The organism is Shinella sp. GW821-FHT11G07, from assembly GCF_058808115.1.
The window spans coordinates 113,822-568,297 of sequence record NZ_JBXARJ010000002.1 but is presented as its reverse complement, the minus strand read 5'-3'; the positions used below and the strand labels follow the sequence as shown (position 1 = coordinate 568,297).

The following is a 454,476-nucleotide window of genomic DNA, read 5'->3' as shown; positions in this document are numbered from 1 at the left end:
GTTGCCGCCGGACAGAATGTTTGCCGCGGCATTGCCGGTCAGCATGTCGCCGAAAATCGAGCCGATGAGGTTCTCGATGTTGCTCAGGGTATCCCCCTGAGCATCGCCGCCGGACCCGCTGCCAGTGGCGAGGCTGACGGTCACCGCCGCGCTCGACGATGCGTAGCCGGCCGTATCGATACCGGCGCCGCCGTTCAGCGTGTCGGCCCCGGCGCCGCCCTCAAGCGCGTCGTCACCATTGCCGCCGTTCAGAACGTTGACCCCGGAGCTGCCGGTCAGCGTGTCGTTGAAACTCGAACCGGTAAGGTTCTCGATACTGTTGAAGGTGTCGCCCTGAGCCTCGCCGCCGGACGCGACACCGGTGATGAGGTTAACGCTCACCGCTGCGCTGGACCCGCCATATAAGGCCGTGTCGGTACCGGCACCGCCATTCAATATGTCGCCGAGCGCACCGCCATCGAGAGAGTCGTTGCCGTTGCCGCCGTTCAGCGTGTCGCTGCCGGTAGCGGAGATACCGGCGTAGCTGTCACCGAAGAGGCTGTCGTTGCCGTCCAGGCCGTTGAGTATGTCGTTGCCATCGAAGCCGACCAGGTCGGTGTCGATGCTTTGGTTGCCTGTTATTGTGTCGTTGAAAGCGGTGCCCAGAACCAACTCGAAGCCGGAGAGCGTGACGCCCCCGGTCGCCGTCCCCGTGGCCAGATTGATGGTGAGGGCCGAACCCCAGACGCGGCCATCGAGAAGGTCCCGGCCGGCGCCGCCATCAAGCGTGTCAGCGCCGCCGCTAAGCTGGATGTAGTCGTCCCCCGCTCCGCTACTGACAACGTTGACCCCGCCGTCACCGGCCAGTTGGTCGTTGAAGGCGCTGCCGATCAGGTTCTCGAAACCACTCATCGTGTCGCCCAGCGACTCGCCATAGGTGCCGAAGGCGTTCAAGGCCACCCCGACACCGGCTGTTGCGTTGGCGTAGCTGAGCGTGTCGATGCCGGCACCACCGTCCATATTGTCGGCACCGAGACCGCCTTCGATGATGTCGTTGCCTCCCAGGCCAGACAGCGTATCGTCGCCGCCGAGGCCGTTGATGATGTCGATACCGTCTGGATTTGTTGGAGCGCCCAGGTCCGTCCCGGTAAGCGTGTCAATACCCGCAGTGCCGTTGAGAGTCTGGGTCATCGGTTGCATCCTCTTCCATCAAATCGCGCCCGCAGCACGGGTGCGTGCTCACTCTTTCGCAACCACAGTTAATAGTCTAGGGGGAAGAGGTCTAGATAAGAGGGGCTACCTAGCAGAGCGGGAAGTCGGAAGTGTTAGTGAATCGTTAATGATCGAGCCGCCCAATGATGTAGGCGCCCGGGAGCCGATGTGGTGGACGTTGTCCTCAGCGGGTTCCAGACTCGGAGAGTGCGGCCTGACGAATATCCTATTTCAGGCCGGCGAGCGTCCAAAGATGGAGTGAATCTGGCATTGCAGATCTTGGAGGGGTGCTGAATGAACAAGAAATCCGACGAGATTGTACAGGCCATTGCGGCCATACATGCCGCCCACACGAACGCGTTGGTCGTCCTGGTCAAAACCCTTCAGGAGGCTGGCGTGCTCGATCCGACCCACTATGCTGCCAATATCCGGATGACCACCGAGGCCAATAACTCTCACATCGGCCCGGACGTTCAGAAGTTGCTCGTCGACCTCGCAGAGCTGGTGGAGATGCAAGATGAGGGCGGAACTGCCTGAGCGCGCGCGCGGTTACGGCCGGGAAACTTCCGGAGATGGAATAGACTTAGCAATGGCGTGGGTGGCGGCTTCGCACCAGACGCCGACATTGTCGCTGGCAACGGAGTTTGCTATCCAAGCCCGATGCTCAGGAACCATTCGCTTCCGCCGTTTTCGATACTCGCTCTGCTTAAGAGATCACCGTCTCAGGTGGTTCGCCCGGATGCCAAGTTTTACTCCGTGGGACGTGCTCTTGGCCCCCCAAGTTGGTGGGACTTTAGCGGCGATACGGCTACTTTTGACAGCCTGTTCGACTACCACGGCAACCTGCAAGTCGAGCTTTGGGTTCGGGGAGAGCACGTAGAAATTCGTCGGGTTGGTATCCGGATGTGGATGGCGTCAGGGGGGTGCCAGTCCCAAAGCGTGGGAAGATGAAGTATGCTTCCCGACGCGTCATCAGATTCGATGGTTTTGTACCTGGCTTGTCGGTTGACGAGGCAAAGGCCCTTCTTGAAAAAGCTTCTATGGCCTACACGGAAGAAGCGGTCGAGAATGCCTCGGAGATCGTGGTTCAGTTTAGGCTTCCAAACAAGACCTACCTTGAGTTTTTTGATGGAAGGATTGCCTTCTTTGGCATCGATACAAGCACATTCTGAATACGAAGGCGCATAGCGTAGTCTCGTTTGGGCCGACGGCGGCCGCGGCGCAGAGTGCATTTCTGAAGGCGGCGGAAGAGGCAGGGGTGTTATCCGGACGTAGAATCGACGCTCCGCACAGGCGCGCACTTCCCCTAGACCGGTTGCATATTGCTGACTTCCTCTGGCATTTCGTCGCCATGGAAATAGATCAGCTTCGGCTCGCCAAAGTCGCCACTCTCTGGATCGCCTTCCATCAAAGTCGCGAAGACCATGGGTTTACTCAATGCAAGGCGTTCGGCAACCCGCCTTGCATGCACGACGCTATTGGCTTGGACAGCAATGTCGGGCTTCAAGCCGCGCTTACCCGGACTGAACGACTGAACCACGAAATACGACGCCATGCTCATTCTCCTGTACGCTAAACTGCTTCTACCACGGTTCGGGTGATGGTATCGTGGTATCGCGCAAAAGACGTTTTGGAAGGATCGATTTCGTTTCCATCACCCCTTCCCGATCAGCACCATCCCTACCCGCCTCCCTCGCTCGATGAAGCGTGGTCCGCCGCAAGATCGAGAGGCTTGCTGCATCCGGTCAGCCGCGGCTTTCGTCAGTCGTAGTAGCCGGGCGAAAAAACAATTATCGTTTCCACCGAAGAGTTGGGGGCGGATTTGAGGGATGGCGCCCAGCCACCAATACCGAGACGGACTGAGGTGAAACCCTCGGTATCGGTGGACACTTGCGGATCTGCGTCTCGTATTATGTCAAGGAGGTCGATGAATCCCACATTTAGCAAGTCCACGCCATTAAGAGTAGGCTTTGCAGGAGCCGCAAATTCAATAGCCTCGAACAAACCGTTCCTATCGGCATAATAGACAAAACAGCCTAGGCTGATGAAATGGTCACAAGGGTGAACGTCGGTCGGGTTCCGTATAAAGCTGACCGCTTCCGCCGCAAGTAGAATAAGCACCTCTTCGCGAGCCATGCCGAAGCGAACTGGACCGGCGCCTTCACGGCTGTGAATGTCCATGTCATCCTTGCGTGAGTTGTAGATCGTTTAGCGGCAAGGGTGAATGAAGTATCCCTCTTCGTCAATCGATCCTACCTCCGGTGAGGCGAACGGCGCGAACGTGGAGAAGGGGGACATCCTGTTGGTCCGATCACCTTAACCCTTCCCGATCACCGCCCACGCAATCCGCTTCAGGGCCTCACTGAACGTCACCCCCAGTGCCATGGCGGCATGGCCTGTCACGCCAAGCGCCCCCATCCCCATAAGCTTCCACCGTCTCACCTCGTCGGTGACAGGCTTCATCTCCGTCACGTCCTCCTGAACCGCTGCCACGCCCCTTCGACTTTGCCCACGCGATCAACTGGTGTCGGATTTGATTTCAGATTGCCGGAACGCGTCTCGCAGATTGCGGATTTCGGCGAGAACCTCGCCCATCTGTTGATGCATACGTGGATCAAAGTCGGATGGGGACATCGCAGGCTCAGTCCTTGTTCTTCGGAGCCAGGTAGGTCAGCACGGCTGGAAGGCCAATCGTGATGACGTAAAGAGCGAGGTAGCCATACCAAGGCGTATCGGCCGGCATGAATGGCAGGCCGATGGTGCCGGTAGCCGCGCCGCCGGCGGCCGCGGCGAGTGCTTTCGTGATCTTATCCATGGTCGTTTCCTTTCGTGATCAGGCCGCAGCCTTAGCTTCAAAGATGGAACGGAGGCGTGCCACGGTCGGCGCGTCGAATTCGCCGGTCTGGTCGATGCTCGATGCGAGTTGGAAGGTGCGGACGCCTGCGAGGGTCGCGGACCGTCCGGCGGCTTGAAGACATTCGGCCTACGCTTGATGTGGTCGCAGGTCAGGCGGTGCGTCGGCGTGGTGCATCCAGGGACAACGCACTCCCATCCGTCCCGCTCATGTGTGGCCCGCTTCCCCTAAGCGTAGGGACCAGATCGCCACTCAACCTGCCCGCAATTCAGATACATGCCTGCCTACAGGCTTACGGTTACGTCAGAACGACCACTCGCTTCCCACCCCGGCTTGGTATCTGGGGTAGCGGTCAATCGGCTTGCGCCTCCCGCACTTTCCCATCCGCCTCACGGGCCATAGCCTTGTCCGTCGTTCTTTTACGACTATGCCGTATGGGGTCGGGAAGGCTGAGGCGCAACTCTCAGCGTTCAAGCGGGACCGGCAATGTACGGCGCCGGCTTCTTCGCTCCCTCGCCCGTATGCGAGAGCTTCCCGATTTCGTCTGCCTTTCGGCGAATGGCTTTGGAGGGGCTGTGCGCAACTCCTGCCCCCCGTTATCGTCTTGCCATTCGTCTACGCATGCGCGAAAGTCCGAACCGGTGCTGCGACAACCGGCGAGGGTACAAAATGACTGAAGATGAAATCGTAAGTTATGCCCAGAATTTATACGCAGCTTACTGCTTATTGATCATAGAAAATGATGGCTTCGCCCATGACCCCGAGAAGCACAATCTGTGCTCTGCCATAGTAACCAATTCAGGTGGAGTGAAAGAGTACCTTAGCTACTCGAACGTGAGCGGTCTGTCGAAGAGTGTCAGAACCTTTGTTCAAGGCTCCCTCATCCCAAGCACGCCGGTAGTCAATCCGCTCATAAAGCGAGGGGGCATGCAGGATCTGCACACTGAGGTCCGTCTCATCAATTATCTATATTCCATCGGCGAACTCGAAAGGACGGGAACAGTCCACTTTTTCTCAACGAGAACAGTCTGCAAAACATGCGCCGAAGCGATTGGATTCGCTCAAAAATCCTGCGCCATGCATGTAGCCTTTATGCCGTGCGAGCTTAAGGCAGAAGACGGCTTGGATACGATTGAGAAGGTGCACATGTTCCTGGCAAAAAAGGGGACACTGGGGATGGTGCGCGATAAAGCAAGCGAAACCGGTTCGTTCTCCATCGGAATGTAGCTGCTCGGCTTGCCGTGCTACCCTCTCGGCTTGACCGCTGGCCATCGCGCACTCTTCAGTGCCGCCACTGCAAACTCCTACCCGACAAGGAGAGCAAGGATGCGTAGCCTGTAGGGCTTGCTGTACTTGAGGCATATCCTACCGGACGCCGAGGCTGCGATTCTTGTTTGAATGCCGCGCCCGGATGTTTCGGGGTTCGATTACTCGGCTTTTCGGCTGAGCAGGGTCGATGTGCGGCCTCGCGTCCGAATCTCGCCACTCGGTGGCGCAAATTTCGGACGATACCTTGATTGAGGTGTAGAATGCCGAACTTTCGGACACGACGCAATCCGGGGTCGAAAGCCGAACCTGACATGATCGGTTCAGGTTGTCGGCAACGCGCTGGCACACAGCGGTTACAGCGCGGCGCAAAGTTCGCTCGCTCATGTCATTTTCTTCTGCGAAGCGGGAGATAGTGAGCCCTTTCCGCACTTTTACCCAGGACCAGGCATACAAAAACTGACGTTCGGCCTGTTCGGGTAGATCGTTGATCCAGTCCCAGACCTCTTCCATGCGTGCCAGTTCGCCGGCCGAAGCGGTCTCGCGGTATCGAGGCCTGTTGCTCCCGTATGCCTCGACCTGCCGGTGGACAACGTCCGGCATAGCCGATCCGTATGCTTTAGGTCCCCTCACCGCGGGAAGCTTTCTGATGGTGTCGGCCATTTCAAGGATGCGATGCTCGACGGCCTTCGCCGTCCAATCGTGGAAGTTCATTCGATTTCTCTGGGGGGAATATTTACTCTGACGGCATGAACCGGAGAGTCAGCAGGATTACGAGCACGTCGACTGGGGCCACGCCGGAGCGTAGCCCCCTCGCCTGGCGGCGGAGCTGGCCAAAGTCCAGAGCATTGAAGTCATCAACCAAGCTAGGCCGTTTAATCAGCTCAGGATTGTTGGTCAGAAGCCGGGCGACGGCTTTCAGGACGTCGGCGAAAAGGTGATGGGCGTTATGCCTCGTCCCGGTCACCAGCATCAGCGTCAGTCGCAGATGCTCCTCACCCCATCGCTGGCCTATTTCCCGAATGGTCGGCTTACAGAAACACTGAAATGGTCGGCGGCTGGTGGGACTGTGCTTCTTGGAGGCAACTAGCCGAATGCCGACCTCTCGAGCGACGCGGAAGATGTTCGGTCGTGACAGAGCCATTCATGGCGGTCTCAGTGGGTGGCGAAAGCGACGATATTCGTCACTTTAAGCAGCGGGGTCGCCGGGTTGCCTGCACACTATATAGCGAAGAACAGACTAAGAACGAAAGTCAGTTCGACGTTTACCGCTGCATCAAATAGCGAAGGCGCCCGCAGGCGCCCTCTATATGCCGGCGTGGCCCTTATTGTAGCGGGACACGGCGGAGTGGGGACACTATTGCTCCCGTCGCCGCCCGGGGCAAGCTATATCGACGCTAACCGTCGAGTTCATCACGAGCCACGGCCGCACGGGCGGTCGCCAGCCGGGCGGAACGATCTTGGCGAGTGGCAAGCTCCCGCTCCAACCTCTCGAATAGCGGCCAATACTTCGCGCCCTCAGGGGCAGTTTCAATGATTGTAGCGAGATCCGCCCTGGCTTGTCGGATTTATGAAACGGTCAGGGTCATGAGGATTCCGGACGTTGAAAAGCCGCTCGGGCAGCAGCGAGCCGGGTGTTGCGGCTTTCGTGTATCGGTAGTTCGCGCTCCAAGCGCTCAAACCAGGACCATGCCCTTTCACCTTCGGGATTGTTCTCGATGATGTCCGCGAGATCCGACATGGCCTTGCGGATTTGCTGGACTGTAGCGGCCATCGGTTCCCCCTCGAAAGCTCGAGCCCTCGTATGTCTCCTGGGATGTTCGAACGCAAATGTGTGGAGAGCGTGACTATCAGTCCAAGGACTCGGAACACCCGGTGAACCGTTGCTGCCCTTTTGCTACCCAACGCGGTAGCACGAGCCGATATATCTGGGCACAAATCCGCCTGCTCGGCAGACAAAAGGCTAATAATGCGGGCTGTAGTGGGACTATCAAGGATGAGTGAAAACCGGTCCAACCGGTTTTCAAGACCGGTTCCTTAAACCACTCGGACACTCTTCCACTCTGAGAAGGCACTCTTTTCCCGGTTTCGGAAAAGCGTGAAACCGTGTGTTGCGGCGGTTTCATCCCTCAAGCGATGCGGCTTTTTAGCAGTTTTGCCCGCCTCGTCAATGCAGGAGGCCTACTGGCAGACGCTCCTTTTCGGGAGAGCCCTTGTTTTGAACACAATGCCCACCTATATCACCGTCATCGGCATTGCTGATGAGCGCTGGAAAATATCTGCCGCTCGCAATAGCCGCCATCACCTGCTGCCCTTGACCACGGATGTACTGGCACTGGTGAATAGGTGATGATGAGGAAGGTCGGTGCGGTTTCGCCCCGGCCTTTTTTGTTGCCGGAACAATCGGGCAGCAGGCGGGTTTCTGGTTGGCCACCACAGGAGGCCGGCATGGAACAGACATCCACCGCAAGACTTGCCGCAGAATATGTTCGCCTCGGCGGCGGGCGGCTGGCGAAGATCGACGACAATCAACTCAGTACACGGCAATGGAAACACGAGACGCGCGCGGCTGAAACGTTCTGGAACGAGCATATCGCGCGCCTCGACGAAAAGCGCCGTGACGAGGTCATCACGCATCTGCCGACAATCAATCAAGTGTAACGTCGCGCGCCCTGCCCCGGACATGTTGTTGAAAAGCCTCAATCGGTGGACGCCGTCGCCATCCGGCCCCGCAATTTGTTATCAAAAGATTACCTGCCCACACTCTGCCACGATCTTCGCCATGAGATGCTCCGCGACCCGGAACAATTTTGCCGGATTCGCCATTATCGTGCCTGTTAGAAGGAGTGCACAGATGAACAAGAAGCTCGGAACAGTCCTCGCGCTGACCCTTGCGCAGGCTATCGCGACGACAGCCGGCGCGGCAGACATGGTTACTCGCGAAGAAGCGCCGACCTATGTCGACCGTGGCGACCAGGGCGGCGTAAAGATCGGGATGCTGACCTGCGACGTTGGCGGCGGAGTCGGCTATGTGCTGGGTTCGGCAAAGACCGTCGATTGCGTCTTCTCCTCCAGCCGCGGCACACATGATTCCTACAGCGGCGTCATTCGCAAGCTGGGCGTCGATCTCGGCTTCACCACGCAGGGCCGCATCGTCTGGGCGGTCTTCGCGCCGACGGCAGGCTACCATCAGGGTTCGCTCGGCGGCCTCTACCAAGGCGCGACAGCTGAAGCGACCCTCGGCTTCGGTGTCGGCACCAACTTGCTGGTTGGCGGCACGTCGGGTTCGATCCACCTGCAGACGATCAGCATCAGCGGTCAGATCGGCCTCAACCTGGCGGCAACCGGCACTTCGGTGACGCTGACGCCGCAGGGCTGATACGGACGAAAGCGGGCGGCCTTGGCCGCCCGTTTCTCATGAGGGCTGCCGCACGGTGATCCGCTAAAGTGCGCCGCGATCCATCAGAGTCGCCCCTTGTGCTTTAGGTCCTTGATTCTTCGCATATCTTTATCGCAAAACCGCTGCACACTTTGCGCGACATGCTTTAGAATGCTGACGAGGAGACCATCATGACCCGTCTTGTGCCCGTTCTTCTATCCATGCTCCTGCTTGCCGCCTGCACGACCGGTGCCCCGCATTCGGTCGAGCCCATCCCCGGCAGCATCACCTATGGTGGGCAGCCGCGCAGCAAATTGACGAAAGCGCCGGTCGGCAGCACGTTCGACCATACGTTCTTCGACAATCGTGGCCGCCGTGTCGTGGAAACCTATCAAATACAGCCGGATCGCTCGCTTCTTCTTCTCCGTCGTCACGCTCGAATCGAGTATCTGTGGGATTAGAAACGAATGGAGACGATCATGTTGGAAAGCACCGATATCGAACTGGAAGACGAACGCCTGAAGCAGCTCGACATTCTGGCTGACGAGCGCGCCATGACGCCGCCAGTACTGCTGTCCCACTATACGTCCGGTTCCTTCGGCTTTCACGAAGCGGTGCACACGGCCTCCATCGTGCTCGATCTCGTCGATGACCAGCTTCTCCACCACCCCGCAATCGCCGGCAACAGCGAATGGTTCCGGCTTGCGGCGCGGGCGAGCGAGGCGCTTTTCAATCTCTACCAGTCGATGGGGGCTGCCCAGCTCGCCACCCGCCCGGTAGACGAGGGCAAACGCCCGGAAGAACTGGACGCCAGCAACGACGGCTGATGCATTTACCGCCTTGCGCACAGAAATTGGCGACGCTACCCTATCCTCTTGAATTATAGAGAACTTCCTGCGAACTGCGGGCGTTCTCTCAAAGGAATCGGGATAGTGCGTTGCCCCATGCGACACCGCTGATCGCAACCTTGGTTGCCGGTATCTGCCTCGCTTTCGCGGCGGGGCTGGTTGCGCATCGTTTTCGCCTGCCACCGATAGCCGGCTACCTGTTGGCCGGCGTCATCATCGGCCCGTTCACACCCGGCTTTGTCGCAGACCAGAATCTCGCGAACGAACTGGCGGAGATCGGTGTCATCTTGCTGATGTTTGGCGTTGGACTGCATTTCTCCCTGAAGGATCTGCTGTCGGTGCGGGCGATCGCCATTCCGGGTGCGCTCGGCCAGATCGCGGTGGCGACCGTCTTCGGCCTGCTGCTTGCGCTGGCGATGGGCTGGTCGGCGGGCAGCGGATTCGTGTTCGGCCTGTCGCTTTCCGTCGCGAGTACCGTGGTGTTGCTGCGCGCGCTACAGGAACGCCGCATGGTGGAAACGGAAAAGGGCCGCATCGCGGTCGGCTGGCTGATCGTCGAGGATCTGGTGATGGTGCTGACGCTCGTGCTGCTGCCGCCTTTGGCCGGCGTGCTGGGCGGCACGGCACAGACTGCCAATGTCGATCCTGACTTGACGCGGGCGCTCGGTATCGGCGCCGTGTGGACGGCGGTCGGTGTCACCGCGCTCAAGGTTTCAGCCTTCATCGCGCTGATGCTCATCGTCGGGCGCAAGGTCATCCCGATGATCCTGCACTATGTGGCGCATACCGGCTCGCGGGAGCTTTTCCGCCTGTCGGTCCTCGCCATTGCGCTGGGTGTTGCCTATGGCTCGGCAAAACTCTTCGGTGTCTCCTTCGCGCTCGGCGCGTTCTTTGCCGGCATGGTGCTGGCCGAATCGCAGCTCAGCCAGCAGGCGGCACGCGAAACGCTGCCATTGCGCGATGCCTTCGCAGTTCTCTTCTTCGTCTCCGTCGGCATGCTGTTCAATCCGGTCAACCTGATCGAACGGCCGCTGGCGATCCTTGCAACGATCGTGACGATCGTCTTCATCAAGTCGGCAGCCGCCTACCTGATCGTCAAGGCATTCGGCTATCCCCGCACCATTGCGCTTACCATCGCCGCCAGCCTGGCGCAGATCGGTGAATTCTCCTTTATCCTGGTCGTTCTGGGTGTCGGCCTCGACCTGCTGCCGCCCGTCGCGCAGGATCTTATCGTTGCGGGCGCTCTGTTTTCGATCCTCGTCAATCCCCTGCTCTTCCTGGCGCTCGATCATTATGGCGCGAAGCTCGACGCAGCCCCAGCCGCCGCGGAACCGGCAGGAGACGAGGACGCGGCAACGCAGCCGGAGGAGCCTGCACAGGATGTGCCGGAACCGACCATGCTCACAGACCATGCGGTGGTGGTGGGCTACGGCCGCGTCGGCAGGCGCATTGTCGAGCAGCTGCGTGCGGCCGGCATCCCCCTGCTTGTCATCGAGGAGCGGGCCGGCGTGGCCGAAGAGTTGCGCGACGGCGGCATCGAGGCCATCGGTGAACCGGCCGGCAGCCGCGGCGTGCTGGCGCAGGCCAATATTGCCGGCGCGCGCTGGTTCGTGACCGCCCTTCCGGATGCGTTTGCCGCCGGCACGCTGATCGAGCAGGCGCGCGCCGCCAATGGCGCGATCAGCATCGTGGCGCGGGCGAACTCACAGGCCGAGGCCGATCATCTCCGGCAATTCGGCGCTAATCACATTGTCATGGCCAAGGAAGAGCTTGCTGCAGCGATGACCGATCGATTGCTTGCCGGCGATGCGCAAAAGGGGCACCGCCCGAAGGATGCTACGCAGGGCGAACTTGACCTCGCCGGGCCGTCGCCCACCTGACTATTCTTCGCCGCGCAGGGCCTCGACGACCCGCTCGCGTCCAACCCGGATGACGTTTTCCATCGCGCGCCTTGCGCCATCTTCGTCGCGTTTGTCGATTTCCTCGACGATGCGGATATGGCTGGTCGACACGTCGCTGATCTTGCCGCGATCGGAGGCGGGTGAACTCAGCTTGAAGACGCCGACAAGTCCGGCTTCGATGAGGCTGCCCAACGTGCGCAGGAAGGGATTGCGCGAGGCCTCGAGCACGGACAGGTGGAATTTCAGGTCGGCCATGGCGAGCGTTTCCGCCGTATGCTCCGGATCGCCCATGGCGACGGCAAGGCGCATCATCTGGCTGATATCGGCCTCGGAAGCATGCCGCGCCGCCAGGGCCGCCGCATGCGGCTCGAAGGCCAGCCGCACCTCGGAAAGATGCAGCAGAAAATCTTCGTTGACGCCGACGGCGAAGTACCAGGTGAGGATGTCGCTGTCGAAGAGGTTCCATTGCATGCTCGGCGTCACGCGGGTGCCGATGCGTGCGCGCGGCACCACAAGGCCCTTGGCCGCGAGCGTCTTCATCGCCTCACGCAGAACGGTGCGGGAAACCTTGAAGCGGGCGGCAAGCTCGGCATCGCCCGGCAGCGTCGCCCCGACGGGATAGTCCCCCGCGATGATGGCCCTGCCCAGTTCGTTGACGACCTGGGCGTGGCTGGTACGCGTGTTCATCCCGCTGATGACGGTTTCAAGCAAACCTTTGCGCAAGAATATCCCCCTCCTCCGCCCCGGCCCCACCCCTCTGGTCCGGAACAATCGTGCAGGTATAAAGCGCCCCGCCGATTCCGCAAAGCCCGATCGTGTCACCCGGCCTTCACATACAAAAAACCCGGCTCGTGGCCGGGTTCTTCATGTCTTGATCAGCCGTAGGCTTACTGGCTCTTGGCCGCCTTCTGGGCGTCTTCAAGCTTCTTGCGGGCCTCTTCAGCCTTCTTCTGCATTTCTTCCTGCAGCAGGCGCTGGCGCTCTTCGAGCTTCGACTGTTCGATCGGCTCGCCGTCGAAGACGCCGGTGAAGCCTTCGAGCGAAATCTTGATCGGGTTCGGGGCGCGCTGGAAGTTGATCGAGGTCAGAACGAGTTCGCCGCCCTTCTTGAGGCTGGCGATCATCTGGTCTGTCAGAAGCACTTCGGCGACGCACTTGTCGGGCATGCAGATGGCGTAGTCGAGCTTCTGGCCCTTGCCGCCGTCGATCTGCATCTGGATGCCCGGCGGGATGAGACGCGCGCTCGGCACCGAGACCTGCATGATCTTGCGGTTGGTCTTGCCGGTGACGGTGATCAGGCCGACGGCAGTGATCAGCTGGCCGCTGTTGGCCGCCAGCAGGTTCTGCACAATGCAGACGTCATTGTCTTCCTGCTTGGTGCAGACCTTGAACCAGCCCTTCGGCGGAGCGGCCTGCTGCTGGGCGAGCGATGCGGAGGGCGCAGCCGCCAGGGCAACGCTAGCAGCAAAGGCGGAAAGCACGGTCCGCTTGATGAGGTGCGATGTGAAGATCATACGAATTCGGTCTCCTGAAAATCCGGTGCCGGAGCGACGACGCCCCTCCTTGAGCCCCTCTCGGGCGTGTGGTCAGCCGTGCGCTCTCCTGTCGGCGAATTGAGGCATTTGCATGACCCGCTTCGGCGAACCCTGTTACAATGGGCAGAGCCGGATATCCAGCTTTTCTTGCGAAAATCCCGCACACATTCGATTTCCCTCACTTGCCACACTGCTGTCCCCGTTCCAGCGGTTATAATAACAAAGAATCATCCGGACCTCACGAGGAGATCCCCTTGCGTCCCTTTCTGATGGCCTTTGCGGCCTGCCTTATCGGCCTGCCCGCCAGCCTTGGCCATGCCGCCCCCCTCCACGGGATTGCCATGCATGGCGACCCGGCCCTGCCGGCCGACTACAAGCACTTCAGCTACGTCAATCCGGACGTGAAGAAGGGTGGTCGCATTTCCTATGGTGTCGTCGGCACCTTCGACAGCCTCAATCCCTTCATCCTGAAAAGCATGCGCACGACGGCGCGCGGCATGTGGGATCCGGAGTTCGGCAATCTCGTCTACGAATCGCTGATGGTGCGCTCGCGCGACGAAGCCTTCTCGATGTACGGCCTGCTCGCAGAAAGCGTGGAATGGGACGACGACCGCAGCTTCATCGAATTCCATCTCAACCCGAAAGCGCGCTGGGCGGACGGAAAGCCCGTGACGCCGGAAGACGTGATCTTCACCTTCGAGCTGATGCGCGACAAGGGCCGTGCGCCGTTCAGCATCCGCCTGAATGCCGTCGAAAAACTTGAAAAGACCGGTGAAAACAGCGTCCGCTTCACCTTCAACGAGAAAGGTGACCGCGAGGCGCCGCTCCTCATCGCCTTCTCGCCGATCCTGCCGAAACACGCGATCGACGTGGAGACCTTCGACCGGTCATCGCTCGCCTTGCCGCTCGGCTCCGGCCCCTACAAGGTCAAGGCGGTAAAGCCAGGCGAACGCATCGTCTACGAGCGCGACCCGAACTACTGGGGCAAGGACATCCCCTCGAAGGTCGGGTTCGACAATTACGACGAGATATCCGTCGAGTATTTCCTGCAGGACAATTCGCTGTTCGAGGCCTTCAAGAAGGGCGTGATCGACGTCTACCAGGAAGGCAATCCAACAAAATGGGCGCGCGGCTACGATTTTCCTGCGGTCCACTCCGGTACGGTCATCAAGGACGCCGTGACGTCGAAACTGCCGCCGGTGATGTTCGGCTTCGTCTTCAACACACGCAGGCCAGTCTTCCAGAACACGGAATTGCGCAAGGCGCTCTCGCTCGTCTTCGATTTCGAATGGGTCAACCGCACGCTGTTTGAAAACGCCTATACGCGCACGGAAAGTTTCTGGCAGAATTCCGCACTGTCCTCGCTCAATATGCCGATCGACGCGCGCGAGCGTGACATCATCGGCGACGCGGTGAGCAAAATCGATCCCTCCGTGCTCGCCGGCACGCATCGTTTTCCGGTGACCGACGGCTCGGGCCGCGACCGCAAGGTGCTGCGGGAAGCGATGGGCCATTTCCAGAAGGCGGGCTATTCGATCAAGGACGGCCGCATGGTCGATGCCTCCGGCAAGCCGCTCGCCTTTGAAATCATGACGCAGAACGCCGACCAGGAAAAACTCGCCCTCGCCTACCAGCGCTTCCTTGCCGCCCTCGGTGTGCGGGTAAGCCTCAGAACCGTCGACGATTCGCAATATCAGAGCCGCAGCCAGACCTTCGACTACGATGTCATCATGAAGGCCTTCCTGTCGTCGTTGTCGCCAGGTCTCGAACAGGTGCGACGCTGGGGAACGCAGGCGCGCGATCTCGAAGGCAGCGAGAATTTCGCAGGCGTCGCCGATCCCGATATCGACCGTGTCATGGCGGCCATTCTCTCCGCCCGGTCGGCAGAGGATTTCCAGTCCGCCGTTCGCCTCCAGGATCGCATGCTGCTTTCCGGCAATTACATCGTCCCGCTCTATCATCTGGGCCAGCAATGGATGGCGCGCAACAAACATATCGGCCGACCGGAGATGACGCCGCTCTGGGGCTTCCAGTTGCCCGTATGGTGGGACGAGCGGGCACAATAAAGGGGACATCCCCAGAATTAAGGGTACTTTGAGGTAACCTGTTGAAAGCCGCGGCAGACCAGCCTATCTCGGCGTTCAAGTGCCGCGTCGAAATGCGGCGGCCGGACCGTTCCGGCGTCTCGAAAGGAAATCCGGATGGAAGCCATTACGATCGATGTCGTTTCGGATGTCGTCTGCCCCTGGTGTTACCTCGGCAAGAAACGGCTTGAGAAAGCGATCGACAACGTCAAGGGCGACTTTGCCGTGGCCGTGACGTTCCGCCCCTACCAGCTCAATCCGGACATGCCCGCCGAAGGCGTCGACCACAAGAAACACCTCGCGGAAAAGCTCGGTGGCGCCGACGCCGTCGAGCGGGCGCACAAGATGCTGACGGGTCTCGGCCATGAGGACGGCATCGATTTCGATTTTCCGGCCGTGAAAATCAGCCCGAACACGCTGGATGCCCACCGTCTGCTGCGTTGGGCGATGATCGAGAGCCCAGAAATCCAGGGCCGCGTGGCGATGGCCCTGTTCAAGGCCTATTTCGAAGAGGGGCGCAATGTCGGCGACCGTGAGGTGCTGCTCGATATCGCGGAAAACAGCGGCATGGACCGCGCCGTCGTGAGCGCCCTGTTCTCCGCCGGTGCGGATGTCGATTCGGTGAAGGAAGAGATCGGCATGGCCCGTGACATGGGCGTCACCGGCGTGCCCTGCTTCATCATCGACAACAAGTATGCGGTAATGGGCGCGCAGTCGGTGGACGTGCTGACCAACGCTTTCCGCGAGATCGTGGCCGTGAAGGCAAAGGAACGCGCCGCCGATACGTAGACCCGTTTCGTCAACTTGGAGTTTGCATGCGCCCCATCGTCGAGATCGTAGCCGAAAACCCCTCTGCCGAAATCCACGACACCATCGATACCGCCCTCACCGCTTTCAACGCTGAAATGCGCGGTTTCGCACCGGAAACGCCGGATTTTGCTATCGTGCTACGCGATCCTCAGAGCAACGCGGTCATCGGCGGCCTCTACGGCACGGACGACTACGGCTGGACCTACATCAAATTCCTGCTCGTACCACAGTCCTACCGCGGCATCGGGCTTGGAGCCGAACTGCTCACGGAAGCGGAGGCGATTGCACGCAAGCGTGGTTCCATCGGCGTGTGGCTCGGAACATTCGCCTTCCAGGCACGCGCCTTTTACGAGAAGCAGGGCTACGTGGCGTTCGGCGAACTCGAAGGAGATGGCGGCGCGATCCCCCTCTATTTCATGAAGAAACGCTTGCGCTGAGACAAGCGGTCTTCCTTCAGGCCCCCTGTTTCGCCAACCCCGCAAGCTGCGTCATCACCTGGGCCGCGCCCGTCAGGCGCCTTTCCGGCGTCGGGTAGTCGCGGGACAGGAACAGGCTCTGGTCGGGCCTGATCTTCGCCAGCGTGCCCTGCTTGGAAATGTAGCCGACAAGGGCCGCCGGGTTCGGGAATTGCTTGTTGCGGAACTGCACGACGACACCTTTCGGGCCGGCATCAAGCTTTTCGACATTCGCCACGCGGCAGAGCGACTTGATGTAGACGATCTTCAGCAGATGCTGCACCTCGAGCGGCAACGGGCCGAAGCGGTCGATCAGTTCGGCACCGAAAGCATCGATATCGCCAAGCTCGGTAATCTCGCCGAGGCGGCGGTAGAGGCCAAGCCGCAGGTGTAGGTCCGGCACGTAATCATCAGGAATCATCACCGGCGTGCCGACCGAAATCTGCGGCGACCAGCCGCTGTCGGCGACTTCTTCATCGCCCTTGATCTCGGCGACGGCCTCTTCGAGCATCTGCTGGTAAAGCTCGAAGCCGACCTCCTTGATGTGGCCGGACTGCTCTTCGCCCAGCAGGTTGCCGGCGCCGCGGATATCGAGATCGTGGCTGGCGAGCTGGAAGCCGGCGCCGAGCGTGTCTAGCGATTGCAGCACCTTGAGGCGGCGTTCCGCCATGCCCGTCAGCGTCCGGTTGACCGGCAGCGTTAGCAGCGCGAAGGCGCGCACCTTCGACCGGCCGACGCGGCCGCGCAGCTGGTAGAGCTGGGCGAGGCCGAACATGTCGGCGCGGTGGATGATCATCGTGTTCGCGGTCGGCACGTCGAGACCGGATTCGACAATGGTCGTCGAAAGCAGCACGTCGTAACGTCCCTCGTAGAAGGCGTTCATGATGTCTTCGAGTTCGGTCGCCGGCATCTGACCGTGCGCGACAGCCACTTTCAGTTCCGGCACATCCTGGCGCAGGAAATCATGGATTTCCGAAAGGTCGCTGAGACGCGGGCAGACATAAAAGCTCTGGCCACCGCGATAGTGCTCGCGCATCAAGGTCTCGCGGATGACCAACGGGTCGAACGGCGAGATGAAGGTGCGCACCGCCATGCGGTCGACCGGCGGTGTGGTGATGAGCGACAGTTCGCGAACGCCCGTCATGGCGAGCTGCAGCGTGCGCGGGATAGGCGTCGCAGAAAGCGTCAGCACATGCACGTCGCTCTTCAGATCCTTCAACCGCTCTTTGTGCTTCACGCCGAAATGCTGCTCCTCATCGATGATCAGCAGGCCGAGATTGGCAAACTTGATCGAGCTACCAAGCAGCGCGTGGGTTCCGACGACGATATCCGTCTTGCCCTCGGACAATTCCTTCTTCGTCAGCGCCAGTTCCTTCGAGCCGACAAGGCGGGAGGCCTGCTGCAAGCGGATCGGAAGCCCGCGGAAACGGTCGGTGAACGTCTTGAAATGCTGGCGCGAGAGCAGCGTGGTCGGCACGACGACGGCGACCTGAACGCCGTTCATAGCAGCGATGAAGGCGGCGCGTAGCGCTACCTCCGTTTTGCCGAAGCCGACGTCGCCGCAGACGAGCCGGTCCATCGGCCGGCCGGCGCCGAGATCTTCGCGCACGGCGTCGATGGCGGTCGCCTGGTCGTCGGTCTCGTCATAGGGGAAGCGGGCGGCGAATTCGTCGTAAATGCCTTCCGGCGACACGAGCACCGGCGCATGGCGCACCAGGCGCGCGGCTGCGATCTGGATGAGGCCGTTCGCCATGTCGAGCAGGCGCTTCTTGAGCTTGGCCTTGCGCGCCTGCCAGGCGACGCCGCCGAGCTTGTCGAGCATCGCATCGCTGCCCTCACCGCCGTAGCGCGAGAGCAGGTCGATGTTTTCCACCGGCAGGAAGAGTTTTGCGTCGTCTGCATAGACGAGTTCTAGGCAGGCATGCGGTGCGCCTGCCGCCTCGATGGTGCGCAGGCCGACGAAGCGGCCGATGCCGTGTTCGGCATGCACGACGATCGAGCCTTCGTCCAGCCCGGCGACCTCGGTGATGAAATCAGCACCGCGTTTGCGCCGCTTCGAGCGCCGTACCATGCGGTCGCCCAGAATATCCTGCTCGCCGATGACGACGATGTCACCGGTCTCAAAACCGCTTTCAAGGCTGAGAACGGCAGACCCCGCCTCACCCGGTTTTAGCTTGCGCAGATCTGCAAATTTTTCGACGGGCACGACATTGGCGAGGCCGTGTTCCGACAAAACCTGCAACAGGCGGTCGAGCGACCCTTCCGACCAGCCCGTGACGAGAACCTTGGCACCCGCCGCGCGCTTGTCCGCTATATGCGTCACGGCTTGGCCGAACACGTTGACGCGGGCGCCCTCGGCATCCTCGCTACCGCTCGGCCGTGCCCAGCGCATGCCCGGTCGCGCCTCGATCGCCTCGACATGCCGCGCTTCACCGTCGTGCTCGTTGAACGGCGTCAGGCGGATGGCGTTGCGTTGATCCAGTTCCTGCGCAAAGCGCTCGGCATCGAGATAGATCTGGCCGGGCGGAACGGGTTTGTAGGGCGTGGACTGTGCCACCTGCCCCTTGCCGGGCGTCGCGGATGCCACGCGGGCATCGTAATAGTCGCGCACCAGGCGCGAGCGCTCGACCGCCGATTCCCGCACCGTATGGTCGGTAACGATGCGAAAGCCCTCGAGATAGTCGAAGGTCGTCTCCAGCTCGTCGTAGAACAGCGGCAACCAGTGCTCCATGCCGGCATAGCGACGGCCCTCGGAGACGGCGAGGTAGAGCGCATCGTCGCGTGTCGCAGCGCCGAAGGAGGCGAGATATTGCGTGCGAAACCGGGAGATTGTCTCCGGCGTCAGCGTCACTTCGCTCATCGGATTGAGGTCGAGCGAACGCGCCTGGCCCGTCGTGCGCTGGCTGGCCGGGTCGAAGGAACGGATCGATTCCAGCGTGTCACCGAAGAAATCGAGACGCACCGGTTCACCGCTGCCGGGCACGAAGACATCGAGAATGCCGCCGCGCACGGCATATTCGCCGACCTCGCGCACGGTTGCGACACGATCGAAGCCGTTGCGCTCCAGTCTCGCGGCCACATCGTCCATACGGATCTGGTTGCCGGGCCGGGCCGAGAAGGCGAGGCTTTCGATGATCGCGCGCGGCGCGGTCTTCTGCAGCATGGCGTTGACGGTAACCAGCACGATCGCCGCATGCGGCTTCTTCTGGTGGGCGATCAACGCCGAGAGCGCGGACAGCCGACGTGCGGACACTTCGGCGCTCGGCGACACACGGTCATAGGGCAAACAGTCCCAACCGGGCAGCGTCAGCACCGGAATGTCGGGCGCGACGAAGCCGAGCATCTGTTCAAGATCGGAAATGCGCTGGCCGTCCGACAGAACGAAGGCGATCGGTCCGGTCTTGCGCGCAAGGTCGGCAAGGATCAGCGGCTCGACGCCTGACGGCACGGCACCGATGGTCAGCGGATGGCCAGCAGCCGCAATGCGTTCAGGGGAAAAACCGGGGATCATGCGCGGTCGTCTTTGAAGAGCGGAGAGAAATCGGGACGATAAGCGGCGATGCGGGGGAAGAGGCCGACGCGAAATTCCTCAGGCACCGGCATCTCGCCGGTCACCCATTTCACGAGGTCGTTGTCCTCCTCCTCCATGATGCGTTCCAGCTCGTCCAGTTCGATTTCGCTGAGGTTTTCGATCTCCGCATCGGCGAAAGCGCCGAGCACCAGGTCCATCTCGCGGATACCGCGGTGCCAGCAGCGAAAGAGGATGCGCTTGCGGCGTGGGGCGATCTCGGCGCTGGAGCGTGTCGTTCCCGTCATGATCGTCTTCACTTTCTACCGCTTGGATCGTCTGGCGCTTCTATAGACCGGCAAAAGCCACTTGTCAGCCTTGCCAAAGCGTCCTTCTCCGGCGATTTTGCCGGTCATGCGTCCCGCCCTTCTCGATCCGCTCTTTGCACCGCTTTCTTCCCTTCCGGGCATCGGCCCGAAGCTGGGAGACCTGTTCGCGCGCCTGCTCAACCAGGAGAGCATCGACGACTGCCGCGTCATCGATCTCGTTTTCCATTTTCCCCACAGCATCGTCGATCGCCGCAACCAGCCGGGCATTGCCAATGCGCAGCAGGGCGTCATCGTGACGATCACCGGTCGCGTCGATCGCCACCAGCCGCCGCCGCCCGGCAAATCGAACCAGCCCTACCGTGTCTTCCTGCACGACGAGACGGGCGAGTTGGCGCTCACCTTCTTCCGCGCCAAGGGCAACTGGCTGGAAAAGGCATTGCCGATCGACGAAACGGTGGTCGTCAGCGGCAAGGTCGACTGGTTCAACGGCCGGCCCTCGATGGTGCATCCGGATTACATGGTCCGGCTTGGCGAAGCGGATAACCTGCCGCTGGTCGAGCCGGTGCATGGCCTGACCGCCGGCCTGACCTCCCGCGTGCTCCGCAAGGCGGTGGAGGCGGCGATCGCCCGCGTGCCGCACCTGCCGGAATGGATCGAACAGACGCTGTTGCAGCGGGAGGGGTTCCCCTCCGCCTACGATGCCATCCATCGCCTGCACGACCCGCGCGACGAGACGGACCTAGATCCGCAGGCCCCTGCCCGCCGCCGGCTTGCCTATGACGAGTTTCTGGCAGGCCAGATATCGCTCGCCCTCGTGCGTCAGCGCCTGCGCAAGGTCGCCGGTCGGCCGGTCGTCGCGACGGGTGCGCTTAGCCGACCGGTCATCGACGCCCTGCCCTTTTCGCTGACGAACAGCCAGCGGGTGGCAATCGCCGAGGTGCTCAAGGATATCGCAGGCGAGCAGCGTATGTTGCGGCTGTTGCAGGGCGATGTCGGCGCGGGCAAGACCGCGGTGGCGCTGATGGCGATGCTGGCGGCCGTCGAATCCGGCGGGCAGGCCGTGCTGATGGCGCCCACCGAAATCCTTGCCCGGCAGCATTTTGCCACGCTGTCCCGCATGGCGGCACCTGCCGGCGTCACCATCGACGTCCTGACCGGACGGACGAAGGGCCGCGAACGCGATGCCATCCTCGAGCGCATCGCCTCCGGTGAAACGCAGATCGTCATCGGCACCCATGCGCTGTTCCAGGACAATGTCGTCTATAACGACCTCGTGCTCGCCGTCGTCGATGAACAGCACCGGTTTGGTGTACACCAGCGCCTGCGACTAACCGCCAAGGGTATCTCACCGCACATGCTGGTGATGACGGCGACGCCCATTCCCCGCACGCTGGTGCTTGCGGCCTTCGGTGACATGGATGTGTCCAAGCTGACGGAAAAGCCGGCCGGCCGCAAGCCAATCCAGACCGTCGTGGTGGCGCAGGAGCGCGTCGGCGAGATCGTCGACCGGCTGCGCGCTGCCCTTGCCGAGGGCAAGAAGGCCTATTGGATCTGCCCGCTCGTCGAAGAATCGGAAGAGAGCGACCTGATGTCCGTCGAGGAGCGGCACGCGACGCTCGCCAGCGTGTTCGGCCCCGCCGCCGGCCTCGTGCACGGGCGGATGAGCGGGCCGGAGAAGGACGCGGCCATGCTTGCCTTCAAGAGCGGCGAGACGCGGCTTCTGGTGGCGACGACCGTCGTGGAGGTCGGTGTGGACGTGCCGGATGCCACCATCATGGTGATTGAACATGCCGAGCGCTTCGGGCTCGCCCAGTTGCACCAGTTGCGCGGCCGCGTGGGACGTGGCGACGAGGCGTCGAGCTGCATCCTGCTCTACAAGGGGCCGCTCAGCGAGAATGGACGGGCGCGCCTTTCCATCCTGCGCGACACGGAAGATGGCTTCCGCATCGCCGAAGAGGACCTGAAGCTACGTGGCGAAGGCGAGTTGCTGGGGACCCGGCAATCCGGCACGCCGGGCTTTCTGGTGGCGAGCCTCGAAGCGCACGGCGATCTCCTGGAGATTGCGCGCAAGGACGCAGCCTACGTGCTGGAACGCGATGCCGACCTGACAAGCGCACGTGGCGAGGCGATCCGCACCCTGCTCTATCTCCATCGTCGTGACGAGGCGATCCGCTTTCTGCGTGCCGGGTGACCACAAAATCGTGATTTCGCCGATATAGCTTGTGAAGGCATACTTGTTTCGCACAAGCGAAGAAGGAGAAATGCCATGAAGACAGTTCTCATAGTCGCAGCAACGCTTGGCCTCTCGGCATCCGCAGCCTTTGCGGACTGTGCCGGCCACAGCAAGATCAATGCGGCCGCAAACGTCGACAAGACGATTACGACGGCGAGCGTCGTCACCACGGAAAAACAATCCCGTCTACCCGCAGAAGTGGACCAGATCCTTCTGGAAGACCAAAAAGACGTGACGGCTTCAAAGTAAGCCGTTCGAGCCGTCCCTGTCGGGGCGGCTCGCCTCTCGTCAGCTCTTTTTCCTGGCTTTCGCCTTTGCCTTGCGCTGCTCTTCGCTCTCCAGCAACTGCAATGTCTTTTCCGGCGGCGTCACGAGCCCGACGGAAATGATGAGCTTGGCGGCATCCTCCGCACTCATGTCGAGCAGCACCAGTTTCTCCCGCGGTACATAGACGAGGAAACCTGCCGTGGGGAACGGCGTCGGCGGCAGGAAGCAGGCGACCATATCCTTGCCCATCGCCTTGAATTTCGTCGCGATCTCGCCGCGCGCATCGGTCGCGACGAAAACGATCGCCCAAAGGCCTGGCCCCGGATATTCGATCATCGCCGCCTTGTTGAAGGACGTGCCCTTGTCCTTCAGCACTGTCTCGAAGATCTGCTTGAGGCTCTTGTGTACCGTGCGCACCAGTGGCGTGCGGTTGAACAGCGAATCACCGAACTCGACGATGGTACGGCCGATAAGGTTCTTGCCGAGAAAGCCGACCAGCGTGATCAGCACGAGCGCCGTCAGCAGGCCGAAACCGGGAATGGCGAACTGGACATAGCTTTCCGGGTTATACTGCGCCGGAATATAGGGTTTTACCCAGCTGTCGGCCCAGCGGATGAAGGTCCAGGTCAACCAAATAGTGATGGCGATCGGCGCGCAGATGACGAGGCCGGTCAGAAAATTGTTACGCAGCCGCATGGCAGGCGACTGTCTCGGAAGAAGGTCGGTCATCGGGTATCCAGCGTGAGGCGAGCGTGGGAGGCCACTCAGCCGTAGAAACCCGGATGATAGGAAACGGTTCCCCCGCCGTAAACCGGTGAAAACGCCACACGCATGAAATACTCCGGCGGCACCCCGTCCAGCGTCAACTTCGGATCAGGCTCAAAACCGAAACGGCGGTAGTAGGCGGGATCACCGAGCAGCACGCAACCGGCCGCGCCCAGAGCCTTCAGGCGGTCCAGCCCTTCCCGCACCAGCCTGCTGCCGATACCTTCGCCTTGCCGCCCGGGATCAACCGAAATCGGGCCCAGGCCATACCAGTCAGAGCTGCCATCGGAGACCGTAACCGGCGAGAAGGCGACGTGGCCGACGATCAACCCATCGACCTCCGCGACAAGCGACAACGTCAGGACACCGGCTGCCCGCAGGCGGTCGATGATGACATGTTCCGTTCCGTCGGCATGCGCCGCCGTCCGGAACGCCGTTTCCGTCAGCGTGCGGATGGCGTCGATATCGGTTGGCTGGTCAGGCCGGACGATCATTCGACCGTGACGGACTTGGCAAGGTTGCGCGGCTGGTCGACGTCCGTGCCCATGAACACCGCCGTATGATAGGCGAGCAGCTGGATCGGCAGCGAATAGATCATCGGCGCGATAATCTCGTCGACATTCGGCAGAACGATCGTCGCCATGGTCTCGAGCTTCGAGGCGGCAGCCCCCTTCTCGTCGGTGATGAAGATGATCCGGCCGCCACGAGCCGCCACTTCCTGCATGTTCGACACGGTCTTCTCGAAGAAACGGTCATGCGGCGCGATGACGATGACGGGCATGTTCTCGTCGATCAGCGCGATCGGCCCGTGCTTCAGCTCGCCGGCAGCGTAGCCTTCCGCGTGAATGTAGGAGATTTCCTTGAGCTTCAGCGCACCTTCCATCGCCAGCGGATAGCTGGTGCCGCGGCCGAGATAGAGCACGTCCTTGAACTTGGTGAGTTCGCGGGCAAGCTGTTCGATCGATGGCTGGATGGTGTTCAGCACGCTTGCCATGATGCGGGGCATCTCGGCGAGGTAGCGAACGAGGTCCTTTTCCTCTGCCTCGGTGAGCGTGCCACGCGCCCGGCCCGCACCGACCGCCAGCGCGGCCAGAACGGTCAACTGGCACGTAAAGGCCTTTGTTGAGGCGACGCCGATTTCCGGACCGGCGAGAATCGGGAAGACCGCATCCGATTCGCGGGCGATCGTCGATTCCTTCGTGTTGACCACGGCGCCGATCTTCAGGCCGTGTTCCTTGCAGTAGCGCAGCGAAGCCAGCGTGTCGGCGGTTTCCCCGGACTGGGAAATGAAGAGCGCCGCCGAGGCGGAATTCAGCGGGATTTCGCGGTAGCGGAATTCGGACGCCACATCGATTTCGACCGGCAGGCGGGCATAACGCTCGAACCAGTATTTTCCGACGAGACCGGCGAGATAGGCCGTGCCGCAAGCAGAAATGGCAAGGCTCGGCACCTTGGCGAAATCGATGTCCGTCGCAACGGGGCGAACCGTGTGGGTCAGGAAATCGACGTAGTGGCCAAGCGCATGAGAAATCGCCTCCGGCTGTTCATGGATTTCCTTTTCCATGAAGTGGCGGTGGTTGCCCTTGTCGACCAGGTAGGCGGCGGCGGAAGAGATCTGCCGCGGACGCTCGACACGGTTGCCGTCGATGTCGAAGATGTGCACGCCGTCGCGGCCCATCACCGCCCAGTCACCGTCGATGAGATAGCTGATATCGTTGGTGAATGGCGCAAGCGCGATGGCGTCGGAACCAAGGAACATCTCGCCCTTGCCGTAGCCGACGGCGAGCGGAGGGCCGTTGCGGGCAGCCATGATGGTCGACGGATCATCCTCGAAGATGACCGCGAGCGCATAGGCGCCCGTGACTCGGCGCAGCATGGCATGCATCGCCTCGCGACGGCCAAGGCCCTGCCGGAGATATTTTGCGACGAGCTGCGCGACGACCTCGGTATCTGTCTGCGTCGCGAAGGTCGCACCTTCGGCCGTCAGCTCATCTTTCAGCTCGGAAAAATTCTCGATGATGCCGTTGTGGACGACGGCGACGCCATCGACGAAATGCGGATGCGCGTTGCCTTCCGTCGGAGCGCCGTGCGTTGCCCAGCGGGTGTGGGCAATGCCGATGACGCCGGCCAGCGGTTCTTCCCCGAGCCGCTTTTCCAGATTAACGAGCTTGCCCTCAGCGCGGCGCCGCGCGAGCTTTCCGTCAACGATGGTGGCCACGCCCGCGGAATCATACCCCCGGTATTCAAGGCGTTTCAGGGCATCGACGAGCCGAGCCGCGACAGGCTGGTTTCCTACGATCCCGACAATTCCGCACATAAGCCGCTCCGCTCTTTCGAATGGTTTTGATTTCGTTCTTTTCGTAGAGATTTTTTACCGCGGCGCAACACGCCCATGCTCACTTTCAATTGCAAGCATTAATGTGAAACACGTGTTGTAACGGGGCAGATGCGGCGGCTATTCGGCCGCCTTCTTCTTTGCATCCTTGAGCGCTTGGTTACGCGCGCGGATGATGGCGGCCCGCCCGAGCTTGTTTTCCTGCCGGGCGCGGCCGAAAGCGACCGCATCGTCCGGCACATCTTCGGTGACGACGCTGCCCGACGCGACATAGGCGCCGTTGCCGATCAACACCGGTGCGACGAGCGACGAATTCGATCCGATGAAGGCGTTGGCGCCGATGTGGGTTATATGTTTGTTGATGCCATCGTAATTGCAGGTGATGGTTCCGGCGCCAATGTTCGTCTTGGACCCGATGACAGCGTCACCGATATAGGTCAGGTGGTTGACCTTGGCGCCCGCACCGATCTCCGCCTTCTTCACCTCGCAGAAATTGCCGACCTTTGCGCCTTCGCCGAGATTTGCGCCCGGCCGCAGTCGCGCATAGGGGCCGATTTCCGCATCCGTCGCGACATGGGCGCCCTCGATATGCGAGAAGGAATGGATGACAGTACCGCTCTCGATGGTCACGCCCGGGCCGAAGACGACATTCGGCTCGATCGTCACATCCCGCCCGATCACCGTGTCATAGGACAGGAAGACGGTTTCCGGCGCGATCATCGAAACGCCGTCGAGCATCATCTCGTGCCGGCGACGATGCTGCCAGAGCCGCTCGATAACGGCGAGTTCGGCGCGCGTGTTGCAGCCAGTCAGTTCCTCTTCCGGCGCTTCGACGGCGATGGCACGGCCGCCTGCGGCCCGCACGATCTCAACGATATCGGTGAGATAGTACTCGCCCTTGACGTTGTTGTTGCCGATCCGGTCGATCAGTTGGAGCACCTTGCGGCCATCGATCGCCATCAGGCCACCATTGCAATAAGTGATGGCGCGTTCGGCTTCACTTGCATCCTTGTGCTCGCGAATCGCCAGCAATTCGCCGTTCTCGACGAGCAATCGGCCGTAGCCGGTGGGGTCCGCGGTTTCGAAACCGATGACGACCACGTCCGCGCCGGCCGCAAGGCCATCGCGCGCGGCGATCAACGGGGTTTCGGTGATAAGCGGGGTATCCCCGAAGACGACGAGCACGTCGTCATAGCCCCTGGCGATGGCTGCACGGGCCGCGAGCACCGCATGCGCCGTGCCGAGGCGTTCCGTCTGGATGTGGACAGAACTTGTGACGGCAGCGTTCTTTGCCGATGCTTCGACCTTTTCCGCGTCGCGGCCCAATACCAGCGCGATATCGGAAATGCCGGCCTTGGCGAGTGCATCAACGACGTGGGCGATCATCGGCCGGTTACCGACCGGGTGCAGGACCTTCGACTGCGACGACTTCATACGCGTGCTTTCGCCCGCTGCCAGAATGACAGCCAGGCAATTGCGCTTCGGGCGGTCTGCAGTCATGGGAATCCCTCGTTCATCCGAAATCGATGGCGTTCCTTAGCAAAAAGCCACGCGAAGAGACAAAGGGATTTCGCACCCGCTCATTTGGTGTTGCTGCGCAGCCGGCTTTCCGTCAGCAATCCGCTTTCGTCGAGGATCGGATAGGCGACCGACACCAGATGGGCATTCACCCGCTTCAGGTCGCGCAGGATATCGAGATGCAGCGAACTGGTCTGGAGACTGTCCAGCCGGCCGTCGCGCAGCCGTTCGAGGTGGCGTTCGGAGGATTGTTTCTCCATGCGGCGCACATCGACCTTCACCTCCACCAACTGACGCGCCAGGCCGGAATCCCGTGTGACAAAAATCGTCTGGGCGATGCGCAGGTTCTCGATCGTCAGGTTGAAAAGGTTGGCAAGTTCCTTGTAGCCGTCATCGGAAAATTTCAGGCCGTTGACGATTTTCTTGCGCACCTGCTCCTGAAGGCCCTTTTCGATGATGTCGCCGACATGCTCGAGGTTGATCGCATAATCGATGATGACGATCGAGCGGGCCGCCGATTCGCCGCCCACGCCCTGCCGGCCAAGCCGCGAGAGATAGATCTTCACCTCCTGCTGCAGGGCATCGACCTGACGTTCCAGCTCGGCGACATCTTTCAGCGGCGCGAGATTGTTGTCGTTGAAGGCCCGCATGGTGCTGATCAGCATGGATTCGATGATATCGCCGACCCGTAGCACTTCACGAGTCGCGCCGGAAAGCGCGATCACCGGCGTCGAAAGCGCGGTATCGTCTAGGTACTTCGGCCCTGTTTCCGGCTGCTTCTCCTCCGGAACAAGCTTTTCCATAAGGAGTGACAGTGGGCTGGAAAGCGGCCAGAGCACCAGCGCGACGGCGATATTGAAGACCAGATGCACGTCGACCGGCAGTTTTGCGGCGGGGACGGGCAGCATCGCCAGCAGTCCGGCAACCTGTCCCGCGAAGGGAAGCACGACAAGACACCCCACACCGCGAACCAGAAGATTGCCAAGCGTGACCCGGCGCGCAGAGGCTGCGGCCTTCAGCGTCGCGATGACCGGCGGCACGGCGCCACCAAGATTGGCGCCGAGCACGAGGATGACGGTCAAGGCGGGAGAAAGAATGCCCATGGATGCGAGCGACAGGATCAGCACGACGACCGCAAGGCTCGACGAGGAAATGATGGCCAGCACGGTCGAGAAGGCGAGCGCCGCCGGCCAGGCGCCGTCGAGAAGCTTCAGGAATGCGGCGAGCGCTGGCGACTGGCGCATCGGCTCCGTGGCAAGGCCAAGTAGATGCAGGGAGAGCAGCATCAGGCCAATGCCGACAAGCGCCGAACCAAGGCCCTGCCGCGCGGTGGAGCTGCTCGATTTATAAAGCACGACGCCGACCAGGATGATCAGCGGTGAAATCGATTCGATGCCCGTCGCCACCAGCCAGGCGGTGACGGCCGTGCCGACATTGGCACCGAGCAGCACGATCTGCGCCATCCGCGCCCGCACCAGATTGCGCTCGACGAAAGAGGCGATCATCAGGGCCGTTGCCGTAGAACTCTGCAGGGCGACCGTCGCGACGAAACCGGCAAAAAAGGAGCGGAACGGCCCGCGCGTGCCAAGCGCCAGCCCGGAGCGCAGTTTGACGCCGAAGGCCCGCGTCATGCCGTCCTTCACCTGCGCGAGACCGAACAGGAGCAGCGCGACCGCGCCGAAAAGGTTGATCATGACGATTGTAGATTCCACCTTTGTTATCCTCCTCCACACCCCGGTCGCGAACGGACTCACGGCGGTGATCACGCATCCGAGCATGAATTTTCAAATTATGACAGTGGAATTCGTCGGAAATCTGCCAATAATTTCAAAAAAATTTGGTTTGCCGGCAAAGGAAATCGAAGCAAAGCCCGCTTGTGTGCGAGCGGTTATTTTGCGCAGCATTGCAAGCACGTTGCGCACTTCAATTCCCGTGAACTTTCCTTTAAGAGACGATTTCCGGCCGCATGGCCGCGTTCATGAGGAAATTTAGACGATGCTCGAAGCCCTGAGACGCGCCTCCCAGACCTGGGTGGCAAAAGCCCTGCTGATCGTACTGGTCGGTTCCTTCGCGGTTTGGGGCGTTTCGAGCTCGCTTGTTACAGGCGCGTCCAACTCCGTCGTCACGGTCGGCGACGTCAAGGTTTCGCCGACGGACTTCCGTCTGGCCTATGAGCGCCAGATCGCGACGATGTCACAGCGCATCGGCATGCGGATCAACGCCGAACAGGCTCGCGCCTTCGGTATCGAGAACCAGGTTTTTGCCGAACTCGTTGCCGGCGCCGCCCTCGACCAGCTTTCGCGCGACATGAACCTCGGTCTTTCCGAAGGCCGCCTCGCCCAGCTGATCGCCGACGATCCGGCCTTCCGCGGCGTCAACGGCCAGTTCGACCGCATGGCCTTCTCGTCCGTGCTTCGCAATGCGGGCCTGCGCGAGAACGACTATATCAACAACCGCAGCCAGGTGGCGATCCGCACCCAGGTGGTGGAAGCCGTTTCCGACGGCTACAAGGCCCCGGTCGTGCTGACCGAAGCGCTCCGCCAGTACCGCAACGAAGCACGCACCATCGACTACCTGCTGCTGAGCAACGCCAATATCGATCCCGTCAAGGCGCCGGGCGACGACGTGCTCGCGCCCTGGTTCGAACAGAACAAGGCGAAGTACCGCGCACCGGAATACCGCAAGTTCATCTATCTCGCGCTTGAGCCGAAGGACATCCTGGACACGGCCGCCATCACCGATGAGGCGCTTCAGGCTGACTACGAGAAGAACAAGGAAAAGTACCGCACGCCGGCGACCCGCACGATCGAGCAGTTGACGTTTGCCGACCGCGCCGCAGCCGATACCGCCGCCGCAAAACTCGCCGCCGGCACGACCTTCGACGCGATCATCACGGAACAGGGCAAGACTCCGGCTGACGTGCTGCTCGGCGATTTCACGAAGGCAAGCGTACCGGACCAGAAATTCGCCGAGCCGGCCTTCGCCGTCGCTGCGGACGGCGGCACGACGCCGGTCATCGACGGCACCTTCGGTCCGATCATCCTGCGTGTGACGAATATCCGGCCGGAAGTGCTGAAGTCCTTCGATGATGTGAAGGAAGAGCTTCGCAACGAGCTGGCGCTCTCCGAGGCCGCCGACGGCATTCTCGCCGTGCATGACCGCATCGAGGACAGCCGCGCCGAGGGCCTCAGCCTTGCCGAGGCTGCAGAAAAGAACAACCTGAAGGCCGTGACGATCGATGCGATCGACGCTCAGGGCAACGACCAGAAGGGTGAGGAAATCAACGGCCTGCCGGAAGAAGCCGCACTTGTCGGTGAAATCTTCAAGACCGAAATCGGCACAGAAACCCAGCCGGTCAATGTCGGCCGTGAAGGTTATGCCTGGTTCGAAGTGCTCGACGTCATCCCGGATCGTGACCGTACGCTGGACGAAGTGCGCGACCGCGTCGTCGCCGATTGGACCGCCGAACAACAGCGCCAGGCGCTTGCCAAGAAGGCAGACGAACTGGCTGAGCGTGTCCGCAAGGGCGGCGACCTCGCCGCTATTGCCGACGAACTCGGCATTGCCGTTGAAAACAAGATCGGCCTGCATCGCGGCGCCCAGGATCCGGTGCTCGGCCCGGCTGCCGTTGCCGCGGCCTTTGCTGGTCCGGTCGGCCATGTCGCCAACACGCCGGGCGTTGATGGCGAAGGCCAGATCCTGCTGAAGGTTACGGAAGCAAACGCGGACACGGCAACCGACGCGCTTTCCAACGACGAGCAGCAAATCGCTGCCGTCGCCCGCGCCAGCGGCGACGACATTCTCGACCAGATGGTCAGCGCGCTGCAGACGGCCTACGGCGTCTCCATCAACCGCACGCTCGCCGAACAAAGCATCGCGCGGTAGGGAGACGGGGAACTCGATGTCTGACCTGAAACCCTATATCGCCAAGGTAGCCGCTGGAAACACGCTCGACCGCGAGGACGCAAGGGGCGCGTTCGAGATCATCATGTCCGGCGCCGCCACGCCCTCGCAGATCGGCGGCTTCCTGATGGCGCTGCGCGTGCGCGGCGAGACGGTGGACGAGATCTACGGCGCCGTCGGCTCGATGCGCGCCCGCATGCTGCCGGTCACCGTGCCGGCGGATGCGATGGATATCGTCGGTACCGGTGGTGACGGCGCCGGCACCTACAACATCTCGACACTCGCCGCGATCATCGTCGCGGGCGCCGGCGTGCCCGTCGCCAAACATGGCAACCGGGCGCTCAGCTCCAGGTCCGGCACGGCGGATGCCCTCTCCTGCCTTGGCGTCAAGCTCGATATCGGCCCGGCCGAGATTGCGCGTTGCGTGCATGATGCCGGCCTCGGCTTCATGTTCGCGCAGTTGCACCACCCGGCAATGAAGCATGTCGGCCCGTCGCGGGTCGAACTCGGCACGCGCACCATCTTTAACCTGCTTGGCCCCCTCTCCAATCCCGGTGGCGTCAAGCGCCAGCTCCTCGGTGTCTTCTCGTCGCATTGGCTGGTGCCGATTGCCGAAGTGATGCGTGACCTCGGTTCGGAAAGCATCTGGGTCGTGCACGGCGAAGGCCTTGACGAGATCACCACGACCGGCACCACGCAGGTAGCCGCACTCGAGGACGGAAAGATCCGCACCTTCGAACTGACACCCGCCGATTTCGGCCTTCCGCAGGTGAAACTCGACGACATCCGCGGCGGTGACGGCGCGCACAATGCCGCCGCCCTCCTCTCGGTGCTCGGCGGTGCGCACATGCCCTACCGTGACATCTCGCTTGCCAATGCCGCCGCCTCGCTTGTCGTGGCCGGCAAGGCGGAAACCCTGATGGACGGCATGGTGCAGGCAACGGAAGCGCTCGAAAGCGGCCGCGCCCGCGCCGCACTGGAACGCCTTGTCGCGGTTTCCAATGAAGGCCAGGCGGAGTAGGATTGGCCATGACCGACATCCTGAAGAAAATCGAAGCCTACAAGCTGGACGAGATTGCCGCCGCCAAGGCGCGTGTCGCGCCCGCTGAGCTTCGCGCCCGCATCCGTGACCAGCAGCCGCCACGCGGCTTCTTCGCGAGCCTCAAGGACAAAAAGGCCGCAGGTCACTTCGGCCTGATCGCCGAGATCAAGAAGGCAAGCCCTTCGAAGGGCCTTATCCGCCCGGATTTCGACCCGCCGGCGCTCGCCAAGGCCTATGAGGCCGGCGGTGCCGCCTGCCTTTCCGTGCTCACCGACACACCGAGTTTTCAGGGCGCGCCGGAATTCCTCATCGCCGCCCGCGAAGCCTGCGCCCTGCCCGCCCTGCGCAAGGATTTCATGTTCGACAGCTACCAGGTGCTGGAGGCCCGCGCCTGGGGTGCGGACTGCATCCTGCTCATCATGGCCTCGCTCAGCGACGACACCGCGAAAATGCTGGAAGATTCAGCCTTCTCGCTCGGCATGGACGTGCTGATCGAAGTGCACGACGAAGAAGAGATGGAGCGCGCGCTGAAGCTGAAATCCAAGCTCGTCGGCGTCAACAACCGTAATCTTCGCACCTTCGAGGTCGATCTCGCCGTTTCGGAAAAACTCGCCGGCATGGTGCCGGATGACCGGCTGCTCGTCGGCGAAAGCGGCATCTTCACCCATGCAGACTGCGAACGCCTTGGCAAGGTCGGCATTTCAACCTTCCTCGTTGGCGAAAGCCTGATGCGCAAGGATGACGTGGCGGCCGCGACGTGCGAACTGCTCACCGGTTCGGCCGGCATGCTGGCGGCGGAATGATGGCCGAGACGGCTGACACGCTCACCCATATCGACGCGTCAGGCGAAGCCAACATGGTCGATGTCGGCGACAAGGCCGAGACCGTGCGCATCGCCGTCGCAGAGGGTTTCATCCGCATGGCGCCGGCGACGCTCGACCTGATCCTCAAGGGTGACGCCAAGAAGGGCGACGTAATCGGCACGGCCCGCCTTGCCGGCATCATGGCCGCCAAGCAGACGTCTAACCTCATCCCGCTCTGCCATCCGCTGATGCTGACGAAGGTCGCAGTGGACATCCGCGAGGACCACGCCCTGCCCGGCCTGCGCATCGAGGCCATGGCGAAATTGACCGGCCGCACCGGCGTCGAGATGGAGGCGCTGACCGCCGTCAGCGTCGCCTGCCTCACCATCTACGACATGGCAAAGGCCGCGGACCGCGAGATGGAAATCGGCGGCGTCCGGCTGCGCGAGAAATCCGGCGGCCGCTCCGGCGATTACAAGCACAGAGACAGCTGATGTCCCTTCTTCCTGTTGCCGATGCCCTCGATCGCCTGCTCTTCGGAGCAAGGCCACCCCATCGGACGGAACAGGTTTCGCTGCACGACGCCCAGGGTCGCGTGCTCGCTGAAGACATCGCGGCACGGCTCACCCAGCCTCCCTTCGACAATTCCGCCATGGATGGCTATGCCGTCCGCCATGAAGACATCGCCGAACTCGGCTCCGTCCTCAAGGTTGTCGGCACCTCCGCCGCCGGGCACGCTTTCAAAGGCTCGGTCGGTCCTGGCGAGGCCGTGCGCATCTTTACCGGCGCACCGCTTCCGGCTTTCGCCGATACCGTACTCTTGCAGGAAGACGCCGAAGTGCTGGAGGGTGGCCGCATCCGCACGACCTTCCTCACTCCGAAAGGCCGCCATATCCGCCCGCGCGGCCAGGATTTTTCCGAAGGCGACGTCGTGCTCAAGACGGGCGATCTGCTCGACGCCGGCCGCCTGACGGTCGCCGCGGCGATGAACCATCCGCAACTGACCGTCTACGCCCGACCGCGCATCGCCGTTCTTGCCACCGGCGACGAACTCGTGCCGCCCGGCACACCGCCCGGTGCCAGCCAGATCATCGCCTCCAACACCTACGGCGTCTCCGCGCTCGCCCGCGAGGCCGGCGCGGAGGTGATCGATCTCGGCATTGTCCGGGATGACAAACAGGCGATCCTCGACGCCGTGCGCAACGCTTTGTCGCTCGACATCGACGTGCTCGTCACGCTCGGTGGCGCGTCCGTTGGAGATTTCGATCTCGTTCAGCCCGTGCTTGGCGAAGCCGGCATGGAACTCGACTTCTGGCGCATCGCCATGCGCCCCGGAAAGCCGCTGATGGTGGGCCGCCTCGGCGCCATCCAGGTCGTTGGCCTGCCTGGCAACCCCGTCTCCAGCCTGGTTTGCTCGCTGCTCTTCCTGGAACCCCTTGTCCGCCATCTCGCCCGTCTGCCCGCAAGGAACCGGCAGCGTCCGGCCCTTGCCGCTGTCGCGCTCAAGGAGAACGACCAGAGACAGGATTATGTGCGTGCGCGCATCCACCGTGCCGCCGACGGGACGTATCGCGTGACGCCGTTTGCGAAACAGGATTCCTCGATGATGAAGGTCTTCGCCGAATCAGAAGGCCTGCTCATCCGTCCGCCGCATGCGCCGGCAGTGCCGGAAGGTGCTGCTTGCGAAATCCTACTGATTCGAGAGCCGCAAGACTGAGCAGTCGCCTACAGGTGACTTCAGCGCCACCGCTCGTTCAATAGACCGTATATTTCAGCAGCCCGAGCGACCAGTTTACGCCACGGTTTTCCGTATCGCGCGTCCAGGTCTGCTTCAGCGTGCCGGCAATCTCGGCGATCGTGGTGCGCGCATCCAGTTCCTTGGTCAGCCCATAGTCGTTGGGCGCAACCTTGGTGAGGTCCACGTCGTCGGCGACGACGATCGCCACCAGCACGTTTTCGCTTGGGCCGTCGGCCTCGAATTCAAAGCCGTAGTAGTCATCGGGAATGGTGAGCGGCATGTTCGGCGTCAGTGGGGTGATCTTCTGCGCCGCTTCGTTCGGGAAAATCTGCGTCGCCTTGCCGTCCTTGTCGACGTCGTAGAGGATGAGATGCCCGCCCGTGCTGCTCGTCACGCTGATCTTGAAGGCGTCGCCACCCTTCAGGTGGTCGGAGGAGAGCGCCACCTTGACGTCACCCGTCTGCGGCTTGCCGAGAATGTCGCCAACAGCATCCATCGGGTCCGCGGCCACATAGGCCGTCTGTTGCGTGTTCTCGACCTTGACCTCCTCGACCTTGCCATAGTCGGGGTTCTGCTGCGTTTCGCCGCCGGTCTGCGGCTGCTGGTACTGCTGCCCGCCCTCGGCGGTCGGCGTGACGGCGCTGGCGCCGAGCAGGGCGTAATTGACCTCCAGCTGCGGATCGAGGCCCTGGCACTGTGTTTGCGCCGAGCAATAGGTCTGCGACTGCTTCTTCACATATTCGAGCAGTTCGGCATTGGAGACGATGCCGTTGCCATTGCTGTCGGCTGCGGAAATCTCATGGCCATTGACATAGGAAAGGGTGAAAACGCCGTGCCGCTCTTCCGGCGGCAGGCGCGTATCATCCCAGGCAACCTGATAGGAGGAGGCAGCACTCCAGGCCTCCACGCCGTTCTGCTTGGCGATCTCCGGCTTGTCGACCACAGCGACGTCGATGCGCAGCCCGCGCATCTTCACCGCATCGGCCGGCTTGGCGAAGGGGCGCGGCAGGAAGCGCGCGCTTTCCAGCGCTTCGCCGACATCCGTCGAGAGCGAGCGTGAAATCGTACCGGAATGGCAGGCGTCGATGACGATGGACACGGCGCGGTCCTTCAACTTCGCCAGCATCGCGTCGATCTCGTCGTCCAGAATGACATTCGACCAGTCGCCATCGCCGGCGGCGATGTCATAGGTCGAGAGCGCTTCGTCCAGTCCGTCCTCCTCGTCACCGCTCGCATCCTTCACTTGAAGGCCGTGACCGGAGAAATAGAAATAGACCCGGTCGCCCGGCTGCGTGCCGTTGACCAGCCATTCGTCGATGCTGGCGAGGATCGAGGCGCGGCTCGCATCCTTGTCGAGCAGGACCCGGATCTGGTCCGCCGCATAGCCCTGCTTTTCCTTCAGCAGCTTTTCGATCAGCGGCACATCGTTCTTCGGCCCTTCGAGGAACATTTTTTCAGGCAGCGACGCATAGGTGCCGATACCGATCAGAAGCGCCCGGTCGGCGGCCTCCGCGGCTGAAAACACCCCGAGCGACAACAGAAGAGCGGCGGCGTAACGGATCATCAGAGCGTTTCCCGCGTGTAGAGAGGTTGGATAGCGACACTGGCTTCCTTGCCGTCGAGACGGGTCGTGAGGGCCTGCAGCACGGCTTCGGCGGTCACGTTCTTGTCGGCCAGCACCGCGCCGATGGCATCGACCGGCTCGGAGGTCCAGATCGTGATAAGGTGATCGGCTCCAAAAGGTTTGACGACCTCCACATCCGACAGCTTGAATTCGGAACTGTTCGTGCCCGCCGCCTGCATATCGAGGAACTGTACCTCGCCCGTATTGGCGAGGTTGAAGACGAGCATGTTCGGATAGCGGCCGGGGGGCGCATCGAAGCGCAGGCGATCACCGGCGGCATAGATATCCTTGGTGGGCGTCAGCGAAACGGAGCCCGGGTTCTGGCTTGCCATGGCCTTCAGGAAGTCGAGCAGCACATATTTGTCCACCACCGACTGGATACTGTCCGCGCTGACACTTTCGGCCGCGACATCGCCGTTTGGCGTGTAGAAGACGCCGGTCGCCACATCCCAGCGATAGGGCGTTCCGGTGCCGTCGGTGTTCTTCGGCTTGTCGGCCGTGCCGTCGATCTGAAGGGCGATGTTGCCGGTCCAGCCGAGATCCTTCGCCGTTTTGATCGCCTTGCCGGTGTCGGCTGCACCATTGTCGCTGGTGTCCGTTGTCGTGGTATTGTTGCTTGCGACCGGGATACCGCGCGTCAAGGTGACGACGACCTCGCCATCCGAACGCGCCACCTGCGGCGTGAAATTCGGCACTTGCAGCGCTTCCGAGCGGTTCTTCACATTGCTGAAGACGTAGTCCTCAAGTTCGATGCGGGTAATGATGCCATTGCCGTCGCGGTCGGCGCTGCCTTCCACGGCGCGGGCAAAACTCCAGCTCAGTGCACCGCGCGGCTCGCCGTCGATGATGACCTCCGGCGTTGGCTGGCTTTCCAGCGAGGCGGCCAGCACCGTCACCTGCTTGAAGCTGATTTCCTTGAGATTGGCGCCCGCAATCGCCTCTTGCGAGGGCGGCGCAAGCTTGACCTTGACGGCCGGCGCCAGGCGGCTCTTGCCCTTGATTGACCGGCTCATACCGCCGGAAAAGCAGCTGTCCGAAACGAAAAGCACATGCACGCCCTTGCCCTCGGCCTCGGCAAACCAAGCGTTCATCTCGTTGTCGACGATGATCTCGTTGGACGTTTCCTCGTGGCGGTTGCGGTCAAAACCCGGCAACTGGAGAAACTCGTCGAGGCCATCCGCCTCATCGCCCGCGACAAGCTCGGGCATCTGCGCCCCGTGGCCGGCATAGGTGAAGATGATCGTATCGCCGGCGGCGGCCTGCGCCACCATGTCGGTCCAGGCCTTGCGGATATCGTCCTTGCGTGCCTGCTCGTTGGTGAATTTGGTGGCCGTGAAGCCCGCTGCACTCATCGAGCGATAGACGTCTTCCGCGTCCCGCACCGCGCCGTCGAGACTGACATCGTTGGGATATTGATCGACGCCGACGACGAGCGCATAGGTCTGCGCCGCGAAAACCGGCGCCGGCAGCGCGACGGCAAGAGAAAGGGCCAGGAGGCGGGGCAGCGTCTTCATCATTATTGCACGTCCACTTCCACGCGGCGGTGCAACTGGTTCAGCGTTTCCGTATCATAGGCGCTGGCATCATCCGGCTTGAAGGGTTGGTCTTCGCCCTTGCCCTCGGTGGTGATGGTACCGGCATAACCGGTATCGTAGAGATACGTCTTCAGCGTTTCGGCGCGTGCAAGCGAGAGCTTGTAATTCGCATCCGCGGAGCCGACGGGATCGGTGTGGCCGATCAGCTTGATCGAACCGGGTTTGACGGTCTTCAGGCACTCGGCCAGGTCCTTCGCCGCCTCGACGCCCTCCGGCGCGAAATCCGCCGTGCCGAAGACGTAGCGTATCGGCGTCGACTTCTTCTTGATCGTCACGCCACGGAACGAAACCTTGCACCCGCCGCGCATGGCAAGTTTCACGGGACGCGGTGCGGCAAGCCGCATTTCGCTGGCCATCTTGTCGAGGCGCAGGATGTATTGTTCGTCCGGCGCCATCCAGTCGGGCGTCAGCGTCTCGTTCGATCCGTCTTCCAGCGCAATCTGGTAGAACCGCGCCGCCTGCTCATAATCCTTGCGCTCACGGGCAAGATCGCCGAGCGCATCGAAAACCTGCCAGGGACCGCCATACTGCCGCTGGAGGTCTTCCAGTTCCTGCTGATGGTCGGACAGCTTGCCGCCATTGCCCACCGCCGTCGAGATGCGGTTGAAGGCCGTCAGAGCCGCAACGCGACCGACCAGCGTGCGCTCGTTTGCGCTGCAATTGGCCGTGCCGGCGGTTTCTGCAAGGGCGCGTGCCTTCTGCTCGTCGCCGGCATTGAACGCCTCGATGACACCGGTGAAGGCATCGCAGGCCGCTGCGGCCGGGGCGGCTCCGGCCAGGACGAAGAGTGTTGCTGCCAGGGATCGCATCAGCATTGTCGGTTCAGCCCTCGTGTCGTTTGGCAAAAAATAGGCAGGGGCCCGAAAGCCCCTGCCCTTGTTATCATTTGATCTCGAAAGTCACCATCTGGAGACCGGCCGCGCCATTGTCCTTCTCGGCCTGCTTGGCGAGGTTGACGGCAATGCCGCGGGTGGTCGGCTGCTTCGAGCTCACGGCCAGCTGCTTGGCCTGCTCGGCCGTCAGCTTCTGGTCCCCGAGGCCGCCAATCTTACAGTAGGCGATCATCGTTTCGCCGGGTGACGGCGAATCGAAGGTCAGGTTGCCCGTGCCCGGCTGCGGGATCAGGCGGCGTTCACCGGTGTTCAGCGTGGTGTTGCCGATCATGACGTCCGGAATGATTTCCACATTGCCGGTGTCCTCCACATACATCACCTGAAGCTCACAGGCGTGATTCGTGCTGAGCTCGAAGCTAAGGTAATCCCCCACCTTCGCGCTTGTCGACGGGACATGCAGGGCAAGCTTGACCTTTTCAGCCTGCGCCTTGTCGTCCTGCTTGTAGGCCGGCGTGACATAGGTGTTGTCGACGGCCTGCTCCTGCTTCTGCTCCGGCTGCTGGTAGCCCGTGTTGTCCACGGCCGGCTTGGTGTAGGAGGCATCGCCAGTATTGTTGACGGCCACGTCCGGATTGACGCCGCGCTTCAGCGGTTCAAGCTGCAGCAGCGGTTCCAGCATGAAGGCATACTGCTCTTCAACCTCGGTGCGCGGGATCGTGGCGCCCGATTCGAGCGTCGCAACCCAATCGATGCCGATGCGCAGTGCATTCACGTCGGTGAGGCGGCGGATGTCGGAGGAGAACTCCTCCGGCGTCATGTCGAACTCGGCAGCCAGCTGTTCGAAGTTCAACTCGTCCTCGTACTTGTCAGCGAAGTAGGTGAAGATTTCCGCGCCGCCGGGTGCCTTCAGGCTGGTCTTGCCACCGCCGGAGGTCGCTTCGGTGATGCCGAGGCGATCGAGCGCGGCGACGAAACGATCCGTGTCGCGCTTGTAGACCTCGTTCAACTCCTCCTGCGGCACATAGACGGCGAGCAGCTCGTCCTGCTGGTCCTTGGAGAACAGCGTGGAGGTTTCGATATGCTCACGCAACTGGTCGCGCTTGGAGAGAATGCCGTCGAAGTGGCAGTCGAAGCACGAGCGGGCATTGATGATCTCGACGCCCTTGCCGATCGGTCGCTTGCGGAAGGAGACGATCGCCGTCGGGCCGATATCGAGCTGGTCGCCCTTGTCGGTCGAGAGGTAATAGCCCTGCATGCCGTTTGGAAGCGAGAAGATCATTTCGCCGCCGTCATGGTCGAAGGCTTCGAGACCGGCTTTCAGGCGAACGCCTTCCGGCCCCGCCGGGAAACGCTTCAGCACCTGCTTGCCGACGTCGCCCGCAAAGTCATAGGACTTCCAGTAATAGCCGCCGAACGGCATGTCGTGGCGTTCCAGCATGCGATTGTGATCGGAAACACCCGAAGAGCCATCGGCAAAGCCCGCACGAACGATACGGCGACGCTCGATATTTTGATCGACAGGCACCTGGAAGCGCTTTTCAAGCTCGGAAATATTGGTCGGCAGCTTCATGAGGCGGTTATAGACCTTCGGCCGCGCGCCGTTGCTCATGAACCAGTCGACACGCATGATGGGAAGCTGCGACTGCGTCGCCTTGGCAAGCGAATGCAGCTGGGCATCGCTCGTCGGTTCCACACCATAGAAGTACTCGTTGATCAGGAAGTCGTAGTCTTCCTGGCTCCATTCGAGGTCACGCAGGTCAACGCGAACGAGCAGGCCGTCCGAGCCCTCCACTTCCTCGGGCAGCACCAGTTCCGGGCCATAGGACAGCGAATTCAAGAGCTTCTTGAAGCCGCCGGCGAGAACCCGCATGCGCTTCAGGAAGGTCTCATGCGTCTCGCAGCTCATCATGCCGTTATACTGGTCGCGATAGCTGAAGTAGCGCATGAACGGCTGGTCGTGCTCGTCCACCTTGGAAATATCGCGCAGCGCCAGCTCGACGAAATCGAGATATTTCAGCATCGGCCGCGAGCGCTTGGTCTGCGTTGCGGAGACCGCCGTCGGAATGTCCGACTGGTTCAGCGAATTGATCCAGTCGGCAAGGCCCTGCACTTCGGCGTCGTCCGGGCGTTTGCCGAGCGGCATGCGGCCGCTGGTAACGCTGGTGTAGAGCAGCGACTTGGCGGCATCGCCAGGCGTCACGAAGGCCGGGTTGGCGGCAATCGAGGCAAGGTCACCCGATGGGAAGGACCCTTGCGAGCTTTCGCCCGGGCCATGGCAATTGCGGCAGTATTTGCCGATGAAGGCATCGGCCGCTGAGGCCAAATCCGCACTGCCGCCGGCAGCACCGAGCGCGCTTTCGGCCGTCGCCTCGCTGCAGACCGGCGCTGTGCTGGTCTCGACGGGCGTTACCTTCACCTCGCGATCGGCGAGGAAGGCGTACATCGCCTGCTTGTCCTCATCGGACAGCGTCGACAGGCCCTGCGCGATCCGGCGCATGACCGGATCGGACAGCGGCGAACCGGAAAGCTTCTTGCCCTCGTCGATCAGGCCTTTGGTGAAGACTTCATGCGAAGCAAGGCCGCTCATGCGCGCCTTGGTGATATCCGGCGCGACGGCGCCGGTCAGGCCCTTTTCGCCTTCATAGGCGCGGGCGAGATCGAGGCCGTAGGTCGTGGTGCGTGGCGTATGGCAATCGCCGCAGCCGCCGACATTTTCGATGAGATAGCGGCCACGCTCCATCTGCGTTTCCTCGCGCGGCTGATAGGCCTGCACGGTGAAATGGCTGCGCTTCCAGAGCGTCAGCGTGGTCTGCCGGTTGAACGGGAAGGCAATCTCATGCTCGTGCGAGGCGGCATCCGATTGCGGCAGCGTGTCGATATAGGCTTTGATATCCAGCACATCCTCCGGCTTCATGCCGCCATAGGACGTATAGGGCATGACCGGGTAGAGGTTGTTACCCTCCTTGTCGAGGCCGACCATCACGGCGTTCAGGAAGTCCGCATTCGACCAGCCGCCAATGCCGTTCGGATGGGCGGAAATGTTCGGCGCGAAGAACTTGCCGATCGCCGTCTGCATTTCCATGCCGCCGGACAAAAGCTCGGTGTTGTCGCCCGAGCCATGGCAGGCGCCGCAGCCGGCCGCGCCGAACATGACCTTGCCGTTGTCGACATTCGGCTGGTAGGTGCCGAAGGCATCCGGCGCGAACTGGTCGATCGCCAATGCCCCGGTGGGACAGATAGCCAACAGGGCGAGGCCAAGCGTTGCGGCAATGCCCGTGCTTCGGCGGGAAAATGATGTCTTGAACATGCGCATGGCTTGTTCCCTCGCTCCAAGAGGCCGGCGGACCGGCTGGAAATTCAATCTCTCTGACACAATTCCGGATGCGAAACCGCTTCGCAGTTTCTTCGGGAACTGTCCTATCGAAACTCGAAACGCTCGAACTCGACGCGGCGCGGTGCCTTGCCGAGTTCCTTCAATCCCTTTTCGATGGCCAGCCGCAAAGGCGGCGGGCCGCAGAACCACAGGTCGGCCTCGGCCGGATTCATCGTCGTGCCGGAGACGAGCTTCGTTGCATCGAAACGCCCGTCGGTCGCCGAATTGTGCAGAACGAAGTTGAAATTCTCGAGCTTTTCCGCCTGCGCTCGGAACGTTTCGAGGCCGATCGCCTCCGCTCCGTCTCGCACGCAGTAGACCATGTGGATATCCTGCCCCTCGTCGCCCTTCAACCGGCTCGCCATGGCGAGAAATGGTGTGACGCCGATGCCGCCAGCGAGCCATATCTGCTTCTTGCCGCCGCGCTTATGATTGAAATGCCCGTAGCCGCCCTCGAGCGTCAGCGCATCGCCAACCGAAACCGTCTCGCGCAACGCCTTGGTATAATCGCCGAGCGGCTTGATGGCGAAGCGGACTGAACCGTCGTCCTCTATCCCGGCGATGGTGAAGGGATGCGGCTCGCGAAGGCCCGTCTTGTTGACGCGGAAGAAGCCGAACTGGCCAGGTTTCGCCCGAAGCTTGCCGCCGATCGGCCTTGCCGAAATGATCGTCGCCCCGTCATGGCGCTCGACACTCACAACCTCGTATCTACGCGTGCGAAGCCATGGCAGGAGCTGCGTATAGGCGTAGCTGACGATGCCGATGAGAGCGAACAGATTGAGATAGGTCGCCAGCAGCGCCGTGCCGTCATAGGGGCGCTTGATGAACATCTGGTGGAACGCCACCATGACGAAGAGCAGGCCGATGAAGCGATGCGTGATGCGCCAATACTGATAGGGAATCTGGAAGCGCGTCTTCGGGATCACCTTGACGAGGCTGAGAATCAGCAGGAAGACGAAGGCGTAGAACGCCCATTCGCCCGCTGTCTTGGCGAGCTGGTTGAGCCCGCTGGTCACGGAAAGCCCCTGGAAATCCGGCGCAATAAAATAGTGCACCAGGATAAGACAGAGCACCGCGATGCCGATCTTGCGATGGAACTGGTAGATGCGGTCGAGTCCGCCAAACAGCCGTTCGATGAAAGGCGGGCGCGTCGCCATGAACTGGGCGATCCCCATGGCGACGAAGGCCATCGAAGAGGCCATCAGCGAAAACGTGGTTCCCGCATTGGTATGGCTGACGGCCGGCACGGCCAGAAGGCCGGCAAAGACGATCAGAAGCGTCGCGATGATGGAACCCGCAGTCAATGTATGCCCCCACAAATTCAACTGGCCGGTCAGAATTCCGGGGGTATGCTGGCAAGCCCCATGACATTCGTCAACCGCAATCCTCTAATCGACGGACGGGCCTGCGGCTTTATTCGGGTGTATCTGCCGTGTGGGGAAAACAGAGGTGGGCTAGGTTGTATCAGAACCTAATATTGCAACGGAAATAGGTACATAGAAACGCTCTCTATCCGCTTCCGGCCGTCGGCCCCAGCTATTCTATCCGTCATTTTCCGAGGCGGCGAATATCTTCCCGCGCCTGTTCGGCGAGCGGATGGTCATGATGGCGCGCGATGAACAGTTCAAGAGCCTCGCGCGTGCCCTTCGCCTTGAAGTTCTTGTATTCGGCCGCGATGACGATCTCGGGGTCGGTCGGAAGTATCATGGTACCACCCGTACCCGGAGGGCCGTCGCCCGCTGCCGCAAGCACGAAGCCGGTTGTCGCAATCATGGACATTTTAGAGATCAATTTCATTCTCCACCCGAATAGCATGTCGCGATCATCCGTTTATGTTAGGACGTTTTCAATTGCATAACGAGTTGCTGCATTACGATTCTCGAAGCAGATTGCGGCCTATCCATGGCAGGACGCCATCCGAACCGAACGCCACCAAGCCGGAGATCACGACGTGACAGGTACAAATAAAACCATCAAAACCATAACGGCAACCGGAACGTCGGTCGATGGGCTGTTTTCCGGCTACGCCTGGTCCGGCCCGATCACCTATGCGTTTCCCACGACATCGGACGATTACACCTATACGGGCGAGCCCACGAACAATTTCGGCACGATTTCGACCCAACAGCAGACGGCAGCGCGTTTTGCGCTGGACGCGGCTGCGGGTACCTCCGCGAATGATGGGTTCTCCGTCGAGGGCTTCACCGCCGTAAACATTTCGGTGGGGTCGACGGCAACCTCGACGCTTCGCTTTGCCGAGACGGATGGTTCAGGAACGGCTCATGCCTATTACCCGACCACGGCAGATGTCGGTGGCGATGTCTGGTTCGGTCGTAGCTTCGATTACCGCTCACCTGTCGCTGGCAACTACGCCTGGGCGACCATGCTGCACGAGATCGGCCATGCACTCGGCCTGAAACACGGACACGAAGTGCAAAATGGTTTCCCAACATTGCCCGCCTCCCAGGACTCGATGGAATATTCCATCATGACCTATCGCTCCAACATCGGCGGCCCGACCAATGGCTACAGGAACGAAGAATTGGGCTACGCACAAAGCTACATGATGTACGACATCGCCGCACTGCAGCGGATGTATGGCGCCGACTTCACAACAAATGCCGGTGCAACAGTCTACAAGTGGAATCCAAATAGCGGCGATACATTGGTCAACGGCAAGGTTGCCATCGATGCCGGCGGCAATCGCATTTTCGCAACAATCTGGGACGGTGGCGGCAGCGATACCTATGACCTTTCGTCCTATAAGACGGCCCTCTTGGTCGATCTACGCCCTGGCTACCATTCCAAATTCAGCGACGTGCAACTTGCGTTGTTGAACTTCGACACGGATGCTTTTTCCCGCGGCAACATCTTCAACGCACTTCTGTTCAAGGGCGATCTGCGATCCCTTATCGAAAATGCGAAGGGTGGTAGCGGCAACGATGCGATTCGCGGCAACCAGGTGGCCAACACCCTGCAGGGCAACAACGGCAATGACGTCCTCTATGGCTTCGACGGCAATGACAAGCTCTATGGTGGAGCGGGCCGCGACGTGCTCTCCGGCGGCAACGGAAACGACGTGCTGACTGGTGGTACAGGTGCTGACAAGTTGGTCGGCGGCAGCGGAACGGACACGGCCTCGTATGCCGACGCGAAAGCATCCGTCCGGGCCAGCCTGGCGAATCCGACAGTCAATAACGGGGATGCGGGAGGAGACACTTATTCGTCCATCGAAAATCTGTTAGGCAGCGCCTTCAATGACACGTTGATCGGCAACAGCGGCGCCAACAAGCTTGCCGGCGGCGAGGGCAATGATACGCTGACCGGCGGCGGCGGCGCCGATGACTTCGCTTTCGCTAAGGGTTTCGGCAAGGACAAGATTACCGACTTCCAGAACAACGTCGATGATATCGATTTGCGGTGGTACAACTTCTCATCGATCAGCTCGGTCCTGAGCAAATCCACGCAGGTCGGCGCTGACGTGCAAATCAAACTCGCTAGCACGGACATCATCACGCTCCACGACTTCAAGTTGAGCGATCTCAATGCCAGCGATTTCCTCCTCTAAGCAAGGAAGAATTGAGGCGAAACGAGAAAGGCCCGACATCGCCGGGTCTTTTTATCTGCGCAGGTAGGTGATTTTCTTTAGGGCCCCGTTCAAACCGGTTCGCCGGGGCACAGGTTCTTTCAGCAGTCGTGCAGCCGCGCCTGTGCAATATCGGCGACGATCGAGAGGGCGAGCGTGCGTGCGTCCCTTGCCTTGTCGAAGATTCCGATGGGAGCCTTGATCCGGGCGAGGTCGGCGTCACCGTAACCACGCTGCCGCAAGGCGGCGCAGCGCGTCCCGTGCGTGCGGCGGCTTCCGAGCGCGCCGATGTAGAAAGCCCTCGATGCCAGGACGCGTTCGAGCAATGCCAGTTCCCGGTCGACGTCGTGGAACAGAAGTGCCACGGCGGTATCGCGATCCAACTGTTCGTCTGTTGGCACCTGGCCTCGTTCTAGCAGAAAGACCTCGTAGCCGGACGCGGACGCAATCTGCGCCACCGCACTGGCTTCCATTCCGGTGCCGCCAAGCACAAGCCTTTCCCTTGGTCGATAGGCGCGGACGAAAGCACCCCCATCCCAACCCGTCTTCCCCTCACCCGCCTCCAGATCAAGTGCCTGGAGGCCGGCATGGTAGCGCAGGCGCACGGGAATACGACGCTGCAGGGCCGTCAGCGCACGATGCAGTACGGCGGTGTCACGAAGCACGTGAATGGCGAGCGTGATGCCGCCGCCGCACGGCAGGACGATATCGAAGAAAGGTGATCCCTCGCCGAGGCGAAGATTGCGGTCCAAGCCTTTTTGAAGGGCAATCACGGCTTCGGCGGCAACGGCTGCCTCCGTACAACCACCGGAAACGAAACCGCAATAGCGGCCGTCTGCCCGCACCGCCATCTGCGCGCCGATCGCGCGGGCCGCGCCGCCACGGATTTCGACTAGCGTGACGAGGGCCACTGCATGGCCATCGGTCATGGATTGCGCGGCGAAGGCAAGGATCTCGATCGCATCGTCCGAAAGGAAGGCGGCGCGAGGCTCCAGCGTTTCCGGTTCGGGGGCGATGCGGCCGGCCATTTCACGCCACCCCGTCTTGCGTACCTTGCCAGCGGCGCACGATGCCGGGGTCCAGGTCGAAGAGGTCGAGCACGCGGCCGACGGTGTGATCGACCATGTCGGCGAGGCTTTGCGGCTTGGCGTAGAAGGCCGGCACCGGCGGATAGATGATGCCGCCCATTTCCGTCACCTGCGCCATGTTGCGGATGTGGCCGAGATGGAGCGGCGTCTCGCGCAGCATCAGCACGAGGCGGCGACGTTCCTTCAGCACCACGTCGGCGGCGCGCGACAGCAGGTTGTCGGTCGTGCCGGTGGCGATCTCGGCGAGCGTCTTCACAGAACAGGGGGCGACGATCATGCCGAGCGTCTTGTAGGAGCCGGAGGAACAGACCGCGCCGATATCCTTGTTGGAATGGGTGCTCGTCGCCAGCGCTTCCAGGTCCTGCTTCGAAAAATCCGCCTCGGCCGCAAGCGTGATGCACGCAGCACGCGACATGATGAGATGCGTCTCGATCTCCAGGTCGCGCAGCACTTCGAGGATGCGCTTGCCGTAGACCACGCCGGAAGCGCCTGAAATGCCGACAATCATGCGTCTTGGCCGCGTCGTCATGACCTATCCCACGCTTTTGAGAAGGGCTACAGCGCGGGCCGAAGCCTCGTCGCTGATGCGGGCCCGCACGCCATGGAAATTCGGCCCGCGCGTCGCATCGAGGCCCATGCGAGAGGTCGTGCCGATACCGCTTGCCGACGGGTCGAGCGCATTGCCCGGCAGGCCCTCGATGATGACGACATCCTTGTGCGGCTGGAAGTGGGTGGCAAGCGCCCAGAGCACCTCGCTGTCGCGGGTAATGTCCACGTCGGCATCCACCACGACGACGGTCTTCAGATACTGGTCCCAGCCGAGCAGGCCGAGCATGATCTGACGGGCCTCGCCCTCGCGCGTCTGGTTCATCGCGATGTAGGCGTGGAAATGGGTGCCGGAGGACGGGTAGTGCACGGCGGTGATGGAGGGGAAGCGCGCCTTCAGCTTCTCCACGACTTCCGCTTCGCGCGGCACGCGGCCGAGGTTCAGGTGTTCGGCCGAATTGCCACCCGCCACGGAGACGAGGATGGCATCGCGCCGACGCATGATCGTCTCGACGGTGAAGAGGTTGTTGGTCGAGCGGTCGGAGGAATAGCCGGTGAACTCGCCAAACGGCCCCTCCTCCACATGGGCCTCGGGATCCAGCACGCCCTCGAGCACGATCTCGGCATGGGCCGGAACGCGAATGCCATATTTTGGCGTGCGCACGACCTGCAAGGGCTCGCCCATCAGCCCGCCCGCGACATCGCGCTCGTCCTCGCCGAAGGCTAGGCGGGCGGAGGCAGCGATCATGAACAGCGGATGGCCACCGATCACCATGGCGACCGGCATCGGCTCGCCCTTCTCCTTCGCCATGTTCATCAGGCGCCAGAGATGGCCGCGCGAATGCAGCGAGGTGGCCAGCGAATTCTTCGAATGGATCATCGCGCGGTGGTAGCTGAGATTGCCGGCTCCGGTTTCGGGGTGCTCGCCGATGATGATGCCGCTGGTGATGTACTTCGCACGGTCGGTATCGAAGTGCTTCAGCATCGGCAGCGCGTGAAGATCGACGGCGTCGCCGGAGATGATTTCCTCGGTGATCGGGCCGCTTTCAAGAATCTCCGGCGTGAATGGCCGGTTGGAGCGGGCCTGATAGGCCTCATGCAGGTTTTCCGCCGTCGAGCCCAAAAGACGGGCGATGCGGTCGCGCGAGGCAAAGATGTTGCAGATCACAGGACTACCAATGCCACTGACATCCTTGAGATGCAGCATCGGATGCTGGCCCTTCTCCGCAAGGTTCCAGATCAGCGCCGTGGCGTCCTGATCGTCCGAGACCGGCCGGTCGATGGTGACGACGTCCTCGGGATGTTCCGCCTGGTAGTCGGCCAGAAAACGGCGGACGTCTTGCTTGTGGTACTGGGTCATGTCTCGGCCTCGATGCTGCGGGTGGATAGCGGCGCCACGAGGGCGCCGCCTTTGCTTTGTTTAGGTCAGGCGAATTCCAGATGCCTGCCGGTGGCGCGATCGACGCCGGCGTAGGAATCCGTCAGGCGGGCCTGGGCGTCCTTCACGTCGCGCGGCGGCGGCGACGGGTCGATGCCGACGAGCTTGGCGATGTTGTTGCCGAGATAGCCTTCCAGATCGTCCTCGGAGAGGTTGATGCCGTGCGGCGGGTCCTTGCAGAGCACTTCCAGTTCGCGCAGCCACATGCCCGGATCGTTCGGCGGGCTGTCCGTGCCGAAGACGATCTTGTTCTTCGGCAGCTGCTGGGCGAACTCCACGATGCGCGACTGGAAGCACCAGCCGGATTCGCAGTAGACGTTCGGCGTATCCATCGCCATCCAGAAGGATTCGAACGAGTAGTTGCCGCCCGTCTGGATGCCGAAATGGCCGATGATGAAGTTGACCATCGGGAACTCGCGGATGATCGGGTAGAACATCGTCGGGATGGTGTACGGACCGTCGCCGGTGTGGATGAGCACGACCACGCCGAGTTCGGCGCACTTCTTCATCGCCGGGCGCAGCCAGTCGAGTGCACGGTCGGGACGGTAGCCGTGCATGTTGGCGTGTAGCTTCAGCATCTTGAAGCCGTATTCCTTGACGTGGAATTCCAGCTCCGCCGCGCCGTTTTCGGGGCCCCAGCGCGGGTTGTAGTTGAAGTTGCCGATGAAGCGGTCCGGGTAAGTCTGGCACAGCTCGGCGCAATAGGCCATGTAGTCACGGATGCCGTCGCGGCCCTTGCGGTTGCCGTCACGGTAGCCGGTATTGCCCGGCGGTGGCTGGATGAAGCCCATGTCGATCCGGCGCGGCTTGCCGTTGATCATATAGGGGCCGTCCATCAGCTTCAGCATGCGCTCGCCGGTGAAGGGCGAACCCGTATGACGCCATGCCTCGTCCACGAGGTTCGTCGGGTGAAGATGGGTATCGATAATCATTGTTCACTCCGTTCAGTTTACGCGGCGAGCGAGACGCCGTGCTGGCGCAGATACGCCTCGGCTTCTTCGACGCTTGCCGGCGGCTTGGTCGGCTCGAGACCGATCATGCGGGCGGTGTTGTTACCGAGGTAATCCTCCAGCGTATCCTCATCGAGGTTGAGGCCCTGCGGCGGCTCGTGGCAGAGGACTTCCAGAAGGTTGATCCACATGCCCGGCTCGTTCGGCGGCGTATCGGAGCCGAAGAGGATCTTGTGCTTGGGCAGCACCTTGGCGAATTCGACGATGCGGGACTGGAGGCACCAGCCGGATTCGACGTAGACGCTCGGCGTATCCAGCGCCATCTGCATCGGCTCGAACACGTAGACGCCACCGGTCTGCACGCCGAAATGCGCAAGGATGAAGTTCACTTCCGGGAACTCGCGGATGATCGGGTAGAATTCCGTCGGGATCGAGTACGGACCGTCGCCGGTGTGCACCTTCACCATCAGGCCGAGCTCGGCGCACTTCTTCAGGGCCGGACGCAGCCAGTCGAGCGCACGGTCCGGGCGGTAGGCGTGCATGTTCGCCTGCAGCTGCACCATCTTGAAATCGAATTCCTTGGCGTAGCGTTCGATTTCTTCGGCGCCGTTCTGCGTGCCGTAGCGCGGGTTGTAGACGAAGCAGCCGAGGAAACGGTCGGGATGCTCCGTCACCATCTTTTCCGTATAGGCCATGTACTGGCGGATGGCGGCCTTGCCTTCCAGGTCCATGACTTCATGGGTGTAGATGGTGTTGCCCTGCGGCGGCTGGATGAAAGCCTTGTCGATGCGGCGCGGCTTGCCGTTCACATAGTACGGGCCGTCCATCATCTTCAAAAGCTTGTCGCCGGTGAACGGCGGTCCGTCGTGGCGCCAAGCCAGGTCCACCAGATCGGTGGGGTAGCAGCTTAGGTCAATGATCATTCTTGTTCTCCTGTCGTAGAGGGTCCGGTCGATGCGGGGCCGCGCGATAAACGCCAGGCCGGCGAAAAGCCGGCATGGATGCGCGATCTCAGGAAATGCCGATGACAGGAAAGGAAAATTGGTGCGGACGCCGCAGGGCAACCACAACCAACAGGTGTTCCTTTTACAGTGAGCATCGACATCGCGGCCTCATCTTCCAACAGACGGTGAGCAATTGTCGGTGCTTCTACTCGACGTCGAAAAAACCACGCGGCAGGCTTTATGTCAATTAAAAAATCAATCTAAGATATTATTTTTAAATGATAATTTATGAAAACAGGAAAGCCCGCCCGCGCGCTGGAGGGGGCGCGGGCGGTTCAGACAGGGACTTGAGCAAGCGATCTACGAGGGGAGAAGCCCCGCTAGGCCGCAAGGCATGCGCGCAAGTTCCGGTCTATGCCGTCACGGTCGAGATTGCGGCCGATGAAGACAAACTTCGACTTCCGCGTGTCCTCGCCCCAGGCGTGGTCCGGGCGAAAATCGACCAGCTTGTGCACCGCCTGGAGCACGAAGAAGCGCTCGTCATTGGCCACGGAGACGATCCCCTTGGTGCGGAAGATGTCATCGCCGCGCTCGCCGAGATAGTCCTTCAGGAAGGTGGCAAGCTTCTCGCCGTCGAAGGAATGCGGATAGACGAAGGAGTGGGATTTTACCGTCGCATCGTGGCTGTGCGGGCGCAGGGCGGATGTGGGCGGGTGGCCGTGGCCGTGGTCATGATCGTGATGGTGCGTATGGTCATGGTCCGGGTGGTCACAGGCCGCGTCGTGGCATTCGTGATGTTGTCCATGATCGTGATCCGGATGGTCGCAGGCCGCATCGTGGCATTCATGGTGATGATGGCCATGCGCGTCGTGGTCATTATCCATGTCGATATCCAGGATTTCTGCCCGCTCGCGCACATAGGACGGCCGGAAGCCGTTGACGCCGAGGATGTTGGACAGATCCACCTTGCCATAGGTGGAACGCAGGATCGGCGCCGTCTGATTGAGCTTGCGCAGCGATGCTTCGAGCGAGCCGAGGGCTTCTTCTGACGCAAGGTCGATCTTGTTGACGAGAATGCGGTCGGCCGCGACGATCTGGTTGACCGCCTGGTTGTCGCTGCCGTCGAGCACCGGATCGTAGAGGTGCTGGTCGATATGCATGGCATCGACAAGCGTGACGATGGCGTCAAGATCGACCTCATCGGCGACGCTGCGGTCGACGAAAAAGGCGGTGGCGACGGGTGTCGGGTCAGCCAGGCCCGACGTCTCGACGATGATGTGGTCGAACTTGTCCTTGTGGCTGAGCAGCTTCTTCATCACGTCGATGAGGTCGTTGCGCACGTCGACGAAGCAGCAGATGCAGCCGTTCTGCATCTGGAAGATTTCCTCGTCTGAGGCGAGCACCAGGTCGCTGTCGACATCCACTTCGCCGAACTCGTTCTCGATCACAGCGATGCGGTGACCATGCCGTTCGGTGAGGATGTAGTTGAGCAGCGTCGTCTTTCCCGATCCCAGGAAGCCGGTGAGGATCGTGATGGGGAGCTTCTTGTTGGCCGGTTCGATATGCATGTTCATGCGCCCTTCTCCCTCAGTGCTTTCAGGATGTCTTCCGGAGTGATCGGATAATGGTGGAAACGGACGCCGATGGCGTCGTGGATGGCGTTGGCGATGGCCGGGCCGATGGCGATGATCGGGTCCTCGCCGACACCCTTGGCGCCCCACGGGCCGCCCGGGTCGGGTGCGGCTTCGAGGATGATCGTCTCGATGTCCGGCATGTCCATGGAGAGCGGCATCTTGTAGTCGACGAGGCCGGCATTGAGCGACCGGCCGGTCTTCTTGTCGATGACGTAGTCCTCGGTCAGCGTGTGACCGATACCCTGCTGGATGCCGCCCTCGATCTGACCCTGCGCTGCGATCGGGTGGATGACCCGGCCGATATCGTGCACCGGTATGACGCGCTTGACCTCGACGATGCCGGTTTCCGTATCGACATGCACCTCGGTAAAATGCGCGGCGAAGGAATAGGATTTCGTCGGCTCGTAGGTGCCGTTCGCGACGATGTTGGCGGCGGGAATGCCACGCGACGGACCCATCGCCTCGGCCACCGTCATGAAACGGCCGACGTCGGATTTCAGGAAGATCGTACCTTCGCTGAGATCGAGTTCGACGGGCGAGACTTGCAGCTTCGTCGCCGCCCGTTCGAGCACGGCGGCGCGGACCTTGGTGGCGGCCATCTTGGCGGCGGTGCCGACGAGATAGGTCGTGTGGCTGGCAAAAGCGCCGATATCCCACGGCACCACGTCCGTATCGCCATGGATCGTGCCGACATCCTCGAAGCGCACGCCGAGTTCTTCCGCGACGATCTGTGCCAGCGCGGTGTGCGCGCCGGTGCCGAGGCCGGCCGCCCCGGTGAGCAGCGTCACCGTGCCGTCCTCGTTGACCTTCACGGTGGCGTTGCCCTGCTCCTTGATGCCGGGATAGGCGGAGGAACCGTGCATTTCGCAGCCGACGCCCCAGCCGATGCGGATGTGCGGCTGCCTGGGGTTCGGCGTGCGGTCGCGGTTGCGCAGCGTCTCCCAGTCGAGCACGTCGATGCCGTGCTGGAGGCAGATTTCCAGCCCGTGACCGAGGATCGGGTGACCCGACGGCGCGATGTCGCCTTCCCGCACGACGTTCTTCAGCTTCAGCTCCGCCGGGTCCATGCCCAGCCGTTCGGCGGCCTCGTCCATCTGGATGTCGAGCGCATAATAGCTCTGCACCACGCCATAACCACGGAAAGCGCCGTTGATCGGCGTGTTGGTGTAGACGCAGCGCCCCTCCAGCCGCACGTTCTCGCAGCGATAAAGCGAGGTCGCGGCGGTGGTGCCGACGATCGTCACACCCGGGCCGTGCGAACCATAGGCGCCCGAATCGTAGACCAGCTTCATGTCACGGGCGACGAGGGTGCCGTCGTTCTTGAAGCCTTGCTTCAGCCAAATCTTGCAGGGGTGGCGCGCACGGCCGGCAATGAAGGTCTCGTGGCGGGTGAATTCCATCTTCACCGGACGACGAGTCTCTTTCGCAAGTAGCGCGCACAGAAATTCGTGCTGGAAACAGTCCTGCTTGGCACCGAAGCCGCCGCCCATGTGGTCGACGAGCACGCGCACCTTGGTGAGCGGCAGGCCGAGCACTTCGGCAAGGATGCCGCGTACCATGAAGGATGACTGCGTGGAGGTCCAGAAGGTCAGCTTGTTCGAGCCGTCCCAGTCGGCGATGCAGACATTCGGCTCCATATAGGCCGGATGCGGCCGACCGCCGGAAAACGTGCCTTCGAGCACGAAATCCGCCTCGGCAAAACCGGCCTCGACGTTACCGCGATTGACGCGCACCGGATCGAGCACCAGGTTGCCGCCCGGCCCGACCTCGTGGATCTGCGGGGCACCCGGCTGGGCCGCATCTTCCGGCTCGAAGACGGCCGGCAAGGCTTCGTATTCCACCTCGATCAGGTCGAGCGCCTCGTCGGCAATCTCCTCGCTGATCGCGGCGACAGCGGCAACGCCCTCGCCCCAGAACCGCACCTTGTCATCGAGGATATACTGGTCCTTGGTACACGAAGCCGAGCGCGGATGCGGCGAGCCGTAATGCAGCACGCGCGGCACGTTTTCGTGCGTCAGCACGGCCTTGACGCCCGGATAGGCGAGCGCCTTGCTGACATCGATGCTCTTGATACGCGCGTGGGCGACGGTCGCGCGCTTGGTCTTGCCGTACAGCATGCCGGCGAGCTTGACGTCACCGGTATATTCGGCCTCGCCCGTCACCTTTTCCAGCACGTCGTCGCGGCGCACGCTCTTGCCGACGATCTTGAATTCGCGCTCTTCGATAGGGGTGTTGATGTTCATGATCTTGCAGCCTCCATCTCGCGCGCGGCGGATTTGATCGCGTCGAAAATCTTGGTGTAGCCGGTGCAGCGGCAGATATTGCCGCTGAGGCCGAAGCGGATGTCTTCGTCGGTCGGACGCGGATTGTCGGCAAGCAGCTTCTTGGCCATCATCAGGATGCCCGGCGTGCAGAAGCCGCATTGCGAGGCGCCGTGCTGCATGAAGGCATCCTGCAAGGGATGCAGCGTATCGACGCTGGGCTGCAGTCCCTCGACCGTCTCGACCGAGCGGCCTTCGGCCTCGACGGCGAGCATCAGGCAGGCATTGACCGGCTCCCCGTCGACCAGCACGGTGCAGGCCCCGCAATCGCCGACGTCGCAGCCCTTCTTGGTGCCCGTAAGGCCGACATCGTCGCGCAGCGCGTCGAGCAGCGAGCAGCAGGTCTCCACCGCCATGTCGCGCGCCTCGCCATTGATGGTGAGTTCGACGATCCGTTTCATGCAAAAGCCTCCAGTGCCTGTTTGATGGCGCGGCCAGTCAACACGCCCACCATGTCGCGGCGGTAATCGGCGCTGGCGCGCACGTTGCTGATCGGCGTGCACTCTTCCATCGCCTTGTTCGCCGCGTTCTTGATCGTCGCCGCATCGAGCGCTGTGCCGCGCAGCAAGGCTTCGGCCTCCGGTGCCCGCAGCACGGTCGCGCCAACGGCGCCGAGTGCGATGCGGATGTCGTTGCAGAGGCCGTCCTCCATGGTGAGGCTGACGGCGACGCCGACGGTGGACAGTTCCATCGCCTTGCGGCGTCCATGTTTCAGATAGGCCTTGCCGCTGTTGTCCAGCGCCGGCGGCACGGTGATGCCGGTGACGATCTCGCCCTTGGCGAGCACGCTCTTGCCAGGTCCGGTGAAGAATTCGGCAAGCGGGACCACCCGCATGTTGGTGCGGCTGTAGATGTGCACGAAGGCGCCATCGGCGATCAGCGGCGGGATCGTGTCCGCCGACGGCGAGGCACGACAGATGTTGCCGACAACCGTGGCGCGGTTGCGCACCTGGATGGAGCCGAGCGACGCGAAGGCCGCGCGCAGGTTCGGATAGCGCTGGCACACCAGTGGCAGGCGCTCGAGCCGTCCCACAGTCACCAGCGCGCCAAATGTCAGGCCGCGCGCTTCGTCATAGGTGATGTCGGAGAGGCCGGGGATGGGCTTGATGTCGATGACATTGCGCACGCGGCGCAGCCGCTCCCGGATTTCGACCAACAGGTCCGTTCCGCCGGCAAACAGGAAGCTGTCGTCGCCAAGCTCGACAAGAAGGCGCGAGGCATGCTCCAGCGTTTCCGCCCGATGGTATTCAAAGCGTCTCATGGGATTTCCCTTGGTTCGGGGCTCCGGCGGCTCAGCGCCGCCGGACTATTGTCGGTTGCGCGTCAGGCCGGATCGGCCGCCGGTGCACCGTTCTTGAGGTTCGTCTCCTCGGTCTCTTTCGCGGGGATGCCGTTGAAGAGGATGTTGAGGAGCGCTGCGGCAAAGGTGCCGACGAGCACGCCGCTGTGCAGGAACTTCTCCATTGCCTCGGGCAGCTGGTCGAAGATCCTGTCCGCGACGACCGGCACCATGGCGAGGCCGACGCTGACGGCCACGATGTAGAGATTGCGCCGGTTGTTGGTGAAATCCACCTTGGCGAGAATCTTGACGCCGGTGGCCGAGACCATGCCGAACATCACGATCGCTGCACCACCCACCACGTAGCTCGGGATGGATGCGCTGATGAAGGCGACCTTCGGCAGCAAACCAAGCAGGATCAGGATGACGCCACCCGTTGCCACCACCCAGCGGCTCATGACGCCGGTGATCTGCAGCAGGCCGACATTCTGCGCATAGGTGGTGTAGGTGAAGGTGTTGAGGATGCCGCCGATAATGTTGCCGACGCCGTCGGTGCGGAGGCCGCGGGCGAGGTCCGCCTGAGAAATCTTGCGGCCCGCCATGTCGCCGACCGCAAGGATCTGCCCGGTCGACTCGACCATCATGACCGTCATGACCGCGCAGAGCGAGAAGATCGACCAGAACTCGAAGATCGGCCAGCCAAAGGCGAGCGGGTGGATGATCTGCACCCAATTGGCATCCCCTACCCCGGCGAAGCTGACCTTGCCGGCTACAACCGCGATGGCGAAGCCGATACAGATGCCGAGCAACACGGCAAGATTGGCCAGGAAGCCCTTCAGGAACCGCGTCAAAAGCAGGATCGAGACGAGCACGATCGAGGCCACGGCGAGCGCGAAGGGCGCACCATAGGCCGGGTTGGGGATCATGCCTTCCGGCCCCCTAATCATCGGCTGCCCGCCGGCCGCCCAGTTCACGCCGACACGCATCAGCGAGAGGCCGATGATCAGCATGACCGTGCCGGTGACAATCGGTGGGAAGAACCGTACCCATCGGCCGAAATACGGCGCGGCGAGAAGCGTGAAGATACCCGAGCCTATGACGGCGCCAATGACGCCGGGCATTCCGAGTTCCGGATTGGTGCCGGTCGCAATGATCGAGGGGACGGCCGTGAAGGCGATCCCCATCATAATCGGCAGGCGAATGCCGACATTACCGATGCCGAGCGCCTGGATGATAGTGACGATGCCACAACAGAACAGGTCCGCACTGACCAGCATGGCGATCTGTTCTTTCGGCAGGTGAAGCGCGCTGCCGATAATAAGCGGCACGGCGACCGCGCCGGCATACATGACGAGAACGTGTTGCAGGCCCAGAGCCACGAGGCTCGGGACCGGATACATCTTTTCGACGGGATCCGTCGTTACAGGTTTGGTCATTCGCTTTCCTCCCAGCGAATAGCGTTCCGGCGCGGTGCGGGCTTCTTGGCCTCGTGGTTTTGTCACCGCACGCCGTACGATGCGGATCATGCGGCTGGCCAAATCAGTAAACAATCGGCATAATTATATTTATTCATCCAACAATTGAATGAATTGATCGCCATGGACATCACGCTTAAGCAACTTCGGGCCTTCGTCACCGTGGCCAATCTCGGACAGTTCACGCTGGCCGCCGACAAGCTCGGCTCGTCGCAATCGGCCGTCAGCACGCTGGTGCGTCAGTTGGAAACGAACCTCAATCTGCGCCTCTTCGACCGGCACACGCGACTGCTGCGCCTCACACAGGCAGGCATGGACATCCTGCCGATCGCCGCGCGCGCCGTCTCGGACATCGAGGGCATGGTGGAAAGCTCGCGGGAGCTGAATGCACTCCGGCGCGGCAAGGTCTCCGTTGCGGCCGGCACGGTTCAGGCGGCCCTGATGCTGCCGCAGCTCGTCTTCGGTTTCACCAAGCTGTATCCGGAAATCGAGGTCGCGCTGCATGATGTGGCGGAAAAGGCCGTGCTGGAGCAGGTCGCCAACGGTTCGGTGGATGTCGGCATCGGCACGGTGCCGGATGACGACACCGAGCTTATGGGTACGCGCCTCACCACGGACGAATTCCTGGTGGTCCTCCACCCCGAAGACCCGCTGGTAAAGCTGTCGGAGCTTCGCTGGACCGATCTTGCCGACTGCAAACTGATCGGCCCGCAACGCGGCAACCCCATACGCGACCGGCTGGAAAGCGAGTTGGTGCGCAACGGCATCGTCCTGCCGCTCGACAAGGCGATGCAGGAGGTGGCGCTGCCGCTGACGATCATCGGCATGGTCGAGGGTGGCCTCGGCGTTGCGATCATGACCTCGGCAGTCACGCGGCTGGCGACCTCGATGGGGCTCATCGTGCGCACACCCACCGAGCCGCATATCAAGCGCGAGGTCAGCCTGATCCAGAAGCGGACACGCTCGCTGTCTCCCGCCGCGCGGCGGTTTCGCGATTTCCTGCTGAAGTCGGTGCATTAGCCGACCGTCGCACGATTGACCGCACGAAAATTCACGCGTTATCCTGCTGGCGCTGCTGGACCGCGCGAGGCACGGGCAGGCAGGGCGCAGCGGCCATTGGCTTTTGCTGCGCGCGGAGGCTGGCGCCGATAGGTGCTCCGGCCAGCCGCCGCTCCCACGCCAGACCAGGAGCACCCATGGCTCACTCCCTCAAGGGCAACGCCGCCCCTTCCGATGCCCCCGCGCAGCCCAATCGTCCCGACCTTTCCTCCGACGCCATCCGTGCCGCGAGGGAAGACCTTGCCGCCTGTTTCCGCATGGCGGCGCGCAACGGGTTCGAAGAAGGCATCTGCAACCACTTTTCGGCGGTCGTGCCGGGGCACGATGATCTCTTCATCGTCAATCCCTATGGCCATGCCTTCCGCGAGCTGACGGCTTCCAAACTTCTGATCTGTGATTTCGACGGCACCGTCATCGATGGTGACGGCGCACCGGAGGCGACGGCCTTCTACATCCACGCCGAAATCCACCGCCGCCTGCCGCGCGCCAGGGTGGCCTTCCACACGCACATGCCCTACGCCACCGCCCTCTCCATGACGGACGGCCCACCGTTGATTTGGGCCGGGCAGACGGCGCTCAAATTCTACGGCCGCACCGCGGTGGACGAGAATTACAACGGCCTGGCGCTCGACCACCGTGAGGGTGCGCGCATTGCCGCGGCAGCCGGCGATGCGGACATCGTCTTCCTGAAGCACCACGGCGTGCTCGTTCTGGCGCCAACCATCGCCGAGGCGTGGGACGATCTCTACTATCTCGAGCGGGCGGCCGAGGTGCAGGTTCTCGCCATGTCGACTGGGCGCACGGTATCCCCGGTCGATCCGGCGATCGCGGAAGCCGCCTACCGGCAGATGCGCGAGGGCGACGCCGCCTCCGCGAGCGCCCATCTCAGCGCCATCCGCCGGCAACTCGACGCGGAAGAACCGCAATATCGGCACTGAATTTTCGAGGAGATGGCGCCGCCGGCCGTGCCATCGGCGCTGATCCGGAGAATTTCCAATCCCTTGATTGCGCTTGTCTTTCCAGAGGAAATTTCGCGACTGCGAGAAACCTTAGCACCTGCGATTATTACTGTTTTTTCATTAAATAATTGAAATAATGAATTTGTTTTAACTAATCGCCCGTGCTTTGTTTTCTGCCATAACAAGAAGGTGGGGACGAATGGTACGTGATACTCAAACTGCGTCGCTTGCAAATCTGGCACCCGGCCAGTCCTTTGCGCTCACGGGCGGAACCGTCATTCACGACGACGGTTCGCAATCGCTCAGCGACATCATCGTTGGAGCAGATGGGCGCATCGTCGCCGTCGAGCCCTACCTCGACACCGGCAGCTGCGGCGCCTGCGTGGACATCACCGGCATGCTGGTTTCGTCCGGCTTCCTCGATGCGCACCAGCACCTCGACAAGACGGGCGTGCTGCGCTTCACGCCCAACCCCTCCGGCACGCTGCAGGGGGCCCGCGAAGCCTTCGCCAAATATGCCCGCACCGCCGGCCCGGACGATATTCTCAAGCGTGCCACGCGCACCATCGAGCGATGTCTGTCACGCGGCACGACGGCCATCCGCAGCCACATCAACGTCGACAAGGATGCCGGCTTCCACGGCATCGAGACGCTGGCCGGTGTCCGTAATGCCGAAAGAGACCGCATCACCCTCCAGCTCGTCGCCTTCATGACGCCGCATCCCGGCCAGGATTTCGACTGGCTGGCAAAGAACATCGACGGCGCGGTGGCACTGGCCGATGCCGTGGGCGGCACGCCCGCCGTCTCCGAGGACCCACCGCGTTACCTCGACATGCTGTTTTCCGCCGCCGTGAAGGCCGGAAAGCCGGTCGACCTGCATCTCGATGAGCACCTCAGGGCCGATGTGCATCTGCTGGATGCCGCCCTCGAACGGGTCGAGCGGTTTGGCATGCAGGGGCGCACCGTGTTCAGCCATGTCTCCGTGCTGAGCGCCCTGCCCCGCTCGGATTTCCAGCGCATCGCCGAGCGCATGCTGGCGCTTGATGTCGGCGTGGTGACGCTGCCGGCGGCAAACCTCTACCTGCAGGGTCGCGATGCCGAGATGCTGCCGCCGCGCGGCCTGACCCGCGTGGCCGAACTGTACCGGGCCGGCGTCACCATCGCCACGGCCTCGGACAATATCCAGGACCCGTTCGTGCCGACCGGCTCCGGCGACATGCTGGAAATCGCCCGCTGGACATTGCTGGCCGGACATCTGCGCGGCGACGAACTTGCCGCCGCCCACCGCATGATCACTACCGCGCCGGCCCGCCTGATGGGCCTTGGCAAGGACTATGGCTTCAAGGCCGGTGCGCGCGCCGACTTCATCATAACGGACTGCATCGACACCGACACATTGGTTGCCGGTGGGCCGGACCGTGCTTTCGTCTTCTCGAAGGGGCGGCTGGTCTCGCACAGCGCCACAGAAACTATCCGCTCGCAGGAGGATGCATAGGGAACGACCACTCCGGGGGGATTGATACGCAATCTAATGGGAGGAACAGAATGAAGAAGACTTCAGTTTCACGTCGTTCGCTGCTTGCATCCACCTTCGCATTGGCCCTCGCCGGCTTAATCTGGCAGGAGCCAGCCCATGCCGGCGACTTTAAGATGGGCCTGCTTGTGCCCGGCAGCGTCGCGGAGGAAGGCTGGAACCGGATCGCCTATGACGCGCTGAAGCGGGTCGAGAAAGAGCTTGGCGCCAAGATCAGCTATGTCGAGCTGGCCGAAAACCCGGCCGCCTTCGAAAAGGCGTTCCGCGACTATGCCAGCCAGGGCTACCAGGTCGTGCTGGGACACGGCTTCCAGTTCCAGGACGCCGCCCTCACGACGGCGGAAGAGTTTCCCGATACCGTTTTCCTCATCTCGTCGAGCAGCGTCCATGAAGGCAAGGTCATCGGCCTCAACACCGATGCCAGCCAGCCGTTCTATCTCATGGGCGTGATCGCAGCGACGATGGGCAAGGGTGCCGGCCTCATCGGCGGCATGGAGATTCCGCCGATCGCGCATGCCTTCGAGGGGTTCCGGAAGGGTGCCGAGAGTGTGAACCCTGACTTTCCCGTCTCCACGGTCTTCATCAACAGCTTCACCGATGCCGGCGCGGCAAAGGAAGCCGCCGTCAGCATGATGTCGCAGGGCGCCGACTTCGTCGTTCCCAATGCGAACGCTGCGGGACTGGGCGTCATCCAGGCCACGCAGGAAGCGGGCGCGCAATCCGGCACATTCAGCGTCTACAGCGACTACACGGAGGTCGCCCCCAAGAACATCCTCGGCACGTTCATCGCCGATTACGGTCAAGGCATCGTGCGCATCGTCTCGGGCATTCGGGACGGCACCGTGCCGCAAAGCAATGTCGACTTCGGCCTGAAGGACAAGGACGTCATCAAGTTCACCTTCAACGACGAAGCCGCCAGATCGATACCGCAGGACCTGCGCAAACACCTGGAGGAGGTGAGCGCGAAGATCGTTGCGGGCGAGATCCAGACACGCGCGAAATAAGCGCGGTTTATGGGAACTTATCAAATGGGAGGAAGATCAATGAAACTTTCAAGAAGAACATTCCTGGAAGGCGTGGCCGCATTGTCCATCGCCATGTCCACGCCGGCAATGGCCTATGCCGAAGACCTGAAGATGGGCTTGCTTGTGCCCGGCAGCGTTTCGGAAGAAGGCTGGAACCGCATTGGTTACAACGCGCTGAAGGGCGTGGAAGACCAGCTCGGCGCCAAGATCAGCTATGTCGAACTGCAACAGAACCCCGCTTCGTTCGAAAAGGCGTTTCGCGACTATGCCAGCCAGGGTTACAAGGTCATCCTCGGCCATGGCTTCGAATTTCAGGACGCCGCGCTGGAGGTCGCCCTCGACTATCCGGACACCTACTTCCTGATCTCGTCGAGCAGCATTCATGAAGGCAATGTCATCGGCCTCAACACCGATACCAGCCAGCCCTTCTATCTGATGGGCGTCATCGCCGCGAAGATGGGCCGCAAGGCCGGCCTCGTCGGCGGCATGGAAATTCCGCCGATCCAGCAGGCCTTTGCCGGTTTCAAGAACGGCGCGAAGAGCATCAACCCGGACTTCCCGATCAGTGAAGCCTATATCGGCAACTTCACCGATACGACGGCGGCCAAGGAAGCGGCGCTGAGCATGATCGCCCAGGGGGCCGACTTCGTCGTGCCGAACGCCTCGGGCGCCACGGTCGGCGGCTATCAGGCAATCTCCGAATCCGGCCCGGACGTGCGTTCCTTCTCGATCTTCAGCGACTTCACCCCGGTCGCGCCCAACAACATTCTCGGCCTCTATGTCGCCGACTATGCGCAGGGCGTGGTGGAAGTGGTGCGCTCGATCAAGGACGGCAGCCCGCCGACGGAAAATGTCATCTTCGGCCTCAAGGACCCGAAGGTCATGTCCTTCACCTTCCGCGATGACGGCCCGGTCTCCGTGCCGGAAGACATCCGCGCCGAAGTGAAGGCGATCAGCGACAAGATCGTGGCTGGCGAGATCAAGACCGGCGAGTAACCGGACCCCGCGCTGCGGCCGGCCATCCGGCCGCAGCGCATCCTTGCGCGCCACACCAACATCCGGACCAATCCATGGCACAGATAAACCAGGGAGTGCGTGAGAACGTGTATCCTCAGACCGTCAACGCCCTCTACCGCACGCTCTCGCAGGCCGCGATCAGCCTCGTGACACCCCTCGCCGCAGTCCTCGTCGCCCTTGCCTGCGGCGCCGTCCTGCTCTGGCTCAACGGCTTCAACGGAAGCGACGTCGTCACGGTGATGATTTTCGGGTCCTTCCAGGACATGCGCTCGGTCGGCGAAATCCTGCTGAAGGCGACCCCGCTCATCCTGATCGGCGCGGGGCTCTGCGTCGCCTTCCGATGCAGCATCTGGAACATCGGTGCAGAGGGCCAGCTCTATGTCGGGGCGATCGCCGCAACGCTGGTCGGCACCAGCATCGATGGCCTTTCTGTCTGGGTGCATGCGCCGCTCGTCATGCTGGCGGGCGCCGTCGCGGGTGCGGCCTGGGCCGGGATTGCCGGTTATCTGAAGGTACGCTTCCAGGCGAGCGAGATCGTCACGACGATCATGCTCAACTACATCGCCATCATCCTGACGAGTTATCTCGTCACCGGACCGATGAAAGATGCCAGTGCTGCCTATCCGCAGTCCGCCCGCCTTGTGCGCGAGGCATGGACGCCGCGCATCGTCTCCGACATGCGCCTTCACATCGGCATTCTCGTCGCCGTAGTGCTGGCAGTCGCGCTCTACATCTTCCTGCAAAGAAGCAGCCGCGGATTTGCCCTGCGCGTCGTCGGCCTCAACCCGCATGCGGCACGCTATGCCGGCATGAATGTCGGCCGCAACATCATGATCGCCATCTGTATCAGCGGCGCAATGGCTGGCCTTGCGGGCGCCTTCGAGGTCGCCGGTGTCACGCATCGGCTCTACCAGAACATTTCGCCCGGCTACGGCTTCGAGGGTATCGCCGTGGCGCTGCTGGCCAGCAACAATCCGCTCGCAGCAATCCTCTCGGGCGGGCTGTTTGCGACGCTCCGCTCCGGCTCGGAAGTCCTCCAGATCTCCTCGCAGGTGCCTCAGGTCCTAGTGCTGGTCATCCAGGGAATCGTCATCCTGTCTGTCGTCGCCTTTGCCAAGTTGCGCGACATCATCAGGATCGTGGCCTGAAAGAATGGAAACTCCCGCAAGGAATTTACCTTGCGTGAAAACAAAAACTTAGGCGACACTCCTGAAGGGTTTTCTTAATGGACGACATGATGTTCCTCACCTTCCTCGCGACGCTCGCCGGCGCCGCCTGGAGGCTTGCGACACCCCTCATCTTCGCCTCGATCGGAGAGGTCTTTTCCGAGCGGGCGGGCGTGCTCAATATCGGCCTGGAAGGCACCATGCTTGTCGGCGCCTTCTGCGGCTTCGCGGCGGCCTTTGCGACCGGCAGCGTTCTTCTGGGCCTTCTCACCGGGGTCGCCGGCGGAATGCTGTTCGGCCTGATCTTCGCCTTCTTCACGATCACTATCAAGGCGGACCAGATCGTGGTGGGCGCAGCACTCAACCTGCTCGGCATGGGCCTCACGGCCTTCCTCTTCCGCACGTACTATGTCTCGACCGGCAAAGGCATCGAGATCGCCCAGCCGGTCCATATTCCCTGGCTTAGCGACCTGCCCTTTGTCGGCGAGGCTTTTTTCCAGCAGAACCTTATCGTCTATTCAACGATCCTCGTCGCCGTCCTCGCCACCCTCATTCTCTACCGCACCTCGTTCGGCCTGACGCTGCGCGCCGTCGGCGAACATCCGAAAGCCGTCGATGTCGCCGGCCGCAATGTCGCGGCCTATCGCTACGGCGCAGTCCTGGTCGGCACGGGGCTTGCGGGGCTCGGCGGCGCGTTCCTGACGCTTGGCCATTCCAACCAGTTCGTTGAAGGCATCACATCGGGTCGCGGCTTCATCGTGCTGGCCGTGGTCGTGTTCGCAAGGTGGTCGCCGATCGGCGCCTTCTTCGTCTCGCTGCTCTTCGGCCTGTTCTATGCCTTGCAGCTCATGCTTCAGGCCCAGGCATCCATCGTCGTGCCCTACCAGGTCCTGCAGGCGCTTCCCTACATCATGACGATCATCACGCTCGTCGTGGTCCGCGGCAAGGGTGCAGCACCGAGCAAGCTCGGCCAGCCCTACGAGATGAGGTAACGGATATGTCCCAAAAACCCTTCCTGCGCATCGACAATATCCGCAAGCGCTTCGGCCCGATCATCGCCAGCGACGGCGTGTCACTGGAAATCCAAGAGGGCGAGATCCATTCACTGCTCGGTGAGAACGGCGCCGGCAAGAGCGTGCTGATGAGCATGATCTGCGGCATGGTGCGGCCCGACGAGGGCGAGATCATCTACAAGGGCGAGACCGTGCGCTTCAACAGCCCGCGCGAGGCGATCCGCCAGCATATCGGCATGGTGCACCAGCATTTCATGCTCGTGCCGAACCTCACGGTCGCGGAAAACTACATCCTCGGGCAGGGTTCGGGGCTGCGCGTCATCAACGACATGGACAAGGTGCACGCAAAAATCCGCGAACTCAGCGATCGCTATGCGCTCGACGTGCGCCCGGACGCGCTCATCGAGGATCTTTCCGTCGGCGAACAGCAGCGCGTGGAAATCCTGAAAACCCTGTTCCACGGCATCGACCTCTTGATCCTCGACGAGCCGACCGCCGTGCTCACCCCCCAGGAAACAGACCGCCTGCTCGCCCTGATGCGCGACCTCGTAAAGGATGGGAAGACCGTCGTCTTCATCTCCCACAAACTGGACGAGGTGATGCGCGTCAGCGACCGCATCAGCGTCATGCGCGATGGGCGCGTGGTCAACACCGTCAACGTCGCCGATACGGATGCGCGCGGACTTGCGCGCATGATGGTGGGCCGCGATGTCGGCATGGAACTGCCTCGCAACCCCGCCGCTCCCGGCCCGCTCGTGCTGTCAGTCGAAAATCTCACCTGTCGCAGCGAGGCCGGGCTTCCGGCGGTGCGGGGTGTGAGCCTTCACGTGCGCGCCGGCGAGATCGTCGGCATCGCCGGCGTTTCCGGCAATGGCCAGACCGAACTGTCGCTGGCGCTGTCCGGCCTGCTACCGGTCGATGCCGGCCGCGTCGTGCTCAACGGCAAGGACATCACGGGCCTCGATCCCGCCCGCATCAATGCCTGCGGCTTTTCCCACATCCCGGAAGACCGGCACAAACACGGTATCGTCATGTCGCTATCGCTCAGCGAGAACACCATCCTCCAGCGCTACGACCAGCCGCCCTTTGCCGCGCGCGGCATGCTGAACCGCAACGTGATCGGCGAACACACCCGCGATCTCATCAAGCGTTTCCGCGTCAAATCCCGCAACGAGGAGCAGCGTATCGGCGACCTTTCGGGCGGCAACCAGCAGAAGCTGGTTGTCGCGCGGGAACTCGCCCGCAATCCGGATTTCATCCTCGTCAATCAGCTCGCCCGCGGCATCGATATCGGCGCAATGGAGTTCGTCATGGAGGAGATGCTGAAGCAGCGCGACAACGGGCGCGCCATCCTGCTCATCTCCACGGAGCTGGAGGAACTCTTCGCCATCTGCGACCGCATCCTCGTGATGTTCCACGGCGAAATCCTCGGCGAACTGCCGCCGGACCGCACCCGTCTCGAGGAACTCGGTTTGCTGATGGCGGGCAAAACGGAACAACCGGCGCTTGCGGGCTAGCGCGGAACGCTACCATTTCCTTCGACGTGTGATGCTGTCCTTCAACAGAAAGGAACTACGCATGGCTTTACTGCACAGAATGGCTCATTTCGCCGTCACTGCGGCTCTCAGCCTGGCAATGACTGGTCGCACCGTCGAAGCCGCCAGTTTCGAAAGCGAATTGATAGAGTCCAAGGCGTTACGTAGCGTCATCGAGGGCACGGCGAAGGCCGACCTCCTGATCAAGAATGTCAAGATCGTCGATGTGTACCGCGATGGCGTCTTTCCCGGCGCGCTGCTCATCAGCAATGGCAAGATCGTCGCGATCGATCCGGACAAGGCGACAGCGAAGGAGGAGTTCGATGGACAGGGACTGTACGCCGTTCCCGGCCTGATCGACGGACATTTTCATTTCGAATCGCAGCTCGTGACGCCCACAGCGCTTGCACAAGCCATGGTTCCACGCGGTGTCACCACCGTCTTTGCCGAGTGCCTGGACCTGGTGAGCGCCGCCGGCGACGACGGACTAAAAGCCGCCGAAATCCTCTTCAACAGGCACGAGGAGTTACCCTACCGCATCTATCCCTTCGCACCGGGCAAGAAGGTCCGCGGTGATATCACCAGGGCGATGCTGGATTGGGATTTCGTTGCCGGCCTCGGCGAGCTGAACCCGTCCAATCTCTTCGACAACGATGATGAGGACCTCCGCAAGATCGCCTACGCCCGCTCGAAGGGCAAATTGATCTCAGGCCATGTCGGCGACGTAGGAGCTCACCGTGAAAACCTCTTCCCGGCACTCGGCACGATGGACGACCATGACAGCTGGAGCGCGGATGATATCGCGAACAACCTGAAGATCGGCCTTCCCTCCTTTCTGCTTTACGGGCTGCATGGCGTGGACAACATTGTGCCGGGAATCGTCAACGAACGCCTTCCGACGGAAAACATCATGATGTCGACCGATAACCTATCGGTGGAGCATATGATGGAGGTCGGAAACCTCGATGCCGCCGTGCGGGAATCGATCGCGTATGGACTGGACCCGATCAAGGCGATCAAAATGAGTAGCTACAATACCGCTCGGCACTTCAAGCTGGAGGACAGACTGGGCTCGCTAGCGCCCGGACGGTTCGCCGACGTCCTCCTTGTAGATAACCTGCGCAGTTTCACACCCAAATATGTGTTCAAGGGCGGCCGTCTGGTCGCGCGGGACGGAAAACTGCTGGTGAATGCCGATATCGACTACTCGGCCCTCGTCACACAACCCGCCAAGGGCCTCGACGGATTCGGTCTCGATGACTTGAAGGTTGCGCCCCTGGAAACGGCGGCCGATGGCAAGAGCGCAAAGGTTACGATTTTCAATTTCTTCGGTTTCGGACCCGAGGGTTTTTCCCGCGACGTCTGGCTTCCCGTTGAAAATGGCGCGCTCCTACCTGAACTGAATGGCGAAAAGCTGCTCCACTTCGCCATCATCGAACGCTTCCCAAAGAGTGGCGTCCGGAAGGTCAAGACCGGCTTCATACGGCAATTCGCCCTGAACGCGGGCGCGCTCGCAATCGGTTTCTCCGCACCCCGGCCGAACGTCATCGCCATGGGCACCGATCCTTCCGACATGCTGGCGGCCATCCAAAAGGTGGACGAGAGCCTCGGCGGATACGTCGTCGCCAAAGGTGGAGAGATTAAAGTGAGCCTGCCGATGAACATCTACGGCATGATGACCACCTATTCCGTCGATGATCTGATCAAGCGGTCGAAGGAACTCGACCGAGCCCTCGAAGAACTCGGTCATCCAAAATCGGGCGCCGCAGTGAACAAACTGCTCGAGGTGTTCTACCTCGCCGATCGCCATCATTTTCTGGACTGAGAGAGGACGGAACACATATCGGCCGATAGCACGGGTGTTGAGACCCTCGCCTCCGCAAGGTTTGCTGATGGCGGACAAAACGGAACAACCGGCGCTTGCGGGCTAGACAGGGATGGCTGCGGCAGGGTTTGATGGCGGTCGCATAAACAGGAGGGCAGCACGCCCATGAACATAACCCTGCGGCAACTCAGGGCCTTCATCGCGGTGGCCGAGCTTGGCCAGTTCAATCTCGCCGCCCGGCACCTCCACCTCACCCAGTCGGCAGTCAGCATCCTCGTCCGCGACCTGGAAACGGAGATCGGCGTGCGCCTCTTCGACCGGCACACCCGGATGGTCTCGCTCACCCTTGTCGGCCAGGAATTCCTGCCGCAGGCGCGAAAGATCCTGAAGGACCTGGAGCTGGCCGTCGGTGACGTGCGCGACAATGCCTCGCTGAAGCGTGGCCAGGTGACGATCGCCGCCGCAATCGTGCTCGCCGCCACCGTGGTGCCGCCGATCCTCGCGCGGTTCCTGCGCATGTATCCGGAGATCACCGTCAACATCCGCGACATGCCGGAAGAGCAGATCACGCCCGCCCTCAAGCGCAACGAGGTCGACATCGCGATCGGCACGCTTTCGGAAGACGACCCCGAGATTGCCGCAACCCCGCTGCTGCGCGACAAGCTGATGCTCGTCTGCCGGGAGGATCACCGCTTCGCCAAGCGCAAATCCGTGCGCTGGGCCGAATTGAAGGACGAAACCCTCATCACGCTCGCCGCATCCAATCCGCTGCGCAACATCGTCGAGCACAATCTCATCCGTGTCGTGCCGAGCTACCGGCCAAAATACGAGGTGCGTTTCTCGACCACAGCGATCAGCATGATCGCCGCCGGCATGGGGGTCGCCGTCTTGCCGGAAAACTCAAGCCAGCTCGCTTCCGCCGTGCGGGTGATGACCGTCGACCTCATCGAACCGCATGTCATGCGCGACGTCTCCGTGCTGCAACGCCGCCATCACAGCCTCTCGCCGGCCGCCGAACATTTGAAGGCCGTGTTCGTTGCCTGGGCTGCCGAGAAAACGGGACCCACCATTCGCAGTTGAGGGCGCCCCGTTCTTCACGGAGCGCCCTGCCCTTTGTTTTCACAGGTCCGGGTTGGCGTTACACCGCCTGCGGCACGCTCGTGTCCTGCCCGATCAGGCCGATGACCCGCTCCACGGCCGAGGGGATCGGTCCGATCACCGGCGTATCAAAAATCTGCCGCAGCTGATCGGCGGCCTGGCCGAGCGGGCCGCCGCCGATGATCACGGCTTCCGCACCGTCCAGCTCGATACAGGCGCGCACCGCGCCCGCCAGCGCTTCAGTCAGAAGGCCGGTATTGGATGCAAGTGCGACTGGATCGCCCTCCGTACAGCGCACGCCCGTATAGAGCTGGGCAAGGCCGAGGTCATGGGCGCGCTGGTCGATGGCTTCGATAAGGTCCGGCGTCGAGGTTGCGACGCCGAACTTCTTGCCGCCCTGCGAGGCCTCGATCATCGAGGCCTCGCAGATGCCGACCACGGGAACAGCGACCTTGCGGCGAAGCTCGGCAAGGCCGGGATCGCCGAAGGCGCTGACGATGATCCCCGCACAATCCCGACCGTGCACGGTGCCCAACTCGACCACCTGTGCGGCAGAGGCTGTCAACTGCTCGGGCGTGACGATCATGGCCGGGCTGCGGCTGGCCGTCACGGCCTTCACGTCCAGCCTCTCGGCTGCGGACCTCAGCGCGATGGCCTGCATCATGTCGCTGGTGGTCTCGGAACTGTTGGGATTGATCAACAGTATGTGCGGGGTCATTACGCTTATGCTCCTGCCTTGAGGGGTTCGACTGCGATGTCGTCGCTCTTGCCGATGACATCCGCACGCTGCGTGAGGTCTTCCATGGACATGCCATAGGTTTCCGGCCCGAGGCGGATGCAGACGGCGAAGACCGCATACATGGCAGCCGCGAGACCGAAGACGCCGCCCATGCCGTAGCTATCGAACAGGGCACCCGAAATGGTCGGCACGAAGGAACCGGCAGCCGAACCCGTCGCCAGGATGAAGGCGACGCCGAAGGCGCGGATGCGGGTCGGGAAGAGTTCCGGCGCATAGATCCAGATCGAGGTGTTCAGCAGAAGCACGAAGAACTGGAAGAGCGCGCCGAAGAACAGCACCAGGTAGATGGTGGTGCCGAGATACATGATGGCGAGTGCGGCAAGGCAGGCGCAGATCGCACCGGTCGTCAGCACCCTTTTGCGCGGGAAGTAGTAGCCGAACATCGAGGCCGCAATGGCACCGAGAACACTGCCGCTCTGGATGATCATGCTGTAGAGCAGGCTGCCCTGCAGCGTGTAGCCCATCTCGATGAAGATGATCGGCATCAGTGTGAGAACGGAAAGCTGCGCGCCATAGCTCATGAGGATGGCGATCGATACCGGAATGATACGACCAAGGAACGGCGCGCGGAAAAGCTCCTTCCAGGCCCCCTTGGCGGCCGGCGCTTCGCTCTCCTTGTCCTTCGTCAGATATTCCTTCACCACAAGGTTACTCGGACGGAGTGACCCGGATTCCAGCACCGAGAGCACCTTGTTCGCCTCGTCGATGCGTCCTTGGGATGCAAGGAACCGTGGCGTTTCCGGCACGTAGCGGCGATAGAACACCACCAGCAGGGCTGGCAGTGCAAGCGAGGCAAACAGCCAGCGCCAGCTATCCTCACCCGGGAAGATGCTGAAGATCATCAGTCCGTAGACGGGCGCCAGGAAGTTGCCAAAACCGCCCGCGCCCACATTGACGAGGCCGGCCGCCGTTCCTCGGAATTTCGGCGAGCAGAATTCCGACAGCATGGTGACGGCCGTCGAGATTTCCCCGCCGACGCCAAAGCCGACGATCGCCCGGGCGATGCAGAGGAACATGAAGTCCGGTGCCAGCGCGCAGGCTGCTGAGCCCAGCGAAAACAGCAAGAGATTGAAGGTCAGCATGACGCGGCGGCCATAGCGATCGCCGAGGATGCCCGAAAGCAGGCGCCCGATGGCTGCACTGCCGAACGTGATTGTATTCAGGAAGCCGATATCCGTGCCGGTCAGACCCCAATGCTCCTTCAGGAGCGGCCCGGACACGCCGATCGTATTCTGTTCGAAACTGTCGAACAGGCACCCGATCAGCACCAGCGCGATGATCTGCTTATGCGCACCGGTGACCCCGATGCGGGTGAGCGCCCCCTCCAATTGACGGATTGCCGGCGATGATTTGCCGGACTGCACCATACCTTCTGCTGCCATAGTCTCCTCCTCCTTCTGGCATCAATAAGAAAATTGATTTTCATACAATACATTAATGAAATCCATTTTTCAACAAACTTGATGACAGTTTCGCCACACACGCTTGCGAAGTCCGGCCAGTCCGTTACAACCTTGATTTAATGAAAGAAGGCGATGAATGAGATGAGTTCCACGGATCGTTCGTTCCTGTTTCGCGTGCGCGACGCGCTCAACGAACTGCATCCCGCCGAGCGGCGACTCGGTGACTTCGTCTGCGACTTTCCAGGAGAGCTTGCGAGCTATTCCGCGTCCGAACTTGCCAAGCTCGCCCAGGTCTCGAACGCCACGGTTACCCGCTTCGTCCGCCGGCTCGGCTATGAAAGCTACGAGGAAGCGCGCCGCCATGCGCGCGAGGAAAAACAGACGGGCTCGCGCCTGTTCCTCGCCGCCTCCACCGATGCCGCGGCAGCCCAGTCGGTGGCCGCCCATGTCGCCCAGGGCATTGCCAATCTGGAGGGCACCTTCGCGACGATCACCGATACACAGGTGGACGCGGTCGCCGATGCGATCCTCAATGCACGCAAGACCTGGGTCCTGGGTTTTCGCAGCAGCCACGCCTTCGCCGACTATCTGCAATGGCAGATGACGCAGGTGGTGGAAAACATCGTCGCCATTCCGGGCGCCGGGCAAACGCTTGGCGAACATCTCGTCAGCGTCACCGACAAGGACGTCGCGATCGTCTTCGGCCTGCGCCGGCGCGTGGCACAGATGGAGACCATCCTATCCGCAATCGAGAAAAGCGGCGCCAAGCTCCTTTATCTGACGGACGAAGGGGTCGCGCACCGCGCGACGGCGACGTGGCATTTCCGTTGCCAGACACTGGCGCCGGGCCCACTCTTCAACCATGTCTCGGTCCTGGCGATCTGTCACCTGATCGCAACGCGCGCCATCGAACGCGCAGGCGCTGCCGGTCGCACGCGCCTGCGCGGCATCGAGCGCTTCGGCGACACGCTGGAGGAACTATAGCCGTTCCCTCACATCCGCATCAGGGCCGGCCGTCGGTGAACTCGATGAGATCCCAGAGATTGCCGTAGAGGTCCTTGAACACCGCGACGACCCCGTATTCAGCGGTCTTCGGTTCCCGCTCGAAGGCCACGCCCTTTTCGACAAGAGCATGATAGTCGCGCCAGAAATCATCGGTGCGCAGGAAGAGAAAAACCCGCCCACCCGCCTGGTCGCCGACATAGCGCTCCTGGTCGGGCGACGACGCGCGGGCAAGCAGAACCGAGCACGTACCCGTTCCCCTCGGTCGCACCACAACCCATCGCTTGTCCTGCTCCGCCTGGTAACTGTCGTCGACCAGTTCGAAGCCCAGCGTGTTCACATAGAAGTCGATGGCTTCGTCATAGTCGCGGACGATGAGGGCGATATGGGCGAGGCTCTGATTCATGAAACGTTTCCTCATGACGACTGGGGGCTGGTTGGTTGGGTGGCTGCCCATTCTCGGGCTGTCCGCACAATGCCTGTCATCCTGCTTAAAGCCCGGTATCTGCCGCCGTCAACGTGAATGCTATTGTCGAGAGAATGGCTGCGGCATCGACTTTCGGAGCGAAAGATCGAGTAGAACGACATTACGGAATTAGCACACCTCGCCCTTCCGAACCGTCCCTGATATATCAGTCGACTTGCCAGTCGAATTGCGACATGCCAGTATGTGATATATCAGCGGAGCACCAGAACGTGGATAACGCGGCGTCGCAAGCCCACCTCGCCTATCTCGCCCTCGAGGGGCTGATCGTCACCCTCAAGCTGAAGCCGGGCTCGCTGGTGACCGAGCGCCAGCTCATCGAGCTTGCCGACCATGGGCGCACGCCGGTGCGCGAGGCGATCCAGAAGCTCGAATGGCAGGGATTGATCGCGGTGCGTCCGCGCGCCGGCTTGCAGATCACGGCAATCAGGCCGGACGACCATGCCAATGTCATGACGACGCGCCGGCAGCTAGAACCCCTCGCCGCCGCCCTAGTTGCCGAGCATGCCGAAGACCATCACCGCGAACAGCTCGTCGCCTGCGCGCAGGCCATGACGGCGTGCTCGATCCACTCCGATCTGGAGGGCTTTCTGGCAGCAGACAAAACCTTCGACGAGATCATGGAGGAAGCCTGCCCCAACCGCTATCTGACGGCAGCGCTCGCCCCCCTGCAAACCCATTCACGCCGTCTCTGGTTTACGCGCGCGGACAACCGGCACATGGATGGCTCGGTCGATCGGCATGTGAAGGTCATTCGCGCCATCCGCAACGGCGACAGGCTCGCCGCCGAAACGGCGATGACCGCTCTGATCGACTATCTCTCCGCCTAAGGACAAACAAAAAGGGCGACCCGAAGGCCGCCCCGCTTTTCATCCTGTCCGTCGACTAATCGACGAAGGCGCGTTCGATGACGAATTCGCCGGGCTTGTTGTTGGAGCCTTCGACGAGGCCCGACTCTTCCAGCAGCGCCTTGGTTTCCTTGAGCATCGCGGAAGAACCGCAGATCATGCCACGATCGACCGCCGGGTCGAAATGCGGCACGCCGAGATCGGCGAACATCTTGCCATCGCGGATAAGATCGGTGATGCGGCCCTTGAGTGAATAGTCCTCGCGGGTCACGGTCGCATAGTGGCGCAGCTTGTTGCCGACCACTTCGGCCAGGAATTCGTGGTTGCGGATTTCCTCGACGAGGTCGAAACCGTATTTCAGTTCGGAGACCTCGCGGCAGGTGTGCGTGAGGATGACTTCGTCGAACTTTTCATAGGTTTCCGGATCACGCATCAGGCTTGCGAAAGGCGCAATGCCGGTGCCGGTCGAGAACATGTACAAGCGCTTCCCGGGCGTCAGCGCATCGAGGACAAGCGTGCCGGTCGGCTTCTTGCGCATCAGCACGGTATCACCCGGCTGGATCTGCTGGAGATGCGACGTCAGCGGGCCGTCCGGCACCTTGATCGAGAAGAATTCGAGTTCCTCGTCCCAGGACGGGCTTGCGATCGAATAGGCGCGGTAGACCGGCTTTTCACCTACCATCAGGCCGATCATGGCGAATTCGCCGGAGCGGAAACGGAAGCTTTCCGGGCGCGTCATGCGGAAGCTGAACAGGCGATCCGTATAATGCTGCACGCTCGTCACCGTCTCGGCAAAAACACCGGCGGGAATGGCGGGCACGAAATCTTCGGTCTTGGCAGGTGCGTTCATTTCGGGATCGATCCTGGCTGCGTCTAAAATCTTGACGATAGGCAGATATTACATGTTGAGCGACAAAGGAAGGTATCCCGTTCCAATGCGCTGATTGGCCGCGCAATAGTTCTCTCTTTCGCGCTGCCCGGCTTTGATCTCGCGCAAGTCTACAACGCGATTGCGGCCTTTCACCGGCCCAACCGGCAATCGGACCTGAAATCAGGCCCGACGACGCCAGCTGTAGGAACCGACCTCTTCCGAGGGACGGGCCGTCGGCTGGTAGTGGTTGTCGATGCCCGGCAGCCGGTTTTCCGCAAGCCGCTTCAGCGCCGTCGCATTGGTCACGGCAAAGCTGTCGATGCCACAGCGCAGCATCAGCGGAATCTGGTCGATCAGCACGTCGCCAACCGCCCGCACCTCACGCGAGAAACCGAGGCGCGCGCGCAGCAGCGACGCATGGCTGAACGCGCGGCCATCGTTGAAGGCCGGGAAAGCGACAGCCACGAGCGCCAGCCGGTCGAGATGACCTTCCAGCTTGCGCACGTCGTCCGCCGGATTGATCAGCACGCCGAGTTCCGTTTCATCGGTCTCGGCCGCCTTCGCCAGGAAGTCGTCAAGGCCGAGAATGACCTTTTCGTTCGAGCCGGCCTTGGTTTCTTCCGTCTCGATGATCCAGGGATCGTCGGTCACGAAGCCGGATTCGTTCCAGATTTTCGTCATCATCGCTCTCCTCAGGCTGCCGCCGCCGCCGTCTTATCACCGTAGAGCGCTTCCTTGAAGGGTTGCGGCCCGACGCGGCGATAGGCGGTGAGGAAGGTTTCTGAAGGGTCGAGGCGCAGGCCCAGATAGGTATCGACGATCACCTCGACAGCGTCCGTCACCTTTTCCGGTTCGAAGCCGCGGCCGATGATTTCGCCGATCGACGTGTTCTCGTCACCCGAGCCGCCCAGCGTGATTTGGTAGAGTTCCTCGCCCTTCTTTTCCACGCCGAGCAGGCCGATATGGCCGACATGGTGATGGCCGCAGGCATTGATGCAGCCGGAAATCTTGATCTTCAGCTCGCCGATTTCTGCCTGGCGCTCGGGCGCGCCAAAACGCAGCGAAAGCTCCTGTGCGACGGGAATCGAACGCGCATTGGCCAGCGCGCAATAGTCCAGCCCGGGACAGGCAATGATATCCGTGATGAGGCCGGCATTGGCGGTTGCGAGGCCCGCAGCGACGAGGCCGCGATAGATCGGCTCCAGATCGGCCAGCGCCACGTGCGGCAGGATCAGGTTCTGCTCATGGCTGACGCGGATTTCGTCGAAGGCATACTCTTCCGCAATGTCGGCGACGGCTTCCATCTGCGTATCCGTCGCGTCGCCCGGAATGCCGCCGATCGGCTTCAGCGAGATCGTCACCATGCCGTAGTCGGGATGCTTGTGCGGCTGCACATTGTGCTGCACCCAGCGGGCAAAGTCCTCATCCGCCTTCTTCCACTGCGCGAGGCTAGCCCAGCCCTCGGCGCGGGGCGCCAGTTCCGGCGGTGCGAAATAGGCGGAGATGGCGGCGACGTCCCTTTCCGGCAGCTTCAGTTCGGTATCCTTGAGGGCCGCGAACTCCACATCCACCTGGCGTGCCAGCTCCTCGGCGCCCGTCTCGTGCACGAGGATCTTGATGCGCGCCTTGTACTTGTTGTCGCGTCGGCCATGCAGGTTGTACACGCGCATGATCGCCGTCGTGTAGGACAACAGGTCTTCTTCCGGCAGGAAATCACGGATCTTCTTGGCGATCATCGGCGTACGGCCCTGCCCGCCGCCGACATAGACGGCAAAGCCGATGCGGCCGTCGTCGTCCTTCTTCAGGTGCAGACCTATATCATGCACCTGGATGGCCGCGCGGTCGCGCTCGGCGCCGGTGACGGCGATCTTGAACTTACGCGGCAGAAAGGAGAATTCCGGATGCACGGACGACCACTGGCGCAAGATTTCCGCATAGGGCCGCGGATCGGCGACCTCATCGGCGGCAGCACCCGCGAAATGGTCGGCCGTCACGTTGCGAATGCAGTTGCCCGACGTCTGGAGCGCATGCATCTCGACGGTCGCGAGATCGGCGAGCGCGTCCGGTAGTTCGTTCAGCTTCGGCCAGTTGTACTGGATGTTCTGGCGCGTGGTGAAATGGCCGTAACCGCGGTCATATTTGCGGGCGATATAGGCCAGCATGCGCATCTGGCGCGCATTCAGCGTGCCATAGGGGATGGCGACGCGCAGCATGTAGGCGTGAAGCTGCAGATAGACGCCGTTCATCAGGCGCAGCGGCTTGAAGGCATCCTCCGCCAGTTCGCCGGACAGCCGGCGACCGACCTGATCGCGAAACTGCTCAACGCGGTCGGAGACAAAGGCGTGGTCGAATTCGTCGTAGCGATACATGGAAAAGTCCTCAGGCGGCCGAATTGACCGTCGCAGTCAAGCCGGCATAACCGGCGGCGTAAACAATCGAAGGGCCTTCGGCGCGGATGCGTTCACGCATGCGCAGCGGCCGAAGCACACCGTCCACTTCTTCGACATCGACAACGTTCACGTCAACCACCTTGTTGTCGGCATAGGCCTGCTTGCCGGTCGCTTCCAGCGCATCGACGGCCTCCTTGTGGCGCGCCACGAAGGCATACTGGAGGTGCTCGTTCCAGGTGCCGGCGGCATCCAGCCAGACGGAGATACCGTCGGAAAGGCGATTGGCTGTCAGAACCTTGTCGGCCATGTCATGCTCCCAATGCTACTGTATCACGAACCGTCTCGCGCAGGGCAAGCGGCGTCGAATGTTCGAAGTTGGCGCCGGCAACGGCTTCACCGATGATCACCATGACCGGGCCGGACAATTCATCACGATGCTCCAGGCCCGGAAGGTCCTTGAGCGTGCCGTGCAGCAACCGCTTGTCGCGGCGGCTGGCATTCTCCACAACGGCGACCGTCGTTTCCGCCGGCAGGCCGGCATCCATCAGCCGCGCGGCGACGGAGGCGGCCACGGTGCGCCCCATATAGACGGCAACGGTCGCGCCGGAAATCGCAAGCCGTGCCCAATCCGGCAGGACAGCGCCCGTGAGATCGTGGCCCGTCGTGAAGACGAGCGATGAGGCAACGCCGCGCAGTGTCAGCGGCAGTTCGAAATCGGCGGCCGCCGCAAAAGCGGAGGTGATGCCGGGCACGACCTCATAGGTCACGCCCGCCTGGCGCAGCGCTGCCATTTCCTCACCGGCACGACCGTAGACGAGCGGATCGCCGGATTTCAGGCGAACGACACGTTTTCCAGCCTTGCCAAGCTCGACAAGCAGGTCGTTGATCTCTTCCTGTGACTTGGAGTGACAGCCCTTGCGCTTGCCGACAGACAGGCGCTCGGCGTCGCGACGCCCCATGTCGACGATCGCCTGCGGCACGAGTGCGTCAAAGACGATCACATCGGCTTCCATCATCACACGCTGGGCGCGCAGCGTCAGCAGGTCTTCGGCACCCGGGCCGGCGCCGACGAGCCAGACATGACCCGCGGCCTTGCCCTGCGAGTTCAAAAGTGCCGTGGCGGAGCGGCGCGCCAGCTCGATATCGCCATTGTTGACGGCATCGGCGACGGCGCCCTGGAAGAAACGGCGCCAGAAGACGCGGCGCGTCACGCCGCGCGGCAGAATGTTATCGACGGCCTGCCGATAACCATTGGCCAGGCTTGCAAGACGGCCAAGCGACGGCGACAGGATCTGGTCGACCTGCGCGCGGATCATCTGCGCCAAAACCGGGCCCGCACCCTCCGTGCCGATTGCGACGGCGACCGGTGCGCGGTTGACGAGGGCGGGCGTGAAGAAATCGCAATGATCCGGCTGGTCGACGGCATTGACGGGGATGCGCAGCTCGCGGGCGGTCGCGGAGATGGCGCGGTCGGCCGCCGCATCGCCCGTCGCCGCGAAGACGAGCGTCGCATCCACGATCGCCTGCCTCGAGAAAGGCGCGCGAACGAGCACGAGGCCCTTGTCGGCGATGAACCGGGCGAAATCTGCTTCAGGCTCTTCCGCCAGAACGACGATCCGGGCATCCGTGTTGAATAGCAGGCGGGCCTTGGCAAAAGCCTCGTCGCCTTCGCCCACGACAACGACCGTTCTGCCGGTGGTACGAAAGAACGCCGGGAATGTCGAAAGCTTCTGCTGCGATTCAGTCATGGTCTGGTCCGGTTGAAGTGTGCGCACTATCGCGAAAAATGGCCACAAACAAAAGAAACAGAAATTCCAATGCCCAAGGAGGGGCGTATTGTTTTGCTCTGAGGTCCGGCATTTTGAGCATAAGTCACCGGGCCCCCTTGCCCGTCCGCCCGGGCGCCCGCTAAGGATGCCACCATACGCCAATCGGGGATCCCATCATGGACCAGGCCGCCATCGCAAAACGTCTGCTCGACGTCATGGAGTTCGACATCCTGCCGCTGACACGCGACGGCGTCGCGGCCGGCAACAAGATTTTTGGCGCGGCCATTCTCCGCAAGGCCGACCTCTCGCTCGTTCTGGCCGAAACCAACAACGAGACGGAAAACCCGCTCTGGCACGGTGAAATTCACACGCTGAAACGCCTTTACGAGCGCGTGGAGAAGCCGGACACCAAGGACTACGTCTTCCTTTCGACGCACGAGCCCTGCTCCATGTGCCTTTCCGCCATCACCTGGGCCGGCTTCGACAATTTCTACTATTTCTTCAGCCATGAAGATTCGCGCGACAGCTTTGCCATTCCGCACGACCTGCGCATCCTGAAGGAAGTTTTCCGGCTCGATCCGGGCGGTTACGCGAAGACCAACGCCTTCTGGCATTCCGCCGCTATCGCCGACCTCATCGCCACCGCCGACGAGGCCGCGAAAGCGGATCTCAAGAAGCAGGATGCCGAAATCCGCACCGCCTACGACACCCTGTCCGAGACCTACCAGTCCGGCAAGGCTGACAACAGCATTCCGCTCAACTGAGACGCACCATGGAATCGAGCCGCGACATCGAGCGCCTGATCGACATCATGGCCGCCCTGCGCCAACCGGAAACCGGCTGCCCCTGGGACATCGTCCAGACCTTCGAGACCATCAAGCCCTACACGATCGAAGAAGCCTACGAGGTTGCCGACGCGATCGAGCGGAACGACATGGACGACCTCTGCGAGGAGCTGGGCGACCTTCTCCTGCAAGTGGTCTTCCACGCCCGCATGGCGGAGGAGCGCGGCGAATTCGATTTCGGCAGTGTCGTCGAGGCCATCACGCGCAAGATGATCCGCCGCCATCCGCATGTCTTCGCCCGCTCGGATGCCGACACGCCGGCAGCCGTGAAGCTGCAGTGGGACGAAATCAAGCAAGCGGAAAAACGCGAGCGCAAGGCGCGTCGCACCCGACGCGGCCTGCCGGACGACCCGTTGCGTGGTCATCTCGGCTCCGTGCAGCGGTCTTTCCCAGCCCTTGTCGAAGCCCTGAAGCTTCAGGAACGCGCCGCCAAGGTGGGTTTCGACTGGTCGGAGCCAGCACCGATCCTCGACAAGATCGAGGAGGAAATCGGCGAGTTGCGCGAGGCGCTTCACAGCGACGACCAGAAGGCGGTCGCCGACGAACTCGGCGACCTGATCTTCGCGCTGGTCAATATCGGCCGCCATGTCGGCGCCGATCCGGAAATGGCGCTGCGGGGCACGAACACCAAGTTCCGCAACCGATTCTCCCATATCGAGGACAGCCTCGCCGCCAACGGCGAAAGCCTGGAGGCGGCGACACTGGAGCGCATGGAAGAGCTGTGGCAGGCCGCCAAGCAGATCGAGCGCAGCCTGGGTAACGCAACGTCAGCAGAATGACGTTGCGTTAGAGGAATTCCAGCAAAAGTGCGCAGCGGTTTTGCGTCCGGAATTGCATGAAAACAAGGAGGTGGAGCGTTTTCGCGATTCGAAGAAAAGCGGAAATGCTCTAGCGCTCCCAATCCTCGCGCTGGGCCTTCTGCCCGATGCCGAGCCGGCGGTCGAGTTCGGCGGCTTCGGTTTCCGTCAGCCGCAGTTCCAGCCGCACATTGCCGTCTTCCATATCCTCGCGCAGATCGATGATCGAATGATCGTAGATCCATGGCAGAAGCTGCAACTGCCTCACCGGCACGATGACGTCGCGATCGACGAGCACGCCGGAGAGCCGCCGATTGATTTCGGCCAGCAGCGTATCGACACCCTCGCCCGAAATCGCGGAAACGGCGATCACGTTCGGCTGGTTCTCGGACTTCTGCACAAGCGCCTCGCGGGCCTCCGGCTCCAGCCGGTCGATCTTGTTCCAGACTTCGAGGATACGCTCCGCGCCGTCCTTCTCGTCGATGCCGAGATCGCCCAGAATACGCAGCACATCCGTCGATTGCGCACCATTGTCCGGGTCGGACATGTCGCGCACATGGAGAATCAAATCGGCTTCGAGCACCTCTTCCAGCGTTGCGCGGAACGCGGCGACAAGGTGGGTAGGCAGGTTCGAAATGAAACCAACGGTATCCGACAGGATGACGGTGCGGCCCTGCGGCAGCTTCATGCGGCGCAGCGTCGGGTCGAGCGTCGCAAACAGCATGTCCTCGGCAAGAACCCCTGCCCCGGTAATCAGGTTGAACAGCGTCGACTTGCCGGCATTGGTATAGCCGACGAGCGCCACGATCGGGTGCGGCACCTTCTTGCGCTTGGAACGGTGCAGCTGGCGGGTGCGGCGCACCTGCTCCAACTCGCGTTCCAGCTTGATGATCTTGTCCTGCAACAGCCGGCGGTCGGCTTCGATCTGCGTTTCACCCGGACCGCCCATGAAACCCGCGCCACCGCGCTGGCGTTCAAGGTGGGTCCAGCTGCGGACCAGACGGCCCTTCTGGTAGTTGAGATGCGCAAGCTCGACCTGCAGCGTGCCTTCCTTGGTGGAGGCGCGCCGGCCGAAAATTTCAAGAATGAGGCCCGTCCGGTCGATGACCTTGGCGTTCCATTCCTTCTCGAGATTGCGCTGCTGCACGGGCGTCAGCGGATGATCGACGATGACGAGACCGGCATCGTGTTCATCGAGCGCGGCCTTGATCTCCGCGATCTTGCCGGTGCCGAGCAGTGTGCCGGGTTTCGGCTGGCTGACGGGCACGACAGCAGCGTGAACGATCGTCAGATCGATGGCGCGGGCGAGGCCGACAGCCTCTTCCAGGCGCGCCTCGTCGGAGCGCGTGACAACGGTCGGGTTGGATTTTGCGCGCGCCGCCTTCAAGACGGGTGCAATGACGACAGCGCGCATATCGTCCCGGCGCTTTTCAACGTCCGGGACGACGGAATCCTTGTTTACATCGGATTTGCTAATTTTCGTGGGTCCTGTCAGGAGCCGCTTTCCTCGGTCTCGAACATCTGCAGCGGCTGGCCCGGCATGATGGTCGAGATCGCGTGTTTGTACACGAGCTGCGAGTGACCGTCGCGACGGAGAAGCACGCAGAAGTTGTCAAAAGAGGTGACAACCCCGGTCAGCTTGACCCCGTTGATGAGAAAGATTGTGAGAGAAATCTTTTGCTTGCGAACGGTATTAAGAAAAAGATCCTGCAGGTTTTGAGAACGTTCCGCCATCGCGCCGCTTCTTTCTGATTGCCGGCCCTTGAGACCGGTTGCCTAAAAATAAATGTCCCCAGCCCGGCAAGAAATTCCGGGACCGTCGATTTTGGTATCAAATCGCGGTCTTCTCCGCAACGGCGAAAAAGGCCTCCCGGATTTTCTGCGCCGTCATGCCCGGATGGCCGTTGGCGATCGTCTGTCCATCAATGGAAACGACCGGCAGACAGATCGTCGTCGCCCCGGTGATGAAAACTTCCCGCGCCTCCAGCATATCCGCAACCGAAAAGCGGCGCTCCTCGACGACAATCCCTAATTTTTCCGCCACGTCCAGCAGCGTCGTGCGCGTGATGCCACGCAGAATGGCGTGATCGGCCGGGCGCGTGACGAGTTTTCCGTCGCGGTCGACGATCCACAGGTTCGTCGCGCCGCCCTCGGTGACGTTGCCGTCGGCATCGACGAAAATCGCCTCCTGCGCGCCCGCCTCCTTAGCCTGCTGGCGCGCCAGCACATTCGGCAGGAGACCGACCGTCTTGATGTCCACCCGGCCCCAACGATTGTCCGCGACCGTGACAGCCTTGATGCCTGCCGCATATTTCGCCGCATTCACGGCGGGGTTCAGGGCCTTGGCCGTCACGATCAGCGTTGCCCGCACCTCCGGCGAGGGGAAAACATGGTCGCGCTTTGCGCGCCCGCGTGTCACCTGGAGGTAGACCATGCCGTTGACGACGCGGTTGCGGCGCAGCACCTCCCGCATGATGCCGGTCAGGGCAGCGCGCGGCATGGGCGGGCGAATGCGGATTTCGCCGAGCGACCGGTCCAGCCGGTCGAGATGGCGCGTCATGTCGATGATGAGGCCCTGCTGTACCTGACAGACCTCATAGATCGCATCCGCAAAGACGAGGCCGCGGTCATCGATATGCACCGCTGCATCGGCATGGCGGACATAGCGGCCGTTGACATAGGCAAAACGCGGCATGGACAACCCTAAAAATACTGAATGCTGACGCGGAACAGTTGCTCGACATGGCGCACGGCGGCAGCGGCGGCAAAGAGCACCACGCGATCCTTCGCCTTGATCTTCGTGTCGCCATCCGGCCGAATCACCATCTTGTCCCGGTAGATCGCGCCGATGCGGATGCCCGGCGGCAATTCGATGTCGCGCAGCGGCTTGCCGACGAGCGGTGACGTTTCCAGGGCTTCCGCCTCGACAACCTCGGCCGAACCCTTCTGCACCGCATAGACCGAGCGGATACGGCCCTTGCGCACGTGTTGCAGAATGCCGGAGATCGTTACGGCGCGCGGGTTGATATGGGCGTCGATGCCGAGCGTCTTGGTGAAATCCTGGTACATCGGATCGTTGATCAGAACGAGGTTCTGCTTGCAGCCGAGGCGCTTGGCCATCACGCTGCCGAGAATGTTGATCTGGTCGTTGTTGGTCAGCGCCACGATCAGGTCGGCATCCTGGATATCGGCCTGCAGCAGCATCTTCTGGTCGAGCGCCGAACCGTGCAGCACGACGGCATTGCGCAGCTTGTCGGCCACCGAAACCGCACGCTCGCGGTCATTCTCGATGATCTTCAGCCGGGTCTTCGGCTGATAGTCCTCGATCGCCTTGGCGACAAAGTAGCCGATATTGCCCCCGCCGGCGATGACGATGCGCGCCGCCTCCTGTTCCTCATGGCCGAACAGCGCAAGCGTACGGCGCACATGCCCCTTGTCGCAGACCACATAGGCGAGATCGCCCGAATGCAGCTGGTCGGTGGAGGTCGGCACGAAGAGCTTGCCGTTCGAGAAGATGCCGGTGACGGTAGCGTTCAAATCCGGGAAGAGTTCGCTCAACTGCTTCAGCGGCGTCTCGACGACCGGGCAATCCTCCATGCACTCTATCGCCACCATGACGATGCGGTCGTCGGCGAAGCGCACGACATCGGTCGCACCAGGGAAGGAGATGCGCCGCAGCACCATCTTGCCGACCTCCACCTCCGGCGAGATGGTGACGTCGATCGGCATGTCGTCGCGCGAAAAGAGATCGGAATATTCCGGCACAAGGTAGCTCTGCGAGCGAATGCGGGCGATCTTGGTCGGCACGTTGAACAACGAATGCGCCACCTGGCAGGCGACCATGTTGATCTCGTCGAACAGCGTGACGGCGATCAGCATGTCCGCCTGGTCGGCGCCCGCCTTGGCCAGCACTTCCGGATGGGCGCCATGGCCGACGATGCCGCGGACATCGAGCGTCTCGGTGATGGCGGCGATCAGCGACGGCTGCGTGTCGATCACCGAAACGTCGTTACCCTCTTCCGAGAGCCGTTCTGCGATACCGTAGCCGACGCGTCCGGCGCCACAGATGATGACCTTCATACCCTAAAACCCCGCAGTCCCCGGACGGCCTTATACGCCAAGCGACTTCAGTTTGCGATGGAGCGCGGAGCGTTCCATGCCGACAAATTCGGCGGTACGGGAAATGTTGCCGCCGAAACGGTTGATCTGGGCGATGAGATAGTCACGCTCGAACATTTCACGCGCTTCGCGCAGCGGCAGCGTCATGATGTGCTGGTCGCCCTGGGTCGAAATCTTCGGCAGCATGTCGCCCACTTCCGTGGGCAGCATGTCGGCAGTGATCGGCGTATCCGGGCCATCGCTGCGCGCGAGAATCATCAGGCGCTCGATGTTGTTGCGCAGCTGGCGGATGTTGCCCGGCCAGTCGTGAGCCTGCAGCACGGCGAGTGCGTCGTCGCCGATTTTCCGCGCGCGGATGCCCGCCTGTTCGCTGACCTGTCGCATGAACATGTCGACGAGGAACGGAATATCCTCACGGCGCTCTGCGAGCGGCGGTACACGCACCGGCACGACGGCAAGGCGGTGATACAGGTCCTCGCGGAAGCCGCCCTCGGCGATCAGGCTTTCGAGATTGTAGGCCGTGGAGGAGATGATGCGCACATCCACCCTCACCCGCTTGGAACCGCCGACGCGCTCGAACTGCTGGTCGACCAGCACGCGAAGGATCTTGTTCTGCGTCTCGCGCGGCATCTCGCCGATCTCGTCGAGATAGAGGATGCCGCCATGCGCCTCTTCCAGCGCGCCCGTCTTGCGCGACTGGCCGGGCGTGCCCTCCGTCCCGAACAGCGCGACTTCCATGCGCTCCGGCGTTATTGCCGCAGCGTTGAGCACGACGAACGGTCCGGTCGCACGGGTCGATTTGCGGTGGATCATCCGCGCCACCAGTTCCTTGCCGGAACCGGAGGGGCCGAGGATCATGATGCGGCTGTTGGTCGGCGAGACCTTGTCAATGTTCTGGCGCAGTTGCGAGACGGCAACGGAGGTACCGATCAACTCAGCCGGATCACCGGAGCGCTTCTTCAGCTCCGTGACCTCACGGCGCAGCTTGGAGTTCTCCAGCGCGCGCTCGGCGATGAGAATCAGCCGGTCCGCCTTGAACGGCTTCTCGATGAAGTCGTAGGCGCCGCGGCGGATCGCCGAGACGGCCGTCTCGATATTGCCGTGGCCTGAGATCATCACGACCGGCAGGTCCGGGTAGCGGCTCTTGATTTCGTCGAGCAGCGCCAGCCCGTCAAGCTTGCTGCCCTGCATCCAGATATCGAGGAAGACGAGACGCGGCACGCGATCGCTGATCGCGGCCAGCGCGCTGTCGCTGTCATAGGCGGTGCGCGTTTCGTGCCCCTCGTCCGAAAGGATGCCCGAGACGATCTCGCGAATGTCCTCTTCGTCGTCGACTACGAGAATATCAGACGCCATGGCTCATTTCCTTGCTCTTCTTGTCCGCACCGATGGCCACCGTTTCCTCGTAGGGCAGGATCACGCGGATCATCGCCCCATGGCCATTGTCGAAGTCCGCAGGGGCATCGTGCAGTTCCAGCTGCCCGCCATGGTCTTCGATGATCTTCTTCACGATGGCGAGGCCGAGCCCCGTGCCCTTCTCGCGCATCGTCATATAGGGTTCTAGAATACGATGCCGGTTCTCCGTCGGCAGACCTTTGCCGTTGTCAATGACATCGACGACGAACCGCCGTCCCGCATCGTCGGGCGTCGCGCGAACGAGAACCTTGCGTTCCTCACGCGAGCCATCCGGCGGCAGCGCCTCGATGGCTTCCACCGCATTCTTGATAAGATTGCCGAAAGCCTGGCCCAGCATGCGCGCATCGAACAGCCCCGTCAGCGGCACCTCGCCCAGGTCCTTATGGAACGTGACGTGGTTGTTGCCCATTTCGCGCAGGAACACCGCATCCTTCAGGATGTTCCGCAGGTCAGAACGCTCCTTGGTCGGCTTGGGCATGCGGGCGAAGGTCGAAAACTCGTCCACCATGCGGCCGATGTCTTCCACCTGTCGCACGATCGTGTCCGTACACTGGTCGAACACCGCCCGATCCTCGGGGTCGATCTGCTTGCCGTAGCGGCGGCGAAGGCGTTCTGCGGAGAGCTGGATCGGCGTCAGCGGGTTCTTGATCTCATGGGCGATTCGCCGCGCCACATCCGCCCAAGCCGTCGAGCGCTGTGCGATGACGAGGTCGGTAATGTCGTCGATGGTGACGACATAGGACTCCTTCGCATCCTTGGCCTCCTCGCGCGTCACCTGCACGTTGAGCGTCCGCTCCTTGCCGCCATGCATGACATTGACCTGCTTGCGGTGGTCGTTGCGGTAGCGGCCAGACCCCTCGGTGAGCACGGCTGCAATTTCCGGTGCCACCTCTGCCAGCGGCTTGCCGATGAGGTCGCTGACATTGCGTCCCAGAAGCAGTTCTGCCGAAAGGTTGGCGATCGTCACCCGCCCATCTTGCTCGACGCCGATGACCGCGGCGGTCACGCCGGAGAGCACGGCCTCGATGAACCGGCGGCGATGTTCGACCTCGTCTTTCGCGTCCAGGATCTGGTCTTGCTGCGCGCGGATTTCCGCAATCATCTTGTTGAAGGTGCGCGAGAGGTTACCAACATCGCCGTCCACCGTGCGCACCGGCACGCTCACATCCAGATTGCCGGAGGCAACGCTGTCGGCCGCACCGATAAGCTGACGGATCGGGCGAACGATCCGGTCGGCGACGGCGATTGCCGTCCAGATCGCGGCGAGCAGTACGATGAGGGCGAAACCGAGATAAAGCACGCCGAAGGCGATCTGCAACGTCGTGCGGCCAGCCTCAAGCGCGCGGTACTCTGCCGTGTTCTCCTCCATCAGCCGCATCGAGCGCATGACTTCGGGATCGACGGTGCGGATCGTATAGAGGAAGGCGTCCGGAATGTTGTCGAGCTTGATGATGGCTCCGACGAGGTTCGTCGTCCCCGGTGGAATCAGTGTTGGCTGGCCCGCGGCCGACGCGCGCAACGCTTCCTCGGGCACCGCCGGCAACGGACTTTCGGTGTGGATGTTGGCTTGAACGAGGGTCGAGCCATCGGCACGCAGAAGGAAAGCACCGAGCATGCCGCGACCGCGTGCCTGCCGTGTCATCAATTCTATGAAGCCCGTGCGGTCGAGGCTGTAGAGCTGGCGATTGCGATCGAGGTCGTTTGCCATCGACACGGTCTGGCCCTGAAGATAGCTCGCATTTTCAAGCATATAGGCTTGCGCCACATTGAGCGACGAGCTGACGATCGACTGGGTCCGGAGCGAGAACCAGCGATCGAGGCCGACATCCAGCGTGATGGACGCAAAGATCGCGACCAGCACGGCCGGCGTGATCGCGACAATGGAGAAAAGAGCCACGATCCGCACATGCAGGCGTGCCGCGGCACGACCGCGCCGCCGGGCACGCAACAGCCGCAAGATTTCCCGGCCAATCAGGAACATCAGGCCGACGATGAAGATGGCGTTGATCGCCGCCGATGCAATGACGACATTGGCTTCAGGCTTGATCGGCGTCAGGCCGAGCAGGATGAACAGAGAGATCGTCGCCGCGACAAGCGCCCCGCCGGCCAGCAGCAGGCCAGGCAAGGCAAAGGACGCGCGGCGGTCGCCGCCCGTTCCCGCGTCGCTCGTTGCCGAAAGCAGGCTTACGCCCTCATTCATCTGCCGCATCGCTTCCCCGACCGGATACCCGAAGGGCGCCGACGTTTTTCTCGTGTTTTCCGGAGTAGCGCCGATCGCGTAAGGATCGGCTGCATTTCGCACCCATACCCAGAACGATCAGGCAAGCGAACCTATTCGGCCGCAAACCCCTCTGTTACCCTCAAGCAACAGATTGTGGCCAAAATGCAACGCCCCCAACCGATAAGTCAAGCGGAGCGGGAACTTCTGTACACGGATACACCCAGTTCGCGAATTTTCTTGCGCAGCGTGTTGCGGTTGAGGCCGAGCAGGTCGGCGGCCTTGATCTGATTGCCGCGCGTCGCGGTCAGAGCCGCCAATATCAGCGGATACTCCACCTCCGCCAACACACGATCGTACAGCCCGACCGGCGGCAGGCCGTCCCCAAAGCCGGCAAAATACTGCCGCATGTTTTCTTCAACGGCCTGCGAAATCGACAACGAACCGGTGCGCGCCACCGTCTTCTCGATCGGGCTGTCGGGAATGTCGGCCCGTAGCTCCGTCTCGATGATTTCGCGGCTGATCACGTCTTGCGGATAGAGCGCGGTGAGCCGGCGCACCACATTTTCCAGTTCGCGCACGTTGCCCGGCCAGGGATGCGCCTTCATCAGTTCCAGCGCCTCCTGATCGAATCGCTTGGCGTCGAGCCCTTCCTTTTCCGCCTGCTGCACGAAATGGCGCACCAGATCGGGGATATCCTCCGCCCGGTCACGCAACGGCGGCAGACGCAACGGCACGACGTTCAGACGGTAGTAGAGGTCTTCGCGAAAGAGGCCCTGATTGATCGACTGCTTCAGATCCTTGTTGGTCGCCGCAACGATGCGCACATCCGTACGGATCGGCGTGCGGCCGCCCACTGTCGTATATTCGCCCTGCTGAAGCACGCGCAGCAGACGGGTCTGGGCGTCCATCGGCATGTCGCCGATCTCATCGAGGAAGAGCGTGCCGCCTTCTGCCTGCTCGAAGCGGCCGGTCGAACGGTTCTGCGCGCCGGTAAAGGCGCCCTTCTCATGCCCGAACAATTCCGATTCGATGAGGTCGCGCGGGATCGCCGCCATGTTGATGGCGACGAAGGGGCCGTTGCGGCGCTTACCGTAATCATGCAGTGCGCGGGCGACGAGTTCTTTGCCCGTGCCCGATTCGCCGGTGATCATTAGCGTGAGGTCCGTCTGCATCAGGCGGGCGAGCACGCGGTAGATTTCCTGCATCGCGGCCGAGCGGCCGACGAGCGGCATGCCGTCCTGCGTGTCATCATCAAGGCGGGCGGGCTTGCGCTTCGGCTCCGAAAGCGCCCGGCCGATGATGGCAATGAGTTCCGTGAGGTCGAAGGGCTTCGGAAGATAGTCGTAGGCGCCTTTCTCCGAGGCCTTGATCGCCGTCATGAAGGTGTTTTGCGCGCTCATCACGAGCACCGGCAGCTCCGGGCGGGCCTTCTTGATGCGCGGCAGCAGGTCGAAGGCGTTCTCGTCCGGCATCACGACATCGGTCACGACGATATCGCCCTCGCCGGCAGAAATCCAGCGCCACAGGGTCGCTGCGTTGGAGGTGATGCGCACATCATATCCCGCACGGCTGAGGGCCTGGTTGAGCACCGTGCGGATTGCGGCATCGTCATCGGCAACGAGGACTGTGGCGCCTGTCATTAGATACGTCCTTTGGTCTTGGGAAAGTCGTCGTCTTCACTGACGCCGCGGGAGGCCGGCATCAGCACGCGGAAGGTGGTGCGGGAACCCTGGCTGTCGCATTCGACAATGCCGCCATGGCCACCGATAATTTTTGCGACCAGCGCGAGGCCTAGGCCGGAGCCGTTGGTCTTGGTCGTGATGAAGGGATCGAAAAGATGCGGGACGAGATCCGCCGGCACGCCGGGGCCATTGTCATGCACACAGAACTCGAGCGGCAGCGAAATCTTTTCGCGCGTGCCGGCCACCGAAAGCCGAATGCCGGGCCGATAGGCCGTCGTCAGCTGGATTTCCCCATCCGGCCGGTTGCCGACAGCCTCGGCCGCATTCTTGATGAGATTGAGAAACACCTGAACGAGCTGGTCGCGATTGGCATAGACCGCCGGCAACGAGGGATCATAAAGCTCGGTGATCTTGATATCCCGCCCGAACCCCGCCTTGGCGACAGCCTTCACATGGTCGAGCACGGAATGAATGTTGAGCGGCACGCGGTCGATCGGCCGCTCGTCGGAAAACACTTCCATCCGGTCGACCAGCGAGACGATGCGGTCGGTCTCGTCGCATATGAGCCGGGTCAATGCCCGGTCCTCATCGAGGACGGAGGTTTCCAAAAGCTGCGCTGCGCCGCGAATGCCGGAAAGCGGGTTCTTGATCTCGTGCGCCAGCATGGAGGCGAGCCCCGTCACCGAACGCGCGGCTGCGCGATGCGTGAGTTGGCGGTCGATCTTGTCCGCCATCGAGCGCTCCTGGATGACGACCACCACCGCACCCGGTTCGGTCGTCACCGGCGCCACGTAGATATCGACGAGCTTTTCCGCGCCGAGCCGCGGCGAGCTGAGATCCACCCGATATTCGCTGACCGGCGCCTTGCGCTCACGCACCTGGTCGATCAGCGTCAAGAGCGGGCTGCCGAAGGGGATGACGGCGGAAACCTTGTGCCTGGCGAGATGGTTGGCACTCGCCCCGAAGAAGGATTCGGCCTCCCAGTTGGCAAAAGCGATGAACCCGTTGACGTCCACGAGGATGACCGGGTTCTGGATGGCGTTGAGCACGGCGAGCGCGAGATCCGGCGCCTTCGCGGCATTCTGGTCTGCGGCCTTGTCCGTCATGCGGCCTCTCCGATCCTGGCCGTGTGGTTGCCCAGAACGGCGGCAGCGAGCCGGTCCGCCACGAAGGCGCTGTCACGCGCCGTCATGATCGCGGCCTTGTCCGGTCCTGTCAGGCCGGGCGCAAAACGCTCCAGATACCAGCCGACATGTTTTCGCGCATGGCGCAGGCCCGCCTCATCACCGTAGAAATCGAGCATCATGCGATAGTGCTCGACTGCAACCCCGGCGACCTCTTCCGCCGCAGGATGCGGTGACGCACCCGCCAGCACGGCCGGATGCCAGGGCCGCCCCTGTGCCGACCGTCCGATCATGACGGCATCGGCGCCCGAGCGGCGCAGAATCTCCTGCGCATCGTCCGCCGTTTCAACATCGCCGTTCGCTACCAGCGGAATGGTGAGGACATCACGCACCGCGCGAATCGCATCCCAATCGGCCCGGCCCTCATAGAACTGCATGCGGGTGCGCCCATGCACGGTGATCATCGCAGCACCAGCAGCCTCGGCGCGCGAAGCAATGTGCGGAGCGTTGAGCGAATCATGATCCCAGCCGAGCCGCATCTTCACCGTCACCGGCACCTTGACCGCGTTGACGGTCGCCTCGATCAGGCCGAGCGCATGGTCCGGATCCCGCATCAGCGCCGAGCCCGAATAACCACCGATCACCTTCTTGGCGGGGCAGCCCATGTTGATGTCGATAATATCGGCGCCCTCGCCCTCGGCGATCTTCGCCGCCTCCGCCATCCAGTGTGCCTCGCGGCCGGCGAGCTGCACCATATGGGGCCGAATCCCACAATTGCGGATGCGCGACCAGCTTTCCCGTGCGTTCAGCGCCAGTTCCCGGCTCGCCACCATCTCGGTCACCACCAGGCCGGCTCCAAAACGCCAGGCAAGATCGCGAAACGGCAGGTCCGTGACGCCGGACATCGGCGCAAGAACCACGCGGTTCCGAAGGGTCTGGCCACCAACCGCAAGCGGCGCTGACAAGGCGGGGATCGTCAAATGCTCATCTTTCAAGCAGGTCATGTCTCTGCACTATTTTTAGCCATTGTTATCGTTCTTGCCAAGACGCAATCACATCGCCCCGTAATTTTCCCAGGGACGCTGGAATTGCGTCATCCTTCCGGCTAAACCACCTCAAAACGCTTTGAAACGAGAGGTGCGAGACCGAAATGCAGGCGGAAAACACGCTATCCTGCGCTGTGGTGATCGTTGCCGCCGGGAGAGGCGAACGGGCCGGAAGTCATGCCGAAGGCCCCAAGCAATACCGCCGCATAGGCGGAAGGCCGGTCATCTCCCATACGCTCGATCTCTTTGTCAATTGGCAGCCGGCCCGGCGTATCGTGGTCGTGATACATCCCGATGACGAAGCGCTGTTCGAGACCGCCCGCGCTACAGCCCTGCCCGCCGGCGATCGCCTCACCGTCGTGCACGGCGGCGCGACCCGCCAGCAATCCGTGCTTTCCGGCCTCGAAGTCCTCGCCGATGACGATATCAGCCACGTCCTCATCCAGGATGCCGTGCGTCCCTTCGTCGAGCCCGCCATCCTCGAGCGCACGCTCGCTGCCTTCCATCACGGGGCGCGTGCGGTTCTTCCAGCCGTCGCCGTTGCCGACACGCTGAAGCGGGCGGACGCCAACGGCAATGTCGCGGAAACCGTGTCCCGCTCGGGCCTGTTCGCCGCCCAGACGCCGCAATCCTTCCACTTCGCTACCATCCTCGAAGCGCATCGCCGCGCTGCCGCCTCCGGCCGCACGGACTTCACCGACGACGCCTCGATTGCCGAATGGGCCGGCGTGCGCGTGCATCTCGTCGAAGGCAGCGCCGGTAACGTCAAGCTTACATTGCAGAAGGATATCACCATGGCCGACCAGCGCCTCTCCCACGGCTTGCCGGATGTTCGCACCGGCAACGGCTACGATGTGCATCAGCTTGTGGAAGGCGACGGCGTGACGCTCTGTGGCCTCTTCATCCCGCACGACCAGAGGCTTTCCGGCCATTCCGACGCTGACGTTGCCCTGCACGCCCTGACGGACGCCCTGCTCGCGACCTGTGGCGCCGGCGATATCGGCGACCATTTCCCGCCTTCGGATATGCAGTGGAAGGGTGCGGCCTCACGAATCTTCCTCGAGCACGCCGCCGGCATCGTGCGTGCCAACGGTGGCACGATCATGAATGCCGACGTCTCACTGATCGCCGAAGCTCCGAAAATCGGTCCGCATCGCGACGAGATGCGTCAAAACCTTTCGGACTTCCTTGGCATTTCGATCGACCGCTGTTCGGTGAAGGCAACGACCAACGAGAAGATAGGATTCATCGGCCGCCGCGAGGGCATCGCCGCGATCGCCACCGCGACCGTCGTCTACAGGGAAACCGACGCATGAGCATCTGGCCGGAAGACATCGAAAACGCCGCCCGCACAATCGTTGCCGATTTTACGGAACGCAAGCTGCTGATCGCCACCGCCGAATCCTGCACCGCCGGTCTGATTGCCGGCGCGATCACCGAGATCGCCGGCTCTTCAAACGTCTTCGACCGCGGTTTCGTCACCTATTCCAACGAGGCCAAGCGCGAGATGATCGGCGTCGCCAATGCGACGCTGAAGGCCCATGGCGCCGTCTCCCGCGCGACGGCCCTCGAAATGGCGCAAGGCGCCATCGGAAATTCCGGCGCCAACATCTCTATCGCCGTGACTGGTGTTGCCGGCCCCGGCGGCGGCTCGGATGAAAAGCCGGTCGGCCTCGTTCACCTCGCCGCAGCCTGTACAGGCCGCGAAACACTTCACCGCGAGATGCGCTACGGCGATATCGGCCGCAGTGCCGTCCGGCTTGCGACGGTGCGCACCGCGCTGGAAATGCTGATCGAGATCGCGCGGGATTAGTTCGGGCAGAGGGAATAGACGCTCATGGCGAAATTCGCCTCGTAGCGTGCCGCATCGCTCCAGAAGACCTGACCCGCGGAAAAATTATTTGCGAGGAAAGCGTCAACACTCGCCTTCTGCTTTTCGGCGAGCGCCTTGTAATCGGGCGTCTTGCGCTTTTCGCTGACACATGTCGTGAAAACCGGGATGGGGCTTGTCCGCTCCACAAAGAGCGCCTCGAAATCGCTGGAGCTCAATGCCTTACCGGTCTCGACGGCAGCGATCTTGCGGGCCGCCGGTGCGGGCAGCACGATATCGAACGTCTCGACATGGAAAAAATCACCGAGGCGCCGGTCCTCATCGCCAAGTTCGAGCCCCTCGACGGTATAGGCCTTGCCGACGAGCTTGTAGCCGCTCACCTCGAAGGCCAAACGCGCCGAGATCTTTACTATCAACGCCTTCTCGTGCTCCGGCTTCTGATCCTTGAAGAGCGGGGGCTGCAACGTCTCCTTGTCCACGATGCGCATCTCACCGCCGACGTCGATCGCCGCCGGATCGGAGGAATAGGCGTGGCGCGCATTGTAGAAGGCCAGCATCTCCGCTTCGCGTGTTGGGAAGAAGGCGCGATCCAGATAAACGGGATTTCGTGGCAAGCCGCCATCGTTGCCCCGGATCGTCATCTTCACATCCGGCCCGATGCGATAACTACCAGCGAGCGGCCGGTTCTGTTCGTCGAGAAGCAGGATGTAGTCTCCCGACACTTCCTGCGCGGCCACAGACGTGCAGAACAAGGCGATCAGGGCGAAGGGCGCAAACCGGGTGATCATGCCCCGGTAACGGGTGAGCGGGCGGAAAAATTCAGGTGGTCGGATAGATCGCGTCGGCGCGCTTCTCGAACGCCTCGGTGAACATACGAAAGGCGCGGTCGAACATCGAGCCCATCAGCGCACCGAGAATGCGGCTCTTGAACTCGTAGTCGATGAAGAAATGCACAGAACACCCGCCGTCCGGCAGCGCCTCGAACCGCCAGCGGTTGTCGAGGTAGCGGAATGGCCCGTCGATATACTTGACGTCGATTGCACGTTCCACCCGGTTGAGCAACACCTGCGTGGTAAAGGTCTCGCGGATCGCCTTGTAGCCGACCGTCATGTCGGCAACCAACAATTCCTTGCCATCCCGCTCCTTGCGCGAGCGAACCGTCAGCCCCTCGCAGAGCGGCAGGAATTCGGGATACCGTTCCACATCGGCAACGAGGTCGTACATCTGTTCAGGCGTGTGGGGAACCGGACGGCGGGTTTCGTATTGGGGCATGGCCGAGAGCTAATATTTTGGCCCCAGAATCGCAAGTAGCTGTTGGTTCTGGCGTCGCGATTTCAACACGCAAACCGACACATCAGGGCCATATGTCGCAAGATTTTCCGCGATTTCCGGGCTTTCCGTCCGCTCGAAATTCCAGACATAGCTGAGAAATTCCCGGCTGATCCGTTCCGGGCATCCATCCGCCATTTCCGGCCGCGACTGGCCGCGAAGTCTTAGCCAGCGCGAGATCACCCCATAAAGCGACATCCAGCGCGGCGGGCGCAGCCAGAGCACCAGGTGGCTGCGCGGCAGACGTAGCGGCAGCGTGCCGGGGCTCGTGCCGTCAAGGACCCAGCGCTCTTGAGCAACGATCGTCTGCAAGCGCGCCAAAGCTTCTGCTCTAGGCCGCGTCTGCCAGCCCGGCAGCCAGAAAATCTCGCGGTCCATGGAGACGTAGGGCAAAGCAAGACGCGCCGAGAGCCCCTGCGCCAGCGTACTCTTGCCACTCCCCGAGCAGCCGATCACCAGCACACGCTCTGCGGTCCTCAGCCGTTCGGCTGCCTCCTCTACGGTGATCGAAACCGTCATGGCCGTCCCCCAAATGCAAAACCCCGCCGTCGGGCAGGACGGCGGGGTTTAGAGGAAGGTCGTGAAAATGTCTATTCCGCGGCGGCGAGAAGCTTGCGCTCGCGAGCGGCGCGAAGCCGGGCGAAATCGTCGCCGGCATGGTGCGAGGAGCGCGTCAGTGGGCTCGACGAAACCATCAGGAAGCCCTTGCTGTAGGCAACGGTCTCGTAGGACTTGAACTCGTCCGGCGTCACGAAGCTCATCACGGCATGGTGCTTGCGGGTCGGTTGAAGATATTGGCCGATGGTCAGGAAGTCGACGTCGGCGGTGCGCAGGTCGTCCATCAGCTGGAGCACTTCGTTGCGCTCTTCGCCGAGGCCCACCATGATACCCGACTTGGTGAACATGGTCGGGTCGAGTTCCTTCACGCGCTGCAGCAGGCGGACGGAGTGGAAGTAGCGCGCACCCGGGCGGACGGTCAGGTAATTGCCCGGCACGGTCTCCATGTTGTGGTTGAACACGTCGGGCTTGGCAGCGACGACGCGTTCCAGGGCACCGGGCTTCTTCAGGAAGTCAGGTGTCAGGATTTCGATCGTCGTCAGCGGCGAGGCCGCGCGGATCGCCCAGATCACCTTCTCGAAGTGTTCTGCACCGCCATCGGCCAGATCATCACGGTCCACCGAGGTGATGACGACGTGGCTGAGGCCCATCTGCTTGACGGCCTTGGCGACGTTTTCAGGCTCCGCCATGTCGAGCGCATTCGGCTTGCCCGTCGCCACGTTGCAGAAGGCGCAGGCGCGGGTACAGATCTCGCCCATGATCATGAAGGTCGCGTGCTTCTTGTCCCAGCACTCACCGATGTTCGGGCAGCCCGCTTCCTCGCACACCGTCACCAGCTTGTGGCTGCGCACGAGATCGCGCGTCTCCTGGTAGCCCTTGGAGACCGGTGCGCGCACGCGAATCCATTCCGGTTTGCGCAGCACTTCGGTGTCCGGCCGGTTGGCCTTTTCCGGGTGGCGTACCCGCTTGCCGTCGGGTGAAGGGTTGGTGCGGTCGAGAATGGTGACCATGTCGTTTCCACTTTCCTGGTGAACGCCTTCGCGTTCATCCTGCGGACCGAAAATCGAGAGCCCGCCTCATGTGGAGGCGGGCTTTAGCACGTTCAAGCGTTCAACGCACGCCCATAGGCGTCCAGCACGCTTTCCTTCAGCGTTTCCGAAATCGTCGGATGCGGGAAGATCGTATGCATCAGCTCTTCCTCGGTGGTTTCGAGGTTCATGGCGATGACGAAGCCCTGGATGAGTTCGGTCACTTCCGCGCCCACGAGATGCGCCCCAAGGAGTTCGCCGGTCTTCTTGTCGAAGATCGTCTTGACGAGGCCCTGGTCTTCGCCAAGCGCAATAGCCTTGCCATTGGCGACGAAGGGGAAGCGGCCGACGCGAATGTCGCGGCCCTGTTCCTTGGCCTTGGCTTCCGTGAGGCCGACCGAGGCGACCTGCGGGTGGCAATAGGTGCAGCCCGGGATCTTCGACTTGTCCATCGGGTGAACGTTCGGCAGGCCGGCGATCTTCTCGATGCAGATGACGGCCTCGTGCTCGGCCTTGTGGGCGAGCATCGGGGGACCTGCGACGTCGCCGATGGCGTAGATGCCCGGCACGTTGGTCTTGCCGTAGCCGTCGATGGCGATGAAGCCGCGGTCGGTCTTCACGCCGAGCGCTTCGAGGCCGATATTTTCGACATTCGCCTGCACGCCGACGGCGGAGATCATGCGGTCGGCGGTGATCTTTTCGACCTTGCCGTCCTTCATTTCGACATGCGCGGTGATCGAGTTGGCGCCCTTCTCCACCTTGGTGACCTTCGCCTCCAGATGGATCTTCATACCCTGCTTCTCGAACTGCTTCTTGGCGAGCGCAGAGATTTCGGCATCCTCGACCGGCATCACCGTCTTCATCACTTCGACCACCGTCACATCGACGCCGAGCGTGCGGTAGAACGAGGCGAATTCGATGCCGATGGCGCCCGAGCCCATGACGAGCAGCGACTTCGGCATTTCCTCCGGCTTCATCGCCTCGAAATAGGTCCAGATCAGCTTGCCATCCGGCTCGATGCCGGGCAGCGCACGCGGACGCGCACCGGTCGCGATCACGATGTTCTTGGCCGTATAGGTGCCTTCCGGCAGCACGGTCTTCGGCAGCGGCGCCTGCGGCTGCTGGATCGCCTTCGTCGTCTTGGACACGACGATCTCACCCGGCTTGGTGATCTTCGCCTCGCCCCAGATGATGTCGACCTTGTTCTTCTTCATCAGGAAGCCGACGCCGCCGTTCATGCGCTGCGCGATGCCACGCGAGCGGGCAACGATCGCCTTGAGGTCCGGCGTCACCGAGCCTTCGATCTTGATGCCGTAGTCACCCGGGTGCTTTGCGTAATGGAAGATCTCGGCCGAGCGCAGCAGCGCCTTGGTCGGAATGCAACCCCAGTTGGAGCAGATGCCGGCGAGGTGCTCGCGCTCGACGATGGCCGTCTTCAGGCCCAACTGGGCGGCGCGGATCGCGGCAATGTAGCCGCCCGGACCCGAACCGATAACGATGACGTCGTAAGTCTGAGCCATGTCGTTTCCTGCCTTTTCTCTGGGCCGCGCGCGGGTTGCTGCTGCCGCCTGTTGTCTTTTTACAATCCGAGCATCATGCGCACGACGGGCTCGAGCCCGCGGCCAATCGCCCGTGTGTTTTCAGCATCGAGGTGCACGCCATCGAGCGGCGTTGTCCTGGCGACCGATCCGGCATCGAAGAAGCCGCAACCGGTCTCATCCGCGAGGTCCGCGTAAAGTGTCGCCAGCATCGCCGACTGTTCGACGCCGCCGGTATACATCGCCGAAAAGGCAACGTTCGCCGTCTCGCAGATCGGCGGCGGCGAAACGATGAGGATCTCCGGCCCGCCCTCGCCGTTGAACGACCAGGCGTGGTGACGCACCAGCTCCACCAGCCGTTCCACGCCGCGCACCGCGCCAAATGCCGTTCCGCAAATCGTCGGCTTCATGTCGTTGGCGCCGAGCAGAAGGATGACGAGGTCGATCGGATCGTGGCTATGCAGGATCGTCGGCAGGATGCGCACACCATTGCGGTCGCAATCCGCCAGATGATCGTCATAGGCGGTGGTGCGGCCGTTCAGGCCCTCTGCGATGACGGTGACATCCGGTCCCAGAGCCTTGGCGAGCACACTCGGCCAGCGATCCTCGAAGGCATGCCGGTCGAGCGTTTCCGCACTGTAACCCCAGGTCAGGCTGTCGCCGTAGCAGAGAACCGTCTTCATGGCCGCACCCCACGTATCAGACGAGCATCCCCATCGGGCTTTCGATGTAGCGCTTGAAGGCACCGAGAAGTTCGGCGCCGAGCGCTCCGTCGACGGCGCGGTGGTCGGTAGAGAGCGTGACCGTCATCGCATTGACGATGACCATCTGGCCCTTCTTGACCACGACCCGCTCCGTGCCGGCACCAACCGCCAGGATCGTCGCATGCGGCGGGTTGACGACGGCGGCGAAATTCGAGACGCCCATCATGCCCATGTTGGAGACCGCAGTCGTGCCGCCCTGGTATTCTTCGGGCTTCAGCTTGCGTTCCTTGGCGCGCTTGCCGAGGTCCTTCATCTCGTTGGAGATGGCCGACAGGCTCTTCAGCTCCGCCTTGCGGATGATCGGGGTGATCAGACCGCCCGGGATCGACACGGCAACGCCGACATCGGCATGCTTATGCTTCACCATGTTGCTGTCGGTCCAGGAGACGTTGGCATCCGGCACATCGCGAAGGGCAAGCGCCATGGCCTTGATCACCATGTCGTTGACCGAGAGCTTGTAGGCCGGCTTGCCGTCCTTCTCCGGCGCGGAACCGTTGATCTGGGCACGCAGCGCCAGAAGCGCGTCGAGCTCGACATCGACCGAGACGTAGAAGTGCGGGATCGTCTGCTTGGATTCCTGCAGGCGCTTGGCAATGGTCTTGCGCATGCCGTCATGCGGCACGAGGTCGTAGGACCCCTGCTCGAACAGCTTGAGCACGGCGTCTTCCGACATGCCCTTCGGGGCAGCGGCCGGAGCGGCCGAGGCAGCAGCAGCGGCAGGCTTGGCTCCACCGGAGGCGACAGCCTTTTCGACGTCGCTCTTCACCACGCGGCCATGCGGGCCGGAACCGGAAACCGCCGAAATATCGACGCCAGCTTCCTTGGCGATGCGGCGAGCGAGCGGCGAGGAGAACACGCGGTTGCCGTCCTTGGCCGGAGCCGGACCGGCCGAGGCGGTCGCAGCGGGAGCCGCTGCAGCAGCAGCCGGCTTTTCCGCTTCCTTCGGCGCTTCGGCGGTCTTTGCTTCGGCCTTCGGAGCAGCAGCACCGCCGCCAGCGGCGGCAGCACCAACATCTTCACCGTCGGCGGCGAGGATGGCGATGAGGCTGTTGACCTTCACGCCTTCCGTACCGGCCGGCACGACGATCTTGGCGACAACGCCCTCGTCGACGGCTTCGACTTCCATCGTCGCCTTGTCGGTCTCGATCTCGGCGATGACGTCACCGGATTTCACGGTGTCGCCTTCCTTGACGAGCCACTTGGCGAGGTTGCCCTCTTCCATGGTGGGTGACAGGGCGGGCATCGTGATGTTGATCGGCATGTCTCAACCCTCCCCTTATTTGTAGCAGACGGTTTTGACCGCCTGGACGACTTCGCCGACATTCGGCAGCGCCAGCTTTTCGAGGTTCGCGGCGTAGGGCATCGGAACGTCCTTGCCGGCAATCGTCAGGATCGGCGCATCGAGATAATCGAAAGCCTGCTGCATGACGCGGGTCGCAATCTCGGTGCCGACGGAGGACTGCGGGTAGCCTTCCTCGACGACGACCAGGCGGCCGGTCTTCTTGACCGATTCGATGACGGTCGGCAGGTCCATCGGGCGGATGGTGCGCAGGTCGATCAATTCGACGTCGATGCCGTCCTTCTCGAGTTCCGCAATCGCCTTCAGCGCATAAGTCATGCCGATGCCGAAGGAGACGACGGTGACGTCGTTGCCCTTCTTGTGGATGCGCGCCTTGCCGATCGGCAGCACGAAATCATCCATCTTCGGCACTTCGAAGCTCTGGCCGTAGAGAATTTCGTTTTCGAGGAAGATGACCGGGTTCGGATCGCGGATGGCGGCCTTCAGCAGGCCCTTCGCATCGGCAGCCGTGTACGGCATGACGACCTTGAGGCCCGGGATGTGGCTGTACCAGGCGGCATAGCACTGCGAGTGCTGGGCCGCGACGCGGGCAGCCGCGCCATTCGGGCCGCGGAAGACGATCGGCGCGCCCATCTGGCCACCGGACATGTAGAGCGTCTTGGCAGCGGAGTTGATGATCTGGTCGATCGCCTGCATGGCGAAGTTGAAGGTCATGAACTCGACGATGGGCTTCAGGCCCGTCATGGCCGCACCGACGCCGACGCCGGCAAAGCCATGTTCAGTGATCGGCGTATCGATGACGCGGCGGTCGCCGAATTCCTGAAGCAGGCCCTGGGTAATCTTGTAGGCGCCCTGGTATTCGGCGACTTCCTCGCCCATGACGAAGACGTCCTCGTCGCGGCGCATTTCTTCCGCCATGGCGTCACGCAGTGCTTCGCGCACCGTCGTCATCACCATTTCGGTGCCAGCCGGAATATCCGGATCGGCGGCGACTTCGCCCTTCGGCTGGGCCGGAACGGATGCAGCGGCAGGCGCCGGTTCGGCGGCCTTCGGTGCTTCGGCTTCTGCCGGCTTTGCGGCAGCCTTGGGCGCTGCGACCGCATCGGCGCTTTCGCCGTCCTGCAGCAGCACGGCGATTGCCGTGTTGACCTTGACGCCTTCGGTGCCGGCGGCGATCAGGATCTTGCCGATCACGCCTTCATCGACGGCTTCGACTTCCATCGTCGCCTTGTCGGTTTCGATTTCAGCGATCACGTCGCCGGACTTGACGGTGTCACCCTCGTTCTTGATCCACTTGGAGAGCGTTCCCTCTTCCATGGTCGGAGACAGGGCGGGCATGAGAATTTCGATAGGCATTTTTCGTCCCTCCCCGGATTACAGCAGGATGTCGGTGTAGAGTTCGGATGCATCCGGCTCCGGATCGGCCTGCGCGAAATCGGCACTGTCGGCGACGATGTCACGGACGTCCTTGTCGATCTGCTTGAGATCGTCCTCGCTTGCCCACTTGTTTTCCAGAAGGCGGGCGCGCACCTGCTCGATCGGGTCGTGCTCGGAACGCATCTTCTGCACTTCGTCCTTCGAGCGGTACTTCGCCGGGTCGGACATGGAGTGGCCGCGGTAGCGGTAGGTCTGCATCTCGAGGATGACCGGACCCTTGCCTGCACGGCAGTGCGCGACAGCCTCGTCCGCAGCAGCCTTCACCGCACGCACATCCATGCCATCCACCTGGAAACCGGGAATGTTGAAGGAGGCGCCGCGATGCGAGAAGTCGGTCTGGGCGGAGGCGCGCGAAACGGACGTGCCCATGGCGTAGCGGTTGTTCTCGATCACGTAGACCACCGGCAGCTTCCAAAGCGCTGCCATGTTGAAGCTCTCGTAGACCTGGCCCTGGTTGGCCGCGCCGTCACCGAAATAGGCAAGCGAGACATTGTCGTTACCGCGATAGCGGTTTGCGAAGGCAAGACCGGTACCGAGCGAGACCTGCCCGCCGACGATGCCGTGACCGCCGTAAAAATTCTTTTCCTTGGAGAACATGTGCATGGAGCCGCCCTTGCCCTTGGAAAGGCCGCCGCGACGTCCGGTCAGTTCGGCCATCACTCCACGTGGGCTCATGCCGCAAGCGAGCATGTGGCCATGGTCGCGATAACCGGTGATGACCTGATCACCTTCCTTCAGCGCCGCCTGCATGCCGACGACGACAGCTTCCTGGCCGATGTAGAGGTGACAGAAGCCGCCGATGAAGCCCATGCCGTAAAGCTGGCCGGCCTTCTCCTCGAAACGCCGGATCAGCAGCATTTCGCGGTAGGCTTTGAGATCATCTTCCTTGGAGAATTCGGCGATGGTGCCGCCGGTGAAGTCTTTTTTGACAGGCCTTGCCGTGGTCTTACGGCTGGACGTGGACGCGGTTTTACGCGGAGCCATGCGTTCCTCCCTATGTTTGCCTCTTGAAGAAAACCATAGGGGAGAAAGTCCGGCTCAGCAATGCCATAAATGCATGGCTTATATTCTTCGTAAGCCGCTGAATAGTAAGGGAGATTTACGATTAACTAGATTTCAGTTAATCCAGTTCTTCAGTGGAAAATGACGATTTCGTCGGCGCGGGACATGTTGAGATAGGAGCGTGCCTTCTCATCCAGCATGTCGCGTTCAAGCGAGCCGTCGCTCATCAAGGCCACTTCTTTTTCCAGGATCTGGCGCTGCCGCACGAGCACGTCGACGCGCGCCTGACGCTCAACCCTCTGCCGTTCGAACTCCTCCATCCCCCTGAGGCCGAATTCGCCATGTACGGAATGATAGCCGAAGTAGGAAAGGAATGCGACCGTAATCACCGGTAGCGCCAGCCGGCCGAATTTCCGCTTTTTATGATGTTTGGTCCACATGCAGGTGCCCCGCTACGCAATACGGATTTGACACTAGCGGCAAGCGGTTAACCGACCATTGACCATGATGGACGGGCGACAAAAAAAGCCCGCATCCGGAGATGCGGGCTTCGCCGTTTCGGAGAAACTGTTTTTCCGATCAGCCGCGCAGGATGCCGCGGCCGGCGTACTTCGCCTGCGGACCAAGCTGTTCCTCGATGCGGATCAGCTGGTTGTACTTGGCGGTACGGTCGGAGCGGGCGAGCGAACCGGTCTTGATCTGACCGCAGTTGGTGGCGACAGCGAGGTCGGCGATCGTCGAATCCTCGGTCTCGCCCGAGCGGTGCGACATGACGGCGGTGTAGCTCGCCTTGTGTGCGGTCTCTACGGCGTCGAGCGTCTCGGAAAGCGAGCCGATCTGGTTGACCTTGACGAGGATCGAGTTGGCGACGCCCATCTTGATGCCGTCGCGCAGGCGCGCGGAGTTCGTCACGAAGAGATCGTCGCCGACGAGCTGAACCTTCTTGCCGATCTTGTCGGTCAGCGACTTCCAGCCGTCCCAGTCGTCTTCTGCCATGCCGTCCTCGATCGAGAAGATCGGGTATTTGCCGGCAAGCTCTGCCAGATACTCGGCCATGGCTTCCGGTTCCAGCGTGCGGCCTTCGCCTTCAAGCACGTACTTGCCGTCCTTGAAGAATTCGGTCGAGGCGCAATCGAGTGCGATGTACATGTCTTCGCCCGGCTTGTAGCCGGCCTTCTCGATCGACTTCATGATGAAATCGAGGGCAGCCGGAGCCGAAGCGAGACCCGGCGCGAAGCCGCCTTCGTCACCGACATTGGTGTTGTGGCCGTCGGCAGCAAGCTGCTTCTTCAGCGTATGGAAGACTTCCGAACCCATGCGAACGGCGTCGCGGATGTTGTCGGCGCCGACCGGCACGATCATGAATTCCTGGAAGTCGATCGGGTTGTCGGCATGCGCGCCGCCATTGATGATGTTCATCATCGGCACTGGTAGGACGCGGGCGTTCGGGCCACCGATATAGCGGTAGAGCGGCAGGTTGGCGGCTTCCGCGGCAGCCTTGGCGACGGCGAGCGAAACGCCGAGGATGGCATTGGCGCCGAGGCGGGCCTTGTTCGGCGTACCGTCAAGCTCGTTCATCGCCTGGTCGATCAGGATCTGGTCTTCGGCTTCAAGACCGCCGATCGCTTCGAAGATTTCGCCGTTGACGGCGGCGACGGCATTTTCGACACCCTTGCCGAGGTAGCGCTTGCCACCGTCACGCAGTTCGACGGCTTCATGCGCGCCGGTCGAGGCGCCCGATGGAACGGCCGCGCGGCCGAAGCTGCCATCCTCGAGGTGCACGTCCACTTCAACGGTGGGATTGCCGCGGCTGTCGAGAATCTCGCGGCCGATGATGTCGATGATAGCAGTCATGGATATCGTCCTGTTTCGGGGTTAGTAAATCGATTAAAATCCACTTTTAATCGACGATGTGGAAATTACAATGGCGCAGGCAGCCGTTGTAAAAAACGGATGGCACGTCTCCATGTCATCCGTTTGAAGCCTCAGCCCTTGGTGATGTCGTCGAAGGAGATGAGCTTTTCGAGCAGCCGCGGCATGTCCTTCAGGTGCACCATGTTCGGGCCATCCGACGGCGCATTGTCCGGATCTTCATGCGTTTCGACGAAGAGGCCGGCAATGCCGACCGCGACGGCGGCGCGCGACAAGGTCTCGACGAACTCGCGCTGGCCACCGGTCGAACCACCCTGCCCGCCCGGCTGCTGCACGGAATGGGTCGCGTCGAACACGACCGGCGCGCCGAGCGAGGCCATGATCGGCAGCGAGCGCATGTCGGAGACGAGCGTGTTGTAGCCGAAGGAGGCACCGCGTTCGCACAGCATGACGTTCGGATTGCCACTCTCGGTGAACTTGGTGAGCACGTTCTTCATGTCCCAGGGCGCGAGGAACTGGCCCTTCTTGACGTTGATCGTGCGGCCAGTCTTGGCGGCAGCGACGAGCAGGTCCGTCTGGCGCGACAGGAACGCCGGGATCTGCAGCACGTCGACCGTCTCGGCGACGATTGCGCACTGCTCTTCCGTGTGAATATCCGTCAGCACCGGAAAACCGAAATCCTTCTTGAGGTCGGCAAAGATTTCCATCGCCTTCTCAAGCCCGATGCCGCGCTTGCCGGACAGCGAGGTGCGGTTCGCCTTGTCGTAGGAGGATTTGTAGACGAGGCCGATGCCCAGCTTGCCGGTCATTTCGACGAGCGCCTCGGCCATCATATAGGCGTGCTCGCGGCTCTCCATCTGGCAGGGGCCGGCGATCAGCGAGAAGCGTTCGGTCTGCGAGAAGGTGACCTTCTTCGGGCCTTCGCCGACGACAACGGTGGAATTGGTTTTCATCTCATTCTCCAAAGACGAAGTGGACACCCTGCCCCGGCGCCGGTGGCACCATCAGGCGGCCGTCCCGCTCCTTAAAGGCGACGCCGCGCTCCGTCAGCAGGCGGCGACAATCGGACAGGTTGGAAGTCTTAAACACGACCGCCCGCCCCTTGAGGCCACGGTCCGTGCCCACAACCGGCGGAATGCCATAGAATCCTTCAAGGCCGGCATCGTTCAGCACGGTGATGCGGCCGCGAGGCGTATCGACGGACATGCCGAAGGACAGGGCCTCGACCTCGCGCTCATCGGCCGCTTCCTGCACGAGGTACTGGAAGTCGGTCGGGTTCTGCTCGGACAGCACGACCTCCGAGAGCGCCACGACACCATTCTCATGCGCTTCCAGCGACTTGCGGTCGGAGGGCAGCGGCAGGATGCGTTGCGAGGCGAAGAAGAGGAAATCCGGGCTGCGTTGGTCGGCGGCAAAGGCCAGGCGAAAACTGCCGGTCGCCGATGTGCCGTCGGGCAGCAGCATGTCGCGGGAAAATTCCAGCACCTCGCCGCCCGAAAGGCCGGCCGTCGTGTAGCGCTGGTCGTCTTCCCAGGCGTCGCTGCTCGCCATGGCGATGCCGGAAAAGCCTTCTATGCCGCGGCGAAACCGAAAGGCCTGGTCGCGCGCGACGAAGACATTGCCCTTGCGGGCGGCTTCCTCGCACTCTTCGCGATTGGCAATACCGAGTGGCTCCAGGTAGCTGCCATCGGAGAGGAAGACGCAACAGTTTTCCGTCCCGAAGGGATGGCGCGCGTCCTTGGCGACGGTGAAACCGAGCGCCGTCAGACGCTCGCGGGCAACACCGAGATCGGACACCGGCAACACCAGATGGTCGATCGGGCGGGGCGTTCTCGAACTCACGGTCATGGGTAAAATCCGGTCGTGTTTCAGGCGCCCCGTGCTTTGCATGCTTTCGGCCCGCAATGCAAGCACCAGCATGACAGGCAGAGACGCCCGGAACTTTTCCATCCGCCAGCCATTCCAGACCACCTTCCGCACCGGAGCATTCCCATTTCAAAGCCCGACGACATCACCCGCCAGCGCGATCTGCACGAATCCCGCCCCCTTTGGGCCGACTCGCCCCGCATCGCGCTTCGCACGAGGCAAACGCCATCGAAGGATGACTACGACGTCATCATCGTGGGCGCCGGCATTTCCGGTGCCCTGATGGCGCATGCGCTGGCTGATGGAAAACGCTCCGTGCTCGTGGTCGACCGCCGCCAGCCCGTGCATGGCAGCACGCTCGCCAGCACCGCGATGATCCAGCACGAAATCGACATCCCGCTCCACAAACTCGCCGGCATGATCGGCGCGGAAAAGGCCGGCCGCGCGTGGCAGCGCTCGGCGCGCGCCGTGGAGCAGTTGACACACATCGTCGCCGATCTCGGCCTCTCCTGCGGCTTCGAGCGTAAGAAGACGCTCTTCCTTGCGGGCGACGAATATGGCGCCCGCGCCCTGCGCACCGAAGTTGATGCACGTCATGCAGCCAATATCGAGGCCGATTTTGTCGACGCCGCCGGCCTCGCCGCGCATTTTTCTCTCGATCGCACCGGCGCTATTCTCAGCGACATTTCCGCCTCGGCAAACCCGGCCCAGATGGCCGCCGGCATCCTGCGCGCGGCGGCAAGGCGCGGGGTGGAACTCGTCAGCCCGCTCGAAATCACCGATGTGCGCTCAACGACGAAAGGTGTCTTCCTCGCCACGACCGACGGCAAGATTCTCTCCGCGCGTCACGCCGTCTTCTGTTCCGGTTACGAGTTCCTGGAGACGCTTGCGCACAAGGACCACGCCATCGTCTCCACCTGGGCGCTCGCCACGCCACCCGGCATTGCCCTGCCGGACTGGCTGAAGGACTGCATCGTCTGGGAAGGTGCCGATCCCTATCTTTATCTGCGCCGCTCGCGCGACGGCCGGCTGATTGCCGGCGGAGAGGACGAGGAAAGTGAAGACGCCTTCGCCTCGCCGCAAAAGCTGGAAACCAAGGCGACAACCATCCGCAGGAAAGCCGAAGCTCTGCTCGGCCTCTCCCTGCCGGCGCCGGAATACACCTGGGCTGCCCCTTTTGGCACGACCCGCACCGGCTTGCCGCTGATCGGCCGCGTTCCCGGCATGGACAACGTCTTCGCCGTCATGGGCTTTGGCGGCAACGGCATCACCTTCAGCCAGATCGCCGCCGAGATCGTCTCGTCGGCGATCGCCGGCCATGGCGATGCCGACGCGGACCTCTTCGCCATCAGTCCAGGCACCACCTGACGAAACACCCTTCGGAAGGCCGCTATGGTACTGGAAAGCCATATCGCCCGGATCGCAATGACGCTCAGGAGCGGAAGCGTTTGCGATAGTCTCCCGGCGTCAACCCGACGATGCGGGCAAAAACTTTCCGGAAGGCGCCGGGATCGTTATAGCCGACGTCCACCGCCACGTTGTCGACCGAGCGCGTGGTGAATTGCAGCATTTCCTGGGCCTTCGCCACCCGCAACCGCTGGCAATAGTCCGTCGTCGTCAGCCCCGTCGCCTTGCGAAAACGCCGAAGGAAGGTGCGTTCTTCCAGCTCCGCCTGAGCAGCGAGCCCCTCAAGGCCGATCTCCTTCGCCTCCGTCGCCTGCAGAAAATGCTGCACTTTCAGGATCGCCGCATCGCCATGCAACAGGCGCGGCGAGAAGGTGCTGTAGTAGCGCTGCTCCCGCCCCGGCGGATCGACCACGAATTGCCGGGCGATCTCCAGCATGATCGTGGGCCCGAGAAAACGGTCGATCAGCTTCAGCCCAAGATCGACCCAGGCCATGACGCCACCGGCCGTGACGATGTCGCCATCGTCGCTGAGCAGTCGATCCGTATCGACGTGAACATCGGGAAAACGCAGTTCGAAGGTCTCGGCAATCACCCAGTTGGTGGTGATCGTCCGTCCGGTCAGCAGCCCCGTCTCGCCAAGCAAAAAGGCCCCGGCACAGATCGAAGCGAGCTGAATGCCATTGGCATGGCATTCGCGCAGCCAGGCGGCGAAGGGCGCCGCGTCCTCCCGGCGGATGGGATCGCCAAGCGCCGGCGGCAGCACGAGAACGCAGGGCCGCGACGCCCCGGTCGGGAGAGCACTCGCTTCGATGCGCACCGGCTGCCCGTCCTCCAACCGCCAATGGCTGACCCCGAGCACCGGCCCCGCCGCACCCTTCCGGCCGGCCAGTTCCATCGCCGAATTGAAGAGATCGGTCATGCCGAGCACGGCCGCCATCTGTACCCCCGGATAAAGCACCAGTCCAATCTCGGCCGCGGCTGCCATGTCACTTTCACCCTGTATTATGTCGATATCGCCAATGGCGAGAGATGGCAGGCCCGAGGCAGAATGTCCATGACTTCAATCATGTGCAGAAAGGATCTCCCATGAGCAAACGCGCCGTCATCATCGTCGACCTCCAGAAGGATTATCTCGCCTCCGGCAGCTTCGCGCTGACCGGCATCGATGCCGCCGCCGCCAACGCCGCCCGCGTCGTCGACGCCGCCCGCGGCAAGGGTGACCGGATCATCCACGTCCATCACGTGGCGAAGGAGGCCGATTCGCCGCTCTTTGCCCCGAACACCGACGGCATCCACCCGATCCCGGCGGTGACGCCGCAGGCCGGCGATACGGTCGTGGTCAAGAATTTTCCGAATTCCTTCCGCGAAACGACACTCCAGCAGACCTTGCAGGACGGCGGCATCGAAGAGGTCGTGGTGGTCGGTGCGATGAGCGACGTCTGCATCGACGCGACCGCCCGCGCCGCCGCCGATCTCGGTTACGGGCTCACCGTCGTGCACGATGCCTGCGCCACGCGCGACAAGGCATTCGGTGATTCGGTCGTGCCCGCCGCGCAGGTTCACGCCACGATCATGTCGGCGCTCGAATTCGGCTACGGCAAGGTCACGACAACGGCCGACTTCCTGTCTTGAATCCGGGAAGCATCTGAAAAAACCTGAAAAATGGCCATCTCCGCTCCGGCGGGGATGGCAAGCCGAAGACGAAAGCCTCCGGAAATCACCGTCCTTCGAACGCGCGTATTGCGGCGCGTCATTCGCCTGTCATGTGACAATGATGTCTCTTCCCGCGTGAATGCACCCGGCAGCCGCCAGGACCGGCGCCAAGCGGAGTACGCGTTGAATGGACATGGCTCAGGCCTTCGCCCTTGCCTCGGGCGCTCTTGTCGCGACCAACCTCGCCAGCATCGTGATCGCCGGCAAGCGGCTGAAACCAGCCGACGCCGCACCGCCGGCAATCGACGAAAAGCCACCGGTCTCGATCGTCGTTCCCGTCCGCGGTATCGAGAATTTTACGGCCGAAACGCTGGATCGTGCCTTTCGCCTGACCTGGCCGGACTATGAGCTGCTGTTTTGCGTCGCCCATGGCAGCGATCCCATCATCCCGGAAATCGAGAAGACCGCCGCGCGGCATTCCCATGTCGCAGCGCGCATCCTCGTCGGTGACGACCGCGTCAGCGCCAATCCAAAACTCAACAATTGCGTCAAGGGCTGGCAGGCAGCACGTCATGATTGGGTGATCCTCGCCGATTCCAACGTGCTGATGCCGCCGGATTACATCCAGCACCTGATGGGCGGCTGGCGGACCGATTCAGGCCTGGTCTGCTCGACGCCGCTCGGCTCGCGGCCGGATGGCTTCTGGGCGGAGGTGGAATGCATGTTCCTCAACACCCAGCAGGCCCGCTGGCAATATGCCGGCGAAGCGCTGGGGCTCGGTTTTGCACAGGGCAAGAGCATGCTCTGGTACAAGCCCATGCTCGATGCGAACGGCGGCATCCATGCGCTGAGTGCGGAAATCGCCGAGGATGCGGCCTCCACCAAGCTTGTCAGCCGCCTGGGCCTGAAGGTCCACCTCGTTTCATCGCCCTTCGAGCAGCCGCTGGGGCGCCGCACGGGGCACGACATCTGGTCGCGCCAGTGCCGCTGGTCGCGCCTGCGCCGTGTCACCTTCCCGAGTTTCTTCACGCCGGAAATCCTGCTCGGCGCCATCCCGCCGCTGCTACTGGCGCTTGTCGCGGCCATGATGTCCGACGCAACGCTTGCGCCGGCCGCACTTCTGGTGCTCGCAGCCATCTACCTGCCGGAAGTGGCGCTTGCGCTTGCCAAGGGCTGGCGGCTCTCCCTCTGGTCCGTCCCGGCCATGATCGTGCGCGACTGCATGATGCCGGCCATCTGGCTGCGCAGTTGGGTCGGCGGCAATATCGACTGGCGCGGCAACACGATGACCATCGGCACCACTGCCTGCGAACTGAAGGAAGCGCCGGCCGGGTCGTAAAAGCCCGGTCAGCTCTTCAGGCAAAGCCCCTCCAGCAGCGTTCGAAAACCCTGCACCGCGCGCCGGGAGGTTTCTTCCGGCGCCTCCGACTTGGCGATCCACAGGGCGGCATGGCTGCTGGCGCCGTTGATCAGGCGAGCCGCCGCCTCCGTATCGATATCCGCCATCACGCCATCGGCCTTCAATTGCTCGATGCTGCGGCTGAGTGCAGCGATGCAGCCGCTTGTGGTCTGCCATTGCGACACGTCGCCGAGCACTGCCGGCCCATCGCGAAACATGATGCGCTGGATTTCCGGCTCCAGCGCCATCTCGATATAGGCGACGCATTCTGCGACGAACCCTTGCCAGCGATTCGGAGCCGCTGCCGAAACCTGGTGCAGCCGCGTCGTCATTTCCGCGTCGATTTCCCGGATGACCGCCTGGAGAAGCCCCTTCTTGTCGCCGAAGTGGTGGTACAGCGCGCCACGCGTCAGCCCGGCGCCCGCCGTGAAGTCATCCATCGACGCTTCTGCATAGCCAACGGTTCCGAAAGCCAGCCGCCCGGCAGCAATCAGCTTGGCCTTCGTTTCTGCAATCATTTCCTCGCGCGGTTTGCGCATGGCACTTTCCTTTCACATACGCCGCGTATTTTATTTGACATACGCCACGTATGCAACTATCTCTTCGACATACGCCACGTATGTAAGTGGCAGGACGGTTCATTTTCAGGAGCAGGCCATGGCCAACCCGTACAAAGAGATTTTCAGCGTGCCCGGAACGAAAGGCTTTTCCGCCGCCGGTTTCCTCGCACGCCTTCCCATCGCCATGGCGCCGATCGGCATCGTCGCCATGCTGTCGCAGACCCACGGCGAATACTGGCTCGCCGGCGCCGTGTCCGCTACCTTCGCGCTGACCAACGCGCTGATCTCGCCGCAGGTCTCCCGCCTCGTCGATCGCTACGGCCAGGCAGCCGTGCTGACACCGGCGACCATCATCGCCGTCATCGCCTTCCTGGCGCTGATTATCGGCACCAACCAGGGTTGGCCCGTCTGGACGCTCTTCGTCTCCGCCTTCCTCGCTGCCGCCATGCCCAGCATGCCCGCCATGCTGCGCGCCCGCTGGAGCGACATTTTCCGCGATCGCCCGGAACTCAACACCGCCTTCGCCTTCGAATCGGCGGCCGATGAGCTGGTCTACATTGCCGGGGCCTCGCTTTCGGTCGGTCTCGCCGTGGCGCTCTTCCCCGAAGCCGGCATGCTGATCAGCACCGCCTTCCTCGCTATCGGCACGTTCGCCTTCGTGCTGCAGCGCTCCACCCAGCCGGCGGTCCGCCATGTCGCCGGCAGCACGCCACAGAAATCGGCAATCCGTCTCCGCCCCGTACAGATCATTACGCTCGCCCTCATTTTCGTCGGCTCTACCTTCGCAACGGCGGAAGTCAGCGCAGTGGCGATCACCAAGGAACTCGGCCAGCCGAATGCCGCCAGCCTCGTCATCGGCGTCTACGCCGTCGGCTCCTTCGTCGTCGGCCTCATCCTGGGCGCCTTGAACCCGAAGATGGCACTCCAGAAGCAATTGATGATCGCCGTCGCCATCCTGGCGCTGACTGCGCTGCCGCTGCCCTTCGCCGGCACGGTTCCTATGCTCGCAATCGCAGTCTTCCTCAGCGGTGTCGCCATCTCGCCGACCTTCATCACCGCCTTCGGCATCGTCGAGCGTCGCGTGCCGGAAAGCATGCTGACCGAGGGCGTCACCTGGGTCACCACCGGCATCGGCATCGGCATGGCCCTGGGCGCCTTCGTCGCCGGCTGGGCAGTCGATAACTTCGGCGCGCAGAACGGCTTCTGGGTCTCCGTCGCCGCCGGCCTCGGCGCCGTCCTCACCATCGGGCTTGGCCAGCGCGTACTTGCCGGCGAGGATTGCGATGACGGGGTCTGCCCGCTGGTGCAAGCCGCTGAATAAACAAAAAAGCCCGGCAGAGATGCCGGGCTTTTTCATTTTGAATGGATTGCCTCAGACGAGGCGGCTCTGTTCCAGCGCCGCTTCCACGAAGCTCGCAAAGAGCGGGTGCGGATCGAGCGGGCGGCTCTTCAGTTCCGGGTGGTACTGGACACCGATGAACCACGGATGATCCGGATATTCCACCGTCTCCGGCAGAACACCGTCCGGCGACATACCGGAGAAGACGAGGCCACAGCCTTCCAGCCGGTCCTTGTAATCGACGTTCACCTCGTAGCGGTGACGGTGACGTTCGGAAATATCCGTCGAGCCGTAGATGTCGGCGATCTTGGTGCCGCCCTTCAGCGTCGCGCGATAGGCGCCAAGACGCATCGTGCCGCCGAGATCGCCCGAGGCTGAACGCTTCTCCAGATCGTTTCCCTTCACCCATTCCGTCATCAGGCCGACGACCGGCTCGGCCGTCTTGCCGAATTCCGTGGACGACGCCTTTTCAAGGCCGGCGAGATTGCGCGCCGCTTCCACGACCGCCATCTGCATGCCGAAGCAGATGCCGAAATACGGCACCTTGCGCTCGCGGGCAAAGCGCGCCGCATTGATCTTGCCCTCGGAACCGCGCTCGCCAAAACCGCCGGGAACGAGGATGCCGTGCACTTTCTCCAGATACGGCGCGGGATCTTCCTTCTCGAAGACCTCCGACTCGATCCATTCAAGCTTGACCTTGACGTGGTTGGCGATGCCACCGTGGTACAGCGCCTCGATCAGCGACTTGTAGGCATCCTTGAGGCCCGTGTATTTGCCGACGATGGCGATCGTAACCTCGCCTTCCGGCGTCTTGATACGATCGGAAACCGTCTGCCAGGCTTCGAGACGCGGCTTCGGCGCCGGCTCGATGCCGAAGGCGGCGAGCACCTCGTCGTCCAGGCCTTCCTTGTGGTAGGCGAGCGGCACGTCGTAGATCGACGCAACGTCGAGCGCCTGGATCACGGCGGTCTGGCGCACGTTGCAGAACAGCGAGAGCTTCTTGCGCTCGGCTTCCGGGATTTCCCGGTCGGCACGCACCAGCAGGATGTCCGGATGGATGCCCATGGCCTGCAGCTCCTTGACGGAGTGCTGCGTCGGCTTGGTCTTGAGTTCGCCAGCGGCCGGAATGTAGGGCATCAGCGTCAGGTGGACATAGACGGCCGTGCCGCGCGGCAGATCGTTGCCAAGCTGGCGGATCGCCTCGATGAAGGGCATGGCCTCGATGTCGCCCACCGTGCCGCCGATCTCGCAGATAACGAAATCGTAGTCTTCGTTGCCGTCGGTGACGAAGTTCTTGATTTCGTTGGTAACGTGCGGGATGACCTGCACCGTCGCGCCGAGATAGTCGCCGCGGCGTTCCTTGTCGATGATGTTCTTGTAGATGCGACCGGTGGTGATGTTGTCGGTCTTGGTGGCCGAACGCCCGGTAAAGCGCTCATAGTGGCCGAGGTCGAGGTCGGTTTCCGCACCGTCGTCTGTGACGAACACCTCGCCGTGCTGCGTCGGGCTCATGGTGCCCGGGTCGACATTGAGATAGGGGTCTAGCTTCCGGAGGCGAACGCGGTAACCGCGAGCCTGAAGGAGAGCTCCGAGTGCAGCGGCAGCGATGCCTTTTCCGAGGGAAGAAACCACGCCGCCTGTGATGAATACATATCGCGCCATGGGAGTCACCGAATACCTTTTCAAAATCGATTCCGCCACCGAAAAATCACCTTGGGCGTGATTTCGGAAGGCGCAATCGGCGTTTTACACAAGAAGAAGGCCGGTTGGGTTTCGCCAACCGGCCGGTTTGTCTTTTAGTCCTTGCAGCTTACTGGCCGCTCGGGACGCCGGAATTCTGTTCCGTGCCCGTTGCGCCGCCCGTCGTACCGGTGCCGGTCGTGGTGGGCGTATTGCCAGTGCCGGTGCCGGTTCCGGTTGCCGCGCCACCTTCGGTCGGAACGGCGTCGGTGCCGGTCGCCGCAGGCGTCTGGTTGTTCTGCGTGCCCTGGCTCTGTTCGCCGCCGCCGAGCGCATCAAGAACGCCGCCCGTGCCGGTCGTGCCCGGGATACGGTCGAGAATGTCGGTCGGCTGCGTCTCGTAGCGGGCGATGATGCCCATGCCGAGCGCCAGAACGAAGAACAGCGTGGCGAGGATGGCCGTGGTGCGCGTCAGGGCATTGGCCGTGCCGCGCGCCGACATGAAGCCGGAGCCGCCGCCGATGCCGAGGCCGCCGCCTTCAGAGCGCTGGATCAGCACGACGCCGATCAGCGCGACGACGACCATGAGATAGATGACGAGCAAAATGGTCTGCATGTTTCAGGATCCCGGCCAGACGGCCCAAATTTCAGGTTTGCGGCTCAATATACCAAGCCGCGCACCATTCCAAGCCCTACAAGTCAATCCACCTGCCCTTTTGCAGGCAGGCGAAGCAAGCTTCAGGCTGTGAGCTCTTCGTATGCCCGGTAGATGGCAAGGAAGTCGTCCGATTTCAAGCTTGCGCCGCCGATCAGCGCGCCATCGACATTGGCGACCCCCATCAGCTCCTTGGCGTTGCCGGGCTTTACCGAGCCGCCATAGAGAATGCGCATCTTGGCGCCCTCGCCGGCAAAACGGGCCGTCAGTTCGGCGCGCATGAAGGCGTGCGCCTCTTCCACGTCTGCCGCCGTCGGCGTCAGACCCGTGCCAATCGCCCAGACCGGTTCATAGGCGATGACGGTGTTTTCCGCCGTTGCGGCGTCCGGCACGGAGCCGTCAAGCTGGGTCTTCAGCACGTCCAGCGTCTTGCCGCCCTTGCGCTCGTCCCCGGTCTCGCCGATGCAGACGATGGCGACGAGGTCGTTTTGGTGGGCGATCTCGGCCTTGGCACGGATCAGTGCGTCGCTTTCCTTGTGGTCGGTGCGGCGCTCGGAATGCCCCACGATGACGTGTGTGCCGAAGCAGTCGGCGATCATTTCCGCCGAGACATCACCCGTATGCGCGCCCGATGCCTTTTCATGGCAGTCCTGCGCGCCGATCAGAAGCGGGCTGTCGTCGCAGAGTGCGGTCGCCACATAGAGTAGCGTCGCTGGCGGGCAGATCAGCGCCTCGACCTTCTCAGAGAGCGGCCCCTTCACGCCTTCGGCCATCGCCTTGATCTGGTCGAGCGATGCGCGCGTGCCGTTCATCTTCCAGTTCCCGGCAACAAGCGGGGTTACGTCCGGTGTCATGAGGCCTCCCTATTCATAAAATCGGTCGCTTGCGGCGTAGCAAATCGAAGCCTATTGCGCAAACAGCCAGTTGAGCGTTTCCCGCCAGTCCGTCATGCGCACGGGCGTGCCGTGGCCACCGGTCTGGAACAGCACGAAGCGCGCCGGCACGCCGGCCTTGCGCAGCTTGCGAAAGACAGTGATCTGGTCATTGGCGGCATAGACACTGTCGCTGTCGCCGTGGGTGAAATAGACCGGCAGCTTCGCCTTGAAGGCCGGCGTCTTCGCATAGTCGCCATCCGCCGCGCCACCCATCAGCACCATGCCGGCAAGGCTTTTGACCGCTACCGGATCGCGCGCCACGCGGGCGCAGATGAAACTGCCCATCGAGGCGCAGGCGAGAATGACCGGCGCATTCGGCGAGAGCGCCTTGGCGGTGAGGATGAGGCCCGAAACGCGCGCCGCACCCGCGTCATCGAAAGACGGCACGCTCGGCGCATAATAGACGCCGCCACCACGCACCGCGAGGTTCTTCAGCCGGTTGAAATTGCCGCCGAAATTCCAGTCGTTGCTGCCGAGCCGGCGATCGCCGCCGCGGCCATGGATGAAGATGACGCTGAAGGCCGCCCCCTCGCCCTTGCCCGTCATCGAAACGTCGATCGGCCCCGCCGGCGTATCGATCGTTGCATTCTGTTGCGCTTTCTTTACCGCCGTCGACACATAGGCGGCCTTTACGCGACGCTCCGGCACCTGGTCGCGCCCGTTGATATCGCGCAGTTCCTGGTAGTCAACTACGCGAAGCGCCCCGTCATCCGACGTTTCCACCACTTCGCCATAGGCAAACAGCGCGTCCTTCCAAGCATCGAGCGTCAGCGCGGCCGCGTCCTGCGCGGCCATGCCGGCGAACAGTGCGGCCAGAACCAGCCGGAGGAAGCAATGAACTGTGGACTGAGGCATGAACTGGCGCTCCCTTGCGGTGGCGATACTTGCCATCCGCCCACGCGCAACGCAATCCTCGGCAAGCGGTTGGCGCGGCTTCGCGCATGTGCAGCCGAGTGAAATCATTCGGCGTCGCACGATGCGGCGGAAAATGAGACAGGGTGGCAGACCGGATTCAGCCGGTTATTCGCCAGTCTGTCATCGCGAAACCCCACGGAATCTGGCAGAGTCGTTGGTGATTCGCCGATGAACTTATTTTCGCCAAACCCCGATCCACCCGGATCGACGGGAGAACTGGCAAACGGAACAAACTCTGAACAGCCCATGCAAGACGACAACGATCTTTTCGCCAATATACCCTCCACGCCCGCCAAGCAGCCCGCCGCTCCGGCCGAAACGCCGACAGTGACCGCGCCTGCACGCGAGCCACGGCAGCCCATCAGCGAGGGCTCGGGCGGCTACGATGCCTCGGCGATCCGCGTGCTCGAAGGCCTCGAGCCCGTACGCATGCGCCCCGGCATGTATATCGGCGGCACGGATGAGAAAGCGCTGCACCACCTGTTCGCCGAAGTCATCGACAACTCGATGGACGAAGCGGTTGCCGGCCATGCCAACTTCATCGACGTCAACCTCGACGCCGAAGGCTTTTTGACGGTCACCGACAACGGCCGCGGCATCCCAGTCGAGAACCACCCGCAGATGCCGGGCAAGTCGACGCTCGAAGTCATCCTCACCGTGCTGCACGCCGGCGGCAAGTTCGACGGCAAGGCCTACGAGACCTCGGGCGGCCTGCACGGCGTCGGCGTCTCGGTGGTCAACGCGCTGTCCGACCATCTTGAGGTCGAGGTCGCGCGCAACAAGAAACTTTACCGCCAGCGTTTTTCCCGCGGCAAGCCGGTCGGCGGCCTGGAAGAGCTTGGCGACGTGCACAACCGTCGCGGCACGAAGGTGCGCTTCCATCCCGACCCGGAAATCTTCGGCGCGCATGCCCGTTTCGATCCTGGCCGCGTCTTCCGCATGGCCCGCTCGAAAGCCTATCTTTTCGGCGGTGTCGAAATTCGCTGGAGCTGCGATCCGTCGCTGCTGCCGGAAGGCTCTGAAACACCGGAAAAGGCCGTCTTCCATTTCCCCGGCGGCCTGAAGGACTATCTCCAGGCAACGCTCGGCAAGGACTACACCGTCACCCGCGAGATTTTTGCCGGCAAGAGCGAAAAGTCCGGCGGCCACGGTTCGCTTGAATGGGCCGTCACCTGGTACGGCGGCGATTCGCTGATCCATTCCTACTGCAACACCATTCCGACAGCTGACGGCGGCACGCATGAGGCCGGTCTCAGGATCGCCCTCACCAAGGGCCTGAAAAACTACGCCGAACTGACGCAGAACAAGCGGGCGGCGGGCATCACCACCGACGATGTGATGATCTCGGCCGTCGGCATGCTCTCCGTCTTCATCCGCGAGCCGGAATTCGTCGGCCAGACCAAGGACAAGCTTGCCTCCGTCGAGGCCCAGCGTATCGTCGAGAATGCGCTGCGCGACCCCTTCGACCACTACCTCGCCGACAATCCGGGTGAAGCGGCAAAGCTGCTCGAATGGGTGATTGAACGCGCGGAAGAGCGCCTGCGTCGCCGCAAGGAGAAGGAAGTCAGCCGCAAGACCGCGGTGCGCAAGCTCCGCCTGCCCGGCAAACTCGCCGACTGCTCGCAGAACTCCGCCGAAGGCGCCGAACTCTTCATCGTCGAGGGTGATTCGGCCGGTGGCTCGGCAAAACAGGCACGCAACCGTGCCAACCAGGCCATTCTCCCGCTGCGTGGCAAGATTCTCAACGTCGCCAGCGCCGGCCGCGAAAAGCTCAGCGCCAACCAGCAGATTTCCGATCTGATACAGGCACTCGGCTGTGGTACCCGCTCGAAATACCGCGAAGAGGACCTGCGCTACGAACGCGTCGTCGTCATGACCGATGCCGACGTCGACGGCGCGCACATCGCCTCGCTGCTCATCACCTTCTTCTACCAAGAAATGCCGGACCTCATCCGCGGCGGCCACCTCTTCCTCGCCGTACCGCCGCTCTACCGCCTCAGCCAGGGCGGCAAGACGCTCTATGCGCGCGACGACGGGCACCGCGAGGAATTGATGCGCACCGAGTTCAACAGCCGCGGCAAGGTGGAGATCGGCCGATTCAAGGGCCTCGGCGAAATGCTGCCGGCACAGCTCAAGGAAACCACGATGGACCCGAAGAAGCGCACGCTGCTCAAGGTCGCGATCGACGACGTGGATTTCGAGGGCACACGCACGGCCGTGGACGACCTGATGGGCACCAAGCCGGAAGCCCGCTTCCGCTTCATCCAGGAGCGTGCGGTCTTCGCCGACAACCTTGATATCTGAGGTTTTGCCGCCTTATTTTCGCGGCAAAGCCGGCTTCTAACCGGCAGGAACGAAGGCGGAAAGGACGGCCATGAAAGCTGCGCTCATCGTCATGACGATCATGGGTTGCGACGACAGCGCGACCCAGTGCCATTACATCGACACGGTCGACCGCAGCTGGCAGACCGTATCGCTCTGCGATGCGCAGGCCGAAACCTATATCAATCGCCACCAGAATAAGAACTACCCGGTGATCGTCGCCGTGTGCGAAAGCTCAGGCGATCGTATCACCGCCGATGTGGCTAAGCCCGCGCCCGATGCAACGCCGGCGGACACCTTTGCCGCCACAGAGATTCCGGTACCGGCCGAAACTGCGGAAGCCAAAGAAGGCTTGGCGACCCGCACGCTGAACTTCGTGAAAAAGGCCATTCCTGACAAAGCGGCCCTGAAGGCCGCCGTGACCACGCCTGTGCGCTACGCCGAGGATGGTTACTCTTGGGTGGTAAAACGCTTCACCAAATGAGGTTCATGCCGCTTCGCGCGTAGCGATGACGGCGTAGCTGCGCGCCGTCTGGCGTTGCTCGGCAATCGCCAGGCGCTCGACCAGCTCCAGCATCGACTGGCAGGACGTGTTGCCTGCAGCGCGGGCGCTGGACAGCAGCCGCTCGGAGACCGAAAGCAGGCCATCTCCCCCCTTGGCCTCGCACCGCCACAGCATCGTCGCCTCGGAAAACAGCACGCTGATGTCCCGGCCAAGGCCTGCGGCCTCGTAAAGTGCACGCACCGCGGCCTCGCGACCGTCGGAGAGAATGGAACGAACGCGCCGTTCCGCCTGCCCGGACAGATTGGTAATCGCGGCAGCAAAAAACTCCACCCGTCCCGTGCACAGCGCATGCATGAGAAAGACCGGCGTCAGCCGTGCGGTGAGGCGTAGATGCTCGACGAGGGCCGGCATTTCGGCCGACGTCACCTCCGCCACCATGCCGATCGTTGCGATGTCGCAGGCTTCGCGTGTGATACGCTCGACGCGGCTCGTTCCAACCGCCGCCTGGATAAGCCCGAAGCCGGCAAGGGCGGTGCCGACCTTTTCGACGAGCGCATGGCGCGCATCACTCGGCAGGTCTTCACGGTCAAGCAGCAGCGCACGGATGTCCGCATCGTGCCCGAGACGGTCGGCAATGCGCACCAGGCTACGACGGGACAGCACCGCCCCCTCGTTCTCGAGCAATGCCACTACGTCCGGTACTTCGCCGATTTCGGCAAGCGCGGCACATACCGGTCGGGAGACATAGACACGGTTTGCCACCAGCATGCGCGTCACATCACTCCCCCTGGCGGCGAGATCGACGAGATCGGTATCCGTAAGCAAAGACGAACAAAGAATGATATGCGCGGCGATTTCCGGTTGGTCTTCGGCAAGCGGCAGAATGACGGCGCGCGGGGCATCCCCGCACTCGGCGAGTGCTTCGGCGAGCGCCAACCGCACTTTCGGCGCCGGATCGTCGAGCAGGAAGATCATCGCCATTTCAGCGGCGTGCCGGTCTTCGACGGCAATGCGGGCGCGTGCGTAAGCCCGTGCCAACACACTGGCCGCCTTCGCCCTGTCGGCTGCCCGCGCGGTCTCGACCCATCGGAGAAAAGCATGAACGATCAATGGACGCCCCAAACGCCTGCACCAAATTCTAAGAAAACACGCTATCGACAAAGTGTTTAAGATTGGTTCACCATATCCGTTAACCGGACGGTCATCGCCATGAACGCGCGAAAAGGCATCGAGGCCCGGCCCTACCAGGCGCCGCAAAACAAAAAAGGCCGCCCGATGGGCGGCCTTTCCGTATTCGATGGGATCGAACCGATTACTCGGCGTCGCCTTCAGCGGCCTTCTTCTTGGCCGGAGCCTTCTTCTTCGGAGCGGCGTCTTCGCCTTCCGCAGCGTCAGCCTTGGCAGCAGCCTTCTTCTTCGGCGCAGCCTTCTTGGTTTCCTTGTCGGAACCCTCTTCGTCTTCAGCCATCAGCTCGTCCTTGGAAACGGTCTTGTCCGTAACCTTGATTTCGCTGAGCAGGTGATCGACGACCTTCTCTTCGAAGATCGGGGCGCGCAGCGATGCGGCGGCACCCGGGGTCTTCTGGAAGTATTCGAGGATCTGCTTTTCCTGACCCGGGAACTGGCGCAGCTGCTCATAGAGCGAGCGCTGCATTTCATCGTCGCTTACCTGGACGCCGGCCTTTTCGCCGATTTCCGAGAGAACGAGGCCGAGACGGACGCGGCGTTCGGCAAGCTTGCGATATTCTTCGCGGGCTGCCTCTTCCGTGGTGTCTTCGTCAGCAAAGGTCTTGCCGGACTGCTGGAGGTCCGTGTTGATCTGGCGCCAGATGTTTTCGAATTCGGCGTCGACCAGGCGCTCCGGCGTGTCGAACTTGTACATCTCGTCGAGCTGGTCGAGGATCTGACGCTTGACCTTCTGGCGGGTGACCGAACCGTACTGGCTTTCGATCTGACCGCGGACGATTTCGCGCAGCTTGTCAGCCGATTCGAGGCCGAGCTTCTTGGCCAGCTCGTCGTTGATCTCGACTTCAGCCGGAGCAGCGACGTCCTTGACGTTGATGTCGAAGGTGGCTTCCTTGCCGGCGAGGTTTGCGGCCGGGTATTCCGTCGGGAAGGTCACGGTGATGACCTTCTCGTCGCCAGCCTTCAGGCCGATGAGCTGCTCTTCGAAGCCCGGGATGAAGCGGTTGGAGCCGATGACGAGTTCTGCGTCTTCGTCCTTGCCGCCGTCGAAGGCTTCGCCGTCGACCTTGCCGAGGTAATCGATCGTGACGCGGTCGCCGTCAGCGGCCTTGCCCTTCTTGGTTTCGTAGGAACGCGCGCTTTCGGCGATCTTCAGGATCTGCTCGTCGACTTCCGAAGCATCGATTTCAACGACTTCGCGCGTGACGGCGATGCCGGAAGCGTCCTTCAGCTCGATTGCCGGGATGACTTCGTAGGAGAGCGTGAACTCGAAATCGGCTTCAGCGGCGAGGATCTTCTCGGCTTCGGCCTGGTCTTCGGTCATCGCGATTTCCGGCTGCGTAGCGGACTTTTCGCCGCGCTCGGAGAGAATCGTCGACGGACGGTCACGGATGATCTCGTTGACGAGTTCAGCCATGATCGACTTGCCGTACATCTTCTTGAGATGCGCGAACGGCACCTTGCCCGGACGGAAACCGTTGATGCGGACACGGCCCTTGGCGTCCTGAAGACGCTCATTCAGCTGAGTTTCCATGTCCTTGGCCGGGATGACGACCTTGATTTCGCGCTTCAGCCCTTCAGCGAGCGTTTCGATAACCTGCATGTTCAAACCTTTATTTCGAGTTGGCGGTGTTCAAACCGGCCTGCCGGTTATGGCGAACACCCCGCCGGTCCATGTGCCGGCAGTGGCTTTACTGAATTCGGTGGCCTTTTGGCAAGCAAAATGGCGCTCTCGACAGCGCCGCGCGCCAATCATGGCGTACAAAGAACGCTATCGTACTTTAGAATCTGCTGCATAATCCCTTAAATCGCGTTCGAATTAAGGGATTATGCAGCAGTGTCCACAAACCGCTGAAACTCCCGTTTCCGCGTTTGGTGGCTCTGGTGCGGGTAGAGAGACTTGAACTCCCACGCCTTGCGGCACCAGAACCTAAATCTGGCGTGTCTACCAATTTCACCATACCCGCGTCTCAGAAACCTCGTTGCCACGGGCGGCTTGCGGCCGCTCATCATGGCGCCTTCCGAGCGCGGCGTCTCTATATCACCCGTTTTCGGCGGATCAAAGGAAAAATACGTGGAAACGGGCGCTATCCCGCCCCTTCGCCGTCAATAGAGCGGTTCGTCGTAAATCGGCTCGCCGCGCAGGATCAGCCGGGCAATCTGTGGCGTGCCATCTTTCGAGACCCGCGCCTCCACTTCCAGCTCTTCCTGATTGCGCGCCTCCTCAAGCACCTTGCCCTCGCCTTCCGGCACATAATAGCGCTCAATACCGTAATTGACGAACAATGTTTCCGGCACTCCATCCACTCCGGCGTAGTAATCGAACGGCAGCGTGCGCAGCACGACACTGCCCTCCGCCGGCGCAAGATCACCGAAGCTTGCCTCGGTCGCCGTCCACAGGCCGTCGGTGCCGGGCTTCAGCCGCACGGACATGCGCACGAGCCCGCTGGTTTTGGGCGCTTCGCCCGTCACGATCGCTTTCGAGATCGTCGAAACCGGATAGGACAGGATGACATAGTCGCCGCGCAACAGGTCGCGCGGATCGACGGGCAGCGTCTTCAGCTTGATGTCCGCCCCGCTGCGCAGGATGGAGGCGCGGCTTTCGACCATGTAGCCCAGCACGGCCGTCTGGAGTGCGGCTGCGACGATGGCGGCGACCAGCGGGGGCACGCTGAAAAAACGGGATGTCGTCATGGTCAGGCCTCCGCCTTCGTTGCAGTCTGGGAGAACCGCCGCTCCAGCGCGATCACGCCCCAGGCGATCAGTGCCACCACCAAGCCGGAAACAAGGAAGAAGCCGGATGTACCGATGATCGAGCCGATCGTCTCCGATGCAAGGTAAAGGGTCTCGGCGGCGAAGGTGGCGTAACCGAGATAGCGCACCGCCCCGTTCTCCTTGCCGGACAATGCGATGCCGGCGATGGCGGCAACGAGCGTGATTATGCCGAGGAACAACCGATTTCCAATGTCATCGAATTCGGCGTGCAGCACGAAAAGGCCGACGATCAGCACGAGGTAGGAATAGAAGGCCGGAGAGGCGCCGGCACTGCGCGCAACCGCATGAAGCGGCGATTGCGGCACGGCGGCAAGCAGATAGGCAACAGCGCCGAAGGCAGCGATCGCAATCGCAGTCGTCGGCGTCTCATATTCGCTATAGATAAAGGCAAGCCAGGTCACGAGCAGCAGATAGGCCAGGTGCCGCACCCTGTCGGCGCCCGTGTAGCGCACGAGCAGGATAATGATGACGGCCATGACAGGCATCAGCCAAAGCAGCACCATCTCGTGGGCATTGTAGGACCCGGTCCAGTCCGCACCGGCAACGACGAAGGCCAGAAAGCCTGCAATGGCCGTGACGGCGCTTGAACGGAAGAGCACGGCCGCCACGACCGCGCCGGCAAACCAGACCAGCATCGCCTGGAACGTATCGCCGGAGAGATGGTACATCTGCCCGACAAGCGCGATCGCACCGCCGAAAGCGAGCGTGCCGAGCACGAGAAAGGCGGCGGCAAGCCGCTCTGCGCCACGCGTGATAAGCACGCCGCCCGCAAGATAGGCTCCCCAGATCACACCCACGATGCCGACGAGCCGGACGAGACGCGGGATTGCCTCCCAATTGGCGGCAACGAGCAGCAGGACGGCAGCAGAGACGAGAAGCGCTGCGATGATCATCAGCACGCGGCCCAGGCTGAACGAGCTGGGGCGGGAATCATATTCCTTCAGCAAGCGCCCGGCGGCCGGTGCATCGATCAGGCCTTGCTCCGCCCAGAGTTTGAGATCGCGTTCAAGCCTGCCCCTGTACATCCGTTCCCGCTCCGTTCGCAAAATGCGTCGTCATCGCGCCGATTCCGGCTCTGCCAACAGGGACGATATAGGTTACCCGGAAATTCGCAATCGGAGCAAAAAACCCATAAACGGGCAAATCTTCGCGCCATTCCGCCTTGAAATGGCAATCGCGACCACCAAGATTAACGAGAAATAAAGAAATCCATGGCATTTTTAGCATGCAAAGGCCGATTGGCCTCCCGATTTGGAGCATGCATCCGGCGCATATCATCCATGCCGATATTGCACTGCACAAAATCAAAAAGGGGAGCTATAGTTCAGTCATCGGATCAGAAATGATCTGGCCCGGAAATCAAGGCGCCGCGTAGTGTGAGGCGACAGAGAAACGGGAGGGCGGACTGGTCGAACGCCCGGCATGATGCCGAAGACCCGACGCCCCGGAAACGGGGATCGACATGGAATTCGGAGCGACGCACTCCTCCTCCCAGCGTCCCTCCGATGCGATTGGCAACACTCCTCCTCCCAGTTGCCAATCATCTTTAGTGACGCCCGCTGGACCTCCTCCCCCAGCGGGCGTTATTATTTGCGCAAGGCGCATGGCTCGCCGCCCCAAATAACCGATTTTCTCCCCATGCCGCACCCGCCAGCTTAAAGCTTGCGCAACCGAGCTTCGTTGGTCTGCTGCATATGCGCAGAGTGCATGGGTGCCATTCTCATCCGGCGCTTCTGTCCGAAGGCCCGGCGAACTATATAAACGTTATCGGTCGGGCGACGATCTCCTCCTCCCAACGTCCCCGACAGGATTGGCAGCCCCTCCTCCTCCCAGGTTGTCAATCGATATCAGCAACGCCCGCCGGATCTCCTCCCCGGCGGGCGTTGTTTTTTGCGCCGCACCCAGACTGGGATGCATAGCAGCCTCTACCTTTGTGGCGAATCGTCCGGATTTTGGCCAGAATTTTGCCAATATTTCCGCTTGACATGCATAAAATGCATTGGTGCCGTGCCGTAACAGCGCTGTTCTTTTCGGCAATGCAGCGTATATTTCAATCCATCAGATCAGGGCGGCGCCAAAGATGAGCGGCCGCCCAGTACGCAGCCCAAGAAAGGGGTAAAGACATGAACCTGGCACGCTCTTTTAACAACTGGCGCAAGTACCGTCAGACCGTCAACGAACTCGGCCGTATGTCGGACCGTGAACTCCGCGACCTCGGCATCGGCCGCAGCGATATCCCGTACATCGCTCGCAAGGCTTCGATCTAAGCCGAACGATCCTGAACGGATCCATTTCAAACGCCCTCCGGCTTCCCACCGGAGGGCGTTTTCGTTTGTCGTTTTTTTTGCGGCGCACAATGTCGCATCTCTTCGTCCGCGCTATCGATGATTTCCGGTGTCTATCACCCTATCTGCCCGGAATATCGGCACTTTCTGCCTTTTTGCCCGAAGCGAAACCAGATGCCCACGCGTTAATCATCTTATTGCACAAATGCATAGCAGCTGCATTTTCTTTGCACTGCACATTAATAAGGGGCGGGCGTATATAGACCTCACAAACCGGCGAGCAGACCTCCCGGCCAACCGCTTCGAGGAGCAAGACCATGAACCCGATCCGCATTGCAAAGAACTGGATTTCCTACCGCCGCACGATGAACGAACTTGGCAACCTGTCGAACCACACGCTGTCCGACATCGGCCTGACCCGTTACGACATCCGCGACATCGCTTCCCGTTCCTTCCGCTAAGACATCAGCCGGATTTCCGCCGCTGCGGCCGGAAACGGCGACGCGCGAGGAACGCTTCAAACGGCACCATCTGGTGCCGTTTTTGATTCCGGGATGCGGCATGCGCGCCAGACGCTTTTCCTTGGAATTGCTCCGGCCCCCATGGTAACGAACCGCCATGACAAAAACCTCTTCCTTCGCCCCCATTCACGTCATCGGCGGTGGCCTTGCCGGCTCCGAAGCCGCCTGGCAGATCGCCGAAAGCGGCATCCCCGTCATCCTGCATGAAATGCGCGGCGTGCGCGGCACGGATGCCCACAAGACGGACGGCCTTGCCGAACTCGTCTGTTCCAACTCCTTTCGCTCCGATGATGCGACCAGCAATGCGGTCGGCGTGCTGCATGCCGAGATGCGGCTTGCCGGTTCGCTGATCATGCGCTCGGCCGATGCCAACCAGGTTCCGGCCGGCGGCGCGCTTGCCGTGGATCGCGACGGCTTTTCCATCGCCGTTACCGCAGCGCTCGAAAGCCACCCGCTGATCACCATTACACGCGAAGAAGTGACCGGCCTGCCGCCGGAAGACTGGGACCAGGCGATCATCGCGACCGGCCCGCTGACTGCACCGTCGCTTGCCGCCGCGATCCAGGAGCGGACCGGTGCCGATTCGCTCGCCTTCTTCGACGCCATCGCGCCGATCGTGCACACCCCGAGCATCGACATGGATATCTGCTGGTTCCAGTCGCGCTACGACAAGGTCGGCCCCGGCGGCACGGGCAAGGACTATATCAACTGCCCAATGGACGAAGCGCAGTACAATACCTTCATCGACGCCCTGATTGCCGGCGACACGACGGGCTTCAAGGAGTGGGAAGGCACGCCTTATTTCGACGGCTGCCTGCCGATCGAAGTCATGGCCGAGCGCGGCCGCGAGACGCTGCGCCACGGCCCGATGAAGCCTATGGGCCTGACCAACGCGCACAACCCGACCGTGAAAGCCTATGCCGTCGTGCAGCTCCGGCAGGATAACGCGCTCGGCACGCTCTACAACATGGTTGGATTCCAGACGAAGCTGAAATACGGCGCGCAGGCGGAAATCTTCCGCCTTATCCCCGGCCTCGAAAGTGCGGAATTCGCCCGCCTCGGCGGCCTGCACCGCAACACCTACATCAACTCGCCGACGCTGCTCGACCGCTCATTGACACTGAAGGGCCGCCCGGGCCTGCGTTTCGCCGGCCAGATCACCGGCTGCGAAGGGTATGTGGAAAGCGCGAGCATCGGCCTGCTCGCCGGCCGCTTCGCCGCCGCCGAGCGCCGTGGCGAAACCCCGTCGCTGCCACCGGAAACGACGGCTTTCGGCTCCTTGCTCGGCCACATCACTGGCGGCCACATCGTCTCGGACGACGAACCCGGCAAACGCTCCTTCCAGCCGATGAACGTCAATTTCGGCCTGTTCCCGCCGCTGGACCCGGGAGCGGTGACCAGACCGGAAGGACTGAAGCGTTTTCGCGGCAAGGACAAGGCAATCGCCAAGAAACAGGCGACCGCCGCCCGGGCTCTCGACGATTGCGCACGGTGGCTTGAGGGCTGAACTTCAGCTTGGCTGGCCGACGATCTGCTGATCTGCGCCAGCCAGGCCGGGCATGAAGCTGCCGAGCAGCCAGAGCGAGACTTCTGCCGTCTCCCGCTCGTCGCGGAATTCGAAGGTGCCGCCTTCATAAGCGGCGTTGGCGAACTGTACGGTGAGGCGCTTGGGACCGGCGCTGTTGACGCGCACCGTGCCGGGTTCGATCAGGTGGCAGGAATAGTGGTGACCGTGGGCGTTCATGCAGCCGGCCTTGCCGTCATGCAGCCGAAGGAACACCGTGCGGCCATTCGTGGTGGTGATCACCTCGCGGATCGCCTCACCCGGAAAGGCCCGGCCGAATTCCAGAATCGCAAGGCCTGCATCCTCCCCCGCCATCTCCTGCCCCTCTTCCCGGCGAAAGGTCTGCCGGAAGATAAGGCCTGCCAACAGCAGGCAACCAACGGTGATGGTCCAGAGCATTGGCGCGACTCCTCCACGAAAAACGTTCTGCCGCTGTAGCGGACAAGGCTTGCGCCAATTTTGCGTCTTGTCAGGTTTTCAGAACGGACCGCGACGCATTGCCCACCACATCCACCATTGCCGCCGCCATTGCGGAGGCTGCGGGGAGCGGTCGAGCGCTCCGGCGCCGGCCTTCTCCACGGCATCCAGTATATGCCGAACCAGGGAAACAGGCAAAAAGGCCGGGCGATTGGCCGCCGATATGCCGTTCGCTGCGCGCGCCTTGGCAAGATGCTCACGCCCGAGGCCGACAAACGCTTCCACCGCCCGCGTTGCCGCAGGCCTGTCGCTACCGTCGAGCAGAGCCTCAGGCGTCAAACCCGTTGCGGCCAGGAGATCGGCCGGCAGGTAGACTTGTCCGCGCCGACGATGGATCGGCAGCATCAGCAGCGCGCCCGCCACGGCCTGCGCCACGCCGGCGTGACCGGCTGCATTGGCGGATTTTGGCGCATCGGCGGGATCGAGAATGAGGCTCGCGAGCTGGATCAGCGCAGACGCGGTCTCGCCGGCATAGCCTTCGAAGGACGAACGGCTTTCCATCGGATCGTTGTAGACATCGAAGATGCGCGCTTCGATCATGTCCGTCAGCACGGCGATGGGCAGCCCGTATTCCTTGACCGTGGCCAGCAAGGCGGCAGCGAGCGGATTGGCGGAAGCGTCTCCATCCGCCTCGCCTTCCAGCAGGTCACGCCACCATTGCAGGCGGATTTCGCCGGGAAGCGCCTCGCGCACCATATCGCGCACACGGGCGATCTCGGCGTGGAAGGCATAAAGTGCGGCGAGAGCACCCCGCTTTTCCGCCGGCGCCAGCAGGCAGGCGAGATAACGGTCGCGATCGGTCTCGCGGAGCACCGTCAGACAGTGCGCGTAATTGGCTTGCATATCGGTCACGTCGAGAAAACCGCCTTCCGCGTCACACGGCAATGAGTGCGGCGGCGACCGCCCGGCTCTCGGCCAGCATGACATTGAACGTGCGCACGGCCGCTCCCGTGCTCATTGGGTCGGAACGGATGTTCCGCTCGCGCAAGGCCGCCCTGATGTCCGCCGACAGTGGACGGATCTCCTTGCCCGTACCGACGAGCAGCACCTCGATATCGCCTGCCTCGTCCAGCACGCGCTGGAGGTCGGCAAGCGTCAGGGGTGTGCTCTCGTCCTTGTCCCAGCCGTGAATGCCGGACGGTAGGCAGAGGATGGAGCCGCGATGCGACATGTCGGCAAAGCGGAAGCCGCCATTGCCATATGCGTCGATCGGCGCACGCCCTGGGAAATGCGCCTCCCGGATTTCGATGCCTTTAGCCATTGGCTCCCGTCGCCTCCGTGACCGGTCCCTTGCCGCCCTTGCCCGGGCGGTAACGTTCCGGCTGCAGGCGGAACAGGATGAGGATCGGTCCGGCAATGTAGATAGAGGATATGGTGCCGATCGCCACCCCGAAGAGCAGCGTCAGCGCGAAGGTGCGGATCGCCTCGCCGCCGAAGAGCGCAAGTGCTGCCAGCGCGATCAGCGTCGTCGCCGAGGTCAGCACGGTGCGCGACAGCGTGCGGTTGATCGCATCGTCGATCAGGATCGGCAGCGGCATCTGCTTGAAATGGCGCAGGTTCTCGCGAATGCGGTCATAAACGACCATCGTGTCGTTCAGCGAGTAGCCGGCAACGGTCAGGAGGGCCGCGACGGCGGTGATGTTGAACTCGATTTTGGCGAGTGCCAGGAAGCCGAGCGTGAAGAAAACGTCGTGCGCCAGCGCGATGATCGCGCCGATGGCGAAATGCCACTCGAAGCGGATCCAGATATAGGCGACGAGCGCCAGAAGGCCGACGACGAAGCCGAGCGTTGCCGTGTCGATCAGTTCCCCGGAAATCGCCGGGCCGACCGCCTCGACGCGACGGAAATCGTAGTCGTCTTCCAGTTCGCCGCGCGCGACGAGCACCGAGGTCTGCTCGGCGTTCTCGCCCTCGCCCGCCGACGTCAATCGAATGAGCGCATGCCGCGCATCACCGTGCCTAGTGACGCTCTGCACATCGACACCGGTATCACTGAGACGTGCGAAAATATCGGTTGGATCGGCGTTACCCGATTTCGCCTGCACTTCCAGCGCAGCGCCACCGGTAAAATCAATCCCAAGCTGGAGCTTTCCAGCGACGAGCAGGCCGGCGATCGCAAGCGACAGCACAGCCGTTAGCAGGAACACGCCATTGCGCACCGCCATGAAGCGCAGGTTCAGGCGGTCGAAGAACCCGGACCGCACGCCCTTCGGCAGGTGTGTCGCGTGGCTGCGGCCGAGCCAGGCGCGAACGAGGCGCTGCGTCAGCGTGAAGGTGGTGAAAAGCGTCGCCAGCAGGCCGATGCCGACGGCGAGCGCAAAGGCGCGCACGGGGGCGGCGGACAGCAGGAAGAGCACGGCAATGGCGATCAGCATCGTCGCCGACGCATCGAGCACCGTCGCGCGGGCACGGGCGAAACCGGTATCGACCGCATCCGAAAGCGCCTGGCCTGCCTTCACCTCCTCGCGGATACGCTCGAAGATCAGCACGCTCGCATCGACCGCGATGCCGACGGTCAGCACGATGCCGGCGATCATGGAAAGCGAGAGCGGCGCGCCGATGAGGGCAAGCACGGCAAAGGTCAGCAGCACATTGAAGAACAGCGCCACCGAAGCGACGACGCCGAGTACACCGTAGAAGAACGTCATGAAGGCGACGACCGCGGCGACGGCGATAGCGAGCGCGATCACCACCGTTCTGCTGGATGTCGCGCCGAGTGCCGGCTCGATCGAGCGCTCCTCGATGATGGTGAGCGGCGCCGGAAGCGGCCCACTGGCGATGATGCGGGCGAGGTTTGCAGCGCCCTCGGCATCGAAATCGCCGGAGAGCCGGCCGACGCCGTCGGTGATGGCGCCCTGGATCTGCGACGTCGAGATGATTTGGCCGTCGAGCAGGATGGCGATGGTACGGCCGCTATTGTCACGCGTGAAAGCAGCGAGCCGGTCGGCGGCCTCGCCCTTCAGAACGAATTCGATGAAGGGTTCTTCGTTGGCCGCCGGCTGCGCGGATGCCACATCCGTCGCGGTGAAGAGATCGTCCTGCCGGACCAGGTAGCCGACCGGCGGCTCGCCGATGGAATAGAGCACTTCGGAGCCGGCCGGTGCGCCATCCTCCATGGCCGTGTTGACCGGCATGCTGTTATCGACGAGGCGGGCGGAAAGCCGGCCGACCTGCGCGAGCATATCCTTGACGCGCTGCGGATCGGTCAGGCCCGGCATCGACACGACGATGCGGTCGCGCTCGCCGCGCCCGACGACAAGCGAGGGAATGTCGAGGCTCTCGACACGGCGGCGTACCGCATCGACCGCGCCAAGCGAGGCGGTGCTCACGGCATCGTTTATGGCAGCAGGCGACAGCACAAGGCGGAGTTGGCCGTTTTCCGGCTCGCTGATAGCGCCGAGATCGAGGCCGACGAGCGCTTCGCGCGCAGCCTCAAGCCGATCAGCCGCCGTTACGGTGATGTCGATCGTCTCTTCCGCGCCATTGAGGTCGCTATAGGGAATGCGTGCGGCGCGCAGCGTGTTGCCAATCGTTTCCACGGCTGCACGCAGCCGGTCGGCCGCGATGTCGCTGCGCGACACTTCCAGCACCAGGCGTGAGCCGCCGGTGAGGTCAAGGCCGGGCACGAGGCGGTGCGCCGCCAGCCAGCCGGGAAGGCTAGCGCTCATGCGGGCCGGGAGAAGGCTCGGCAGAATGACAAGAAGGCTCGCCGCAAGGACGAGCCAGAGAGAAAGGGTCTTCAAGCGGGCGGATTGTTGCATCGCGGTCTCGCCTACGGCCATTCAAGCAAAAGTGCGCGATGCGATTTTGCAGGAATTGCGTAAAAACAAAAACAACCCGGCGCCGACGCCGGCCGAAAACCAGTCTGGCCGCCCGGCCGGATTTTCATCCGGCCGGGCGGCAGGCCACGTTATTCCTTGACCGGTTCGCCCTTGACGCGGACTTCGCTGATGCCGCTGCGTACGACGCGCACCTTGATGCCTTCGGCGACTTCGACTTCAAGTTCATTGCCGTCGAGGACCTTGGAGACCTTGCCGACAATGCCACCACCGGTGACGACCTGGTCGCCACGGCGGATGTTCTTCAGAAGCTCTTCGCGACGCTTCATGTTGGCGCGCTGCGGGCGGATGATGAGGAAATACATCACCACGAAGATCAGCAGAAACGGCAGGACCGACATGAGAATGTCTGCACCGCCAGCTGCCCCGCCGGGTGCCGCCGTCTGGGCGAAGGCCTCGGTAATGAACATCAGCTACTCCTTGAAATCTTGAATTTATGGAGCCTGACGGCCCATTTCGGTTGCCGGAATATAGGCAAAGAGGTCTCGAATGCAACACACGACCTTGAGAAGCCGCCTGTTTTCAAGCGCTTTCCCTCTTTTCGCGATGTGGCGCCGTATGCTACCCGGCAAGAACGCATGAGGAGAGAGAAATTGCAGGAAGATACCATCAAGCTTTTGCTCGCCGAAATCGGCCGTATCAATGCCGCGCTCGAGCGCCTCGCCGGTCCGGCGCCCGCCATCAACGACTGGACTGTGGCCGACGTTTTCGTCTGGTCGCCGGCGCGTCAGCATCTCCAGCCGGTGAAGCGCCCGAACCGCATCGACATCGATCTTATCCGCGGTGTGGACCATGTGCGTGACATCCTGGTCGACAACACCCTGCGCTTCGCCCGCGGACTGCCGGCCAACAACGTGCTGCTCTGGGGTGCACGCGGCATGGGCAAGTCGTCGCTGGTGAAATCGGTGCATGCGCTCGCGGCCAAGGATGCGGAAAGCGGCCTGAAGCTTGTCGAGGTGCACCGTGAAGACATTGCCACGCTGCCGGCGCTGATGGAGATCCTGAAGGACGCGCCCTGCCCGGTCATCATCTTCTGCGACGACCTCTCCTTCGACCATGACGACACGTCCTACAAGTCGCTGAAGGCGGCGCTCGATGGCGGCGTGGAAGGCCGGCCGGACAATGTGCTGCTCTATGCCACCTCCAACCGCCGGCACCTCCTGCCGCGCGACATGATGGAGAACGAGCAATCGACGGCGATCAACCCGTCCGAAGCCGTGGAAGAGAAGGTGTCGCTGTCCGACCGTTTCGGCCTGTGGCTCGGCTTCTACAAATGCAGCCAGGTCGAGTATCTCGAAATGATCGACGGCTATGCCAGCCATTTCGATCTCGGCATTCCGACGGAACAACTCCACGCCGAGGCACTCGAATGGGCGACCACCCGTGGCTCCCGCTCCGGCCGCGTCGCCTGGCAATATGTGCAGGATCTCGCCGGCCGGTTGGGCAAGCCGCTCAACAAGTGACCCGATAAGCCGGCTCCAAACGAGCCGGCTTTCTTCTTCCTACGATAAGACCGGGCGCATGAAGCTGCGCTCATAGCTGATGATGCTGCGGTTCTGCTTGTCCATCTCGTAGGCCGCTATGCATTCCGGATCGCTCAGCATGCGTGTGCGATAGTCTTCATAGGTGGCAAGGCTCGGGAAGCTGAAGAGTGCGAGTGCAATATTGTTCGCTCCTTCGCTCGGCAGAAAATAGCCGTGATGCGTGCCGCCCATGCGGTTGACGATGGGGATCCAGGCACGGGCGTAGGCTTCGAACGCCTCCAGCTTGTGTGGATCGATGACATATCTGAGATAGCAGGTGATCAAGGGTCTCTCCTGTGATTCGTGACCGCGCCGACCGTTTCAGATTCGGCGCACGATAGGCAGGGTCCAATGTTCCCAGGCCGCATCCGGCGCAGCACCCTGCCCCGCATAGAACCGCCTGGCTGCCTCATTGTCCGGAAGCACCGTCCATCGTAGCGCCGACGCGCCGATCTCGGCTGCATAGGCCTCGAGACGCGCAAAAAGCATGTTGCCCACGCGCTGCCCGCGAAACGCCTCCGCGACGAATAACTCCTTCAGCACCACGACAGGCCGCAGATCGAACGTCCACGGAATGCGGTAATGCACCGCGATGCCGGCGATTGTATCTCCTTTCACGGCAACGAATACGCCGAAGGCGGGTGCCGGACCAAAACCATGGGCCAGGAGGTCGGCTGGTGTGACCGCGAAGGCCTCCACATATCCCTCGAAAACCGCCAAATCCCGCATCAGCTGCCAGACCGCACCGATATCCCGCTGCTCGAAGGGACGGACGAAGATCGTGTCAGCGCTCATTCGGCAGCGACCGCCAGCAGGTTGCCTGGCTCAGCCCCCGTGGCGAAGGGAAGCCCTTCATCCGCCCAGCCGGTAATGCCGCCGATCATGATTTTCACCGGCCGGCCGAGACGCGCCAGCTTCAGCGCCGCCTGGTCGGCCCCGTTGCAGTGCGGACCCGCACAGTAGGCCACGAAGAGCGTGTCCTCAGGCCACTCCGCCATGCGCGCGGCAGAAATCTCGCGGTGCGGCAGGTGCAGCGCGCCCGGCACATGCCGCCGCGCATAGGCCTCCGGAGAGCCGACGACGTGCAGCAGAACGAAATCCTGATCACCGGCCTTGAGGGCTGCGGAGACATCGGCGCAATCGGTCTCGACGGAAAGACGCTTCAGGAAATGTTCGATCGCGATGGCGGAGGATGCCGGTGCGTAATCGGTGACGTAGCTCATGATCTCTGCTCCTTGTTGGATGACAGAAGGGTAGCGGGTTTCGAGCCGGGATTGCAGATGGCATGAACGCCATATAAGCTCAAAATCATGCCAAACACGCTATCGCTCCGCCCATTGCCCAATCCGCTCGTCGTCGCCATCGCCTACGACCAGCTCTGCACCTTCGAATTCGGCATTGCGACCGAGATCTTTGCCCTGTCACGGCCGGAAATGGGCGCCAACTGGTATCGCTTCGCCGTGGCCGGCGTGGATGAGGGCAGCATGCGCGCAGCCGGCGGGCTGACATTCTCCGTCGATGGCGGCCTGGACCTGCTGGCTGACGCAGGAACGATCATCATTCCGGGTTGGCGCGGCACGGACGCACCGGTGCCGCAAGCGCTGATCGATGCCTTGAAGGCAGCCCATGCGCGTGGTGCACGCGTCCTGTCCTTCTGCTCCGGCGCTTTCGTGCTGGCGGCCGCCGGTCTGCTCGACGGTCGGCGTGCTACGACCCACTGGCGCTACACCGACACGTTGATGGCGCAGCACCCGGAAATCAACGTCAGCGCAGCCGTGCTCTATGTCGATGCCGGTTCTGTGTTGACGTCCGCCGGCACGGCAGCCGGCCTCGACCTCTGCCTTCATCTGATACGCCGGGATTTCGGGCCGGAAGCGGCAAACCTCGTGGCCCGCCGCCTGGTCCTGCCGGCCCACCGGGATGGCGGCCAGGCGCAGTTCATCAAGCAGGTGGTGCCGCGGCCCCATGAAAGCGGCCGCCTCGGCGCACTTCTCGACCATATGCGGGAGAATCTCGGCGCCGATCATTCCGTTGCGGCCCTCGCGCGGCGCGCCGGCATGAGTGCCCGTACCTTCCTGCGCCGCTTCGATGCGGCGACCGGCAAGACGCCCGCGCGCTGGCTGCTGGCCCAGCGGCTTGGAAAAGCACGCGACCTGCTCGAGGAAACCAACGCGTCGGTCGAAGAGGTCGCGGCACTGTCCGGCTTCGGCACGACCGGAACGCTTCGCCACCACTTCCGCCTTCACCTGGCAACGACGCCCGTCGCCTATCGCGAGGCCTTCGGTCGACGGGTCGCATAAAAACAGGCAAACGCGAACGGGCGGCTCCGAAGGAACCGCCCGTTGTCATATCAATGCTGTGCGTCGACCAGTCCTATTCCAGGAAGGTCATCGGGTTGACCGGGGTCGCGTTCTTGCGCACCTCGAAGTGAACCTTCGGGCGGGTTGCGTTGCCGCTCATGCCGGAGGTCGCGACGGTCTGACCGCGCTGGATCTTCTGGCCGCGCTGGACGTTCAACTCGCCGGCATGGCCATAGACCGTGACGGTGCCGTCGTCGTGGCGCACGAGAACCGCGTTGCCGAGTTCCTTCAGGCTGCTGCCGGAATAGATGACCACGCCGTTTTCAGCGGCCTTGATCGGCGTGCCTTCCGGAACCGAGATATCGATACCGTCATTGCGGTTACCTTCGACATTGGCGCCGTAGCCAGCGATGACCGCGCCGCGAACCGGCCACCGATATTTGCCGATACCCGTCGATTCCGGTGCTTCATCCGTCACATCCGACTTTTCCGTCGCTTCCGTGACAGAAACGGTCTTCACCGGCGCCTTGTAGGATTCCGGCTTCTTCTCCGTCGTCTCGACCTTCTTTTCCTTGCTGACAGGAACCGAAGCCGTCACCGTCTTGTCTGTCGTCGTTTCGGCGGCGCCGCCAGCCGGGATCGTCAGCTTCTGGCCGATGCGGATCGATGCGGTTTCCAGGCCATTCGCCTTCTTCAGCGCATCGACGGAAACGCCGTTGCTGCGCGCGATCTTGGCAAGCGAATCGCCGGGCTGCACCTCGTAGCCGGCCTTGCCCTTGCCTTCGGCGGCGTCAGCGACGTTGGAATTCGTCTGGCCGCTTTCCGACTTCTGCTTCTCGCGGGTGGAGGTGCCGGGCAGGATGGCGACATTCTGCTCACCCTTGCGTTCCGGCGTCGGAAGCTTGTTGTCGACCTTGAGCGTATGGTCCGTCGAGGCCTTCGCAGCGCTGGAGGTGGTGCTGAAGGTCGGGATGACGATCTTCTGGCCAGGCTCGGCATCGGAAGAGCGCTTCAGGCCGTTGGCGGCAAGAATTTCCTTTTCCGGCACACCGTAGCGGTTGGCGAGCGTCTTCACGCTTTCGCCCTGGCGCAGCATGACGACCGGTGCGTTGTTTGTCGACCAGCCGGCCTTGCCCTTGTTCACGGTTGCCGTGGTCAACGTGTCGGCGTCCGAGACGATAGCCTTCGCCTTGCGCTCGGTCGAATCCCGGGCGACGGCCACTTCGCGCTCGGCATCCTGGCGAACGCCGGCCGTCGGATCGGTGAGATCGCCACGCTGGACGCGCATCGGCGTCGTGGCCAGCCGCGTACCGGAGCCGCTGGTGGTCGCGGTATTGATGGGGTCGTAGGAAACCGTGCCCTGATCCGGGAACGGCTGGTTGAGCGCTTCGTTGCGCGTCCCCATCTGGTCTGCCGTCGCGAACTGCTGGCCGTTGCCGACCGTGCCGCGCGGAACCGGATTGGTCCCACCACCGCCGAAGAGCGTGCGGCGCGGAACCGAGCTCGTTGTGATGTTATCCTGACCGGAGGAGGAAAAGAGGCCGCCAAAACGAGAAACGTCCGAGCTGCACCCGGTCGCGACGCTGGCCAGCAGGGCGGCCGCCATCAGGCGGGTCGCAGTCCTACCAAAACTCGGCGATACACTCTTACGCATGAGACTAACCCAATCGGTACGCTACTTGATGTAGACCGATTAAAGCGCGTTAGAGTTACCGCCCGGTTAAAGCCGGGCTATCCGCAACAGGTTTTTGATGAATTGATAACCATGGTGTTCCCGCACCATGGCAAAACCAACGTCGAAACGCCTCAGAAGCCGGTCGCGTACATGCTGTCGGCGCGCGAGATGCGGCCGTTGACGCGCGCAGCGTTCTCGAAATCTCCCTGGCTCGGCTGGAAGATCGCCGAAATCGGCGTGGAGCGGCGTGCCGCTTGTTCACCGGCGGCCGCAGCATTTTCGAGCGCAGTGTCGGGTGCCGTCATGTCGAGGGCACTCTCATTGTAAGCGATGGCACGCAGAGCCGCGACGGCAGGCTCCCGGGTACCGGCGTAACGGGCACTGCGCTGGTCCTGCATCGGCATGCTGTCGAAATATTCGATATAGGCGCGATAATAGCCCTTGCGGTCGCCTGCCTCGAGGAAGTGGCCGAAGGCATCCTTTTCGCGCTTTTCAAGCTCCGTCGTATCGAGGTTGTTGCGCTCGGCCTCGGTCAGCGCCGGCCGACTGGAGACCATCTCTTCCCTGGCGACACTGAGGACGAGAAGAGCGTCAACCGTCAAGCCGACATGGGCGGACGGATCGTAGCTGCCGCCGGCGAGATGCGCGGTCGAACCAGCCTCGGCATTCTCCTCCACAGCCTTGCCCGCAGCCTTGGTCGCAAGATATGCGAGGCTGTCGCCGGTAGAGCTGCTGGTGATCCTGTTCGAGACGTACATTACCCTCTCCATCGGAACGGCCGCATCATTGGAAAACCGGCGTCCTGCGTGGAAACTGCTGCTTCGTTACCGGCCTACGCCCCGAAACTTGCGCGAAGCTTACGCCGGTTAACAAAAGGTTAACGCGCTGTATTTACGAGGAGAATTCTCGCATCACGTGCAAGTGGTGGTGCCGAAGGCCCCGGATTTCCAGCAAAAACGCCCACAGACTCAGCAGGCGACTGCCTGCCGAGCGACAAACACGGATCGTGAGAGGGTGATTAAAGCGCCTGCGCCATCTGCGGCACGATCGGCAGGTAAGGCACGTCGAAGAGGTCTTCGCGGTCGAAACGGCTGCCGGTCTTCACCAGCTTCAGCATGCGACACTCGGTATCGCTGACCATGACGGGTGCGATCAGCATGCCGCCGGAGACAAGCTGCTCGGCAAAGGAGCGCGGCAAGGCCGGGAAGGCTGCGGTCACCAGAATGCGGTCGAAGGTGCCCTCGCCCGGCATGCCATTGCTGCCATCCGCCTGCCGCACGATGACGTTGCGGATGCCGGCCTTTTCGATGGACTGCTGCGCATTGGTGGCAAGCGTCTTGTAGCGGTCGACCGTCAGAACGCGCTCCGTCAGACGTCCCATGACGGCGGCGGTGAAACCGCTGCCGGTGCCGACTTCGAGAATGCGCTGACCGGTCTTGAGGTTGAGGAAATGCAGGATGCGTACCGCAAGGTCGATGCCTTCCATGAAGGATCCGCACTCCAGCGGCAGGACACGGCGCGAATAGGCTTCACCGGTAAACTGCGGCGGCACGAACAGCGTGCGCGGCGTCTGTTCCACGGCCGTCAGGAGGTCGAGATTGTTGATGCCCTGCGCGCGAAGGCGCATCGCCAACGCGGCCAAACCTTCCTTCTCGATCACCCGTCCCGTGTTCAATCCGCGTCCTCGCCATTGAGAGCACGCTGCACGCGGTCGAGCACGGTGTAGTCCGTGAGGTCGAGCTTGAGCGGCGTCACCGAAATCTTGTGGTTCTTTACCGCGTGGATGTCGGTCCCGGCGCGGAAATCGCCCTTCCTCTCGCCGAAGCGCAGCCAATAATACGGGAGGCCGCGGCCATCGGCGCGCTCATCGATCGTCAGGCCGAAATCGAGTTTGCCTTGGCTCGTCACCTCGACGCCCTGAAGGTCGGAGGGCGCGCAATTCGGGAAGTTGATGTTGAAGAAGGTCCAGTCCGGCAACTCCACATCCAGGAGCTGGCGGATGAGCTTGGGCGCGAAGGTTTCGGCGACCTCCCATGGCACGACGCGGCCGCTCGTATGGCTGTAGGCCTGGCTGAGCGCCATGGACTTGATGCCCTGCAGAGTGCCTTCGATAGCGCCGGCGATCGTACCCGAATAGGTGACGTCATCCGCCATGTTGGCGCCGACATTGACGCCGGAGAGAACGAGGTCCGGCTTGACGTCCAGCACTTCCCGCACGCCCATGATGACGCAGTCGGTCGGCGTGCCGCGCAACGCATAGCGCTTGTCGTCGATCTTGCGCAGGCGCAGCGGCTCGGAGAGTGTCAGCGAATGGGCCAGGCCGCTCTGGTCGGTCTCGGGTGCGACAATCCAGACGTCATCCGTCAGTTCGCGCGCGATACGCTCGAGGACCGCAAGGCCCTCGGCGTGAATACCGTCGTCGTTCGTCAGAAGAATGCGCATCTTGTCTCCCGCCTCAGGCGGCCTTCTCGATCTTCTTCAGCCCGCCCATATAGGGCAGCAGGACGTCCGGCACGGTGATCGTACCGTCCTCGTTGAGGTAGTTCTCCATGACGGCGATCAACGCGCGGCCGACGGCGGTGCCCGAACCGTTCAGCGTGTGCACGAACTTCGTCGCCTTGTCGTCCTTGCCGCGATAACGCGCATTCATGCGACGGCCCTGGAAATCACCGCAGACCGAGCAGGACGAGATTTCGCGGAACGTGTCCTGCCCCGGCAGCCAGACCTCGAGATCGTAGGTCTTGCGCGCGCCAAACCCCATGTCGCCGGTGCAGAGCGTCATGATGCGGTAGTGCAGGCCGAGGCGCTTCAAGATCTCTTCCGCACAGGCCGTCATGCGCTCGTGTTCGTCGATCGAGCTGTCCGCATCGGTGATCGAGACGAGTTCGCACTTCATGAACTGGTGCTGGCGCAGCATACCGCGGGTGTCGCGACCCGACGACCCGGCTTCCGAACGGAAGCACGGCGTCAGCGCGGTGAAGCGCAGCGGCAGCTTTTCCTGATCGAGGATTTCCTCGCGCACCAGATTGGTGAGCGAGACTTCCGCCGTCGGGATCAGCCAGCGGCCATCCGTGGTGCGGAACAGGTCTTCGGAAAATTTGGGCAGCTGGCCGGTGCCGAACATGGCGTCGTCACGCACCAGCAGCGGCGCATGAACTTCCGTATAGCCGTGCTCACCGGTGTGCACGTCGATCATGAACTGGCCTAGCGCACGTTCGAGGCGGGCAAGCTGGCCCTTCAGCACGGTGAAGCGCGAACCGGCGATCTTCGCTGCGGCTTCGAAGTCCATCCAGCCGAGCGCCTCGCCGATTTCGTAGTGTTCGAGCGCCTTGTGGTTCCAGCCGGGCTTGCTGCCCCATTTCAGCTTCTCGACATTGCCTGCCTCGTCGCTTCCGACCGGTACGTCATCGAGCGGGATGTTCGGGATGCGCGAGAGCTGATCGGTAAGCTCGGCCGTGACCTGGCGCTCTTCGTCTTCCGCAGCCGGAAGCAGATCCTTGATCGCGGTCACCTCGGCCTTCAGCTTTTCCGCCAGCTCGCTGTTCTTGCTCGCCATTGCCGCGCCGATCTCCTTGGAGGCGGCGTTGCGGCGCGACTGCATGTCCTGCGCCTTCTGGATGACGCTGCGGCGCTTCTCGTCGAGATCGATCAGGGCCTGTGCAAGGGGGCTCGCACCTCTCTTCGCCAGAGCGGCGTCGAAGGCGTCGGCATTGTCGCGGATCCATTTGATATCAAGCATTGTCGTTCCAGGCGTTCCGTGGATTGAGACCCATCCGCGCCCGGCAGCGACGTGCCGACGAGGCTCAGTCAGCCTCGCCCGGCGTTGCAGCGACCTCGTCTTCCGCACTCTGTGCGTTCGAGGCGCGTGCCCGCTGCCGTTCGATGAGTCGGGCCGTATAGATGGAAATCTCGTAGAGAAGGATGGCCGGCAGTGCAAGGCCGATCTGGGAAACCGGATCCGGGGGCGTCAGCACGGCGGCTACCACGAAGGCGATGACGATCGCATATTTGCGCTTGTCGGCCAGCACCTTCGAATCGATGAAACCGGCGCGCACCAGCAGCGACGAGATGACCGGAAGCTGGAAGACGAGGCCGAACGCGAAGATCAGCGACATGATCAGGCTGAGATATTCGGAAACCTTCGGCAGAAGCTGGATCGACACCTGCCCCTCGCCACCGCCCTGCTCCATGGCGAGGAAGAACCACATGACCATGGGCGTGAAGAAGAAATAGACGAGTGCCGCACCGATGAGAAAGAGGATCGGCGAAGCGATCAGGAACGGCAGGAAGGCGGAACGTTCGTTCTTGTAGAGGCCGGGCGCGACGAACTTGTAGACCTGCTGTGCGATCACCGGAAAGGCGATGACAAAGGCGCCGAACATCGCGACCTTGATCTGCGTGAAGAAAAACTCCTGCGGCGCCGTGTAAATCAGCTCGACATTGCGATGCGTCAACCCTGCCCATTCCACCGCCCACTTGAAGGGCAGGACGAGCAGGTTGAAGAGCTGCTTGGCGAAATAGAAGCAGACCAGGAAGGCGACAAAAAACGCACCGACCGCCCAGAGCAGGCGCTGGCGCAGCTCGATCAGGTGCTCGATCAGCGGCTGGGGCTTGTCTTCGATATCGCCGCTCATGCCTCGTCCTTCTTGGTCTTCACTGTCTTGGACTTGGCGGAGGCCGCCTTCTTAGCCGCTGCAGCTTTTGCCGTCGGCTTGGCCGCAACCTTCGCCTCGGCTTCGGCCTTGGCAGGCGCCTTGCGCGGCTTAGCCGTCTTCGCGGCAGTGTCAGCGGATTTCTTCGCCGCTGTCTTTCTGGTCGGGCCCGCCTTGAGCGGAACAGCGGCCACCGGCTCGGTGGACGCAGGCTTTTGCGCTTCCGACGGTACGGCGACCGGAGCACTCGAAACACTATCGACCGGATTGGCCGCCGAACTCGAGGACGAAACCGAACTGGTCGTCTTCTGGAGATCAGCCTTGATGTCGTTGCCCATCTGGCGCAGCGGATTGACCGCGTCGCGGATGGTGTTCAGCGGGTTGAGCTTTTGCGCCTCGCCGATCGTCTTCTTGACGTCTTCGAGGTCGGCTTCGCGCAACGCCTCATCGAACTGCTGGCGGAAATCACTCGCCATGCCGCGCATCTTCGACATCATGCGGCCGAACGTGCGCAGCATCTGCGGCAGATCCTTGGGACCGACCACGATGATCAGAACGATGGCAATGACGAGTATTTCGGTCCAGCCGACATCAAGCATAGGGTCTTGTCCTCATGGACCGCGAACCACCGCTCGCGGCCTGCCAGGTCAATCCTGACCTGGCCAATCCAAATTCTACAGCGTCCTTTGTGCGTCACGAATGACGCACGGCGCTGTAATCCCGGTTACTTGACCTCGTCGGCCTTGTGGTCGACGGTTTTCGCCTTGTCGGCGGCAGCGGCTTCCTCGTCGGACATGCCCTTTTTGAAATTCTTGATGCCCTTGGCGACATCACCCATCAGTTCCGGAATCTTGCCGCGGCCGAACAGCAGCAGCACAACCACCAGAACGATCAGCCAATGCCAGATGCTGAAAGAACCCATTCCCGTAACTCCCTTTCGAATTCGAAACCCGATGTAAGACGTTCAGCCGTCTTTTACAAACACTAGTATGTCGCGCTGGTTAGCTGAAAGCGTGACATCGCGCAATCCGGCCGCCAATTGGTCCGCCCGAACACGCGCCCGCACCGGCCGCTCGCTGCCGGAGACCGCAAGCTCCAGCAATTCGACCACGCCAAGAAACCGCCGCGACAGAATGCGGGCCGGCACATCGCCACCGCTCTCGCTCACATGCAAGCCCGAAAGGCGCACAGCGACCCGGACCTTCTGCCCGTCATTGAAACGTTTGCCGTCGACATTGCCGAGTGGCGTCTCCACGCGGCCGCCGCGCACGTGCCCGGGAAACTCGTTGATTTCCGAAAAGAAGGCAGCGGCGAAGATGTCCTTGGGGTTGAGGTACAATTCCTCCGCCGTGCCGACCTGCACGAGCCGGCCATCCTTCAGAAGCGCAATGCGATCACCCATGCGCATTGCTTCCTCGGCGTCATGCGTGACGACGATGGCGCTGGCGCGTGACTGGCGCAGGATCGCCAGCGTATCGGCGCGGATCGAATCCTTGAGGCGTGAATCCAGACCGGAAAACGGCTCGTCCATCAGGAGAACCGACGGGCGCGGCGCCAGCGCCCGGGCAAGTGCCACGCGCTGTTGTTCGCCGCCGGACAGTACGTGCGGAAACTTTTGGGCATAATGCGCCAGGCCGACACGCTCCAGCGCGGCCTCAGCTTCCGCCTCGGCTTCCGCGCGCGGCAAGGCCGTCAGGCCGAAACGCACATTGTCGAGCACCGACATGTGCGGAAAGAGCGCAAAATCCTGAAACATCAGGCCGACGCCGCGTCGCTCCGGCGGCTGGAACATATCGGGACCGGCGATCTCGCGGTCGTTCAGGAGAACACGGCCGGCGGTCTGCGCCTCGATGCCGGCGGCAATGCGCAGCAGCGTGGTCTTGCCGGAGCCGGAGGGGCCAAGCAGACAGAGCACTTGCCCCGGTTCCGCCGTCAGCGAAATGCCGCGGATGGTTTCCTTGCCGTGATAGCTGTGGTGGATATCCTCGAAGGTCAGACGCGCCGCGAACGTGACCGCCGATGCCCGCCTCGTCTCGATACCGTTTGACGGCTCCGAAGCCATTTCCCGAAGTCTTTCCCTGCCGCCGGCACCTGAGCCGACCCTATAGTCCTGTCATAAAGCTTCGCCTATTCGTCCGCTTTTCCGCCCGGTGTCAAGAGACCGAGTTCTTCGAGATCGAGTGCGGTGATCGGGTCTTCATCGTCAGCAATCTCATCTTCACCAAGCGGCAGTGGCACCTGGAAGTTGGAGGGGATGCGGCCGGAAAGCAGGCCAGCGCCCTTCAATTCTTCGAGACCCGGCAGGTCGCGCAGTTCCTCGAGGCCGAAATGATCGAGGAAATCCCGTGTGGTACCGAAGGTTACGGGACGGCCCGGCGAGCGCCGGCGGCCGCGGAAGCGCACCCACCCCGCCTCCATCAAAACGTCCAGCGTCCCCTTGGAGGTCTGCACGCCGCGGATATCTTCGATCTCGGCACGGGTCACAGGTTGGTGATAGGCAATGATCGACAGCACTTCGAGCGCGGCACGCGACAATTTGCGCACCTCCGTCTCGTCGGTCCGAATGACAAAGGACAAATCCGGTGCTGTGCGGAACGCCCAGCTATCGTCGATCTGGATGAGATTGACGCCACGGCCGGCATAGAGACCCTTGAGCTCGCGCATCACATGCAGCACGTCCACACCGCGCGGCAGGCGCTCGGCAATATAGGTCTGCGAAACGAGCCCGGCCGAGGCGAAGATAAGCGCTTCCGCAATACGCGCCGCCTCATGCAGCCGGCGCGGATCGACGATCGTCCCGCTCTCCGCTTCATCATCCTCTTGTTCAGCCACGCTCAGTGCCCCCGTCGTCTTCGCCTTGCGGTTTCGGACCCTTGCGCAGGTAGATCGGTTGGAAGGCACCGTCCTGGCGCAATTCCAGCCGCCCTTCCCTGACGAGCTCCAGCGTTGCCGCAAAGGCGCTGGCGATTGCCGTCGTGCGCTCGGCCGGGTCCGTCAGGTAGCGCATCATGAAATGATCGAGTGCCGTCCAGTCGCCATCGAATTCGCCGAAGAGCAACTGAAGGATCTCACGCGCATCGGCGAGAGACCAGACACTGCGCCTCTCGATCGTAACCTGCGTGACCGCATGCCGCTGGCGCATCGACGCATAGGCGCTCAGGAGATCGTACAGCGAGGCCTCGAAGCCTGAGCGTCGCTCGGTCGGGATATGCTCCGGCATGCCCCGGGCAAAGATGTCGCGGCCGAGCCGATTTCGGTTGATTAGCTTGCTGGCAGCGTCGCGCATCGCCTCCAGGCGCTTGAGGCGGAAGGCCAGGCTCGCCGCCATTTCCTCGCCGGTCGGCCCGTCGTCTTTCGCCTGCTTGGGAAGCAGCAGGCGGGACTTGAGGTAGGCAAGCCATGCGGCCATGACGAGATAGTCGGCCGCGAGCTCGATACGGATTTTTCGCGCCCGGTCGATGAAGGCCAGGTACTGCTCGGTCAGCGCCAGCACCGAGATGCGGGTCAGGTCGACCTTTTGCGTGCGGGCAAGGTGCAGGAGAAGATCGAGCGGGCCTTCGAAGCCGGCCAGGTCGACGACGAGGCTTTCCTCGGAAAGACCCCGCCCCTCGGCCTCGTCCTGCCACAGGTCGTCCATCGGCGCATCCGCACCGCGACCCTTCTTCGGAGGCTTGCCGACCGTCACCTGCACGTCGCTCCTTTTGCGGAGCCCGTCAGGCAACCGCGATCATGGCGTTGAACTCTTCGCGCAGCGCCTGTTCGTCTGCCCCGTCCGGCGTCGGAAAGCCTGCGCGTACCGCGTTCGCCCGTCGCAGGCTGTCGCCGGCAAGCGGAGGAACGTTTTCTGTCACCGCAATCATTTCGTCCATGATGCCATGGCAATGCAACACCATGTCGAGGCCGGCGGCGATGATTCCCCGGCTTCTTGCGGCAATATCGCCCTTGAGGGCATTCATCGACACGTCATCGGACATCAGAAGCCCGTCGAAGCCGATATGGTCGCGGACAATTTCGCGCACGACCTTGGCCGACGTCGTCGCCGGATTATCGGCATCGATGGCGGTAAAGACGATATGGGCCGACATTGCCATCAGCTCGTCCTTCATGTGCCGGAAGGGAACGAAGTCGCACGCCTCAAGCTCTTCCCGGCTCGCATGCACGACCGGCAGGTCATGATGGGAATCGACCATGGTGCGGCCGTGGCCCGGCATGTGCTTCATGATCGGCAGTAGACCGCCGGCCTTCAGACCTTCGCCAGCCGCCTTGCCCATGACGGACACGATCTTGGGCTCCTGCCCGTAGGCGCGATTGCCGATGACGTCGTGCACACCCGGCACGGCGACATCGAGCACCGGCAGGCAATCCACATTGACGCCGAGACGCAGGAGATCGAAGGCATGCAGGCGCGACATCAGCCATGCGGCGCGCAGCCCCTTCTCCTCATCGGCCCGGTAGATGGCGCCAAGGGCCGCCGCGTTCGGGTACTGCTGGACATGTGGCGGCTTGATGCGCTGGACGCGCCCGCCCTCCTGGTCGATCAGCACCGGAATGTTCGTGTTGCCGCCGATACAGTCACGCATTTCCGCCGTCAGGTCCGCGACCTGCGCCGGTTCGCCGATGTTGCGGCCGAACAGGATGAAGCCCCAGGGCCGCTCGCTGCGGAAGAAGGCCTTTTCGTCGGCCGTGAGGCTCAGGCCCTTGCAGCCCGAAAGGAAGGATTTCGATTCGCTCATGTCAGCAATCTTAGAGGTTCGGTGGGGAAAGACGAAGGGCGTGTCATTGACGAATTTCTGCAAACGCCCCGTTGGAATCAAAGAGGCGCGGAACAGGTCCCGCGCCTCCGAAAATCAGGCTGTCAATCTCAGCGGGTGACGAGGCAGCTGCCGCCCGCACTCTTGTAGCGGCTGCAGAGCGAATTGGCTTCGTCACGCGAACCGGCAGGGATGCGAACGCGGAAGAAGGTGCCCTTGTTCGGGATTTCCGCCTTCTTGATATCCACGCCGCGGCCACCGATGACGCTGCCGAACTTCGAGGAGAGCGAATTGTAGCTCTTCTGCGCTTCCGCTTCCGAGGGCAGCGAAGCAATCTGGATCACGTAGCTGCCCGATGCGACAGCAGCGACCTGCGTCTGCTCTGCTGTCTGCTGGGTCTGGGTCGGCGTTGCCTCGGCAGTCTGCGTGTCCCTGACATTGCCGTTTTCGGTAACGGTGCCGACGACGGTGACTGGCTGGTCGATCGGACGGGTTACCGGAACCGGCGTGTTACCATCGGTCGAGGTGCTGGTGGCACCGATGGTCGTGGTCTTCACCGTGCGCACGGGCGCCGTGTCGTCGACCTCGGCATCGGCCGCTTCAGCAAGCGCCGAGCGCGGCTGGCCGTCCGTTGCGCCCTGTTCGTCGCGCAGGGAGGCATTGGCATCGAGTGTCGCATTCGTTGCTGCCTCACCCGAAGCCGTACCGGTTGTCCCGGTCGCCTTGGCGTCGATCTGTGCGGTCTCCGTTGCCGGCTCTGTCACGATCTCCTCGCGGGCGACCAGCGTGCCGTCCGGCTTGACGATCATGGTCTTGACCTTGCGCGGCGAAACGAGCGGCTTGTTGCCACCGTCCGTCGTCGCCGTGGCGGGCTCGTCGACGCCCGGCAGCACGCGGTTTTCGTTCTCAGCCGCGATAACCGCTTCAACGCCGTCTTCCGGTCCGTCGAACGGCAGTGTTTCGGGCGTCAGCGTGCGCTGTACCACGTCGACCGGCTCTTCCGTCGAGGTGACGAGCTGTTCTTGCTGCGGCGTGCTGGCATTGTCGCCGGCGACGCGATCGTAGACGGCCTTGTCCTGGTTCGGAACGGTCTTGCCGCCCTTTTCCTCGGGCACGACCTTGACCGGTTCCTTGTCGGCGAGAATGACGCGCGGCTCGCCGGAGCCGACAGAACCGCTGGTAAAGGCAGACCAGGCATAGACGCCGCCGCCACCGATAAGGACAAGGCCGGCAATCGAAGCGGCGATCAACAGGCCGCGACGCGGGCGGGCCGGTTCGTCATCATAGCCGTCACCGGAATAGAGCGGGCTGGCCTGGCCCGGATCGACCGGAATGGCCATGCGCTCCGGCTGGTTCAGCGAGCGGCGGAAATCCTCTTCCAGCGCGCGCTCGAAATCGTCGACATCGTTGATCTGCGCCGTTGGCTGGCTGTTGGAAGCAGCAGCTGCGACGGCAGCAACACCGGCCTGGCGGCTTTCGCCCTTCGCCTTGGCAGCCGGCTCGCTAAAGAGCTGCGCCATTTCCGCATCGATGTCGAAGTCGTAATCCGGCTGATAGACCGGCGGCTTCTCTTTCTCGATAACCGGCAGCTGCGGCACATCAACTTCCGTAACCGGCGAAACACCCTCGTCGGTGTCGGCGATCATGGAGGGATCGAACGGCAGCGCGCCGTCATTCGTCTCCACCGCAAGCGGCTGCGGTCTCGTATAGGTCGAGACCGGCACGGCGACAGCAGGCTCGCGGCGAACGGCCGCCTGCACTTCGACGGGTTTTACGACCTCTGCCTTCTTCTCCGGCACCTTGACCTCAGCCACGGCCACAACGGGCTTGGTCTCATGCTTCACCGGCTCGTCGTCGAGCGAAAAATCGGACAGGTCCAGGTCGATGTCGGAGAGATCGAACTCGATATTGTCGAGATCGATCTCCGGCTCGACAGCAGCAACCGGCAACGCGACCAGCTCACGGCGTGCTTCGACGACAGGCGCCTGAACGGTTTCGACGATCGGTTTCCTGACCGGCTCGACAATGGCAGTGGTGGCCTTTTCGACGACCGGGGGAATGATCGCCTTTTCAACGGCAGGTCCGCGATGTGCGACAGGTGTTGCACGACCGAAGATGGCAGAAATATTGGCGGGCGGATTGCGAGCCGATATTGCGACGGCCGCAACCGACGCGCTGGAAACCGCTGAACGGCTTTCCGGCACGGGATAACGCTCGATGTCGGCGAGCAGCGCATCATGATCGTAGCCCTGCCCCTTGGCCACGGACTCGACCTGGTAGTCGGGTTCCGGCGCAAAGGCGGGCTCTTCCGCCTGCCACTGGGTCTCGGCCTCGGCCACGACGCGGGCATGGTCTTCCCGCGTCTGATAGGGCATCGCCTCGACGAAGTGCGGCTCCTCGCGTTCGTAGACAGATTCGGCCTGGAACGGCTGCGCATCCCCGGCAACGGCGTTGTCCGCCGTCAAACCGTCGAACCGCGGCTCCACATGGCTTTCCACCACCTCGACAGCCATCGGCTCGACGAAGGACGCGTCCGCACCCTGTGCGTTGCCCTGGTCAGGCTCCACTGCGAAAAGTTCATCAGCAAAACCGTCGCCAATCGACAGCTCAAGCTCGCGTTCAAGGGCGAGACCGACATCATCGAGCAGGCTCTCGTCCGTGGATACCGGCTGAAGCCCCAAAAACGCCGGCTGAACGGCATCGGTCTGCGCGGGCGTGTAGGTCTCAAGCACCGGCTCATTACGGGCAGGTTCTTCAAAGCGCGGCTCGAACCGTTCGGCAAACACCTGACCGGCATGCGGCGTCGACTTGGCATCGACGGAAGGTACATCGTGCAGAACCGCTTCCAGCTCATCGGCAAGCAACAGGGCCGGATCTGCCTCCAGCTCTGCGTCGTCCCGCTGCGCATCGACGCCCCCCTCTTCAGACGAGGCAATGTCATCCGCGAAAACGGGCTCAGGACGCTCTTCGAATGCAGGCTCCTGGCGAGCAGCATGATGGGCCGGAAGGTCACGCGACGGTGCATCGTCCAGCTGGACGTCGTGGCTTTCGACAACCGGAGCCGGCTCGTCAAAAACCGGTTCGATATGGCGAGGCGTCACCTTCTCGGCCACGACCGGCTCGACAGCGCCGCGGATCGGCATGTCGAACTGCTCGAAAGCCCGCATGAGCTCGTCCTCGAGGGCGAGGACGGGGTTCTCATAGCGCGGCGCCGCCTGGGCAGCATCGGAATGGGACTTGCTGACGCCCTGGACCGGGCGCGGCTCGAAATTGACGAGACGGGCAAGCTCGCTCAACGGATCATCATCTGCCAAGAGATCCGTATCAGCGGTTCCGCTTCGTGCGAAGTTCTTGTCTGCCATAATGCTTCCCACTCAAAAGCTACCAAAACGCGTCTGCCAGCTTATTGTGGGTAAATGGTGACGTTATCGCATTTCGTCCGGTGCAGCGGTGCCTGTAATGGACAGGCCCGATTTAAGAACAGACGCGACAGCGTGCACCAGCCCAAGTCTGGCGATACTCAATTCTCTATTTTTATCGTTAACAAACCGTAATTCCGGTTGTTCTTTACCTTTGTTCCAGTGTCCATGGAACGCGCCGGCAAGATCATAGAGATAAAACGCGATGCGATGAGGCTCCTGCGCGGCCGCTGCACCCTCGATGACACGGGGAAATTCTGCCAGTTTCGCAAGAAGCTGCAATTCGCTCGGATCAGCGATATTCCCGGCAATCGCGCCGGCAAGATCAAGCGAGGCGATGTCGAGATCCGGAAAAGCCTCCGCCGCCTGGCGGAATACCGACATGCAGCGCGCATGGGCGTATTGCACGTAGAAGACCGGATTGTCCTTGGACTGTTCCGTCACCTTGGCGAAGTCGAAGTCGAGCGGCTCGCTGTTCTTGCGATACAGCATCATGAAACGAACCGAATCACGACCGACTTCATCGACGACTTCCCGCAACGTGACGAAGTCGCCGGAGCGCTTCGACATCTTCACCGGCTCGCCGTTGCGAAACAGCTTTACCAGCTGGCAAAGCAGGACGGTCAGCTTTGCCTTACCCTCCGAAACCGCACGCGCAACCGCCTCCAGACGCTTGACGTAACCGCCATGGTCGGCGCCGAGCACATAGATCATCTCGTCGAAACCGCGGTCGTACTTGTCCTTGAAGTAGGCGACGTCCGCAGCGAAGTACGTGTAGGAGCCGTCAGACTTGATCAGCGGGCGGTCGATGTCGTCACCGACTTCCGTCGAGCGGAACAGTGTCTGCTCGCGGTCTTCCCAATCCTCCGGGAGCTGGCCCTTCGGCGGCGGCAGCACGCCCTTGTAGACGTGGCCCTTGAAGGTGAGGTCGTTGATCGCGGTGCGGATGGACGCACCGTTTCCGGCATGCAGCGAGCGCTCGGAGAAGAAGACGTCGTGGTTGACGTTGAGGGCGGCAAGATCCTCCCGGATCATCGCCATCATCATCTCGATCGTCTTCTCCTTGACGATCGGCATCCATTGATGTTCCGGCATGGCGCGCAGCGTCGTGCCGTGTTCGGCCGCCAGCACCTCACCGACGGGAACCAGATAGTCGCCGGGATAGAGGCCCGCCGGAATGTCGCCGATCGCCTCGCCCAGTGCCTCGCGGTAACGCAGGAAGGCCGAGCGTGCCAGCACGTCGATCTGCGAGCCGGCATCGTTGATGTAATATTCCTTTGTCACCGCATAGCCGGCGAAGGCGAGCAGGTTGGCCAGCGCGTCGCCGACCACGGCGCCACGGCAATGGCCGACATGCATCGGGCCCGTCGGGTTGGCGGAGACATATTCGACATTGACCTTGCGGCCGGCCCCGAGGTAGCTGCGGCCGTAGTCCGTGCCGGACTTGATCATGCCGGCAAGCAGATTCTGCCAGTAGGCGACGGACAGGCGCACATTGATGAAGCCGGGGCCGGCGACGCTGACATCCGCCACTTCCGGGTCGTTTTTCAGTTCCGTGACGATGAGATCTGCAAGCGCGCGCGGATTGAGGCCGAGGGGCTTGGCAAGCACCATCGCGGCATTGGTTGCAACGTCGCCATGGCTGGTATCGCGCGGCGGCTCGACGCTGATACGGCCGAAATCGAGTTCGGCGCGCTTCTCACGGACGATATCAAGTCCTTCGAGTACGTTTTTGATTCTGTTATCGAAGTCTGTAAAAAGGTTCATCTCATCCATCCGCACGCAGCGGCCCGTTCCGGACCTTTTCTGCGAAGAAGTTCAGGTGGCGGCTGACTACCGCAATTCCGGGGTATGGTCAAACAGACGGCGATGGGTGTTGATCGCGTAGTTGTCGGTCATCCCCGCCAGATAGTCGCCGACATGGCGGGCTCTCGCCGATTCCGGCATGGTCGCGATGCGGTCCACCCAATAGTGCCCCTGCATGAGTTGCGGGTCGTCCATATAGGCATGGAAAAGGTCCGTCAGGATCGACGCCGCGTTGGCGCGCACGCGCATGACATCCGGATGGCGGTAGATGCGCGAGAAAAGCAGCTTCTTGATCTGCTTGTCGGTTATGGACATCCCTTCCGAGAAGGTCGCGAGGCACCGGCGCGCCTTGCGAACGTCCTCGGCGCTTTCCGGCCGTTCCTCACGGATCGCCTCCTGCGCATAGCCGATCACATCCTCCACCATGGCGGTGATCTGGCGGCGCATGATCTCGTGGGTGAAGCGCGAAGCTTCGAGGCCGGGATATTTGTGGCGCACGTCCGCCATGAGCTTGGCGAGGAACGGCACCTCTTCCAGCATCTCGAACGTTAGATAACCGGAGCGCAGGCCGTCATCGATGTCATGGGTGTTGTAGGCAATATCATCGGCAATCGCCGCCACCTGCGCTTCTAGACTGGCGAAACTTGCCAGCTCCAGATCGTGCAGGGCGCAGTATTCCAGGATGGGACGCGGCACGTCGTCGCCATGCGTGCATTCGCCCGTCGGCCCGATCAGCGGACCATTGTGCTTGACGAGCCCTTCCAGGCTTTCCCAGGTGAGGTTCAGCCCATCGAACTCGGCATAGCGCCGCTCCAGCTTGGTGACGATGCGCAGTGACTGGGCATTGTGGTCGAAGCCACCAAAGGGTTCGAGAACCTCGTGCAGCGCGTCCTCGCCCGTATGGCCGAACGGCGTGTGACCGAAATCGTGCACCAGCGCGACACCCTCGGCGAGGTCCTCGTCGAGCTTCAGCGCGCGCGCCAAAGCACGGGCGATCTGCGCCACCTCGATCGTATGGGTGAGCCGCGTGCGATAATGATCGCCGTCGGCGGCGATGAAGACCTGTGTCTTGTGCTTGAGACGCCGGAAGGCGGTCGTGTGCACGATGCGGTCGCGGTCGCGCTGGAAGTCCGATCGCGTCGGACTTTCCGGTTCCGGATGGAGCCGGCCACGGGTCGCCCAGGGATCGCAAGCATAGATGGCGCGTTGTCCTGCACCAAAACCCAGCGCATGTCTGTCCAGTGTCATTCGTCACCTGCATTCACGCCGCCCATTGACGCGGCCTCAATGCCTTCATACCTATAGTGTGCACAGCGGCAAGTCCGGCTGCAAGGCATGCTTGAAAAACCAGTCTTTTCAGGGATTTGTTTTCAAGGCCTCGCAACGGGCCCGGCCTTCGGCGACACAGTTGCCGGCTGTAACAGACAGGCGATTCTCTCCGGATCTTGACCCCGGCAGGAGGCAGACATGACCGATAAATCCGTAACCATCTCCGACGCCGCCGCAAGGCGCATCGCGTCGATCCTCAGTTCGTCACCGGAAAAGCAGGCCCTTCGCGTCTCCGTGGAAGGTGGCGGCTGTTCCGGCTTCTCCTATAAATTCGACCTCGTCGAGGACCAGCAGGATGACGATCTGGTGCTTCAACGCGACAGTGCCAAGGTACTGATCGACCAGCTCTCCCTCGTCTACATGGACGGGTCCGAGATCGACTTCATCGACAACCTTCTTGGCCAGTCGTTCCAGATCCGGAATCCGAATGCCGTCGCCAGCTGCGGCTGTGGCACCAGCTTCTCGATCTGACAATACCCAACCGAAACGAGACCCGCATGCCGATCAAGATTGCCACCTGGAACATCAACGGCGTGCGGGCGCGCATCGAAAATCTCGTCGCTTGGCTCAAGGAGTCCAATCCCGACATCGTTGCCTTGCAGGAAATCAAGTCGGTCGACGAAGCCTTTCCGCGTGCTGATATCGAGGCGCTCGGCTACCATGTCGAGACGCACGGCCAGAAAGGCTTCAACGGTGTCGCCCTTCTCTCGAAAATCCGGCCGGATGAAGTGAACCGCGGCCTGCCCGGCGGTGACGGCGACGAACAGGCGCGTTTTATCGAGGGCGTGTTTTCCGTAGAGGGTGGCGTGGTGCGCGTCTGCTCGATCTACCTGCCGAACGGCAACCCCGCGGACGACCCGGTCAAATACCCCTACAAGCTTTCCTGGATGGATCGCCTCATTGCTTTTGCCGAAGACCGGCTGGCTCTCGAAGAGCCACTGGTGCTTGCCGGCGACTACAATGTCATTCCGGAACCGCACGATTGCTGGGACGTGAAGGTCTGGCAAAGGGATGCGCTCTACCTGCCGCCGACCCGACAGGCTTTTCGCCGTCTCGAAAACCTCGGCCTGCTGGACGCTGTCCGGGCCTCGACCGACGCCGTGCCGCATTATACGTTCTGGGATTATCAGGCCGGCTGTTGGCCGAAGAATTTCGGCATCCGCATCGACCACCTCATGCTCTCGGCCGAAGCGTCGGACCGTCTCGTCTCGACGGCCGTCGAAAAGCACGTGCGCAACTGGGAAAAGCCATCCGACCATGTGCCGGTGGTGGCCATATTCGACTACGCCGCCTGACAGCGTACGAAAATCAGCTCGATTTTTTCTGAGAACTACTCTTCCGGATTGAACCGGATGCTCTCCGCAAGCGCCATGCCCTTGCGGCGGTCTTCTTCGCTTGCAACGGAAAACGCTTCTTCCTGCGTCGCCTGAAGCCAGCCACAGTCCTTCGGTGGGCAATGGTCGAGCGCTGCAGTCATGAATGCAAGACCGCGAGTGGTCTGGCCTTCTTGAAAGAGGATGTTGCCGAAAAGACCCATGGCGCCGGCGTGGCCGTTGTTGCGGGCGCGGTTCAGCCATTTCTTGGCCTGATGCACGCTGACCGAGCCACCCTCGCCCGTCAGCATCATGCGGCCGAGCTGGAACTGCGCTTCCGGAATACCGAAGGCGGACGCCGCCTGGAAATAGAGCTGCCGGGCCTGCGTCATGTCGATCTTGACGGGGCTGTCGGGAATGCCGCGGCGGTAGTAGCTGGCAAGCGCAATCAGCGCATTGGCGAAATAACCGGTGTCTTCCGAACCCGGTTCCACGCCGGCCTGGGCGATCTCGCTATACATCTTGAAGGCTTCGAGGTCGTTTTCCGCCACACCGTCGCCATCGGCATACATGTTGGCAAGCGCCCAACGCGAGCCCGTATGGCCCTTTTCCGCTGCGTAGCGATAGGCCTCGACGGCTTCGGTCTTGCGCCCCTCCTTGTAGGAGAAGAAGCCGAACTTGAAGAGATCGAAGGGTCCGCTTTCCTTGCTGACGCCGGATTGAGGATCAAATGCGAGGGCCTGCGACGCTCCGAAGGAGAGCGAGAGGCAAAGACCCATTACCAGTACTTTCATCGGCATCAACTCGGACTTGGGCATCACTTCAACAATTCCGCGCCGCGCTTTGGTCGCTGCGCCAAACCGGGACTGCACGGGTCTCGTGCATGTTTCCGGCAACTCCGGCGGCAATGACATCGGCTGGCTCATCGTTTCCTTGGGCGCGGTCTCACGCGTCTACATGTCTCTATCGCTGCGCCCCGTTTGTGGCGGGAAATGGACATTTCGTCGCTTGCCTAGGGGTGTAGCAAACTCTGGAAAAAAATGTGTTGCGATTCCGTCACATGTTTTCGCGCGGCGCTGTGATTTCCACACCGGACACGCCGCGCAGAAAGAAAACGTTAACCAAGAAAAAAGGCCCGGTGGTGACACCGGGCCTGATTCTCGTTGTTCGCTGGTCCGCCGGTCAGAATTTGACCTTGAGCGACGTCGAGATTGCGGCGAAGTAGTCCGTGCCGAAATCGTATTCGATGTTTCCACCAACGGGCACACCGTCCACGACCTGGGGACCGGAACTGCCGCTCGTCATCAGGCCGAGAGCACCGGAAAGGCGCAGCTCGATGTTCTCATTCACGTTGTAGGAGACCCCGGAGCCGAGAGCCCAGGTATCCGTCTGGTTGCCGTAACCATGGCTGGTGCCACGGTCCCAGGTCAGGCTGACAGCGCCGCTCAGCTTTTCGTTGAACTTGTGGCCAACGCCGCCGGACACCGTCCAGCCGTCGCGATAGAGCAGATCGAGCGAAGTGGGCACGTTGCGCGGGTCCGTCGGATCCTTCGCCGTAACCTTGATGATCTGCAGCTGGCTCCAGTCCGTCCACTTGACGGAACCGAAGACGAGCCAATCCGGCGCCACGCCCGTCTGGAACTTCAGTTCCAGCGAATCCGGCATCGAGGCAAAGCTCTCGACGTCGTACAGCGTACCGGGAACAAAACCACCGCCGGGCACCGGCAGCACGGTGTTGCGAAGGTCGATCGTGCCGTCGAGGTTATCGAGGTCGACCGCGCTGTTGTAAACCAGGCTCACGCGCAGGGCGTAATCCGGAATTTCGTAGGCGATGCCCGTGCGCCAGCCCCAGCCGCTGCCTTCCAGGTCGAGCCGACCCTTGCCGCTCAAAGGAATACCGGTACCGGTCAAGTCAGCGACGAGACGCTCCTTGAAGCCGCCGACTTCCTGATAGAAGCCGCCGCCGATAAGTCGCAGCTGGCCTTGCCCCACATCCCACTTGTAGGAGCAGGTCGCGGCGTAGTTGTCGCTCTCGATCTTGGTTTCGATATTGTCGTTTGCGCCGGCCCAGTTTTCACCCGGATTGGTGTGGGCGCCCCAAGGCTGCGAATAGTCAGCCATGCAGTCGACGCCTTCGAAGATCTTCGCCTTCACACCGAGGCGGGGGACCCAATAGCTTTCCGTATCACGGATGCCATCATTCGGCCGGCTGTTCAGGTCGCCGTTGAACGGGTTGATGTCAACGACATTGTTGAGGTCACGCTGCGGTGCGACATACGTCGCTGCCGCCTCTGCGGCATAATCGGAAGGATCGAACAACAGATCGATGTTGTAGCCGCCGCGCTCAAGGCCGCCGGCATAGGCTGAGGTTGCTGCCAGCAGGCTAGCCGCCGCCACAATCCCCGCACCAATATTTCTTTTACGCATACAGTCCTCCCCTGCAAAAGTTCCGCGCCGCGACAGCTGCCTCCGTCCCGCGCTTCTCCGGTTATGACTATCGAAGAGGAGCGTCGGCTTGGCAAACCCCAGTTTTAGCCCCTGATTTCCAAGGGGTATTCAAAAAATTACGTAAGATTTTTCTGAAGACCCTCACTACATGCCTCGCTCGGAATATTTTTCCGCGAAATGGCAACGTTTCCCAATTTTGGAGGTCAATTTTTCGTGCATGCGGCACCATGTCACATTTTGACCACAGTCGGCAATTTGCCAGCCGACCGACGAATAAAAAACCGCGCCGGAGGCTCCGGCGCGGTTTTCAGGTGGAATACATCTGTTTGGTTGAGAATCAGCCGGCTTCACTCACGCGGGCGAGCGCCACGGCAAGGCTTGCGAGTTGCTGCTCGAGTTCGGTGAAGCGTTCGCGCTCCGCCTCGACGACCTCCGGCTTTGCATTGGCCACGAACTTTTCGTTCGACAGCTTGCTCTCAATGCGCGCGGCCTCCGCCTTTGCCTTGTCGACTGCCTTTTCGAGACGGGCCTTTTCTGCGGCCAGGTCGATCAGACTGCCGAGCGGCAGGCAGGCTGTCGCTTCGCTGACGACGATCTGCGCAGCTCCCTTCGGCGCCGTTTCCTCAAGGCTGATTTCCGACACGCGGGCGAGACGGCGGATAGCCGAACCGTGCGTTTCGAGGCGCGCCTTCGTCAATGCATTGGTCCCGACCATGACGAGCGGCGCCGTCGCGCTCGGTGGCACGTTCATTTCGGACCGAACCGAGCGGATGCCGGAGACAAGATCGATCAGCCAGTTGATTTCGTCGGCGGCCGCGTCGTCGGCATAGGCCGGCGACGGCCATTCGGCATGGCAGATCAGGTTTTCGCGCGATTTGCCCTCGCCAGCCGTATGCGCCCAGAGTTCTTCCGTCATGAACGGCATGAACGGGTGGAGAAGCTTGTAAATCTCCTCCAGAACATAGGCTGCGCAGGCCTGCGATTCCGCCTTGGCCGCCTCGTCCTCACCGATGAAGACCGGCTTCAGCAGTTCGAGATACCAGTCGCAGAACTGATTCCAGATAAAGCGGTAGAGCGTGCTCGCCGCATCGTTGAAGCGATAGGTCTCGATTGCCTCGGTAACGTCACGCGCCGTGCGGGCGAGTTCCGTCAGGATCCAGCGGTTGATCGTCAGCGAGGCCGCTTCCGGCACGAACTTCGGATCGGTCTTCACCCCGTTCATTTCGGCAAAGCGCGTGGCGTTCCACAGCTTGGTGCCGAAATTCCGGTAGCCGGCAATACGTGCCGGGTCGAGCTTCACGTCGCGGCCCTGCGCGGCCATGATGGCCAGCGTGAAACGCAACGCATCCGCACCGTATTCGTCGATCAGTTCGAGCGGATCGATGACGTTGCCCTTCGACTTCGACATCTTCTGCCCGTTCTTGTCGCGCACCAGGGCGTGGACATAGACGGTATGGAACGGCTCGATCGGGTTGCCGAACTCATCCTTCATGAGGTGCATGCCCATCATCATCATGCGGGCGACCCAGAAAAAGATGATGTCGAAACCGGTGACCAGGACGTCGGTCTGGTAGTATTTTTCCAGCTCCGGCGTCTTTTCCGGCCAGCCGAGCGTCGAGAACGGCCAGAGCGCGGAAGAGAACCACGTGTCGAGCACGTCCTCGTCGCGCGTCAGGATGTCGCCCGGCGCGAAGTTTTCCAGCTTCTCCTCGACCCAGGCCTTCCACGGGCCTTCATGGGCGATGTAGTGCTGGATGGCCGCGTGCAGCGCCTCTTCCTCGGTCTTCTCAACGAAGACCTGACCATCCGGGCCGTACCACGCCGGAATCTGGTGTCCCCACCAGAGCTGGCGCGAGATGGTCCACGGCTGGATGTTTTCCATCCACTCAAAATAGGTCTTTTCCCAGTTCTTGGGCACGAACTTGGTGCGGCCTTCGCGCACCGAGGCGATCGCCGGCTTCGCCAGCGTCTTGGCATCAACATACCATTGTTCGGTCAGGCGCGGCTCGATCGGAACGCCACCGCGGTCGCCATGCGGCACGGTGTGCTTGTGCGGCTCGACCTTGTCGAGGAAACCGCCCTCTTCGAAGACAGTCACGATCAGCTTGCGGGCCTCGAAACGATCCATGCCGTCGAGCTGGTCCCAGAGGCCGAGTTGCATCGCGTTCGGCTCGAGGCCTTCGAGAAAGTCCTCGTTTTCCTTGATCGTGATCTTGGCGTCGATCGTCAGCACGTTGACCTGGCGCAAACCGTGACGCTTGCCGACGTCGAAATCGTTGAAATCGTGCGCCGGCGTCATCTTGACCGCGCCGGTGCCGGCCGTCGGATCCGGATATTCGTCCGCGACGATCGGGATCTTGCGGCCGACGATTGGCAGGATGACGTGTTTGCCGACGATCGACGTATAGCGCTCGTCCTCCGGGCTCACGGCAATGCCGGTATCGCCGAGCATGGTTTCAGGGCGGGTCGTCGCAACGACGAGATAGTCGCGGGTCTCGAACTCGGTCGGTGTGCCGTCCTCGTCAAAGGCGACAGGATGCTGATAGGTGACGCCCGGCTCCAGCGGATAGCGCAGGTGCCAGAGGTTGCCGTTCGTCTCGATCTGCTCGACTTCAAGGTCCGAGATCGCCGTCAGGAGCTTCGGATCCCAGTTGACGAGGCGCATGTCCTTGTAGATCAGGCCTTCCTTGTAGAGCGAGACGAAGACTTCGAGGACGGCCTCAGACAGGCCCTCGTCCATGGTGAAGCGTTCGCGCGACCAGTCGCAGGAGGCGCCAAGGCGCTTCAACTGGTTGAAGATCAGACCGCCCGATTCCGCCTTCCACTCCCAGACCTTCTCGATGAAGGCCTCGCGGCCCATCTCGCGCCGGCCGGGCAGCTTTTCGGCGGCCAGCTTGCGCTCGACGACCATCTGGGTCGCGATGCCGGCATGGTCCATGCCCGGCTGCCACAGCACGTCCTTGCCGCGCATGCGCTCGAAGCGGACCATGATGTCCTGCAGCGTGTTGTTGAGCGCATGCCCCATGTGCAGCGAGCCGGTGACGTTCGGCGGCGGGATCACGATGGAGAAGGTCTCGGCGCCCGGCTTTGCGCCCTCGCCCGCACGGAATGCGTCCGCATCTTCCCACGCCTTGGCAATTCGCGGCTCGACCGCTGCGGAATCATAATTTTTTTCAAGCATTTTCGTCCGAAGCCTGCTGTTTGTCGTGGATTCTCTAAACCGGATGGCCGGCGTGAAGTCAACAATATCAGAGAAAAGCCGCGCCGGGGGGCCGGCGCGGCTCAAACCATAATTTGATTAAGGAATGGCGACGTCGGTCAGCGGCGCGGGCCGCGGGCCACGCGCTCGATCTCCTCGCGCACCAGCCGCTCGACGAGCGTCGGCAGGTTGTCTTCGAGCCAGTCCTGCAGCATCGGGCGCAACATTTCCTCGGCGATCTCGTCGAAGGAGCGGCGCGGGCCGGCATCGATTGCCTCAGCCAGCGCGCCGAACGACTGTGCGACCCGCTCGCCGACGGCCGGCGAAACGAGGGTCGCGATGTCGCGGACCACGGCGGCCGGCTCGGCGACGCGGACCTCTTCCTGCTGGACCGGCTCGACAAACGGGCGTGCTGCCTCGAACGTTTCCACAACGGGCTCGATTTTCTCAACCGGATCGGCCACGGGCTGGAAACGATTGGCCGTCGCCGCCATGCGCGCGGCTACCAACGGGCTTTCCCCGCTCGCGGCAACCTCCAGCGACTCGGTCATGACGGGCTCGCGCTCCATTGGCTCGCGGTTCGCAGCAATGTGGCGTTCCGACGCCGCCCGGACGCGCGCGGCAACATCGGCCAGCGAGAGTGCCGGCTGCCCGCTCGACAGGGAGTCCGTTCGCTGGATTGGCTGAACTCCCGCGGAGCGATGTTCTTCCGCGTGGAACCGCTCGACGACAGATGGGTGATCCAGCAGGTTGGAATGGCTCTCGGTCGTAATGTCGAACCCCTCGTCATCCTGCGCATCAACGCTGAGGTCTGTCTGGGCTTCGTTGTTTTCGATGATCTTGCGAATGGACGCCAGGATTTCATCCATGGACGGTTCACGCGCTACATTTGGCTGAGCCATTTCTATCCCCGATCGCTGCGACGTCCACGGCCTGCCGCATGAGGCGTGCCGGACATCCCGAAAACCCTAGGCGAGTTCCATAGCGAACTAAATCGCCGCGAATCATGTGTTACGAGTGATGCACAGATTTGTTTGTGCTGCCAAGGGCGAGGTCTAGCGACCGTCGACGGTTCTCAGGCCGAACCACTTGTCCTTGACGGCCTCGTAATGCACCTCGGAGCGATATTCCGCCACGTCCAGGTCCTGGCTACGAACCGTCAGGCTGCCGGTGGCGGCAAGCACCGAATAGCTGGCAACGACGGCATTGCGCTGGGAAATCGCAAGATCTTCCCGTGCATCGAGTACGTTCTGCTGCACGTTCAGCACGTCGAGTGTCGTGCGCTGACCGACATTGCGCTCTTCGATCACGCCTTCAAGCGCCATGTTGGCCGCCTCGATCTGTGCCCCGATGGCGGAGATCGAGGCCAAAGACGCCTCGAACTGGGCATGGGCCGAAACGATGGTGCGTTGCACGTCCATTCGGGCGGAATCGACAAGGATCTGCCGCTGGCCGAGCTGCTCCTTGGCCTGGCGGATCTGGCCGTATTCGGCGCCGCCCTGATAGAGAGGCACGGTCACACGGGCAGAAAGGGAGCTGCTGAGATTGTCGGCCGGGCCTTCCTCGCTGTTGACGGATTTGTAAACATCGCCTTGCAGCGAGACGCCCGGCAGCATGGTGCCTTCGGCAACCTTCACATTGTACCCGGCCGCATCGACGCTGCGCATGGCAGCCAGAATATTCGGGTTCTCCCGCATGCCGGTGGCGACTGCCTGGTCGAGCGAGGCCGGCATCGCCTTCTTTGCCGCGGCCGGTTGCTTGATGCCCTTCGGCATTTCCCCGACGATCTGCACATAGGCAGCTTCGCTCTGCTTGAGCTGCGAAACCGCTGCCGTCAGCAAAGCCCTGGCGGCGGCAAGATCCGCTTCCGCCAGGCTGACATCGGTGCGTGTACCCTCGCCGACATCGAGACGCGCACCGGCAGCCTTGAGCTGTTCCTGCAAAAAGGCGATGTTCTGCTTGCGGATCACGAGGATCTGCTGGTCGCGCGCAATGTTGGCGTAGGATTCGACGGCCGCCAGCAGGATCGAGATTTCGTTGGCGCGCAGCGACTCGCGGTTGGCCAATACATTCGCTTCGGCCGCCTTGACGCGGTAGAGCGTCTGGAAACCATCAAAAATCTGCTGAGTGATGGTGAGGCCGTAGCTCGACGTGAAGCTTTGCGTCCGCCGCGCGCCGCGTGATCCAAAGAAGTTCCGCTGTCCCACATCGAGGTTCGTGCGGTTTAGCTCAGACTGTGTCACGAGGCTGACCCGTGGCCGCATGCCCGCTTTGGCAATCGTGACGTTCTCGTCGATGGCGCGCAGCGACGCCCGGGCGGCATTGAGATCGGGATTGTTCTGGTAGGCCTTGGCCATCGCGCCCGCCAGCGTCTCAGCGGAGACATTGCAAGGCATCGCCAGCACGGCAGAGGCTAGAGCGAGCGCAAGAGCGGTTCGACGAAGACTGGACACAGTACGAAACTCCGATCCTGGATCGGCCCGCCGCAGAGCCTCTCCTTACACAGTACGCACCGGCACACCCGCCGGCTAGACTTTTGGGTCGCGGGATACCGTTTTGGGACAGTGCCCGCGCCGCTCGCGATATTGCCTCTAAGTTCATCGGGGAATAGCCGACAGACAGGCCGCGAGCCGTTTGAACGCGACAATACGGCAGGCCCGTTGCCAAAGCGCAACAAATCAGGCCCGCCAAATCTCATTTCAACAGAGCGATCTCAGAAAACGAATTCTTTTGCCTTGCGGAAGCCGGGCAATGGCTTGACCGCCGTGTTGAAAACGTTGCGCTCCGAAACGTGGCCGCCCTCCTTGATATAGAGGCGGGCCTGCGAGGCATTGCCATAGCCCTCGACGACGACGAATCGGCCGCCGTCACGCAGCTGCGCCAGGAGTGCATCCGGAACGAACTCCACGGCGCCATGTACGAAGACGACGTCATAGGGCGCTTCGGGCTCGTAGCCGGCCTCGAGATCACCGACGACCACGGCGACATTGTCATGGCCGAGACAGGACAGGGTTTCCGTCGCGGTCGCCGCGAGTGTTGCGTCGCTCTCGATCGCCACGACCGAACTTCCGAGCTTCGAAAGGATCGCCGAGGCGTAGCCGGTGCCACAGCCGACTTCGAGCACCACATCCGTGGGCGCGACTTCCGCAAGCTGGATCAGCTTGGCAAGCGGCGACGGTTCCATGAGGTAGCGGCCGGGCGCAACCTGGATATCATCGTCGATATAGGCGAGCGGCTTTGCGGCCGCCGGCACGAACTCTTCGCGTGCAACGGTGAGGAACGCGTCGAGCACTTCGTGCGACGTCACATCCGTCGTACGGATCTGGTTGTCCACCATCTTCGTGCGCGCTGCTTTGTAGTCAATCATCTCTAGCCCTGTGAGTAACGGCAGACCGCGGCACAAAGGCCCGGTTTCAATGCCGGATGCGTCGCGATTGTCTTAGTGCGGTTTAAGGCCGAGTGTCCATAGGCGGCGACGGCTTGCGCGCAAAATCCGCGCCACGTCGAGGACGAAAGCCAGTCATCCGGCCGCTCCAGGCATTATCATGAATAAACTACTCAACATATCATTGCCTGCCTTACGTATAATGTCGTATTAAGAACTCAGGTTTTAGGAGCGCCTCGCGCCCGTACCCTGCCCGCTCCAGCGAGCGGGCTTCGTTTAACTGAGACATGCAAGAGGAATACACCGTGCTGAAACGGTCTCGACTGCTACTCGCGATCCTCCTGATGGCGCTTACCACCCCGCATACCGTGTCGGCGCAGACCCAGGAGACCCCGTCGGTCCAGACGGACAACCAACCTGTAACATCGGGACAGGCGACAGGTGCTGCAACGGACGGTGCCTCTACGACCGACACGACATCCCGCCCCGTGGCCGGTGAAAACACGGCCGAAAATCCGGCGAACCCGGAAGATACGGGCACGGCACCCGCCGGAGAGACGGCAACCGAGCTCGAAGCGCTCGATGATACAGAGCCCGCGGCCGGCGAACGCCAGTCCGGCCTGCCGCACGACCTCTCCCCCTGGGGTATGTTCATGGCCGCCGACATCGTCGTCAAAGGCGTGATGCTCGGCCTTGCCTTCGCCTCCGTCGTCACCTGGACCGTGCTTCTGGTGAAGATCGTCGAACTCGGCAGCGCCCAGCGCTCCGCCAGCCACGCGGTCCGCCGGCTCTCCGCTGCACGCGGCCTGGAGGATGGCGAGCAGGCGCTCGGCCGCAACCGCGGCGTGGCCGCCCGCATGACCCGCGCCGCCCGGGAAGAGATGGAATTGTCCGAAGGTGTTCTCGATCACGTGTCGGATGGCGGCGTGAAGGAACGCATCGCCTCGCGCCTTTCGCGCATGGAAGCCCATGCCGGCCGCCGCATTGCCAAGGGCACGGGCCTGCTCGCCACGATCGGTTCGACCGGTCCGTTCGTCGGCCTCTTCGGCACCGTCTGGGGCATCATGAATTCGTTCATCGGCATCTCGAAGGCGCAGACCACCAACCTCGCCATCGTCGCGCCAGGCATTGCCGAAGCGCTTCTGGCCACCGCAATCGGCCTCGTCGCCGCAATCCCCGCGGTGGTGTTCTACAACTTCCTCGCCCGCGCCATCACCGGCTACCGCCAGAATCTTGCCGACGCCTCGGCTGCCATCGAAAGGCTCGCCAGCCGCGACCTCGACGTGCGCCGCGCCGTTCGCCACCCCGCGCAACGCACCGAGCGCGCCGCCGGCTCTGTTGTGAAAATCGGGTGACCTATGGGCAGCAAGATCAAGGATAGCGGCGACGACCTCGAGGAGAACAGCGAAATCAACGTGACGCCGTTCATCGACGTCATGCTGGTTCTGCTCATCATCTTCATGGTGGCCGCACCGCTCGCCACTGTCGACATCAATGTCGACCTGCCCTCCTCCGTCGCCCAGCCGACCCCGCGTGAGGACAAGCCGGTCTTCATGACGCTGAAGAAGGACCTCGCGGTGTCGATCGGCAACGGCGAGATCGCGCGCGACAATTTCGGGCCGGAACTTGATGCGGTAACGGAAGGCAACAAGCAGACGCGGATCCTGCTGCGCGCCGACAAGGCCGTCGACTATGGCAGCGTCATGGATGTGATGAACCTGCTGCGCGCAGCCGGCTACGCCAAGATCGCCCTTGTCGGGCTGGAAGGCGCCGCACCGGCGCAATAGCAGCGAAATGTGAGGCGCGTTTGCGAACGCGCCTCCTCTTGAGCCGCCCCGAAACGGTATAATTTGATCAGGCTACCGGGAATCGACGATTTCCAACTTGTAGCGGGACAGAAGCTCCAGCGAGCGATCCGGGGCTATGCGGTACGTTTCGATATATTGGTCGCCGGACTGGCCAATGAATTTGTGGTCAAACGTACTGCCGATCGGCGATTTCGTCAGCTTCGTCCGCGGCTGCCCATTGTAGGTAATGCTGCCGCGTATGGGTTCCAGCGTGGAAGGCGCGCAGCCCGATAGAGCGAACGCAATCGCCATCGCCGCAAGGGCTTTCGGATTGGGCATAAGATTCTCTCCAGTGTTGAGGCCCGGCACGTTTCGTCACGAGCCACCACATACGATAAGTAGGGTTTTAAATGCCGTATCAAGCTGCGGGCGAGCAAAATGCATATGGCAGCGGAAAAAATCCACAATGCGCGGGAAGCCTCTTGCGCCCTTTCTAAATTCGTTCTAAACGCCCGGCACCACTCGCTTTATAGCAAGACGGACGGCCTCGTGGCGGAGTGGTTACGCAGAGGACTGCAAATCCTTGCACCCCGGTTCGATTCCGGGCGAGGCCTCCAATTTTCCAAGAAAATCCACATCTTACGGCCGCTTTCTCAAAGTCCTGCCTTTACGGTAGGCGTTACCCCGGACGCGTTGAGGCGCGGGCGTCATAGCCGCCGCAGGTTTGGGGCAAGCCGATGGCATCAAGGTGATCTTCGCGCGAAATGCGTGAGTCTTGTCCTTCCCGATCTCTTGGAAAGCCGTCCGATGACCGAACCGAATACCGACCAACAGGCCATGGCGCAGGCGCTTCTGTCTGCCGTCTATCAGGTCATTGCGCGCCCGCAGGGTGATGCGTTCAACCTTGATGTGATCGCCAAGCTCGCCGCCGGCATTTCATCCTCCCAATATCTCTACACCCACATGATCGGCGCAAAACGCACCGACAGTGCTGGCGCGCTCATCGACTATGCCTGCTCGCAGGCGACCGTCGATGGCTTCGTCGTCGAGTTCGGTGTCTTCTCCGGCCGCTCGATCAATCGCATCGCCCAGAACAAGCCGGGCCCTGTTTATGGCTTTGACAGTTTCGAGGGCCTGCCGGAATATTGGCGCGACGGCTACCAGAAGGGTGCCTTCGCGCGCCAGGACCTGCCGGCAGTGGCACCGAATGTGGAACTGATCGTCGGCTGGTTCGACAGAACCCTGCCGACGTTCCTCGACGACCATCCGGGCCCGGCCTCGTTGATCCATGTCGACTGCGATCTCTACAGCTCCACCCAGACGATCTTCACGCAGATGCGGGAGCGTATCGTGCCCGGCACGATCATCCTGTTCGACGAGTATTTCAATTATCCGGGCTGGGAACTGCATGAGTTCAAAGCCTTCAAGGAATTCGTCGAAAGCTGGGGTGTGCAGTACGAATATATCGGTCTGCACCCGAACCACCAGCAGGTCGCCGTACGCGTGACGGGCATGTACAATCGATAAAGCAGCGGGTGCTGCGAAAGGAACAAGGCGGCCCGTCGGGCCGCCTCTGCGCCCTCGGCGCGATAGATTAACAGGCTGTTTTCATTACAAAATTGTAATTTTTTATTCAGTTACGGTTCATCGAGACGACCCTAGGCTCCTCGTATCAACAACGAGGAACCACCATGAAACTCTTCGCCAAAACCCTGCTGGCAGCTATCGCCCTCTCCTTCGCTGCAGCGCCTATGGCACAAGCCCAGACCTATGGTCATGACCGCAAACCCGGCTACTCCTCCTCCTGGAAGAAGCACGAAGCAAAGAAGCGCCACCACTGGCGTCAGGGTGAGCGCGTCTCCGACTGGAAACGTCGGCCTGCGGTGCGCGACTATCACCGTCATGGCCTGCGCAAGCCGGCCCGCGGCCAGCAGTGGGTAAAGGTCGACAACAGCTATCTTCTGATGAGCATCGCCACAGGCATCATCCTTGGCGTGAATGCGGCCCGATAGAACGAGACAGACGCCACCACCGCTCCGTGGTGGCGTTTTCGTGCCTGGCGATCAGCGTATCAGCAGCGCCGTGCCGAAGAGTCCGAGCGCGAACACCGTGTGCGAGACCAAGTTGAGCAGGCGCACCTTGTTGGCGTTCGGCAGCTTCGAGGCTGCGACGCCGATGCCGAGACCGGGCTGCAACAGGAACCAGCCAGCGCCCACCGTGACGATGCCGAGTATCCAGGCTGGCAGGAAGGTCGGCGCAGCAAACCAGCCTTCACCCACGATCAGCGCCAGAATGACACCATAGACAATGCCGACGGCATAGTGGCTGACCCAGCCGAGCGCCAGTTCATGGGCGTAGAGCTGCGCCTTGCCGATGTCGTCGTGAAAAATGACGCCATTCTTCAAATGCCAGAACCAGCGGCCGACCGGCGCCCAGTTCGGCCAGGCCTGGCCAAATGCCCTCCAGAGAATGATCGCCCAGACATCCATCAGCACCGTGGCACCGAACCCCACCACGATACCCTTCGCCAAAAGTCCCATCGATTCCCCTCGCCCAAAATGCTGCCGGGCGGTTAGATCAGGTCCGGGATACCCGTGCAAGAATGGCGGCGGTCAGCGCGCATCGCGACGCGCCTTGCGCGTGGCCCACCAGACGGAGAAGCGGCGCCGCAGGCGACGAACCATATGAGAATCGTGTGAAAGAACGAGAAGACCAAGCGGAACCATCCAGAATCCCAAGATCGGAAGGAAGCCGAGAATGCCGCCACAGACGAGCAGCACGCCGATCGTGGTGCGCAACCAGCGCGATTCCGGCAGTTTCAAACGGAAAGTGCCGATCACGATCTCCCGCGTACGGGGATCGATGCCGAAATGCATATTGTTTTTTCGCGTCGTCATTCACCGCTCATTCTGCTGAAAAGCCTGACTTTCCAAGGCTTGCCTACCGTCCAAGTGGAGACTTCTCCACAACCAATCAAGCTTTGTGCATTTTTTTGTCAAAAATCGCTTGGCAAATCGATCAGGCATTTGTATTACGCGCTCACTCCGCAGCGAGCGGATGATCCCTGGTAGCTCAGCGGTAGAGCATTCGACTGTTAATCGACAGGTCGCCGGTTCGAATCCGGCCCGGGGAGCCAAATTCTTCAGCTAACGCGCTGATTTTATTTTGGGAGTCGGTTCTTGATTGAACCGGCTCCTAATTTCTTTGCCAATCTCTTCATCCATAACGCGACGTTTGGCTCCAGTGAGGTTTCGAACGATTTCGCTAGCTTGTCCGCTTCCTCATTGTTTTCTCCCGGCTTGAAGCCAATGACCCAACGATAGGCCCTCGAGCGAGCCCTCCCGCTGCCAGAGTTCAAAAGCGCGGGCCTTGATGCATCGCGCACGTTCGTGTCCGCAAGCCCGCTCCCTATCTAAGTCCGAGGAAGGAAAGGACGACCAGCACGATGACGATCAGGCCGACGATGTAGATGATACGGTTCACAACTGCCTCCTTTGTAAGCTGAGATGCAACGCTGAGCCTCAAGGGTTGTTCCGCCCCAGAAGCCGCCCGGCCCTTTCGCGGTCGAGCGGTGATCCCACGGTCAGTTCGGTACTCCTGCTCGACCGGCATGACACTCTTCGCGTCAATGTTGATTTTGACGCGGGCCTTTGGCCTTGGCCATTGATACGCAATACGGAGCGGCAATTGGCGATCCGCAATCCTGACGGAACAATACGGTCGCTTTTTCATTGCTTTCCCCGCCAGTCAGGCAATGAGGAGATTCCAATGAAAACGCTAGCTGACATTTTCCAACATACGCTTCAGGACGTCTATTTCGCAGAGAACGCGATCACCAAGGCCCTGCCCAAGGTTGCCAAGGCTGCGAAGAGCGCCGAGCTCAAGAAAGCCGCCGAGGAGCACCTTGCGGAAACGAAGGAGCAGATCAAGAAGCTTGAGCAGGTCTTCAAGTCGATTGGCAAGAAGGCTTCCGGCGAAAAGTGCGACGCCATCGAAGGCCTGCTCAAGGAGGCTGACGGGCTTATGGAAGAAGCGGAAGGCACCGCACTCGATGCCGGCCTCCTGGCCGCCTGCCAGGCCGTCGAGCACTACGAAATTGCCCGCTACGGGTCTCTACGCGAATGGGCGAAGGATCTGGGGCACGATGAGGCCCACAAGCTGCTGAGCGAGATCCTCGATCAGGAGAAGGCGACGAACAACAAGCTGACTAACCTTGCCGTCACGTCGATCAACAAGACGACTGCCAAGGCCAAAGCGGCCTGAGCGATACGAGGGAAAGCGGCAGCGCCCCGACAGTAAGCAGCTCCGGACGAGCGGCGGGCTCTATTCATCGAGCTCGCCGCTTCCACCTTATACCGCTACGCGACGTGCGGCCTTGTCTGCCGCTTTGCGGTCCGAGCCGTGTTCAGCAAGGATCTTGGTGGCATCGTCCACGGAGATCCGGTGCTTCTTCGCCAATGTCTTGGCGTCATAATTCTGGGCAGACGCCGAGGCGTCTTTCGATTGTGCCATGATGTTCTCCTAGGGATTGCGGCAAGACGTGAGCGCCACTAGGCGCGCAAAGGCCGCGTAAATCTTATGTAAGTGCTTGAGCGCCACATAACAACCATTCGTTTTCGTGCCGGCGATTCAAATCACGCCTCCACAACTCGTTTAGAGGAGGCGGAAAGTCATTCGCAAAGGCTGGGAATCATGTCCGGCTGTTCTTTTCCGTCCGCCATTCGGCTTCGCAAACGGCATAGCCCAAAGGAATTATTGCACTGCATCAATTCGCTGACTGATCAGCAATCGTTCGGCTGATGTTCACTCAGATTTAGAAACCGCAGATATAGCGCAAGAGAGCCCTCGCCGGAGTTTGTCATCAGTTGTGGACCCTCCGCGTTCAGGAGAGAGCGATGACTTTGCCGCCCGAACTTGCCGGTTCGAATTCAACCCCGCCAACGGGTCACCACAAGGAGAAACGGACCTCGTAAGGGAAGAAGAGCGCCGGCGGCCACGAGCAGTAATACATGATGGCGCCTAACACGCTACTCGCGATAAAAAGAGCGACCCATAAAGTTTGAGCGGCCTTTTCAAGGCGCGTTTTGCCTGGGTGATCCATTATCGTCTATTCCCGAATTTTTTGCATGTCTCACCGGATGCCCGATCTGTCCTCGGTGGAGGATAGGGATCAGAACATCGTCCAGGCGGCCCAGATGCAGATGTAGGCAACCACCCCGATGATGACGCAAAGCGCGATCTGCCGAGCCATGACGCAACACCTTCCCTGGTGCGAACCAGGGGATGATGCAATGCCTGATCACTCGAGTCGATAGCGAAGGCCGTTGCAAATGATGCGCATATCCGTCGATCCAGGCTTGGGAACGGGATATCACCTGAGATATCGAACACTCAGAATGATCAGGGGCATCGCAAACACGCAGAAGGAAACGCCCCCGAGTTGCTGATGTCCTAGCACCCCGAGCACACCGCCCAATGCAAAAAAGACAATCGTAGCAAGGTGGAGCTTCAGCCGTAGCACAATCGCCGACTTTTCAGCGCCGGCACTGACTCCCAGGAGCATCGCTAGGCCAACACCTAGGTCGGTAGCCACACCCGAGACGTGGGTCGTTCTTACGCGGCTACCGGAAATCCGGGTCGACGCCGCATTCTGTATGCCCATGGTCAAGCTCAGCAGGCCTACTATCAGCACTCCGTTCAGTGGTTGCGTGCTAAGGGCAGCGGCAAGCCCTATGAGTATCAAAAGGGTGGCTTCAACAATCAACGTCAGGGCGTAAATGTTGCTGCGCCGCTGCCGCTTGCCTACCTCGATGAGGAACGAGGCCAAGAAGGCACCAAATATGAACATTACGACAACTGTCAGAAACGCAAGCGCTGCGTCGAAGCGAAACACGGCTAGGAGCTCGGAAGCCAACGAGACGTTTCCGGTCATGTTGGCTGAGAAGTAGTGGTAGGCCATGTAGCCGGCGCTGTTCACGCCGCCTGCGACGAACGCCAGAATGGATGCCAACATCAGGTCTGTCGCCGGTGTTCTTTTGTCGCCTTCTTGGATGAGCATCTTGAGTGTTTACGTTGCGAGAGATTGCGCGCCGACGATGGCACATTACTGTTCATCACAGGATGCAATGCCTGATCGCGATAGTCGACAGGAATGTACCGAAAGGCTGTCGCGACCTCTACGAAAGACGCCGTGCCTCGAACGTGATTGTTTGGTCGTCACGTTTCGGCGCCCGCCCATGTTCATAGTTGCCAGAAACCGTGACATCATCGAAGCCGACTGCCCGTAGGGCCAGAGCGAATTCTTCGACACCCCACCATCTCAAGCTGAAGAATTCGAGCTCGCTTGCCACCAGCTGTCCTGCGGCCCAGCGGTCGTAACGCAGGTGAGAAACCGTGGTCTGGGCCACATAGTTGGTTTTAACCCGATGTGCAGTCAACGTCAGGAGGTCGCCATCGGTCGTCGACCATTGGCGAATGCTGCTTGCATCACCCAAAAAGCTGCCGATCGGATCGACGTCCACGATCAGCCGCCCATTTGGGGTGAGGTGATCGAAGAACCGCTGTAGCGTTCCCATCGCCGCGGTATAGTCGGTTATCAGTTGGAATGATCCAACTGGGACTATGACCGCCTCGAAACGCTCGTCATAAGCAAAGGTTTCAAAGGTCTGGCGGCTCAGGTTGGGTGAAAGAGACCGAGCCTCGGATTCGAGCCTGCAATAGTCCAGCATTTCCTGGGACGCATCAAAACCGACGACCTGTAGCCCGGCCTCAAGGAGTGGGATTAGGAGACGTCCATTTCCGACCGCCGGTTCAAGGATAGCGCCTGTGCATTCACTCAGGCGACTACGGTAGAACTCAACGTCACCGAAGGATTTTCCGATGTATTTGTCCAGATTGTAGACGTGGGACGCTAGCTTGCCGTAACGGTTATTCATTTTCAGAATCACTTAAAAAAACAATACTGATAAGTAGATAAACTCTTCTACACGTTGTGCGTGAAATTATGTCGATATTCGGGCTGCGCCGGCAGGGTGGTCGAATCGGAAACGGTAAACGCGCTTGGATGACCTGCAACGCTCGCCCTGTTGCAAGCGAAGTACCACCTAGTCCCGGAGACCAGGAGCCGGACTTGACCATCCGGCTCCTGCTTGTCTTAATCTCCGCTCTTTCCGAGCCCGGGCGGGCCGTCCAGGCGCCCAGCCGTTGCGGCCAATGCGCGGATCGCATCCATGGCCGTCGCCAAGCCTTGCATAAGCAGAGCGGTGTCGCTCTCCTCGGCGGATTTGTCGATCTCCAGCGCTCGCTGACGCAAATCTGCACTGGTCGTATTCAGACGGGCAATAAGCTCATTATCCATGATGCTTTCCTTCAGCTTGGTTGTTTCAAGTTGAAGAACGTATGGAACATGCTGACGTTCCATATTCCGCATATAGAGGACGACGACGAAACCACGATATAGATGATGGATTCATGCCGGAACTCCATTGAAGGACTGCTGTTCCAGCCTCCTCGCACCAGAGGTATCAACGCGATCCTTAAGTGGTCAGGTCCGCTTGAGTCCGGCTAACGCAAGCAGGCTATTCGCCCAAAGGACGCCGCTGGCGAAAATCAACTATCACCACATTGCACACGTCAGCTGATCGGTCTGCCGGCCACGTGGGTTGCGGACTTGGCTTCGTATTGGGATCGCTGCTCTTCTCAAAAGGCTGCGCGATCGTCGCTTCACCCTGCATCGTCTGCATTTTCCGATACATATGCACCACAAGCTTCTTATAGTAAGCGACGACCTGTTGGTGTTCGCAGCGTGGAATGTAAAGCTCATCAAACCGATGGGTCATAATTCTTGTCTCCACTCTCCATGCCGAATTCCTGGAAAATTGAAGAGTTCCCGGCGCCTGACGGTTATGGCTAACACTTCCTACCAGGAGACGATTGGACCGCGAGGATTTAGGCAGTGAGGACAGTGCAGACTAGGATCTGTTCTCGCGGTCCGTCTTTGCCGAGAAGGACGCCTCGTCAGCCGAACCGCCGAGCCACCCCCGAATTGCACACTCATCCATTGCTGCCGCCATCGCGGACGTGCGGGTGGGAAATGGGCCATGGAGGGTCAAGATCTCGTCGCCGAACACAATAACCACCGTTCTGGTGACGACATCGAAAATAATCTGCGGCCGAAACGACATTGCGCATTGTCCCTGTGGCGGAGAGAGCGGCGTTGCGGCCAAACCCTCGGTGAGGTGGAACAACTGGTTAGCAATAGCGTCCGACAGTACGATGTAACCTGCGTTACATGGTTCAGGGTGCTGCTATGAATTAGGGTTGACGAGGTTGGTGAACCGTATGCGCTAGTTGCGCGTTCGCTGGTCGTCTATGGAACCTTTATTCCCTCGGTGCGAAGGATGCGGGGGGCGAAGGCTTTTGCGCCTTAGGCCCCATGGTCACGGAGAGGTGGTCCGTCGCCGCAATATGTGGCGGCCACGTGACTTCACGGGGCCAGGGCGCAAAGTCGTTGACACGCGCTCACCCATTTTCGGCGGATGCCTGAATCCCGATCGTCCAGTACTCTTACCTGAGATGCTGCGGCGGGCGTTTTGTGTTCATCTGCAGCTCATGGCGGCTGGCGAAGCGGCCGAAGAGGAGAAGGAGCTTGCGTTCCTCCGCTTTGTCGAGCCCGTTCTTGCGGCAGTGCTCGGCAACATCAAGAACGCTGCGGGTCTCCCTCGGGTTAAGCTGGCGGTCGTCGACGTGATGGGTCATAGCGGGCTCCTCCATTCGCACGAGGAGAGAAACACGCCGGGCAGCACTTTGTTCCCGGCGTTTCGTCTGTTAGGGCACCATGCCGGCACCCGCCTGGCCCGCGACCCGCACCGCGCCGTAATCCCGGTCATACGCCGTGCGGCGGAAGGACTGGCTGCGATCGCGCGGGCGGGCGGAAGGATCATTCGGCAGCGTTCCGACCACTCCGTCTGCATAGGTGCCGGTGGCGATATCGTCCTCGTCGGTCGGGGTGGCGTGAAAAAGACCGAAAAACATCATGGTACCTCCAGTTTCCGCTCGAACGGCCATAGGAAACCTTCGTTCCCGGCGCCGCACGCATAGACGCAAAATTAACCATGTTTGCTAACAGGCCGTTAAAGGCCGACCCTTTTGCGACCGCCTGCCGCAACTTTTTGATCCGGACTGTCATGATTCACGGCTTGGCGTCCGGAAATATTGGCGCTAGCTTTCCGTTACGTCGGGTTGGCAGAGGGACAATCGATGACGCCTGAAATGATTTCAGAAAAGGCACATTCCGACCGCGACATGCTCACGGGCGCCAACTTCGCGGAGAGGACAAAAGGACTGCCGTTTCGCGCGCAGATGGTGTTACGCAGCCTTCTCGGTCTCGAAACCGGCCTTCTGTCCATGACAGTGCCCACGGGACAAACTTTCGTGATCGGCGGCAATGTGTCCGGCCCGCATGCTGTCGTCAAATTGCACAGCTGGAGCCTCCTGTACCGCGCCATCAGCGAGGGCGCGATCGGAGTCGCCGAGAGCTACATGGACGGCGACTGGGAAAGCCCGGATGCCGGCGCCTTCCTGGAGCTGTTCCTAGTCAACACACAGGTCGGAAAGGGTTATACGAACGGCCCGCGGGGCTTGTTCCTGCTCGTCGAAAAGTTCCGGCATTGGCTGAATGCCAACACCAGGCGCGGCGCCCAACGCAACATTTCCGCTCACTACGATCTCGGCAATGCATTCTATTCCCAGTGGCTTGATCCGACGATGACCTATTCGTCGGCGCTCTATTCACGCGGTGCCAACGACCTCACCTCCGCGCAGGTCGCCAAATACCGCGCGCTCGCGGAGGCGACCGGGATCGGCCCGAATGATCATGTGCTGGAGATTGGCTGCGGCTGGGGCGGCTTTGCCGAATTTGCCGCAAGCGAGATCGGCTGCAAGGTTACCGGCCTCACGATCAGCCGCGAGCAACTGGCCTTTGCGCGCGAACGCATGGCGAAAGCCAACCTCGCCGACCGCGTAGAACTAAAATTCCAGGATTATCGCGACGAAACAGGCACCTATGACCGCATCGTCTCTATCGAGATGTTCGAGGCGGTAGGCGAGAAATATTGGCCGGCCTATTTTTCAAAGCTGCACGAATGTCTGAAGCCCGGCGGGCGGGCGGGCCTGCAGGTCATCACCATCCTTCAGGAGGCCTATGCCGAATACCGGGCGAACCCGGATTTCATTCAGAAATACGTCTTCCCCGGCGGCATGTTACCAACCCGCGAGCACCTCACGTCGCTCGGCCAGCAGTTCGGGTTCTCGACGGCGTCGGATATCGGGTTCGGCCATGACTACGCCCGCACCCTTGCCGAGTGGCGCCATCGCTTCTGGGCGGCGTGGGAGCGTATCGTGCCCCTCGGGTTCGACGATCGGTTCCGGAAGCTCTGGGAGTTCTATTTCTACTATTGCGAGGCGGGTTTTCGGGCAAAGAACATCGATGTTCGGCAGGTGGTTTACACACGCCCCCTCGCCTGACATGTCATGGTAGAAAAAATCCCTCTGTAAGGCCCGTCTCGAGAAACACGATTTCTTGCAAAGCGACGCTTACCGGCCGAAAAGACGCTTCCTACTCTAGGCAGATAAAACGAGGCTCGTCCCCATGTCCATTCTCCCGTCCGTTCTGGATGCAATCGGCAACACGCCGCTGATCCGCCTCAAGGGCGCCTCGGAGGCGACGGGCTGCGAAATCCTCGGTAAGGCGGAATTTTTGAACCCTGGCCAGTCGGTCAAGGATCGTGCGGCACTCTTTATCATCCGGGCTGCGGAACGCTCTGGCGCCCTCCGTCCCGGCGGCGTGATCGTCGAGGGCACGGCCGGGAACACTGGCATCGGGCTGGCCCTTGTCGCGCAGGCGCTCGGCTATCGCACCGTCATCGTCATTCCGGAGACCCAGAGCCAGGAAAAGAAGGATGCGCTGCGCCTGCTCGGCGCCGAGCTCGTCGAAGTGCCTGCCGTTCCCTACAAGAATCCGAACAACTACGTAAAACTCTCCGGCCGTCTGGCCGAGCAACTCGCCAAGACGGAACCGAACGGCGCGATCTGGGCAAACCAGTTCGACAACGTCGCCAACCGCGATGCCCATATCGAGACCACCGCCCCGGAAATCTGGCGCGATACGGATGGCAAAGTGGACGGCTTCGTCTCCGCCGTCGGCTCCGGCGGCACGCTGGCCGGCGTTGCAGCGGGCCTGCGGGCCAAAAATCCGAACATCAAGATCGCCCTTGCCGACCCGGATGGCGCAGCGCTCTACAATTATTATGCCCATGGCGAACTGAAGTCCGCCGGAAGCTCGATCACCGAGGGCATCGGCCAGGGCCGCATCACGGCGAATCTGGAAGGTTTCACCCCGGACTATTCCTACAACATCCCGGATTCCGAGGCCGTTCAGCTGGTTTTTGACCTTATCGAGAACGAAGGCATCGCCCTCGGCGGCTCGTCGGGCATCAACATTGCCGGCGCGATCCGGCTGGCGAAGGACCTCGGCCCCGGCCACACGATCGTGACGATCCTCTGCGACTATGCTAACCGCTATCAGTCCAAACTCTTCAACGCGGACTTCCTCGATTCGAAGGGCCTGCCGGTTCCAGGCTGGCTGAAGGCGAAATCGGGGATCAAGGTCCCCTATCAGCCGGTCGAATAGGTCTCATGTCCCTTCCCACCACTGCCCTCTTTCGCGACGATTTTTATCTTTCGACAAACGAGGCGGTGGTGACGGTGGTGTACGAAGACGGCGGCATCGAGCTGGACCAGACCTGTTTCTACGCGACATCCGGCGGCCAGCCGGGCGACACGGGTTTCCTCGAGCGCGCTGACGGCAGCCGCATCGCGCTCGGCCCGGCCGTGACGGGCGCCACCAAAGAGATCGTCATTCACCGTCCGCTGGAGGGCGAGACGCCGCCGATCGTCGGCGAGACCGTCGTCGCCCATATCGACTGGGCGCGGCGCTACAAGCTGATGCGGATGCACACGGCCTGCCACCTGCTCTCCGTCGTCTGCCCCTTCCCGATCACCGGCGCCGCCGTCGGCGAGGACGACAGCCGTGTCGATTTCGACATGACGGAAACCATCGACAGGGACGAGGTGACGGCGAAGCTGATGAAGCTCGTCACGGAAAACCATCCGATCTTCGTGCAGTGGATCACCGACGAAGAGCTTGCCGCCAATCCCGGTATCGTGAAGTCGAAGAACGTACGCCCGCCGATGGGCCTCGGTCGCGTCAGCCTCGTCTGCATCGGCGAGAACTCGTCCGTCGACAGCCAGCCCTGTGGCGGCACGCATGTGTCCGAAACGCAGGAAGTCGGCACCATCCACATCGCCAAGATCGAGAAGAAGGGCAAGGAGAACCGCCGGTTCCGTATCCGCTTCGGTGCGCCCGGTTCCGAAGGCTAAAGCCATTTGTATTGCGCAGTTCGCGGCACGCCAAACCGCGGCGCACCTTTGCTGGAATTGCTTTGAGGAGAAGACCATGTCCAACGACAAGAGCAAGTTCGTCGTCTCGGCGGATTGGGTGGAAAAGCAGCTCGGCGCACCGGAGTTCCGCATCGTCGACACCTCCTGGTATCTTCCCGCGCAGAACCGTAACGGTGCGGCCGAATATGCGAGCGGCCACGTTCCGGGTGCGGTTTTCTTCGATCAGGACGTGATCGCCGATCATTCCAGCGCACTGCCGCACACCCTGCCCTCGCCGGCCTTCTTTGCCACGGAAGTCGGCAAGCTCGGCATTTCTGACACCGATACTATCGTCGTCTATGACGGCCCCGGCATTTTCACCGCGCCACGCGTCTGGTGGCTGTTCCGCACCATGGGTGCGAAGAACGTCTTCGTCATGGATGGCGGCATCGACGGTTGGAAGAAGGAGGGTCGGCCGCTGCAGACCGACCTACCGGAACCGGCACCCGCGGTTTTCCACACCAATTTCAATCCCTATGCCGTCACCTCTTTCGAGGAAATGCGCGGCATCGTCTCGACAAAGTCCAAACAAATCGCCGACGCCCGCGGTGCTGGCCGTTTCACCGGCGAGGAAGCAGAACCCCGCGCCGGCATGCGCTCCGGCCATATGCCGGGCGCAAAAAGCATGCCCTCCGGCACCTTCTCCGTCGACGGCAAGTTCAAGGATCTAACAAGCCTGCGCCAGCATTTCGAGGATTCGGGGATAGACCTCTCCAAGCCGGTCGTGACAAGCTGCGGCTCGGGCATCACGGCTGCCATCATTACGCTGGCACTCGCGTCGCTCGGCCATGAAAACAACACGCTCTATGACGGCTCCTGGTCGCAATGGGGTGGCCGGGACGATACGCCGGTCGTGACGGGAAAAGACTGATGGCGAAGAAAGTCCAGCCGACACCGATCCAGGTGCACATCACCGCGCTTGAAATGACGAGCCCGCCGAAGCAGAGCCTGCCGGTGCCTGTCAACGTGCATACCGCCATCCTCAGCGCGCCGGAAATCCCGCTCGCCTTCTATCGCTTCCTCTACCGGCAGGTCGGCAGCCGCTGGCACTGGGTCGACCGGCTGCGGATGAATGACGAGACGTTGACGAAAACGCTCAACGACAAGCGCAACAGCGTCACCGTGCTTTATGTCAACGGCGCGCCGGCCGGCTTTTTCGAACTGCTGCAGGTCGATGGGGATGTCATCGAGCTTTCGCATTTCGGCCTGCTCGAACGAGCCCTCGGCCTCGGCATCGGTAAGTGGTTCCTGCTCCAGACCCTCTATGCCGCCTGGGCGCTCGGGCCGAAGCGCGTCACGGTCACGACGAACGATCTCGACCATCCCCGCGCCCTCCAGCTCTATCAGATGTTCGGCTTCTCACCGGTCGGCACGCGGGATGCGGAGGTCGTTCCCCTCTCCGACGCCGAATTGCTGGACCTGGCCAAGCGTGACTGCCTGCTGCCCACAGAGGGCCGTTAAACAGTCTGAACGACACCCAACCGCCGGTTCATGTTTCCTTCAGATCGTTCGTGGCAGTTTCCGCACGAAAGACGAAACAAGAAGGAAACATCGTCATGCAACGCCGCGCCTTTCTGACCGCGTTTGCCGCCGCCCTCGCCACCCCGGCCCTTTCCGGCCTCGCGCTTGCGCAGGAAACGCCGTCCGAAGACATGATCCTGCGCCGCCTTGACGCGGCGCCCACCCGCCGCATGCCGGAGAACGAACGCGTTACGGTGCGCGAATTCAAGCGCCGGGCGGACCTGCGCCGCGCCGCGCCGTCGATCGATATCCAGTCGATCAACTTCGCCTTCGCCTCGGCTGACATCCCGCGCTCGGAATATCGCAAGGTGCGCCAGATCGCCCGCGCCATGGAGAAGATCCTCAGCCGTCGCCGCCGCGCCGTCTTCCTGATCGAAGGCCATACCGACGCCGTCGGCTCCGCCGCCGCCAACCAGGTTCTGTCCGAACGTCGCGCCGCATCGTTGAAATGGGTTCTCGTCCAGGAATACGGCATCCCGTCGCGCGCGCTGGAAACGGTCGGCTATGGTGAGGAATACCTGCTGGTGCCGACCCAGAACGAGGAATGGCGCAACCGCCGCGTCACGCTCCGCCGCATCGACGAGTTCGTGCGGTAGTCCCGCCAGCCAATCCTTCGCCGCCGGCCTTCGTGCCGGCGGTTTTGCTTAGGGCGGCAAGAAACGGGTGTCGAAGCGCCACAAAACGATGGATCGTCGCGGCACGACAAATGGAGTCAGCGTCATGTCCATCCGCTTCCTGCCCATCCCGACAGAAACTGCTACCGCTTACTGGAGCGGCGGCAACGATGCCTATGGCATGACGCCGGAGCGCCATATCTCCAACGGCGACGGGGTGCCCTGCCGCCACTGCCTGCGGCTTGTCGGTGCGGGAGAACCCTACTTCGTCCTGGCCCATCGCCCCTTCCCGGTGCTCCAGCCTTACGCGGAAACCGGACCGATCTTCCTTCATGCCGAGCCTTGTGATGCCCATCAGCCATCAGACGCCATGCCACCGATGCTGACCAGTCGCGACTACATCGTGCGCGGCTATTCCGAAGGAAACCGCATCCTCTACGGCACCGGCGCGGTGGTTGCGAATGCGGAGATTCCCGACTACGCGGCAAGCCTGCTGGCGCGCGAGGATGTCGCGTACCTGCACATCCGCTCCGCGCGTAACAACTGCTACCAGTGCCGCGTCGAACGCGCATGAAAAAGGCCCGGATCGCTCCGGGCCTTTCCTGTTTGGTCCCTATATGGATCAGGCGACGTTCAGCACCGCTTCCGGAGCGTAGGACTCGTAGCCGAGCGCCTCAGCAACCGGCCGGTTCGTCACGCGGCCCTTGTGCACGTTGAGGCCGGCCCGCAGATGGCGGTCCTCGGCGATTGCCTTCAGGCCCTTGTCGGCAAGCTGTAGGCCGTAGTGCAGCGTCGCGTTGTTCAGCGCATGGGCGGAGGTGACGGGTACGGCACCCGGCATGTTGGCAACGCAATAGTGCACCACGCCATCGACTTCATAGGTCGGGTCGGAATGGGTCGTTGCATGCGAGGTCTCGAAGCAGCCGCCCTGGTCGATGGCAACGTCGACGATGACGGCACCCTTCTTCATACCGGACAGCATTTCGCGGGTGACGAGCTTCGGCGCCGCGGCACCGGGGATCAGCACGGCGCCGATGACGAGATCGGCCGCGAAAACTTCCTCTTCCAGCGCATCGATCGTCGAATAGCGCGTGTGGATGCGGCCGCCGAAGATATCGTCAAGCTGGCGCAGGCGTGGGATCGAACGGTCGAGGATGCAAACATCCGCGCCGAGGCCAGCGGCCATCTTCGCCGCATGCAGGCCCACAACGCCGCCACCAATAATGGCGACTTTCGCCGGCAGAACGCCCGGCACGCCGCCAAGCAGGATGCCGCGGCCGCCATTGGCCTTCTGGAGTGCCGTGGCACCCGCCTGGATGGAGAGACGGCCGGCAACCTCGGACATCGGCGCAAGAAGCGGCAGACCGCCCCGTTCGTCCGTTACCGTCTCATAGGCGATCGCCGTCACGCCGGAGGCGAGCAAGCCCTTGGTCTGCTCCGGATCGGGCGCAAGGTGCAGATAGGTGTAGAGAATTTGTCCATCGCGCAGCTGCGCCCATTCGGAGGGCTGCGGCTCCTTGACCTTCACCACCATGTCGGACTTCTGGAAGATGTCCGCGGCAGTGGCAACAATTTTTGCGCCAGCGGCGCGGTAGCTGTCATCATCCGCGCCGATACCGGCACCGGCCTTGGTCTCGACGATGACTTCGTGACCGTGGGCCACGTATTCACGCACGGCCCCTGGCGTCAAACCCACCCGGTATTCGTGATTCTTGATTTCCTTCGGACAACCGACACGCATTCGCGTTCCTTTCCCAGTCTGTTCCCGTCTCATTTTGCCCCGCGTTCAGCGGGGAGCACCATGGAAGCAGAGGAGACGTGCAATGTCCTTGCAAAGCCGGTTTGCGAAACACGCGATTTTCGAATATTCAACGAATATCAGCAGAAATTTCGAAGGATATTCGAATGGCGCAACGAGATGCAATCGATGCTGCGATCTTGAAGGCGGTTCAGCAGAATGGCCGAATCTCTAATGCAGACCTTGCCGAGCGCGTCGGCCTATCACCGTCGGCCTGTTCGCGCCGGCTCGACATTCTCGAGAAGAGCGGCGTGATCAACGGCTATTACGCCCGCGTGTCACCCAAGGCGCTCGATTACAAGATGATCGCCATCGTGCACATCTCGCTCTCCGGCCAGTTTGCCAAAACGCTCAACGAGTTCGAATCGGCCGTGAAGCTCTGCCCCAATGTGCTGGTCTGCTACCTGATGTCGGGCGAATACGACTATATCCTGCGCGTCGCCGCCAAGGATCTCGAGGACTACGAGCGCATCCACCGCGACTGGCTGTCGGCCCTGCCCCATGTGGTGAAGATCAATTCGAGTTTCGCGCTACGCGAAATCATCGACCGGCCGAATGTCGGGATTTAGAGAAATTCCGGAAGCAAAACCGCTCCGCACTTTTGCTGGAATTGCTCTAAAAGCGCAGGCTGACGCCAGCCCGGCGCAACAGCCAATAGAACAGCGCGGTGGCGGCTACGCCGAGCATCACCGCCCAGCCGAAGCCGGATTCGCCGTGGCTGAACGGCAAGCCGGCGGTGTTCATGCCGAAGACGCCGACGACCAGCGTGCCGGGTAGCAGCAAGGCGCTCATGACGGCCATCGCCTTCAGGCTGCGGTTGGATTCATCCGCCAGTTCCGCCGCCATTTCCTCCTGCAGCAGGCGCGCGCGATCATTGAGCATGACGATCTCCCGGTCCAGTCTTTCGAGCCGGATCGACAGCCGCTGCAGCGTGGCGTGCGCCGTTTCCGACAGCATCCAGCCGTCGCGGTCCTCTTCCTCGAACAGCGCCACCATTCCGCCAACGGGCCGGTGCAGTGAGACGGCCAGGCGCCTGATTTCCTTGAGGCTGCGGCGCTCATCGCTCAGCCGCTCGGTGACAAGCCGGTCCTCCACCGCATCGAGAAGGGATGCCGCCTCCTTGAGCCGGAGATTGGTGTTCTTGCAGAACGCCGCGACGATCGCTTCGAAAAGCTCGTAGGCCGTCGCCGGGCAAAAGCCTTCGGCAAAGGATCGCCGCACCCTGTCCACGGCCGCCAGCGGATGGCGCCGGGCGGTGACGAGAAGCCGGTCTGTCACCGCGAAATGCAGCCGGCCGACCGCGGTCGACGTGCGCTCCATGTCCTGCTGCAAATCGACGACGACACCGTGCGTCGTTCCGGCCTCATGGCCGAGAACCAGGCTTTCATCATGTCCGTCGAGAACGGCGCGGGCGGCGACTGGCAGCGTGCATCTACCGGTGAGCCAGCCCTGCATGCGTTGATCGACCAGATCCACATGCAGCCAGACCCAGCCGTCTTCAGCAGCAAGGGCCTCGTCGATCTGCACCGGTGCGATGAGCTTCACCAATCCGTCGGGCGTGCCCCGCCAGGCGCCAACGAGGCCCGGCGGGTGTTCCCTGTCCAACTGCTCCAGCAGGTTCAAATGCACGCCCAGCGTCAATAGACGTCCGGAACGTACATTTCGTCCGGCGGCGGCTGGCGGATATAGTTGTCGTTGCGAACGCGCTGCGGCAGGTCGATCGGGGGCTTCGGCACATCCTCGTAAGGCACCTGCGCCAGGAGATGGGCGATGCAGTTGAGCCGCGCCCGCTTCTTGTCGACGGCCTCGACGATCCACCAAGGCGCTTCCGGAATATGAGTGCGCGCCAGCATCTCTTCCTTGGCCTTGGTGTAGTCTTCCCAGTGCACCCGGCTTTCCAGATCCATCGGCGAGAGCTTCCACTGCTTCAGCGGATCATGGATGCGCATGCGGAAACGGAATTCCTGCTCGTCGTCGGTGATCGAGAACCAGTATTTGATGAGTATGACGCCGGAGCGCACAAGCATGCGCTCGAACTCCGGCACCGAGCGGAAGAATTCTTCCAGCTCGTCCGGCGTGCAGAAGCCCATGACGCGCTCGACGCCCGCCCGGTTGTACCAGGAGCGGTCGAACAGCACCATTTCGCCGGCCGTCGGCAGCTGCGAGACGTAGCGCTGAAAATACCATTGATTGCGCTCGCGCTCGGTCGGCGCCGGAAGGGCCACGACGCGGCAGACGCGCGGGTTGAGGCGCTGGGTCACGCGCTTGATGGCGCCGCCCTTGCCGGCGGAATCGCGTCCCTCGAACAACACGACCACCTTGAGCTTCTTGTGCTGCACCCAGTCCTGCAGCTTCACCAGCTCGTGCTGGAGGCGGAACAGCTCCCGAAAATAGACCCGGCGCTCCAGCGTCGGCAGTGCGGGTTCGGACATGCCCTCCGCAACGAGGTCGTCCAGCCGCTCCTCTTCGATCTGCATTTCCAGCTCTTCGTCGAAGCTGTCGGCAATTTCGGCCTTTATGCGGTTCAGATGGGTGTCTTCGAACATGATCTATATCCGTCGATGGTGAGGATTGTTACCTGGCGGCAGGTGAACCACCAGGAGTGTTGAATGCAGTCTCGCGTATCGGGAAGTTTGACACGGGATTGAGGGAAGGATGAGGCCGGGAATATAGCACAACTGCGCCAGTACGCCGGGAAGAACGGCATGTCCGAGACGAGGACCGCAAACGTTGGAGATGCGATCGACAGCAAAGGATGGCCCCAACGGCGGCGAGGTCGCTTCGGGCAGCCTCTCGCATTGCACCACTCCTCATCGACTGCCTGCTAGATTGCCCGGACTGTCCCTGGATTCGTATAGGAAGCGCGCATGAACCTTTTGTGACGGCTCGAATCTAGATCGCGTTTTGGGAGCGGGCGGCGAAAGCCATTTGCCGTCTTGAGGTTCGAGAGTGAAATCCGAACAGCAGCCGAGGGGCTAGCTGAAAATCACGCGGTTACGGCCGGCATTCTTGGCGGCATAGAGCCGGGCGTCAGCCGTCGAAAGCAGCGCATTCAGCGTCGTGCCGTCATTGTAGCTGTTGGCAATGCCGATGCTGACCGTCACCGGGGCACCGTCTGGCCGGTGGATTTCCGTCTCCACGGCGCGGCGCAACGCCTCGGCTCGTTCAGCGCCGACATCGGGGGGTATGTTCTCGCAGATCACCACGAATTCCTCGCCGCCGAAGCGGAAGACCTTGTCGTTGCCGCGCACCGTCCGTTGCAGGCAGGCGGCGATATCCCTGAGCACACCATCGCCGGCCAGATGCCCGAAACGGTCGTTGACGTCCTTGAAGTGGTCGGCATCGATGATCATCAGGGCCAGCGGCTTGCCGTCCACCAGCATTGCCGAAAGCATGCGTGGCGCTTCGAACTCCAGACGGCTGCGATCGTAGACGCCGGTCAGCGCGTCCCTACCGGACCGGTCGAGCAGATCCTCGTAGCGCTCCCGGAAGGTGAGATCGGCAAAAATATCCGAAATCGGCCGCGGCGAGACCGGAATGGCCGAGATGCGCGAATAGGAGAGATAGATCGTGATCAGCACGGCATAGGCGCAGGCCGCCATCATCTTGGCAAGCCAGCCACCCCAGAAGACTTCGATCGGCGCACCATTCAGGAAATGCAGGGCGGCAAAGAAGCCGATCTGGTCGAAGGTCAGAACAACGACCCCGGAAACGAAGAAGCGCATGGCCGTGCTGTGCTTGAAGACCCGGCCGAGCCGTTCGTAGAGCAGGATGATGGCAAGCGAATCGATATAGAGCAGCGTCGTGCCCCAGAGCATCAGCCAGCCCATCTCGTCGATGAAGGCGAGGTCGGCAAGGCGACCGGGCACGGCGCTGACGGTCTGGTGATGCCGCAGAAGGAAACCGAGGCCCACCGTCAGAAAGTTGCCGGCAAGCAGGCCGTAGATCGGCGCCCGAACGACGGCCGCATCCTCCTTCACGTAAAGGAGAAGGATCATCATCAGCTTGCCGGAAAAAAGCACGGAAGAACCCGGCGAAATGATCCCGAAGGGCAATTCAACGTAGAAGACGGCCGCCAAGTAAGTCTCGAGGAAGTGCATCACCCCGAGCGCGGCGACGAAAACGCCGATGCCCAACTGATGGCGAAGATGCAGGATGCCCACCATGAAGACAAAATAGAACCCGGCCTCGATGAGAAGCAGGATCAGATTTTCAGTACCCATGATCGGTCCGCAGATTCTTCGTGCCGGCAGCTAACAGCACCGGCACGGTCGCAACAAGTCGTTTCCTGCGGATACAGGCAAATGCGCCGGTTCTCCAGCGCCTTCATGCTGTTTGTATGACTTTTCACAATGCGAAGCGCATTCCGCTTCGCGCTGTCTCAAACCTGCCGGCTGTCCACGCCGTCGCTGAAAAGCGACGCGCCATGCTGGTCGGCAATCTGCTTGGCCTTGCGGAAGGTCGAGGCAACCGTGTCGTCCCGCGAGGAAAAGAGATCGGCGCGGATGAAGGAACGGGTCCACACCCGGTCGCCATCCCGCTTTTCGATCCGCCCGGCAAGGCGATACTGGCCGCCCTCCGGAATGGGAGCTGCGACGAGCGTAAGGTCGTTGTAGGCCTCGGTTTCCTCAGCGATTTTCGCCGGAGTTGCCGGGCCGCTGCCGCGACCGAAGAGTTTTGAAAAGAACGATGCCATGGCCAATTGCTAACACAGGCCGCTGCGCCCTCCAAGAGGAGAGCGCGCAGCCCGGCTCTCCCTAGATGATGAGGTTTGCGAGAATTTCGTTCTCGGTGATGTCCTGATAGCGCATGCCCGCACTGTCGAAGGCTTTCTTGAGAACCGCAAAGTTCTCCGGCGCCTTTGTCTCGATGCCGATGAGGATCGAGCCGAAGTTGCGGGCGGATTTCTTCAGGTATTCGAAGCGGGCGATGTCGTCGTCCGGGCCGAGCATATTGAGGAAGTCCTTCAGGGCGCCGGGGCGCTGGGCAAGCCGCAGGATGAAGTATTTCTTCAAGCCCGCATGCCGCATGGCGCGTTCCTTGACGTCCGGCAGGCGCTCGAAATCGAAATTGCCGCCGGAGACGACGGCCACCACCGTCTTGCCTTCCAGCGCCTCGCGGCCGAGCGCGTCGAGCGCCGTCAGCGACAGCGCGCCGGCCGGCTCCAGCACCACGCCCTCGACATTCAGCATGTCGATCATCGTCACGCAGATCGCGTTTTCAGAGAGCAGCATGACCTGATCAGCGGAAAACTGGCTGAGCGCCGCGAAATTGAGCGCGCCGATCTGCCCGACAGCGGCACCGTCGACAAAATTATCCACTTGGTCTAGCGTCACCACGGCGCCGCTTTCCAGGCTGCGCTTGAGGCTCGGTGCTCCGGCAGGTTCGCAGAACAGGAAACTGGAGGGACCGAGCGTGTCGGCAAGATAGCCGGTAACCCCTGAGGCAAGCCCGCCACCACCGACGGGGAGCACCACGAGATCCGGCAATTTGTCGCCGAGCTGCTCGACGATTTCCGCCGCCACCGTCGCCTGCCCCTCGATGATATCCTCATGGTCGAACGGCGGCACCATCAGCGCGCCAGTCTCCGCAGCATGGTCGCGGGCCGCCTTGTAGCACTGGTCGAAGAAGTCGCCGACGAGCTTGATCGTCACGAACTCGCCGCCGAAAATGCGCGTCTTGTCGATCTTCTGCTGCGGCGTCGTCACCGGCATGAAGACCACGCCCGGCACGCCGAAATGGCGGCAGACGAAGGCGAAGCCCTGAGCATGGTTGCCGGCGGACGCGCAGACGAAGCTGCGGGCGCCGTCCTCTTTCGCCAAAACCTTGCGGAAGAAATTGAACGCGCCCCTGATCTTGTAGGAACGCACCGGCGAGAGATCCTCGCGCTTCAGGTAAATATCCGCGCCATAGCGGGCGGAGAGGTGTTCATTGAGCTGAAGAGGTGTTTCGGGAAAAAGCCCGCGCAATGCGTCACGGGCTGCGTCGACGTCCGGTTTCATGCCGTTCGATGCCATCCTTGAGTTTGTACAATGCAAAGGCTATTGCATATCGCAGCGACAGACACCACCCGTCCCGGCCGCGCGGCCTTTCGAGACTTGACTGAGCCTACAGTACCGCACGTCATCCATGACGTGCAAAGAGCGCTGTAGAATTTTTGAATATACCGCATCAGTGATGCGGTGGCCGGCACGCAGGACGATTTTCGTTGAACGCCACCATCTTCCGGTCCGCCATCAATATCGCCGCCATCAGCGGCATCTATCTCTCCGTGGCGATGCTCATCCCGGCGTTTATCGACGTTTATTACGGCCATCCCGATTCGGAAGTCTTCTTTCTCTCCGCCTTCATGACCGGCGGCCTGTCGCTCGCCACGGCCGCAGCGACCCGCGCCGGCCCGCCGCCCTTCAACAAGCGCATGGGCTTCCTCGTCGTCAACATGCTCTGGCTGAGCGCGAGTTTCATCGGCGCGATGCCACTCTGGCTGTCCTCGATGAAGTTGACGTTCGCGCAGGCGTTTTTCGAATCGGTCTCGGCGATCAGCACGACAGGCTCGACCGTCATTGTCGGCCTCGACGACGCGCCGCCCGGCATCCTGATGTGGCGCTCGCTGCTGCACTGGCTCGGCGGCATCGGGATTCTCGCGCTTGGGCTGTTCATCATGCCGTATCTGCGCGTTGGCGGCATGTCCTTCTTCAAGCTCGAATCATCCGACACCGCCGACAAGCCCTTCGCCCGCATCGCTAGCTACACCCGTGCGTTCCTCGCCATCTACGTGGCGATCACACTGATCTGCGCTATTACCTATGCAGCCCTCGGCATGAGCCGCTTCGACGCGCTGAACCATGCCATGTCCACCGTCGCGACGGGCGGACTTTCGACACATGACGCCTCCTTCGGCTATTTCAAAAGCCTGCCGCTGCTCTGGGCCGCCACCTTCTTCATGACGCTCTCCAGCCTGCCCTTCTCGGTGCTGATCCTCATCGTCGTGCGCGGCCGCGTCGATGCGTGGCGTGATCCACAGATCCGCGTGTTTCTGGGCTATCTCGTGCTTTTCTCCGTGGCAGCCAGCGTCTTCCAGCGACTTGAAAACGGCGTCGATTTCCGCGAGGCCCTGGCACATTCCTTCTTCACAGTATCGTCGATCCTTTCGACGACCGGCTTTGCCAGCGACGACTATACGCAATGGGGCCATTTCATCGTGGCGCTCGCCTTCGTCGCGACCTTCATGGGCGGCTGTTCGGGATCAACCGCCGGCGGCCTCAAGGCCTACCGCCTGATCATCCTGTTCAACTTCATCCGAACGGGACTCTACCGCCTGATCTATCCAGACGGCATTCATGCCGTGCGCTACGGGACGATGACCGTCGATATCGATCTCCAGCGCGGCGTCTTCCTGTTCTTCATCACCTATGTGGCGATTTCCGCCATCGGCGCCATCCTGCTCGGCCTGATGGGCTATGATGTGCTGACGGCGATTTCGGCATCCGCCACTTCGCTCTCCAATGTCGGCCCCGGCGTCACCCAGGCGATCGGTCCGGCCGGCTCATTCGCTGGCTTCCACGATGCAGCGCTCTATCTCCTCTCCTTCCTCATGCTACTTGGCCGTCTCGAAATCCTCACCGTTCTCGTGATCCTGACACCGCTGTTCTGGAAGAGCTGATTTAGCACTTGCCATCAGGCGTTCTTGACTGTTGCCACGCTAATTCGCATCCTGCCGCCATCCGGCTGGAGGAAGACTGAATGTTTGTGTCGAAGTCCCTGTTGCGTCTGAGCTTTATCGGCGCGCTTCTGCCCACGCTGGCCTTTGCCGGTCCGCTTCAGGATGCGGCAAAAAAGGCGGAGGAACAGGCCGCCGCCGGCGATACGGTCGGCGCGCACAACACGATCCGCGACGCTTACGGCGCCTTCGCCGCCACCCTGCCCTTTTCAATCGGCAAATCCGTCTTCGTCTCTGCGCCCCCGGAAGGCTACGGAATGTACACGGCGCGGCCGGAAGCGAGCTTCAAACCTGGCGAGGCGCTGATCTCCTATGTCGAGCCGGTCGGCCTCACCTGGCGATCCGCCGATGGCGGTCTGCTGGAATCGCACTTCACCGTCGATCTCGAACTGCTCGACCCCAAGGGCACAAAGCTTGCCGAGCAGAAAGCCTTCGGCTCGTTCGACTTCAAGGGCAGCGTGCGCAACCAGGAAGTCTTCGCCAAGCTGACGTTGAACCTCACCAGTCCGCCACCCGGCGACTACGTTCTTCGCTATCGTTTCCGCGATGCAGCAAGCGGTGCCGTTGCCGTCAGCGAGCAGCCGTTCAAGATCGTGCCGTGATCCGTTTTCAGGCTTATCCACAGGCCGGCAGAGAATTGTGACAAGCCGGAATCGGCGCTTTCCAGCGCGTTGACGGTCAATTATGACAGCCGCATGACAACCCCAGCCATGTAAGGGGCATCCATGCTCTCGCTGTTTCGCAAACTTATGCCGCGTGAAGATCGCTTCTTCGATTATTTCGAACAGCATTCCCGCACCGTCGTCGGCGCTGCCGAAGCCCTCCAGCAGGTGCTCGCCGGCGGCCCCCACATGGAAAAACACTGCGACCGTATCATCGCGCTGGAAGACCAGGCCGACGACATCACCCGTGAAGTGCTGCTCGCCGTGCGCCGCAGCTTCATCACCCCCTTCGACCGCGGTGACATCAAGGACCTGATCCAGTCGATGGACGATGCCATCGACATGATGCACAAGACGGTGAAAACCATCCGCCTCTACGAGCAGACCAGCTTTGAGCCCGGCATGCAGGAAATGGGCGACGTCGTCGTCAAGGCAGCCCATCTCATCGCCGAGGCCATCCCGCTGCTCGACAAGGTCGGCGTGCATGCCGGCCGCCTCAGCGCCATCGCCGAGGAAGTCACCCGCGTCGAGGGTCGCTCCGACGAACTGCACGACCAGGGCCTGAAGAACCTTTTCAAGCAATACGGCAAGTCCGACCCGATGGCCTACATCATCGGCAGCGAGATCTACGGCGAACTGGAAAAGGTCGTCGACCGCTTCGAGGACGTGGCGAACGAGATCAGCGGTATCGTGATCGAGAACGTCTGATGGACGCTACCCTCGCCTTTCCGCTGCTGGTCGGCCTCGTCGGCATCGCGCTGCTCTTCGATTTCCTGAACGGCCTGCACGACGCGGCAAATTCCATCGCCACGATCGTCTCGACGCGCGTGCTGCGCCCGCAATATGCCGTCATGTGGGCGGCGTTCTTCAATTTCATCGCCTTCCTGTTCTTCGGCCTGCACGTCGCCGAAACCCTCGGCAAGGGCATCATCGATCCCGGCATTGTCAGCCCGCTCGTCATCTTCGCAGCCCTGATGGGCGCGATCATCTGGAACGTCGTCACCTGGATCTTCGGCATCCCATCGTCTTCGTCGCACGCCCTCATCGGCGGCCTCGTTGGTGCTGGCCTTGCCAAGACCGGTTTCGACGCCGTCGTCTGGAGCGGCCTCATTAAGACGGCGAGCGCCATCTTTCTGTCGCCCGCCATCGGCTTCCTCCTGGCGCTGGTCCTCGTCTTGATCGTCTCCTGGCTTTTCGTGCGCCAGACACCGTTTGCCGTCGACCGCACGTTTCGCGTCATGCAGTTCATCTCCGCTTCGCTCTATTCGCTCGGCCATGGCGGCAACGACGCGCAGAAGACGATGGGCATCATCGCGGTACTGCTCTATTCGCAGGGCTATCTCGGAGGCGAATTCTACGTGCCATTCTGGGTGGTCATCACCTGCCAGGCGGCGATGGCGCTCGGCACCTTGATGGGCGGCTGGCGCATCGTGCACACGATGGGTTCGAAGATCACCCGCCTCAACCCGATGCAGGGTTTTTGCGCCGAAACCGGCGGTGCCATCACCCTCTTCGCCGCCACCTGGCTCGGCATCCCCGTCTCGACGACGCATACGATCACCGGCGCCATCATCGGCGTGGGTGCCGCCCGTCGCGTCACGGCGGTGCGCTGGGGGATCGCCGGCAACATCGTCATCGCCTGGATCGTGACGCTGCCCTCGGCAGCAGCGATTTCGGCGCTGTTCTATCTGACGCTCAGCGTTTTCTCGGGCTGAGCGTATCGCGGCTCCGCGTTGGGGAACAATGTGGAAGAAGCGAACGATTGACGAACCGGTGCATTCGATTAAATGAAATCAGGCGTGCGTCTTTTTTGAACTGGCATTGGAAACCTATGAACGACAAAGTTTTTGACACTTTGACCGGAATGTACTTCACCGTCGACGATCCCGATGGAAGTTACGGCACCGGCCAGGTTGTCCGTCTCGCGGCCGAAGGGGTCTATTTCATACGCTTCGACGGCAACGAAGTGACGCTTCCGCTGGAGCTTGCATCCATCGGCGAGATGCTGGAGACCACAGACGAAGAGTTCAAGCTCTGGCGCTTCTTCGACACGATTGAAGAGCGGGACAAGTGGATCGAATGGCTTGACGCGCCCTCAAAGCCGCGAGTCATCTCGCTCGTGCGGCCGACAAAATAGGACCTGCCGACAAACGCCGTCTTGACGAGCCGGCCTGACTCCCCGAAAAGCAAAACCATGCGGGCGTGGCGAAACTGGTAGACGCAAGAGACTTAAAATCTCTCGGCCTTGGCTGTGCGGGTTCGATCCCCGCCGCCCGCACCATAGCCCGCATCTCGCGGGGGACCTGAATTCTCAGAAATCAGGATTTTCGACTAGGAAAAAAATCACACTCGTTAACGGCTACTGCCCGCAAGAGTTTCCCGTTTTAAGCGTCGCTTTCCCTTGCGCAAGCATGGAATCGCGGTATCGTTGCCATCGATCCACGGGAAGAGGTTCAAGGCCGTTCCAGGCCAATAGAATTTAGCTTGGAGGGGAGATGGCTTGCGCAAACGGAATGGCTTGGTGTCCTGGGAGCGGTGGAGTTGGCCCGCATCGGTGCTTGAAGTGCCAGGCGGTGGTGAACAGCCGCACGCCCCCGCAACAGACCATAAAGCTGCCCATGGCATACGGCAACAGGCTTCATTACGGCGCAGGTGTCTGCCGAAACTGCAGGAACGTTCACGGGGTTGGCCAGCACCTCATCGAGAGCGGGGCCAGCAAAGCATACATAGAGATTTTCATCGCGAACCTGATGATAACCGCGAGTGCGGACTGGGCGACCAAAAACCGACGTTTCATGGTCGGCGCGCTGGTGCCGAAAGGACCATCGCATAAAGTTCTGATTGCATGCTCGAAAGATGGCAACAAAAACGGCTTCGAGGCTGCGGCAAGGCGCATGGGCAACACGATAATATGCCCCGACGTTCAGCGCCCGGTTGTGACCCGTGGTGGGAAAAGATTGTCGGAAGACATGGTAGCCAGTTGCAGGGATGGCAACGAGCCTCTTACCTGCGCAGCACCAAAGCTGATCGACTACGCCATTCGCCATGGATACCCAACCCCATTCGATATGACGGAAGTATTCATCGATCCTCGCAGTCACGCAGGGTTTTTCCAGCGCGATAGCAATACTGGCGTGCTCAGCCCGACGAAAGCCTTCTCCACGCATGGTGTGTCGATCGAGTCATGCAAGACATGCGCGAATTTGGTTCCTACGATGATGTGCACTGCACCTTGATATCGGAGGGACATGCCACGCGGCCCAATCCGCACGGTACCGCCATCGCAAAGGTGCTCTCCAGTGTGGGAGCATTTTAATTTGGATACTCAGAAAAACCTCGGCGAATTGCGCATCTCGCACCATCCACCAGCTTTCCCTTCCTCTTGGTGGTCTTAGCCCGCTTTTCTGGATTCTTGCCGGCCAGCGTAGGCGTCGGCTCCGCCCGCCACCTCTTCAGACCTGTGAACAACAAAAAGGGTGCGGCCCCTGACGGTGGCCGCACCCTCTTTTCAGTGACGTTTCAGGAGAACGTCAGGCCGAAAGCTTTCCGGCGATCTTGGCAACATGCGCGCCCTGGAAGCGGGCAGCGTCCAGCTCGACTTCGGAAGGCTGGCGCGAGCCGTCGCCGTCGGTGATGGTGGAGGCGCCGTAGGGCGAACCGCCCTTGACGGCTTCAACACCCATCTGGCCCTGGAAGGCGTAAGGCAGGCCGGCAACGACGAGGCCGTGGTGGAGCAGCGTCGGGATGAAGCCGAGGATGGTCGATTCCTGGCCGCCGTGCTGGGTGGCGGAGGACGTGAAGACCGAACCGACCTTGCCAACCAGCTTGCCGCCGGCCCACAGGCCACCCGTCTGGTCCCAGAAATTGCGCATCTGCGAGGCGACCGTGCCGAAGCGCGTGCCGGCGCCGACGATGATCGCGTCGTAATCGGCAAGTTCGTTCACGGTAGCGATCTCGGCCTTCTGGTCGAGCTTGAAATGCGAGGACTTTGCGACCTCTTCCGGCACCAGTTCCGGCACCCGCTTCACCGTTACCTCGGCACCGGCCGACTTCGCGCCTTCCGCCACGGCATAGGCCATGGCTTCGATGTGGCCATAGGCCGAGTAGTAAAGAACCAGAACTTTTGCCATCGTCGTCTCCTGAGTGTCGAAGGGACCTTTCCGCTTGATCGCGGCGTCGGCTTGGATGTAGCACTTTGAAGTGACGGCGACATGAGCCGCCCGGTCGACAGACTGTTCACCCGCCATTGACAATGCCGTGCCTTCGGTCGGTATTTCTGTCCGAACTTCAGAGAGCGCCCATGAGTTCCCGTCCTATCGCCACTGCCGCCATGCTCGCCATCGGCGACGAACTTCTGTCCGGGCGCACCAAGGACAAGAATATCGGCCAACTCGCCGATATGCTGTTTCTCGCCGGCATAGACCTCAAGGAAGTGCGCATCGTCGGCGATGACGAGGAGGCGATCGTCGAGGCGCTGAATGCCTTGCGCGCGCGCTATACCTACGTCTTCACCTCCGGCGGCATCGGCCCGACGCATGACGACATTACGGCGGATGCGATCTCCAAGGCGTTTGGCGTTCCCTGTCTCTACGATCCGCTCGCCATGCAACTGCTTGGCGCCATGTACGAAAAGCGTGGCGTGGAATTCAACGAGGCCCGCAAGCGCATGGCCCGCATGCCCGAGGGCGCCGTGCATATCGAAAATGCCGTCTCCACCGCGCCGGGTTTCAACATCGGCAATGTCTATGTCATGGCGGGCGTTCCGCAGGTTTTCACCGCAATGCTGGGCACCGTCGTTCCGGCCCTTGAAGGGGGCGTGCCGATGCTCTCGCGCTCTGTCGCCTCGCCCTTCGGTGAAGGCGATATCGGCAGCGCACTGGCTGCAATCCAGAAGAACCACCCCGAGACCAGCATCGGCTCCTATCCGCGTTTTTCCGAAAACCGGTTCTCGACGGAGATCGTCATCCGCAGCCGCGAGGAAGCCCCGGCGGAAGCAGCCGAGCGCGATGTCATGGCGATGATCGCCGAAATTGCCGCAGCCAAGGCCGCCTCTTGATCCGGATCAAGGTTTTGGCGGCACGCCGGGCTCATAGTCGCGGCAGCTGCACATTCCGTTGATCTTTCCGATTTGCAGAATGGTGCAGCAGAGCCATATTCTACAATGTGCTTTGCGCGCCGCCGTGACGCGCAGCACTGTGATGAGGACAGGAGGCCGAAATGACCTACAAGACCATCGTGGCAGTGTTGAGCGCCACTGAGGACGCCGGCAAGGTGACGGACCATGCGCTCGTGCTTGCCCGCAAGACGGGCGGCCATGTCATCGGCATTCACGCGGAATCGCCGGTCGTCGTCACGCTCATCGCGCCCATGGAATATCCCGACCCGAATGCCGTGATGGATCTGCAGGAGCGCGCCCAGCGCCAGTCGCGTGACGTTGAGCAGGCCTTCAAGACCCGCTGCGAGCGCGACGATATCTCCTATGAATGGCGCCTCTTTACCGGCACCGCCGGCTATGCCTCGGCGGGCATCATCGACAGTGCTCGTGGCGCCGATCTCGTGCTTGCCGGCCAGTTCGACCCATATCTCGACGGCCCGGCGCGGGAAGATATTGAAGACCTGCTCTACGAGAGCGGCCGCCCGGTCTTTCTCGTCTCCAACGCGCCGGCAGGCCCGGAGCCGATCGAGCGCGTGCTGCTGGCCTGGAACGGCTCGCGGGAATCGGCGCGCGCCGCCTTCGATGCCCTGCCCTTCCTGACCGCGGCCAAGGAAGTCGAGATTTTCACCGTCGACCCACCGGAAAATGCCATGCAGTCGCGCGACTTCTGCGGCGCGGAGCTTGCGGCCACCCTCGCCCGCCACGGCATCAAGACGACTGTCACCTCCGGCTCCTCGGATGGTCACTCGGTAGCCGACGCGCTGAACCGCCGCGCGACCGAAATCGACGCCGGCCTGATCGTCATGGGCGCCTACAGCCATTCGCGGCTGCGCCAACGCCTCTTCGGCGGCGTCACGAGCGCCATGATGCGCGGCGCCCGCGTGCCGGTGCTGATGTCGCGCTAAGGTCGACGGTTGCTGGCACGCTTGCCGTCAACCGATGGCCTTGATCATCGTGGTGGCGGATTGAAAGCCGAAGACCGGTTTGAGGATGCCGAGAGACACGGTCGACGTGGCTTCAAACCCGCGGCGCGCATAAAGCGCGCGCGCCCGTGGGTTTTCGTCAATCACGTCCAGGCGAACCTGTTTCAGCCCGCTCCCGATGGCATGCTGTTCGACGGCATCCAGCAGGGCAGAACCGACGCCGAGGCCGCGGGCCTCCGCGCGCACGAAAATACCATCCATCAGCAGCGTGCCGGGCGTGCATTGCCGCTCCAGAAGGCCGATCAAGAAACCGCGGGCGATGCCGCTCAACCAGCCATAGACATGCGCCATTTCTCGCAAGCCGCCACCGACAAAGGCGCCTTGAGGGGTCTTGAAGCCGACAACGCCAAGGAACCGGTTGTCCCGCGAGACCGCGCTGATGGCATGGCTCGGGTTCAGCGCCTGCTCGATAAATGCGACAGCCCTGTCTTGCGGACCGAGCGGATAGCGCAGCTTGCGGGAAAACGCTTCCCAGTAACCCGCCGCGGCGACAGCACGGTGTTCAGGCCGCAGCCCCGGTTCGACCCTATAGTCCCGATCACGGTCATCGATCTTCGCCATTGCCGTCTCCTGTCTCGTCGGCGAGACATATGGGAGTGGTATGGCGGCGAAACAATTCCAAGTGCCTGTTCCCGCGGGACTTCGCTGTGGATCGCCCGCCCTGCAGGATCGAGCGGTGATTTCTTTGGGACGCAAACTGCATTACAGAGAGGAATCTTTCTTCCGCCTATCAGGAGCCTGTCATGTCGCTGCCCGACAAAGCCTTCCCCGTATCCTGGGACCAGTTCCACCGCGACGCGCGCGCGCTTGCCTGGCGGCTAGCGGATGGCGGGCGGGAATGGCGCGCCATCGTCTGTATCACCCGTGGCGGCCTGGTGCCGGCGGCTATCGTTTCGCGCGAACTCAATATCCGCGTCATCGAGACGGTCTGCGTCGCCTCCTATCACGACTATGTCTCGCAGGGTGAAATGCACGTGCTGAAGGGCATCTCGCCCGAACTGTCGAAAGAAGGCGGTGAAGGCATCCTCATCGTCGACGACCTGACGGACACCGGCAAGACGGCCGCCGAAGTACGCGCCATGCTGCCGAAGGCGCATTTCGCCGCCGTCTACGCCAAGCCGAAGGGCCGTCCGCTGGTCGACACCTTTGTCACCGAGGTCAGCCAGGACACCTGGATCTATTTCCCCTGGGACATGGGCTTTACCTACCAGGAGCCGATCGCCAAGGGCACGCAAGGCTGATCTTCTGCAAAGCGGATTGAAACAAGGTCAATGCAGTGCGGTAACGCGCTGATTTGCCGATTTTTCCACCCGGAGCCGGCGGATGTGTGAAACGCGCCCGCCAGCTTAATCTTTCTGCAATTCCTTGAAAAGATAGTCCTTACATTCACCGGCGAATAGCGGTGGAGGGAGGCCGGGTACGACATGCATTCTGAAAAGCCGGCATTTGCGGCCGCCCTCGTCGCTGCGCTGCTTGTCTGGAGCCAGGCGGAAGCGCAGCAGGATATCCGCACCACGGCCGTCGCGGAATTCATTGACGACAATGTCCGTCCCTGGCTCGATGAACCGGCAATCCTCAATGCCATCATCGCGCAGAACGCAGCCCATGCGCACCTCAGCCAGGCCGCGATCGACGACCTCGACGCCCGCTGGCGGTCAGAGCTGTCCCGTGCCGCACGGCCGATGATCGAGGCGCAGCTGTCCAACCCCCTGTCTCTCTATCTCAAGGGCCAGCAGCGCGCGGCTGGAGGACTGATCACCGAAATCTTCGTCATGGACAATCGCGGCCTCAATGTCGGCCAGAGCGACATCACCTCCGACTACTGGCAGGGCGACGAGGCGAAGTGGCAGGCGAGTTTTGGTGACGGGGCGCTTCATATCGAGGAGGCGGAGCGTGACGAGTCCACGCAGCTCATGCAGGCGCAGGCGAGCCTTCCGATCAGGGATCCGCGGACCGGCGCCGTCATTGGCACGATCACCTTTGGCGTCAATCTGGACGCGCTTTGACGTAGCGTCAGAGAATCACTTTATCCACGGATCACAAGTCGCCCCCGCTGGCTATTGCTTGATGTCGGGGTGCAAAAAAACTCCGTGTTTTCACCTGTGATTTTTTTCGTTTTTCCACAGTGACGTGCCCCGCCATCTCACCTTTCGGCGCGAAGCCGCTGATTCTTCAGGCTTCCGGCGATGTCCCCATTTTCCACAGGCACCAGCCACAAGATATAGGGTTCAAACTTCGTTCACAAACCAGCCCTTGACGGGAATCGCCCTGATGAGGTTAATGAAATCCAAGTTGCGGCGGCGGCTGGACCGTATTGTTACGAGGTCGGTTCTCATCACGAAATCGCGTTGTCATGCGCATGTGGCCGGGTGGATGATCCGCTCGCCGCACGAGGGTATTTGCGCAGGATTTCTTGAAACGCCACCGCGATCATGGGGCTGGAAAAAAGAAGCTGTTGATACTATATTTAGTGTTTGCGGCTAAACTCAGCACAAGATACAGGATCCCGAGATTGATCGGGTTTCCCGCACGGACTGAAGATTTGAGCTGGCTGCAGGCTATTGCGGCTGGACGGGACTAATTGCGCCCTGTTTTCAAGGCAGGTTGCGGCAGCAGAGGACAACGGACAATGCGCATAGAACGTCGTTTCACCAAACCCGGCCAGTCGGCCTTTGCGGAAATCGAATTCCGCAAGGCCATCAGCGAGATCAAGAACCCGGACGGCTCGATCGTCTTCCGGCTCGCCGATATCGATGTGCCGGCGCAGTTCTCCCAGGTCGCCGCCGACATTCTTGCCCAGAAATACTTCCGCAAGGCCGGCGTGCCTGCGCGCCTGAAGAAGGTTGAGGAAAACGACGTTCCTTCCTTCCTGTGGCGTTCCGTTGCCGACACCGAAGCCCTGAAGACGCTCCCCGAGGGTGAGCGCTACGGCTCGGAAACCGACGCACGCCAGGTTTTTGACCGCCTCGCCGGCACCTGGACCTACTGGGGCTGGAAGGGCAAGTATTTCGCCTCCGAAGAAGACGCTGCCGCCTTCAAGGACGAGCTTGCCTATATGCTCGCCACCCAACGCGTTGCTCCGAACTCGCCGCAGTGGTTCAACACCGGCCTGCACTGGGCCTATGGCATCGATGGCCCCGGCCAGGGCCACTTCTATGTCGACCCCTTCACCGGCAAGCTGACCAAGTCGAAGTCCTCCTACGAGCACCCGCAGCCGCATGCCTGCTTCATCCAGTCGGTCGAGGACGATCTCGTCAACGAGAACGGCATCATGGACCTGTGGGTACGTGAAGCCCGCCTCTTCAAGTATGGCTCCGGCACCGGCTCCAACTTCTCCTATCTGCGCGGCGAAGGCGAAAAGCTTTCGGGCGGCGGCCGTTCCTCCGGCCTGATGAGCTTCCTGAAGATCGGTGACCGCGCCGCTGGCGCCATCAAGTCGGGCGGCACGACGCGCCGTGCGGCCAAGATGGTCGTGGTCGATATCGACCACCCGGATATCGAGGCCTACATCAACTGGAAGGTCAAGGAAGAGCAGAAGGTGGCGGCCCTCGTTACCGGCTCGAAGATCGTCGCCAATCACCTCAAGGCCATCATGAAGGCCTGCGTCAATTGCTCGGCTGACGGCGACAAGTGCTACGACCCGGCCGAAAACCCGGCGCTCAAGCGTGAAATCCGCGCTGCCAAGAAGAGCCAGGTTCCGGAAAACTACATCAAGCGCGTCATCCAGTTCGCCAAGCAGGGCTACAAGGACCTCGAGTTCAAGACCTACGACACGGACTGGGATTCGGAAGCCTACCTCACCGTCTCCGGCCAGAACTCCAACAACTCCGTCTCGCTGAAGGACGACTTCCTTCGCGCTGTGGAGAACGACGGCGACTGGAACCTGACCGCCCGCAAGGACGGCAAGGTCATGAAGACGCTGAAGGCCCGCGACCTGTGGGAGCAGATCTCCTACGCCGCCTGGGCATCGGCCGACCCGGGCCTGCATTTCAACACGACGATGAACGACTGGCACACCTCGCCGGCCGCGGGCCCGATCCGCGCCTCGAACCCGTGCTCCGAATACATGTTCCTCGACGACACCGCCTGCAACCTCGCCTCGCTGAACCTGCTTCAGTTCAAGGATGCCGCCACCAAGAACATCAACATTGCCGACTACGAGCATGCCGTCCGCCTGTGGACCATCGTGCTCGAAGTCTCGGTCATGATGGCGCAGTTCCCGTCGCGCCAGATTGCCGAACGCTCCTACGAATACCGCACGCTCGGCCTCGGTTACGCCAATATCGGCGGCCTGCTGATGTCCTCGGGCATCCCCTACGACTCGACGGAAGGCCGCGCCATTGCCGGCGCGCTGACCGCGATCATGACGGGCGTCTCCTATGCCACTTCGGCCGAAATGGCCGGCGAACTCGGCACGTTCCCGGGCTTTGCACCGAACCGCGACAACATGCTGCGCGTCATGCGCAACCATCGTCGTGCAGCTTATGGCGAGACGACGGGCTACGAGCAGCTCTCGGTCAACCCGGTCGCACTCATTCATGACGAGTGCCCGGACCAGACCCTGATCGTCCACGCCAAGGCCGCCTGGGACAAGGCCGTCGCACTCGGCGAAAAGCATGGCTACCGCAACGCCCAGACGACCGTTATCGCGCCGACCGGTACGATCGGCCTCGTCATGGACTGCGACACGACCGGCATCGAGCCCGACTTCGCGCTGGTGAAGTTCAAGAAGCTCGCCGGCGGCGGTTACTTCAAGATCATCAACCGCGCTGTTCCCGAAGCGCTTCGCACGCTCGGCTATTCCGAAAGCCAGTTGGCCGAGATCGAGGCCTATGCGGTCGGCCACGGCAACTTCAACCAGGCACCGGCCGTCAACCCCGGTTCGCTGAAGGCGAAGGGCTTCACCGACGAGAAGATCGAGGCGGTCAGCGCTGGTCTGAAGGCTGCCTTCGACATCAAGTTCGCTTTCAACCAGTGGACGCTCGGCGCCGACTTCCTGAAGGACGTGCTGAAGGTTTCGGATGCGCAGCTGTCCGACATGTCTTTCAACCTCCTGGAGCATATCGGCTTCTCGAAGAAGGACATCGAAGCCGCCAACATCCACGTCTGCGGTGCCATGACGCTGGAAGGCGCGCCCTTCCTCAAGGCCGAGCACCTGGCCGTGTTCGATTGCGCCAATCCGTGTGGCAAGATCGGCAAGCGTTACCTGTCGGTCGAAAGCCACATCCGCATGATGGCGGCTGCCCAGCCGTTCATCTCGGGCGCCATCTCCAAGACGATCAACATGCCGAACGAGGCGACCGTCGAGGACTGCAAGAACGCCTACATGCTCTCGTGGAAGCTCGCGCTGAAGGCCAACGCGCTTTACCGCGATGGTTCCAAGCTCTCCCAGCCGCTCAACGCCTCGCTGATCGAGGACGAGGACGACGAGGACGATGCAATCGAGGCGCTGGTCGCAGCCCCCGCTGCCGCGCAGGCCGTCACGGTCACGGAGAAGATCGTCGAGCGCATCATCGAACGGGTCTCGCGCGACCGTGAGAAACTCCCGAACCGCCGCCAGGGCTACACCCAGAAGGCCGTCGTTGGCGGGCACAAGGTCTATCTGCGCACCGGCGAATTCGGCGATGGCCGTATCGGCGAGATCTTCATCGACATGCACAAGGAAGGTGCTGCCTTCCGTGCGATGATGAACAACTTTGCCATCTCCATCTCGCTCGGCCTGCAGTACGGCGTGCCGCTCGAGGAATTTGTGGAGGCCTTCACCTTTACCAAGTTCGAGCCGGCCGGCATGGTGCAGGGCAACGACGCGATCAAGAACGCCACGTCGATCCTCGACTACGTCTTCCGCGAACTCGCCGTCTCCTATCTCGGCCGCCATGACCTCGCGCATGTCGACCAGTCGGATTTCTCCAACACCGCGCTTGGCAAGGGCATCCAGGAAGGCAAGACCAACCCGTTCTCGACCGGCTGGACACGTGGCCACAAGCCGACGCTCATCCAGGGCGGCCAGATGGGTGATCGTCCGCTCAGCGAGCCGAAGGGTGCCGCAACGGCAGCGCCCGCCAAGGCATCGTCGGGCAGCAACGTCACCTCCTTTGCCGGCAACGCTGCCCGCAAGCTGGAGCCGGCGACCGCCATCTCCACCCACGAAATCGTCGCCTTCAAGCGCGATTACGAGGAACGCGCCGCCGAGCTTGCCGAGGAAATCGCGGAAGAAGGCATCGCCGACGAGGCAGAACAGGGCGTCACTGCCCTCTTCTCCGACAAGGCCGCCGCCGAAGCCGCCAGCGCCAAGGCCGATGCCAAGAAGCTCGAAGCCGAACGCCGCATGCGCTCGATCGCCCAGGGCTACACCGGCAACATGTGCTCCGAGTGCCAGAACTTCACGATGGTGCGGAATGGCACCTGCGAGAAGTGCGACACCTGCGGCGCCACGAGCGGGTGCAGCTAAGTCTCGCGACGCTGCTTGTACTGAAATGGATCCCGCCGATGTCCCAGACGTCGGCGGGATTTTCTTTTGACGAACCCTACGGGAAATCATGCAAGTGCAGGCGGTCGGCTGCGTTAGGTGCCTTACCCGCTCTTCCTAAAACGACAAAAAGGATGGATGCAGGATCCGACGCGCTGTCAGGTACCTGGTGTACGGAGCTTGGCGGCGGCACGGGCGATCGTGTCTGCGAGCTCGTTTCCCTCGATCCCATCGTGCCCACGGCACCATTCAATGCGAAGGCCGGGGTTAGCGCTGAGCTGGCGGTCGAGCTCCTGCCATAGGGCAACGTCCGGTATCGTCCGCTTCCTCTTCCGAAAATTCGGCTCGATACGTCGCCAATCGTTATTTCGCCAGATCGGCCTGAAACGCCGACAGCCTTCTTCGGCCCGGCTGGAGTCGGTCCAGATCGTGGCGGGTACGCCATGCCATTCCGTATTGATCCAGATCACAGCCTTCAGGATAGCCAACACTTCGAACGTGTTATTCGAATCTCCCGGGGCAGAGCCGTGATCGCTCTGGATTTCACGTCCTGCCTGAAACGCGACGAACGCCCAGCCTCCAACCGATAGTCGAGGATTGAAGGAGCCATCGGCGAAGACGTCGATCAAATCGCGTTCCATGAAGGGACTCAGTCCGGCATGAGGGGATTGAGTATTATAGAAGAAAAAGGCTCAGCTCAGCGTGGGTTCGCCCGAGCCACTCCCGCCTCAAGCGTCCAGCATCTCCCGCACCGCCTCTGCCAGCTGCTTCAGCGAGAACGGTTTCGGCAGGAAACCGAATTTGGCATCCGCCGGCAGGTTGCGGGCGAAGGCGTCTTCGGCGTAGCCGGAGACGAAGATGAACTTCATGTCGGGATAGGTTTTGCGCAGCTCGCGCAAGAGTGTCGGGCCATCCATTTCGGGCATGACGACGTCGGAGACGACGATGTCGACGGCGCCGTTCAGGTCTTCCATGATCTCGAGCGCCTCGACGCCGGAGCCGGCCTCATGCACCGTGTAGCCACGGGTTTCCAGCATGCGCTTGCCGCCGCGGCGCACCGCCTCCTCGTCCTCGACGAGCAGTACGACGGCCGAGCCGCCGGTGAGGTCGCGCGGTTCCTTTTCCACGACCTGCGCGGCCGGCAGCTGCGCTACGCTGGTAGCGGCCGCGGCGTCTACCGGCACGACGTCTTCGATATGGCGCGGCATGAGAATGCGGAACGTCGTGCCCTTGCCAACTTCGGAATCGAGATAGATGTAGCCGCCGGTCTGCTTGACGATGCCGTAGACCATGGAGAGACCGAGGCCCGTGCCCTTGCCGACTTCCTTGGTCGTGAAGAACGGTTCGAAAATCTTGTCGATGATTTCCGGCGGAATACCGGTGCCCTGGTCGGCGACTTCGATTTCCACATAGTCTCCCGGCGGCAGGTCGCGCAGGTTGCGCGCGGCAGCCTCCTCCGCTTCGACATTGCGGGTGCGGAAGGTGATCGTGCCGCCGTCCGGCATGGCGTCGCGGGCATTGACGGCAAGGTTGATCAGCACCTGCTCGAACTGGCCGAGATCGGTCTTCACCGGCCAGAGGTCCCGACCGTAGGCAACCTCGATCTTGACGTTGGTGCCGGTCATGCGGTCGACGAGCATGCGCAGGTCACCGATGACATCCGTCATGTTCAGCACCGTTGGGCGCATGGTCTGCTTGCGCGAGAAGGCGAGCAATTGGCGCACCAGCACGGCCGCACGGTTGGCGTTGCGCTTGATCTCCATGAGATCGGCAAAACTTGCATCCGCAGGGCGCGCCGACAGCAACAGATGGTCGGAGGAAAGCAGGATCGCCGTCAGCACGTTGTTGAAATCGTGCGCGATTCCGCCGGCCAGCGTGCCGACCGCATTCATCTTCTGCGTCTGCGCCATCTGCGTCTCGAGCGCCCGCTGCTCGGTGATCTCGACGGCGTAGACGATGGCGGCCTCTTCCGGCGCTTCGTCGCTCTGGTCGATGACGGCGTTCACATAGAAGCGGAAATGCCGGCCGTCATCGGCCGGATGGAGTGAATCCAGCGGCGGAATATCGCCCTGGCGGTCCTTGGCAGCATCGAGCGCGGATTGCAGGCGCAGGCGATCCGTATCGTGCACGATGGTTTCGAGCTTTGCGCCGCGGTCGATATCGTCGCGTGAAACAACCCCGGAAAACAGCTTCAGGAAGGGGGCGTTGGTGCGCAGGATGCGGCCATTGCCATCGACGGAAGCGATCGCCATCGGCGTGTTGTTGAAGAAGCGCGTGAAGCGCATGGAGGCGATCGACGCGGACTGATCGCTGTCGCCACCCTCCTCACGCGCGAGAACGATGGTGCGGCTTTCGCCCGGCGCTCCGTCGCGCATGGACGTCACGCGATGCACGATGCGCACCGGAAGGCTCTGGCCGTTCGTCTTGCGCAGGTCGAGGTCCAGCGTCTCGGTGCGTTTCAGGCCCGGTTCAGCCTGGACGGACTGAATGAGGGAAAGCCCCTCGCCCGCCACGACATCGGCAATCGACAGCGACCCCGGCTGGAACTTGGCGAGATCGATGCCGAGCCATTCGGCAAGCGTGGCGTTGAGATAGACGATCTCGCCCTTGCGCCCGGCGGAGAAGAAGCCTGCCGGCGCGTGGTCGAGATAGTCGATCGCGTTCTGCAACTCCTTGAAGAAGCGCTCCTGGTCGTCCCGCTCGGAGGTGATGTTGGAAATCTGCCAGATATAGAGCGGCTGCTTGGCGTTCTCGTGGTTCGGCAGAATGCGCGCCTTGAGGCGATACCACTGAGCGCCCGAGCCGTTGGCACCGGACGCGTTGAGCGGCTTCTGGACGCGGAACTCCTCCGCCCCTTCCTTGCCCTCGTGCAGGCCGTTGGTCAGGCGATAGACGGATTCGGTGGCGTCGCGGTTGCGCGAGAGCAGCGTCTCCAGCGTCTGCACTTCCGAACCGCCCTTTGCACCTGTCAGCGCGCCATAGGCCGTGTTGGCATAGACGATACGGCCCTTGCGGTCCGTGACGACGGTTCCGTCCGGATGGGAATCGAGGAACGAACTTGCGAGATCGTCTGAGCCCGCCGTCTGCGGCATGAATTCGACGAGGCCGATAAGCGCGGAAACGACGAAGAAGATGCCGGCCATGGCGAGCACGCCGAGCACGCCGAGCACGAGCTCGTTGTCGAGCTGGTTCTTGAAGACGATGAAGGCGCCGGCGGAGGCCGCGAGCACGACGGCAAGCAGCACGACGCGAAACGCGACCGCCGGCCGCACGCCACGCTCCACGATCGGCACATTGTCCTCGCCCGGTCGCTTCATCGTCGTCATCAATCCCTCATCTGCAACGGTCCGGCCTTGCGCTTCGCCCGCACCCGATGCCAGAATCATGTTTATCCGCCCGAGGGAAGCGCAGAAAGCCGTCGAGGGGAAGCAAGATCGCGAATTCACAGGGAATATTCCGCCTGAACCATCGCAATTTCCATAGGCTGCCATAGTTAGGCGACCATGACGGCGGCAATCGGTGCTGGACAAGCGCGGCAAAGCGCTTGTACCACCCCGTTAAAAGCCGTCAAATGCAGCCGGTTCGGCGAAAAGCCAATCTGCGGAAAAGGAGTGAGCGCGCCATGTTCCAGGAGATTCTCACAGAGAACGGCACGAAATTCGTCATCGCCGCGGTGGTGGTGCTACTCGGCCTTGTCTGCCTCGCACTGGTGCTCTGGATCATCCGCGGACGCCCCTCCTCGCCGTTCATCCGCGGCGGGAGAAACCGCACGCCGCGCCTTGCCGTGCTCGATGCCGCCGCGATCGATACGCGCCGCCGGCTCGTGCTGGTGCGCCGCGACGACGTGGAACACCTCCTCATGATCGGCGGCCCGACCGACATCGTCATCGAGACCCGCATCGCCATCCCGTCAGCAGACAATACCCAGCCCGTCGAGAAAGCATCCCAGAAGGTCGAGCGGGCCGAGCCGACGGCCGTGCAGCACGAAACACCGGCCAAGGCGGCAGTCGAACCGGTCGTGGCGGCACGCGCAGCGACAATTGCCGCGACCGCCACAGAACGCCGCCCGGCCGCCACACCGGAAGGGGTCTCCGCCATGGGCAAGGTGCTCTATGCCGGTGAAGACAGTGCCGCCGCCGCACGCGCCGTTCCGACACGCACCGCCACGCAGCCCGTGACGACAGGCCAGCAGCCCCAGACGAGCACCCAGCAACGCACGCCCGAACACCGTATCGAAGACGTTCTGGAGCAGAGCCGCCAGCGTGTGTTGACACCGCAACCGGCAGCGACGACGACACAGGCGGCGATCGGACAGACCGTACAGCGCCCGGTGACGGCGCAGCCCATCGCCAAACCGGCCGCTGCAATCGACAATCCGGCCCTTGTGAGCGAATTCGAGAAAATTCTCGAAGCGGAGATCACCGGCGGCGGCGCGGCGGCCACCCGCACGACCGCACAGGCGACAACCGCGCAGACGACAACCGCGCAGACGACGGCCAACCCCACCCAGACGGCCAACACGCTCGGGCAGGCACAGCCTGTCGCCAAGAGCCGTGAAGAGACCGAAGCGGAAATGGCCCGCCTGCTTGGCGAGATTGCAGCGAGCAGGAAAGCGTAGCGCCAGGCGCGACGCGAAGGCGTGGATTTACCCTATTCGACAGGTAGCGCAAAGCCCCGCACAAGACATAAAGAAGCCGCCAGAAACGATGTTTCCGGCGGCTTTAGCTTTTCAAGGTGTTACGTCACGCAATCCGCACCCAGCCGGCACCGGAAAATCCGATGCTCGAGATCGCTTGGTCTTCTGTCGGCCCTCTTCAAACCGGCAGAAAACGGCTACTCGTCGCGATACACCTTTTCCCGACGCTCGTGGCGCTCCTGCGCCTCGATCGAAAGCGTTGCGATCGGGCGGGCGTCGAGACGCTTGAGGCCGATCGGTTCACCTGTTTCCTCGCAATAACCGTAGGTGCCTTCGTCGAGACGCTGCAACGCCGCGTCGATCTTGGAGATCAGCTTGCGTTGGCGGTCGCGTGCACGAAGTTCGATGGCACGGTCGGTTTCGGAGGAAGCCCGGTCCGCAAGGTCCGGATGGTTAGCGCTTTCTTCCGCCAGATGACCAAGGGTTTCGCGCGCTTCGCGCAGAATGTCGTTTTTCCAGGCGTTCAGCTTCGCTCGAAAGTAAGCCCGCTGGTTTGCACTCATGAATTCATCGCCCTCATCGAGGACGAAATTGCTAAGATCGATCTTCTCACTCAACGCGATTCTCCTGAAGAACATCTCAAGGCGCGCTGTATATCCCTACAGGTAAGCTGATTCAAGCCTGCTGAAACTTACCCACGGTTTTCGCGTCTGCCTCTATTTTGAACCTTGCCAGACTAATATTTCATCAAAATTACAACGGGATGGGGAAACGGGCCTATCGGCGCCCCATCCCATGCGACCTGTTGCCGGGCGATATGGCCTGCCCGTGGCACCACTCTGCCCCAAATATAGGCACGAGATTCTCGACTGTTATGCACGCTAGAACGATTTTCTTTCGCAAAACTGTCCCATCGGCAGATTCAGACTTATTTTAGCAACTCGTGCTTCTCTTCCTCCAAGGCAGGAGCACGCATTGGATGTTCAGCAAGGCGAAGGCCATTCTCACGATCGAATCCGGCAATCCGGAGCTCGTCCAGGCGCAGCTTGTCGCCTTTACCAAGCAGGTGCCGCTGCTCTACTTCATGCTGGTGACGAATACGGTCGCCCTCACCGTCACGCATTTCAACGCCGCCCCCGCCTATCTGACGCTCTACATTCCTTCGGCGCTCTATGCCGTCAGCCTCACCCGGCTGGTCCATTGGTGGTTCAGCCGCGACCGGCGCTATACGCATGACGAGGCGGTCGGCCGGCTGCGTTCGACCTATCGCCTGACCGCCCTTCTCGGCGCCGGCTTCTGCGCCTGGTCGCTCAGCCTGTTTTCCTATGGCGACGCCTACCAGCAGTCCCATGTCGCCTTCTACATCGCCAACACGGTGATCGGCTGCATCTTCTGCCTCATGCATCTGCGCGCCGCCGCCTTGATGCTGACGGCGATCGTGCTCGGACCGTTCACCGTGTTCTTCGCCGCATCCGGCAATCCGGTCTTTACGGCGCTGGCGCTCAATGTCGCGCTCGTGACCGTCGCCATGGTCTTCATCCTTCTCACCTACTACCGGGATTTCGGCGCCCTCATACAGTCGCAGAAGGAACTGACCGTCCGCCAGGCCGAAACCCAGCGGCTCAGCGATGAGAACCACCGCCTCGCCAATCTCGACAGTCTGACCAACCTGCCGAACCGTCGCCAGTTCCGCGCCGAGCTGGAAAGGCACATCATCGAGGCTGAGAAGAACGGAACGGGCCTGGCCCTTGGTCTCATCGATCTCGATGGCTTCAAGCCCGTCAACGACACCTTCGGCCATGGCATTGGCGACAAGCTGCTCGTCGAGGTCGGCGAGCGGCTCTCCGCCTTTGCCGGCAGGGGCGCATTCCCGGCACGCCTTGGCGGCGACGAGTTCGGCATCATCTTCGAGGGCAAGCCCTGCCCGGACCGGCTGCGGCTGCTCGGTGAAGAAATCTGCACGGCGCTGCAGGAGCCCTACGTCTTCAACGGCCAGACGCCACGCGTGTCCGGCTCGCTCGGCGTCTCCATCCTTGGCGATGCCGGCACCACCGCCGACCGGTTGTTCGACCGGGCCGATTTCGCACTCTACCTTGCCAAGCAGAATTTCCGTGGCACCACGGTCGTGTTCTCCGCCGAACATGAGGCCGAGATCAACGAGCAGGGGCGCGTCCAGCAAGCATTGCTGGGTGCCGATTTCGACAGCGAAATGCATCTCGTCTTCCAGCCGATGGTCGATGCGGACACCAACGGTATCTTCGCCTATGAGGCGCTCGCCCGCTGGGAAAGCCCGACCCTTGGCCCGGTTCCGCCCGGCGTCTTCATCCGCGCCGCCGAACGCGCGGGCATCATCGGGCGGCTGACGGAAGTGGTAATGCGCAAGGCGCTGGAGGCGGCGCAGACCTGGCCGGCCCATATCCGTCTTTCCATCAATCTTTCGACCCGTGACGTCGTCTCCAACAAGACCGTCGATGCGCTTCTCGAAATCATCGCGGACAGCGGTGTCGATCCCAAGCGCCTTGATGTGGAGGTGACGGAAACGGCGGTCATGCGCAATTTCGCGCTCGCCGCAGACAATATCCGCCGTTTCGCAGACCATGGCATCGGCATTGCCCTCGACGACTTCGGCACGGGTCATTCCAGCCTCAGCTATGTGCACAAGCTGCCGCTCACCAAGATCAAGATCGACCGTGGCTTCATCGTCGACATCACGACGAACGAACTCAGCCGCAGCATCGTCAAGACGATCGTCGACCTCTCGCGCAACATCGGCTGCGTCTGCGTGGTCGAGGGCATGGAAACCCCAGAGCAGGTGGCGGCGCTGCGCGCGCTCGGTTGCCGCATGATGCAGGGCTACTACTTCGCACGGCCCCAGAAGCTCGAGGATACGCTCGCCTATCAGGCGGTGTCCGACAGCATCGTGAACGCGCCAATTCGCAAAACCGGTTGATCTTTCCGGCAAGGAAAGACATGACAGGGGACAGCGGCACAGATCCGCGACCGCAGGCGAATGGAGGACAGATTTGGCATCTCTCGGCACGCCGGCCTTCCGGCTTTATATCCTTCGCCACGCCCGCGCCGCCTGGGCCCAACCCGGCCAGTCTGACTTCGATCGTGCCCTTGATGATGATGGTTTTGCCGAAGCCGAGGTGATCGCCGAAGAGGCGGCCGACCAGGGCTACAAGCCGGCTCTCATCATTTCATCGACCGCCGTGCGGTGCCGGCAGACCGCCGAACCGTTTCACCGCACCGTCAGCGAAGAGTTGTCGATCGAATACGTCGATTCCCTCTATTCGGGCACCGTCGATACCTATGCCGAACTCGCCTTCGCGAACCGGCAGGAAAACTCCGTGATGGTCGTCGGCCACAACCCGATGATCGAGGAATTCTTTCACCGCCTCGTCGGCAAGGAAATCGCCGAAACGGCAGCACCTTTCGGCTTTCCGACGGCGGGTCTTGCCATTCTCGATTTCGACGAGCGTCCGACGCAGGAGAATTACGGCGGTGCCTGCCTTGCCGGCTTCATGGCGCCGCGCCCCGCCCATTAAGGAAACGGCGGCGCTCTTTTTTTGCCGGATTTCGTTTCCTATATCGTCATCGACGCTGGAAAGAGACCCTTGCCGCCTAGCCTGACCACCCTCACCGACGAAGCCCTGCTCGCGCTCGACGCGCTGACCGGCCGCGCCACCAATCTCGTCAATCCGTCGATCCGCCTCGGCGTGACGGGACTGTCGCGCGCCGGCAAGACGGTTTTCATCTCCTCCCTCGTGCACAATCTGCTGAACGGCGGCCGCCTGCCGCTGTTCGAGGCCGGCCGCTCCGGCCGCGTATCGAAAATCCAACTGGAACCGCAACCGGACGATGCCGTGCCGCGCTTCCAGTACGAGGATCATATCCGCGCGCTCGTCGCCGACCGCGTCTGGCCGGATTCGACACGCGCCATCTCGCAGCTGCGCATCACGCTCGACTACGAAAGCGCATCCGGCTGGGGCCGCCTGTTTTCGCCAGGGAAACTCGCAATCGACATCGTCGATTATCCCGGCGAGTGGTTGCTAGACCTGCCGCTGCTCGCACAGGATTTTCGCACCTTCAGCGCAAACACGGTGGCGCTCGCCCAATCGGGCATCCGCGCGGAACTCGCCCGGGAATGGCTGGCACTGTCCAACACGGTCGATCCTGCCGCGACCGCGCAGGAGGCGACCGCCCGTTCGCTCGCGGACGCCTTCACCGCCTACCTGAGGGCCTGCAAGTCCGACGAACGCTCGTTGTCCACCCTGCCGCCCGGCCGTTTCCTCATGCCTGGCGACCTCGAAGGCTCCCCTGCACTGACCTTCGCCCCGCTGCCGAACCTACGCGACAGCCGGCCGGAAAAGGGCTCGCTGCATGCGATGATGGAGCGCCGCTACGAGGCCTACAAGAGCCATGTGGTCCGCCCGTTCTTCCGCGAGCACTTTGCTCGCCTCGATCGGCAGATCGTGCTCATCGACGCACTGCAGGCCATCAATCGCGGTGCTGAGGCGGTGCATGATCTCGAACGTGCCCTCGGCGACGTGCTCGACTGCTTCCGCGCCGGCCAGAACAGCTTTCTCTCCTCCTTCGTGACGCGCCGCATCGACCGCATCGTGATTGCCGCCACCAAGGCCGATCATCTGCATCATGAAAGCCATCCGCGGCTGGAGGCCGTCACCCGCCGGCTGGTGGAGCGTGCCATCGAGCGCATCGGCATGAGCGGTGCCGGCATCGAGGTGATGGCGCTCGCCTCCGTGCGCGCCACCCGCGAGGCGACCGTTAAGCATGACGGCGAGGACCTGCCTGTCATCGTCGGCGTGCCAATGGCGGGCGAGAAGATCAATGGCGAAATCTTTGACGGCGAGCGGAAAACAGCGATATTTCCCGGTGACTTGCCGGCGAATCCGGATTCACTTTTTCAAGCCCTTGAATCACAGTCCGAAGGTGAAGCACCCCATCTTCTGAACTTCGTGCGCTTCCGCCCACCGCATATCGAGGAGACCGGCGGCGGCCTGAAACTGTCGGTACCGCACATCCGTCTCGACCGCGCGCTGCAATACCTGATCGGAGACCGGCTCGCATGAACGACCGTCCGCGCAAGCCCGCCGCCTTCTCGCTTCCCGCAGATGCAACGGCAAAACAACCGGAGCGCACCACGCCACGCGCGCCCGCCGCCTTCGACGATGCGGTCACGCTGACACCCGACGCCGAAGATCCCTTCATCGCAACGACGGCAGACCTGCCGGACCTCCTGCCGCCGGTCGCAACGCCTCGCCCGCGCCGCATCACGCTCGGCCGCATCGCCTTCGGCGCGCTCGGCCTGCTCCTGTCGCTCGCCATCGGCCTCTGGGTCGATGCTTTGATCCGCGACCTTTTCAACCGCAACGATTGGCTTGGCTACCTCGCCATCGCCGCCGCAGCGATCGCGGTGCTCGCTCTCCTCGGCATGGTCACGCGCGAACTGATCGGTCTGCGCCGGCTCGCCGCCGTTCAGGATATCAAGCACGACGTTGCCGAAGCCGCCTTGTCGCCGGCACCGTCCGTCGGCCGGGCCATCGTCGCCCGCCTCGTGCATCTGCTCGCCACTCGACCCCAGACGGCACGCGGACGGGCGCGGCTTGCCGAGACCGAGGGCGAGATCATCGACGCCGCCCACCTTATCGATCTTGCCGAGCGCGAACTGATGACGCCGCTCGACCGTGAGGCGCGCGCCCTCATCCTCGGCGCCGCCAAACGCGTGTCCATCGTCACCGCGGTCAGCCCCCGCGCCTTGGTCGACCTCGGCTATGTCGTCTACGAAAGCAGCCGGCTGGTGCGCAGCATGGCGGAACTCTATGGCGGCCGGCCGGGCAAGATCGGCATGCTGCGCCTGATGCGGGACGTCATCGCCCATCTCGCCGTCACGGGATCGATTGCCATGGGCGACAGTATCGTGCAGCAGGTGCTCGGCCATGGACTTGCCTCAAAACTCTCCGCACGGCTGGGCGAAGGCGTCATCAATGGGCTGATGACGGCACGAATCGGTATCGCCGCCATGGACCTTTGCCGCCCCATGCCCTTCCGCTCGCTGAAACGGCCCGGCATCGGCGATTTCATCGGCGACCTGACGCCCGGCGCCTCGGGACGTCGCCGCGACGAAGCGTGACCGACGAGCAACACCCCGGATTCCCGCGCGGACAAACCTGTCAAATGATAGGGGGTGAGGCCGCTGGAAACCGTCCATTAACCATTTTCGCGCAAATCTCGTGACACTAAAGCAGGCCAAAAGGCCGTCGCCTATCAAGGATCGTTCATGTACCCGCGCACCTCTTTGATCGCCCGCGCCTCCGTAGCGGCCTTTCTCGCAGCCACCACTCTTGCATTGCCCGCGTCCGCCGGATCGCGAGACAAGGCGTTTTTCGAGCAAGTCACCGGCAACTGGCAGGGCAAGGGCGAAATCGTCGCCGGCAAGTACAAGGGGACCAAGTTCTCCTGCGACCTGACGGGCGACACCGCACCGGCAAAAAGCGCCGGCATCCAACTCGACGGCTTCTGCCGCGTCGGCGTCTTCAAGCAGCCGATGTCGGCGCTGATCACCAAGGCGGGCAACAGCTATACCGGCAAGTTCCTGGATGGCGCCTCCGGCAAGGGCCTCGACATCACCTCCGGCCAGGTCAATGGCAACAAGGTCGTCGTCGGCATCAACCGTCAGAAGCTGAACGGTGCGATGATCGCCCGCCTCGAGAGCGACAACAAGCTGAACATCACCATTTCGGTGAAGGTCGAAAACAGGATGATCCCGGTCATCGGCGTGTCGCTCGACCGCAATCTCGACGACATCGCGGTCGGCTCGATCAAGTAGCCGTCTTCCACCATTCGGAGCCGGCGCTCGCCGGCTCGATGCCCGCGACATCAGCGTTCTTAAGCCAGGATTCCACCGTGCGCCCCTGCACCTCCAGTTCGGGCGCAACGTCGGCCAGCGGCATCAGCACGAAGCCGCGCCCCGTCATGCGCGGATGCGGCAGTTCCAGCCGCCCGCCGGCCTGCGCCACACCCTCATAGGTCAATACGTCGATATCGATGGTGCGCGGCCCCCAGCGCTCCTTGCGTTCACGCTTCATGTCGCGTTCGATACCAAGGCAGGTATCCAGGAGCGGCTCAGGCTCAAGCGCCGTTTCGACCAGCGCGCAGGCATTGAAGAACCAGTCCTGGTCCGTCTTGCCCCAGGGCGGTGTCCGGTAGAGCCGCGATACGGCAACGACACGGCAATCTGGCCGCGCGTCGAGCGCCCGCAAAGCCTCGGCCATCGCACGGACGGGATCGCCGACATTGCCGCCAAGGCCGAGCGTGGCCCGGCGGAAGGGCTCAGACGACATGATCGACCGTTACCTGGACGTAGTCGAGCACGCCGGGTACCGGCGCGTTCGGCTTTCTCACCGTGATCCGCGCGCGAGCAATCTGCGGAAAGCGGGCACAGAGAACGGTGGCGATCTCCTGGGCAAGTGCCTCGATGAGATAGCGGCGCTGGCCGGTGACAATCTTTTCGATCTCCTGGAAAGCGACGCCGTAGTCGACGGTCGATTCGATCGCATCGTCCGAGAGCGGCTGCAACGGCCGGACGTCGAGCTCGGCGTCGACGAAAAAGCGTTGCCCCAGAAACTCTTCCGCGTCGTGCAGGCCGTGGCGGGCGAAGAAGGCGCAGTTCTTGAGCGTGATCGTGTAGCTGGTGGTCATGGATTCATCCTGTCTGGCTGAGTGTCAGGCGCGTGTCTCGCGTGCCTTCACCTTGCGCTCCGCGGCGAGCATAGCATCCGCCATGGCAAGCGCATCCCTGTTGATTGCGACATCATGCACCCGGAACACCGCCGCGCCGGCGATGCGCAGAAGCGCCGTCGTGGCGGCCGTGCCGGCGTCCCGGTCCACCGCCTCACGCCCGGTGACAGCGCCGACGAAGCGCTTGCGAGAGGTTCCGGCGAGAATGGGCCGTTCGAAACCGTAAAGCTCGCCGAAACGCGCCATCAGTTCGAGGTTTTCATCACTATCCTTGGCAAAGCCGAATCCCGGATCGAGCACGATCGCCTCACGGGCAACGTTCGCCTCGCGCGCGATCTCGAGCGAGCGGCCAAGGAAGAGATACTGGTCCTCCACCACATCCGGCCGTTTTTCCCGGTCACGCCCGGTATGCATGATGCAAAGGCCAGCGCCTGTGTCGGCGGCGACGCGGGCAATATCCGGTTCGCGCTGCAGCCCGTGCACGTCATTGACGATATGGGCGCCGGCCGCGACCGCAAGTCGGGCGGTTTCGGCACGATATGTGTCGGCGGAGATGATGGCATCCGTCGTGCCGGCGAGCGCCTCGATGACGGGGAGAATGCGGTCCTGTTCCTCGGCCGCCGTCACGGATGCGGCGCCGGGACGGGTCGATTCCCCACCGATATCGATGATCTCTGCGCCCTGTTCCAGACAGAGGATCGCCTGCGCCACCGCCGCGTCAGCGCTGTCGAACCGGCCGCCATCGGAAAAGGAATCGGGCGTCACATTGACGATCGCCATGAGAATGCCGCGCGGCCCGAGCTCCAGATGGCGGCCATGGGCAAGCGCCCAGCGGGAGGGATCGAACGGTGAAAACATGGCGGTTTCCCTCGACGGTTAAGAAGAGCGCCGGGCGCGCGAAAAACGCCCTAGCACCTTGAATCTGGTGAACACCTTTAGTTTTTAATCAACCGATCTGAAACTAGGGTTCTTCCGCGGCGCCCGGAAAGGGTGTTGCGCTTGCGGAGCCTATGCCCCAAGCTTAAAGGAAGTTCAACCGGCCGTTTGGCTGGCACACCATCAGGGAAACCCGATGGCGAAAGGAATGCTGATCCGAATGAAGACCATCGCTCACCTGATGGCCCTTGCCGCCCTCGCCTGCCTCGCCGTTCAGCCGGCGCGCGCCGAGACGATCACCTCGAAAACCTTTGCCTATTTTTCCGTCGGTGGGCGTACGGCAGCGGAACTCGATGAAGAACTGTCCAAGCGCGGGCCTGTGATGAAACACAGCGGTTCACGCCATCCCGGCGCGACGAAGATCAAGTGGGGCGGCTCGGTAACCTATGTGCGCCGCGGCGACCGTTGCGCCGTCGGTGAGGCGAAGGTGACGCTGTCCACGCAGATCATCCTTCCCCGCTGGAAGAACCGCAAACGCGCCACCGAATCGCTCGCGCTAATCTGGGACACGCTGGCAAGCGACATCAAGCGGCACGAGGAACGCCACGCCGAAATCGCCCGCAACCATGCCCGCACCCTCGAACGCACCTTGAAGACCTTGCGTCCGGAGGCCGACTGCGAACGCATGCAGGCCCGCGTCGACCGGGTGACGGCCGACGCCGTCTCCAAGCATGACGCCGACCAGGCACGCTTCGACCGCGTCGAATCCAAGAACTTCAACGACCGCATGATGCGCCTGCTGACGCACCGCCTGAAGAGCAAGCTCCAGTAACGGCCAAGCAGCCGTTCATGTATTTCTGGATGAGCGTGAGTGATTTCGGACCGGGTCAAGGCCCGGCCTGTTACCGATGCATAAAATAACTGGTTAGTTTTAGCGATAGCGCAATTCCGCAAATCACCGTATCTTCATGTCAACAGTGAACGGGAAGAGGGTTTTTCCTTCCCGCAGTAGCATGAAACAGTTTGTAACAGGTTCTCCTGGCGCGTCCCATTGAAGCAGCAGGTGTCTCCTCCCTCTCCTGTTGCGATGCGCCCTACTGGCCTCGCTCGTCTTGATCGACCGGCGAGGCTCTTTTTTTGCCCCTTCTATTCTTTGTTGGAGCCCACGCCTTCGATTCTCTTCTTCAGGCGTGAAGACGAGGTCGTGTATTCCAGCGTCGTGCGCCCGCCCGGAAAGCAGATGCGCCGGACCGCCTGCGTCATCAGCGCCGCCTCGTGGAAGCCGGAAAGGATAAGTCGCAGTTTCCCCGGATACTGGCTGGCATCACCGATGGCAAAGACCCCCGGCTGCGATGTCTCGAAACGTTCCGGATCCACGACGAAGGCATCGCCCGAACGCTCCAGCGGCCAGGCCGGGGCCGGGCCAGCCTCAAGCGATGGCTCGCCCGCGCCGGGCACAAACGTGCCGAGCCCGGTGGCGACGACCACGACACTCGCGCCAAGCGACGCGCCGTCTTTCAAAGCCACCTGAAAGCGCCCATCCGGCTGCTGCGCGAAACCGGTAACGGTCGATGCAAAACGAAATCGGGGCGAAAAAGGCGCGATCTGCTCAAGTAGTCGATCGGTCAGCTCGAGCCCGTCGATCTTCGGGAAGCCCGGGACGTCATAGATCGGCTTGCCGGGATAAAGCACGGCGCATTGGCCGCCGGCGCGGTCGAGGCTGTCGACCAGCGTGCATGTCAGCCCGTACAGTCCGAGCTGAAAGACGGAAAAAAGCGCAACCGGTCCCGCGCCGACCAGAACCACATCGGTGTCAGTGGCGGGCTCCATTCAACGCTCCGAAAAAGGATGATGTCAGGCCTGGCGTTCCGGCACGTGAACCACGAGCCCGTCGAACGCATCCGACATCTTGATCTGACAGGAAAGCCGCGAGGTCGGGCGGACATCGTAGGCGAAGTCCAGCATGTCCTCTTCCATCGCTTCCGGCGGGCCGACGATCGCACTCCAGGCATCGTCCACATAGACGTGGCAGGTCGCGCAGGCGCAGGCGCCGCCGCATTCGGCTTCGATGCCGGGCACGGAGTTGCGCACGGCATTTTCCATGACCGTGGAGCCTTTGGCGACATCGAGTTCGTGGCGCGTGCCATCGAAGGCGACGATGGTGAGTTTGCTCATGATGGGTTCCGGATCCTCAAGGCTGCCCGGAGTGGGCGAATGGCTGACCGGCGGAGGGACGGTGCCGCACCGCCAGCTTTCTGGCGGACGTTTCCAACAAAACCCCTCCTCAGTCAACATCGCCCGGCCGGCCCGGCCTTCACTGGTCCGGGCGCGGCATCGGCTTTTCCCGCCGCGCCAGTCGATCGCCGACTGGCCTGCGACGATCAGCGGCAGAGCTTGAGGATGAAGTTTTCCGCCTCGACGACGGCTGCGGTCACGCTTGCAAGGGCGATGGCATTGGCGGGATTTTCCTCCAGCGCCTCGGCTGCCTTGCTGACGGCCGTGGCGCCGACCGACTGGGCCGAGCCCTTCAGGCGGTGCGCAACGGCTGCACGGGCAGCGCCTTCGGAGCCGGCGATTTCCTTCATGCTCTCACGCGCCTGGCGCGCGAACATCTGCAACACTTCCAGTTCCAGCACCTTGTCGCCCATGGTCTGGCGGGCAAGGTGTATCAGATCGATCGGCCGTCCATTTGAGGGACACATGCCGCCTGCATTATCGGGCGCCTCGAATGCTATGTTGAGCGCTGCCATTTGCCAATATCCTTATCTACGCTACGTACGCTTGTTTCATTGTGATGCACGCAGATGCCGATGCGGTCCGGCGTTTTCGCCGCGTATCCGCAAGAACATGGGACAGCTATTCTGCGCCGCCGGCGCGCCTATCCGATTAAAAGACGGCGCAAAGTGGGCATGAATCGCAAACTATGGTTAACGGCTGAAAATTCGCCATTTTCCCAAGTTTTCCATTGCGATACAGATTCGCTGGAAATTAACTTCCTGTTAAGTTTCGGGCTAAGGGAGATGGCAATGAATTGTGTGATACAGGCTAATGTGTCACTACGATACGACCGGATATTCCCGGTGGATAAACCGTGGGCGGAGTACACCATTTCGTCCTTCGGGGTTATCGAGCGAATTTGAAATGAACGGGGGCCTGGACGCTGCTTGCCATGAGGGTATGCAGCAAGACCGGCCACCAACCGGACGGTTCGAATGCGCCTGAGCAGCGGCAGCGCGCACGAAGCCCGATCCTGGACATGGTAACGAGGCGTATCCGCATGGCGACGAACAAGTCTATCGAGTCGATCGACGAAAAGGCCTTCCAGGCCCTCGAAGAAGCACTGAAAATCGACTTTGACGATCTTACGCCCGAGACGCCCTCGAAGAAGGACGCTTCGGAGGCCCATGTGTCTGAATCCGCAAGCCGCACACCAAACAAGACGCAGGAGAAGCTTGCAAGCCGCCCGGCAACAGGCGAAGCAGCACGCAACCTGAGCCCCGAGCCAGCCCCGAAGACGCCGGCCTTCACTCCCGCCAACGACGGTTCCCGCAAGACGCCGGCCGCGATCCTGAAATCGCTCGACGTCCGTTCCGGCCGCGCGCCGATCCGCATGGCGGTCCTCGCCTCCGTCCTCTGGGTCATCGGCGGCCTCGGCGTCGCGAACCTGCTTTATGCACCGCAGATCTGGCAGATCCGTTCCATCGCCGATCTCGTGGCGCTTCCCGGCGCCATCGGCATGGTCGTGGCGATCGTCATGCCGATCATGCTGTTCTTCGCTTTCGCGATCATGATCGCCCGTGCCCACGAACTGCGCAACGCCGCCCGCTCCATGGCCGAGGTCGCCCTGCGCCTCTCCGAGCCGGAAACGGTCGCCAGCGATCGCATCATGTCGGTCGGCCAGGCCGTGCGCCGCGAAGTGTCGGCGATGAACGAAGGCATCGAGCGCACGATCGCCCGTGCGACCGAGCTCGAGACCCTGGTGCATTCCGAAGTCAACGCGCTCGAACGCAGCTATTCCGACAACGAAATGCGCGTGCGCACGCTGGTGCAGGAACTCGGCTCCGAACGCGAGGCGATCATCAGCCACGCCGAGCGTGTCCGTTCCTCCATTTCCGGCGCACACGAACAGCTCAAGGACGAACTGGCGAGCGCTGGCGACAGCATCACGCAGCGCCTTGCGACCTCCGGCGAGGCTTTCGCCTCCATGCTCGACACCCGTGCGGCCATGCTGATGGAAAAATCCGACAGCGCCACGCAGACGATCGGCGCCATGCTGTCGGCCCGCACGGACAGTCTCCTGTCGACGCTCAGCTCGTCTGGCCTCGCACTCGCCAACGAGTTCGACACCCGTCTGGACCAGCTCACCCAGAACCTCGATTCGCGCGGTCGCGATCTGCTTCAGCAGTTCGAAACCCGCGCAAGCTCGCTTGATACCAACACGGAAAAGCTGAACGCAGCGCTCAACGAGCGCGCCAAGCAGCTGAACGAGACGCTGATTGCCCGCACCCGCGAAATCAGCGAAAGCCTGTCCGTTGGCCAGCACGCGGTCACCAGCGGCCTCGATCACGTCATTCAGTCGATGAATGCCGCGCTCGACGAAAAGGGCGCACAGTTCCGCCAGAGCCTCAAGAATGCGGCCGACGACACGGTCATGGATCTCGACCTCCGTACGGGCTTCTTCGACGAGCGCATGCAGACGACCGTGGGCCAGATCGCCGGCGCCTTCGACCAGCGCGTGGAGGAATTCACCCAGGCCTTCGACCAGCGCGCCGGCTCGCTCGATTCCAAGCTGATGGAAAGCCTCGCCCGCATCAACGAGACCGTCGCAAGCGGCCGCGACTCGATCGACGGCATCCTGACCTCCAGCATCGAGCGCCTCGACAACACGCTGACCGACCAGTCCTTCGCGCTCGCCACCAGCCTTGGAACCGGCCAGGAACTCTTCGAGAGCGCCGTTACCGGCCACGCGGATGCAATCAGCAATGCGGCGAGCAGCGCCCATGAGCGCATGACATCCCTTCTTTCGGAAAAGTCCTCGACGCTTCTCGGCGGGCTCGCCGACGTCCAGAACCGCATCGAAAGTGGTTTTGGCGTGCGCGCCGATGCGCTGGCCGAGAGCGTTTCGGGCAGCGAACGCCGCCTGACGGAAGCACTCGATTCCCGCGGCACGGCCATCGCCACCGACATCGAAGCCGCGCAGGCCCGCATGGAAGAGGCGCTCGGCGCCCGCAGCCAGGCATTGGTCGAAAGCATCGCCGGCAGCGAACGTCGCCTGACGCAGGTGCTGGATTCCCGCGGTGCGACGATCGCCGACGATATCCAGGCCGCGCAGGCCCGCATGGAAGAGACACTCGGCGCGCGGGCCGACGAGATCACCTCGACGATTGCCGCCAGCCACAACCGCATCGACAGCGCGCTTTCCGAGCGCACCGCCGCCCTGTCGTCCATGCTGAACGAGACCGGCAGCCAGCTGGAGCACTCGGTCGGTTCGGCCGCGAACCGCGTCGAGACCGCGCTGACGGGTGCCGCCCGCCAGATCGACGAGGTCATCACCGGCCGCACGGCAAACCTCGCCTCGGTGCTCTCCAACAGTGCCGGCTCCATGCTGTCGGCCATCGATACCGCCGCGAACCGCGTCGAAAACGTGCTCACCGAAGGCAGCCAGCAGCTTGGCGGCGTTCTGCACGGTCAGGCCACGGAATTCGCCGATGCCTTCTCCGGCCGTGCCGCCGAGATCGCCGAAGCCCTGTCCGGCCGCGCCTCGGAACTTGCCGGCTCGCTTGTCTCTACCCATGAACAGATCCGCGCCACACTCGACGATCGCATCAACGCCATCAACCTGGCGATCACCGACGGCCGCAACCAGCTCACCGAAACGCTCAACGATCAGGCGACCAACATCGGCACCTCGATCGCCACCAGCGCCGGCATGCTGGAAATGACGCTGGAACAGCATGAGGAAACGTTGCGCCGCACGATCGACGGCAGCGCCGCCCTGCTCGACCACCGTGTGCGGGAAAGTGCCGGTGCCGTTGCCGAACGTCTCGGCGAGACCTCGTCCAAGATCGCTGAAGCCGCCAACGCCTTCGGCGCGCGCATGGAGCAGACGGTCGACAGCGTCGCCACCCGCTTCGACACGACCGGCAGCAAGCTCGAGGAAAATCTCGGCAAGCTGGAAGCCCGCATCGAACACAGCGTCGAGAACGTGTCAGGCATCGTCGACACCGCCGCCGCCCGTATCTCCGACACCCTGTCGGAACGGCTTGCCGACCTCGATCGCGTGGGCAGCGACGTGTCGCTGCGCGTCTCCGACGCCCTCTCCCGCCCGATCGCCGAAGTCGACCGTATCGGTGACGAGACGACGGCCCGCATCGCCGCCGCACTTTCCGGTCGTGTCGGCGACATCGAACGCGTCAGTGCGGATGCAGCCGAGCGTATCGAAGGCGCGCTTTCGGGGCGCATCACCGATATCGAGCGCGTCAGCACCAGCGCCGCAGATCGTATCGAAGGCGCCCTTTCCGGCCGCCTCGATGATATCGAACGCGTGACGGGCGAGGCCGCCCAGCGCATCGATGGCACGCTCGCCGAACGCGCCACCCAGATCGAACGCATTGCCAGCGAAGCTGCCGAGCGCATCGACGGCACGCTTGCAAAGCGTGCAGGCCAGATCGCCCGCGTCACCGGCGAAGCAGCGGAACGTATCGACGGCACCCTCACAGAGCACGCGGGCCAGATCACCCGCATCTCCGGCGAGGCCGCGGAGCGCATCGGCGGTACCCTCACCGAGCATGCCGGCCAGTTCGCCCGCATTTCAGGCGAAGCCGCAGAACGCATCGACGGCACCCTCACTGAGCACGCGGCCCACATCACGCGCGTCTCCGGTGAAGCCGCAGAACGCATTGATGTCACCCTCGGAGAGCGCGCCAGCCAGATCGCCCGCATCTCCGGTGAAGCCGTGGAGCGCATCGGGAATACCCTTGCGGAGCGCACCGGTCAGATCACCCGTGTCACCGGCGAAGCCGCAGAACGCATCGGCGGCACCCTTGCAGAGGGCGCCGGGCAGATCGCCCGCGTCACCGGGGAAGCGACAGACCGCATCGACGGAACGCTTGTCAGCCGGACCGGCGATATCGAACGCATTTCCGGCGAAGCCGCCGATCGTATCGCCGCGACCATCGACGAGAAGACCGGCCGCATCGAGGAACGCCTTGGCACGATGGACCGGGCGCTCACCATCGGTCTCGACAGCGTCAACCGCACCATCGACGGCAAGGCTGCCGGGCTCGCCCAGACGCTGCGCGACGCCGTTTCGCAGGCCGCCCAGGACATGGATGCCGAAGCGATCCGTTCGGCTCAGTCGCTCGCCAAAACCGGTGAGGAATTCGCACACCTCAGCACGTCGCTGCGCGGTGCCGTCTCCCGTGCAGCGCAGGACATGGGCGTGGAAGCCCAGCGCGTCGCGGAAAACATCGCCCGCACCGGCGAGGAATTCGCTGACAACCTGTCCGCCCGCAATGAAGCATTTACCCGCGCCGTCGAGGAAACCACCACCTCTGCCGTCGCCCGCTTCGAAGAAACGGAAGGCCGTCTCGCCAACCAGGCGCAGTCGCTGCGCGCGGGCCTGGGTGACGTCGAAAAGGCACTGGAAGCGCGTGGCGCCTCCATCCGCTCGACGCTCGACGATCGCACCCGCGAACTCAACTCGATGCTCGCCATCCGCACGGAAGAACTGTCGCGCCTGATCAACGAGGAAGCCCGCCCGGTCATCGACGACTATGCTGCTGCCGGCCGGGAAGCCGCCGAGCGCATCAGCGGCGTCGCCCGCGAAAGCGCCGATCGCCTGCGCAACGAGAATGCCGCGCTCATCAACGCAATCTCGGCCCGCACCTCCGATACGCTCGCTGCAATCTCGGCACGGACGGAAGAAGCTGCCGGCACGATGCGCGCGATCGAAGACGGCCTTCAGGCAAATGTCGAAAGCCTGATTGCCCGTCTGTCGGAAAGCAACGGCGCGATCTCCGGCCTGGTCGATGCCGCCAGCCAGACGCTCGGTGCCATCGACGGTCGCTTGACGAGCACGGCCGAGCGCTTCAATACCTCCGCCGAGCGCGCCTCCGACATGGTCTCTACCACCTCGCGCCTGCTGGAAGGCAAGGTCGATCGCCTCTCCGATATTTCGGCCGGCACGCTCTCGCAGATCGGCGGTATCGTCGGGCGCTTCGAGGATCACTCGAAGATCCTGGCCCAGGCCTCCGACCTGCTCGCCGCCGCCCAGTCGAACCTCGTCTCGACGCTGGAAGAGCGTCAGGATGCATTGCGCTCGCTGTCCATCGGTCTGGTGCAGCGTTCGGAAGAGATCGAGAAGACGATGCAGTCGCTCGAAGGCATGGTCGAGGGCGCCTTCAGCCGCGCCGAAGAGCGCTCGAACCTGATCGCCGGCAATCTGCGCGGCGGCATCCAGAACTCGTTCGCCGAAGTCGGCCGCATCCTCGGCGACACCGAGAAGCGCGCCGAAGCCGCCGCGAACACGCTGCGCGATTCGCTGGTCAAGGCCGGTGAAGAAGCGGGCCAGTCCGTCGAAGGCGCCTTCGTGCGCGCCGAGGAGCGGACGAAGGAAGTGGCGAACCGCCTGCGCGGCAGCGTCGGCGCCTCGCTCTCCGACGTCGACCGCCTGCTCACCGAATCCGGCAAGAAGTCCGAAACCGCCACGGCCGTCATGCGCGATGCGATGCGCGAAGCGGTCGAGGAAGCCGTCGGCAAATTCTCCGGTGCGACCGAGGAAATCCGCCGTGCCGCCACCGAGATCCGCAAGGAACTCGACCAGACCCGTGGCGAACTGAAGCGCGGTGCGTTCGATCTGCCGGAAGAAGCCAAGGAAAACGCCGCCCAGATGCGTCGCGCCGTCAGCGAGCAGATCAAGGCCCTGCAGGATCTTTCCGACATCATCGGCAAGTCCTCCTCGGCGCTGGAAATCTCCCGCCCGGCCGTGCAGGCAACCGTTGTTCAGCAGCCGGTGCAGCAGGCCCGTGTGGAGCCTGTCCGCGAAGAGGCAACACCGCCGTTGCGCGGTAGCCTCGGCCTTGAGCGGGCCGCGACAGCCACCGTGCCGCAGCGCGCGCAGCCCCTGCCCGCCGAAGGCGACAGCAAGGCGGCCGGCGAAGGCGGCTGGATGCGCGATCTCCTGCGCGGCGCCGTCTCGCGAGAGGAAGCGCAGTTCGCCCAGCCGCGCGGCGAAGGCCAGACAGCTCGCCCGGCCGACACCCGCAACCCGCGCCATGTCGTCGAATCGCTGAACTCGCTCTCGGTCGATATCGCCCGGGCCATCGATCACGACGCCTCGGTCGACCTGTGGCGGCGCTACCAGCGCGGTGAGCGCGACGTCTTCACGCGCCGTCTCTACACGCTGAAGGGCCAGCAGACGTTTGACGAGATCAAGCGCAAGTATGAGCGCGAGCCGGAATTCCGGACCGCCGTCGACCGCTACATCGCGGACTTCGAAAAGCTGCTCGCCGACGTCGCCCGCAACGACCGCGACAAGGCGATGACACAGACCTACCTCACCTCGGATACCGGCAAGGTCTACACCATGCTGGCGCATGCCGCGGGCCGCTTCAGCTAAGCGGACTGGAAACCGAACCGAAAACGGCCGCCACAAGGCGGCCGTTTTATTTTGGGGGCTCGCAAGCCAAGGGAATGGAGACGCAAGGAGAGTAGCAGGCCTCGTTACCGGGCCAATCCCGCCCGGCAGCGGCGCACATTGTCCCACTTTCCTCTTTTCGACATGCGAAACCTTATAATCCGCCCTCTTACCCTCTATATGCGGTTCGATATGCCGGAACACGCATGGGAGAGAGTGACGAAAATGATTTTGATACAGGGATTTGGGCGCGGGCTGGCAATGCTGGCAATGGCGCTGATGGTGATGATGACGCTGGTGGACGTGGCGGAAGCCCGCCGCGCCGGCAGTGGTTTCGGCAGCCGAGGTACCCGCACCTTTACCACGCCGTCGACCACGCGCGCCGCGCCGACCGATGCCCAGCCGATTGACCGCACGATGACCCGCCAGCAGTCGGCCCAGCCGTCCGCAGGCCGCAACACGACGGCCACCAATCCGCGCCCAGGCCTCTTTGGCGGCTTCGGCGGCAGGCTTCTCGGTGGCCTGATGCTCGGCGGCCTCGTCGGCATGCTGCTCGGCTCCGGGCTTGGCGGCGGCATCGGCTTCCTTGGCCTGATCCTGCAGGTCCTGCTGATCGCCGGTGCCTTCCTGTTGCTGCGCCGCATGTTCGCGCAGAGAAACGCACCTGCCTATGCAGGCGCCGGTGCCCAGCGCAACGCCCATCCACAAAACGGTGGATCGGATTTCCAAATCCCGCGCATCGGCGGCGGTAGCCGTCAGGCAACACCGCAGCTGAAGTCCGGTGACGAGATCGGCATCCAGCAAGGCGACCTCGAGCAGTTCGAAAGCATGCTCAAGGAAGTGCAGGCGGCCTATGCAACGGAAGATTTCCGCACGCTGCGCCAGATCACCACGCCGGAAGCCATGTCCTATCTCGCGGAAGAGCTCAGCGACAACGCCACGCAGGGCCTGAGAAACGAAGTGCGCGACATCCATCTGGTGCAGGGCGACGTCGCCGAAGCCTGGCGCGAGGGTGCGGACGAATACGCCACCGTTGCCATGCGCTACGAAAGCATCGACGTGATGCGCGACCGCTCTACCGGCCAGGTCGTTTCCGGCGATCCGGACAATCTCACGGAAGCCGTCGAAATCTGGACCTTCGTGCGCCGCGATGGCGGCGAGTGGAAGGTCTCGGCCATCCAGGGTGTGCAGAACGCCTGACACGACAAGGCCGTGCGCTGCGACAGCAGCCCACGGCCTCTAAAGCAATTCCAGCAAAAGTGCGTAGCGGTTTTGCGTCCGGAATTTCGCGAAAACAAAAAGTCAGAGCGTTTTCGCGATTCGGAGAAAAGCAGAAATGCTCGAGAGCTTTGGTTGATCAGATCGAGCTCAGCGTCCAGCCGACGATATCGGCGGTGACCGCGGCAAAGGCCGCATCAAGCCCCTTCACAAAAGCCGTGCTGCCGGATCCGTTCACTGGCACCGTCGCGCGAAACACCTTCTGCGCCCGCACCGTGCCATTGCGATCATTGAGCAGCTTTGCGGAAATTTCCACCACGGCCGTATTCCCGCCGGAAGTCTGCACCTCGAACGAGCGGATATCGGTGGCGATCTGGTAATCGATCGCAAGCCCCTCGCCCGGCCGTCCCACGCCGCCAACCCGTCCGGTGTTCTCGAAGGCCTGAACCAGCTTGGCCTGCACCATCTTGCTCAGGCTGTCGCTCCATTGCGCCTGGGCGAGATACTGGATCTCCGAAGGCGACGGGCGGATGACGATCTGTTCGCTGTCGAGCGCCTTCAGCGCCGAGGGCTGTGGCACGAGAATCTGCCGGTTCTTGGCGGATGGCCCTTCGACGGATGCCACGGTGGACAGGCTGAACGTGTCGTTCTTGGCCTGTGTGCTGCCGCACGCGGCGAGCGTTGCTGCCAGTACGGCGATGAACGCGGCACGCACCACAGTCCCGTTCCGCAACAACTCCATACCCGATACCGTCATGTCGTCCTCAAACCCTTGTGCCCAGATGTGTAGCAGCGGCACGGCATGCTGTCACGGTTGCGGGAGCGGACAAAGTCACGTCCGACCTCCAGCCGTTAACCATTGTGGAGATAGGGCCACACTTCCCGGCTGGATCACCGCCGGGTGCGGCCGTCATACTGCTTGACCGTCTCGCCGCCGAACAGCAGGCGCTGCGGATTGCGCTCGAAACCGGAGATCGCACTGTCGAGATTCTGGATTGTCCGACGTGTATCGAGCACCAGCGCCTCGACATCCCGCAGGCCGGAGCCGGAGAATCGCTGGATCCCGTCGGCGATCGGTCCGATTCGGCCATTCAGCGTATCGGCGGCCTGCTTGATCGACTGCAGCGTTGCCTTGGCTTCGGCGAACAGTGATTCGGAATCACCCTCGCCCAGGAAGCCGTCGAGCTTTGCCAGCACGCCATCGACCCGCGACGAGGCGGCGTTCAACTTGTTGCTCATCTGCTGCACGTCGGTGATGATCTGGTCGATGTCCTCTTTGCGCTCGCCGATGCTGTTGGCAACGCCGGTGACGGAGGCAATCGCCTTGCGCGCATCCGCCGTCGCCACGGAAATGTTGTCGATCGCCCCGCCGACCTTCTGCGTATCAACGACCGCGACAAGGCTATCGACCTTGTCGAGCGTCGCCGTTGCCCGCTTGCCGAAGGTGTCGAAGGTCTCGGCCGTCTTGCGGAAGCCTTCGACGGTCGTCTTGATGTCGCCCGAGGCCGATGCGATATCCTTGCTGACCTTGTCGACATTGCTGACGAAGTCCTCGACCTTCTTCGGATCGACCGCCTTGATGAGATCGTCGACCGATGCGAGCACCGTGTCCAGGCGGCTGGACAGGTTCGTGAAGGTCTCCGACAGGCCGCCGACGCTTTGCAGGAATTCGTCGATTTTCTCGCCGTTGCGGGCAAGCGAGCCCGAAAACTGATCGGCATTGCGGATCGTGTTGGTGAGCGGGCCGCGTGCGTCCGCGACAAAGCCCTGGATGTCGGTGATCGCGGTGTCTGCCCGCTTCAAGATCTTGTCGGCGGTCGAAAGAATGTTCGTCACGCTGGACTGCTCGGCCTGAAGCACCGCCGGCGTTTCGGTATCGAAGGCCTGGCGAAGGATGTTCTGGTCGTTCGCGCTACCGCCGGAAAGCTCGATATAGGCAGCACCCGTCAGGCCCTGCACTTCGAGCACGGCCTTGGTGGACTGCTTGACCGGTGCGGAGGTCGAGACCTCCGTCATGGCGACGGAGAAAAGCGGATCCTTGGCATCGATGGCAAGGCTGCGCACGGAGCCGACGGGGATGCCGTTGAAACGCACCGGCGAACCGACGGAAAGGCCGTTCGCCGAACCGGGAATGCGGATGGCAAGCTGCGCCATCTCACCGCCGCGACCATATTGCGACATCCAATAGACGAAGCCGAAGGCGGCGGCCATGACCAGCACAGTAAAGAAACCGACGAGGGCGTAATTGGCTTTCGTTTCCATGCTTCAGGCTATCCCGCTCGCAATTCCATCCGCCGGGACCAAGAGGCCCGGATGCTCCTTACGTCTTCCGCACGATCGACCGTGCACGCTTGCCCCGGAAATAGGACTGCACCCACGGATCGTCAAAGGCCAGCATGTCCTCGATCGTGCCTTCAACCAGAACCTTCTTCTGCCCGAGGACGGCGATGCGGTCGCATACCGAAAACAGGCTGTCGAGGTCGTGAGTCACCATATACACGGTCAGTCCGAGGGTGTCGCGCAGTTTGGCGATTAGCTCATCGAATTCGGCCGCACCGATCGGGTCGAGGCCCGAGGTCGGCTCATCGAGGAAGACCAGCGCCGGATCGAGCGCCAGCGCGCGCGCCAGCGCTGCACGCTTGATCATGCCGCCGGAAAGCTCGGAAGGGAACTTGTCCGCCGCTTCGGGCGCAAGGCCGACCAGCTCGATCTTCAGGCGCGCCAGCTCGTCCATCATCGCCTGCGGCAGGTCGAGATATTCGCGCATCGGCACCTGGATGTTCTCCTTCACCGTCAGCGCGGAGAACAGCGCGCCATGCTGGAAGAGCACCCCGAGCTTCATATCGAGCGCCAGGCGCTCCGCCTCGCTCGCCTTATCAAAATCCGTGTCGAAGATGCGGATCGCGCCGGATCGGCGCGACAGAAGCCGCAGCACCGTGCGCATCAGCACCGACTTGCCGGTGCCGGACGCACCGACGAAGCCGAGGATCTCGCCGCGGTAGATATCGAGGTTGAGCTTGTCGAGCACGATGTTGCTGCCGAAGCCGACGGTCAGATCCTTGACCGAGAGCACCACGTTGTCCTGTTTTGCCGAAGTCGAATCCATGAGTATCCCTAGAAGTCGATTGCGGCGTAGAACATGGCGAAGAGGCCATCGACGAGGATGACGACGAAAATCGACTTCACGACGGAGGCTGTGACGTGGCGGCCAAGTGATTCGGCACTGCCGCCGACCTTCAGCCCCTCCACGGAGGCGACGATGCCGATGATCAGCGCCATGAACGGCGCCTTGATCATGCCCGAGACGATCGTCGAAAGGTCGATCGCCTCGCGAAGCCGCGACAGGAACGTGTCGAAGGTGATGCCGGAATAGGACCAGGCGACCGCGGCGGCTCCGAACAGTGCCGCGAAATTGGCAATGATGGTGAGCAGCGGCAATGCCACGGTGAGCGCTACGAGGCGCGGAAACACCAGCACGCCGATCGGGCTCAACCCCATGACCTTCAGCGCGTCGATCTCTTCGCGCATCTTCATCGAGCCGATTTCGGCGGTGATCGCGCTGCCGGAGCGGCCGGCGATCATGATGGCGGTCAGCAGCACGCCGATTTCACGGAGCTGGAGAATGCCAACGAGATCGACGACAAAAACTTCGGCGCCGAAGTAACGCAGCTGGAAGGCGCCCTGCTGGGCGATGATCGCGCCGATCAGGAAGGACATCAGGAGAATGATCGGCACGGCGCGCACGCCCATGCGGTCGATCTGGTGGACGATTGCCGCGGGTGACAGGCCACTCTGGCGCCCGAGCTTCAGCTGCGCACCGCGCACAGCCGAGCCGAGAATGAACATGGCGGCAACCGCATCGTCCCAGACGTCCATCATGGCGCGGCCGATCGGCGCGAAGATGCGCTCGAAGCGCGAGGCGGGTGGCCCCTTCTCCTCACGCGGTTCGGCAAGCTTTTCGGGCAACGCGGCGATCAGATCAGCATAGTGCGCGCCCTGGCGGTCGGTGACGCTCACCTCGCTGCCACCGGCCTGCCGCTCGGTGATCGCCCGGCGCAACAGCCAAGCGCCGGCCGTGTCCATTTCGGCAATACCGCTGAGGTCGATTTCAAGGGAGGCGCCGTTTTTGCGGGCGACCTCGGCCAACCGTTTGCTGGCGGCGACCGCGGTCACGTTCACCCAATGGCCGGAGAGACGCCAGATCTCTCCGTCCTTGCCCGACAGGCTTTCGGTCACGATTTCGGCTGAGGGGCTGGCGGCGGTCAAATCTCTTGCATCTTCCCGTGCTTGGGACAACATGCGCCTGTCTTATCGGCTCGCCGGCCATCTGTCACCGAACGAACCGGTAAAAGCCCCGTCCCGCCTCGATTTTTTCAGGCCCGCCAGGATCGACATGATGCACCGAACCCTTCTTGCCACCCCCGAAAGCTTTCCGATTGCCGGGGCTTTCACGATTTCGCGCGGTGCCAAGACGACGGCCGAGGTGGTGACCTGCACGATCGGCGCTTCGGGGCTGACAGGGCGCGGCGAATGCGTGCCCTACGGCCGCTACGGCGAATCGGTCGCCAGCGTGCTGGCCGCCATAGAGGAGATGCGCGGCGCCATCGAAGACGGCATCGGCCGCGAGGACCTTGCCAACCTGATGCCGGCGGGCGCAGCCCGCAATGCGCTGGATTGCGCGCTGTGGGATCTCGAAGCAAAGCTGTCCGGCGTGCCGACCTGGCAGGTCATCAACACGGCCGCTCCGCAAAAACTCATCACCGCCTATACGCTCTCGCTCGGCGAACCGGAGGCGATGCAGCGCCAGGCGGCGGAACATGCGTGGCGTCCGCTGCTGAAGGTCAAGGTCGGCACCGCCGACGACGCCGAACGCATCCGTGCGGTCCGCGCCGGGGCGCCGGAAAGCGCCATCATCCTCGATGCCAACGAAGGCTGGACGCCGGAAAACCTCGCCTATCATTTCTTGATCTGCGCCGAGGCGCGCATTGCGCTGGTGGAACAACCACTTCCGGCCGATAATGATTCGGCGCTCCGCGACCATGCCCGCCCCATCCTCGTCTGCGCCGACGAGAGCGTGCACCGGGCGGCGGATGTGGCAAAACTCGCCGATCGTTATGACGCGATCAACATCAAGCTCGACAAGGCCGGCGGGCTCACGGAAGCGCTGATGCTGCGTGAGATGGCCAAGGAGCACGACCTGAAGATCATGGTGGGCTGCATGGTCGGCACCTCGCTCGGCATGGCGCCGGCCGTGCTGCTCGCACAGGGCGCCGATTTCGTCGATCTCGACGGGCCGCTGCTGCTTGCCCGCGACCGCGAGCCCGGCCTTCAGTATAAGGGTTCTACAGTCTACCCGCCAGAAGCCGCCCTTTGGGGCTGAGCGCGGGGCGCGACGACCCGGCCGGCAATGATGGCGACGAGGCCGGCCGCGGCGACGAGCGACATCAGGTAAAAACCCTGAACGCCGTACCAGCTGAACGTATAGCCGGAGACGAACGTCGCAATCGCGGTGAACATACCGGTGTAGAAGAAGTAGAGCCCCTGTGCGGCCGCCTCCTGTTCTTCTGCCACACGCTCCACGAGCCGGCTCTGCGCACTCATGTGGATGAGCGCGTAGGTGAAGGCGTGCAGGCATTGCAGCACAAAGTAGCCAGCGAAAGACATCTCCATCGGAAAGAGAATCCAGCGCGCGACGGCCACGCCGCCGCCGACGATCATCATCGACCACAGATTGAAGCGCTGCCTCAGCTGGACGGCAAACAGGAAGAACACCACCTCCGCAAGCACGCCCGCACTCCACAGGATGCCGACATCCACGCCGCTGAAACCCATCTTCTGCCAGTAGATCGCCGAGAAGGCGAAAAGCATGGCGTGGCTGGCGTTGACGAGGGAGACACCGATCAGCATGAACTGCACATCCCGCTGGCGCAGCGTGCTTTTCGTCGGCATCGTCGCGATCGCCGATATCGGGGAAGGCCGGCGCGGCTTGCCGATCCGGGGCGCGATCATCGCGCCGAGCACCGTCAACACGAAGGCAGCCGCCATCGCCGGCAGCACCATGTCACCGCCATAGAGGCCGGCAAGCCAGCCGCCGGTCATCGTCGCCAGAATGAAAGCGAGCGAGCCCCAGAGGCGCATCCTGCCATAATCGAAATTCCAGCGGCGCACACCGGAAAGCATAATCGCCTCGGTGATCGGGACGTATGGTGAGTAGACCGCACCCTGTAGGGTATAAAGCAGCAGAACGGGCCAGAAAGACCCCGTCGCAAACAGTGCCACCGCCGTCAGCAGAGACAGCAACCCCGACCAGATGAGCACAATCGACCGCTCGCCGATCCGGTCAGCCACCACACCGGCAATGGGTGCGGTGAAGATGCGTACGAACATCGGCACGGCGAGCACGATACCGATCTGGAAATCGCTCATCTTCAGCGTTTCCAGCCAGACAGGAAAGAACGGCAGCGCAATGCCGTTGACCATCATCGGCGCACAGAAAACGAGGGCAATACGCGCGGCGAAGAACGGCGGCGCGCCGGTGGTCACGGAAAACCCGGAAGGGGCGGTCATTGGCGGGGAACCTGCGTTGGAACGCCCTCGGCTCTAGCACGCCGACGTACGTACGCCAATCCGCTATTTCTGCCCTTTGCCGACCATGCCAAATTTGTGAAAGCCGGCTATGCGGCTTCCGACTCGCGGGCCTCGATCGCCAGCATCTGGCGCGACACCGGAACCACCTCGGCAGGCGTCGTTGCGAGCTTCTGCCAGGTGATCAGCTCCATCTCGCCATCATGGTGCTCGGCGATCGCCGTGCAGCTCTCCACCCAGTCGCCGCTGTTGATGTAGCGGATGCCGTCGATCTCGGTGATGACGGCGTGGTGGATATGGCCGCAGATAACGCCATCGGCGTCGTTACGCCGCGCCTCTTCGACGACGACCTTCTGGAACTCGCCGATGAAATTCACGGCCGATTTCACCTGCTGCTTGGCCCAGGATGAGAAGGACCAGTATGGCAGGCCGAGCCGGCGGCGGATGGCGGCGAAGACGACGTTGATGGCGATGGCCGCATCATAGGCCCAGTCGCCGAGATAGGCGACAACACGGGCATGGCGCACGACGACGTCGAATTCGTCGCCATGCAGCACGAGGTAGCGCTTGCCGTCGGCCGCTTCATGGATGATGCGCTCGGCCACCTCGACGCCACCGAAATGGGTGCCCGGGAACTCGCGCAGGAATTCGTCGTGGTTACCGGGGATGTAGATGATGCGCGTGCCCTTGCGCGCCTTGCGCAGCAGCTTCTGCGTCACGTCGTTGAAGGCCTGCGGCCAGTACCAGTTGCGCTTCAGGCGCCAGCCATCGACGATGTCGCCGACGAGCACGATCGTCTCCGCTTCATGATGCCGCAGGAAGTCGATCAGGAAGTCCGCCTTGGCTGCCTTCGATCCCAGATGCACGTCCGAGATGAACAGCGTACGGAAGTAGCGAATGTTCGGGTCAGCGGGGGTCACAGTCATGCGTGGTTCTCCGGGTGGCCGGCCGCCGCGATGATCGTGATAAAGGGCGGCTTTGATACAGTTGAAAACCAGAGTCCTGTTTCAGATTGATGACACACCTATGCCTTTTCGATCCGCAAATAGGCATTGCACCGGTCGATGAATGCGGCTTTATGGAAGGTTCCGAAAACTTCACGTCGCGGCGGTTTCGTGTCAGGAATGGCCGCAACGAAAACAGCATATGGCAGGGAGCATCATGAGCACGGGTGATAAATCGAGGACGCAGGACGGTCCGGTAAGCGGCGACATCGACCAACAGGCCCTCTTCTTCCACCGTTACCCCCGCCCCGGCAAGCTCGAGATCACCGCCACCAAGCCGCTCGGCAACCAGCGCGACCTGGCACTTGCCTATTCGCCCGGCGTCGCCGCACCGTGCCTCGCCATCCGCGACGATCCGAACACCGCCGCCGACTACACGGCGCGCGCCAACCTGGTTGCCGTCGTGTCGAACGGCACCGCCGTTCTCGGGCTCGGCAATATCGGACCGCTGGCCTCCAAGCCCGTCATGGAAGGTAAGGCCGTCCTTTTCAAGAAATTCGCCGGCATCGACGTCTTCGACATCGAAATCGACGCGCCGACCGTCGACGAGATGGTCAATGTCGTGTCCGCGCTGGAGCCGACCTTCGGCGGCATCAACCTGGAAGACATCAAGGCGCCGGAATGTTTCGAGGTGGAGCGCCAGTTGCGCGAGAAGATGGATATCCCCGTCTTCCACGACGACCAGCATGGCACGGCGATCATCGTCGCCGCCGCGGTGCTGAACGGCCTGGAACTGGCCGGAAAGTCGCTGCATGAAGCGAAGATCGTCACCTCCGGAGCAGGCGCCGCGGCACTCGCCTGCCTCAACCAGCTCGTCGTGCTCGGTGCCAAGATCGAGAATATCTGGGTGCACGATCTCGAAGGCCTCGTCTACAAGGGCCGCGACGTGCTGATGGACCAGTGGAAGGACGTCTACGCGCAGGATACCGACAAGCGTCAGCTTTCCGAAAGCATCGACGGTGCCGACGTCTTCCTCGGCCTTTCGGCCGCCGGTGTGCTGAAGCCGGAACTGCTCGCCCGCATGGCTGAACGCCCGCTGATCATGGCGCTCGCCAACCCGACGCCGGAAATCATGCCGGAAGAAGCCCGCGCCGCCCGCCCGGACGCCATGATCTGCACCGGCCGCTCGGACTTCCCCAACCAGGTCAACAACGTCCTCTGCTTCCCCTACATCTTCCGCGGCGCGCTCGATTGCGGCGCGCGCACGATCAACGAGGAAATGAAGATGGCGGCGGTGCGGGCGATCGCAGCGCTTGCCCGCGAGGAAGTGTCCGATGTTGCCGCCCGCGCCTATTCCGGCGACACGCCGAGCTTTGGCCCGAACTACCTGATCCCCTCACCCTTCGACCAGCGCCTCATCCTGCGCATCGCGCCGGCCGTTGCCCGCGCGGCGGCTGAAACCGGCGTTGCCACGCGTCCGATCACCGATTTCGACGCCTATCTCGACCAGTTGAACCGCTTCGTCTGGCGCTCGGGCTTCATCATGAAGCCGATCTTCGCCGCCGCGAAAAAGGCCGAAAAGAAGCGCGTGATCTTCGCCGAAGGCGAGGACGAGCGCGTGCTGCGCGCCGCCCAGGTGCTGCTGGAAGAGGACATCGCCAAGCCGATCCTCATCGGCCGCCCGCACATCATCGAAACGCGCCTGAAGCGGTATGGCCTGCGTGTGCGCCCGACGGTCGATTTCGAGGTGGTGAACCCGGAAGACGATCCGCGTTACCGTGACTATGTCGACGAGTACTTCCGCATCGTCGGCCGCAAGGGCGTGAACCCGGAAGCCGCCCGCACCATCGTGCGCACGAACCAGACGGTCATCGGCGCGCTTGCCGTCAAGCGCGGCGACGCCGATGCTCTGATCTGCGGCGTCGAAGGTCGCTATGCCCGCCATCTGCGCGATGTGCGCCAGATCATCGGTAAGCGGGACGGCGTGCTCGATTTCTCGGCGCTCAGCCTGCTCATCTCGCAGCGTGGCGCCACCTTCTTCACCGATACCTACGTCACCTGCGAGCCGACAGCCGAAGCGGTGGCCCAGATGACGGTGATGGCGGCGCAGGAAATCCGCCGCTTCGGCATTACGCCGCGCGCCGCCCTCGTCTCGCATTCGAACTTCGGTTCGCGCGATTCCGAGAGCGCCTTCAAGATGCGCCACGCCATGGAGCTTGTGCGGGAGACGGACCCGGATCTCGAGGCTGACGGTGAAATGCACGGCGATGCCGCCATTTCCGAGGCCCTGCGCCAGCGCGTCATGCCGGATTCGACGCTGACGGGTGAAGCAAACCTGCTCGTCTTCCCGAATCTCGACGCCGCAAACATCACGCTCGGCGTGGTCAAGACGATGACGGACAGCCTGCATGTCGGCCCGATCCTGCTCGGCGCCGCCCTGCCCGCCCACATCCTGTCGCCGTCCGCCACGTCGCGCGGCGTCGTCAACATGGCCGCCCTTGCCGTGGTCGAAGCCTCCTATCCGGAAGGTTCGATCTGATCGGAAAGGCTTGACTTACGAAACGGCCGCCGCTTCGGCGGCCGTTTTCGTTTTTGGCGCCGGGCGGGCACCATCATGTGCCTCCCACCAGTCGCCCAGCGCATCGATCAGCGGCATCACGGTAAGTCCGGCAGGCGTCAGATCGTATTCGACGCGTAGCGGATAGCCGTCGAAGACGGTGCGCTCGACCAAACCGGCCTTTTCCAGCTTGCGCAATTCCAGCGTGAGGATGCGATGCGAGACGGTCGGATTGTCCCGTCGCAGATCGCTGAAACGCTTGGTGCCATCCTTCAGATAGTAGATCAGCAGCGTCGGCCAGCGGCCGCCCAGCACCTGCATGACCTCCTCGATCGGGCAACGGGAAACGAGATCCTTCATGGCAGACTCCGGCGTGGTGACAAAAATGTGCGTAATTTACATGGGGGCGGGCAAGGCTTAGGTCCAGTGTCGCTGCGCAGCGTGGTCAACAGAAATCACGGAGAACAACATTGGAACCGATCCTCATCTACGGCTTCCCCGCCGGAAGCTCCATGGGCCTCGTTGCAGCACTTGAATGGCTCGGCAAGCCCTACAGGCTCTGCCGCGTCGACATGCTGGGCGAAATGCGCGACCCCGCCTATGCCCGCCTCAACGCCCGGCACGAGACGCCGGCCCTCGTCACCGATGACGGCCGCGTCATCACCGAAACCATGGCGATCGCTCATTGGCTCGCGGCGCGCGACACGGAACGGCGCATCAGCTTCGCCCCCAACGCGCCCGAAACCGCCCGCATGATCCAGCTGATGGCCTATATCAACACCGGCTTCACCGGCGCCTTCAGCCCGCTTTGGTCGGCGCTGGAGATGGAGACGCCGGACCCGGTGCTGCAGCAGTCGCTGCAGACGTATGGACGTAAAGGCGTCATCGAGCGGCACGACAAGCTGGAGGCCATGCTCGGCGACACACCCTACCTCGTGGGCGAGCATCCCACGCTGGCGGACGGGGTGCTCATCGGCGTCGCCCGTTGGCTCGACTATCACGAGGTGGCACCGGCAAGCCGCTGGCCGCGCATCGAAAAGGTTCGCAGCTTGTTGGAAGCAAACCCGGCGGTCAACTTCGCTACGGCGCTGGAAGCCGGTGAAACGCCAGCCGGCTCTGGCGCTTTCAAAGGCCATATCCCGCTCGCCGAGGTGATCGAGCGTTTCGGCCGCGGTTGATCGCGGAAGGCCGGGCCAACGCCCGGCCTTTCCCTCATACAGCCACAAGTTCCACCCGGCGCGTGATGCCGATCGCCGCCAGAAACGGCTCATCGTGACTGACGACGAGGAGCGCGCCGTCATAGGCGCGCAGCCCCGCCTCCACCGCTTCGATCGAATCGATGTCCAGATGGTTCGTCGGCTCATCGAGGATCAGCAGCGCCGGCGGCGTGCCACCACCAAGCACGCAGGCGAGGCCCGCGCGCAGCAACTGCCCGCCGCTGAGACTGCCGACGATCTGCAAGGCAGCATCGGCGCGGAACATGAAACGCGCCAATGCCGCACGGCAGGTATTTTCATCTGCGCCGGGATTGAGTTGCCGGAAATTGTCGCGGATCGACAGCGATGGATCGAGCAGGCTCACACGCTGATCGAGCATGGCGACGTCGGTGAAGACCCGCACGATCCCCTGCCAGGGCTGCAACTGGCCGGTGATGAGGGCAAGCAGCGTCGTCTTGCCGGAACCGTTCGGCCCCGTCACCGCGATCCGCTCGGGCCCGGTCATCACCAGGGAAAGATCACGCAGCACCGGCTGGTCCGGCGCGTAACCGACCGTGACATTCTCGATCTTCAACACCGTCTTGCCAGTGGCCAGATGGGTCGATGGCACGGCAACGGTCAGCGGCTGGAGGATTTCGATGCGCTCGCGCGCCACGGTCACCGCCTCGGCAGCTTGCCCCTGCCGGCTTTCGGCAAGGCGGGCATTGGCACCGCTCGTCAACTCGCTGCGCTCCTTCATGGCGCCCAGCATGATGCGGGGAATATCGCCCCGCGCCTTCTTCCGGCGTCCGGCGCTGTCCTTGCGTGCCTTGCGCTCGGCAATGGCCTGCATGGTCCGCGCCACCTCCGTGGCCTGTTTTTCGGCATCAGCAAGGTCGCGGTGCGCGGCCGAAAGCTCCAGCGCCTTGCGGGCGCGATAGGCGCTCCAGTTGCCGCCATAGCGCGCGGCGCCTAGCGTTGTCAGCTCGACGATAGCGTCCATCGTTTCGAGCAGCTCCCTGTCGTGGCTGACGACGATCGCGCCTGCCCGCCAGCCCGCAAGCAGGTCGATGACCGCCCGGCGCCCTTCCCGGTCGAGATTGTTGGTCGGCTCGTCGAGCAGCAGGAAATCCGGTTCGCTGAAGATGAGGGCTGCAAGCGCCGCGCGTGTGCGTTGCCCGCCGGACAGCGCCGTCAAAGGTGTGCCCGGTTCGGCAGACAGACCGACACGGGCAAGAGCTGTGGCAAGCCGCGTCTCCAGCGTCCAGTCCGCATCGGCAAGGGCATCGGCGTCCGCCTCGCCACGCTCTGCACGGTCAAGCAGATCGAGAGCCTCGACGATGCCGAAGAGGCTTGCGACCGTTTCATCCGCCGCGACCTGCACGCACTGACGCAGCAGGCCGAGCGTGCCGTCCACCGAGACGGTGCCGGCCTGTGGCGCAAGATCGCCGGTCACGAGCTTCAGCAATGTCGTCTTGCCGACGCCATTGCGGCCGACAAGGCCCGCGCGCTCGGCACCGAAGCTCAGATCGAGATTCGAAAGGAGGGTGTGGCCGTCAGGCGTGGACCACGTGATTTTGGAAAGGGTGATGGAAGCAAGCATGGTAATCCCCGAGAACAAAACGAAATCGATTTGTGTTCGGGTTGAATTCCATGGTGCACCAGCCGGTCAGCATTGACGATGCCGGAGATTTAGGGCCGAACCGGCCGGCTTGCAAGCCCGAGGCCGGTTCGGCAGATCGAAAGCCTCAGGTAGCCGGCGGCTGATCCAGCCGCTTCGACCACTCGTCCGCCTTGCCATTGCCGGCGGGATGCCAGGGCGATCCCTTGAGGCCGAGCTTGCCGCGCAGGCCCATCGCCGAAATGATCAGCCGGTTCATGCCGGAGGCGATGAAGGGCAGCGACGCGAGGTGCAGGCCGGTGAACGGCAGGAAGGGATTGCGGCGCAGCGACCCATAAATCTCGATGCGCGTCGTCGTCTTGTAGCTCGGGCTGCGCGCGTGGAAACCGTGCGTGTCGGCGACGATCAGCGTATTGGCCTTAACGGTCATCTTGACCGGCTGGCCATAGCCGAGCGCACCCAGTTCATCAGGCATGATGCGCAGCGAGCCACGGGCGGAGTAGATATTTTCGATGGCATCGGGATTCTCGCTGATGCGACGCTCCCAGGCGATGCGCTGCGGTGTCATCTCGTGCGAGCCGGGCACATAAGCGAAGGGGCCGTCTTCCTCCTCGACGTCGCGCAGGAAGAGCCAGGCCTTGGCCGTCGGCTGGAACGTATCGCTGTGCAGGGCGGTCTGCGGATCGGTCGAGCCCTTGGCGATGACCGACGGCAGGGCCATCACCACCTGCACGACGAGCAGCGGCTGGCCGGCATGGGACGATACGTAGCGCAGCAGATTGGTGAGCCGCGGGTCGTTGCGCGCCGCCTTGAAGCCCGGCAGGCTTTCCAGGTCGCTGTCGTCGATGATCGCGCGGCGGGTGACTGTGGCGCCCTGCTTCATATCGTAACGCTCGAAATCGCGCTCGGCGAGTTCGCGCGTGACCGCGGCGAAATCTTCGGGGGACAGGAAGTTCTCGATCTTCACGAAGCCGTTCTCGGCATATTGCCGGCGATATTCCGGCGCGACCGTGCTTTCCAGCTTGGTCCGGCGCCAGGCCGCCATGCGCATGGCGAGCGAGACGCGCTTTTCATGCAGCCCTTTCCTGTTCAGCCATTTGCTGCCGATGATGGGATTGTCGGCGAAGGATTTGGCGCCGGACGCGACCTGAAGCGCGTAGAGAGGACTGAGCAAGACTGACGAAATCCGCATGTGCACCTGCCTGCAAGGGCCGGTCTCCCCTTGAGGGCGACTGCGCGAGAAGCGCGCATACCGGCTGTTGTATGTGCCGAGAGTGCTACACCAAGCCCTGGGGGAGATCAATTACGCCCCTTCACCAAAAAGGTGAGTATTCAAATCATGTTTCTCTTGCGCGTTAATCACAAATGCGGGAGCGCGTTGCGCTTCCCCCCCGGTAGCCTATGATAAGGCCTGCATATGCGGCGGGATTGCCGCCCAAACGCACATTCATGGGATCGACGACTTGAAAAGACGCGCCAGTCTTCTTTTTGCCGTTGCTACCGGCCTGCCGCTGTTATTCTTCGGCGGCACGGCGGCCGCGAACGTGTGCGAGCGCATCCAGGCTGAGCTTGCCAACCTGCCCCGGGTGCTGGTCGATACGTCGAGCGCCCGCAAATATGCCGGCGCCATCGCGCGCCAGAACATCCAGCTTCGCAAGGCCAAGGGCGACCAGCGCCGCCTCGGCTGTTCGGGCGGCAGCATCATCGTCGTCGGTGGGCCGAACGCTGAAGCGTGCGACACGCTGGAGTCGGTCATTGGCAAGATGGAGCGCAATCTCCAGATCCTCGACAGGAAGCGCCGCGAATTCGCCGGCGGCACCTCAACGGACGGCAAGCGCAGGCGCCTGCTCGCCTCGTTTGAGACGAACGGCTGCAACGACGAAGCGAAAGTGATGCCCGTCGCGGCGACCGAGACGCTGCGCACACCAGATGAAACACACAGCCTGCCGCTCGGCACCATGCCTGATGGCAGCGGGCGGCTGGAATTGCGCTCGCTTGGCGGCAGCAATGGCCATGGCAACCTGCGCACCGTCTGCGTGCGCACCTGCGACGGCGGCTTTTTCCCTATCTCCTCCGGCGCCACGCCACTCGATTTTCGCCGCGACCAGCAAGTCTGCAGCATGATGTGCCCGCAGACGGAAACCGAGCTCTTCTATCAGTCGATGACGAACGGGCAGGAAACCGACCAGATGACCTCGACGGTTACCGGTCGCCCCTATTACGAGCTGCAGAACGCCTTCTCCTACCGCACGCGTGACCTTTCCAAGCCCGGCGCCTGCGGCTGCAACCTCTCGGCCTATTACCAGGAGATGATCAAGCGCGAGAAGGCGCTGAAGGGCGACCCTGCGCAGGCATCGACCGGCGACGACGGCGGTTCCATCACCAGGATCGATACCCTGCCGAAAAAGGCGGAAACAGCGGTCAAGACGCCGGTGACGATCGAGGAACGCGACTACGATCCGGCGACCAGCAAGGTGCGCACCGTCGGCCCGGTCTTCCTGCCGGCAAACCAATCCGCCATCGACCTCGGCCGTCCGGCCGATGCCGGCGTCAACTGACGTCGGTTTCCGGCCAGCGCTCCTCGAACACCAGTTCTTCCAGCGGCAGGCGCTGTCGCCAGCCCTTCACCGCAAGCTCCGGCTCGGCATAGAGTCGGTCGACGAAACCGACGCACAGCCAGGCGACGATCTCGATATGCTCGGGTATGCCGAGGATGTTCCGGACGTCGCTGTCGTGAAAGATGCTAACCCAGCCGACGCCGACCCCTTCCGCCCGCGCCGCGAGCCAGAGGTTCTGCACGGCGCAGACCGTCGAATAGACATCCATGCGCGGATTGTGGGTGCGGCCGAGCACCACCGTTCCGCCGCGTGTTGGATCACAGGTCACGCAAATCGAGAGCGGCGCCTTTAGAATGCCCTCGAGCTTCAGGGCGCGATAGTGCTCCTGACGCTCGCCTTCGAACATCGCCACCGCCTCGGCATTGGCTTTTTGAAACGCGGCATGCACCCGCCGCCGCGTCGCCTCGCTGCGCACCGTGAGAAAATTCCACGGCTGCATGAAGCCGACCGACGGCGCGCTGTGTGCGGCATGCAGCAGGCGGCCGACGAGGTCGTCCGGCAATGGTTCGGGCAGAAACTGGTCACGCACGTCGCGGCGCGTTTCGATGGCACGATAGACGGCTTGCCTGTCCTCGCAAGAAAAGGCGCCCGCCCGGACCAGAGGGTCCCACGGTTCGGTTCGCATCGTTTTCTCCCCAACAATGCGCACAACCTGCCGCCGTCCACGCGGGTTCGGTCTATCTTGCCAGGCCGGTCTTCTGACTTCGGGTCACGCAGCAAGCACCTGCCTTCCCGGTTGAGCAACCAGTGGCAAAAGCCTGAATCGATTCAAGCTTTTACGGCGCACGCCATCCCCGTCACAGCGTTGGGCACGTTCCGGACCTGGGCTTTTCAAGCCCGCACCGGATTCCCGATTCTCCCGCAAAAAGCGGGCACCTGACGGGAGCGATATGCGCATGACCGGACGATGCGATCAAGCCCGCTTGCGCCGCGGGCCTGTCCATCTGCGGCTCACTAGGCGGCGCGGGCCTCGCCGGCGTCGGCAATCTCGGCCCTGTCCATGTCACCGGCATGGACGGCACGATTGCGGCCGGCGTTCTTGGCAGCATAGAGCGCGGCGTCAGCCATTACCATGACGTCGTGCACCGTCTTGCCGTGCTGCGGAAACTGGGCGATGCCGGCGCTGCCGCCAATGAGAAGAAGCTGCCCGTCATAGGCGATCGGGATCTGCGCATCCAGAACGAGGCTGGCGGCAAGCTCCACCAGATGCTCACGGCTATGTTCGCCGGTCAGCAGAACGCAAAACTCGTCGCCCCCCAGGCGGGCGACGCAACCGCGCCGGCCGACACGCTCGGAGAACCGCCTGGCGACGGCCTGGAGCACCGCATCCCCCGCTGCATGCCCATGCCGGTCGTTGACTGCCTTGAACCTGTCGAGATCGAGCGCGAGGATCGCGAAGGGCTTGTTCTCGCCCTTCTTGATGGCGCGCGACACTTCCTCGTCAAAACCGCTGCGGTTCTTGAGGCCGGTCAACGGATCGTGCCGTGCGAGGAAGGCGTTCTTCGTCTCGCTGCGCTGGAGCGCGCGGACGAGCGCGGAAAAGCGCAGGGTGACGAACAGCATGACGCCGGCAAACACCAGAACGAACAACGCGATCTGCGGCAGCGCCGAGCGCCAGACGAAGGATCCGGGCATGTTGGGCCGCCAGGACGTGACCATCGGATTGTAGGTATCCCCGCCGACCGGCGTCATCAGCAACCCCGGCTCCTGTGTCACGATCGGCGTGAAGCCAAGATCGCGCACGCCGAGGCGCCGTTCGGTGTTTGCCAGCATCTTTTGCGAAACGGGTTTGACGGTGATCAGCAGCGTCGGCTCAAGCCGGTTCGCGGGGATGTAAAGTGTCTTGGGAATAACCGCCTGCACGACGACGATGCTCATCACCCGGTCGATCAACCGCATGCCGGAAACGTGGATTTCGGGCAGTGCCGGCGTCAGCAGGTCCGGATCCGCCTTGGCACCGGCCACCACCCAACCGCCGCGATCGGGCGACAGCGCCTCGCGATAGGCGCGCTCGGCCCTGCGGGTGAGATCGCTCACCCAGTGCAGCTTTTCGCGGGCCTTGCGCTCGGAAACCTTTTCACCGCGCTGTACGCCCAGCACCTTTTCACCATCCGGCGAGGTAAGGATCATCCAGGAGAAACCGAAATCGGACCACATCCAGTCCCGCATCTGGTCGCGCACGAAGGTGTCGTCCGGCATGCCGTCCGCCAGTTCGTTGAACGCCTTGTCCCAGAAGGAGAGCTGGCTCTGGTATTGCACGACCTGGTCGATCTGGTGGCTGAACTCGTTGCGCACCAGGGTGCGCTCGGTCTCGGCGACGAAACTGTCGGCCCGCTCGATTGCATGGTCCAGAACGAGATAGTTGGCGGCTCCAAACAGCAGGACGATCATCAAGGCCGCCGCCCGGATCGCCCAACCTACACCGCGTCGCCGCGTCGTGCGGCCCAGTTCAGCCTTGCCCGTCATTGTTTCCCTGCCTGTCCCCCACCCTTTCCGGGCATTGTTGGGAGGAGACTAACTGACAGACGGCAAAATTCGCTTAAACGGGCTGGTGAGTGAAAACTTAACTCACGCTCACCGGAAATGGGGATCACCCAGCCGGCGCGTAGCGCACGAAAGCGAATTCTGTGCCATCCGGCGACCAGTTCGGCACGTTCATCGTGCCCTGCCCGCCGAAAAGCTCGAACAGAATCCGTGCGTTGCCGCCGTCCATGTCCATGAGGCGCAGGCGCACATCGAGATCGCGGGGATGATCGAAAACGTCGCCCTCGTAGGAGAGCACGAGCAGGTGTTTTCCGTCCGGCGAAGGGTGTGGGAACCAGTCACCATAGGGGCTGTCGGTGATGCGCGTCGGCTCGCTGCCATCCGGGCGCACGCGCCATATCTGCATGCGGCCGGTGCGGCTGGAATTGAAGTAGATCCACTCGCCATCGGCAGAATAATCCGGCCCGTCATTGCGCCCTTCGCCGAAGGTCACACGCCGCTCCTCGCCGCCTGCCACCGGGATGGTGTAGATGTCGAAGACATCGCCCCGGATGCCACAATAGGCGAATGTTTCGCCATCCGGCGACCAGCCATGCCAGTAGGACGGCAGGTTCGGCGTTACCAGCCGCGGCGTGCCGCCCTCGGCCGACAGCACATAGATCGCCGACTTGCCGAACTCGACCTTGTCGCTGATCGCCAGCAACGTGCCATCGGGCGAAAGCCCGTGGTCATTGTTGCAAAGCGTCGCAAACGCCGTGTCGATCTGCATGGGTTCGCCGCCATCGAGCGAAAGGCGATAGAGCAGCCCGTCGCCGTTGATGACCAGAAAACGCCCATCCCGCGAAAAATTCGGCGCCTCGACGAGCCGCTCCGTCTGCCACACGACGCGGGTTTCGCCAGTAACGATATTGTGGATCTCGACGGAACTGCGCATGGCCTTCTCCTGTCGTTATTGTCGCTCGTCGACCACCGGCAACAGCTTCCGGCAGATGGATTGCATGCGCACGAAATTGCTGTGCTCGCGCCAGGTCGAAACGAAACCCCAGGCCAACAGCAAAAGGATACAGATGAAGGCCACGCCGGTGATGACCAGGCTGCCGGTCGCAAGGCCGTAGATGCCGAACACTGCCGGCGTCGCGAAATAGGCAACCTGCGCCGAAACCTGCCGGCCGGCCGACACGTCGCTCAGCGACCACAACCGGATGAGCTTGATTTCCTCCGGTGTGAAATCCGGGCGGTCTTCGTCACCGCCCGGCTCGCTGGAGCGCGCCTCCACGCCCTACCCCCGGTCCCGGAATCGGTTGGTGATCGGGTAGCGGCGGTCACGGCCGAAATTCTTCTTGGTGATTTTCACGCCCGGCGCCGATTGCCGGCGCTTGTATTCGGCGATGTAGAGCAGGTGCTCGATGCGGTGCACGGTTGCCGCATCATGGCCGCGCGCAACGATTTCCTCCGTGCTCATTTCCAACTCGACGAGGCATTCGAGGATGTCGTCGAGCACCGGATAGGGCGGCAGCGAGTCCTGGTCGGTCTGGTTGGGGCGCAGTTCCGCGGACGGGGCCTTGTCGATGATGTTGTTCGGGATCACCTCGCCCGTCGGGCCGAGCGCGCCTGGCGGCACATGCCCGTTGCGCCAGCGCGACAGCGCGTAGACCTGCATCTTGTAGAGGTCCTTGATGGGATTGAAGCCGCCGTTCATGTCGCCGTAAAGCGTGGCGTAGCCAACCGACATTTCCGACTTGTTGCCCGTCGTGACGACCATCGAGCCGAACTTGTTGGAGATCGCCATGAGGATCGTGCCGCGCGTACGGCTCTGCAGGTTTTCCTCGGTGATGCCCTCTTCCGTGCCTTCGAAGGTTTCCGATAGCGCCGAGAGGAAGCCTGTAACGGGCGCCTCGATCGGCACGATGTCATAACGGCAGCCGAGCAGCTTGGCGCAGTCGGCTGCGTCCTTCAGAGAGTCCTTCGAGGTATAGCGGTAGGGGAGCATCACGCAGCGCACCCGCTCCTCGCCCAGCGCATCGACGGCGATTGCCGCGCAGATCGCCGAATCGATGCCGCCGGACAGGCCGAGCACGACATTCTTGAAGCCGTTCTTGTTGACGTAGTCACGGAAGCCGAGCAGGCAGGCGCGGTAGTCCGCCTCCTCCTTCTCCGGAATACGCGACATCGGTCCGCCGTCGCAAACCCAGCCCTCGCCATGCTTCTTCCAGGTGGTGAGCGCGATCGTTTCCTCGAACTGGCTCATCTGGAAGGCGAGCGTCTTGTCGGTGTTGAAGGCGAAGCTCGCGCCGTCGAAGACGAGTTCGTCCTGGCCACCGAGCTGGTTGGCATAGAGCAGCGGCAGGCCGGTCTCGATGACCTGCTTCAGCGCCACCTGGTGGCGAATGTCGACCTTGCCGCGATAGTAGGGCGAACCGTTCGGCGAGAGCAGGATTTCCGCTCCGCTTTCGGCTAGCGTCTCGCAGACGCCGAGTTCGCCCCAGATGTCCTCGCAGATCGGAATGCCGAGACGCACGCCGCGGAAATTCACCGGTCCGGGCATGGCGCCCTGGTCGAAGACGCGCTTTTCGTCGAACTCGCCGTAGTTTGGCAGGTCCACCTTGTCGCGCACGGCGATCACCTTGCCGCCATCGAGCACGGCGACGGCATTGTAGCGCCCCGTCTCATCCTGCCGCGGGAAGCCGATAATGACGCCGGGGCCGCCATCAGCGGTGTCGCCAGCGAGAGCGTCAATGGCGCGGCGGCAGGTGTTCAGAAAGGCGGGCTTCAGCACCAGATCTTCCGGCGGATAGCCAGAGATGAAAAGCTCCGTCAGAAGGAGGAGGTCGGCACCTTGCCGGCCCGCATCCTCGCGGGCCGCACGCGCCTTGGCGAGGTTTGCGGCAACGTCGCCGACGGTCGGGTTCAATTGCGCGACGGCGATGCGCAGCGTTGCCTTTTCAGTCTGGGAAGTCATGTCTGCGGACCCGTTTCCTTCAGAACAGTTCCAGCAAAAACGTGCAGCGCTTTTGCGTCCGGAACTGCAAAAAACATAGGGACAGAGCGTTTTCGCGTTTCAGGGAAAGCGGAAAATGCCCTGGTGTCCGATCCTGCTGCCGCGCGCGGCTATCGCTCTCTCGAACGGTCGAGAAGCTCTTTAGAACATCACAAGCGCTTTGGGAATGAACCGCGACGCCGTTTGCGCGCGCTTCAGCACAAAACCCTCGTTTTTCAGGCAGTTCCGCCGACCATTGCGACGGTGCAACAGAGGGAACCAAAGCACGGGGAGAACGTTGCAGAAACCGTTCATCTCCTGTTCAAGATGACGTCCGTATGACAGATACACGAAACTTTTATGAAATCTGGAGACGGCTTTGGCTCTGTTCACTCCCGCAGCCGTGGCGATCAATACCACAGAAGGCCTTGCCGTCGAGGCAGGCTTTTTCGCGCGCCACGCCAAGGCGCTCGCCGTGCTGCGTTCACTCGCCGTTTCCGGGCTTCTTGCGCTCCTGACCGTCATCGTCATCGAGTTGATCACGCGCGGCTCGGTCGAGCAGACGTGGATCTATTTTACCAATCTCGAACAACCCGCCTGGACCACCACGGGCGTGTTCTTCCTGCTCTATCTCGCCATCGACGCGCTGATCGGCCGGCAGCACAAGGCGGTGCTGCTGGTATCCCCGCTCGTCATGCTGATGGGCGTCATCTCGCAGCAGAAACAGGTTTTCCTCACCGACCCGCTCTATCCGACCGACCTGCTTTTCGGCCGCCAGATCATGGAACTGATGCCGGTGCTCGTGCAGGACAGGCCGTGGACCGCTGCGGGCCTCGCGCTGGCCGTCGTCGCTGCGATTGTCGGCCTCATCAGCCTTTGGGTCTTCGCCTGGCGCCGCTTCCGTCCGCTGACCAGGAAAGAGCGCCTGACGCGGCTTGCCATTGCGCTGCCGCTGCTCGCCGGCTTCGTCTCGATCATGGACTACAACGAATTCTCCTGGGTTCGTGACCGGCTCAAGGTGTTCCCGATCATGTGGGACCAGGCGGAAAACTATCGCCACAACGGCTTCATGATGGCCTTCGCCATCAACCTGCCGATGGCCAACGTGCAGGCGCCGTCCGGCTACATGATCGACGCGATCGACAAGATTCCGTCAAAGCCCATGCCGGTCGGCACGACGCACCGTTCCAAGCCCGACGTCATCGTCGTCATGAGTGAATCGCTGTGGGACCCGACGCGCCTCGAGAACGTAAAGCTCTCGGCCGATCCGATGCCGGTGATCCGCGAAAACCAGAGCGGCGGCGTGTTCTCGCCGGAATTCGGTGGCCTGACCGCCAATGTCGAGTTCGAGGCACTGACCGGCTTTTCCAACGCCTTCCTGCCGACGGGCAGCATTCCCTACCAGCAGTATGTGCGCAAGCCGATCCCGTCGCTCGCCACGTTCTTCCGCGCGGAAGGCTATACCGCGCGCGCCATTCATCCGTTCTCCGGCTGGTTCTGGAACCGTTCGAGCGTTTACAAGGCCTTCGGTTTCCAGACCTTCAAGGACGTCGACAAGATGCCGCCGCTGGCAAAACGCGGCAACTTCACCTCGGACGAGGCACTGACCAAGGAAATCATCCGCCAGGCCGACATGCAGGAAGATCCGTTCTTCTTCTTCACCGTCACGCTGCAGGGTCACGGCCCCTATGATGACGGCCGCTACGCGAAGACCGACATCGACGTCGAAAGCAAACTGGACGCGCGAGACACCCGCATGCTCGCAAGCTACGCCCAGGGCGTGAAGGAAGCGGACGGCAGCCTGAAGATGCTGATGGACTGGGCGAAGGAGCGCGATCGCGAGACGATCATCGTCGTCTTCGGCGACCATCTGCCGCCGCTCAACACGGTCTACCAGAATTCCGGCTACATGCCGGGCATCACCGCCTCGCGCAAGGGCACGCCCGAGCAGATGCAGAAGGAGCACGAAACGCCCCTCGTCATCTGGTCGAACAAGACCGGCGTGGAAAAGGAAGTCGGCACGATCAGCCCGGCCTTCCTGTCCTACTTCATCCTCAAGGAAGCCGGCTTCGAGCATCCCTACTACACAGGCTTCCTGGGTGCGGTGCACGACAAGCTGCGCGTCATCGACCGCTACATGCTGATCGACGCCAAGGGCAAGGGCACCGCCGGCTGGGCGCGTAAGAAGACGATCGACCCGCTGGTGCGCGACTTCCGGTTCCTGCAGCACGACATCATGTTCGGCAAGCAGTATGGCCTGGAGCGTTTCTTCAACTCCCATGCGGAACTGATGGCGGCGGGCTTCTGACAAGCAGCCGAACCGCGCTAGGCTAGGGCTCCGATTCCTTTTTCCGGAGCCCCGGCCATGAGACCCTTCGACGACGCTGCCCAGATCCTCTTCGGCAAAGCCGCCGACGAACTCGACGAAACCGAACGCGAGGTCCTTCTCCACTCCCGGGAAGGGCGAATCCTGTCGGAAGACAGGAACGTCGCTTACGAATCGAAACAATCGGTCGGTGAACGCATAGCCGATGGCATTGCCCGCGTCGGTGGCTCCTGGGCCTTTATCATCGGCTTCCTTGTCTTTCTTGTCCTGTGGACGGTCGGCAACACGATCGTGTTCGCGCGCGAGGCCTTCGACCCCTACCCCTTCATCTTTCTCAATCTCGTGCTTTCCATGATCGCCGCCCTCCAGGCGCCGATCATCATGATGTCCCAGAACCGGCAGGCCGCCCGCGACCGCTTCGAGGCCTCCAAGGACTACGAGGTCAACCTGAAGGCGGAGATCGAGCTCATAGCGTTGCATCACAAGATCGACACGCATTTCCTCGACGAGATCGCCGCCTTGAAGCTGGAAGTGCTGCGCCTGCACGATGCACTTCGACAAAGGTGAGCAACGCACCGATACAACCAGCGCTATATGCTACTTTAGGCTGAGCAATCTATAGAAGAAATTAAGATTCTGGGTGCACGATAAAAGTGCATCCGTATCTTGGATGCGGGAAAGCCTTGCCGTCAGACAATTCCAAGGAGGAGATGTCATGCACGTCCTGTCCCGCCTGTCGAAGGATCGCACCGGAACCTCGGCATTGGAATTCGCGATCATCGCGCCCCTGTTCTTCCTCGCGCTTTTCACGCTGATCGCTTACGGCGTCTATCTGAGCGTCACCCATTCGGTGCAGCAGATTGCCGCCGATGCAGCCCGCACGGCGGTCGCGGGTCTTAACTCGAATGAGCGCGTCACGCTCGTCAACCGCTACCTTACTTCTTCCCGCCTCGACTATTCCTTCATCAACCGCACGAAGATGAAGGTTCTGGTCACCGAGGATCCCAACAATCCGGACCAGTTCACCGTCACGATCTCCTATGATTCCAGTGATCTGCCGATCTGGAAGCTTTTCACCTTCGCATTGCCGCAGGAGAAGATCGAGCGTTACGCCACCGTGCGCGTGGGAGGGTACTGATCATGAAGCGTCCGCACGATCTTATCGCCAACCGCTCCGGCAATATCGGCACGCTCGCGGCCCTCAGCCTGCCATTGATCATCTTCTCGACGGCCCTTGGCGTCGACTACGGCTACCTCACGGTGCAGCAGCGCCAGTTGCAGGCGACGGCCGATCTCGCAGCCATTGCCGCCGCCGCCAATGTCGTCGAAGCGGAAAAATCCGCTGCCACCTATTTTGCGCTCAACAACCTGTCGGTGTCTGTCACCGGCAAGGACGGCCTCGTCATTCCACCCGCAACAACGGTAACGACGAAGTCCACGCAGGCCGTCGCCAAGGTCGAGCGCGGCCGCTACACGGCCGATCCCGATATCGCCCCTGAAGACCGTTTCAAGCTCGCCAGCACGGAAGCCGATGCCGCCCGCGTGGTCCTGACACGTCCCGGCGATCTCTTTCTCGCATCGATGTTCATGCCGAAATCGCCCGTGCTGACAGCGACCGGTTCCGCATCGCGCACGAAAGTCGCTGCCTTCTCGGTCGGCACCCGGCTCGCCAGCCTGAATGACGGCATCCTCAACGCGCTGCTCGGGAAACTTCTCGGCACCAACCTGTCGCTCAAGGTGATGGACTACCGGGCGCTGGTCGATGCCGACATTTCCATCCAGCCGTTCCTGAAGGCCATTGCGACCGAACTCAACCTCACGGCTGCGACCTATGAAGACGTGCTGAACGCCGGCGTTACCATGCCACAACTTCTCGCCTCCATGCGCGCCGTGCATGGCCTGTCCGGGACCGTCAACTCCGCGCTGCGGGCCATCGAACAGGCAACGGCCGGCAGCAAAATGAAGCTGCCGCTCTCGCGCATCCTCAATCTCGATCCGAAGAAGGGACTCACGGTCGCGACCGGCGGCGATTGGGAAATGTCGATCAATGCCATGCAGATGATCTCGGCGGCCGCGGCACTCGCCAACGGCAAGAACCAGGTGGCCCTCAATGTCGGTGCGGCCATTCCGGGCCTTGCGACGGTAACCGTCAATCTCGCGATCGGTGAACCGCCGGTCGAAACGCCCGCCCATCGTCTCGGCGCGCCGGGCAGTGCCGTGCGGAGCGCCCAGACGCGGCTTGCCGTCGAGGTGAGCATCGATGGCCTTGCGGCTCTTGCCGGCCTGAGGATAAAACTGCCGCTCTATGTCGAGGTCGCCGCTTCCGAGGCGAAGCTTGCCGATATCCGCTGCCTCGGCGGCACGGCCGTCAATGCCAATGTCTCGGTCGATGCCGTTCCGGGTGTCGCGGAAATCGCGGTCGGCAAGGTCAATCCCGACGTGCTCTCCGACTTTTCCGATGACGCACGCGTGGAAAAAGCCCGGATCATCGATTCCGCGCTGCTGCGTGTCGATGCGATCGCCCATGTCGAGGCAAAGAACCTCAGCAAAACGCGCCTTGCCTTCACGCCAACGGAAATCGCAGCCCGCACGGTCAAAACCGTATCGACCCGTGACACGCTGACCTCGACCACCAAGACACTACTGGAGAATCTCGATGTCGACATCCAGCTTCTCTTCCTCACCCTTGGCACACCGAAGGTGATCACCGCAGCGCTTGCCTCGACGCTCGGCACGGTGACACCGGCCATCGATGAGCTGCTCTACAACCTGCTGCTGGTCGTTGGCGTCAGGATCGGCGAGGCCGATATCCGCGTCACGGGCGTGCGCTGCCAGCGCCCCGCCCTCGTGCAGTGACAAGATCGGTGCGCCTCACCTGTTCTGAGCGAACTGCGGCGCACCGTCTTCGATCTCGTAATAGTCGCCCTTGTCGGCGCAGAAGATGTGCACGCCGATCCTGAGCCCGGTCGGCTGGTCGAATGTGCCGGCCATGATCGACGTATGGTCCGAACCGTCGCCCTTCCAGAACAGCGCGGAGCCGCAGGTACGGCAGAAGGCACGGCCTGCCGTGTCGCTTGCCCGGTACCAGGTGATGTTCTCCTCACCCTGCACGGTCAACCCCTCGTTCAGCACATTGGTCGCGGCATAGAAATGCCCGGTCTGCCGGCGGCACTGGCTGCAATGACAGGCCACCACCTCGCGCAATCGACCGGATGTGCGAAACCGCACCGCGCCGCACAGGCAATGCCCCGTATGTTCCTCGCTCATGCTTCCTCCCCAAAGAAAAACCGGGCCAGCTTTGCCAGCTGGCCCGGTCCTGTCAAATTCACATTCCTGAATGCTTGCATCAGCCCCGCTAATTTACGGAGACGAAGCATGAACGGAAAGAGATCAACCGTTCACAACCATCCGCTTTTCGTCCCGGCCACCCTTCATGCGCTCGGCAAGAAGGAAGGCGAGCTCCAGCGCCTGGTCGGCATTGAGGCGCGGATCGCAATGTGTGTGGTAGCGATCGGCAAGGTCGTCGCCCGACAATGCGCGCGCACCGCCCGTGCATTCCGTCACATCGTTGCCGGTCATCTCGACATGGATGCCGCCCGGATGCGTGCCTTCCGAACGGTGGATCTGGAAGAAGCTTTCAACTTCCGACAGGATCCGCTCGAACGGACGGGTCTTGTAGTTGTTGAGCGTGATCGTGTTGCCGTGCATCGGATCGCAGGACCAGACGACCTTCTTGCCTTCCCGTTCGACGGCACGGATGAGGCGCGGCAGGTTTTCCGCAACCTTGTCGTGGCCAAAGCGGCAGATCAACGTCAGGCGACCGGCTTCGTTCTGCGGGTTCAAGAGATCGATCAGCTCGAGCAGGCCATCACCGGTCAGCGACGGGCCGCACTTGAGACCGAGTGGGTTCTTGATGCCGCGGCAGTATTCGATATGCGCATGGTCGGGCTGGCGTGTGCGGTCGCCGATCCAGATCATGTGGCCGGAGGTCGCGTACCAGTCGCCGGAGGTCGAATCGACGCGGGTCAGCGCCTGCTCGTAGCCGAGCAGCAGCGCCTCATGGCTCGTGAAGAAATCGGTCTCGCGCAGGTTCGGATGGTTTTCCGACGTGATGCCAATGGCCTTCATGAAGTCCATGGTCTCGGAAATCCGGTCGGCGAGCTTGCGGTAGCGCTCGGCCTGCGGCGAATCCTTGATGAAGCCAAGCATCCACTGGTGCACGTTGTCGAGATTGGCGTAACCGCCCATCGCGAAGGCGCGCAACAGGTTCAGCGTCGCAGCCGACTGGCGGTAGGCCATCAGCTGGCGTTCCGGGTTCGGAATGCGGGCGTCTTCCGTGAACTCGATGCCGTTGATAATGTCGCCGCGGTAGGACGGCAGCGACACTTCACCCTGCTTCTCGATGTTCGAGGAGCGCGGCTTGGCGAACTGGCCGGCAATACGGCCGACCTTCACGACAGGCTGCTGGGCGCCAAAGGTCAGCACCACGGCCATCTGGAGAAAGGCGCGGAAGAAGTCACGGATCGTATCGGCACCGTGCTCGGCGAAGCTCTCGGCGCAATCGCCGCCCTGCAGCAGGAAGCCCTTGCCCTCGGCCACGTTGGCGAGCGCCGACTTCAGTCGACGCGCTTCACCGGCGAAGACGAGCGGCGGAAACTTCGCGAGGCGCTCTTCGGTCGCCGCCAATGCGGCGAGATCCGGATAATCCGGAACCTGCTGGATGGGCTTCTGCCGCCAGCTGGTCGGGGTCCAATTCTGTGCCATGATACTCACCTGTCCTGAGACGGCCGCGAAACCTGCGGACGCCCCTCCTTTTGAAGATGCGGGCTTATAAACCGTTAGATGGTTCTTGCATAGCCGAACTTCCAGCGGCAGCGACGCATTTGCAGCGCTTGCGCCCACGCGTCTGACAGACTGTAGAGCATGCCTTGGTCGGCCGCTCTGGCCTAGAAGCGGCGCGGGGCCGTCCGCTGTGCGCAGCTCCAATCGGCCACTCTCTGGCGGGGCCGCGCTGCCGGCCTTTTTGTGCGTCGGTTCAAAAACCACGCGACGAGTTTGCTGGCCCATTCCAGGCCGCGCCATTCGTCTCGCTCCAACGGGTCGGACAGTGGCCACACTCCAGGCCGGCCACCCGACCGTCCCATCTTGTCGATAGTAATCATCCATTCCGGGCTCATCACAGAACTCCTTGTTTCCGATGTCCGGCATGAGGTAGCGCGTGCACTCATTCGATCGTAGAGGCGCAAATGAAACGCCCATTTCACAGTTGAATGATGCCGGCAGTCCGGTTTTGCATTATGAAAAGGGGATTGAACGAGGAATTCGTGATGCCGGAAGTCGACTGGAGCGATCTGCAGCTTTTCTTCCATGTGGCCTCGGAGGGAGGGCTCGCCGGCGCGTCGTCCATCACCGGCATCAGCGCACCGACGATCGGTCGCCGCATGTTGGCACTGGAGCGCAGCATGGGCAGGACGCTCTTCCTCCGCAGCCAGCAGGGCTATCGGCTCGCCGCCGACGGCATGGTGCTGTACGAGCACGTACAGACCATCCGGCGCACCACGGCCGATATCACGAGGTGGCACGGCGATGCCTTCACATTGCCGATCGTCTCGATTGCCGGCGATATCTGGCTGACCGGTTTCATTGCGGAAAACACAAGCGATCTGCGGAGCCCGACCGACGGTTTTCGCCTATGCTGCAAGCAGCTCCAGACCGGTGAGGACCTGACCTACCGCCACGGCATGATCGCCCTGTTCCACAGCGCGCCGAAGACCGGCAATGTCGCGGTTCGCAAGTCGGTGGATGTAGCCTATGCCATCTATCGCGCGGCGGATCTCGCCTTCGAGGAGGATCTGCCCTGGGTGTCGATCGGCACGGAGGTCGCCATGTCTGACGCCGAAAAATGGGTGTTCCGCAACCATGAACAGCACATCCACACCTGGACGAACGCGCCCGACGTTCTGGCGCGACTAATCGCCGGCGGCGCAGGGCGCGGCGTCCTGCCGACCTTTATGGGCGATGCGATACCGGGGCTGATGCGCGAAGGTGAGCCCATTCCGGGCCTTACCCATTCGCTGTGGATCGCAGCCAATGATGACGATCGTCACCGCCCGGAAATGCGGGTGGTGATCGACCGTCTTTCGGCGCTCTTCAAGCGAAGCGAAGACCGCTTCGCCGGGCGTCTGACGACGAAAAGCCGGCCGACCGTCAGATCCGCTGCCCGTTCCTGACGCGGTAGCTCGGCTGGTACATGGTCACCAGCTCTTCCGACGCTGTCGGATGCACCGCCATGGTGCGGTCGAAATCGTCCTTGGTGACGCCGGCCTTCAGCGAAATGCCGAGAAGCTGTGCCATCTCGCCCGCCTCGTGGCCAAGAATATGCGCGCCGAGCACCTTGCGGTCAGCCGCATTGACGACGAGTTTCATGATCGTCTTTTCCTGCCGGCCGGACAGCGTCGCCTTCATCGGGCGGAATTCGGCGCGGTAGATTTCCAGATCGTCGAAAGCCTTGGCGGCCTCCTCCTCGCTCATGCCCACCGTGCCAATCTCCGGCTGCGAAAAGACGGCCGTCGCGATCAGGTCATGGTCCGGCGAAACCGCATTGCCGCGGAACTCCGTCTCGATGAAGCACATGGCCTCATGGATCGCGACAGGGGTGAGCTGCACACGGTCCGTCACGTCGCCGAGTGCGAAAATGCCGGGCACATTGGTGCGGGAATAGTCATCGACGATGATCGCGCCCCTCGCATCCACAGCCACACCAGCCGTTTCCAATCCGAGGCTGCCCGTATTCGGTACGCGGCCGAGCGCCAGCATCACCCGGTCGACGGTGAGCGTCTCACCCGCCTTGGTCGTCACCGTGCGACGCCCGCCCTCACCTTCGGCGACATTGGTGATGATGTCCTCGCAGATCACGCGGATACCCTTGGCGATCATCGCGGCCTGTAGCCCCTGGCGCATGTCCTGGTCGAAGCGGGACAAGATTTGCTTGCCACGATAGATCAGCGTCGTCTCGACGCCGAGCCCGTGGAAAATGTTGGCGAACTCGACGGCGATGTAGCCGCCGCCGGTAATCACGATGGATTTCGGCAGTTCCGGCAGGTCGAACGCCTCATTCGAACTGATGCAAAGCTCATGACCGGGAAGGTCGACATGCGGTGTCGGATGGCCGCCGACGGCAATCAGGATGCGCTCGGCGGTCACCAGTTCATCAGTCGCGGTAAGGCGGATCGTGTTCGGGCCGACCAGCACGGCGCGCGTTGCCAGGATCGTGGCTGCCGAGTTCTCCAGCCCCTTGCGGTAGAGGCCCTCCAGGCGGGTGATCTCCTTCTCCTTCGCCGCGACCAGCGTCGGCCAGTCGAACCGCGTTTCGCCGACCTGCCAGCCGAAGCCGGCGGCGTCCTCGAAATGCTCATGGAACTGCGAGGCATAGACATAGAGCTTCTTCGGGACGCAGCCGCGGATGACGCAGGTGCCGCCAAAACGAAACTCTTCCGCGATCGCCACTTTCTTGCCCATGCTGGCGGCAAGACGCGCGCTGCGCACGCCGCCGGAGCCCCCACCGATGACGAAGAGGTCGTAGTCGAATGTCGGCATGGTGATCTCCTGCGGGCAAGTCTGGCCGGACGGCCGTCTGACGGGTGTCCGGCAGGCGAATCCGCCACCGGGTGCAACACATATAGGAACAGCGCGGGCAAAAGGAAAAGGCCGCTTTGCCACCTGCGCTGGAGCACTCCCCCGCCGCCTTCGACGGATTTACGACGGTCCTCCCAAATTTGGTAAGCTGGAAGCGACAAAGGCCATTTACCGAAGCGGATATCAACCCTATGAATCCGCTGCCCGATTGTGGGCTAAATGGATGATCAATATGCACAAATTGAATTTCTTCACAGCCGGCGTCGCAGCACTCGTCCTGCTTGCAGGCCCGGCTTTGGCGGAAGACCTCGTCTTCCAGCTCAAGAACGGCACCGGCTCGGTGCTGACGCGTTTCTACACCTCGCCGGTCGGCGTGGACCAATGGGAAGACGATGTTTTCGGTGAGCAAGTCCTCAACCCGAACGAGACGATCGAAATCACCATCGGCGATGGCCGCGACGTCTGCAACTATGACATGCGCTTCGAGTTTTCCGAGGAATCCGACCTCGACACGACCACCGACACGCAGAATCTCTGCGAACTCGGCACCTACACCATTCACGAATAAGCTGGAGGTGGCTGCTTCCCGGGGGTGGCGGCCTGTCGGCGCTTCGAGGAAAGCTGTCGGAATAGAAAAAGGGCGGCTCGCGCCGCCCTTTTTGGAGATGATTACTGCTGCGGCTGCACCGTGCCATTTTCCAGCGTGACCGCTGGTGCGGCGTCGAAGATCGGATCGAGCTTCTTGCCGCTTTCCGTTTTCAGGTCGCGGTCTACGCCGACGGCCCAGATTTGCGCGGCCTTCGCGACTTCCCGCATCGCGATCGGTCCGTCGGACAGCAGCTTCTTGCCGACCGGAGAATTATAGAAATCCGCAATGGACTTCAGCTCCTCCTGCGTGAAGGTCTTTGCGTAGATCGTCGCGGCTTCGCGCTCCAGGTCAGCGCGACGCGGGGCGAGTGCGAGCGCCTGCTCGTCGACGACCTTGTTGATATCCGCTTCGTGGTTCGGCGACGACTGTATGAGTACGCCCTTGGTGCGAACGGCGAGGCTTGGAAGAATATTGTCGAAGTTGGCCGTCGCACCGATTGCGTCGATAGCCGCACGCGCGGCCTTGATCTGATCTTCCGTCACATCCTGCGCCTTGGCGGCGCCGGCAAGGCTTGCCGAAAGGATGAGGCTCACCGCGAGGGTCCGGCCGAAACCAGCGAATTTGATCATGTCGGTCTGTGCTCCTGTCTATTCTTGCGCCGTCAGCGTGCGCGCACCCGCGGGTCCCGCAATGATGGCAAGCGACGCCATGTTGATGAAGAGGCCGTGTTCGACGACGCCCGGTATGTCATTGAGGCTGCTTGCGAGCGCATCTGCATCAGGAATGCGGCCAAAAGATGCGTCGAGAATGTAGTGTCCACCATCCGTCATGAAGGTGCCGTCGCCGGACGCGCGCAGCGCAATGCTGCCGGAAAGTCCAAGGCGGGCGGCCGTCTTTTCGATGGCGATGCGCGTCGAGACGAGGCCGAACGGATTGACCTCGATGGGCAGCTTGAAGGCACCGAGCGTCTCGACGACCTTGCTTTCATCGGCGATGACGATCATCCGCTCGGACGCGGCAGCGACGATCTTTTCGCGCAACAATGCGCCACCACCGCCCTTGATGAGCCGTAGCCGGCTATCGACTTCGTCCGCGCCGTCAATGGTGAGGTCGAGTTCCGGCAGTTCGTCGAGGGACTTCAGCGGCACGCCGAGTTCGACGCAAAGCCGTGCCGTCCGCTCAGACGTGGGCACGCCTTCGACCCTGAGGCCGCCAGCCACCTTCTCTGCCAGAAGCCGCACGAATTCTTCCGCGGTCGATCCTGTGCCGATACCGAGGCGCATTCCGTCTTCAACATGGGCGAGCGCGACCGCAGCGGCCTTGATCTTCATTTCCCGGGCGTCCATGCCCCAAATCTCCGTAAACAAATCATCAGCCGGCGCGCTTCAGGCGGCCGGAATTCCGGTGAGACACTTACACGCCCTGAATGGCAAACGAAAGCCAAAATCGCCGCAGGCCTGCGGCCTATAAGGCGATTGCAAATACCCGCGCCATCGCATACCGGAAAGACCGTCCCTCCCCACCTCCCGCAAGGTTTCCCCCATGTCCGCTTCTCTCGTTGTCTTCGATCTCGACGGTACACTCATTGATACGGCGCACGACCTCGTCGCAAGCCTCAACCACACGATCGGTCTCGAAGGCCTTGATCCCGTCGGTTATGGCGACCTGACCTATCTCGTCGGCCATGGCGGCCAGGTGATGATCAAACGCGCCTTTTCGCTGCGCGGGCGCGAGATTTCCGAGGAAGAACTGCAGCGCATGCTCGGCATCTTCGTCGAGCACTATGCCGATGCCATGCCAGGCGTCTCCGTCCCCTATCCCGGCCTCATCGAGGCAATGGACCGCCTTTCCGGCGCCGGCCATCGGCTCGCGGTCTGCACCAACAAGATGGAGGGTCTCGCGCGTCGCCTGGTCGACGGTCTCGGCCTCACCGCACGGTTTGCAGCGATTACCGGAGGTGACACGTTCGCGGTGCGCAAGCCGGACGCCGAACACCTGCTCGGCACCATCCGCCTCGCGGAAGCCGATCCCCTGCGCACGGTGATGATCGGCGACAGCCTCAACGACATTCTCGTCGCGCGCAACGCCGGCGTGCCGTCCATCGGCGTTCCCTTCGGCTACTCAGATGTGCCGGTGACCGAGCTTGAACCGACGCATGTCATCACCCATTTCGACGAACTGACGCCCGACCTCGTCGAGCGCCTGCTCGCCCGCTGATATCGTTTGGAGTGCCCGTGGACTGGACTGAAACGCTTCTGGACGTCCGGTCCGGCTGGACGCCTGCTCACGAGGGCGAATCCGGCGACCGCGTCCTGCGCAGTCCCGATGGACGCCGCTACGCGAAGCTGGCGAGAAAACACCGTGCGGTGGAACTCGCCGGCGAGCGCGATCGCCTCCTCTGGCTGGCGGGCAAAGGCATCGCCTGCCCGGAACTGCTCGGCTGGCAGGAGAATGAGCACGGCGCCTGCCTTGTGATGAGCGCCGTGCCCGGCATACCGGCGGTCATGCTTTCCGGCAGTGACCTGCTCACGGCCTGGCCCTCCATGGCCGAACATCTCGCTGCCCTGCACGCCCTTCCCGCGGACGATTGCCCCTTCGAGAAAAGCCTTTCAACGATGTTCGCCCGTGCCGCCGACGTCGTGGGTCGCGATGCCGTCAATCCGGATTTCCTGCCGGATGAAGACCGCAACCGTCCGGCGCCGGAACTGTTGGCACGCGTGGAAGCGGAGTTGCCACTCCGACTGGCGCAGGAAGAGCAGGATCGTGTCCTTTGCCACGGCGATCCCTGCATGCCAAATTTCATGGTCGATCCGCGAACGCTTCGCTGCACGGGCCTGATCGACCTCGGTCGCCTCGGCACGGCGGATCCCTACTCCGACCTGACCCTGATGCTTACCAATGCGGGGGAAAACTGGACGACGGACGCGGAGGCCGAAAAAGCCTTCGACATCCTTCTATCCACCCTAAAAAACAAGGCGCCCGACAGGGGGCGCCTTGCCTTTTATCTGAGACTGGATCCGTTGACCTGGGGCTGAGCGATCAGCCCTGGATCTCGCGTGCCTTCTGCGTCGCAGCAAAGGCCTTGCGCACATAGTCGTCACGACCATAGACGTCGTCGAAATATTCGACCTTGCCGTCCTTGTTCGGCCAGGCGGTGAAATAGGCGACGTAGATCGGGATATCCGCCTTGACGCTGAGCGCCTTGTTGCGGCCGGCCGCGATCTCCTTGCCCACCTCTTCCTCACTCACGCCCAAAACGGCGGCTGCCATCTTGCGCGGCTCGACAAGGCGCACGCAGCCATGGCTGAGCGCCCGCATGTCCTTCTTGAAGAAGCTCTTCGACGGCGTGTCATGCATGTAGATGGCATGGCTGTTCGGGAAGAGGATCTTCAACTCGCCCAGCGCATTGTCGCCGCTCGGCGGCTGGCGCACGGAAACGCCTGCGGTCGAACCGTACCAGTTGACCGAGGACGACGGGACGGCCCGTCCACCCACGGCAACTTCGTACCCCATGCGGTCGAGATAGGACGGGTCATTCCGGAGCTTCGGCAGCATCTCGTTGACGATGATCGACTGCGGCACGCCCCAGTACGGATTGACCTCGACGGTCTGCACCTGATCCTGGAAGAAATAGGTCTGGTTCGCCTTGGAACCGACGACCGTGCGCATCGAGAATTTTTCTGCGCCGCCCTCGTAATAATACACCTGGAAGGCGGGCTGGTTGATGAAGACGTGACGGGCGCCGAGGTCGACCGGCAGCCAGCGCGTCTGCTCCAGCGCCACTTCGAGCTTGCCGACCTTGTCGGCCACGGAATCGCCGCCTGTCATCTTGCGGATCGAGGCCTTGCCGACGACGCCGTCCGGCTTCAGGCCGTTTTCCTTCTGGAAGGCTTCGACGAGAGTGACCAGTTCGGGCGTGTAGTCCGGCGTGCCGGAATAGGTGGCGATCGTCACGGAATGATCGGTCTTCAGCGCGTCCGAGCCGTGCTTGACGATCCCCTTGATGATGTTGGCAAGCTCCGGGTTGCTCTGACCGGGCTTCAGGAGTGTGCCTTCGGCGATGACAACACGGTCCTCGCCTTCGGTCTCGGCGCGGAGCTTGGCAAGTTCGGCCTTCAGCGTCTGGAAATCAGCGTTCGCGGGCGAACGGCTCTCCAGGTAGCCTTTGACATTGCTGCTCATCGCCACGTTCTTCAACGCTGCGACGAGATTGACGTCCTTGCGCTTGAAATCGTGATAGCCGGAAATGCGGTTCGGATCGATGCGGCCGCGCACGGCGTCCTGCACGTAGGTCGCAACGGCCGAGGACAGGGCGATCTCGAAGGTGGCAAGCTCGCTGTAGCGCGCGTTCATGTCCGCGCTGTCGAAGCTGTCCGACGGGATTTTCACTGCGTAATCCCAGGGAGCAAGACCGACGGATGCCGCATCCGCCAACACGGCGATGACGGCCTTGGCCTTGTCATTGATGCCCGTGCCATCGATCCAGACGAATTTCTTCTGCGAGCCGTAGAAGGTCTCGACCGCCTTGGCCGCATCCGGCGTCGTGCGCACGTTCACCGTGGAGAAGGCGGCACGGATGCCTGCATCGCCTGCCGGCAGAACTTGTGTCGAAATCGAGCTGGTAACGACCGGATCAGCCAGCCTGTCGACGGCGACGCGCGTCAGGGCGTCAGCCTTGTAGGTGTAATAGCGCGGACCGGTGACGCGCGGCAGAGGCTTTGCCTCCCGCTTCACCTCGGCGCCAGGCAGCGCGGCGCCGGTGGATACGCCGGGAAGCTCCTCGTATTTCGGTTCTTTCTTCTTGCCGCCGCGGATGATGTCCATCAGCGTCAGGGCGTTTGCGGGTGCGGCATTGAGCGTGACGGCGGCACAGGAGAGTGCCAGCGCAGCGGCCAGCACGGCAGTCTTTGTAAGCTTCATCTGTAATCCATTCCCCGAATGAACCGCACGTCGCGGTCTCTCTGGCGGCGCCCGAACCAGCAGGCCGGTAAGTTATAGGAAAGGATGGTGAATGAAAAGGAAACGCCCCCTCCCGCCAGCCCCGCCAAACCTCACAAATCCGTTAGTCCACACCCGGCAAGCGAGACGGATCAGCCCGCGTAAAAATTTGAATTGGCGGCGAAATTTCTCAAAATTCTCGCAAAACGGCTCTCCGGCAATAAAAAAGCACAAAAAAACGAATGCGCGCTTGTGTTGGAAAAAGCACAGCAGGAAAGACGCCTCCCGCCCCTCCCTGCCACCCGTCGTGGCCTAATCGATTTTAACCGAAAGTCTTGTCCCTGCGGGCATTCCGCCCCTTGCAACCCGGTCGCAGATGGGCCAGAGAATTGCGCGATTTCGCGCCAGCGCGGGCCTCCCTGGATAGCCCGCGCTCGCCCGGCCTGCCGCGCCCCATGCGGCGGCATCGCCGGCGGCAGGACGTAGCGCATGGGCTTTAAGCGGGAAGCACAATGACATCGACGCGCACGGAAACGGATACATTCGGCCCCATCGAAGTGGACAACAGCCGCTATTGGGGCGCGCAGGCCCAGCGCTCGCTCGGCAATTTCAAGATCGGTTGGGAAAAGCAGCCGCTTTCGGTCGTGCGTGCGCTCGGCATCGTCAAGCAGGCCGCCGCCCGCGCCAATGCGGAACTCGGCCGTCTCGACCCGGCGTTGGCCAAGGCCATCACCGAAGCCGCGCAGGAAGTCATTGACGGCAAGCTCAACGACCATTTCCCGCTCGTCGTCTGGCAGACCGGCTCGGGCACCCAGTCGAACATGAACGCCAACGAGGTCATCTCCAATCGGGCGATCGAAATGCTCGGCGGTGTCATGGGTTCCAAGAAGCCGGTGCATCCGAACGACCACGTCAACATGAGCCAGTCGTCGAACGACACCTATCCGACGGCCATGCACATCGGCTGCGCCGAGCGCATCGTGCACGACCTGCTGCCGGCGCTGAAGCACCTGCATGCCGCACTCGAGGCCAAGGTTAAAGCCTTCGATCACATCATCAAGATCGGCCGCACGCACACGCAGGATGCAACGCCCCTCACCCTCGGCCAGGAATTCTCGGGTTATGCCGCGCAGGTCGCCTCGGCGATCAAGCGCATCGAACTGACGCTGCCGGGCCTGTGCGAACTCGCCCAGGGCGGCACCGCCGTCGGCACTGGCCTCAATGCCCCGGTCGGCTTTGCCGAAAAGGTCGCCGACCATATCGCAAAAATCACCGGCATCGACTTCAAGACCGCACCGAACAAGTTCGAGGCGCTTGCCGCCCACGACTCGATGGTATTCTCGCATGGCGCCATCAACGCCGCCGCGGCAGCGCTCTTCAAGATCGCCAACGACATCCGCTTCCTCGGCTCCGGTCCGCGCTCGGGCCTCGGTGAGCTGGCGTTGCCGGAAAACGAGCCGGGCTCGTCGATCATGCCGGGCAAGGTCAACCCGACCCAGTGCGAGGCCCTCACCCAGGTCTGCGCCCAGGTCTTCGGCAACCATGCCTCGCTCACCTTCGCCGGCAGCCAGGGCCATTTCGAGCTTAACGTCTTCAACCCGCTGATGGCCTACAATTTCCTGCAGTCCGTCCAGCTCCTCTCGGATGCCGCGATTTCGTTCACCGACAACTGCGTCGTCGGGATCGAGGCGCGTGAGGACAACATCAAGGCGGCGCTCGACCGTTCGCTGATGCTCGTCACGGCACTCGCGCCGAAGATCGGCTACGATAACGCCGCCAAGATCGCCAAGACCGCGCACAAAAACGGCACGACGCTGCGCGAAGAGGCCGTCGGCGGTGGCTATGTCACCAACGAAGAATTCGACGCGGTTGTACGCCCTGAAAAAATGATTATGCCGGGTTGAGGTAGAATTTTCGAATATTCCAGCCGAAAAGGCCGCAGATCATTGGATTTGCGGCCTTTTTTGATTCCTGGCTGCCGCTACGGAACGCACAACCGTTAATCATTCCCAAAGCATTTTCGCTTTATTTTGCGGGTCGGGAGCCAACATGATGAAATCAGGAGCAGCCGAAATGAACACGGCCGTTGCGCAGAAGGTTCAGGTGCCGGATATCGCCGCGCAGGTGACCTATGCCATGCGCGTAATGGGTATTTCTCCAATTCCGCGGAACTACGAGCTGTTCTATGAGGCCTATATCGGCTCGAACCCCAAGCTGACCCGCGAACTTGCAGCCCTTGGCAGCAAGGCCTCGCAGGAAGAGCTTGACGAGATCGGTGCGCAATATTTCGGCCATCACCACGGCGCGACCGCCATCGACGGCGTACACTCGAAGATCGTCGGTGAGCTGGAAGGCCTGCTTCGCCTGCTCAAGCAGGAGCAGACATCGCTCGAAAGCTACAACAGGCTGCTCGACGAAACCTACGGCCGCATCACCGGCAAGAACGCCGCCAGCGTCGACATCATCAAGAACGTCATCGGCGTGCTGACGCAGGCGACCGGCGACACCATCAGCCAAGGCAAGGAGATGGTGGAGAACGTTGCGCAGAAGTCGATCGAGATGGACAATGTGCGCAAGGAACTCGACGAGTACAAGCGCATCGCCAACACGGATTCGCTGACGCAGCTCTCCAACCGCCGCGCCTTCGACGACAGGCTTTCCGCCATCTACAATTCGTCGATGTCGCACAACGTCACCGCGCTGATCCTTGCCGACATCGACCATTTCAAGAAGATCAACGACACCTACGGCCATCCGGTCGGCGACAAGATCCTCGCCTCGGTCGGCAGCCTCATCCGCGCCAATGTGCGCAAGGACATTCTCGTCGCCCGCACTGGCGGCGAGGAATTCGCGATGATCGTCGAGGGCAACACCGAGGAAGAGGCGATGGCGATCGCCGAGCGCATCCGCATCGCGCTTGAGCACACGCCGTTCAAGAATTCCAAGACCGGCGTCAACTACGGCCCGATCACCATATCGCTCGGCTTCTGCATGGCGTCCTGGGCGGAAGGTCCAGGCGAGCTCTACTCGAAAGCCGACATCGCGCTCTACTGCGCCAAGAACGGCGGCCGCAACCGCACCATGGCGTTTGAGGACGGCATGAAGAAGGATTTTGCCAAGAGCTGGCTGATCTACCGCAAGTAAGCGGCAGCCCCGCTTTTGCAGACGCGGCGCCTTCGGGCGCCGTTTTCGTTTGCGGCGGAACCGTGGCGGCGGTCGTGCGTTTCTGCGGCAAGGGAGGAATGTGCCATGCAAACCGGATTTCTTGAAATGACGATGATCGCCGCCCTGATGCTGAGCAGCCTGGTCTGGCTTCAGCCCTTCTGACGATCGTCAAACACCCGGCGGGGACTGTTCCCGCCGGAACATCCCGCCAGACGGCGATGCCCTAGAAAGTCCCCATCAGAGAACACCGAGCCGGGCATGAATGCACCGGCCGCTCCAGACAGGGACCAGGACAATGAAAAAGCTCGCTATCGCCCTCCTCGCAGGTCTTCTTTCCACCGCAGGCAGCACCTTTGCCGCCGACAACGCCATCGACCCGATCGAGGTCGCCTCGCTCTCGTCCTCCGCACAGAAGACGGGGTGGCTGCAAGTGCTCTCCGGCGGCAAGCCGGTCGCATCGGAAAAGAAGATCGCCGCCGTTTCCCGCGCGCCGATCGCCCGCGAACTCGTCGCCTTCGATGAGAAAGTCGCACCGGGCACGATCATCGTCGACAATTCCGAACGCCGCCTGTACCACGTGCTGGGCGACGGCATCGCCATGAAATACGCCGTCAGCGTCGGCCGGGACGGCTTCATCTGGACGGGTTCGGAAAAGGTCACGCGCAAGACCGAGTGGCCGACCTGGACACCGCCGGAAGACATGCGCGCTCGCGAAGCCAAGAAGGGCAAAATCCTGCCGGTCTCGATGAAGGGCGGCCTCGACAACCCGCTCGGCTCGCGCGCCATCTATCTCGGCTCGACCATCTACCGCATCCACGGCACCAACCAGCCGTCCTCGCTCGGCAAGGCGCAATCCTCGGGCTGCATCCGCATGGCGAATGAAGACGTGGAGCACCTCTATACCCAGGTCACCAAGGGCGCGACGGTGATCGTTCGCGACTAACCCGCAATCAGCGGCAGGCGGAAGCGCCTGCCGCTTTCGCTATGGCGATCAGTTCGGGCCGGTACTCGAAATGCATCGTATCGTAGTGGTACCAGCGCCCACCCCAGACGAAGCCGTGTTTCTCGAAGATCGCGATGATCTCCAGCGGGTACTTGTTGGCGTATTTCGGCACCTTGCCCGGCTTGCCGCCGGACCAGACCCAGTAATCCGCAAACTTCGTGTTGAGATCGAGAGCCGCGCCAAAACTGTGCACCGACATGTTCTGCGCGCCGGAAACCTTGCGCCAATTGAATGTCCCGGCCGAGGGCGTCAGGTAACGCTTCAGCTCCGGCTTTGCCGCAAGCTCGTCGCGCACCTTCTCGAGCGCCGCGGCAGCCCCTTGCCGCTTCGTCACGCGCAGCGTTTCGCCAAACCATTTGACCGGAACGAGGTCGGCCTGAACGGCCTTCGCCGATTGGCCGTAGAGGCGCATCATCAAAGGATCACTGCGGATGCGACCGGGGTCGAAATCGACCTCCGGCTTGGCCTCGCAAGCGCCAAGCGGATAGATCTGCCGAAGGCTGTCCTCGACGTCACCGTTGGCGAGTGCCGCCCGGTGATCCTTCGTCCGGCCGTCATCGATGTCGAGCGGGGGACCGCCGTCCTTGAAGACAAGCCTATTGCCTTCGATGCCGGCGAGACTTTCCGGATAGGCCTCCACCAGCAGCTTGAGACGGCTTGCAGGGTCAGGCTCTGCCGCACCGGCGGCGGAGACGGCGAGGAGGCAGGCGGCAATCGCTGCGAGCAAACCGTTAATCGACTGAGATACTGATATAGTCGCCTCCCGCGCCGCGCCAGATTTCGACGTGGATGCGCACGTCGCCATCCAGCAGGCGGCGCGCGGCCGCGCCCTCGATGCGACCGCTGCGAAGCATGCGTTCGGCAAGCTCCCGGTTGCGTGCCGAAGCGAAGAAACCGTCGATGTCATCGCCGGGCTGGCGCACACCGAAGCGGTGGACATTGGCGCGATCCTGCCGGATCACCTGCCAGGGCTGCGTCAGACGCTCGTTGCTGGAATTGTAGAGGTCGTCCTGGCCGATATAGGCGCTATAGCTCTCGATCAGCTCGTCCGCCCTGGCAACGCCGCCCGAAACAGCAAGCACTGCGGCAACAGCCGCCGCAAAAAATCCTGTCCGCATTCTTTACTCCGCTCTCGGCTTTCGCCGTTTACAATCAATGACAAGACGGGCCGAGGCGGCGGAATATTCAGATCCGCCTACCACATGCTCTTGGCGGCCCGACCCGGCCATTCGCGGTCATAGGCAACACCGTCAAACCCCTTCTTGGCCGAAGCGAGCATCTGCCCGACGGTCGGCAGGCAGGCGGTATCGCGAAACTTCTCCGGGTTCCAGAGGTCGGCACGCAGCACCGCGCGGGCGCATTGCGAATAGACCTCCTCGATCGTGATCACCACGACGGAGCGCGGGTGCCGGCCGTCCATCTCAAAGCGCTGGGTGATAGCCTCGTCGATGCGCACCACGGCGCGACCGTTGAGGCGCATGGTGGTGTTGGAGCCGGGGATGAGGAACATCAGGGCGACACGCGGGTCGCGCACGATGTTGGAAAGGGAATCGATGCGGTTGTTGCCGCGCCAGTCGGGCAGCATCAGCGTGCGCTCATCCTCGATGTGGATGACGGAGCCGGCATCGCCGCGCGGTGAGCAATCGAGCCCCTCCGGTCCCACGGTGGCGAGCGCCATGAAGGGCGAGGCCTCGATCATCGCGCGGTATTCCGGCAGCAGGAAATTCGTCACCTTGACGAGCGAGGCTTCGCCCGGTTCGCCGTAAAGCGCGTTCAACTGGTCGACCGAGGTGACGATGGTCATGCGTTTCTCCTGTGCTCTGCTCCTTGCGGCGCATCGCACCCTCGCATGACAGGTTCATGACGAAAAGCCCGTCAGGCCGCGATGCGCCGCCCGTCCTCCGAAAAGAAATCGACAATGCGGTCGATCACCGGCTCAGCGGAAACGATGCGGCGGTGGCCAAAACCGTTCGCCCATTCCAGCGTAACATTCGAGCCGGCGGCGGCATAGCGCCGTGCATGCATGGCCGGCACCTCCTTGTCATCCTCCGCATGGATGACAAGCATGGGCGTGTTGAGACGCCCCGCCCCGTTCGCCGCATCGAAGGCCGAAAGCGGCGCGCCGGCTATACGCTCGACGTGATCTTCCAGTGCAACCTGGGCCTTCGCGCCGAGTTTCAGGTAGCGGCCAAGATCCTTGAACAGCCATAACATTTCGCTCGGCGAGCCGATTGTCACCAGCCGGCGCGGACGGTGCGCCGGCACGGATGGCACAAGGCCGCTCGCGGCACAGGCAAGCGACGCGCCGCCGAAGGAATGGCCACAGAAATAGTCGAAACCGCCGAACCGCTGCCAGGCGGCATCGATCGCCCGAACCGCCATCGGCAGTGTCAGCGTGCGCCCCCGAGACGCGCCGTGCCCCGGCAGATCGAGTGCCACGACTTCATGCCCCGCCGCAACCAGGCCTTCCGTCAACGCGGAAAGATAGGCCGCCTGCGAGCCCCAGCCATGCACGACAAGGACCCGCCCCGCAAAAGCCTCGCAAGGGCGAGCCGCGAAACGATGGGCAACGGCCGTGCCGCCGGCAAAAGAGAGTTCGACGCGCTGTGCCTGCCGCATCCACCCTTCGGAGCGGGCGAACAGTTCCCTCTCCTTGGCGGTGCGCGGCCTGCGGCCGGGCGTCGTCGCAAAGAGACGGAAAGCGGCGCGGCCGGCCGCCGCGGGAGAGACGGCTGCGACGCTCGAAAGCGCGAGCCGGATGACCTTCAAGCCAAAGGATGCCATAGTGGGAATCCATCAAAAATGTTCAATGCTGAACAATAAAGTACAACGATGAACAAAAAGCAAGCCTTTCCCTGGGATCATCCGCGCTTTCGCAGCTGGATTGGCGTGGCGCGCGCCTGCCAGCTCATGCAGCAGACGATGACCAAGGCGATCGCAGACCTCGACATCAAGACGCCGCATCTCGACATCCTGATCAACCTCTACCGGTTTGACGGCATTTCCCAGCAGGAGCTAGCCAGAAAACTGCTCGTCGGCCGCTCGAACATGAGCATGCTGCTCCCGCAGCTGGAAAAGCGCGGGCTGATCGAACGCAAGCCTGATGCGAAGGACAAGCGCGTGCTGCGCCTCTCCCTGACGCAGGCCGGCCGCGACCTCACCGAGGATGCGATGACCATTCAGACCGGCATGATCGACCGTATCCTCTCCCAGACGCCGGCCGATCGATGCCTGCAGGTCGCCGAGGCCATGGAGGACCTGATCCATATCCTCCAGACGATGGAGACGGATAGCGAACCGGACGACCTCTAGACCTGGGCGAGATCATCTGCCCGCGTCGACTTCAGCGACAGGAACTCCCATAGCGCAACGCCGAAGAGCACAGCCGCGGCGGCCATGAAGAGCTGGTAGGGTTCGACGACGGGCACGACTATGGAGAGGCAGAGCAGCACGGCAATGCCCACGAGATGCGACAGCGGCGAGCGCCCGCGGATCGCCGCCTTGAACCAGATGTTACCGGCAAGAAAGACCACCGGCCCGCCGATGATGGCGCTCGCCGTCTTGAAATCGACAGGACCGTGCGGATGCGCCAACGCAAACTCCTCCGCCACCGCCGACAAAACGATCCCGGCAACGATGGGGATATGGGCATAGGTGAAGGCCATGCGCGCAATACGGCCGGGTGTTGCCGTATGCTCGATCAGATGCGCCGCCTCGCCATGGCCGAAACGGAAGTAGATCCACCACATCGTCGCTGTGGACAGGAAAGCCACCGCAAGCAGGATGATCGTGAAACCGTCGAGCAGTTCCATGCCAGCGACGGTGCGCCCGGTCACCAGAATGGTTTCGCCAAGGCAGATGATGACGAAAAGCGCGCAGCGTTCCGCCATGTGTTCGCCCGAGACCTCCCAGTCGCTCACTGTCGAACGCCCGAGGCCCGGCACGGCGAAACCGAGCGCCGGCGAAAGATAATCGATGCCGAGCGCGATAAGCCAAAGCACCAGCCGCGCCTCGTGCTCGACGAAAGCACCGGCAAGCCAGAACACCGCGGAAAACAGCGTCCATACGGTAATGCGGGTGAAGTTGAGGCTGTTTTCCGGCCAGTCGCGCCGCATAACATAGGCGGTGAAGGCCGAGCGGCCGACCTGCATGGCAACGAAGGTCAGCGCAAAAAGAAGACCGCCCTCACCGAAGGCCGTCGGAATTGCGATCGACAGCATCAGGCCGAAGAACATCAGAACGAAGAGCAGGATACGCACCGGCGCCTTGTCGGGATCGAGCCAGTTCGTCGCCCAGGTCGTGTAGATCCAGACCCACCAGACCGCCAGCATCAGCACCGCCGCCTCGACAAGGCCGGTCGGCGAATAATGCGCCGCCAGCGAATGTGAAAGCTGGATGATCGTCAGCACGAAGACGAGGTCGAAGAAAAGCTCGGCAAAAGCCACCTTGCCTTCCTTCGCCGTGCCGCGGGCGCGCAGGCAAGCGGATTCGGCGAAGCGTTCGTCGTTCGTCGCCGTCATCGCGGCTCCTTTCGCGTTAAGCCAAGGGCGTTCAAACCGCCGGTCGAATCATTCCAGGGCATCGCGACCGCGGCACATAGACGCGAGAAGAACACGACCACGTCATCGCTGGAAGTCGGTTTATTAGAAATGACGCATGCCGAACGAACTGGCCACAGCGAAGTGTGTGCCCTCACCTGGCCTCTTCCTGCGTGAGGCGTTGCCGTTCTTCCGCTTCCGCCCGCTCCCGGGCCGTACGGGCGGCAACCAGATCGGCCGGTTGGGCATTGCCGCGGATCAGCTGGCGGCCGGCATAAATACCGCCGATCGTCTCGAGCTCCAGGCGTTCGCGGTCGACATCGCGGAATTCCTCCACCACTTCAGCGGCAAGATCCTCGTCCTCGCCGAGTGCTTTCAGCGTTTCGCGGCTGAACACCATTGCCGATTCGAAGGTTTCGCGAATCTGGAAATCGACGCCGGCATGCACGAGGTCGATGGCATGGCCACGGTCATAGGCGCGGGCAAGCAAGGGAACGAGTGGGAATTCATCCTTCACCACCTCCGCGATCTTCACCGCAGCCGCCTTGTCGTCGAGGCAGATCAGGATCGCCTTGGCGGTCGCCGCACCAGCGGCATGCAGGATATCGATGCGCGAGCCGTCGCCGTAATACACCTTGAAGCCGAAATCCGCGGCGTCGCGCACAAACTCGGCATCCTTGTCGATCAGCGACAGCGTATAGCCCCGTGCCAGCAACGGCTGGCTGACGATCTGGCCGAAACGGCCGAAGCCGATCATCAGCACCGTGCCTTCGACATTTTCCGGCAGCGTCAGTCCCTCGGTCGAGGGCTGCTGCTTTGGCACAATGCGGTCGTGCAGGATGACCATCAGCGGCGTCAGGACCATCGAGATGATAATCGTCGCCGTCAGGATGGCATTTTCCTCGCCGTTGAGAATGCCGGCGGCTACCGCTGCCGCATAGAGCACGAACGCGAATTCGCCGCCCTGTGCCATCAGCACGGCGCGCTCCAGGCTTTCCGCATGGCAGGTGCCGAGCAGACGGGCAACGACATAGATGAGCAGCGTCTTCGCCACCATGTAGCCGATGACGCTCGCCACAACGAGCTGCCAGTTGGCGGCAATGACCGTCAGGTCGATCGCCATGCCGACGCCGAGGAAGAACAGGCCAAGCAGGATGCCGCGGAACGGCTCGATATCCGCCTCCAATTGGTGGCGGAAGGACGATTCGGACAGCAGCACGCCCGCGAGGAAGGCGCCCATGGCCATCGACAGGCCCGAGACCTGCATGGCAAGCGCCGAACCGAGCACGACGAGCAGCGCCGCCGCCGTCATCACTTCGCGCGCGCCGGAGGCAGCGAGTATTCGGAAGAGCGGATTAAGCAGGTAGCGCCCCGACAGCACCAGCGCCACGATCGCCCCAATGGCGATGCCGATCGAAAGCCAGCGGTCGGACGCATCCGTCGCCGCTGCGCCCGTGCCGAGTAACGCCACGATGGCGAGCAGCGGCACGATGGCAAGGTCCTCGAAGAGCAGGATCGCCACGATACGCTGGCCCTTCAGCGTGGACATCGTGCCCTTCTCCTGCAGCATCTGCATGACGATGGCGGTGGAGGTCAGCACGAAGCCGGTGCCGGCGACGAAGGACGGGATGAGCGGAAACCCGAAGGAAAGGCCAATGCCAGTCAGCGCCGCCATGGCCCCCATGACCTGGATCGCCCCGAGCCCGAAAATGTCCTTGCGCATGCCCCAGAGCCGCGACGGCTGCATTTCAAGGCCGATGATGAACAGGAACATCACCACGCCAAGCTCGGCAACATGGATGATCGCCTGCGAATCGGCAAAGAAACCGAGCCCGAAGGGACCGATCGCAAGCCCGGCCGCGAGATAGCCGAGTACGGAACCCAGCCCGATCTTCTTGAAAATCGGCACTGCAGCGACACCCGCCGCCAGAAGCACGACAACCTGCGTCAGATCGTTTGCATTCGCTTCTGCTGCCAAAGGACATCTCCCGTTCGGTTCTGGGTGGACGCTACCTCGGCAGGCAGGCCAATCTTTTATCGTGGCTTTTCTGACATATCGCGGCTCATGCCCTTCTCCGCAAGCTCGCGCTCGTAGTCTGCGAAGAGGTCAGCGCCCTTTTCCCCGAGTTCCCGGAGATAGGACCACGTGAAGATGCCGGTATCATGAAAATCATCGAAGCCGATGCGCACGGCGTAATTGCCCGTCGGTATCATGGAGATGATCGCGACATTGCGCTTGCCCGGCACGGTCAGCTTCTGTCCCGGCCCGTGGCCCTGCACTTCCGCAGAGGGCGACAGCACGCGCAGCATTTCGGCAGAAAGGTCGAAGCTCGCGCCGTCATTGAAGGTCACGACGAGGCGCTGGCGATCCTTCGAGACACGCAGTTCGGTCGGCCAGAGATCGCTCATGGCATGCCCTTTCCCATAAGAATTCGTGAAGGACTATGCCGCAAGCCGGGGATGTGCAAGGCTGAAAATGCTGTCATAATCGCCGCATCGACTTGAAGCTTCGCCCCACGCGCACGACATGTCGGTAAGGAGGACGTGGTTTGAACTCGTATGCTGGCCCCTGGAACGGCGCGAACGCCATCGCGCAATCCGACGCACCGATGATCGACCCCTTCGGGCGGGCGATCACCTATTTGCGCGTGTCGGTCACGGACCGCTGCGATTTCCGCTGCACCTATTGCATGGCGGAAAACATGACCTTCCTGCCGAAGAAGGATCTTCTGACGCTCGAGGAGCTCAACCGGCTCTGTTCCACCTTCATCGCCAAGGGCGTGCGCAAGCTAAGGCTGACCGGCGGCGAGCCACTGGTCCGCAAGAACATCATGTATCTGGTGCGCGAACTCGGCCGCCATGTGCATGACGGCCGGCTCGATGAGTTGACACTGACGACGAACGGCTCCCAGCTCGCAAAACATGCAGCCGAACTTGCCGATTGCGGCGTGCGCCGCATCAACGTCTCGCTTGACACGCTCGACCCGCAAAAATTCAAGTCGATCACCCGCTGGGGCGAGCTTTCCAAGGTTATGGAAGGTATCGACGCAGCGCAGGCGGCCGGCCTGAAGATCAAGATCAACGCGGTCGCCCTCAAGGATTTCAACGACGGTGAAATTCCGGACCTAATGCGCTGGGCGCATGGCCGCGGCATGGACCTCACCCTTATCGAAACCATGCCGATGGGTGAGATCGAGGAAGACCGCACCGACCGCTACATGCCGTTGTCGGAAATGCGCGACCGCCTCGCCGAAGAATTCACCCTCACCGAAAACGCCTACCGCACCGGCGGCCCGGCCCGCTACGTCATGGTCGAAGAGACCGGCGGCCGCCTCGGCCTCATCACGCCGATGACGCATAATTTCTGCGAAAGCTGCAACCGCGTGCGCCTCACCTGCACCGGCACGCTCTATATGTGCCTTGGCCAGAACGATGCGGCGGACCTCCGCCTGCCCCTGCGCGCCGCCGAGGACGATGCCTTGCTCTCGCAGGCGATCGACGAGGCGATCGGCCGCAAGCCGAAGGGCCACGACTTCATCATCGACCGCCGCAACCGCCCGGCCGTCGCCCGCCATATGAGCGTCACCGGCGGCTGACCCGCCAAAAGCGAGGTTTGGGTGAAGTTTCTTCTCGCTGCATTGCTTTGCGCCACCCTGCCCGCCGTCACGATGGCTGCGGAGCGTCCCGAAGGCATCGCCGCAGCCGAGGCCGTCGCCAAGGCCGCCTTCGGCACGGACTGCGACATGAACGGCATGCCGGAAGTGCCGATGGCCGAGCCCGATGGCGAAGGATACGGCCATTCCGTCTACAGCTTCTCCTACAAGCCCGACTACGACCCCAATGGCCCCGACGTTCAGGTCGAGGTCTACCAGCTCTTCTGCGGCTCCGGCGCCTACAACATCCGCCACGCCTTCGTGTTGAAGAAGAGCGACGACGAGTCCCTGAAACTGGCAACCTTTGCCACGCCCGACCTCGACTACAGCTACGCCGACGAGGAGATGAGCAAACTGAAGGCCGATCCGAACGTGCGCGGCTTCCGCGCCACCGGCCTGCTTGTGAACGCTACCTTCGACCTGGAAAAACGCACGGTCACCAGCCACGGCGCCTGGCGCGGCATCGGCGATGCCTGGGACAGCGGCGAATGGGTGTTCCGCAATGGCGACTTCATCCTGACCCGCTTCGAGGTCGACCCGACCTACGGTGACCCGGATCCAGCTGCGGAAAGCTACGTCGTCTATGAGGTCGCCAAATAGCGGTGCCTGCGGAATGACGGAAGAGCGCCAGCGAACAAAAAAAGGCCGGGTAAAAACCCGGCCTTTTTGATGTCAGAGGAGTTTTCCGACCTACGCCGCGTAGTGCTGACCGTAGGAGCCGCCCTGCCGCATATCGAGATCGCGGGTCTTGAAGTGGTCGATCTTCTGGTTGAGGCTTTGCACCCGACGGCGCAGGCCGTGGATTTCGGCGGTGTTCTCCTCCACCATCGCGGCATTCTGCTGGGTGATAAGTTCGACCTGATGCACCGCCTGGTTCACCTCGTTGATGCCTTCATACTGGGCGGCGGCAGCGGCCTCGATCTTGCCGACCAGACCATGGATCGACGAAATGTGCTCGTTGATCACCGAAAGCGCCTCGCCGGTCTCGGTGACGAGCGCGACGCCGTTGCGTACCTGCGTCGAGCTGGCGGAGATAAGGCCCTTGATCTCACGGGCGGCACCCGCGCAACGCTGGGCAAGCTCGCGGACTTCCTGCGCGACAACCGCAAAACCGCGACCCGCCTCACCAGCGCGCGCTGCCTCGACACCGGCATTCAGTGCCAGCAGGTTCGTCTGAAAGGCGATCTCGTCGATGACGCCGATGATCGTGCTGATCTTTTCCGACGAGCGGTTGATCTCGCCCATGGCGTCGACCGCCTTCGCCACGACCTCGCCGGAGCGCTTGGCATAGCTGTGCGTCTCGTCGACCGAAACCGCCGTCTTCTGGGCACTTTCGGCCGTCGAGCGCACGATGTCGGTCAGCTGGCGGAGCGCTCGCGAGCTTTCCTCCAGCGCCGCCGCCTGCTGCTCCGTGCGACGGGCAAGATCGTCAGCCGACGCGGCAAGATTGTCCGTGCCGCCGTTGATTTCCATCGTCGTGGCGCGGACGTCCGAAAGGGTCAGGCGCAGTGCTTCGACGGCATTGTTGTAGGTGCGGGCCATGGCGACATATTCGGCGGCGAGAGCCTCCGTCATGCTTTCTTCCAGATTACCGGCAGCAAGCTGTCCGAGCACGTCGGAGAGCGCTGTGAGCGCCTCGGTCTGCTCCGCCTCGATGCGGGCGCGCTCGCTGGTGCGGCGCGCCTGCTCTTCGGCCGTCAGCTGCCGCTGGGCTTCTGCCTCGTGCTCCAGCCGCACGTTTTCGCGCGCCGCATCGCGGAAAACGGCAACCGAGCGCACCATGTCGCCGATTTCGTCACCACGGTTGCGGCCGTCGATGCTGATGTCGAGGTCACCGCTGGCAAGCCGCGACATGGCCTCGGTCACGCGTTTCAGCGGACCGCGCAGCGTCTCGACCAGCATCAGGCCACCGATGATGGCAAGCAGCGTGCCGGCAACCATGGCGATGAGCGAGACGTTTGCCGACCGCTGGCTGTCCGCCTTGCCGGCCTCCTGGGCCGTGGAGACGAACTGTTCGAGCGTGGTGCTGGCATCCGCGACGGAGGCATAGGCGGCAGCGCGTGCGCCCTGCCATTTCTCCCCGACGGTGATGAGGTCCTGCGTGCCCTTCTCGATGCTGGCAAGTGATGGCGCCAGCTTTTGCGAAAGGTCGCGCAGCGCCGCATTCTTCGTGCCAAGCTTGGCAAGTTCGGCAGCGCTGGTCGCAACGGCCTTCACATCGGCCAGCACAGCATCGCGGCTGCCCTGGTCGAGCTTGCGGTGCAGTTCGCTGATATGCAGACGGGTCTCGTCAATGCCCTTGAACGTATCGCCCATCAGGGTGATCAGCGTCTTCAGGAGACCGATCTCCGCATCCATGCCGACAAAGCGCTTGGCGGCGGTATCGGAGTTCTTGCCTGCTTCCTTCAGGAAGTCGGCATCGAATTTCGTGAGCTTGGAGAGCACCGACATGAATTTCGTCTTCTTGCTCTCCGCATCGTCGGTGCCGGCAAGGATCTCCTTGATCTTGGCGACTTCCACCTCGAACGGCTTGATCTGCCCCAGGGCCTTCGTCGAGGCGATCGCCTTCGATTCATCCAGCTGCTTCAGAAGCTGCGGCAGATAAGTTTCGGCAGCCTTCACCTTGTCCTCCGGCTTCATCGCCAGCGCGACGGGCTTGCGGAACTTGCCGATGCGTTCGGCAAGGCCCTGATAGGCGGCGGCATCGAAAAGCAGCGCCTTGGCAAAGGCTTCCTTCTCGCCCGATTCACTGCGGATGACGCCGATCTGCTTTTCGGCAAACGCGCCATCCTTGGCCATCGCCGCCAGCGCGCCCTCAAGCGCTGCCGTCACGGCATTGCGTTCCTGGTCGATCGCCCACAGCGTTTCGGCCTGGCTGCGCATCGTGCCGGCAAGCGCCACGACCGAGGCAATCTTGGCCTTTTCGGCGGCATCCGGCAGCAGCGCATCAAGATCCTGGATCCCCGCCTCCTGCTCGTCGATCCGGGCGCCCAGCGCATCGCGGGTGTCCTGTCCCGGCCGGTCGGCAAAATCCTGCAGCCCGGTGCGCAGGTTCTGGAAGTGCGACAGGCTGTTGATCGTCTCGCGGGTGACCGTCATGTGGCCGTTCAGCGTACTCGCGGTGAAATAGCCGACAAGGCCGATGCCGGCGATCAGCGCGACGAGAGGGATGACGAACAGCAGCACCTTGGTGACGATGCGGCGCTGCTGGAGCAAGCGGTCAATGAAGGACATGGGTTCCCCGACGTTTTTTTAACGACCAAGATCCCTGCGGGTGTTCCTCAAAGCCGAAGCGGCCGCTGAAGCTCGTCGTTGCGAGCGCGGCCGGCCAGATGGCATGTCGGGGCTTCGGCCGATCCCACACCGGGCGGCCTGCCCTCACCCGTCGCATCATGCGATCGTTCATTGGGATGCCGCAACGATAGGTGGGGAAACTTAAGGAAGTCCTTCGGGAAAACGGCAGAAACTCAGCGTGTTGCGCCCAGCTGGCAGGGCTTCATGCCCAATATTCGCCCATCCGCTGCTTCCTTCGGCACAGACCCTGTTTGTTCCGATGGCATACGGCACACAATCAGCCTATGAGAGTGCATACAGGCTTGGAATCATCCGCATGAATCTCACCGGAAACGCCAGGGGCGCTCTGTTCATGGCCATCGCCATGGCGGGCTTCACCTGCAACGATGCCCTCGTCAAATCCGTCACCGCGACGATGAATACCGGCCAGATCCTCTTCGTGCGCGGTCTGATGACGACGGTGCTTGTCGTCGTCATCGCCCATTGGATGGGCGCGCTCCGCTCCTGGCGGGTGATCCTGCAACCTGCCGTCATGCTGCGGCTTGTGGCCGAAATCTTCGCGTCGATCGCCTATGTGTCCGCGCTGGGGGCCATGCCGCTCGCGAACACCGCGGCGATCCTCCAGGCGCTGCCGCTCGCCGTCACGCTGGGTGCCGCGCTGTTTCTCGGCGAAAAGGTCGGCTGGCGGCGCTGGCTGGCCATCACCGCTGGCTTCGCCGGTGTGCTCATCGTCATTCGCCCGGGTCCGGAGGGATTTTCGCTGGCGGCTGCCTATGTGATCGCGTCCGTTGTCGGCGCAGCGGCGCGGGATCTTGCGACGCGGCAGATCAACAGCGACGTGCCCTCGCTTTTCGTCAGCGCCGTCACGTCTGCCACCATCACGCTCACAGGCGCCGCCCTGATCGAGCCGATGGGCGGCTGGCAGCCGATGTCCGCGGAAACATTCGGCCGGCTCGCCGTAGCGAGTGCACTGCTTCTCATCGGCTACCAGGGTATCGTCAGCGCCATGCGCTCCGGCGAGATCTCCTTCATCGCCCCCTTCCGCTATACGAGCCTCCTCTGGGCGATCGCCATCGGGTTCCTGTTCTTCGGCGAGTTGCCGGACCTCTGGATGACGGTCGGCGTCGCCATCATCGTTGCCTCGGGCCTCTACACCTTCTACCGCGAAAACCGCCGCAGCGCGGCGGCCGTCGCCCAGGAGTCCAAGCCGGAATCGCCCTGACGTCGGAAAGGGTTGCGACCGGCGCCTTCACCGACTAGACCGGATGGCGAGGGATACGGGCAATAGGAATGAGATGGTACTGGCGCATGCGATACCGGGCGTGATCCTTGCCGGAGGCCTTTCCTCCCGCATGGGACAGGACAAATCGCGCATCCGCCTCGGCGGCACCGCACTCATCGATCGCGCCGCCCGGCGGCTGCGCCCGCAGGTCTCCACCGTCGCCGTCAATGCCAATGGCCCCGTGCTCTTCGAGCGTGGCGAGGAACTTCCGGTCTTTGCCGACCTCGATGCGGCCCGCGCCGGGCCACTTGGCGGCGTGCTGGCCGCGCTTGACTACGCGCGCCGCGATCATCCGGATGCCAGCCACGTCGTAACCGTTCCAACGGACAGTCCCTTCTTCCCGACCGACCTCGTCGCCCGGTTTTCCCGCGTCATCGACGCGCCGGACCGCATCGCCGTTGCGCGCTCGGCAAGCGGCCTTCACCCCGTCTTCGCCCTTTGGCCGGTGGCGCTTGCCGCCGATCTTGCCGACTGGCTCGCAAGCGGCGGCGCCCTGCGCGTGCGCAGCTATCTCGAGCGCCACCAGGCGCGCGAAGTCACGTTCCCGCTGATCGAGACGGCGCGTGGCGATTTCGATCCCTTCTTCAACATCAACACGCCGGGCGATCTCGACGAAGCGGAAAACTGGCTTTGGATAATGGAACGATGACGCGACCGAAAATTTTTGGCATTGCCGGATGGAAGAATTCTGGCAAGACCGGCCTCGCCGTCCGCCTGGTGACGGAACTGGTCGCGCGCGGCTACCGCGTCTCCACGATCAAGCACGCCCATCACGACTTCGACATCGACAAGGTCGGCGCCGACAGCTACCGCCATCGCCAGGCCGGCGCCTATGAGGTGACCATCGTCTCCGGGACCCGCTATGCCATCATGCACGAATTGCGTGGTGCTGCCGAACCCTCCTTCGAGGAAATCCTCGCCCGCCTCGCCCCTTGCGATCTCGTGCTGATCGAAGGCTACAAGCGCGAACCGATCCCGAAGATCGAGGCTCGGCGCCTCGAAGCCGCCAACCGCACGCCCCTTGCCCCCGAAGATCCGCATATCGCCGCCATCGCCGCGGATCACCCGGTGACGGACACGACGCTCCCCGTCTTCGATCTCGACAATACAAAAACCATCGCCGACTTCGTCGTCGCGGTCACCGGCCTGGGGAAAGGCTGAGCGCACGGCAGGCCCACGTTTTTCCACCGCAGGACGGCATTGCCAGATACCAAAAGGCCGCGGGATTTCTCCCGCGGCCCCGTTTGTTCGATACGTCGTTCCTTACTCGGCCATTGCGACCGGCTTTACCAGCGGGGTCACGCGGCGGATCGTGACGCGGCGGTTGAGCTGCTCCGCACTCTCCGTCTCGATCTTCAGGTAGCGCTCGCCATAACCCTGCGTCGCGAGGTTTTCCGGAGCGATGTCGTAGACGTCCGTCAGGACGTTGGCGACAGCCTCGGCGCGCTCGTCGGAGAGCACGAGGTTCGATTCGTCCGAACCGACGGCATCCGTATGCCCCTCGATGAGGAAGGTTTCGCCGGGATCCTTGTCGAGGATCTCGTTGATCGCATCCGCCACCTTGCGCAGCGACGACGCCTGGTTCATCGAAATCTCGGAAGAACCGGTCGCGAACGTGATCGTATCGAGGTCGATGCGGCGCACCTTGTCGCGGATACGCGCGGAATACTTGACTTCATCCAGCGTGTAGACCCTTTCAACGGGCTCCACCGGCGGCCGGTCTAGGAACTCGCGATAATCATGACGATCCTCGGCGGACGTGTCGATGATATAGTCATCGACAGGGATGGTCAGGCGCATCGGCGGCAGGCGCTCGCCTGGATCGACGAAGGTCGGCCGGCTGTCACGATCGATTTCCGGCGCATAGAACATCACATATTCACGGCCGGCACTGTTGATGCGCGAGCGCTGGATGACCTCACCGTAGCGGTTGCGGATCGTAACGACCCGGTCGCCGTTCGGCCGTATGATGACTTCGCGAACGCGGCCGTTCGGCAGGTCCTCGAAATAGGTTTCCGCCGCACGGCGTGACAGGCGACCGCCGTCATCCGAACGCACGATGACACGGTCACCGAAGTTGATCACGAAGCGGTCTTCCACTTCGCGCTCGACGCGCCAGCCATCACGATCGGCATAACGCGGACGACGGTCACGGCGCTCGCCCCGCTCGCGCTCGGCCGGTTCGTACTCGACGCGATCGCGGTCCTTCCAGCCGATCTGGGCATCCCGGTCGGATTCAGGAACACGGACATCGGCATTACGCCGTTCTTCCGCACGCTTGCGGCGGCGCTCCTCGCGCGACGAATCGCGGCGATTGTCCGATTCCTTGTCGCTGTCGAGCACAGCCGCGCCATCGATGAACGGCAGTTCGATCGTGTCCGTCGTCTTGGAGGGATCCCTGGCAATCCGTTCACGGCCTTCGTCGCGCTTGCGACGGCGCTCTTCGCGGACCTTCTCCCGCGCTTCCTGCTGTTGCTCGTCGACCTCCGCGTCACGCTGCTTCTGGCGACGCTCTTCACGCGCCTTCTGGCGTTCTTCCTGCTGCTGTTGTTCACCTTCAGCTTCGCGCTGCTTCTGGCGGCGCTCCTCGCGCGCCTTCAGCCGCTCTTCCTGCTGCTGCTGTTCGCCTTCCGCTTCGCGCTGCTTCTGGCGGCGCTCCTCGCGCGCCTTCTGGCGATCCTGCTGCTGTTGCTGCTCGCCCTCAGCTTCACGCTGCTTTTGGCGGCGTTCTTCGCGCGCCTTCAGCCGCTCTTCCTGCTGCTGCTGTTCGCCTTCCGCCTCGCGCTGCTTCTGGCGGCGCTCCTCGCGCGCCTTCAGCCGCTCTTCCTGCTGCTGCTGTTCGCCTTCAGCTTCGCGCTGCTTCTGGCGGCGTTCTTCACGCGCCTTCTGGCGCTCTTCTTGCTGCTGCTGTTCGCCTTCAGCCTCACGCTGCTTCTGGCGGCGCTCTTCGCGCGCCTTCTGGCGATCCTGCTGCTGCTGTTCACCTTCAGCTTCGCGCTGCTTCCGGCGACGCTCTTCACGGGCTTTCTGACGATCGCCCTGCTGTTGCTGCTCGCCCTCAGCCTCACGCTGCTTTTGGCGGCGTTCTTCGCGCGCCTTCTTACGATCCTGCTGTTGCCCCTCGTCGCCCTGCTGCTCCTCACGGGCCTGCTTGCGTTCGCGGCGCTGACGGCGCAGTTCTTCCTCGGAAAGATCGCCCTCGCTTTGAACGGTAATGACGTGCGGCACGCCCTCGGAGACGAATGCGGGGCGCATCACCGCCGCCTCCACCGGTTGCCAAACCAGCGACGCGAGCGGCAAAGCCACTGTTGCCAGAAGTGTTGTTCTCTTACCCATTGGCGTTTCCTCGTTGCCAGTTGTGCCGGCGTTGAATCAAGTTTTGCAGACGAATTTGTGTTATTGCGAGGCTAATCCATCGCAGATGAATCCGCGCTGAACAGGACATGGCCGCCGGTCGCGCCGACGGCCATGGTGAAACGCACGAAGACGCTATCAGTTCGCTTTGGCCATCGGACGCACCAGCGTCGTGACGCGGCGAATGGTGACGCGGCGGTTTTGCTGTTCGGCCACGTCGGTGCGTACTTTCAGGAAGCGCTCGCCGTATCCCTGCGTCTGGAGGTTCTCCGGCGGGACGCCGTAGACCTCGGTCAGCAGGCTCGCGACCGACTCTGCGCGCTCATCGGACAGCACGAGGTTCGGCTTGTCGGCGCCGACCGCGTCGGTATGGCCCTCGATGAGGAAAGTCTCACCCGGATCCTTGTCGAGCACCTTCTGCATCGCCTCCGCCACGCTGCGCAGCGTGCGCGCCTGCGACATCGGCACTTCGGCGCTGCCGGTCGCGAAGGTGATCGTATCGAGGTCGATGCGGCGCACCTTGTCGCGCAGACGGGCCGAGTGTTTCACTTCATCGATCGAATAGACCCGCTCCACGCGCTCGACAGGCGGCTCGGAGAGGAACTCGTAGAAATCGCGGTCCGGCTCGCTCGACGTGTCGATAATATAGTCGCTAACCGGAATGCGCAGACGCATTGGCGGCAGTTCGTATCCGACATCGACGAGACCGGGACGCGGCGCATCGCCTTCAAGTTCCGGTGCGTAGACGAGGATGTACTCCCTGCCGTCCCGGCCGACGCGCGAGCGCTGGATGATATCGCCATAGCGATTGTAGATCGTCACGATGCGTACGCCGCCGGGACGCGTGATCGTCTCGCGGACGCGGCCCCGGGCGAGGTTGTCGTAGAAAACCTCTTCCGAATCGCGGCGCAGGCGCGGCCGGTCGTCGCCGCGCACGATCAACTGGTCGCCGACCTCCAGCACCGTGCGGTTTTCAATCCGCTCGATCACATTGACCTCGGTGACGCTGTTATCGATCGTCGTGTTGTCGACCGTCGTGTTGTTGACGGTATTGTTGTTGACGATCGTATTGTTGATCACCGTGTTGTTGATGATGTTCGTCGTCTCGGGCATGGCGAAGTCCGGTGCCTTCTCGACCCGCTCGCCGTCCTCGTTGATGGCCGCCTCGATCTTGCCGGGAACGGCCTCGCGGACCTCCTCGGAAATTTCGGCCTGGGCGGAATCATCCGATTCCGGCACCGGCACTGCCTCGTCCTGTGCACGCAATTCCTCGCGCTGCTTGCGACGGTCCTCGCGACCCTTCCGGCCACCGGCCTTGTCGGCGTCCTTGTCGCTGTCGAGCACCGCGGCACCGTTTTCGACCGGCAGAACGACCGTCTCGTCCGTCTTCGACGGGTCTTCGGCGATTTCCTGCTTCTGTTCTTCCGTCAGCGTCTCCACGACCGGCTCTTCGACAGGCGTTTCGCCGGTCTCGGCGGTCGCAGGCTGATCCGTACCGGTTTCGGCCGGCGTTTCCTCAACGGCAACGGCTGGCTTCTCACGCTCTTCGGCCGCGGGCTGTTCGCCGGTCGTGGTTTCCTCGGTAATGCCGTCCTGTTGCTGCACAGGCTGCTCGGCCTGCTGTTCCTCGGCCGGCTTCTGTTCTCCGGCAGCATTCTGTTCGTCAGCTTGACGCTGCTGCTCTTCACCGGCCGCACGCTGGGCTTCTTCTTCCGCAGCCTTCTGTTCGGCCGCAGCTTTCTCAGCGTCCTCGGCCGCCTTCTGTTCGTCGGCCTGGCGCTGCTGCTCTTCACCAGCAGCACGCTGGGCTTCTTCTTCCGCAGCCTTCTGTTCGGCCGCAGCTTTCTCAGCGTCTTCAGCGGCCTTCTGTTCGTCGGCCTGGCGCTGCTGCTCTTCACCAGCAGCGCGTTGGGCTTCCTCTTCTGCAGCCTTCTGCTCGGCCGCGGCTTTCTCAGCGTCCTCGGCGGCCTTCTGTTCGTCGGCCTGACGCTGCTGCTCTTCTTCGGCGGCGCGCTGAGCATCATCCTGCTGTTGTTGCTGCTGTTGCAGCAGCAGGTCTTCCTCGCTCGGCTGCCCTTCGCCGGTACTTTCCTGCGCAACCTCGAAAGGTTTCATCAGCGCGTCTGCGAGCGTCGGCGTCGCGATCAGCACCGTCGACAGAACCGGCAGCGCAACGGTTGCAAAAAGTTTGGAGCGGAAAGTCATCGTTTAATCCTCACGGTGTCCCGTCTTTTCATTTGCGGCCCACACGGCTCTTCCGGCCGGTGCGCGAACCCTTCACAATCCACTCAAGGCCTAGCCAGGAGTATATTAACCTCACCTGAATGACCTTGGATGAAGCACCAGATAGGCCTCTCCCTCAGCCCGGCCAGAGGCGGGGCATGAAATTGTCGGGGAAACCGGGCGGAAAAGCGGCGCGAAACCAGTTGATTTTTTGGCAAAAAACGGTCGATTATCCGGCCCAAGCGGGCAGGCCTGCCCGCTTCACATCAAGGCCCGGACAATAAGAAAAACCGGAGAGCCTTTAACAGAGAGGATCACAATGCGTATTTCCAAACGTTTCACGCTCGCAGCTTCGGCTGCGGTCATCGCCCTCTTCGCGTCGTCCGCGATGGCTGAAGGCGAGAAGATCGTGATCGGCACGGAAGGCGCCTACCCGCCCTTCAACAACCTCGAATCCGACGGCACGCTGACCGGCTTCGACGTCGACATCGCCAAGGCGCTCTGCGAGGAAATGAAGGCCGAGTGCACTTTCGTCACGCAGGACTGGGACGGCATCATCCCCGCGCTCATCGCCAAGAAGTTCGACGCGATCGTCGCCTCCATGTCGATCACCGCTGAGCGCAAGGAGAAGGTCGACTTCTCCAAGAAGTACTACAACACGCCGCCGGCCATCATCGTGCCGAAGGATTCCGAGATCAAGGAAGCAACACCCGAAGCGCTGGCCGGCAAGGCACTCGGCGCGCAGGGCTCGACGACTCACTCCAACTATGCCCAGGCGCATATGAAGGACGCCGACATCAAGATGTATCCGACGGCTGACGAGTACAAGCTCGACATCGCCAACGGCCGTATCGATGCCGCCATCGACGACGTGGTGGTGCTGTCCGAATGGCTGAAGACCGAAGCCGGCGCCTGCTGCAAGCTGCTCGGCACGCTGCCGATCGACCCGGTCATCAACGGCGAAGGCGCCGGCATCGCGGTCCGCAAGGGCGAAACGGCGCTCGCCGACAAACTCACCGCAGCGATCGCGGCCATCCGTGCCAGCGGCAAGTACCAGGAAATCAACGCCAAGTACTTCCCGTTCGACGTCTATGGCGACTGATACTCGGCCACATCTGTGTCATGCGGGTTTTTTCTGACCCCATCACCAGAATGCACGGGCGGGAGGGCTTGCTCTCCCGCTCCTTTTGTTTGAGAACTTGCACATAAGAAAAGACAGGCGCAGGAAGCGCTTGAACAACAAGCGCAAAGCGCATCGGGGGTTCTTCTGGCATGAGCGGGTTCTTCACCGCCATCGTCGAGGCGGTAACCGCATTTATCGGGATCATCGATCCCTTTTGCGGGCCGGTCGGCATCTTCAATCTTTTCCTGGGCAAGACGCTCCTGGCGTGCGGTGCTGCCGGCTGGGGCGACGAGATCGCCTTCGGCTTCCTGGTGACGGCAAGCCTCGCCATCGCGACCCTGCCCGTCGGCCTGCTGATGGGCTTCTTCATTGCGCTGGCAAAGCAGTCGGAAGAAAAGTCGCTTAGGCTTTCGGCCAATATCTACACAACGCTCTTCCGCGGCCTGCCGGAACTGCTGACGCTGTTCATCGTCTATTACGGCCTGCAGATCCTCGTGCAAAACCTCGTCGCCGCGATGGGATATGATGGCACTATCGAGATCAATGCCTTCTTCGCCGGCATGTTCGCACTCGGCCTCGTCTTCTCGGCCTATTGTTCGGAAGTGCTGCTCTCCGCCTTCAAGGCCATTCCACGAGGCCAGTATGAGGCAGGCTACGCGCTCGGTCTCCACGAGGGCCGCACCATGCAGCTCATCGTGCTGCCGCAGTTGATCCGCGTCGCCCTGCCTGGCCTCGGAAACCTGTGGATGGCGCTCCTGAAAGACACTGCCCTCGTCTCCGTCATCGGCCTGCCGGACATTCTGCGCCAGACAGGCATCGCGGCACGCGTCACCAAGGAAGCCTTCCAGTTCTACACCGTCGCCTGCGCGCTCTTCCTCATCCTTGCTTTCCTTTCGTCGCTGGTCTTCTCCAGCATCGAGAGCTGGGCCAAGCGCTCGGAGGTCGCGCGATGAGCTACGTCACCACCCTCATCCCGCCGCAAGCCGCGCCGCCGGCTCCGCCGAAGCGCTTCACCGCCAGCCGCTTCTTCGGCAATATCTTCATGGGTGTGTGGCTGGCGCTCGCCATCGGCATCTTCCTGATGATCACCGGCGGTTGGGATCCGGAAAAATTCGCGAAATACGGGCCGAACTACCTGTCCGGCCTCGGCGTCACGCTGCTTCTGGTGGGGCTCTCGGTTGCGCTCGGCGGTCTTATCTCGCTGCCGCTCGCCTTCGCGCGCATGTCGAAGAACCCGGTTCTCTCCTGGTTTTCCTACGGCTATGTCTACTTCTTCCGCGGCACGCCGCTGTTGATGCAGCTGTTCCTCATCTATTACGGCCTCGGCAGTTTCTCCGCCGAGCTCAAGGCCTGGGGCCTGTGGTGGTTTTTCCGCGATGCGTGGAACTGCGCGCTTTTGACCTTCACGCTCAACACCGCGGCCTATCAGGCCGAGATCCTGCGCGGCGCTATCGAGAGCGTGGGACGCGGTCAGCATGAGGGCGCAGCCGCCCTCGGCCTGCCGAAAAAGGTCGCCTTCTTCAAGGTTATCCTGCCACAGGCGCTGATCGTGGCGTTGCGCCCCTACGGCAACGAGATCATCCTGATGATCAAGGGGTCCGCCATCGTTGCCATCGTCACGGTCCTTGACCTGATGGGCGAAACCCGCCTCGCCTTCTCGCGCACCTTCGATCCCCAGGCCTATCTGTGGGCCGCGCTGATGTATCTCCTCATGGTGGAACTGCTGCGCAATCTCTGGGCCTGGCTGGAAACCCGCCTGACCCGCCACCTGAAGCGCTGAGCCCCCTGGCAGCACTCATCCATGGGTGCTGCCAAATACCTGATTTCACAGAAATATTCTCACCGTGGATCAGAAATTAACATTTCATTAACCCTGCGAGCGCTCAATTATAGGGACCATCATTCACTACGCAATGAGGTCGCTATGACAAATGACATGGCAATGCAGCTCAAGGGCTACGGCGTGACCACGGCCCAGATTCTCTATCGCATGCCGGACCACCAGCAGTTCCTGCAAGCCTATATCTGGCAGCACTACGATCTCGCCCCCGACTTCCCGGAAATGAAGAGTTTTCTAAAATTCTGGCAGGAGAAGCTGGACGGGCCGATCCACTCGGTGCGCTACGTTCACCGCCGGCTGATCTCGGCGACGGAATGGCGGGCGCTCAAGGGTGAGTTCATCCTCAACTGACGGGTAGCGCAATGACTAGACGTGAACCGAGCCGTGCGCCAATTCCGTGTCGGACATGTCCACCTTGAGGGAGAAGTAGGCGATCGCAGCATAGAAGATCGCCAGGAAGCAGAGCACGAAACCGCCGGGGATAGGCCCGAGCGCCGCTTTGGCCACCACATGCTCGAAAGCGAGCGCGATGTCCTTGCTCGACCCGGTCTGGCTCTGCATCGTCGAGGACGAGATTTTCAGCGCCCAGGCCAGAAGCAGGATGAGATACATCCAGCAATAGTTCCGCCGCAGCCGCCGACAGGCCGCATCGCGATAGCTGATCAGGAATTCCGGCTTGCGCAGGCTTTTGGCGATCGGCGCCGCCCAATCGAGGGCGAGCTGCCCGCGCGGATTGAGGATTTCGGCAAAATAGAACCGCTCGAGCTGCCGCACGCGCGCCCGGTAGACATCGAAGAAACGATAGCGCCGCGCCTCGATCATCAACAGCAGCGTCACCAGCAGCATGGCGAAAAGCAGCACGCCGTGATGCGAGGTCGGCGTCGACAGCGAGACGGACAGCAGTGCCGCCACCACGGTAATCGCCCAGTTCGACGTCTGGTCGATCCGGTTGCGCCAGCCGGCCATTCGCCCGAGCTCGCCGCGATAGTAGTGCACCATCGTGTTGATCGTCTCCATCGACGTCACCGGCAAGGCGGGACTGCCGGTCGGCTTGACTTCAGCCGAATGCGACAAGGGGGACATATCGCCAGGCATGTCATTCCTCCGAAAGGTCTTTTTGCTCTTGGAAAGATCATGCGCCTCTTTCGGCGATTGATAAACGGCTATTTGCGGCCTATGAGACGCCCCCATGACCAAGATCGACGAAGATGCGCTCGCGGAAGCCTATAACCGCGCCCTTTCGCTGGAAAAATCCGGCGATTTCGATGCTGCCGCCAAGGCCTATGCCGAAGTGCTGGCACTCGATCCCGAAGACCACGGCGGTGCCGCCGTGCGCCTCGCCTCGATGGGCCGCGGCGAGACACCGGAAAAGGCGCCCGACGCCTATGTCACAACCCTCTTCGACCAGCATGCCGAGGTTTTTGACAACGTGCTCGTCGAGCAGCTCGGCTATTGCGTGCCGCTGCTCGTGCGCCAGCGGTTCCAGGCGCTTGGCGTGGGTCCGTTCAAGCGCGTGCTCGATCTCGGCTGCGGCACGGGGCTGACCGGCGGCGCGCTGCGCGACATGGCCGAAGACATCACCGGCGTCGACCTCTCGGAAAACATGGTCGAGATCGCCCACGAGAAGGATCTCTACGAGACCCTCTACGTCGCCGAAGCCGTCGACTTCCTCGACGATAACGATGACGAGGCCTTCGATCTCATCACGGCGACGGACGTGCTGCCCTATCTTGGCGCGCTCGAGCCGCTGTTCTTCGGCGCTGCGGAAAATCTCGTGGCCGGCGGCCACTTCATCTTTTCGTCCGAAACCCTGCCGGAAGAAACCTTCGCCGGTCGGCCCTTCATGGTCGGCCCGCACCAGCGCTTCGCCCACGCCGCGGACTACGTTCGCCAACGTCTCGATGAAACCGGCTTTGACATCGTCGAGATCACCGATATCACCGTGCGCATGGAAGAAGGCGAGCCGATCGCCGGCCATCTCGTTCTGGCGAAACATCGCGGCTGACGGGCAGCTTTAGCTCGCTCAGGCAAAACTCTTTTTGCGGGGGGGTACGGCCTGCGTGTCGGTGACGGCAGGCAGACTCTGGAGCACGCGCTTGGCCGGCAGGATGGCAATCGCCTCGGTGCCTTCGCGCAGCTTGGATTTCAGGATGAATTCGCCATTGTGCTTGGCAAGGATGGCCTGAACGATCGGCAGGCCGAGGCCGGTGCCCTGCTCGGCGCTCTTGATGGCGATGGAACCCTGGCCGAAGGCGGAGAGCACGATCGGGATTTCCTCTTCGGGAATACCCGGGCCGTTATCCTTGATCGAGACATACTGGCCGCCGCCGGCCGTCCACCCGGCCTTGACGATGACTTCGCCGCCCTGCGGCGTGAACTTCACCGCGTTCGACAGCAGGTTCAGGATGACCTGGCGCAGCGCCTTTTCATCCGCCCAGACCGCCGGCATGCCGCCTTCGACCTGCTCGGCAATGGTGATGTTCTTGGCGCGCGCGCGCAACTGCACCATGCCGATGCAGTCTTCCGCGATATCGACCAGATGCACGGAATCCTCGGAGAGATCGTATTTGCCCGCTTCGATGCGCGAGAGGTCGAGGATCTCGTTGATGAGGTTCAGCAGGTGCTGCCCGGAGCGATGAATGTCCGACGTGTATTCCTTGTAGACGGGGTTGTTGAGCGGCCCCAGCACTTCCGTCGACATCACCTCGGAAAAGCCGAGAATGGCGTTCAGCGGCGTGCGCAGTTCATGCGACATCGAGGCCAGGAAACGGGATTTGGCGAGGTTGGCCTCTTCCGCCCGGCGGCGCGCTTCGTCCGACATGGATTTTGCCACTTCCAGTTCGGCGATCAGGTCATCCTTTTCCGACTGGGATGAGAGCAACTGAGCACTGGTGTGGCGCAGACGGTGCGTCATGAACACCAGGAAAACCATGGCTGCCGCGATGATCGCCGCCGTGCCGATGGTTGCCGAATCCGGACGCAGGGTCGCCGAAATACCGAGGGCGACGACTGTCGGCGTAAAGGCATAGAGAACCGCATGGCGTAGCATGAGCGTGCTCATGGCCGTCACCGCGAGTGCAACGAGCAGCGCCGATCCCTTGTAGAAATCGAACGTCACGCCGCTGCACTGACCGCAGGTCTGCAAGGCGAAGGCCGCCCAGGCAAGTCCCATGAAAACCTGTGCGATGAGAAACCGGCGTTGCCAGCGTCGGACGGTGTCGGCGGTGATTTCCCGCCCACGCGCGCGACGCGCAACGATCATGCCCAGCGCATGCATGCTCAAGGCCAGCACCGCCCAGGCGATAAGGCCGATTTCCCCGGTCAGATAAATCCCGCCGGCTGCAATCAGCACGATGACCATGGGCACGGCGAGTGCGCTCTGCACGGTCGAAGCGATGTGGAGCTGAAGCATTTCGCGCTCGAAGCCCGGCGAGAGGCCCGTCGCCGTCTGCAACCGTTCGCGAGTCGTGCGGACGGCCCGCGAAACAGCCTTGTTTCGGTGGCTGCGCGACTTGTCGACGATGATCTTGTCGGTCGATGTGCTGACGCCGGTACTCATCACAAATGCAACTGTTGCGGACAGCGTTGAATTCTAGGGTGGAATCCTTAAGAAGATGCTGCCGCGCATAAACCATTTGCGAACCATTCCGGCATTTTCCGTAACGTTAATTCAAACGCGTTCCGGCATATGACCGAACATCAAGACTCTAGCTTAAGGAACGGGTTGCATGGGGCTTTCCAGGCGGGCACGCGATCTCGGCGTTGCGGTGGCGATCCTCGCGCTGACGGCGCTGGTCGTGGCGCGAATCAGCGGCGAAAGCGGCGAGACGATCACCGGCACGGCACGGGCAGCGGACGGCGATACGCTGACGCTCGACGGTCACCGCATTCGTCTTGTCGGCATGGATACGCCGGAGATGATGCAGACCTGCAAGCGCGACGGCGAGGACTGGCGCTGCGGCGTGGCCGCCCGGTCCCGACTTGCCGAGTTCTTGCGGGCCGGGGCCGTCACCTGCCAGACCCAGGGGACTGACAAATATGATCGGTGGCTGGCGCGCTGCGAAACCGCCGATGGCGACCTCGGCGGACGTATGGTGCGGGAAGGCCTCGCGGTCGCCTATGGCGGCTATGAGGACGAGGAGCAGTTCGCCAAGGCCGAGCGCAAGGGGCTGTGGGGAACCGAGTTCGACATGCCGCAGCAATGGCGCCGGATGAATGGCCGGCCGCAGGAAGAGGCGCACGGCGCGGAACCCGGCGTGCTCGGCGGCATTCTGGCAACTTTCGGCCTGAACTGAACGGACGGCGCGATGGATGACAAAAGACCTGCCGGCGACCTGGCTGCGCTTCGCGCGGCGATCGCGGCCTGTCGAGTCTGTCGCGACGCTCCTGCCAAGGCGGATAATCCCCTGCCGCACGAGCCGCGCCCGGTCGCCGTCATTTCCGAGAACGCGCGCATTCTCATCGCCGGGCAGGCGCCCGGGCTGCGCGTGCATGAAAGCGGCCTGCCGTTCAACGATGCGTCCGGCGACCGGTTGCGGGACTGGCTCGGCGTGACGCGCGATGCGTTCTACGATCCCGCAAAGTTCGCGATCGTGCCGATGGGGTTCTGCTTTCCCGGTTACGATGCCCATGGCAGCGACCTGCCGCCACGGCGGGAATGCGCGCCGCTCTGGCGGGCCGACGTGATTGCGGCCATGCCGCAGGTCGAACTCGTGCTGGCGATCGGGCAATATGCGCAGGCCTGGCATCTCGGCGCGGCAAAGGCTTCGAGCATGACCGAGACGGTCCGCGATTGGCGCCGGCATCTGGGTCGCAACGAAAAACCTGCCGTGTTGCCGCTGCCCCATCCGAGCTGGCGCAATACCGGTTGGCTGAAGCGCAATCCCTGGTTCGAGGCAGATGTTCTGCCGGAATTGCGAAAGCGGGTGAAAACCCTTACGGATTAAAATGTCATTCTTTCAATTTACCGATATACCGGTGTATGAGGGAATTAAATTTCGTAGGGGAATACAATGGATCGTCTGGACAGAAAAATTCTGCGCCTCTTGCAGGAAGATTCCACGCTTGCAGTGGCCGACCTCGCCAAGAAGGTCGGGCTCTCCACCACGCCTTGCTGGCGCCGCATCCAGAAGATGGAAGAAGACGGTGTGATCCGCAAGCGCGTTGCGCTGCTCGATCCCGTCAAGATCAACACTAAGGTCACCGTCTTCGTCTCGATCCGCACCAATTCGCATTCCACGGAATGGCTGAAGCGTTTTTCCGAGGTGATCGTCGAGTTCCCGGAAGTCGTCGAGTTCTACCGCATGAGCGGTGACGTGGACTATCTCCTGCGTGTCGTCGTACCGGACATCGCCGCCTACGATGCCTTCTACAAGCGCATGATCGCCCGCATCGAGATTCGCGACGTCTCCTCCGCCTTCGCGATGGAGCAGATCAAGTACACGACCGAGCTTCCGCTCGACTACATGGCCGTGGACAACCAGAAGAGCGGCGAGGATTGATCAGCGGCTGATCCGGGCAAGCGTGTTTTCAGCGGTCAGTTCGCGCACGCAATCCTTGCCGTTCCAGCGTTCCGTGCGGTCAGCACTTGCCGCGAGTTTTTGCGCAAGCGCAAGCGCTGGCCCATGGCAGGCATGGCTTCGCTTGCCGATGCTGCGCAACGACCAATTGACCGCCTTCTTCACGAAATTGCGCGGGTCGGCTGCGTGGTTTTCGATGAGGTCAAGCCAGGCGATGATCGTCCCGTCCGGCTCCCGCTTGAGATGAACAGCCGCGCCGGCAATCATTGCGAAGGCGGCGCGGCGCACGAATTCCCGCTCTTCGGCGGCAAACTCCTCGATGAGCGCAAGAAGCCCGGCCTCGACAAAGAGATCGGCTGCGGCATCGACGATTTCCCAGGATGCGAAATCCTCGGCGAGGCGACCCGCCTCCGCCGCCGTCAGTGTCTTCGGCTCCATCGTGAAGAGCGCGAGCAGACGGGCTTCCCGGATGCCGCTGTCCCACAGGGCAAAGGCGCGGGCGTGGTCCTTTCCGGCCACCCGCGCAATTTTCCTCAAAACGGGATTGGAAATGCCGAGCGCCGCATCAGTAACGATGCCGTAGCGGGCAATGCCCGCAAGGCTCTCCTCGGACCGCAGCGAATGAAGGTGCTCCAACAGATCGGCCGCCGAGGCGGATTTGCCGATCATTTTTTCTCGAGCCGGGCGAGCAGCGCGGACGTATCCCACCGGTTGCCGCCCATCTCCTGCACATCGCCGTAGAACTGGTCGATGAGGGCGGTGACGGGAAGCTTGGCACCGTTGCGGCGGGCTTCCGACAGGACGATGTCGAGGTCCTTGCGCATCCAGTCGACGGCGAAGCCGAAATCGTATTTGCCGGCGATCATCGTCTTGTGCCGATTGTCCATCTGCCAGGAGCCGGCAGCACCCTTCGAGATGACCTCGATGACCGCCTCCATGTTGAGCCCAGCCTTCGTGCCGAAATGAATGGCTTCGGCCAGGCCCTGCACGACGCCGGCAACGCAGATCTGGTTGACCATCTTGGCCAATTGGCCCGCGCCGGTCGATCCCATCAGGCCGACCATCCTTGCATAGGCCTCCATGACAGGCTTCGCCTTCTCGAAGCTCGCCGCATCGCCGCCACACATGATGGTGAGTACACCATTCTCTGCGCCCGCCTGGCCGCCGGAAACGGGCGCGTCGATAAAGCCAAAACCCTTGTTTCTGGCGGCAATGTCGAGTTCGCGGGCGACCTCGGCCGAGGCCGTGGTGTGGTCGACGAGGATCGCGCCTGGCTTCATACCATCGAGCACGCCGTCCGCGGCGACCGTGACGGAGCGCAGGTCATCATCGTTGCCGACACAGGTGAAGACGAGATCGACGTCTTTTACCGCTTCGGCGGGCGTGCGAAACGCCGTGCCGCCAAATTCGCCAGCCCATTTTTCCGCCTTGGCGAAGGTGCGGTTGTACACCGACACCTCGTGACCGCCCTTGACCTTCAGGTGGCCTGCCATGGGATAGCCCATGACGCCGAGACCGATGAACGCAACCTTTGCCATACCGTAACCTCCTGCAATCTTTGGCAGGAGGTTTAGCGGATGATCGGTTTTGGTGAAAGTGTTTCTCGCTCAGGGAATAGAAAGGCGGAGAGCTCCGTTGCGGGCGACAGGACCCGGCCAGATCAAACGAACTGCGAAATCACCACGTACCCGGCATAGACGGCGTTCGAGATGATCAGGCAGAACACGGCAAACGAGCCAAGATCCTTCGAGTGCTTGCCCATTTCGGAGATTTCCGGCGAGACCCGGTCGACGATCTCCTCGATCGCCGTATTGAGCGCCTCGAAGGCGACCATCAGCAGAAACAGGATCGCCATCGCCACATACTGGAAGAAGGACGCGCCGACGACGGTGAACAACACCATCGCGACGCCGAAGGCGATCAGCTCATGCCGGAAGGCCGATTCGCCGAGCAGCCGGCGCGCGCCGGCAGCCGAATAGGTGGCCGCCGCAATCAGGTGGCTGAAGCCTGTCTTTTTCTCGATTGGTGCCTGACCCATTCCAAAATCCTGATTCTGCCGCGCCCATAAAGCATGCCCGCATGACGGGAATGCCTTGGGTCTCAATTCACACCATTTGGGGCTTTTTGCCGACCGCCGAGTTAGGTGCGGTTGCTGACACCCGCCTGAACGAAGGTCGCCATGCCGGAATGGCAGGCCGCGGCCGCCTTGACGATGCCGGCAGCCAATGCTGCGCCTGTGCCCTCGCCAAGCCGCATGCCGAGTGCCAGAAGCGGCGTCTTGCCGAGCTTCTCGATCGCCTTCATATGCGCAGGCTCGGCAGAAACGTGCCCGATGAGGCAATGGTCGAGCGCTGCCGGGTTGGCGGCGCGCAGGACCGCACCCGCAACCGTTGCGACATAGCCATCGAGGATGACCGGAATCTTCTGCATGCGCGCGGCAAGGATAGCGCCCGCCATCGCGGCGACCTCACGCCCACCAAGGCGGCGCAACACTTCGAGCGGATCGGACAGATGCGCGCGGTGCAGATCGACCGCCTTCTTCACCGCCGCGATCTTGCGCTGCAGGACCTCCCCTTCCGAGCCTGTGCCCGGGCCGACCCACTCTTCCGCCGTGCCGCCATAAAGCGCGAGGTTGATCGCGGCTGCGATCGTCGTGTTGCCGATGCCCATCTCACCGACGCACAGCAGGTCCGTGCCACCAGCAACGGCCTCCATGCCAAACGCCATGGTGGCGGCGCAGTCGCGCTCGGAAAGGGCTGCTTCCTCCGTGATGTCGGCAGTCGGATAGTCGAGCGCGAGGTCAAAGACCTTGAGGCCGAGATCATGGGTCACGCAGATCTGGTTGATTGCCGCACCGCCGGCTGCGAAATTCTCCACCATCTGGGCGGTGACGGAGGACGGGTAAGGCGTGATCCCCTGCTTGGTGACGCCGTGGTTGCCGGCGAAGATGGCGACGAGCGGACGAGTCACGGCCGGCGGACGACCGGTCCAGGCGGCGAGCCAGAAGGCGATTTCCTCCAGTCGGCCAAGCGCGCCCGGCGGCTTGGTCAGCTGTCCATCGCGTTCGCGCGCAGCCACGAGTGCTGCCGAATCCGGGCCGGGCAGGTTGCGCAGCAATTCACGAAAATCATCGAACGGCAGGCCGCTGGCACTCATCTTGGGGAATTCCTTGCTTGGGGCTTTCAAAGGCGGGTGTTTGGTGTCTCCTAATAGAGGCAGGGCGCGAATCCGACAACCGCATTTGCGGTGGCCTTCATCGCCTTTTGCGCCTTAACAGCAGGGGCTCCTTAAAGTGACCATCCAGGACTATATCGACGACGTCGCCCGCTCGGTCGCCTTCCTGTCGCGCGTGCCGGTGCCGCAGCGACACTTCATCGGCCATGACGGGCGGCTTTCGCGCGCCGTCCGCGCCTTTCCGGTCGCCGGCGTACTGATCGTGCTTCCCGCCGCAGCCCTTGCCGCAATCCTTTCCGCACTCGGCGCCCCGCCGCTTCTCAACGCCTTCGCCACGCTCGCCCTGCAGGTGCTGGTCACCGGCGCGCTGCACGAGGACGGCCTTTCCGACAGCGCCGACGGCATCGGCGGTGGAAAGGACCGGGAAAGCGCACTCGCCATCATGAAGGACAGCCGGATCGGCTCCTACGGTGCCGTGGCACTCATCCTGTCCTTCGGGCTGCGCGCTGCGGCGATCGCAGCGCTCGCTACCGTCCTCACGCCCTCCGGCCTCGGCATGGTCCTGCTTGCCGCCGCCGCCGCCAGCCGCACGGCCATGGTCTGGCACTGGTCGCTGCTGCCACCGGCCCGCCGCGACGGTGTCGCCGCCTCAGTCGGCGAGCCGGACAGCGGCGCCACCATCTTCGCGCTGGTGAGCGGCGTTCTTATTACCGCGCTGCTGCTCCTGCCGCATGGCACCGTGCTTTCCCTTGTCCTGCTGTTTGCGGCGGCCGCCCTCTCCGTCCTCGCCTTCAATCGCATCGCGATGCGCAAGATCGGCGGGCATACCGGCGACACGATCGGCGCAACGCAGCAGCTCTCGGAAATGTCAGTGCTGTTCGCCCTTGCCTTGGCGCTCTGAGCTGCCGATATAGGGGAAAAGTCCGCTGGAGCCGCGATGGAATCGCCCTGCATTCTCGTCTGTTCGATCGACATGGTGACCGGCTACTGTTTCGGCTGCGGTCGCACCCGCGACGAAATCGGCGCCTGGACGCTTTACACGTCCGACCAGCGCCGCGCGATCATGGCCGATCTGCCGGCCCGCCTTGACACCGTTGAACGCAAGCCGCGGCGCGAAACCCGCCGCACGCGCATGGCGCGGGAGCGCGGCGAGGCATGAGGCTTTATATTCTTCTCGGCATCCTCGCCGTTGGCCTTGCCTTGCTGATCCTGAACCATGACGGCGGGCGCACGATGGGCATGGACAACAACGACTTTGGTCGCCTCGTCACGCTCTCGGCCATCGCCACGATGATGGCAGCCGGTGTGCTCGCCGGCCGGCGGCAGTTCGGCGAGAGCGTGCGCCAGGCCGGCATCTGGCTGCTGCTCATCCTGGTGCTGGTCACCGGTTATCTCTATCGTTTCGACCTGCAGGATTTCGGCAATCGCCTGACCGCCGGCCTCATTCCCGGCCGTGCCGTCGTGACGACCAGCCCTAGCGGCGAACAGATCCTGGTAATCAACAAGGGTATCTCCGGCCATTTCGAAGCCGATGTGACGATCGACGGCACGCCATTGCGCATGCTGGTCGATACCGGCGCGAGCTCCGTCGTGCTCTCCTACGAAGACGCCATGCGTCTCGGTATCAACCCGGACAACCTGGTCTTCTCCATCGACGTCTCCACCGCCAACGGCCGTGCACGCGCAGCCCCCGTAACGCTCAGGGAAGTCGTGATCGGTCCCATCCTGCGCGGCGCCATCCGCGGTATGGTCACTGAAGAGGGACGCCTCGACCAGAGCCTGCTCGGCATGAGTTTCCTGGAAACGCTCGGCTCGATCGAGATCACGCGGGATGAGTTGCGGCTGAGGGATTGATCCTCCCTACTCCGCCGCCTCGCCCTTGATCACTTCCACGGCCGCGGCAAGCTCGTAGGAATAGCCCTCCAGCATGGCATAGGCCTGCTCGATGACCGCGATCTGGCCCTCCGCATTGCGGATCGCCTCTGCAATCGACTGCGAACGGGCGCGCAGCATGGATCCCAGAAAGTCGGTGCCGGCCTTGCGGCCCAGGCGGTCGATGTGCTGGCGCACGCGGTTGCGGTGGCGCTCCAGTTCGAGGATGTGGAAGCGGCTTTTGACGATGTCGTCGGAAAGTTTTCGGCGCATCGCCGCCAGCGGATCGAAGCTGCCAGGCTCGCGCTCGTCGAGAATGACATCGTTGACGAGCGGCTCCAAAAGCATCAGGCCCTTGAGGTCGCGCGGATCGGCAAGCTGCGGATCGAAGCCGGTATCGTCAAAGACCTTGCGGCGAATGGGGTCGCGCAGAAGATCGTAGCAGGTCTGAAGGCGGGCGAACTGGTCCGCATCGCCGCCCGAATCGGGGTGCATGCCCTTCGCGGCCTTGCGATAGGCAGCCTTCACCGCGTTGTCGTCGGCATCGCGCTCTATTCCAAGCATGGCGTAGGGATCGATCACGCGGCCACCTGTCCGTCTTTGTCTTCTTTACGCAATTCTCGGCAAGCAAAACCGCTGCGCACTGTTGTCGGTATTGCCATGTCGCGTTCACACCTAGTCCCGTGGCGCCCTGCCATCAAGGGCGAAGCAGGCGAAGTTTCCAACTCCGAGAGGACGAAATTGTGGTCGCCGCACGGCGATGCACAGAAACCGTTATTCCGCCGCCGCGCCCGCTTGCGCCCGGACGGAAAGTACCGCCGCAAAGGCCGCCTCGATCACCTCCGGCCCTGCGCCAGGCTTCGTCGCATCCGTCGACAGAATCTGGCGGTAGCGCCGCACGCCCGGAAAGCCCTGGAACAGACCGACCATGTGACGCGTCACATGCGCCACCCGTCCGCCGCGTGCCACAACGCCGGCGGCATACTCCATCATCGCATCCCGAACGGTTTCCCAGTAGTCCACGGAAAGGTCCTGCGGGGGAACAGCCGTCCCGGAAGAAAGCCAGGCCTCCTGCGAAAGCGGATGCGGAAAACAATCGTCCACCCCGGTCAGGACACCGCTATCCTGATAGGCCGCCCGCCCGAGCATGGCGCCATCGAGACCATCGATTTCCTCGACGGCCTGACTCAATGTGTGAAGCCCGCCGTTCAGACCGATGAAAAGATTCGGATTTTCCGCCTTCAGCCGACGCACCAATCCGTAATCGAGCGGCGGGATATCACGGTTTTCCTTCGGCGACAGGCCCTGTAGCCAGGCCTTGCGCGCATGAACCCAGACAGCATCCGTACCGGCAGCCTTGATGCGCGCGACGAGGTCGCGCAAAGCCACTTCGGGATCTTGGTCATCGACGCCGATGCGGCATTTGACGGTCACGGGAATGGCAACCGCCGCCTTCATCACCGCCACGCAATCCGCCACAAGCTGCGGCTCGCGCATCAGGCAGGCGCCGAACGTACCGGATTGCACGCGGTCCGACGGACAGCCGACATTGAGGTTGATTTCGGCATAGCCAAACCCCTCGCCGATCCGCGCCGCCTCCGCGAGCTTCTGCGGATCATTGCCGCCAAGCTGAAGGGCAACGGGATGTTCCGCCGCATCGAAATCGAGCAGCCGCTCCCGGTTGCCGCGCAGGATGGCATCGGCAACGATCATTTCCGTGAAGAGCAGCGCGTTCTTCGTCATCTGCCGCGCGAAGAAGCGGTACGCCCTGTCTGACCAGTCGATCATGGGGGCGGTGGCGAAAATCTTCGTCCCCGAGCGCACGGCCTGCTGATAGAATGTGCCTGTATTCGTCATGATCGGCCTCATACTCCATGCACGGCAGAAAAACCACCCTTCGGCCTTTTCGCGACCCGGCGGGCCGATGCTAGAGTGGCGCCGAGGAATCAAACCGCCGGAGGACCCCATGCCGCTCTATTCCCTTGACGACCGGACGCCCACGCTGCCCGCCGCGGATCGCTACTGGGTGGCACCGGATGCGAACGTCATCGGCAAGGTAATCCTCGGCGAGGATGTCGGCATCTGGTTCGGTGCAACGCTGCGCGGCGACAACGAACCGATCATCATCGGCGCGCGCACGAATATCCAGGAAGGTGTCGTCGTGCACACGGACCCTGCAAAGCCGGTCGTCATCGGCGAAGATTGCACGATCGGCCACGGCGCCATCATCCATGGCTGCACCATCGGCAACAACTCCCTTATCGGCATGGGCGCAACCGTGTTGAATGGCGCGGTAATCGGCAACAACTGCCTCGTCGGCGCCAATGCGCTGGTGACGGAAGGCAAGGTCTTTCCGGACAATTCGCTGATCGTCGGCTCCCCCGCCAAGGTGGCCCGCACGCTGGACGCCGCAGCCATCGAAGGCCTGAAACATTCGGCCGACAGCTATGTCCGCAACTGGCAGCGCTTCCGGAAGGGGCTGAAGCTGATCGGCTGAATAATCAACCAACTTCGCCCGTTGAGGTTGTAGCGTCATATTGCGGAATTTAGCAGCTTCTTTGACGCAGGAATCGGGGATCGAAAGACATGCTTTTGCGCACTATCCTCTTTGTTGTTGCAACACTGCTTTTTCAGCCGGCGCGGGCAGAGGTAAAAGTCGCCCTCCTCATAGGGAACGCCGCCTACTCTGACACCGCATCCGTGCTGCGCAATCCTCTCAGTGACGTCGTTGCCATCAAGACCGTCCTCGATGACGTGGGTTTCAATGTTACGGTGGTCGAAAATGCAGGGCGGGCCACCATGTCGCGAGCGCTTTCCGACTTTGCGCAAATCGCGTCCAATGCCGATATCGGACTTATTTACTACTCTGGTCACGGCATAGAAATGAACGGCGAAAATTTCCTCATACCAGTCGATGCCTCACTCGCTTCGGACGTCGACCTCGAATACGAAGCCATAGCCCTCAAGAAGCTTCTTGATACTCTTTCCGGCACAAAGAAATTCAAGCTGGTCTTATTGGATGCCTGTCGCGACAACCCATTCCTTTCCAAGATGAAGCGCCCCTTGACGAGGGGTGGGGGATCGAAAGGCATGGCGCGCGTCGAAAGCACCGAGAGCAATACACTGATCGGCTATGCCACCGCCCCCGGTGAGGTGGCACTCGACGGCACTGGAGCGACCAGCCCCTATGCCACTGCGCTGGTGCGCCACCTTGTCGCACCGGGGATTGAAATAGAGGCTGCACTTAGAGCCGTTGCCAAGGATGTTTACGTCGAAACGGGCGGAAGGCAGCGTCCCTTTAAAACAGGCTCCCTGTTTGAAACGATAATACTCGGCGAAAGCATCGTACCGGGTGGTGCGGTCGATCTTTGCCGAGACGCGTCAACGCACTGGAACGAAATCAAACCACGTCGAGACAAGAGCTTGCTGGAAGAGCATATCAAAATATTTGGCACATGCGCCTTTGCAACCCTCGCCAAGCAGGAAATCGCGGCCTTGGAAAAGCCAGCAGTAGCGAACGACGTCTCGATACTTTCAAAAACAGCAGACAGGAATGCGACAGAAACGCAGTGCGATCGACTGGCGGCGGATCCCTACGACAAAATGAAACTGACAACGGTAAAGGGAGTGGATTTCGAGGACATTGTAGCGCCCAGCGCGGTTTCGGCTTGTAGAACCGCCTTGAGCGTATTTCCCTCGGAAACGAGACTTCGCTATCAATATGCCCGCGCCTTGAACAAGGCTGGCCAGTATGCGGAAGCGATGACGGAATATCAGAAAGCCGCTCGCGAAGGGAGCACAGAGGCCACGCGGGACATCGGCAATCTCTATGACAACAGCAAAGGCGTTTCGCGAGATTTGACCAAAGCCATGGAATTGTATCGAAAAGCTGCCGAGGGCGGCAGCGTCGAGGCCATGCGCAACATCGGTTACCACTACTATTACGGTCGAAGCGTCCCCCAAGATTATGACCAGGCAAAGAGCTGGATTGAAGAAGCCGCGCTGGGAGGCCATCATCCGGCTATGAATTTTATGGGTAGCCTCTACCTTTTGGGCCATGGCGTCCCGGTAGACAACAACAGTGCGCTCACTTGGTATGTAAAAGCGGCCGAAGGGGGCGATTCTCGCGCGATACGAAATATCGGTATGAACTACTACAACGGGAAGGGCGTCGTGCGCGATATGCAGGAAGCCGCGCGCTATTTCGAGGCTGCACTGAGAATGGGCGACGCGTCCACCCTTGCCGAACTTCAGACAAAATCCGACAACTTTTCACTGGAGTTCCGTAAAAACCTTCAGCAACGCCTCAGGAGCGCGGGTGTTTACGAGGGCGCGATCGACGGAGAATTCGACACCGATACACTTCGTGCCCTTGAAGCGATTTTTGGAGCCAGTTGATCGCTTTTACGCGCACCCCGCGCAGGTGCCGCGGATCTCGATCGTCGTCTTGCCGGTCTTGAAGTTACGATCCTTGGCAAAGCCTTTAAGGCGGTCTTCGATCATGTGATCGTGAAACTCCGTCACCTGGCCGCAGGTCTCGCAGATCGTGAAGGCCGTGAGGCCATGGGCGTGACAGCCCTCATCCGGATGCGCACAGGCGACGAAGGCATTGATGCTTTCGAGCCGGTGCACGAGGCCGAATTCCAGCAGCTTGTCGAGCGCCCGATAGACCTGCAAAGGCGCGCGAAAACCGTCGTCGCGCAGCTTGTCGAGAATGGAATAGGCGCTGAGCGGGCTGCCGGAATGCGTCAGCACGTCGAAGACGAGGCCCTGGTTGCGCGTCAATGATTGCGTGGTCATGCCTGACCTCCCTGGCTTGCCGCCGAATGATCCACTCCGCCCGTTCTCTGTTTCGTCAGCAGGCTCAGAACGAACAGGCCAAGCGCTGCGACGACGATCGAGGGACCGGAGGGGGTGTCGAATTTCAAGGAACCGAAGAGCCCGCCGACGACGGCGAGCGCCCCGATGACCGAGGCGAGCACCGCCATGATTTCCGGGCTGGTGGAAAAGCGCCGCGCCGTCGCGGCCGGGATGATCAGCAGAGAGGTGATCAATAGGATGCCGACGATCTTCATGGCGATGGCAATGACCAGCGCCATCAGCAGCATGAAGGCAAGCCGCGCCCTTTCCGGCTGCAGGCCCTCAGCCTCCGCCAGTTCCGGGTTGACGGTGGAGGCGATGAGCGGGCGCCACATCCAGACGATGGCGAAGGTGACGAGAATGCCGCCGCCCCAGACGAGATCGACATCGGCACGCGAGACCGCGAGAATATCGCCGAACAGAAAGCCGACCAGGTCGATGCGCACCCAGGTCATGAACGACACCATGACGAGGCCGATCGCCAGTGTGGCATGCGAGAGAATGCCGAGCAGCGCATCGGTGGACAGCGTGCCGCGCTTCTGCAGCAGCAGGAGCAGCATGGAAATGGCGGCCGCGACGATGAAGACGCTGATCAGCAGGTTGAAATCCATCAGAAGCGATAGCGCCACGCCAAGCAGCGCGGAATGGGCCATCGTATCGCCGAAATAGGCCATGCGCCGCCACACGACGAAGCAGCCGAGCGGGCCGGCGGTGATGGCGAGCCCCACGCCGGCGACGAGCGCGCGCATGAAGAAATCGTCAAGCATCGCGCCGCGCCCCTCTGCTGTCGGTCGGCGCCGGGCTATGATCATGGCCGCAGCCGCAGTTCGGCCCGTGCGTATGCACGATGCGCATCGGTCCGGCCTTTCCGCCGGTCGGCAGGATTTCGACGTGATGGCCGTCATCCGGCCGGCAATCGTCGGTGATCGAGCCGTCGGAATGCTGCACACGGCCATCCGGCAGGTGCGTGTGGTCGTGATTGTGGTTGTAGAAAGCGAGCGTCTGGCCAGCCCGTGCGCCAAAAAGCTTGAGATATTCCGGGCTCTGGCTGACGATTTCCGGCGTGCCGCGGCAACAGACATGGCCGTTGAGGCAGATCACTGTATCCGTCTCGGCCATCACGACATGCAGATCGTGCGAGATCAGCAGGATGCCGCAGCCCGTCGTGTTGCGTATGGTCTTGATGAGATCGTAGAGCGCGATCTCGCCGGAAAAATCGACGCCCTGCACCGGCTCGTCGAGCACCAGCAGGTCTGGCTTGCGAGCAACCGCGCGGGCGAGAAGCGCGCGCTGGAATTCACCGCCGGAAAGATGCTGCACCTCGGCACGCGCGAGATGGCGGATGCCCGTCGCCTCCAATGCCGCGTCGATCTCCGCACCCTTGAGCGGCGAGGTCAGCGTCATCAGTCGGTCGACGGTGAGCGGCATGGTCCAGTCGACGGCGAGTTTCTGCGGCACGTAACCGACCTTCAGTCCGGCCTTACGCTCCACCCTGCCCTCATCCGCCTTCAGCACGCCGATCGCCGCCTTTGCAGTCGTCGACTTGCCTGAGCCGTTCGGGCCGATCAGCGTGACGATCTCGCCGGGCGCGATCGAAAACTCCACGCCACGCACGAGCCAGCGGCTCTGTCGGCGCACGCCGACGCCCGCAAGCGAGACGAGCGGCTGAACGGTCTTGGTCGGGGTTTGCAGCATCATTTTTCCAAAAAGCCTGTTGCCACCGGATATGGCACACGTTATAGCATAACGCAATTGATGTAATAACATTACATTCACATTCAAGACGGAGTTTTTGATGCAAAAGGCTGTACGCGCCCTCCTCCTCTCCACCGCCCTCCTTGCCGCCGGCGCCTCTGCCGCGCGGGCCGAAACCCCGAATGTGGTGGTATCGATCAAGCCGATCCACTCGCTCGTGTCGGCGATCATGCAGGGTGTCGGTGAACCCGGCCTGATCGTCGAAGGTGCCGCCTCGCCGCACACCTATTCCCTCAAGCCGTCGAATGCCGCAGCCCTGCAGGATGCGGACGTCGTCTTCTGGGTCGGCCACGGGCTGGAAGCGTTCCTGGAAAAACCGCTGGAATCGCTGGGTGGCAAGGCAACCGTCGTCGAACTCGAAGACGCACCCGGCCTCGAAAAACTGCAGTTCCGCGAAGGTGGCCCGTTCGAGGCACATAGCCACGAGGGCGAAGACGCCCACGAAGGCCACTCCCACGGCGAGGACGGTCACGATCACGCCAAGGAAGCCGAGGAAGGCCACGAACATGCTGGCGAAGCCGGCCATGAGGGCCACGAGCACGGCGAATTCGACATGCATCTCTGGCTGAGCCCGGACAATGCGCGCGCCATCGCCGCGGAGGCCGCGAAGGTGCTCTCGGAAAAGGATCCGGCCAATGCGGAAACCTACAACAAGAACCTCGCCGCACTGAACGACAAGATTACCGCTCTCGACAAGGAAGTCGCCGACACCATCGCACCGGTGAAGGAAAAGCCCTTCATCGTCTTCCACGACGCCTACCAGTATTTCGAGCATCACTACGGCGTGCATGCTGCCGGCTCCATCACCGTCAGCCCGGAGACCCTGCCCGGTGCCGAGCGCCTGACGCAGATCCGCGACAAGGTGAAGACGCTGGGCGCAACCTGCGTCTTCGCCGAACCGCAGTTCGAACCAAAGCTGGTGAATGTGGTGATCGAAGGCACTGCGGCCAAATCCGGTACGCTCGACCCGGAAGCCGCCACGCTGGAGCCCGGCCCGGACCTCTATTTCACCCTGATGAAGAGCATCGCCACGTCGCTGCGCGATTGCCTTGGCCAGCCAAGCTGAGCCGCGACAACGTCCCGGCCTGAGGCCGAACGACATCGCGAAGAACGAGGCGGGACCATCCCGCCTTTTTCAGCGCAGCAAATGTAATAGTATAACATTAAAAGGCACTTCGCATGGACAACCGCCTCCCCGTCACCGTGCTTTCCGGGTTCCTCGGCGCCGGCAAGACGACGCTGCTCAATCACGTCTTGAACAACCGCAGCGGCCTGCGCGTCGCCGTCATCGTCAACGACATGAGCGAGGTCAACATTGATGCCGCCCTCATTCGCGATGGCGGCGCGGACCTGTCGCGCACGGACGAACAGCTCGTCGAGATGACGAACGGCTGCATCTGTTGCACGTTGCGCGACGACCTGCTCGCGGAGGTGCGCCGTCTCGCGGAAATGAACCGCTTCGACTACCTGCTGATCGAATCGAGCGGTATTTCTGAACCGCTTCCCGTCGCCACGACCTTCGACTTCCGCGACGAGGCCGGCTGGAGCCTGTCGGACGTTGCCCGGCTCGATACGATGGTGACGGTTGTGGACGCCGCCAATCTCCTGAAAGACTATGGCTCTCAGGATTTTCTGGCCGAGCGCGGCACGACGGCCGGTGAAGGCGATACGCGCACGCTGGTGGAACTGCTGGTCGAGCAGATCGAGTTCGCCGACGTGGTCGTGCTGAACAAGACGGGCATGACGCCGCTCGAAAACCTCATCGCTGCGCGCCAGATCGTCGGCAGCCTCAATGCCTCGGCGCAGATCATCGAGACCGACTTCGGCCGCGTCGCACTTACCGACATCCTCGGCACCGGCCGTTTCGATTTCGAGAAGGCGAGCGAACACCCGCTGTGGTTCAAGGAGCTTTACGGTTTCAAGGACCATGTGCCGGAGACGGAGGAATACGGCATCCGCTCCTTCGTGTACCGGGCGCAAAAGCCCTTCCACCCCGTCCGCCTCAAGGCCTTCTTCGATGAGAGCTGGCCGGGTGTCATCCGCGCCAAGGGCTTTTTCTGGTTGGCCACTCGCCCCCACCATGTCGGCGAGATGAGCCAGGCGGGCGCCCTTGTCAGGAGCGGCCGGCTTGGCCTCTGGTGGGCCTCCGTGCCACGCCAGCACTGGCCGCAGGACAAGGCGGCGCTCGACGCCATCGCCCGCTATTCCGATCCCGTCTGGGGTGACCGGCGGCAGGAACTCGTCTTCATCGGAGCGGACCCTATGGATGAAGCCGATATCCGCCGCCGGCTCGACGCCTGTCTCGTCGATGCCGACGCCTTCGAGCCGACGCGCTGGGCAAACCTGCCGGACCCCTTCCCGCTGTGGATCCGCGAGGCAAGCTGATCAGGACAGCGTTTTGTAGCTGAACCGCTCGAAATCCGCGGGCATCGCCCGCCCGGTGATATCGAAGGCGAACAATCCGATGAAGGCGCCGGTGAAAGAGCCATGCTCCCCTCTCCCGCCCTCATCGGAAACGACACCGGCATCGAGCACCGGGCCGATCGCCGCCCACGCCTCCGCTCCGGCCGGACGCCAGAAGAACTGAAGGTCGTTGCCGCGCACTTCCGCCGCCAGTTCCAGAGCGCCGTCGCCAACCGCCACGCCGCTCCCGACGGGAAAGGTCAGGCTGCCACCCGGATAGTCGCCGGGGCAGGACAGGATCGTCAGCACACGGCCGAGCGTCTCGTGCATCGTCAAACCGAGGGCGTGGAACTTGTAGCGGTTGTAGTAGTGCGTCAGCCCGGCAACCTGCTGGTAGACTTCCGGCATCGCCTCGATCACCGTTTCGGCGCGAAAATCGTGATGCTCCTGGCGGCGCGCCACCAGTGCCTGTTCGAACCAGCTGCCGATGCTTTCACGCCCGAAGAGCCGCAGATGGCTGGGTCGGGCGGAGAGCGAGAAGATCCGCTCCGGTTCTGGCGTGCGCAACCACTGGAAATCCGCAGGCAAGTCCCGCTCCGAAAAATCATAGGAAACGCTGTCCGGCTTCGCGATGGCCACAGCGCCGTGCGGTGCCGGCACCTCGATTTCCGGCACCGGCGAACCGTGTTCCAGATAGAGCCAGCCATCGTCACGCCACACGCATTTCTGCAGCGCCGTCTCGCGGCCAAGCGTGCAGCGGCGCTGCGGCGGCAACGGACGCCCGCAGAGATGTGTATGATAGGCTTGGCCGTCGGGCGTCTCGACATACTGCCCGTGCCCTGCCCGCTGGAGCGGCGCCTGCGGATGGTCCTTGGCCGTGATGAGATGGACGTCTGGATGCATGTCGTACGGCCCGTCGATCGTCTTCGAGCGCGCCATGGTCACGACGTGATCGTACCCCGTGCCGCCTTCCGCCGTCGTCAGATAGTACCAGCCATTGCGGCGGAAGAGATGTGGTCCCTCCACCAGCCCCTGCCGGCTACCGGCAAAGATATTCTTCACCGGGCCGACAAGACGCCTCGTGGTCGGGTCCCATTCCTGAAGCAGGATGCCGTCAAACGCGTCGTGCGCCGCGCCGCTGTGATTTTCCGGCCGGTGGTTCCATTGCATGTTGAGAAACCACTTTCGCCCATCCTCGTCATGGAACAGTGACGGGTCGAAACCGGAGGAGTTGACGTAAACCGGATCGGACCATTCACCACCCGCTTCGGAGGCCGTGACGATGTAATTGTGCGCATCCTTGAAGTTGCCATCGAAGCGCTTGACGTCGGTAAAAACGAGCCAGAACAGCCCGTCGGCATAGGAAAGGCATGGCGCCCAGACGCCGCAGCTATCGGGATTGCCGCGCATATCGAGCTGGCTTTTGCGCTCCAGCGGCCGCTTGACCAGCGTCCAGTTCACCAGATCGCGGGAATGATGGATCTGCACGCCTGGATACCATTCGAAGGTCGAGGTCGCGATGTAATAGTCCTCCCCCACACGACAGATCGAGGGGTCCGGGTTGAAGCCCGGCAAGATCGGGTTGCGGATCATCGTTTCCCCCCAAATGATGCACGTACGTCAGATCACAATTGAAAAAGGGCCGCCCGGTTTTGCCGGGCGGCCCGAAAATATCAGTCGATCTCGGCGGAGCTCTTCCAGAGATTGACGTCCGCACCGTTCGAAAGAGTCTCGATCTCGGCCAGTTCGGCGGCCGAAAAGTCGAGATTGCCGAGCGCCTTGACGCAATCGACGATCTGCGCTGAACGGCTGGCGCCGATCAGCGCGGAGGTGATGCGCCCGCCGCGCAGCACCCAGGCGATCGCCATCTGCGCCAGCGTCTGGCCGCGCGTCTCGGCGATCCCGTTAAGCTTGCGGATATTGTCAAGGATTTCAGGGCGGAGGGATTCCGACTTCAGAAAGTGGTTCAGCGCCGCGCGGCTGTCGCTCGGGATGCCGCCAAGATATTTCGCCGTCAGCAGGCCCTGTGCCAGCGGCGTGAAGACGATGGAGCCGATGCCAAGGTCGTCGAGCGTATCGACGAGACCATCCTCTTCGATCCAGCGGTTGAGCATGGAATAGCTCGGCTGGTGGATGATGCAGGGCGTGCCGAGGTCCTTCAGGATCGCCGCGGCCTCGCGGGTACGCTGCGAATTGTAGGAGGAGATGCCGACATAGAGCGCGCGGCCGGAGCGCACGATATGGTCGAGCGCGCCGCAGGTTTCCTCCAGCGGCGTCTCCGGATCGAAGCGGTGCGAATAGAAGATGTCGACATAGTCGAGACCCATGCGCTTCAGGCTCTGATCGCACGAGGCGATGAGGTACTTGCGGCTGCCCCACTCACCATAGGGACCCGGCCACATGTCGTAGCCAGCCTTGGAGGAGATGATCAGCTCGTCGCGCAGATGTGCAAAATCGGTACGGAGGATCTCGCCGAAGGCAGTTTCCGCCGAGCCAGCCGGCGGGCCATAGTTGTTGGCGAGGTCGAAATGCGTGATGCCGAGGTCGAAGGCGGTGCGGCACATGTCGACCTTGCGGTCATGCGGTGTGTCATCGCCGAAATTGTGCCACAGCCCGAGCGAGATCGCGGGCAGCTTCAGGCCGGAGCGTCCTACGCGGTTGTAGATCATCGTGTCGTAGCGGTTTTCCGCCGGCTGCCAGGCCATGGTCAAATTCCTTTGCTTGAATCGAGGACTGTTTCGTACAGCCCTCTCGCGCCAGCCGGCAAGGGACATCCGTCCTTTGCCGGCGGCTTGTTCGCATTTTCGCAAAGCGGCATGCTTAGCGCAGCAGCGCCCGCGCCTCCTCGATGCCGAGCGCTTCGGGCTGGGTGCAGGTCGTCACGATGTCAATCGCCCGCCCCTCTTCCGCCGAGCGCAGAATTGCCGTCAGGACGTCGATCGTATGCAGCGAACGATCGAGCGAGCAGCGATAGGCGCGACCGGTCGCCACGGCATCCATCATGTCGGCGAGGCCGATGCCGCGGTAGTTGGCCTGGGTGCCCCAATCGAATTCGTAGTTTTTGGCGGTCAGCGGGTGATCCCAGACCTCCACTTCCCTGGGCTCGCGGTCATTGCCGGCAACTTCAACCTTGCCCCCGAAGAAATTCGGATCCGGCACGAACACGGCGCCATCGGTGCCGTAGAGTTCCATGTTCTGGTGGCGGTGTGCCCAGACATCCCAGCTTGCCATCAGCGCGATCTGCGCGCCGCTCTCGAATTCGAGGATCGCATGGATGTTCGTCGCCACGATCACCGGCACTTTTTCGCCAAGACGCGGACCATTGCCGATGATGCGCTCCTCGCGCGCCCTGTTGGCGAGTGCGACGACGCGCTTCACGGGGCCGACGAGGTTGACGAGGTTGTTGACGTAATAGGGACCGAGATCGAGGATCGGCCCGCCGCCCGGGGCGAAGAAGAAGTCCGGGTTCGGGTGCCAGCTTTCCATGCCGGGGCTCAGCACATGCGCCGTGCCCGACATGATCTTGCCGACCTGTCCGCTGTCGATGATGTGGCGCGCGAACTGGTGCGAGCCACCGAGATAAGTGTCCGGCGCCGAACCGACCTTGAGGCCCCTGGCGTCGGCGATGCGGCGCAGATCCTCGCCCTGTTCGATCGAGAGAACGAAGGGCTTTTCCGAATAGACGTGTTTACCCGCCTCCAGCGCAGCCTTCGAGACGGGATAATGCGCCTCCGGCACCGTCAGGTTGACGATGACGTCGACCGCAGGATTGGCGAGCAGCGCGTCGATTTCCTGCGCCTCAACGCCAAACTCTTCCGAGCGCGCCTTGGAGGCCGCGAGGTTGATATCGGCGCAGGCGACAAGCTTCAGGTTCCTGAACATCGGGATCAGCTTGAAATAAGCGCCCGAAATGTTGCCGCAGCCGATGATGCCGACTCCGTGTTCCTTGCTCATGATGATCAGTCCTCAGAATGCCTTGATGGTTTTAATCGAACGGGTGGCAAGACGGGTAATGTCCTTGGGATTGTCATGCTCGACGATGAAGTGTTTGACCGGCGTGCCGGCGAGCGCCCTGGCGAGATCGCCCCAGGCGACGGTGCCGTGGCCGACATCCGCCCAGCCGTCCTCGTCGGCACTCTCACCCTTCGGTGCGATGTCCTTGACGTGCACGGCGGTGATGCGGTTGCCGTGTTTTTCGATCCAGGCAAAGGGATCGGCCCCGCCACGGATGATCCAGGCGATATCCGCTTCCCAGGTGAGATCCGGCCCGCCGGCAAAGATGTGATCCTGCGGCACGGAACCGTCCTCGAGCGTGAAGAACTCGAAATCATGGTTGTGCCATCCAAAGGTAAGGCCTACCTTGCGGAGCGGCTCGCCGGCCTCCTGCAGGCGTTCACCGAAGGCATGCCAGCCCGCGGCATCCGTCGGGCGGTGCTCCGGCAACAGATAAGGGCAGTAAACCGCCTCGATGCCGAGCGTGCGGCAAATCTCCAGCACGCGCTCCGGCTCGGCCTCCAGCATGTCGAGGCCGAAATGGGCGGTCGGCATGGTGAGGCCGTTGCGATCGAGATCGGCCTTCACCTGCTGGATGGCGGCATCGTCGAGCGCGGCGTAGAGCGCGCCGTAACCTTCAACCTGCTTGTAGCCGGCATCAGCGAGGATGCGAAAGATTTCGGCGAAGGGCTGGAAGTTGCGGGCGCTGTAAAGCTGGAAGCTGACGGTCTGCATGGAAGTCTCCTCGTATCAGTCTTGGGAAGTCTGGCAGGAATGAAGATCGAGCCAATGGAATTGGGGTACCGCACCACTTTCGGCAGGTGTGAAGATCACGGTCTTTCGCTTTCCGGCGGTGAGGTCGAAGGCATTGTCGGACCAGCGGCCGGCGACATCGGCCTCCAGCATGACATGCAGCGCAAGGCTGCTTGCCGAGGCGGTAACGGCAAAGCGGCCATCCTCACGCGGCGCTACGTCGAGCGTCAGGCCGGAGGCTTCGAGATCGAGTGCCTTGTAGGTGCCGGAGACATGATGCCCCTCGCCCGTCATGCCGTTCGAGGCCTCGAAGGACCAGAGGAGCAGCGTGTCTTCCGGCAGCTCAGCGGCAAAGACGGAGAACAGCATTTCGGCCTTGTCCGGCCCGCACCACCCTTCCGCGCTGCGATAGGGTCGGCGCTCGCCGGCGAGCGAGATGAGCCAGGTTTCGAGCTTTACCTTCACGGCTTCGGCCGTGTCGTTGACGACGGAGAAGCCGATGGTCTCGCCGTCCTTCGACGGGATCGCGGCAACGGCCACGGGCTGGAAGAAGCGGCGCACCATATAGTGCATGGCCTTCCAGCTGCCGCCGTAGTCGAGGCTTGACCAGGAGGCGACCGGCCAGGTGTCGTTGAGCTGCCAGTAGAGCGTGCCCATGCAATGGGGCTTCAGCGAGCGCCAGTATTCGACGGCGGTGCGGATGGCGAGGCCCTGCTGGATCTGGCTGAGATAAACGAAGCTCGCGAAATCCTTCGGGAAACGGAAGTAGCGGAACATCGTGCCCGCGATGCGCTCGTTGCCGCCGGCATTCTTCTGGTGGCTCTCCATCACGGGCGACGCGATGTTCATGTCCTTCGGATCCGCGAAGGTCTTCATGACCGGCATGGACGTGTAGGACTGGAAGCCGAATTCCGAGCAGAAGCGCGGGCGCACGGTCCGGTAATTGTCGAACGACTTGTTCTCGTGCCAGACGGACCAGTAATGCATGTCACCGGAGCCGTCGGCATGCCACGCATCGCCGAAGTCGAGATAGCCGGAGGCCGGGCTCGACGGCCACCAGATCGCGCCCGGCGCCGCCCTCTTCATCGCCACTTCGATAGTGCGGTTGAGGCGGTCGTAGGAGACAAGATAGCGGTCGCGGTTCTCGCGGCTCGCCTCGAACCACGTCAAAGCGCCGACAAGCTCGTTGTCGCCGCACCACAGCACGATGGAGGGATGCGAGGCGAGACGCTTGACCTGGTAATCCACCTCGGCGGCGACATTATCGAGGAAATCGACGGTCGAGGGATAAAGGTTGCAGGCGAACATGAAGTCCTGCCAGACCATCAGGCCGAGTTCGTCGCAAAGATCGTAGAACCAGTCCGGCTCGTAGAAACCACCGCCCCAGACGCGGAGCATGTTCATGTTGGCGTCGGCAGCCGATTGCAGCAGGTCGCGCACGACGGCGGGATTAATGCGGGACGGCAATGCGTCAGCGGGGATCCAGTTGGCGCCGCGGCAGAAGATTTCCCGGCCGTTGACCTTCAGCGCGAAACGGCTTCCGGCCTCGTCCTTGTCCGTCACCAGCTCGACTTGCCGGAGCCCGACGCGGCGCACGATGGTCTCGGTCGGTGTCTCCACGCGCACGACATAGATCGCCTGCTCGCCATGCCCCGCCGGCCACCACAACGCCGGCTCCTCGATGCGGAACATGTGCGTCAGCTGCGTCTCGCCGGCACTGACGCCAATATCGAGCCGCACCCGCTCTTCGCCGAGCGCGAAATGCACCGGCAGGATGCCCGGCCCCGCGGCATGGAAGGTGACAGTGACATAGAGATCGACGGCACCATTCGCGTAATGAAACTGCCGGGTCGTGACATACTCGACGCGCGCGGCCTCAAGCTTGCGCAGCACGATCTCGCCGTAGATGCCCAGCGGCGCGATGGCAATGTTCCAGTCCCAGCCGAAATGGCATTGCGGCTTGCGCAGCATGTTGCCGTTCGGGATCGGCGAATTGCCCGTGGACCAGGGAATGAAGAACGGCTGGTCCGCCTGGCGCGCGGCACCGGCGGCGATACTCGAATGGATCAGCACCCTCAGCGTGTTCTCACCAGCCTTCAGAGCATCTGTGACATCGGGTCGATAGCGGCGGAAGCAATTGTCCGTGTCGAGCACAAGCACGCCGTTGACATAGACGGAGGCGACGGTGTCGACGCTGCCGATATCGAGATACCAGTCGCCCTCCAGCATTTCTGGCGTCACCGTGAAGGTGCGCTCGATCGTCCAGTCCTTCTCGGCGACCCATTGCACATTCCGCTCATTGCGGCCGGTATAGGGATCAGGGATGAGGCCGGCAGCAAGCAACGCGCTGTGCACGTCGCCGGGAACACGCATGGGAGCGGTCTTTTCCGCGTCAGTGCTTGTGACGATCCAGATACCGGAAAGGTCTATGGCGGTGATGTCTGATGTTTTGGTCATAGTGTTATCTCTGAACTTCGCGCTTGGGGCATTTGCCCCTCACCCTGGTCCTCTCCCCGCAAGCAGGGGGAGGGAATAGCGATGTCTCAGCTGAACGGCCGTCCTTCCGCCTGCGGGGAGAAGGTTCCAACGGACTGAGGAAAAGCCCTCTAGATCCGCTCCTCCGTCCCCGCATCGAACAGCGAGGCGAGCCCCATGTTGAAAGAAAGCCGCACCGCCGTGCCCGGCGCGAAACGCCGCGCGCCCGCAACGCGAACGGACATGGTATGGCCGGCGTGTTTCAGCCAAAGCAGGTTGTCGGCCCCCATCGGTTCCTCGATGTCGACCGTCGCCTGATGGATCTCCGACCCGGCACCATCCTCGTTGACTTTCACATGTTCCGGCCGAACACCCAGCACAACCTTGCGGCCGGCCTGGAGCAGTTCGGTAGCGTTGTAGCCGTCGAGCGAAAAATCCACGCCGTTCGTATGGAAGACTGGCTTGCCGTCCTTCTCCAAGATTTCGCCGCGCAAAAAAGTCATCGACGGCGAGCCGATGAAACCGGCGACGAACATGTTGCGTGGCGCGTTGTAGATCGTATTCGGATCGGCAAGCTGCTGGATGACGCCGCTCTTCATGATGGCGATGCGGTCGGCGAGCGTCAGCGCTTCGATCTGGTCGTGGGTCACGTAGATCATCGTGTTCTTCAGCGACTGGTGCAGCCGCTTGATTTCCACACGCAGTTCCGAGCGCAATTTGGCATCGAGGTTGGAGAGCGGTTCGTCAAACAGGAAGACATCCACATCCCGCACCAGCGCCCGGCCGATCGCCACACGCTGGCGCTGACCGCCGGAAAGCTCCGACGGCTTGCGCTTCAGAAGCGGGCCGATCTGCAAGATTTCGGCAGCGCGGGCGATGCGCTTCTCGATCTCCGGCTTCGGCATCTTGGCGACCTGCAGGCCGAAGGAGAGGTTCTTCTCCACCGTCATCTGCGGATAAAGCGCGTAGGACTGGAACACCATGCCGATGCCGCGATCCTTGGGCTCTTCCCAGGTGACGTTCTTGTCCTTGATGAAGATCTGCCCACCGGTCGGCTCCAAGAGGCCGGCGATGCAGTTGAGCAGCGTCGACTTCCCGCAGCCGGACGAGCCGAGCAGCACGAGGAACTCGCCATTGCCGATATCGAGATTGAGGTTTTCCAGCACGTTGACCGCGCCGAAACTCAAAGACAGGTCCTTGATGGATACGGAGTTCTGCATGGCTTAACCCTTGACTGCGCCGGCGGCGATGCCGCGGACGAACAGGCGTCCCGACACGAAATAGACGATGAGCGGGACCGCGCCGGTGAGCAGGGTCGCGGCCATGTTGACGTTGTATTCCTTCACCCCCTGGACGGAGTTGACGATGTTGTTGAGCTGCACCGTCATCGGGTAATATTCCGGCCGCGTGAACACGACGCCGAACAGGAAGTCATTCCAGATGCCGGTGATCTGCAAAATCATCGCGACGACGAAGATCGGCAGCGACATGGGCAGCATGATGCGGAAATAGATCTGCCAGAAGCCGGCGCCATCGATGCGCGCCGCCTTGAACAGCTCTTCCGGCAGCGACGAGAAATAGTTGCGGAAGAGCAGCGTCAGGATCGGCATGCCGAAGATGGTGTGCACGATGACGAGGCCGGTCAGCGTGCCGTAGATACCCATTTCGCGCAGCACGATGACGATCGGGTAGATCATCACCTGATAGGGAATGAAGGCGCCGACGATGAGGATGGTGAAGAACAGGTCGGCACCCTTGAACTTCCAGTTGGCCAGCGCATAGCCGTTGACCGAGGCGACGAGGATCGAGATCAGCGTCGAGGGCACGGTGATGCGCACAGAATTCCAGAAGCCCCGCGAAAGACCATCGCAATTGAGACCCGTGCAGGCCTGCGCCCAGGCTTTCACCCACGGCTCGAAGGTCACGTCCAGCGGCGGCGAAAAAATGTTGCCGAGGCGGATTTCCGGCATGCCCTTCATGGACGTGACGACCATGACGTAGAGCGGCAGCAGGTAATAGAGCGCCGCCACGGTAAGCGTGCCGTAGAGCATGATGTTGCGGCCGGAGAGCGCACGACGGGGTTTTGCGCCGCGCGGTTCGACACCGGCTTTGGTGGCTGCGGCAAGTGCGGGGCCGGCTTTGAGAGTAATGCTGTCAGACACGCTTGCGCCCTCCAAACTCGAGATAGGCCCATGGCACGATGATGATGGCGACGGTGACGAGCATCATGGTGGAGGCGGCAAAGCCCTGCCCCAGGTTCTGCGCCTGGAACATGTAGTCGTAGACGTATTTTGCCGGCACCTCGGACGCGATGCCCGGTCCGCCGCTGGTCTGCGCCACCACGAGATCGTAGACCTTGACGATGCCGCTCGCGATGATGACGAGCGTCGTGATGAAGACCGGCCGCATCATGGGGATGACGATGAAAAGATAGGTCTTCCACATCGGGATGCCGTCGACGCGCGACGCCTTCCAGATGTCCTCGTCGATGCCGCGCAGACCCGCGAGCAGCAGGCACATGACGAGGCCGGTGCCCTGCCACAGCCCGGCAATCAGCACGCCGTAGATGACGATGTCGGCATTGTAGAGCGGATCGAAGGTGAAACTCGTCCAGCCGAGCGAGCGCACCACCGACTGGACGCCGAATTCCGGATTGAGAATCCACTGCCAGACGAGGCCGGTAACGATGAAGGACAGTGCGAAAGGATAGAGAAAGATCGTGCGAAAGGTGTTTTCGAAACGGATCTTCTGGTCCATCAGCGCGGCCAGCAGGAAACCGACTACCAGGCTGAAGACGAGCGTGAAGACGCCGTAGATCGCAAGGTTCTGGATCGACATGATCCAGCGCGGCGCATCCCAGAGGCGCTCGTACTGGTCGAAGCCGACGAAGTTCGCCCGCGGCAGCAGTTTCGAGTTGGTGAACGAATAGACGACCGTCCAGACCGTGCCGCCGAGAAAGATGACGACGGCGGTGAGCATCATGGGAATGGAGGCAATCTTGGAACTGAGATTGCGCAGCAATTTACTGGGGCGACCGGTGTGTGCCTGGCCCGTCATGGGTCACTCCTCCTTGGTCTTGGTCAGCGATGGGACGACGCCTACGTGAAGCAGTCGCCGGAACCGGCCGACGGCAGGACGCCGCCGGCCGCGATCTCATATCGCTGGTCAGTCCGCCGAGGCGATGATGTCGGCAAAACGCTTCTGGGCGTCCTCCGCCGTCATCGATGCGTTGGCGAAGAATTCGGAGAACAGATCCTCCTTCTGCTTCTGGCTGTCGGCAGAAAGCAGTTGGTCCGTCCATTCGACCACGTTCCCCTTGGCGAGGATGTCGAGACCCTTTTTCATGCAGTCGTTGGCGGCGGCGAGATCGACATCACCACGCACCGGCAGCGAGCCCTTCTTCAGATTGAAAGCGACCTGCGCTGCCGGACTTACCAGCGTAGAGGCGAGCACTTCCTGAGCCTTCGACTTCTCCTCGTCCTGAAGCATCGGGAAATAGAAGGCGTCTCCACCCGTCGCAATCATGTCGGTCACGCCAAGGCCCGGAAGGCAGGTATAATCCTTGCCCGCAACCTTGCCGGCGAGCGCGAATTCACCCTGTGCCCAGTCGCCCATGATCTGGCCACCGGCCTTGCCCGTGATGACCATGTTGGTCGCCTGATTCCAATCCTGCACGTTCGTGCCCTTGGACATGCGCCGGGCATCCTCGGCAGCCTTGAATATCTTGGCGATATCAGGACCGGCAGCCACGTCGGCGTCCTTGTCCTTGTAGACCTTGTAGAAGGTGTCCTTCCCGCCGATTGCCAGCAACAGCACGTCGAAGGCACCGGATGCCTGCCACGGCTGACCGCCGACGGCGAGCGGAACGATGCCGACTTTTTCGAGTGCCGGCGCTGCGGCGACGAATTCGTCCCAGTTCTTCGGAACGGCGACGCCGGCCTTTTCAAAGGCTTCGTTGGAGAGCCACAACCACTGCCAGGAATGGATATTGACCGGCGCGCAATAGATCTTGCCGTCGATCGTGCAGCCGTCGAGCAGGCTTGCCGGCTTGATGATGCCCTTCCAGTTTTCGCGCGTCGCGACATCTGTCAGGTCGCGCATCAGCCCGGCCTCGACCAGTTCCTCGGCCTGGCGGCCGTGGTTGAACTGAGTGGCGGCCATCGGATCGCCGCCGGTGATGCGGCTGACCATGATCGGCCGCGCCGTACCGCCAGAGCCGGCGATGGCGCCATCAACCCACTTGTTGCCCGTCGCGTCGAAAGCCTTTGCCAGTTCAGCGACCGCCGCGGCCTCCCCGCCGGACGTCCACCAATGGGTTACTTCCAGATCGGTCGCATTGGCTGCGGCGAACGGCAGAACCACTGTCGCTGCCAAGATAGCAGCCATAGAGCGAATTTTCATGAGTTTCCTCCCTCACTGAAACGTTGCAGTAAAAAGCTAACCCAATCGATTTAATCGCGCAACAGGCTCGGCGCACAAATATCGGCTTCCGGCCCAGCAACACGTTGCCAGCTACCGGGAGGGGCCACATCGCGCACGGCACAGCGCAGCGCGAAATAGCAGGCAACATATTATTTTTATTTACTATTTCACGAAATCACCAGCCCAAACTGCGAATGAAACTTCGCAAGCGCATAATTTATGACTTTGCGGTGCAATGCTGGATTTCTCGCGCCAGAGAACGAAAATCCTCCTGTTTTCCTCTCGACAAAGGAGCTGCATCGTTACAGATTTATCGGAATTTCGACGGGGAGTAGCGGCCGAGGTTAAAAAATGTATAACCGGGCGCTAATACGGAGAGGTGGCAGGCAGGGGATGAGCAAGAAGACAAGCGAGGGCCAGACAGCGACGCTTTCGCCGAACAGCGAACGGCCGACGCTGAAGACGATCGCCTTCATGACCGGTCTTGGCATTACCACGGTGTCACGCGCGCTCAAGGATGCGCCCGATATCAGCAGCGAGACGAAGGAGCGCGTTCGCCTCGTCGCCCGCCAGATCGGCTACCAGCCCAACCGCGCCGGCGTGCGCCTGCGCACCGGCAAGACGAACGTCATCTGCCTGATCCTCAGCCTCGAGGAAGAGATCATGGGCCTGACGAGCCCGATGGTCGTCGGCATATCCGAAATCCTTGCCTCGACGCAGTATCATCTGGTGGTGACGCCCTACCGCACGCAGGGCAATGCGCTCGACCCCGTGCGCTACGTCCTGGAAACCGGGGCGGCCGATGGCGTGATCATTTCGCGCACGGAGCCCAAGGATCCGCGTGTCGCGCTGATGATGGAGCGCAATTTCCCCTTTTCCACCCACGGGCGGACGGAAATGGGGCTCACCCACCCCTACCACGATTTCGACAACGAACGCTTCGCCTATGAGGGTGTGCGCAAACTCGTCGAGCGCGGCCGCAGGCGCCTGGCACTGCTCCAGCCGCCACCTTACCTGACCTTCCACCTGCATATGCAGGCCGGCTTCGAAAAAGGGATCCGCGATTTTGGCGCAACGGCGGTGCCGTTCAGCCAGGTCAACCTTGATTCCAGCCTCGTCGATATCCGCAGAGCCGGGGAAGCCATGCTCACGGCCGCCGATGCGCCGGACGGCATTGTCTGCGGCAGCGGTTCCGGTGCCGTTGCGCTGATTGCCGCCCTTGAAGCGGCCGGCCGCAAGCTCGGGCAGGATATCGACCTGGCCTCCAAGGAATCGCACATGCTCCTGCAGTGGCTTCGCCCGGAAGTCGTGATCATGCGGGAAGACATTCGCCTTGCCGGCCGGGAACTGGCGAAAGCCGTGATCGCCCGCATCGAGGGCAAGCCGGCGGAAGAACTGCAAACGCTGAGCTACCCGATTCCGACGGACGAGAGCTGACGCATCCGGCGTGGCGATTTGTGGCTGTTGCAGGCTGCCCAATTTTGCGGCATCGCAGTGCCATCGCGTGAATCAGACGGTTCGCGACGAGCAAGCGAAATGCGACGGAGCGGCAAGCTGTGGGACATGAAAAGCAGAGATTGAACTATGTGCTGTTCCTCGTCGCCGGGGCAGGCTTTGTGAATGTCGCGAGGGCGATGACGCTGTCGTTCCTCGCCATCAAGCTGCAGCAATCATTCGGGCTCGGCCCAGCCATGATCGGCGTCCTCTTGGGGATCGGCCCTCTGGTGGGGGCGGTCGCGGCGCCGTTCGCGGGCTCCCTGTCCGACAAGGTCGGGCGCAAGACTGTCCTCACGCTCACCCTCCTCTCCATGGCGATCGCCATGGCCGGGATGGGGATTGCCGAAACGGTTCTCGCCTTCTGCCTTGCCCAAATCGTCGCGGCCGTCGCCATCGCGATCAACGAGCCTATTTCGCGCGCCCTGATGAGCGACGTCTGCCCCGAGCCGATGCGCCTCAAATATTTCTCCTGGCGCTATACAGCGATCAATTTCGGCTTTGCCGTCGGTCCGCTGATCGGCATCGCCGCGGGTGCTGCATCCACCATGCTTTTCATCATCGCGGGCATCGTCTATGCGCTGTTTGCACTTGCCCTGCATCTGCTGAAAGTCCCGGCGTATCAGGATAGTGGGGAAACCGCCGCCTCGCCCAAAATCTCGATACTTCAGAGCATCAAGACCGCGATCCGGGACCCACGCCTGGCCTTCTTCGTCGGTGGCGGCACCTTGCTGGTCGCCGTCTATGGCCAATGGTCGGCAACGCTCGCTCCCTATCTCGCCGGCAACATCTCCGGTGGCGTGGAAATCTTTGCTTACATCGTCTCCATCAATGGTGCCGTCGTCCTGCTGGGGAACCCGTTTGCCCGCCGCTTCATCGAGCGCGCCGGCGCCCTCAACGCACTGGTGATCGGCTGCCTGCTGTTTCTTGCGGGCGAACTCGGTTTCCTGGCCTCCAGCGGCTTCTGGAGCCTCGCGATCTCGATGGTGATTTTCACGATCGGGGAAATCCTCGTCGTGCCGTCGGAATACATGCTGGTCGATGGCATTGCGAACGACCGCAACCGGGGCAGTTACTTCGGCGCCCACTCCTTCTCGACCGTCGGCAACTTCGTCGGCCCAACCCTCGGCGGCCTCATGCTGGGTGCATTCGGCGGGCCCGGCATGTTCCTGCTCTTTGCCGCCTTTGCCGTCGGCAGCGCAATCCTTTTTGCCATCGGCACGAGAATGCCGCCACCCAGGGCATCGGTCGAACTTACCCCGGCTGCCGCATCGGAGGGTGCCGCCGGCCCGCATCTTCGTGGCCTCTACGCCTAACGTCGCCACAAACGCCCATAAGTAAAAGGCCCGGTCTCTCGACCGGGCCTTTGTTATTCTCAGCCGTTAAGGCCGGAGCCCCACGGGCCATGGTGGCTGTCGGCACCATCGACGCGGTCAAAGCCATGCGCACCGAAGAAGTCGCGCTGCGCCTGGATGACGTTTGCCGTGCCACGGGCACGGCGGTAGCTGTCGAAATAGCCGAGCGCCGAGGCGAGTGCCGGAACCGGTAGGCCATGAAGCGCTGCTGCGGAGACGACACGACGCAGGGCGCCATCGGTGTCCTTCACCATCGTCGCGAAGGCCGGGGTGACGATGAGGTTTGCCGCATCCGGTGCCTTGGTAAACGCGCTGGTGATCTCGTCGAGGAACTGCGAGCGGATGATGCAGCCGGCGCGCCAGATCTTGGCGATCGTCGGCATCGGCAGGTTCCAGTTGTACTCCTTCGAGGCGGCCGACATCACCGCAAACCCCTGTGCATAGGCACCGATCTTGCCGGCGAGCAGCGCGCTTTCGAGGTCCTTGATGAAGACAGCCTTGTCGGACACATGGAGAGCCGGAACATCCGGGAGGCCGAGGATCTTTTCAGCGGCTTCACGCTCGGTCTTGAACGAAGAGATGGAACGGGCGGCAACGGCGGCTTCGATGCCGGTCGCGGGCACGCCCATGTTCTGCGCCTCGATGGCGGACCATTTGCCCGTGCCCTTCTGGCCGGCCTTGTCGAGGATCATGTCGACCATCGGGCCACCGCCGATCGGGTCCTTGGCGGCGAGCACCGTTGCCGAAATCTCGATCAGGTAGGATTCGAGGCGACCCTTGTTCCACTCGGCGAAGACGTCGGCAATCTCGGAGGCGCTCATCTTCAGGCCATCGCGCAGGATGCCGTAGATTTCGGCAATCATCTGCATGTCGGCATATTCGATGCCGTTGTGGATGGTCTTGACGAAGTGACCGGCACCGTTTTCGCCGAGCCAGGCGACGCAGGGATCATCGTTGTACTTTGCGGCAATCGAGGTCAGCACGGTCTCGACGCGCTTCCAGGAGTCTTCCTTGCCGCCGACCATGATGGACGGGCCGTGGCGCGCGCCCTCTTCACCACCGGAAACGCCCATGCCGATGAAGGTCAGGCCGGAATCCTTCAGCGCATCGAAGCGGCGCATCGTATCCCGGAAGTTCGCGTTGCCGGCATCGATCATGATGTCGTTTTTCTCGAGGTACGGACGCAGCAATTCCATCTGCTGGTCGACCGCAGCCCCTGCCTGGATCATGATGATGATCGGGCGCGGCGGGCGGATGGCCGCAACAAACTCCTCGATGGTATCGCAGGGCACGATCTGGCCCTGGAGCGCACCGGCCTCCTCGTAGAATTCCTTCGTGCGCGCCACCGTGCGGTTGAAGACCGCGATCTTGTTGCCCTTCTCGGCAATGTTGAGCGCGAGATTCGACCCCATAACACCGAGACCGATAAGCCCGATTTCCGCCTGTGCCACGTTCATACCTCCGTAGGATGGCGCGGCGTGGGATTTGCCCGGACTCGTGCCGGAAACGCCGCGCAAAAAGAGAGTTTGGAGCCTCGGCTCCAGCCGTGGTGTTTTGGCATTCAAATCGATTTACGACAAGCAATTGTTTGGCCAAAAGGCCATTTTAGAACCAATCGAACCTACCGCCCGGGCTTGTCCTCGCCGTCGTCAAGTATGCGCCAGGCGGCCCCCTCGACATCGTCATACTGGCCGCTCTTCAGCGACCAGAGGAAGGCGGCGAGCCCCAGCCCGCCGAGGAAGAGCGCGATGGGAATGAGGAAGATCAGCGTGTTCATGCGGCTTGCACCACAGATGCTGCCGGGCGGGCTTCGTCCGTCGCACGCGCCGTGAAGGCCGGCAATTTTCCGCGCAGGCGAAGCGAGTTCACGACCACAATGATCGACGACGTGGACATGGCAATGGCAGCGATCAACGGCGTCGCGTGGCCGAGAATTGCGACGGGCACGGCGATGACGTTGTAGCCGACGGCGAGCGCGAAATTCTGCCGGATCAGCCGGTCGGCACGCCGCGCGGTCTCGAAAGCGAAGGGTATGGCTTCGAGGCTTTCATGCAGGAAGACGAAATCCGCCGCCTGCCGGCCGACATCCGCCGCCGTCGCCGGAGCGATCGAGACGTGGGCTGCCGCAAGCGCCGGCGCATCGTTGATGCCGTCGCCGACCATGAGCACCCGGCGCCCGGCCGCGGCACGCTCGGCAACCTCCTCCGTCTTTTCGCGCGGCGACAGGGCAGCGCGCCAATGGCCGATACCGAGCATGCCGGCAACGCGCGAAACGGCCGGCGCACGGTCACCGGAGAGGATCGCCATCTCGACCCGCTCGCGCTTGAGAGCCGATATCGCCTCGGCTGCGCCGGTGCGCACAGCATCCTCGAAACGGAAGGTTTCCAGCACCGTGCCGTCACGCGACAGCACCACCTCGGAAAGCCCATGCGCCTCCTCACCCACCATGGCCTTGCCGCAGGCGAAGGCACGGCTGCCAAGACGAAGCACGCCTTGCGAGGTCACGGCTTCGAGGCCACCCCCGGCAATCTCGCTCACCGCTTCGATGACCGGCATGGGGCCGGCATTGGCTGCCGCCAGCGCCAGCGAGAGTGGATGTCGCGAATGGGAAGCCAGCGCCACCGCGAGGGCAAGATGGGACCGGTTCGCCGTCTCCCGGTCGACAAGGCGCGGCTTGCCGAGCGTCAGCGTACCGGTCTTGTCGAAGACGGCGGTGTCGATTTCGGCAAGGCGCTCCATGGCGGACCCGTCCTTGACCATGACCCCGCCGGCAAAAAGCCGGCCCGCCGCCACGACCTGCACAACGGGTACGGCAAGGCCGAGCGCGCAGGGGCAGGTGATGATCAGGACCGCGATGGCGACGAGCATGGCATGCTTCCAGTCGCCATCATAAAAGCCCCAGCCGAGGAAGGAGACGAGCGCCAGGAGATGCACGGCCGGCGAATAGATCTGCGCGGCGCGGTCGGCAATGCGGCGATAGCGCGCCCGGCCGCCTTCGGCCGCTTCCATGAGGCCGATGACCTCCGAAAGGAACGAGTTGCGCGCAGTCGCGACGGCCTCCACCAGCAGCGAACCGGTGAGGTTCATCGCCCCGGCTTCCAGCTGCGTGCCCGGCGTGGCGGCCAGCGGATCGCTCTCGCCATTGACGATCGAGCGATCGACATCGCTGGCACCCGACAGCACGCGGCAATCAACGGGGATGCGTTCGCCGGCAGAAATGGAGAGATGTTCGCCGACCGCGATCTCCTCCACCGGACGGTAGTCCCGTGTACCATCCGGCCGCACCACCATGGCGCCACGCGGCGAGAGGCGCGCAAGACCGGTTATTGCGGAACGCGCACGGTCGCGCATGATATGGTCCAGCGTGCGGCCGATGAGCAGGAAGAACAGCAGGCTCACCGTCGCGTCGAACCAGACATGTTCGGCACTGTGCACGGTTTCCCAGAGCGAGACCGTGTAGGACAGCGTGATGGCGAGCGCGATCGGCACGTCCATGTTGGTGCGACCGTGGCGCAACGCATTCCAGGCCGACTGGTAGAAAAAGCGGCCAGCATAGATCAGCGTCGGACCGGCGATGAAGGCGGAAATCCAGTGGAACAGGTCACGCGTCGCGGCCTCGGCCCCCGACCACACCGAAACCGAGAGCAGCATGATGTTCGTCGCGGCAAAGCCCGCGACGGCGACGGCGCGGATCAACTGGTTGCGCAGCGCATCATCGCCCTCCGCCGCGAACGAAAAGAGATGCGTGTCATAGCCGGTATCGCGAATGGCGGCGGCAAAGACCTGCGGATCGGTGCGCAGACCGTCCATATCCTCCATCCAGACCACCGAGACCCGACGGGTGGAAAGATTGACGCGCGCACGAACCACTGCCGGAAAGGCGTTCAATGCAGCCTCGATGGTGGTGATGCAGGTGCCGCAATGCACGCCCGGTACGCTCAGCTCACTCTGTCGCAGCCCCTCGCCCACCGGACGGCTGGCAAGCAGCAACTCTTCCGACGACGGCAAGGCGTGCGATAGACGCGCCACCTCGGCGGCGCCTTCCGTGCCGGGTGCGCAGCAGCTCATTTCGCCCCTCCCGCGACAATGGTCCGGAGGGTCTGGCGGAACACCTTTGCGCCGTCCTGTTTCGTGCTGATATCAACGATCCACTGGCCGACGGGAACGTCGCGTTCCGCAACGAACAGCCCCGGCCCGTCCGGCTCCAGCGCAAGAGTGAAATCTTCGCGCTCATCGACCGGACGCTTGAAGGTAGCTGCAATTTCGTTGGCGACAACCGGCGCGCCCTTGGCGTCGACGACACGATAGGCGATGCGGCCGCTCTCGATCACGAGACTGCCCTCGATGCCGCTTGCGGCATGCGCCTTGGCCTCGGCCACTTTGCCGTTGAATTGCTGGCTGGCGACATAGGTGTTCTGCACGACAAGGCCGCTCCAACTGTTGGAGGCGTTCCAGGCCATGATCATGTTGACGGTGATGATGGTGCCGAAAAACAGCACCATGATGCCGAGCATGTGCCAGCCGGTGAAGACGAAACCCTGCTCCTTGTTTTGCATAACCATCACTTTGCTCCCGGCGTGTTGAAGTTGGCGGAGTAGACGTCGCGCTCGTGGCCCTGACGGTCTTCGGCGATGATCTGGAAGCCTTCGGGCGCTTCCGTGAGGCGATCCTTCGGCAGGGTGACGAAGACGCGCAGCGCCGTCACCTTGTCCGGGTCGACGGGCACATCGACGCTGCGGCCGACCGCGCCGGCATGGCCGGCGATCTTCATCGTGGCGCCAGGCATGCCCTCGATCGACACCGTGATGACGCGCGGTTCCGGGATCATGTTGAGCAGCTTTACGGCATAGCCATTGCGGATCGACCCGTCGGATTCGACGACGAACTGGGGGTTGCGATCGTGGATGACGTTCATGTCCAGCCGATCGCGCGACAGGAGTGCATAAAGCAGCACCAGCCCGGCCAGCGACCAGATGCCGAAATAGAGCAGCGTGCGTGGGCGAAAAATGATGCGCCAGTTGAAGTGACGGACCTTCTCGTCGAAGCGGCCATCGGCGTCGCGCACGCGCTTGGGATCGACCGGCACCGCGCCGCCTGCCGTGGCGAGCGCCATGTTGGCCGCATAGTCCGACAAGGTGGCATAGGCGATGAGGCCCCGCTCCTTGCCGATCTTGTCCATCACGTTGTCGCAGGCATCGATGCACAGCGCGCAGGTGATGCACTCCATCTGCTGGCCATCACGGATATCGATGCCCATGGGACAGACGACGACGCAGGCGTTGCAATCGACGCAATCGCCAACGCTCTCGCCGGCAGCGGCCACCTTCTTGGCATGGCGCGAGCGCGGTTCGCCGCGCCAGTCGTTGTAGGTGACGACTAGCGAGCTTTCGTCGAGCATCGCCGCCTGGATGCGCGGCCACGGGCACATATAGGTGCAGACCTGCTCGCGCATCAGCCCGCCGAAGATGTAGGTCGTCGTCGTCAGGATCGCGACGGTGATGTAGGCGACGGGCGGAGCCTGCAAGGTCGCGAAATTGACGAGCAGCGTCGGCGCATCGGCGAAATAGAAGATCCACGCACCGCCGGTCGCAACAGCGATCACCAGCCAGACGGCATGTTTGCTGACACGCTTCCAGACCTTGTTGAGCGTCCACGGGCCGGTATCGAGCTTGATGCGTGCATTGCGGTCGCCCTCGATCGCCCGCTCGACGACAAGGAAGAGATCGACCCAGACGGTCTGCGGACAGGCATAGCCGCACCAGGCCCTGCCGACCGCGGAAGTGACGAGAAACAGCCCGAAACCCGCCATGACGAGCAGGCCCGCGACGAAGAAGAATTCCTGCGGCCAGATCTCGATGAAGAAGAAGTAGAAGCGACGGCCGGCGAGATCGACGAGAACCGCCTGGTCCGGCGCATGCGGCCCACGGTCCCAGCGAATCCACGGCGTCAGGTAGTAGATGCCGAGCGTCACCAGCATGACCAGCCACTTGAACTGGCGGAAACGCCCCTCCGCGCGCTTTGGAAAGATCTTCTTGCGCTTTTCGTAGAGCGGTTTGCGAACCTTCGCCGAATTGACCGGCTCCGCTTCATGTCGCTCGATGGAATTGTAGATCGTGGTGGTATTCTGTTGCATGGGACTCGGCCGCACCTGTCGTTGTGCCACCACAATGACGACAACAAGCCCCGCCATCGTTGATCTACGTCAAGTTTCGGGCATAGGTGGACGTGGCGGGTTGCCGCATCAGGGTCCCACGCAAGTCAGCTTCGCACGCGCCGCGCGGCAGAATGTTCACTTTTCGTTCGACATTTGCCCACCATTGCCTCTATTCTCCGGAAAGAGGAGACAGCGATGACCACCGTTCCCGCCCGCATCATCCACCGAACCATCGCGCGCGACTGGCGCGCGGTTTATGCCTTTGCCGCCCAGCCGGAAAACATGCCGCTCTGGGCTTCCGGCCTGGCCGCGGGCCTGACGCGGGATGGCGACGACTGGATCGCCGATGGCGGGCCGATCGGTGATGTGCGCGTGCGCTTTGCGCCGCCGAACGCGTTCGGTGTCATCGACCATAGGGTGACGCTGCAAAACGGCGTCGTCGTCGACAATGCGCTGCGTGTCGTGCCGAATGGCGATGGTGCGGAGGTGATGTTCACGCTGCTGCGCCAACCGGGTACGGACGATGCGGCCTTCGAGTCGGATGCGGCGCACATCGCCCGCGACCTCGAGACACTGAAAAGATTGATGGAAGACAAGGAGAACACACGATGAGTGGCAAGGGTGCCGATCGCAAGATCGACTATATCGAATTCAACGTCACCGACATCGCCCGCAGCAAGGCCTTCTACAGCGGCGCCTTCGGCTGGACGTTCACGGACTTCGGCCCTGAATACTGTGAATTTCAGGACGGCCGTCTCACCGGCGGCTTCACGACGCTCGCACCGGTCTCCGCCAAGGGCGGACCGCTCGTCATCCTCTTTGCCGACGATCTCGAAGACGCGCTCGGCCGGGTGGAAAAGGCGGGCGGAACGATCGTGAAACCCATCTTCGCCTTCCCCGGCGGCCGGCGTTTCCAGTTCGCGGACTCCGACGGCTACGAGCTTGCGGTCTGGTCCGACCGGTAATCGGCCTTTCGCAGCGTCAATATGATTGCCCTGGTGACTTTTAGCGAAGGAATTCAGGCTTTTTCAATCAGACGCTCCTAGGCAGGGCCTGCGATCAAACGAACGCGGGCCCGTTTATGTACAAAATCCTCGGCAAGACACTGTTGGTCGCCGTGCTGTCCACGCTGGCATCCCTTCTCATCAGCTTCGCCTTCGTGCCGCTGATGGGCGGCGAGGTTGCCGGCGCGGGTCTCGTCATGACGATCGTCTGTCCCATCGTCATCTCCATCCCGGCCTCGTTCGTGCATTTCTATCTGGCCGAGAAGCTGCGCTCGGCCAATGCAGCACTCGCGACGGCGCGTGACGAGCTGGCGGAGGCCTATACCCGGCTACAACACCAGGCGCGGCGGGATGCACTGACCGGTCTTCTCAACCGCGCCACATTCATGGCCGAGCTGGAGTCCGCAAGCCAGGCCGGCACGCGTGGTGGACTGCTGTTCCTCGACGTGGATCATTTCAAGTCGGTCAACGACCGTTTCGGACACGCGACAGGCGACGATGCTCTCGAACGTGTGGGGAGCACCCTTTCCGGGCTGACGTCGGAGGGTGATCTGGTCGGCCGGCTCGGTGGCGAGGAGTTCGCGATATTCCTGCATGGTGCATCGCCCGAACAGATGCTCGACCATTCGCAGGCGGTGCGCGAGGCTGTGAGGGCCATCGAACTGCTCTCTCCGACAGGACACCGTATCCCGCTCGGCATCAGCATCGGCGCCTTCCACTGCGCGCCACGCTTCGACCCGACGGAAGCGCTTGCGGCGTCCGATCGCAATCTCTACCGGGCAAAATCGGCGGGTCGCAACACCGTCGTGGCATGAAAAAGGCCGCGGAAACCGCGGCCTTCTTGCTTGAAAGTGTCTAGTGCTTACTCGCCGCCGCCCAGCGAATGGACGAAGACGGCGAGCTGCTTGACCGCCGGGTCTCCGAGACGCGGCAGCCAGGCGGGCATGACACCATGCTTCGGCGACTTGATCTGCGCGGCGATGGCAGCCTCCCCCTCGCCCTTCAGCCAGATCGCGTCGGCAAGATTCGGGGCACCCATCTCGTGGTTGCCCCTAGCGTCCTCGCCGTGGCAGGCGGCGCAGTTGTCGGCAAAGATCTGCCTGCCGGGTTCGACCATGCCGGCATCCGCAGGCGTGCCCGTCAGGTTGACGACGAAAGCCGCGACCTGCTTGATTTCCTCGGGCTGGAGAATATCGCCATAGGCGGGCATCTCGGAGACACGGGTCTCGTCGTCACCCGGATGACGGATGCCATGGGCGATCGTCTGGTAGATGTTGTCCACCGTGCCGCCCCAGACCCAGTCGTCGTCGTTGAGGTTCGGGAAGCCGACGAAGCCCGCAGCACCCGAGCCGTGGCACTGCGCACAGTTGACCTTGAAGGCCGAGGCGCCGCCGGCGATCGCGAATTGCGAAAGCTGCGGATCGGCCATGATCTCCTGCAGGGAGGACTTGGCGATACGATCGACCATGCCGGCCTGCGCCTGCTTGGCGCTGGCAAGCTCGGTTGCGATATTGGCGCGGCTCGACCATCCAAGCATGCCGGTCGTCGCATCCGAGATCAGCGGCCAGGCCGGAAACGCGATCGTGTAACCGATCGCCCAGAGGATCGTGGCGTAGAACGTCCAGACCCACCAGCGCGGCATCGGATTGTTGAGTTCCCGGATACCGTCCCATTCGTGGCCGGTGGTTTCGACGCCCGAGATTTCGTCAATATGTTTCTCGGCCATGATCAGTCCTCCTTGAGAGGGATTTCAGCGGCCCGTTCGGCGGCCTTGCGGGCGCCGGGGCGGAAGACGAAGGCGACGACGGCCAGGAAGAACAGCGTCATGGCGAGAAGCGCCCAGCTGTCGGCGAAGTGGCGCATGGCGGTATAGGTTTCCATAGGCCCCTCCTCAGCGGTAACCGGCGGCGTCGTCATAGGTGGAGAAGTCCACCAGCGTGCCGAGCATCTGCAGATAGGCGACGAGCGCATCCATTTCGGTGAGCTTTGCCGGGTCGCCGTCGAAGTCGCCGAGCTTGGCCTTCGGGTAGCGCGCCTCGATGCCGGACGTGTCGGCGTTCGGATCGGCCTGCGCCTTCATGTCGGCCGCGGCATTTTCCAGCATCTCGTCCGTATAGGGCACGCCGACGGCACGGTTGGCCGACAGGTGCATCGAGATGGCCTTCACATCGACCGGCGTCTCCTTGAGGAAGGCGTAGCTCGGCATCACCGATTCCGGCACGACCGAACGCGGCTCGATCAGGTGCTGGACGTGCCACTCGTTCGAGTAACGGTCGCCGACGCGGGCGAGATCCGGCCCCGTGCGCTTCGAGCCCCACTGGAACGGATGGTCGTACATCGACTCCGCCGCCAGTGAGTAGTGCCCGTAGCGCTCCACCTCGTCGCGGAACGGCCGGATCATCTGGCTATGACAGGTGTAGCAGCCCTCGCGGACGTAAATGTCGCGACCGGCAAGCTCCAGCGGCGAGTAAGGCCGCATGCCCTCCACCTTCTCGATGGTGTTTTCGAGGTAGAACAGCGGGGCGATCTCGACGATGCCGCCGATGGAGACGACGAGCAGCGAGCCAACGAGGAGAAGCGTCGCGTTGCGTTCAAGGATGGCGTGTTTATCAAGAATGGACATCGCGTCCCCTCCTATTCGGCCGGCTGGAGCGCGGGCGTGGCACCCGGGATCGGGGCCTCGTCACGCTGGTAGCCGAGGATTGTCATGGTCACGTTGTAGGCCATGATGAGCGCGCCCAGCAGGAACAGCCCACCGCCGACGGCACGCAGCACGTAGTAGGGAAACATGGCGGCGATCGTTTCGGCGAACGAGTAGACCAGGAAGCCCTGCTCGTCGTATTCGCGCCACATCAGGCCCTGCTGGATGCCGGCAACCCACATGACGGCGGCGTAGACGACGATGCCGAGGGTGGCGAGCCAGAAGTGCCAGTTGACCATGCGGATCGAGTAGAGCCGCTCACGATTCCACAGTTTCGGCACGAGGAAGTAGACCGCGCCGAAGGTGATGAGGCCGTTCCAGCCGAGCGCACCCGAATGCACGTGGCCGATCGTCCAGTCCGTGTAGTGGCTGAGCGAGTTGACCGACTTGATCGACATCATCGGCCCTTCGAAGGTCGCCATGCCGTAGAAGGCGATGGCCATGACCATCATGCGCACGATCGGGTCGGTACGGATCTTGTCCCAGGCGCCCTGAAGCGTCATCAGGCCGTTGATCATCCCGCCCCACGAGGGCATCCAGAGCATGATCGAGAAGACCATGCCGAGCGTCTGCGCCCAGTCCGGCAGTGCCGTATAGTGCAGATGGTGCGGGCCGGCCCAGATATACATGAAGATCAGGGCCCAGAAGTGGATGATCGACAGGCGGTAGGAATAGACCGGACGGTTCACCTGCTTGGGCACGAAGTAGTACATCATGCCGAGGAAGCCGGCCGTCAAGAAGAAGCCGACGGCGTTGTGGCCGTACCACCACTGGGTCAGCGCATCCTGCACGCCCGAGAAGGCCGAGTAGCTCTTCACGCCAAGGAACGAGACCGGGACGGCCAGGTTGTTGACGATGTGCAGCATCGCGACAGTGACGATGAAGGCGAGAAAGAACCAGTTGGCCACATAGATGTGCGGTTCCTTGCGGGTCAGGATCGTGCCGAGGAAGGCGATCAGGTAGGCAACCCACACGACTGTCAGCCAGATGTCGACATACCATTCCGGCTCGGCATATTCCCTGCCCTGCGTGATGCCGAGCAGATAGCCGGTGGCGGCCATGATGATGAAGAGCTGATAGCCCCAGAACACGAACCAGCCGAGATTGCCGCCGAAAAGGCGGGCACGCGAGGTGCGCTGCACGACGTAGAACGAAGTCGCGATCAGCGCGTTGCCGCAGAAGGCGAAGATGACCGCCGAGGTGTGCAGCGGGCGCACGCGGCCGAAATTGAACCACGGCTCGATATTGAGATCGGGGAAGGCAAGCTGCGCAGCGACGACGACGCCGACCAGAAAGCCGACGACACCCCAGAACACCGTCGCGATGACGCCGTAGCGGATGACCTCGTCGAAATAGCCGTCGTCATCCTGGGACGGCTTGGCCGCGGTGGCCGGCGCAAAGGAGATGCGCCGGATCATGAAGAGCGTGCTGGCGAGCAGCACGAAGAAGAGGACCCACATATGGGCCTCGAAGAGCCTGTCCTGGGCGAATGCCGCACCGAGCAGCGCGATGAACGCGCCGACGGCCAGGACGATCGTTTCCGTTACATATTTCATCGTTGGCATCCCCCAACTGGTCAATTTCTCGCTCAGGCCGGTTCCCGCACGGAATCGGCCTTTGCGCTCGGTTGAGGCTTCGCAGATGCGCACGGAAGCATCCTTGACATGGATCAAGGCAGGGAACGGAAGCGGACGGCATCAAAGGGACAGGTTGACGCAGCCGCGCGTCGTGACACCCGCGGCTCTTCCCAAACGAGGAAGCATGACATGACAGACTATGCAGATATCGCCCGGCTGCTCTCGGATCGTCCGACGGATGCCGTTTCACTCGACTGGCTGAAAAAAGCCCACGACACGCAGTTGACGCTATGCGCCGCGCTGGAGGAAATCGCCGACAGCCTGCCGGCGAGCGTCAATCGCCAAAAGTGCATCTATGCTGCGAAATCCCTGATTCCACTGGTCAATGGCGTGCATCGCTATGAGGAGGAAGCCCTGTTCCCGCTGCTGGAAAGCAAGGGCGCCGGCGATCCGGAACTCACCGTGTCCATCGCCCGGCTGAAGTTCGAACACGTCGAGGACGAATGCTTCGCGGAGGAGCTGACTGACACGCTGACGCGCCTCGGCAGTGGCGACGATACCGTAAACGCAGAAGCCGCGGGCTACATGCTCCGCGGCTTCTTCGAATCGATCCGGCGTCATATTGCCTTCGAACAGCAGTTCATGCTGCGCGGCGGCCTTGCCGCATGAGGCGGATCAAGCCGCCATCGGGTCGCGCACTTCCTGCAGCTCCTGGAGCACGAGGATGGCGCCGAGCGCATTTCCCGCTGCCGACATACAAGGCGTCATGCGGCAGCGGATCATCGCATTGCCAAGACGCGAGGACAGATAGTCGTATTCGACCACCTCCCCCGCAAAGCAGCGGTCAAGGTGCCGCTTCACCCGGCTCTCGAAACGCTGCACACCGATGAACTCCACGACATGCCGCCCCACGAGATCGATGGGTTTCTCGCTGAAGCGCTCGGCATTGAGCGGGTTGGAATAAATATAGCGATAGTCCGTCGCAATGACGGACACCCGGTCCGGCAAACTGTCGAGGATCGCCTCGTTGAGCAGCCCGTCCTCCACCACGCGCGGCACCGCCATGGGCCGTGAAGCCTCCGGCAGCTTCAACCCGAACGGTGTCGCTGCCTCCTCGGTGCCAAAATAGCGATCCAGCAGAATCTTGAAACTATGCGCCTGCCGGAGCACGCAGGCCCTGTCTTCAGATTCTTCCCGGAGAAGGTCCACCACGAATTGGAATTGGGACCGCAGTTCGGAAGCGTCGTTAGCTTCCCTGTTCAACACAGCCGCCAAGGCGGGCTCGATTTCCCTGTCCAGCATGGAAACGAGACGTTCATTCCCCGTCTTCACTGCGTGCTGGAGTTGCGAATACTTAAACCAGAACAACTCTACAAGAGCTTTCAATTCATGCTCCCTGAATTGCTGAAATCTACAGCAATTGCATCACTACATTATTTAAACTGTCCGGAAGTGATATGCAGCTTTGATCGTTACCTCCCCAAATATGCTATCCAAAGCGCTTACATTAGCAAAATGGTAACAGCGAACGGGAGGATGTCAAACCCGAATTAGCCAAAAGTCGCATAATTCGAAAAACTGAACGTATTCAAAATTAGAATGAAAAGAAAAAAATAGTAAGCACTCAAGTAATAAGGCCACGCTTGATATTCCACCGATCATGGTACCAAAGCCATTGGCCAGGATATTCCCGCACCCACTGCTCCACCTTGTCGTTGAGCATCTGGGCGGTCGCATCGACATCGACGGCGCCATTCTCCTTGCGGGGAACCTGCATTGCCGGCTCCAGCTCCAGCCGATAGCGATTGTCCGGCAGGCGGATGCAGCGGGCCGGATAGACCTCGCAGTCGAACTGGCGGACGAGCTTGGCAAGCAGCGGATTGGTCTGCACGTCGCGGCCGAAGAATTTCGTGTGCAGTCCCCTGTTGAATTTTTGGTCGACCAGCACGCCGACCGGACCGCCGCCCTCCAGCTTGCGGGCAAGCGTGAAGGAGGAGCCGGCATGCGACGGCACGAGGTTGCCCATGCGGGCGCGACGGAACTCAAACACCTTGTCGGCAACATAGGGGTTGTTCGGCGGCCGGAAGAGCACCGTCACGTCAAGCCCGAAGGACGCGCCGGCCACCGGCAGCAGCTCGAAATTGCCGGTATGCGCCGTGAAGACGATGAAGGGACGCGGATTGTCGCGCAGGTCGAGGAACAGCGGAATGCCCGACACCTCGATCCGACCGGGCGCTGAACGCTCGGGATCGAAATCGAACAACCGGTCGAGAAAGACATATTCGGCGGCAAGCCGGCCCATATTGCCCCAGGCATCGAGGGCAATCGCCTCGATCTCCGCCTCAGGCTTTTCCGGGAAAGCGTTGCGCAGATTTGTCAGCGTCAGCTTGTGCCGGCTCGTCTTGGGACCGATCCAGCGCGCCACACGATCGGCAAAATGGATCGCCCGGTCGGCCGGCAGCAGCTTCAGGAGATTGAGCAGGCCGAAGGCGAACTGCGCCACCAGCCATTGCTGTGTGTTCCGGAGCGCCAGGACAAGGCGTGTGACGATCATCTTCACGCGTGTCAGTCCAGCCTGAGGACGATCTTGCCGAAGATCTGGCGCGATTCCATGCGCTCCAGCGCCGTTGCGATACCGTCGAAAGTAACTTCCGTATCGATGACCGGTTGGACGACGCCGCGCGCCATCTTCTGCATGGCATTCGCCATGTTCTCCATGCGGCAGCCAAACGAGCCGAGCAGCTTCAGCTGCTGCTGGAAGAGCATCATCAGGTTTAGGTCGGTCGAAACACCGGATGTCGAGCCGCAGGTGACGAGACGGCCGCCGCGCTTCATGCACAGCATCGAACCCGCCCATGTATCCTTGCCGACATGTTCGAAGACGACGTCGACGCCCTTCTTCTTGGTCAGCTTGCGCACCACGCCTTCGAAGCGGTCTTCGCGATAGTTGATGACGTGATCGGCACCGAGCGCCTTGGCCTTCTCGATCTTGTCGTTCGAGCCGACGGTGGTGATGACGGTGCAGCCAGTTTTCTTGGCAAGCTGGATGGCCGCCGAACCAATGCCGGAGCCGCCGGCATGAACGAGGATCGTCTCGCCGGGCTCGAGCTTGGCATTGTCGAACAGCATGTGCTCGACCGTGCCGAAGGTGACGGGCGCGAGCGCGGCGGCAACCGCGTCGATACCGGGCGGTGCCGGCACCAGCAGGCGCGCGGGAAGATTCACCTTCTCCTGCGCAAAGCCGTCGAGATGGAAGCCGTACACGCCGCCGACATGTTCGCAGAGATTGTCGCGGCCTTCACGGCAGGGCTTGCAGAGGCCGCAGGTGCGCGCGCCGTAGATGGAGACGAGCTGTCCGGGCAGAACATTGGAAACGCCCGGGCCGAGCGTTTCGACGACGCCGGCCGCTTCCGCGCCGATGACGAGCGGCATCTTGCGCTTGGCGAACGCCATGCCGCGCCAGCCCCAGACGTCGATATGGTTGAGGGCGACGGCCTTCACGCGCAACGTCACCTCGCCCGGGCCGGGAGCGTCCGGTTCCGGGATGTCGGTCAGTTCGAGCTTGCGGTCGTCGAGAAGCTGGAGGGCGCGCATGGTCTTGTTCCTATCAGGCCGGTTCGGCCGTCATGACGAGGCTGGCGTTCTGGCCGCCGAAACCGAAGGAGTTCGAAAGCACGGCAGTCACCTGCTTGTCGCGCTTCACGTTCGGCACGACGTCGAGCACGATTGCCGGGTCGGGATTCTGGTAGTTGATGGTGGGCGGCAGGGTGCCGGTCAGCATGGTCTGGATCGAGAACACCGCCTCGACCGCACCGGCGGCCGTCAGCGTATGGCCGATCATCGACTTGTTCGACGACACCGGGATGCCCGCAAGCTTTTCCCCGAAGACGGTCGACATGGAGAGATATTCCATCTTGTCGTTTTCCGGCGTCGAGGTGCCATGGGCGTTGATATAGCCAATGCCGCTCTCGTCGATGCCGGCATCTTCCAGCGCGGCGCGGATCGTCGCGATAGCCGGGGCACCATCCGGCGAAGACCGCGTGCGGTGGAAATGATCAGCCTTCTCGCCGCAGCCCTTGAGGATGCCGAGCACCTTGGCGCCGCGAGCGATGGCGGATTCGAGCGATTCCAGCACGAGTGTCGCAGCACCTTCGGCGATGACGAAACCGTCGCGGTCCTTGCTGAACGGTTTTGATGCCTTGGTCGGCGGATCGTTCTGGGTCGAGAGCGCCGAGAGCAGCGCGAAGCGGATGAGGGCTTCGGCCGTCACCGAGCCATCGGTACCAACGGTGAGCGCCCGGTCTGTGCGGCCCTGACGGATCGCCTCGACGCCAAGCTGGATCGCCGTGGCACCCGAGGCGCAGGCCGTCGACAGCGTTACCGGCAGGCCGCGCGTGCCATACCGGTCGGCGAGGCGCTCGGAGATCGCGCCAAACGCCCAGGCCTCATGCAGCGCCGGCTCGGGCTTGCCCCGCAGCACGGCAAGGAAACGGTCATAGGCATCGCCCGGACGCTGCGACGGCGGCGCGCGGTCGGCGAGTGCAAAACGGTCGCGCCAATCGGGCTCGATCGGCGGGGCGGCGAGGAAGAGCGGTCCACCGAATTCGCCGGAAAGGCCGGCCTGCGCCAAGGCCTCATCCGTCGTCTCGCGCGCATAGGCGTAGGAGCGTTCGACCGGGTTTTCGACCGGCAGGTCGATGAAGTCGACCGTGCCGGAAATACGGGTATTCAGGCCATCGACCGGAAAGCGGGTAATATCATGAATGCCCGACACACCACCGGTGAGCGCGGTCCAGTTGTCCTTGAGCCCCTGCCCCAGCGAGGTGATGACGCCCATGCCGGTAACGGCGACGATCGGGCGACCGAGATGATCCCTGTAAGCGGCGTTCGTCATGGCCGGAACCTCACTTCTCTGCCGAAAGGATTGCGACACCTTCGCCGCGCGAATGGCCAACCGTCGTCACGACGGCGGTCGCGGCAGGCGCGGTCATGGCTGTTTCCACCGCCGTGTCGAACGGGGCGACCGTAACGCCGCCGCCGAGCGTCAGCGCGGCAAGCGCCAGGCCGAGCGGGAACTGGGCTTCGAGCGACTGGCCGATCACGGCACTGTAGCCGCGCAGCGCACTGCCGGAAAAACGCTTGTCGAGCCAGCTCTTCTCGCGTGCCGTCGCATCATGCGCACCGGATGCGCCGGAGAAGACCACGGTCTCGCCACCTGAGAGCGCGCCTTCAGCCAGGCGCTCAAGCCGCGCTTCCAGACGGCCCTCGTCGCGCGAACCGCGATCCCCGCCGATGGCATTGATCGTCGCATAGATGCGCGCGCCACGGGCTTCCGCATGCGCACGGGATTCGAGGATGAGGAACGCGGCAGCCGAACCGGTGATGATACCGCCACCGGCGTTTTCGTCACGTGACCACAGCGGCGTCCAGCCGCCGGTCGCATGCGCGCCGATGGCCTCGTAAAGCAGGATGACGTCCTGACGCTCCGCAACCAGCGCACTGCCAACCAGCGTGTGCGTCGACTGGCCGGCGCGAATGCGGTGGAACGCCGTTTCGACGGCGCTGATGCCGGCGGCTTCCTCGCCCATGAAGGTGCGGGAGGAACCGGTGACCTTATGCACGATGGAGATGTTGCCGGCGAGCAGGTTGGAAAGCTGGGCGAGGAAGAGCGTCGGGCGCAGCTCCGTCGTCAGCTTCTCGTTCAAAAGCTGTTCGCGGTCGTTGCGCTTCAGGCCCTCGTCGACGATCAGCGAATCCACCGCGATGTCGCGCTCGCCGCCGCCGGCAGCCACGATCATGTCCATCGTGCCGCAGGCTTCCGCATTGTCCTTCAGTCCGGCGTCATCCAGCGCGAGACCGGCGGTGAAAACGCCGAGGCGCTGCCAGTTTTCCATCTGGCGCTGGTCGCCGCGCTTGGCGATCTGCTGGTTCCAGTCGATTTCCGGCATCGGATGGACCGGATAGGGCGCAAAACGCTCCGTCTCGATCTTCAGCTCCGGCGCCGTCGCACCGCCGAGGATTTCCACATGGGCATCCGCCCCGACACCGTGACAGGTGACGATGCCGACGCCGGTGATGACCACATCGTTGTTCGCCTTGGCCATGCTCACTTCCCTTCCGCAGACGCCGCGAGCGCCTCGAACAAACCCACCTCTTCCGCACGCTTGCGCACGATATCCGCGAGCGGCACTTCGGCAAACGGCATGGTGCGCAGCTTGAGCTGCGCATCGCAAACCTTCTTGCCGGCGGATGAGATCTTCGCCTTGGTTACGGCATAACCCGACCCGTCATGCTCCAGCACCGCCTCGATGTCGAGCACGGCATCGGGCTCGACGAACGTGCGCATCTTGGCGCCATCGACGGTCATCAGGAACGGCATGGCCGCAAAATCGGACGCTGCCAGCACGAGAAAGCCGGACGCCTGCGCCATGGTCTCGATCAACAGCACACCCGGAACGAGCGGCATGCCGGGGAAATGGCCCTCGAAAACCGGGCTCTTTGACGGCACGACCGAGCGGGCCTCCAGCACGCGACGCGCACCGTCAACGGCCTCTACCCGGTCAATCATCTGAAAATATTCTAACAACATCGTTTTTGCCTCCGGCGGGTTCCGGAAATCGAAAGGCCTGCCGAAGACGGCAGGCCGCAAGCCAAAGGCGCCGGGAACCCGGCGCAAAGCCGCTAAACGCAGCCGGTCGCCGTGGCCTCAGGCCTTGGCAGCCCGCAATTCGTCGATCTTGGCGCAGAGGTTCTTCAGGACGAAATACTCTTCCGTCGCGACCTTGCCCTCGTTGACGTCCTGCGTCCATTTTTCCAGCGGGATCTTGATGCCGAATTCCTTGTCGATCGCAAAGACGATGTCGAGGAAGTCCAGGCTGTCGATCCCGAGATCGTCGATGGTGTGGCTGTCCGGCGTGATCGTCTCGCGATCGATTTCGCTCGTCTCAGCAATGATGTCGGCAACCTTGTCGAATGTAGCAGTCACGCCCATACCTCATGAATCTATAGTTGGGCGATCCTATATGGAAATCGAACGCAATTGCCAATGGGCTTGATGAGGGCCCTGCATAGCCGGCAAAGCTGTGTTGCGCAAACGACATGCCCGAAATGACCGGTCAGACCGCGATGGAATGCCGGCCGCGACCGCTTGCAAGATGCGCGTCGAAGACGGCGGCAACCATGCGGGCGAAGGGTCGCCCCGTGGCCGTCAGCACGAAACGGTCCCCTTCGATGCGGCAAAGGCCGTCCCTGTCCGAGGCTGCAAACCGGAGGGCTTCCGAACGAATGGGGCCTGCCAGATCCGGATACCGCGCGGCAAGATCGGCGAAGGAAAAGCCGAAATCGCACATGACCCGCTCGATGACCCAGGCGCGGGCGCGGTCCTCCGCCGTAAAGGAATAGCCGCGAACCACGGCCAGGCCGCCCTCGCCCGCCCGCCGCACATAGTCGCCCGTCGCGGGCATGTTCTGGATGTAGCCCTGCGGCAATTGTCCTATGGACGACGCCCCCAACCCGATCAGCGCATCCGCCGCGTCGTCCGTGTAACCTTGAAAGTTGCGGCGCAACGTGCCGTTCCGGGCCGCGATGGCCAGCCGGTCGGCCGGCAAGGCGAAATGATCGATGCCGATCGCCTCGTAGCCGGCAGCGACCAGCATTTCCGCCGCCATCTGCATCTGGCCGAAGCGCGCGACGACGCCGGGCAAAGCCGCTTCTTCGATCATCGTCTGGTGCTTCTTCATCCACGGCACATGGGCATAGCCGAAAAGCGCGATGCGATCCGGTGCAAGCGAGATGACGGCGCGGACGGTCTCGGCAAGCGTTTCGACCGTCTGGTGCGGCAGGCCATAGAGGATATCGCAGTTGACGGAACGCACACCCCTTGCCCGAGCCGCTTCCACCACGCCGCGGGTCTGCTCGAATGTCTGGATGCGGTTGATGGCCTTCTGCACCGTCGGGTCGAAATCCTGGATGCCGAGGCTGGCGCGCGTCATGCCGATCTCGGCAAGAGCATCGTGCCTGGCCTCGTCGAGGTCGTTGGGGTCCATCTCCACGGAGATTTCAGCATCGTCGGAGAAGAAAAAATTTTCCGCAAGACAGGCTTTCAGGGCAACCATGTCATCAGGCCGCAGCAGGGTTGGCGAACCGCCTCCGAAATGCAGAGCCGTCACCGGCACGTCCAGAGATACACGACCGCCGATGGTGGCGATCTCCGCATGAAGGCCCTTCAGATAGGTCTCGACAGGCTCGTAGCGCAGCGTCTGCTTCGTATGGCAGGCGCAGAACCAGCAGAGCCGGTCGCAATAGGGAATATGCGCGTAGAGCGAGAGGCGATTTTTCGCATCCAGCGTGCCGAGCCAGCGCGCATAGACGTCCGCATCGATGCTTTCGTTGAAATGCGGCGCGGTCGGATAGCTCGTATAGCGCGGCACCGGTGCCGATAGGCGTTCCACGAGGGCGTCTTGCATGGTCAATCTCCTTGCTCGCGAAGGAAATAAACCGGAAAGAGCCGCCGCCATTTGATTTTGATCAAGTGAAAGCCGGAAGGACTGGGCTAGGATTTGACAATAGTCAGGAAGCGCTATTTTGCCGCTGGGCGGCACGCTTTATGTTCGGGTCTGTGTGCGGTAGCACGGCAGCGTTGTGCCGCTCGACCGCCGGGCGAAAGGAAAAGCCGAAATGGAAGTTCGCCGCCGAGATATCCATAATTCCGATATCCCCATCGTGTGTCGCGCCTGCGAGGCACGCCACGGCGGCGTCTGCGGCACGCTCACCCCTGAACAGTTGACCGAACTCAACAAGCACTCCACCCGCCATCGCCTCGATACCGGCGCCGAAGTGATCGGCCAGGGCGAGACCATCGTGAACTATTCCAACATCATGCGCGGCGTGGTGAAGCTGACCAAGGTGATGGCCGATGGCCGCCAGCAGATCGTCGGCCTGCAGTTCGCGCCCGATTTCCTCGGCCGCCCCTTCCTGGAGGAAAGTGCGATCACCGCGGAGGCTGCGACCGAAAGCGAAGTCTGCAACTTCCCGCGCCCCGTGCTCGACCGGCTGATGAAGAAGACGCCGGAGCTGGAACACAAGCTGCACCGGCAGGCCTTGAAGGAACTGGACGAGGCGCGTGACTGGATGCTGACGCTCGGCCGCAAGACGGCGCAGGAAAAGGTCGCAAGCTTCCTCTACCTCATCGCCACCCATATCGATCCCGAAAGCGTCGATATGTCGACCTTCGACCTGCCGCTGTCTCGCGCCGACATCGCCGACTTCCTCGGGCTGACCATCGAGACGGTGAGCCGGCAGTTCACCAAGTTGCGCAAGGAAAACGTCATCCGCATCGAGAACAACCGGCACGTGATCGTTCCCGACATGGACCGCCTGATGCGCTACGCCAGCGCCGACTGAGCTCCAACGTTAGCGCGTGATCACGATACGGGTTTTGGACAGCCCGTTGCTCTTTGCCATCTGGAAGAATGTCGCCGCATTGTTCGGGTGCAGGCGCACGCAGCCGTGCGAGGCAGGGCGGCCGAGGCGCTTCGTCTCGTAGGTCGCGTGCACCGCATAGCCGCCCTTGAAGAACACGGCATAGGGCATCGGCGCGTTGTTGTACTTGCGCGAACGGTGGTTTCGCGAGGTCCACTTCGCCGACCAGGCGCCCGTCGGCGTGCCAAAGCCCTTGCGGCCGGTCGACACCCGCCAGCGATATTTTACGACACCGTTCTGAGTAACGACCATGGTCTGCGAAGCAAGGCTGACCTGGGCGACAAGATTGGCGGAAAGAGCAGTTTGGGTTTGAAACAGTACAAGACAGAATGCGACGGCAATCGCAGACAAGGTACGCATGACTTCCCCTCTACACGATTTGGGCATGGCTTCAACGCCATGTCTCACAGCGAGACAGAATATAGACGTTTCAGCCTTCCGCAATATTGACAGGGGTAACGAAAATAAAACGAAGTTAAGGCGTAAAATTTTACCGAACGCAGGTCGCCGCGCTCAAATCAAAATAGACAGAAACAGTGCAAGGGCGACGGCCCCGGCAAGTGCAGCGCAGGCCAGGGAGAAAATCCGCAAGGAAAGATCGATATCCGCAACCGTCGCCACGGTGCGGCCACTGGCATTCATCATCGGCTCGTCAACGCGCGTACCGCCATAGATGCGCGGCCCGGCGAGGCCGATGCCGAGTGCACCCGCCATTGACGCTTCCGGCCAACCAGAGTTGGGCGAACGGTGCAGTCCGGCATCCCGCAGTGCCGTTCCGATTGCCGCGCGCGCGGCGCGCCTGCCCTTCGCCACGAAGGCCCCGGCGGCGATGAAAAAGATCGAGAGCCGCGCAGCCGGCCAGTTGGCGAGGTCGTCCAGCCGGGCGGAAGCCCAGCCGAAATCGAGATATTTCGCATTCTTGTGGCCGATCATCGAATCGGCCGTGTTCAGCATCTTGTAGGCGAACAGGCCCGGCAGGCCGAGAAGCGCGTACCACAGGGCTGGTGCTACGACGCCGTCGGAAAAATTCTCCGCCAGGCTCTCGATGCCGGCGCGGCAAACCGCTGGCTCGTCGAGCGTTGCCGGATCGCGCCCGACAATCATCGACACCGCGTGCCGGCCACCGTCGAGGCCGCCGCGCTTGAGACCGGTCGAAACGGCGCGGACATGGTCGTGCAGGCTTTTCTGGGCAAGGAAGATCGCAACAACGACGATCTCGATGGCGACACCGAAAACGCCGAGCGGTGCCAGCAGCCGGTGCATCAGGAAACCAAGGAAAACACTGGCGGCAAGCAGGGCGGCGATCCCGGCCGCGCCATTGAAACGCTTCGTCTCGGCGGAGAGGCGCTTGCCGTTGAAAAGCTTGTCCATCACGCCGATGGCACGGCCGAAGAGCACGACCGGGTGCGGCACGCGACGCCAGATCCTGTCCGGATCGCCGACGAGGCGGTCCAGCACGAGCGCGAGGAACAGGATGAGCAAGGTCTCCGTCATCGTTCAGCCGACCACATCTGCCAACGCCGCGGCAAGGCGGGCATCCGCCGCGCCGTCCGGCGTCAGGCCGAAGCGAAGCCAGCGCGGATTGTATTCGAAGGGACGAACAAGGATATGATGCCGGCAAAGCCCCTCGTGGAGCGCTCCGGCATCCGCATGGTGCACCAGGGAAAAAAGACCGGTGCCGCCGGCGATATCCAGACCGGCACCGGAGAGCGTTGCATCAAGTGCGGCTTTGCGCCCATCAATGCCACGGCGGATGGCGGATGTGTCGGAGGCCATGAGTTTTGTCGCAATCGTCAGGGCCGGTCCCGACACGGCCCAGGGCCCGAGCCCATCCTCGATACGGTCGAGGACCGCCGTCTCGCCGATGACGAAACCGAGACGCAGGCCCGCCAGGCCAAAGAATTTGCCGAAGGAGCGGAAGACGAGCAGACCGGGCACGCCGTCACCCGCCAGCGGCGCGAGGCAGGTCTCCGGCCCCATGTCCCCGAAGGCCTCATCGACGACGAGCAGCCCACCTGCACGCGCAATACGGGCATGGAGATCAAGCAGGACCGCACGGGAAAACAGGCGGCCGTCCGGATTGTTCGGGTTGACGACGACAACGAGGCCATGCGCGTCGGAAACGGCATCGAGGCCGGCGATACGGTCCACCGGCAGGCCGGCATTTTCCAGGACGCGCGCATATTCGCCATAGGTCGGCGAGAGCACGGCGGCCCGGCGCCCGGCTACGACGAATCGAGGAAGCAACTGGATGACGGACTGCGTGCCGGGCACGGGCAATGGCAGCGCGTTCGGCGTGGCATAGTATCGGGCAGCAGCAGTGCGTGCCGCATCCTGCCGTTGCCGGTCCGGCAGGCGGTGCCAGGCCGCAATGTCCACATCCGGCAGGACGGCGGGGATGGGGTTGATTCCAGTCGAGAGGTCGAGCCAGTCCTCTGGCCGGCCACCGAAGCGCGCGGCAGCCCCGGCAATGCCGCCGCCATGAATGATGCGCGGCACGGTCATGAAGCCTCCGGCGCCAGATCGACGAGATGCATGTAGGAACCGCTCACATTGCCGCGGCTCAGACCGGCCTGCCCGAGATCCTCGCCCATCGCATCCGTAACGGCGAAGAGACGATCCGCCTCCCCCTCCTGCTGCACGGTCGAATAGTGGAATTCATGGGCGGTCATCACTGCGTCGAAGCCCGACCCCGAAAGCGGCGTGACACGGCGATAGCCGAGATGGCGTCGACGTTCGGCAAAGCTGGTGACGAGCGGCAGCAGGCCCAGCATGCGGTGGCGTGAGCCATCCGCCGCAACCAGTGCTTCCCCCAGAGTCATGTAGCCCCCGCATTCACCATAGATGCGCGCCCCCCGGCGCGCCGCATCCTGCATGCCTAGGCGGAAACACCCGGCATTGGCAAGGGTCGCGGCATGGAGTTCGGGATAGCCGCCGGGCAGATAGACGGCGTCGGCATCGGCGGCCGGCGCCTCATCCGCCAACGGCGAGAAGAACGAAAGGCTCGCCCCCGCCTGCCGCCAACCCAACATGAGGTGCTCATAGGTGAAGGCGAAGGCGGTGTCGCGGGCAATGGCAATGCGCTGACCGAAGGGCGGCAAGTGAGAGACGGACAGTGTTGATGGCCGGGCGGCCCGCGTCGCCGCGAGCGCGACGAGACGGTCGAGGTCGCAGCACCGCGAGACGACCTCCGCCGCATGGGCGATGAAGGTTTCCAGCGTGCCGTGTTCGCCCGCCTGCACGAGACCGAGATGGCGTTCCGGCAAAGCGAGTGCCGAGTCACGTTCAAGCACGCCGAAGATATCGACACCGCTCGCCTCGAGCGCACCGCGCAGCATGGCTTCATGCCGGGCGCTGCCGACCTTGTTGAGAATGACGCCGGCCACGTGGATGTCGCTGCGAAAATCCTGGTAGCCCTTCACCATGGCGGCAACGGACTGCGACATGCGGCTGCAATCGGCGACAAGCACGACGGGCAGGTCGAGCGTCGCAGCAAGATCGGCCGGCGCGCCCGTGCCGTCGGCGGCGCCATCGAAGAGGCCCATCATCGCCTCGACCAGCAGGAAATCACCCTCGCCGGCCTGAAGGGCGGCATTGGCGCGGATGAGATCGGGGCGCATGGCCCAGGGGTCGTAGTTGAGGCAGGGTTTTCGGCTGGCGGCGGCGTGGAAGGCCGGGTCGATGTAGTCCGGCCCCGCCTTTCCGGAAACGAGACGCACGCCGGCATCGGCGAGCGCACGCGCCAGGCCGAGCGTCACCGTCGTCTTGCCGGAGCCGGATGCGGGCGCGGCGATGAGCAAGCCGCTCATGCCGGATCCTTGAGCCCGCGGGAGCCGAACGGATCGGACGAAAGCTTGCGGCCCTGCGTCAACGCGCCGAGCCAATCGAGCGAGGCGCGCAAGCGCACGACTTCACCGACGACGACGATCGCAGGCGGCTCGATGCCGGCGGCCAAGACATCGGCTTCGGCGCGGGCCAGCGACGTTTCCAGCACCTGCTGTTCGGCGGTCGCGGCATTGCAGACGAAGGCGACCGGCTCATCCGGCGAGCGGCCGCCGGCGATGAGGTTGGCGGCGATCTGGCCGATATGTTTCATCGCCATGTACATGACGATGACCGGCGATCCCTTGGCAATGCCATCCCAATTGATGCGGTCCGGCACGAGGCCGGAGGAGTCGTGGCCGGTGAGGAACGTCACCGCGTGATTGACCTCGCGATGCGTCACCGGAATGCCGGCATAGGCAAGCCCGCCGATACCCGCCGTGATACCCGGCACGATGCGGAAGGGAACGCCGTGCTCGATCAGCGTCAGCGCCTCCTCGCCCCCCCGGCCGAAGACGAAGGGATCGCCGCCTTTCAGCCGCAGCACGCGGTGGCCCGCGCGGGCGAGCTCGACGAGCCTGAGCGAAATGTCCCGCTGCTTGTGCGACGGCTTTCCACCGCGTTTTCCGGCAAACTCCAGTTGCGCTCCGGGATGCGCGAGCGAGAGGCAGTCGGCATTGACCAGCGCATCATGCACGATGACATCGGCCTGCTGGAGCGCATTGGCGGCATGCAGGGTCAAAAGACCCGGATCGCCCGGACCGGCACCGACGAGCCAGACGCTGCCTTTCTCCATCGACGGGAGGGCTGAGAACAGGGCGTGCATCACGCAAACTCCCGGTTGGAATCAAAATGCGAGGGAGCGGATTCGGTCTCTGAAAAAGCCGCCGCAAAGCCTTGAAACGATTCGGCGACGGCGACAGTGGCATGGGCGGATTTCGTCTTCTCCACGACAAGTCGCCCATCCGGCCCCGCCTGCGCCAGCGCGGCAGCCTCGGCGACGCCGTGGCAACCCGTATGGGCGAAAACGAGATCGGAAGGATTGGCGAGACGCGGCGTCTCGGCGTCAAGGCGCTCCGCCGGAAAGGTCACGAGCGGCACGGAAAAATGCCGGGCGACCGCGAGCATGGCCGGTTCCTCCGCGCGCACGTCGAGCGTCGCTACGGCAGTGATGTGCTCCGGGCAAACAACGACGGATGCGACGAGATCGACAAGTTCGGCGGGCGGTGTCCCGCGTTCGCAGCCAAGGCCGAGGACGAGCGATCGTCGTCCAGTATCCGGTGGTGAGGCCTCAGGGCGCATGACAGTCTCTCGCAAAATTCCACGCGAAAGGCCCGGCATTGCCGTCATCCGACAGTTCCGGATGAGGCCCCTCTGGGTCAGCCGCACCGGACACCGCTCGGCCCGCTTGCGGGCACCGTCGCCCCTCCTTAGTACCGGAGGGCGGCAAGCCGGTCAAACCGGTTTGCGGCACCGAGCACGCCGGATGCGGCATGCCTCAGGCCGAACGGAGATTGGCCAGCACGATCTCCCGCCAGATGCGTGTCGGCGACACCCAGGCATCGGGTGCATTGTAACTGCCGGAATAGATGACACAGGCAATCCCCAGGTCCGGCATCAGCCAGAGCCGCTGGCCGCCATTGCCGAAGCCGGCAACCCAAGGCTTCGACGTGCCGAGGGCCGGCGCTTCGTCGAGAAACCAGAAATAGCCGTAGCTCAGCCCCTCGCCCGTCGTGACCAACGGCTTGAGCGACGTCTCGATCCAGCGCTGCGAAACGATAGGCCGGTCACCCGCGCGGCCGCCATCCAGCACGAGGTGGCCGATCCGCAGGAGATCCCGCGAACTGAGCCGGAGGCCGGACGCAGGCGAGGCAATACCATCCCGACCGCTCATCCACTCGAAATGCGTAATGCCGAGCGGCTCGAACAAGGCCTCACGGGCAAAATCCTCGATGCGGCGGCCGGTGCCGCGCTCGATGATCGCGCCGACGAGCGCCGTCGCACCACCGGAATAGACCCAGCGGGTGCCGGGTTGGTGAACGACCTTCTGCTCCAGCACGAAACGATAGCGATCCGGTGCGTTCTCCATGGCAATCTCGCTGTTCAGCGGATCGGCATAGGAGCGGTACTCGTCCCATTCGAGACCCAGCGTCATGGTCAGCGCATGGCCGATGGTCATGCCCGCCCGCGCCGGGTCGGCGAGAAGGTCCGGATATTCCGGAAACTGCGCCAGCAGCGGCGCCTCCGGCGGCGGAACGAGACCACGATCGAGCGCGATGCCGTAGAGCAGGCTGACGACACTTTTGGTCACGGAGCGCAGATCGTGCAGCGTGACGGCATCGAAGGAGACGGTGCCGAGTGGCATGCCCCAACTCTCATCGGGCGCGTCATGATAGTGCTCCAGCACCAGCTTTCCGTCGCGGCTGACAAGCACTGCATGCAGGTCGCGTAAGAGGCCCGCTTCGATGCCGGCGAGAAGCTTGCGCTTCATTCCAGGGTCAAAGCCCATATCCGCCGCCGATCGCTTTTCGTCATCCATTGCCGTCATCGCCCACCTCTTTCGCCGCCGCAGCCTACACGCCGTCTACCTTGCTGTTTGATCCGCGTTGCGCACATCACACAAGAGCTTTCCGCGCGAAGCCCTCGCGGGCTTTGCTTTTCGCCCTGCAGTCTGACAGAAGGTCAGCCAAATCTCCTCACCGATCTCCGAGTCCCGCCTTGGCCGACATCGCCCTTCACGTTCTTTTCTTCCTGTTCCTTGCCGCCTTCCTTGCCGGCTTCATCGATTCCATCGCCGGCGGCGGCGGCATGATCACCATTCCGGCCATGCTGCTCGCCGGCATTCCGCCGCTGGAAACGCTAGGCACCAACAAACTGCAATCGTTGTTCGGTTCGGGTTCTGCGACACTCGCCTATGCCCGCGCCGGCCATGTCAAACTCAGCGAACAATTGCCCATGGCCGCCGTCGCGGCGTTCGGCTCGGTGTTCGGCGCCCTGCTGGCGACCGTGGTGCCTGGTGATGTGCTGAAGGGTGTGCTGCCCTTCCTGCTGGTGGCGATCGCCATCTATTTCGGGCTGAAGCCGAACATCGGCGACGTCGACAAACACCGCCGCATGAGCGTCTTCCTGTTTACCGTTACCATCGTGCCGCTGATCGGCTTTTATGACGGCGTGTTCGGGCCTGGCACCGGCTCCTTCTTCATGCTCGCCTTCGTGATGCTCGCCGGCTTCGGCATCCTGAAGGCGACGGCGCATACGAAGCTTCTGAACTTCGGCTCCAATCTTGGCGCCTTCGTCGTCTTCATTCTCTATGGCGTCGTGCTGTGGAAGGTTGGCCTCGTCATGGGGGCCGGTCAGTTCCTCGGCGCCCAGGCAGGCTCGCGTGTGGCGATGAAGAGCGGCGCAAAGATCATCAAGCCGCTCCTCGTCATTACCTCGGTGGCACTTGCCATCCGGCTGATGGCCGATCCGAGCCATCCGATCCGCGTCTGGCTCGGCTGGTAGGGTTCAGTATTCGACGCCCTGCTGCGCCTTGATGCCCGAGCGGAACGGGTGCTTCAGAAGCTCCATCTCGGTCGCAAGGTCGGCAATCTCGATCAGCTCTTCCTTGGCGTTGCGGCCCGTCAGCACGACATGGGTCATGTGCGGCTTCTCTGCCTGCAGGAACGCGATCACCTCGTTGACGTCGAGATAGTCGTAGCGCAGCGCGATGTTGATCTCATCGAGCAGCACCATGGAGTTGCGCTCGTCGCGGATCAGTTCCTTCGCCTTCTCCCAGGCCTTTTCTGCCATCGCCACGTCACGGGCGCGGTCCTGCGTTTCCCAAGTAAAGCCTTCGCCGAGCGTGTAGAACTGGCAGATATCGGAGAAGTGGGCCTCGATCAGCTCGCGCTCACCCGTCACCATCGCGCCCTTGATGAACTGCACGACGGCGCACGGCTTCTTGTGCGCGATGTGACGGAAGATCATGCCGAAGCCGGCGGTCGACTTGCCCTTGCCCTTGCCGGTATGGACGATGACGAGGCCCTTCTCGTCGGTTTTCGTCGCCATGATCTTCTCACGCGCCTGCTTCTTCTTCGCCATCTTCTCCGAGTGGCGGGCGAGTTCGGCTTCGGTCATGCCGGCGGTTTCGTCGTGGTTCTCGGTCATGTCAGTCTTCCCTTCCGTCTCAGGACGCCTTGCGGGCGCCTAGCATATCGAGTTCAAAGCGCGCCGAATTCGACCGGGGCGTCCAGAGTTTCCGGTCGATCGCCTCAGCAAAGCGCGCCGCCATTTCGGCGAGCGCCGCCGGGTTCTTCTGCGTCAGGAAATCGCGCACGCGTTCGTCCAGCACATAGGCCTTATAGGCGGCCTCAAAGTGATGATCCTTCACGGCCCCGGTGGTCGCTGCGAAGGCGAACATGAAATCCACCGTCGCGGCGATCTCGAAGGCGCCCTTGTAGCCGTGGCGCATGACGCCGTCGATCCATTTCGGATTGACCACACGGGCACGCACGACGCGGCCGATCTCGTCCTCCAGCGTGCGCACCACCGGCTTTTCCGGGCGCGACAGGTCGTTGTGGTAGATGACGGGCTGCTGGCCGGAAAGGTGCTCCACCGCCGCCGCCATGCCACCCTCGAACTGATAATATTCGTCGCTGTCGAGCAGGTCATGCTCGCGGCTGTCCTGGTTCTGGACGACGGCTTGCAGGCTCTTCATCCGTGCCTCGAGCCGCTCGCGCATCGGCACGCTGTCGCCATCGCCGTCATAGGCATGCGCGCCCCAGGCAAGCCAGGCTTCGGCAAGCTCGCCGCGCTCGGTCCAGAGGCCTTCGTCCATCATGGTTTGCAGGCCAGCGCCGTAGCCACCGGATTTCGCGCCAAAGATGCGGAACCCGGCCTGTTTTATCGCGTCATCCTCGGACACGCCGTCAGCAGCTAGCGCCGCAGCCTCGGCCCGCATACGGGCGGCGATCGGGTTGTCCGAATCATCCTCCTCAAGCGCCCCGACGGCGCGCACGGCGCAGTCGAAGAGCGCAATCTGTTCGGGGAAGGCATCGCGGAAGAAGCCGGAGATGCGCAGCGTCACGTCGACGCGCGGATGGCGAAGAACCGCTGGCGGAATGACCTCGAAGCCGGTGACACGGCGCGATGCCATGTCCCAGGTCGGCTTGACGCCGATCAGCGCCATCGCCTGCGCGATGTCATCGCCACCGGTGCGCATGTTGGAGGTGCCCCAGGCCGTGATACCGAAGGATGTCGGCCATTCACCGTGATCCTGCGCGTACCGGGTGACGAGCAGCTCGGCGGATTTTTTACCCAGCTCCCAGGCCGCGGGCGTCGGCACGGCGCGGCTGTCGACGGAGTAGAAATTGCGCCCCGTCGGCAACACGTCCGGCCGCCCGCGCGTCGGTGCGCCGGAAGGGCCGGGCTCGATGAAGCGCCCGTCGAGGCCGCGCATCAAGGCTGCAATCTCTGCCGGACCACAGGCGGCAATGGCGGGACGGATGGTGCTGTCGATCACGTCGAGCACGATGCTTGTGGCATGCCAGTCTTCCGGGCAGGCGAGCGTGCCATCCACCAATCGGGCTGCGAGTAGCTCGATGCGCTCCACCGTATCGCCGTTGCTGCGCCACGGGGCGTCGGTTTGGTGGGCAAGGATTTCCGGGCGCGGACCGTACCATGGATCGGAGGCGACACAATCGAGCGGGTCGAACGTCGTCCCGGCCAACGCATCCGCCGCAATCGCCCGCTGCAAGCTCGCCTCGCCGCCCTCGCCCAGGCCACGCGGCACACGGGCGAGCGCGACCGTCAGATCGGTCAGCAGCCGCCCCTCCGGCGATACGCCGAAGACGTGCAGGCCGTCGCGGATCTGCATTTCCTTGAGATCGCAGAGATAGGCGTCGAGCTTCTGCAGCGCCGCCTCCTCGCCATCGGACTTGGCAATGCCGGCATCGCGATCGAGACCGATGTCGCGCACCAGTTCGAGGATTTGTCTCGTGAGCAGTTTGATGCGCCGCGGGTCGCCGCCGGAAGCCTCGTAATATTCGTCGACCAGCGCTTCCAGGTCCTTCAGCGGCCCATAGGTGTCGGCCCGCGTCAGCGGCGGCGTCAGGTGGTCGATGATGACGGCGGCAGAGCGGCGTTTCGCCTGCGTGCCTTCGCCCGGATCATTGACGATGAAGGGGTAGAGATGCGGCACGGGGCCGAGCACGGCTTCGGGATAACACGCTTCGGAAAGCGCCAGCGCCTTGCCCGGCAGCCATTCGAGATTGCCGTGTTTGCCCATGTGAACAATGGCATGGGCACCGTAGTGCTGCCTCAGGAAGGCGTAGAAGGCGAGATAGCCATGCGGCGGCACGAGATCCGGCGAATGGTAGGTGTCCTTCGGATCGATATTGTAGCCACGCGCCGGCTGGATGCCGACCAGGGTCTCGCCGAAACGGGCGAGCGGCAGGGCGAAGACATTACCCGTGACGAAAGGATCCTCCTCCGGCGCACCCCAGCGGGCTGCCATCTCGGCCTGAATCGACTTGGGAAGCCCGGCGAAGAACGCTTTGTAATGATTCAGGGAAAACGTTTCGCGGATTTCACGGCCGTCGTTTGCCGCATTGGTCGGCCCGGCCATCAGGTGGCCGATCAGCGCATCGCCATCGGCCGGCAGATCGGCCACCGCATAACCTTCCGCCGCCATGGCGCGCAGCACTTCCATCGTGCCGGCCGGCGTATCGAGGCCCACGCCGTTGCCGAGACGACCATCGCGGTTCGGATAGTTCGCCATGACGATAGCGACGCGGCGGTCAGCCGGCATCGCGCGCCGCAGCCGCGCCCAGCCGGCGGCAAGTTTTGCGACGAAGCGGATGCGGTCCTCGACCGGATCGAGGCTGACGATGTTCGTCTCGACGCGCTCGTCGTAGCGCGCCGCCGCCTTGAAGGAGACGGCGCGGGACAGTACCCGACCATCCACTTCCGGCAGCGAAACGTTCATGCCGAGATCACGCGCCGTCAGCCCCTGCCCCGATGCCTCCCACGCCTCGCGCGACGAGCCGGAAAAAATCGCTTGCAGGACAGGCGCGCCCGTCTCGTCGAGCACGGTCGGTTTCCGACCGGCGCCGGGCGCCGAGACCGCAAAGCTCGTGGCGTTCAGCACGACCTCCGGCCGGATGTCGGCAAAGGCCGCGCGCACCGTCTCCATCGAAACGGGCTCTTTCAGGCTGGAGACGAAGATCGGCAAAGCGCGAACGCCCTCGGCGGCAAGCGCCTCGATCAGCATTTCGACGGGGCGGGTTTCTCCGCTTTGGACATAGGCGCGGTAGAAGGAGATAGCGGCGGTCGGGGGTTCGAGCCCTGCAGGGATCGCAACATTTCCGGACAGCTCTCGCCACGTTTTCAGATCAACGACACCCTTCCCCGGCCACCAGATGCCAGCTTTTTCCAGCAGCATCGCCGGCTCCGGCTTCTCGCGGCCGAAGACCAGTGCATCCGCATAGGCGAGGAAGCGCTCCGCATTGTCGGCTCCGCCCTCGTTCAGATAAGTCCAGAGGCTCTGACGATCCCCGTTATCGATGCGGTTGAACGGAGCCAGCCCCTCGTCCGGCCGATCGTCGCCAGGCAGCGCCACGAGCTTGATGCCATTGGCAACCGCCGTCGCCAGCAGCGCTTCCAGTACATAGCGGAAATAGCTGGCGCCACCGAGGGCGCGGATGACGATGAGTTTGGCGTGACGGGCCGTGCGCTCGATATAGGTATCGACCGACATGGGATGCGAGAGCGCCGCGAGGCTGGCAAGGCGCAACCGCGTCTTGGTACTACGCGCCCGGTGGGCGGCGGCGATGGAGGCGAGTTCCGTGTCGGCGGCGGAGAGAAAGAGAATATCACCCGGTGTCTGACCAAGGTCGATCGCCTCCTTGCCGTCGGCGATGGTGCCTTTCTGGGCTAGCAGGAGGTGCATGCGGCGCCTCCCGTTTGGCGGTTTGCCTTACCAGTGGATCCTCGGGTCAAGCCCGAGGATGACAGAGTGTGTGGGGGTGCGGCGCCCAAAAGCAGCCGACTACGCCGCTGGCCCCCAACACTCTGAAAGCATTGAGAGTGTCGCGAGTATTGAGCGTGCCGCGCATCTTGGTAGGAACGTGCCCAATCGGGAAGCCACAAACGTAGCCTCGAAAGATTGCGCGCCCGATCAACCGGCAACCTCCCCTCCCCACCGTCATCCTCGGGCTTGCCCCGAGCATCCACCGGCACTGCACGCCGGGAATGGCCATGCCGTGCCTGAGAGGCGGAGGAGAGGAAGGGCCGCACGCTCATGCCGGAATCACACCGCCGCAGCGATGGCGGCGCGTACGGCTTGCTCGTCCATGTCGTGCAGGCCGATGACGACGAGGCGGGTGCCGCGGGTTTCGCTCGGGGTCCAGGCGCGCTCGAAATAGGTATCGATGCGGCTGCCGACGGCCTGGATGAGAAGGCGTAGCGGCTTGCCGGGCACGTCGGCAAAACCCTTGACGCGTAGCACGTCGTGTTCGCCGATCACGCCCTTGAGGCGCTCGGTGAAGGCGGCCGGATCTGCGATAGCGCCGAGTTCCACGACGAAACTATCGAATTCGTCGTGGTCGTGCTCCTCGCCGTTCTCATGTTCCAGTTCGTGGTGCGACTTGCGGTTGGCGATGTCGTCTTCCGTGCCGACGCCGAGGCCGAGCAGCACGGCGGCGGCGACTTCACCGTTCCTGGCTTCGATCATCGAGGGCTTGCGGACCGTACGGGACGCGACCTCGTCGCGCACGGCCTGAAGGCCGGCGGCATCGATCAGATCGGTCTTGTTGAGGATGATCAGGTCGGCAGCGGTGAGCTGGTCTTCGAACAGCTCTTCCAGCGGACTTTCGTGGTCGAGATTGTCGTCCTCGACACGCAGCGCATCGACCTTGTCATGGTCATCGGCAAAGCGGCCGGCGGCAACCGCAGCGCTATCGACCACGGTGATGACGCCATCGACCGTCACCTGCGTCTTGATTTCCGGCCAGTTGAAGGCGGCGATAAGCGGCTGCGGCAAAGCAAGGCCAGACGTCTCGATGACGATGTGGTCCGGGCGGTTTTCGCGCTCCAGCAGCTTCGTCATGGTCGGGATGAAATCGTCGGCGACCGTGCAGCAGATACAGCCATTGGTGAGTTCGATGATGTCGTCCTCGGTGCAGGCTTCCGCGCCGCACCCCTTCAGCACGTCGCCATCGACGCCGAGATCACCGAATTCGTTGATGATCAGCGCGATGCGCTTGCCGCCGGCATTCTGCAGCAGGTTACGGATCAACGTCGTCTTACCGGCCCCGAGAAAGCCGGTGATGACGGTGGCGGGGATTTTCTGTTGCAGCATAGGCTCAACCCTTCATTTTCAGCGGCAGTCCGGCCGCAACGAAATAAACATTTGGCACGAGGGCGGCGATCTGCTGATGCAGCCGCCCGGCATGGTCGCGGAAGTCGCGCGCCATGCGGTTTTCCGGCACGATGCCGAGACCGACCTCGTTCGACACGAAGACTAGTTGACCCGGTGCCGTCGCGATCGCCTCGATGAGGCCGGCAAATTCGGTGGCGATGTCCCGTTCCTCCAGCATCAGGTTGGTGACCCAGAGCGTCAGGCAATCGATCAGCACCGCCCGGTCGTCGCGCGCCACATCTTTTATGCGCGCGGCGAGTGCAAGCGGCTCTTCATGGGTTTCCCACCCCTTGCCGCGGTCTTCCCGGTGTCTGGCGATGCGTTCCCGCATCTCGTCATCCCAGGCGCGGCCGGTGGCGATATAATGACGCGAAAGGCCGGTCTCTGCGACCAGCCTTTCGGCAAAAGCGGATTTTCCGGAACGCGCACCGCCCAGAACCAGGACGGCCCCGGGCGATTTTTGCGTCATATCAGGCAGCCTTGACGACTTTCTCGTTGGCAAAGCCCAACGCGAGACCGAGCACGATCCAGAAGAACAGCGTCGTGGCAAGTGCCGCAACCGCGAACTCCGCACCGAGAACGGCCGGAACGTTGCTGGAAATGTCGCTCGGCTGCGGCGCGCCGTAAACCTGCGGCGCCGCAATCAACACGATGCCAGCGACCTTGGCCACGATACCTTGCTTCAGGAACAGGAGGTACAGTCCCCCGGCCGAGAGCAGGACGGTCGCAACCCACCATATCTGGCGCTGGGTAAGATCAGCAGCCGGGAAACCCGGAAGTTCCGGCGGCAGGCCGATGGCCGGCAGCATATGCACGGCAAGCCAGCCGGCGGCACCCCAGAGCGCACCATTCGCGACGGTGATCGGGTGTCCGGAAACCAGGCTGAAACCCGCCAGCAGAAGCGCAAAGCCGGTGCCGGTGACGAGGTTGGCCAAAAGCGTGCCGGAGAAACGGCTCATGCCGAACATGATGCCACCTTCCTCGTGCTCTTCGCCCTCATGGGCATAGGCGACGGAAACCGGCGACAGATACGATGCGACGTCCAGAATCACGGCACCGAGCGAGGAATGCTCCTGCGTCGTGGCGGGTGTCGTGCCGTCGGTCGTCGGTGCGGTTTCTTCTCCGCCGCCTTCGAATTCTTCTGCGTGAAGAATGAGCGGCACGACTCGCGCCTCCTGGGCGGCCGTCATCAGCACACCAGAGAACAGCCCGGCCACCAGGGCGGCCAGGAGATAACGAACGATCATGTCAAAAACTCCTTAGTGGCAGGGAAAGCCGTAGGAGTGACGGGTGTCGTGCGCCGTATCGTGCAGCACGGCCGAATTTGCGAGGCCGGCGCTGAAAACAAGGAAGGCACCGAGCAGCAGCGCAAGCGCGCCGGCGACAAGGCGATCGTTTGCGGAAAGGGTAACAGTAGACGTAGCGGAAACAGCCATGACAACCTCCGTGCAGGCGTTGGGGAAGCCCCTCCCCAGGTCGAGCGATATGCCCTCATCGGCTGGCAGGTCTCCTGGCTCATGGCGTCCGGCGTTTTCACGCCTGCGGACCGCTCTCACCTTCCCGGGCATCAGCATCGCGAAAGGTGGACGATTCGTAGAAAAAGAGGCGTCCGAGCCTTGGCTTATCGCAATGCCACCCAGTGGCTTTTCCGGCTGGTTTTCTCGGTGCAGCCCGGAGCACCATGCCCCATGACCCACACCAATCCTCCCCACCGGATGAACGTTCCTCGCCACTCTACAGTCGCGGGGTCGGCCGTGATTGCAGCGCCCTATTTGGGTCCGCCGCGTCACATTCCCATTTACTCCCCGATCCGTTTCCGGATCCGGGAACCATCCAATACTGCGGATGATTATGCTTCCCGTCCCGTGAAGTCAATCGACCGGCAGCGGCATGACCTGTGCTGAAACCGCCGTTCGGTCGTCGCAATCTCAATAGCCGGGAATGATCACCATGCCGCCGCCATTGTTGTAATAGCCGTCGTCGCCGTTGTAGCGCTCATAGTAGCCATCGACCGGACCTTCCAGCACGTCATAGTCCTGCTGATACTGACGTTGCTGGTACTGGCGCTGCTGATATTGACGCTGGCGATTCTGGCGAGCCTGAGCATATTGCGCGGCCTGCCGGAGTTCACGGAACTGCGCACGCGACAGGTAGCCGTCAGCGCGATAACCGGACGAGCCCTGCCATGACGCGATCGCCGAGCGGGTACGCGGGCCGAACACGCCGTCCGCGCCATAGGTGTTGAAGCCCAGAACGCTCAGCCAGCGCTGCGCCTGCACACGGGTCGAGCGCTGCATATAGGCTTCGCGGGGGTCAATGACCGGGTCCTCGACAACCTTGCGCTCGGTTTCCGCGGTCGCCGTCTCCTGCTTCGGCTTGGTTTCCTGTGTTTGCTGACGCGCGGCATCGGCGAGCGTCGACAGCCGTTCGCGGGCATCCGCGAGGAACCGACCATTCGGATATGCCCTGAGATAGTCGCGGAAAGCATCTGCCGAACCGTCGAGCACGGCTTTCCGGAAGGTTTCCTCCTCGCGCTTCGCCGCATCGGCCTGTTCCACGGCAAGGCCCCGGTCCTTCGTCTCGGCACCCTGCGCTTCATTTTTACGGGCTGCGGCTGCCGCGTCATCGGCTTCAGCCTGCTTCTTTGCCGTCGCCGCCTCTTCGGCGCGCTTTTCCGCCTCGTCGGCAAGGCGGGCCGCTTCCGTGGCCTTCGCCTCGGCGTCGGCCGCAGCCTTGGCGGCTTCGGCCTTCAGTTTCTCCACTTCGGCAGCCTTCTCTTCCGCAAGCTTGCGGGCGGCGGCCGCCTCTTCCTCGATCCGGGCCTTTTCGGCGGCGGCCGCCTTCTCAACTTCGACGCGCTTGGCATCGGCGTCACGGCGGGCGGCGGCCTCTTCCTCGGCACGCGCCTTTTCCGCAGCGGCAGCCTCTTCGGCCTTCGCACGCTCGGCTTCGGCCTTCACCCGGGCTGCCTCTTCCGTCTTGGCCTTGTCTGCCGCAGCCTCCGCCTCTGCCTTCAGGCGCTCGGCCTCGGCCGACTTTTCATCGGCGAGCTTGCGGGCGGCGGCTTCCCTCTCATCGGCTTCCGCCTTCAGGCGAGCAGCTTCCTCGACGCGCGCCTTTTCGGCGGCGGCCTCAGCCCGTGCCTTCTCCTCCGCAGCCGCCTTTTCTTCAGCCGCCTTTTCTTCGGCAAGCTGGCGGGCAGCCGCTTCTTCTTCCGCCTTCTTCGCCTCAGCCTCCGCCTGCAGACGCGCGGCTTCCGCCTCGACCTTGGCCTTTTCCGCCTCGGCAACCTTGCGCGCTTCCTCCTCAGCCTGCTTCGCCTCGGCTTCCGCCTTCAGGCGTGCCGCTTCCGCATCGGCCTTTGCCTTTTCCGCTTCTGCAACCTTGCGGGCTTCCTCTTCAGCCTGCTTGGCTTCGGCTTCCGCCTTTAGGCGCGCCGCTTCCGCATCGGCTTTCGCCTTCTCCGCCTCAGCGACCTTGCGGGCCTCCTCTTCGGCCTGTTTTGCGTCGGCTTCGGCCTTCAATCGGGCTGCTTCCGCATCGGCCTTGGCCTTTTCGGCTTCCGCGGCTTTCTGGGCGTCTTCCTCGGCCTTATTGGCTTCGGCGGCCGCACGTTCGGCTTCCTCGGCCTTCGCCTTTGCACCAGCCTGTTCAGAACTGCCGGTCGTCGGCTTTGCCTTGGTGCTGGCCTGCAATTCGGCGATGCGCAGGCGCGCCATCGAGGCGAAGGTGCCGTTCGGATAGGTCTTTAGATAACCTTCGTACTGTGTGACGTCGCTGCCGGCGGAAACCTTCTGCCAGAGGGCGAACTCCTCCTCCCAGCGCTTTCCCGCACTCGTCGCTTCCTTGCCCGTCGTCTGGGCGAAGGCGGCGACCGGCAGGCCGCAAAGCGACAGCCCGACGAGGCTTGCGAGGCCGCATCTCACCAGAACGGATCGTGCGAGAGGTCCAGAACCCATATGTCTCACCCTTTCGGAGCGCGCGAAGGCTTAAAGCCCGATGACCGGGCGGATTTCCGTCACTCCTCGCACCGAATTCTGGCGCAACTTTGGTGCGGCAGGCCGGTGGCGAAGAACCCGATGGCTGTACGTTTCAGAAGGCCAGTTTAATCAGCGGCACCCAAAAGGCCATCGAGCCAAACGGGGTCGAGAACCGCCTCCAGCTCCACCGCCACACCATCCAGCGCCTCGTCGACGCTCTTGCGATAATCGAATCCGCCGCCGTCGATGCCGAAATCCGCAAGCAGTCCGGCCCGGTAGGCGTCGCTGGAGAGGAGGCCGTGCAGATAGGTGCCCATCACCCGCCCATCGGCCGAAACGGCCCCATCGGCACGCCCGTCGATACGGACCGAGGGACGCAGCGTATCCGGCCCCGTGGTCTTGCCGAGATGAATTTCATAGCCTTCCAGCGGCACGTCATACTGCAGCGAGTACGCCGTGCTGTTGCGCACGGTCTTTTCCGGCGCCATTTCCGTTTCCACCGCGAGCAGACCAAGGCCTTGGACCTCACGCTCGTTGCCCTCAATGCCGAGCGGGTCCGTAACCCGTTGGCCCAGCATCTGGTAGCCGCCGCAAATGCCGATGACGCGGCCACCGCGGCGCATATGCAGGGCGAGATCCTTGTCCCAGCCCGCTGCTCGGAAATCGCGCAAGTCCGCGATGGTGGATTTCGAGCCCGGCAGGATAACAAGCCCGGCATCAGCCGGAATGCGCTCGCCAGCGCGTACGAAGACAAGGTCCACCTGCGGCTCGGCCTTGAGCGGATCGAGATCATCGAAATTGGCAATGCGCGACAGGACCGGCACCGCCACTTTCAGCGCCCCCTCGCCCCCCTTGGCAAGTCGCTCCAGCACGACGGAATCCTCCGCCGGCAGGCGTGCCGCCTGTTTCAACCAGGGCACGACACCGAAGCACGGCCAGCCGGTAAAGCGGCCAATCTCCGTAATGCCGCTGTCGAACAACGTGACGTCGCCGCGAAACTTGTTGATGAGGTAGCCGGTAACCATGCAGCGGTCTTCATCCGGCAGGATGGCATGGGTGCCGACGAGTGAGGCAATCACACCGCCGCGGTCGATGTCGCCAACGAGCACGACGGGCACGCCGGCGCGCGTCGCAAAACCCATATTGGCGATGTCCCCTGCCCGGAGATTGATTTCCGCCGGCGAGCCCGCGCCCTCGACGACGACGAGATCGGCACCCGCCGAGATCGTCTCGAAACTTTCCAGCACGGCGCCCATCAGCTTCGGTTTCAGTGCCTGGTAGTCCCGCCCCTTCGCTTGGCCGAACACCTTGCCCTGTACGATGATCTGGCTACCGACGTCGGATTGCGGCTTCAGCAGCACCGGGTTCATGTGCACGGAGGACGGCACGCGGGCAGCGAGCGATTGCAACCACTGCGCCCGGCCGATCTCGCCGCCATCGGCCGAAACGGCGGCGTTGTTCGACATGTTCTGCGGCTTGAAGGGACGCACCTTCAATCCGCGATTTGCGGCGATGCGGCAGAGCCCTGCCACCAATACCGTTTTTCCGACATCAGAGCCGGTGCCCTGGAGCATGATCGTTCTTGTCATGCGCCCCAACTAGCATTCCGGCTTGCCGCCGAAAAGCCCTGATTTACCGCAATTCCGCCCCAATCCGACGCTGCCGGCAGGTGCATTTTCGCAACAGCGCGCCATGCAATGCAAGCATGGCAGATTTGCTATTCATTTTGCGACATTTCGCGCCGTGAACGATCGTGACTTTTCCCTCGGGCACGCCTATATCCACGTCATCAAACAGCCGGGGCGTGTGGCTTCGGATTTCAAGGACAAAGACAATGCTGTTCATCTTCAGCAAGCCGAACTTCGTACAGATCGCCTGGAACGGCGTCGCCCCGCAGAACCAGTCCCGCGTGCGCAACGTCGTCATGGACGCGCCGCTCGGCCCGCTCGGCTTCATCCGTACGCGCTCCGTCGGCTAACTTTCGAGCGCGACGTCAGGTCCGCTCGCATGCAACGTCGCCTCTCTCCGGGAGGCGGCGTTTTTTATTGCAATTTCCCAGGCCCTGAAACGGCGAAAGCCGTGCATCCCTTTCGGTGATACACGGCTTGCCAAAATACGCATGGCGGCTTCCGACAAAAACGCATCGGGGCCAAGGCACTCCGGTACGCAATACCTTTCCGGAGCGGGCGGCGGTGTCCCCCGCCGTGAGGAAAGCAATAGCGGCACATCCTTACCGGACCGTTATTGAGACCTTAAGCAAAGATGAATCGCGATTTTTTTTGAAAAATTGCGAATTATTTTTCAGAGGGCGAAAGCGGCGCATTCGGAACAGGATATGTCCGCATTCAACGACCATCCGTATCCCCCGGGAAACGGGGCCATGAACATTTGCCCCGATGCGAGCAAACGCCCAATTTTTCCACCGATAGGTTGTCGAATTTTCAGCATCCTGATCGTCCGGCGCGCCGCTTCCGGCGCAGGAATGCCGCTCAGGAGGTTGATTTCTCAATGAGAACCCGTAGGCTGCTTCCTGTGACGCACGAAGACACATCGCCGGTGACAGGGTTCCGCCGGCGGATCAGAAAAAAGGCTCGGCGTCGTTGCAGCAGGGGGTTGGCTCGCCTCACCTGGCATCGAACCTCCATGGCTGCCGTAAAACTTTCGGGCAGACGGGACACCGCAGTAACCTGCGCTGCCTTCCGGGTTGATCGCTGCATCTAAGACTGGGAGGTCTTAATCTATGAAGAAGCTCCTTGCTTCCACTATCCTCGCTGCCGGCCTCTACGGCTTTGCCGGTTCTGCCCAGGCGGCAGACTGCGGTGAAGTCTCGATCGCCGAAATGAACTGGGCCTCTGCCGGCGTTGCCGCGCATGTCGACAAGCTCATCCTCGAAAACGGCTATGGCTGCACCGTCACGCTGGTGACCGGTGATACGATGCCCACCTTCACCTCCATGAATGAAAAGGGCGAACCGGATGTCGCGCCCGAAATGTGGGTGAACGCCGTGCGCACGCCGCTTGACGCGGCCATTGGCGAAGGCCGCCTGATCCAGCTCGCCCCCCTCCTCTCGGAAGGCGGCGTCGAAGGCTGGTGGGTTCCAAAATTCTTCGCCGACGCACATCCGGACATCAAGACGGTGCAGGATGCACTGAAACATCCGGACCTCTTCCCCGCACCGGAAGACGCCTCCAAGGGCGCTGTGCACAATTGCCCGTCGGGCTGGAACTGCCAGGTCTCGACCGCCAACCTCTACAAGGCGCTCAAGGCCGACGACATGAACTTCACACTCGTCGACACGGGCTCAGCCGCGGGCCTCGATGGCTCGATTGCCAACGCCTTCGAGAAGAAGGCCGGCTGGCTCGGCTACTACTGGGCACCGACCGCCATTCTCGGCAAATACGAGATGACGCGCCTGTCCTTCGGCGTCGAGCATAACAAGGCCGACTGGGATGCCTGCACCGCCGTGCCGGACTGCCCGGATCCGAAGGTCAACTCCTACCCGACCTCGGACGTCTTCACCGTCGTGACCAAGTCCTTCTCCGAAAAGGCCGGCGTCGCCATGGACTATATGAAGACCCGCCAGTGGGATAACGGCACGGTCGGCAAGGTTCTCGCCTGGATGACCGACAACCAGGGCACCAACGAGGACGCCGCAAAATACTTCCTGGAAAACTATCCGGACATGTGGACCAAGTGGGTCGCCCCGGATGTCGCAGAGAAGGTCAAGGCCGCCCTCTGACACACCGATCGCCGGCAGCCTTCCCCGGCTGCCGGCCCTTATGGCGACCTCATACAAAGCACGCGGGCACAGGCCTGACGCGCATCAAGAAACGGCAGAGGTCGCAAACAGCACAGTATCAAGCAGCAGTTCGTGCGATCACGGACTGCTAGCCGGGAACCAGAACAAGAATATCCCTGTGCGCGCCGTTCCGTTCGCAATTGCAAACTCGTTTCATTGCGATGCGGAACAATAACTTCCGGTAGAAAGAGGGGAAAAGGATGGCAGGCATATGCGAATTGTTGCCAGGCTTTCTATGCAAGTTTCCGGCCTTCAGTGACGCCAGCGTCCGCGGCGCACGAAAAGTCATCGACGATGGTTTCAAGGGCCTCGTCAGAGAGTATGTGAACATTATCGATGCAATGGTGCAGCCATTGCAGTGGTTCCTGAACTATCTCGAACGGCTGTTCGTCAGTTCACCTTGGCCGATCATCCTGATCATCATGGTGGCGATCGTCTACTACGGCAGCCGCAACATCAAGATCACCATCGGCACTGCGCTCTCCATGTTCGCCATCGGCCTTCTGGGCCTGTGGACCGACACGATGGTGACACTCGCCATGGTGACGGTCTGTACCATGATCGCGATCATCGTCGGCATCCCGATCGGCATTGTGATGGCACGCTCCGATCGCGTCCAGGGCATCATCAACCCGATCCTCGACGTGATGCAGACGATGCCGAGCTTCGTCTATCTCATCCCCGTCGTCATGATCTTCGGCATCGGCAAGGTGCCGGGGCTTATCGCAGTCGTCATCTACGCCGTGCCGCCGATGATCCGCCTCACCAATCTCGGCATCCGGCTCGTCGACAAGGAAGTGCTGGAAGCAGCCGACGCCTTCGGTTCCTCGGGCTGGCAGAAACTCAAGAACGTGCAGATGCCGTTGGCGCTGCCCACCATCATGGCCGGTATCAACCAGACCATCATGATGTCGCTCGCCATGGTCGTCGTCGCCTCGATGGTCGGCGTCGGTGGTCTCGGCAAAAACGTGCTGCAGGCCATCAACAACCAGTTCTTCACGGTCGGGTTCCTTAACGGGTTCGCGCTCGTGGCCATCGCCATCATTTTCGACCGTACAAGCCAGGCCTACGGCAGACGGCTGCAAAAGCATTCGGAGGTAATTCATGGTTAGTCATGCAATCGAGGTCCGCAATCTCTACAAGATCTTCGGACCCCGCGGCGGCGACTATGTCGATGCAGTCAAGAAAGGCCTCGGCAAGGCAGAGCTGAACGAGAAATACGGCCACGTTCTCGGCCTGCGCGACATCAACATCTCGATGCCGGCCGGCGGCATCATGGTGGTGATGGGTCTCTCCGGCTCCGGCAAGTCGACATTGATCCGCCATATCAACCGGCTGATCGACCCGACCGCCGGCGAAGTGCTCTATGACGGCGTCGACGTCTGCAAGATGAACGAGAACGACCTGCGGGAATTCCGCCGCCACAAGACGGCGATGGTGTTTCAGAAATTCGCGCTGCTGCCACACCGCACGGTTCTGGAAAACACCGTCTACGGCCTGGAAATCCAGGGTGTAGGTCAGGAAGACCGGGAAAAGCGCGCCAACCAGTGGATCGCCCGCGTCGGCCTTTCCGGCTTTGAGAACCATTACCCGAACCAGCTTTCGGGCGGCATGCAGCAGCGCGTCGGCCTTGCCCGGGCGCTGACCAACGATGCCGATATCCTGCTGATGGACGAAGCCTATTCGGCGCTCGATCCGCTGATCCGCGTCGACATGCAGACCGTGCTTCTCGATCTCCAGAAGGAGCTCAAGAAGACCGTCGTCTTCATCACGCACGATCTCGACGAGGCGCTCCGCCTCGGCGACAAGATCGCCATCCTGCGCGACGGCATGGTCGTGCAGCAGGGCACCGGCCAGGAAATCGTGCTGAACCCGGCGGACGACTATATCACGGCCTTCGTCAAGGAAGTGAACCGCGGCCGCGTCGTCAATGTCGAGACGATCATGGCGCCGCTCTCCGGCAATCCGGAAGGCATGCCGATCGTCAAGGGCACCGTGCTGGAAGTGGCCGCCCGCGCCATGACCTCGGTGAACCAGACGCTCGCCCATGTCGTGGACGAGACGGGCAAGCCGGTCGGCGCGATCAGCTTGAGCGCCATCATCTCCAGCATGGTGACGCCAACGAGCCATGAGGCAAAGGCGGCCTGACAGCCGCCAAGACCATGTAACGAGGGCGCCCTTTGGGGCGCCCTTTTCATTTGCCGCCAAAGCAGCGTTGCAATCACATAAAGAAATCTTTATATGATGTGACAAACAGAAGGATACCTCCATGACCGCGACGAACCCGCTTGCCGAGCTTCTTGCCGAAAAGCCCTTCCTGCTTGCCGATGGCGCAACCGGGACCTCGCTCTTCGCCATGGGCCTGGAGGCTGGTGAGGCGCCGGAATTGTGGAACGAAGCCAAGCCGGAAAACATAACCAAGCTGCACCAGGATTTCGTCGATGCCGGCGCGGATATCATCCTCACCAACACCTTCGGCGGCACCCGTCATCGCCTGAAGCTGCATCACGCCCAGGACCGCGTTCATGAGCTGAACAAGGTGGCCGCCGAGATCGCCCGCGCCGTCGCCGACAAGGCCGAACGCACGGTCATCGTCGCAGGCTCCGTCGGTCCGACGGGCGAGTTGCTCATCCCACTCGGCGCGCTGACCTATGACGAAGCCGTCGCCGCCTTCGCCGAGCAGATCGAGGGCCTCAAGGCCGGCGGCGCGGACGTCGCCTGGATCGAAACCATGTCGTCGCCGGAGGAAATCCGTGCGGCTGCGGAAGCCGCAACCAAGGTCGGCATGCCCTTCGTCTATACCGGCTCGTTCGATACGGCCGGCAAGACCATGATGGGCCTGCATCCGCGGGACATGCACGCTGTCGCCGGCGATATCGGCGCCGGCCCGCTCGCGGTGGGCGCAAACTGCGGCGTCGGCGCGTCCGACATTCTCTCCTCGCTGCTCGACATCACCGGTGCCGACCCGTCCGCGACCGTCGTCGTCAAGGGCAATTGCGGCATTCCGGAATTTCGCGGCTCGGAAATCTACTATTCCGGCACGCCGCCGCTGATGGCCGAATATGCCCGTCTTGCCCGCGACGCTGGTGCCCGCATCATCGGCGGTTGCTGCGGCACGTCCTGCGAGCACCTCGCCGCAATGCGCGTGGCCCTCGATGCGCATGAGCCGCGCGAACGCCCGGCCCTTTCCGAGATCATCGAAAAGATCGGCCCGCTGCGCAACAAGACCGCCGACGAAAGCGCCGCACAGCCGACGAGAGAACGCAGCAGCCGCCGCCGCGGCTGAGCCCCTCCGAAAGGTCATCCATCAGCCGCCCCGGCAAACGCCACGGGCGGCTTTTTCTTGCGAGTAGGCCTTGGCATTACCTGCAAGGTAATCGATCTGCCGCAACCGACCACCTAGTCTGCCTGTCAACGAAACCCGTTCACAGGAAAAACCCGATGACCACCTACGCCCTCGCCCACCTTCGCAATGTCACGATGGGGCCGCAGATCGTCGCCTATTTGGAGGGGATCGACGCCACGATGGCGCCCTTCGGCGGCAAGTTCGTGATCCATGGCGATGGCAACAAGCGCGTGCTGGAAGGCAGCTTTGCCGGCGATGTGATCATGCTGTCCTTCCCGACCCGCAAGGCGGCCGAGGGCTGGTACGCATCCGATGCCTACCGTGCGATCCTACCGCTTCGCACGCTGAATTCCGACGGCGACATACTGCTGGTCGACGGTGTCGACGACGACCACAAAGCGACCGATATTCTGAGGCAGGATTAAGTCTGGCGCGCACGCCGAGGAGCACGGCAATCGCTGAAGCGACGCATCAATTCATAATGATGCTGGTTCCGTCGTCGTAGGTGAACGAACGGTGACATACCCACGCCTCCAACTCTTTGGCAGGAATTGCCAAGAGCTTTTCCCGATCGATTCCGTGCTTCACCGTGAGGCGGAGTTTTGTTGGGACCGTTGCGGTAATCGCCTGGTTTGAAATCGATATCCCGACGCCGTGAGCGTGCCCCTCGGGCAATGCAAACTGGACCGTGCCGCTGAATTGCGTCACAGCGCCAGGCCGCACCTTCATACCGCGGATAAAAGAAGAATCCGGATTCATTTTCACCCAGACATCTATGTAGACTTGACCGGAAAAATCTCTTCCAAACGCATGGTCGACAACCTGCAGCACCGGCACATGGCGATAGACGCCGCACCGCTTAAAGTCGTTGGCTGTCGCAGATGAAAGCGATCCCACGAGCGACAGAAAAGCCATAACGGATAGGAGGAAACCTATTTTAGTGGTCAATTCCTATCTCCATTCGGGCTGCGGTAAAGCTTATCTCGCTCTGGCCAACACGCTCAAGCCCGCGACAAGAACGCTCGCCAAGCCTCAAGCCCCGCATCAATATTCTTTCGTCCAAAGCCTACCCGGAACCGATCCACCGGAACCGGCAGCAGGCCCGACACGAAGAGGCTGGAGGGTAGCAAGAGCACGCCCTTCTCCTCGACCAGCCGGCGGCAATGTTCTTCAACGCCATCCTTGCCCAGATAACGCGGGAAAGCGACGCAGCCGCCGTCCGGCTCGACCCACTCGTAGAGATGCGGATAGTCCGCAAAAAAGGCTCCGAGTTTCGCCAGGTTTTCTGCGCAAAGTGCACGATTGCGGACAAAAATTGTCTCTCGCGCCTTGAGCGCGATGCCTGCCAGCACCTCCGAAGGGCGTGCGTTGCAGATGGAAAGATAGTGCTTCATCTTCTCCATGCGTTCGAGCAGCGCATGGTCGCGGCTGGCGATCCAGCCGATGCGCAGGCCCGGCAGGCCATAGGCCTTGGACATCACGTTGAGGGAGATGCCTCTGTCAAACAGGTCGGCCGCCTGCGGCAAACGTTTCGCGTCGTCGATCTCCAGCCCGCGATAGACCTCGTCGGAGAACAGATGGATGCCGCGTTCGGCGCAAAGATCGACGAGGCCGCGGAAGATTTCCTGGTCGGCGATGGCACCGGTCGGGTTGTTCGGGAAATTGACGGCGATGAGCTTGGTTTCCGGCCGAAGGGCTGCCCGCACATCATCGAGATCGAGTTGCCAGCGGTTCTCCGGGCGAAGCGCGATCCCCGTGACATTGCCGGTGATGGTGACCGGCATGGTTTCCATCGACTGATAGTTCGGCACGGTGACGATGGCATGGTCGCCCGGCCCGAGCAAAGCCAGCATGGCGCAATACAGCCCCTCCTCCGCGCCGGCGAAGGTCAGGATATCGGCGCCGGAAAGCGTCTCATAGGTCGATGCGATGGTTTCGCGCAGCACCGGCGCGCCCCAGGTCTCCGTGTAGCCGAGCGAAACGCGCTCCCAAGCCTCGCGATCCTCCGGGCCGGCAAGGGCCAGAAGATTGGACATGGTCATAGTCTCGGCATCGCTCGCCGTCATGTGGTGGCGCGCCTTGAACTCCCAGCGCGAAAAATGGGTTTCGAGACGGAAATCCGGCAGCGTGCTCACGATGGCCTGTCCTTCTGGTTCTGGCGCCGGGCATCGGCGAGATAGTTGTAGATCGAGGCGCGCGAGGCGCCGATGAGGGAAGCCAGGTGGTCGACGGCGTTTCGCGTCTGGAACAGGCCGCGTTCGTCGAGGGCGGCAACGAGCGCCACCCGGTCGCCCTTCCTGAGGGCCGTCAGTGCCAGGCCACGGGTGCGCAGCCAATCGTGCAGCGCGGTGTTGATTTCCTCCCGCCAGTCACCGGCAAAAAGCGATGGCGGCCGTTGTGTCGCGACACCGGTGAAGGCGGAAAGCAGCCTGGCCGCCGCCTCGAAATGCGAGACATCCATGTTGATGCAGAGCAGCCCGAGCGCCTGGTCGTGGTCGTCCTTCAGCACGGCCGTCACCGATTTCAGCCGCCGCCCGTCCTCGCCGGTCTTTTCATAGGGGCCGTAAATGCCTGCCTCCCCCGCCGCCTCCAGTGCGTTTTCGACGAGCGAGTCCATGCCCGCCTTGCGGCCGGAAAAGGCATTCCAGATGCCGGCAATCAGCCCCGTTTCGAGATCGTGCAGCACGACCTCGGCATGGGGATAGAACAGGGTGGAGATGGCCGCGGCCGTCGCGGCATGCTGGCGAAGCAGCAGATCGGCATTTAATGAGTCGAACATGGCGGCACACAATCCAATAATAGACTTTTTGTCAATATTGGATTTTCAGTCCAAACATTCCTCGCGGGCTTGCGAGGTCATTTCCCGCGCCCTATCCAAAGGCACGACGATTCTGTGGGGAACGATTATGAGTGCCGATCTTGCAGCCTTTCCGGACCGGGACACCGTGGCCGACAAACTCGCCGCGCTTGGCGAGGCCGAGCAGGCCTATCTCCGCCTGCTGATGGAAAACGCCAAGCAGGACGAGAACCTGCTGGAAGGTCTCGACCTCTATCTCAACCGGGCCGCGGCGGCCCAGTTCCTCAATTCGCTGAAACTGGAAAAGCTCGGCGAATGGCTGGGCAACACGGCGCCCGCCCGCTTGCAGATACGGCTTGTCGAAACTGCCCGCTCCAGCCAGCACGCTGCCTTCGCCGCTTTCCGCGCCGGGTTGACGCGGTCCGGCGGCCTCGAACGCGCCTATCCGAAAGCCTGATCCGTCATCGCCGCCAGCGGCCCGAAGGATTTGCGGATGAGGTCCGCCATCCCGTCGATCGCCGGCCCGCCGCGCCGCGGATTGCGCTTCAGCACGACACGCGAGGAATCGACCGTTGGAAATCCGTCCGCAAGGGTGAGTTCGCGCGCGCCCGGCGGGATGTTGCTGCGGGCCAGCGGCGCAATGGCAAGCCCGCTCGCAACCGCCGAGCGCAGACCGCTGCTCGTATCACTGGTATAGGCGACGCGGTACGGGATCGCATGCCGCTCCAGCGAGCGTTGAGCGAATTCCCGACACCAGACCGACCGCCGGTAAAAGGCGACCGGCACCGGACGCTCCAGATGCAGGTTATGCGCAATGGAGGCCACCCAGACGGTCGGGTCGATTGCCAGAAGCTCACCGGAAATCCCGCCATCCCACTCGAAGATGACGGCAAGGTCGAGTTCGTCCGCCTCCAGTGCTTCCATCTGCTGGGCCGTGTAACCGCAAAACACCGTCACGTCGGCGCCCGGATGGGTCTCCGCAAAGGCGGCAAGCGCGTTGGGCAGGACTGTCTGGTTATATTCCTCCGGAATGCCGACCCGCACCGGCCCGTCCAGCGGCAATGTGCGCATCGCCGCCGTCGTCTCGTCGACCAGCCCGACGATGCGCTTGGCATAGGGCAGCAGCCGCCTGCCCTCCACGGTCAGCGCAACCCCACGCGGGCCACGCTCGAACAACATCACGCCGACCGATTCCTCGAGCTTGCGCACCTGCATGCTGACGGCTGACTGGGTGCGCCCGAGCCTGTCGGCCGCATGCGTGACATTACCGGCGTCGGAGACGGTGACAAAAATTCTGAGCAGATCGCTTTCGAGAGGAGGATACATAGCGCCATCGCTTTTTCTGATGCCTGCCATCATCGCTATTCGTTTGTGAAATGTCTACAGCTTTGCTTGGCTCTTGCGCAGCAAGGGAAGGCAAAAGCCATGGGAATTTTCGGAAAACTGCTGGAAATGGTGGAGCGCTACCGTCAGGCGCGAGCGGAACGGGAGGCTTTGCGGCTGCTCATCGCGCGCAAGGATGTACGCTTGCTGCGCGATGCCGGGCTGACGCTGCCCGAAGACGGCGAGCCCCGCTGCACGCCGCTGCCTCAAACAAAAGAGAGGCGCTGGACGGCGCCTCTCTTCCGGTTGCCGCCACGGTCTCCCCGCAACCGGGGTGAAGGGTATGCTGCGCCGGCCTCCTCAAACAAGAAGCCGCTCAGACACGGAAAACATCTCGGCTTGTTGCCTTCTCCCCGCCTGCGGGGAGAAGGAGACCGGCAGGTCGGATGAGAGGCCGCGCGCCTTACTGCGCCTTCTCCCCGGAAAGACCGCCAGCAAGCTGGACGAGCTTTATGAACTCCGCCCGGTAGCCGAACGGATCGTTGCCCTTGGCGGCTTCCGCAAGGCCGAGGATCGAGCCGTAGGCATAGTCCTGAAGGGCGGAGACACCCTTCAGCTTCTGCCCGAAGGCGGCAACCGCGACGGAGAAACGCACGTCCGCCGAGGCTGCCTGCACATCGGCGACAGCATTGGCATCCGTCACCGGCAGGGTGACAAGTTCGCTCGTGTCGCTATTCGGCTTCTTCCAGCGCATCTTCAGGAAGGCGAGTTCGGAACTGCCTGTGGCGGGAGTTGCCGCCGCCTGCTCCTTGCCGTAGCGCAACGGATCGTTCAGCACGGCCGGGCTGCCCTTCGGTGTCACCTCGTAGATGGCGGTGACACGGTGGCCGGAGCCGATATCACCGGCATCCACCTTGTCATTGTTGAAATCCTCGCGGTTGAGCACGCGGGTCTCGTAGCCGACCAGGCGGTACTCGGCGATACGATCCGGGTTGAACTCGATCTGGAACTTGACGTCCTTGGCGATAGGGAAGAGCGAAGACCCTGCCTCCTCCACCAGCGTCTTCTGCGCTTCGGCCAGCGTATCGATATAGGCGGCGGTGCCGTTGCCGTTCTGCGCCAGCGTCTGCATCATGCCGTCATTGTAGTTGCCGCGGCCGAAGCCGAGCACCGATAAGAAGATGCCACTCTTGCGACGCTCCTCGATGACGCGCTTCAGCTCCTCGTCGCTCGCCGGACCGACGTTGAAATCACCATCCGTCGCCAGCATGACGCGGTTGACGCCATCCTTCTTGAAGGCCTTCTGCGCCAACGCATACGCCGCCTCGATGCCCTCCGCGCCGGCCGTCGAGCCGCCCGGCTGGAGATTGTCGATGGCCGCAAGGATTTTGGCCCGATCCTTCGCTTCCGTCGGTTCCAGGACCACGCCGGCATTGCCGGCATAGGTGACGATCGACACCGTGTCGGTATCCTTCAGCTTGCCCACAAGCAGGCGGAAGGCACTTTTCAGCAGCGGCAGCTTGGCCGGCTCGTCCATCGAGCCGGAGACGTCGATGAGGAAGACGAGGTTGGCCGAAGGTTGCTCCGTCGCCACCGTCTCGAAACCCTTGATGCCGATATGGAGCAGTTCCGTGTCCTTGTTCCATGGCGTCGGCATGACGGTGACGGTGGCATTGAACGGTGTCTCCGCCGTCTCCGGACCCTTCCAGTCATAGGGGAAATAGTTGACCAGTTCCTCGACACGCACGGCTTCGGCATCCGGCAGGCTGCCGCCGAGCAGCGAACCACGCACATAAGAGTAGGACGCCGTGTCGACATCGGCGGAGAAGGTCGACACGGGATCGGTCGCGACACTCTTCACCGGGTTTGGATCGGCGGAGGCAAAGCGTTCGCGGTCCTCCTCTGGCGTGGGCATCGCAATTGCATCCGCCACGGCGGAGGGCTGCACGATCGATCGATTCAGCATGTCCATATTGGCAGCGCCACCGAGGGCCAGCGACTCCGGCACTGCCGCCGCCTCCTTCTCATCGTGCAGTTCGGCAACCGGTGCCGGCTCGGCTGCGAGCGTGTTCGTGGCCTGAGCCGTGTCGGCGGCCGTCGCGGTCGCGACGGCATCGCTTTCTGCAGTGGTCTGCACCTCGCCCTGGACCTTCTTTGCCTCCTGCTTGCGAGCGCGCAGATCCTGATCGACCGGCTTCGCCGCAATCTCCGTTTCGGCGGTCAGCGGCACGGTGCCATTGCGCACCAGTTCATAGGTCACGAGGCCGGCGACGGGCACGACGAGAAGCGTGGCAAGGGCCGAGCCGGCGAGAAGTTTGCGGTTCATGATGGGGCTCCATATCCAGTTGAACATGGAGCTTCGACGCCCGCCGTCGGTCGATCCTTGGGGGGCGGTCGCATTTTTTTCCGCGTCGTCAAAAGCCTGCATGGCAGCGGCCAGCGCCTGGGCACGCGCGGAGGAATCGGCGGCAGGCGGGGTGCGGCGAGCGAGTTTGTCGAGGTCGAGATCGGTCATCGTCTATCCTTCCGTCACGCGGCGGCATCGCGCAAAAGCACCTTCAGGCGCTTGCGGGCCTCGTGCACATGCCAGGAAATCGTCGTTTCGGCGCAGCCGAGCACGTCTGCCGCGGCCGCATGATTCAGGCCTTCGCCGTAGATGAGCAGCACGGCGTCACGCTGCTTGTCGGGAAGCTGGCGCACGGCCTGCCACAGTTCCTCGCTGCCATCCTCGCCGGGGCCACCGTCCAGCACCGCCTGTTCGCGCAGATAAGCCGCATCGCGCCATTCGGCCCGGCGGCGTTTGCGCATCTGGTCGCGCGCGGCATTCAGCGTGACGGTATAGAGCCAGGTGCCGAAGCGGCTGGCGCCCTTGAAACCGCGAATGGCGCCGGCGAGGCGTATGCACACCTCCTGCGCCACATCCTCGGCATCCTGCCGGTCGCCGCACCATCGCCAGGCGACAGCATGGATGAAATCATAGCGGCTTTCGATCAGCGCGGCGAAGGCCTGCCGATCTCCCAATGCCGCCTTTTCGACGAGTTCTGTTTCCACGGGTCCATCCCGATTGCAGTGCACTAACCTCTACGACGTCCGTCGGGCGGCGATCCTTGGGTGGCGGCGAGCATTTTTTCTTAGCCGGGTAGATTTTTCACGACGGCAATGATCGTGCCCATCATGGCGTCACGGTCATGGCGCCGGATTTCCGGGGAATAGAGGCTGGAAATGCTGCCATCGAGAAACAACGCATTTTTGCAGTGCAGCCGATCCCGGAACAGCGTCGCGAAATCGTGGAACCGCACCGGATCGTTCGAGATGACAAAGGCGACGCGGCCATCCGGCAGGATGCCGACGCCGTTGCGGATCTGCAGGCTCGTGCCATCGGCCAGGAATCGCGAATGGATCTTGCCGTCGATAACCAGCATCGGCCCGGATTGCGTCGCCTCGCGCGGCGAAAGCCCCGCTTTTGCGTAGGCCTCCGTCTCCATCACGCCGGCCTTTCCATCGCCCACCCAGAACACGCCATTCGGTTTCAGGAAGAAGTTGCCGAACGCATCACCCCGATTGAGTCCACCCGTTTCCCGGCCATGCTCCACCAGCAGCCCAACCGGCCCGTAATCCGCATGATACATGCCAGCGTTCATGGCAAAGCTCATGTGCTGCCGGTTCCGCAGGAGATGCGTGTTGAGCTGGTCATAGCTGGCTCCCCCCACACCCAACGTCGCCGCACCGTAAAGGCGGATCGTCTCCGTGGCTGGATCGAAAGTGCAGACGGTGTAGCGGCCGGAAAGGTGTTCGATCGCGGCACATTTCGGCGGTTCGGCCATGGCAACGCTCCGGAAGGATAGGGTGGCAAATAGAAATATGAAAAACAGAAGGAAACGCATGCCCCTTGGCTCGACTGCCAATGCGGCGAATTTAGCGACGCCGCTCAACGAAGGGTCAAAGCGACAGCGCCGCCATGTGGAAACGAAGCTGGCTGTCATTGTAGCGGTAGGCAGCGCCGACCGGGCAGGCAGCGCGGGCGAGACAGCCAGAGCCCATGCAGCCCCCCTGTCCTTCCGGCGACCGCAAATGCCCGCGACAGGCGGATACGTCGAAAATCGCCGGACGCACCGCGCCAGCGGGACAGGTGGTGAGGCACGGCTTGTCCGGACAGCGGTCACAGGGATGTGGTGCCACTGCTGCCGGGGGGTCATCGCCGGGTTCCGCAAAACCGAGCGCGCCGCGATAGCCATGCCAGAGGCCGTAAGCCGGATGAATGAGGATGCCAAGCGGCGAGGCTTTCAGGCCTTCCGCACGCATCGCCCATTGCTGGAAGGGTTGCCAGGGCGGGTCGGACGGGAACCATGGCGTGGCCTCTGCCGATGCGGCGACGGTCCGGATGATCTCCTTCGACCACGTGTCGAGCGGGTCGCTGCCACCGCGGTCCGGTCTCTCTTCCCTCCAGCACGAAAAAGCGGGCCAAGGAGAGCTGCCGATATTGCCGATAAGCACGACACTGGCGGCGGCGTTACCATCCGACAGGATCGGCGTGGCCTCCCCTTCGGAAAAATTGACACTGCCGCGCAAAAAAAGACCGTGCGGCTCAAGAGCCGCACGGATCGTGTCGAGATCGGGGCGATGCGACCTCACTTGGTCACGTCCCCCTTGAGTTCATAGTGCGGGCGCCAGACTTCTTTCTGGATCATGTCGGCAACCCGTGTTGCTCCGCCTTGCTCCCTGGCGCGATCGGGACCCTTTCAGGTGAAGGCGTCGGGCATCGAGTCCTTGCGGCTCGCCACATAGGCAAGCAGCGCGTCGTCGATCGCCGGATCGAGATAAGGCGCCTCATAGCTTTCCAGCCACGAACGGCAGAGCGCGTTGGCACGCTCCTCGATACGCTTCTGGCCTTCGATTTCCCACTGCTCGAACGAGTTGTTGTCGGCGAGCGGCGAACGGTAGAAAGCGGTCTGGAAGTTGGCCTGCGTATGGGCACAGCCGAGATAGTGGCTACCCGGACCGACTTCGCGAATGGCGTCGAGCGCCTGCGCGTTTTCGGAAAGGTCCACGCCCTCGGCCAGCTTCTGCATCATGCCGAGCTGATCCTGGTCGATCATGAACTTTTCGTAGGACGAAACGAGACCGCCTTCGAGCCAGCCGGCGGCGTGCAGCACGAAGTTCGTGCCGGCCAGCAGCGTCATGTTGATCGTGTTGGCCGATTCGTGGGCTGCCTGTGCATCCGGAACCTTCGAGCCGCAAAGCGAGCCGCCGGTACGGAACGGAATGCCGAGACGACGGGCAAGCTGCGCTGCGCCATAGGAGACGAGCGACGGCTCCGGCGAACCGAAGGTCGGCGCGCCTGACTGCATGGAAATCGACGCAGCAAAGGTGCCGAACAGCACCGGCGCACCCTTTCGGATAAGCTGGGTAAAGGCGGCACCGGCGAGAACCTCGGCGAGGATCTGCGTCAGCGTGCCGGCGACGGTGACCGGGCTCATGGCACCGGACAGAATGAACGGCGAGACGACGCAGGCCTGGTTATGGCGGGCATAGACCTTCAGCGCGCCCACCATGGTCTCGTCGAAAACCATCGGCGAGTTGGCGTTGATGAGGTTCAACGTCACGCAGTTGTTCTCGACGAACTCGTCGCCGAAGACGAGCTTTGCCATGGCGATCGTGTCTTCCGCGCGCTCAGGTGCCGTAACCGAGCCCATGAACGGCTTGTCGGAATATTTGATATGGCTGTAGACCATGTCGAGGTGACGCTTGTTCACCGGCACGTCGACCGGCTCGCACACGGTGCCGCCGGACGAATGCATCGACGGCGCCATATAGGCGAGCTTCACGAAATTGCGGAAATCCTCGATCGTCGCATAGCGACGGTTGCCTTCGAGGTCGCGAACGAATGGAGGGCCGTAGACCGGCGCGAAGACGGTGGCCTTGCCGCCGATCTGCACGCTGCGCTCGGGATTGCGCGCATGCCAGGTAAAGCTGGACGGCGCGGTCTTCAGGAGTTCGCGGCAGAGGCCCTTCGGGAAGTGCACGCGCTCGCCGCGCACATCGGCACCGGCTTCCTTCCAGAGCTGAAGCGCTTCCGGGTCTTCGCGGAATTCGATACCGATCTCTTCAAGAATAAGGTCGGCATTCGCCTCGATCAGCGCCAGACCTGCCTCGTCCAGGACCTCGTATTCCTTGATCTTGCGGGTGATGTACGGCAGCGACGGGCCTGGACCGCCGCCCGTGCGCGACGCACGCCGTGCAGCAGCACCACGACCTTCGCCGCGCGAGCGGCGACCGCCGCCTTCTGCCTGCCCGGCCGCCAGTTCAGATGTGTCGTCCATGTCATTTCCTCTCAAGCGCGCCACCCTGGCAGCCCTGTAACCGCTTCGATCCTAAACAATGCCGCAAAAGGGACATTCCTAAAAGCGCCACGGGCGTCCCTGATAACGAAAAGCAGCTCGGTGCGGAATGGCCAAAGGCCTGCCCGCTCAAAAACAGTCCTGGATAGAAGGCAACGTTCAGCCGGCGACCCGCAAGGTGCGCTGCTCGACCGGCACCGGCTTGCCAAGCAGGAACGGCAGCAGCACGAGCGGCTTCATCGGGCGGGCGAAATGATAGCCCTGCGCGAACGGAATGCCGAGGCTGCGAAGAGCGGTAAACTGCTCTGCCGTTTCCACCCCCTCCGCAACCACCTCCATGCCGAGATCCGTGGCCATACGACCGATGCCGCGAACGATGTCGACGCTGCGCGCCGAACTCGTAATGTTGTCGATCAACGATTTGTCGAGTTTGACGCGCCGGAACTCCAGGCCTGCCAGACGCCCGAGATTGGAATAGCCGCGCCCGAAATCATCGACGGCAAAATCGGTGCCGCTGTCTCGCAAATGTTCGATGTTGCGCAGAACCGTCTCGCTCTCATCCATCATCGCATCTTCGGTCAGTTCCAGGAGCAGGCCACCCCTGACAACAGCCTGCCGGCGCATGACCTCGACCACCGCGTCGGAAAACCGTTCGAGATTGAGCAGGCGCGGTGAAATGTTGACGGCTACCTGCAGATTGCGGCCACAGGCGGCGAGCGTGCTGCGGATATTGCAGGCGCGCTCGATGACGAACAATGTCAGCGGCAGGATTTCGCCCGCCTGTTCCGCTGCGGCGACGACGTCGTGGGGATCGATCAGGCCGAGGTCCGGATGCTCCCACCGAACGAGCGCTTCGAGGCTCATGGGGCGTCCATCGGCCAGCGAAACGATCGGCTGGAATGCGACATCGATCTGCCCCGTCTCGATGGCCGACCGGATCTCCGCCTGAAGGGCCTGCTTTCGGTGGCTCATGGCCATGATGTCGGGCGTGGTAAAACGGATGCAATTGCGCCCCGCCGCCTTGGCGACATAAAGCGCGGCATCCGCATCCTTCATCATCTGCTGGGGCGTGGCGCCGATGCGCGCATCATCGATATGCGCAATGCCGAGACTGGCGGAAATACGCACGGGTTTGCCGTCGAAGAAACAGCCGGCGGAGATGCGCGCCACGGCTGCCTCCGCATAGTCGCGTGCCCGCTCCCGCGATCCGTCGAGCAGAATGGCGAACTCGTCGCCGCCGAGGCGAGATACGATATCCGCCTCCAGGCGCAAGCTATCAAGTATCTCCGCGACCGCCTTCAGCACATGGTCGCCAGCCGCATGGCCGAGCGTATCGTTGACGCCCTTGAAGCCGTCGAGATCGACGAGCACGACGGCAAAACTTTCCGTCATGGACTGCTCGGCAAGCGCTCCCTCGAAACGACGGCGGTTTGCGATGCCGGTCAGGTGATCGGACGCCAGCAGGCGCCGCTTGTCTTCGAGCGCGACCTTCAGGCGGCGATTGAAACGCCGGGACAACGAGAGTTCCACGAGAACATAGATCAGGACGAGACAGGAAAGGCCAACGAACTCGATCTGTATCGACCGCAGATCGTCCAGGCTTTGCCGTTCCTTTTCCACCAGTTCCCGAAGCTGGTTGCGCCGCGCGGTATACGAACGGTCGCTATATTCCAGAAGCGGCGCCTGAAACTCCATGGCGAAATCGCCGACCTGCTCGAAGCTTTCCGGATCGCCGGCTTTCAGGGCAAGAACCGCGGCCTCCAGCCTGGGAAGGCTGGCGAAAATGCGCGACACTACCGAGGTCTCGATCACCTCGCCACTGGCCAGCGCATCCGTGTAGCTCGCGGTTCGCAGCGTATCGATGCGCGACCAGAAGATATCGAGTGCGAACCGCACGTCCTCCCGGCTGACGGTGCTGTCGCTGTGGGCAAGGCGGTAGGCCTTGTTGACGAGGTCGTTGAACTCCATCTCCGACCGCGTCGCCTCTTCAAAGCGCGCTGAGTTGAAGAGGCGAAGATTGATCCCGTCCGCGACCTTCTTCACGCCGTCCTGCCCGACGACGAGCATCACGGCGAGGAGGCCGAGCATGGCCGGAAAGCGAATCCAGAGAAGGCTCGACGTGTTGAGCCGCGGAATTTTCATTTTACGACAAGGTCCTTGAGCTGCCAGATGCTGCGTGCCTCGTAGACGGGATCCTTCTGGAGCTCGGTATGTTCACCGGTCGGGTAGATGATCCAGGCGGGGCCCTTGCTGCGCACGGTGAGCCGCTCCCCGTCCATCTCGATCGCGGCGATCACGTCGAGCGTGGCGAAATCGGCCATCGGGATCTCGACTTCGTATTTGTCGAGCGCCACGGCGGCCGCGGTCGTGCCCTCAACGCCCGCCGCCTTCAAGACGTCCCGTATCAGCGGCCCGCGAACCTCATGCAACGCGTCGTCCATGCCGGGTGCCAGAGCCTTGTAGGTGACGGTGCCAAGTTTCTCGACCACCGCCTCGGTCACCTGAAAATCCCCTTTGGCGCTTCGAACGGTAAACAGGACATCGTCCGCGTGGGCGAACGTCGCGCTTACGAGGAGTGTGGTAAAAACGAACAGGCGTTTCAGGATGGAGCGCATAGGATGATCCCTCGGTGTCGTCCTATCAAGTATTCATGAAGCCTTAAAAAGCGGTTATTACAATTGCTAGTGCGGCATAAGGCTGTGCGCGTCCCGGGTTGGCAGCCCTCAAATGACTGCCTGTCCGACTGACGAAAATGCGACATCGTCGCAATTCGCCCGGGCCCGCGTCGCAATCGAAAACGCTTTGCAATGCAATGACGCTAACTGTATTCAACGACAGAACCCCGAAAGCACGCGTGTCGCTTTCAATATGTGAGGATTGCCATGTCTGACGACGAAATCATTCTCGCCGATCTCTCCGACGAAGAACTTGTGCAGCAGATGCACGACGACCTCTACGACGGCTTGAAAGAGGAAATCGAAGAGGGCACCAACATTCTGCTCGAGCGTGGCTGGGCTCCCTACGACGTCCTGACCCAGGCACTCGTCGAAGGCATGCGCATCGTCGGCGTCGACTTCCGCGACGGCATCCTGTTCGTGCCGGAAGTTCTGCTGTCGGCGAACGCCATGAAGGCCGGCATGTTCATCCTGCGCCCGCTGCTCGCCGCCACCGGCGCGCCCAAGCAGGGCAAGATGGTCATCGGCACCGTCAAGGGCGACATCCACGACATCGGCAAGAACCTCGTTGGCATGATGATGGAAGGCGCCGGCTTCGACGTCATCGACCTCGGCATCAACAACCCGGTCGAAAACTACCTTGAAGCCATCGAGCGCGAACAGCCGGATATCCTCGGCATGTCCGCCCTCCTCACGACGACGATGCCCTACATGAAGGTCGTCATCGACACGATGAAGGAAAAGGGCCTGCGCGACGACTACGTCGTTCTCGTCGGCGGCGCGCCGCTGAACGAGGAATTCGGCAAGGCCGTCGGTGCCGACGCCTACTGCCGCGACGCGGCCGTGGCCGTCGAAACGGCCAAGGAATTCATGAAGCGCAAGCACAACATGCTTGCCGGCTAAGCTTTGAAGTTCGGACGGCGCCGCCCTTGAAACGGCGCCGTTCGCTGACGACCTTTAGTTTGCGGCGTTCGCCACGTTGTTTCCGGCATCCTGCGTCGCGTCCACGGCATTGGCCGTATCCCGTCCCATGCCGCGAATGGTGTTGCCGCAGGCGCTGAGTGCGAGAAGTGCGGCGAGAACGATGCTGATACGGGTCATATTTGTCCCAGTCATGGTCGGGGTCCCTCTAGATGGATGTGGTTGACGCAGAACTTCACCTCGGAAGTCCGACGCAGAAACGCACGAACGCGGAAAAAGTTCGCGTGATCGCGTGCGGTGCGATTGCGCGCGAAATTTTGGCCATTCGCGACGCCAACAGGCTCGACCATATCGACCTTCTCTGTCTTCCCGCCATCTGGCATGCCCATCCGGAAAAGATCGCGCCCGGCGTCGAAAAGGCCGTGGAAGAGGCACGCACCGAAGGCTTCGACCGCGTCTTCGTCGGCTATGCCGATTGCGGCACCGGTGGCCTGCTCGACAAGGTTTGCGAACGGCTCGGCGTCGAGCGCATTGCCGGTCCGCACTGTTATTCCTTTTTTGCCGGCAACGAGGCCTTTGCGGCGACAGAAGACGATGTCACGGCGTTCTTTCTCACCGATTTCCTCGCCCGCCAGTTCCGCGCCTTCGTCATCGAGCCGCTCGGCCTCGATCGTTATCCGCAACTGAAAGCCATGTATTTCGGCAACTACACCAAGGTCGTCTATCTCTCGCAGATCGAGGACCAGGCCTTGCAGCGGAAGGCAAAGGAGGCCGCGGATTATCTCGGGCTTGCCTATGAATACCGCTTCACCGGCTATGGCGACCTGACGGACGAACTGCTGCGCGCCCGCTAACCAATCTTTAGCCCTGCCGCGCAAAATCCCGCGCGGCAGTTACCGCTTCCTAAGCCCTCGCAACGATGATGCACGCCGAAAACAGGGCGAGGCAGGGCATGACGGAACGCGACACACGGACGGAAACGGTGGCGATGCTCATCCAGCCCGGCCCGAACCCGGAAATCGTCGTCAATGCCGTCAAGGCCGTCTTCCCGAACCTCATCGTCATAGAAGAGCAGCCGGAATCCAAAAAACTCTTCATCCAAAGACGCGCGAAAAAACTCGGCTGGATACAGGCCCTCGGTCAGCTCGCCACCATGGTGGTTTCAAAGTACGGCAAGCGCTTCACCACGGCCCGCGCTGCGGAAATCCTTGAAGAATTCGGCGTAAGCGCAGCAACGGACTCGAAAATCCGCCGCGTCGCCGTTCCCTCGGCCAACAGCCCGGAGTTTCTCAAGGCGCTCGACGACCTCCGGCCGGCGGCGCTGCTGCTCGTCAGCACCCGCATGCTGAAGGCGCAGACACTCGCCGCCATCCCCTGCCCGGTGCTCAATTTCCATGCCGGCATCAATCCGCAATATCGCGGCCTTCAGGGCGGCTACTGGTCGCGTATCCAATCCGACGAAGCGAATTTCGGTGCCACGGTGCACCTCGTCGATGCGGGCGTGGACACCGGCGGCGTGCTCTACCAGCAACGGATGAAACCTTCCAAACGCGACACGATGCACACCTATCCGGCTCTGCAGACGGCGGCCTCAACCGGCATCATTGTCGAGGCGCTGCAAGACGCCGTGATCGGCAACCTCAAGCCTTTGAAAATAGCCGCACCCTCGCGGCAATGGTATCATCCGCCGATCTGGACGTGGCTCTGGAACGGCTTGACCCGCGGCATCTGGTAAAACCTCTGGACAGTCGAATCCCGCGTCGTTTTTGAGCATGGGGCAGTCGTGGCGAGTGAAGCCCGCGACGCGGCCAGACCGCATTGTCAGTGCTAGAGCAATTCCGGGAAAAGTATGCGACGGTTTCCGTCCGGAATTGCGAAAAAGAGGAAGAGCGCTTTCGCAATTCAGAGAAGCGCGGAAACGCTCTGGGAGAAATTTGGCATGGCAGACCGCATCATCGTCTACTGGCGCGACATCCCCGCCCAGGTCATCATCAAGAAGGGCCGCACGACGGCCAAGCGTGAACTGTCGCTGCGCTTCACAGAAGCGATCGATATGTGCGCCATGCGCACCGGTGCCGCCGAAACGGACGATTACCTCGCCGAATGGCGCAAGGCCGATCCGGTGCCGGTTTCCGACGACCTCGAAGCCGAAGCCGACAAGGCCGCCGCCGAATTCGAGGAGGCCTATGACCGCGAGCGGCTCGTCAGCCTGGTCAAATCCGGAGGCCGCGAGAATGGCTGATCCGAAACCCGGCAATGCCGCGCCTGCCACGAAGGCCGCCACCGGCGCCTTCACGCCGGCCGGCGTGTCGCCGAGCCGCCGCGCGCGCCGCAAATACACGGTCCGGCTCTGGGCCGTGCGCAATTCCCGCTTCCTGGAATGGTTCTACCATCGCTTCGCCGATGTTTTCCTGCTGCTGCATCCGGTCTGGAAACTCTTCGGCTACCAGCGCGTTGAGCGTCCGATCACCTTCGTCGAAAAGCATGTGAAGGGTTTCCTCTTCGACTGTCGCATGTGCGGACAGTGCGCACTGTCGTCCACGGGCATGTCTTGCCCGATGAACTGTCCCAAGCAGCTTCGCAACGGCCCCTGCGGCGGCGTTCGCGCCAATGGCAATTGCGAAGTGGAGCCGGATATGCCCTGCGTCTGGGTCCAGGCCTGGAAGGGCTCGCAGAACATGGCCAAGGGGGATGCCATCATGAACGTGCAGAAGCCGGTGAACCAGTCGCTGCGCGAGACCTCGTCCTGGCTGCGCGTGACGGCCGAAGCCGCCGCGGCCCGTGAAGCCGCAGCAGCAGCCGGAAAGGACGCCTGATCCATGGCGCATATCGACGAAAACCCGCTCGGCCCCCACCTGCCGCTCGATCCCCTGCCCGGCCACTCCTCGCTCGGCCGGCTGGAGCGCGTGCTGCGCCGTGGCGAGTTCGCGGTCACGACCGAACTCAACCCGCCGGACAGCGCCAATCCGGAAGACGTCTATGAGCGGGCCGCGATCTTCGACGGCTGGGTGGACGGCATCAACGCGGTCGATGCGTCGGGCGCCAATTGCCACATGTCCTCCGTCGGCATCTGCGCGCTGCTCACCCGCATGGGCTATGCACCGATCATGCAGATCGCCTGCCGCGACAAGAACCGCATCGCCATCCAGGGCGACGTTCTCGGCGGTGCCGCCATGGGCGTCACGAACATGATGTGCCTGACCGGCGACGGCGTGCAGGCCGGCGACCAGCCGGGCGCAAAACCCGTTTTCGACCTCGATTGCATGTCGCTTCTCGAAACCGTGCGCATCATGCGCGACAACGGAAAATTCCTGTCCGGCCGCAAGCTGACGACGCCGCCGAAGGTCTTCCTTGGTGCCGCGATCAATCCTTTCGCGCCACCCTACGATTTCCGTCCCTACCGCCTTGGCAAGAAGATCGAGGCCGGCGCTCAGTTCGTGCAGAGCCAGTATTGCTTCGACGTGCCGATGTTCCGGGAATACATGAAGAAGGTGCGCGATCTCGGCCTGCACGAAAAATGCTTCATCCTCGTCGGCGTCGGCCCCATGGCATCCGCCAAGACGGCCAAATGGATCCGCTCCAACGTACCGGGCATCCACATTCCCGATTCCGTCATCACTCGCCTTGAAGGCGCGCAGGACCAGAAGAAGGAAGGCAAGCAACTCTGCATCGACATCATCAACGAGGTGAAAGAGATCGAGGGTGTGTCCGGCATTCACGTCATGGCCTATCGGCAGGAAGAATATGTCGCAGAGATCGTGCATGATTCCGGCGTGCTGAAGGGCCGCCAGCCCTGGAAGCGCGAGGCCAACCCGGTCGACCAGCTTGTGGCCGAGCGCATCGAGAGAACCCGCGAAGGCGTCGAACAGAACCAGCAGCAGATGGCAGAAAAAGCCGCTCATCAACCCCATTGACCGCGTGCCGGCCACCGGCCGACCGTCGCTTGTAACACCGGAAATCGCGCGCTAGACGTGGTCGAGCGCCCCGCCACAGAGGACACTAAATGACACGCACCATCGTCGCCTCGGCCACCCGCGAAATCATCATCGGTTTCGACCAGCCCTTCTGCGTCATCGGCGAACGCATCAACCCGACCGGCCGCAAGAAGCTGGCCGCCGAGATGATCGAAGGCAACTTCGACACCGTCATCAAGGACGCGCTGGAACAGGTCGCCGCCGGTGCGACGATGCTTGATGTCAATGCGGGCGTCACGTCGGTCAACCCGAACGAAACCGAGCCGGGCCTGCTCGTCAAGACGATGGAAATCGTGCAGGGGCTCGTTGATGTACCGCTGTCGATCGACAGCTCGGTCACCGCCGCCATCGAGGCTGCGCTGAAGGTCGCCAAGGGCCGGCCCCTAGTCAACTCGGTGACCGGCGAGGAAGAAAAGCTCGAAGCCATCCTGCCGCTCTGCAAGAAATACGACGTTCCGGTCGTTGCGATCTCCAACGACGAGACCGGTATTTCGATGGATCCGGACGTGCGCTTTGCCGTTGCCAAGAAGATCGTCGAGCGTGCCATGGATTATGGTATCAAGCCGCACGACATCGTCGTCGACCCGCTGGTCATGCCGATCGGCGCGCTGGGTGACGCCGGCCGCCAGGTCTTTGCGCTGCTCTATCGCCTGCGCAACGAGCTGAAGGTCAACACGACCTGCGGCCTTTCCAACATCTCCTTCGGCCTGCCGCACCGCCACGGCATCAATGCTGGCTTCATTCCGATGGTCATCGGCGCTGGCATGACGTCGGCCATCATGAACCCCTGCCGTCCGCAGGAAATGGAAGCGGTGCGTGCCGCCAACGTGCTCAACGGCACCGACGCGAATTGCTCGACCTGGATCAAGACCTATCGTGACCACAAGCCGGCCGAAGGCGGCCATGTTGCAGTCGCGGCACCGTCCACGGGTGCAGCAGGCGGTGGTCGTCGCGGCGGCCGTGCAGGGCGCACGGGCTCCAGCGCGGCACCAGAATAAGATGGCGGGCGGGCGGCAGTTTCGTCGCGATGCCTTCAGCCTCTGGCTGGAGGCACCGCTTGTCATCGCCATGCGTTGCCATGAAATGCAGATGGCGGCGCTGACCGGGTCGACCCAGAACACTGCCGAGATGACCAAAATGGTCACCGAAAAGATGGCCGCCGCGACGGAGAGTGTCGTGGCGGCCAATTTTGCTGTTGCAAAGGCCGTGATGATGGCGGCATCGCCGTCGGCAACGGCCCGCGCCGTGTCAGAAGCCGCCATCAAGCCCTATGGCAAGCGCGTGCGCCGGAACGTGCGGCGGCTCGCTGCCAAGAAGGGCTGACGGGCGGTTTCGCGCCCCACAGGAAAGTACGATCGATGCGCTACGAAGGTGAGAACGAGACCAACATGACCGAAGCTTCGGTAAAAGAACCACTGGTCCTCTTCATGCCATCGGGCAAGCGCGGCCGCTTCCCGGTCGGTACCCCCGTGCTCGACGCCGCGCGCAAGCTCGGCGTCTATGTCGAGAGCGTGTGCGGTGGGCGCGCGACCTGCGGGCGCTGTCAGATCGAAGTGCAGGAAGGCAATTTCGCCAAGCACAAGATCGTCTCCTCGCTCGACCACATCTCGGAAAAAGGTCCGAAGGAAGAGCGCTACGAAAAGATCCGCGGCCTGCCGGATGGTCGCCGTCTCTCCTGTTCCGCCCTCATCCTCGGCGATCTCGTCGTGGATGTGCCGCAGGATACCGTCATCAACGCGCAGGTCGTGCGCAAGGCCGCGACGGACCGCGTCATCGAACGCAACGCCGCCGTCCAGCTCTGCTATGTCGAGGTGGACGAGCCCGACATGCACAAGCCGCTCGGCGATCTCGATCGCCTGAAGGTGATGCTGGAAAAGGACTGGGGCTGGAAGGACCTGCTGGTCGCGCCACACCTCATCCCACAGGTGCAGTCTGTCCTGCGCAAGGGCAACTGGGGCGTCACCGCCGCCATTCACCGCGACATGGATAGTTCGCGCCCCTTCATCGTCGGCCTGTGGCCGGGCCTCAAGAACGAGGCCTATGGTGTTGCCTGCGACATCGGCTCGACGACGATCGCCATGCATCTCGTCTCGCTGCTGTCGGGCCGCATCGTCGCCTCCTCCGGCACGTCGAACCCGCAGATCCGCTTCGGCGAAGACCTGATGAGCCGCGTTTCCTACGTCATGATGAACCCGGATGGCCGGGAAGCCATGACCAAGGCGGTGCGCGAAGCCGTCAACAACCTGATCGGCAAGGTCTGCGACGAAGGTCAGGTCGACCGGCACGACATTCTCGATATGGTGTTCGTCGCCAACCCGATCATGCACCACCTGTTCCTGGGCATCGATCCGACGGAACTCGGCCAGGCGCCCTTTGCACTCGCCGTCTCCGGCGCGCTGCAATATTGGGCGCATGAGCTGGACATCGACGTCAACCGCGGCGCGCGGCTCTATACGCTGCCCTGCATTGCCGGCCATGTCGGCGCGGATGCGGCGGGTGCAACGCTCGCCGAAGGCCCCTACCGGCAGGATCGCATGATGCTGCTGGTCGACGTCGGCACCAATGCGGAAATCGTGCTCGGCAACCGCCAGCGCGTCGTCGCCGCTTCTTCACCGACCGGCCCGGCCTTCGAGGGCGCGGAAATCTCCTCCGGCCAGCGCGCCGCCCCGGGCGCCATCGAGCGTGTGCGCATCGACGCTGAAACGCTGGAGCCCAAATTCCGCGTCATCGGTGTGGAAAAATGGTCGGACGAAGAGGGCTTTGCCGAAGCTGCGGCAAGCGTCGGTGTGACCGGCATCTGCGGCTCGGCCATCATCGAGGTCGTCGCGGAAATGTACCTCTCGGGCATCATCTCCGAGGACGGCGTGGTCGATGGGGCGATGGCGGAGAAGAGCCCGCGCATCCTGCAGAACGGCCGTACCTTCTCCTACCTGCTGCACGACGGCGAACAGCGCATCACCGTGACGCAGAACGACATCCGCGCCATCCAGCTCGCCAAGTCCGCGCTCTATGCCGGCATCAAGCTGCTGATGGAAAAGCAGGGCGTCGACCATGTCGACACCATCCGCTTCGCCGGCGCCTTCGGCTCGTTCATCGATCCGAAATACGCCATGGTACTCGGCCTCATTCCGGATTGCGACCTCAACGAGGTGAAGGCTGTCGGAAACGCCGCCGGCACGGGTGCGCTGATGGCGCTGCTCAATCGCGACCATCGCCGCGAGATCGAAAAGACGGTCAATCACATCGAGAAGATCGAGACCGCGCTGGAGCCGAACTTCCAGCAGCTCTTCGTCAATGCCATGGCGCTGCCGAACAAGGTGGACGCCTTCCCGGAACTCGCCAAGGTCGTGACCCTGCCGGAGCGCAAGGGGCCGTCCGACGATGGCGGCGGAGAAGGTGGCGGACGTCGCAGGCGCCGCAGCCGCGAGTAACACGGGTCGGAGCCGCGGCCCCGGCCGCGGTTACCATACCCGTAAACCAACCCAGCGAATTCCGTTTTGTTGTCGGCGGTTTATCGGCATGGTAGGCGAATAGGGCGAGGCGCTCACGCGTTGACACGATATCGCTCGCCATCCCTCCAGCGCACGAAAGCCCGCTCCATGTCCCTTGCCCACCTTGCCACAGCCGGCCTCTTTCTCCTTGTCGCCAGCGGTACCGCGTGGGCGCAGGAAGACTACCCCTTTACCGGAGAATGGGAATGCGACGGCGCGCCCTTCGTCTTCACCTCCACGGTGTACAGCATCGGGGACGACAGTTATGACATCCAGGAGGTCCAGGAAGGCTCGGACGGCTCCTATTCGCTGTTCCTGTCAGACGAGGTCTACATCACCCTTTCGGAGATCACCTCGGACACGCTGGATTTTTCCTCGTCCGAGAGCAACCGGACCATGAACTGCCGCAGATATTGAAGCGCAAAAAACAACGAAAGACTTTTCCATGACGAAAGCCCGCCTGCTCGCCCTCGCCCTCTCCCTGGCCATCTCCTCCCCCACTCTCGCCGACACCTATGCGGCGATCAGCAACACGGCAATGTCGATCACCGGAGACATCGAGTTCGACGATTTCGGCATCACCTTCGAAAACGGCGAGCAGATCACCTTCGACGAGCTTCTCGGCGATACGTTCATGGTGGGTGGTGAAAGGGTGAATGGCTCGGTCTACAGCATTGCCGAGCCGAAAGATCCGGTTCTTCTCAACGGTAACCGGCTGTGCGGCCAGCCCGTGACCTACGTCGCCTCATGGGGTGACGCCGACACCACGACGGTCGCCGTATTCGCGACGGACGATGTGCCGAAAAGCGACGCGGAAATGTGCGCGTCCTACTCCTACGAATAAGGCAGGAAAGGCCGGGCTTGCGCCCGGCCTTCGATTTCAGCAGGCGACCTGCAGCATGTCCATCGGACGGCGTTCGATGCGGGCGAAGGCGGCGCGGATATAGTCCGCCACGGCCAGCGCCGGCGTATCGGCCTCCTCGTTGACGACGAGGCCGATGAGATAGTGGCCGAGGTCTGGCAATCCATCCTTCTCGCCGAGCGCCACCATGTCGTCGCCGACAAGGAAGCGCGCGAGCGGCGCGACGGCAAGGTCGGCGCGGATCGCGGCGCGTTGGCCCATATGGTGGGCGCAGAAGTAAGCCACGCGGAAATCACGGCCGGAACGGCTCAATTGCTCGAGAGCCCGCGCCCGCCAGATGCAGCCCTCTTCCCAGACGGACACCGGAAGCGGGTTTTTCAGATGCGCATTGCCGCAGTTCTTGCCGGCCCAAACCAGCTGTTCCTTCAACAGGATTTCACCCGGAATCGGGATCGTGCCGTCGGTCGCATTGAAGATGGCAAGGTCGAGCCGGCGTTCGGCAACGGCGCGACGCAGGCTGCTGCTCGTCTCGATCGAGACATTGACCGCGATCGACGGATAGGTATCGGCAAACCGCCGCAACACTTCCGGCAGGATAAGCTCGCCGACGTCATCCGGCGCACCGAGCCGCACCACGCCATTCATTTCCGGCATCATGAAGCGTGACACCGCTTCGTTGCTCAGCGCAATCAGCCGGCGTGCATAGGACAGCAGCACCTCGCCGTGATGGGTCAATACGACCGAGCGCGCATCGCGACGGAACAGCGAGCAACCGAGCAGCTCTTCCAGCTTCTTGATCTGCATGGAGACGGCGGACGGCGTTCGATGCACTGTCTCGGCGGCCGTGGTGAAATTACCGGTCTCTGCAATCGCCACGAAAGTTTTCAGGATATCGAGCTCCAGCAGGGGGAGCGTCTGGCGCATCAGCAGGTTCATGCTTGCCTCCATGGATCAGAATTTCTGAAGCATAACGTCACTTCATTTCGTTTGATTGAAAACCGAGATGGGCGGATAGTCAACCTATAGAAACAACGAAGGAAAGGAAAAACGCCATGAAAACGCAAAAAACGTACACAGACGGCGCCGATCTCGCTGTTCGTGCCCGCGGAAACGGATTCTACTACGCAATACGGCGCTTCGTGGGCGACGCCGTCGAGGCCCGCCGCAGACGCAATGCGATCCGCCATACGGCTGAAGAACTGGCGCTGCTGCCAGACTATCTGAAGCAGGATATCAACTGGCCTGCCATCACAAACCATGAAGTACGCTGATCTATCCAATCAAATATATTCGTTTGATTGATGCATGAGGTTGCGGCATAGTCACCATCAAGGTCGCGACCTTTCGAAACCTCCCAAGCTCGAAAGGAACCCTGAAAATGGCAATAGCATTGGAACATCGTCCGGTACGGCGTGCGTCGAGCACCCGCGATGCCGGCAGCCTGTCACATTTCCTGCGTGAAGTCGTCGAACGGATCGTATCCGCCTGGCAGCGCCGTCGCGTCGAGCGCGAGCAGGAAAGCATGCCCTACGATCTTCGCAAGGACATCGGCTATCGCTCGTGGGACAAGACCACACGATGATGGACGACTGTTGCGGCAATCCGCCGAAAGATGACGACGCCAAACACCGCCGGAGCTGACCTTCAAAAGTCTCTCCGGCGGTTTTGTTTTACGGGTGGATGATCGGCACGTTCGGTGCTGCGGTTTCCGGCAGCACGCCCGTCAGCCGTGGATCGTCGAAGACTTCGATCTGGCGCTTCACCGGCGTGAATCCCGAGCGGATATAGAACCCCAAAGCCTGCGTCGAATCGAGCGTGCAGGTATGCACCCAGAAGCGCTGAATGGGCGCATGCCCCTGTCGCGACCAGGCCTGCGTGATCGCCCGGTTCATCAGCCACCGCCCCGTGCCATTGCCGATCGTTGCGGGCGTCAGGCCGAAGAAGGCGAGTTCGCAGGTCCCCTCCTCCCGGAAATCAAGTTCCAGCAGCCCCTCTGCCCGCCCATCCTTCATCACGGCATAGACCTCGACGTCGGGGTGATGGAGGATCGCGGCGAGGTCCTCTCCAGCCATGGCAAGGCGCGAGGCCCAAAGCCATTCGGTACCGATGCGGCTGTAGAGGTCGCGATACCAGGCGATATCCGGCCGCTCGATACGCTCCAGGGTGATGCCGGGCTGCTCAGGGTCGCTGCGCCCGGCCGGCGGCGCCTGCATTTCGAGGCAGGTCACTACGGCGGCAAGCTTTCCCGCGGGCACGTCCGAATATCCGTCTGGCAGCATCTTTTCACCCCTCTGAAACTCGCCTCGTATTTGGCCGGAGCGCTCCTCATTGTCAAACCGGAACGGCTCGGCGACAGCGGCCGGATTGGGCCTGTCGCAATCGGACAACGCATCCGGCGGGGTCGCAAATGTGCAAGTGCGAACAAAATGTCATAATTCCGCCCGAACGCCCTGACATTTCGGCGATACGCGACGCAGCGCAGTCGTAACCATCCTCTTCTGTGTCGCAAAAATGCTAGCACGGCCGCCGTTCTCCCTGCGACCATTGCGACATCGCGCCTCCAGCATGGACACTCCGATGAACAAGCAGAACGTCAAGAAGCGCTCCCTGGTTTTTTTCCTCGTGCCCAACTTCTCCATGCTGCCCTTCTCGGCGGCGATCGAGACCTTGCGCATCGCCAACCGCATGCTCGGCTATGAGGCCTATACCTGGCGCCTCTCATCGACGGACGGCCAGCAGGTGCTCTCCTCCAGCGGCATCGGCATCGAAGTGAACTCGTCGCTTGCCGACGAGCGCAAGTATCTCGGCGGCGAGAACCGTCCCTCCATGGTGCTGGTCTGTTCCGGCATCTATGTCGAGGATTTCTCCAACAAGTCGGTTAATGCATGGCTGCGCGAGGTGTACAATCGCGGTCTTGCAGTCGGCTCGCTCTGTACCGGCGCCCATGTGCTCGCCCAGGCGGGCCTGCTTGCGGGCAAGCGCTGCGCCATCCACTGGGAAAACCTGCCGGGTTTTGCCGAGGCCTTCCCCCAGGCCGACGTCTACGCCGACCTCTACGAAATCGACGGCAACATCTACACCTGCGCCGGCGGCACCGCCTCGCTCGACATGATGCTGAACCTGATCGATCAGGATTTTGGCGAAAACCTCGTCAACCGCGTCTGCGAGCAGGCGCTGACCGACCGCGTGCGCGGCCCGCATGACCGCCAGCGCCTGCCCTTGCGCGCCCGTCTTGGCGTGCAGAACGCCAAGGTGCTGTCGATCATTGAACTGATGGAGAAAAACCTCTCCGAGCCGCTTTCCCTGCTGGAGATCGCCGACGACGCCGACCTGTCGCGCCGCCAGATCGAGCGCCTGTTCCGCCAGGAAATGGGCCGCTCACCCGCACGCTACTACCTTGAAATCCGGCTCGACCGCGCGCGCCACCTGCTCGTTCAGTCCTCCATGCCGGTGGTGGAAGTGGCCGTCGCCTGCGGCTTCGTATCCGCTTCGCACTTCTCCAAGTGTTACCGCGAACTCTACAACCGCTCGCCCCAGCAGGAGCGCGCCGAGCGCAAGCTGACGCTTTCGGCCATCGCACGCTGATCGAAGAGAAAAGAAGACGAGAAATCCCCGTCCCTATGGCGGGGATTTTAGCTTGCGAGTGCGTTCATCAGGGAAAGCTCGGAGAAGACCCGGTTCCGGCCCGCGTGTTTGGCCATGTAGAGGAACTGGTCCGCCGCGTTCAGATAGTTGTCGAAGGTTTCTCGGCCGGAAATGGCTGCGAGACCCGCCGAAACCGTGATCGTCACGGCCTCGCCGTCCGCATCGATCGGCTGGGCCGCCAGTTCGAGACGCAGCCGCTCGCAATAGTCCAGCGCCTCTTCCAGCCCCAAACCACTGAAGATGATTCCGAACTCCTCGCCCCCGAGGCGGGCGAGCAAGTGCCGGTCGTTGATCCGGTGCTTCAGCCGGCGCGAGACGGCCTTCAGCACGATGTCGCCGACCTCATGGCCGTAGGTGTCGTTGAGCCGCTTGAAATGATCGATATCGAGGATGGCAATCGATGCAAGCTCGCCACGCCGAAGCGCCTGGTCGACAAGACGTGGACCGGTCTCGAAGAAGTAGCGGCGGTTATAGATATCCGTGAGATAGTCCCGCGCGGCAATGCGGTGCAGCGACTGAACGCGCTTCTGGATTGCTGCAACATGGAAGACGCGGCTGTTGAACTCTTCGACGAGGAAGGGTTTCTGGATATATTCATCACCACCGGCCCGCAGGAAGCGCGCCGCAACCATGCGGTCTTCCGATTTGCACAGACCGACCACCCGGACGGCATCGTCGCCATGCCTCTGGCGGATCTCGCCAAGCAGGGTAAAGCCATCCATGTCGGCTAGGTCGAGGTCTGCGACCACCATGTCGATATCGCCGCGGGCATCGAGAACGTCGAGGGCGGCAGCACCACTTTCAACGGCGATGATCTGAAAGCGCTGCTTGGCAATCAGGCTCACCTGCCGCTGCAGGCTCTCCGGATCCGAATCGACGACGAGCACCTGGGTCTTGCCGCTGGTCAGGATACGATCGACAGCGAGAACGAGTTGTTGGATCGCCGCCGGGTTGTCCTTGACGACATAGTCGAGCACATTCTTGGCGAGGATCTGGTCACGGGTGGCATCGCTGAAGGAGCCGGTGAAGACCAGCGGCGCAATACCCTTGGAAATCACGTAATCCAGCGCCTCGCAATTCGGCGCGTCGGGCAGGTTCAGGTCGAGAACGGCAAGCGCGAATTCAGGCGCCTCCCCCTGGAGCGTGCCCCGCAATGCGGCCATGCTGGAGCAATGCGTGACGCTGAGGCCGAGCTCCTTCTCCAGCCGGTACTTGAGTGCCGTGGAGAACATGCGCGAATCTTCCACGAGCAACACCTGCTGCCCCGAATGGCGCAGAAATGCAGGTCCTCGCTGCGGATTTGAATCCACTCCCACGTCGTCCAGTACCCTAGATGAAGTTCCGTCTGGCAAGCATTACAAACCACTGGTTTTACCAAGTGGTTAATACGCGGACAAATATCTCACGCTACGTAAGGGACATATCCGGGTGAGTTGCAGAAGTCCCGGGAATTTCAGGCCGATAGCCGTTTCTGGGCCGTCTTGATCTGGGTCAGCGTGTCCAGATTCTGGTTCACGCGGCAGTAGAATTCCTCGTCGATGAACGGCCGCATGATGAAGTCGTTTCCGCCCGCCTTGAGGAAGCGCGCGGACAACAGACGGTCCGTGGACGAGGACACGCCGATGATGCGCAACTGGTGCGATCCGATGGAGCCGCGGATGCGCCGCGTCAATTCGAAACCATCGATATCCGGCATGTTGTAGTCGGTGATCATCAGGCCGATATCCGGGTTGGCCTTCAGCAGCGCCAATGCGCTGGCGCCATTGTCGGCAATGCTGACGCGGAAATTGAAACGCTTGAGGCGTGTGGAGAGAAGCGCCCTCGCCGTCGCGCTGTCATCGACGATCAGCACGTGGTGCTGATGATTGGTCAGGAAGCGGCAGACCGACTCTGCCAGCATGTCCACGGCAAAGATATTATCCTTGAGGATGTAGTCGACGATTTCCTTCGAGAGCAGCTGGTCGCGTGTCTTCTCCTGGAATGTGCCGGTAAAGACGATCGTCGGGATGCTGAGGTCGACCAGGTAGTTCAGGGCCTCGCCATTCTCGGCACCGGGAAGATTGATGTTGGAGATCGCAAGTGTGACCTTGTCGGTGGACTTGTCATAGGCAAGTTCCAGATCCTCGAAGCTGCGGCAAATCTCGACATCGATGTCGAAAAGCTCCTTCAGGCGCTTTGAGATCATGGAGGTGAAGACGTTTGAGTCCTCGGCAACCAGAATACGGTGATGCGAAAGAGACGCGCCGGTATACTGCATTCCGGATATGCCGATAAACGCCATGATATGCCTTCGTAAATTAGATATTCCCCAGCCTATCGGTAGCCGGCAACCCTTTGCGAAAGCGTTAAATTTAGAGGGCATGAAAACGCGATACGCGGCGCGGCATCGCACGGCGCCCAGCACGAAAAACGGCGCGGTTTTTCTTCCGCGCCGTTGAACATGTCCTGGGGAAATTACTTGACGGAGGCGGAACCGCCCTGGATTTCGACCTCTTCGCCGCCATTCAGCGCGATACGGTCGCCGTTCGGCAGCGTCACGAAACAGCCGGAGGGGCAGATGGTCTCCGTGGCGCCGGGTTCCAGCGCGACCTCCACGCGGCTACCGTCCTCGACGATGACGAGGACCTGCGTATCGCCATCCTTGTTGGTCACCGAGGCAGCAACGGCAGGAGCGGACAGAACGGCCGACACCACCAGCATCATGATCATTCGCTTCATTTTCGCCCGGCGCCAAGCGCCGCCCCTGTTCACAAGCCCGAAGGAACACTATCGCTCCTCGATCGGATTTGCATCACGTTTTATGCGGGGACGGCTGAATGCAGCGTGAATGCGGCGTTCATGTGCCGGAAATCAGGCGGTTGGCTCGGTGTCCGGCCCCTCGTTGGCCGTCTTGCGGCGCCGGCCAGTGGCGCGGGGGCGCAGCTTCTCCGTCGCCTGGTCGAGCAGGGACGTGATTAGCTCCGCCCCCTCCGGTGAAATCTTGATCGGCACTTCGGGCGCGGCAGGCCCGCCAAGCGGAATTTCCTCCGTGCGGAACCGCTCCAGAATGGCCGACCTCAGTTCCGATTTCACACTGGTGCCGTTGAGGATATCCGCGAGGAAGGCACGGATCTCGAAGTCCAGCGTGCTCGACGAGAACGCCTGGAAGACCACCATGGGCTCCGGATTGCGCAGGAGCCCCTGCTGTGCCCGCACGACCTCCGTCAGGATCTCTTGCACGCGGCGCGGATCGTTGCCGGCGTGAACGCTGAGCGCCACTTCGATACGGCCAAGCTTGTTGCGATGCGTCCAGTTGCCGACCTGACCGTTGATCAGCACGGAGTTCGGCACGATAACCGTCTGGCGCTGGAACGTTTCGATCTCCGTAGCGCGCACGGAAATGCGGCGCACGAAACCTTCCGTCGTGCCGGCCACCACCCAGTCGCCCACCTTGAACGGGCGTTCGGCGAGCAGGATGAGGCCGGAGACAAAGTTCGAGACGATGTTCTGGAGACCGAAACCGATACCGAGCGAAAGGGCACCGGCAACGACCGCCAGGCTGGAAAGGTTGATGCCGGCCGCCGAGAGGCCGATGAGGCCGGCAAGCGCCACGCCCGCATAGCTGACCGCCGTGCGCACGGAATTGCGCACGCCGACATCCACCTGGCTGCGGGCCAGCACATTGCCGTCCACCCACTTCTGAAACCAGCGCGTGACGACAAGGCCGACGACAAACAGCAGGATGCCGACCAGGATGCCAACCAGCGAAATGGTGATGCTGCCGATGCGGATTTCCGTGAAGAAGCGATAGGTCCAGGATTCGATGTCCGCGACCTGGAAGCCCCATTGCAGCAGGATCAGTGGAATGAACAGGACGAAGACCAGCAGATAGATGCTGAGCCCCGCCGCAAGCCCCACCTGATCGAGCGCGACCTGGCCGAGCCCGAAGCGCTCCTCGAGCCGCTTGCCCACCGCCGTCTCGGCAAAGGCGCTCGGGGCCGAAACCGCACGCCCGGAAAGGAAGCCGATATACATCGTGACGATCACAGCACCCGTCACAATGATCTGCGTTGCGATAAACCGCGCCATGCCGACATAGCCGAGCAAGGGCGCGAAGATCAGGACGAGGCCCGTCAGGATCAAAAGCACGAAAATCGACCGCGGCCAGGGCCGGCCCTGCGAATCCGGCGCCTCCCCCTTCGACAATACCGGCTTGATGAAGGCCGTGACGAGCAGCAGCGCGCCGATGATGAGCGAGGCGAAGAAGCTCTTCACGACGGTCAGGACCACAGGCGAGCCCAGGACTTCGCTGATCGTTCCCAGGAAATAATCGGCGCCGTTGACGATCGCCATGCTGCAGATCAGCAGCCACAGAAGCTGGGCTCCGCGGTCGGAAACCCGGACCAGACGCCAATGGCCGTCCCGCGGCGAAAGCACCGCATTGGCAAGCTGCGCCATGAAATAGACCGCGACGACCACCCCGAGCCCAATGGAAATGATCGGCGCGATGTCGGTGCGCAATACCTTGAACGCATCCAGGAAGAAGTAACTGGCCCCGGCAAAGGCGGCCGCGGCCATGGTCGGCAGGACCGTCGACCAGAAGGCGACGGACAGGCGTGTGATGTAGTGCGGCTTGTCTTGCCGCACGCCACGGGTGATGAGTGGGGCAAACAGGCGATAGCTGCCGGAGAGCAGGACGAGCGCCGCCAGCAGCGACAGCGCGACAGCACCAAAGAGCTGCATCCGCTTGAACTTCCAGACGAACTGCATCCACGCCGTCACGGTGCGGCCGAATGTCTGCGTTTCCTCGGCAATCGCGCTGGAGGCCTCCGTGAACAGGTCGGCGTTCACGTCGGTGCGTTTGAGGATCGCCTCGCTGAACAGCTGCCGGCGCATTTCCGTAATGCGGTTGGAAAGCTTCGTGGCTTCGATCGAGAGATTTTCCGCCTCGCCCGTCAGCGCATTGATCTCGTTGCGTTCGGCGGCAAGTTTCTTGCGTTCCGCAACGACGACGTCGGCTTCCGCCGGAGCGCCCTCGCCCGGCGGATCGCCGAGCTCGGCCTGGCGGGCCTTGATTGCCTCCAGTCGGGGGCGTGTCGCGATGGAGATTGACAGGATGGATCGGTTGAGGGCCTCCGCCTCGACCTTCAATTCGACAAGGTGCGCATCGTCGTCCTTGTACCGCTCGACCTGATCGCGGATGGTGTTGAGCTGGCCGCCCGCACGGTCGAGATCGGTGCTCGCCTGCTCAAGCTGGGTCGCCGTCGTATCAGCGGCAGGCGCTGCTGCGGTCTGCGCGGCGACAGGTCCTGCGGCGAACGAGACGATCACCAGCAGGACGAAGAGAAGGCGGGACATTGGCAAAAGGCCATCCTCGTTGGACAGGAACAGACGACGCAGCGAAACCACGCGATTCCGCACCCTTCTAGCCATGATTGCGGCCATTTTAAACCATGCCGCCTGTGCGGCTAGAATCCAGCACCCGGTTTAGCGAGATAGGCCTCTTCCTCCGGCGTCGAAACACGGCCGAGGAAGGCGTTGCGATGCGGGAAGCGACCATATTCGGCGATCACCTCATGGTGGCGGATCGCATAGCCGAGATACATCTCGTCACCATGCGCCTTGAAAAGCTCGACTGAGAGATCCTGGTCGGCAAGCACCTCCGAATGCTCGAACGGCATATAGAAGAAATGCCGGCGGTCGTAGCCCACAAGCCTGTCCGCGCCCGCCTCCACCGCCAGACGCGCCTCGCGCAACGCAATCCAGTCGGTCACAAAGGCCATCGGCGATGCGCGGTACATATTGCGGGGAAACTGGTCGAGCACGATCAGCGCGGCAAGACGCGCCTCGGGGCTCGCACGCCATTCCGGCGTCACCTCGCGGGAGAGTGCCAGATGGGTCGCAGCGAACTGCTCGTGCACGCGCGCATCCAACTCCGACGTCGACTGAAACCAATCCTTCGCGGTCAGCACCTCGCACCAATACCCGACCACCTCCTGCGGTGTCCTGATCCTGCCATCACTCATGCGCGTGAACTCCGTTTGCGTGAGTCGAGATATGGCGACACCCGACAGCATGGCAAGGGGAAACATCACGGGCGACAATCTCAGCCGTCGCCAACCAGGTTTTGTATGCTCGCTGAAAACCCGGACGTTCGTCGTGGTTTTCGACCGTCATCCAAGGCGGAAAGCCGAGTTCCCTCCCCTCGTTTCTCCCCGCAGCTCCCATCATTCGTAAACTGGCGCCGTTGTTTCGAACGCCCACTCCCGGGCCAAGAGACGACATGGGCAACAGCCGCAAATTGGAGAAAAGCATGCCAGCCTACATTGAAACCGTAGCAACACGCACAGCGTTGAAGGCGCTCGACACCACGAGCATCAAAGCTGTGCTCCTTATGGAAGGCGCCATCGCCAGCGATGGCCGAATGGGGACATTCGTCTGGAAAGACGGAGATTATTCCGCCCAGGTCACGGCCGATCCGCAGGAAGGCTTTTTATCGAGGCTGGAGCCGTAACCAGCAACAATGGCGCATGGATACGCCAGTTCGAAGGCGAGCCGCATATCGGCATGTGGGGTGCCACGATCTCGTCCGCAGACAACAAAACCGCGATTCAAGCCGCAATCGATTGTATCTCCACAATCTATCCAACGCGTGCGAGGACGCTTCGCATCCCACAGGGCGCTTACAACTTCAGCTCCCTCTCGATTCCGGTGACAGCCACCGGCTTTTCTCTCGTCGGGGAAAACTTCTGGAATTGCCATCTCCATTGCACGGACGTGACGGCGACGCCCGCGATTAGCGTTCTGTGCCAAGAATTCAAAATGATGGGCATCGGCCTCGATTCCGACGTCTCTTATACAAGTGTCGAAAAGGTCGGCATCAAGCTCGACAAGGGGTCTTCGGAGACGCTTGATGTCGATGCCGTCATTTCCGAATGCCGCATTAACACGTTCTGGAATGCCGTCGATCACAACGGCCGCGGCCTGATTTTCCGCGACAACATCGTGTCACAGGTCCAGAACGGGGTGAATCTCCGTTGGCCGAACTGGGATAGCTATTGCCCGAACTGGATTAATATCAGTGGCGTTACCGTCACGCGCTCGGGCAACGTTATCACAGCGATCACGCCTCCGGCCGATATCCCCGGTACTTTCAGCTACCCGCCAACGATCTATATCCGCGAAGGCGGCGGCTCGGGCGCTACCGCGACGGCTCTGCTGACCGGCAATAAAATTACGGGCTTCACCGTAACGAACGGCGGAAGTGGCTACACGTCCACACCGATCATCTCCCGAATCGAGCCCGTACAGGCGCATGATGGCGGCTGGCGCGGCATCATCATCGTGAACAATCGATTCCATACACTGAACTATGCGGCGATCGCCAATATCGGCCCGAACCGGCACCTTTTGAATGGACTTGTCGCCACTGACAATCTCCTCGACATCGGTCGCCGCCTCTACTACGGCCACCTCGGCACCGGCGCCCTTATCGATGGCGGCGTCGTTCAGGAAACCCGAACCGAAATTCTGGAACTAACGGGCGGCTCCAACTTTATCGTTTCGAATATCACCGGCGGCGGTACCGGCCCGAATGAAGAGCTCACGCCGACAAACCTTGTCAAGCTGAGTGGCATCTTCCGCGGCGGGCGTTTTTCCAATTTCGCCTTGGCAAACAGCGAGGGCGATGCCGTGACTGCGGCTGCGAATTCACAGTTGCTCGGCGTCACCTTCGACGGTTTCACATTTGATGGGATCGGTTTCGTCACGCCGGCCAGCAAATCGTGTTTCGATTTCGACAGCGCCAACAGCGATATCGAAATTCTCAACACCAAGCTCATCGCAACGGCAAACCGCGAGTCTTTCGCCAGGAACAAACAGGAAACAAATGCTGTCAGGCTGGTGAACCCAACGCGGGTCGGCGCAAACACCACACCCTACTTCAGCGGCAGTGCTGCATCGGCGGAAAACTGCACTGTCGACAGGCCTCGCAGCTACACTCCGGTGTTTACGTATAACACCAACGTTGCAAGTACCACGGCGTCTTCCATGGACTGGGTGCCCGTGGGCGACAACATGATCCATGTGTCGGGACGCATCATTGCGCAGGCGTCGGCAGCAGGGTCTGCGATACTGGAGATTTCGCTTCCGAAGACCTCGAACTTCACCGACCAGAATCAGGCGGCAGGTTCATTCATCTGCGCGACAACCGGAAAGAATGTCGCCGGCGCGGTCCTGGCAAACATCGCCAACGATCGCTTTGAGGTTCGGTGGACGGCTCCGGATACGTCATCCGTAAGCTTCAGCTTCTCGGCAATCTATCGCGTCGCCTGACGCTCAGATCAACACGTTTCAGCTCGTCGCATCTCTTGTGCGGCGAGCTTCACCAAGCTTTGAAGCGAGATATCGTAACCTGCAACGTCAACCTCCCCTTCGGGGAAGTCTTTGTTTAATCAGCGGAATAAGGAAGTTTTGGTGGGTGATCACGGGCTCGAACCGTGGACCCGCTGATTAAGAGTCAGCTGCTCTACCAACTGAGCTAATCACCCACACACAACCGTTTCAGCGGTCTGGAGGGGCGTATAAAGGCCTTCGCCAGGGTTGTCCATACCGCACCCGGAAAAAAGTGCGCCGGCGCATGATTTTCTTTTGCAGCGCAAAACAAGTGTCACAAATCCAGCAGTCCGGAGGCAATGCGCACGGCCTCGCCGCCGATGCGCGCGCTGGCGATCGCGCCCCCGGACACATCGAGATGCAGGTGAATATGAGACGGGCGGCCCATTTCGACACCCTGTTCAATGAGATACGGATGGTGGCCATCTACCAGCTCGTCGAAAAAATGGATGGCGCCCGACAGGGCGGCGACCGCAGCCCCCGTCGCCGGGTCTTCGACTATGCCCATGTCGGGCGCGAACATGCGCGTATGGAAACGGGCATTGTGGTTCACCCCGCCGCGACAATAGAGATAGGCAGAGGCAAGCCGCCCCTCGGCAAAGGGTGCGCAGCGCTCCCAGAGTGTCGGATCGAACTCCACGGCGATTGCGGCCGCAAGGTCATGCACCGGGATCATCACGAATGCGACGCCGGCGCTCCAGAGCGAAGGCACGTGGTTCTCGAAACCGATCTGGCCCGGTTTCAGGCTGAAGGCATCGGCGAGCGCCTGCCGGTCGAAGTTCGCATCGAGGCGGGTGGATTTGCGCGGCACGTCGAATTCGGCAAAGGCCGCGTTGCGGTCGCCGAGCCGCACGGCACAGCGCACCGGCCCGACATTCTCCTCGAGCACGCTTACCAGGTCGCGCGGCCCTGCCCTCTCGCTTTCGCCCGCTTCGGCGATGGCGATCGCCGCCCCCACCGTCGGATGGCCGGCAAAAGGCAGTTCGCGGCCGGGCGTGAAGATGCGCAGGCGTGCGCTGTGTGCCTGGTTTTCAGGCGTCTTCACGAAGACGGTTTCGGAGAGATTGAATTCGCCGGCAATGCGCTGCATCGCGCTGTCGTCGAGATCGTCGGCATTGAAGACCACGGCCAGCGGATTGCCGGCAAGCCGCGTATCGGTGAAGACGTCATAGATGGCGTAGCGACGAGGCAAGGTATTCTCCGTGTTCAATTTTACCGCGATGCGTTCTCCTAAACGTGCCCGAGCCCTCCGCCGTGGGCAAGCGGAAATGACACGCTGAAATGCTAGAGATCGAGCGTCATGACCACCGGGCAATGGTCGGACGCCTTCGGCCGGTCCCAGCCGACGCGCGGATAGCGCTCCACCTCCTGCCCCGGAGGAAAGATCGTGCGGAAGGGTTGGCCGGCGCGAATGATTTCAGGGACGTGCTTTGCATTGCGCTCGGCCAGCGACGGCGACAGCCAGATGTAATCGAGCTGGCACAGATGGCGCTCCTCCGGCCCGCGGCTGTGGTAGAGCGTCCAGCGATCCTCGACCGGCCGACGCAGCACCGGATTGACCGCGAAACCATCGGCGCTGAAGACATCGAGCGCGCTGACCTCCTCATCCTTGGGCACGAAACGGTAGCCGTTGCGCCGGTCTCCTTCGATCGCCAGCTTCGCCTGATAGTCGTTCATGTCGCCACAGATCGCGAAGGCCTTGTCCGCCGTCTTCCCGGCGCCAAACCGGTTTTCGATGATCCGCCGCACCGCCCGGGCTTCCGCCATGCGCACCGGCATGGTCGACTGGCGGCCATCCATGCCCTCCCGTCCCGGCCCCATCGATTTGAAATGCACGACATAGAGCGTCAGCGGCCGGCCGCCGATGCGCAGGTCCATCTCCAGGCAATCGCGTTTGAAAATCCTGTCGTCCGGCTTGAGCCCCTGCCCGAGGTCCGGCGTGTGGAGATCGAAATCGCGATAGGTGACGGCGGCATGGCTGCGGATATCGACGCATTCGATACGCTGGCCGTCGCGCGTCTCCTCGCGCATCAGCACCGAAACGTCGATGCCGCGGCTGTCATTGCCCTCGATCAGGTACTTCTGGCGGTAGCCGTTGCCGACCATGCGGAAGAGATAGCCGTATTCGAAGGCCTGCAACGCCGCCATGTTGTCGGTTTCCTGCAGGCAGAGGATATCGGCATCCGCATCGGCAATGGCGAGCGCCGAATGCTGGCGGGCATCGTCGGTATAGGCAATGGCACGCGCCTCCTCCAGTCGCTGGTATTCCGCCTCGTTGCGGATGTCGAACAGGCGCAGCACACGATCCTGGCGAACCTGGTTGCGGAAACCCGTGAAGTCGAAACGGGTCATGAGGTTTTCGATGTTGAATGTGGCGAGGCGTAGTGACATGAGGTCCTTCCGGGTATGCCGGCGAAGTGTAACCGGCTGCCCGGCAATGGAAAGCGCCTTTTCGTGGTGACGCGCGCCCTGCCGGAATAAACCGGCTTGCAACGCCGTTACCCAGCACGGATGATGCGCATTCCGGTGGCAGACGGAGGGAACGCTCATGGGACGTCTATCCAGCACGATACGTGCCTTGCTGGCGGCCTGGTTGGGCCTCCTGCTGCTCGCCGGCCTGCCCGTCCGCGCAGCCGAGAACTATATCACTGCACCGGGTGAAGCCGCTCGGGCGGTCGAGCGCATTGTCGGGGAACTCGGCCGGACGCCGGCAGTGCACACGATCCGAATCACCGACAAGTCGGTTTCCGTGCTGCTCGGCGGGTCACGGCCGGGCGACGTGGAGGAATGGCAGGTCCGGCAGGCATCGCGCCTCATCTTCTTCGAAACCGAGGTCGTGGCCGGCCCCGCCGCACGCCCGGCGCCGGCCATGGTGGACGATGTTGCCAGCGGCCTGTTCTCTCTCGACGCAATCCCCCTCGACAAGACCGATGATGTTGCAAGCCGCGCCGCGGCCTATGCCAAGCTGGAAGGCGGCGGAAGCGTCCAGTCGATCGAAATCGCGAGGCGCGTCAGCCTGCTGCCGACACCGTCCTACGGCGATATCCGCTGGTCGATCTATGTCGCCTCGCCGCGGGAAAGTGCCACGGTCTATGCGGATGCGCAGGGCACGATCATCGGCGGCGATCTGTCCAACACCGCGCGCGCCCGGACCATGCATTTCATCAACGATGAAGATTGGCCCAAGGAAGCGGCGATCGAAAGCCTGACCGGCGTCATCAGCGGCAAACCGATCATCCGGGACATCACGATCTACCCGAAATCCGTGCAGGTGAAGGCCGACCATCCGTCGCTCAAGGAGACCACCGTCGGCTATTCGTGGGATATATCCGGCGTGACGCGCTCGCCGATCGCCTCGCCGATGTTTCCCGGTACTGCGGCGGAACCGGCCTTTTCGCTTGCCGATGTCGATCTCTGGCAATTGGGGAAAATCCGGGATGCCGCGAAAAAGGCCTGGGGCAACGACAAGTCGACAATGAACTACATGATGCTTCGGCTTTTCTCCGGCGGTCCCGGCAAGCCTGAACTGCGCTGGACCGTTCACTTCACGGATTGGACGCAATCCGGGGAGATAGCGTTGTTTTCCAACAGCGGAACGATCGAGTTGACGACCGACGGTACGGTGCGTGCCGCCAACCTTCCTGCCGCACGCCAGCCGAAGCGCAACTGGCTCGATCCGAAGACGACACACGACACCCTCGCCGTGATCAGCGAGCAGTTCGGCAAGAACGCGCGGTTCGCCGAACTCAGCATCAGTCATGATTCGATGCAGATCCTCGCCGAAGTGCCGGATGCACCGGGCAAGATGCGCAGCTATACCGCCAACGACCGTGGCATCACCGCCATGACGATGATGATGCCCTGGGATTCGGAGTTCCGCCCGGAGCGGCTCTACCGAATGGGCGACCTCTCCTTCTTCTCTGCCGAAAAACTCAACGAACTGACGGCGCGAACCTTCTCACGGCTGCAGGTCGGTTCGGAGATGGCGTTGTCGCGCTACACCTTCTCGGTCGGCCAGTTGATGACCCCGGACGGCAGCTTCATGGTGCCCTCGCCAGATGGCAAGGTGACGCTGGAAATCCGCCTCGAAAGCCCGGACGGCTGGAAGGGTGGTCGCGTGACCTATTCCTCGACGGGCGAGGAAATCGACATCGTGATGCCGTAGGTTAGAGCGTGGTGAGCAACAGGCTGGTTTCGGATTTCGAGACGCCATCCATGGCGCGTACCCCGCGCAGCACCCGCTCGAACTCGACCAGGTTATCAGCCTGAATCTCGGCAATAAGGTCCCAGGCGCCGTTCGTCGTGTGCAGCGCACGGATTTCGGGAATGCCGCGCAACGCCTTTATGGCGGAGAGCGTCTTCTGGCCGGTGATCTCGATCAACATGACGGCGCGAACGGCATGCGGATCGTCGGCAGCCGTCACCCGCACGGTAAAGCCGGCGATGACGCCGTCGCGCGTCAGCCGCTCGATGCGGTTCTGCACCGTGCCGCGCGAGACGTTCAATTCGGCAGCCAATGCAGAGAGCGAAGCACGGCCATCCTTGCGAAGGAGGGCGAGGAGTTTTCGGTCGATCGTATCCATAGCAAGTACCAGAGTGCCAGTTCGTGATGACGAAACAGCAATTCAGATAGCGATTTTCTCAAAATATTGCCATTTCGCTTGCCGTTCTCCTTGGCTAGCCTAGCAGCAATCTCGACGCAACCGCTTCCGACAGGCCGATCCCCATGACCGACGAAACCACGCTCCACACCGCAGCCTCACGCGCCAAAAACCTCTCGCTGCTGATGACCCGCTGGCCGAGCGTGACCGGTTCACCGGACGAAGCCAGCTTCTCCGAAAAGCTGCGGGCGCATCTCGCCGAAACACCCTATTTCCAGCGCCATCCCCAGCAGCTTTTTACCGTGGACAGCCACGGTGAGCCGATGACGCAGAACGTCGTCGCTCTGGTGCGCGGCAGCGGGCGGCGCACGGTGGTGCTGGCCGGCCATTTCGACACCGTCTCCATTGCCAATTACGGCACGCTTGCGCCGCTCGCCTGCGATCCGGAACCGTTGACGGAAGCCCTTATGAAGGAACTCCGCAGCCGTCCGCTGAACGGCGCGGAGACGAAGGCCCTCAAGGATTTCGAGAGCGGCGATTTCATCGCCGGGCGCGGTCTGCTCGACATGAAGAGCGGCCTTGCCGCCGGCATCGCGGTGCTGGAGCGTTTCGCCGGGCTGGAGGCGCCGGAGGGCAATATCCTGTTCGTCGCGACGCCGGACGAGGAAAACCGCTCGCGCGGCATGCGCAGCCTGCGCAATGCGCTGCCGGAGATCGCCCGTCGCTTCGATCTCGACATCGTCGCCGGCATCAATCTCGATGCGTCGAGCTGCGAGCACGATGGCGAGGAAGGCCGCGCGGTCTATCTCGGCTCCATCGGCAAGTTCGCCCCCTTCGCCTTCGTCATCGGCCGCCCGACCCATGCCGGCTACCCGTTCAACGGTACGAGCGCCCACCGCATCAGCGCCGAAATCATTCGCGCCATGGACACCGTGCCGGAGCTTAGCGACGAGGCGTTCGGCGAGCGCTCCCCGCCACCGGTATGCCTGGAAGCCCGCGACATCCGCGACGGTTACGACGTGACGACGCCGGATCGCGTCTGGCTCTCCTTCAACTGGCTGACACACCGCCGCAGCGCCGCCGAGATTTTCAGTGACTTCCGCACGCTGGTAACCGGCGCGTTGAACACGGCACTCGAAACACAGGCCGCGCACCAGGCGCACTACCGTGGCCGCCCAGCAGGAAAGACGGAAGGCAGCGTGCTCACCTATGCCGAGCTTCTGGAGCGGTTGAACACACGCGGTGGCGACGCGCTCGATCGTCTTTCGGCGCTCGACCGGTCCCTCTCCGGCGGCGCCGATCCCTTGAAGGTGAGCCGCGAGATCGTTGCGGCCGCGGCGACCGAAGCGGGCATGGAAGGCCCGGCCGTCATCATCGGCTTCGGCAGCCTGCATTATCCGCTGGTGCATCTGGAACGCGCGGGCGACACGGGGCGCACCATGCGCGATCGGCTTCAGGCAGTCATGGAGAACACCGCGACTCAGCATGGCACGTCGATCAAGTTCAAGCAGATTTTTGCCGGCATTTCCGACATGAGCTTCTTCGGCCACCGGCCGGACGCCGGCGAAACCGGCCTGCTCGCCGCCAACACACCGTCAGCGGCCTTCACCGACGCTGCAGGGCAAGGATTGCTCTCCTTCCCGACGGTCAATATCGGCCCGTGGGGGCGTGACTATCACCAGAAATGGGAGCGTGTACACGCGCCTTATACATTTGAGGTTCTGCCGGATCTGGTGTTCGAAGCGACACGCTCGTGTCTTGCCGACTAGGCGAATTTCGCCCTCAGTCGGCTGCCGCCACCTTTTCCAACTCGTTGGGTACGTCCCTTCTCCCCGCATGCGGGGAGAAGGTTAGAGGCTAACTACATCCGCCGATCAGGCAGCGAGGCGCTCGTTGGAGAGCAGCCGGCCGAGGCGGGAAATGCCCTCCTCGATCGTCGCGGCGTCGGCGCAGGAGAAGCTGAGGCGCAGCGTGTTGGCGCCGCTGCCATCTGCGTGGAAAGCCTGGCCGGGCACGAAGGCAACCTTTTCCGTTTCGATGGAGCGGGCAAGCAGCGTCGCGCCGTCCATGCCGGCCGGCAGCGTGACCCAGACGAACATGCCGCCTTCCGGCTTGGTCCAGGTAACGCCATCCGGCATGTACTTCTGGAGCGCCGCCAGCATGGCGTTGCGGCGAGCACTGTAGGCGGCACGGATTTTTGCGACCTGTGCATCGAAGCCGCGTTCGGCAACGTGGGCGATGACCATCTGGTTGATGGTCGAGGAATGCAGGTCCGCCGCCTGCTTCATCAACACCAGCTTGCGGATGACGGGGGCTGCCGCGACGATATAGCCGACGCGCAGGCCCGGTGCGAGCGTCTTGGAGAAGCTGCCGCAATAGATGGTGCGCGCCGCGTCGATATCACCCTTGCGGGCAATTTCCAGCGCCAGGATCGGCGGCACGGTTTCGCCGTCATAGCGGAGGGACTGATAGGCGGCGTCCTCGATAACAGGGATGTCCAGTTCTTCCGCCAGGTCGAGCAGCTTTTCGCGGCCGGCGCGGTCAACCGTTTCGCCAGTCGGGTTGGCGAAATCGGCGGAGAGATAGGCGAACTTGACGCGGCCGCCGGCCTCCGTCGCCGTTGTGCGATAGGCATCCGGCGTGCGGTTGCCGGAAAGGTTCAGCCGGTCGTAGGTCGGCTCATAGGCATTGAAGGCCTGGAGGGCGCCGAGATAGGTCGGCCAGGTGACGAGGGCCGTATCCTTCGGCGACAGGAAGAGCTTGCCGAGATAGTCGAGGCCCTGCTGCGAGCCGGATACGATGAAGACGTTATCGGCCGAACAGGCGATGTCGAGCTTGGCCATTTCGCCGGCGAGCCATTCGCGCAGCGGCTTGTAGCCCTCGCTGACCGAATATTGCAGACCGGCAGCCGCGCCTTCGCCGGCGAGGATATCGGCATAGGCGGCGGCGAAGTCTTCTTTCGGAAACAGGGCCGGATCAGGAATGCCGCCTGCGAACGAGATGATGTCGGGCCGTTCCAGCAGTTTCAGCAATTCACGGATTTCGGACGCCTTCATCCGCGACGCACGCGTCGCGAAGGCCTGTTCCCATTTGAACATCGGGGTTTCCTCGGGCTTGTTGTTTGGACGCACCTCATCACGGCGCTCTTTTTATGTCAATAATGCTGACCTAAATATTCGCACCAAGAGAAGCTGCGCACGACCCAAGATTTCGCGCGACTTTATTCTCGCCGGAGCGGGTGCACTCCGGCGGCCATTTCAGGCGCCGGCCACGTTCAGGTGGTGCGGTCGCCGTAGAGGCTGAGCAGCACAAGCATGGCGATACTGCCCAGGATTAAGAGATCGAACCAGGCGAAGTATTGGACAATGGTGGTCATTGCACGATCCTCCCGACAACTGAACGAAACACTTGCGTATTTTGTTCCTGTTTGCCGCTTCAGGCAAGCGTATTACTTGCTGCACCGCAATGGCGCCGAAGGATGCACTGCATTATTTCAGGTTTTCTGAAATAAAAGGCCGGGCGAAAAACCGCCCGGCCGATTGCTCTGCACGGAATGCAGAAACGTCTAGTTGCCAGCCTTCTCGACCGGCTTGTTCTTGCCGATCACCGTATTGCCGCAGGCATGCCAGCGGGTAACGGGGATCGGCTCGTCACTTAGTTGACGGCCTTGTCGACCAGCTTGTTCTTCCCGATCCACGGCATCATGCCACGCAGCTTTGCACCGACTTCTTCGATCTGGTGCGAGTCGTTGTTGCGGCGGATGCCCTTGAAGCGTGCGCCGCCGGCCTTCCATTCCTGCATCCACTCGGAGGTGAACTTGCCGGTCTGGATGTCGGCGAGGACGCGCTTCATTTCAGCCTTGGTCTCGGCAGTGATGATGCGCGGGCCGGTGACATATTCGCCCCACTCGGCCGTGTTGGAAATCGAATAGTTCATGTTTGCGATGCCGCCTTCATAGATCAGGTCGACGATCAGCTTCACTTCGTGCAGGCACTCGAAATAGGCCATTTCCGGCGCGTAGCCGCCTTCGACCAGCGTTTCGAAGCCGGCGCGGATCAGTTCGACGAGACCGCCGCACAGAACGACCTGTTCGCCGAAGAGGTCGGTTTCGCACTCTTCCTTGAAGTTGGTCTCGATGATGCCCGAACGGCCGCCGCCAACGCCGCAGGCGTAGGAGAGCGCGAGGTCAAGCGCGTTGCCCGAAGCGTTCTGGTGAACAGCAACGAGGCAGGGAACGCCGCCGCCCTTCTGGTATTCGCCGCGAACCGTGTGGCCCGGGCCCTTCGGCGCGATCATGACGACGTCGACCGAGGACTTCGGCTCGATGAGGCCGAAATGCACGTTGAGGCCGTGGGCAAACGCGATGGCAGCGCCGTCACGGATGTTGCCGGCGATTTCTGCCTTGTAGATGTCGGCCTGGAGTTCGTCCGGCGTCGCCATCATCAGGAGGTCGGCCCACTTGGCGGCTTCGGCAACCGTCATGACCTTGAAGCCATCGGCTTCGGCCTTCTTGATGGTCGGCGAACCGGCCTTGAGCGCGATCACGACGCCCTTGGCGCCGGAATCCTTGAGGTTGAGGGCGTGAGCACGGCCCTGCGAGCCATAGCCGACGATGGCGACATTCTTCGCCTTGATGAGGTTGAGATCGGCATCACGATCGTAATAGACGCGCATCGATGGTTCCTTCCCTTGCTGTCTGTTTAACCTGAGCCGGCGGCTTGTCCCGCCGGCCTTACCCTTTCGCGCCGTGAAGCGTCAGGAAGGCATCCACTGCCTTCTCCGCGCGTGGCGAGAATTCCTTTTTCAGCGTTGCGGCATCCTCCCCAAGCAGCATTCGCAGATGCATGTCGGAAACGATCAGGCCGTAGAGCGTGCCGTATGCCTCGTCGGCACTGTCGAATGCAAGCAGCTTCGCCTTGCGACCGGCTTCCAGCAGCGCCGCAGCGCGCTTTCCGATCTGCCGGCGACCGCGCTCCTGCAACAGGCGGCCGAGGCCTGCGCCCTCGCGGCTCGCCTGGCCGATGGCGAGACGGTTCAGCGCCAGCGACACGTCGCCGGACAGCACGTCGATCAGGTCGCGCGCAAACGCCAGAAGATGTTTGCGCAGCGTCTCGGCGGTCAGCGCGCCGGCGGCAACCTCGACCGTGCGGACCTTGCCGGCCTGGAAGGTGATCATCGCCGAGATCAACCCGTCGCGATCGCCGAACCACTTGTAGAGGCTTTCCTTTGAACAGTTCGCCGCACGCGCCACACCGGCGGTCGTCAGCGCCCGTTCACCGCCCTCGACGAGCAGACCAAGCGCACGCTCCAGCACCGCGCCCTGACGTTCCGTCAGTCCGCCGGCTGCTGCGCCTGCCCTGCTCTGCTCCGCGATCTGCAAGATGCCCACCCATTAAATTTGCGTACCGTACCGTACGGTTCGGCATTTTCTAGCGATGTCTGGCTTTCGGGTCAACACCCTTCTTGCAAAGCGGTGAAATCAGGTGATTTGCCCGGCCAAACCCGACGAATTTGCCTGCTGCGCCACACAATTATGACCGCAACGCACAACACAGAAGAAATTTTCTTTCCGCTATCTCGCTGATTTGAAACAGAAGCCGCTTGAAACTGGCAAGTCCGCGCGGTCTCGACAAAATTTTTCGCTTCCCAAGACGTTTCCTGTTGTTAAGATTTGTGAGACCTGCGGTGCAGCAGGCCGCTCACATTGCGAGCGGCAGCCGGCATCGAGGCCTGAGTACAGGAGTACGAAAGAGAAACGCCCTTACGCCAAGGAGACAGAAAATGTTGAATTTCCTGCCAGACCTTCACGAAGGACATGCTCCCATCACTCTGCAGCAAGCGTTCGGTGATGCCCTGGAAGCTTTTGATGCCTGGGAAGACGAACGCGCCGAACCGATGGTGATCTACGAAGACACGATCGTTCCCATCGGCACCGTCTTTGAAAGCATGCGAGACTGCACCGATCTCCTGCCACGCACCATGGCGGACCTCGTTGCCGATGCGCTTGCCCGCAATCCGGCAGCCGCGGCCGCGCAAATCGCCACCTTCGGCGATGCTGCCCGCCTCGCCACCGCCCTTGTCGAACAGCGCCGCCTCTACGGCGAAACGGCCATCGCGACCTTCCTTGACCATCATCGCGTGGACAAACGGCGCCCCGCCTGACACTTCTCAATGAAAAGGCCCCGGTTTCCGGGGCCTTTTTTTGTGCCCTGTTTCTCCGGAGACAGCGGCTCGCCGACCGACATGAGACTGTTCTCCCGAGCGCGAAACAGACGCTCTGCAACTCAAGGAGAAGTCCATGCGCAAGTTTGTTCTCGTTTCCATCGCCCTCGCCACGGCCATCGGTTCCTTCGCAACCCCTTCGCTGGCCCAGAAATCAGGCCGCGGCGACAATGGAAACGACAGAAGCGACAGAGGCTCGAGCGGCCGCGGCGAGTATTACCGCACCGTCGAGCGTGAGCCGTTCACCCATGTCCGCAAGAAGCACCGGGTCATCCTTGCGAATAGCGGCGCCTATTGCTCGACGAACTGGGCCGTGCTCTTCGATCGGAGCGGCCACCGGACGAAAGTCCGCCATTGCGACGATCGCCTGCCGATCGACGTCAGATAGACTGTCCAGCATCGAGACAAGGCCCGGCCGCTTTGCCGGGCCTTTTACCATTGCGCGAGAATAAGCCGTCTGCTTCAACCGTTCTTTGCTCGTACATTTCCACATCATCTACGCGCTCCAGAACGGGACATCCGCCGCCATGCTTCGTCTCCTCGCAGCTCTCGTCGTTTCCACCCTGCCCGCTCATGCCAGCGAAGAGCCGCCCTATGTCGGCACCTGGGATTGCGAGGTCTCCACCTTCACCTTCACAACAGACACCTACGATTCGGGCGAAGGACCGATGCCGATCCTCAAGAGCGAGAAAGATGGCAGCGCCTACATCCTGACCTTTGCAGACGACTACCGCATCGGCCTCGCCAACATTACCGACACGGACATGGACTGGGCTTCGGAAACAAGCGGCGACACATTCCACTGCAAGAAAACCGGCATGTGAGGGCAAAGCCATGAAAAGACTGCTGGTATGCGCCCTTCTCGCCCTCGCCGCCACGGGCGCCGACGCTGCCGAAACCCGTTGCGGCTGGCTGCAAAACCCGACGCCCGCCAACTGGTGGCTGGACGACAGCGAAGGCACCTGGACGATCATGACGCAGGGTAGCGGCAATGAGCCGGACGGCATCGAGAACATTCCCGACATCTCCGAAGGTGACTATGTGCGCACCAACGGCAACTACGGTTATGCCTGCGCCTGCTTGAAGGTGGAGACCGATGCCGACGAGGAACGCATCCTCGCGATCCACTCATTCCGCCAGTTGCCGATCTCACAGTGCGAGAACGACTCGGCGCTTTCCGCACCGGAATAAAGACCCTGAATCGTCGTATTGGGCCATCTTGACCGAAGATGACGAACCACTTATTTCTCCCGCATCGAGATTTGAACGTTGACTTCTGCATTTGCAGGCCCTGTGCCTGCAGTTACGAACCTACCCTTCAAATTCGACCTCCCATGGTTGCCGCTGTTGGCAGCCCAAGATTGATTTGACGGCTTAGGAAAGGTTTCGTCATGGCAACTGGTACCGTAAAATGGTTCAACACCACCAAGGGCTACGGCTTCATTCAGCAGGACAGCGGTGAGCCGGACGTATTCGTCCACATCTCCGCCGTTCAGCGCGCCGGCCTCGCTGGCCTGGACGAAGGCCAGAAGGTCAGCTTCGAGCTGATCCGCGACCGCAAGTCCGGCAAGATGTCGGCCGATCAGCTCGTCGCAGCCTGATCCGCCGCCTACGGCAAAAAACGAGAAAGGCCGGTTTCAACCGGCCTTTTTTGTGCCCGCTTTCGCGGGAATTCCTTTATTCGGCGTGCTCCACCGGCAGGCGAGACCCGCTTTTCAGCACTTCCATCGAGATGGACGCGGACACGTCGAAAAGCTCGACCTTGCGCACGATGCGCTTGTAGACCACGTCGTAGTGCTCGACCCGCGGCAGCACGATCTTCAGGATATAGTCGTAGTTGCCCGTCAGCCGGTGCGCCTCGACGACCTCGGGAATGTCGGCAATGGCGCGCGAAAACAGTTCGATCCAGTCGTCGCTGTGATGCGCCGTCTTGATGAGCGCAAAAACCGTCGTCGGCACGCCCATCTTCCTGCTGTCGAGCAGCGCGACCTTTCCGGCGATATATCCGCTTTCCTCCAGCCTCTGGATGCGGCGCGCGCAGGCAGACAGCGACAGATTGACTTTGTCCGCCAGCGTGGCGACGGGCGCACCGGCATCCTCCTGGAGCAGCGCCAGCAATTTCCTGTCTCGTTCATCCAGCACGCCGAGATTCCCTTTCAATCCTCGCCCATGCGCAAGAAAAGCGCGCATAAATGCCGATAGGCAAGAACAATCCTCTCAACTTTGCAAAAATGCTCGAAACTTTGCGAACAATCACCACCGAGTTCGCGGCATTCTGGTTGTCATCGAAACAATCAACGGGGAAACGACCATGAAGACGATCGGCCTTATTGGCGGCATGAGCTTCGAAAGCACGGCGGTCTATTACCGCATGATCAACGAAGCGGTGCGCGCGCGGCTCGGTGGCCTTCATTCGGCGGAGATCCTGGTGCATTCGGTCGACTTCCAGTCCATCGTCGACCTTCAGAAGGCCGGCCGCTGGGATGCCGCAGGTGAGCGCCTTGGCAACGTTGCCACAGGCCTCGAAAAGAGCGGCGCTGAATGCGTGCTGATCTGCACCAACACCATGCACCTCGTTGCAGACGCCGTGCAGGCTGCCGTCAAGGCGCCGTTGCTCAACATCATCGACGAGACCGCACGCGAAATTTTCGCGGCTGGCAAACGCCGGCCCCTCCTCCTCGCCACGCGCTACACGATGGAGCACGGCTTCTACGCCGATCGCATGAAGACGGCCGGCCTCGACGTCATGGTACCGGATGAAGACGGCCGCACGCTGATCCACGACGTCATCTTCAACGAACTCTGCCAGGGCAAGGTGCTCGAGAGCTCGCGCGACCGCGTTCTCGCCCTTATCGAGGCTGCCCGCGCTGAAGGCGCCGACTGCGTCATCCTTGGCTGCACGGAAATCTGCCTGCTGCTCGATCCGGACGCACTGCCGCTGCCCGGCTTCGATTCGACCGCCATCCACGCCCAGGCCGCCGTCGATTTCGCTCTCGGCCCCATCGCTGTCAGCGAAGCCGCCTAAAAATAGTTGACTCAGTCCAATAAATTACAATCATGGTGATCGAAGGAGATTACCATGATTGCAATGCCTCCCGGAAATGGTGGCGCGGACACGATTGAAACCATCCGCGCCTTCAACCGCTTCTACACCAATCGCATCGGCGTGCTCGACCGCGCCTATCTCGACACGCCCTACACGCTGACCGAAGCGCGCGTCATCTACGAACTCGCCGCCCGCGGCTCCACCTCCGCATCGCAGCTCACAGAAGAACTGTCGCTCGACCCGGCCTATCTCAGCCGCATGCTGAAGGCCTTTGCCGGCAAGGGCATGGTCGATGCCCGAAAAGACCCGGCGGATGGTCGCGGGCGGCTTCTCAGCCTCACGGAAAACGGTCGCGCGGTCGCTGCGGATCTTGCAATCCGCTCCCGGGAGAGCATTTCCACCCTCATCGCGCCGCTCGATGAAACGGAACGCCTTGCCCTCGGCGCGTCTCTCTGCAAGGCCACGAGACTGCTCGGCGGCGGCGAGAGCGGTGATCCGATCGTTCTTCGCGACCACCGCGCCGGCGACATGGGCCGGGTGATCGCCAGCCAGGCGAAAAGCTATGTCGAAACCTATGGCTGGAATACGGAATACGAGGCGCTCGTCGCCGAGATTTGCGCAAACTTCCTGCGCAATTTCGATCCCTCCCGCGAACGCTGCTGGATCGCCGAACAGAACGGCGACCTCGTCGGCAGCATCTTTCTGGTCAAGGGCGGCGAGAGCACCGCGAAGCTGCGCCTGCTGCATGTCGATGCCGCCGCTCGGGGCCACGGTCTCGGCACGCGGCTGGTGACGGAGTGCATTCGCTTCGCGAAAGAGGCGGGCTACGGGCGGCTGGAACTCTGGACGAACGACATCCTGACAGCCGCGCGCCGCATCTACCAGGCCGCCGGCTTCAGGCTGGAGAAGGAGGAAGCGCATCACAGCTTCGGCCAGGATCTCGTCGGCCAGATCTGGGCGCTGGATCTTGACGGCTGGCAGGCGCCGGTCAGGCCTCCCGAAGCGCAGTCTCCAGCCAGCAGCATTCCTGAAGCCCAGCCGGCGTGAAGGGATCGGCAAGCGTCCCGGAAACGATGGCGGCGAGGATCTGCGGGGCCGGTGGGATTTTCGCGACGGTCGCCACCAGCCGGTCGCGCAGCCAGGCGATCGCTCGGGAATCGGACTGGTAGAACGGCGTGAAGACAAAGGACAGCAGCTGGAACAGCTGGACGTGACGGCGGCGCGCCGCGGCGTAGGCGGCAAGCGCCTCCTCCACGGTGGCCGCCGACGAAAGCGCATGCGCCAGCGTCGCCGCGTCGAGCAACGCCATGTTCGCCCCCTGCCCAAGCTGCGGGCTGGTGGAATGGGCGCTGTCACCGATGAAGGCGATGCCATCCGCATAGGGCGGCAACGCGGTGCGATGGGCATAGCGGGCGAGCGTCAGTTGGTCCCAGTCCGAAATCTGCGCGAGAAAAGGCGCCGTCTCCGGCCAATGGCTGGTGATGCCGGCCTTCCATTGCGCAAGCCCGGCGCGCTTCACGGCGTCGGCATCCGCCGTCTTGAGGCTCCAGAAGAAGGCGGCCTTACGGCCCTCGCCCGGATGCGCCCGGCCGACTGGCAAGATGCCGATCATGACTTTCGCGGCATCATACCGCTGGGCGAGCGCCCGGTCGTCATGCGCAATGCCGTCGCAATCCAGCGTCGCCCAGAAGGCCCCCCAAGGCAGTTCCGTCACCTTCGGTGCGACGACGGAGGCCGCGACGAGCTGCGAGCGCGCGCCGGTCGCGTCGATCACAAGATCATAGTCGCCGACGATCTCGCCGTCCGGGTCGTGCAGCGCCGTGCGAGCCTGCCGGGTTTCGGCTTTTGCCAGCGTAATGCCGGTACGGATCGGCAATCCTTCCGCCACCACTGCATCATGGAGCGTGGAAAACAGCGCCGCGCGATGCACCGCCAGCCCATAGCGACCGCCGGCCAGTGCGTCGTAGCGCACATCGAGAACGGTGCGGCCACTGCGCGCGTCCGCACCATGCAGCCGGTCGATGCGGTTTCCGAGGGCGTGGATCGTGGGGGAAAGACCGAGCGCATCGAGCACCGTCAGCCCCGTCGGCTGCATCAGCAGGCCGGAGCCGACCGGCGATGGACAGTCGAAACGTTCGATGAGCTCCACCCGATGACCGGCGCGTGCAAGAAACAATGCTGCAGCAAGCCCCGCAGGCCCCGCGCCGGCAATGCCGATATCCAGTGGCTTCATGCCCTTCCCCGAAACGGCCAGAAGGCCGGATTGTCAGTGCGCTTCTGCGTCGTAGACCGACCGGGCAGCCCGGATCGCAGCGTGGTTTTCGGTAGACCAGTGCACCAGGGAGCGCAGGAGCGCAAGGAAGGATTGGCCAAGCGGCGTCAGTCGGTATTCCACGCTCGGCGGCTGGGTTGGATAGACGGTGCGGGTGATATAGCCATCCCGCTGCAGGTCGCGTAGGGTCTGTGTCAGCATGCGCTGCGAAATATCCGGGATGAAGCGGCGCAGCTGTGAGAAACGGCGCGGTCCGTCGGCAAGGCCGAGGATCATCAAAGAAGTCCACTTCCCGCCGACGCTGTTCAGCACGTCACGCACAGGACAATCGTCCATCGACATGGCAACACCGTCGATCATCAACACCCGCTCGCCTTCGGCCCGTTCGACCATCTTGTTCATAGCCGGTTCCCTCCAGGTAACCACCGCAGAAAAAACTGCCTCCTTTACAGGCTCTACCAGATTACCAGATAAGAGCAAGTCTCGATAAGAGACCAACCCGCAGGATGGACGGCGCCTCCCCGCCACGCCTGCCCTAAAGGCCCCTCAGAACGGCCCCACACAAAGGTAAAGACATGACCGACACAGTTCTCGTTACCGGCGCCTCCGGCCAGCTTGGCCGCCTCGTCCTCGATACGCTTCTCGCCTCCGGCAAAATTGCACCGGAAAACCTCATCGCCACCACGCGCGACACCGCCAAGCTCGCCGACTATGCTGCCAAGGGCGTCTCCGTGCGCACCGCCGACTTCGACGACCCGGCCTCGCTCGATGCCGCCTTTGCCGGCGCAGGCAAGGTGCTGATCATCTCAACCGACGCACTCGATGCGCCTGGAAAACGCCTCGCCCAGCACAAGGCCGCCGTGGCCGCCGCGAAAAAAGCCGGCGCTAAGCACATCCTCTACACGTCCATGCCGCAGCCGGACGATTCGCGCGTCACCTTCGCGCCGGACCATCTCGGCACCGAGGAAGCCATCAAGGCGACCGGCATCCCCTATACGATCCTGCGCGATGGCTGGTATGCGGAAAACCTCTTCATGTCGCTGCCGCACGCGCTTGCAACCGGCTCATGGTACACCTCGACCGGCGAAGGCAAGATCGCCCACATCACGCGCGCCGACACCGCCGCCGCCCTTGCCGGCGCTGTCCTGAAAGCCGGCAATGAGAGCAGGACCTACACGCTGACCGGCACGAAGAGCCGCACAGCCGAAGAGATCGCCGCGATCGTTTCCGCCGCAACCGGCAAGCCGCTCGCCGTCGTCCATGTCACGGATGCCCAGTTGACCGAGGGCCTGAAGGCCGCCGGCCTGCCGGAAGGCTTCGTGCCGACCATCGTCTCCTTCGACGCCAACACACGGGACGGCAAGATCGCCATGGTCACCGGCGACGCCGAAACACTCTCCGGTCGCCCGCTGACGGCGTTCGAGGATTTCGTTGCCGCCAACAAGGCAGCCTTTCTGGGCTGAGGCAAAAGACGCGGCGCTCCGTTCGGGGCGCCGTGCCGTCAAACGTCCTGGCCGCAGGCGCGGCAGAAGCGGCGCACCGTCTCCGCCATGCCGTACTGCAGCGCATCCGACGTCAGACCATGGCCGATCGAGACTTCCGCAAGCCGCGGGATGCGCGCGACGAGCGCCGGCAGGTTGGCAACCGTCAGATCATGGCCGGCATTGACGTCAAGGCCAAGATCGTGGGCAATGTCCGCTGTCTCTCCCAATAGATCGGCAAGGCGCGCTGCCTCGGCAGGATTGTCGTAGCAACCGCCGTAGGGACCGGTATAGAGCTCGATCCGGTCTGCGCCGATGTCTTTCGCGATGGCCAGCGCCTCACGGTCCGGCTCGCCATCGGCGAAGACCGAAACGCGCAGGCCGAGCTTCTTCAGCCGGCCGACGACATTTCCGAGCAGGTTGTGGCTCTTGCGGAAATCCCAGCCATGATCGGAGGTCGCCTGCGCCGGATCGTCCGGCACGAGCGTCACCTGTTCGGGACGATGTTCCTCTACGAGGCGCATGAAGCTTTCTTCCGGGAAACCTTCGATATTGAATTCGGTGCTGGAAAATTCCGTATCGATCAGCATGCGGATCGGTGCCAGGTCGCTGAAACGCACATGGCGCTGGTCCGGCCGCGGATGCACGGTCAACCCGCTGGCACCGGCCTCGAGCGCGATCCGGCCAAGGTCGGTGACGCTTGGCCAGGGCAGGTCCCGGCGGTTGCGCAGCATGGCGATGGCGTTGAGATTGACCGACAGTTTCGCAGGCATGACGCAGCTCACTCCTTTTGCTGTGCACAGGTCTAGCCTGTTGTTTCCACAAGGGCAATCGCGGTGAGAGCCAGCTTCCCGATGCCTGCGCGCTATTTATCCGCCGAGCCCGCCCCGCCCCTTGCTCATGATCAAGAATCACCGGTAAACTCCCCGTGAATTTTAGGGATGCTGCGCCGTGGCACCTCTTGCGGGAATGGAAGGAAATCAGGCAGCGACGATGGCCCCCTCTGTGGCAACACCATGAGCAGGACCGACAGGCCGGCGTGCGATCTCGTGCGGCGTGCCCTGCATGCCGTCGTCACCAGCGAGACCTTCGCCCGCTCCGAGCGCTTGCGTTCATTCCTTTCCTATGTCGTCGAGTGTGAGCTTTCCGGCAAGGCGGCACATCTGAAGGGCTACAGCATCGGCATCGATGTCTTCGGCCGCCCGCCGGGGTTCGATGCCGGCAACGATCCGCTTGTCCGGGTGCAGGCCGGCAAGCTGAGAAAGCTGCTGGATCTATATTACGAGACGGAGGGCGCATCTGATCCTCTGCGCATCCGCGTTCCGCTGGGCAGCTATGTCCCGGAATACGCGTTCACCGCAGCCCAACCGGCAGCGACCGATGATGCGGGACCGCCTCCACGCCCCGAACAGGCTCGCGAAAAACCTGTACCGCGCCGGTCGTGGCTGCCTGCGCCGATCTCTTCGCCGCTCGCGCTCTTTTCATTGCTACCCTTGTTCTTCCTGGCGCCCTCGGTCTATCCGGAGACGACCAATGCGGCGATCGCCAAGGCCCAGCTCGTTCTTTCGGTCCAGAACCGGTTCGCCGGCCAGACCCAAGCCCTGCCGAGCCTGTATATCCAGCAATGCTGGCCGGCAGGCGGTGAATGCAACGCCTTCGCTCGCGCCATCGCAAATTCCGCCGGCTATCACAGGACGGTGCATCTCACTGATTCCCGTAAATCGAATGCATTGCACGCGCTGTCCTACGCAATCCGCATCGAGAGCCGCGCTGACGGGCGCGGCATCTACGCCCGGCTGATCCATGAACAGTCTGGCGCCACGATCTATGTGCGGCACTTCTCCCGCGAACAGCTTCGCAGCGAGGCCGGCATTGCCTTTGAAGCCGTCAATTTTGCCGCCCGGACGCTTTCGGCGAGTGGCCCGCTCTATCGCCACGCAACGCAGATCGGCACGGCAAGCCGCATCATGCAATGTCTCACGCGCACCGAGCCGCACCCGAGCGCACCCCGCGCCGGACAGCACGTGACATGCAATGCGCATTCGCCCGCCACGCTTGCCGAAGCGACCGCGCATGACGAGGCCGGCGCCGTGGTGACGCGCTAAACCCTACACGCCGCGCGGGCACAGAAAATACATCCCTAGATATAACGATAGGCACGCTCCCCCCTTCGGTTTACTTTATGAACCTGGGCGGATCGGTAGTGTGTGCCGCCTTGGTTCAAAATCCGGAACATTTTAATCAAGAATCGGATCGAGAATCGTCGCGCGATTGCATACAGTTCCTTCGGTCTGCACAGCCGATAGAACAGTGACAGGGCACTATCCACCGATTCGAATTCCCGCCTTCAGGGTGAAGCGGGTTTTGCGTCGGTGACCGGGGATATTCACATGATCATTCTTCTTTTTGGCGGGCCGCTTTCATGATGACCAATGAGTCCAAGAAAGCGGATGGCCGGACCGGCGCACGCAAGACCATCCGTTTCCTGCCCGTGGCACCGCTGCCGGAAAACCTGCCGGAGGGGCGCCTTGCCATTGCGGACATGGCGAACGCCTTCGGCGTGACGCACCGCACCCTGCATTTCTACGAGGAAAAGGGCCTGCTGCGGGCAGCCCGCGTCGGCCCCATGCGCGTCTATGGGCCGGAAGAGATCCAGCAGATGGCGGTGGTCAACACCTGCCGCGAGACCGGCATGCCCGTTGCGGTGATCCAGGAATTGCTGGATCAGCTTTCCGCAGCCGACAGCCAGGATGAAGCCGACACCATCTTCCGCACCGCCATGACCGCGCGCAAGCGGGAGCTCGCCGCCCAGCAGTCGACGATCCGCCGCCAGATGCAGCAGATCAACGAACTTCTGGATTTCAGCGCCGCCCACGAGATCGAAACGAACGACAACACGCCGCATTGCAGTTTCTCGCAGGTCGAATTGCGCTGCCTCACATTGATGGCGGAAGGCTATCCGACAAGCCGTATCGCGCGCGCGCTCGAAGTCGAGCCCGGCGAAGTGCAGGTGATGGAAAAGACCATCATCGCCAAGTTCAACAGCAACAACCGTTTCCAGGCCGTCGCAAAGGCGGTCATGCTCGGGATCGTCGGTCATTAAGACCGGCGTATGCGGCCGGACATGATGACCGGCCCCTCAATCCGCTTCCTGATAAGCGGTCCGTCGTGCGGGTCCTGATTATCGTACGATGGTGAGCGTTTCCGCGGCGCGCGTAATGGCAGTGTAAAGCCAGCGTTCACGTGTGTCGCGGAAAGCAAAACTTTCATCGAACAGCACGACATTGTTCCACTGCGAACCCTGCGCCTTGTGCACGGTCAGCGCATAGCCGAAATCGAACTCGTCGTAGCGCTTGCGCGTCGACCACGGGATTTCCTCTTCGAGATTCTCGAAGGCGGCCTTGAGCAGTTTGATCTTGGCCGCGCCGCGGTCCATGTCGTCGTCTTCCGGCCGGATCATCAGGTTGATGCCGGGCTTCACCGTTTCCTTGGACGAACTCATCACCTGCCAGAGCGAGCCGTTGAGCAGGCCCTTGGCCGGATCGTTGCGCAGGCACACCAGCTTGTCGCCGGATTGCGGATATTCGGTGGTAAACCCCTTCAGCTCGCGCAGGCGCTGGTTGTAGCGCCGACGCGTGCGATTGGTGCCGACCAGCACCTGGTCGGCCTCGAGCACAAGCGTTTGATCCACCTCGTTCCGCCCGATGACACGCGCTGCACCGTAATCGCCGTAGCCGATATCCTTGCCTTCGCGCACCTGCATGGCGAGATGGATAATCGGATTGTCGCGCGCCTGCCGGTGAATGTCCGTCAGAAGGTAATCGGGGTCCTGGTTTGTAAAGTAGCCGCCGCCGGAAACCGGGGGAAGCTGGCCGGGATCGCCAAGCACGAGGATGGGCGTGCCGAAACTCATCAGGTCCTTGCCGAGCGCCTCGTCCACCATCGAGCATTCGTCGACGACGACGAGCGCGGCCTTGGCGACCGGGCTCTGGCGGTTGATGGAGAACATCGGCGAGATCGAGGTTTTCCCCGTCTCCTCGTCCGACACTTCCTCTTCGCCGCGCGGGCGATAGATCAGCGAATGGATGGTTCTTGCGTTCGACGCACCCTTAGAGCGCAGCACTTGCGCCGCCTTGCCGGTGAAAGCCGCGAAGAGAACATCGCCATCGACATTCTCGGCGAAATGGCGCGCAAGCGTCGTCTTGCCGGTGCCGGCATAACCGAACAGCCGGAACAACGGGTCCCGCCCGGCCTTCAGCCATTGGGCAACGGCCTTCAGCGCTTCATCCTGTTGGGGTGCGAATTCCATGACCGGACTTGGCAGGATTCGCACGGCAGAGGCAAGGGGCAGCGTGAGGAGTACACAGGCGGACGCGGAACCAGCCCTCCCCTGATTTGGCCCTGTTCCCCAATGGCCCGACAATGTATGCAGTGCACAACCGCCCGGAGCCCTGATTTGTCCGCCGCCTCTTCAAGCCCGAACGAGAACATGCCAACCGGCGCCGGCAGATTGCCGGCCTGGCTGCAATGGTGCCTTGTCGGCTGCCTCTCCGTTGCCACGACAGTGCCGCTCGAAGTCGCCGGCTTCCCCGCAGCGCTCCTGATGGGACCGATGATCGCCGGCATCGTCGTGGCGCTCGGTGGCGGGACGATCCGCCTGCCGCGCATCTTCTTCTTCGGCGTGCAAGTCGTGCTCGCGCTGATGATCGCCACCATGATCTCCAAGGATTTTCTCGGCACCTTCGCCGAAAACTGGCTGCTGATGCTGTTCGTGGTGATCTCGGTGATCAGCGTCAGCACGCTCTCCGGCTGGATGATCGCGCGCACCGGCGTCCTGCCGGGCACAACGGCGATCTGGGGCTCGTCCGCCGGCGCAGCCTCAACCATGATGATCATGGCCGAAGCCTACGGCGCCGACGCCCGTCTCGTCGCCTTCATGCAATATCTGCGCGTCGTCTTCGTCGCGACCTGCGCCACCCTCGTCGCCCATTTCGGCGGCCATGACGGGGCGGCGGTGCCGCCGCATGCCTGGTTCGAGCCTGTGCCGATGCTGCCCCTCGTCGCCATGCTCGGTATCGGCATCCTCGCCGGCCTTCTTGGGCAGAAGCTGCGCGTGCCGGCCGGCGCTTTCCTCGTGCCCTTCGCGCTCGCCGCGGTGCTGAACTCGTCCGGCACGGTGACTATCGTGCTGCCGCAATGGTTGCTGGTCATCGCCTTCACCTTGCTCGGCTGGAATATCGGCCTCGGCTTCACGCGCGCCATCCTCATGCATGCGCGCCGCGCCCTGCTGCCGACGGTCGCCTCGATCATCGTGCTGATCGGCTTCTCGGGCCTGCTCGCCGGGTTGCTGATCCTCGTCCTCGGCATCGATCCGCTGACCGCCTATCTCGCAACCAGCCCCGGCGGCCTCGATTCCATCGCCGTCATCGCCGCATCGAGCAATGTCGACGTCGCCTTCATCATGACGCTCCAGACGGCACGGCTGATCCTCGTGACCATCCTCGGGCCCTGGCTTGCCCGCTTCATGGCGGACCGCGCCTAGAGTTTGTCGGGGAAAAGTGGAACCCGGCAATCGAGAATCAGTCTGGACCAGGCTGATTCTAGCGCAACATCGGCCAGAGGCTGGCGACGAGCAGCAAGGCCATCGTGATGTTGAACCATTTCAGCCGCACCGGATCGGACAGCCACTGGCGCAGAGCCGAGCCGAAGCCGGCCCAGGTGGAGACGCTTGGGAAATTGACGATCGCAAAAGCACTGCCAACGATGAGCACGCTCATCGTATAGTTCGCCGAATTCGTATAGGTCGCCATGGCGGAGACGGCCATGACCCAGGCCTTCGGGTTGACCCATTGGAAGGCGGCAGCGGCGAGAAAACTCATCGGTTGCGCACCCGTCTTGCCCTCGCCGAGGGTGCGCGACGTGCCGATCTTCCAGGCGATCCACAGGAGATAGGCACCGCCTGCGAACTTCAGCACCGTATAGACCAGCGGCACGGCCTCCAGCAGCGCGCCGAGACCGAAACCGACGGCAAGCAGCAGCACAAGAAAGCCGACGCCGATGCCGCACATATGCGGGATCGTGCGCACGAAACCGAAATTCACGCCCGAGGCAAACAGCATCATGTTGTTCGGGCCGGGCGTGATGGACGTGGTGAAGGCGAAGACCAGCAGCGCCAGAAAGATTTCAATCTGCATGGTAGCTCTTGTTATCCGGATTGTTTTTTCCGATTGATAAGCCATCTCTTGGCAACGACCAGCCAATTCTTGTCATGCATGCAATTCCCATTGTGATGCATGACGGTTGAAAATGGAGTGCAGTATGAAAGCGGAACTACCGGCAGTCACCCTTCCCGGCGGGCGGCAGATACCGGCGCTGGGTCTCGGCACCTGGCACATGGGCGAAAGCGGCGCTTCGGCAGCGGACGAGGCTGCAAGCCTGCGCGCCGGGCTCGACCTCGGCATGACAGTAGTCGACACAGCGGAAATGTATGCCGATGGCGGCGCGGAGAGCGTTGTGGGCGAAGCGATCAAGGGGCGCCGCGAAGGCGTGTTCCTCGTCAGCAAGGTCCTCCCCCACAATGCCAGCCGTACCGGGACGATCGCAGCCTGCGAGGCGAGCCTCAAGCGCCTCGGCACCGACCATATCGAACTCTACCTGTTGCATTGGCGCGGTCCGCATCCGCTGGCAGAAACCGTCGAGGCATTCGAGACGCTGAAGGCGCAGGGCAAGATCGGCGCCTGGGGTGTTTCCAATTTCGATGGCAGCGACATGCTGGAATTGCTCGACGTGGCAGAGCCGGCGCGCCCCATTGCCAATCAGGTGCTCTACAACCTCGCCCGGCGCGGCATCGAATACGACCTGCTACGCTGGAGCCAGGTACAGGGCATTCCGATCATGGCCTATTCGCCGCTCGACGAAGGGCGCCTCGTCGGGCATCCGACTCTGGAAGAAATCGGCCGCATCCATCACGCAAGCTCGGCTCAGGTCGCACTCGCCTACCTGCTGACGAAGCCGGGCGTCATCGCCATCCCGAAATCCGGCTCGCCGGAGCGTGTGCGCGAAAATTACCGCGCCGCAGAAATCCGCCTGACATCCGAGGATATGAACCTGCTGGACGAAGCCTTTCCGCCGCCGACCCGCAAGCAGCCGCTGGAGATGATCTGAAATGAAAATAGAGCCTTCCACATCAGCGGAAGGCTCCATCGAAAGCTTGGCGATTTCATCCCTCGAAGGGCTTACATGCCCTGCGGGCCGCGGTTCATGGCGGCGATGCCCGTGCGGCACACTTCCGAGAGACCGAGCGGCTTCATGACGGCCACGAACTGGTCGACCTTGGACGACTTGCCGGTGATCTCGAAGATGAAGTGATCGACCGTCGCATCGACGACCTTGGCGTGAAACGCATCGGCAAGGCGCAGCGTTTCCGCCCGCATCTCGCCGGAACCGGTGACTTTCACCAGCGCCACTTCTCGCTCGATCGGCCGCTCCTGGCCCAGAATCTTGGCGCGGACCGTCAGGTCGACGACCCGGTGCACGGGCACGATGCGCTCGAGCTGCGACTTGATCTGCTCGAGCACACCCGGCGTGCCGCGCGTCACGATGGTGATGCGCGACAGGTGTGCCTCATGCTCGGTCTCGGAGACCGTAAGGCTCTCGATGTTGTAGCCGCGGCCGGAAAACAGGCCGATGACACGGGCGAGCACGCCCGGCTCGTTGTCCACGAGGATGGAGAGCGTGTGGCTCTCCGCGACCTGGGTTTCCTTGGCGATGAAGTAGGCGGAGCCCGTGGGCTGTAGGTGTGCGTTCATTGTCGTTCTCTTTCCTCACGCAATCCCAACCGCAAAACCGCTCACGCACTTTTGCTGGAATTGCTCTCCTCTTCATCAAACGAGCTGGCGGCCCTTGGCGTCGATCGCATTGGCAACCGCTTCGTCCGTGGCCTCGTCAGGCAGCAGCATTTCGTTATGCGCCTTGCCGGACGGGATCATCGGGAAGCAGTTCGCCAGATTGGCAACGCGGCAGTCGAAGATGACCGGACGCTTGACGTCGATCATTTCCTGAATGGCAGCATCGAGATCGCCCGGCTTGTCGCAGGCAATGCCGACGCCGCCGTAGGCGTCAGCGAGCTTGACAAAGTCCGGCATCGCTTCCGTGTAGGAGTTCGACAGACGGTTGCCATGCAGCAGCTGCTGCCACTGGCGCACCATGCCCATATACTGGTTGTTCAGGATGAAGATCTTGACCGGCAGATTATACTGAACCGCACAGCTCATTTCCTGGATGCACATCTGGATCGAGGCGTCGCCGGCAATATCGATGACGAGGCTGTCGCGGTGCGCGACCTGCACGCCGATCGCCGCCGGGAAACCGTAGCCCATCGTGCCGAGGCCGCCCGAGGTCATCCAGCGGTTCGGCTGCTCGAAACCATAGAACTGCGCTGCCCACATCTGGTGCTGGCCGACTTCTGTCGTGATGTAGGTGTCGCGGTCCTTGGTCAGCTCGTAGAGCCGCTGGATCGCGTATTGCGGCATGATCACGTCATTGCTCTGCTTGTAGGCAAAGGAGTTGCGTGCGCGCCACTTGGTGATCGAGGTCCACCAGTCGGCCTGGACCGCCCTGTCATAATCCTTGCTGCCAGCGCGCCACAGGCGAACCATATCCTCGAGAACGTTGCCGACATCGCCCAGGATCGGAATATCGACGCGGACGTTCTTGTTGATCGAGGACGGGTCGATATCGATATGGATCTTCTTCGAGTTCGGTGAAAATGCATTCAGGCGACCGGTGATACGATCGTCGAAACGCGCACCGATGCAGACCATGACGTCGCAATCGTGCATCGCCATGTTTGCCTCGTAGGAACCGTGCATGCCGAGCATGCCCAGCCAGTTCTTGCCGGAGTGCGGATAGGCGCCGAGGCCCATCAGGGTGGAGGTGATCGGGAAACCGGTGATCTCAACCAGTTCGCGCAGCAGGCGCGAGGCTTCCGGACCGGAATTGACGACGCCGCCACCGGAATAGATGATCGGACGGCGGGCCGTCTTCATCAGTTGAACGGCCGCCTCGATCTGCCGGGCATCGCCCTGCAGCTTCGGCTGGTAGCTCTTCTGGATCGGAGCGGCAGACGGAGGCGTATAGGTGCCGGTCGCAAACTGCACGTCCTTCGGAATATCAACGACGACCGGACCTGGACGGCCGGACTGCGCGACGCGGAAGGCCTCATGGATGATGCGGGCGAGATCGTTGACGTCCTTGACCAGCCAGTTGTGCTTGGTGCAGGGGCGCGTAATACCGACCGTGTCGCACTCCTGGAAGGCATCCGATCCGATGAGCGTGGTCGGAACCTGGCCGGTGAGGCAGACGAGCGGGATGGAATCCATCAGGGCGTCCTGCAGGGGCGTGACCGCATTGGTCGCCCCCGGACCCGACGTGACCAGCATGACGCCGACCTTGCCGGTGGAGCGGGCATACCCTTCGGCCATGTGGCCGGCGCCCTGCTCGTGACGCACGAGGATGTGCTCGATGTCGTCCTGCTGGAAGATCTCGTCATAGATCGGCAGGACGGCACCGCCCGGATAGCCGAAGATATGCTCTACGCCGTTGTCTCGCAGGGCCTGCAAGACAATTTCGGCGCCCGTCATCTGGTTTTCTGTTCCACTCATCGGATATTCCCGTCCGTCTCTTTAGTATTTCCGGTGTGATTATCGAATTTCTGGGCATAAAAAAAGGCCCCTTGGAGGAGCCTGCTTACCGCGCATGGGTGCTTTCGCCGGGTGGTTACACCACCCTGCCCATGCGCGTTCCCACCACAAGAATGTTTGCCGTCAGATTTTTCATGGGGCGAAGTGTTAGCCACAAAGTATATCCACGTCAACGCTTTTCCGGCTGTAGCGAAACGGCACGAAATCCGGCGCATACGGCAAAACGCGATCCAGAAGCGCGCCAGCCCGAAACGTCTTATTAAGCGGCGGCGGCTAGAATTCTCCTTTGATGGCAAGGAGTGCCGTGTTTGCTGAACAGTGATTTTCAAAGTTCCATCGTGGCGGGCGAACAGGATCGCCGGGACGACGTTGCTCCGGGCAACCGTCTGATGGGACGAGTCGTCGCCTGCAACGGTTCGCACGCCACCATCAGCGCCGTCGCCGAAGGCGGGCAGACGGCAATGACGGAACTGTGGTCCGTCGGCCGGCTCATCTCGATTTCCGTCGGCCGCAACCGCATCGTCGCCCTCGTCTATTCCATGGCCACCGACCAGCAGAGCTGGGTGGAAAATCACGACACGGTCTTCCGCATCGAAGTCGAACTTCTGGGCGAGGTTCATGTCAGCGCGGACGGACGCGAAGAATTCTCCGCAGGCATTACCGACTACCCCCATCTCGGCGCCATTGCGCACCGCATCCGCGCCTCGGACCTCGCCAAGGTCTACGACACCGGCAAGAGCGATGTCTGGGCCATCGGCAAGCTGACCCAGGATGAAAGCATCGACGCGACGATCCACGTGCCCTCCATGCTGGAGAAGCACTTCGCCATCGTCGGCACCACGGGCGTCGGCAAATCGACGTCGGTCACCCTGCTCCTGCACAAGGCCATCCAGTCCGATCCGCGCCTGCGCGTGCTGATCCTGGACCCGCACAACGAATTCGCCTCCGCCTTCGGCGACCTTTCGGTCATCATCGACACGGATACGCTCGACCTGCCCTTCTGGCTGTTTCGCCTCGAAGAGCTGGCCGAGGTCATCTTCCGCGGCCGCCCGCCAATCCCGGAAGAAATGGATATTCTGCGCGACCTGATCCCAGAGGCCAAACGCGCCTTCCGTGGCGCCAGCGACAACGGCCTGATGCGTCGCACCAGCGAAAAGAGCTCGGTGACGGCCGACACGCCGGTGCCGTTCCGCGTCGCCGACCTGCTCGCCTTGATCGACGAACGCATCGGGCGCCTCGAAGGCCGGGCGGAGAAGCCGCACCTGCGCTCGCTCAAGGTCAAGATCATGTCGGCGATCAACGACCCGCGCTACCACTTCATGTTCTCCTCGAACACCATTACCGACACGATCCTCGACACGATCGCGCGCATCTTCCGCATTCCGGGTGACGGCAAGCCGGTGACGACGTTCCAACTCGCCGGCATTCCTTCGGAAGTCGTCAATTCGGTCGCCTCCGTGCTGTGCCGCATGGCCTTCGAAATCGGGCTCTGGAGCAATGGCGCGGTCCACATGCTGGTCGTTTGCGAAGAAGCACACCGTTACGTGCCGGCCGATCCGAAACTCGGTTTTTTGCCGACGCGCCAGGCAATTGCCCGCATCGCCAAGGAAGGCCGCAAGTACGGCGTTTCGCTCGGCATCATCACCCAGCGCCCCGGCGAACTCGACCCGACCATTCTCTCCCAGTGCTCGACGATCTTCGCGATGCGCCTTGCCAACGACCACGACCAGGAAATCATCCGCTCGGCGATCCCGAACTCGTCGTCCTCGACCACGAGCTTCATCTCGTCGATCGGCAATGGCGAGGCCATCGCATTCGGCGAGGCCGTTGCCGTGCCGATGCGCATGCGCTTCTCGCGCGTCGAGACGAACCGCCTGCCAAAGGCCAACGGCACAGGCGTGAAGATCAACGACGAGACGCCGCAAAACGTCGACCTGCGCTCCATCGTCTCGCGCATGCGCGCGATTTCCGGACCGGACATTTCCGGCTTCCAGAACGCCTATATCAGCGCCCAGGGCCAGAGCGGCTCATTGCCGACCGGCTACGAGGATGCACCCTACGAGGACGAGGAAGACTATATCGATACGCTCCAGGCAGCGGCGGCCGCAGCAGCAATCCCGGCACCACAGCCGTCTGCACCGGAACCCTATCGGCCGGACATGCTGCCCGGTGCACAAGGTGCCTACGACCAGTCGCCACAGGAGCGCTTCGAGTCCATTCGCCGCGAACTGACATCCGAACCGCAACGGCCCGCTGCGGATCCTTACCGCCAGCCCGCAGATCCTTACCGTCAACCGACGCGCCCTGCCCCCGCCTTCGGCGAGCAGCAGGAACCGCGGCGCGAAGGGTCCATTCGCGACCAGCTCCTCAAGAAGCCGCTCAGCAGCCTCATCCGGCGCTAGACGCCAGAGGATCGATCCGCGTCCAGCTCTCGTCGAGCTGGTTGCGGAACCAGGTCATCTGGCGCTTGGCATATTGGCGGGTCGCGGCCGCACTCCGCTCGATGACAGACGCCTCGCTCATCTCGCCTGCCAACATCGCCGCTATCTGCGGCACGCCGATCGCCTTCATCACCGGCATGGCAGGGGAAAGATCGAGCGCGAGCAGCGTCTTCACCTCCTCCACCGCACCGGATTTCAACATCTCGGCGAAACGTTGGTTGATGCGGGCGGCGAGCACCGCGCGGTCGGGCAGCACCACGATTTTTTGCGCCCGACCGGGATCGATCACGGTCGGCCCGGTCGCTGTCTGGAACGCGGTAATCGACTGTCCCACCGCCTCCAGCACTTCCAGCGCGCGGACGATGCGCTGGCCGTCACCCGGCTTCAGGCGAATGGCGATTTCGGGGTCACGCTCGGCAAGCTCCCGATGCAGGGCCTCGGCGCCCTCGGCGGCAAGCCTGGCGCGAACCCGCTCCCGAACCGCGTCGGGAATGGTCGGCATGTCCGATAGCCCGCCCGTCAGTGCGCGAAAATACAGGCCCGTGCCGCCGACGAAGACGGGAAGTTTGCCGCGCGCATGCAATTGCGCCACGATGCCGCTCGCTTCGCGCAGCCAGTCGCCGGTGGAGTAGGCGCTACCCGCCGGCACATGGCCATAGAGCAGGTGCTCGATGCCGCCCATATCTGCAGGCTGCGGGCGGGCGGTGAGAACATTCAGCGTGTCGTAAACCTGCATGCTGTCGGCATTGACCACCACGCCGTCGTGCTCGGCCGCCAGTCGCACGGCAAGCGCGGACTTGCCGCTCGCCGTCGGGCCCGTTATCAGGATCGCATCCTGCATTCGATCAAGGTTTCTCATCATGGCTTTCGTTGCCACGCTTGTCGCCAATCCGTCAAATCCTGTTCTGACGCCTGCCATTGCCGAAAAGGCGGCCGATCAGGTCAAGGCCTCCGGTCTCTACTGGCTCGCCGACGGCATCGCCTGTGACATAGCCCTGCGGGATGGCAGCGATATCCACGCGGCCCGCGATACGATCCTCGCTGCAATCGGCGGCCAGCCGATCGACGTCGCTGTCCAGGCGGCCGAGACACGGCGCAAGAAGCTTCTGATCGCCGACATGGATTCGACGATGATCGGCCAGGAATGCATCGACGAGCTGGCGGCCGAAGTCGGCCTCAAGGACAAAGTCGCAACGATCACCGCCCGCGCCATGAACGGCGAGATCGCCTTCGAACCCGCTTTGCGCGAACGCGTCGCGCTGCTGAAGGGCCTGCCGGTCTCCGTCATCGACGAGGTTATCGAAAAGCGCATCACGCTGACGCCCGGCGGGCGTGAACTGATCGCGACCATGAAGGCCAAGGGCTACTACACCGCCCTCGTCTCCGGCGGCTTCACGGTCTTTACCAGCCGCATCGCCGCCACCCTCGGCTTCGACGAGAACCGCGCCAACCTGCTGCTCGATGCCGACGGAAAACTGACCGGCGAAGTGGCCGAACCGATCCTCGGCAAGCAGGCGAAAGTCGATGCCCTCATCGAAATTGCCGAGCGCCTCGGCATCTCGCCGGAAGACGCCATGGCGGTCGGTGACGGCGCAAACGATCTCGGCATGCTGCACGTCTCCGGCGCCGGCGTCGCGCTGCATGCCAAGCCGGCCGTCGCCGCAGAAGCAAAGATCCGCATCGACCATGGCGACCTGACGGCGCTGCTCTACCTGCAGGGCTATCGCAAGTCCGATTTTGCGATCTCTTCCTGAGCGGTGATACAAAAAGGCCGCTGAAGCAACGCTCCAGCGGCCTGACTCAATCTCTCGACAGATGCCAGCAAGCCCCTGACGGGACTTGCCCTTTTTGTCAGTCGATGCGCACGGTGATGTAGCGCAGCGCGCCGGTGCGGTTGGCGATCATCATGAGGACGTTGCGGCGGTCCTCCGTCTTCAGCTTGGTGATGCGGGTCTTGACCTCGTCTGCCGTCGTGACGGCTTCCTGTCCGATTTCGACGATCACGTCACCCGGTACGATGCCGCGCTCGGCCGCTGCCGAATCCGGCGTGACCTCGGTGATGACCACACCCTTGACGCTTTCGTCGATCGAGAAGGTCTTGCGCGCGTCCTCGTCGAGGTCGCCGATCCCCATGCCGAGAACGAGGTCGGCCTTCTCCGGCTCGGCCTGCGCGCCGGTGTCAGGCGCCGTGCCCTCTTCCTTGGTTCCCTCGTCCTGTGTCGCCGCGTCCTCGGCGTTCGCCTGCTCCTCGCCGTCCTCGAGCCGGCCGAGCGTAACCTTGACCGTCATCTCCTTGCCGTCGCGCAGCAGCACGACATCCACGGCCTTGCCGACCGGGCTTTCCGCCACGACACGCGGCAGGTCGCGCATTTCATCGACATCCTTGCCGTCGAAGCGAATGATGACGTCGCCGGTCTCGATCGACCCGTTATCCACCGGGCCGCCCTTGATGATGCCGGCGACAAGCGCCCCCTTGGCCTCCGTCATACCGAGGCTTTCGGAAATATCGTCGGTCACCGGCTGGATGCGCACGCCAAGCCAGCCGCGGCGCGTCTCGCCGAACTCGCGCAACTGTGTGAAGATGTTTTGTGCCAGCTCCGTCGGGACGGAAAAGCCGATGCCGATCGAGCCGCCGGACGGCGAGATGATCGCCGTGTTGATGCCGATGACCTCGCCCTTCATGTTGAACAGCGGGCCGCCGGAGTTGCCGCGGTTGATGGCGGCGTCCGTCTGGATGAAGTTGTCATAGGGGCCGGCATTGATGTTGCGGCCGCGCGCGGAAATGATACCGACCGTCACCGATCCGCCGAGGCCGAACGGATTGCCGATCGCCATCACCCAGTCGCCGATGCGCATGGTGCGGGAATCACCGAACGGTACGGCCTTCAGCGGCGCCTTCGGTTCCACCTTGAGGAGGGCAAGGTCGGTCTTCGGGTCGGTACCAACGAGCTTGGCCTTCAGCTTCGAGCCGTTGGCGAAATTCACCTCGATATCGTCCGCGCCCTCGATGACGTGGTTGTTCGTGGCGATGAAGCCGGACGGATCGATGACGAAGCCCGAGCCGAGCGAATTGACCGTCTGCCCCTGGTTCGAACCCTCGCCGCCATCACCCTTGAAGAATTCGTCAAAGAAATCCTGGAAGGGCGAGCCTTCCGGTACCTGCGGAACGGGCGCCTTGTCGTCGCTCTTGACGTTCTGCGAGGTGGAGATGTTCACCACGGCATCGAGCAGGCCCTCGGCGAGATCAGCTACGGAATCAGGACCCGCCGGCTGAACCTGTGCGACCGCTGGCGCGGCAAACGGTCCCCCGGCGGTCAGCGAAAAACTCACCGCGAGCGCGAGTGCCGCATGGGCTGCGCTGGACCTCGTCTTCAAAGCCATGTTCGGCATCCTCTTTCGTCTGGAGTTCGTGACGAGTGTTTGCCCTGGATACGGCAAAAATCAGTCCGCCACGATGATTTGATCGGAAGTCTTGCCCGTCTTCGCCGCCGGTCGCAAGGCCGGCTTTCACGCGCTACGAATGAACCACACCATCAGCACGCCGAGGGCGACCGCAACCAGCCCCGAGACGCGCAGCTGGCTTTCCGGAATCTTCGGCAGCATTTCCGCCATGCGCTTCAAAACCGAAGGGGCCAGTGCGTACACCAGCCCCTCGATGATCATGAAGAACGCGATTCCCGTGAGGAAATCGGCCACAGCCTCAGTTTGCCGTCGATGGCGTCGTTGCCGTGCCGTTCGTCGTTCCCGTTGCTGCGTCCGAGGTTGCAGGCTTCGAGCCCGTCGCATCCTCGAAGTAACGGAAGAACTCCGACTGCGGCGACAGCACCAGCGTGGTGTCGGACGAAGTCATCGAGTTCCGATAGGCGCTCATCGACCGGTAGAAGTCGAAGAAGGCCGGATCCTGCGAGAAGGCCTCGCCGAACACGCGGTTACGCTCGCCTTCGCCCTCGCCTCGCAGGATTTCCGAATCGCGCTGCGCGGCAGCCACGAACTCGACGACCTGACGGTCGGCGATGGCGCGGCGGCGCTGACCAGCTTCATTGCCGCGGGCGCGGATGAGTTCGGCTTCGGCAAGGCGTTCGGCCTTCATGCGCTCGAAGGTCTGTTGCGAGACTTCCTGCGTCAGATCCGTACGACGAATACGAACGTCGGAGATCGTCAGGCCGAGGTTCGACGCGTCATTCGCCAGTTCGCCGCGAACTTCACGCATCATCGAAGCGCGCTCTTCAGACAGAGCGGATTCGAAGCCACGCAGACCGTAGACGCGACGAAGAGCAGCGTCGAGACGCGTGCTCAGACGCGCTTCGGCCGAAGCCCGATCGCCCGAAACGGTTTCGCGGAAGCGACGCGCGTCGGTGATCTTGTAGACCACGAACGCGTCGACCTCGTAGAACTTGCCGCCCGAGACCTGGACGCGGATGTTGTCGAGGTCGAAGCGCAGAGCCTGATCTTGGATGTACTGCACGCTGTCGGCATCCATGAAGCCGAAGGGCAGCTTGAAGTACAGACCCGGCTCGGTTTTGACGTCCTGGATCTGGCCGAAGCGGATGACGATCGCCTGCTGGCGCTCGTTGACGACGAAGACCGAGGAATAGACGATGAAAAGGAGAACGCCGACGGCGATCAGAATGGCTGGTATACGGTTGCCCATTACTGAGTGCCTCCCGTGCTCTGCTGCTGCTGGGTCGTTGCACGGCCGAGCTCATTGAGCGGCAGGAAAGGAACGACGCCCTGTCCGCCCTGCTTCTCGTCGATGATGACCTTCTTCGAGTTCTTCATCACGTCTTCCATCGTTTCGAGGAAGAGACGCTTACGAGTGACGTCGGGCGCGACCTTGTACTGTTCGTAGATCGACAGGAAGCGTGCTGCTTCACCTTCTGCTTCCTTGACGACACGGTCCTTGTAGGCGGCTGCCTCTTCGCGAACCTGTGCGGCCTGACCGCGAGCGCCACCGAGCTTCTGGTTGGCGTACTGGTTGGCTTCTTCGAGGAAACGGTCTTCGTCCTGCTCGGCACGCTGCACTTCGTCGAACGCATCGGCCACTTCACGCGGCGGTGCTGCGTCTTCGATGGCGACGGTGTTGATCGAGATACCGGCGCCATAGGCGTCCATGGTCGCCTGAATCGTCGCCTTCACGCCTTCGGCAATCGCCTGACGGTTATCGCGGAAGATGTCCTGTGCCGGACGGCGGCCAACGACTTCGCGCATGGCGCTTTCGGAGACCTGCTGCAGCGTTTCAGCCGGGTATTCGAGGTTGAAGAGGTAGGATTGCGGGTCGGTGACCGTGTAGAGCACCGAGAACTGCACGTTGACGATGTTCTGGTCGCCGGTCAGCATCAGGCTGGAATTGTCGGAAGAACCGGACGCCGCCGCGCGGCGGCCGATATTCTGCTGCTGCTCGGTGATCTTGACGAGTTCGACGGTCTCAAACGGCCACATGTGGAAATGCAGGCCGGGCATGGAAACTTCCTGTTTCGGCTTGCCGAAGCGCAACTCGACGCCGCGCTCGTCCGGCTGGACCGTGTAGATCGCGTTCATCAGCCAGAAGACGCCGACGAGCAGCAGCGCGATGACCACCACGCCGCCATTGATGCCACCGGGCATGACGTTCTTCAGCTGGTTCTGACCGCGCCGGATGATTTCCTCAAGGTCGGGCGGGCCACCGTTGCCGCTACCACCGCCGCCACCGCGGGGACGGTTCGGTCCCTGGCCCCAGGGTCCTTGATTGTTTCCACCACCGCCGCCGCCGCCCCAAGGGCCGCCGCCGCCATTTTGATTGCTCCAGGGCATCAATACCTCTTTCTTTCAAATCCCCACGGAGCCTATCCGCATTCCTTAGAAACGCGAACAAGCTCCAATTCGTTGTTTCCGCACAGGTCGCGGATTGTTTCGCCGCGCTACGCAAGGTGAACCCGTTATAGGTATCCCCCGGGCACCTTTCAACAAATCCGCGAGGCCTAGCGCCCTTGTGCGGCAAAATAGTTCGTGATCGACACGATTTATGGCTTACGCGGCCGTTTTCCGGCGCCAGGTGACGAAGCGCATAGCGTGACTGTCCTTCTCACCCTGGGGAATGGGCTCTTCCACGGCCTTCTCGAAAATGGCCGGATCGATCTCCGGAAACCGGGTATCGCCATCCACGTCGGCTTCGACATGCGTGACGTGCAGAACATCCGCCCGGTCGAAGACTTGCGCGTAGATCTGTCCACCACCGATGACGCAGATTTCATCGACACCAAGCTTCTCAGCCTCGCGCCGTGCTGCGGCAAGCCCCTCCTCCAAGGACGGCACAACGTCGGCGCCTGGCGCCAGGAATGTGGCATCCCGGGTAATGACGATATTCGGTCGCCCCGGCAGCGGCCTGCCGATCGAAGCCCACGTCTTGCGGCCCATCAGAACCGGCTTGCCAAGCGTCAGCTGCTTGAAGCGCTTGAGATCCGACGGCAGGCGCCACGGCAGGTCGCCGTCACGACCGATGACGCCGTTCTTCGCCACGGCCACGACGAGGACGATCTTGGCTGCGCTCATGGTTCGGCTTTCCTGGAAAATCAGACGGCGATGGGCGCCTTGATGGTTGAATCGGCTTCATAGCCGATCAGGGTGAAGTCCTCGAATTTGAAGGAGAAAAGATCCTTCACCTCCGGATTGAGCTTCATGAAGGGGAGCGGCTTCGGCCGGCGCGTCAACTGCGTGCGCACCTGCTCGAAATGGTTGGCATAGATATGCGCGTCACCCAGCGTGTGCACGAAATCGCCGGGCTGGAGCCCGCTTACCTGCGCCACCATCATGGTCAGCAGCGCATAAGAGGCGATGTTGAACGGCACGCCGAGAAAGATGTCGGCAGAACGCTGGTAGAGCTGGCAGGAAAGCTTGCCGTTCGCCACATAGAACTGGAACAGGCAGTGGCATGGCGGCAGTGCCATCTCGTCGACCAGTGCCGGGTTCCAGGCCGATACGATATGACGGCGGGAGTTCGGATTGCGCTTGATGCTGTCGAGGACGGCGACGATCTGGTCGAGGTGCCGGCCGTCGTGCGTCGGCCAGGAGCGCCACTGGTAGCCGTAGACCGGGCCAAGCTCGCCGTCGGCATCGGCCCATTCGTCCCAGATGCTGACGCCGTTTTCGTGCAGATAGGCGATGTTCGTATCGCCCTTCAGGAACCACAAGAGTTCGTGGATGATAGAGCGCAGGTGCAGCTTCTTGGTGGTCAGCACCGGAAAACCTTCGGAAAGGTCGAAGCGCATCTGGTGGCCGAAGACGCCGCGCGTGCCCGTGCCGGTGCGATCACCGCGGTCGGTGCCGTTTTCCATCACATGGGCGAGAAGATCGAGATATTGCTGCATGGTCGCCGCCGATTCGTTGTCCAGCACAATATATAAGGGCGAGAGCGGCGGCGGCCAAAGCGTGAAATCGGGTTGTCCCGGATTTCCTCAGGCGAGCGCGCCCAGCTTTCCGAGTTCCTTGGCGGTGAGATAGTAGAAGGTGACGCGCGATTTCGTGCGATCGTCGGCCATCGCCTTGCAAACGGCTTCCACAGCGTTGTCGGCAGCATCACCCGTGACGCCGAACTTCTTGGCGCACCATTTTTCCTTCACGCGGTTCAGTTCCTCGGGATCGGAGCAGGAGACGAGCGAAGAGTCGCGGTTGCGCAGCGCTATGCCGAGATGGCTCACGATCTTCTTGACGATGGCCTCGTCGGCACCGCTGTCATATTTGCGGACATCTGCGAGATAGTCGGTCATGCTGTCTCCTCTGCGATCACTCGGCTTCCGCCATCATGCCGGACCCGCCGCAGGCGCATGTTTTTCCCGCAAAGATGGCAAGTCAAGGGCGAATGAACACCAGCTGTGCGATGGTAACGCTTTGCGCCGCGCCAACAATCTCCCGCTGTAGTTTCAAGAGACTGGCATTTTTGCACTTTCTGAAGGAATGTCCGGTAGTGGTCTATCGATGCGGCTGGCCAACGCGCCAGACGACAACGGACGGTCATCGCGTGTGAAACAGGCTGAAGACTACTCGCACCGGTTTCGGCTTGCCTATGGCATGGCCGCTCTTGCTGTCGGCGCCCTGGCAGCGGGCTGGGCTATTGTCTTTGCTTTCATGCAGGCCTGGTCGCTGGTGGTGATGGATGGTGCCGTGGTGACGGTGGCGTTCGTCAGCTTCTTACTGGCGCGCCGCCATCAGTTTTCCGCAGCGCTGCTGTTCTCGCAGATTTCCTTTTTCGTCATAACCGTCGTCTTCTGCCTGCTGTTCGATGTCCCGAGTGAGGCGGCACCGCGGGTGTCGCACCTTTTTCTGCTCGTTCTGGCACTGCTCGGCTACATCAATTACCGGCGCGAGAGCTCTGCCCTGCAACTCGCCATCGTCGGCCTGTGCCTCGCAGCCTTCGTGGTCTTCGCCAGCACGAATGCCGCCCTGCCCTTCGCCGAGCCGATTGCCGATCACTTCCGGCTCTATGGTTCGTGGGTGAACACTATCATCGCGGTCGCCATGTTGTGCGGCGGTGTCTACGCGATGCAGCGCGAGTTCGCCCGGGACCTCAATCAGGTGCGGGAGATCAAGGCGGCGCTGACCAACCGCGAATTCGAGCTGTTCTACCAGCCTCAGGTCGACGAGACCGGCGGGTTGACCGGTGCGGAGGTGCTGCTGCGCTGGAAGCGGCCGGGTGGAGGTTATGTCTCGCCCGCCGAATTCATCCCCATTGCAGAACAGGCCGGGCTGATGCCACGCATCGGCGACTGGGTGCTGACACAAGCCTGCAAGACGCTCGCGGCCTGGCAACAGGAAGAGTCCACGCGCGGCCTGAAACTCGCGGTCAATGTCAGCGTCGACCAGTTCATGGAAGCGAACTTCGTCGATGCGGTGCTGAACCGCATCCGCACGCTCGAGCTTGATCCGACCCTGCTCAAGCTTGAGCTCACTGAAAGCATGATGGCGACGGACGTCGCTACGATCGTCGAGAAGATGCGGGCGCTGCGTACCGCCGGCATCACCATCTCGCTCGATGATTTCGGCACCGGCTATTCCTCGCTCAGCCACCTGCGCCAATTGCCGATCCACGAGATCAAGATCGACCGGTCCTTCGTGCAGGATGCGCCCGGCAACAAGCGCAACCGCCTTCTCCTGAAAAGTATCTTCGATATCGCCAACATGCTGGAACTCTCGGTGGTCGCGGAAGGCATCGAGACGAAGGAACAGCTCCTGTTGCTGAAATCCTTCGGCTGCACCGCGTTCCAGGGGTTCTATTTCGGCCGCCCCGTGCCTCTGGCCGAATTCCAGAGGCAATGGACGAGCGACATGCCGCCACCGCTTGCCGAAACCGCCTGAACCGAATTGCGAATTCCTGTCACAAAGTCCTTTTCTTGGGCGGCGGTAATGCCTATATGTAGGTTGCTGCCTCGGCAGCTATGGCAATAAATGAGCGGTGTAATAAACCCATTGGACCCGGGGGCGGTACCCGGCGCCTCCACCAAAAACCGGTCAGGTCAACGGACCGGCTTTTGATGGGGGCGAAATAGGATCGACAAGGGCGTAAAGATCGACTTTTTGCTCGGCATTGTACCACCGTTATCGGGCTAAACTTGTAGTTGCAAACGACAACTATGCGGAAGCTCGTCTCGCTGCTTAATCGCGGTGTGACACTTCAAATCAAGTCCTAAGGGGTCGCACTCTTAGGCGGGGTTCGGAGGCACCTGGCAACAGAAGCCTTCACCTTCTCCAATCCCTTGAAATGGTCTATAGCTGTGCCAGATGACTCGTGTCGCAAGGCGTGGGACTGGAGCAATTCCGGCAAAAGTGCATGGCGATTTTGCCGCCGCAATTGCGTCGAAACAACGGATGGAGCATTTTGCGATTCGCAGAAATGCCCTAATGAAATGCCTGAATACAAAGGCAGGAAGAAAGACAGGAACGGATGGCGCAAGACCACATTCGATACGACATTCTCGCCCAGGACGCGCTGCGGAGCGTCATTCGCAAGGTCTTGTCCGAAGTCGCGGTCACGGGGCATCTCCCCGGCGAGCATCATTTTTTCATCACCTTCCTGACCAATGCCCCCGGCGTGCGCATCTCGCAGCACCTCAAGGCAAAATATGCCGAGCAGATGACCATCGTCGTCCAGCACCAGTTCTGGGACCTGAAGGTTACCGAAAGCCTGTTCGAGATCGGCCTGTCCTTCTCCGACACGCCGGAAAAGCTCGTCATTCCGTTCAATGCGATCCGCGGCTTCTATGATCCGTCGGTCAGCTTCGAACTGGAGTTCGACGTTCCGGCCGTAGAGGAAGAGGAAGAACATTCCGCCGAGATCACGGCCTATCCGGCCGCCGCGGAAAAGACCGAGGACACCACCGAAGAGCCGACGCCCCCGACCGATGGCGACGACAACAACAAGGGCGGTTCGGTCGTCTCGCTCGATTCCTTCCGCAAGAAGAACTGAGCCTTGCGATGAGCGGCGACGTCGTCAATCTCCGCCAGTTCCGCAAGCAGAAGGCGCGCTCCGAAAAAGAGACGCAGGCCGAGCAGAACCGTGTCGCCTTCGGCCGCACCAAGGCGGAGAAGACACTGACGCGCGCGCTGAACGAAAAGGCGCAAAAGACCTTGGATCAGGGCCGCCTGGAGCGGCCCGACGAGGATAAAGGCTGAGCTTTCAAAGCCTTGTCGCAAAATTGTGATTCGATCTGCCAATCCCCTGAATCAGCGCGTAAAGATGGGCATGATCCGTAAATACTCCACCACGCTGCACGGCCATCGCACGAGCTTTTCGCTCGAACCCGCCTTTCATGACGAGCTGAAGGCCATCGCCGAGGAACGCGGCGTCCCGGTCGCAGCACTCATTCGCGAAATCGACGACGCACGTGGCGTCGACGGCAACCTTTCCTCGGCGCTCCGCCTCCATGTGCTGGACTGGCTGAAGCGACAGGCTGGCGACGCCGCGGCTTAATTGACGCCCGGTAGCGAGTCGAAATTAAGGTTCTGCCCGCTGTCGAGCGGTGGCAACTCGCCGCCGCGCTCGACGCCGTCCTCAGGCGACACCGGCAGTCGGCGGCGTGTCGCCTCATCTTCCGCTCTTTTGGCCTCTTCAGCAGCACGCTGTTCGGCAAGGCGGCGTGCCTGCTCCTGTGCCTCCAGGAGAAGACGGGCGTCATCTGCTGCCTTGCGGCGGGTCCGTTCGGCCTCTTCCGCGGCCGCGCGGGTCGTGCGCTCCTCGTCGGCCCGTTTACGCGCTTCGACGCGGCGGCGCTCTTCCTCTTCCGTCTGAAGACGCATGGCCTCGGCAAGTGCTGCACGCGCCTCCGTCCGCGAGCGGTAAAGGGCAGCTTCACGCCGCAGACGCTGCTTCTCGAGCACATTGGCCTGGAGCGTTTCCACGCGCCGGCGTTCCGTTTCGAAACGGCGAAGCGACAGGTAGTTGGCAAGCGGCTGGACATCGAGTTCGACACCCGGCGCTTCGATAAGGCCGCGATAGGAAAGCGCGACCTCGGGATCGGCACCGGCAAGAGCCTCGTCGCCGGCCTTGTAGGTGACCGATAGCTTTCCGGTCATCGTATCATTGGCAAGATCGATATCCGCATCGCCAACAAGTGCCGCGCGGCTATCCTCTCCGGTTACGCTCTGGACGCGCAGCTTACCGCCCGCAAGCGCAAAGGGAATGCGCACCGCGCCCAAAGCCGCCTCGCCCTTCAAAATCACATCGGATGCGAAAGCCGCCACGCGCTCCGCCGTGATATCGCCGTCGATGCGATCCGCTTCCGCCAGGAGTGCGGGCAGCGCGCCGGTATCCAGCCCGTTCACAACAAGATCGGAGACCTGCACCTCGCCCGAGCCGCTCGCACCTTCGACCATGGCGCGCACACTCTTGCCGGACGCGTCGACGGCTAGCGTCACATCCGCCTTGCCCGTGGCAACCATGCCTTTCGGCCCGGCCCAGACGATTTTCGAAAGATCGGCACCGGAAAGCGTGGCGCGTGCCTCGAACAGCCCGTTTTCCTCCGCATTGGCGACCTTGATACGACCGGACAATTTTCCGCCCAGCCAATCGCCGGCCATGTCGGTCAACGTCAGTTCGCCGCCCTTCCAGACGAGATTACTCTTGAAACCTCCCACTGCGCCATAAAGGCCCGGCCAGAAGGATCCTGCCTCCAGGGCAATGGACATGTCCGCAGTATCCTGGAGCGGCTGCACAAGCGGTGCTGCATTCAAGCCGCCCTCGACCATATCCGTCACCGGGCCTGCCACCGCCTCGGCGAGAAACGGAAAGTCGACCGTATCGAAGCGCAGCGCGCCCGTGCCTTTCAGCATCGCCGCCGTTCGATCGAGTGTCACCGTGCCGGAAAAGGCATTGCGGTCGGCCTCGCCGACAATATCGCTGATCGCGACGGCCTCGGCGCTGGTGGCCACGGCAGCCTGCAAGGTCAGCGGCAGGCCAGCCCCCACCTGCGGCAAGGCGATCGCATTCATCATCAGATAAGGCTCGATATCATCGCTCTTGGCGGAAAGAACCAGCGAACCGCTCAGGAAGCTTTCCGCCGACAGGGCGGCCTTGCCCTTCGCCGAGATCGATGTTTTGCCGGCATTGAAGGCGGCCGAGACCTCGGCCGGCCCCTCCTCCGGCTGCGCGGCCCGGAATGTCACGCTGGCATCCGGATCGGCATCGAAGGGCAGCGGATCGAGCCCGATCTGCCCGGCCAGCACGACGGACTGCGAATTGAAGATGCTGCCATCCAACTCGAAATTGCGGCCGCGCAGCAGATCGGCAAGCGTCGAAGCCGACAGCTTCAGTTCAACGCGGCCCTCATTGACGGGACCATTCACCGTGATGGTCGCCGGGCCTCCGTCTTCGCCGGAGACAGCGGCCCGGACCGTGAGATCGGCATTGTCGTAGTAGCCAGCATTGGCGACAAAGCGGCTGAGCACGGGATGGGCCGTGAGATGCCGTGACAGAAGGTCCGCGACCGGACGCATCACAGGCGCCTTCACCGTCATGTCGAGCCCGGCGCTTGGCGCGAGAAGCGTGCCCCCGAGCGTACCGCTTGCCGACAGCTCCGCTCCCTCCAGCGAGGCGACCTTGAGCCGGTTCAGCGTCAGCAGGCCATCCTTGACAGTAAGGGCGGCATTGACACCGGAGGCGGTCTCACCAAAGGCGTCGAAACGATCTGCCCTGATGTCGAGCGCGATCGAGTGTTCCAGCACTGTCGAAACGGATGCATCGCCCGCGACGAGGCCGACCAGGGCCTGAAGGGATTCCAGTTCGACTTCGTTGCCGTGCAGCTGGAGCGACAAGGTGGGCGACGCGTCCGCGCGCGATTCCCGTTCCAGTCGGCCCAGCAACGACGCCTCGCCAATAGCGATTTCGAGATTTTCGAAGCGCTGCAACTCATCCGTCAGGTTCACCTGGGCGGAGAAACCGGCCGTCTTCAGCTTGCGGATTTCCGGATCGACGGAACCGGCAAGCCAGGTCGCAAGTCCCGACGGCTGATTGGAGGCAACCAGGAGATCGCCGACGAAGCCGCGGTTTTCCCGCAGCATCAACCGTCCCTTTGCTTCCAGCGCAGTGCGCCCGGGCAGAAGCGCATCCGCCCGGTCGATTTTCCAGCCGTCGCCGTCCGGCTTCACATCGAGACGCACTTCGCGCACCGTCGTATCGCCCACCACCACGGCGGGCAGGAAGAGGCTCGCACGTCCCGGCACCTGCGGGATCGGGATATCGGCGGCAATGGCGAGCAGCGCCTGAAGCCGTTGGCGGACGGTGACCTGCGGATTGCGGCCAGTCTTGCCCGCCTCGCCGCTGTTGCCGATGCGGCTGACATCGATCTGCTGGCCATCGGCGATCAGCAGGAATTCCGGCGCGCGGCCGGTATCAAGGGTCGCCTCGCCGGTGACGACATAGGGATCGTCACGCGGCCCGGCTTCCAGGCGGTATTCGGGGATGCGGATGCGTTCGTTCGAAAGCTCGAACTTGCCGGCGACGCGGATCGGCTCAGGCGCCCCCTCGCCCTTCGGCCGCGGCTTTTCCGACAAGGTGAACGCGCCATCATAGAGCGGACGGAAGTCGACGACCTTCAGCGCGCCGTCGAGATCGGCGGTGAAGGAAAGCCGGTCGGGCACCACGCGGGCGCGCATCGAGAGGGCACCATTCTCCAGTTGCCCGCTCGAAAGCTGGAACGCGCCGCTCTCGCCATCGAGCGCCGCTCGGCCATCGATGCGCCACGGGCCGCCCAGCGACTTGGCCGAAATCTGCGCATCAAGCCCAGTGACATGGCGCGTGCGGCCGGTCTGTTCGTCGACGAACTCGACCTCGCCGCCGCTGATCTCGACATTTTCGAGGATGACGGTGCGGGCCGGAATATCGGACTTCCGACCACGCGCCCAGTCGAGCGTGCCGTCCTGGAAGAGTTTGATACGCGCCTTGGGGCCTTCGATGCGCATGTCGAAGATCAGCGCCTCGCCGGACAGGAACGGCGCCAGTTCCGCGTCCATGGAAAAGCGCGCGATTTCGACCAGCGGCTTGCCCTCTTCCGGCGCGCCGACGCGCACGTCGTTGAGTGTCACCGAGGGAAACGGGATCAGCCGCGCATCGACGCTGCCGTGCACGGTGACGGGGCGCCCCATGATGCGGCTCGCCTCTCGCTCGAAATCCTGCCGAAAGCTGGTCCAGTCGACGAAAAGCGGTGCAAGCAGCGCCGCAAAGAGCGCCACGACCACCAAGCCACCAACGAAGAGCATGATCCTAGAAAGCACGCAGCCTGCCTTGAATTCCGTTTCGTTCCGTCAGGATAACGCGAACGTCCGCTAGAGGGTCGAAAAAATCTTGCCCGGGTTCAGAATGTTGTCCGGATCGAGCGCCTGCTTGATCTGCTGCATGAGCAGAACCGAGCCGCCAAGCTCGCCCGGCAGGAAGGATTGTTTGCCCTGCCCTATACCATGTTCGCCGGTGCAGGTGCCGTCCATGGCAAGTGCACGGGCATTGAGCCGCCCGACAAAGGCCTCGACCTGGGCCACATGGGTGGGATCCTTGTCATCGAAGACGAGACTGACATGGAAGTTGCCGTCGCCGGCATGCCCGACGATCGGCGCCAGCAGGCCATGTTCCTCGATATCGGCCTCGGTTTGCGCGACGCAGTCGGCGAGCCTGGAGATCGGCACACAGACGTCCGTCGCGATGACGGAGTAACCCGGCCGAAGCGCCTTCGCCGCCCAATAGACATTGTGCCGCGCCTTCCAGAGCTTCGCGCGCTCCTCGGCATCCGAAGTCCACTGAAATTCGCCGCCGCCGCATTCCCCGGCAATCGCGCCGAATTCCTCAGACTGCAGGCGAACGCTGTCCTCATTGCCGTGGAATTCCACGAACAATGTCGGTTGCTCCGGCAGCGTGAGGCCCGAATAGGCGTTGCAGGCCTTGATCTGCAGCGTGTTGACCAGCTCGATCCGCGCGACGGGGATGCCGAGCTGGATCGTCATGATCACGGCATCGCAGGCGTCCTTCAAGGTCGGAAAGCCGCAAATGCCGCCAGCGATGACAGACGGAATGCCCTGGAGGCGCAGCGTGATTGAGGTCAAGACGCCGAGTGTGCCCTCGGCACCGACGAAGAGGCGTGTCAGATCATACCCCGCCGACGACTTTCGCGCACGGCGGGCCGTGCGGATTTCCTCGCCGGTTGCCGTCACAGCGGTCACCGCCAGCACGTTGTCCTTCATCGTGCCGTAGCGAACGGCATTCGTGCCGGAGGCGCGCGTCGAGGTCATGCCGCCGATCGAGGCATTGGCGCCCGGATCGATCGGGAAGAACAGGCCGGTATCGCGCAGATAGGCATTCAGCTCCTCGCGGGTGATGCCCGGTTCGACCGTGCAATCGAGATCCTCGGCATTCACCTCCAGCACGCGCTTCATATTGCTGAAATCGATGGAGATTCCGCCATGCGGCGCATTCACCTGCCCCTCCAGCGAGGAACCGGTGCCGAAGGGTATGACCGGCACCTTCAGTTCCGCGCAGAGGCTGACGATCGCCTTCACCTCTTCGGCAGTCTCGACGAACACGACACCATCGGGAAGCTGGGCGGGAATATAGGTCGTGGTGTGCGCATGCTGGGTCCGGATCGCTTCGCCGGTTTGGAAACGTTGGCCGAAACGCTCGGCAAGACGCGGCAGTATCTCGGCAATGCCTTGCTCGTTGCGCGTGCCACTCCTGATGTCCGCCAATGCCATCGTCATACCCTCACTGCCTGTGGGGTTTACTCAGCAAATTGGCGCCCGGCTGTCCAGCAGCAATATCCGATCCTCATCAGCATTTCCGGCCGCGACTGTCCGGCCGTCACTCCGCCGGTTGCGGCAGAGCGCCGTCGCCGCCCTTGGAAAGGGTCTCGGCGTGCTGCAACTCGGCGGCAAGGCGCCGTTCCTCGTCGGCATGCGGGCTGGTAAAGCGGGCGATCACCAGATAGGCGACGGGTGTCAGGTAGAGCGTGACGACCGTCGCAAGGCCAAGGCCACCGACGAGCACCCAGCCGAGCGAGACACGCGCCTCCGCACCCGCGCCGCTTGCCAGCACCAGCGGCACGGCACCGACGACGGTAGCGATCATCGTCATCATGACCGGGCGCAGGCGGATGTTCGAGGCGTTTTCGATGGCACTGCGGATATCCTGTCCGCGGTCGCGCAGCTGGTTGGCAAATTCGACGATCAGGATGCCGTTCTTCGCCATGATGCCGACAAGCAGCACGAGCCCGATCTGGCTGTAGATGTTGAGCGTCGTGCCCGTCAGGATCATTGCGAAGACGGCGCAGGCAAGCCCGAGCGGCACCGTCACCATGATGATGATGGCACTGACGAAGCTCTCGAACTGCGCGGCCAGGACGAGGAAGATGATGATGAGGGCGAAGCCGAAGGTGACGGCAAGGCCGCTCGAATTCTCCTGCAGCGTCGCCGCTTCCGCCATCGGCATCAGGCGCGAGCCTTCCGGCAGCAGCGGCTCGGCCATCTCCTGCACCATTGCCAGCGCATCGCCGAGGGCAAGGCCATCCTTGAGGCCGGCCGAGAGCGAAACGGCGCGCAATTGCTGCTCGCGCGAAAGCTGCGGCGCGACGGCCTTCTCTTCCAGCGAGGCGATGGACGACATCGGTACGATCTTGCCATCGCCGGTCTTCAGGAAGATGTTTTCGAGATCCATCGGATCGTTGATCGGCTGGGTCGTCGAGGAGAGTTTGACGGGATAGGCCTGCCCCTCGACATAGATGTCGACGACGCTCGTGCCTTCCAGCATCGCCTGCAAGGCGGTCGAAAGGCCGGTAATGTCGATGCCGAGATCGGCGGCGCGTTCGCGGTCGATCGTCACCGAGAGCTGTGCCTGGTTGGCCTCATAGTTCAGGCGCACGTTCTGGAAGCGGCCGCTGTCCTCGATCTTGCGCACGAGTTCGGCCGCGGCGTTGCCGAGCTTGGTATAGTCGTTGCCGACGAGCGCGACCTGGAGGCCGTTGCCGGCGCCGCGAATTCCGAGGCTGTTCGGCTGCATGGCGAAGGTGCGCACCGAAGGCACTGTCGCAACCGCCTGGTTGATATCCTGTACGATCTGCTGCTGCGCGCGCTCGCGCTCGCTCCACGGCGCCAGCGTCAGCACCATGAAGCCGCTGTTCGAAGAGCCGCCCTGCCCGGAAATCGAGAAGATGTTGACGATCTCCCCGCTGTCGTAGAGCGGACGAAGCTTGTTCTCGATCAGCTTCATCTGGTCCTGCGCGTATTCGAGCGACACGCCCTGCGGCGCATTCACGCGTAGCATCACCATGGACCGGTCCTCGCTCGGAGTCAGCTCGGACTTGATGGTGAAGAAGGAGGTCGCGCCAGCCGCGGTGAAGAGCAGCGCTACGATGAAGACGATGAACGGTGCTCCGAGGCAGGCGCTCAGCGTCGAGCGATAGAAGCGCGAGGCCGCGCCACCGATACGGGCAAGCACGCCCGTGTGCCCATGCGTCATGTCCTTCGTCAGCATGCGGGAGGCGAGCATCGGGCACAATGTCAGCGCCACGAAGGAGGACAGCAGAATGGCGAAGGCAAGCACGAAGCCGAACTCGCGGAACAGCCGCCCCGCCTGGCCCGGAAGAAAGGAGAGCGGAATAAAGACAGCTGCCAGTGTCGCCGTCGTCGCAATCACGGCGAAGAACACTTCCAGCGTGCCTAGGATCGCCGCTGCGCGCGGCTTCAACCCCTCCGCCCGCCGACGCACGATATTTTCCAGCACCACAATGGCGTCGTCCACCACAAGGCCGGTCGCCAGGACGATGGCGAGTAGCGTCAGGATGTTGACGGAGAAGCCGGCTATGTAGATCGCCGCGATCGTACCGATCAGCGCGATCGGCATGCTGATCGTCGGGATCAACGTCGCCCGCCAGTCGAGCAGGAAGAGGTAGATGACGAGGGTCACGATCAGCACCGCGACGACCAGTGCGATCTCCACCTCATGGATTGCGCCTTCGATGAAGACGGCGTCGTCGCTGGTGATCTTGATCTCGGTGCCTTCCGGCAGGATGGTGCCGAACTGCGCCACCATCTGCTTCACGCCGGTGGAAATATCCAGCGTGTTCGATTGCGCCTGACGGATGATGCCGAGCCCGATGCCCTGCCGCCCATTGGAACGCAGCGCGGTCGAGCCCTCGTCCGGCCCCAGCGTCACCATCGCGATATCGCCGAGGCGCACCCGGTTCTTGATCATCAGGTTTTCGAAGTCGGCCGGCTTGGTGAGGTCCGCCGTCGCGCGCACCGTGATGTCCTGGCTCTGGCTTTTCAGTGAGCCGGCGGGTACGTCGAAGGAGGCGGTCGCCAGCGCATTGCGCAGGTCCGCCACCGTAATGCCGCGCGCCGCCAGCTTCGACTGGTCGACGTCGACGCGAAAAATCTTCTCCTGGTCGCCATAGACGACGACGTCCGCGACGCCCTCGACGGAGGCGAGCCTGTCGGTGATCTCGTTTTCGGCAAGCAGCGTCAGGTCTTCCAGCGACTGGGTGTCGGAGGTCAGCGCGAGACGCATGATCGGCTGGCTGTCAGCATCAGCCTTGACGACGCGCGGCTCCTCGGCGCCGTCCGGAAGCTGGTTCGATACGCGGCCGAGCGCATCGCGCACGTCATTCGCCGCCTGGTTGACGTCAGTCGTATCGGAAAATTGCAGGGTAACGCGGCTACGGCCGAAGGACGACTGCGAGGAAATGTCCTTGATGCCTTGCACGCGCGAGACGGCACCCTCGACAACGTCCGTCAACTCGCGATCGACCGTCTCGGGCGAGGCGCCCTCGAACTCGGTGGACACGCTGATCACCGGCTGGTCGACGGAGGGAAGTTCGCGAATTTCCACGCCGTTGAAGGCGGCAAGGCCGGCGACGACGATCAACGTGTTCAGCACAAGCGCGAAAATCGGCCGACGGATGAAGAGTGCGGTAAACCCCGCCTTGCCGGACGTATCGAGCCCGTTCGCGTCCCCCGACATTACGAGCCCTCCGCCACGGAGGACGTTGCCTGGCGGTCCTGCTCGGCGGTGCGCACCGCGCCGCCGGGACGCAGCGTCTGCACGCCTTCGGTGACGACCTGATCACCCTCGGCAAGTGCTGCCTTCACCAAAACCTTGTCGGGATTGCGCTGGACGATATGGACCGGCACGCGCTCGACCTTCTCGCCGGCTACCCGCCAGATGTAGGAACCATCCGAACTCCACTGCACTGAGAGCGGATCGACGCTCGGATAAAAATCGCCTGCGAAGAGCATGTTGACCTGAAAGGACATGCCGGCGCGCAGCACATCCTCGGGATTGTCGATGCGGGCACGCACACGAAGGGTGCGGCTTTCCTGGTCGATGCGGTTGTCGATCGCCTGCACCTCGCCCGAGAAGGTTTCGCCCGGCCGCGCCACGGCCGTCGCGGTGATATCGCCGCCGACACGCACGCTCGTTGCAAAACGCTCCGGCACCCAGAAATCGACGAGGATCTCCGAACGGTCGTCGATGACGGCAATCGGGCTCGACGTCGTGACATAATCACCGGAATTGACCGAGATAATGCCGACCACGCCGCCATAGGGCGCAATGATATCGCGCCGGCGCAGCGTCAGTTCGGCATTCTGCAACACAAGTTCAGCCGCCTTCAGCGCGGTTTCGGCATCCTGCAACTCCGCAACACTCATGGAGGACTTGAGGTTCTGGATACGCTTGAGCTTCTGGTCAGCACTTTCACGCGCCACACGCGCCTGGTCGGCGGCGATGCGCTGTTCGTCGCTGTCGAGGCGGGCGATGACCTGCCCCTGCTCCACCCGGTCGCCGGATTTGACCAGCACGTCCGTCAGATTGCCGGTCGCATAGGGCGTCACCGTTACGGTGCGGATCGCCTCGCCGTTGCCGATGGCATTGAGCCGGTCATTGACCACGGCCATGGCGACAGGTTTCGTGGCAACGAGCACCGGCCCGCCGCCGAAGCCGCCACGCCGGCCGCCTTGCTGTCCGCCTTCCGCCTGCCCCTCGCTCGCAGGAGCGATCGCGGCAACGAGCGTGCTCGGCAGGCCGGCGGCCTCGAGCATGTCGTTTGCCCCAGGCACGAAGCGGCCCCAGAGCAAAACCCCGGCCGAAATGACGCCAAGGCTTATGAGGAGCTGTTTCCAAACCCGCATGCAATCTCTCTCCGATGAAAGCGAACCGACACCTGTCGAGATGCGGCATAGAGCAAGTATCCTGCTTTGGAAATGAACCGGCAATGAAAGAATTGGATCATTACCGAAATGTAAGATTGGCGGGCCGCTCTGTTACCGAAATGTAAGAAAACGTGGAGAAATCTTCTCTTCTCGCTCCTTTGGCGAGCATGGTCGTGACTGGACCATCCTTGCGCTTGTGATACTT

425 protein-coding genes, 5 tRNA genes, 1 other RNA gene, 2 pseudogenes and 2 riboswitches (1 of these 435 running past the window's edge) are annotated in these 454,476 nt (G+C 62.3%); of the genes and pseudogenes, 175 read left to right on the top strand and 258 right to left on the bottom strand.

The features are described from left to right. A protein-coding gene (locus tag AC1RT2_RS06205) for a beta strand repeat-containing protein (protein WP_493100337.1) crosses the window boundary here: on the bottom strand, window positions 1–1,170 show its 5' portion. The gene continues 1,083 nt to the left of window position 1, outside the view; only the first 1,170 of its 2,253 coding nucleotides appear in the window; the start codon lies at window positions 1,168–1,170; its stop codon lies off the left edge, out of view. 315 nt (window positions 1,171–1,485) lie between these two features. Between AC1RT2_RS06205 and AC1RT2_RS06200 the strand changes: the two genes are divergently transcribed. Next, the gene (locus tag AC1RT2_RS06200) at window positions 1,486–1,728 is read left to right on the top strand and encodes a hypothetical protein (RefSeq protein WP_493100335.1); all 243 of its coding nucleotides are present in this window, start codon (window positions 1,486–1,488) and stop codon (window positions 1,726–1,728) included. 410 nt (window positions 1,729–2,138) lie between these two features. Next, window positions 2,139–2,363, top strand: a complete 225-nt coding sequence (locus AC1RT2_RS06195; RefSeq protein WP_493100333.1) for a hypothetical protein — start codon at window positions 2,139–2,141, stop codon at window positions 2,361–2,363. A 134-nt stretch (window positions 2,364–2,497) separates the two neighbouring features. Here the strand turns inward: AC1RT2_RS06195 and AC1RT2_RS06190 are convergent, their stop codons facing one another. From AC1RT2_RS06190 to AC1RT2_RS06175, 4 genes and pseudogenes are all read right to left on the bottom strand, one after another. Continuing rightward, entirely contained in the window at window positions 2,498–2,746 is a 249-nt protein-coding gene (locus AC1RT2_RS06190) for a hypothetical protein (protein ID WP_493100331.1), read from the bottom strand. A 206-nt stretch (window positions 2,747–2,952) separates the two neighbouring features. Further along, on the bottom strand, window positions 2,953–3,372 hold the full coding sequence (locus tag AC1RT2_RS06185) for a hypothetical protein (RefSeq protein WP_493100329.1): 420 nt from the start codon (window positions 3,370–3,372) through the stop codon (window positions 2,953–2,955). A 171-nt stretch (window positions 3,373–3,543) separates the two neighbouring features. Beyond that, window positions 3,544–3,798, bottom strand: a pseudogene (locus AC1RT2_RS06180) (DUF1515 family protein); the annotation flags it as partial. Window positions 3,799–3,832: 34 nt separating this feature from the next. After that, window positions 3,833–4,006 (bottom strand): hypothetical protein, encoded by a 174-nt coding sequence (locus tag AC1RT2_RS06175; RefSeq protein WP_493100327.1) that lies wholly within the window; start codon window positions 4,004–4,006, stop codon window positions 3,833–3,835. A 708-nt stretch (window positions 4,007–4,714) separates the two neighbouring features. On the opposite strand from AC1RT2_RS06175, the gene AC1RT2_RS06170 reads away from it, so the two are divergent. Continuing rightward, window positions 4,715–5,272 (top strand): hypothetical protein, encoded by a 558-nt coding sequence (locus tag AC1RT2_RS06170; RefSeq protein WP_493100325.1) that lies wholly within the window; start codon window positions 4,715–4,717, stop codon window positions 5,270–5,272. Window positions 5,273–5,410: 138 nt separating this feature from the next. Here the strand turns inward: AC1RT2_RS06170 and AC1RT2_RS06165 are convergent, their stop codons facing one another. Both AC1RT2_RS06165 and AC1RT2_RS06160 read right to left on the bottom strand, forming a co-directional pair. Further along, entirely contained in the window at window positions 5,411–6,025 is a 615-nt protein-coding gene (locus AC1RT2_RS06165; protein ID WP_493100323.1) for a DUF6362 family protein, read from the bottom strand. A gap of 871 nt (window positions 6,026–6,896) precedes the next feature. After that, a complete protein-coding gene (locus AC1RT2_RS06160) occupies window positions 6,897–7,085 on the bottom strand; it encodes a hypothetical protein (RefSeq protein WP_493100321.1) in 189 nt (62 codons plus the stop codon). Between the two features lie 674 nt (window positions 7,086–7,759). On the opposite strand from AC1RT2_RS06160, the gene AC1RT2_RS06155 reads away from it, so the two are divergent. The 5 genes from AC1RT2_RS06155 to AC1RT2_RS06135 all read left to right on the top strand — a co-directional run bounded on the left by AC1RT2_RS06155 (window position 7,760) and on the right by AC1RT2_RS06135 (window position 11,418). Continuing rightward, window positions 7,760–7,972, top strand: a complete 213-nt coding sequence (locus AC1RT2_RS06155) for a hypothetical protein (RefSeq protein WP_493100319.1) — start codon at window positions 7,760–7,762, stop codon at window positions 7,970–7,972. Between the two features lie 193 nt (window positions 7,973–8,165). Then, on the top strand, window positions 8,166–8,690 hold the full coding sequence (locus AC1RT2_RS06150) for a DUF992 domain-containing protein (protein ID WP_069058764.1): 525 nt from the start codon (window positions 8,166–8,168) through the stop codon (window positions 8,688–8,690). 191 nt (window positions 8,691–8,881) lie between these two features. Continuing rightward, window positions 8,882–9,151: a hypothetical protein gene (locus AC1RT2_RS06145; RefSeq protein ID WP_069058763.1), complete on the top strand. Its 270-nt coding sequence runs from the start codon at window positions 8,882–8,884 to the stop codon at window positions 9,149–9,151. A gap of 18 nt (window positions 9,152–9,169) precedes the next feature. Next, window positions 9,170–9,517 (top strand): hypothetical protein, encoded by a 348-nt coding sequence (locus AC1RT2_RS06140; protein ID WP_069058762.1) that lies wholly within the window; start codon window positions 9,170–9,172, stop codon window positions 9,515–9,517. A 110-nt stretch (window positions 9,518–9,627) separates the two neighbouring features. Beyond that, window positions 9,628–11,418, top strand: a complete 1,791-nt coding sequence (locus tag AC1RT2_RS06135; RefSeq protein WP_493100316.1) for a cation:proton antiporter domain-containing protein — start codon at window positions 9,628–9,630, stop codon at window positions 11,416–11,418. Here the strand turns inward: AC1RT2_RS06135 and AC1RT2_RS06130 are convergent, their stop codons facing one another. Both AC1RT2_RS06130 and AC1RT2_RS06125 read right to left on the bottom strand, forming a co-directional pair. Next, window positions 11,419–12,126, bottom strand: coding sequence for a FadR/GntR family transcriptional regulator (locus AC1RT2_RS06130; protein ID WP_083242969.1), 708 nt, complete (start codon window positions 12,124–12,126; stop codon window positions 11,419–11,421). Window positions 12,127–12,326: 200 nt separating this feature from the next. Then, window positions 12,327–12,953: an invasion associated locus B family protein gene (locus tag AC1RT2_RS06125; protein WP_069058759.1), complete on the bottom strand. Its 627-nt coding sequence runs from the start codon at window positions 12,951–12,953 to the stop codon at window positions 12,327–12,329. Between the two features lie 290 nt (window positions 12,954–13,243). Here AC1RT2_RS06125 and AC1RT2_RS06120 point away from each other — a divergent pair, with 290 nt between their 5' ends. From AC1RT2_RS06120 to AC1RT2_RS06110, 3 genes are all read left to right on the top strand, one after another. Beyond that, on the top strand, window positions 13,244–15,040 hold the full coding sequence (locus AC1RT2_RS06120; RefSeq protein WP_493100403.1) for an extracellular solute-binding protein: 1,797 nt from the start codon (window positions 13,244–13,246) through the stop codon (window positions 15,038–15,040). Between the two features lie 135 nt (window positions 15,041–15,175). After that, the gene (locus AC1RT2_RS06115) at window positions 15,176–15,847 is read left to right on the top strand and encodes a DsbA family oxidoreductase (RefSeq protein WP_493100314.1); all 672 of its coding nucleotides are present in this window, start codon (window positions 15,176–15,178) and stop codon (window positions 15,845–15,847) included. Window positions 15,848–15,873: 26 nt separating this feature from the next. Continuing rightward, the gene (locus tag AC1RT2_RS06110) at window positions 15,874–16,305 is read left to right on the top strand and encodes a GNAT family N-acetyltransferase (protein ID WP_493100312.1); all 432 of its coding nucleotides are present in this window, start codon (window positions 15,874–15,876) and stop codon (window positions 16,303–16,305) included. A 16-nt stretch (window positions 16,306–16,321) separates the two neighbouring features. Here AC1RT2_RS06110 and mfd read toward each other — a convergent pair whose 3' ends face one another. Both mfd and AC1RT2_RS06100 read right to left on the bottom strand, forming a co-directional pair. Next, window positions 16,322–19,834, bottom strand: a complete 3,513-nt coding sequence (mfd, locus tag AC1RT2_RS06105; protein WP_493100310.1) for a transcription-repair coupling factor — start codon at window positions 19,832–19,834, stop codon at window positions 16,322–16,324. Then, window positions 19,831–20,139, bottom strand: coding sequence for an FAD assembly factor SdhE (locus AC1RT2_RS06100; protein WP_493100308.1), 309 nt, complete (start codon window positions 20,137–20,139; stop codon window positions 19,831–19,833). Before AC1RT2_RS06100 ends, mfd begins: the two co-directional genes overlap by 4 nt. Window positions 20,140–20,245: 106 nt before the next feature. Here AC1RT2_RS06100 and recG point away from each other — a divergent pair, with 106 nt between their 5' ends. Further along, window positions 20,246–22,351: an ATP-dependent DNA helicase RecG gene (recG, locus tag AC1RT2_RS06095; protein ID WP_493100306.1), complete on the top strand. Its 2,106-nt coding sequence runs from the start codon at window positions 20,246–20,248 to the stop codon at window positions 22,349–22,351. Between the two features lie 75 nt (window positions 22,352–22,426). Continuing rightward, the gene (locus AC1RT2_RS06090; RefSeq protein WP_493100304.1) at window positions 22,427–22,642 is read left to right on the top strand and encodes a hypothetical protein; all 216 of its coding nucleotides are present in this window, start codon (window positions 22,427–22,429) and stop codon (window positions 22,640–22,642) included. A 39-nt stretch (window positions 22,643–22,681) separates the two neighbouring features. Here the strand turns inward: AC1RT2_RS06090 and AC1RT2_RS06085 are convergent, their stop codons facing one another. The 5 genes from AC1RT2_RS06085 to AC1RT2_RS06065 form a co-directional block, all read right to left on the bottom strand. Then, window positions 22,682–23,389: a DUF502 domain-containing protein gene (locus AC1RT2_RS06085; RefSeq protein WP_069058751.1), complete on the bottom strand. Its 708-nt coding sequence runs from the start codon at window positions 23,387–23,389 to the stop codon at window positions 22,682–22,684. Window positions 23,390–23,424: 35 nt separating this feature from the next. After that, entirely contained in the window at window positions 23,425–23,919 is a 495-nt protein-coding gene (locus AC1RT2_RS06080; RefSeq protein ID WP_493100302.1) for a GNAT family N-acetyltransferase, read from the bottom strand. Next, the gene (gene glmS / locus AC1RT2_RS06075) at window positions 23,916–25,742 is read right to left on the bottom strand and encodes a glutamine--fructose-6-phosphate transaminase (isomerizing) (protein WP_493100300.1); all 1,827 of its coding nucleotides are present in this window, start codon (window positions 25,740–25,742) and stop codon (window positions 23,916–23,918) included. The genes AC1RT2_RS06080 and glmS overlap by 4 nt, the downstream gene beginning before the upstream one ends. 138 nt (window positions 25,743–25,880) lie before the next feature. After that, entirely contained in the window at window positions 25,881–27,260 is a 1,380-nt protein-coding gene (gene glmU, locus AC1RT2_RS06070) for a bifunctional UDP-N-acetylglucosamine diphosphorylase/glucosamine-1-phosphate N-acetyltransferase GlmU (protein WP_493100297.1), read from the bottom strand. An 80-nt stretch (window positions 27,261–27,340) separates the two neighbouring features. Then, complete coding sequence (locus AC1RT2_RS06065) at window positions 27,341–28,990, bottom strand: Na/Pi cotransporter family protein (protein WP_493100295.1); 1,650 nt, start codon at window positions 28,988–28,990, stop codon at window positions 27,341–27,343. Here AC1RT2_RS06065 and AC1RT2_RS06060 point away from each other — a divergent pair. From AC1RT2_RS06060 to AC1RT2_RS06035, 6 genes are read left to right on the top strand one after another with little or no spacing between them, the layout of a single operon-like run. Beyond that, entirely contained in the window at window positions 28,971–29,270 is a 300-nt protein-coding gene (locus AC1RT2_RS06060) for a hypothetical protein (protein WP_150129881.1), read from the top strand. The two genes, AC1RT2_RS06065 and AC1RT2_RS06060, sit on opposite strands and share 20 nt — an antisense overlap. Window positions 29,271–29,273: 3 nt before the next feature. Then, on the top strand, window positions 29,274–31,163 hold the full coding sequence (locus tag AC1RT2_RS06055; protein WP_493100293.1) for a peptidylprolyl isomerase: 1,890 nt from the start codon (window positions 29,274–29,276) through the stop codon (window positions 31,161–31,163). Between the two features lie 16 nt (window positions 31,164–31,179). After that, window positions 31,180–32,202, top strand: a complete 1,023-nt coding sequence (gene trpD, locus AC1RT2_RS06050) for an anthranilate phosphoribosyltransferase (RefSeq protein WP_493100291.1) — start codon at window positions 31,180–31,182, stop codon at window positions 32,200–32,202. 8 nt (window positions 32,203–32,210) lie between these two features. Further along, on the top strand, window positions 32,211–33,026 hold the full coding sequence (gene trpC, locus AC1RT2_RS06045) for an indole-3-glycerol phosphate synthase TrpC (protein WP_493100289.1): 816 nt from the start codon (window positions 32,211–32,213) through the stop codon (window positions 33,024–33,026). Continuing rightward, entirely contained in the window at window positions 33,026–33,520 is a 495-nt protein-coding gene (gene moaC, locus AC1RT2_RS06040) for a cyclic pyranopterin monophosphate synthase MoaC (RefSeq protein ID WP_493100287.1), read from the top strand. Before trpC ends, moaC begins: the two co-directional genes overlap by 1 nt. Continuing rightward, window positions 33,520–34,743, top strand: a complete 1,224-nt coding sequence (locus AC1RT2_RS06035; protein ID WP_493100285.1) for a molybdopterin molybdotransferase MoeA — start codon at window positions 33,520–33,522, stop codon at window positions 34,741–34,743. Before moaC ends, AC1RT2_RS06035 begins: the two co-directional genes overlap by 1 nt. Before the next feature lie 37 nt (window positions 34,744–34,780). Here the strand turns inward: AC1RT2_RS06035 and AC1RT2_RS06030 are convergent, their stop codons facing one another. The 6 genes from AC1RT2_RS06030 to AC1RT2_RS06005 form a co-directional block, all read right to left on the bottom strand. Then, window positions 34,781–36,328 carry a caspase family protein gene (locus AC1RT2_RS06030; protein WP_493100283.1) on the bottom strand — a complete coding sequence of 516 codons (1,548 nt, stop codon included), beginning with the start codon at window positions 36,326–36,328 and terminating at the stop codon, window positions 34,781–34,783. Next, window positions 36,328–37,905 (bottom strand): caspase family protein, encoded by a 1,578-nt coding sequence (locus AC1RT2_RS06025; protein WP_493100281.1) that lies wholly within the window; start codon window positions 37,903–37,905, stop codon window positions 36,328–36,330. Before AC1RT2_RS06025 ends, AC1RT2_RS06030 begins: the two co-directional genes overlap by 1 nt. Further along, a complete protein-coding gene (locus AC1RT2_RS06020) occupies window positions 37,905–38,798 on the bottom strand; it encodes an OmpA family protein (protein ID WP_493100279.1) in 894 nt (297 codons plus the stop codon). Before AC1RT2_RS06020 ends, AC1RT2_RS06025 begins: the two co-directional genes overlap by 1 nt. Window positions 38,799–38,865: 67 nt before the next feature. Then, entirely contained in the window at window positions 38,866–42,129 is a 3,264-nt protein-coding gene (locus AC1RT2_RS06015) for a c-type cytochrome (protein WP_493100277.1), read from the bottom strand. A gap of 104 nt (window positions 42,130–42,233) precedes the next feature. Continuing rightward, window positions 42,234–43,493 carry a ferredoxin reductase family protein gene (locus AC1RT2_RS06010; RefSeq protein WP_493100275.1) on the bottom strand — a complete coding sequence of 420 codons (1,260 nt, stop codon included), beginning with the start codon at window positions 43,491–43,493 and terminating at the stop codon, window positions 42,234–42,236. Between the two features lie 244 nt (window positions 43,494–43,737). Next, window positions 43,738–43,980, bottom strand: coding sequence for a hypothetical protein (locus AC1RT2_RS06005; RefSeq protein ID WP_493100273.1), 243 nt, complete (start codon window positions 43,978–43,980; stop codon window positions 43,738–43,740). Between the two features lie 160 nt (window positions 43,981–44,140). On the opposite strand from AC1RT2_RS06005, the gene AC1RT2_RS06000 reads away from it, so the two are divergent. Continuing rightward, a complete protein-coding gene (locus AC1RT2_RS06000) occupies window positions 44,141–45,757 on the top strand; it encodes a M10 family metallopeptidase (RefSeq protein WP_493100271.1) in 1,617 nt (538 codons plus the stop codon). A 119-nt stretch (window positions 45,758–45,876) separates the two neighbouring features. Here the strand turns inward: AC1RT2_RS06000 and AC1RT2_RS05995 are convergent, their stop codons facing one another. The 10 genes from AC1RT2_RS05995 to AC1RT2_RS05950 all read right to left on the bottom strand — a co-directional run bounded on the left by AC1RT2_RS05995 (window position 45,877) and on the right by AC1RT2_RS05950 (window position 57,411). Beyond that, on the bottom strand, window positions 45,877–46,803 hold the full coding sequence (locus tag AC1RT2_RS05995; RefSeq protein ID WP_493100269.1) for an XdhC family protein: 927 nt from the start codon (window positions 46,801–46,803) through the stop codon (window positions 45,877–45,879). A 1-nt stretch (window position 46,804) separates the two neighbouring features. Continuing rightward, window positions 46,805–47,392 (bottom strand): UbiX family flavin prenyltransferase, encoded by a 588-nt coding sequence (locus AC1RT2_RS05990; RefSeq protein WP_493100267.1) that lies wholly within the window; start codon window positions 47,390–47,392, stop codon window positions 46,805–46,807. A 3-nt stretch (window positions 47,393–47,395) separates the two neighbouring features. Beyond that, window positions 47,396–48,769, bottom strand: a complete 1,374-nt coding sequence (locus AC1RT2_RS05985; protein WP_493100265.1) for a UbiD family decarboxylase — start codon at window positions 48,767–48,769, stop codon at window positions 47,396–47,398. A 65-nt stretch (window positions 48,770–48,834) separates the two neighbouring features. Then, the gene (locus tag AC1RT2_RS05980; RefSeq protein ID WP_493100263.1) at window positions 48,835–49,779 is read right to left on the bottom strand and encodes an amidohydrolase family protein; all 945 of its coding nucleotides are present in this window, start codon (window positions 49,777–49,779) and stop codon (window positions 48,835–48,837) included. A 17-nt stretch (window positions 49,780–49,796) separates the two neighbouring features. After that, window positions 49,797–50,720: an amidohydrolase family protein gene (locus tag AC1RT2_RS05975; protein ID WP_069058732.1), complete on the bottom strand. Its 924-nt coding sequence runs from the start codon at window positions 50,718–50,720 to the stop codon at window positions 49,797–49,799. A 401-nt stretch (window positions 50,721–51,121) separates the two neighbouring features. Next, window positions 51,122–52,315 carry a CobW family GTP-binding protein gene (locus AC1RT2_RS05970; protein ID WP_493100261.1) on the bottom strand — a complete coding sequence of 398 codons (1,194 nt, stop codon included), beginning with the start codon at window positions 52,313–52,315 and terminating at the stop codon, window positions 51,122–51,124. After that, window positions 52,312–54,618: a xanthine dehydrogenase family protein molybdopterin-binding subunit gene (locus AC1RT2_RS05965; protein WP_493100259.1), complete on the bottom strand. Its 2,307-nt coding sequence runs from the start codon at window positions 54,616–54,618 to the stop codon at window positions 52,312–52,314. Before AC1RT2_RS05965 ends, AC1RT2_RS05970 begins: the two co-directional genes overlap by 4 nt. Further along, window positions 54,615–55,097 carry a (2Fe-2S)-binding protein gene (locus tag AC1RT2_RS05960; protein WP_069058729.1) on the bottom strand — a complete coding sequence of 161 codons (483 nt, stop codon included), beginning with the start codon at window positions 55,095–55,097 and terminating at the stop codon, window positions 54,615–54,617. Before AC1RT2_RS05960 ends, AC1RT2_RS05965 begins: the two co-directional genes overlap by 4 nt. Continuing rightward, on the bottom strand, window positions 55,094–55,957 hold the full coding sequence (locus tag AC1RT2_RS05955; protein WP_493100257.1) for an FAD binding domain-containing protein: 864 nt from the start codon (window positions 55,955–55,957) through the stop codon (window positions 55,094–55,096). The genes AC1RT2_RS05960 and AC1RT2_RS05955 overlap by 4 nt, the downstream gene beginning before the upstream one ends. 62 nt (window positions 55,958–56,019) lie before the next feature. Beyond that, window positions 56,020–57,411 carry a nucleobase:cation symporter-2 family protein gene (locus AC1RT2_RS05950; protein ID WP_493100255.1) on the bottom strand — a complete coding sequence of 464 codons (1,392 nt, stop codon included), beginning with the start codon at window positions 57,409–57,411 and terminating at the stop codon, window positions 56,020–56,022. Between the two features lie 162 nt (window positions 57,412–57,573). Here AC1RT2_RS05950 and AC1RT2_RS05945 point away from each other — a divergent pair, with 162 nt between their 5' ends. The 10 genes from AC1RT2_RS05945 to AC1RT2_RS05900 all read left to right on the top strand — a co-directional run bounded on the left by AC1RT2_RS05945 (window position 57,574) and on the right by AC1RT2_RS05900 (window position 69,663). Next, a complete protein-coding gene (locus AC1RT2_RS05945) occupies window positions 57,574–58,470 on the top strand; it encodes a LysR family transcriptional regulator (RefSeq protein WP_069058726.1) in 897 nt (298 codons plus the stop codon). Window positions 58,471–58,646: 176 nt separating this feature from the next. Next, entirely contained in the window at window positions 58,647–59,447 is an 801-nt protein-coding gene (locus AC1RT2_RS05940; RefSeq protein ID WP_493100253.1) for an aldolase, read from the top strand. Window positions 59,448–59,667: 220 nt separating this feature from the next. Further along, the gene (locus AC1RT2_RS05935) at window positions 59,668–60,963 is read left to right on the top strand and encodes an amidohydrolase family protein (RefSeq protein WP_493100251.1); all 1,296 of its coding nucleotides are present in this window, start codon (window positions 59,668–59,670) and stop codon (window positions 60,961–60,963) included. Window positions 60,964–61,013: 50 nt separating this feature from the next. After that, the gene (locus tag AC1RT2_RS05930; RefSeq protein ID WP_493100249.1) at window positions 61,014–62,006 is read left to right on the top strand and encodes a BMP family protein; all 993 of its coding nucleotides are present in this window, start codon (window positions 61,014–61,016) and stop codon (window positions 62,004–62,006) included. A 39-nt stretch (window positions 62,007–62,045) separates the two neighbouring features. Continuing rightward, entirely contained in the window at window positions 62,046–63,023 is a 978-nt protein-coding gene (locus AC1RT2_RS05925; RefSeq protein WP_069058722.1) for a BMP family protein, read from the top strand. 74 nt (window positions 63,024–63,097) lie between these two features. After that, entirely contained in the window at window positions 63,098–64,192 is a 1,095-nt protein-coding gene (locus AC1RT2_RS05920; protein WP_069058721.1) for an ABC transporter permease, read from the top strand. Between the two features lie 77 nt (window positions 64,193–64,269). Beyond that, window positions 64,270–65,202: an ABC transporter permease gene (locus AC1RT2_RS05915; protein WP_493100246.1), complete on the top strand. Its 933-nt coding sequence runs from the start codon at window positions 64,270–64,272 to the stop codon at window positions 65,200–65,202. Window positions 65,203–65,207: 5 nt separating this feature from the next. Further along, window positions 65,208–66,740, top strand: coding sequence for an ABC transporter ATP-binding protein (locus AC1RT2_RS05910; RefSeq protein WP_493100245.1), 1,533 nt, complete (start codon window positions 65,208–65,210; stop codon window positions 66,738–66,740). A 31-nt stretch (window positions 66,741–66,771) separates the two neighbouring features. After that, window positions 66,772–68,583: an adenine deaminase C-terminal domain-containing protein gene (locus AC1RT2_RS05905; protein WP_493100243.1), complete on the top strand. Its 1,812-nt coding sequence runs from the start codon at window positions 66,772–66,774 to the stop codon at window positions 68,581–68,583. Window positions 68,584–68,748: 165 nt separating this feature from the next. After that, window positions 68,749–69,663 (top strand): LysR family transcriptional regulator, encoded by a 915-nt coding sequence (locus AC1RT2_RS05900; RefSeq protein WP_493100242.1) that lies wholly within the window; start codon window positions 68,749–68,751, stop codon window positions 69,661–69,663. A gap of 58 nt (window positions 69,664–69,721) precedes the next feature. Here the strand turns inward: AC1RT2_RS05900 and AC1RT2_RS05895 are convergent, their stop codons facing one another. Together AC1RT2_RS05895 and AC1RT2_RS05890 are read right to left on the bottom strand one after the other, a co-directional pair. Further along, entirely contained in the window at window positions 69,722–70,399 is a 678-nt protein-coding gene (locus AC1RT2_RS05895) for an aspartate/glutamate racemase family protein (RefSeq protein WP_493100241.1), read from the bottom strand. A gap of 5 nt (window positions 70,400–70,404) precedes the next feature. Beyond that, window positions 70,405–71,862 (bottom strand): MFS transporter, encoded by a 1,458-nt coding sequence (locus AC1RT2_RS05890; RefSeq protein ID WP_493100239.1) that lies wholly within the window; start codon window positions 71,860–71,862, stop codon window positions 70,405–70,407. 162 nt (window positions 71,863–72,024) lie between these two features. Between AC1RT2_RS05890 and AC1RT2_RS05885 the strand changes: the two genes are divergently transcribed. Continuing rightward, window positions 72,025–72,867: a MurR/RpiR family transcriptional regulator gene (locus AC1RT2_RS05885; protein WP_493100237.1), complete on the top strand. Its 843-nt coding sequence runs from the start codon at window positions 72,025–72,027 to the stop codon at window positions 72,865–72,867. Between the two features lie 19 nt (window positions 72,868–72,886). Here the strand turns inward: AC1RT2_RS05885 and AC1RT2_RS05880 are convergent, their stop codons facing one another. After that, window positions 72,887–73,291 (bottom strand): VOC family protein, encoded by a 405-nt coding sequence (locus tag AC1RT2_RS05880; RefSeq protein WP_493100235.1) that lies wholly within the window; start codon window positions 73,289–73,291, stop codon window positions 72,887–72,889. A 254-nt stretch (window positions 73,292–73,545) separates the two neighbouring features. On the opposite strand from AC1RT2_RS05880, the gene AC1RT2_RS05875 reads away from it, so the two are divergent. Continuing rightward, complete coding sequence (locus AC1RT2_RS05875; RefSeq protein ID WP_493100233.1) at window positions 73,546–74,199, top strand: GntR family transcriptional regulator; 654 nt, start codon at window positions 73,546–73,548, stop codon at window positions 74,197–74,199. Window positions 74,200–74,254: 55 nt separating this feature from the next. On the opposite strand, the gene AC1RT2_RS05870 is transcribed toward AC1RT2_RS05875, so the two are convergent. The 5 genes from AC1RT2_RS05870 to cysG all read right to left on the bottom strand — a co-directional run bounded on the left by AC1RT2_RS05870 (window position 74,255) and on the right by cysG (window position 79,226). Further along, on the bottom strand, window positions 74,255–75,067 hold the full coding sequence (locus AC1RT2_RS05870) for a ferredoxin--NADP reductase (protein ID WP_493100231.1): 813 nt from the start codon (window positions 75,065–75,067) through the stop codon (window positions 74,255–74,257). A gap of 201 nt (window positions 75,068–75,268) precedes the next feature. Beyond that, complete coding sequence (locus AC1RT2_RS05865; protein WP_493100229.1) at window positions 75,269–75,769, bottom strand: DUF934 domain-containing protein; 501 nt, start codon at window positions 75,767–75,769, stop codon at window positions 75,269–75,271. Between the two features lie 11 nt (window positions 75,770–75,780). Then, a complete protein-coding gene (locus AC1RT2_RS05860) occupies window positions 75,781–77,457 on the bottom strand; it encodes a nitrite/sulfite reductase (RefSeq protein ID WP_493100227.1) in 1,677 nt (558 codons plus the stop codon). A 10-nt stretch (window positions 77,458–77,467) separates the two neighbouring features. Next, window positions 77,468–77,785 carry a DUF2849 domain-containing protein gene (locus tag AC1RT2_RS05855; protein ID WP_493100225.1) on the bottom strand — a complete coding sequence of 106 codons (318 nt, stop codon included), beginning with the start codon at window positions 77,783–77,785 and terminating at the stop codon, window positions 77,468–77,470. Window position 77,786: 1 nt separating this feature from the next. Beyond that, window positions 77,787–79,226: a siroheme synthase CysG gene (cysG, locus tag AC1RT2_RS05850; RefSeq protein WP_493100223.1), complete on the bottom strand. Its 1,440-nt coding sequence runs from the start codon at window positions 79,224–79,226 to the stop codon at window positions 77,787–77,789. Window positions 79,227–79,423: 197 nt separating this feature from the next. On the opposite strand from cysG, the gene AC1RT2_RS05845 reads away from it, so the two are divergent. Beyond that, complete coding sequence (locus AC1RT2_RS05845) at window positions 79,424–80,011, top strand: deaminase (protein WP_493100221.1); 588 nt, start codon at window positions 79,424–79,426, stop codon at window positions 80,009–80,011. 8 nt (window positions 80,012–80,019) lie between these two features. After that, window positions 80,020–80,871, top strand: a complete 852-nt coding sequence (gene mazG / locus AC1RT2_RS05840) for a nucleoside triphosphate pyrophosphohydrolase (protein WP_493100219.1) — start codon at window positions 80,020–80,022, stop codon at window positions 80,869–80,871. Window positions 80,872–80,980: 109 nt separating this feature from the next. On the opposite strand, the gene hflX is transcribed toward mazG, so the two are convergent. The 9 genes from hflX to dusB all read right to left on the bottom strand — a co-directional run bounded on the left by hflX (window position 80,981) and on the right by dusB (window position 92,455). Then, window positions 80,981–82,303, bottom strand: a complete 1,323-nt coding sequence (gene hflX / locus AC1RT2_RS05835; protein WP_069058707.1) for a GTPase HflX — start codon at window positions 82,301–82,303, stop codon at window positions 80,981–80,983. A 77-nt stretch (window positions 82,304–82,380) separates the two neighbouring features. Further along, complete coding sequence (hfq, locus tag AC1RT2_RS05830) at window positions 82,381–82,623, bottom strand: RNA chaperone Hfq (RefSeq protein WP_023514954.1); 243 nt, start codon at window positions 82,621–82,623, stop codon at window positions 82,381–82,383. Between the two features lie 97 nt (window positions 82,624–82,720). Next, the gene (locus AC1RT2_RS05825) at window positions 82,721–83,584 is read right to left on the bottom strand and encodes a D-amino-acid transaminase (protein WP_069061392.1); all 864 of its coding nucleotides are present in this window, start codon (window positions 83,582–83,584) and stop codon (window positions 82,721–82,723) included. A gap of 8 nt (window positions 83,585–83,592) precedes the next feature. Further along, window positions 83,593–84,969 carry a Trk system potassium transporter TrkA gene (gene trkA, locus AC1RT2_RS05820; RefSeq protein WP_069058706.1) on the bottom strand — a complete coding sequence of 459 codons (1,377 nt, stop codon included), beginning with the start codon at window positions 84,967–84,969 and terminating at the stop codon, window positions 83,593–83,595. Window positions 84,970–84,999: 30 nt separating this feature from the next. Beyond that, entirely contained in the window at window positions 85,000–86,364 is a 1,365-nt protein-coding gene (ntrX, locus tag AC1RT2_RS05815; RefSeq protein WP_069058705.1) for a nitrogen assimilation response regulator NtrX, read from the bottom strand. Beyond that, window positions 86,354–88,624 (bottom strand): sensor histidine kinase NtrY-like, encoded by a 2,271-nt coding sequence (locus AC1RT2_RS05810; RefSeq protein WP_493100215.1) that lies wholly within the window; start codon window positions 88,622–88,624, stop codon window positions 86,354–86,356. The genes ntrX and AC1RT2_RS05810 overlap by 11 nt, the downstream gene beginning before the upstream one ends. Before the next feature lie 206 nt (window positions 88,625–88,830). After that, a complete protein-coding gene (gene ntrC / locus AC1RT2_RS05805) occupies window positions 88,831–90,285 on the bottom strand; it encodes a nitrogen regulation protein NR(I) (RefSeq protein ID WP_444797539.1) in 1,455 nt (484 codons plus the stop codon). Beyond that, window positions 90,285–91,433, bottom strand: coding sequence for a two-component system sensor histidine kinase NtrB (locus tag AC1RT2_RS05800; protein WP_069058703.1), 1,149 nt, complete (start codon window positions 91,431–91,433; stop codon window positions 90,285–90,287). Before AC1RT2_RS05800 ends, ntrC begins: the two co-directional genes overlap by 1 nt. Further along, window positions 91,430–92,455: a tRNA dihydrouridine synthase DusB gene (gene dusB / locus AC1RT2_RS05795; RefSeq protein ID WP_493100212.1), complete on the bottom strand. Its 1,026-nt coding sequence runs from the start codon at window positions 92,453–92,455 to the stop codon at window positions 91,430–91,432. Before dusB ends, AC1RT2_RS05800 begins: the two co-directional genes overlap by 4 nt. A gap of 146 nt (window positions 92,456–92,601) precedes the next feature. Here dusB and AC1RT2_RS05790 point away from each other — a divergent pair, with 146 nt between their 5' ends. Both AC1RT2_RS05790 and AC1RT2_RS05785 read left to right on the top strand, forming a co-directional pair. Further along, window positions 92,602–93,813: a bifunctional 2-C-methyl-D-erythritol 4-phosphate cytidylyltransferase/2-C-methyl-D-erythritol 2,4-cyclodiphosphate synthase gene (locus AC1RT2_RS05790; RefSeq protein ID WP_493100210.1), complete on the top strand. Its 1,212-nt coding sequence runs from the start codon at window positions 92,602–92,604 to the stop codon at window positions 93,811–93,813. Window positions 93,814–93,815: 2 nt separating this feature from the next. Next, complete coding sequence (locus AC1RT2_RS05785) at window positions 93,816–94,310, top strand: CinA family protein (RefSeq protein WP_493100401.1); 495 nt, start codon at window positions 93,816–93,818, stop codon at window positions 94,308–94,310. Here the strand turns inward: AC1RT2_RS05785 and AC1RT2_RS05780 are convergent. From AC1RT2_RS05780 to AC1RT2_RS05720, 13 genes are all read right to left on the bottom strand, one after another. Further along, complete coding sequence (locus tag AC1RT2_RS05780; protein WP_493100208.1) at window positions 94,307–95,116, bottom strand: hypothetical protein; 810 nt, start codon at window positions 95,114–95,116, stop codon at window positions 94,307–94,309. The two genes, AC1RT2_RS05785 and AC1RT2_RS05780, sit on opposite strands and share 4 nt — an antisense overlap. A gap of 31 nt (window positions 95,117–95,147) precedes the next feature. Beyond that, window positions 95,148–95,600: a type II toxin-antitoxin system RatA family toxin gene (locus AC1RT2_RS05775; protein ID WP_493100206.1), complete on the bottom strand. Its 453-nt coding sequence runs from the start codon at window positions 95,598–95,600 to the stop codon at window positions 95,148–95,150. A gap of 9 nt (window positions 95,601–95,609) precedes the next feature. Then, on the bottom strand, window positions 95,610–96,176 hold the full coding sequence (locus tag AC1RT2_RS05770) for a P-loop NTPase family protein (RefSeq protein ID WP_493100204.1): 567 nt from the start codon (window positions 96,174–96,176) through the stop codon (window positions 95,610–95,612). A gap of 71 nt (window positions 96,177–96,247) precedes the next feature. After that, complete coding sequence (lipA, locus tag AC1RT2_RS05765) at window positions 96,248–97,225, bottom strand: lipoyl synthase (protein WP_493100202.1); 978 nt, start codon at window positions 97,223–97,225, stop codon at window positions 96,248–96,250. Window positions 97,226–97,317: 92 nt separating this feature from the next. After that, entirely contained in the window at window positions 97,318–98,763 is a 1,446-nt protein-coding gene (gene lpdA / locus AC1RT2_RS05760) for a dihydrolipoyl dehydrogenase (RefSeq protein WP_493100200.1), read from the bottom strand. Between the two features lie 59 nt (window positions 98,764–98,822). Beyond that, complete coding sequence (locus AC1RT2_RS05755) at window positions 98,823–99,464, bottom strand: SGNH/GDSL hydrolase family protein (RefSeq protein ID WP_493100198.1); 642 nt, start codon at window positions 99,462–99,464, stop codon at window positions 98,823–98,825. Between the two features lie 16 nt (window positions 99,465–99,480). Continuing rightward, window positions 99,481–100,806 carry a pyruvate dehydrogenase complex dihydrolipoamide acetyltransferase gene (locus AC1RT2_RS05750; protein ID WP_493100196.1) on the bottom strand — a complete coding sequence of 442 codons (1,326 nt, stop codon included), beginning with the start codon at window positions 100,804–100,806 and terminating at the stop codon, window positions 99,481–99,483. A 15-nt stretch (window positions 100,807–100,821) separates the two neighbouring features. Next, on the bottom strand, window positions 100,822–102,201 hold the full coding sequence (locus AC1RT2_RS05745; protein ID WP_493100194.1) for a pyruvate dehydrogenase complex E1 component subunit beta: 1,380 nt from the start codon (window positions 102,199–102,201) through the stop codon (window positions 100,822–100,824). Window positions 102,202–102,219: 18 nt separating this feature from the next. Continuing rightward, window positions 102,220–103,266 carry a pyruvate dehydrogenase (acetyl-transferring) E1 component subunit alpha gene (gene pdhA / locus AC1RT2_RS05740; protein ID WP_069058691.1) on the bottom strand — a complete coding sequence of 349 codons (1,047 nt, stop codon included), beginning with the start codon at window positions 103,264–103,266 and terminating at the stop codon, window positions 102,220–102,222. Window positions 103,267–103,415: 149 nt separating this feature from the next. Next, window positions 103,416–103,724 (bottom strand): FtsB family cell division protein, encoded by a 309-nt coding sequence (locus tag AC1RT2_RS05735; protein ID WP_069058690.1) that lies wholly within the window; start codon window positions 103,722–103,724, stop codon window positions 103,416–103,418. A 139-nt stretch (window positions 103,725–103,863) separates the two neighbouring features. Then, window positions 103,864–105,138 carry a phosphopyruvate hydratase gene (eno, locus tag AC1RT2_RS05730; protein ID WP_493100191.1) on the bottom strand — a complete coding sequence of 425 codons (1,275 nt, stop codon included), beginning with the start codon at window positions 105,136–105,138 and terminating at the stop codon, window positions 103,864–103,866. A 131-nt stretch (window positions 105,139–105,269) separates the two neighbouring features. Continuing rightward, complete coding sequence (gene kdsA, locus AC1RT2_RS05725) at window positions 105,270–106,109, bottom strand: 3-deoxy-8-phosphooctulonate synthase (RefSeq protein ID WP_493100189.1); 840 nt, start codon at window positions 106,107–106,109, stop codon at window positions 105,270–105,272. 1 nt (window position 106,110) lies between these two features. After that, the gene (locus tag AC1RT2_RS05720) at window positions 106,111–107,004 is read right to left on the bottom strand and encodes a VOC family protein (RefSeq protein WP_069058687.1); all 894 of its coding nucleotides are present in this window, start codon (window positions 107,002–107,004) and stop codon (window positions 106,111–106,113) included. A 144-nt stretch (window positions 107,005–107,148) separates the two neighbouring features. Between AC1RT2_RS05720 and AC1RT2_RS05715 the strand changes: the two genes are divergently transcribed. Beyond that, the gene (locus tag AC1RT2_RS05715; RefSeq protein ID WP_493100399.1) at window positions 107,149–108,390 is read left to right on the top strand and encodes an NAD(P)/FAD-dependent oxidoreductase; all 1,242 of its coding nucleotides are present in this window, start codon (window positions 107,149–107,151) and stop codon (window positions 108,388–108,390) included. Window positions 108,391–108,454: 64 nt separating this feature from the next. Here AC1RT2_RS05715 and AC1RT2_RS05710 read toward each other — a convergent pair whose 3' ends face one another. Then, window positions 108,455–109,414, bottom strand: coding sequence for a GlxA family transcriptional regulator (locus AC1RT2_RS05710; RefSeq protein WP_493100187.1), 960 nt, complete (start codon window positions 109,412–109,414; stop codon window positions 108,455–108,457). Window positions 109,415–109,515: 101 nt separating this feature from the next. On the opposite strand from AC1RT2_RS05710, the gene AC1RT2_RS05705 reads away from it, so the two are divergent. Then, window positions 109,516–110,061 (top strand): cysteine hydrolase family protein, encoded by a 546-nt coding sequence (locus tag AC1RT2_RS05705; protein WP_493100185.1) that lies wholly within the window; start codon window positions 109,516–109,518, stop codon window positions 110,059–110,061. A 214-nt stretch (window positions 110,062–110,275) separates the two neighbouring features. Then, window positions 110,276–111,421, top strand: coding sequence for a ceramide glucosyltransferase (locus AC1RT2_RS05700; protein ID WP_493100397.1), 1,146 nt, complete (start codon window positions 110,276–110,278; stop codon window positions 111,419–111,421). A gap of 8 nt (window positions 111,422–111,429) precedes the next feature. On the opposite strand, the gene AC1RT2_RS05695 is transcribed toward AC1RT2_RS05700, so the two are convergent. Beyond that, window positions 111,430–112,020: a TetR/AcrR family transcriptional regulator gene (locus AC1RT2_RS05695; protein ID WP_493100183.1), complete on the bottom strand. Its 591-nt coding sequence runs from the start codon at window positions 112,018–112,020 to the stop codon at window positions 111,430–111,432. Window positions 112,021–112,138: 118 nt separating this feature from the next. Here AC1RT2_RS05695 and AC1RT2_RS05690 point away from each other — a divergent pair, with 118 nt between their 5' ends. Next, entirely contained in the window at window positions 112,139–113,362 is a 1,224-nt protein-coding gene (locus AC1RT2_RS05690; protein WP_493100181.1) for an MFS transporter, read from the top strand. A 51-nt stretch (window positions 113,363–113,413) separates the two neighbouring features. Here AC1RT2_RS05690 and pyrG read toward each other — a convergent pair whose 3' ends face one another. The 4 genes from pyrG to AC1RT2_RS05670 all read right to left on the bottom strand — a co-directional run bounded on the left by pyrG (window position 113,414) and on the right by AC1RT2_RS05670 (window position 117,505). Continuing rightward, on the bottom strand, window positions 113,414–115,042 hold the full coding sequence (pyrG, locus tag AC1RT2_RS05685; protein WP_069058682.1) for a CTP synthase: 1,629 nt from the start codon (window positions 115,040–115,042) through the stop codon (window positions 113,414–113,416). Between the two features lie 148 nt (window positions 115,043–115,190). Further along, complete coding sequence (secG, locus tag AC1RT2_RS05680; protein ID WP_493100179.1) at window positions 115,191–115,676, bottom strand: preprotein translocase subunit SecG; 486 nt, start codon at window positions 115,674–115,676, stop codon at window positions 115,191–115,193. A gap of 122 nt (window positions 115,677–115,798) precedes the next feature. Continuing rightward, a complete protein-coding gene (tpiA, locus tag AC1RT2_RS05675; RefSeq protein WP_493100177.1) occupies window positions 115,799–116,569 on the bottom strand; it encodes a triose-phosphate isomerase in 771 nt (256 codons plus the stop codon). A 51-nt stretch (window positions 116,570–116,620) separates the two neighbouring features. Then, window positions 116,621–117,505, bottom strand: a complete 885-nt coding sequence (locus AC1RT2_RS05670) for an alpha/beta hydrolase (RefSeq protein WP_493100175.1) — start codon at window positions 117,503–117,505, stop codon at window positions 116,621–116,623. Window positions 117,506–117,811: 306 nt separating this feature from the next. Between AC1RT2_RS05670 and parE the strand changes: the two genes are divergently transcribed. Continuing rightward, window positions 117,812–119,869: a DNA topoisomerase IV subunit B gene (parE, locus tag AC1RT2_RS05665; protein WP_493100173.1), complete on the top strand. Its 2,058-nt coding sequence runs from the start codon at window positions 117,812–117,814 to the stop codon at window positions 119,867–119,869. 70 nt (window positions 119,870–119,939) lie between these two features. Next, complete coding sequence (locus AC1RT2_RS05660; RefSeq protein ID WP_493100171.1) at window positions 119,940–120,371, top strand: hypothetical protein; 432 nt, start codon at window positions 119,940–119,942, stop codon at window positions 120,369–120,371. A 3-nt stretch (window positions 120,372–120,374) separates the two neighbouring features. On the opposite strand, the gene AC1RT2_RS05655 is transcribed toward AC1RT2_RS05660, so the two are convergent. The 5 genes from AC1RT2_RS05655 to AC1RT2_RS05635 all read right to left on the bottom strand — a co-directional run bounded on the left by AC1RT2_RS05655 (window position 120,375) and on the right by AC1RT2_RS05635 (window position 125,377). Continuing rightward, window positions 120,375–121,502: a DUF2336 domain-containing protein gene (locus AC1RT2_RS05655; RefSeq protein WP_493100169.1), complete on the bottom strand. Its 1,128-nt coding sequence runs from the start codon at window positions 121,500–121,502 to the stop codon at window positions 120,375–120,377. A 202-nt stretch (window positions 121,503–121,704) separates the two neighbouring features. After that, window positions 121,705–123,180, bottom strand: a complete 1,476-nt coding sequence (gene tig, locus AC1RT2_RS05650; RefSeq protein ID WP_493100167.1) for a trigger factor — start codon at window positions 123,178–123,180, stop codon at window positions 121,705–121,707. 279 nt (window positions 123,181–123,459) lie between these two features. Continuing rightward, a tRNA-Leu gene (locus AC1RT2_RS05645) sits at window positions 123,460–123,544 on the bottom strand. Between the two features lie 139 nt (window positions 123,545–123,683). Next, window positions 123,684–124,271 (bottom strand): GDYXXLXY domain-containing protein, encoded by a 588-nt coding sequence (locus AC1RT2_RS05640; RefSeq protein ID WP_493100165.1) that lies wholly within the window; start codon window positions 124,269–124,271, stop codon window positions 123,684–123,686. Between the two features lie 2 nt (window positions 124,272–124,273). Continuing rightward, window positions 124,274–125,377 (bottom strand): DUF2157 domain-containing protein, encoded by a 1,104-nt coding sequence (locus tag AC1RT2_RS05635; protein WP_493100163.1) that lies wholly within the window; start codon window positions 125,375–125,377, stop codon window positions 124,274–124,276. A gap of 1,098 nt (window positions 125,378–126,475) precedes the next feature. On the opposite strand from AC1RT2_RS05635, the gene AC1RT2_RS05630 reads away from it, so the two are divergent. The 3 genes from AC1RT2_RS05630 (at window position 126,476) to trmFO (ending at window position 128,665) form a co-directional block, all read left to right on the top strand. Beyond that, on the top strand, window positions 126,476–126,619 hold the full coding sequence (locus AC1RT2_RS05630; protein WP_069058672.1) for a DUF1127 domain-containing protein: 144 nt from the start codon (window positions 126,476–126,478) through the stop codon (window positions 126,617–126,619). Window positions 126,620–126,954: 335 nt separating this feature from the next. Beyond that, window positions 126,955–127,098, top strand: a complete 144-nt coding sequence (locus AC1RT2_RS05625; protein WP_069058671.1) for a DUF1127 domain-containing protein — start codon at window positions 126,955–126,957, stop codon at window positions 127,096–127,098. 157 nt (window positions 127,099–127,255) lie between these two features. Continuing rightward, window positions 127,256–128,665, top strand: coding sequence for a methylenetetrahydrofolate--tRNA-(uracil(54)-C(5))-methyltransferase (FADH(2)-oxidizing) TrmFO (gene trmFO, locus AC1RT2_RS05620; RefSeq protein WP_493100160.1), 1,410 nt, complete (start codon window positions 127,256–127,258; stop codon window positions 128,663–128,665). Window positions 128,666–128,668: 3 nt separating this feature from the next. Here trmFO and AC1RT2_RS05615 read toward each other — a convergent pair whose 3' ends face one another. From AC1RT2_RS05615 to yajC, 5 genes are all read right to left on the bottom strand, one after another. Next, entirely contained in the window at window positions 128,669–129,121 is a 453-nt protein-coding gene (locus AC1RT2_RS05615) for a hypothetical protein (protein ID WP_493100158.1), read from the bottom strand. A gap of 78 nt (window positions 129,122–129,199) precedes the next feature. Continuing rightward, on the bottom strand, window positions 129,200–130,042 hold the full coding sequence (locus AC1RT2_RS05610; RefSeq protein WP_493100395.1) for a phytoene/squalene synthase family protein: 843 nt from the start codon (window positions 130,040–130,042) through the stop codon (window positions 129,200–129,202). A 31-nt stretch (window positions 130,043–130,073) separates the two neighbouring features. Next, complete coding sequence (locus AC1RT2_RS05605) at window positions 130,074–130,460, bottom strand: Mth938-like domain-containing protein (protein ID WP_493100156.1); 387 nt, start codon at window positions 130,458–130,460, stop codon at window positions 130,074–130,076. Further along, a complete protein-coding gene (gene secD / locus AC1RT2_RS05600; protein ID WP_493100154.1) occupies window positions 130,453–132,960 on the bottom strand; it encodes a protein translocase subunit SecD in 2,508 nt (835 codons plus the stop codon). Before secD ends, AC1RT2_RS05605 begins: the two co-directional genes overlap by 8 nt. Before the next feature lie 149 nt (window positions 132,961–133,109). After that, entirely contained in the window at window positions 133,110–133,448 is a 339-nt protein-coding gene (yajC, locus tag AC1RT2_RS05595) for a preprotein translocase subunit YajC (protein WP_069058667.1), read from the bottom strand. Window positions 133,449–133,631: 183 nt separating this feature from the next. Here yajC and AC1RT2_RS05590 point away from each other — a divergent pair, with 183 nt between their 5' ends. After that, entirely contained in the window at window positions 133,632–134,501 is an 870-nt protein-coding gene (locus AC1RT2_RS05590) for an ATP-binding protein (protein WP_493100152.1), read from the top strand. A 39-nt stretch (window positions 134,502–134,540) separates the two neighbouring features. Here the strand turns inward: AC1RT2_RS05590 and AC1RT2_RS05585 are convergent, their stop codons facing one another. From AC1RT2_RS05585 to AC1RT2_RS05575, 3 genes are read right to left on the bottom strand one after another with little or no spacing between them, the layout of a single operon-like run. Next, complete coding sequence (locus AC1RT2_RS05585) at window positions 134,541–134,846, bottom strand: NIPSNAP family protein (RefSeq protein ID WP_069058665.1); 306 nt, start codon at window positions 134,844–134,846, stop codon at window positions 134,541–134,543. A 36-nt stretch (window positions 134,847–134,882) separates the two neighbouring features. Continuing rightward, a complete protein-coding gene (locus tag AC1RT2_RS05580; protein ID WP_493100149.1) occupies window positions 134,883–135,356 on the bottom strand; it encodes a GNAT family N-acetyltransferase in 474 nt (157 codons plus the stop codon). Further along, window positions 135,353–135,784: a rhodanese-like domain-containing protein gene (locus AC1RT2_RS05575; RefSeq protein WP_069058663.1), complete on the bottom strand. Its 432-nt coding sequence runs from the start codon at window positions 135,782–135,784 to the stop codon at window positions 135,353–135,355. Before AC1RT2_RS05575 ends, AC1RT2_RS05580 begins: the two co-directional genes overlap by 4 nt. 87 nt (window positions 135,785–135,871) lie before the next feature. On the opposite strand from AC1RT2_RS05575, the gene ftrA reads away from it, so the two are divergent. Continuing rightward, window positions 135,872–136,861, top strand: a complete 990-nt coding sequence (ftrA, locus tag AC1RT2_RS05570; protein ID WP_493100147.1) for a transcriptional regulator FtrA — start codon at window positions 135,872–135,874, stop codon at window positions 136,859–136,861. Between the two features lie 73 nt (window positions 136,862–136,934). Here ftrA and AC1RT2_RS05565 read toward each other — a convergent pair whose 3' ends face one another. From AC1RT2_RS05565 to AC1RT2_RS05495, 15 genes are all read right to left on the bottom strand, one after another. Continuing rightward, entirely contained in the window at window positions 136,935–138,515 is a 1,581-nt protein-coding gene (locus AC1RT2_RS05565) for a peptidoglycan DD-metalloendopeptidase family protein (protein WP_493100145.1), read from the bottom strand. 152 nt (window positions 138,516–138,667) lie between these two features. After that, window positions 138,668–139,294 (bottom strand): hypothetical protein, encoded by a 627-nt coding sequence (locus AC1RT2_RS05560; RefSeq protein WP_069058660.1) that lies wholly within the window; start codon window positions 139,292–139,294, stop codon window positions 138,668–138,670. Window positions 139,295–139,554: 260 nt separating this feature from the next. Next, the gene (locus AC1RT2_RS05555) at window positions 139,555–140,211 is read right to left on the bottom strand and encodes a protein-L-isoaspartate(D-aspartate) O-methyltransferase (protein ID WP_493100143.1); all 657 of its coding nucleotides are present in this window, start codon (window positions 140,209–140,211) and stop codon (window positions 139,555–139,557) included. Then, window positions 140,208–140,978, bottom strand: coding sequence for a 5'/3'-nucleotidase SurE (surE, locus tag AC1RT2_RS05550; protein WP_493100141.1), 771 nt, complete (start codon window positions 140,976–140,978; stop codon window positions 140,208–140,210). The genes AC1RT2_RS05555 and surE overlap by 4 nt, the downstream gene beginning before the upstream one ends. Window positions 140,979–140,991: 13 nt before the next feature. Then, entirely contained in the window at window positions 140,992–142,275 is a 1,284-nt protein-coding gene (gene serS / locus AC1RT2_RS05545; RefSeq protein WP_493100139.1) for a serine--tRNA ligase, read from the bottom strand. Window positions 142,276–142,339: 64 nt separating this feature from the next. Continuing rightward, window positions 142,340–143,170: a twin-arginine translocase subunit TatC gene (gene tatC / locus AC1RT2_RS05540; RefSeq protein WP_069058657.1), complete on the bottom strand. Its 831-nt coding sequence runs from the start codon at window positions 143,168–143,170 to the stop codon at window positions 142,340–142,342. Continuing rightward, window positions 143,167–143,787, bottom strand: coding sequence for a Sec-independent protein translocase protein TatB (tatB, locus tag AC1RT2_RS05535; RefSeq protein ID WP_493100137.1), 621 nt, complete (start codon window positions 143,785–143,787; stop codon window positions 143,167–143,169). Before tatB ends, tatC begins: the two co-directional genes overlap by 4 nt. A gap of 125 nt (window positions 143,788–143,912) precedes the next feature. Further along, window positions 143,913–144,110, bottom strand: coding sequence for a twin-arginine translocase TatA/TatE family subunit (locus AC1RT2_RS05530; RefSeq protein ID WP_023511864.1), 198 nt, complete (start codon window positions 144,108–144,110; stop codon window positions 143,913–143,915). Window positions 144,111–144,152: 42 nt separating this feature from the next. After that, on the bottom strand, window positions 144,153–145,250 hold the full coding sequence (locus AC1RT2_RS05525) for an ABC transporter ATP-binding protein (protein WP_493100135.1): 1,098 nt from the start codon (window positions 145,248–145,250) through the stop codon (window positions 144,153–144,155). Between the two features lie 65 nt (window positions 145,251–145,315). Then, window positions 145,316–146,020, bottom strand: a complete 705-nt coding sequence (gene scpB / locus AC1RT2_RS05520; RefSeq protein ID WP_493100133.1) for an SMC-Scp complex subunit ScpB — start codon at window positions 146,018–146,020, stop codon at window positions 145,316–145,318. Further along, complete coding sequence (locus AC1RT2_RS05515; RefSeq protein ID WP_069061384.1) at window positions 146,013–146,825, bottom strand: segregation and condensation protein A; 813 nt, start codon at window positions 146,823–146,825, stop codon at window positions 146,013–146,015. The genes scpB and AC1RT2_RS05515 overlap by 8 nt, the downstream gene beginning before the upstream one ends. 76 nt (window positions 146,826–146,901) lie before the next feature. Then, a complete protein-coding gene (gene nagZ, locus AC1RT2_RS05510; RefSeq protein WP_493100131.1) occupies window positions 146,902–147,921 on the bottom strand; it encodes a beta-N-acetylhexosaminidase in 1,020 nt (339 codons plus the stop codon). A gap of 128 nt (window positions 147,922–148,049) precedes the next feature. After that, window positions 148,050–151,301 (bottom strand): SPOR domain-containing protein, encoded by a 3,252-nt coding sequence (locus AC1RT2_RS05505; protein ID WP_493100129.1) that lies wholly within the window; start codon window positions 151,299–151,301, stop codon window positions 148,050–148,052. Window positions 151,302–151,364: 63 nt separating this feature from the next. Then, window positions 151,365–153,125 (bottom strand): arginine--tRNA ligase, encoded by a 1,761-nt coding sequence (argS, locus tag AC1RT2_RS05500; protein WP_493100127.1) that lies wholly within the window; start codon window positions 153,123–153,125, stop codon window positions 151,365–151,367. A 66-nt stretch (window positions 153,126–153,191) separates the two neighbouring features. After that, the gene (locus tag AC1RT2_RS05495; protein WP_493100125.1) at window positions 153,192–154,412 is read right to left on the bottom strand and encodes a deoxyguanosinetriphosphate triphosphohydrolase; all 1,221 of its coding nucleotides are present in this window, start codon (window positions 154,410–154,412) and stop codon (window positions 153,192–153,194) included. A gap of 219 nt (window positions 154,413–154,631) precedes the next feature. On the opposite strand from AC1RT2_RS05495, the gene erpA reads away from it, so the two are divergent. Beyond that, a complete protein-coding gene (erpA, locus tag AC1RT2_RS05490) occupies window positions 154,632–154,964 on the top strand; it encodes an iron-sulfur cluster insertion protein ErpA (RefSeq protein ID WP_493100123.1) in 333 nt (110 codons plus the stop codon). 32 nt (window positions 154,965–154,996) lie between these two features. Next, window positions 154,997–155,788: an exodeoxyribonuclease III gene (gene xth, locus AC1RT2_RS05485; protein WP_069061382.1), complete on the top strand. Its 792-nt coding sequence runs from the start codon at window positions 154,997–154,999 to the stop codon at window positions 155,786–155,788. Between the two features lie 35 nt (window positions 155,789–155,823). Here the strand turns inward: xth and exoR are convergent, their stop codons facing one another. From exoR to AC1RT2_RS05455, 6 genes are all read right to left on the bottom strand, one after another. Then, window positions 155,824–156,624: an exopolysaccharide production regulator ExoR gene (exoR, locus tag AC1RT2_RS05480; protein ID WP_069058649.1), complete on the bottom strand. Its 801-nt coding sequence runs from the start codon at window positions 156,622–156,624 to the stop codon at window positions 155,824–155,826. 364 nt (window positions 156,625–156,988) lie between these two features. Next, complete coding sequence (locus AC1RT2_RS05475) at window positions 156,989–158,233, bottom strand: outer membrane protein transport protein (RefSeq protein WP_493100120.1); 1,245 nt, start codon at window positions 158,231–158,233, stop codon at window positions 156,989–156,991. 358 nt (window positions 158,234–158,591) lie between these two features. After that, window positions 158,592–161,435 (bottom strand): valine--tRNA ligase, encoded by a 2,844-nt coding sequence (locus tag AC1RT2_RS05470; RefSeq protein ID WP_493100118.1) that lies wholly within the window; start codon window positions 161,433–161,435, stop codon window positions 158,592–158,594. Window positions 161,436–161,572: 137 nt separating this feature from the next. Beyond that, a complete protein-coding gene (locus tag AC1RT2_RS05465; protein ID WP_493100116.1) occupies window positions 161,573–162,355 on the bottom strand; it encodes a PopZ family protein in 783 nt (260 codons plus the stop codon). Window positions 162,356–162,508: 153 nt separating this feature from the next. Further along, complete coding sequence (locus AC1RT2_RS05460) at window positions 162,509–163,906, bottom strand: TolC family outer membrane protein (RefSeq protein ID WP_493100114.1); 1,398 nt, start codon at window positions 163,904–163,906, stop codon at window positions 162,509–162,511. A 260-nt stretch (window positions 163,907–164,166) separates the two neighbouring features. Then, entirely contained in the window at window positions 164,167–164,817 is a 651-nt protein-coding gene (locus tag AC1RT2_RS05455; protein ID WP_493100392.1) for a protein-L-isoaspartate O-methyltransferase family protein, read from the bottom strand. A 326-nt stretch (window positions 164,818–165,143) separates the two neighbouring features. Here AC1RT2_RS05455 and exbB point away from each other — a divergent pair, with 326 nt between their 5' ends. Both exbB and exbD read left to right on the top strand, forming a co-directional pair. Then, window positions 165,144–166,193: a tonB-system energizer ExbB gene (gene exbB / locus AC1RT2_RS05450; RefSeq protein WP_493100112.1), complete on the top strand. Its 1,050-nt coding sequence runs from the start codon at window positions 165,144–165,146 to the stop codon at window positions 166,191–166,193. Between the two features lie 3 nt (window positions 166,194–166,196). Continuing rightward, window positions 166,197–166,625 (top strand): TonB system transport protein ExbD, encoded by a 429-nt coding sequence (exbD, locus tag AC1RT2_RS05445; RefSeq protein WP_493100110.1) that lies wholly within the window; start codon window positions 166,197–166,199, stop codon window positions 166,623–166,625. A gap of 72 nt (window positions 166,626–166,697) precedes the next feature. On the opposite strand, the gene AC1RT2_RS05440 is transcribed toward exbD, so the two are convergent. Continuing rightward, window positions 166,698–166,964, bottom strand: coding sequence for a hypothetical protein (locus AC1RT2_RS05440; RefSeq protein ID WP_069058643.1), 267 nt, complete (start codon window positions 166,962–166,964; stop codon window positions 166,698–166,700). 204 nt (window positions 166,965–167,168) lie between these two features. On the opposite strand from AC1RT2_RS05440, the gene AC1RT2_RS05435 reads away from it, so the two are divergent. The 3 genes from AC1RT2_RS05435 (at window position 167,169) to AC1RT2_RS05425 (ending at window position 168,637) form a co-directional block, all read left to right on the top strand. After that, a tRNA-Cys gene (locus AC1RT2_RS05435) sits at window positions 167,169–167,242 on the top strand. A 190-nt stretch (window positions 167,243–167,432) separates the two neighbouring features. Then, the gene (locus tag AC1RT2_RS05430; RefSeq protein ID WP_493100108.1) at window positions 167,433–168,152 is read left to right on the top strand and encodes a class I SAM-dependent methyltransferase; all 720 of its coding nucleotides are present in this window, start codon (window positions 167,433–167,435) and stop codon (window positions 168,150–168,152) included. A 164-nt stretch (window positions 168,153–168,316) separates the two neighbouring features. After that, window positions 168,317–168,637 carry an RcnB family protein gene (locus tag AC1RT2_RS05425; protein WP_493100106.1) on the top strand — a complete coding sequence of 107 codons (321 nt, stop codon included), beginning with the start codon at window positions 168,317–168,319 and terminating at the stop codon, window positions 168,635–168,637. A gap of 51 nt (window positions 168,638–168,688) precedes the next feature. Here the strand turns inward: AC1RT2_RS05425 and AC1RT2_RS05420 are convergent, their stop codons facing one another. Beyond that, complete coding sequence (locus tag AC1RT2_RS05420) at window positions 168,689–169,165, bottom strand: DUF2938 domain-containing protein (protein WP_493100104.1); 477 nt, start codon at window positions 169,163–169,165, stop codon at window positions 168,689–168,691. Window positions 169,166–169,237: 72 nt separating this feature from the next. Beyond that, window positions 169,238–169,522: a hypothetical protein gene (locus AC1RT2_RS05415; protein WP_069058634.1), complete on the bottom strand. Its 285-nt coding sequence runs from the start codon at window positions 169,520–169,522 to the stop codon at window positions 169,238–169,240. A 164-nt stretch (window positions 169,523–169,686) separates the two neighbouring features. Between AC1RT2_RS05415 and AC1RT2_RS05410 the strand changes: the two genes are divergently transcribed. Beyond that, a tRNA-Asn gene (locus AC1RT2_RS05410) sits at window positions 169,687–169,761 on the top strand. Window positions 169,762–169,906: 145 nt separating this feature from the next. On the opposite strand, the pseudogene AC1RT2_RS05405 reads toward AC1RT2_RS05410, so the two are convergent. Further along, window positions 169,907–170,002, bottom strand: a pseudogene (locus AC1RT2_RS05405) (DUF2934 domain-containing protein); the annotation flags it as partial. 31 nt (window positions 170,003–170,033) lie between these two features. Continuing rightward, complete coding sequence (locus AC1RT2_RS05400) at window positions 170,034–170,357, bottom strand: hypothetical protein (RefSeq protein ID WP_493100102.1); 324 nt, start codon at window positions 170,355–170,357, stop codon at window positions 170,034–170,036. Window positions 170,358–170,393: 36 nt separating this feature from the next. Between AC1RT2_RS05400 and AC1RT2_RS05395 the strand changes: the two genes are divergently transcribed. After that, the gene (locus AC1RT2_RS05395; protein WP_493100100.1) at window positions 170,394–170,888 is read left to right on the top strand and encodes a YciE/YciF ferroxidase family protein; all 495 of its coding nucleotides are present in this window, start codon (window positions 170,394–170,396) and stop codon (window positions 170,886–170,888) included. A gap of 87 nt (window positions 170,889–170,975) precedes the next feature. Here the strand turns inward: AC1RT2_RS05395 and AC1RT2_RS05390 are convergent, their stop codons facing one another. The 3 genes from AC1RT2_RS05390 to AC1RT2_RS05380 all read right to left on the bottom strand — a co-directional run bounded on the left by AC1RT2_RS05390 (window position 170,976) and on the right by AC1RT2_RS05380 (window position 173,560). Next, window positions 170,976–171,137 carry a hypothetical protein gene (locus tag AC1RT2_RS05390; RefSeq protein WP_171902383.1) on the bottom strand — a complete coding sequence of 54 codons (162 nt, stop codon included), beginning with the start codon at window positions 171,135–171,137 and terminating at the stop codon, window positions 170,976–170,978. 859 nt (window positions 171,138–171,996) lie between these two features. Continuing rightward, window positions 171,997–172,683: a YoaK family protein gene (locus AC1RT2_RS05385; protein ID WP_493100098.1), complete on the bottom strand. Its 687-nt coding sequence runs from the start codon at window positions 172,681–172,683 to the stop codon at window positions 171,997–171,999. A gap of 118 nt (window positions 172,684–172,801) precedes the next feature. After that, window positions 172,802–173,560, bottom strand: coding sequence for a class I SAM-dependent methyltransferase (locus tag AC1RT2_RS05380; protein ID WP_493100096.1), 759 nt, complete (start codon window positions 173,558–173,560; stop codon window positions 172,802–172,804). Between the two features lie 194 nt (window positions 173,561–173,754). Here AC1RT2_RS05380 and AC1RT2_RS05375 point away from each other — a divergent pair, with 194 nt between their 5' ends. After that, window positions 173,755–174,084: a hypothetical protein gene (locus AC1RT2_RS05375; protein ID WP_493100094.1), complete on the top strand. Its 330-nt coding sequence runs from the start codon at window positions 173,755–173,757 to the stop codon at window positions 174,082–174,084. 118 nt (window positions 174,085–174,202) lie between these two features. Here AC1RT2_RS05375 and AC1RT2_RS05370 read toward each other — a convergent pair whose 3' ends face one another. The 3 genes from AC1RT2_RS05370 to AC1RT2_RS05360 form a co-directional block, all read right to left on the bottom strand. Further along, window positions 174,203–174,463, bottom strand: a complete 261-nt coding sequence (locus AC1RT2_RS05370; RefSeq protein WP_493100092.1) for a hypothetical protein — start codon at window positions 174,461–174,463, stop codon at window positions 174,203–174,205. Between the two features lie 727 nt (window positions 174,464–175,190). Continuing rightward, complete coding sequence (locus AC1RT2_RS05365; protein WP_493100090.1) at window positions 175,191–175,382, bottom strand: hypothetical protein; 192 nt, start codon at window positions 175,380–175,382, stop codon at window positions 175,191–175,193. Between the two features lie 69 nt (window positions 175,383–175,451). After that, on the bottom strand, window positions 175,452–175,661 hold the full coding sequence (locus tag AC1RT2_RS05360) for a hypothetical protein (RefSeq protein WP_493100088.1): 210 nt from the start codon (window positions 175,659–175,661) through the stop codon (window positions 175,452–175,454). 222 nt (window positions 175,662–175,883) lie between these two features. On the opposite strand from AC1RT2_RS05360, the gene AC1RT2_RS05355 reads away from it, so the two are divergent. From AC1RT2_RS05355 to AC1RT2_RS05325, 7 genes are all read left to right on the top strand, one after another. Further along, the gene (locus AC1RT2_RS05355; RefSeq protein WP_493100086.1) at window positions 175,884–177,149 is read left to right on the top strand and encodes a class I SAM-dependent methyltransferase; all 1,266 of its coding nucleotides are present in this window, start codon (window positions 175,884–175,886) and stop codon (window positions 177,147–177,149) included. 124 nt (window positions 177,150–177,273) lie between these two features. Beyond that, window positions 177,274–178,314, top strand: coding sequence for a cysteine synthase A (locus AC1RT2_RS05350; RefSeq protein ID WP_493100084.1), 1,041 nt, complete (start codon window positions 177,274–177,276; stop codon window positions 178,312–178,314). Window positions 178,315–178,319: 5 nt separating this feature from the next. Continuing rightward, window positions 178,320–179,063 (top strand): alanyl-tRNA editing protein, encoded by a 744-nt coding sequence (locus AC1RT2_RS05345; protein ID WP_069058602.1) that lies wholly within the window; start codon window positions 178,320–178,322, stop codon window positions 179,061–179,063. A 76-nt stretch (window positions 179,064–179,139) separates the two neighbouring features. Then, complete coding sequence (gene sseA / locus AC1RT2_RS05340) at window positions 179,140–179,994, top strand: 3-mercaptopyruvate sulfurtransferase (protein ID WP_493100082.1); 855 nt, start codon at window positions 179,140–179,142, stop codon at window positions 179,992–179,994. Further along, on the top strand, window positions 179,994–180,584 hold the full coding sequence (locus AC1RT2_RS05335; protein ID WP_493100080.1) for a GNAT family N-acetyltransferase: 591 nt from the start codon (window positions 179,994–179,996) through the stop codon (window positions 180,582–180,584). The genes sseA and AC1RT2_RS05335 overlap by 1 nt, the downstream gene beginning before the upstream one ends. A 95-nt stretch (window positions 180,585–180,679) precedes the next feature. Continuing rightward, complete coding sequence (locus AC1RT2_RS05330; protein ID WP_493100078.1) at window positions 180,680–181,240, top strand: OmpA family protein; 561 nt, start codon at window positions 180,680–180,682, stop codon at window positions 181,238–181,240. 124 nt (window positions 181,241–181,364) lie between these two features. Further along, a complete protein-coding gene (locus tag AC1RT2_RS05325; protein ID WP_493100076.1) occupies window positions 181,365–181,832 on the top strand; it encodes a DUF1203 domain-containing protein in 468 nt (155 codons plus the stop codon). A 48-nt stretch (window positions 181,833–181,880) separates the two neighbouring features. Here AC1RT2_RS05325 and ald read toward each other — a convergent pair whose 3' ends face one another. Beyond that, entirely contained in the window at window positions 181,881–182,999 is a 1,119-nt protein-coding gene (gene ald, locus AC1RT2_RS05320) for an alanine dehydrogenase (protein WP_069058598.1), read from the bottom strand. 164 nt (window positions 183,000–183,163) lie between these two features. Here ald and AC1RT2_RS05315 point away from each other — a divergent pair, with 164 nt between their 5' ends. Then, entirely contained in the window at window positions 183,164–183,625 is a 462-nt protein-coding gene (locus tag AC1RT2_RS05315) for an Lrp/AsnC family transcriptional regulator (RefSeq protein ID WP_069058597.1), read from the top strand. Window positions 183,626–183,671: 46 nt separating this feature from the next. Here the strand turns inward: AC1RT2_RS05315 and AC1RT2_RS05310 are convergent, their stop codons facing one another. The 5 genes from AC1RT2_RS05310 to ilvA form a co-directional block, all read right to left on the bottom strand. Then, window positions 183,672–184,697 carry a CorA family divalent cation transporter gene (locus tag AC1RT2_RS05310; RefSeq protein WP_493100073.1) on the bottom strand — a complete coding sequence of 342 codons (1,026 nt, stop codon included), beginning with the start codon at window positions 184,695–184,697 and terminating at the stop codon, window positions 183,672–183,674. Further along, window positions 184,694–185,602, bottom strand: a complete 909-nt coding sequence (gene ppk2 / locus AC1RT2_RS05305; protein WP_069058595.1) for a polyphosphate kinase 2 — start codon at window positions 185,600–185,602, stop codon at window positions 184,694–184,696. Before ppk2 ends, AC1RT2_RS05310 begins: the two co-directional genes overlap by 4 nt. Window positions 185,603–186,031: 429 nt before the next feature. Continuing rightward, a complete protein-coding gene (locus tag AC1RT2_RS05300; RefSeq protein ID WP_493100390.1) occupies window positions 186,032–187,282 on the bottom strand; it encodes a GGDEF domain-containing protein in 1,251 nt (416 codons plus the stop codon). 155 nt (window positions 187,283–187,437) lie between these two features. Beyond that, window positions 187,438–187,752, bottom strand: coding sequence for an HlyU family transcriptional regulator (locus AC1RT2_RS05295; protein ID WP_493100070.1), 315 nt, complete (start codon window positions 187,750–187,752; stop codon window positions 187,438–187,440). Between the two features lie 61 nt (window positions 187,753–187,813). Further along, a complete protein-coding gene (gene ilvA, locus AC1RT2_RS05290; RefSeq protein ID WP_493100068.1) occupies window positions 187,814–189,058 on the bottom strand; it encodes a threonine ammonia-lyase in 1,245 nt (414 codons plus the stop codon). A 206-nt stretch (window positions 189,059–189,264) separates the two neighbouring features. On the opposite strand from ilvA, the gene AC1RT2_RS05285 reads away from it, so the two are divergent. From AC1RT2_RS05285 to AC1RT2_RS05255, 7 genes are all read left to right on the top strand, one after another. Next, a complete protein-coding gene (locus tag AC1RT2_RS05285; RefSeq protein WP_493100066.1) occupies window positions 189,265–190,719 on the top strand; it encodes a TrkH family potassium uptake protein in 1,455 nt (484 codons plus the stop codon). Window positions 190,720–190,799: 80 nt separating this feature from the next. Beyond that, window positions 190,800–191,378 (top strand): hypothetical protein, encoded by a 579-nt coding sequence (locus AC1RT2_RS05280; protein ID WP_150129875.1) that lies wholly within the window; start codon window positions 190,800–190,802, stop codon window positions 191,376–191,378. Window positions 191,379–191,501: 123 nt separating this feature from the next. Beyond that, window positions 191,502–192,146 (top strand): DUF47 family protein, encoded by a 645-nt coding sequence (locus tag AC1RT2_RS05275; protein ID WP_493100064.1) that lies wholly within the window; start codon window positions 191,502–191,504, stop codon window positions 192,144–192,146. Continuing rightward, a complete protein-coding gene (locus AC1RT2_RS05270; protein WP_493100062.1) occupies window positions 192,146–193,153 on the top strand; it encodes an inorganic phosphate transporter in 1,008 nt (335 codons plus the stop codon). Before AC1RT2_RS05275 ends, AC1RT2_RS05270 begins: the two co-directional genes overlap by 1 nt. Before the next feature lie 116 nt (window positions 193,154–193,269). Further along, the gene (locus AC1RT2_RS05265; protein ID WP_069058589.1) at window positions 193,270–193,575 is read left to right on the top strand and encodes a hypothetical protein; all 306 of its coding nucleotides are present in this window, start codon (window positions 193,270–193,272) and stop codon (window positions 193,573–193,575) included. A 59-nt stretch (window positions 193,576–193,634) separates the two neighbouring features. After that, window positions 193,635–193,719 (top strand) — tRNA-Leu (locus AC1RT2_RS05260). Window positions 193,720–194,056: 337 nt separating this feature from the next. Beyond that, complete coding sequence (locus AC1RT2_RS05255) at window positions 194,057–194,674, top strand: hypothetical protein (RefSeq protein ID WP_493100060.1); 618 nt, start codon at window positions 194,057–194,059, stop codon at window positions 194,672–194,674. A 294-nt stretch (window positions 194,675–194,968) separates the two neighbouring features. Here AC1RT2_RS05255 and wrbA read toward each other — a convergent pair whose 3' ends face one another. Further along, window positions 194,969–195,568, bottom strand: coding sequence for an NAD(P)H:quinone oxidoreductase type IV (wrbA, locus tag AC1RT2_RS05250; RefSeq protein ID WP_493100058.1), 600 nt, complete (start codon window positions 195,566–195,568; stop codon window positions 194,969–194,971). 170 nt (window positions 195,569–195,738) lie between these two features. On the opposite strand from wrbA, the gene AC1RT2_RS05245 reads away from it, so the two are divergent. Both AC1RT2_RS05245 and AC1RT2_RS05240 read left to right on the top strand, forming a co-directional pair. Further along, window positions 195,739–196,494, top strand: coding sequence for a competence/damage-inducible protein A (locus tag AC1RT2_RS05245; protein WP_069058587.1), 756 nt, complete (start codon window positions 195,739–195,741; stop codon window positions 196,492–196,494). 161 nt (window positions 196,495–196,655) lie between these two features. After that, complete coding sequence (locus tag AC1RT2_RS05240) at window positions 196,656–197,498, top strand: universal stress protein (RefSeq protein WP_069058586.1); 843 nt, start codon at window positions 196,656–196,658, stop codon at window positions 197,496–197,498. Between the two features lie 27 nt (window positions 197,499–197,525). Here the strand turns inward: AC1RT2_RS05240 and AC1RT2_RS05235 are convergent, their stop codons facing one another. Continuing rightward, window positions 197,526–198,137, bottom strand: coding sequence for a GNAT family N-acetyltransferase (locus AC1RT2_RS05235; protein WP_493100055.1), 612 nt, complete (start codon window positions 198,135–198,137; stop codon window positions 197,526–197,528). Between the two features lie 182 nt (window positions 198,138–198,319). On the opposite strand from AC1RT2_RS05235, the gene gpt reads away from it, so the two are divergent. From gpt to AC1RT2_RS05220, 3 genes are all read left to right on the top strand, one after another. Beyond that, entirely contained in the window at window positions 198,320–198,817 is a 498-nt protein-coding gene (gpt, locus tag AC1RT2_RS05230; RefSeq protein ID WP_069058584.1) for a xanthine phosphoribosyltransferase, read from the top strand. 183 nt (window positions 198,818–199,000) lie between these two features. Continuing rightward, window positions 199,001–199,582 carry a hypothetical protein gene (locus AC1RT2_RS05225; RefSeq protein ID WP_493100053.1) on the top strand — a complete coding sequence of 194 codons (582 nt, stop codon included), beginning with the start codon at window positions 199,001–199,003 and terminating at the stop codon, window positions 199,580–199,582. A 623-nt stretch (window positions 199,583–200,205) separates the two neighbouring features. Continuing rightward, window positions 200,206–204,027, top strand: a complete 3,822-nt coding sequence (locus tag AC1RT2_RS05220) for a vitamin B12-dependent ribonucleotide reductase (protein WP_069058582.1) — start codon at window positions 200,206–200,208, stop codon at window positions 204,025–204,027. Between the two features lie 176 nt (window positions 204,028–204,203). Here AC1RT2_RS05220 and AC1RT2_RS05215 read toward each other — a convergent pair whose 3' ends face one another. Next, the gene (locus tag AC1RT2_RS05215) at window positions 204,204–204,686 is read right to left on the bottom strand and encodes an RNase H family protein (protein ID WP_493100050.1); all 483 of its coding nucleotides are present in this window, start codon (window positions 204,684–204,686) and stop codon (window positions 204,204–204,206) included. Between the two features lie 87 nt (window positions 204,687–204,773). Beyond that, window positions 204,774–207,371: a cell cycle histidine kinase CckA gene (gene cckA, locus AC1RT2_RS05210; RefSeq protein ID WP_069061369.1), complete on the bottom strand. Its 2,598-nt coding sequence runs from the start codon at window positions 207,369–207,371 to the stop codon at window positions 204,774–204,776. A 296-nt stretch (window positions 207,372–207,667) separates the two neighbouring features. On the opposite strand from cckA, the gene AC1RT2_RS05205 reads away from it, so the two are divergent. Beyond that, window positions 207,668–208,663, top strand: coding sequence for a flagellar biosynthetic protein FliO (locus tag AC1RT2_RS05205; protein ID WP_493100048.1), 996 nt, complete (start codon window positions 207,668–207,670; stop codon window positions 208,661–208,663). Window positions 208,664–208,878: 215 nt separating this feature from the next. Here AC1RT2_RS05205 and dksA read toward each other — a convergent pair whose 3' ends face one another. Further along, on the bottom strand, window positions 208,879–209,298 hold the full coding sequence (gene dksA, locus AC1RT2_RS05200) for an RNA polymerase-binding protein DksA (RefSeq protein ID WP_069058579.1): 420 nt from the start codon (window positions 209,296–209,298) through the stop codon (window positions 208,879–208,881). 362 nt (window positions 209,299–209,660) lie between these two features. Here dksA and AC1RT2_RS05195 point away from each other — a divergent pair, with 362 nt between their 5' ends. From AC1RT2_RS05195 to AC1RT2_RS05175, 5 genes are all read left to right on the top strand, one after another. Further along, window positions 209,661–211,631 (top strand): putative bifunctional diguanylate cyclase/phosphodiesterase, encoded by a 1,971-nt coding sequence (locus tag AC1RT2_RS05195; RefSeq protein WP_493100045.1) that lies wholly within the window; start codon window positions 209,661–209,663, stop codon window positions 211,629–211,631. Between the two features lie 73 nt (window positions 211,632–211,704). Beyond that, window positions 211,705–212,229 carry a SixA phosphatase family protein gene (locus AC1RT2_RS05190; protein WP_493100043.1) on the top strand — a complete coding sequence of 175 codons (525 nt, stop codon included), beginning with the start codon at window positions 211,705–211,707 and terminating at the stop codon, window positions 212,227–212,229. Between the two features lie 69 nt (window positions 212,230–212,298). Further along, window positions 212,299–213,774, top strand: coding sequence for a YcjX family GTP-binding protein (locus tag AC1RT2_RS05185; RefSeq protein ID WP_493100041.1), 1,476 nt, complete (start codon window positions 212,299–212,301; stop codon window positions 213,772–213,774). Continuing rightward, a complete protein-coding gene (locus AC1RT2_RS05180; RefSeq protein WP_493100039.1) occupies window positions 213,771–214,835 on the top strand; it encodes a YcjF family protein in 1,065 nt (354 codons plus the stop codon). The genes AC1RT2_RS05185 and AC1RT2_RS05180 overlap by 4 nt, the downstream gene beginning before the upstream one ends. Before the next feature lie 147 nt (window positions 214,836–214,982). Then, on the top strand, window positions 214,983–215,531 hold the full coding sequence (locus AC1RT2_RS05175; RefSeq protein ID WP_493100037.1) for a hypothetical protein: 549 nt from the start codon (window positions 214,983–214,985) through the stop codon (window positions 215,529–215,531). On the opposite strand, the gene folK is transcribed toward AC1RT2_RS05175, so the two are convergent. Genes folK through folP form a run of 3 tightly spaced genes read right to left on the bottom strand, consistent with a single transcriptional unit; the run spans window position 215,524 to window position 217,300 of the window. Beyond that, complete coding sequence (gene folK, locus AC1RT2_RS05170; RefSeq protein ID WP_493100035.1) at window positions 215,524–216,045, bottom strand: 2-amino-4-hydroxy-6-hydroxymethyldihydropteridine diphosphokinase; 522 nt, start codon at window positions 216,043–216,045, stop codon at window positions 215,524–215,526. The genes AC1RT2_RS05175 and folK overlap by 8 nt on opposite strands. Next, entirely contained in the window at window positions 216,035–216,403 is a 369-nt protein-coding gene (gene folB, locus AC1RT2_RS05165) for a dihydroneopterin aldolase (protein WP_069058573.1), read from the bottom strand. Before folB ends, folK begins: the two co-directional genes overlap by 11 nt. Before the next feature lie 24 nt (window positions 216,404–216,427). Beyond that, the gene (gene folP, locus AC1RT2_RS05160) at window positions 216,428–217,300 is read right to left on the bottom strand and encodes a dihydropteroate synthase (protein ID WP_493100033.1); all 873 of its coding nucleotides are present in this window, start codon (window positions 217,298–217,300) and stop codon (window positions 216,428–216,430) included. A 238-nt stretch (window positions 217,301–217,538) separates the two neighbouring features. Here folP and AC1RT2_RS05155 point away from each other — a divergent pair, with 238 nt between their 5' ends. After that, a complete protein-coding gene (locus AC1RT2_RS05155; protein ID WP_150129873.1) occupies window positions 217,539–218,150 on the top strand; it encodes a DUF922 domain-containing protein in 612 nt (203 codons plus the stop codon). A 314-nt stretch (window positions 218,151–218,464) separates the two neighbouring features. Here the strand turns inward: AC1RT2_RS05155 and AC1RT2_RS05150 are convergent, their stop codons facing one another. The 3 genes from AC1RT2_RS05150 to AC1RT2_RS05140 form a co-directional block, all read right to left on the bottom strand. Next, a complete protein-coding gene (locus tag AC1RT2_RS05150) occupies window positions 218,465–219,148 on the bottom strand; it encodes an NAD(P)/FAD-dependent oxidoreductase (protein WP_493100031.1) in 684 nt (227 codons plus the stop codon). 24 nt (window positions 219,149–219,172) lie between these two features. After that, the gene (locus AC1RT2_RS05145; protein ID WP_069058570.1) at window positions 219,173–219,493 is read right to left on the bottom strand and encodes a 2Fe-2S iron-sulfur cluster-binding protein; all 321 of its coding nucleotides are present in this window, start codon (window positions 219,491–219,493) and stop codon (window positions 219,173–219,175) included. 206 nt (window positions 219,494–219,699) lie between these two features. Beyond that, window positions 219,700–220,068 carry an Hpt domain-containing protein gene (locus tag AC1RT2_RS05140; RefSeq protein ID WP_069058569.1) on the bottom strand — a complete coding sequence of 123 codons (369 nt, stop codon included), beginning with the start codon at window positions 220,066–220,068 and terminating at the stop codon, window positions 219,700–219,702. A 527-nt stretch (window positions 220,069–220,595) separates the two neighbouring features. Between AC1RT2_RS05140 and AC1RT2_RS05135 the strand changes: the two genes are divergently transcribed. Together AC1RT2_RS05135 and AC1RT2_RS05130 are read left to right on the top strand one after the other, a co-directional pair. Then, window positions 220,596–226,937: an apolipoprotein A-IV repeat region-like domain-containing protein gene (locus AC1RT2_RS05135; RefSeq protein ID WP_493100028.1), complete on the top strand. Its 6,342-nt coding sequence runs from the start codon at window positions 220,596–220,598 to the stop codon at window positions 226,935–226,937. 243 nt (window positions 226,938–227,180) lie between these two features. Next, a complete protein-coding gene (locus tag AC1RT2_RS05130; RefSeq protein WP_493100026.1) occupies window positions 227,181–228,155 on the top strand; it encodes a Tim44 domain-containing protein in 975 nt (324 codons plus the stop codon). Between the two features lie 157 nt (window positions 228,156–228,312). On the opposite strand, the gene AC1RT2_RS05125 is transcribed toward AC1RT2_RS05130, so the two are convergent. From AC1RT2_RS05125 to AC1RT2_RS05110, 4 genes are all read right to left on the bottom strand, one after another. Then, window positions 228,313–228,930 (bottom strand): ABC-type transport auxiliary lipoprotein family protein, encoded by a 618-nt coding sequence (locus AC1RT2_RS05125; protein ID WP_444797361.1) that lies wholly within the window; start codon window positions 228,928–228,930, stop codon window positions 228,313–228,315. Between the two features lie 134 nt (window positions 228,931–229,064). Further along, window positions 229,065–230,435 (bottom strand): MlaD family protein, encoded by a 1,371-nt coding sequence (locus AC1RT2_RS05120; RefSeq protein ID WP_069058566.1) that lies wholly within the window; start codon window positions 230,433–230,435, stop codon window positions 229,065–229,067. A 58-nt stretch (window positions 230,436–230,493) separates the two neighbouring features. Then, on the bottom strand, window positions 230,494–231,279 hold the full coding sequence (locus AC1RT2_RS05115) for an ABC transporter ATP-binding protein (protein ID WP_069058565.1): 786 nt from the start codon (window positions 231,277–231,279) through the stop codon (window positions 230,494–230,496). Between the two features lie 8 nt (window positions 231,280–231,287). After that, entirely contained in the window at window positions 231,288–232,472 is a 1,185-nt protein-coding gene (locus AC1RT2_RS05110; protein WP_493100023.1) for an ABC transporter permease, read from the bottom strand. 97 nt (window positions 232,473–232,569) lie between these two features. On the opposite strand from AC1RT2_RS05110, the gene dgcA reads away from it, so the two are divergent. Further along, window positions 232,570–233,553: an N-acetyl-D-Glu racemase DgcA gene (gene dgcA, locus AC1RT2_RS05105; RefSeq protein WP_493100021.1), complete on the top strand. Its 984-nt coding sequence runs from the start codon at window positions 232,570–232,572 to the stop codon at window positions 233,551–233,553. Here dgcA and AC1RT2_RS05100 read toward each other — a convergent pair. Further along, on the bottom strand, window positions 233,523–234,740 hold the full coding sequence (locus AC1RT2_RS05100; RefSeq protein ID WP_493100019.1) for an MFS transporter: 1,218 nt from the start codon (window positions 234,738–234,740) through the stop codon (window positions 233,523–233,525). The two genes, dgcA and AC1RT2_RS05100, sit on opposite strands and share 31 nt — an antisense overlap. A 107-nt stretch (window positions 234,741–234,847) precedes the next feature. Then, the gene (locus AC1RT2_RS05095) at window positions 234,848–235,684 is read right to left on the bottom strand and encodes a UDP-2,3-diacylglucosamine diphosphatase (protein ID WP_069058562.1); all 837 of its coding nucleotides are present in this window, start codon (window positions 235,682–235,684) and stop codon (window positions 234,848–234,850) included. Between the two features lie 235 nt (window positions 235,685–235,919). On the opposite strand from AC1RT2_RS05095, the gene AC1RT2_RS05090 reads away from it, so the two are divergent. Then, window positions 235,920–238,241 (top strand): NADP-dependent malic enzyme, encoded by a 2,322-nt coding sequence (locus AC1RT2_RS05090; RefSeq protein ID WP_493100017.1) that lies wholly within the window; start codon window positions 235,920–235,922, stop codon window positions 238,239–238,241. 15 nt (window positions 238,242–238,256) lie between these two features. On the opposite strand, the gene AC1RT2_RS05085 is transcribed toward AC1RT2_RS05090, so the two are convergent. Further along, window positions 238,257–238,619 carry a winged helix-turn-helix transcriptional regulator gene (locus AC1RT2_RS05085; protein ID WP_069058561.1) on the bottom strand — a complete coding sequence of 121 codons (363 nt, stop codon included), beginning with the start codon at window positions 238,617–238,619 and terminating at the stop codon, window positions 238,257–238,259. Between the two features lie 110 nt (window positions 238,620–238,729). Between AC1RT2_RS05085 and AC1RT2_RS05080 the strand changes: the two genes are divergently transcribed. Next, entirely contained in the window at window positions 238,730–239,437 is a 708-nt protein-coding gene (locus AC1RT2_RS05080; protein WP_493100015.1) for a glutathione S-transferase family protein, read from the top strand. Window positions 239,438–239,471: 34 nt separating this feature from the next. Here AC1RT2_RS05080 and AC1RT2_RS05075 read toward each other — a convergent pair whose 3' ends face one another. Together AC1RT2_RS05075 and AC1RT2_RS05070 are read right to left on the bottom strand one after the other, a co-directional pair. Continuing rightward, a complete protein-coding gene (locus AC1RT2_RS05075) occupies window positions 239,472–241,058 on the bottom strand; it encodes an ABC-F family ATP-binding cassette domain-containing protein (RefSeq protein ID WP_493100013.1) in 1,587 nt (528 codons plus the stop codon). Between the two features lie 145 nt (window positions 241,059–241,203). Beyond that, window positions 241,204–242,268, bottom strand: a complete 1,065-nt coding sequence (locus AC1RT2_RS05070) for a phytanoyl-CoA dioxygenase family protein (protein WP_493100011.1) — start codon at window positions 242,266–242,268, stop codon at window positions 241,204–241,206. 271 nt (window positions 242,269–242,539) lie between these two features. Here AC1RT2_RS05070 and AC1RT2_RS05065 point away from each other — a divergent pair, with 271 nt between their 5' ends. Beyond that, window positions 242,540–243,634, top strand: coding sequence for a DUF2865 domain-containing protein (locus tag AC1RT2_RS05065; protein ID WP_493100009.1), 1,095 nt, complete (start codon window positions 242,540–242,542; stop codon window positions 243,632–243,634). Here the strand turns inward: AC1RT2_RS05065 and bluB are convergent. From bluB to AC1RT2_RS05040, 5 genes are all read right to left on the bottom strand, one after another. After that, entirely contained in the window at window positions 243,627–244,319 is a 693-nt protein-coding gene (gene bluB, locus AC1RT2_RS05060) for a 5,6-dimethylbenzimidazole synthase (RefSeq protein ID WP_493100007.1), read from the bottom strand. The genes AC1RT2_RS05065 and bluB overlap by 8 nt on opposite strands. A 46-nt stretch (window positions 244,320–244,365) precedes the next feature. Next, window positions 244,366–244,589, bottom strand: a riboswitch (cobalamin riboswitch). Between the two features lie 59 nt (window positions 244,590–244,648). Beyond that, the gene (locus AC1RT2_RS05055) at window positions 244,649–246,160 is read right to left on the bottom strand and encodes a diguanylate cyclase domain-containing protein (protein ID WP_493100005.1); all 1,512 of its coding nucleotides are present in this window, start codon (window positions 246,158–246,160) and stop codon (window positions 244,649–244,651) included. 124 nt (window positions 246,161–246,284) lie between these two features. Then, window positions 246,285–247,112 carry a TolB family protein gene (locus AC1RT2_RS05050; RefSeq protein WP_493100003.1) on the bottom strand — a complete coding sequence of 276 codons (828 nt, stop codon included), beginning with the start codon at window positions 247,110–247,112 and terminating at the stop codon, window positions 246,285–246,287. Window positions 247,113–247,127: 15 nt separating this feature from the next. Next, window positions 247,128–247,454 carry a hypothetical protein gene (locus AC1RT2_RS05045; protein ID WP_493100001.1) on the bottom strand — a complete coding sequence of 109 codons (327 nt, stop codon included), beginning with the start codon at window positions 247,452–247,454 and terminating at the stop codon, window positions 247,128–247,130. A gap of 3 nt (window positions 247,455–247,457) precedes the next feature. Then, complete coding sequence (locus AC1RT2_RS05040; RefSeq protein WP_493099999.1) at window positions 247,458–249,137, bottom strand: NAD+ synthase; 1,680 nt, start codon at window positions 249,135–249,137, stop codon at window positions 247,458–247,460. A 397-nt stretch (window positions 249,138–249,534) separates the two neighbouring features. Between AC1RT2_RS05040 and AC1RT2_RS05035 the strand changes: the two genes are divergently transcribed. From AC1RT2_RS05035 to AC1RT2_RS05020, 4 genes are all read left to right on the top strand, one after another. Beyond that, window positions 249,535–251,463 (top strand): LTA synthase family protein, encoded by a 1,929-nt coding sequence (locus AC1RT2_RS05035; protein WP_493099997.1) that lies wholly within the window; start codon window positions 249,535–249,537, stop codon window positions 251,461–251,463. Between the two features lie 57 nt (window positions 251,464–251,520). Continuing rightward, complete coding sequence (locus AC1RT2_RS05030) at window positions 251,521–252,048, top strand: DUF1003 domain-containing protein (RefSeq protein ID WP_493099995.1); 528 nt, start codon at window positions 251,521–251,523, stop codon at window positions 252,046–252,048. Window positions 252,049–252,196: 148 nt separating this feature from the next. Then, window positions 252,197–252,619: a TadE/TadG family type IV pilus assembly protein gene (locus AC1RT2_RS05025; protein WP_069058549.1), complete on the top strand. Its 423-nt coding sequence runs from the start codon at window positions 252,197–252,199 to the stop codon at window positions 252,617–252,619. Between the two features lie 2 nt (window positions 252,620–252,621). Beyond that, window positions 252,622–254,337 carry a pilus assembly protein TadG-related protein gene (locus AC1RT2_RS05020; protein ID WP_493099993.1) on the top strand — a complete coding sequence of 572 codons (1,716 nt, stop codon included), beginning with the start codon at window positions 252,622–252,624 and terminating at the stop codon, window positions 254,335–254,337. Window positions 254,338–254,352: 15 nt separating this feature from the next. On the opposite strand, the gene AC1RT2_RS05015 is transcribed toward AC1RT2_RS05020, so the two are convergent. Next, entirely contained in the window at window positions 254,353–254,748 is a 396-nt protein-coding gene (locus tag AC1RT2_RS05015) for a GFA family protein (protein ID WP_493099991.1), read from the bottom strand. A gap of 123 nt (window positions 254,749–254,871) precedes the next feature. After that, window positions 254,872–256,245 carry a class II 3-deoxy-7-phosphoheptulonate synthase gene (locus AC1RT2_RS05010; protein ID WP_261004207.1) on the bottom strand — a complete coding sequence of 458 codons (1,374 nt, stop codon included), beginning with the start codon at window positions 256,243–256,245 and terminating at the stop codon, window positions 254,872–254,874. A gap of 545 nt (window positions 256,246–256,790) precedes the next feature. Between AC1RT2_RS05010 and AC1RT2_RS05005 the strand changes: the two genes are divergently transcribed. Continuing rightward, window positions 256,791–257,711 (top strand): LysR family transcriptional regulator, encoded by a 921-nt coding sequence (locus AC1RT2_RS05005; protein ID WP_493099989.1) that lies wholly within the window; start codon window positions 256,791–256,793, stop codon window positions 257,709–257,711. Here AC1RT2_RS05005 and gor read toward each other — a convergent pair. Next, the gene (gene gor / locus AC1RT2_RS05000) at window positions 257,689–259,077 is read right to left on the bottom strand and encodes a glutathione-disulfide reductase (RefSeq protein ID WP_493099987.1); all 1,389 of its coding nucleotides are present in this window, start codon (window positions 259,075–259,077) and stop codon (window positions 257,689–257,691) included. The genes AC1RT2_RS05005 and gor overlap by 23 nt on opposite strands. Window positions 259,078–259,348: 271 nt before the next feature. On the opposite strand from gor, the gene AC1RT2_RS04995 reads away from it, so the two are divergent. Then, a complete protein-coding gene (locus AC1RT2_RS04995; RefSeq protein WP_493099985.1) occupies window positions 259,349–259,684 on the top strand; it encodes a hypothetical protein in 336 nt (111 codons plus the stop codon). Between the two features lie 101 nt (window positions 259,685–259,785). Here AC1RT2_RS04995 and AC1RT2_RS04990 read toward each other — a convergent pair whose 3' ends face one another. Then, window positions 259,786–260,334, bottom strand: a complete 549-nt coding sequence (locus AC1RT2_RS04990) for a DUF2059 domain-containing protein (protein ID WP_493099983.1) — start codon at window positions 260,332–260,334, stop codon at window positions 259,786–259,788. Window positions 260,335–260,352: 18 nt separating this feature from the next. After that, window positions 260,353–261,051: a ribose-5-phosphate isomerase RpiA gene (rpiA, locus tag AC1RT2_RS04985; protein WP_069058543.1), complete on the bottom strand. Its 699-nt coding sequence runs from the start codon at window positions 261,049–261,051 to the stop codon at window positions 260,353–260,355. A gap of 196 nt (window positions 261,052–261,247) precedes the next feature. Here rpiA and AC1RT2_RS04980 point away from each other — a divergent pair, with 196 nt between their 5' ends. After that, window positions 261,248–261,922 (top strand): HAD family hydrolase, encoded by a 675-nt coding sequence (locus tag AC1RT2_RS04980; protein WP_493099981.1) that lies wholly within the window; start codon window positions 261,248–261,250, stop codon window positions 261,920–261,922. Between the two features lie 17 nt (window positions 261,923–261,939). Next, a complete protein-coding gene (locus AC1RT2_RS04975) occupies window positions 261,940–262,740 on the top strand; it encodes an APH(3'') family aminoglycoside O-phosphotransferase (protein ID WP_493099979.1) in 801 nt (266 codons plus the stop codon). 4 nt (window positions 262,741–262,744) lie between these two features. Here the strand turns inward: AC1RT2_RS04975 and AC1RT2_RS04970 are convergent, their stop codons facing one another. Beyond that, the gene (locus AC1RT2_RS04970; RefSeq protein WP_493099977.1) at window positions 262,745–264,625 is read right to left on the bottom strand and encodes a L,D-transpeptidase family protein; all 1,881 of its coding nucleotides are present in this window, start codon (window positions 264,623–264,625) and stop codon (window positions 262,745–262,747) included. Between the two features lie 530 nt (window positions 264,626–265,155). Here AC1RT2_RS04970 and fumC point away from each other — a divergent pair. The 3 genes from fumC (at window position 265,156) to AC1RT2_RS04955 (ending at window position 268,751) form a co-directional block, all read left to right on the top strand. Beyond that, window positions 265,156–266,547 carry a class II fumarate hydratase gene (fumC, locus tag AC1RT2_RS04965; protein WP_493099975.1) on the top strand — a complete coding sequence of 464 codons (1,392 nt, stop codon included), beginning with the start codon at window positions 265,156–265,158 and terminating at the stop codon, window positions 266,545–266,547. A 169-nt stretch (window positions 266,548–266,716) separates the two neighbouring features. Further along, the gene (locus AC1RT2_RS04960) at window positions 266,717–267,787 is read left to right on the top strand and encodes a GGDEF domain-containing protein (protein WP_493099973.1); all 1,071 of its coding nucleotides are present in this window, start codon (window positions 266,717–266,719) and stop codon (window positions 267,785–267,787) included. Between the two features lie 316 nt (window positions 267,788–268,103). After that, entirely contained in the window at window positions 268,104–268,751 is a 648-nt protein-coding gene (locus AC1RT2_RS04955; protein ID WP_493099971.1) for a L,D-transpeptidase, read from the top strand. 7 nt (window positions 268,752–268,758) lie between these two features. Here AC1RT2_RS04955 and AC1RT2_RS04950 read toward each other — a convergent pair whose 3' ends face one another. From AC1RT2_RS04950 to AC1RT2_RS04935, 4 genes are all read right to left on the bottom strand, one after another. Then, window positions 268,759–269,538 carry a M15 family metallopeptidase gene (locus tag AC1RT2_RS04950; protein ID WP_493099969.1) on the bottom strand — a complete coding sequence of 260 codons (780 nt, stop codon included), beginning with the start codon at window positions 269,536–269,538 and terminating at the stop codon, window positions 268,759–268,761. Window positions 269,539–269,542: 4 nt separating this feature from the next. Further along, window positions 269,543–269,929 carry a hypothetical protein gene (locus AC1RT2_RS04945; RefSeq protein ID WP_493099967.1) on the bottom strand — a complete coding sequence of 129 codons (387 nt, stop codon included), beginning with the start codon at window positions 269,927–269,929 and terminating at the stop codon, window positions 269,543–269,545. A gap of 77 nt (window positions 269,930–270,006) precedes the next feature. Next, window positions 270,007–270,615 (bottom strand): pyridoxamine 5'-phosphate oxidase family protein, encoded by a 609-nt coding sequence (locus AC1RT2_RS04940; RefSeq protein WP_493099966.1) that lies wholly within the window; start codon window positions 270,613–270,615, stop codon window positions 270,007–270,009. 71 nt (window positions 270,616–270,686) lie between these two features. Next, window positions 270,687–271,595: an alpha/beta hydrolase gene (locus AC1RT2_RS04935; RefSeq protein WP_493099964.1), complete on the bottom strand. Its 909-nt coding sequence runs from the start codon at window positions 271,593–271,595 to the stop codon at window positions 270,687–270,689. 48 nt (window positions 271,596–271,643) lie between these two features. Between AC1RT2_RS04935 and AC1RT2_RS04930 the strand changes: the two genes are divergently transcribed. Beyond that, window positions 271,644–272,123 carry a MarR family winged helix-turn-helix transcriptional regulator gene (locus tag AC1RT2_RS04930; protein ID WP_493099962.1) on the top strand — a complete coding sequence of 160 codons (480 nt, stop codon included), beginning with the start codon at window positions 271,644–271,646 and terminating at the stop codon, window positions 272,121–272,123. Here the strand turns inward: AC1RT2_RS04930 and AC1RT2_RS04925 are convergent. The 3 genes from AC1RT2_RS04925 to AC1RT2_RS04915 all read right to left on the bottom strand — a co-directional run bounded on the left by AC1RT2_RS04925 (window position 272,120) and on the right by AC1RT2_RS04915 (window position 275,758). Then, complete coding sequence (locus AC1RT2_RS04925) at window positions 272,120–273,331, bottom strand: low temperature requirement protein A (protein WP_493099960.1); 1,212 nt, start codon at window positions 273,329–273,331, stop codon at window positions 272,120–272,122. The two genes, AC1RT2_RS04930 and AC1RT2_RS04925, sit on opposite strands and share 4 nt — an antisense overlap. 172 nt (window positions 273,332–273,503) lie before the next feature. Then, window positions 273,504–275,327 (bottom strand): monovalent cation:proton antiporter-2 (CPA2) family protein, encoded by a 1,824-nt coding sequence (locus AC1RT2_RS04920; protein WP_493099958.1) that lies wholly within the window; start codon window positions 275,325–275,327, stop codon window positions 273,504–273,506. Window positions 275,328–275,383: 56 nt separating this feature from the next. Further along, the gene (locus tag AC1RT2_RS04915; protein WP_493099956.1) at window positions 275,384–275,758 is read right to left on the bottom strand and encodes a gamma-butyrobetaine hydroxylase family protein; all 375 of its coding nucleotides are present in this window, start codon (window positions 275,756–275,758) and stop codon (window positions 275,384–275,386) included. Between the two features lie 200 nt (window positions 275,759–275,958). On the opposite strand from AC1RT2_RS04915, the gene moaA reads away from it, so the two are divergent. Then, window positions 275,959–276,945, top strand: a complete 987-nt coding sequence (moaA, locus tag AC1RT2_RS04910) for a GTP 3',8-cyclase MoaA (RefSeq protein ID WP_493100388.1) — start codon at window positions 275,959–275,961, stop codon at window positions 276,943–276,945. Window positions 276,946–276,966: 21 nt separating this feature from the next. Next, on the top strand, window positions 276,967–277,602 hold the full coding sequence (locus tag AC1RT2_RS04905; protein ID WP_493099954.1) for a hypothetical protein: 636 nt from the start codon (window positions 276,967–276,969) through the stop codon (window positions 277,600–277,602). A 90-nt stretch (window positions 277,603–277,692) separates the two neighbouring features. Here AC1RT2_RS04905 and AC1RT2_RS04900 read toward each other — a convergent pair whose 3' ends face one another. Beyond that, the gene (locus tag AC1RT2_RS04900; RefSeq protein WP_493099952.1) at window positions 277,693–280,236 is read right to left on the bottom strand and encodes a methyl-accepting chemotaxis protein; all 2,544 of its coding nucleotides are present in this window, start codon (window positions 280,234–280,236) and stop codon (window positions 277,693–277,695) included. A 376-nt stretch (window positions 280,237–280,612) separates the two neighbouring features. Between AC1RT2_RS04900 and AC1RT2_RS04895 the strand changes: the two genes are divergently transcribed. From AC1RT2_RS04895 to mobB, 3 genes are all read left to right on the top strand, one after another. Beyond that, entirely contained in the window at window positions 280,613–281,518 is a 906-nt protein-coding gene (locus tag AC1RT2_RS04895; RefSeq protein ID WP_069058528.1) for a DMT family transporter, read from the top strand. A 73-nt stretch (window positions 281,519–281,591) separates the two neighbouring features. Continuing rightward, window positions 281,592–282,227 carry a molybdenum cofactor guanylyltransferase MobA gene (gene mobA / locus AC1RT2_RS04890; RefSeq protein WP_493099950.1) on the top strand — a complete coding sequence of 212 codons (636 nt, stop codon included), beginning with the start codon at window positions 281,592–281,594 and terminating at the stop codon, window positions 282,225–282,227. Next, complete coding sequence (gene mobB / locus AC1RT2_RS04885) at window positions 282,224–282,739, top strand: molybdopterin-guanine dinucleotide biosynthesis protein B (protein ID WP_493099948.1); 516 nt, start codon at window positions 282,224–282,226, stop codon at window positions 282,737–282,739. The genes mobA and mobB overlap by 4 nt, the downstream gene beginning before the upstream one ends. A gap of 102 nt (window positions 282,740–282,841) precedes the next feature. On the opposite strand, the gene AC1RT2_RS04880 is transcribed toward mobB, so the two are convergent. After that, entirely contained in the window at window positions 282,842–284,914 is a 2,073-nt protein-coding gene (locus AC1RT2_RS04880) for an OmpA family protein (RefSeq protein WP_493099946.1), read from the bottom strand. Window positions 284,915–285,070: 156 nt separating this feature from the next. Then, a complete protein-coding gene (locus AC1RT2_RS04875; protein ID WP_493099944.1) occupies window positions 285,071–287,137 on the bottom strand; it encodes an OmpA family protein in 2,067 nt (688 codons plus the stop codon). Window positions 287,138–287,474: 337 nt separating this feature from the next. Here AC1RT2_RS04875 and AC1RT2_RS04870 point away from each other — a divergent pair, with 337 nt between their 5' ends. The 4 genes from AC1RT2_RS04870 (at window position 287,475) to AC1RT2_RS04855 (ending at window position 290,469) form a co-directional block, all read left to right on the top strand. Next, window positions 287,475–288,257: an ABC transporter substrate-binding protein gene (locus AC1RT2_RS04870; protein ID WP_069058523.1), complete on the top strand. Its 783-nt coding sequence runs from the start codon at window positions 287,475–287,477 to the stop codon at window positions 288,255–288,257. A 170-nt stretch (window positions 288,258–288,427) separates the two neighbouring features. Next, entirely contained in the window at window positions 288,428–289,231 is an 804-nt protein-coding gene (locus tag AC1RT2_RS04865; RefSeq protein ID WP_069058522.1) for an ABC transporter permease, read from the top strand. After that, a complete protein-coding gene (locus AC1RT2_RS04860) occupies window positions 289,228–290,058 on the top strand; it encodes an ABC transporter permease (protein WP_493099941.1) in 831 nt (276 codons plus the stop codon). The genes AC1RT2_RS04865 and AC1RT2_RS04860 overlap by 4 nt, the downstream gene beginning before the upstream one ends. A gap of 144 nt (window positions 290,059–290,202) precedes the next feature. Beyond that, entirely contained in the window at window positions 290,203–290,469 is a 267-nt protein-coding gene (locus tag AC1RT2_RS04855; RefSeq protein WP_069058520.1) for an usg protein, read from the top strand. A 15-nt stretch (window positions 290,470–290,484) separates the two neighbouring features. Here AC1RT2_RS04855 and AC1RT2_RS04850 read toward each other — a convergent pair whose 3' ends face one another. Then, on the bottom strand, window positions 290,485–291,213 hold the full coding sequence (locus tag AC1RT2_RS04850) for a DUF2270 domain-containing protein (RefSeq protein WP_069058519.1): 729 nt from the start codon (window positions 291,211–291,213) through the stop codon (window positions 290,485–290,487). Between the two features lie 94 nt (window positions 291,214–291,307). On the opposite strand from AC1RT2_RS04850, the gene AC1RT2_RS04845 reads away from it, so the two are divergent. Beyond that, complete coding sequence (locus AC1RT2_RS04845; protein ID WP_493099938.1) at window positions 291,308–292,123, top strand: class I SAM-dependent methyltransferase; 816 nt, start codon at window positions 291,308–291,310, stop codon at window positions 292,121–292,123. 18 nt (window positions 292,124–292,141) lie between these two features. Here AC1RT2_RS04845 and AC1RT2_RS04840 read toward each other — a convergent pair whose 3' ends face one another. Further along, window positions 292,142–293,677 carry a sensor histidine kinase gene (locus tag AC1RT2_RS04840; RefSeq protein ID WP_493099936.1) on the bottom strand — a complete coding sequence of 512 codons (1,536 nt, stop codon included), beginning with the start codon at window positions 293,675–293,677 and terminating at the stop codon, window positions 292,142–292,144. Window positions 293,678–293,846: 169 nt separating this feature from the next. Between AC1RT2_RS04840 and AC1RT2_RS04835 the strand changes: the two genes are divergently transcribed. The 3 genes from AC1RT2_RS04835 to AC1RT2_RS04825 all read left to right on the top strand — a co-directional run bounded on the left by AC1RT2_RS04835 (window position 293,847) and on the right by AC1RT2_RS04825 (window position 295,619). After that, window positions 293,847–294,413 carry a thermonuclease family protein gene (locus AC1RT2_RS04835; protein WP_493099934.1) on the top strand — a complete coding sequence of 189 codons (567 nt, stop codon included), beginning with the start codon at window positions 293,847–293,849 and terminating at the stop codon, window positions 294,411–294,413. A 12-nt stretch (window positions 294,414–294,425) separates the two neighbouring features. Next, on the top strand, window positions 294,426–295,064 hold the full coding sequence (locus AC1RT2_RS04830) for a uracil-DNA glycosylase family protein (protein WP_493099932.1): 639 nt from the start codon (window positions 294,426–294,428) through the stop codon (window positions 295,062–295,064). Between the two features lie 66 nt (window positions 295,065–295,130). Further along, complete coding sequence (locus AC1RT2_RS04825) at window positions 295,131–295,619, top strand: Lrp/AsnC family transcriptional regulator (protein ID WP_069058514.1); 489 nt, start codon at window positions 295,131–295,133, stop codon at window positions 295,617–295,619. Here AC1RT2_RS04825 and AC1RT2_RS04820 read toward each other — a convergent pair whose 3' ends face one another. The 4 genes from AC1RT2_RS04820 to cobT all read right to left on the bottom strand — a co-directional run bounded on the left by AC1RT2_RS04820 (window position 295,620) and on the right by cobT (window position 298,793). Next, window positions 295,620–296,306: a DNA alkylation repair protein gene (locus AC1RT2_RS04820; RefSeq protein ID WP_493099930.1), complete on the bottom strand. Its 687-nt coding sequence runs from the start codon at window positions 296,304–296,306 to the stop codon at window positions 295,620–295,622. It abuts the gene before it with no gap. Then, window positions 296,303–297,193 carry an NAD(P)-dependent oxidoreductase gene (locus AC1RT2_RS04815; protein ID WP_493100386.1) on the bottom strand — a complete coding sequence of 297 codons (891 nt, stop codon included), beginning with the start codon at window positions 297,191–297,193 and terminating at the stop codon, window positions 296,303–296,305. The genes AC1RT2_RS04820 and AC1RT2_RS04815 overlap by 4 nt, the downstream gene beginning before the upstream one ends. 104 nt (window positions 297,194–297,297) lie before the next feature. Then, window positions 297,298–297,675, bottom strand: a complete 378-nt coding sequence (locus tag AC1RT2_RS04810; RefSeq protein ID WP_069058511.1) for a diacylglycerol kinase — start codon at window positions 297,673–297,675, stop codon at window positions 297,298–297,300. A 101-nt stretch (window positions 297,676–297,776) separates the two neighbouring features. Further along, on the bottom strand, window positions 297,777–298,793 hold the full coding sequence (cobT, locus tag AC1RT2_RS04805) for a nicotinate-nucleotide--dimethylbenzimidazole phosphoribosyltransferase (RefSeq protein WP_493099926.1): 1,017 nt from the start codon (window positions 298,791–298,793) through the stop codon (window positions 297,777–297,779). Window positions 298,794–298,929: 136 nt separating this feature from the next. Here cobT and AC1RT2_RS04800 point away from each other — a divergent pair, with 136 nt between their 5' ends. From AC1RT2_RS04800 to AC1RT2_RS04790, 3 genes are read left to right on the top strand one after another with little or no spacing between them, the layout of a single operon-like run. Then, window positions 298,930–299,712 carry an adenosylcobinamide-GDP ribazoletransferase gene (locus AC1RT2_RS04800; RefSeq protein ID WP_493099925.1) on the top strand — a complete coding sequence of 261 codons (783 nt, stop codon included), beginning with the start codon at window positions 298,930–298,932 and terminating at the stop codon, window positions 299,710–299,712. Window positions 299,713–299,748: 36 nt separating this feature from the next. Beyond that, the gene (locus AC1RT2_RS04795; protein ID WP_493099923.1) at window positions 299,749–299,970 is read left to right on the top strand and encodes a DUF1289 domain-containing protein; all 222 of its coding nucleotides are present in this window, start codon (window positions 299,749–299,751) and stop codon (window positions 299,968–299,970) included. Then, the gene (locus AC1RT2_RS04790; protein ID WP_493099921.1) at window positions 299,967–300,665 is read left to right on the top strand and encodes a retropepsin-like aspartic protease family protein; all 699 of its coding nucleotides are present in this window, start codon (window positions 299,967–299,969) and stop codon (window positions 300,663–300,665) included. The genes AC1RT2_RS04795 and AC1RT2_RS04790 overlap by 4 nt, the downstream gene beginning before the upstream one ends. Window positions 300,666–300,671: 6 nt before the next feature. Here the strand turns inward: AC1RT2_RS04790 and AC1RT2_RS04785 are convergent, their stop codons facing one another. Both AC1RT2_RS04785 and dusA read right to left on the bottom strand, forming a co-directional pair. Next, complete coding sequence (locus AC1RT2_RS04785; RefSeq protein ID WP_150130021.1) at window positions 300,672–301,247, bottom strand: J domain-containing protein; 576 nt, start codon at window positions 301,245–301,247, stop codon at window positions 300,672–300,674. Between the two features lie 210 nt (window positions 301,248–301,457). Then, window positions 301,458–302,540, bottom strand: coding sequence for a tRNA dihydrouridine(20/20a) synthase DusA (gene dusA / locus AC1RT2_RS04780; RefSeq protein ID WP_493099919.1), 1,083 nt, complete (start codon window positions 302,538–302,540; stop codon window positions 301,458–301,460). Window positions 302,541–302,649: 109 nt separating this feature from the next. Here dusA and AC1RT2_RS04775 point away from each other — a divergent pair, with 109 nt between their 5' ends. Beyond that, window positions 302,650–303,180 carry a gamma carbonic anhydrase family protein gene (locus AC1RT2_RS04775; protein ID WP_493099917.1) on the top strand — a complete coding sequence of 177 codons (531 nt, stop codon included), beginning with the start codon at window positions 302,650–302,652 and terminating at the stop codon, window positions 303,178–303,180. Between the two features lie 89 nt (window positions 303,181–303,269). Beyond that, window positions 303,270–305,081 (top strand): caspase family protein, encoded by a 1,812-nt coding sequence (locus tag AC1RT2_RS04770; protein WP_493099915.1) that lies wholly within the window; start codon window positions 303,270–303,272, stop codon window positions 305,079–305,081. Between the two features lie 6 nt (window positions 305,082–305,087). On the opposite strand, the gene AC1RT2_RS04765 is transcribed toward AC1RT2_RS04770, so the two are convergent. The 3 genes from AC1RT2_RS04765 to AC1RT2_RS04755 are packed head-to-tail and all read right to left on the bottom strand — an operon-like array spanning window position 305,088 to window position 307,238. Further along, window positions 305,088–305,483, bottom strand: a complete 396-nt coding sequence (locus tag AC1RT2_RS04765; RefSeq protein ID WP_069058504.1) for a Fur family transcriptional regulator — start codon at window positions 305,481–305,483, stop codon at window positions 305,088–305,090. Further along, window positions 305,480–306,310 (bottom strand): metal ABC transporter permease, encoded by an 831-nt coding sequence (locus AC1RT2_RS04760; protein ID WP_493099913.1) that lies wholly within the window; start codon window positions 306,308–306,310, stop codon window positions 305,480–305,482. Before AC1RT2_RS04760 ends, AC1RT2_RS04765 begins: the two co-directional genes overlap by 4 nt. Beyond that, complete coding sequence (locus AC1RT2_RS04755; RefSeq protein ID WP_493100384.1) at window positions 306,303–307,238, bottom strand: ATP-binding cassette domain-containing protein; 936 nt, start codon at window positions 307,236–307,238, stop codon at window positions 306,303–306,305. Before AC1RT2_RS04755 ends, AC1RT2_RS04760 begins: the two co-directional genes overlap by 8 nt. Before the next feature lie 100 nt (window positions 307,239–307,338). Here AC1RT2_RS04755 and znuA point away from each other — a divergent pair, with 100 nt between their 5' ends. Both znuA and AC1RT2_RS04745 read left to right on the top strand, forming a co-directional pair. Beyond that, window positions 307,339–308,364 (top strand): zinc ABC transporter substrate-binding protein ZnuA, encoded by a 1,026-nt coding sequence (gene znuA, locus AC1RT2_RS04750; protein WP_493099911.1) that lies wholly within the window; start codon window positions 307,339–307,341, stop codon window positions 308,362–308,364. 113 nt (window positions 308,365–308,477) lie between these two features. Next, entirely contained in the window at window positions 308,478–309,683 is a 1,206-nt protein-coding gene (locus tag AC1RT2_RS04745) for a GTP-binding protein (protein WP_493099909.1), read from the top strand. Here the strand turns inward: AC1RT2_RS04745 and AC1RT2_RS04740 are convergent, their stop codons facing one another. From AC1RT2_RS04740 to AC1RT2_RS04700, 9 genes are all read right to left on the bottom strand, one after another. Beyond that, window positions 309,684–311,294 carry a glycoside hydrolase family 43 protein gene (locus tag AC1RT2_RS04740; protein WP_493099907.1) on the bottom strand — a complete coding sequence of 537 codons (1,611 nt, stop codon included), beginning with the start codon at window positions 311,292–311,294 and terminating at the stop codon, window positions 309,684–309,686. 80 nt (window positions 311,295–311,374) lie between these two features. Further along, a complete protein-coding gene (mgrA, locus tag AC1RT2_RS04735) occupies window positions 311,375–312,406 on the bottom strand; it encodes an L-glyceraldehyde 3-phosphate reductase (RefSeq protein ID WP_493099905.1) in 1,032 nt (343 codons plus the stop codon). 115 nt (window positions 312,407–312,521) lie between these two features. Beyond that, window positions 312,522–313,655, bottom strand: coding sequence for a Gfo/Idh/MocA family protein (locus AC1RT2_RS04730; RefSeq protein WP_493099903.1), 1,134 nt, complete (start codon window positions 313,653–313,655; stop codon window positions 312,522–312,524). 12 nt (window positions 313,656–313,667) lie between these two features. Then, window positions 313,668–314,429: a sugar phosphate isomerase/epimerase family protein gene (locus AC1RT2_RS04725; RefSeq protein WP_493099901.1), complete on the bottom strand. Its 762-nt coding sequence runs from the start codon at window positions 314,427–314,429 to the stop codon at window positions 313,668–313,670. 15 nt (window positions 314,430–314,444) lie between these two features. Continuing rightward, window positions 314,445–316,904 carry a beta-mannosidase gene (locus tag AC1RT2_RS04720; protein WP_493099899.1) on the bottom strand — a complete coding sequence of 820 codons (2,460 nt, stop codon included), beginning with the start codon at window positions 316,902–316,904 and terminating at the stop codon, window positions 314,445–314,447. 149 nt (window positions 316,905–317,053) lie between these two features. Beyond that, window positions 317,054–318,142, bottom strand: coding sequence for an ABC transporter ATP-binding protein (locus tag AC1RT2_RS04715; RefSeq protein WP_493099897.1), 1,089 nt, complete (start codon window positions 318,140–318,142; stop codon window positions 317,054–317,056). A gap of 3 nt (window positions 318,143–318,145) precedes the next feature. Continuing rightward, window positions 318,146–318,973 carry a carbohydrate ABC transporter permease gene (locus AC1RT2_RS04710; RefSeq protein ID WP_493100382.1) on the bottom strand — a complete coding sequence of 276 codons (828 nt, stop codon included), beginning with the start codon at window positions 318,971–318,973 and terminating at the stop codon, window positions 318,146–318,148. A 103-nt stretch (window positions 318,974–319,076) separates the two neighbouring features. Then, the gene (locus AC1RT2_RS04705) at window positions 319,077–319,979 is read right to left on the bottom strand and encodes a carbohydrate ABC transporter permease (RefSeq protein WP_069058493.1); all 903 of its coding nucleotides are present in this window, start codon (window positions 319,977–319,979) and stop codon (window positions 319,077–319,079) included. 108 nt (window positions 319,980–320,087) lie between these two features. Further along, window positions 320,088–321,323: an ABC transporter substrate-binding protein gene (locus AC1RT2_RS04700; RefSeq protein ID WP_493099894.1), complete on the bottom strand. Its 1,236-nt coding sequence runs from the start codon at window positions 321,321–321,323 to the stop codon at window positions 320,088–320,090. 414 nt (window positions 321,324–321,737) lie between these two features. Between AC1RT2_RS04700 and AC1RT2_RS04695 the strand changes: the two genes are divergently transcribed. Both AC1RT2_RS04695 and AC1RT2_RS04690 read left to right on the top strand, forming a co-directional pair. Continuing rightward, the gene (locus AC1RT2_RS04695) at window positions 321,738–322,781 is read left to right on the top strand and encodes a LacI family transcriptional regulator (protein WP_493099892.1); all 1,044 of its coding nucleotides are present in this window, start codon (window positions 321,738–321,740) and stop codon (window positions 322,779–322,781) included. Between the two features lie 119 nt (window positions 322,782–322,900). After that, window positions 322,901–324,154: an MFS transporter gene (locus AC1RT2_RS04690; RefSeq protein WP_493099890.1), complete on the top strand. Its 1,254-nt coding sequence runs from the start codon at window positions 322,901–322,903 to the stop codon at window positions 324,152–324,154. 59 nt (window positions 324,155–324,213) lie between these two features. On the opposite strand, the gene gnd is transcribed toward AC1RT2_RS04690, so the two are convergent. From gnd to ccoG, 5 genes are all read right to left on the bottom strand, one after another. Continuing rightward, window positions 324,214–325,644 carry an NADP-dependent phosphogluconate dehydrogenase gene (gene gnd, locus AC1RT2_RS04685; RefSeq protein WP_493099888.1) on the bottom strand — a complete coding sequence of 477 codons (1,431 nt, stop codon included), beginning with the start codon at window positions 325,642–325,644 and terminating at the stop codon, window positions 324,214–324,216. A 170-nt stretch (window positions 325,645–325,814) separates the two neighbouring features. After that, complete coding sequence (ccoS, locus tag AC1RT2_RS04680; RefSeq protein ID WP_493099886.1) at window positions 325,815–325,970, bottom strand: cbb3-type cytochrome oxidase assembly protein CcoS; 156 nt, start codon at window positions 325,968–325,970, stop codon at window positions 325,815–325,817. Then, window positions 325,967–328,261 (bottom strand): heavy metal translocating P-type ATPase, encoded by a 2,295-nt coding sequence (locus AC1RT2_RS04675; protein ID WP_493099884.1) that lies wholly within the window; start codon window positions 328,259–328,261, stop codon window positions 325,967–325,969. Before AC1RT2_RS04675 ends, ccoS begins: the two co-directional genes overlap by 4 nt. Beyond that, complete coding sequence (locus AC1RT2_RS04670; protein WP_493099882.1) at window positions 328,258–328,755, bottom strand: FixH family protein; 498 nt, start codon at window positions 328,753–328,755, stop codon at window positions 328,258–328,260. Before AC1RT2_RS04670 ends, AC1RT2_RS04675 begins: the two co-directional genes overlap by 4 nt. Further along, the gene (ccoG, locus tag AC1RT2_RS04665) at window positions 328,755–330,326 is read right to left on the bottom strand and encodes a cytochrome c oxidase accessory protein CcoG (RefSeq protein WP_493099880.1); all 1,572 of its coding nucleotides are present in this window, start codon (window positions 330,324–330,326) and stop codon (window positions 328,755–328,757) included. The genes AC1RT2_RS04670 and ccoG overlap by 1 nt, the downstream gene beginning before the upstream one ends. Window positions 330,327–330,542: 216 nt before the next feature. On the opposite strand from ccoG, the gene AC1RT2_RS04660 reads away from it, so the two are divergent. From AC1RT2_RS04660 to AC1RT2_RS04650, 3 genes are all read left to right on the top strand, one after another. Beyond that, window positions 330,543–330,959: an SRPBCC family protein gene (locus tag AC1RT2_RS04660; protein WP_493099878.1), complete on the top strand. Its 417-nt coding sequence runs from the start codon at window positions 330,543–330,545 to the stop codon at window positions 330,957–330,959. Next, window positions 330,956–331,312, top strand: a complete 357-nt coding sequence (locus AC1RT2_RS04655; protein ID WP_493099876.1) for a VOC family protein — start codon at window positions 330,956–330,958, stop codon at window positions 331,310–331,312. Before AC1RT2_RS04660 ends, AC1RT2_RS04655 begins: the two co-directional genes overlap by 4 nt. A gap of 116 nt (window positions 331,313–331,428) precedes the next feature. Next, complete coding sequence (locus tag AC1RT2_RS04650; RefSeq protein ID WP_493099874.1) at window positions 331,429–332,166, top strand: GGDEF domain-containing protein; 738 nt, start codon at window positions 331,429–331,431, stop codon at window positions 332,164–332,166. A gap of 47 nt (window positions 332,167–332,213) precedes the next feature. Here AC1RT2_RS04650 and ccoP read toward each other — a convergent pair whose 3' ends face one another. The 4 genes from ccoP to ccoN are packed head-to-tail and all read right to left on the bottom strand — an operon-like array spanning window position 332,214 to window position 335,608. Then, window positions 332,214–333,077, bottom strand: coding sequence for a cytochrome-c oxidase, cbb3-type subunit III (ccoP, locus tag AC1RT2_RS04645; RefSeq protein ID WP_493099872.1), 864 nt, complete (start codon window positions 333,075–333,077; stop codon window positions 332,214–332,216). A 2-nt stretch (window positions 333,078–333,079) separates the two neighbouring features. After that, complete coding sequence (locus AC1RT2_RS04640; RefSeq protein ID WP_069058482.1) at window positions 333,080–333,232, bottom strand: CcoQ/FixQ family Cbb3-type cytochrome c oxidase assembly chaperone; 153 nt, start codon at window positions 333,230–333,232, stop codon at window positions 333,080–333,082. Between the two features lie 10 nt (window positions 333,233–333,242). Next, window positions 333,243–333,974, bottom strand: coding sequence for a cytochrome-c oxidase, cbb3-type subunit II (gene ccoO / locus AC1RT2_RS04635; protein WP_069058481.1), 732 nt, complete (start codon window positions 333,972–333,974; stop codon window positions 333,243–333,245). Window positions 333,975–333,985: 11 nt separating this feature from the next. Continuing rightward, window positions 333,986–335,608 (bottom strand): cytochrome-c oxidase, cbb3-type subunit I, encoded by a 1,623-nt coding sequence (gene ccoN, locus AC1RT2_RS04630; protein ID WP_493099869.1) that lies wholly within the window; start codon window positions 335,606–335,608, stop codon window positions 333,986–333,988. A 210-nt stretch (window positions 335,609–335,818) separates the two neighbouring features. On the opposite strand from ccoN, the gene AC1RT2_RS04625 reads away from it, so the two are divergent. Next, on the top strand, window positions 335,819–336,298 hold the full coding sequence (locus AC1RT2_RS04625; protein WP_493099867.1) for a hemerythrin domain-containing protein: 480 nt from the start codon (window positions 335,819–335,821) through the stop codon (window positions 336,296–336,298). A gap of 6 nt (window positions 336,299–336,304) precedes the next feature. On the opposite strand, the gene AC1RT2_RS04620 is transcribed toward AC1RT2_RS04625, so the two are convergent. The 8 genes from AC1RT2_RS04620 to hemN all read right to left on the bottom strand — a co-directional run bounded on the left by AC1RT2_RS04620 (window position 336,305) and on the right by hemN (window position 344,094). Further along, window positions 336,305–337,015 carry a PAS domain-containing protein gene (locus AC1RT2_RS04620; RefSeq protein ID WP_493099865.1) on the bottom strand — a complete coding sequence of 237 codons (711 nt, stop codon included), beginning with the start codon at window positions 337,013–337,015 and terminating at the stop codon, window positions 336,305–336,307. Between the two features lie 238 nt (window positions 337,016–337,253). Then, on the bottom strand, window positions 337,254–338,183 hold the full coding sequence (locus AC1RT2_RS04615; protein ID WP_493100380.1) for a lipid A biosynthesis lauroyl acyltransferase: 930 nt from the start codon (window positions 338,181–338,183) through the stop codon (window positions 337,254–337,256). Between the two features lie 11 nt (window positions 338,184–338,194). Beyond that, window positions 338,195–339,223 carry a zinc-binding dehydrogenase gene (locus AC1RT2_RS04610; RefSeq protein WP_069058477.1) on the bottom strand — a complete coding sequence of 343 codons (1,029 nt, stop codon included), beginning with the start codon at window positions 339,221–339,223 and terminating at the stop codon, window positions 338,195–338,197. Between the two features lie 13 nt (window positions 339,224–339,236). Then, window positions 339,237–340,523 carry a beta-ketoacyl-ACP synthase gene (locus AC1RT2_RS04605; protein WP_069058476.1) on the bottom strand — a complete coding sequence of 429 codons (1,287 nt, stop codon included), beginning with the start codon at window positions 340,521–340,523 and terminating at the stop codon, window positions 339,237–339,239. Between the two features lie 10 nt (window positions 340,524–340,533). Then, entirely contained in the window at window positions 340,534–341,733 is a 1,200-nt protein-coding gene (locus AC1RT2_RS04600; protein ID WP_493099862.1) for a beta-ketoacyl-ACP synthase, read from the bottom strand. A 2-nt stretch (window positions 341,734–341,735) separates the two neighbouring features. Beyond that, window positions 341,736–342,218 carry a 3-hydroxyacyl-ACP dehydratase FabZ family protein gene (locus tag AC1RT2_RS04595; RefSeq protein WP_493099860.1) on the bottom strand — a complete coding sequence of 161 codons (483 nt, stop codon included), beginning with the start codon at window positions 342,216–342,218 and terminating at the stop codon, window positions 341,736–341,738. 117 nt (window positions 342,219–342,335) lie between these two features. Continuing rightward, the gene (locus AC1RT2_RS04590) at window positions 342,336–342,620 is read right to left on the bottom strand and encodes an acyl carrier protein (RefSeq protein WP_150129872.1); all 285 of its coding nucleotides are present in this window, start codon (window positions 342,618–342,620) and stop codon (window positions 342,336–342,338) included. Window positions 342,621–342,744: 124 nt separating this feature from the next. Continuing rightward, on the bottom strand, window positions 342,745–344,094 hold the full coding sequence (gene hemN / locus AC1RT2_RS04585; RefSeq protein WP_493099857.1) for an oxygen-independent coproporphyrinogen III oxidase: 1,350 nt from the start codon (window positions 344,092–344,094) through the stop codon (window positions 342,745–342,747). 211 nt (window positions 344,095–344,305) lie between these two features. On the opposite strand from hemN, the gene AC1RT2_RS04580 reads away from it, so the two are divergent. Then, window positions 344,306–345,031 carry a Crp/Fnr family transcriptional regulator gene (locus tag AC1RT2_RS04580; protein WP_069058473.1) on the top strand — a complete coding sequence of 242 codons (726 nt, stop codon included), beginning with the start codon at window positions 344,306–344,308 and terminating at the stop codon, window positions 345,029–345,031. Window positions 345,032–345,040: 9 nt separating this feature from the next. Here the strand turns inward: AC1RT2_RS04580 and AC1RT2_RS04575 are convergent, their stop codons facing one another. The 7 genes from AC1RT2_RS04575 to AC1RT2_RS04545 all read right to left on the bottom strand — a co-directional run bounded on the left by AC1RT2_RS04575 (window position 345,041) and on the right by AC1RT2_RS04545 (window position 351,479). Further along, complete coding sequence (locus AC1RT2_RS04575; RefSeq protein ID WP_069058472.1) at window positions 345,041–345,469, bottom strand: L,D-transpeptidase; 429 nt, start codon at window positions 345,467–345,469, stop codon at window positions 345,041–345,043. A 153-nt stretch (window positions 345,470–345,622) separates the two neighbouring features. Then, on the bottom strand, window positions 345,623–346,603 hold the full coding sequence (cbiB, locus tag AC1RT2_RS04570) for an adenosylcobinamide-phosphate synthase CbiB (RefSeq protein WP_493099854.1): 981 nt from the start codon (window positions 346,601–346,603) through the stop codon (window positions 345,623–345,625). A gap of 3 nt (window positions 346,604–346,606) precedes the next feature. Continuing rightward, window positions 346,607–347,614: a threonine-phosphate decarboxylase CobD gene (gene cobD / locus AC1RT2_RS04565; RefSeq protein ID WP_493099852.1), complete on the bottom strand. Its 1,008-nt coding sequence runs from the start codon at window positions 347,612–347,614 to the stop codon at window positions 346,607–346,609. Beyond that, window positions 347,611–348,918, bottom strand: coding sequence for a cobyrinic acid a,c-diamide synthase CobB (locus AC1RT2_RS04560; protein ID WP_493099850.1), 1,308 nt, complete (start codon window positions 348,916–348,918; stop codon window positions 347,611–347,613). The genes cobD and AC1RT2_RS04560 overlap by 4 nt, the downstream gene beginning before the upstream one ends. Beyond that, window positions 348,915–349,757: a uroporphyrinogen-III C-methyltransferase gene (cobA, locus tag AC1RT2_RS04555; protein ID WP_493099848.1), complete on the bottom strand. Its 843-nt coding sequence runs from the start codon at window positions 349,755–349,757 to the stop codon at window positions 348,915–348,917. Before cobA ends, AC1RT2_RS04560 begins: the two co-directional genes overlap by 4 nt. Continuing rightward, window positions 349,757–350,233 (bottom strand): cobalamin biosynthesis protein, encoded by a 477-nt coding sequence (locus AC1RT2_RS04550; RefSeq protein ID WP_493099846.1) that lies wholly within the window; start codon window positions 350,231–350,233, stop codon window positions 349,757–349,759. The genes cobA and AC1RT2_RS04550 overlap by 1 nt, the downstream gene beginning before the upstream one ends. Before the next feature lie 196 nt (window positions 350,234–350,429). After that, the gene (locus tag AC1RT2_RS04545) at window positions 350,430–351,479 is read right to left on the bottom strand and encodes a serine hydrolase domain-containing protein (RefSeq protein WP_493099844.1); all 1,050 of its coding nucleotides are present in this window, start codon (window positions 351,477–351,479) and stop codon (window positions 350,430–350,432) included. 170 nt (window positions 351,480–351,649) lie between these two features. Here AC1RT2_RS04545 and AC1RT2_RS04540 point away from each other — a divergent pair, with 170 nt between their 5' ends. Next, window positions 351,650–352,435: a TSUP family transporter gene (locus AC1RT2_RS04540; RefSeq protein WP_069058467.1), complete on the top strand. Its 786-nt coding sequence runs from the start codon at window positions 351,650–351,652 to the stop codon at window positions 352,433–352,435. Between the two features lie 3 nt (window positions 352,436–352,438). On the opposite strand, the gene cobO is transcribed toward AC1RT2_RS04540, so the two are convergent. The 8 genes from cobO to AC1RT2_RS04500 form a co-directional block, all read right to left on the bottom strand. Continuing rightward, entirely contained in the window at window positions 352,439–353,080 is a 642-nt protein-coding gene (cobO, locus tag AC1RT2_RS04535; RefSeq protein WP_069058466.1) for a cob(I)yrinic acid a,c-diamide adenosyltransferase, read from the bottom strand. Window positions 353,081–353,099: 19 nt separating this feature from the next. Further along, entirely contained in the window at window positions 353,100–356,861 is a 3,762-nt protein-coding gene (gene cobN, locus AC1RT2_RS04530) for a cobaltochelatase subunit CobN (RefSeq protein WP_493099841.1), read from the bottom strand. 360 nt (window positions 356,862–357,221) lie between these two features. Continuing rightward, window positions 357,222–358,271: a cobalamin biosynthesis protein CobW gene (cobW, locus tag AC1RT2_RS04525; protein WP_069058464.1), complete on the bottom strand. Its 1,050-nt coding sequence runs from the start codon at window positions 358,269–358,271 to the stop codon at window positions 357,222–357,224. 4 nt (window positions 358,272–358,275) lie between these two features. Then, window positions 358,276–358,800: a bifunctional adenosylcobinamide kinase/adenosylcobinamide-phosphate guanylyltransferase gene (gene cobU / locus AC1RT2_RS04520; RefSeq protein ID WP_493099839.1), complete on the bottom strand. Its 525-nt coding sequence runs from the start codon at window positions 358,798–358,800 to the stop codon at window positions 358,276–358,278. 1 nt (window position 358,801) lies between these two features. Then, window positions 358,802–359,578: a CbtA family protein gene (locus AC1RT2_RS04515; RefSeq protein ID WP_493099837.1), complete on the bottom strand. Its 777-nt coding sequence runs from the start codon at window positions 359,576–359,578 to the stop codon at window positions 358,802–358,804. 12 nt (window positions 359,579–359,590) lie between these two features. After that, on the bottom strand, window positions 359,591–359,767 hold the full coding sequence (locus AC1RT2_RS04510; protein WP_069058461.1) for a CbtB domain-containing protein: 177 nt from the start codon (window positions 359,765–359,767) through the stop codon (window positions 359,591–359,593). Between the two features lie 47 nt (window positions 359,768–359,814). Continuing rightward, window positions 359,815–360,180, bottom strand: a riboswitch (cobalamin riboswitch). 79 nt (window positions 360,181–360,259) lie between these two features. Further along, window positions 360,260–362,257, bottom strand: coding sequence for a peptidoglycan-binding domain-containing protein (locus AC1RT2_RS04505; protein ID WP_493099835.1), 1,998 nt, complete (start codon window positions 362,255–362,257; stop codon window positions 360,260–360,262). 179 nt (window positions 362,258–362,436) lie between these two features. Next, complete coding sequence (locus tag AC1RT2_RS04500) at window positions 362,437–363,900, bottom strand: cobyric acid synthase (protein ID WP_493099833.1); 1,464 nt, start codon at window positions 363,898–363,900, stop codon at window positions 362,437–362,439. Window positions 363,901–364,145: 245 nt separating this feature from the next. Here AC1RT2_RS04500 and AC1RT2_RS04495 point away from each other — a divergent pair, with 245 nt between their 5' ends. From AC1RT2_RS04495 to AC1RT2_RS04470, 6 genes are all read left to right on the top strand, one after another. Then, window positions 364,146–364,289, top strand: a complete 144-nt coding sequence (locus AC1RT2_RS04495) for a hypothetical protein (protein ID WP_150129871.1) — start codon at window positions 364,146–364,148, stop codon at window positions 364,287–364,289. A gap of 762 nt (window positions 364,290–365,051) precedes the next feature. Beyond that, complete coding sequence (locus tag AC1RT2_RS04490; protein ID WP_493099831.1) at window positions 365,052–366,050, top strand: ABC transporter substrate-binding protein; 999 nt, start codon at window positions 365,052–365,054, stop codon at window positions 366,048–366,050. Between the two features lie 260 nt (window positions 366,051–366,310). After that, window positions 366,311–367,222: an ABC transporter permease gene (locus AC1RT2_RS04485; RefSeq protein WP_444797206.1), complete on the top strand. Its 912-nt coding sequence runs from the start codon at window positions 366,311–366,313 to the stop codon at window positions 367,220–367,222. After that, the gene (locus AC1RT2_RS04480) at window positions 367,215–368,258 is read left to right on the top strand and encodes a quaternary amine ABC transporter ATP-binding protein (protein ID WP_493099828.1); all 1,044 of its coding nucleotides are present in this window, start codon (window positions 367,215–367,217) and stop codon (window positions 368,256–368,258) included. The genes AC1RT2_RS04485 and AC1RT2_RS04480 overlap by 8 nt, the downstream gene beginning before the upstream one ends. Before the next feature lie 121 nt (window positions 368,259–368,379). Then, entirely contained in the window at window positions 368,380–369,396 is a 1,017-nt protein-coding gene (gene bmt, locus AC1RT2_RS04475; protein WP_493099826.1) for a betaine--homocysteine S-methyltransferase, read from the top strand. Between the two features lie 155 nt (window positions 369,397–369,551). Further along, the gene (locus AC1RT2_RS04470) at window positions 369,552–369,881 is read left to right on the top strand and encodes a DUF1330 domain-containing protein (protein WP_493099824.1); all 330 of its coding nucleotides are present in this window, start codon (window positions 369,552–369,554) and stop codon (window positions 369,879–369,881) included. A 46-nt stretch (window positions 369,882–369,927) separates the two neighbouring features. On the opposite strand, the gene AC1RT2_RS04465 is transcribed toward AC1RT2_RS04470, so the two are convergent. From AC1RT2_RS04465 to AC1RT2_RS04455, 3 genes are read right to left on the bottom strand one after another with little or no spacing between them, the layout of a single operon-like run. Continuing rightward, window positions 369,928–370,404: a hypothetical protein gene (locus AC1RT2_RS04465; RefSeq protein WP_493099822.1), complete on the bottom strand. Its 477-nt coding sequence runs from the start codon at window positions 370,402–370,404 to the stop codon at window positions 369,928–369,930. A 53-nt stretch (window positions 370,405–370,457) separates the two neighbouring features. After that, a complete protein-coding gene (locus tag AC1RT2_RS04460; protein WP_493099820.1) occupies window positions 370,458–371,591 on the bottom strand; it encodes an aminotransferase class I/II-fold pyridoxal phosphate-dependent enzyme in 1,134 nt (377 codons plus the stop codon). Further along, entirely contained in the window at window positions 371,588–372,235 is a 648-nt protein-coding gene (locus AC1RT2_RS04455; RefSeq protein WP_493099818.1) for a helix-turn-helix transcriptional regulator, read from the bottom strand. The genes AC1RT2_RS04460 and AC1RT2_RS04455 overlap by 4 nt, the downstream gene beginning before the upstream one ends. A 127-nt stretch (window positions 372,236–372,362) precedes the next feature. Here AC1RT2_RS04455 and AC1RT2_RS04450 point away from each other — a divergent pair, with 127 nt between their 5' ends. Then, window positions 372,363–372,710 carry a hypothetical protein gene (locus tag AC1RT2_RS04450; RefSeq protein ID WP_493099816.1) on the top strand — a complete coding sequence of 116 codons (348 nt, stop codon included), beginning with the start codon at window positions 372,363–372,365 and terminating at the stop codon, window positions 372,708–372,710. On the opposite strand, the gene AC1RT2_RS04445 is transcribed toward AC1RT2_RS04450, so the two are convergent. Then, window positions 372,695–373,579 carry a LysR family transcriptional regulator gene (locus AC1RT2_RS04445; protein ID WP_493099814.1) on the bottom strand — a complete coding sequence of 295 codons (885 nt, stop codon included), beginning with the start codon at window positions 373,577–373,579 and terminating at the stop codon, window positions 372,695–372,697. The genes AC1RT2_RS04450 and AC1RT2_RS04445 overlap by 16 nt on opposite strands. 99 nt (window positions 373,580–373,678) lie before the next feature. Here AC1RT2_RS04445 and AC1RT2_RS04440 point away from each other — a divergent pair, with 99 nt between their 5' ends. After that, window positions 373,679–374,026: a hypothetical protein gene (locus AC1RT2_RS04440; RefSeq protein ID WP_493099812.1), complete on the top strand. Its 348-nt coding sequence runs from the start codon at window positions 373,679–373,681 to the stop codon at window positions 374,024–374,026. Between the two features lie 13 nt (window positions 374,027–374,039). On the opposite strand, the gene AC1RT2_RS04435 is transcribed toward AC1RT2_RS04440, so the two are convergent. From AC1RT2_RS04435 to AC1RT2_RS04405, 7 genes are all read right to left on the bottom strand, one after another. Then, entirely contained in the window at window positions 374,040–376,091 is a 2,052-nt protein-coding gene (locus tag AC1RT2_RS04435; protein WP_493099810.1) for a vWA domain-containing protein, read from the bottom strand. A 14-nt stretch (window positions 376,092–376,105) separates the two neighbouring features. Continuing rightward, a complete protein-coding gene (locus AC1RT2_RS04430; protein WP_493099808.1) occupies window positions 376,106–376,627 on the bottom strand; it encodes an RNA polymerase sigma factor in 522 nt (173 codons plus the stop codon). 80 nt (window positions 376,628–376,707) lie between these two features. Beyond that, window positions 376,708–377,400 carry a phosphodiester glycosidase family protein gene (locus AC1RT2_RS04425; RefSeq protein WP_493099806.1) on the bottom strand — a complete coding sequence of 231 codons (693 nt, stop codon included), beginning with the start codon at window positions 377,398–377,400 and terminating at the stop codon, window positions 376,708–376,710. A gap of 115 nt (window positions 377,401–377,515) precedes the next feature. Continuing rightward, window positions 377,516–378,208 (bottom strand): ferredoxin, encoded by a 693-nt coding sequence (locus AC1RT2_RS04420; protein ID WP_493099804.1) that lies wholly within the window; start codon window positions 378,206–378,208, stop codon window positions 377,516–377,518. A gap of 107 nt (window positions 378,209–378,315) precedes the next feature. Further along, on the bottom strand, window positions 378,316–379,896 hold the full coding sequence (locus AC1RT2_RS04415; protein WP_069058444.1) for a trimethylamine methyltransferase family protein: 1,581 nt from the start codon (window positions 379,894–379,896) through the stop codon (window positions 378,316–378,318). A gap of 177 nt (window positions 379,897–380,073) precedes the next feature. Further along, window positions 380,074–382,056, bottom strand: a complete 1,983-nt coding sequence (locus tag AC1RT2_RS04410) for a putative bifunctional diguanylate cyclase/phosphodiesterase (protein ID WP_493099802.1) — start codon at window positions 382,054–382,056, stop codon at window positions 380,074–380,076. Beyond that, the gene (locus tag AC1RT2_RS04405) at window positions 382,053–382,529 is read right to left on the bottom strand and encodes a putative pterin-binding protein (RefSeq protein WP_069058442.1); all 477 of its coding nucleotides are present in this window, start codon (window positions 382,527–382,529) and stop codon (window positions 382,053–382,055) included. Before AC1RT2_RS04405 ends, AC1RT2_RS04410 begins: the two co-directional genes overlap by 4 nt. Before the next feature lie 267 nt (window positions 382,530–382,796). Here AC1RT2_RS04405 and AC1RT2_RS04400 point away from each other — a divergent pair, with 267 nt between their 5' ends. Continuing rightward, window positions 382,797–383,492, top strand: coding sequence for a corrinoid protein (locus tag AC1RT2_RS04400; RefSeq protein ID WP_069058441.1), 696 nt, complete (start codon window positions 382,797–382,799; stop codon window positions 383,490–383,492). A 54-nt stretch (window positions 383,493–383,546) separates the two neighbouring features. Here AC1RT2_RS04400 and AC1RT2_RS04395 read toward each other — a convergent pair whose 3' ends face one another. Beyond that, complete coding sequence (locus AC1RT2_RS04395; RefSeq protein ID WP_493100378.1) at window positions 383,547–383,690, bottom strand: entericidin domain-containing protein; 144 nt, start codon at window positions 383,688–383,690, stop codon at window positions 383,547–383,549. Window positions 383,691–383,722: 32 nt separating this feature from the next. On the opposite strand from AC1RT2_RS04395, the gene AC1RT2_RS04390 reads away from it, so the two are divergent. The 10 genes from AC1RT2_RS04390 (at window position 383,723) to AC1RT2_RS04345 (ending at window position 391,819) form a co-directional block, all read left to right on the top strand. Beyond that, a complete protein-coding gene (locus tag AC1RT2_RS04390) occupies window positions 383,723–384,364 on the top strand; it encodes a DUF1638 domain-containing protein (protein ID WP_493099799.1) in 642 nt (213 codons plus the stop codon). A gap of 98 nt (window positions 384,365–384,462) precedes the next feature. Further along, entirely contained in the window at window positions 384,463–385,245 is a 783-nt protein-coding gene (locus AC1RT2_RS04385; protein ID WP_493099797.1) for a formyl transferase, read from the top strand. 204 nt (window positions 385,246–385,449) lie between these two features. Further along, window positions 385,450–385,752 (top strand): virulence factor, encoded by a 303-nt coding sequence (locus AC1RT2_RS04380; protein WP_069058437.1) that lies wholly within the window; start codon window positions 385,450–385,452, stop codon window positions 385,750–385,752. Further along, complete coding sequence (locus AC1RT2_RS04375) at window positions 385,745–386,326, top strand: methylenetetrahydrofolate reductase C-terminal domain-containing protein (RefSeq protein ID WP_069058436.1); 582 nt, start codon at window positions 385,745–385,747, stop codon at window positions 386,324–386,326. The genes AC1RT2_RS04380 and AC1RT2_RS04375 overlap by 8 nt, the downstream gene beginning before the upstream one ends. Before the next feature lie 3 nt (window positions 386,327–386,329). After that, on the top strand, window positions 386,330–387,424 hold the full coding sequence (locus tag AC1RT2_RS04370; protein WP_069058435.1) for a methylenetetrahydrofolate reductase: 1,095 nt from the start codon (window positions 386,330–386,332) through the stop codon (window positions 387,422–387,424). An 89-nt stretch (window positions 387,425–387,513) separates the two neighbouring features. Beyond that, window positions 387,514–388,482: a methyltetrahydrofolate cobalamin methyltransferase gene (locus AC1RT2_RS04365; protein ID WP_069058434.1), complete on the top strand. Its 969-nt coding sequence runs from the start codon at window positions 387,514–387,516 to the stop codon at window positions 388,480–388,482. A gap of 91 nt (window positions 388,483–388,573) precedes the next feature. After that, window positions 388,574–388,807: a hypothetical protein gene (locus AC1RT2_RS04360; RefSeq protein ID WP_493099793.1), complete on the top strand. Its 234-nt coding sequence runs from the start codon at window positions 388,574–388,576 to the stop codon at window positions 388,805–388,807. 35 nt (window positions 388,808–388,842) lie between these two features. Next, window positions 388,843–390,915, top strand: coding sequence for an ASKHA domain-containing protein (locus AC1RT2_RS04355; protein ID WP_493099791.1), 2,073 nt, complete (start codon window positions 388,843–388,845; stop codon window positions 390,913–390,915). Between the two features lie 168 nt (window positions 390,916–391,083). Further along, window positions 391,084–391,392, top strand: a complete 309-nt coding sequence (locus AC1RT2_RS04350; protein WP_493099789.1) for a hypothetical protein — start codon at window positions 391,084–391,086, stop codon at window positions 391,390–391,392. A 28-nt stretch (window positions 391,393–391,420) separates the two neighbouring features. Then, entirely contained in the window at window positions 391,421–391,819 is a 399-nt protein-coding gene (locus AC1RT2_RS04345; RefSeq protein WP_493099787.1) for a hypothetical protein, read from the top strand. A 36-nt stretch (window positions 391,820–391,855) separates the two neighbouring features. On the opposite strand, the gene AC1RT2_RS04340 is transcribed toward AC1RT2_RS04345, so the two are convergent. Next, window positions 391,856–392,773, bottom strand: coding sequence for a LysR family transcriptional regulator (locus AC1RT2_RS04340; RefSeq protein ID WP_069061350.1), 918 nt, complete (start codon window positions 392,771–392,773; stop codon window positions 391,856–391,858). Window positions 392,774–392,889: 116 nt separating this feature from the next. Between AC1RT2_RS04340 and AC1RT2_RS04335 the strand changes: the two genes are divergently transcribed. Continuing rightward, window positions 392,890–393,108: a hypothetical protein gene (locus AC1RT2_RS04335; RefSeq protein WP_493099785.1), complete on the top strand. Its 219-nt coding sequence runs from the start codon at window positions 392,890–392,892 to the stop codon at window positions 393,106–393,108. 107 nt (window positions 393,109–393,215) lie between these two features. Next, on the top strand, window positions 393,216–393,419 hold the full coding sequence (locus tag AC1RT2_RS04330) for a hypothetical protein (RefSeq protein ID WP_150129868.1): 204 nt from the start codon (window positions 393,216–393,218) through the stop codon (window positions 393,417–393,419). Between the two features lie 88 nt (window positions 393,420–393,507). Here the strand turns inward: AC1RT2_RS04330 and AC1RT2_RS04325 are convergent, their stop codons facing one another. After that, window positions 393,508–394,116, bottom strand: coding sequence for a GNAT family N-acetyltransferase (locus tag AC1RT2_RS04325; protein ID WP_493099783.1), 609 nt, complete (start codon window positions 394,114–394,116; stop codon window positions 393,508–393,510). Between the two features lie 298 nt (window positions 394,117–394,414). On the opposite strand from AC1RT2_RS04325, the gene AC1RT2_RS04320 reads away from it, so the two are divergent. Continuing rightward, the gene (locus tag AC1RT2_RS04320; RefSeq protein WP_150129867.1) at window positions 394,415–395,422 is read left to right on the top strand and encodes a GlxA family transcriptional regulator; all 1,008 of its coding nucleotides are present in this window, start codon (window positions 394,415–394,417) and stop codon (window positions 395,420–395,422) included. Window positions 395,423–395,469: 47 nt separating this feature from the next. Here AC1RT2_RS04320 and AC1RT2_RS04315 read toward each other — a convergent pair whose 3' ends face one another. From AC1RT2_RS04315 to AC1RT2_RS04295, 5 genes are all read right to left on the bottom strand, one after another. Continuing rightward, window positions 395,470–396,714 carry a GGDEF domain-containing response regulator gene (locus AC1RT2_RS04315; protein ID WP_069058425.1) on the bottom strand — a complete coding sequence of 415 codons (1,245 nt, stop codon included), beginning with the start codon at window positions 396,712–396,714 and terminating at the stop codon, window positions 395,470–395,472. A gap of 221 nt (window positions 396,715–396,935) precedes the next feature. Beyond that, window positions 396,936–397,763, bottom strand: a complete 828-nt coding sequence (locus AC1RT2_RS04310; protein ID WP_069058424.1) for a response regulator — start codon at window positions 397,761–397,763, stop codon at window positions 396,936–396,938. 173 nt (window positions 397,764–397,936) lie between these two features. Further along, a complete protein-coding gene (locus AC1RT2_RS04305; RefSeq protein WP_069058423.1) occupies window positions 397,937–398,200 on the bottom strand; it encodes a hypothetical protein in 264 nt (87 codons plus the stop codon). Between the two features lie 132 nt (window positions 398,201–398,332). Beyond that, window positions 398,333–400,819 carry a mechanosensitive ion channel domain-containing protein gene (locus AC1RT2_RS04300; protein WP_493099779.1) on the bottom strand — a complete coding sequence of 829 codons (2,487 nt, stop codon included), beginning with the start codon at window positions 400,817–400,819 and terminating at the stop codon, window positions 398,333–398,335. Window positions 400,820–400,929: 110 nt separating this feature from the next. Further along, window positions 400,930–401,487 carry a DUF924 family protein gene (locus tag AC1RT2_RS04295; protein ID WP_493099777.1) on the bottom strand — a complete coding sequence of 186 codons (558 nt, stop codon included), beginning with the start codon at window positions 401,485–401,487 and terminating at the stop codon, window positions 400,930–400,932. A 257-nt stretch (window positions 401,488–401,744) separates the two neighbouring features. Here AC1RT2_RS04295 and AC1RT2_RS04290 point away from each other — a divergent pair, with 257 nt between their 5' ends. Then, window positions 401,745–401,975, top strand: coding sequence for a hypothetical protein (locus AC1RT2_RS04290; protein WP_493099775.1), 231 nt, complete (start codon window positions 401,745–401,747; stop codon window positions 401,973–401,975). A 308-nt stretch (window positions 401,976–402,283) separates the two neighbouring features. Beyond that, window positions 402,284–403,795, top strand: coding sequence for a hypothetical protein (locus tag AC1RT2_RS04285; RefSeq protein WP_493099773.1), 1,512 nt, complete (start codon window positions 402,284–402,286; stop codon window positions 403,793–403,795). Between the two features lie 139 nt (window positions 403,796–403,934). On the opposite strand, the gene AC1RT2_RS04280 is transcribed toward AC1RT2_RS04285, so the two are convergent. The 3 genes from AC1RT2_RS04280 to AC1RT2_RS04270 all read right to left on the bottom strand — a co-directional run bounded on the left by AC1RT2_RS04280 (window position 403,935) and on the right by AC1RT2_RS04270 (window position 406,246). Beyond that, window positions 403,935–404,010, bottom strand: a tRNA-Lys gene (locus AC1RT2_RS04280). A 119-nt stretch (window positions 404,011–404,129) separates the two neighbouring features. Beyond that, a complete protein-coding gene (locus AC1RT2_RS04275) occupies window positions 404,130–405,047 on the bottom strand; it encodes a PhzF family phenazine biosynthesis protein (RefSeq protein WP_493099771.1) in 918 nt (305 codons plus the stop codon). Window positions 405,048–405,139: 92 nt separating this feature from the next. After that, the gene (locus AC1RT2_RS04270) at window positions 405,140–406,246 is read right to left on the bottom strand and encodes an endonuclease/exonuclease/phosphatase family protein (RefSeq protein WP_493099769.1); all 1,107 of its coding nucleotides are present in this window, start codon (window positions 406,244–406,246) and stop codon (window positions 405,140–405,142) included. A 157-nt stretch (window positions 406,247–406,403) separates the two neighbouring features. On the opposite strand from AC1RT2_RS04270, the gene AC1RT2_RS04265 reads away from it, so the two are divergent. Beyond that, a complete protein-coding gene (locus AC1RT2_RS04265) occupies window positions 406,404–408,020 on the top strand; it encodes a hypothetical protein (protein ID WP_493099767.1) in 1,617 nt (538 codons plus the stop codon). Between the two features lies 1 nt (window position 408,021). Here AC1RT2_RS04265 and AC1RT2_RS04260 read toward each other — a convergent pair whose 3' ends face one another. Further along, window positions 408,022–408,438 carry an Lrp/AsnC family transcriptional regulator gene (locus AC1RT2_RS04260; protein WP_069058417.1) on the bottom strand — a complete coding sequence of 139 codons (417 nt, stop codon included), beginning with the start codon at window positions 408,436–408,438 and terminating at the stop codon, window positions 408,022–408,024. Between the two features lie 143 nt (window positions 408,439–408,581). Between AC1RT2_RS04260 and AC1RT2_RS04255 the strand changes: the two genes are divergently transcribed. Further along, on the top strand, window positions 408,582–410,225 hold the full coding sequence (locus AC1RT2_RS04255; protein WP_493099764.1) for a M20/M25/M40 family metallo-hydrolase: 1,644 nt from the start codon (window positions 408,582–408,584) through the stop codon (window positions 410,223–410,225). 105 nt (window positions 410,226–410,330) lie between these two features. Here the strand turns inward: AC1RT2_RS04255 and AC1RT2_RS04250 are convergent, their stop codons facing one another. From AC1RT2_RS04250 to AC1RT2_RS04240, 3 genes are all read right to left on the bottom strand, one after another. Continuing rightward, entirely contained in the window at window positions 410,331–411,554 is a 1,224-nt protein-coding gene (locus AC1RT2_RS04250) for an aminotransferase-like domain-containing protein (protein ID WP_493099762.1), read from the bottom strand. A gap of 556 nt (window positions 411,555–412,110) precedes the next feature. Next, entirely contained in the window at window positions 412,111–413,130 is a 1,020-nt protein-coding gene (ilvC, locus tag AC1RT2_RS04245; protein WP_493099760.1) for a ketol-acid reductoisomerase, read from the bottom strand. Window positions 413,131–413,188: 58 nt separating this feature from the next. Beyond that, window positions 413,189–413,836: a TetR/AcrR family transcriptional regulator C-terminal domain-containing protein gene (locus tag AC1RT2_RS04240; protein WP_493099758.1), complete on the bottom strand. Its 648-nt coding sequence runs from the start codon at window positions 413,834–413,836 to the stop codon at window positions 413,189–413,191. 401 nt (window positions 413,837–414,237) lie between these two features. On the opposite strand from AC1RT2_RS04240, the gene AC1RT2_RS04235 reads away from it, so the two are divergent. The 5 genes from AC1RT2_RS04235 to AC1RT2_RS04215 all read left to right on the top strand — a co-directional run bounded on the left by AC1RT2_RS04235 (window position 414,238) and on the right by AC1RT2_RS04215 (window position 416,279). Next, a complete protein-coding gene (locus AC1RT2_RS04235; protein ID WP_069058413.1) occupies window positions 414,238–414,618 on the top strand; it encodes a BRA0787 family protein in 381 nt (126 codons plus the stop codon). 136 nt (window positions 414,619–414,754) lie between these two features. After that, a complete protein-coding gene (locus tag AC1RT2_RS04230) occupies window positions 414,755–415,066 on the top strand; it encodes a hypothetical protein (protein WP_069058412.1) in 312 nt (103 codons plus the stop codon). A gap of 139 nt (window positions 415,067–415,205) precedes the next feature. Further along, window positions 415,206–415,502 (top strand): hypothetical protein, encoded by a 297-nt coding sequence (locus AC1RT2_RS04225; protein ID WP_493099755.1) that lies wholly within the window; start codon window positions 415,206–415,208, stop codon window positions 415,500–415,502. Window positions 415,503–415,512: 10 nt separating this feature from the next. Further along, entirely contained in the window at window positions 415,513–415,869 is a 357-nt protein-coding gene (locus AC1RT2_RS04220; protein ID WP_493099752.1) for a DUF4087 domain-containing protein, read from the top strand. 200 nt (window positions 415,870–416,069) lie between these two features. Then, entirely contained in the window at window positions 416,070–416,279 is a 210-nt protein-coding gene (locus AC1RT2_RS04215; protein ID WP_069058409.1) for a cold-shock protein, read from the top strand. 76 nt (window positions 416,280–416,355) lie between these two features. Here AC1RT2_RS04215 and AC1RT2_RS04210 read toward each other — a convergent pair whose 3' ends face one another. Beyond that, window positions 416,356–416,820 (bottom strand): Lrp/AsnC family transcriptional regulator, encoded by a 465-nt coding sequence (locus AC1RT2_RS04210; RefSeq protein ID WP_069058408.1) that lies wholly within the window; start codon window positions 416,818–416,820, stop codon window positions 416,356–416,358. A 169-nt stretch (window positions 416,821–416,989) separates the two neighbouring features. Between AC1RT2_RS04210 and AC1RT2_RS04205 the strand changes: the two genes are divergently transcribed. Together AC1RT2_RS04205 and AC1RT2_RS04200 are read left to right on the top strand one after the other, a co-directional pair. After that, on the top strand, window positions 416,990–417,703 hold the full coding sequence (locus AC1RT2_RS04205; RefSeq protein WP_493099750.1) for an aspartate/glutamate racemase family protein: 714 nt from the start codon (window positions 416,990–416,992) through the stop codon (window positions 417,701–417,703). A 54-nt stretch (window positions 417,704–417,757) separates the two neighbouring features. Next, window positions 417,758–418,771 (top strand): bifunctional helix-turn-helix transcriptional regulator/GNAT family N-acetyltransferase, encoded by a 1,014-nt coding sequence (locus AC1RT2_RS04200; RefSeq protein ID WP_493099748.1) that lies wholly within the window; start codon window positions 417,758–417,760, stop codon window positions 418,769–418,771. Here the strand turns inward: AC1RT2_RS04200 and AC1RT2_RS04195 are convergent. Together AC1RT2_RS04195 and AC1RT2_RS04190 are read right to left on the bottom strand one after the other, a co-directional pair. Further along, complete coding sequence (locus AC1RT2_RS04195) at window positions 418,713–419,957, bottom strand: FAD-dependent oxidoreductase (RefSeq protein WP_493099746.1); 1,245 nt, start codon at window positions 419,955–419,957, stop codon at window positions 418,713–418,715. The genes AC1RT2_RS04200 and AC1RT2_RS04195 overlap by 59 nt on opposite strands. 33 nt (window positions 419,958–419,990) lie before the next feature. Continuing rightward, window positions 419,991–420,398: a winged helix-turn-helix transcriptional regulator gene (locus AC1RT2_RS04190; RefSeq protein WP_069058404.1), complete on the bottom strand. Its 408-nt coding sequence runs from the start codon at window positions 420,396–420,398 to the stop codon at window positions 419,991–419,993. 173 nt (window positions 420,399–420,571) lie between these two features. On the opposite strand from AC1RT2_RS04190, the gene AC1RT2_RS04185 reads away from it, so the two are divergent. Beyond that, complete coding sequence (locus tag AC1RT2_RS04185) at window positions 420,572–421,459, top strand: SDR family oxidoreductase (protein WP_493099743.1); 888 nt, start codon at window positions 420,572–420,574, stop codon at window positions 421,457–421,459. Window positions 421,460–421,497: 38 nt separating this feature from the next. On the opposite strand, the gene AC1RT2_RS04180 is transcribed toward AC1RT2_RS04185, so the two are convergent. Further along, window positions 421,498–422,250 carry a pyridoxine 5'-phosphate synthase gene (locus tag AC1RT2_RS04180; RefSeq protein WP_069058402.1) on the bottom strand — a complete coding sequence of 251 codons (753 nt, stop codon included), beginning with the start codon at window positions 422,248–422,250 and terminating at the stop codon, window positions 421,498–421,500. A gap of 243 nt (window positions 422,251–422,493) precedes the next feature. On the opposite strand from AC1RT2_RS04180, the gene AC1RT2_RS04175 reads away from it, so the two are divergent. Both AC1RT2_RS04175 and AC1RT2_RS04170 read left to right on the top strand, forming a co-directional pair. Beyond that, the gene (locus AC1RT2_RS04175) at window positions 422,494–423,582 is read left to right on the top strand and encodes a hypothetical protein (protein WP_493099741.1); all 1,089 of its coding nucleotides are present in this window, start codon (window positions 422,494–422,496) and stop codon (window positions 423,580–423,582) included. Between the two features lie 320 nt (window positions 423,583–423,902). Further along, window positions 423,903–424,580 (top strand): MerR family transcriptional regulator, encoded by a 678-nt coding sequence (locus tag AC1RT2_RS04170; RefSeq protein WP_493100376.1) that lies wholly within the window; start codon window positions 423,903–423,905, stop codon window positions 424,578–424,580. A 78-nt stretch (window positions 424,581–424,658) separates the two neighbouring features. Here AC1RT2_RS04170 and AC1RT2_RS04165 read toward each other — a convergent pair whose 3' ends face one another. Continuing rightward, on the bottom strand, window positions 424,659–425,786 hold the full coding sequence (locus AC1RT2_RS04165; protein WP_493099739.1) for an ATP-dependent DNA helicase: 1,128 nt from the start codon (window positions 425,784–425,786) through the stop codon (window positions 424,659–424,661). Between the two features lie 180 nt (window positions 425,787–425,966). Between AC1RT2_RS04165 and AC1RT2_RS04160 the strand changes: the two genes are divergently transcribed. Then, window positions 425,967–427,019, top strand: a complete 1,053-nt coding sequence (locus tag AC1RT2_RS04160) for an AbrB family transcriptional regulator (protein ID WP_493099737.1) — start codon at window positions 425,967–425,969, stop codon at window positions 427,017–427,019. A 58-nt stretch (window positions 427,020–427,077) separates the two neighbouring features. Here AC1RT2_RS04160 and AC1RT2_RS04155 read toward each other — a convergent pair whose 3' ends face one another. Further along, window positions 427,078–427,671, bottom strand: a complete 594-nt coding sequence (locus AC1RT2_RS04155; RefSeq protein WP_069058398.1) for a LysE family translocator — start codon at window positions 427,669–427,671, stop codon at window positions 427,078–427,080. Between the two features lie 124 nt (window positions 427,672–427,795). Here AC1RT2_RS04155 and AC1RT2_RS04150 point away from each other — a divergent pair, with 124 nt between their 5' ends. Beyond that, window positions 427,796–428,641: an aldo/keto reductase gene (locus tag AC1RT2_RS04150; protein ID WP_493099735.1), complete on the top strand. Its 846-nt coding sequence runs from the start codon at window positions 427,796–427,798 to the stop codon at window positions 428,639–428,641. 71 nt (window positions 428,642–428,712) lie between these two features. On the opposite strand, the gene ilvN is transcribed toward AC1RT2_RS04150, so the two are convergent. Together ilvN and AC1RT2_RS04140 are read right to left on the bottom strand one after the other, a co-directional pair. Next, the gene (ilvN, locus tag AC1RT2_RS04145; protein WP_069058396.1) at window positions 428,713–429,285 is read right to left on the bottom strand and encodes an acetolactate synthase small subunit; all 573 of its coding nucleotides are present in this window, start codon (window positions 429,283–429,285) and stop codon (window positions 428,713–428,715) included. Window positions 429,286–429,360: 75 nt separating this feature from the next. Next, window positions 429,361–431,139 (bottom strand): acetolactate synthase 3 large subunit, encoded by a 1,779-nt coding sequence (locus AC1RT2_RS04140; RefSeq protein WP_069058395.1) that lies wholly within the window; start codon window positions 431,137–431,139, stop codon window positions 429,361–429,363. A gap of 347 nt (window positions 431,140–431,486) precedes the next feature. On the opposite strand from AC1RT2_RS04140, the gene AC1RT2_RS04135 reads away from it, so the two are divergent. Beyond that, complete coding sequence (locus tag AC1RT2_RS04135; protein WP_069058394.1) at window positions 431,487–433,580, top strand: ATP-binding protein; 2,094 nt, start codon at window positions 431,487–431,489, stop codon at window positions 433,578–433,580. Here the strand turns inward: AC1RT2_RS04135 and miaA are convergent. After that, window positions 433,567–434,481, bottom strand: a complete 915-nt coding sequence (miaA, locus tag AC1RT2_RS04130) for a tRNA (adenosine(37)-N6)-dimethylallyltransferase MiaA (protein ID WP_493099732.1) — start codon at window positions 434,479–434,481, stop codon at window positions 433,567–433,569. The genes AC1RT2_RS04135 and miaA overlap by 14 nt on opposite strands. Between miaA and serB the strand changes: the two genes are divergently transcribed. Then, entirely contained in the window at window positions 434,480–435,373 is an 894-nt protein-coding gene (gene serB, locus AC1RT2_RS04125) for a phosphoserine phosphatase SerB (RefSeq protein ID WP_069058392.1), read from the top strand. The genes miaA and serB overlap by 2 nt on opposite strands. Before the next feature lie 97 nt (window positions 435,374–435,470). Here the strand turns inward: serB and AC1RT2_RS04120 are convergent, their stop codons facing one another. The 7 genes from AC1RT2_RS04120 to AC1RT2_RS04090 form a co-directional block, all read right to left on the bottom strand. Then, complete coding sequence (locus AC1RT2_RS04120) at window positions 435,471–437,000, bottom strand: DegQ family serine endoprotease (protein WP_069061346.1); 1,530 nt, start codon at window positions 436,998–437,000, stop codon at window positions 435,471–435,473. A gap of 126 nt (window positions 437,001–437,126) precedes the next feature. Further along, window positions 437,127–437,315 carry a DUF2065 domain-containing protein gene (locus tag AC1RT2_RS04115; RefSeq protein ID WP_493099729.1) on the bottom strand — a complete coding sequence of 63 codons (189 nt, stop codon included), beginning with the start codon at window positions 437,313–437,315 and terminating at the stop codon, window positions 437,127–437,129. Window positions 437,316–437,319: 4 nt separating this feature from the next. Next, window positions 437,320–438,270, bottom strand: a complete 951-nt coding sequence (gene hflC, locus AC1RT2_RS04110; RefSeq protein WP_069058390.1) for a protease modulator HflC — start codon at window positions 438,268–438,270, stop codon at window positions 437,320–437,322. Further along, window positions 438,270–439,409 (bottom strand): FtsH protease activity modulator HflK, encoded by a 1,140-nt coding sequence (gene hflK / locus AC1RT2_RS04105; RefSeq protein ID WP_069058389.1) that lies wholly within the window; start codon window positions 439,407–439,409, stop codon window positions 438,270–438,272. Before hflK ends, hflC begins: the two co-directional genes overlap by 1 nt. A 216-nt stretch (window positions 439,410–439,625) precedes the next feature. After that, window positions 439,626–440,147 (bottom strand): dihydrofolate reductase, encoded by a 522-nt coding sequence (locus AC1RT2_RS04100; RefSeq protein WP_493099726.1) that lies wholly within the window; start codon window positions 440,145–440,147, stop codon window positions 439,626–439,628. A gap of 20 nt (window positions 440,148–440,167) precedes the next feature. After that, on the bottom strand, window positions 440,168–440,962 hold the full coding sequence (locus AC1RT2_RS04095; RefSeq protein ID WP_493099724.1) for a thymidylate synthase: 795 nt from the start codon (window positions 440,960–440,962) through the stop codon (window positions 440,168–440,170). A gap of 87 nt (window positions 440,963–441,049) precedes the next feature. After that, window positions 441,050–441,361 carry a DUF2853 family protein gene (locus AC1RT2_RS04090; protein ID WP_493099722.1) on the bottom strand — a complete coding sequence of 104 codons (312 nt, stop codon included), beginning with the start codon at window positions 441,359–441,361 and terminating at the stop codon, window positions 441,050–441,052. A gap of 253 nt (window positions 441,362–441,614) precedes the next feature. On the opposite strand from AC1RT2_RS04090, the gene AC1RT2_RS04085 reads away from it, so the two are divergent. From AC1RT2_RS04085 to AC1RT2_RS04065, 5 genes are all read left to right on the top strand, one after another. After that, window positions 441,615–442,946, top strand: a complete 1,332-nt coding sequence (locus tag AC1RT2_RS04085) for a putative bifunctional diguanylate cyclase/phosphodiesterase (RefSeq protein WP_493099720.1) — start codon at window positions 441,615–441,617, stop codon at window positions 442,944–442,946. A gap of 26 nt (window positions 442,947–442,972) precedes the next feature. Next, window positions 442,973–443,332: a transfer-messenger RNA gene (gene ssrA, locus AC1RT2_RS04080) on the top strand. 200 nt (window positions 443,333–443,532) lie between these two features. Beyond that, window positions 443,533–444,054 carry an SspB family protein gene (locus AC1RT2_RS04075; protein ID WP_493099718.1) on the top strand — a complete coding sequence of 174 codons (522 nt, stop codon included), beginning with the start codon at window positions 443,533–443,535 and terminating at the stop codon, window positions 444,052–444,054. 8 nt (window positions 444,055–444,062) lie between these two features. Continuing rightward, window positions 444,063–444,260: a DUF4169 family protein gene (locus AC1RT2_RS04070; RefSeq protein WP_493099716.1), complete on the top strand. Its 198-nt coding sequence runs from the start codon at window positions 444,063–444,065 to the stop codon at window positions 444,258–444,260. Between the two features lie 70 nt (window positions 444,261–444,330). Further along, window positions 444,331–444,558: a ribbon-helix-helix domain-containing protein gene (locus AC1RT2_RS04065; RefSeq protein ID WP_069061345.1), complete on the top strand. Its 228-nt coding sequence runs from the start codon at window positions 444,331–444,333 to the stop codon at window positions 444,556–444,558. Here AC1RT2_RS04065 and AC1RT2_RS04060 read toward each other — a convergent pair. The 4 genes from AC1RT2_RS04060 to AC1RT2_RS04045 form a co-directional block, all read right to left on the bottom strand. Then, on the bottom strand, window positions 444,555–448,355 hold the full coding sequence (locus AC1RT2_RS04060; RefSeq protein WP_493099714.1) for an AsmA family protein: 3,801 nt from the start codon (window positions 448,353–448,355) through the stop codon (window positions 444,555–444,557). The two genes, AC1RT2_RS04065 and AC1RT2_RS04060, sit on opposite strands and share 4 nt — an antisense overlap. 51 nt (window positions 448,356–448,406) lie before the next feature. Then, entirely contained in the window at window positions 448,407–449,819 is a 1,413-nt protein-coding gene (locus AC1RT2_RS04055) for an FAD-binding oxidoreductase (protein WP_493099712.1), read from the bottom strand. A 106-nt stretch (window positions 449,820–449,925) separates the two neighbouring features. Next, complete coding sequence (locus tag AC1RT2_RS04050) at window positions 449,926–453,081, bottom strand: efflux RND transporter permease subunit (RefSeq protein WP_493099710.1); 3,156 nt, start codon at window positions 453,079–453,081, stop codon at window positions 449,926–449,928. Further along, a complete protein-coding gene (locus AC1RT2_RS04045) occupies window positions 453,081–454,250 on the bottom strand; it encodes an efflux RND transporter periplasmic adaptor subunit (protein WP_493099708.1) in 1,170 nt (389 codons plus the stop codon). Before AC1RT2_RS04045 ends, AC1RT2_RS04050 begins: the two co-directional genes overlap by 1 nt. Window positions 454,251–454,476 lie beyond the last annotated feature (226 nt).

Bases quoted from the DNA above. Each gene is read 5' to 3' on its own strand.
- AC1RT2_RS06200 (WP_493100335.1), top strand. From the start codon at position 1,486: ATGAACAAGAAATCCGACGAGATTGTACAGGCCATTGCGGCCATACAT.
- AC1RT2_RS06195 (WP_493100333.1), top strand. From the start codon at position 2,139: ATGAAGTATGCTTCCCGACGCGTCATCAGATTCGATGGTTTTGTACCT.
- AC1RT2_RS06190 (WP_493100331.1), bottom strand. From the start codon at position 2,746: ATGGCGTCGTATTTCGTGGTTCAGTCGTTCAGTCCGGGTAAGCGCGGC.
- AC1RT2_RS06185 (WP_493100329.1), bottom strand. From the start codon at position 3,372: ATGGACATTCACAGCCGTGAAGGCGCCGGTCCAGTTCGCTTCGGCATG.
- AC1RT2_RS06175 (WP_493100327.1), bottom strand. From the start codon at position 4,006: ATGGATAAGATCACGAAAGCACTCGCCGCGGCCGCCGGCGGCGCGGCT.
- AC1RT2_RS06170 (WP_493100325.1), top strand. From the start codon at position 4,715: ATGACTGAAGATGAAATCGTAAGTTATGCCCAGAATTTATACGCAGCT.
- AC1RT2_RS06165 (WP_493100323.1), bottom strand. From the start codon at position 6,025: ATGAACTTCCACGATTGGACGGCGAAGGCCGTCGAGCATCGCATCCTT.
- AC1RT2_RS06160 (WP_493100321.1), bottom strand. From the start codon at position 7,085: ATGGCCGCTACAGTCCAGCAAATCCGCAAGGCCATGTCGGATCTCGCG.
- AC1RT2_RS06155 (WP_493100319.1), top strand. From the start codon at position 7,760: ATGGAACAGACATCCACCGCAAGACTTGCCGCAGAATATGTTCGCCTC.
- AC1RT2_RS06150 (WP_069058764.1), top strand. From the start codon at position 8,166: ATGAACAAGAAGCTCGGAACAGTCCTCGCGCTGACCCTTGCGCAGGCT.
- AC1RT2_RS06145 (WP_069058763.1), top strand. From the start codon at position 8,882: ATGACCCGTCTTGTGCCCGTTCTTCTATCCATGCTCCTGCTTGCCGCC.
- AC1RT2_RS06140 (WP_069058762.1), top strand. From the start codon at position 9,170: ATGTTGGAAAGCACCGATATCGAACTGGAAGACGAACGCCTGAAGCAG.
- AC1RT2_RS06130 (WP_083242969.1), bottom strand. From the start codon at position 12,126: ATGAACACGCGTACCAGCCACGCCCAGGTCGTCAACGAACTGGGCAGG.
- AC1RT2_RS06125 (WP_069058759.1), bottom strand. From the start codon at position 12,953: ATGATCTTCACATCGCACCTCATCAAGCGGACCGTGCTTTCCGCCTTT.
- AC1RT2_RS06120 (WP_493100403.1), top strand. From the start codon at position 13,244: ATGGCCTTTGCGGCCTGCCTTATCGGCCTGCCCGCCAGCCTTGGCCAT.
- AC1RT2_RS06115 (WP_493100314.1), top strand. From the start codon at position 15,176: ATGGAAGCCATTACGATCGATGTCGTTTCGGATGTCGTCTGCCCCTGG.
- AC1RT2_RS06110 (WP_493100312.1), top strand. From the start codon at position 15,874: ATGCGCCCCATCGTCGAGATCGTAGCCGAAAACCCCTCTGCCGAAATC.
- mfd (WP_493100310.1), bottom strand. From the start codon at position 19,834: ATGATCCCCGGTTTTTCCCCTGAACGCATTGCGGCTGCTGGCCATCCG.
- AC1RT2_RS06100 (WP_493100308.1), bottom strand. From the start codon at position 20,139: ATGACGGGAACGACACGCTCCAGCGCCGAGATCGCCCCACGCCGCAAG.
- recG (WP_493100306.1), top strand. From the start codon at position 20,246: ATGCGTCCCGCCCTTCTCGATCCGCTCTTTGCACCGCTTTCTTCCCTT.
- AC1RT2_RS06090 (WP_493100304.1), top strand. From the start codon at position 22,427: ATGAAGACAGTTCTCATAGTCGCAGCAACGCTTGGCCTCTCGGCATCC.
- AC1RT2_RS06085 (WP_069058751.1), bottom strand. From the start codon at position 23,389: ATGACCGACCTTCTTCCGAGACAGTCGCCTGCCATGCGGCTGCGTAAC.
- AC1RT2_RS06080 (WP_493100302.1), bottom strand. From the start codon at position 23,919: ATGATCGTCCGGCCTGACCAGCCAACCGATATCGACGCCATCCGCACG.
- glmS (WP_493100300.1), bottom strand. From the start codon at position 25,742: ATGTGCGGAATTGTCGGGATCGTAGGAAACCAGCCTGTCGCGGCTCGG.
- glmU (WP_493100297.1), bottom strand. From the start codon at position 27,260: ATGACTGCAGACCGCCCGAAGCGCAATTGCCTGGCTGTCATTCTGGCA.
- AC1RT2_RS06060 (WP_150129881.1), top strand. From the start codon at position 28,971: ATGACGATTGTAGATTCCACCTTTGTTATCCTCCTCCACACCCCGGTC.
- AC1RT2_RS06055 (WP_493100293.1), top strand. From the start codon at position 29,274: ATGCTCGAAGCCCTGAGACGCGCCTCCCAGACCTGGGTGGCAAAAGCC.
- trpD (WP_493100291.1), top strand. From the start codon at position 31,180: ATGTCTGACCTGAAACCCTATATCGCCAAGGTAGCCGCTGGAAACACG.
- trpC (WP_493100289.1), top strand. From the start codon at position 32,211: ATGACCGACATCCTGAAGAAAATCGAAGCCTACAAGCTGGACGAGATT.
- moaC (WP_493100287.1), top strand. From the start codon at position 33,026: ATGGCCGAGACGGCTGACACGCTCACCCATATCGACGCGTCAGGCGAA.
- AC1RT2_RS06035 (WP_493100285.1), top strand. From the start codon at position 33,520: ATGTCCCTTCTTCCTGTTGCCGATGCCCTCGATCGCCTGCTCTTCGGA.
- AC1RT2_RS06030 (WP_493100283.1), bottom strand. From the start codon at position 36,328: ATGATCCGTTACGCCGCCGCTCTTCTGTTGTCGCTCGGGGTGTTTTCA.
- AC1RT2_RS06025 (WP_493100281.1), bottom strand. From the start codon at position 37,905: ATGATGAAGACGCTGCCCCGCCTCCTGGCCCTTTCTCTTGCCGTCGCG.
- AC1RT2_RS06020 (WP_493100279.1), bottom strand. From the start codon at position 38,798: ATGCTGATGCGATCCCTGGCAGCAACACTCTTCGTCCTGGCCGGAGCC.
- AC1RT2_RS06015 (WP_493100277.1), bottom strand. From the start codon at position 42,129: ATGCGCATGTTCAAGACATCATTTTCCCGCCGAAGCACGGGCATTGCC.
- AC1RT2_RS05995 (WP_493100269.1), bottom strand. From the start codon at position 46,803: ATGGCCGGCCGCATCGCCCCCGAACCGGAAACGCTGGAGCCTCGCGCC.
- AC1RT2_RS05990 (WP_493100267.1), bottom strand. From the start codon at position 47,392: ATGACGACGCGGCCAAGACGCATGATTGTCGGCATTTCAGGCGCTTCC.
- AC1RT2_RS05985 (WP_493100265.1), bottom strand. From the start codon at position 48,769: ATGACCCAGTACCACAAGCAAGACGTCCGCCGTTTTCTGGCCGACTAC.
- AC1RT2_RS05980 (WP_493100263.1), bottom strand. From the start codon at position 49,779: ATGATTATCGATACCCATCTTCACCCGACGAACCTCGTGGACGAGGCA.
- AC1RT2_RS05975 (WP_069058732.1), bottom strand. From the start codon at position 50,720: ATGATCATTGACCTAAGCTGCTACCCCACCGATCTGGTGGACCTGGCT.
- AC1RT2_RS05970 (WP_493100261.1), bottom strand. From the start codon at position 52,315: ATGAACATGCATATCGAACCGGCCAACAAGAAGCTCCCCATCACGATC.
- AC1RT2_RS05965 (WP_493100259.1), bottom strand. From the start codon at position 54,618: ATGAACATCAACACCCCTATCGAAGAGCGCGAATTCAAGATCGTCGGC.
- AC1RT2_RS05960 (WP_069058729.1), bottom strand. From the start codon at position 55,097: ATGAAACGGATCGTCGAACTCACCATCAATGGCGAGGCGCGCGACATG.
- AC1RT2_RS05955 (WP_493100257.1), bottom strand. From the start codon at position 55,957: ATGAGACGCTTTGAATACCATCGGGCGGAAACGCTGGAGCATGCCTCG.
- AC1RT2_RS05950 (WP_493100255.1), bottom strand. From the start codon at position 57,411: ATGACCAAACCTGTAACGACGGATCCCGTCGAAAAGATGTATCCGGTC.
- AC1RT2_RS05945 (WP_069058726.1), top strand. From the start codon at position 57,574: ATGGACATCACGCTTAAGCAACTTCGGGCCTTCGTCACCGTGGCCAAT.
- AC1RT2_RS05940 (WP_493100253.1), top strand. From the start codon at position 58,647: ATGGCTCACTCCCTCAAGGGCAACGCCGCCCCTTCCGATGCCCCCGCG.
- AC1RT2_RS05935 (WP_493100251.1), top strand. From the start codon at position 59,668: ATGGTACGTGATACTCAAACTGCGTCGCTTGCAAATCTGGCACCCGGC.
- AC1RT2_RS05930 (WP_493100249.1), top strand. From the start codon at position 61,014: ATGAAGAAGACTTCAGTTTCACGTCGTTCGCTGCTTGCATCCACCTTC.
- AC1RT2_RS05925 (WP_069058722.1), top strand. From the start codon at position 62,046: ATGAAACTTTCAAGAAGAACATTCCTGGAAGGCGTGGCCGCATTGTCC.
- AC1RT2_RS05920 (WP_069058721.1), top strand. From the start codon at position 63,098: ATGGCACAGATAAACCAGGGAGTGCGTGAGAACGTGTATCCTCAGACC.
- AC1RT2_RS05915 (WP_493100246.1), top strand. From the start codon at position 64,270: ATGGACGACATGATGTTCCTCACCTTCCTCGCGACGCTCGCCGGCGCC.
- AC1RT2_RS05910 (WP_493100245.1), top strand. From the start codon at position 65,208: ATGTCCCAAAAACCCTTCCTGCGCATCGACAATATCCGCAAGCGCTTC.
- AC1RT2_RS05905 (WP_493100243.1), top strand. From the start codon at position 66,772: ATGCTGTCCTTCAACAGAAAGGAACTACGCATGGCTTTACTGCACAGA.
- AC1RT2_RS05900 (WP_493100242.1), top strand. From the start codon at position 68,749: ATGAACATAACCCTGCGGCAACTCAGGGCCTTCATCGCGGTGGCCGAG.
- AC1RT2_RS05895 (WP_493100241.1), bottom strand. From the start codon at position 70,399: ATGACCCCGCACATACTGTTGATCAATCCCAACAGTTCCGAGACCACC.
- AC1RT2_RS05890 (WP_493100239.1), bottom strand. From the start codon at position 71,862: ATGGCAGCAGAAGGTATGGTGCAGTCCGGCAAATCATCGCCGGCAATC.
- AC1RT2_RS05885 (WP_493100237.1), top strand. From the start codon at position 72,025: ATGAGTTCCACGGATCGTTCGTTCCTGTTTCGCGTGCGCGACGCGCTC.
- AC1RT2_RS05880 (WP_493100235.1), bottom strand. From the start codon at position 73,291: ATGAATCAGAGCCTCGCCCATATCGCCCTCATCGTCCGCGACTATGAC.
- AC1RT2_RS05875 (WP_493100233.1), top strand. From the start codon at position 73,546: ATGCCAGTATGTGATATATCAGCGGAGCACCAGAACGTGGATAACGCG.
- AC1RT2_RS05870 (WP_493100231.1), bottom strand. From the start codon at position 75,067: ATGAACGCACCTGCCAAGACCGAAGATTTCGTGCCCGCCATTCCCGCC.
- AC1RT2_RS05865 (WP_493100229.1), bottom strand. From the start codon at position 75,769: ATGACGAAAATCTGGAACGAATCCGGCTTCGTGACCGACGATCCCTGG.
- AC1RT2_RS05860 (WP_493100227.1), bottom strand. From the start codon at position 77,457: ATGTATCGCTACGACGAATTCGACCACGCCTTTGTCTCCGACCGCGTT.
- AC1RT2_RS05855 (WP_493100225.1), bottom strand. From the start codon at position 77,785: ATGGCCGACAAGGTTCTGACAGCCAATCGCCTTTCCGACGGTATCTCC.
- cysG (WP_493100223.1), bottom strand. From the start codon at position 79,226: ATGACTGAATCGCAGCAGAAGCTTTCGACATTCCCGGCGTTCTTTCGT.
- AC1RT2_RS05845 (WP_493100221.1), top strand. From the start codon at position 79,424: ATGGACCAGGCCGCCATCGCAAAACGTCTGCTCGACGTCATGGAGTTC.
- mazG (WP_493100219.1), top strand. From the start codon at position 80,020: ATGGAATCGAGCCGCGACATCGAGCGCCTGATCGACATCATGGCCGCC.
- hflX (WP_069058707.1), bottom strand. From the start codon at position 82,303: ATGCGCGCTGTCGTCATTGCACCCGTCTTGAAGGCGGCGCGCGCAAAA.
- hfq (WP_023514954.1), bottom strand. From the start codon at position 82,623: ATGGCGGAACGTTCTCAAAACCTGCAGGATCTTTTTCTTAATACCGTT.
- AC1RT2_RS05825 (WP_069061392.1), bottom strand. From the start codon at position 83,584: ATGCCGCGTTTTGCCTATGTCAACGGCCGCTATGTCCGCCATGCCGAT.
- trkA (WP_069058706.1), bottom strand. From the start codon at position 84,969: ATGAAGGTCATCATCTGTGGCGCCGGACGCGTCGGCTACGGTATCGCA.
- ntrX (WP_069058705.1), bottom strand. From the start codon at position 86,364: ATGGCGTCTGATATTCTCGTAGTCGACGACGAAGAGGACATTCGCGAG.
- AC1RT2_RS05810 (WP_493100215.1), bottom strand. From the start codon at position 88,624: ATGAATGAGGGCGTAAGCCTGCTTTCGGCAACGAGCGACGCGGGAACG.
- ntrC (WP_444797539.1), bottom strand. From the start codon at position 90,285: ATGACAGGCGCCACAGTCCTCGTTGCCGATGACGATGCCGCAATCCGC.
- AC1RT2_RS05800 (WP_069058703.1), bottom strand. From the start codon at position 91,433: ATGACGGACAAGGCCGCAGACCAGAATGCCGCGAAGGCGCCGGATCTC.
- dusB (WP_493100212.1), bottom strand. From the start codon at position 92,455: ATGACCTGCTTGAAAGATGAGCATTTGACGATCCCCGCCTTGTCAGCG.
- AC1RT2_RS05790 (WP_493100210.1), top strand. From the start codon at position 92,602: ATGCAGGCGGAAAACACGCTATCCTGCGCTGTGGTGATCGTTGCCGCC.
- AC1RT2_RS05780 (WP_493100208.1), bottom strand. From the start codon at position 95,116: ATGATCACCCGGTTTGCGCCCTTCGCCCTGATCGCCTTGTTCTGCACG.
- AC1RT2_RS05775 (WP_493100206.1), bottom strand. From the start codon at position 95,600: ATGCCCCAATACGAAACCCGCCGTCCGGTTCCCCACACGCCTGAACAG.
- AC1RT2_RS05770 (WP_493100204.1), bottom strand. From the start codon at position 96,176: ATGACGGTTTCGATCACCGTAGAGGAGGCAGCCGAACGGCTGAGGACC.
- lipA (WP_493100202.1), bottom strand. From the start codon at position 97,225: ATGGTCACCATTCTCGACCGCACCAACCCTTCACCCGACGGCAAGCGG.
- lpdA (WP_493100200.1), bottom strand. From the start codon at position 98,763: ATGGCTCAGACTTACGACGTCATCGTTATCGGTTCGGGTCCGGGCGGC.
- AC1RT2_RS05755 (WP_493100198.1), bottom strand. From the start codon at position 99,464: ATGAAGACGGTTCTCTGCTACGGCGACAGCCTGACCTGGGGTTACAGT.
- AC1RT2_RS05750 (WP_493100196.1), bottom strand. From the start codon at position 100,806: ATGCCGATCAACATCACGATGCCCGCCCTGTCACCCACCATGGAAGAG.
- AC1RT2_RS05745 (WP_493100194.1), bottom strand. From the start codon at position 102,201: ATGCCTATCGAAATTCTCATGCCCGCCCTGTCTCCGACCATGGAAGAG.
- pdhA (WP_069058691.1), bottom strand. From the start codon at position 103,266: ATGGCTCCGCGTAAAACCGCGTCCACGTCCAGCCGTAAGACCACGGCA.
- AC1RT2_RS05735 (WP_069058690.1), bottom strand. From the start codon at position 103,724: ATGTGGACCAAACATCATAAAAAGCGGAAATTCGGCCGGCTGGCGCTA.
- eno (WP_493100191.1), bottom strand. From the start codon at position 105,138: ATGACTGCTATCATCGACATCATCGGCCGCGAGATTCTCGACAGCCGC.
- kdsA (WP_493100189.1), bottom strand. From the start codon at position 106,109: ATGAAAACCAATTCCACCGTTGTCGTCGGCGAAGGCCCGAAGAAGGTC.
- AC1RT2_RS05720 (WP_069058687.1), bottom strand. From the start codon at position 107,004: ATGACCGTGAGTTCGAGAACGCCCCGCCCGATCGACCATCTGGTGTTG.
- AC1RT2_RS05710 (WP_493100187.1), bottom strand. From the start codon at position 109,414: ATGGCAGCCGCGGCCGAGATTGGACTGGTGCTTTATCCGGGGGTACAG.
- AC1RT2_RS05705 (WP_493100185.1), top strand. From the start codon at position 109,516: ATGAGCAAACGCGCCGTCATCATCGTCGACCTCCAGAAGGATTATCTC.
- AC1RT2_RS05700 (WP_493100397.1), top strand. From the start codon at position 110,276: ATGGCTCAGGCCTTCGCCCTTGCCTCGGGCGCTCTTGTCGCGACCAAC.
- AC1RT2_RS05695 (WP_493100183.1), bottom strand. From the start codon at position 112,020: ATGCGCAAACCGCGCGAGGAAATGATTGCAGAAACGAAGGCCAAGCTG.
- AC1RT2_RS05690 (WP_493100181.1), top strand. From the start codon at position 112,139: ATGGCCAACCCGTACAAAGAGATTTTCAGCGTGCCCGGAACGAAAGGC.
- pyrG (WP_069058682.1), bottom strand. From the start codon at position 115,042: ATGGCGCGATATGTATTCATCACAGGCGGCGTGGTTTCTTCCCTCGGA.
- secG (WP_493100179.1), bottom strand. From the start codon at position 115,676: ATGCAGACCATTTTGCTCGTCATCTATCTCATGGTCGTCGTCGCGCTG.
- tpiA (WP_493100177.1), bottom strand. From the start codon at position 116,569: ATGACACCGGACGTAACCCCGCTTGTTGCCGGGAACTGGAAGATGAAC.
- AC1RT2_RS05670 (WP_493100175.1), bottom strand. From the start codon at position 117,505: ATGCCTCAGTCCACAGTTCATTGCTTCCTCCGGCTGGTTCTGGCCGCA.
- parE (WP_493100173.1), top strand. From the start codon at position 117,812: ATGCAAGACGACAACGATCTTTTCGCCAATATACCCTCCACGCCCGCC.
- AC1RT2_RS05660 (WP_493100171.1), top strand. From the start codon at position 119,940: ATGAAAGCTGCGCTCATCGTCATGACGATCATGGGTTGCGACGACAGC.
- tig (WP_493100167.1), bottom strand. From the start codon at position 123,180: ATGCAGGTTATCGAAACGCTCGCTGAAGGGCTGAAGCGCGAAATCAAG.
- AC1RT2_RS05640 (WP_493100165.1), bottom strand. From the start codon at position 124,271: ATGACGACATCCCGTTTTTTCAGCGTGCCCCCGCTGGTCGCCGCCATC.
- AC1RT2_RS05635 (WP_493100163.1), bottom strand. From the start codon at position 125,377: ATGTACAGGGGCAGGCTTGAACGCGATCTCAAACTCTGGGCGGAGCAA.
- AC1RT2_RS05630 (WP_069058672.1), top strand. From the start codon at position 126,476: ATGAACCTGGCACGCTCTTTTAACAACTGGCGCAAGTACCGTCAGACC.
- AC1RT2_RS05625 (WP_069058671.1), top strand. From the start codon at position 126,955: ATGAACCCGATCCGCATTGCAAAGAACTGGATTTCCTACCGCCGCACG.
- trmFO (WP_493100160.1), top strand. From the start codon at position 127,256: ATGACAAAAACCTCTTCCTTCGCCCCCATTCACGTCATCGGCGGTGGC.
- AC1RT2_RS05615 (WP_493100158.1), bottom strand. From the start codon at position 129,121: ATGCTCTGGACCATCACCGTTGGTTGCCTGCTGTTGGCAGGCCTTATC.
- AC1RT2_RS05610 (WP_493100395.1), bottom strand. From the start codon at position 130,042: ATGCAAGCCAATTACGCGCACTGTCTGACGGTGCTCCGCGAGACCGAT.
- AC1RT2_RS05605 (WP_493100156.1), bottom strand. From the start codon at position 130,460: ATGGCTAAAGGCATCGAAATCCGGGAGGCGCATTTCCCAGGGCGTGCG.
- secD (WP_493100154.1), bottom strand. From the start codon at position 132,960: ATGCAACAATCCGCCCGCTTGAAGACCCTTTCTCTCTGGCTCGTCCTT.
- yajC (WP_069058667.1), bottom strand. From the start codon at position 133,448: ATGTTCATTACCGAGGCCTTCGCCCAGACGGCGGCACCCGGCGGGGCA.
- AC1RT2_RS05580 (WP_493100149.1), bottom strand. From the start codon at position 135,356: ATGAGCGCTGACACGATCTTCGTCCGTCCCTTCGAGCAGCGGGATATC.
- AC1RT2_RS05575 (WP_069058663.1), bottom strand. From the start codon at position 135,784: ATGAGCTACGTCACCGATTACGCACCGGCATCCTCCGCCATCGCGATC.
- ftrA (WP_493100147.1), top strand. From the start codon at position 135,872: ATGCCAAACACGCTATCGCTCCGCCCATTGCCCAATCCGCTCGTCGTC.
- AC1RT2_RS05565 (WP_493100145.1), bottom strand. From the start codon at position 138,515: ATGCGTAAGAGTGTATCGCCGAGTTTTGGTAGGACTGCGACCCGCCTG.
- AC1RT2_RS05560 (WP_069058660.1), bottom strand. From the start codon at position 139,294: ATGTACGTCTCGAACAGGATCACCAGCAGCTCTACCGGCGACAGCCTC.
- surE (WP_493100141.1), bottom strand. From the start codon at position 140,978: ATGCGCATTCTTCTGACGAACGACGACGGTATTCACGCCGAGGGCCTT.
- serS (WP_493100139.1), bottom strand. From the start codon at position 142,275: ATGCTTGATATCAAATGGATCCGCGACAATGCCGACGCCTTCGACGCC.
- tatC (WP_069058657.1), bottom strand. From the start codon at position 143,170: ATGAGCGGCGATATCGAAGACAAGCCCCAGCCGCTGATCGAGCACCTG.
- tatB (WP_493100137.1), bottom strand. From the start codon at position 143,787: ATGCTTGATGTCGGCTGGACCGAAATACTCGTCATTGCCATCGTTCTG.
- AC1RT2_RS05530 (WP_023511864.1), bottom strand. From the start codon at position 144,110: ATGGGTTCTTTCAGCATCTGGCATTGGCTGATCGTTCTGGTGGTTGTG.
- AC1RT2_RS05525 (WP_493100135.1), bottom strand. From the start codon at position 145,250: ATGGCTTCGGAGCCGTCAAACGGTATCGAGACGAGGCGGGCATCGGCG.
- AC1RT2_RS05515 (WP_069061384.1), bottom strand. From the start codon at position 146,825: ATGGACGACCTGTGGCAGGACGAGGCCGAGGGGCGGGGTCTTTCCGAG.
- nagZ (WP_493100131.1), bottom strand. From the start codon at position 147,921: ATGAGCGAATCGAAATCCTTCCTTTCGGGCTGCAAGGGCCTGAGCCTC.
- AC1RT2_RS05505 (WP_493100129.1), bottom strand. From the start codon at position 151,301: ATGGCAGACAAGAACTTCGCACGAAGCGGAACCGCTGATACGGATCTC.
- argS (WP_493100127.1), bottom strand. From the start codon at position 153,125: ATGAACCTTTTTACAGACTTCGATAACAGAATCAAAAACGTACTCGAA.
- AC1RT2_RS05495 (WP_493100125.1), bottom strand. From the start codon at position 154,412: ATGACACTGGACAGACATGCGCTGGGTTTTGGTGCAGGACAACGCGCC.
- erpA (WP_493100123.1), top strand. From the start codon at position 154,632: ATGACCGATAAATCCGTAACCATCTCCGACGCCGCCGCAAGGCGCATC.
- exoR (WP_069058649.1), bottom strand. From the start codon at position 156,624: ATGCCCAAGTCCGAGTTGATGCCGATGAAAGTACTGGTAATGGGTCTT.
- AC1RT2_RS05475 (WP_493100120.1), bottom strand. From the start codon at position 158,233: ATGCGTAAAAGAAATATTGGTGCGGGGATTGTGGCGGCGGCTAGCCTG.
- AC1RT2_RS05470 (WP_493100118.1), bottom strand. From the start codon at position 161,435: ATGCTTGAAAAAAATTATGATTCCGCAGCGGTCGAGCCGCGAATTGCC.
- AC1RT2_RS05465 (WP_493100116.1), bottom strand. From the start codon at position 162,355: ATGGCTCAGCCAAATGTAGCGCGTGAACCGTCCATGGATGAAATCCTG.
- exbD (WP_493100110.1), top strand. From the start codon at position 166,197: ATGGGCAGCAAGATCAAGGATAGCGGCGACGACCTCGAGGAGAACAGC.
- AC1RT2_RS05440 (WP_069058643.1), bottom strand. From the start codon at position 166,964: ATGCCCAATCCGAAAGCCCTTGCGGCGATGGCGATTGCGTTCGCTCTA.
- AC1RT2_RS05430 (WP_493100108.1), top strand. From the start codon at position 167,433: ATGACCGAACCGAATACCGACCAACAGGCCATGGCGCAGGCGCTTCTG.
- AC1RT2_RS05425 (WP_493100106.1), top strand. From the start codon at position 168,317: ATGAAACTCTTCGCCAAAACCCTGCTGGCAGCTATCGCCCTCTCCTTC.
- AC1RT2_RS05420 (WP_493100104.1), bottom strand. From the start codon at position 169,165: ATGGGACTTTTGGCGAAGGGTATCGTGGTGGGGTTCGGTGCCACGGTG.
- AC1RT2_RS05415 (WP_069058634.1), bottom strand. From the start codon at position 169,522: ATGACGACGCGAAAAAACAATATGCATTTCGGCATCGATCCCCGTACG.
- AC1RT2_RS05400 (WP_493100102.1), bottom strand. From the start codon at position 170,357: ATGAAAAAGCGACCGTATTGTTCCGTCAGGATTGCGGATCGCCAATTG.
- AC1RT2_RS05395 (WP_493100100.1), top strand. From the start codon at position 170,394: ATGAAAACGCTAGCTGACATTTTCCAACATACGCTTCAGGACGTCTAT.
- AC1RT2_RS05390 (WP_171902383.1), bottom strand. From the start codon at position 171,137: ATGGCACAATCGAAAGACGCCTCGGCGTCTGCCCAGAATTATGACGCC.
- AC1RT2_RS05385 (WP_493100098.1), bottom strand. From the start codon at position 172,683: ATGCTCATCCAAGAAGGCGACAAAAGAACACCGGCGACAGACCTGATG.
- AC1RT2_RS05380 (WP_493100096.1), bottom strand. From the start codon at position 173,560: ATGAATAACCGTTACGGCAAGCTAGCGTCCCACGTCTACAATCTGGAC.
- AC1RT2_RS05370 (WP_493100092.1), bottom strand. From the start codon at position 174,463: ATGACCCATCGGTTTGATGAGCTTTACATTCCACGCTGCGAACACCAA.
- AC1RT2_RS05365 (WP_493100090.1), bottom strand. From the start codon at position 175,382: ATGACCCATCACGTCGACGACCGCCAGCTTAACCCGAGGGAGACCCGC.
- AC1RT2_RS05360 (WP_493100088.1), bottom strand. From the start codon at position 175,661: ATGATGTTTTTCGGTCTTTTTCACGCCACCCCGACCGACGAGGACGAT.
- AC1RT2_RS05355 (WP_493100086.1), top strand. From the start codon at position 175,884: ATGACGCCTGAAATGATTTCAGAAAAGGCACATTCCGACCGCGACATG.
- AC1RT2_RS05350 (WP_493100084.1), top strand. From the start codon at position 177,274: ATGTCCATTCTCCCGTCCGTTCTGGATGCAATCGGCAACACGCCGCTG.
- AC1RT2_RS05345 (WP_069058602.1), top strand. From the start codon at position 178,320: ATGTCCCTTCCCACCACTGCCCTCTTTCGCGACGATTTTTATCTTTCG.
- sseA (WP_493100082.1), top strand. From the start codon at position 179,140: ATGTCCAACGACAAGAGCAAGTTCGTCGTCTCGGCGGATTGGGTGGAA.
- AC1RT2_RS05335 (WP_493100080.1), top strand. From the start codon at position 179,994: ATGGCGAAGAAAGTCCAGCCGACACCGATCCAGGTGCACATCACCGCG.
- AC1RT2_RS05330 (WP_493100078.1), top strand. From the start codon at position 180,680: ATGCAACGCCGCGCCTTTCTGACCGCGTTTGCCGCCGCCCTCGCCACC.
- AC1RT2_RS05325 (WP_493100076.1), top strand. From the start codon at position 181,365: ATGTCCATCCGCTTCCTGCCCATCCCGACAGAAACTGCTACCGCTTAC.
- ald (WP_069058598.1), bottom strand. From the start codon at position 182,999: ATGCGTGTCGGTTGTCCGAAGGAAATCAAGAATCACGAATACCGGGTG.
- AC1RT2_RS05315 (WP_069058597.1), top strand. From the start codon at position 183,164: ATGGCGCAACGAGATGCAATCGATGCTGCGATCTTGAAGGCGGTTCAG.
- ppk2 (WP_069058595.1), bottom strand. From the start codon at position 185,602: ATGTTCGAAGACACCCATCTGAACCGCATAAAGGCCGAAATTGCCGAC.
- AC1RT2_RS05295 (WP_493100070.1), bottom strand. From the start codon at position 187,752: ATGGCATCGTTCTTTTCAAAACTCTTCGGTCGCGGCAGCGGCCCGGCA.
- ilvA (WP_493100068.1), bottom strand. From the start codon at position 189,058: ATGAAACCGGACGTCGACGCAGCCCGTGACGCATTGCGCGGGCTTTTT.
- AC1RT2_RS05280 (WP_150129875.1), top strand. From the start codon at position 190,800: ATGTTTGTGTCGAAGTCCCTGTTGCGTCTGAGCTTTATCGGCGCGCTT.
- AC1RT2_RS05275 (WP_493100064.1), top strand. From the start codon at position 191,502: ATGCTCTCGCTGTTTCGCAAACTTATGCCGCGTGAAGATCGCTTCTTC.
- AC1RT2_RS05270 (WP_493100062.1), top strand. From the start codon at position 192,146: ATGGACGCTACCCTCGCCTTTCCGCTGCTGGTCGGCCTCGTCGGCATC.
- AC1RT2_RS05265 (WP_069058589.1), top strand. From the start codon at position 193,270: ATGAACGACAAAGTTTTTGACACTTTGACCGGAATGTACTTCACCGTC.
- AC1RT2_RS05255 (WP_493100060.1), top strand. From the start codon at position 194,057: ATGGCATACGGCAACAGGCTTCATTACGGCGCAGGTGTCTGCCGAAAC.
- wrbA (WP_493100058.1), bottom strand. From the start codon at position 195,568: ATGGCAAAAGTTCTGGTTCTTTACTACTCGGCCTATGGCCACATCGAA.
- AC1RT2_RS05245 (WP_069058587.1), top strand. From the start codon at position 195,739: ATGAGTTCCCGTCCTATCGCCACTGCCGCCATGCTCGCCATCGGCGAC.
- AC1RT2_RS05240 (WP_069058586.1), top strand. From the start codon at position 196,656: ATGACCTACAAGACCATCGTGGCAGTGTTGAGCGCCACTGAGGACGCC.
- AC1RT2_RS05235 (WP_493100055.1), bottom strand. From the start codon at position 198,137: ATGGCGAAGATCGATGACCGTGATCGGGACTATAGGGTCGAACCGGGG.
- gpt (WP_069058584.1), top strand. From the start codon at position 198,320: ATGTCGCTGCCCGACAAAGCCTTCCCCGTATCCTGGGACCAGTTCCAC.
- AC1RT2_RS05225 (WP_493100053.1), top strand. From the start codon at position 199,001: ATGCATTCTGAAAAGCCGGCATTTGCGGCCGCCCTCGTCGCTGCGCTG.
- AC1RT2_RS05220 (WP_069058582.1), top strand. From the start codon at position 200,206: ATGCGCATAGAACGTCGTTTCACCAAACCCGGCCAGTCGGCCTTTGCG.
- AC1RT2_RS05215 (WP_493100050.1), bottom strand. From the start codon at position 204,686: ATGGAACGCGATTTGATCGACGTCTTCGCCGATGGCTCCTTCAATCCT.
- cckA (WP_069061369.1), bottom strand. From the start codon at position 207,371: ATGACGACGATGAAGCGACCGGGCGAGGACAATGTGCCGATCGTGGAG.
- AC1RT2_RS05205 (WP_493100048.1), top strand. From the start codon at position 207,668: ATGTTCCAGGAGATTCTCACAGAGAACGGCACGAAATTCGTCATCGCC.
- AC1RT2_RS05195 (WP_493100045.1), top strand. From the start codon at position 209,661: ATGTTCAGCAAGGCGAAGGCCATTCTCACGATCGAATCCGGCAATCCG.
- AC1RT2_RS05180 (WP_493100039.1), top strand. From the start codon at position 213,771: ATGAACGACCGTCCGCGCAAGCCCGCCGCCTTCTCGCTTCCCGCAGAT.
- AC1RT2_RS05175 (WP_493100037.1), top strand. From the start codon at position 214,983: ATGTACCCGCGCACCTCTTTGATCGCCCGCGCCTCCGTAGCGGCCTTT.
- folK (WP_493100035.1), bottom strand. From the start codon at position 216,045: ATGTCGTCTGAGCCCTTCCGCCGGGCCACGCTCGGCCTTGGCGGCAAT.
- folB (WP_069058573.1), bottom strand. From the start codon at position 216,403: ATGACCACCAGCTACACGATCACGCTCAAGAACTGCGCCTTCTTCGCC.
- folP (WP_493100033.1), bottom strand. From the start codon at position 217,300: ATGTTTTCACCGTTCGATCCCTCCCGCTGGGCGCTTGCCCATGGCCGC.
- AC1RT2_RS05155 (WP_150129873.1), top strand. From the start codon at position 217,539: ATGAAGACCATCGCTCACCTGATGGCCCTTGCCGCCCTCGCCTGCCTC.
- AC1RT2_RS05150 (WP_493100031.1), bottom strand. From the start codon at position 219,148: ATGGAGCCCGCCACTGACACCGATGTGGTTCTGGTCGGCGCGGGACCG.
- AC1RT2_RS05145 (WP_069058570.1), bottom strand. From the start codon at position 219,493: ATGAGCAAACTCACCATCGTCGCCTTCGATGGCACGCGCCACGAACTC.
- AC1RT2_RS05140 (WP_069058569.1), bottom strand. From the start codon at position 220,068: ATGGCAGCGCTCAACATAGCATTCGAGGCGCCCGATAATGCAGGCGGC.
- AC1RT2_RS05135 (WP_493100028.1), top strand. From the start codon at position 220,596: ATGGCGACGAACAAGTCTATCGAGTCGATCGACGAAAAGGCCTTCCAG.
- AC1RT2_RS05130 (WP_493100026.1), top strand. From the start codon at position 227,181: ATGATTTTGATACAGGGATTTGGGCGCGGGCTGGCAATGCTGGCAATG.
- AC1RT2_RS05125 (WP_444797361.1), bottom strand. From the start codon at position 228,930: ATGACGGTATCGGGTATGGAGTTGTTGCGGAACGGGACTGTGGTGCGT.
- AC1RT2_RS05120 (WP_069058566.1), bottom strand. From the start codon at position 230,435: ATGGAAACGAAAGCCAATTACGCCCTCGTCGGTTTCTTTACTGTGCTG.
- AC1RT2_RS05115 (WP_069058565.1), bottom strand. From the start codon at position 231,279: ATGGATTCGACTTCGGCAAAACAGGACAACGTGGTGCTCTCGGTCAAG.
- AC1RT2_RS05110 (WP_493100023.1), bottom strand. From the start codon at position 232,472: ATGTTGTCCCAAGCACGGGAAGATGCAAGAGATTTGACCGCCGCCAGC.
- dgcA (WP_493100021.1), top strand. From the start codon at position 232,570: ATGCACCGAACCCTTCTTGCCACCCCCGAAAGCTTTCCGATTGCCGGG.
- AC1RT2_RS05100 (WP_493100019.1), bottom strand. From the start codon at position 234,740: ATGACCGCCCCTTCCGGGTTTTCCGTGACCACCGGCGCGCCGCCGTTC.
- AC1RT2_RS05095 (WP_069058562.1), bottom strand. From the start codon at position 235,684: ATGACTGTGACCCCCGCTGACCCGAACATTCGCTACTTCCGTACGCTG.
- AC1RT2_RS05090 (WP_493100017.1), top strand. From the start codon at position 235,920: ATGAGCACGGGTGATAAATCGAGGACGCAGGACGGTCCGGTAAGCGGC.
- AC1RT2_RS05085 (WP_069058561.1), bottom strand. From the start codon at position 238,619: ATGAAGGATCTCGTTTCCCGTTGCCCGATCGAGGAGGTCATGCAGGTG.
- AC1RT2_RS05075 (WP_493100013.1), bottom strand. From the start codon at position 241,058: ATGCTTGCTTCCATCACCCTTTCCAAAATCACGTGGTCCACGCCTGAC.
- AC1RT2_RS05070 (WP_493100011.1), bottom strand. From the start codon at position 242,268: ATGCGGATTTCGTCAGTCTTGCTCAGTCCTCTCTACGCGCTTCAGGTC.
- bluB (WP_493100007.1), bottom strand. From the start codon at position 244,319: ATGCGAACCGAACCGTGGGACCCTCTGGTCCGGGCGGGCGCCTTTTCT.
- AC1RT2_RS05055 (WP_493100005.1), bottom strand. From the start codon at position 246,160: ATGACGGGCAAGGCTGAACTGGGCCGCACGACGCGGCGACGCGGTGTA.
- AC1RT2_RS05050 (WP_493100003.1), bottom strand. From the start codon at position 247,112: ATGCGCAGTTCCGTCGAGATCCACAATATCGTTACTGGCGAAACCCGC.
- AC1RT2_RS05040 (WP_493099999.1), bottom strand. From the start codon at position 249,137: ATGACTTCCCAGACTGAAAAGGCAACGCTGCGCATCGCCGTCGCGCAA.
- AC1RT2_RS05030 (WP_493099995.1), top strand. From the start codon at position 251,521: ATGAGACCCTTCGACGACGCTGCCCAGATCCTCTTCGGCAAAGCCGCC.
- AC1RT2_RS05025 (WP_069058549.1), top strand. From the start codon at position 252,197: ATGCACGTCCTGTCCCGCCTGTCGAAGGATCGCACCGGAACCTCGGCA.
- AC1RT2_RS05020 (WP_493099993.1), top strand. From the start codon at position 252,622: ATGAAGCGTCCGCACGATCTTATCGCCAACCGCTCCGGCAATATCGGC.
- AC1RT2_RS05015 (WP_493099991.1), bottom strand. From the start codon at position 254,748: ATGAGCGAGGAACATACGGGGCATTGCCTGTGCGGCGCGGTGCGGTTT.
- AC1RT2_RS05010 (WP_261004207.1), bottom strand. From the start codon at position 256,245: ATGGCACAGAATTGGACCCCGACCAGCTGGCGGCAGAAGCCCATCCAG.
- gor (WP_493099987.1), bottom strand. From the start codon at position 259,077: ATGCCGACATTCGACTACGACCTCTTCGTCATCGGTGGGGGCTCCGGC.
- AC1RT2_RS04995 (WP_493099985.1), top strand. From the start codon at position 259,349: ATGCACAAATTGAATTTCTTCACAGCCGGCGTCGCAGCACTCGTCCTG.
- AC1RT2_RS04990 (WP_493099983.1), bottom strand. From the start codon at position 260,334: ATGATCAAATTCGCTGGTTTCGGCCGGACCCTCGCGGTGAGCCTCATC.
- rpiA (WP_069058543.1), bottom strand. From the start codon at position 261,051: ATGGACGCCCGGGAAATGAAGATCAAGGCCGCTGCGGTCGCGCTCGCC.
- AC1RT2_RS04980 (WP_493099981.1), top strand. From the start codon at position 261,248: ATGTCCGCTTCTCTCGTTGTCTTCGATCTCGACGGTACACTCATTGAT.
- AC1RT2_RS04970 (WP_493099977.1), bottom strand. From the start codon at position 264,625: ATGAAGCTTACAAAGACTGCCGTGCTGGCCGCTGCGCTGGCACTCTCC.
- fumC (WP_493099975.1), top strand. From the start codon at position 265,156: ATGACATCGACGCGCACGGAAACGGATACATTCGGCCCCATCGAAGTG.
- AC1RT2_RS04960 (WP_493099973.1), top strand. From the start codon at position 266,717: ATGAACACGGCCGTTGCGCAGAAGGTTCAGGTGCCGGATATCGCCGCG.
- AC1RT2_RS04955 (WP_493099971.1), top strand. From the start codon at position 268,104: ATGAAAAAGCTCGCTATCGCCCTCCTCGCAGGTCTTCTTTCCACCGCA.
- AC1RT2_RS04945 (WP_493099967.1), bottom strand. From the start codon at position 269,929: ATGCGGACAGGATTTTTTGCGGCGGCTGTTGCCGCAGTGCTTGCTGTT.
- AC1RT2_RS04940 (WP_493099966.1), bottom strand. From the start codon at position 270,615: ATGACCATCGTCACCTCGGTCGACCAGTTGAACGCGCTTTACGGCGAA.
- AC1RT2_RS04935 (WP_493099964.1), bottom strand. From the start codon at position 271,595: ATGGCATCCTTTGGCTTGAAGGTCATCCGGCTCGCGCTTTCGAGCGTC.
- AC1RT2_RS04930 (WP_493099962.1), top strand. From the start codon at position 271,644: ATGAACAAAAAGCAAGCCTTTCCCTGGGATCATCCGCGCTTTCGCAGC.
- AC1RT2_RS04925 (WP_493099960.1), bottom strand. From the start codon at position 273,331: ATGACGGCGACGAACGACGAACGCTTCGCCGAATCCGCTTGCCTGCGC.
- AC1RT2_RS04915 (WP_493099956.1), bottom strand. From the start codon at position 275,758: ATGAGCGATCTCTGGCCGACCGAACTGCGTGTCTCGAAGGATCGCCAG.
- moaA (WP_493100388.1), top strand. From the start codon at position 275,959: ATGATCGACCCCTTCGGGCGGGCGATCACCTATTTGCGCGTGTCGGTC.
- AC1RT2_RS04900 (WP_493099952.1), bottom strand. From the start codon at position 280,236: ATGTCCTTCATTGACCGCTTGCTCCAGCAGCGCCGCATCGTCACCAAG.
- AC1RT2_RS04895 (WP_069058528.1), top strand. From the start codon at position 280,613: ATGAATCTCACCGGAAACGCCAGGGGCGCTCTGTTCATGGCCATCGCC.
- mobA (WP_493099950.1), top strand. From the start codon at position 281,592: ATGGTACTGGCGCATGCGATACCGGGCGTGATCCTTGCCGGAGGCCTT.
- mobB (WP_493099948.1), top strand. From the start codon at position 282,224: ATGACGCGACCGAAAATTTTTGGCATTGCCGGATGGAAGAATTCTGGC.
- AC1RT2_RS04880 (WP_493099946.1), bottom strand. From the start codon at position 284,914: ATGGGTAAGAGAACAACACTTCTGGCAACAGTGGCTTTGCCGCTCGCG.
- AC1RT2_RS04875 (WP_493099944.1), bottom strand. From the start codon at position 287,137: ATGACTTTCCGCTCCAAACTTTTTGCAACCGTTGCGCTGCCGGTTCTG.
- AC1RT2_RS04870 (WP_069058523.1), top strand. From the start codon at position 287,475: ATGCGTATTTCCAAACGTTTCACGCTCGCAGCTTCGGCTGCGGTCATC.
- AC1RT2_RS04865 (WP_069058522.1), top strand. From the start codon at position 288,428: ATGAGCGGGTTCTTCACCGCCATCGTCGAGGCGGTAACCGCATTTATC.
- AC1RT2_RS04860 (WP_493099941.1), top strand. From the start codon at position 289,228: ATGAGCTACGTCACCACCCTCATCCCGCCGCAAGCCGCGCCGCCGGCT.
- AC1RT2_RS04855 (WP_069058520.1), top strand. From the start codon at position 290,203: ATGACAAATGACATGGCAATGCAGCTCAAGGGCTACGGCGTGACCACG.
- AC1RT2_RS04850 (WP_069058519.1), bottom strand. From the start codon at position 291,213: ATGCCTGGCGATATGTCCCCCTTGTCGCATTCGGCTGAAGTCAAGCCG.
- AC1RT2_RS04845 (WP_493099938.1), top strand. From the start codon at position 291,308: ATGACCAAGATCGACGAAGATGCGCTCGCGGAAGCCTATAACCGCGCC.
- AC1RT2_RS04840 (WP_493099936.1), bottom strand. From the start codon at position 293,677: ATGAGTACCGGCGTCAGCACATCGACCGACAAGATCATCGTCGACAAG.
- AC1RT2_RS04835 (WP_493099934.1), top strand. From the start codon at position 293,847: ATGGGGCTTTCCAGGCGGGCACGCGATCTCGGCGTTGCGGTGGCGATC.
- AC1RT2_RS04830 (WP_493099932.1), top strand. From the start codon at position 294,426: ATGGATGACAAAAGACCTGCCGGCGACCTGGCTGCGCTTCGCGCGGCG.
- AC1RT2_RS04825 (WP_069058514.1), top strand. From the start codon at position 295,131: ATGGATCGTCTGGACAGAAAAATTCTGCGCCTCTTGCAGGAAGATTCC.
- AC1RT2_RS04820 (WP_493099930.1), bottom strand. From the start codon at position 296,306: ATGATCGGCAAATCCGCCTCGGCGGCCGATCTGTTGGAGCACCTTCAT.
- AC1RT2_RS04810 (WP_069058511.1), bottom strand. From the start codon at position 297,675: ATGGGTCAGGCACCAATCGAGAAAAAGACAGGCTTCAGCCACCTGATT.
- cobT (WP_493099926.1), bottom strand. From the start codon at position 298,793: ATGAGTGCCAGCGGCCTGCCGTTCGATGATTTTCGTGAATTGCTGCGC.
- AC1RT2_RS04795 (WP_493099923.1), top strand. From the start codon at position 299,749: ATGGAATCGCCCTGCATTCTCGTCTGTTCGATCGACATGGTGACCGGC.
- AC1RT2_RS04790 (WP_493099921.1), top strand. From the start codon at position 299,967: ATGAGGCTTTATATTCTTCTCGGCATCCTCGCCGTTGGCCTTGCCTTG.
- AC1RT2_RS04785 (WP_150130021.1), bottom strand. From the start codon at position 301,247: ATGCTTGGAATAGAGCGCGATGCCGACGACAACGCGGTGAAGGCTGCC.
- dusA (WP_493099919.1), bottom strand. From the start codon at position 302,540: ATGACGAATACAGGCACATTCTATCAGCAGGCCGTGCGCTCGGGGACG.
- AC1RT2_RS04775 (WP_493099917.1), top strand. From the start codon at position 302,650: ATGCCGCTCTATTCCCTTGACGACCGGACGCCCACGCTGCCCGCCGCG.
- AC1RT2_RS04770 (WP_493099915.1), top strand. From the start codon at position 303,270: ATGCTTTTGCGCACTATCCTCTTTGTTGTTGCAACACTGCTTTTTCAG.
- AC1RT2_RS04765 (WP_069058504.1), bottom strand. From the start codon at position 305,483: ATGACCACGCAATCATTGACGCGCAACCAGGGCCTCGTCTTCGACGTG.
- AC1RT2_RS04760 (WP_493099913.1), bottom strand. From the start codon at position 306,310: ATGCTTGACGATTTCTTCATGCGCGCGCTCGTCGCCGGCGTGGGGCTC.
- AC1RT2_RS04755 (WP_493100384.1), bottom strand. From the start codon at position 307,238: ATGCTGCAAACCCCGACCAAGACCGTTCAGCCGCTCGTCTCGCTTGCG.
- znuA (WP_493099911.1), top strand. From the start codon at position 307,339: ATGCAAAAGGCTGTACGCGCCCTCCTCCTCTCCACCGCCCTCCTTGCC.
- AC1RT2_RS04745 (WP_493099909.1), top strand. From the start codon at position 308,478: ATGGACAACCGCCTCCCCGTCACCGTGCTTTCCGGGTTCCTCGGCGCC.
- AC1RT2_RS04740 (WP_493099907.1), bottom strand. From the start codon at position 311,294: ATGATCCGCAACCCGATCTTGCCGGGCTTCAACCCGGACCCCTCGATC.
- mgrA (WP_493099905.1), bottom strand. From the start codon at position 312,406: ATGGCCTGGCAGCCGGCGGAAAACCGCTACGACACGATGATCTACAAC.
- AC1RT2_RS04730 (WP_493099903.1), bottom strand. From the start codon at position 313,655: ATGAGCAAGGAACACGGAGTCGGCATCATCGGCTGCGGCAACATTTCG.
- AC1RT2_RS04725 (WP_493099901.1), bottom strand. From the start codon at position 314,429: ATGCAGACCGTCAGCTTCCAGCTTTACAGCGCCCGCAACTTCCAGCCC.
- AC1RT2_RS04720 (WP_493099899.1), bottom strand. From the start codon at position 316,904: ATGACCAAAACATCAGACATCACCGCCATAGACCTTTCCGGTATCTGG.
- AC1RT2_RS04715 (WP_493099897.1), bottom strand. From the start codon at position 318,142: ATGCAGAACTCCGTATCCATCAAGGACCTGTCTTTGAGTTTCGGCGCG.
- AC1RT2_RS04710 (WP_493100382.1), bottom strand. From the start codon at position 318,973: ATGCTCTACGGCACGCTTACCGTGGCGGCGCTCTATTACCTGCTGCCG.
- AC1RT2_RS04705 (WP_069058493.1), bottom strand. From the start codon at position 319,979: ATGACGGGCCAGGCACACACCGGTCGCCCCAGTAAATTGCTGCGCAAT.
- AC1RT2_RS04700 (WP_493099894.1), bottom strand. From the start codon at position 321,323: ATGAAAATTCGCTCTATGGCTGCTATCTTGGCAGCGACAGTGGTTCTG.
- AC1RT2_RS04695 (WP_493099892.1), top strand. From the start codon at position 321,738: ATGAGCAAGAAGACAAGCGAGGGCCAGACAGCGACGCTTTCGCCGAAC.
- ccoS (WP_493099886.1), bottom strand. From the start codon at position 325,970: ATGAACACGCTGATCTTCCTCATTCCCATCGCGCTCTTCCTCGGCGGG.
- AC1RT2_RS04675 (WP_493099884.1), bottom strand. From the start codon at position 328,261: ATGAGCTGCTGCGCACCCGGCACGGAAGGCGCCGCCGAGGTGGCGCGT.
- AC1RT2_RS04670 (WP_493099882.1), bottom strand. From the start codon at position 328,755: ATGGTTATGCAAAACAAGGAGCAGGGTTTCGTCTTCACCGGCTGGCAC.
- ccoG (WP_493099880.1), bottom strand. From the start codon at position 330,326: ATGCAACAGAATACCACCACGATCTACAATTCCATCGAGCGACATGAA.
- AC1RT2_RS04660 (WP_493099878.1), top strand. From the start codon at position 330,543: ATGACCACCGTTCCCGCCCGCATCATCCACCGAACCATCGCGCGCGAC.
- AC1RT2_RS04655 (WP_493099876.1), top strand. From the start codon at position 330,956: ATGAGTGGCAAGGGTGCCGATCGCAAGATCGACTATATCGAATTCAAC.
- AC1RT2_RS04650 (WP_493099874.1), top strand. From the start codon at position 331,429: ATGTACAAAATCCTCGGCAAGACACTGTTGGTCGCCGTGCTGTCCACG.
- ccoP (WP_493099872.1), bottom strand. From the start codon at position 333,077: ATGGCCGAGAAACATATTGACGAAATCTCGGGCGTCGAAACCACCGGC.
- AC1RT2_RS04640 (WP_069058482.1), bottom strand. From the start codon at position 333,232: ATGGAAACCTATACCGCCATGCGCCACTTCGCCGACAGCTGGGCGCTT.
- ccoO (WP_069058481.1), bottom strand. From the start codon at position 333,974: ATGTCCATTCTTGATAAACACGCCATCCTTGAACGCAACGCGACGCTT.
- ccoN (WP_493099869.1), bottom strand. From the start codon at position 335,608: ATGAAATATGTAACGGAAACGATCGTCCTGGCCGTCGGCGCGTTCATC.
- AC1RT2_RS04625 (WP_493099867.1), top strand. From the start codon at position 335,819: ATGACAGACTATGCAGATATCGCCCGGCTGCTCTCGGATCGTCCGACG.
- AC1RT2_RS04615 (WP_493100380.1), bottom strand. From the start codon at position 338,183: ATGATCGTCACACGCCTTGTCCTGGCGCTCCGGAACACACAGCAATGG.
- AC1RT2_RS04610 (WP_069058477.1), bottom strand. From the start codon at position 339,223: ATGCGCGCCCTCCAGCTTCTCGACGACCGCAAGCTCGAACTGACCGAC.
- AC1RT2_RS04605 (WP_069058476.1), bottom strand. From the start codon at position 340,523: ATGACGAACGCCGCTTACAGGGATCATCTCGGTCGCCCGATCGTCGCC.
- AC1RT2_RS04600 (WP_493099862.1), bottom strand. From the start codon at position 341,733: ATGGCCAAGGCGAACAACGATGTGGTCATCACCGGCGTCGGCATCGTC.
- AC1RT2_RS04595 (WP_493099860.1), bottom strand. From the start codon at position 342,218: ATGTTGTTAGAATATTTTCAGATGATTGACCGGGTAGAGGCCGTTGAC.
- AC1RT2_RS04590 (WP_150129872.1), bottom strand. From the start codon at position 342,620: ATGGGCGTGACTGCTACATTCGACAAGGTTGCCGACATCATTGCTGAG.
- hemN (WP_493099857.1), bottom strand. From the start codon at position 344,094: ATGCAAGACGCCCTCGTGGAACGCCTATCGGCACCGGTGCCGCGCTAT.
- AC1RT2_RS04580 (WP_069058473.1), top strand. From the start codon at position 344,306: ATGGAAGTTCGCCGCCGAGATATCCATAATTCCGATATCCCCATCGTG.
- AC1RT2_RS04575 (WP_069058472.1), bottom strand. From the start codon at position 345,469: ATGCGTACCTTGTCTGCGATTGCCGTCGCATTCTGTCTTGTACTGTTT.
- cbiB (WP_493099854.1), bottom strand. From the start codon at position 346,603: ATGACGGAGACCTTGCTCATCCTGTTCCTCGCGCTCGTGCTGGACCGC.
- cobD (WP_493099852.1), bottom strand. From the start codon at position 347,614: ATGACCGTGCCGCGCATCATTCATGGCGGCGGCATTGCCGGGGCTGCC.
- AC1RT2_RS04560 (WP_493099850.1), bottom strand. From the start codon at position 348,918: ATGAGCGGCTTGCTCATCGCCGCGCCCGCATCCGGCTCCGGCAAGACG.
- cobA (WP_493099848.1), bottom strand. From the start codon at position 349,757: ATGCACGCCCTGTTCTCAGCCCTCCCGTCGATGGAGAAAGGCAGCGTC.
- AC1RT2_RS04550 (WP_493099846.1), bottom strand. From the start codon at position 350,233: ATGCGCCCTGAGGCCTCACCACCGGATACTGGACGACGATCGCTCGTC.
- AC1RT2_RS04545 (WP_493099844.1), bottom strand. From the start codon at position 351,479: ATGACGGCAATGGATGACGAAAAGCGATCGGCGGCGGATATGGGCTTT.
- cobO (WP_069058466.1), bottom strand. From the start codon at position 353,080: ATGACCGAGAACCACGACGAAACCGCCGGCATGACCGAAGCCGAACTC.
- cobN (WP_493099841.1), bottom strand. From the start codon at position 356,861: ATGCACCTCCTGCTAGCCCAGAAAGGCACCATCGCCGACGGCAAGGAG.
- cobW (WP_069058464.1), bottom strand. From the start codon at position 358,271: ATGCTGCAACAGAAAATCCCCGCCACCGTCATCACCGGCTTTCTCGGG.
- cobU (WP_493099839.1), bottom strand. From the start codon at position 358,800: ATGACGCAAAAATCGCCCGGGGCCGTCCTGGTTCTGGGCGGTGCGCGT.
- AC1RT2_RS04515 (WP_493099837.1), bottom strand. From the start codon at position 359,578: ATGATCGTTCGTTATCTCCTGGCCGCCCTGGTGGCCGGGCTGTTCTCT.
- AC1RT2_RS04510 (WP_069058461.1), bottom strand. From the start codon at position 359,767: ATGGCTGTTTCCGCTACGTCTACTGTTACCCTTTCCGCAAACGATCGC.
- AC1RT2_RS04500 (WP_493099833.1), bottom strand. From the start codon at position 363,900: ATGACAAGAACGATCATGCTCCAGGGCACCGGCTCTGATGTCGGAAAA.
- AC1RT2_RS04495 (WP_150129871.1), top strand. From the start codon at position 364,146: ATGCTGTTCATCTTCAGCAAGCCGAACTTCGTACAGATCGCCTGGAAC.
- AC1RT2_RS04490 (WP_493099831.1), top strand. From the start codon at position 365,052: ATGAAGAAGCTCCTTGCTTCCACTATCCTCGCTGCCGGCCTCTACGGC.
- AC1RT2_RS04485 (WP_444797206.1), top strand. From the start codon at position 366,311: ATGGCAGGCATATGCGAATTGTTGCCAGGCTTTCTATGCAAGTTTCCG.
- AC1RT2_RS04480 (WP_493099828.1), top strand. From the start codon at position 367,215: ATGGTTAGTCATGCAATCGAGGTCCGCAATCTCTACAAGATCTTCGGA.
- bmt (WP_493099826.1), top strand. From the start codon at position 368,380: ATGACCGCGACGAACCCGCTTGCCGAGCTTCTTGCCGAAAAGCCCTTC.
- AC1RT2_RS04470 (WP_493099824.1), top strand. From the start codon at position 369,552: ATGACCACCTACGCCCTCGCCCACCTTCGCAATGTCACGATGGGGCCG.
- AC1RT2_RS04455 (WP_493099818.1), bottom strand. From the start codon at position 372,235: ATGTTCGACTCATTAAATGCCGATCTGCTGCTTCGCCAGCATGCCGCG.
- AC1RT2_RS04450 (WP_493099816.1), top strand. From the start codon at position 372,363: ATGAGTGCCGATCTTGCAGCCTTTCCGGACCGGGACACCGTGGCCGAC.
- AC1RT2_RS04445 (WP_493099814.1), bottom strand. From the start codon at position 373,579: ATGTATCCTCCTCTCGAAAGCGATCTGCTCAGAATTTTTGTCACCGTC.
- AC1RT2_RS04440 (WP_493099812.1), top strand. From the start codon at position 373,679: ATGGGAATTTTCGGAAAACTGCTGGAAATGGTGGAGCGCTACCGTCAG.
- AC1RT2_RS04435 (WP_493099810.1), bottom strand. From the start codon at position 376,091: ATGACCGATCTCGACCTCGACAAACTCGCTCGCCGCACCCCGCCTGCC.
- AC1RT2_RS04425 (WP_493099806.1), bottom strand. From the start codon at position 377,400: ATGGCCGAACCGCCGAAATGTGCCGCGATCGAACACCTTTCCGGCCGC.
- AC1RT2_RS04415 (WP_069058444.1), bottom strand. From the start codon at position 379,896: ATGGACGACACATCTGAACTGGCGGCCGGGCAGGCAGAAGGCGGCGGT.
- AC1RT2_RS04410 (WP_493099802.1), bottom strand. From the start codon at position 382,056: ATGAAAATTCCGCGGCTCAACACGTCGAGCCTTCTCTGGATTCGCTTT.
- AC1RT2_RS04405 (WP_069058442.1), bottom strand. From the start codon at position 382,529: ATGCGCTCCATCCTGAAACGCCTGTTCGTTTTTACCACACTCCTCGTA.
- AC1RT2_RS04400 (WP_069058441.1), top strand. From the start codon at position 382,797: ATGTCTGACGACGAAATCATTCTCGCCGATCTCTCCGACGAAGAACTT.
- AC1RT2_RS04395 (WP_493100378.1), bottom strand. From the start codon at position 383,690: ATGACCCGTATCAGCATCGTTCTCGCCGCACTTCTCGCACTCAGCGCC.
- AC1RT2_RS04390 (WP_493099799.1), top strand. From the start codon at position 383,723: ATGGATGTGGTTGACGCAGAACTTCACCTCGGAAGTCCGACGCAGAAA.
- AC1RT2_RS04385 (WP_493099797.1), top strand. From the start codon at position 384,463: ATGACGGAACGCGACACACGGACGGAAACGGTGGCGATGCTCATCCAG.
- AC1RT2_RS04380 (WP_069058437.1), top strand. From the start codon at position 385,450: ATGGCAGACCGCATCATCGTCTACTGGCGCGACATCCCCGCCCAGGTC.
- AC1RT2_RS04375 (WP_069058436.1), top strand. From the start codon at position 385,745: ATGGCTGATCCGAAACCCGGCAATGCCGCGCCTGCCACGAAGGCCGCC.
- AC1RT2_RS04370 (WP_069058435.1), top strand. From the start codon at position 386,330: ATGGCGCATATCGACGAAAACCCGCTCGGCCCCCACCTGCCGCTCGAT.
- AC1RT2_RS04365 (WP_069058434.1), top strand. From the start codon at position 387,514: ATGACACGCACCATCGTCGCCTCGGCCACCCGCGAAATCATCATCGGT.
- AC1RT2_RS04360 (WP_493099793.1), top strand. From the start codon at position 388,574: ATGGCGGCGCTGACCGGGTCGACCCAGAACACTGCCGAGATGACCAAA.
- AC1RT2_RS04355 (WP_493099791.1), top strand. From the start codon at position 388,843: ATGCGCTACGAAGGTGAGAACGAGACCAACATGACCGAAGCTTCGGTA.
- AC1RT2_RS04350 (WP_493099789.1), top strand. From the start codon at position 391,084: ATGTCCCTTGCCCACCTTGCCACAGCCGGCCTCTTTCTCCTTGTCGCC.
- AC1RT2_RS04345 (WP_493099787.1), top strand. From the start codon at position 391,421: ATGACGAAAGCCCGCCTGCTCGCCCTCGCCCTCTCCCTGGCCATCTCC.
- AC1RT2_RS04340 (WP_069061350.1), bottom strand. From the start codon at position 392,773: ATGAACCTGCTGATGCGCCAGACGCTCCCCCTGCTGGAGCTCGATATC.
- AC1RT2_RS04335 (WP_493099785.1), top strand. From the start codon at position 392,890: ATGAAAACGCAAAAAACGTACACAGACGGCGCCGATCTCGCTGTTCGT.
- AC1RT2_RS04330 (WP_150129868.1), top strand. From the start codon at position 393,216: ATGGCAATAGCATTGGAACATCGTCCGGTACGGCGTGCGTCGAGCACC.
- AC1RT2_RS04325 (WP_493099783.1), bottom strand. From the start codon at position 394,116: ATGCTGCCAGACGGATATTCGGACGTGCCCGCGGGAAAGCTTGCCGCC.
- AC1RT2_RS04320 (WP_150129867.1), top strand. From the start codon at position 394,415: ATGAACAAGCAGAACGTCAAGAAGCGCTCCCTGGTTTTTTTCCTCGTG.
- AC1RT2_RS04315 (WP_069058425.1), bottom strand. From the start codon at position 396,714: ATGTTCTCCACGGCACTCAAGTACCGGCTGGAGAAGGAGCTCGGCCTC.
- AC1RT2_RS04310 (WP_069058424.1), bottom strand. From the start codon at position 397,763: ATGGCGTTTATCGGCATATCCGGAATGCAGTATACCGGCGCGTCTCTT.
- AC1RT2_RS04305 (WP_069058423.1), bottom strand. From the start codon at position 398,200: ATGAAGCGAATGATCATGATGCTGGTGGTGTCGGCCGTTCTGTCCGCT.
- AC1RT2_RS04300 (WP_493099779.1), bottom strand. From the start codon at position 400,819: ATGTCCCGCCTTCTCTTCGTCCTGCTGGTGATCGTCTCGTTCGCCGCA.
- AC1RT2_RS04295 (WP_493099777.1), bottom strand. From the start codon at position 401,487: ATGAGTGATGGCAGGATCAGGACACCGCAGGAGGTGGTCGGGTATTGG.
- AC1RT2_RS04290 (WP_493099775.1), top strand. From the start codon at position 401,745: ATGGGCAACAGCCGCAAATTGGAGAAAAGCATGCCAGCCTACATTGAA.
- AC1RT2_RS04285 (WP_493099773.1), top strand. From the start codon at position 402,284: ATGATGGGCATCGGCCTCGATTCCGACGTCTCTTATACAAGTGTCGAA.
- AC1RT2_RS04270 (WP_493099769.1), bottom strand. From the start codon at position 406,246: ATGTCACTACGCCTCGCCACATTCAACATCGAAAACCTCATGACCCGT.
- AC1RT2_RS04265 (WP_493099767.1), top strand. From the start codon at position 406,404: ATGGGACGTCTATCCAGCACGATACGTGCCTTGCTGGCGGCCTGGTTG.
- AC1RT2_RS04260 (WP_069058417.1), bottom strand. From the start codon at position 408,438: ATGGATACGATCGACCGAAAACTCCTCGCCCTCCTTCGCAAGGATGGC.
- AC1RT2_RS04255 (WP_493099764.1), top strand. From the start codon at position 408,582: ATGACCGACGAAACCACGCTCCACACCGCAGCCTCACGCGCCAAAAAC.
- AC1RT2_RS04250 (WP_493099762.1), bottom strand. From the start codon at position 411,554: ATGTTCAAATGGGAACAGGCCTTCGCGACGCGTGCGTCGCGGATGAAG.
- ilvC (WP_493099760.1), bottom strand. From the start codon at position 413,130: ATGCGCGTCTATTACGATCGTGATGCCGATCTCAACCTCATCAAGGCG.
- AC1RT2_RS04235 (WP_069058413.1), top strand. From the start codon at position 414,238: ATGTTGAATTTCCTGCCAGACCTTCACGAAGGACATGCTCCCATCACT.
- AC1RT2_RS04230 (WP_069058412.1), top strand. From the start codon at position 414,755: ATGCGCAAGTTTGTTCTCGTTTCCATCGCCCTCGCCACGGCCATCGGT.
- AC1RT2_RS04225 (WP_493099755.1), top strand. From the start codon at position 415,206: ATGCTTCGTCTCCTCGCAGCTCTCGTCGTTTCCACCCTGCCCGCTCAT.
- AC1RT2_RS04220 (WP_493099752.1), top strand. From the start codon at position 415,513: ATGAAAAGACTGCTGGTATGCGCCCTTCTCGCCCTCGCCGCCACGGGC.
- AC1RT2_RS04215 (WP_069058409.1), top strand. From the start codon at position 416,070: ATGGCAACTGGTACCGTAAAATGGTTCAACACCACCAAGGGCTACGGC.
- AC1RT2_RS04205 (WP_493099750.1), top strand. From the start codon at position 416,990: ATGAAGACGATCGGCCTTATTGGCGGCATGAGCTTCGAAAGCACGGCG.
- AC1RT2_RS04200 (WP_493099748.1), top strand. From the start codon at position 417,758: ATGATTGCAATGCCTCCCGGAAATGGTGGCGCGGACACGATTGAAACC.
- AC1RT2_RS04195 (WP_493099746.1), bottom strand. From the start codon at position 419,957: ATGAAGCCACTGGATATCGGCATTGCCGGCGCGGGGCCTGCGGGGCTT.
- AC1RT2_RS04190 (WP_069058404.1), bottom strand. From the start codon at position 420,398: ATGAACAAGATGGTCGAACGGGCCGAAGGCGAGCGGGTGTTGATGATC.
- AC1RT2_RS04185 (WP_493099743.1), top strand. From the start codon at position 420,572: ATGACCGACACAGTTCTCGTTACCGGCGCCTCCGGCCAGCTTGGCCGC.
- AC1RT2_RS04180 (WP_069058402.1), bottom strand. From the start codon at position 422,250: ATGCCTGCGAAACTGTCGGTCAATCTCAACGCCATCGCCATGCTGCGC.
- AC1RT2_RS04175 (WP_493099741.1), top strand. From the start codon at position 422,494: ATGAGCAGGACCGACAGGCCGGCGTGCGATCTCGTGCGGCGTGCCCTG.
- AC1RT2_RS04170 (WP_493100376.1), top strand. From the start codon at position 423,903: ATGACCAATGAGTCCAAGAAAGCGGATGGCCGGACCGGCGCACGCAAG.
- AC1RT2_RS04165 (WP_493099739.1), bottom strand. From the start codon at position 425,786: ATGGAATTCGCACCCCAACAGGATGAAGCGCTGAAGGCCGTTGCCCAA.
- AC1RT2_RS04160 (WP_493099737.1), top strand. From the start codon at position 425,967: ATGCCAACCGGCGCCGGCAGATTGCCGGCCTGGCTGCAATGGTGCCTT.
- AC1RT2_RS04155 (WP_069058398.1), bottom strand. From the start codon at position 427,671: ATGCAGATTGAAATCTTTCTGGCGCTGCTGGTCTTCGCCTTCACCACG.
- AC1RT2_RS04150 (WP_493099735.1), top strand. From the start codon at position 427,796: ATGAAAGCGGAACTACCGGCAGTCACCCTTCCCGGCGGGCGGCAGATA.
- ilvN (WP_069058396.1), bottom strand. From the start codon at position 429,285: ATGAACGCACACCTACAGCCCACGGGCTCCGCCTACTTCATCGCCAAG.
- AC1RT2_RS04140 (WP_069058395.1), bottom strand. From the start codon at position 431,139: ATGAGTGGAACAGAAAACCAGATGACGGGCGCCGAAATTGTCTTGCAG.
- serB (WP_069058392.1), top strand. From the start codon at position 434,480: ATGGCTTTCGTTGCCACGCTTGTCGCCAATCCGTCAAATCCTGTTCTG.
- miaA (WP_493099732.1), bottom strand. From the start codon at position 434,481: ATGATGAGAAACCTTGATCGAATGCAGGATGCGATCCTGATAACGGGC.
- AC1RT2_RS04120 (WP_069061346.1), bottom strand. From the start codon at position 437,000: ATGGCTTTGAAGACGAGGTCCAGCGCAGCCCATGCGGCACTCGCGCTC.
- hflC (WP_069058390.1), bottom strand. From the start codon at position 438,270: ATGGGCAACCGTATACCAGCCATTCTGATCGCCGTCGGCGTTCTCCTT.
- hflK (WP_069058389.1), bottom strand. From the start codon at position 439,409: ATGCCCTGGAGCAATCAAAATGGCGGCGGCGGCCCTTGGGGCGGCGGC.
- AC1RT2_RS04100 (WP_493099726.1), bottom strand. From the start codon at position 440,147: ATGAGCGCAGCCAAGATCGTCCTCGTCGTGGCCGTGGCGAAGAACGGC.
- AC1RT2_RS04095 (WP_493099724.1), bottom strand. From the start codon at position 440,962: ATGCAGCAATATCTCGATCTTCTCGCCCATGTGATGGAAAACGGCACC.
- AC1RT2_RS04090 (WP_493099722.1), bottom strand. From the start codon at position 441,361: ATGACCGACTATCTCGCAGATGTCCGCAAATATGACAGCGGTGCCGAC.
- AC1RT2_RS04075 (WP_493099718.1), top strand. From the start codon at position 443,533: ATGGCGCAAGACCACATTCGATACGACATTCTCGCCCAGGACGCGCTG.
- AC1RT2_RS04070 (WP_493099716.1), top strand. From the start codon at position 444,063: ATGAGCGGCGACGTCGTCAATCTCCGCCAGTTCCGCAAGCAGAAGGCG.
- AC1RT2_RS04065 (WP_069061345.1), top strand. From the start codon at position 444,331: ATGATCCGTAAATACTCCACCACGCTGCACGGCCATCGCACGAGCTTT.
- AC1RT2_RS04055 (WP_493099712.1), bottom strand. From the start codon at position 449,819: ATGGCATTGGCGGACATCAGGAGTGGCACGCGCAACGAGCAAGGCATT.
- AC1RT2_RS04050 (WP_493099710.1), bottom strand. From the start codon at position 453,081: ATGTCGGGGGACGCGAACGGGCTCGATACGTCCGGCAAGGCGGGGTTT.
- AC1RT2_RS04045 (WP_493099708.1), bottom strand. From the start codon at position 454,250: ATGCGGGTTTGGAAACAGCTCCTCATAAGCCTTGGCGTCATTTCGGCC.